This window comes from Bacillus sp. JNUCC-22 (genome assembly GCF_018861275.1).
In the GTDB taxonomy this organism is placed as follows: Bacteria; Bacillota; Bacilli; order Bacillales; family Bacillaceae; genus Bacillus; species Bacillus velezensis.
Genome location: NZ_CP076408.1, coordinates 172,501 through 592,500, shown reverse-complemented (window position 1 = coordinate 592,500; position 420,000 = coordinate 172,501). Strand labels below are relative to the sequence as shown.

Sequence of the window (420,000 nt, the reverse complement as noted above, 5' to 3'; positions counted from 1 at the left end):
GCTCGTTGCGGGACTTAACCCAACATCTCACGACACGAGCTGACGACAACCATGCACCACCTGTCACTCTGCCCCCGAAGGGGACGTCCTATCTCTAGGATTGTCAGAGGATGTCAAGACCTGGTAAGGTTCTTCGCGTTGCTTCGAATTAAACCACATGCTCCACCGCTTGTGCGGGCCCCCGTCAATTCCTTTGAGTTTCAGTCTTGCGACCGTACTCCCCAGGCGGAGTGCTTAATGCGTTAGCTGCAGCACTAAGGGGCGGAAACCCCCTAACACTTAGCACTCATCGTTTACGGCGTGGACTACCAGGGTATCTAATCCTGTTCGCTCCCCACGCTTTCGCTCCTCAGCGTCAGTTACAGACCAGAGAGTCGCCTTCGCCACTGGTGTTCCTCCACATCTCTACGCATTTCACCGCTACACGTGGAATTCCACTCTCCTCTTCTGCACTCAAGTTCCCCAGTTTCCAATGACCCTCCCCGGTTGAGCCGGGGGCTTTCACATCAGACTTAAGAAACCGCCTGCGAGCCCTTTACGCCCAATAATTCCGGACAACGCTTGCCACCTACGTATTACCGCGGCTGCTGGCACGTAGTTAGCCGTGGCTTTCTGGTTAGGTACCGTCAAGGTGCCGCCCTATTTGAACGGCACTTGTTCTTCCCTAACAACAGAGCTTTACGATCCGAAAACCTTCATCACTCACGCGGCGTTGCTCCGTCAGACTTTCGTCCATTGCGGAAGATTCCCTACTGCTGCCTCCCGTAGGAGTCTGGGCCGTGTCTCAGTCCCAGTGTGGCCGATCACCCTCTCAGGTCGGCTACGCATCGTCGCCTTGGTGAGCCGTTACCTCACCAACTAGCTAATGCGCCGCGGGTCCATCTGTAAGTGGTAGCCGAAGCCACCTTTTATGTCTGAACCATGCGGTTCAGACAACCATCCGGTATTAGCCCCGGTTTCCCGGAGTTATCCCAGTCTTACAGGCAGGTTACCCACGTGTTACTCACCCGTCCGCCGCTAACATCAGGGAGCAAGCTCCCATCTGTCCGCTCGACTTGCATGTATTAGGCACGCCGCCAGCGTTCGTCCTGAGCCAGGATCAAACTCTCCGATAAAGTAGTTTGACTGACTACGCACATCGCTGTGCGATTTATTTAAAACTTTGAATTAACAGGTACGTTTTGTCTTGTTTAGTTTTCAAAGATCATTATAATGGAGCGGGTGATGAGAATCGAACTCACGACATCAGCTTGGAAGGCTGAGGTTTTACCACTAAACTACACCCGCGTTTGAATTGGCGCGCCCGAGAGGAGTCGAACCCCTAACCTTTTGATCCGTAGTCAAACGCTCTATCCAATTGAGCTACGGGCGCTTATCAGGCGACTTAACTATCATACTACCAATCAGTTATGATGTCAAGTGTTTTTTTATTTCTTTTCGAAGTCTTTTTCTCGACCTCGTTTATTATACACGCTTTTGAGAATTTGTAAAGTCTTTTTTTAAAAGATCATTTTCTCATTTGTCGTTATCGCTTTGTTCATCAGCGACGTTTAATAATATACCATGCACTTTAAATTAGGTCAACACTTTTACGAAACTTTTTTCTCACTTATTATTCCCTTCTATATAATAAATAAAAAAGCAGGATTCCTAGGAACCCCGCGTCTATCCAGATTACCCGCTCACCTTGGCTTCTGCGCTATTACGATCTGTTTTTTCATAAGTACGGAAGTTTTGTTCAAGCTGTTCGAGCGACAGACCTTTCGTTTCCGGAAGGAACCTTTTCACAAATATAACGGACGCTATCCCTAACAGGACAAAAATGAAGAAGGTTGCAGACAATCCGATGTTTGCGAGCAGGACCGGAAAAGTGAAACCAACAAGGAAGTTCACGATCCAGAGGCAGAAGACAGTGACCCCCATACCAAGTCCCCGCAATCGAAGCGGGAATATCTCCGACAGCATCAGCCAGGTCACCGGAGAGACAGCCCCCTGCTGAAACGCAAGGAAAGTGACTGTTAATGAAAGAACCACATAAGGAAGAGCAGGCGATCCTTTCAGCACGACAGACAGAACTCCGATCAAAAGCAGCACCGCAGTCGTTCCGATCAGCCCCGTCATCAGCATCGGGCGGCGGCCGACTTTGCCGAGAAGCCATATTCCTACAAAAGTCGCGAGCACCGAAATCACACCGTTAGCGATATTGCCGATTAATGCGGCTTTTGTCTCGAAACCGGCATCTTTTAAAATTTGAGTTCCATAATACATAATTGAATTCACGCCGGTGAGCTGCTGCACTACCGCAATTCCGATCCCGATAAACACAATGCGGCGCACCCACGGAACGGCAAGATCCTTAAAGGTCGCCTGCTCCATCTCAGCTTCCTTATGAAAGGCAGATTCAATCTCAGCGAGCTCAGACTTTGCTTTCTCTTCATTCCTTATTCGCCGGAGAACAAGCAGAGCATCTTCTTTTCTTCCTTTAGAAACCAGCCAGCGCGGACTTTCAGGAACTTTCAGCATACCGAAAAACAAGAATACCGCCGGAAGGGCCGCGATAACGAGCATATAACGCCAAGCGTGAGAGGTATCACCAAGCACATTGCCGATGATAGCATTACACGTGAAGGCAAGCAGCTGGCCCGTTACAATCATCAATTCATTTTGGGTAACCATTCTCCCTCGGCTTTCCGCCGGCGACATTTCAGCCAAATATGCCGGAACGGTTACGGATGCTCCCCCGACGGCAAGCCCCAGCAGAAAACGGGAGATGATCATAACCGATACGTTAGGCGCCAGTGTACATCCAAGCGTCGCTGCAAAGAACAAAACGGCAAGGATAAGGATATTTTTACGTCTGCCGTTATAGTCCGACAATCTCCCTCCGAAAACTGCGCCGATCGCAGCACCCAAGAGCAGGGAGCTCGCCACCATCCCTTCAGTCAAAGCGGTAAGATTAAGCTGGTCAGCTTCCGCCATGAACGGCAGCGCCCCATTAATTACACCTGTATCGTAGCCGAAAAGTAGACCCCCGAACGTCGATACTAAAATGATGGTTCTCAAAAATGAATGCTGGCTGCTATTTTTATTCATCTTCAAATCCTCCTAGTTTTTACATAGAGATAATATCGGAATATTCAGTTATCAATATTTGCACCTATAACGTCTGCATACAAGTTCTGACCGTCCAAAACAGTTATATAAGAAGAAAATAATCTGAAAGCGTTATCATTTATAGTGATTATCCGCTCTCCCCTCTCGTCAAATTGTTATTTTATAGTTACTTTATAGTGAAGTTATAATGATATTATTGGCATTTATGTTATTATCATAATTTTAAAAGCGCTTTCAGTCAATAAATATTTCAGAAAATTTTATAACTTATCTTTATATTACCTACATGTAATCAATTTATGTTTTTAATCAACTCATTTTCACTATATGATCAATAGTTAATCTCTTTTTGATAAATAATTGATTAAATCTCGAAAACCCCCAATCAGCAGTTGGGGGTTTTTGATTTATTCTTCGTTTATTGTAACGATCGTTCTTCCTCTCGCTTCTCCTTTTAAAAGAGCAGGAAGCGTATCCGGCAGCTCTTCAAGTGTAATTTCCTTTTGAATAAAGGCCTCCAGATCTGCAGGCTTGAAGTCATCAGCTAAACGCTGCCATGTTTTCTTTCTTGTCTCCATCGGACAGAATACGGAATCGATTCCCAAGAGACTGACGCCGCGCAATATAAACGGAAAGACTGTAGCCGGGAGTTTCGTTCCCGCTGTCAGTCCGCTCACAGCAACTGATCCGCCGTACTGAATCTGGCTGAGAACTGAAGCAAGCGGCTCACCTCCGACCGGATCGACGGCCGCTGCCCATTTTTGTTTTTGCATTGGTTTTAACGTGCCGTTATACACTTCGTCACGGTGAATGACCGTCTTTGCTCCGAGGCTCTTCAAATAGCCGCTTTCGTCTTCTTTTCCCGTACTGGCCTCGACCTCGTAACCTAAGGTTGAAAGAATGGAGACAGCAAAGCTTCCGACGCCGCCTGTCGCTCCTGTCACCAGCACCTTCCCTTTTTCAGGAGCGGCATGGTTTTCTTCAAGACGCTGGACGGACAATGCGGCAGTGAAGCCGGCGGTTCCGATCGTCATGGCTTCTTTAAGTGTCAGACCTTCAGGCAGCGGCACGATCCAATCTGCCGGAATGCGGGCCATCCCGCTATAACCGCCAAAGCGGGAAACACCTATGCCGTAGCTTGTCGCAATGACCCTATCCCCCTCTTTGAAACGGGCGTCATCTGAGGAAACGACAATTCCTGCTAAATCAATTCCCGGCACGAAAGGATACGACGTTACGATCTTGCCGTCAGGAATGGCAGCCAAGCTGTCTTTATAATTCACCCCTGAGTAGCAAACCTTAATCAGCACTTCACCCTCGGGAAGGTCCTGAACCGCCAGCTCCCGTACGCTGACTGAAAACCGGTCTTCACGTTGATCGACTACTAACGCTTTAAATTGATCTGTCATCACTACGTCTCCTTAAAATGAATTGAATGGCTTTGGAAAAGCATAAAATAAGTTTGATTTGTTTTCAAATGTCCTGCCCCGTGTAGTATGATCAAAAGTAAAAACAGCGAAAGAGTGGTTACGCATCATGTCTGATAAACAAAACAAAGATAACAAAAACAACAACAGCAGCAATCATCCATTACCGGACATTATTCATACCGCCGTTTTCAAGGCGCCGATACAAGTTGTCTGGGATACGGTCTCCACTGCGGACGGCCTGTCTCTCTGGTTTATGCCGAATGATTTCACACCTCAAGAAGACAGTGAGTTTCAGCTGGAATCTCCGTTCGGTCCGTCTCCGTGCAAGCTGCTGGATATTGAAGCGCCGTACCGCCTTTCTTTTTCGTGGGATACGGAAGGCTGGATCGTTTCTTTTGTCTTAAAGGAAACGGAAAGCGGAGATACGGAATTCACTCTCATTCACGGCGGATGGAAAGAGCCGGAAGCCGTCATCAATAAAGTCCATCGGAAAAGCTCCGAGATTCACAGTACGATGGATCAAGGATGGAACGGGCTTGTCAACACGAAACTTCGCGGGGCTGTTGAGGCTTAACACAGAAGGACGGACACGCTTTCCGTCCTTTTTTTGATGCCGATACATAAAAACTGACTTTGCAAAGACACTAACAGAAGAACCGAAAACTTCTTTCAGGGGGCGCTGTTTATGTATTATTACAAAGAAGAGCTGATCAATATCATTAAACCGGACAAGCCGGACCCGGCCGCGGCCAAGGTGCTTCAGGAAATTTTAGGCGGGCACTACGGAGAAATGCGGACGATGATGCAATACTTTTTCCAAAGCTCTAATTTCAGAGGAAAAGAAAAACAGTTCCGTGACCTGCTTCGCGGTGTATTTTTAGAAGAGATCGCACACGTTGAGCTTGTCCAGCATACGATTAATGCGCTGCTCGACGAAAGCGGCGCTGAGGGCCCCGGAAATCAGGCAGCAGATCAGGCGCCGCTTGACGAAGCAGTTAAACACGCCAATCCGCACCATTTTATCATCGGAGCGCAAAGTTCTCTTCCTGTAGACGCCGGCGGCAATCCATGGAACGGGTCTTGGGTATACAACCACGGGAATCTGATTTCCGATTTATTGGACAATGTCGTGCTGGAATCAACCGGCGTGCTGCAAAAGACACGCATTTATGAAATGAGTTCAAATCAGACGTTCAGAGAAACACTCGGTTTTCTGATCGTCCGTGACAACGCCCATCAAAATGCATTTACAAAAGCGTTGGAAACACTGGGTGTCGAATGGGGCAAATTATTTCCCGTGCCGAATTATGATATTGAAAAATACCCGGAATGCCGGAAATTCGTTGAGATGGGTTATCATAATACCCAATTTAATTTCAGACTGGATCCGACACGGATCGGAGAAATTCTGCAGGGAACGACGCCGAGCCGAAACGGCGGAGACTTAAGTGTGTCCGAGCCTCCTAAAGGTTTCCCCGTGCCGGAACTTCCTGAACTTCCGAATGAGCACAGCCCCGGACTGAAAGATATGAACTTGTAACAAAAAACGCCTGTTTCGGGCGTTTTTTGTTTTTCTGAATATGAGGTTTGAATGTGTTTAAAACGGGGAATATAAGCCGGGAGATCTTGCCATACGGCCGTTATTATAATGTGAGCACATTGCTGTACATACTTCGTTTCGAAAGTTGTCCTAATTTTCCAGCCGGCCGGCTGGGTATGTTTGAATGATAATGGGAATTATGTAAAGAGAACAATGTCTTTTCTAAGGAGGCAGCGAATGTCTAAGCAAGGAAACTTCCAGAAAACTATGTCACTTTTTGATCTTATTTTAATCGGCATGGGAGCCATATTCGGTTCGGCATGGCTGTTTGCCGTCAGCAACGTCGCCTCTAAAGCGGGCCCATCAGGCGTTTTTTCCTGGCTGATCGGCGGGGGAATCATCTTATTGATCGGCTTGGTTTATGCGGAACTGGGCGCCGCGCTGCCGCGGACCGGGGGAATTATCCGGTATCCCGTATATTCACACGGACACCTGGTCGGATATTTAATTTCCTTTGTCACCATTGTGGCATACACGAGCCTTATTTCTATAGAAGTCACGGCAGTCCGCCAATACGTGGCGTATTGGTTTCCCGGTTTGACCGTAAAAGGCTCCGATTCTCCGACAATTGCCGGGTGGATATTGCAATTTGCGCTGCTCTGCCTGTTCTTCCTCCTCAATTACTGGAGTGTCAAAACCTTTGCGAAAGCAAACTTCATTATTTCGATTTTTAAATATGTCGTACCGATTACGGTAATTGTGGTACTGATTTTTCATTTTCACCCGGGCAATATGACCGTTCACGGATTCGCGCCTTTTGGCTTCACCGGAATTCAGGCCGCGATTTCCACAGGCGGCGTCATGTTTGCATACCTTGGGCTGCATCCGATTGTGGCTGTCGCGAGTGAAGTGCAGAATCCGAAGCGGAACATTCCGATCGCATTGATTGTCTGTATTATCGTGTCTACTATTATTTACACCGTGCTGCAGCTCACTTTTATCGGGGCGATCCCGGCGGATACCCTGAAGCACGGATGGCCGGCTATCGGGACTGAATTCTCCCTTCCGTTCAAAGATATCGCCGTTTTACTCGGTTTGGGGTGGCTGGCGACATTGGTCATTTTAGATGCGATTTTATCACCGGGCGGTAACGGAAATATCTTTATGAATACGACTTCACGTCTCGTCTATGCCTGGGCCAGAAACGGAACATTATTCAGCATTTTTTCTAAAGTCAATAAAGAAACCGGGACACCGCGTGCCTCCCTTTGGCTTTCGTTCGGTCTGGCTGTTTTTTGGACGCTTCCGTTCCCTTCTTGGAACGCTCTTGTCAACGTATGCTCCGTCGCATTGATTCTGTCTTATGCGATTGCGCCGATTTCTTCTGCGGCGCTGAGAGTCAACGCGAAGAATATTAACAGACCGTTTTATTTAAAAGGGATGAGCATCATCGGGCCGCTGTCGTTTATTTTTACCTCTTATATTGTATATTGGTCCGGATGGCGCACCGTATCCTGGCTTCTCGGTTCTCAAATTGTCATGTTTCTGATCTATCTCTGTTTCAGTAAATATGCTCCCAAAGATGATGTCAGCATACGGCAGCAGCTGAAATCAGCATGGTGGATCGTCGGCTTTTATGTCATGATGCTGATTTTCTCCTATCTCGGCTCGTTCGGCCACGGATTGGGCATTATCAGCAATCCGCTTGACCTGATTCTGATCGCCATCGGTTCGCTCGGTATTTATTACTGGGCAAAATATACGGGACTGCCGAAGGCTATGATCGACAGTGATAAATGACGAATGCCGGAAAGAAGTATGGTCTTCTTTCCGGTATTTTTATTTTAAGGGATGACAAAAAAGAGAACATGCGATAAAATGAATGACAGTCATTCATAAAAGGAGGAACCCCTCTATTGGCAAAACAAAGCTCGGGAAAATACGAAAAGATCCTGCAAGCCGCGATTGAAGTCATTTCTGAAAAAGGATTAGACAAAGCATCCATTTCAGAAATCGTCAAAAAAGCCGGAACGGCCCAAGGTACGTTTTACTTATATTTTTCTTCTAAAAACGCACTGATATCCGCGATTGCAGAAAACCTGCTCGACACTACGCTGGACAGAATAAAAGGGAAAACGGACGGTTCTGAAGATTTTTGGACGTTGCTGGACATTTTGGTAGATGAGACATTTCACATCACCCGGCTTCATAAAGATATTATCGTTCTCTGTTATTCCGGTCTTGCCATCGATCATTCAATGGAGAAATGGGAAGCCATTTATCAGCCTTATTATTCCTGGCTGGAAGGCGTGATCAATACGGCCATTGAACAGGGTGAGGTCCACAGCGGCATTCATGTCAGATGGACGGCCAGAACGATTATCAACGTTGTCGAGAACGCGGCTGAACGGTTTTATATCGGCTGTGAACAGGATGTCGATCTCGAAGTATATAAAAAAGAAATATTCAGCTTTCTCAAAAGAAGCTTGCAGAAATGATTGGCAGAGACCGATCATTTTTGACCGCCGTAAAAATGACTGACATTCATTCATAACTGAGGTGACTGTATCATGTATTGGCTGCTTGTATTGATAGCCGGACTGTTAGAAGTAGTTTGGGCGTCCGCCCTGAAGCATGCGGATTCGCTCTTTGATTGGATTGGTATTTTCCTTCTGATTGCCGTCAGCTTTCTGATGCTGATCCGCTCTTATAAAAAAATTCCGATGGCTGCCGCATATACCGTTTTTGTCGGAATAGGCACCGTCGGCACATATGTAACGGGCGTCATTTTAGGCGAATCGTTTTCAATCGGGCAAATATTCTTTTTGGCTTTGCTGTTGTCCGGCATTTTAGGAATGAAGGTATTTACGAAAGAAACTGAAACAAGGGGTGAACATTAATGGCATGGCTGCTGTTATTTATTGCCGGAGCGGAGGAAGTTGTAGCGGCCGTTGCCATGAAACATATTGACGGTTTTAAAAAAAAGTGGCCGCTGATTGTCATGGTAACAGGCTTTATGCTTTCATTCTTTTGCCTTTCCGGAGCGATGCAGGTTCTTCCCACAGGTGTCGCGTATGCGGCTTGGACCGGCATGGGAAGCATCGGCGTTTCGGCCGTGGGCATACTTTGGTTTAAAGAAAAATTCAACCTGTCACAATTGGTGTCTCTGGGGCTTATCCTCATCGGTGTCATCGGCTTAAAACTGACAGCGTGACGGCCTGAGACAGCTTTTTAAATAAAAAACAAAGGACCCTAAGCGGGCCCTTTGTTTTTTTATGCTGTTTTGATCTGTTCTGCTTTTCCCGCTCCGACTCCGAAAATAAAGATCAGAACGGAGACTGCGATCAGCATGAATAACGGAACCGTCCAGCCGTGCGTGATGTCATGCAGCAAACCGAATACGAGCGGCCCGAACGCGGCAAGCAGGTATCCGAATGACTGGGCCATGCCGGAAAGCGCCGCGGCTTCATGAACATGCCGGGTCCGCAGGCTGAAGAACATCATCGCCAAGCTGAACGCACATCCTCCCGCAATTCCGATCAAAATGACCCATAGCGGAGTGAGAGCCGGGCTTCCGAAAAGAACGCCGGCAATGCCGATAAGGAAAAATAAAGCTGTCAGTCCGGCGAGCGCGCGCTGATTTTTCATTTTAGCGGCAGCGATCGGCACGATAAAAGTAATCGGCAGGACTGAGAATTGCATTAATGAAAGCATCCATCCCGCCTTACTTGAGCTGAGACCATTCTGCTGAAGAATTTCCGGCAGCCAAGCAATGACGGTGTAAAAAATAAGGGATTGCAGCCCCATGAACATCGTCACCTTCCAAGCTAGCGGAGACCGCAGCAGACTGCTTTTCTTCTCTCCGTTTGTCCCAGTCGTGCGGACGGGCAGTTCGCGTCCTCGCATTTGCGGAATCCACATGACAAACGCAATGAAAGAAAGGATAGCCCAGCAGCCGAGCGCGCCTTTCCAGCCTAACCCCGCTGAAGAGGCGATCGGCACGCTGATGCCGGATGCAATCGCGCCGCACAGATTCATAGAAACCGAGTAGACGCCGGTCATGATGCCTAAATTTCCAGGAAACTTATGTTTAATGAGACTCGGCAGCAGGACGTTGCATACGGCGATCGACAATCCCAACAGGATCGTTCCGAAAAAGAGAGTGCCGATTCCGGCGATGGAGCGCAGCAGAGTTCCGGCTGTCAGGACAATTAATGATGACAGTAACACAATCTCGGTCCCGAAGCGCCGCGACAATAAAGGAACAAACGGCGACAGACATGCAAAGGCCAAAAGCGGCACTGTCGTAATGGTGCCGGCAGCCGCATTGGTCATGCCGAGGCTGTCCCGAATTGAGGAAACGAGCGGCCCGACCGATGTCAGAGGCGCTCTGAGGTTGGCCCCTATCAATATGACTCCGATGACCAGCAATATCAGTTTTTTACGCTGACTTGCTTGCAGAATTTGATGTTCGTCTTTAATTTTCATGTTCATCCTCCATGTGTATTGTATCTTTAAATACTGTGATGTATTGGTTGACGGCCTCCATGGCCTGATCCGGCTTCTGTCCGATAATCGCGGCGGCAAGCTGGGTGTGGATCCGTATAGCAGGGGTGATTTCCAACAGGTTATGGACTGACGCACAAAGCGCCTCCGTCATATGCTCGTAAAGATCAGAAAGCATGTTGTTATGGGCCGCCTGTACAATGGTTTTGTGCAGTTTAATGTCAGCCTCGGCATATCGTTTTCGATCTTCATTTTGCAAGGCCGCTTCACATTCATCCAAGCACACCTTCAGTGCTTTCAGGTCTTCGTCATTACGCCTTTCCGCCGCCAATCGCGCAGCTTCTCTTTCGAGTGCGTATCTGACTTCTAATGTTTCAAGCAAATTTGATTTTTTAATATGGCGGTAAAATGCCGCGCCGAGAACACTGGATGAGCTGACATACGTACCGCTCCCCTGCCTTGTCTGAAGCAGGCCGGCATGTACGAGCGCCCGAATGGCCTCACGCAATGTGTTTCGGCTCACATCAAATTGCTTCATTAAATCCAGCTCAGGGGGAATGCGCGTCCCGACCGGCCATTTATCCGATTGAATTAACGATTCAATTTGCGTCACCACTTGTTCTACGAGCGACAGTCTGCTTGTTTTGGATATCTCCATCAAAACACCTCTGAAATTTGTAGGATGATTCTATCATTGGGTAATATAACATAAAAGAAGCGAAGATGTAAATCAGCGGCACAAAAAAAGAGTGAGTTTTTCTCTCACTCTTCGGCGCTTTTATGAACGTTTTATATTGACTGAGGTCACGACAAACTTGTCATGACGGTGGCGGGAAAATGAATATTCAAAGGGAGTGCCGTTGTCCAAAAAGCCTACATGCTCGACTTCAAGTATCGGGTCATCCGGCCGGCAGCCGAGATATTGCTGATCCATATCATCCGACTTGCACGCTCTGATTTTTCTGTGTGAGCCTGCGATTTTGAGCTGGAGTTCCCGCGTAATATGATCGTAGATGGAATGGTTGAGCACCTCATCATTAATGCCGGGTATAAGGCTCGCCGGCATGTACGTTTTTTCAAGAACGTACGGTTCGCCTTCAACAATTCTGAGCCTCACTACATAATAGACGGGAGTCTTTTCATCGATGGCCAAATGTGCGGCGACATCTTGAGACGGAAACTGCACTTCAAACCGGATGACCTTGCTCTTGATATTTTTTCCTTTTAACAAATTGCTCAAGCCGAGAATTTCGTTGCTGACTACGTGAACGTGCTCATCCTGCATGGCTGATTGAATGATAAACGTGCCGTGCCCTCTTTTTCTGAAAAGCATCCCTTCAGCCGCAAGTGTATCAAGCGCCCGCTTCATTGTCATCCGGCTGCACCCGAACTCCGCAGCGAGCGTCTTTTCATCCGGGATCGGCTGATCTATGTCATATACACTGCTTTTAATCCTCTTTCTCATTTCGTTGGCGATTTTTTCGTACTTATTCATCGGTTTCCTCCGGCTGTATAATGTTTGATCTGTATAGACTCCTTACGGTTATCATAAATTTTTTTCCCTGCTTCATCAATGACGTTACAGCCGCCGATATTGAAATTGAAAGGATTTCCTCGAATTTTCTATGGAATCTCCCTCACTATTATGGTAGAATTTTTTGCAGTAACGGACACAACCGAATATTGCATACATTGTATAACCTCAATGATATGGTTTGAGGGTGTCTACCAGGAACCGTAAAATCCTGATTACAAAAATTGTCCCGTACACTTTTTGTAATCAGGATTTTTTATTTTCTAAAAAATAAAAAAAGGAGTATCTGTACATGAATTTCAAAGTATTTCTGCTTGCAGCATCTACCATCGCAGTCGGATTGGTTGAATTAATTGTGGGCGGTATTCTTCCGCAAATCGCTTCCGACTTAGATATATCCATCGTCAGCGCGGGGCAGCTGATCAGCGTGTTTGCGCTCGGTTACGCGGTATCCGGCCCGCTGCTTTTGGCGGTGACGGCAAAGGCTGAACGAAAGCGGCTTTATTTAATCGCACTGTTTATTTTCTTCCTAAGTAATCTGGTGGCTTATTTCAGTCCCAATTTCGCCGTACTTATGGTGTCACGGGTGCTCGCTTCCATGAGCACAGGGCTGATTGTCGTCCTTTCTTTAACGATTGCTCCTAAAATCGTGGCGCCTGAATACAGAGCGCGGGCGATCGGCATCATTTTCATGGGGTTCAGCTCCGCAATCGCTTTAGGCGTGCCTGTCGGCATTATCATCAGCAATGCCTTCGGATGGCGCGTTCTGTTCTTGGGAATCGGCGTATTATCTCTCGTTTCCATGCTGATTATCAGCGTCTTTTTTGAAAAAATACCTGCTGAAAAAATGATTCCGTTTCGTGAGCAGATCAAGACGATCGGGACCGCCAAAATTGCCAGCGCACATCTTGTCACCTTGTTTACATTGGCGGGGCATTACACACTCTATGCCTACTTTGCGCCTTTTTTGGAAAGAACGCTTCATTTGAGTTCCGTTTGGGTCAGTGTATGCTACTTTTTGTTCGGTCTGTCAGCGGTATGCGGCGGCCCGTTCGGAGGCTGGCTGTATGACCGTTTAGGAGCATTTAAAAGCATCATGCTTGTGACCGTTTCTTTCGCTCTGATCCTGTTTATTCTTCCGCTGACAACGGTTTCTTTAATCATTTTCCTGCCTGCGATGGTGATCTGGGGATTGCTCAGCTGGAGCCTTGCGCCGGCGCAGCAAAGCTATTTAATCAAAATTGCGCCTGAGTCTTCCGATATTCAGCAAAGCTTCAACACGTCCGCTTTGCAGATCGGCATCGCGCTCGGGTCAGCCATCGGCGGCGGCGTGATCGGACAAACCGGTTCTGTCACAGCAACAGCCTGGTGCGGCGGTTTGATTGTCATTATCGCTGTCGCGTTAGCTGTATTCTCTTTAACGAGACCCGCTTTGAAAAGAAAATCCGCATAAATGTGAGACCGCAAAAAAGCCAAAGGAGTTCCTTCGGCTTTTGCGGTCTTTTTATTTTGCGGCAGCAAGCTCGTCTTCTGTCACCCATTTATGATTGGTTACTTTTTGGCCGCCGTCAGTCGGTGTATAGTCGACCATATACACGGTTGTCTTTTTGGCTGAATCAATAACGGCTTCGGCGCCCTTCATGCCTTTCATATGGGATGCCTCGATCACGGCCTTGTCACCCGGTTTTAACGTTTTATCACCGGCGCCCTTCAGCTCTTCCTGAATGACCCATTTATGATCTTCGACGCGCTTTCCTCCCGTTTCCGGAGTGTACGACACACTGTAAACCGTTGTATCATAAGCACCTTTTACGGTTCCTTGCGCATTTTTCATGCCTTTCATATGAGAAGCTAAAATCATGACATCACTGCCGACCTTATAAGTCGGATTTTCGGCCTTCTTTAAACCTTTCGGCACCTCGGATGAACCCGAGTGATTCATGTCTTCGTGAGAGTGCGTTTCTTTGTCTTTCGCTTTTTCGCTTCCTCCTGAAGATTGGCTGTTGCATCCGGCAAGCGCCAGAACGGGGATCAGGAGAAACATGCTGAATAAAAATAGTCTCGCTTTCATTTCAAGAACTCCTTTGCCTTTTTGATTTTTCACTTTCCCTTTCGTTTCTTCAGTAAAACAAAAAGATGGCCTGTCATTTCTCCTAATTCTTCAAATCTCTCTTTATTGCCTTTCATCAGGTGAAATTGTTCACAAAATGTACACATTAATGGAGATGCAGTATAATTCATTTATCAGATAATAGGGGGAACTCATCATGAAAACGAAGGTTTTTGCGGTGGTATTGGGCGCTGTTTTAATGATTGCGGGGTTGGTTTTGGCAGAGGTTTCGCTTTATATGGAATACATCACAATGCTCGGAGCTATGATTTTTTCTTCTATATTTATGTCAGAGCCGAAAAGAAAATTTCGCGTCATCAAAGGGGTCTGACTTTTCTATTACCGCCGTCTTCTCAGGACGGCGGTTTTGTTTTGCATGTCACTCAGTCTATCCGCACAGCCGTTTCTTCTGTGCCGTCCTGATATAAAACGAAATGCGGGGCTGTTTGTGCTTTATCACCTGCAAATTCAATTTCAAGCGGCAGCGCCCTGACAAAATAACGGGTTTCCGTCATTGGGAATAATTCGAATGGAGTCTGCCCGTCTATTGTAAGATACAATCGGTTTTCTTTTACCGCCACCGATGCATGTGTGTCATCCTGAAATGAGTAATTGCCGGTAAATCTGCTGTAAATCGCAGGATCGATATCTGCTTTTTTCTGATCTGCCGGACGTTTCGGAATCACGTATGGCTGATCAAATAAGATGTTTACAGCCGCGGCAATTACAGCTTGTTCAAATTGATACGATTGTTCCATATTGCTGAGATAAATCAATGTTTTATTCTGGTCAATATACCGGATCATCAGAGTTGAATAGCCCGGCCAGCCTCCGTCGTGACTGATAACCTTCCCTTTTTGGGGGCTGTTTTGAATCATCCAGCCAAATCCGTATCCGAATTGCTCTTCTTCATTCCAATAGCCCGGTGTAAACGCTTGATCTTTAGACTCTTTGCCGATGATTTCTTCCGTATAAAGAGCCTGATCAAACAGATATAAATCTCTAATAGCGGAGTTAACGGTTCCGTCACCTTGAATTCCGTCAAGAAAGACGACATAATCAGTTTCCTCAAGTTCATCCGGCAGCACATATTCTCTGGAATGAACATCATACACATAGCCATATGCATAGTTCGGAATGTTTTCTTTACTCAGCCTTCTGTTATAAATCCGCGTATCGTGCATACGAAGCGGATGAAATACGGCTTGTTTCATAAATTCAGCAAAACTCATGCCTGATACAATTTCTATAATAACCGCTAACACCACATACCCCGTATTACTGTAAAGCCACTCCTTGCCCGGCGGGAAATAAGCATCCGGCTTATGCTGCTTGAGCATATTGATCACATCTTGATTAACGGCAATTCTGTCCCGGTCCCAATGTGTTAAGAACAACTCCATATAGTCCGGCAATCCTGACGTATGATGGAGTAAATGCCGAATGGTAATGCCCGGATAAGGAAAATCAGGAAGCCACCGCTCTATCATATCGTCATAACGCAGCTTCCCTTGCTGCTCTAAAATGATAACGCCCAAAGCTGTAAACGGCTTAGATACTGAGGCCAATTCAAAGACCGATTGGTCATTCAGCATCCTCTTTGTTTTCAGTTCTGCAGCGCCGAATGAACCCTGGTATAAGATGCGGCCGTTTTCCGCTGCCAATACAGCGCCGTTTATTTCATGTCTTTCGTCTAAAGTGCTGAAAAGCTGTTCAAACGCTTGTTTTTTCTTTTCGTTCATTTCACGAACCTCCATATACAAGCTGATTTACCCTTTTATACGAACGGCCGCTTTAGAAGTTTCAATATTTTCCCTTTCCGGAACACCAGTCAGTATACTGCCGTTCAGGCAGCCGCGGAGGTTTGATGAATGTCTTTTATTCACACAATACTGTGCAGGCTTCGAATTCAACATGCTTCTCGTCTTTATTTGCACCGGCAATTTCCATAGTCGAAAACATCGCGCAGACGACGGCTTTGTATTCGTTCATGACGGTTTGAATTTCAATCAGGAACCGTTCGGATGAAGCCGCGTATTCCGTTACGTACTCTTTCATTTTGCCGATAATATCATCTGCCTGACGGCTGAAGCCGGCCGCCTCCAAGTCACTCTCAAACTGGTTTTTGTTGATCATATGAATATGCATTTTTTAAAGGCTCCTTTCAGCAGCATTTTGTGGTTATATCTACTGTAAAGGACAGACTTGGATAAACTTTTAATAAAATATGAACAAAATATGAATTGGCTCATCGGCCTGACCGGCGGGCTTTCGGCTGTGCTCCGTTTCATTTGGACTACATGAAATAATGACTTCTTTACTCTGTTAAAAACAGCTCATATATGATCTAATACCAGTAAAATGTTTAGGAGGCGGCCTATGTCAGCAGCAGGAAATCGGCAAAAATTTTGGGTCATGGCGATGCTTATAGCGGTCTTCACCGTGTTCGTTTTCTCTTTTTCTGAGAATCATTCACAAAAGAACTGGCACACAGCGGTTGACCAGGCGTCAGTGAATGTCTTCGGCCAGCAGATCTTTGAAAAAGACCGTCTGGCAAAAACACTCGACGCACGTGAGGCAGAATCTCTTTTGACTCTTGTGAAACTTGCAAATGCAGAACATCACATCATCTAAAAGCCATTATAAAAAGCCTGTTTCCCTTTGACAGAGGAAACAGGCTTTTTTCCATGTATTATTGAGCATGTTTTTGTTCAATAAACCGGTCGATCCGGGCGAGAACATCCTTCATGTCCGTACATTCTTTAAAGCTTTCATTAATGGCTTGAATGCCTTGTTTGTATTTTCCGTTATGCAGCACTTCTTCCGCGGCAAGCTTTACCTTTTCAGCGCTTACTTCATCTTTTTGCACTGTATAGCCTGCATCCAATTCAGTCAGGCGGCGCGCAACCATCGGCTGGTCTTTATCGTGCGGGATGACGACCAGCGGCACTTGATAATGAATGCCTTCATTTACACTGTTCATTCCGCCATGCGTGACAAACACGTCGGCCTGCTCCAGCACTTCAAGCTGCGGCACGTACGGGGCGATGATAAAGTTTTCCGGCGCCTGTTTGATTTTCGACAGATCGGCTTTTTCCCCGGCGGCAATGACTACTTTTCCTTCAAAATCTGAGAACGCTTCTATGCACAGATTGAAAAACGCTTCCGTGTCCCCGAGCACCGTTCCCATTGAGATATAAATGACTTTTTCATTCTTTAGTGAGTCAATCGGGAAGTCGACGCGCCCTTTTCTCTTCGGAAAACTCGGACCGATAAATAAATACTCATCTCCGAATGTCTCACTTTCGGGCTGAAAATATCTGCTTGTATAGACGACGTTCAATTCACCTGTGTTGTTCATAAATTGAACCATGCTGTCAGGGGCGACACCGTATTTGTCTTTCATCTCGGCCAACAGCTCTTCACATTCCCTGTCCGGCTGAAACGGCACGCCCGATTCCGGGTGGAGCGGCAGTATTTTCAGACGGTCTTCATTGAACAGGAAGGATGCTGAAGAAGAGATGCCGGGAATGTTGAGATAATCCCGCACCAGCTCTCCCGCACCGAATTTATCATAATAGACGGCGTCGAATTGAATGTCCTCTGCCAGCCGCTGCACAATATGTAAAATCTCCAGTGACGTTTTGATATGAACCTTTAAAAATGCAAGTATGCCGGACGGACTGCCGGGATCAATAGGTGTCATTCTGAGCAGATCGCTGTGAAGATGAACTTTCGCCCCTACTCCTTCCAGTCTGCTTTTGTATTTTTCCGTTGAGATATAATGAACGTGATCGCCCCGTTCGCTGAAGGCCTTTGTCATACCCAATGTCGGGTTTACGTGTCCTTCTGCGGGAAAATTGATCATCAGAATATGTTTCGCCATTTTTCAATCTCCTTTGCCTTTTTTGCGTCTCTTCCATATCCATCATAAATGACGCGGAAAAAATCATGCAAGGAACATCCGTCAGGTCTTTATGACGGTTCGATGACATCGGCAAAAAAAAGACAAGGCATTTCGCCTTGTCTATCGTGATGATTCGTCTGTTTCTTCCGCTCTCAGCACGCCTTTCAGATGTTCTTCATCATGCTTGAGATGCTCCGTCATATATTGCACGGCTTTTGTTTTGTCGCCCTTTTTTATTTCTTCAAAGACTTTCCGGTGCTCATGCAGAATAACCTCCGCACGTTCATCGCCTTTAAAATTAAGAACTCTGCAAAAATGAATCAGCACATTGACATGCTCAAGCAGCATGGCCAGCCGGCTGTTGCGGCTGAAATCCACAAGGAGCCGATGAAACGACTCGTTTAAGGAAATAATCTCAGTCTCTTTGACGCCTTTATTGATGGCTTCTTCCGTCTCCCGCAGCTGTTTTTCAATGAGGTCAATTTCACTCTCAGCCGCTTCATCAATAACCAGTTCGACCGCCAGTGATTCAAGTGACATTCTGATTTTATAAATCTCTTCAACATCCTTAACGGACAACGAATAAATGACAAAGCCGTTTCGATCGTCTGCCGTCAGAAGCCCGTCCTTTTCAAGGAGCCGCATGGCTTCTCTGACCGGCGACCGGCTGACTCCGAAATCCTTGGCCAGCTGAGTCTCATTCAGCCGTTCACCCGGTTTAAAAATCCCCTCAAATATCATTTTTTTCAATTGGGAATAAAATTGCAGATAATACGGGATTGGCTTATCTAATTTAAAATTATCCATCTTTCCTACCTCTTCATACAATTTAGGCCTTATTGTTACCAAGATCATATAACAGTTTATCTATGGAAGCAACATTCCCGAGCTTGTCAGCATATCGGAGGTGGCGTAATATGGAATTATGATGAACGACGGTCGACGGTCTGCCGTAAACCGAAAACAATTCATTCAGAGGTGACGGAAACATGAAAACATACAAGATTGCCAGCATACCGGGGGACGGTGTGGGGAAAGAAACAGTCCCTCAAGCGGAGCGGGTGTTGAACGCGATCGCCGAATTACATGGAGGCATTGCCTTTGAGTTCACTTCTTTTCCGTGGAGCTGCGAGTATTATTTGGAGCACGGGACTATGATGCCGGATGATGGATTAGAAAGGTTACAGCACTTTGATGCTTTGTTTTTGGGAGCGGTGGGGAATCAAAAACTCGTCCCCGATCATGTTTCGCTGTGGGGGCTGCTCATCAAGATACGCCGGGAATTTGAACAGGTGATTAATGTGCGGCCGGCGAAGCTCCTGCCGGGAATCACTTCCCCCCTCGTTAACCCGAAAGATTTTGATCTGATAGTCGTCCGCGAAAACAGTGAGGGCGAGTACAGCTCTGTCGGCGGCAGAATCTATCAGGGTGAGGACGAAATCGCCATACAAAACGCGGTCTTTTCCCGCCGGGGTACGGAAAGAGTGATGCGGTATGCTTTCGAACTGGCGGAAAGTCGGCGGAAACACGTCACAAGCGCGACGAAATCAAACGGTATTGTTCACTCGATGCCGTTCTGGGATGACATCTTTAAAGAGGTCAGCCGTGAGTACGCCGGGATTGAGACGGATTCCCAGCACATCGATGCACTGGCGGCCTTCTTTGTCACGCAGCCGGAACGCTTCGATGTCATTGTCGCTTCGAATCTGTTCGGAGATGTGCTGACAGATATCGGCGCGGCGATTATGGGAAGCATCGGAATCGCTCCCGCAGCCAACATCAATGTAAACGGCAAATATCCTTCCATGTTTGAGCCTGTTCACGGCTCCGCCCCGGATATTGTCGGAAAAGGAATTGCCAATCCTATAGGCCAAATATGGACGGCGAAATTAATGCTCGATTCATTCGGAGAAGAGGAACTGGGCCATCTCCTCTTACAATCTATTGAAACGGTCACAAACAGCGGCATTCTGACTCCTGATGTCGGCGGAAAACATTCAACGGAAGATGTCACTTCCGCTATTATTTCTCAAATAAAAAAATAACATTTTATGAGGAGAGAGAAGATGGATTCTTTTCGTGAACAATTTGAAAAGCATGTGACCCATGATTCAATTGAGGTAAATGGCATCCGCCTTCATTACGTCTTTACGGGAAAGGAGGATGCTCCCCCCGTCATTCTCCTGCACGGCTTTCCGCAAAGCTGGGTGACGTGGCGTTATGTGATTCCGACGCTTGCCGCTTCTCATAGAGTCATCGCGGTTGATCTGAGGGGCTACGGCGATTCTGAAAAGCCGAGCGGCATAAACGGCTATGATAACAAAACGATGGCAAGCGATATACAAGGTCTGATGCGCCGCCTGCATATACAAAAAGCGTTAATTGCCGGGCATGACAGAGGCGCAAGGGTAGCAAGGCGGCTCGCTTTAGATGCGCCGGAACTGGCGGCAGGCCTTGTGCTCATTGACATTATGCCGACTGAATACGTCTATGATTCTCTGACGGCAGCTGAAGCGGCAAAAAAATACTGGCACTGGACATTTCAGGTCGTTCCCCATCTGCCGGAAGAATTAATACAAGGAAAAGAAGAGGAATATCTTAGATTTTTATTAAGCAGAGGCGACGGGCTTTTTGACCTGCTGACATCAGACGGCGCCTGGGAACGGTACTTAGCTGCCTGGAAGCAGCCCGGCGCTGTTCAAGCTGCGCTTAATGACTACAGAGCCGCTTATCAAATTGATTTGCCGAGATATCGTTCAGAAAAGGAATCACAGAAAAAACTGGATGTTCCCACGCTTTTGCTGTGGGGAGAAAAAGGGAACTTAGCCGGTCTTCCCGTGCTTGGCACATGGAGAGAATCAATTCGTGAAGTCAGCGGATATGAGATAAAAGGCTGCGGCCATTACGTCCCCGAGGAAAAACCGACAGAAGCTGCCCGCAGGATTATCGATTTTTCAAAAACGGTTTTTTAAGGGGCGCGCCACACCGAGACAGGCAGACTTTTAAAACCTGGCCTAATGATTTACCTTCTCTATCACAGGCCGGATCATTCATAAGTGAAATGGTTCTGAACCAGTCCCTCTCTTTTACCTACTTGCTGCCTTAATCAAAATAAACGGGTTCGTCCGGATGTTTGAGATACGCAAACATCTTTTCAATCTGACTTTCTGTATTGCGGGCTTCAGATAGCGGCGGCAGTTCCTTTTCCGCAAAAAAGCCGGCGGCGCTTGTTTCTGTTCCCTCCCTGATCCGGCCGCCGATGATCTCGCATTTGATAAACACTTTGTAAACGTGGGCGGCGGACGGCGGATGGGAATGGCATTTCTTATCCATTACAGCTAACAGTTTAACGGGCTTTACGTCGATTCCCGACTCCTCTTTTACTTCTTTGACAGCGGTCTCGCCCGGTGAAATCCCGATATCAGCCCATCCTCCCGGCAGCGCCCATCTGCCGTCGCTTTTCTCTCTTACCATTAATATGCTCTGATCTTTAAAAACTGCCGCTCTGATATCAACTTTCGGAGTGGGATAGCCCGTGTCACCGGCGAATACGTCTTTGATGACCCTTTTATCGATGCCGGTATGATGCGCCATGATATCCACGCTTATTTTTCTTATTTCTTCAAATCTCTCAATATCATATATGTCTTTGGAATAAGCCAGCCCCGCTTGCGCCGCGGATTGAAGCTGTTTTGCCCATTCAAGCCATTTTGGCTCCATTTTTTCACCGCCCGTTATGTTAATTGACGAAACCCTGAGGGTCCGAGTATTGCACCTTGAGAGTACCGGTGCCCATGATCCGTTTCTGCTCCTTGTTTTCTGTGTATGACGGAGCGAATCCTGCCGGAAAAACAGAAAAAAGCCATTCATTTGCTGAATGGCTTTTTTTCATTTTCTATTTTTCTTTCATGACGAGAACGACGCCTGAAACAATAAGAGCCGCCCCGATCCAGAAGGTTCCTCCGATCGTCTCTCCCAGCAGCAGCCAGCCGAGCAAAGTCCCGGAAAGCGGCTGAAAGAAGAAAAACAGACCGCCGCTTGCCGCATTCAGTAATTGCAATCCGCGATTCCAAAGCATGAACGCGCAGGCGGTTGAGATCACACCCAGATATAAAAGTCCGCCCCATATCTCAGGCCGGGCAAGCTGAGACAAAGGAATCTCCCGAAGCGGGCCCGCTGTAAACGGGGTCAGGATGACAAATGCGACGCAAATGGAATACGTTGTGACGACAAGCGGTGAGTAATGGCCGGGAACCCGTTTCATCAGCACGGACATCAAAGCCCATGTCAGCGCCGCAGCCAGAAGCGAGAGACCGCCGAGCTGGCTCGACATATTGAGATCTCCGTTCCCCACAATGAGCAATACTCCGATCGTCGCCAGCCCTGTCGATATTCCTTTTTTCAGCGTTAACCGTTCTTTCAAAATCAGCCGGGCAAATACAACCATAAATGCGGGAGTGGATGCCGTAATAATCGCACCCATCTGCGCGGTTGATAATTTCGTGCCGATTTCCTGCGTGACGATCGAAATCGTGTTGCCGATCAATCCGATCGCAGCAATCAGTAATAGATCACGTTTATGAACTTTCCAGGATTGGCGTGTAAACAAACTGAGAATCAAAAGCGAAAGTAGCGCCACCGCATATCTCAGCCATACCAGTTCAAGCGGCGGAATAACCGCTACAACAACTTTAACGACGACATACATACCGCCCCAGATACTGGCGGCCAATGCCAAATAAATCGAACCAAACAATGTATTTTTCAATTTGATGCACCCTCCGTTATCATATTAGGTCACGTCATATGCCCTAACGGAGAGAAGCGCAGTCACTTTTCTCCATTAAGGGCGGAGAAGAGCTGCCGGTACATCATGTTCAAATAAGGGCGCTAGAAACATATCGTTTTTCACCTCAATTGCAATCTGATTTTTCTCATTATACAAGGTTTGTTAGAAGACGTAAATGAACGGCGGCATCGGCTTTATGGATTGCGGACTTGCAGCTGGATTCTTGTGATCTGATTGTCAAACCCGTCCGCCACAACCTCATCAAGCATATATTCTTCATATGCATAATCGCCCATTTCCAGTCCATACTCTTCAATAAACTGCATGATGCCGCGGTAAGCCGCTTCCGCTTCATCCCCTATTTGGTACCCGACGGCATAAAGCCCTTTCGGCTTGATATGGAAATCTTTATTCTCTATGTCTTCTTCTGTCTTCATATAAAAATGAGTGTAGTTGTAGAATTCTTTTTTCAGAATCTGCTCCCGCGCAAACAGTCCGCCGACCGGGTGCCCCTGATCGAGTTCATGTACCCGCATATAGCGGATCAATTCGGAAATGGCGGCAGTGTATTGCCGTTCTGTCAAATGGAGTACGGGGCGTCCTATCATAAGTGTCTCTTCATCTAATCGCTGCAATGAGACGGAGGAAAAGTCTGTCTCCAAGGCTTGTTCGGTCAGCTTCACCTTTGTCTGAATCATTCTTTGCAGATGCTCCAGCTTTTTGATTTTGCTTTCGATTTCTGAAGATTTCTCTTTTAAAAGCGTGATGATACCCTCAGGGGTTTTGTCTGTTAAGAGCGGTTTAATCTGCTTTAAGGGCACGCCGACCTCCTTAAACAGACCGATGACCTGGAACAGTTCGAATTGATGATAGGAATAGTATCTGTATCCGTTCGCTTTTTTGATTTCCGGAGAAAGCAGGCCGATCTCGTCATAATGGAACAGGGTCTGTTTTTTTACGTGGCACAGTTTTGCAAATTCACCCGTTGTGAAGTATTTTCTGACGTCTTCGCTCATAATGCCTCCTTGACTATACGGTAACCATATCCTTTATGATGATCATTGTATCCGAGAGAAGGCTGATTCACAAATGGCTTACGCAATGAAAGCTTTACCGTCTCAGAAAAAGCGGAAGAGGAGTATCAAGTATGACGATTGAAATCAGAGCAGTCACGGAAGAAAACCGTGCTGATATACTGGCGCTTCATGTAAGGGAAAGCCAGATTTCATTTATTGAAACCGCGGAAGAGTGCTTACAAGATGCTGAGGATTGCCGGCATTATCAGCCGGCCGGTCTTTATATTAACGGGGAATTGGTCGGCTTTGCCATGTACGGATGGTTTCCGGAATATGATGAGGAAAATGAAAACGGCAGAGTGTGGCTTGACCGTTTTTTTATTGATGAACGTTATCAGGGACGGGGATTGGGCAAGCTGTTGCTTGATGCCCTAATCCGTCATCTCACTCAAATATATGATTGCAGACGGATTTATTTAAGCCTGTTTGAAGATAACGTCCACGCATTGCGGCTTTATCAAAAATTCGGCTTCTTATTCAATGGAGAGCTGGACTCAAACGGGGAAAAAGTGATGGTGAAAGAGCTGTAAACCCTCTGTATAAAAGCGATTCGGCTTCTTGCCAATACCTTAAATTTGAGGTAACATAAAGATATTAGACGACGGTCGACGGACTACGGTCGATTATTAAAACCTGGTACAGCGGAGCGGAACATGGTGATCAGGCATCTAAATGGAGGAGAAGATTGTGCTTATTATACTCGTTATGTTTCTTCTCGGGATTATTCTCGGGTTTATCGGCGCCGGGGGAGCCGGTTTTGTCATTGCACTTTTAACTATACTGTTTCACGTACCGATTCATACGGCTTTAGGCACCTCCCTTGCCGGAATGGCTTTCACAAGTTTGTCGGGGGCATTCAGCCACTACCGTGAAGGCAATATTCAGATGAAGATCGGTCTCATCGTCGGCGTTTTTGCGGCATTCGGTTCGTTTTTCGGGGCAAGGCTTACTTCCCTTATCCCCGCAGATTTGCTGCATTACTTGACGGCGGGCATGCTGTTTTTATCTGCTCTGCTTATTTTAGTCCGGTTATTTATTGTAAAAGAAACACAAGAAGATTCGGGACAGCAAAGCAATCTGAACATATGGGTGAAAGCCGTTGTACTCGGTGTCATCGCAGGAATCTTGTCCGGAACGTTCGGGATCGGCTCTGCCCCTTTCATCCAAATCGGCTTAATGATTCTTTTGCGCTTATCCATCCGCCAGTCGGTCGGCACCACCATGCTTGTCATTATCCCGCTTGCGGTCGGCGGAGGACTCGGTTATGTGACGGAAGGATTTGTCGATTATATGCTGTTGGTCAAAGTGCTGATCGGAACGATGTGCGGCGCATATGTCGGAGCGAAATTCACCAACCTCGTGCCGAAAGTCATTCTGAAATCAGCCATCTTTTTAACACCGGCCATCGCCGGTCTCATGCTTTTATTTTAAACTGAAACGGGAGGCGGCCGCCTCCCGTTTTGTTCTGTTCTTCATCTGTTTTCGAAGAGCTTTTTCAGCTTTGCTTCCGTTTCGGTATGATCTACCGGTGTATACACACTGCAGCGCAGATCACTGTTGCCCTGAACCTGAAATGAAGTCAGGTTAAAGACCATTTTTCCCGCCTTCGCGTGGCGGAACTCAATTAATACTTCGGGTGCCGAGCTGACTTCGCTCTCATTCCACAGCGTATGAAATTCCGAATACGTTTTCTCCATTTCTTCTATAAACTGAGAATACCACGTATCAGCTACATACTGGCCGTAATACGTTCTGAAAATGGCGATGAATCCTTTCACAAAGTGCTCCCAGTTCACGGCTAAACTTCTTAATTCTTTTCTGGAAAACAATAGCTCTATGAGATTCCGCTTTTCAGGAGGAATTTGTTCAAAATCTAAAAACACGTGCGCCGCAGCCTGGTTCCACCCTACGATATGACACCGCCTGTCCGAGATAATGGTGGGACAATAACGGAGCTCCTGCAGGATTTTTGAAAGGGACGGGCTGATAACCGCTTCTTCCTCCGCAGCAAACGGCTGCTTCACGCCCTCCTCAATGGCAAGCGCGTATAAATAATTTCTCTCATCTTTGTTCAGCTGCAGCGCATCGGAAACGGCGTCCAATACGGCTGCGGACACTTTAATGTCTCTGCCCTGCTCCAGCCACGTATACCACGTGGTGCTTACGCCGGCTAATTGCGCGACCTCTTCTCTTCGGAGTCCGGGCGTTCTTCTCCGTGTACCCATCGGCAGCCCGGCCATCTGCGGAGAAATTTTGGCCCGCTGCGTTTTTAAAAACTCTGAGAGCGCCTGCAATCTTCCTTCTGGTATCATACCGAATCTCTCCTCTCTTACCCTGGTATTCATTATACTAGGATAATCAACAACTTGTAATAGGATAATTGCGAGTTACAATAAATACATACCGAAGGAGGAATGACCATGAAAAGAGTTGTGATCACCGGAATGGGAGTGATTTCACCTCTCGGCAATGATGTGCATACATTTTGGAAACACCTGACGGAAGGAAAATCGGGAATCTCTTTCATCGATTCGTTTGATGTCTCCGGCTCAAAGACAAAAATAGCCGGTACCGTCCGTGATTTTGACGCAGAAGAAAGATGGGGCAGAAAAGAAGCGAGACGGCTTGACCGTTTCAGCCAGTTTGCTTTAGCGGCAGCGGAACAGGCGCTTGAAAGCTCCGGGATTCAGCTCGATCAGATTGACCGTGAACGCCTCGGCGTGTACGTCGGCTCGGGAATCGGCGGCATCACGACTTTGATTGATAATGTTCATACTTTAAATGAACGAGGAGCGCGAAAAGTGAGCCCGAGCCTTGTCCCCATGATGATCTCAAATGCGGCCGCCGCTCAAATCAGCATCAGATTAGGCGCGCTCGGCCCCTCACTTTCTCCCGTCACCGCGTGTTCCATCGGCAATACGTCGATCGGGGAAGCATTCAACGCCATTCGGAATGATGACGCAGATATCATGTTTGCCGGGGGAGCGGAAGCGGCGATTACGAATTTGTCATTAGCCAGCTTCGGCAATGCCCACGCGCTGTCAGCGAGAAACGAAGACCCCGCCGCGGCAAGCCGGCCGTTTGACGCGGATCGCGATGGATTTGTCATGAGTGAAGGCGCGGGCATCTTAGTATTGGAATCATTGGATAGCGCAATCGGCAGAAATGCCCCGATCCTTTGTGAGGTGCTCGGCTACGGTGCGAGCTCTGACGCCTATCATATGGTGGCCTCCCATCCGGAAGGAACGGGCGCATACCTGGCGATGAAAAACGCTTTGAAAAAGGCGAACGTTTCAGCGGAAGACATTGATGTCGTAAGCGCTCATGCGACAAGCACAAAAGCCGGAGATCTTTCTGAAACATTGGCCATCAAGACATTATTCGGGGAGCTTGCGTATGATATTCCGGTTACGGCCAACAAATCAATGCTCGGCCACATGCTTGGCGCGGCAGGCGGCGTTGAAGCCATCGCTCTGACAGAAAGCCTGAGACACGGCATCATCCCGCCGACGATCAATCTGCAGCACCCTGATTCGGCATGTGATTTGGACTATGTAGCAGACGGGCCCCGCCATCAATCGTTAACGATCGGCCTTTCCAACTCATTCGGCTTTGGCGGGCATAATTCGGCGATCGTGCTGAAGAAATATGAATAACGGGTATCAAAAAAAGGAGTGAATCATTTCACTCCTTTTTTGCTTTCTCCGGTTTTGTTGTTAAGGCGAAAAAAGCGATGGAACCGATAACGGATGTCGTGAACATAATTGCCCCCATCGGGACGGCCGTCGCTTCATTCATCCCCACAAGCGGCGACACGATGGAACCGAGAAGAAGCGGAAGCATGCCAAGCAGTGCGCTTGCGCTTCCCGCGCGGTGTCCCTGCTTTTCCATCGCCAATGTAAAGGTGCTTGTCAGCGTCATGCCGATCGTAATCATATAAATAAAAATTGAAATCACCAGTGCCGCCAGCGGTCCGTGAATGATCGTCATGACGAGCAGAACGGCAGTCGCCGTCATCGCTGTAATCACGCCGATTCTCAACAGGCTTTTTTCGTGAATGATTCCGCCGAAACGCCCGATGATAAAGCTTCCGGTAATGATCGCCAGACCGTTTATGCCGAATAAAACACTGAATACCTGAGGCGATACTCCGTAAATATCCTGATACACGAAAGGCGTTCCGGAGACATACGCAAAGCTCCCGCCGTGAATAAAACCGACCGTCAGCGCATAACCGATAAATGACCGATCCTTCAGCAGGCTTCCCATTGTCCGCACGGAATTTCCGATGGAGCTCGGAATCCGCTTGTCCGGCGGCAGGGTTTCTGTCAGCTTGAGCGCAATGATAAGAACAAGCAAAAACCCGATAAAGGTTAAAAAGAGAAAAATCGTATGCCATGATGCAAACGGAAGCAGTAAAATCGCGCCTCCCGTCATCGGCGCCACCATCGGCGCGACGGCGGTAATGACCATCAGCAGCGAGAAAAATTTAGAAAGCTCTCTTCCCGAAAACACATCTCTGACGATTGCACGGGATAAAACGAGTCCTGCCGAAGCGGTGAACCCTTGAAGAAAACGGGCAATCACTAATGTAGTAATGTTCGGTGCAAGCGCGCAAAACAGAGAAAACAAAGCAAATAAAAAAATACATAGTAATAACGGTTTTCTTCTTCCCTTCGCGTCACTTAACGGGCCGACAACAACCTGTCCGATTGTCAGTCCGATCAGACATGCGGTTAAACTGAGCTGGACAAGCGATGCGCGGGCGCTTAAATCTTCAGCGATTTCAGGGAAACTCGGCAGATACATATCTATATTGAGCGGCCCCAGTATCGCAAGCATTCCGAGAAGAAAAGCCAGCGCAAGCCGCTCCTTACCGGTCGGATTATGCAACATATCGTTCCCACCTTTCCTTTGTCAATCTCTCAAAACATTTGTATATTGTATCATAATTTTTTCTTTATTTTTAAAAGTTTTCAAAGGGCATAAAAAAACCAAGGGCTGTAACAGCCCTTGGGTCTGGGTCACGCGGTAAAAGGTTTTACGCGTGTTTTTCTTTAAATGCTTTTGCGTATTGATCAGCCGCTATAATGGCATCCGCCACGTCGTCAGCCGTAACGTCAAAAGCAGCATGAATTGTTTCTTCTTCAATCGTCGCGGCTTCTGCCACTTTCATAATGTCCTCTTTAGATGCGTCTTTCAATTTGATGTCTTCAAGTGTGACAGGCAGCCCCAAGCTGATATAAAACGCGATATACCGCTCAATTTCCTCAAGCGAACGTTTTTCCAGCGCCAATTGAACGAGCGTGCCGAATGCCACTTTTTCACCGTGGGTCAAGTGATGGATTTCACCTTCAAGCGCGGTAAATCCGTTATGAATGGCATGTGCCGCAGCTAAGCCGCCGCTTTCAAATCCCAGTCCGCTCAGAAGTGTATTGGCTTCAACCACCGCTTCCAATGCGGGCGTAACGGCTTTCGCTTTCACAGACTCATAAGCGAGACGGCCGTATTTGAATAATACCGCTTCACATTTTTCCGCGATAGCCTCTCCGGCGATTGTCGGAATTCCGCCTGCCATCGTTTTACCGCCATTGGCGATGACACTGCGCGCCTCTATCCACGTCGCCATCGCATCGGCAATCCCTGATGCTAAAAAGCGCGGCGGAGCTTCCGCGACGATTTTCGTATCGACCAGAACCAGGTCAGGATTCTTATGATAGAAACGATAGTTTTCGAACGCGCCTTGTTCAGAATACACGACAGACAGCCCGCTTGTCGGAGCGTCAGTTGAAGCGGCCGTCGGCACGATAACGGTATAGCCGTTTATTTCATCTGATACGGCTTTGGCCGTATCAAGCGTTTTACCGCCGCCGACTCCGATGACAATAGTCGCGCCTGCTTTTTCTGCGATGCCGGCAATTCTTTTCATTTCTTCCTGCGAGGCTTCGCCGTTGAAAACCGCCTCTTCAGAAGAGATATTGCTTTTCTTTAATTCAGCCGTCACCTTGTGGCCCGCGATATCCCATACGGTTTTGTCCGCGATGACGACGGCTTTTTCACCAACGCCCTCCAGATGTCCGCCGATCGTTTTAATGGCGTTTTTTCCCTGCACGTATTTGGCCGGACTGATAAAAATTCGTTCCAATGTCATCATCCCTTCTTCGTTGTCTCTCATTACATTTCTCTTATTGATAGAGCAGAAATGAAAACTCTTCTGATATAATTCCTCGTTTTAAATTGATTTAAACCTCATATACACTGCAGAAAAATCAATTTTCACGGCATTGACAAGATGTGAAGGTGTCTATATAATCTTCGATATTGAAGCTGATCATTCTTTACTGAATGAACAAACGAGATTGTGAATGATTCGTCTTAAAAATTATTTAGTTCTGCTGGATAATTTTTGAGGCGTTTTTGTTTTTTATATATTTTTGACTGCGGAGGAGGTTTGCACATGAAGAACATTTGCAAGGATATACTGATGATTATGGCCGGAGCCTTTCTTATTGCGGCGTCCGTGGAATTTTTCGTCATCCCGAATCATTTAGGGGACGGCAGCACCGTGGGAATCGCTCTCGTGTTATATTATCTTTTCCATATACCTGCAAGTATTACGACTCTGGTTGTAAATTTGATTTTTATCGGGCTGGCTTATAAATTTTTAACGAAAAAAACGATTTTATACACGATACTCGGTACGGGAATGACTTCTGTTTTTCTCAGCATCGTCAGCTTTATTCCGTTCGGCGTGCACGATATGGTGCTCGGGATTGTATTCGGCGCTCTGCTGATGGGAGCGGGGCTGGCATTGATCTTTATCGCTGACGGATCTACCGGCGGGACCACGCTTTTGGCGTATTTATTAAATTACACAAAGGGCTTTAACATCTCGAAAAGCATGTTTTATATGGATTGTGTCATCATTTTTGCATCCGTTTTAGCGATCGGCATCAATCATATGCTGTATACGTTTATATTCGTATATCTGTGCGCCAAAATCGTCGATATTGTCATTGAGGGTTTCCATAATAAAAAAGCTCTCACCATTATGTCTGACCAATACGAAGAAATCGCCAAAGCCATCACCTCCGAGTACGGCAACGCGGCGACGATTTTTTACGGATACGGGTATTACGGCAGCAAAGACAAGCGCATTATCTATGTTGTCATTAAAAAGAACGAATTGCTGAAAATCAAAAAACATGTTCAAAAAATTGATCCGAAATCATTTATCGTTATTCATGAAGTAAAAGAAGCTGTCGGAGGGCAATTCGGGTTTACAAACCTGCCCGCCGCCGGAAATGAAAAATAACCGCCTGCAGTGTATAGCTGCAGGCTTTTTTTATTCGGCTCTTCCCCGCTCAAAGGTTTTTACATCTTTCAATCGAAGTAGTAAATGAAACCTTTTTTGATGGAGGAACATAAAAAATGAATATCAAAACTGACAGGCTCGTAATTCGGACATTTGAACCGGAAGATTGGCAGGATGTCTATGCGTACACCTCAAATCCGAATGTCATGAAATATATACCAGAGGGTGTCTTTACCGAAGATGATGCCAGGAAATTCGTTACTGAAAACAGCGGTGAACATGCCGGGAAGTTTCCCGTTTTATTGAAGGATGAAAAAACGGTCATTGGCCACATTGCTTTTTTTCAGTATTTTGGCGATCATACGTATGAAATCGGCTGGGTGTTTCACCCGGAATACCAGGGCAAAGGATATGCTTCAGAGGCGGCGCGCGCCGTGCTGGCATTCGGGTTTAACAAGATGAAATTACACCGGATCATTGCGACATGTCAGCCGGAAAACATGGCTTCGCACCGGGTGATGGAAAAGATCGGGATGAGACGGGAAGGCTTTTTCAAAAAATGCATCCCCCATGATAATGAATGGTGGGACGAATATTATTATGCCGTTTTAGAAGAAGAATGGGAAGTCTCCAATCTGGAATAAAAAGGCTTATACCCTTTGCTTTTACAGATAAGTGTGTGCTACACTGTTTGTAACAAATACGAAGGGATGATGGGTGGACAATGATTAACTAATCTTATTTTGACCGTTTGAAATCAAATATTTCAAATCAGAAAAAATAGGATTAGTCTGCCCATTTTCTATACGATACGAAAGCTATGTAAAAATAGCTTATTTGATCATGCACAGGTACGGCTAATCCTTCCAAATCAATTGGGAGGATTTTTTTGGTCCTCCCTTTAAAGCGAGGGATTGACATATGAAAGAAATGTTAAAAATAAGCGGCATCAGTTATGAAATCAACAGTGTTCCCCTTTTTGAACAGATCAGCGCGAGCGTTCAGCAAGGTGACATCATCGGCGTTATCGGTAAAAACGGCGCCGGCAAATCGTTATTGCTGCAATTGATCTGCAATCAAAAAGCGCCGTCACAAGGACAGATCCAGATGATGCAAGATGTGAACATATATATGGTGGAACAAGAAACGGAAGCTTATGATTCCGGCCATCCGGAGCCTGCGGAGGCAGCCTTGTTGGAAAAGTGGAACGTGCCCGCACGCGCCTTTTCGAAATTAAGCGGCGGAGAAAAATTGAAAGCCCGTCTTGCCAAAGGTTTCTCCTCCTCAAGCAGCCTTTTGTTATTAGATGAGCCGACGAACCACCTCGATCAGCACAGTTTAGAAATACTGCTAAATCAGATCAAGAATTACAAAGGCACCATTATTTTTGTTTCGCATGATCGTGCTTTTATAGATGCAGCGGCGACAAAAATCTGGGCCATCGAAGGAAAGAAACTCATTGAACATAAAGGGAATTATTCAAGCTATATGGAGGTCCGCAAACAGAGAAGACTGACACAGCAGCGCGAATATGAGAATCAGCAGAATATGGTCAAAAGGATTGAAGCTCAAATGAACGAGCTGAGCGCCTGGTCAAAAAAAGCCCACGCCCAATCAACGAAAATAGAAGGGTTTAAAGAATACCATCGCGTAAAAGCAAAACGCACGGACGCCCAGATTAAATCAAAGCAGAAGCGCCTTGAGAAAGAGCTTGAAAAAGCGAAAGCAGAACCGGTTGAAGCGGAGTATGAAGTCCGTTTTTCCATTGAACACCGCAAAAAAGCGGGAAAGCGTTTTTTAGAAGTAAGGGATGCCGCAAAGTCATATGACGGCCGAACGCTTTTCAAAAACGTGAATTTCACTGTGATGCACGGTGAAAAGATCGCGATTACAGGCCCGAACGGCAGCGGGAAAACAACATTATTGAAGGTCATCCTCGGTCAGGAAAAAGCACAGGACGGCAGCATATGGATTTCTCCGTCTGCAAACGTCGGATATTTAACCCAGGAAGTATTCGACCTCCCGCTTGATAAAACCCCCGAACAGCTTTTTTACAAAGAAACGTTCGAAGCAAGGGGAAATGTTCAATCCCTCATGAAGCATTTAGGATTTACCGCAGCGCAATGGACGGAACCCATCGGCAAGATGAGCATGGGAGAGCGGGTCAAATGCAAACTGATGGCGTTTATTCTGGAGGAGAAAGATGTGCTGATTCTGGATGAGCCGACAAACCACCTTGATCTGCCGTCACGCGAGCAGCTTGAAGACACTTTGGCCCGATACGACGGAACGCTCATCATCGTATCTCATGATCGTTACTTTGTCGAAAAGACGACGGACATCCGGCTTGATATCTCAAACGGCAGCGTCCGAAAACAATGGAAAGAATCTCCCTCCGTCAGGGACGATGCTGAAGAACTGCGATTGAAGCTTGAAACCGAACGGCAGGAAGTCCTCGGAAAACTCAGCTTCATGACTCCGGCTGATAAACAATATCGTGAGCTTGATCAAAAATTCAAAGAGCTGACGGAAGAAATAAAGAAATTGAAATGAATGAAAAACCCGTGATTGTCACGGGTTTTGTTTTGGAAAGCTCACGTATCATGAAGAATAATTTCAAACTGATTTGTACAACCTACGTTCAGATTAATTATGAGCATGGTTCAGGGGGGCGAAGAATGGCCAAACGCATTGGAATTACGGGAAACATTATGGCTGATCAATCCGGCCCTTTCCCGGGTTATAATCGGGCATATGTCAATAATGATTATATTCAGTCTGTTTCTGAGGCCGGCGGTGTGCCGTTTATATTGCCGGTGATTCAAGAGACGGCGCTTTTAAAGGAACAGGTCTCTCATGTTGACGGGATCATTCTGTCCGGCGGTCAGGATATAGACCCGCTGTTTTACGGCGAAGAACCTTTACAGGCTTTAAGAAAGACCTTTCCTGATCGGGACGCCTACGAGAAGGAGCTGATTCTCACGGCGGTTGCTTTAGAAAAGCCGATTCTGGCCATCTGCCGGGGGATGCATATGTTAAACGTCACTTACGGGGGAACTTTATATCAAGACCTGACACACGCTTCGTTTGCTGACATTAAGCATGATCAAGAAAAAGATCCGCCGTTAAAAACCCATCATGTTTCTTTTGAAAAAGGGACACGTCTCCATACCTTGTTTGGCGATTCAGCGCGGGTGAATTCATTCCATCACCAGATCATAAAAGAGACGGCGCCTTCGTTTAAAGTGGCGGCTTATGCGAAAGACGGGGCCATTGAAGCGATTGAACGGACGGGTGAATTATTTGTCGTCGGCGTGCAATGGCATCCCGAAATGCTGACAAAAAAACATGAAGACATGAAAAAGCTTTTTTCTCATTTCATGGATGCGGTCAGCACATAAAAAAAAGCAGATCAAAACGATCTGCTTTTTCATTTTATTCTTCCGGTTTCTCCGGTGTTTTGCCTTGTGTCAGCTTATGGCCTTCGATATCCACGTTCGGAATGATTTTATCCAGCCACTTCGGCAAGTACCAGGCCGCATGTCCCATCAGCTTCATGACACTCGGAATAATGGTCATTCTTACAATGAACGCATCAAAAAGCACACCGAAGGTCATTGCCAAGCCCATGGATTTGATCGTAGCTTCTCCCGCAAAGATGAATCCCGCAAAGACGAAAATCATGATCAGTCCCGCCGCTGTTACGACAGGTCCGCTATGTTTCAATCCGGCATGAATGGCTTGTACCGGATTTTTTGTTTTGACATATTCTTCTCTCATTCTGCTGACAAGGAATACTTGATAATCCATCGCCAGCCCGAAAAGAATACCGATCGCCAAAATAGGCAGGAAGGCGAGAATCGGGCCTTTTTCCGGAATGCTCAGCAAGCCGGTGAAATGTCCATCCTGCAGGACGAATACCGATAACCCGAGTGTTGCGGTCATTGTCAGCAAAAAGCCGACAACGGCGGCAAGCGGCACGAGAAGCGAGCGGAAAACAACGGTCAGCAATACAAACGCAAACCCGACAATGAGAATGGCGAATTCCGGGATCGCATCGTTTAACCGGTCTGAAATATCAATGTTCACCGCGGTTGACCCGGTGACGAGCAGGCGGATGCCGTTTTTGTCTGATCGTTTCCGTATATCCTGCACTAACTCTTTCGTTGCCTTATCATTCGGCCCGGTTTCAGGCACTGCCGTAATAATGGCATAGTCCCCTTTTTCGTTCGGCATGGCAGGGCTGACGCTCGCCACATTGTGCAAGTCCTTCATTTCTTTCACGGCGCCTTGAAAAGCTTCACTTTTGTTCCCCTTGACCCCTTTTGCATCGGCAACAATTGTCAGCTTGCCGTTAAAGCCTTCTCCGAATCCTTTAGACAACAGATCATAGGCGCGGCGATCCGGGCTGTCTTTCGCTTTCATTCCCGCATCAGGCAGCCCCAGCTCTAAATGCATGGCCGGCAGACTGATGACGGCTAAAAGAATAATGCTGAAAATGCTTAACAGAATAGGCTTTTTTGTAACGAAGCGCCCCCAGGCATTCGTGCCGGCGCTTTTCTTTTCTTTCTTCTTGTATGATTTCGGAATCATCCGTTTTCCCGCGATTGACAACACCGCAGGCACCAGCGTTACTGATGCCAATACAGCCATCAGCACACTGAGTGCCGCAGTCAATCCCATGGCAGACATGAACGGAATGCCGACAACAGTCAATCCGCAAAGCGCGACGATCACGGTCAGTCCCGCAAAAACGACGGCGCTGCCTGCCGTTCCCGCGGCTTTCGCGATCGATTCATTTTTTTGTACACCTTCGCCCAAAAACTGACGATGCTTCGTAAAGATAAACAGCGCATAATCAATTCCGACGGCCAGTCCGATCATTCCGGATAATGAGAGACTGACCGAGGCTATCGTAAAGAACTGTGTCCCAATTAACGTCAGCGCGACGCTTACACCTAACCCGATCAGAGCCGTGACAATCGGCAGCCCCGCGATGACTAATGAACCAAAAGTAATGGCCAGAACGACGAATGCCAGCACAACGCCGACAATTTCAGATACACCGCCGATTTCAACACCGGCCCCCGGCACATCGCCGCTGAGCTCCGTCTGCAGACCCTTGTCTCCTGCGGCGGACAGACTGTGTTTAATATGTGAAACAGACGCATCCGTAATGTCATCCGCCGCTTTTTTGTACGTAATATCGGCATATGCCACAGATCCGTCTTTAGAAATGGTTCCTGTCTCAAAAGGACTTGCAATCGAAGCGACTGAATGATCTGTTTTGATCTTCTTTAATGTCTCTTCAACCGCTTGTTTCTCCGGTTTTGACGTCAATTTCTTCCCGTCTTCAGCTCCGAAAATAACCCGTATGCTTCCTTTATCGGGACCCTTTAAAAATTCTTTTTGAATGATATCCATCGCCTTTTCAGAAGGTGTGTCGGGAATTGACATATCCTCAGAAAAAGCAGGTTTTAACGAGATGGCGATCACAATCGAAGCGATCAGTATCACGAGCCACGCACTGATCATTTTTAATCGGTTGCGGGCAGACCATCCACCTAATTTATATAAAAAACCAGACATCGAATACTCCTCTCCAATCATTACTTTCTGCCTAATTGTAGTTCACATTCACATAAAAAAAACGTACATAGGGGCATGTACGTTTGGGCAGTTTTTCATTATATATTCAGTTTCAGAATGCCTTTTTGCATGGCAATGGTGACGGCTTCCGTCCGCGAATCAGCGCCTAATTTGTTATAAATCGATGTTAATCTCGCTTTTACCGTCCGCTCTGAGATTCCTAAATCGAAGGCGATCGCTTTGCTTTTATGTCCTTGCGCAACGGCTTGCAGAACTATGATTTCCTTGTCCGTCAGCTGTGTTTCATTGGCATTTGCCCGTTCCATTTTCAGTTCCCGGAAACGCCGCAAGATGTCCGGCTGCAGAAGCACTTCTCCCCTGACCGCCGCATCCATCGTATGAAATAAGGTTTCTGAGCTTGTGTCTTTCAGCAGATAACCGTTCGCGCCTGATTCAATGCCTTCTATCATCAGATGATCTTCATTATAGGTCGTCAAAATAATGATCGGCACATCAGAATGCTCTTTTATCTGTTTAATGGCTTCCAGCCCGCTCATTTCCGGCATGTACAGATCCATGAGAATGACATCGGGCTTTAGTTCCTCTGCGAGGCGGACGGCGGTTTTCCCGTTTTCCGCCTCTCCCGTTATGGTGTAATGGTCATTTGTTTCTATCAAAAGCTTCAGACCTTCTCTGACGACAAGATGGTCATCTGCTATTAACACTTTATACATGTTCCGCCTCTCCTTGAATTGGTATGATGATCTCAATTTGAGTTCCCGCTGATTTGGCGCTTGTTATACGGCAAGTGCCGTTCATCATATTGACGCGTTCTTGTATCCCAAGCAGCCCGTAATGTCCGCTTTTTCTCATTTCTGTTCCGGCATCAAAGCCTTTCCCGTCATCTTTGACGGTTATGCGGATCTGTCCCTCTTCTTCCTGAACGGATACCCAGACTTTCTTTGCTTCTGCATGCTTGGCGGCGTTTGTCAGGCCTTCTCCGATCATGTAATGGCAATTCTCCGCCGTATGAACGTCAAGCACATGATGCACGCTGTAATCTAAAAAACAAGACAGCCCGGAGGCTTCTGTAAAATGGTTGATTTGTTCAGTGATGCTTTCTTTTAAGAACCCGATCTTTTCTGATGTGCTGCGAAGGTTGTCAATGGCCGAGCGCGCATCAGCCAATGTGCCCTTCACTCTGTCCATTGACTGGCTGATGATGTCTTTCGCTCTGTCAGTGTTACCCTTTGAAAGATGAACATGCACCGCTTCAAGCTGCATATGCAAGCTGACCAATCCTTGAGCAAGCGTATCGTGCAAGTCTCTCGCCATCCGCTGCCTTTCATTCTGAAGCGTCAGCTGTTTCACTTGCCGGTGAGCGAGCTCTAATTTTTCAAGCGTCATCTGTGTTTTTATTTTTTCATCAACTTGCGCGAAAAATGTGGCCGCATACGTGATAATCACGATCATGATGGGAGCGGCGATAACGATGAAACGTAGCAGATGATGCGGATGCTCCTGGTGCAGGGCTGTTATGGACATTAAAATGAAAAGATAGAGTATGAGCAGCGTTTTTCCCTTATCCGCCATTCCGATAATCTGCCCGATTAAAAAGGCATAGAGACCGACGACAACCGCGATATAGCCGCCGGTCATCAAGTTAGCCGATGTATATATGATAAATCCCTGTATGATGAAATAAAAAAACGTTTTTTTCTTCACCCAGCGATGGGAATGCCAGTGCAGCACGGTAAAAATGACGATCAATATTGTGAATAACAGCAGCAAAAAAACCGTCCAGCTTTCATAAATGTACTGCAAAGAGACTGATGCGGCATATACCATAAAAATAAACGCCAGACCGGGCACCCGAAGCGCAAGCATATGCAATGAACGTCTGTCACGGGAGACATAGTCTTCTTGATGTTTTGTACCAAACAATCTCTGTCCACTTCCTTTTAGCCGACCGGCCTCACGAGGTTTTATTCTATTTGTCATCATACCATAAGTGCCTGCTTCTCACCTTCCCCTTCTTTCCTGCATGACGGGCGAAAGAAAAAACAGCCTGCGGGTTTGTTCGCAAGCTGCTTTTGTTCATATCTTTTTTATGACCTTTCCCGGGTTTCCGGCCATGACGGAATTTGGCGGGACGTCTTTCGTAACGACTGTACCGGCCGCAATGACGGAGTTTTCGCCGATGGTGACGCCTGCTAAAATGACACAGCTTCCTCCGATCCATACATTGCTGCCGATCGTAATCGGAATGCCGTAACCGCTTTTATTTCTTCCTTCCGGCTGCAGAGAATGCCCGGCTGTATAGATCCCGACATTCGGCCCTATCATACAGTTATCGCCTATCCGCACGTCAGCCATGTCTAAAATGGTGCAATTATAGCCGGCATAAAAATGATCGCCGACATGAATATTGGTTCCGATATCACAATGAAAGTTATGCTCAATGCTCGGTTTCTCTCCCGCCGTCCCGAACAGTTCTCTGATGATCGCTTCTTTTGTTTCAAACGCTTCCGGATCGGCGTCGTTTAATTCCCGGACAAGCCTATGCGCCCGGATGTTTTTCTTCCTCAGCTCTTCCGTTCCGCGTTCATAATAGATTTTGTTATCAGAACTCATGTGTCGAGCCTCCATTCTCAGCAAGGATATTCTATTTATTCTCCGTTTGAAAACAATTTTAAACCGTCTTGACTGATTCGGGAAGTATATTTTAAACTACTTTTAATAAGTCTTTTAAAAAGTGATTAATAAAGGAGTGCGGAATCATGGCGAATACCATTAATAATACATCCATTGTAAAAAAAACGAATGAAGAAACCATCATTGAAGCGCTGCTGAAAACGGATGCGGCCACCATTTCCTTTCTCTCTCAACAAACAGGGCTCAGCGCCGCCACGTGCGGAAACATTTTACATGAATTAAAAGAACGCGGCGAAGTCATGGAAATGGAACCGAGCGCCTCAACAGGCGGAAGAAAAGCAAGGCAGTTTACGTTAAATGCGGACAGTCATTTGGTACTCGGCATATCCGTTAAAACAGAAGGCGGCGTCCATTCGATTGACGTCGCGCTGGCAGATTGGCACGGTGACTATGTTGAAAAAGACAGCTGCTTTTATGATGTCATCAATTATGACGTCATCGAACGGCTTACTGACGAATGGATAAGGCGGTTTCCCAATATAAAGGCGATCGGCATGGGGGTTCAGGGTGTGGTCAGCCACGGGGTGATCGGCATTTGTGACACTGAGGAGCTGTGTGATATCCCGATGCAGGAAAGACTTGAAGCCAGATATTCTGTCAAAGTCAATGTAGAAAACGAGATGCATTACGCTTTGTACGGATTTTATCGCGATCAGCAATATACCGTCCCGAAAACCATCGCCATGGCCGCATTTGTCAAAGACAATCCTCCGGGAGCGCGCTTCGTTATAGACGGGCGCTTAGTCAAAGGCAATACACAATTCGCCGGAGAAATTTCTTATATTCCATTTGAATCGACACGCAAGCAGCAGCTTGAAAAGCTCTATTCACCGGATTCTTTTCCGGAACTGGCTGTTAAGATGACAAGCGCCATGATTTCAATCATCAATCCGCAGGCCATTGCGTTTATCGGAGAATTATCAAAAGGGTTGGATATGGAACAGGTTTATGAAGCATGCTCCGCTTTTGTCCCGAAAGAACACATGCCCGAGCTGATTCTCATAGATGACATCCAGCCCTATTATCAAAAAGGATTGATTGCCATCACCTTAAAATCTCTGCGTTTTCCGCTTCATTTGGCAGAGAGGGAACTGATTTCATGAGTAAACAGGGCATTCAAAAATGGAAACTTTCCCTTTTTATTATTTTTTCGCTGCCCGGACTTGCTTTCTCATCCTGGATTTCCCGCACGCCTGAAGTCAGAGAAACGCTGAAAGCCTCGACGTCAATGATGGGGTTGATTATTTTCGGGCTTGCATGCGGCTCATTGATCGGCCTGTTAAGCGCCAGCCGGATCATCTCGCGGAAAGGCACCAGATTCGTTGCTTTGATCAGCGTTCTGATTGTCATTATCGGGATATTCGTCATCAGCGCAGGTGTTTTTGCCGCTTTCAAAAGCATCGTATTTGCCGGACTGATCATCTTCGGGCTCGGCTACGGACTTGCGGAAGTGGCCCTTAATGTAGATGGTTCCGCCCTTGAACGCGCCGCCGGGAAAACCATGATGCCCGCATTGCACGCATCATTCAGCGCCGGCACATTGCTAGGCGCGGGACTCGCCTCTCTCGCTATTTTATTCAAGGTTCCCGTTCTCGTTCACCTGCTGCTCATTGCCGGAATTGAGTTTATCCTGATTTTTACTTTCTTCCGGTTTCTGCCGGAGGACACCGGAAAAGAAGATGCCGTCTCTAGGCGGCAGGACGTCTCAAGCGAAAAGCCGGTAAACGTCTGGACAGAGCCGCGCACACTGCTGATCGGACTCATCGTGCTCGGAATGGCTTTCGCAGAAGGGTCGGCCAATGACTGGCTTCCGCTCACCATGACGGATGGTTTTCACGTGACGCACGCACAAGGCACGGCGGTTTACGGCGTCTTCCTCACCGCTATGCTGATCGCCCGCATCTTTGGCGGGGCATTTTTGGACCGGTACGGACGCGTGCCCGTTCTTCGTCTCTGCACCGCCATCAGTGTCATCGGACTTTCCCTTGTGATTTTCAGCGGAAACCTCACAGCAGCCGTAATCGGCGTCTTTCTTTGGGGAATCGGCGCCTCCCTCGGCTTCCCGGTCGGCCTTTCCGCAGCCGGCGATGACCCAAAAGGAGCAGTTAAGCGGGTCGGAGCAATCTCCTTCGTCGGCTACTGCGCCTTCTTAGTCGGCCCTCCCGTTCTCGGACTGCTCGGTGAAGAATTCGGCCTTGTTAAAGCACTGATCATCGTACTGATCGGCATCGTGCTCAGCGGTCTCGTCTCCCGCGCGGCAAAACCGCCCGCGCATCAGAAAAACGTTCATGACACCAACAGCCATTCCATGTGAACAAGAGGAAGCGATTGTGCTTCCTCTTTTTTGACTCTCCGCTTTATCTGATAAACAAAATTTGTAAGACTAGACCTCTTTTCTCAGGGGAAATTAATTACGTATTTTTATAAAGGGAGGTTTCAGACGATTATGGAAAAGCGTGAATTAGCGGCTCACGAGTCGCTGGACTTACATGAAATCATTAACTTCAAGACACTTTGTGTCGCGAAATCCAAGCTCATGCAAGGGCTTGTGTTTGATCAGGATCTGAAAACGTTAATGGAAAAAGACGTTCAGCAAGCCTCTCAAGACCTGGCTGATCTGCAGGCGGTTTATGAACGGGCAACGTTTCAGGCTCCCGTTCCTCAAAACCGGCCGACTTCGATCATCAATTGAAAGGAAGGTAAGCATCATTGAATCATGACCATTTAGATCCGATCAATTCATTACATGTCCCTGAACTTGCGGACATGACATTCGCAATGGATTTTCTCATACGCGCCAAAGAAGGCGTCAGAAATACCGCCGTTGCTTTAACAGAAACCGCTTCACCTGATGTAAGAGCTTTGCTTCGCAAACAGCTCATGCAGGGAATCACGATGCATCAGGAGATAACAGACTTGATGGTCAGCAAAAAGTGGTTTCACCCGCATGATCTGAGCGAACAGTATAAATTGGATCAGCTCTCTGCGAAAAATACCCTCATGGTCGGAAATATGAATCTGTTTCCCGTTGAAACGAACAGAAAAGGGATGTTTGACCGCACACCTGATGAACACTAACACTGGAGGTATTACAGCATGAAGGCCGTAACGTATCAAGGAGTGAAAAACGTCGTTGTGAAAGACGTGCCTGATCCGAAGATTGAAAACCACGATGACATGATTATAAAAGTCACAAGTACGGCAATTTGCGGATCAGATTTACATTTAATCCACGGACTCATCCCGAACTTGCAGGAAGACTACATCATCGGGCATGAACCGATGGGCATCGTGGAAGAAACCGGTCCCGGCGTGACGAAAGTCAAAAAAGGCGACCGCGTCATTATTCCTTTTAATATCGCCTGCGGAGAATGCGTTTATTGTAAAAATCACCTGGAAAGCCAATGTGATCAATCAAATGAGAACGGCGATATAGGCGCTTATTTCGGCTATTCAGGAAATGCCGGCGGCTATCCGGGAGGCCAGGCGGAGTATTTGCGCGTTCCATTTGCGAACTTTACTCATTTTAAAGTTCCCGAAACATGCGAAGAACCGGATGAGAAACTGAGTGTTATTTCCGATGCGATGACAACCGGCTTTTGGAGCGTTGACAATGCCGGCGTAAAAGAAGGCGATACAGTTATCGTTCTCGGCTGCGGGCCCGTGGGCCTTTTCGCTCAAAAATTCTGCTGGTTAAAGGGAGCGAAACGCGTAATAGCCGTAGACTATGTCAACTACCGTCTCCAGCATGCGAAACGGACGAATAAAGTGGAAATCGTGAACTTCGAAGACCACGAAAATACGGGCAGCTACCTGAAGGAAATCACCAAAGGCGGCGCCGACGTTGTCATTGACGCCGTCGGCATGGACGGGAAAATGACAGACCTTGAGTTCCTCGCCAGCGGATTAAAACTTCAGGGCGGGGCGATGAGCGCATTGGTCATCGCATCCCAAGCGGTGCGAAAAGGCGGAACGATCCAGATTACGGGCGTGTACGGCGGCAGATACAACGGGTTTCCCCTTGGCGATATCATGCAGCGAAACGTCAATATCCGATCAGGACAAGCTCCCGTCATCCACTATATGCCGTATATGTTTGAATTGGTGTCAACCGGCAAAATTGATCCGGGCGATGTTGTAAGCCATGTCATTCCGCTTAGTGAAGCGAAGCACGGCTATGAGATGTTTGACACGAAAACAGATGATTGCATAAAAGTTGTACTCAAACCTTAAAGAACGGAGGCTACAGAAATGGCCCGCGCCTTACATGAATTACTCGAAATTCAGGAGATGGCTTCTTTTAAGTCACTTTGTCTGACGAAATCTAAAACCATGAAAGCGCTCGTATCCGATCCGCAGCTGAAAGAAATCATGCAGCAGGATGCGGATACATCAACAAGGCAATTGCAGGAATTTGCCTCAATTTTATCTGATGCACAGCATGAATGAGGAGATGAATGACGAATGAATCCGATTATTGAATACTTGACGGGAATGAATGCACTGACAGACCAAATTGTCGCAATGGATTTATTGAATTCGGCAAAAAGCGGTGTCAGAAACTATGCGATGGCGGCGACGGAAGCCGGAACGCCTGAAGTGAAAGCGATCCTCACCCGTCACTTAGAAGAAGCCATCGACATGCATGAGCAAATCTCACGCTATATGATGGAAAAAGGCTGGTATCACCCGTGGAACACAAATGAACAAGTCCGGCTCAATTTGCAAAATATTGATACGGCGCTCCGCCTGCCCGTCCTATAAATCGTTTTGCTGCTGAGACTGCATCCCTGACTCAAGCTTCAGTATTTCAAACTGTGAGCTGCCTTTTACAGCGCCCAGGCGGCTCTCAGTTTTTTTATGCCTTCTTGTATATCGGTTTCAGAAACCCCCGCGAATCCGAGGGAAACTGTTTTTTCAGGGACCTGTTTTTGATAGGTAAGAGACACGGGATAGATTTTGACGCCTTGTTCCTCCGCCTTTTCAATCAGCTCTTTTTCGCTGAAAGGCAGATGAACGTCAAGTAAAATCCGCAGCCCGGAATTTTCTCCGCGAATCCTGACGTATTGTCCCAGCTCGCGCCGCACGGCCTCTAATAATACCGCTCTTTTTTTCCGGTACAGCTTTCTCATTCTGTTAATATGTTTCTGCCACTCTCCGCTTTTGATAAATTGAGCCAGCGTCAGCTGACTGTGGCAGGAGACGGTCTGTTTATATAAAGAAGCGATTTCCCTGCCTTTTTCAATAAGCGGCAAAGGAAGAATCATATAGCTGATGCGCAGCGAAGGAAGCAGAGATTGGGAAAACGTTCCCATATAAATGACACGGTGATGCTGATCAAGCCCCTGCAATGATGGGATCGGCTGGCCGGTGTATCGGAATTCACCGTCATAATCATCTTCTATAATGAACGATTGATGTTCCTTCGCCCATTTCAGCAGCTGAATCCTTCTGTTTACCGGCATAATCGTTCCTAACGTAAATTGATGAGAAGGCGTGACATATACAAGACGCGGCCGCTCTTCATTCAGCTTCCGGATACAGACTCCTTCATCATCGACGGGTATCGGAATGATCTTCATGTGATTGGCTTTAAAAATCTCCCTCGCTCTCGGATAACCCGGATCTTCATATCCGATGGATAGATTTGATTCAAATATTTTGCACAGCATTTGCAAAAGAGCAGGGTTCCCGGCGCCGACTATCACTTGTTCAGGACGGCAATTCACGCCGCGCGACTGATATAAGTACTCCGAAATGAGCGTTCTCAATTCAAGCTCGCCCAAATCATCCCCGGGCCGATACAGCTCATGCCCGTATTGATCTAAGCTTGCAACCATGCTTTTGCGCCATGCCGAAAACGGAAAATGAGCGGCATCCACAGTGCCGTAGTGAAAATCAATCCATTGGCGGTCTTCCTTCGCCTTTGTTTGAACAGGCGAAGCGCCCGGCTTTTTCACATAGACGGCGTCCGAGTCATAATCGGCAAACCATCCGCTTCTCGGCTTACTGACAATATAGCCTTCGGCGGCAAGCTGTTCATAGGCCCGCTCTACAGTCGTCTGACTGACGGAAAGCTGACTTGACAAAAGCCTTTTTGAAGGAAGCTTCAGTCCTTTAGGAAGACGGCCCTGATGCATATTTTCCTTAAAATGCCGATAAAGCTGCTGATAAAGCGGAATATCCAGATCTCTATTTAAAAATGGCGTGATATCCATTTTTGCTCCCTCCAAACTGGCATTCTTCTTTTTATAAAAACTGGCCATTTGTATAAGGCCAATTTCAGTTTATAGTCATTATAAACTTTGAAAATGGGTTTAGAAATATATATTGGAGTGATTGGAATGAATAAAGCCGCAAACGGCTGGATTAACGGATTTATCGGCGTGCTCATTTTCAGCGGCTCGCTTCCGGCGACCCGCTTGGCTGTAGCGGACTTTGACCCGGTATTTCTCACCGTATGCCGCGCCGCGATAGCCGGTATATTGGCAGGCGCTCTGCTCCTCATTTTTCAGGAGAAACGCCCTGCCAAAAGCGACATCATTTCACTAATAACAGTAGCGCTCGGCGTCGTGATCGGTTTCCCGCTGCTTACAGCCTTAGCGCTTCAGCATGTCACATCCGCTCATGCCATTGTCTACATCGGGCTTCTCCCGCTTGCGACGGCGATCTTCGGCGTACTGCGAGGAGGCGAACGGCCCAGGCCGGTCTTTTGGATTTTCTCGGCTGCCGGCAGCATCCTCGTAGCCGGATATGCTCTGCTGCAAGGAGGAGAATCCTCTCCGCTCGGTGATACGTACATGATCGCTTCGATTATCGTGTGCGGTCTCGGTTATGCCGAAGGCGCCCGCCTCTCCCGGCGGCTTGGCAACTGGCAGGTGATCTCTTGGGCACTCGTTTTATCGCTTCCCCTTATGTTCATCCTGTCTTTCTGCTTCATGCCGGACTCATGGTCAAACATCGGCGCGCCCGCACTGCTCAGTCTTGCATATGTCTCAATATTCAGCATGCTGATCGGCTTCGTATTCTGGTATCGCGGACTCGCCCAGGGAGGCATCGCCGCGATCGGGCAGCTGCAGCTTCTGCAGCCTTTCTTCGGACTGTTACTGGCCGCCATGATTCTCCATGAAAAAGCAGGATGGGAACTTGCGGCGGTGAATGTCGGCGTTATCGCTTGCGTGGCGGCCGCCCGGCAGTTCGCAAATCAATCAGAAAAGGCCGAACAATGAACTTGTTCGGCCTTTTCATTATGTTCCGCCCATAGGCAGCAGAAGTCTGTATCTCTTTCACATGATCCGGCTATTTTTCAGGCAGGCTGAACTCCCTTAAACGCACTCATCACCAGATCATGCACATAGGAATCATTCACCTCATCACCTGTAATAAGCAGACGATAGAAAATCGGTCCGTAAATGAGATCGATGCTTACGTCAATATCAAGATTCTCTCTTAATTCACCTTTTTGAATTCCCTTTTCCAGAAGGCCTTTCGCTTGGAGGCGGCGGGGCTGGAAAAATCGAGTGCGATATTCTTCCGCCAATTTTGCATCCAGCTGCCCCGCACCGATTAATTCCTTAATAACGGTTCCTTCCCGGCTCGTCAAAAATCTTGCTAAATTCGTGGCGTGGGTCAATATATCTTGCACTGTTGATCCTGTATCTGGCACAGGCAGTCTGTCCGTAGCGGTCGAAAGAAAGCTGTCCATGATAACGGCAGCCTTGTTTGACCACCATTTATAAATCGTTGCCTTACTTACTTTGGCACGCTCAGCAATTTTATCGACTGTCACCGCGTCAAAGCCATTTTCCAACAATAGATCATAGGCTGCAGAAAGAATCGCCTTATGTGTTCCTTCATCGCGCGGCCGTCCTCGTTTACTCTGCACATGAATCATTCCTTCCCGAATTATAAACGATACGTTCAGTATACTTAACCTGTATAAAAAAAGAAAACAGAAACCTATTTACAAAACTGAACGTTTAGTATATTATTTGCTTATAATAAAACTAAACGTTTAGTTTATAAAATAACTTGAGGGAAGTCTTGATGAAATGCAGACTCCCAAAGCCTCTGCGTAAGGAGATGAATCAGCAAATCATTTATCAAAGCATCATAAAAACCACTTAAAAAGGAGTTCATTCATATGGCTAAAGAAAACAAACAAACAGCAGATCAGGGAATTTCACCTGGTTTAACCCTTCTTCTCGCAACGGCATGCGGTATCATTGTCGCTAATCTTTATTATGCACAGCCCTTGGCAGGATTCATTAGTGCGGCAATCGGGCTTTCTCCAAGCAGCGCAGGATTGATTGTCACACTGACTCAAATCGGATACGTTGCCGGCTTACTGTTTCTCGTCCCTTTGGGAGACATTATCGAAAACAAAAAACTTGTCGTTGTATCGCTCCTTCTAAGCGCAGCCGCTTTGACACTGACAGCATTTGCGAAGCATGGAACACTGTTTTTAGCCGCTGCGTTTTTCATCGGACTGGGATCAATTGCAGCCCAAGTGCTAGTTCCGTTCGCATCATACCTTGCACCGGACGCCGCACGCGGCCGGGTTGTCGGCAATGTGATGAGCGGCCTGCTGCTCGGTATTATGCTTTCCCGTCCGATATCCAGTCTGGTCGCTGATATATGGGGGTGGAATGCCATATTTGCTTTATCCGCCGCGTTAAGTGTTGTCCTGGCAATCGTCTTATCAAAAGTGCTTCCTGCCAGAAAACCAACAGCAACCACAAGCTACACCATCTTACTCGGTTCAATGTGGAAGCTGCTGCGCACGACTCCGGTCTTACGCCGCCGTGCCATTTATCATGCGTTTGTATTTGGAGCTTTCAGCTTGTTCTGGACGACTGTACCTTTATTATTGTCCGGTCCTGCTTTTCATTTTTCTCAAAAGGCAATCGCGCTGTATGCATTAGCGGGCATTGCAGGTGCAGCGGCTGCACCGATAGGCGGCCGTCTGGCTGATCGCGGCCTGACCCGGCTTGCCACCGGAATCGCTCTCGGTGCTGTCATCGTTTCTTTATTACTCCCGCTCATGATTCAAAGCAGCTCCCACGTCGGCATAGCAGTTCTGGTGGCCGCAGCTATCCTGTTGGATATGGGTGTATCTGCCAATCTCGTACTCAGTCAGCGTGCCATTTTTTCGTTGGCACCTGAATTTCGCAGCCGATTAAACGGATTATTTATGGCCATCTTCTTTCTGGGCGGTGCTATAGGATCATCAATCGGAGGATGGGCATACGCCTCAGGCGGGTGGAGTATCACATTATGGATTGGAATCGCTTTTCCGGTCATCGCATTGCTTTATTTCACCACGGAGAAATAAGCCATTCACCAAAAATAAGCCGTCAGGACCAAGCTGACAGCTTTTTTTGATGTATTCTTCTTTACATCCTTCAGAACAAAAAACCCCTGTTTCATGAGTAATTTTGCTTCATACGATTCCATATTCTCACCGTTAAGATCGTAATCAATAGAAACGAAACGATTACTAACACAATACCTGTCATTGACTCACTGAAATTGATAACGACAAAGCTGGTCAATACGATGATAGGAATATTTGAAATCAATACAGTTAACATGTATGCAGAATACTTTAACCCGACTGCAGCGGATAAAAAACAAATCACATCCGTAGGAGCTGCCGGACAAAGCATCCCCACTGCCAAAAACTTATAATTGTACGCTTCCAATAACTCCTTCAAGTCAGGGTATTTATCTTCCAGTAATTGAGTCGTTTTTTCGTTGGCGAATTTTCTTGAAAACAGATAAACCAATGTTTCGCTTATAAACAGGCCGGCCATTGATAATAAAATGCTGACCATCGGATCAAAGCAGATTCCGCCCAAAAACATCAGCGTCATGCCGGGAATAAAAAAGAGAAGCCTGACGACCCACAAAGCCAAAAACAGCAGCATCGCGTATTCCGCATGCCCTGATATAAAGTCCGTTACATCATTCATATCAAATGACAGCAAGTCCAGTTCCTTCAAACAATAAACGCCTAAAAACCATATACATAATAAAATCATTTTATTTTTCAATTTCTCCACTCTCCTCGCTTCCCATCACATCATAAGCAAAGAAAATGAAGAAACAGCCGGTAAAATCCTTAAGGATTCTTAAGTTATTCTAAAAAAAGCTTACGGAACGTTTGTCCCGCAAGCTCTAGTCAATCGGGTGTTCAACAGTAAAACGAAGCCAGCCGCCGCTGTAATCCGCATGGATACGGCCGCTGTGAAGCTCAACAATTCTCTTTGAAATGGCAAGTCCGAGCCCGGTGCCCTGATGACCCGTTCTGGCCTTATCCCCTCTGAAAAACCGTTCAAACAATTGATTGATATCGTCAGCAGGGAGATGTTCGGCCTTGTTTGACACTTGCAAAATTGCTTTTTCATCTTTCAGCTCAAGGTTTATGAACAATTCAGATGGTTTGATGCTGTACTTCAGCGCATTCATAAAAAGATTATCATAAACGCGAACCATCTTTTCTATATCAATACAGACGGGAACATGCTCTTCCGTAATTGATTTTCGGACAGTTAATTGTTCCTTTTCAAACATGGGAATGTACTCTCCGGTGATTTGTTCCAATAGGGCAGACAAGTCTGTTTTGCTGCGGTTCAAAGTAACATCCGGACTCGATAAATGTGTATATTCAAACAGTTCATCTATTAAATATTTCAGCCTTTGCGATTTTGAATAAATCGTTTCAAGGTACTCCTGAAATTGGGCTTTACTGTTGTATTGTTCTTTTTTAAGCAGATCCAAATATCCGATAATTGATGTTAACGGGGTCCTTAAATCGTGAGATACACTTGAGATCAGCTCACTTTTCACTCGTTCTAATTGTCTTTCATGTTCAAATTTATTCTCTAATTCTTCGGACATATAATTGATATGTTGTGCAAGCTGTGTCAATTCATCCCTGCTTTCAGTCCTGATGGTCAAGCCTAAATTTCCATTGGCAATATGGTGAACACTCTCCGTAATGTGTTTCAAATATAATATTTTTTTCCGCACCAATAACAAAAAAACCGCAATAAAGGTCAAAATAGCTGCAGTAAATTGAATCAGTATCCTAAAATTAGCGTTTCCTTGGCTCACATCTGTTAAATAATTTATTTTGTACAGATATGAGATAGATAAAATAACAAGAATCAACACACCAAATGCAACAAGATAACTAATTGCGATCGCGATCAGAAGCCTGACAATCAGCTTATTTCCAAACTTCCTCATATTTTATATCCCGTTCCCCATACCGTTTTGATATAAATCGGATGTTTAGAATCCTCTTCTATCTTGTCTCTGATCTTTGTGATGTGGACCATCACCGTATTGTCCGACTTAAAAAAGTCTTCCTTCCATACCGCCTCATATATTTTTTCAACACTCATGACAATTCCTTTGTTTCTCGAAAGCAGCTCCAGAATATCAAACTCTTTCGGAGTGAGCCTGACTTCTTTCCCCCGCACCCACACCTGCCTTGTATCCGTATTAACGGTCAAATCACCGATTTCAATGACGTTCGCCGTGCTGATCGTATCTGTATTGTATTTTTTATACCTTCTCAGCTGCGATTTCACTCTGGCGATCAATTCCAATGGGTTAAACGGTTTCGTTAAATAATCATCTGCGCCGGAGGCCAGTCCTTGAATTTTATCCATATCCTCCGATTTGGCGGAAAGCATGATGATGGGCAGATTTCGTTCCTGTCTGATCTTCATGCATGCTTCAATCCCATCCATATTGGGCATCATAATATCCAAAATGATCAGGTCAAACTCCTTTTGCTCCAATAATTTTAATGCTTCAGCAGCATCTTCCGCCTTCTGTGTGTCTATTCCTTCATTTTCTAAATAGACAGAGATCAGGTTTCGGATATCTTTGTCATCATCTACGATTAGAATGGTTGTCCCCATATGAATCCTCCCTCTTTTTTTGCGGCAATGAACAGCTGAAAACATAAGCCGGCGGAATATTCCTGAATTCTCTCCTTACTTCTGTTTTCGGAAAGAATTGCTCAATCAATGCCTTCTTATATTGAGTATATTGGAACGTAATGAATTCTCCGTTATCTTTTAAGATTTTAGCCGTATCCGTCAAAATATCAGCAGACACTTTTTTCGGCAGGCTTGCAAAAGGAAGTCCGGAGACGACATAGTCGGCATAAGGAATTCCATGCTCCTTCATATGACTCTCAATATGTTCAGCCGATCCATGTACAATAAATAGGTTCTGTTCCTCTTTATATTTTTCTTGCAGCAAAGCATAAAATTCCTCATTTTGTTCTATCAATAAGATCATCGTCCCGGGCTGCCGTTTTTCAAGCAGCTTTTTTGTAAATACTCCCGTACCCGGCCCGTATTCAACAATGTATTCAGCTTTATGAAAATCAATTTTTCCCATCATCTTCTCAGCAAGAAAACGCGAGCTGGGCAGAACGGCGCCGACAGATCTGGGATTCATAATATATTGAAATAAAAATAACAGACGTTTCAACTTTAATCTCTCCATTTGTTTTGAATTTATAAAACACACTCTACATTCAAAACCTGAAGAAAAAGCGGTGAAAGTTCTTAAGAAATCTTAAGATATAAAAAAGACGGCGGGATTTGCCGTCTTTTTCAGCTGCCGATTCTTTCAGCAGCGGTAAAACCATGTCATAATATGTTAAGAAATAATTGCGCCATAGGCAGGTGAACACATGAAGAAGTATTTATATAAACACCTTTTGTCAGCTCTCGTTTCGTCCGTTTGCTTTTTATTGGTCTTTTATGTGGGTTTAAAAATGACACAGGAAGACACACCGCCGTTGTCTTCTTACCCGTTTTACCTTTTTATTTATCTTTACATAGCAGCCGGATATTTGACGGTCGGCCTTGTTTTAGCTTGTATGACTGATATCTTGAAGAACCGCTGGACATTCAATAAACCGTCTACCATTCTATTGAAACTTATCGTTTACTTACTCATACCGTATGCTATTTTTCATTCTTTCTTCATTTTAATGGCGCCGTTGATTTATGTGCTGTTTGAGTCGTTATTCATCCTGAGAAAAGCTTCATAACCTGAAAAAACATACCGCATGCTGCCGGTATGTTTTTAACATGCTTGTCAGTTGTTCGCAGTGATCCGTTTGATGTTTTCTTCCATCAAGCCGGAAATGAGCTGTTCGTTTGTATGAGGAATCTGTTTGAGCTGTTGTACGACCAGCCCTTGTCTTGCAGCTGAATGATTTTGACTCAGCTTTGCTTTCCCCTCTATTTTGCTGATTTTGATTTTAAAGCCTTTTACCCCTTTGTTCATGCCTGCCAGCAATTTCGCATCGACATCCTCTAATTTGTACGGGCTGTCGGGGCTTTCGTATTTCAATACGAGATCACTCATCGACTGCACGGTTTCTTCCTCATCCAAAAGCTCCGCCTCTCCGTAAACATGAACCGCCACATAATTCCATGTGGGAACAGCCTGATTCGTCTCATACCATTTAGGCGAGATATAACAATGAGGCCCTTGAAAAACGGCTAACACGTTTTGGCCATCAATCTCTTTCCATTGGGGGTTCGGCAATGCAAAATGACCGTATAAGCATTCGTTATCCTTACTCATCATCAATGGCAGGTGGGTTGCATACGGCATGCCTTCCGCCGTTGAAAACAATGCTGCGAAACCATACTCTTTGATGACATCGCACGCTTGAGCTTCACTCAGCTGAAATGGAGCCGGAATATACATACAAAACTCTCCTCTCGAACATGGATTGATAAAGCGCTTTCCGCTATAATAAGATATCACCTGACATTTAAAAAGGTACAGTTAGGAATAAATACACATGTCAGAGGAGGACATCTGATGAAAAATATGATTTTCGCTTTCGAAAGCGACACCCCGAAATACAAACAAATTTACGAGCAATTTAAAACATTGATTGAGCAGGGAAATATTCAGGCAGATGAGCGGCTGCCTTCGATTCGGGAGCTGGCAGATTCCCTGCGGGTAAGCCGTAATACAACGCTGATGGCTTATGATCTTCTTTTAGCGGAGGGATACATTCGCGGAGAAACACGCAAAGGTTATTTTGTAAATGAAGTAGAACCTTCTATATTTCAAAAAGAAAACGATGTTGTTTACGCTGAGAAAACCGAATCAACTCAGCCCGTCCTGATTGATTTTCGCGCCGGAGCCGTCGATCAAAAGCATTTTCCTCTGAAAACATGGAGAAAATTATACAATCAAGTTTTGACATCAGAGAAAAGCTTCCTGTACGGTGAACCGTTCGGCGAGAGAGACCTGCGTGAACAAATTGCCGCTTATCTCTTGGAATCCCGCGGAGTGAAAACAGATGCGGATTCCATTATCATCGGCAGCAGCACGCAGCAGATGCTGATATATCTCAGCCGGATTCTGAAAGAGGATTTTTCGGGAATGATCGTTGAAGACCCGGGATTTGACGGTGCCAGAGCGGCTTTTCAATTTCACGGGCTATCTCTGAAAACGATGCCTGTCTATGAAAACGGAGCTGATTTTTCTCAATTACATGCAATGAAAGAAAAATTAATCTATGTGACCCCATCCCATCACAGCCCTTACGGCGTAAGCATGTCCATTCAGCAGCGCCAAACTCTGATCAATTGGGTGAATCATAGAGAGGGTTATATTCTTGAGGATGATTATGACAGTGAATTCCGTTATACACAGCAGCCGTTTCCCGCTCTTGCTTCCATTCAATCAGACCGGGTGATTTATTTAGGGAATTTCTCAAAATCCTTTCTTCCGGGCATCCGCATAAGCTATATGGTTTTGCCGCAGCGCCTTTTGCACCGGTATAAAGAACGGTTTATTCATTTCGAAAGCACCGCTTCTTCGCTTAACCAGCTGACCATGGCTGAATTGATGAAGGCCGGTGAATGGACCCGCCATATTAAGCGCATGCGCATTGTTTACAGGCGAAAAATGCAGCACTTGATTTCACATGTAAAGCAGCAGTTCGGCGGTCATGTGACGATCATCGGCGACCAGTCGGGTTTGTATATATTGATGAGAGTTCACCTGAACTATACAGAAGAAACATTAATCGAACGCGCTTTTCAGTACGGAGTGAAGGTATATCCTACCGCCGTTTATTTCGTTGCCGAAAAACCCGAACCGCCGATCATAAAGCTGGGTTTCGCCCATCTCGATACGGATCAGATCACACATGGCGTACAGCTTTTGAGAAATGCTTGGCTGTCATGAAAGAAAAAAGACGCCGAACGGCGCCTTTTTTTATTTCGTATTTCTTGTGAATTTCGGCAGTCCAAATATGATGGCGGCGATGCCGCAGATTCCGATTAAAACGGGATAGAAAGAGTATGGCAGGATGCTGACTGGTGAAATATTCCCGAATTTCCCGGCTGATAACAGCTGCGCGCCGTAAGGAATCAATCCTTGAATCATGCACGAAAAGATATCCAGAATACTTGCCGATTTTCTGTTGTCGATGTTGAATTTATCAGCGATATTCTTTGCAATCGGCCCGGCTGCGATAATGGAGATCGTATTATTGGCCGCAGCCAGATTCGTCACGCTGACCAGTCCGGCAATGCCGGCTTCGGCGCCTTTTTTCGAACGGATTCGTTTCGTGATGAACTCCAGTAAAAAGTCGATCCCGCCGTTTTGTTTCATCACGCCGACCATCCCGCCGATCAGCATGGACAGGATGATTAGATCGCTCATTCCGGCAATTCCATCCGTAATCGCCTTAAAATAAGAATCTAACGTCAGGCTGCCGCCCGCCAATCCGATGATTCCCGTCAAAACCAATCCGCCGAATATGACAGCCATCACATTAATACCGATTAACGCAAAAACCAACACGGCGATATAAGGAAGCACCTTAATCCAGCTGTAAGATGCAGTTCCCGTATGGACGGCGTGGCCTGCCGGAATAAAAAATAAGATAATAACAGTCACAATGGCAGCGGGCAAAACAATCAGAAAGTTCGTTTTGAATTTATCCCTCATTTGTGTTTTTTGCGTCCGGACTGACGCGATGGTCGTATCGGAAATAAAAGAAAGATTATCTCCGAACATAGCTCCGCCGACCACAGCCGCCATCGTAATCGCGCCGGAGATTCCAAGCTCCCCGCTCAGACCCGCGCTGATCGGCGCAACCGCCGCAATCGTGCCCATTGATGTTCCCATCGATATAGAAATAAAACAAGCAATGATAAACAGCCCCGGCAGCAAAAACTGCTGCGGAATAACGCTCAAAGCAAGATTGACAGTTGAATGCACCGCTCCCATCGCTTCAGCCGCCGAAGCAAAGGCACCTGCCAATATAAAAATCATTACCATAATGATAATATCAGGATGTCCCGCACCGGAAGCGAACCATTCTATTTTTTGATTGAGCGATTTCTTCCGGTTAAATAACAGCGCAAAAGCTGACGCAATGATCGCGGCAATCAAGATCGGCAATTTATAAAAATCTCCGGTCACCAGACCAGAGCCGACAAAAAGCCCTACGAATAAGACTAAAGGCAATAACGCCCAAGGGTTCTTTTTATTGTTCATCTGGGTAAACCACCTCTTTTCAGCATTAAAGTCGCTAATCACAGTCTAAGCAACATTTCACACTTTAAAAGTCTGCAGTAAAAAAGTCAAGCTGAAAAAAGGATAAGTAATGATTGATAAGATAGAAAAAGCTGTTTTGTTTCCACTCTTTAGAAAATAAAAAAACCAAGGCTCGTTTCCCTTGGTACATTTCATGCGGCCTGGCGCCCGGGACACCTTCTCTTCATTCAGAAATACATTCAGCTTTCAATCTGTTTTTAAGTTTCGCTTCATTTTCAAGGATATCTTCGTAATCCTCAATCTTCCTGTTTAATCGTTTTATGGTTTCATCAATTTCCCTCTGTTTCTCCGTCAGCCTTTTCCTTTCATTTATAAGGATGTTTTTTCGGGGTTCGATCGTATGATCGGCTCCTTCAATAAATAAAGCGGTATATTCAATCAGCGCCTCAATTGACAGCCCGGCACTTCTCATGCATTTTATAAATTGAATCCAATTCACATCATCTTTTTCATAATCGCGGATGCCGCTTTCATCGCGTTTCACCGGAGGAATCAGTCCTATACTTTCATAATACCTAAGCGTTGCGGCTGATAACTCAACCTGCTTTGCAGCCTGCGCAATCTTCATATTCTTACCACCCGTCCTTCATACCTTTCATAAGCGTGCCATTATAGAATATCATTTCATAAAAAAATAAACCAAACTCCTTGACTTAAAGTCCGCTTTAACATTTAAAGTAAAACCGAACAGAGGATTCATCATTTTATCTTGGAAAGGAAGATAACCATGTGTAATAATCATCCGACTCGTGTATTAAGCGCTCCGCATGCAAAAGCTAAATTTGAGCGGACGACGATTGAGAGAAGAGCATTACGGCCGCACGATATCCTGATTGATATTAAGTACAGCGGGATTTGTCACTCAGACATCCACAGCGCATTCGATGAATGGGGCGGCGGAATCTTTCCGATGGTTCCCGGACACGAAATTGCCGGAGTTGTGGAAGCCGTGGGTGAAGAAGTCACCACATTTGCCGTCGGCGACCGTGTGGGTGTCGGCTGTTTTGTAGACTCCTGCGGGGAATGTGAATACTGCCTGAACGGAGACGAACAATATTGCACAAAAGGCGTTGTTCAGACTTATAATAACCCGGACTACGACGGAAACCCTACGTATGGCGGCTACAGCCAGAAAATAGTTGTCACTGACAGATTCGTTGTCCGGATTCCGGATCAGCTGGATTTGGATGCTGCCAGCCCGCTATTGTGCGCGGGCATTACCACCTATTCTCCGCTGAAACACTGGAATGCCGGCCCCGGCAAAAAAGTGGCGATTGTCGGAATGGGCGGGCTCGGACATTTAGCCGTTCAATTCGCGCACGCTTTAGGCGCAGAGGTCACCGTCCTCAGCCGCTCAATGAACAAAAAAGACGAAGCGCTTGAATTTGGAGCCGATCACTACTTTGCAACAAGCGATCCGGATACATTTACTGAGCTGGCCGGACGATTTGATCTTATTTTAAATACAGTATCCGCGAACCTTGACGTAGATGCCTACTTATCCCTGCTTCGCATTGACGGTACATTGGTAAATGTGGGAGCGCCCGCTAAGCCGGACTCATACAGTGTGTTCTCCTTAATCACGGGCCGCCGCAGCATTGCGGGTTCACTCGTCGGCGGTATTCCGCAGACTCAGGAGATGCTTGATTTCGCCGCCGAGCACGGCATTGCTCCTAAAATTGAGGTGATACCGGCCAATCAAGTTGACGAAGCGTACGAACGGGTTCTCCAAAGCGATGTCCGCTACCGTTTCGTCATTGATATTTCAACTTTATAATCGACATAAAAAACATACCAATATCTATTGGTATGTTTTTTTCTGTTCAGATTATTTTTTATTTCAGCAGCCATCCGGGCACCGCTTTTATATAAACCAATTCGCCTATCAATTCAACGATCGTCTGTGTGACGATAACAGCGGCGGCTAATGAGGCCCAAGCATCCGGCAAAGCCAGCGCTAACGGAAGAACTGCGAGAGAATTTCTTGTGCCCGTGCTGAAGATCAATGCTCTTCCTTCACCTGTATCCAGACGGAACGCATATGCGATAAACCGGGAGACAAACGGCATAATGAGCAGGAATAACAGATAGATCGGAATCACACGTATAATGATGCCAGCATCACTGATGACCTTTCCGATTTGTGTGGCGACGACCGCCAGTAAGACCAGAGCCATAAAAGGAACAGGCAGCCAGGCCGTCCACTCTAACATCTTTTCTCCAGCCGGCTTCTTATCAGCCCATAATTGTGTCATCACTGCCGCCAGCAGCGGTCCCGCTATTAAACATAAGAATGCTTCCAGAAACGGCCCCGCATGAACAGCCCCTATCACTTCTTTCCCGATAAACAGCCACAGGTATAACGGAAGCAATACCATCTGAACGGCGAACAAAACCGGCGTGGAAGCCAGTATTAATCTCTCATTTCCTTTGCCGAGCTGAGTAAAGACGATGACGTAATCAATACAAGGTGTAAGCAATACCAAACAAACCCCTGATAATATAGGAGGAGATTGAGGAAAAATGGCGGTTAACACCCATACAACGACAGGTACAGCTAAGAAATTACCGATCAATAAAGCCGCCATAAACTTGAGGTTTGACATGGCTTCCCTCAGCTTCAAGAATGGGATTTGGGCAAACATGGCATACATGAGAACAGCGATAAGCGGTGATATCGTCCATCCCCAGCGAAGTCCTGAATCTTTCCCGGCGATCCCCGCTATTCCGCCGATTACAAGAGTCACACCATATATCCAAATTTGCTGTTTTTCTAATGTCTCTCTGGTTATTTTCATTGGCTGACACCTCTTCTCCGCCCATTATACCTTCTTTTCTGCCGCTCTTGCATTATGGTTCTGCCGGAATTAAAAAACACCAAGGGTCTGTGACACTTGGTGTTTTTGGAACGCGGCGAGAAAAACGGGTTGAAAACCGTTAATCCTTGTAAATAACCCCCAAAAAGTATTTTTGACATACTGTTCCTTATCGAATAAAAGCATTCTCTTTCATTTCCAAAGCATCATCCAGCCATCTCGGGTGCATCGGCAAGAGATGTTCAGGTAATTCATGGATATCAAAATATCTGATTTCCATGGCTTCCTCAGTGGACTTTTTCAAAGTGCCGCCGATGACGTCACATTGAAAACAATTGGTAATAAAATGGCTGACTCTGCCGTCAGGGTATATAAAGGTTTGTGAACTCGGATCAGAATAAACGCCTATCATTTTAGAGACTTTCACCACTAATCCAGTTTCCTCTTCTATTTCTCTTATAATTGCTTGTTCAACTGTTTCACCAGGTTCCACATGTCCTGAAGGAATGCCCCATAAACCATTATCAGCACGCTTCATTAATAAAACGGAACTTGATTCTTTAATTATAATTCCAGCGACTCCGGCTTTCACTTGTTCTGTCCATTGGAAATCCGGTTTTTTCCGTACTTCTGCCTTTATTTCATTATCGAACAAGTCTTTCAGATCGCGGATCACAACATCCGGATTTCTAAAATCATGTTTTGCAGGAAATAAAGTATTTTGTTCAGAAACTAATACGGAAGTTATGCCTATTTGGTTTGCTCCGACAATATCTGTTTCAGGCGTATCCCCAATCATAACGCATCTCTCTTTATCTTCAAAAGACTCGAGTACTTTTTCAAATATTGAAGACGCCGGTTTTCCAATTATAATCGGCTCTTTAGCAGCTGCTGTTTTAACAGCCGCGACTATAGCGCCTGTCGCGGGAGCCGGTCCGTTAGCGGCAGGAAATGTTTTATCCCCGTTTGCAGCGATAAATGAAGCCCCGCAGCGGATGAGGTTTACTGCCTTATGCACATCCTGAAATGTAATATTTTGATCCCATCCAATGACAACAGCCTCCGCCTGATCTTCCGTAAGATCAATATCGGCCTTTTGAATTTCACTTTTAAGTTGGTCATTTCCCAATATATATGCCTTCTTTATTCCTTCGCTGACAAGGTAATCAGCTGTTGCCCACCCCGCAGTAAACACTTCATCAATACTTGCTGAAATCCCCAGTTTATGAAGGCGTTTCACAATCGTTTCTCTTGTAACACAAGGATCATTCGTTAAAAAGCGAATGGCTTTCTTTTCTTCACGGAGTCGTTTTAAAGAGGCCACAGCTCCTGGTAAAGCTTTATCTCCTATATATATCACTCCGTCTAAATCAAATAAAAATACATCATAATTCTCGGAGATCATCATAACACTCCTTAAGCGGTTGTCTCTTGGTTAATAGTTGAGCGATACGCAAAATGATTTGTAGGGCCTTGTCCTTTCCCGATTCCTAAGGGATGTTTAATGGCTGCTGAAATGAATTCCTTTCCAGTTGCCACTGATTCCGGTATGCTGTGCTGCTTTGCCAGCTCTGCAGTTATCACAGCTGAAAACGTACAGCCTGTTCCATGAGTATGCTTTGTATCAAAGCGGGGAGAAACAAATTCCTCGAAGTCCTCGTCAAAGTACAAAATATCACGGGCTTCTCCGTTCAGGTGCCCCCCTTTTACGACAGCACTTTTTGCCCCGTATACCTCCACTATTTCTTTCGCCGCATCACGCATCTGCTGTACAGTCTCGATTGATTTGCCGATGATTGCTTCCGCTTCCGGAATGTTCGGTGTAATAACAGTTGTTTGGGGTATTAATAATTTCTTCAAATGATCAATGGCGTCCTTATGGAGCAGATGATGTCCGCTTTTAGCAATCATAACCGGATCCATCACATACGATTGAATATTTGCGTCTTTTAACTTTTCTGCCAGCAATTCAATAATTCCTATACTTGCAAGCATACCGGTTTTGACAGCATCCGGTTTTATATCATCCATGACACAGTCTATTTGCTGAGATATATTCTGAAGAGACATCTCCTCAAAACTTTTCACACCAAGTGTGTTTTGTGCAACAACTGATGTAATAACTGCCATTCCATATACCTTTTGTTCCTGAAATGTTTTTAAATCCGCGTGAATTCCCGCCCCTCCGGAAGGATCAGTCCCAGCAATCGAAAGCGCTTTATAAATATCCGTCAACTTACACTCCTCCTTCAGGCAGGTTTCACTGCTTTAAAAATGACAAAAGGCGGGTATTCCTTTTCACATTTCCAATTATTAAATTGAAACTCTTTCTCTATGGCTTTTACATGCTCTTGGTCAATATCGTTTAACGTTGGTTCTGATAAAGTTACATTTTCAAAACCTGCATGAGTTAATAGTGTATAATACATTGACTTCGGCCAATGAAAATCATTTAAAATTAAATCTGCTTGCCCGGGAACATGGAGCCATTCATTTCTTTCTTCTCCGTAAGAATATTCTTTCCCCGGTATTCCATTGCGGAAGGTTGAAAATTCAATTCCGGTTGAATCAGGATTCGTATCGAGTATGACAAATGAAGCTCCTGGTTTTAACACACGAAAAATTTCATTTATGATACCTTTGATACGCTGGTCACTATCCGTATTAATAAAAACATAACAGGCCATTGCAGCATCAACTGAGTGATCTGGTAAGAAGGAAAGATTATCGTGTTCAATTAAATGATAGTCCACATGAGGATGTTGTCTTTTTGCCTTTGCTATATCTAACATCTTCCTTGATTCATCGACTGCGATCACATTGCAGCCTATTCTGTCAGCCAGCCTATAAGCTACCTTTCCTGGACCGCATCCGAAATCGAGCACCTTTTTAATCTCCGCTTTATCAAAAGTACGAAAAACAAACTCAAAACCTAACGTTTGTTCTAAAACGTCATTATAAGCATCGAATTTACCAGCAACACTGTCTTCTTTCCATGAAGTTTTCATTGAATTTCCTCCTTTTGCTCAGTTGAGAAATAATGAAACCACTTATTCCTGACGAAAAATTGATATATAGGAAGTAAACTTTGAAATAGAGAATGATCCATATCCCGTTTATATGCAATATGCTGGTATATACTGAAAAGGAAAAGAATCTGTTTCCAGTAATCAGGTAAATCAAGCATTTCAATATCGTTTTTAGTCATAGAAATTTGATCTTTCCTAAGTAATTTTTCGTACTTTAAGACTGTTTCAATGGACGGCCAGTTATTTCCCTCAGGCATTTTCGGAAATTCAAATTCCGGAATATCATGGTGATTTTCAGCTTCTTCAAGCACCGTTTTCGCCCATTCATGATCTGAATCATAAATATGGATTGATCCCGCATTATGAAAATATTCTCCGACTTCTACACGCAGTTCTCTGGCCATTAATTCCTGCATGAAGGTAAATGAGAAAAGATCACTGATCATCCCGCGAAAAGCATCATTTGCACGCATGACAGAAGACATGTATAATTCGCCTTCCCTCACAAAAAACTGCAAACCGATTGTGCAGGAAACATCTATATTTTCTAAAACGAAGAGTTCCGAAGCATCGAATATTTGAATAAATGCCCTTTTTGAATCAATATCTTCTTGTGTCAAAAGATTTTTTATTCTATTCCATTGATTTAGTTTTGCATTTCCGAATTCAAATATTTTAGGCCCGTACGCAGTGCCTGTTAATGTTTTTTTATTCATTGAGTATGAAGGCATTTTTTTATTGTAATAACTGATAAAATCTAAGTCGTTACTCCCCGATAAATACCATAGCACTTCAGCAAAATTAAACACGATATTGGTTTTTCTTGAGGATAAATAAGTGACACGTTCTATTGGATTTTCCAGAGTCAGATGGTAGTTCAATTGTTCTCTGCTTTTTTGTCCGCGCGGTGAATTGAAAAATTCAGGGTTGTGATAGATGTCATACAGCGTTTCCGTATATGCTTCATGAAAAGTTCTCTTTCTCATTGAGATTCCGCCTTATATGCTGCAAAGGTATTTTTAATGTTCTCTAATAAATCATCTGTATCTTTATAGCTGATGTACTCAACATCCGCCACTGCATGTAACCCTTGAATTAAGAAAGCATAATCCTTGTCCTTTTCTAGAAATAGCACGATCTTTTTTTTCAAGGCGGAAGCCCATCCAATTTCTATATGTGTTCCAGGAGAAGCGGGTGATCCGGGAAATGCTGCAAAAAGGTCGCAAGTACTTATTTCATCAAAATCAATTTTAGTGCATTGAAGGGGTGTCATGAAATCTTTCCCCCACCCTTCCCGCTTGTGAGCATTATGAACCAGCCATCCTTCATTCTCAAAAAAGGAAATTAATGATTCCAGCTTTCCCCTCTCATACGTACTCATCAATCCAGTTTTCTCATCTACTAAACTTTTAAAAGGCCCTGCCAGAAAAACTTTTTTAGTCGCCACTTCATATCACCCTTTCAAAATAAATAAAGCCACTTTCCTCTATGGAAAGTGGCTTAAATATAGATAAGATAAAGAATCTCTCTAATTTTTCACTTCCCTACGCTGGTATTAACCAAATCAGGTTCAAAGGGTCAGGACGTATTGTCTCTTCTCAGCTATTAAAGCTCCCCTAGTGACTTTTTATAAATATTTACTTTAATTCTATGCTATTCCATATAAATAGTCAAACAATGACTTTCCCTTCAATATTGCAGCTTACCCACTAGTTTTAAAACCTTCCGGCCTCTTTTTTCCTGCCAACGAATAAGGTGACCACAACACTGGCTAAACTGACCAAAGTCCCCAGTACGGCAGCAAGAATTGTCAAAAAGCCATTGGGGATCAGAAATCCAATCGGAATGAGCCCCGCAAACGTGAGGACGATAAAACATTGATAGACTCCGGATATGATTCTCACAACCAAACTGCCAAAAAAGGACATGACGAATGGAGGAATGAACAAACATAAGATGATTCCGAGTGAGATCAATAAAATCATAGGCTCGTCAAAAGAAATGACACGATCGCCGGGAGACTCTTCAGCAGCCGCGAATACAGCAAATATAGACATTATCAGCGTAAGAAAAACAAGAAAAAACCTTTTCAGCAACGTTATGACTCCTTTTTTTATAAAAACGGGTATCTTTTTTTCAATCACAATAACCATTTTATGTTATCAAATGAAATAATATGAAGTCAAACCGAGTTCTGCACCTGATTTATTGGTTCTTATTTTTTTGATAATTTCCATATAATTGTCCGCAAGCAGCATCTATATCAATGCCAAATTGACTTCTGACGGTCACGTTAATTCCTGCTGACTTTAATTTTTTATAGAAGTTTACAACTTGTTTCTCATTTACTTCTTCAAATCTCATAGGTGAACTAACAGTCGGGTTATATCTAATGATGTTTACATGGAACAAGTTCCCTCTCTTATATCTGCTTCTTAAAAGATTTACTACTTCATTCGCATGATCAATAGAATCATTAACTCCCGGCAGCATAATATAAGCAATATAAACTTTTCTTGAGGTCACACGTATATGCTCATCTAATGTGTCCATTACCTCCAATAACGGGTAGCGTTCATTAATCGGCATTAACTTGCTTCGCTGTTCATTAAAAGGAGAATGTAATGAAAACGTCAGGTTGACCTGCGGATAATCCTGAGTGATTTTTTTAATGCCCGGAATAATACCTATGGTCGAAATAGATAACCTGCGAGGGCTTAAAGCAAACAACTTCGGATTTGTAAGCACATGTAAAGCATCAAAAACTTGTACATTCGCTAATGCTTCTCCCATTCCCATAAAAGAAATACTGTCAATTGAATGTCCTTTTAAGTGAAAGTACAAAATTTGGTCAGTCATTTCATCTGACGTTAAATTGCGTTTTAAACCAATATCTCCTGTTGCACAAAATTTACAGCCAAAATGACAGCCGCACTGCGAGGATATACAAAATGACTCCCAACCGGCTTTATATTTCATATTAACCGTTTCTATTTTTTCGTCTCCTGAAATTTCAAATAAGACTTTTGTAACTTGCTCAGAATGCTGCACTTTTAAAGGAGCAATATTTAAAATTGACTCTCCGAACTCCTCTATTAACAATTTTCTCAAGGATTTAGGAAGAACCGTTATTTCATTGAAATGATTTATTCTCCCTTGGAATACAGCATTTTTGATTTGATTCATTCTAAAATCAGGAAATTTATTTTGCTTCAGGAACTCTTGAATTCTTATATACTTGTTTTTTTGTTGCATGTTTTCTCATCCTTCCATAATACTCTTGTTTGTTTGAGTAAATAGAAGGGAGTGATCATCTAACCTTTTTTTAAAATCAGGCACAAAAAAACACCGACACAATTATCGGTGTTACGCTTAAATAACATCATGCACAAATAAACAAGGACATTATGTCATTGGATTATCGTTTATTTGACATAGAGAAAAAGCACCGATAACTGTTTTTGTATGGTGATTTGGCTTAAAAAAGGACAGACTGCTCCCTTTGTCCGCCAAAATGTTTCCAATTTTTGCATTTTTACCATACAAAATTCCATAAATCGTTATCATCGCTTTCACCTCTTTCTTGTCAATATTAGCAATAATCACCATATCATAAGGTTTCCCTTATGTAAAGCTAAACAAATGCTTACGCCCCCGCTAATGACAGTATTATATAACTTGCTTATTAAGCCTAATCCAAGTACAGAAAGCGCGCTGATCACATTTTTCACTTATCCGCGACGGAACATTTCTTATATAATGGGTGACCGGCAGCTGCCTGCTTGAATCCCAATCTTCCTATAGTGATTTTTTATATTCATGACAGTATGATGATTTGTCACTTCAGCAATCAGATCGTTTATTCGATCCAGATTAATCGGTTTATTTTCTGATAAGCTGCTGAAGCTTTCTCTGATTTCTTCAGGATAGACATTTCCGGCCATGCTTGACAGGCCGTTACACCCGTTACTCAGCATCTTCGGAAATTCAACGTCCCCTGCCGCAAACAAAATAAAGTGATCAGGGAACTCTGTTTGTTTATGACGCAGAACGTCTCCTCCTTCTTTCAGCCCCCTTATCCCGGGATGCCGGCTTATTAAGTCTTTAAGCGCTTTCTCACTCAGATTAAAACCGGTCCGGCCGGGGTTATTATAAAGCACAGCCTCTTTAGAGGTATGACTGAGAAGTTCGTCAACGTAATAAACGGCTTGCTGCTGTGTCGGTCTTATATAAGGAGGAAAACCAATCAGTACAGAATCAATATTGGTTTTCTCGATGTGTTTCATCAGTTTGACGGCATCACTGGTTCTTACGGCTGAAACACCGAACATCAGTTCAACATCTTCAAATTTTCGCTGATGAACATACTCAATGATCTGAAGACGCTCATCTATGCTGAGTGAATGCTGTTCACCAGTCGTGCCGCATATGAGTAACGAATGGATACCGCTGTTTTTCAAATGTTCGACAATAGCATCAAATCCTTCTACATATAAACTTTCATCTTCATGAAAAGGCGTAGGGATAGCAACATTAAAATTTCGCATGAGAATGTCCTCCAAGTACATATTCTTGAATATCTGCAGAGTATCATATAACACTGTCTGACATTTAAAAAGGTACAGTTTCAGATAAATAAACATGTCAGATGTAAAGGCCGACACACAAAAAAAGCAGGCAAAGAGAGCCTGCTTCATCCTCTAGCGATTCATTTCCTGGATGGCTTGACAAATATGAGTAATAAGGCAAACTGAATGTAAAAATTGTGCTAATGAGGTGGGGTTAATGATTTTAGATTTAAAAGGTGAACCGCACATGGATCATCTTGTGGGAATGCTGTATTCTGCCGTTAATGAAAATTACAGCCGCTTAATATCCATTGTGTCAGACATGTCACAGCAGGAGATTGATTATAAAGGACCAAATCAAACATACAATAGTACAGCTCAGCTAATAAGACACTTAGCATATGTTGATCTCAACTGGATATTCAGAATAAAGGGTGAACCGATACCAAAGCAGCTTGAAGAGAAGTATGGACCAATGTTAGATCAGAACAATAAGCTCCCTTTCATTTCCGGTGTTTCATTAGAACAAATTCTCACTGATTATGAAGAAGTATTCAGCATGTTTAAGTCTGTTTGTTATCAGTTAACTGACGATCAGCTGAATCATACAGTAGATTATGAAGCAGAAAAACAAGCAACCATTCAATGGGGAATATGGCATATGGCAGACCATAATAGATATCATCAAGCTCATATTCATCAGCTTCGCAAATGGTTTGAAGAGAAACAGAAACTTGTCGGTTAAAGCCGCTTATTAGGAGGAGCAAGGATAAATTTATTACAAGTTCCCTGCGGATTGCCTATTTTCACTGACTGCCAATCAATTAAAATGTACAGACAAAAAACCACATTTGCTGTTGAAAAGTTGTGGAATAAAGCATCGCATCAACTGCACTATGACAAGCTGAAACGTTAATATTTTGTGTTTCAGCCATTCAATCGCTTTATTTAATGATGCTGTCCAAATACGATTTTTTCTATAGTCTTTGCAGCAGTAAAGTCCTCTGGAATCCTATACTAATCTTCCGCAGCCGCTGCATCGGCCTTTGTCACATGAACCGTACCAAACGGATGGTTAGGAGGAGCATAAATTGAATACAGTTTTAACGGCGTATTACCCGTATTCACAACATTGTGCCAAGTGCCGGCAGGGACAACAATGGCAAAGTCATCATAGACATTTCTTTGGAAAGTTAAATGTTCCTTGCTCTTACCCATTTTAACGATCCCCCGGCCTTGCTCAATCCGTAAGAATTGATCTACGTGAGGATGGATCTCCAAACCGATATCTTCTCCAATACCAAGACTCATCAAAGTAATTTGAAAATGCTTTCCTGTCCATAGGGCCGTACGGAACGTATTGTTTTGTTTTGCGGCTTTATTGATATTCACAACGAATGGTTTTGGTCCATAATCTTTCAAGAGAAGGTTTCTATCTTCGTATGAAGGATCATAGTTATTTGGAAAAGTCCAATAAACAGATCTTCCATCGCTATACATCGGTACATTCACACAATAATAACATTGATGCGAAAAAGGTATATAATACATTTTTCATCCCCGCAATTTTAAATTTTTGTGATATTATCCTATGCTTTTGGTAATGAGAGTGTGCCGCACTAAGGAATTCCCTTGATCAGCCTAAAAGACTTAAGTTAGCAGAAACGTTTTGGCCACAAAATCCGTTTGCATAAAAAATACCAACTGAATATGCGCGGACTAAAATCGTTGCACTGATGGATAATTTAGGCACATGCCCTTATCAAAAACAATCTGGGTGCATATCCTGCTCCTAAAAGTCATTCATAAAGGGAGTTTAGATATGTATTATTATTATTATCCGTATTATGTATATGATTACAGACAGCAGCCTGATTTAAGCCAGGCAAATCATAAAATGCGAAGCCATTTATCTGCGATTCAACAAATTCCAATACACTCATCCTCCTTTCAACAATCAATGGCTGCGGTAGTGAAACACTTGCAGGCTGTCAGCAGAGCACTCGCTCTGGGATGCGGTATGAGTTCAGAATTCAGATTTCTTCCAGACACTTGGGGATTACGAGAACTTCATACTGTACACGCGAAATATCTTACTCCGTTGAGCTATCACGTTTATTCCGCTTTAGGCGCAGCAGAGCTTCTCGCCTCCGGACAAGGCCGGGCTCCTCATTTTCCTCTTATGGTTGGCTGCATGAATTCAATACTTCGTCTATGGTCAAACTTCCCCGCAGCGATAGCAGACCTGCGAAGAGCAGCCGGTCACCAATACGCGTCATCTGTAGACGAGGCGGAAAATCTCCTAAGACCAATGGTTCCAGCCACACAACAGGCATTATCCATCAGTCAATCTGCAGTGAGTCCGGCTATTTGGCAGGCTTCCTTACGTGCCGCGCAGTTAGCTAGGGAGGTACGTCAGAATGTTGCACAATCAATGAGTCAGGGATCTTCTTATTAATTAAGCCAAAAGATTTTTTCGGCTTTACACAGTCACATAACCGGACTTATTCAACACAAAAAAGAGCAGTAAACACGTAAGTTACTGCTCTCCTCTGTCTATCCACCGTTCATTTGTTTTACAATGTATTCAGCATCATTTCCTACACCTTGAAGCAGCGCTGAACCTCGCCTATGCTGCCAAGGCAAACCAATAAAATACAATCCTTCCACAGCTGAAACACCCCGGTGATGTATAATTCGGCCTTCCTTATCCAAAACACCTTCTATTTTCATCCAACAAAGCGGATTCTTAAAACCAGTTGCCCAAATAATATTGTTTACTTCTAATGAAGATGAATCTTTAAAAATCATTTCATTTTGCTTTCCGGCTATGACTCTTTGTTTTAAGATGATCTTCTTCTGTCTTATTGCATGTTTTAATTCATACCCAAATATGGGGTCGCCTTTCTTCTGAATGAACTTGCCTAATATTGATGTATGACTTGCATGTAAAACTCCTAATTTATCAAACCACCAAAAGATGCTTCTTTTTCCAATCCATAAAGGGAAATAAACCGGTTTATTACTGCAAGCCAAATATGTAACTCTTTCTTTGGATAATTCAACAGCTATCTGAGCCCCGCTATTCCCGCCGCCGACTACCAGTACATTCCCAGGCGCCAGTTGTTTTGAATGTTTATATTGTGAAGAATGTAATTGATGAATATGATCGGCTACATCCCTTGATATTGATGGAATGTTAGGGGTATGAAAAGGACCTGCGGCCATCACAAGATTCTTCGTTTGATATTCTTCCCGGTTTGTTTTTATTAAGAAATAGTTCTTTAATTTTTGGACACTTATTACTTCTGTCCGTAATTGGATCGGGATTTCAAATCTTTCAACATATTTTTTCAGATAAGCAGCAATTTCATTTTTTGAAGGGAGTCCATGCTTGTCTCCTTCAAGCTGCATTCCAGGCAAAGAGCTGTACATTCGAGAAGTAAATAAAACCAATGAGTCATACCGGTTGTTCCAGCTTTCTCCCACTTCATGACTTTTATCCAAAATGATAAATTTTTGTTTCGACTTCTTTAGATAATATCCTACTGAGATTCCTGCCTGACCGGCTCCGATTACTATCGTGTCGTACATATGAATCCCCCCCTCCGGTTTTATCTTAATTGTCAGCAGACAAAGTGAGTCCCTATTTCCTTCTTTAATGATGATGATGGTCACGCGGATTCTCAGTTTGGGCCTGACAAAGAATCGTATTGTCGTGATTATGCGCTGCTGTTTCCATTTGAATGGTTACATGTGTAATGCCTTTATCTCCAAGTTCATGTTCAATTTTGCGTAAAATACTTTCACTTTCAGAAATGGTCAGTTGATCGTTAACAACTGCGTGGCAGGAAAGAGCATTCAATCCGCTTGTGATAGACCATATGTGCAAATCATGAATGCTTTGAATTCCTTCTGTCTCTTCAATTGTATGAATGATGTCAGTGACATCGATATTTCCCGGAGTTCCTTCCATTAATACGTGAATGGAGTCTTTCGTCACATGGTAACCGCTTCTCAGAACAAGAATAGCCACAATGACACTGGCCACTGGATCTGCCCAGCTCCACCCGAAGAAGATGATAAGGATCGCAGCCAGTATGGCACCTACAGATCCGAGCATGTCACTTATCACATGTAAGTAAGCCCCTCTTATGTTCAGGTTATTCTTTGTATCTCCGCCGTTCAGCATAATCCAAGCGACCAATATATTTACAGCTAACCCGATGATACTAATCGTCAGCATACCGGTTGTTGCTACCTCCGGCGGATGAGAGAAACGTTTGATTGCTTCATAAATGATATAAAGGGAAATCAATATTAATGCAACACCGTTTATCACAGCTGCGAGAATCTCAAATCGTTTGTAGCCGAATGTCTTATGATGACTTGCCTTTTTTTCGGCCAATTTAAAAGCAATCAGAGCAACCATTAATGAGATTGAGTCACTCAGCATATGGCCTGCATCTGACAAAAGCGCTAAACTATTGGTTAAAAATCCGCCTATCGCTTCTATTATCATATAACCTGTAATCATGATAAAAGAGATCAATAAAACCTTCTTATTGGATCCGCCAGCGTGATTGTGATTGTGACCCATAAAAATCTCCTCCTTATCTCATACACTGTATTTATTATTTCTTTTCTGTTATGAAGCATTCTAACATGGACAAAAAAATAATCATATATGATTATGTGCTCATATATGAATATATAGGTTCTTTACTGAAATGTCAAAATCTTTTCAATGAAAATGTCCAATACTTTATATTGCTCTTGATCAATGATTGCTATGAAGCCGCGGATTACAGTAATTACTTTAGGCGCAGACAATTTAGAAAAATCGCTTCACTTCTATCGAGATGACTTGGGTCTGCCTACAGAAGGAACAGCCGGTACAGATTTGAACGACTTGCAAACGGGACTGAAACTTGCCCTTTGGGACCGCAAAGACATCGCACATGAAACAAACGTTACGTTAACTGCGCCAAGCCCTGCAGAATTTACATAAGGACATAATGTTGGCAGTAAAGCTGAAGTCGATAAAGTCATGGAACAGGCAAAACAGGCAGGAGCAACGATAACTGATCCCGCTCATGATACTTTTTGGGGCGGATACTCCGGTCACTTCCAAGACCCCGATGGACACTTATGGGAAATCGTTTGGAATCCGCACTGGGATGCAATTGAATAACCCAATTTAGCAACAATAAAAACACACCTGAAAGTTCTGGTGTGTTTTTTATTTGTTTCCCAAAACGATCAACCTATTTATACGATGGCGGGATGCTTTGCGGAAAACGGAATACATTTTCGGGATCGTATTTCGCCTTTATTCTTTGAAGCCTTGCAAAGTTTGAGCCATAATATGCTTTTCCGAAGTTCTCGATATTTTGATCCGGAACATTCACATATGAACCTGTTACATATGGTTTCATCAGCTGACGCACTCTTTCAACTGATGCAAGATTCGAAGCTTCTTGTGATTTATTTTCCCAACTGGCCGTCCATTCCGTATAAAATAATGGACGGCGCCAATAGAAGGCTGTTTCACTGCTTGGAACTCTGCTTATCGCGCCTCCCCAATTGATAAAAAAGAAGTTGGTTTCTGTCCCAGTCGCTTTTTCTAAAAATTGTCTCATTACTGCAATAGGTTCTTCCGGCCAAAGATTGAGCGCCCACGCCGAGGAGAATTTAACACTCTGATCAGATCTGCCGGGAATCGGTTCGTCAGGATCTAAGAAATCTATACAATCCGGGTAGTATAGTGTTTTGATTACTGTTTGTGCCGGCGTTCCGGCATTTAATAAAGGTTTTAATAATTGAATCAGCTCCGGTTTTGAACCGAGGAACAATCCTTCCGCATGGCACAAACCATTTACTTTGCTGTAAATCTCAAGGTAGCATCCTAATCGTTCGTCTGTAAACGGCGCCCATTTTTGCCACGCTTTAAATACCGTTTCTAACTGTTCCCACGGCCAAATGATATTAAAGACGGTTGCGGTTTTAGGGGCACGGTGAACTTTGAATGTATATTGGGTGTTATATCCGAAATTGCCTCCCCCGCCGCCTCTGGAAGCCCACAGTAAATCTTCATTGCGGGATTGATTTGCTTGAATAATCCTGCCTTTGGCATCTACCATTTTCAGTGCGAGAAGGTTATCGCTTATCAGGCCGATCGATCGGGAAAGCACTCCAAATCCGCCTCCCATTGTGATTCCTCCGATTCCGACGGTTGGACTGTCTCCGAACGGGGCCATAAAACCTTCCCGAGCTAAACCTTTTACAAGCGGGCCGACGTGAATGCCGGTTTGAACGGTTGCTACCGCGTTTTTTTCATCTAAGAAAACTTTATTCATGTCACTCACATCAATAACAATCCCATCACTTACCGTGGAAAGATTTTTATCCAGAGCATGGCGGCCGCTTCTGACACGCATAGGCACATTCTTCTCACGAGCCCATTTAATAGCATTACTTACATCGTATGAATTTTGGGCAAAAACAAAGACAAGCGGACAGACATCAACATAAGGGTTCCAATTCTTAACCGCCTGTGTATAGCCGGGGTCCCCTTTGAAGATGACGCGTCCTGTTAACTGTGCTGATCCCATCTATTTCACTCCCAATAAGCATTTGATTCCGATACCAGTATATGCAGGAATTGGACAAATTCTTAGACAGATGTTCTGCAAACTTAAAAATAGATACATATACGCGAAAATGATATAAAAACAAAAAAAAAGACAAGAGCGGCAAGCTGCCGAAACTCTTGTCTCTCCTGCCTTTTTTATCATGATAGGCACTTACATTTATTGGCGTTATATCCCGACTTAACTATGGAAGTCCATAGAAAATTATGTTTGCCCTGCCATGCGTGGTTCTGCTGAGACACCGGCTGAGCAATCTTTCTGCTTGATCCCCCGACAAAGAATCTTATTCTTTATCGTTTTTGCACCCCTGTACGGTTAAAATCAATACACATTGAATCTTATCTTTTACATGATGAAAAGATCTTATTTTTTCTTCTTGTGCTTACGTTTGCAATCATGTTTTTTCTCTTTCTTATGACGTTTTTTACATTTCGCTTTGGCTGCTAATTTTGCCGCTTCTACCTTTGCTTCTGCTGCTGCTTTTGCTGCTTCTGCTGCTCTGGCTCTTGCTTCTTCCGCCCTTGCTATTGCTTCTTCCGCTCTGGCTCTCGCTTCTGCTTCTCTTGCTGCTTCCGCTCTTGCTGCGTCGTCCGCCATATCAAAATCATGGCCAAGGTCACAGGCTTCGTTGTATGGCTTTTTCTTCTGAACGTACTGTTGATCTTCACCTTCGTTATAATACATTACGCCACTCCTTCTCTCATTTTTTAATCTCTACATACTATGTATAGAAATAACTGCAGCTTGGACTGGTATTATGATGAACCGGCACATTTTAGGGCAATTTTCATTTATCGATACAACAGATTCTGGATGCTTGATGAAACTTAAATGTTTATGATAAGCAGCGTAAAAAGGGAGACTACGAAAAAAGGATGCTGCGCGCTGCAACATCCTTCTGTACCAACTTTTTGTGTTTTTGACTTTTAGTTTGCTTGCTGTGTTTGTTTTACTGGTTCTTTGCTAAAAAGTCCGACAATGTTCAACAAAATAATTGCAGCAGCTATGATTAAACGAGTCGTACTGACTTCTTGGTTAGTAAACAATTTATAGCCATATATTGACCCCAATGCTGCTATACAAAAAATATTGAACCATTTACTCCAACGCAATTAGAAAACTCCTTATAAAATGATTACATTTCAAAACAATGTATTATAATATTAACAAAATTTTTCAATAATTTACCTTAAATCATTCTTAATTGGTTTTCCTGATCATTTTCTCTAATCGTCTTCGATCTTTCGGATTTTTGATCATTTTTTTGTTACAGGCTAGACCCAGACATCATTTTCAGCTGTTTGATCAGTTATTTCCTGCCCGGTATTCACAACACCTTTAGGTTCTACAAGCAAAATGTTACACTCTGATTCTGCATAAGGTTTATGTTCAACATTTTTCGGAATGACAAACATTTCACCTTCATTTAATGTTACTTCTCCATCACGAAATTCAATGATTAAATTACCCTTAATGACAATGAAGACTTCATCTGTTTCGTCATGCTTATGCCAAACAAAATCCCCTTGTACCTTAACAAGTTTAAATTGATAATCATTCATTTCAGCGATTACTTTTGGAAACCATTGATCTTGGAACGCAGCTAATTTCTCTTGAAAATTAATCGGTTTATATTCCATTCTTTCCCCTTCCCGTGTAAAACTCAATCATTTAACTAGTCCCAAATTAAAGGCCTGTCAACCTCAGCAGTTCTGAGATAGTCTAAAAGCTGACCGGTATGTACGGACTCATGGTAAGCGATTCTTAATAACATGTCTCCTAGTTCGCGAATATATCCAACATCAGACCTGTCAATCTTTATATTTGTTAAATCTGTTTCGTTTAACGATTTGATGAATGTCAAAAACTCGGCCCGATACGGTTTTGCAAATTCTAATTCTTCGCTTACAGTGGTAAACATTTTTGATTCATAAGGATTAATAGTTTCCTCTGAAAACTCACTCATATTTTTCATTAAAATTTGATGATAAAGAAATTCTGCTTCTAATATGTGTCTTATCATTTCTTTACACGACATGGCTTCGGAATCCGGGCGCCAGTCCATTTTTTCCTCAGGTATAGCTGTCCATAACTTGATGCTTCGCCGTCTCACCTCTTCAAAATGTAAAACGATAAGGTCAATCGTATTCAAATATTTTTCCCCCTTTTATTTTTATAACCTATTCTCCTTCTTTCCAGGAATACCTTCATGAGCTGCCTCAAAAAATTAAAGATATATTCCTTTCGCCTCTAAATAAATAGTCCCATCCACATCATTGACAGACGCGGTGTTAAAAATGGTGAGAAACAACTCGCTAGATTGATAAATCGAACAATTTTAAGATAAAGAGATATTCATTCATCCATACAATAGACTCTGGCTGAACATATACTGAATGATAGTTTTCATCAGAAAGGAGAAATCAGCTTTGGCAAAATATCGGATCATGACCTTTGACGGGGGCGGAACCTTAGGTGCTTTAAGTTTACAGCTATTGAACAGACTGGCTGAAGAAAATCCAGAATTAATAAGTCGAACCCACGTATTTGCGGGAAATTCAATCGGTTCATTTACTGCCCTTGCATTAGCAAGCGGAAGATCTCCGAGGGAAACACTTCAGTATTTTAAGGATGAAATCCTGCCCGCATTCAGCACGTCCCGGCCGGGCGGACCTGTTTTCAATCAACAATTACCATATTCCGGTTTTATTAAAGCGGTACGAAACTTTTTCCCGCCAGGCCTTCGCCTTAAAGATCTAAGAAAACGAATTGTTGTCCCTTCATTCAAATTATACTCCCCGGCACTGGATCGTTGGACGCCCGTATTATTTCACAACTTTCCCGGCTCTCCCTATTTAAATGAGAAAGTGAGTGATGTCATACTGCGGAGCAGCGGTGCTCCCGCGACGCAGCGCGCCTATCAAAACTACGTGGACGGATATGTAGTGGCAACGAACCCCAGTACGGCCAGTATCGCGTTTGCGGTTGGTAAAGCCAACGTGCCACTGGATCAAATTGCGGCACTATCCATCGGTACAGGTGAAGCCCCGACTCGGTTAAGAAGAGATACGAGGGGATGGGGAATGGTGAGTGCGGATAACATACGTCCCGAAAATCTGAAGAACCTTCCTCCAAATTGGGGAGTCCTTTTGGACAGGTCGCCTAATGAACCATTACTGCCATTTCTTCAGATGATCTCCGGCGGAAATGGCTACTATGAATCTATGGTCAGCGCGAATCTGCTGGGAGATCGCTTTTTCCGGTTAGATCCGCGGATTCCTAACTTCTCCAAAACAGACCCTTCCGTGGTTCCCGCTGTCATTGAAATTGCGAACAAAACCAACTTACAGCCTGTGAATACATTTATAGAGAAAAACTGGAACGACAGCCATTAACTAAGTTAGAAGTTTATAATAATTCAATGAACAAAAAATACCAAGGGACTCAACACCCTTGGTATTATTAATGCGGCCGAGAGGGTTTGGACCTTTACGGGGTGTTTATACGCTGGGCATTCGATAAAGTGAAAGCTTAGCTTATTACCACCCGGCATTTCAAGCACTGAAGTTAAGCATTACATCCAACAATCGGGCCATTTAATTGAATAGGACTACTCAGTAGTCGCTTCCCATTACGTAAGAAAAGCGACTTTTTAGATTTGATTTTCAAGTTCCTTGACAAATTTTGAAAAGACCATTGACTATTCAGTTGAACTGTATTAAGTTTAACTATATAGTCAGACTGAATAGAGGATGAGGATATGAAACATAAATTATTACCGCTGTCTGAAACCATGCATTATATTTTATTAGCTCTGCGGGAGCCGCTTCATGGCTATGCTGCCATGCAGAAGATCGAAAAGATGAGTAACGGAACTGTTATTTTAGCAGCCGGCACATTATACGGCGCGATTGAAAACTTGAATAAGCATGGCTGGATTGAACCTGTTGGAGAATCGGGCCGGAGAAAAGTTTATATGATAACTGCGGAAGGAAGCGCCATTTTGAAAATGGAACAAAACAGATTACTTCATATTTTATCCCTGTACGAAGGAAGTGAATCGAATGAAGAAATTTAAGATGTTTTTTGATATTGAAAAAGAGGAGCAATGGCTGAACGAGCACCTACAAAAAGGCTATCACTGTACAAATATCAGCGGATTAGGAATATACACTTTCAAAAAAACCGACAAAAAATATGTAATGCGACTGGATTATCAAGATTATTTATCAAAGAAAAAGTTCAAAGACTACAAAGAGATCTATGAAGACTTCGGCTGGAGTTATATAAACAGCCCATGGCTTAGCGGAACTCGATATTGGCAAAAAGAAGATGATGATCAAAATGAAATCTTCTCGGATCGCCAATCAAAGAGTAATTATTATAAAAGACTAATGAGTTTTTCATCTTGTTTTGGTTTACTGTGCTTGTTTTATTCTTATTTGATTTACAAGGATTCAGGTTTATATTTAACTGAAGGTCTGTGGAGTATGGAAAGCGCAATGTTTTGGAAAGCATTTTTATTTGAAACTCCATTTGCCCTTTTGAGGTCGCTTCCCGCCCTTATGGCTGTTCTATTTGGCTGCAGTTTCTATAAAGCGTATCGAAAGTATTCAATGTTAAAAGAACAATAACGCGGGGAAGTTACATTCAAAGAAGTAACTCGAGGATCATGTATTTGCCGAAGCCGGGCGCTTTAACGGAAAAAAAGCGCCCTGAATTTGCTGATAAATCAGACGGCTTATTTTGTTAATAATACATACTTATTTACAATGGCTTGAGCGAGACAAGCTGATGAATCAACAAAGGTAAGTCCGCTGCTTTTTTGATCCGTGACCATATTTAAATCCGTACATGCAATGATAACCGTATCAACCTTTTCTGCTAAGTCACGGTGTAATTCATCATATAATGTACGAGCCTCATCGATTTGACCTTGTTTAATTTTTTCTATTATTTGATCGACATAGATTTGCCAACTATCTTGATGTAAAAAATCATAACTTTCTCTGTTTAACGCTTCTTGAAATATTCCAGATTGAACCGTAGGAACGGTGGCTAAAAGAGCTGCTTTTTTGGAGCCTTTAGGTGTTTTTTTTATGGTTTCATCAACCATGTTTAGTAAAGGGACTGAAAGCGATTTTTTTATTTGGTTAAAATAGATATGTGCGGTATTACATGGGATGGCAATAAAATCAACACCCGTTTTTTCAAGCTTTACAGCCCCCTCAATAATTGCCTTTTCCATGTCCGTATGATTGAGAGGTTTATTCATATAGAAAGGAGTCGGACAAGAATAAATCATCATATGAGGGAAATCCATGTCATGTATTGCTCCATATATTTTTTGGCACTCGTCTACTACCTTATCTACAAATGGCCCAGTAGATTTTGGCCCCATTCCTGCCAGTATTCCAATCATAATTGTCCTCCTCTGTAAAAATGTGTACGAATACGATCACGATGAGTTATTCTTGTGTTTCGCATCTGAATCTGCTCTCATTTCTTTTTGGCTGTCTTCTCCTATTTTATCATTTCATTAATCGAATTATCATATCTAATTCCGCCGCACGCAGAAGAATGGCAGATACATTAAGGTTATGAAAGCTTGTTTTCATTACACTCTCTATCTTCCACTTTCATCATTTCTATATGTTTTCATGAATTATGGTTAAAAATCGGTGATTAAATTGTGCCCATATAGATTAGTAAAGTGTCATTGATGTCAAGTCATGAACTCCTAAAGGAGATTTAATAACTCATTTTCAACGAAAAACTGATCTCTGTTAATTAGTCGAGATTCCAAGATATACACGGACCAATTGAATTGATCTTTCCTTTTTTGGGAATCCCACAGGTTCCCTCTTGTTTTGATGTTGTTTTTTTAAAAAAAGTTATTGACACCATTAAATGACCATGTTATCATTAAAAATTTGATATCTCACTCCATATGTGATAACCTTAAGTTAAGTTCCCATATATGGAGGTGGATTATATGTTTCAAATTGGCGATAACATTGTTTATCCAATGCACGGAGCAGGTACAATTGAAGCCATAGAAGAAAAACAATTCTTAGAGGAAAAACAACAGTATTATGTCATAAGAATGTCAATCAGTAATATGACAGTTATGATTCCAACGCGTAAAATATTGAGTTCAAATATACGGCCAGTTACTGATATACGTGCATTAAAACACATTATACACATTTTTCAGCATGGAGAATCAGATAGGTTACTGCCGTGGAAGCAAAGGTATATAGTAAACACGAACAAAATAAAAACGGGTGAAATACAAGAAGGCGCTGAAGTTGTACGTGATTTAATGCGAATGAAGAAAGAAAAAGCACTTAATTCAAGCGAAAAAAAAATGTTGGATGATGCATATGAATTTTTGATTAGTGAACTGGAAGTCATTAAAGGAATCACTGAAAAACAAATAAAAAGTTTCTGCTAAGGTTAATTTTAAATAATGTTTTGCATTCCAAAAAGCACCCGCGAGTTTTCGGAATATTACGATTAAAATATTTCAAAGACGTTTAACTTCTTCAACTTACTTTTAGAACATTAACCTCTTTTATTATTCCTACAATCTAATCTGTTTTTATTATTAAAAATTTCTTCAACGAACATTTGATGTTTTATCAAAAAACTCGATGAAATAGTCACTTGATTTTTGTAATCCTGATTCACACTGGCACGGACATGGAGCCGTAAGGATGGAAGAGAGGCAGGGCTTTCATTGTTTTAGGTCTAAGTGATTATTTCCAGAAGAAAAAACAACCACTCTCCTCTTTATCTTTAAGAATTTCTTACATCTGCTCCCACAGTGAATAGCAGTTGTTTATCTTCTTTTCATAAAAGAGATATGCGAAATGTAACAAAGAATAACATACAGTTATATTGAGAACATAAAAACAAATCATTTATATATATTCCACATATCGTCAATCCGGTATGTTATACTGTAAACAATCCTTTGAGGTTTTAAACCTTTTTCTTACCTTGTAGCAACTGTCCCTACTCGAACGTTGAGTAGGGTTTTTTTATTCACTATGATACAGAGAACATAAAAAAACAGGCCCTATATAAAGAGCCTGTTTGTATAAACGATTGAAGATTAAGCAGTTTTTTGAACGTTAGCAGCTTGAGCTCCGCGAGCACCTTGCTCAACGTCAAACGTTACTTTTTGACCTTCGTCTAAAGATTTGAATCCGTCACTTTGGATTGCAGAAAAGTGTACGAATACATCGTCTCCATTTTCACGTTCGATAAATCCAAAACCTTTTTCTGCATTAAACCATTTAACTGTACCTTGTTCCATTTTTGTTGCCTCCTAGTGTGTTACACATTGTATTACTATCCTTGCCCAAAGTATCATCAAGACGAAAAGTCGATATTCATACTATCCTTTACACGAACAAAAATAATTCTCCTTTATCATATCACGAAACGGAAATAACTGCAAATTAATAATGTGTTCATTCATGTTTTATTTGTTAAACCTGTCGATACCAGTGCAAAATAAGATGCCTATTAATAGCTATGGTTTGAAAACACCGTGAAAATGAATCACGAGTGCCTTCAAACCCAGTACTTCATATTGATTGTTAAAGATTTCTTTAAAAAGCTCAGCTGTTTCTTGTTCAAGTACAAGATATTCTTGGCTGTTCACTGGTATAGCTTTGTTTCTGCAGATGTTTCCAAACGATCACTCAGGTATACCTCTATTTTAACGGTATTAACTTGTCATGTTTGTTCCTCAAACAATCAAAGTTTACGGTCTAAATAAACCGATTCACATTGGGGAGCATGGAGAGAGTTTGGCCCGATAAAGAGCTGGGTATAATCTTCATACACCTTTTGTATTCCGGCTGGTTCTGCTAATAAAGATTTAATCGGCCTGGAAAAAAGTATCTCATTTCCAATAATTTCACAAACAAATGGGAAAGATACTTATCATCTATGGTGTATGACGCTGTGACTTCAAAGACAAACGTTTTCGATACATAGAAGAACATCAGGGAAGGGGAAATTTTTAAAAAATGAATGAACAAAACCTAAGGACTTTGAGAAAACTGGTTACACCCTATGAAAAGTCCGATTTACAAAAAAGTATATGTCAAATCATTAACACATTGGTGCCATTTTTCCTGCTATGGTATTTGGCATATAAGAGCTTGTCCATTTCTTATTTCCTTACATCAGCGATTTCTGTCGTTGCGGCAGGTTTTTTAGTAAGAACCTTCATCATCTTTCATGATTGCTGCCACTATTCCTTTTTTAAGAACCGAAAGGCGAATCGAATCCTTGGAACAATAACAGGAATTCTGACTCTGCATCCGTTTGATCATTGGGCACACGATCATTCTGTCCATCATGCGACAAGCAGCAACCTGGACAAACGCGGTACGGGCGATATTTGGGTACTGACTGTTGAGGAATATAAAGAAGCCTCAACTAAGACAAAATAATGTACCGTTTGTACAGAAATCCGTTTGTTATGTTTATTATCGGACCGATTTACGTCTTCGGGATTACCAATCGTTTTAATCGTAAAGGAGCAAAACGCAAAGAACGGATGAATACATATGTAACAAACCTGGGGATCGTCGCTTTGGCAGCACTTTTATGTTGGGCTATCGGCTGGCAAACCTTTCTGCTGGTCCAGACGCCAATTTTTATGATATCGGGATCCCTTGGAATTTGGATGTTTTATATTCAGCATACGTTTGAGGATTCATATTTCGAAGAAGATGAGCATTGGGAATATGTAAAAGCAGCCGTTGAAGGAAGCTCTTTTTATAAGCTTCCAAAAGTCATGCAATGGTTAACAGGCAATATCGGTTTCCATCATGTTCATCATTTAAGCCCAAGAGTCCCAAACTATAAGCTTGAAATCGTGCATAACAACACTGAACCATTGCAAAACGTTCCGACCATCACACTGGCAACAAGTATTAAGTCGTTAAAGTTCCGCCTATGGGATGAAGAAGGCAAAAAATTTGTTGGTTTTACCCACTTTAAAAAAACTTCTAAAAGCCAGGTATCAGCTCGGCTAAGAACGGATTAAATAAACGCCCATAATCGATGATAATGGGCAGTGTATCTTGCATAATAAAAGTGCAGACTCGCGCAAAGATTTTGTGCAGAGGTCAGCACTTTTTTAATGCCACATGCACTTACAACAAAAAAATACCAAAGGTGTCAAAACCCTTGGTATCATTGAGATGCGCCCGAGAGGACTTGAACCCACGGGTTATTCACCCGCTGGGCCCTCAATAAAGTGATTCTTTATTATGAATTACAAAAGCCTATAATATCAGCATTTGTTTATTTTGATTATGAATGTTTACTTCGATTTATTTTTATTTGGGAGTAAAAATGGAGTAGGTTTTCATTTCAAGACAGTTAATGTCTTGTTACTGGTGACATGTCTATTAGAGTAACCGCCTAATTGAAATGGCTAGTTCTCCATGTTTTATAATGAACTCTGGCTTGATGAAGTTTTTCTATGATTTGTTCTAGCTTTTTATCTTTCCATTTCTTAATCAGCAGAACTCGCGGTTTGTAACACCTTAATATTGCCTTTCAAAATCCTTTGCATAAACGATCTTAACTTTTTGACTGTTTTCTTTGTATTCCCCTTAAAATTGAATAATCACTTTCCCTTTTGGCCGTCCATTTGCGACTAGTTCTAGCGCTTCATTTACGTTGTCTATGGTAAATTGTATTGGATGAATTGCTGGAGCAATGTTGTTTTCTTCAATGATTTTGGTAATCTCTTTAAGTTGTGCGCCGTCAGAACGAACGAAGATAAAATGGTATTCCACGTTTTGTTTCTTGGCTTTGCGATCATACTTTGCGCCAACAAGGGAAAATAGCATTTGTTTCCACAATGGAAAATTCCGGTCTTTTCCGAAGCGTTTATTTGGTCCTGTACGGAGAGAGAGCAATCTTCCGCCCGGTTTGATGATACTCAATTCACTGTCAAATTCTTTAGGTCCCAGTGTATCAATCACATAATCCACATTTGACAACAAGTCAACATAGTTTTCTGTTGAATAATCCAAATATTGATCTGCACCCATTTCCAAAATGCGTTCGCGCGCTTCTGAGCTGCCGCTAACAATGACATTTAGGCCCATTGCCTTTGCGATTGGTACAGCCATCTGACCAAAGCTGCCTGATCCACCTGGAATGAAGACAGATTTACCTGACTGTGCCTCAAGTTCTTCATGCAGACCTTGATACGCTGTGAGTCCAGCCAGTGGTGCAGCAGCGGCTTCCACGTAAGACAAATTTTTTGGCATGGGTGCAATTGCGGCAGCATCAATTGCGGCATATTCCGCAAAAGCGCCAATTTTTTCGAGGGGGAGACGTGTATAGATGGCATCTCCTACGTGAAATTCTGCCACATTTTTTCCGACTTTTTCGATAACTCCTGTCAATTCATTACCAAGCGTTAATGGGAATTCATAATCTTGAATCAGTTTCACGCTGCCTGTAATAATTAACATTTCGAGTGGATTGACTGCCGCAGCTTTGACCTTTACCAAGACTTCATTGTCATCGATTTCTGGAATTGGAATGTCATTGATTTGGGCATAGAGATCTTTTGAATACTTGGTGATCTGAGCTGCTTTCATAAGTTTTTTCATTTTTTTATCAGCATCCTCTATCATATTACGTTTATTAGGTTTTTACCTTTTTATATAATCGTTTAGGTGGAGGGGAATCTTTCTTTTAACGAAGTCTGACTTCCAATTTTATGATTAACCCTCCACCTAAACAGCAGTCATTTTTAGAACGATCATTCTCAAATAATTAAATTTTATAGACCGATACTGTGAATAAATGTTTCTCATCTTCCTAGTGTTATTGATGTAGAGCATCGTTATATAGGTTTAATAACTTGAAATATTACATCTCTAGAATCGGATAGATTTGATCTCTTAATTGAAATTCATAGTTTCCGTCTACAACTCCTACTACTTGATTACTATCATAAAGCTCCATCATAAAACTCGCCACTTGCTCAACTGTGTGGTACATCGGGATATTTGCTTTGTAATCATATTCTTTCGTATCAGATGCAGTTTTCATGAATTCTGTTTCCGTGATTGCTGGCGCTAAAACTTTCACCTTCATTTTCGCACCTTTGCGTTCAAGTTCTTTTGCAAGGCCTTCTGTAAATGCACTGACAAAGTATTTAGATGCAGAATAAGTAATACTGCCAACAGCAATTGCATATCCGAGTGCTGATGATACGTTAATTAACTGAGTTCCCTCTACATCCGAATAATCACGTACAAATAGTGTAGAAAGAATCGTTAAGGATTCTACGTTTACACGTAGCATGGTTTCCACTTTATCTAAATTCTGATCCGTGACAGAAGAAGATTCACCAAGCCCGGCATTATTAATCCAAGTCTCAATTTGATATTCCTTTAAATTGTCATACAGTGTGTATGCCTGAGCTGTGACAGATAAGTCACTTGTACGAATAATAACATCCAAATCAGGATTAATATTCTGAATGGTTGATTTAAGCTCTTCTAATTTATCTAATCTTCTAGCTACAATAATTAAGTTTTTGCCGCGAGCAGCAAATTCCAATGCTGTCTCATATCCTATACCTGAGCTTGCTCCTGTAATAACTGTGTACTTCATATTATTCTCTCCTCGAAAACAAATTTTCTAATTAGTTAATCCATATAACAAAATAGATTCAGTCTAGTGTCGACAAAGTCAAATCAATAATGTTTTCTAATTTTTCCTTATCATTTGTCGTTTTTGCTAATACTCGTATCCCTACGAGTGAATTATGAATAAATTGAGAAAGCCCTTTAATGTCATGGTGTTTAGAAATTTCTCCTTGTTTTTGACCATGTTTTAGCAGATCAAATAATAATGCTTCCGCATTTATAAAAATCTCTGTGATTTTCTTAGCTACTTCTTCATCTATTAGGGATAATTCAACAGCTGCATTAACAGCTAAACATCCTTTTGGCTGATCTTCTTTTGGGTAAATAACCATTTCAAATAATTTTCGTATAGCCAGCTTAACCGTTAATTCTGTTTTCACTTCATTCTTCATTCTTACTTCCATTACTTCTACATAGTGACTTAAGGCTCGCATAAATAAAGTATGTTTGTCGCCAAATGTATCATAGATACTTCTGCGGTGAACGCCCATATGGTCCACCAAGTCTTGCATGGATGTTTTTTCATACCCCTGTTCCCAGAACAGGTCCATTGCTTTTCTTAATGCTTTTTTTTCATCAAATTCTTTATTTCTAGCCATGTTATCCCTCCTTCATTCTTAAATAATTAAAGAACGATCATTCTCATTTGAGTAGCAAAACAGTTAGATCTGACGTATTTCAAGTATATCAAATTTAAGAACGATCAGTAAAGAATTTAGAATTAAATCATGTGTTTTATATGCTATGCATGGCTACTACCTGAATTTTAACGAATATCGCTCCTTTTTATTTTTCATCAAATCATTTCTTTAATGTCATTGACGGCAGGTCATAAAGCATACTGGTGTGTTTTCGAAAATACCCCTCATTTCAGTAAAGTTCCCCGCTGGAATATTCACACTTTGGACACGAAATAGGAACTGTAGAAGAGTTTCCCGGATTTTCAAACTAAAGTGTATTAAACAATACGGAGGATTACACTGGGTAACACAGTCAAATAAAAAAAACTCTAACTAATCCACAAAGGTTGCTAGTCAGAGCTTTTTTGTGTTTTTAGATCTGAATCACTAAGCACCTACTCTGTCATCAGCAACGTGAAAAGGAGCTTTGATAACAGGGACATTATTTGTTAAAACCACTCCTGCGATGCTGCCCAATAAAATGACTGTAAACAAAGTCAGGCTGATCTTCATTAATAATCTCCCCTTTTTTTTATTTTTTCGTCTCGCTTCAATCTCAGTCGATAATACTCATTGGAACGTGATAAATCCCCTTTTTCATAAAAATAATCAGCTGCTCTGATTGCAAAATTTTCAATGTCTCCGTACATTCTTAGAAGGAAAATACCATTAGCGATGACACTAATGGTACCCTTTGTTTCTACTCAATTATTCAGCTTCTCCAACAACAGTAAAGCGTTCATTTATATGTTTTGGATTTTCAATTTCATCCAATACTGCAATTGCATAGTCTGCATAGCTGATATAACTTTCGCCTTTCGAATTCACAAGAAGATGATCTTTTCCTGACTGATAAAATCCAGTTCTTTTCCCGTCTGGGTCAAATACCGCTGAAGGACTGATAAATGTCCAGTTAATACCAGAAGTTTCCTTTAGTTCTTGCAAGTTACGACCTTGCCCTTTGGCTGTCGGAATAAAAATCTCCGGGAAATCAGGTGTATCCATTACACTGACAGTTTTATTTTCGTCTACATAAAGACTCCCTGCTCCACCTACAATTACGGCTCTTGTATCCGTTCCTTTTAATGCCCTAATTAATGCCCGGCCAGCATCTACATGTGCCTGTTCTTCTCCTAATGGAGCACCGAAGGCATTAACTGCTACATCTAACTTTTTTAGATCATCCGATGTAAGATCAATTATATTTTTTTCAATGACTGCAATCTTTTCCTCTTTAAGTTTTGCAGCATCTCTTACAATTGCAGTTACTTCATGTCCCCTGCTTACCGCTTCTTTCAAGATAAGACTTCCAGCTTTTCCGGTTGCACCAATGATTCCAATTTTCAATTTAAAGTCCTCCTAATCATTCAAAATTTTAAATGTAACCATATTGATTACATGTAATAATTTTAGTTACACCTTTTCTATTTGTCAATACTTTTATCATCTTGTTAATTGAGCATATTAGAGTAAAAGAACTTGTAATACATTCAGTTACAAGTGTACTATAAAGAGTGTAAAGTAATGAGGATGGTGAAGAAATCATGTCTATTAGCAGCCGTTTTGCTGTAGGAATTCATATATTGGCTCTTATTGAAATAAATGAAGACGGAATTAGCACTTCTGAATTTTTAGCTGGAAGTGTAAATACAAATCCCGCCTTCATAAGAAAAATTGTGGGGATGCTGAAAAAAGCAGGTTTAGTAAAAGTTCGGCCAGGTATTGCAGGAGCTGAATTAGCGAAGGATTTAACTGAAATCACCTTACTTGATGTTTATAGAGCAGTTAATGTTGTTCAAGATAAAGAATTGTTTAGTATACATGAAAATCCCAATCCTCAATGTCCTGTAGGCCGGAACATTCAAAGTACAATTGGTCCAATATTTGAAATCGCCCAATCTGCCTTGGAAAAAGCTCTTGGGCATATCACAATTGAGGATGTGGTAAAGGATATTATTGAAAAAGAAAAATTGACCAATAATTATTAAATGATTTCACAGAAAATCTTTTATCAGACTGGGGATAAAAAAATGGCTTTTCATGAACAAAAAAAGAGCAGACATAAAGTCTGCTCCTTTTGATGAAAGATTTAGATTACGGTAAGGGATATAAATATGCTCATGATACAGAGGAAAAATTAACGACAATGCAGACGATGCCAGATTCTTTAATAGGGCGTTGAGTATTACTATCCAACAACTCAAGGTTCAGAAGCTAAGTTCAAACAAAGACTTGAGGAAATCTCGGATTGGTATAAAAGAAACCGCAAATCTTAGTTTGAACGAATATGTTCTGTATATAAAAATAATGAGGTATGGGGTGAATTGATAATGAATTATGATGGAATAAAAGATTACTGCCTAACCTTTCCAAACTCTTATGAAGACCATCCTTTTGGAGATGGTTGGACTGCAATTCGTCACAAAGGGAATAAGAAAATATTTGCACTTATCTTCACTCGCGACGAACACTTATGTGTCAACCTTAAATGCGAACCTGAAAGGGCTGATTTTCTACGTGGTCTTTTTGAAGAAATCAAGCCCGGATACCATATGAACAAGGAGCATTGGAATACTCTTACCTTAGATGAGGGACTCCCAGAGCACCAAATCCATGACATGGTAAAGTACAGCTTTGAACTGACAAAACCAAAAAGCAAAAAGGAAACATAACATCGAAGGATAGAACGCTCATTATAGATATTCATCCGGTGCAATGGTACAGAGGAATATGCAAAAAACTTCAAGGCAGCAATTTTTAAATTTGTATTTATGAGATGTTTTCGTTATTGTGAGTCCTTTGTTTCTTGAAATAGGTTGAACAAATAAAAAAGAGCAGACTCAAAGTCCACTCAATTCATTAAGATGATTGCTCATTTCATCCAGACACCTATAAAAATTGAAAGGTGACGATGATATGCCGCAAAGGTCATTTAGCGTTTAATTAATACTGATAACTCACCTTCAAACACTTTTTCCTCTTTCTGATTATAGGTAGATAACAATACAGTAAGTATCCCCGTCTGGCTTTTATTTGGTTTTTTATCAATAACCTTAACAATAGTGTTCAGTTTATCATTAGGGTAAACGGGTGCTAGGAATTTTATATTATTCATTCCTGTCCCAGCAATAATATCGTCTTCATGACACCCTTCTTCAATCCAAAGCTTAAAAGTAATAGATAACGTTTGTATTCCAGAAGCAATAATTCCATTAAACCTGCCCATTTTTGCTTTTTCTTCATTTAAATGCATATACTGTGGGTCATACACTTCTGCAAAATTCATTATATTCTCTTTTGTTAATTCAAAAGATTTAGTTTGAAAAACCTGCCCGATAGTAAATTCATCCAATTTCATAAATAAATCTCCTAGAATCTAAACTTTATTATTAAATCTACGTAGCATTTTAACATACTGGCTCTCACACAACAACTTAATGGTAAAACAATTGTTCCCCTATCAGGAATGAACAAGCACATTGTTTTTGTTTCCTTGCCTTTAACCTCTTTATAATCAGGTGTTTTCTTATAAAGACCAAGGCGGACGCCATCACCATCACCCGGCATATGTGCCATTTCCTATTTCCTCATAAGAATCTCCAAGCTTCTCATAATAAGAATAAGCAGTAAGCTTGCGAGAACTTTCTTCTGGCTGATAAAACGCAAGTTGAATATATTTCCCGTCATCATATACACGAATTATAGCGTTATCTCTTTTGTGCTCATCTGAATCTGCTCGCATTTCTTTTCTGACTTTCTTCTCCTGCTTCATCACTTCATTAATCATTATCATATTTACTGCCGCCGCACGCAGTCAGCAGAAGGATGAAGGTGACTGACAAATCATACGACCTGCTATAAGTAAGTGGACAGTAACAGATGAATTTTTATAAACAAAAAATACCAAGGGTGTCAAAACCCTTGGTATCATTGATGCGGCCGAAAGGACTTGAACCTCCACGGGTTATTCCACCCGCTGGGCCCGCCATCTATATTCATAAAACTATTGCTCAGATGTCAGCATGTTAAGTAAATTACGAATTTCCTTGTTATAACTTTTAATTTCTTCTTCATTACAACCGGTTTTATCAAATACTGCATTAGGTATCATTGTGACTTTTTCTTTAAACTCATTCCCTTCAGTTGTTAACGTAATAATTACACTTCGTTCATCCTCTTTTGAACGCTCTCTTATAATAAGACCTCGCTCCTCAAGTCGTTTTAAAACTGGAGTTAATGTTCCGGAGTCTAGATATAATTCTTCGCCTAAACCTTTAACAGATATTTTTTCCTTCTCCCATAAAACAAGAAGAACCAAATACTGTGATTAGCGTACAAGTTCTCGTTTTCTTCTTTGGACCCCATATAGAAAATAAAAAGCCAGCTCTCCTTCGGGAGAAGAACTGGCATAACAAAGCTTCTTGCTTCTTATTTTGCTGTATTGCTCGGACCTTTTAATTTCTCTTCGTTCTTGCGTCAACGTTTTATTATTAGGACACAACCAATAAAATAATGACGATCGAGAATAGCAACGCTGCTTTTGCAAAGCAGTAAGCCCTCCAGAATATAAAAGAGCTGCAGTCATTGCTGCTCGGATAATCCCAGCTTATTCTGAGTCTGTATTTCGAGTAGCCGGTCAATTAAATGGATGTTTTTTTCATTCCTTTTCTGTTTGTTCCATTTTCCACCACAGTGAATCTTTTGGATTTTCAACAGCTTCTTGAAACTCAGCTTTAGAAGCAACTGTTGGGTAAGAACCTTTTAAAGATTTACCTGAAGTATCTTTAAATAAGGTTAACACAACTATTAAGCCAATTAAACTAACTGCTAATAAATAGAAACCCGGCGCCAAATTGTTTCTTGTCACATGGGTTAACCAAGAAGCAACTAAAGGTGTTGTTCCACCAAAAATAGAAACTGATAAGTTGAATGTCCAGGATAATGTACGATATCTAATGTCCGTATGGAACAACGTAGGTAAAGATCCTGGCATAGTACCTTCGTATACAGATAATACAATACCTAACATTAAAAGTCCTATAAATAAGAATGTTATATTCCCCATATTAAGAAATTGAAAAGAGATAATCGAAAATACAATTCCTAATACTAATCCAATTGTTATAACTTTTTTATTTCCTAATTTATCTCCCAATTTACCAAAAGTTAAAGCGAACGGTACCATAATAATCAATACAATTGCTGTAACCGGTGTACTTATATTATCACTTATACCAAGGTTCTCATCTAAATAAGAAGGCATATAACCTAACAATAGGTAATTGGTTATATTGAAAAATGCCACAAATACGATACATAAAAAGATATCTTTTTTATATGTTTTAATGACTTCTAATAAACCTGGTTGTTGTTCTTGGCTTTCAGAGATGTCATTTTCAAAAATTGGTGATTCATCTAAATGACTTCTCAAATATAAACCAAATAATCCTATTGGAATACTTAAGAAGAAAGGAATTCTCCATCCCCAACTATTCATTTGAACATCAGATAAAGTCCAGAAAAGTACTGTAACTAAAACAGAAGCTACTATATAACCAGATAATGTGCCGATTTCTAAACCGCTGCCTAACCTTATACGCTTATTATCTGGAGAAGATTCTGCGATATATACCATTGCACCAGCGTACTCTCCACCCACAGAAAAACCTTGCAGAATACGAGCTAAGAGTAATAATACAGGGGCCCATACACCAATCTGTTCATAGGTAGGAAGCACACCAATTATTAAAGTAGATAAAGCCATCATTAAAATAGTAATTGTTAATACTATTTTCCGACCAAATTTATCACCCATTTTACCAAAAATAATTCCGCCTACCGGTCTAAGTAAGAAGGCAATTGCAAATGTAGCAAAAGTAAATATTAACTTTAATTCATCGTTTTGAACTGGACTGAAAAAGTTTTTACTAATAATAACTGCCAAATAAGAATATAAAGCAAAATCAAACCATTCCATCGCGTTTCCTATCCCTGTAGCAAACACGCTTTTCTTCGCTTTTTGAATGTCTACAACGTTAATTTTTTTCTTGTTAAACTTCATTTAATAATATCGACTCCTTGATTATCAAATCCACATTATACAAGTGTATAAACGGTCCAAGCATGCAGTCCCAGAATGTATAGCGTAATGCTTCTCTAAAAGTCTGGGGGTTTCTGTTTCACCTGATGGAGAGCTAACGGCATAGTGGATGATTGGTTCAACTGTACCTTAAAAGACTAGACTAATATCCATATCAGCGCCAAATAACATTGTAAACCAGGAAAGAAGGATGAAATTCAGTTTTTTCGCTGGTTTCCTTAACTTATTTTTGCCGATTGGACTAAAAATAATACAAAAAGCAACAAAAAGAGAAACATCCAACAAATAATACCAGCCAAAGCGGTTAGTGATATATCCTTGGGCTGTGGTTGGTATTTTCTGCAGACTATTTGGAGAAATGATTCCCCTTCATACAGATCTATTGTGAATATTATCACAATCAAAAAAAACTTTTATTTCTTCAAAGTATCCTAAACCTTTATTTTAGTTCTTCCATTACGTCTTCCAATATGTTTATTATAAGATTGATGTCGTTCCTAAGAATTATTTACTGATTCTATCTTTATTACCCCACAATCAGGTGAAACAAAACACTATAAACGTATCATATCTTTTTAAAATCTGACAAGCTCAACAGGGTGATAGAAACCCGGCTAAAGCCCAGCTAGTCAATGGATAGAAGAAATTTTTTTGTTCTTCCCAAGGAATAACCGTCTGCGTTTAATCCAGCCCAATTAGAAAGAAAAAGAGCAGGAGTAATCCTGCTCTTTCATTCAAAACTTTAATTTGTATGAAGAATTTTGTATACCTTTTCGACTTTCTTTACCTATTAATCAGTATACAGACTACAACAGAAATAAGTAGCACCAGGTATGAAATAATGGATGCATTTAAACAGGCCAATCACCGACAATTGAATTTAGGAAAAAGCGTTAAATTCTCTCTTATGATGTTGTTACGTATTGTTGACGGTAAAATTATTGAACATAGATCTCATGTGGATGTGCATGATATTCTCCGTCAGCTTGGCGTTAATTAACAGTAAAAAGTTGAAATAGTGAGAGACCAGGTGAATAACTTGGTCTCTTTTTTTATAATTAAGTCCTCGCTCTATGCCCTCCTGCATTCAGTCGATGTAACTTTGAAATAAAGTTTAATTAACATCTATCACAAATCCTTATTTTCACAACACATCATTTATTTCAGCTTCCCTCGCGAATACCGGATCAATGCTCAGCTTTAAGATAGTTAACCAATTTCTCCGCACTGTTCTTAACATCTTCTTTTGAAAGGTGAAGTGTCCCATATTGTGTAAAGGCAGGAAGAAAACGCATTCCTATATAGTTAGCAGTGACTTGAAACGGTCTGATAAGCTCGCTGAGCGTGATATTATATTCTCCGCCTGCTTGATAATCAGATTCCTGTGCGCCTAAAGAGATCGCTAAGAGCAGTTCTTTTCCATGCAATTTAGTACCTCCAGTTCCATAAGCCCAGCCATGTGTTAACACATCATCTTCCCATTGTTTGAGTAACGCGGGACTGCTGTACCAATACATTGGGAACTGAAAAACGATACGCTCATGATCTAACAGGAGCTGCTGCTCTTTTTCTACATCAATGATAAAATTAGGGTATTCACCGTACAGGTCATGAACCGTAATGTCATTCTCTTGCTTTAAACGATTCATCCAGGTTTTGTTGACAACAGACGTTTCCAAATTAGGGTGTATAACGATAACTAATGTTTTCATTTGACTGTTATCCTTTCTTCGCCGATTAGTTATTATTGCTTTTGTGATAAGGATTTGATTCTAATTTTAAAATTACAACTTATTTACACCTATTTTATCCTTTTTCATGAATTCAGGGCAACTATTGGACACCGATTACATTTATAGCCAAAAAAAGGCTTAACCTTTTAAAAAAGATTAAGCCTTTTCAGTACCCTTATGCCCCTACCCTATTATCTCGTGTCTAAATTCTAATAGCTGATCATATAACAAGGCATCTTTGTTTTCCTCCATGCTTGTAATACTTTCTCTACTTTTGCAAATTGGAGCTTGAGGCATTAGTAACTATCTATAAATAATGAAAATATTTGTGCGACGTCTACTGCAGATGACTTACTCCAGGTAAGTGGGCAGTTTGTGGATAGTAGATCATTTAAAAATAAGCACAAAAAAATACCAAAGGTGGTTAAACCCTTGGTATCATTGAGATGCGGCCGAGAGGACTTGAACCTCCACGGGTTATTCACCCGCTGGGCCCTCAACATAGTAAATCCGTATCACTGATTATGAAAGCTTGTTTTCATTACATTTCCTATTTTCATTTTCCATCATTTATATACGTTTATATGAATTATGGTTAAAAAATGGTGAGCCTAAGCGAAACAAAAAGGTGCGCTCTAACTGAGTGCACCTCTTGTTTTTATGAATTGTATATTTCTCTGTTTAGATTTACAATATCTTCATGAGATAATTCAGCTGAAAGCTTCTCTATTACCTTATCCCGTAGGAGTGGGGCTTTTTCTTTATCTGCCTTTTTGAGCGCTTCCATTAGTTCCTCTTTTGTTAGTTCTGTGCAGTATGCAGGAGTTCCTGGTTGTTGTCTCCACGAATCACTTAAAGAGCCACTATCCACTGCATCAAAGCCTAGTTCGTTTGCCACGTCCATGATTACTTGTTTATGTGCTTGGTCATTACCGGCAATTGCATAGGAAATGCGACTACTAGCACCTTTGGGGGCTCCTTTATTTTCCAATGTATAAGCTAATTGGTTGTTGAAAGCTTTAATGACAGGTCTGCCTAATTGATTTGAAACCCATACACTTTCAACCATCCCGTTCTCAATTTCTTCAATCTTATTGTCTCTAAAAGGATAATAATTTGAAGTGTCTACAACGATTACTTCCTCTCCAACTTTATCTACAATGTTACGAATGCTCGGCATTACAACAGAAGGGAGAGATATTATAAGAACATCAATATTTGTTATTACATCTTCTAAATTCACAGGTGTTGCATCAAGCTCTCTTCCTTTTAAATGTTCAATTCCTCGGGTTTCTGCAATTTTGACATTATGTCCATTCTCAACTAATTTTTTAGAAATATTTGTCCCTATTACTCCTGCACCTATAATTCCAAATCTCATTATTGTTCCTCCTAAAGAATTTGTATATAAAAGAATATTTCGCTTAAAGTTACACAATTATGTTTACCAAATCGCAAACATATACCCATTAGATATGAAAAACGTATGTGTATTGAATATTTCCTTTACATATACTAGAATAAAACCATTTCTCATCTTTTTAAAGTAGGCAATTTAAATTGCCATAGTACATTTTTTTGTACATAACAGCAGAAAGCAGGTGAAAAGATGTCTAGAATATGTAAGGATGGATTTGACAAAGAATGTATAAAGGAACAAAGAGAAGTATATGGTATTGCCTATGCCCAAAACATGCTTTCTGGGCGTTGGAAGTACTTAATTCTTTGGTTTTTAAAAACAAAAGAACGTCGTTATAGCGAAATTAAAGCTTTTTTAGGGGACATTTCACAAGGCTCTCTAACAAAACAGTTGAGGGAACTAGAAACAGATGGATTAATTAAGCGAGAGGTTTTTCCTGAGGTACCTCCACGAGTTGAATATTCATTAACAACTAAAGGGCGCGAATTTATCCCAATAATTGATTTGATGGAGAACTTTGGCAAAAAATTCGGGGAAAAACCTGAGTAAAATAATAAGTAGAAAGTAAATAACCTATTTATTCACAAAAAGGAATTATACCTATAGCTCATCGGGATAATTCCTTTCTTTTGTTAAGAGGCCTTCTATGATTACAGCACTAAATCCTAAGCAGGAGACAGCGTTAGCTTACAACTTGTTCATTTTAAATTTAGGTCCAATCTGTCTATTTTAATACAGAGGAATCGGGTTTTTTATTGAATAATTCTAAATATTATAAATCTTCATTTTCCGAGGTTCCCCCACATACTTCGTGTTTTTCGATTATATTTATCCTCTTTTAAAAAACCTTTATATAATTTAGACCTCTTTCCTATTGTACAAAAAAATGTACTACGGCAATTTAAATTGCCCTCTTCATAAATTAGAGTGATGACTTTATCATATTGTATACCAAGTTTCATTATTTTTTTACAAATAACGCCAATCCATCTTAATCAGCTTGAATCTAATATGTAAGAAAGGAAGAATGTCAATATGAATAATACAATTGAATTACTTTGTAATCATACTTCCATTCGGTCTTTTACAGATCAACCTCTCACAAAGGAGCAACGAGAAGCAATCTTTAAGGCAGCCAATCAAACTTCATCTTTCAGCCTTCTCCAAGCTGTTTCTATCATTAGAATTACAGATCCGCATCTTCGAAAAAAAGTGATGGAGCTTTCTGCGAATCAGCCTTATATTGAAGAGGCAGCAGAGTTTTGGATTTTTTGTGCTGATTTTAACCGAAATCATCAAATTGCTCCCGATGTAGATCTCGAATATATTGAATACCTATTAATAGGTACATTTGATGCTGGGCTCATGGCTCAAAATGCTTTAACTGCAGCCGAATCAATGGGACTCGGTGGTGTATATATCGGTGGAATAAGACTTAATATTACAGAATTAACTGAGGTATTACATTTACCAAAACATGTGGTTCCTTTAGTAGGGCTATGCATAGGTCATCCTGCTGAAGAGAAACCTGGACTAAAACCACGTTTGCCTCAATCAATGGTCATGTTTGATAATCAGTATCAGGCACTAGATGATGAAAAATTAGCAACTTATGATCAACAGATGCGTGAGTACTACCGAGATCGTCCTGTTAAAGCGCCTTTCACAGTGAAAAAAGTAAAGGGATGGAAAGATCATATTGAAGACCATCTCGAAAGAAGCAAACTCCCCTTCATGCTTGAGTATTTAAATAAACAGGGATTTGCTAAAAAATAAATTTTCCCAAGAGGGAATTTCGGCATTCCATCCAAATAAAAGAGGAAGAGTTTTGACGCTCTTCCTCTTTATGCACCAACTCGATCTGCGGCAATTTTGAAACCATCATTTGAAGCACTGTCCACACCTGCAAAGTGAGCAAACGTTAAAATGCTACTCAACACCATTACTCCCAATAGAATTCGGCTGATCTTCATTAATAATCTCCCCTCTTTTTATTTTTCGTCTAGCCTCAATACTCATGCGATAAAATTCATTCGAAAGTTTTAATTCCCCTGCTTGATAAAAATAATCACCTATTTCAGTTGCAAAATTCTCCATGTCGGCAAACATTTTTCTGTCAGCAAGATAAAAAAATGCTTCATTAATTAATTCATATTCACCATTTGAAAAATAAAGTCCTTCTAAAATTTTAAATTTTGCGATGTATTCTTTATCATTCTTATTCTCAGCTTCGTTTCGTCCTTTAATGAAATAATTATAAGCTATCTATATCAAAATTATGGTTTTTAGCATAAACGTGAGCCATAGCAAATAAAGCTTTTGTCAAAAAACTATGTTCAGATTTTTCAAAATATTTATCAACCATCCTAAATGGATAGCAGCATTATTATAATCCTTTAACTCTTCATAACAAATCCCAATATTCATATAAGACATACCAATCAGATGAGGAATTTTAGTGTATTCTGCAATTTCCAATGCATTCAAAAATTGTTGCAACGCTCTTTCAAATTCCCTGCTACTATAAACTGACAGCGCAATGTTTGAACAGCGTATTCATCGAACTTCTGAAATATTTTTAAAGCACGATTAGCATAATTCATCAAAAAGTAAGTCTGTTTCATATAATAATAAACGTACGAAACTTTGAAGAAAAACTCAGCTTTTTCTATTTCATCTTCCACTTCAGAAAGTTTTGTTTCAGCAATCCTATAAGCACTTATTGCCGTTGTTAATTCTTTACGTCTGAATTCGTACATACCTGTAAAAAAGAAATAGTAATACTCAAGCATTCCCGTTAATTGCCCCTGCTCTTCCATTTCTTTTATTGTCTCATATGCACTATCTAAATCATCAATCCTTTTTGATTCCATATAACTCAACATGATCTCGTGTCAGAATTCAAGCAATTGATAGTATAACAAAGCATCTTGATTTTCTTCCATATTCACTAATTCTTTTTCTACTTCTTTTCTTATATGCTCAGCCTGCTCAACTTGATCATTTTTAATAAGAGTATACCAATCATTCAATTTTTGAGTGACTAGGTCGTACGGAATTTTCCTATTTTCATCCAATATAATTCGGTGCAAGCAAATTCCTCCAATGCAAAAAGGTACGAATAGTCTATTGAAGAAATTATTCTTTTCGTCTTTATTGCGGTTATTGTAAGGCTTTTGTGTCTTGACACGTGATCCATAAATAAAAAAAAACAAAACACGCTAGAAAATGTTCTAACGTGTAAAGATTACTTCATTGTTTACTAAAACTGATTCTTTTGAGGAACGTGTTCGACCGATTACCTCGGGTCAATGCAAATACTTGATGGCCGTTTTGTATTAATTTAGGAAGAAGGGACCGACCAATTACTCCAGTCCCCCCAGCAACAATGATCTTCATGCTATACCTTATTTACCTGCTAATCTTGAAGCAGCTTCTTCAACTTCTTTATTTGCTTTTTGTAAAACATCCTCCGGACTTAGTAAAGCTGTTCCTTGCACTCGGATAATTTGATAATCCTCAATACCGAGGAAATTGAACATTGATTTCAAATATTTATTAGAGTATTCAACTTCTTCATACCAGTCATCATTTGTATAAATTGATCCGCTGGCTTGTATGACAAGCATTCTTCGTCCATCTTTAAGCAGACCTACTGACCCAGTGTCAGTATATTTAAATGTTTCGCGTGCGATCATGATATTGTCCATATAGTCTTTTAATTTTGATGGAATATTGAAATTATGCAAAGGCAAAACGATGACATACGTTTTTGCACTTTTGAATTGTTTCAATACTTCTGTCATGCGTTCTGTTACTTTTTGTTCATCGCTTGTCAGTTCTTCGCCCTTTCCAGCCTTATCCCATGCGCTTAAAACTGTTTTATCAACCATAGGCACTTCATCACTATACAAGTTAATCTGCTCAAGCTCTTCACTCTCAGGAATTAATTCTTTGTAAGTTTCCAAAAAGTGTTTCATTACCCGTAAACTATATGACAACGTATCATCTACTTTTGGATGTGCATTAATGAAAAGTGTTTTGCTCATTTAAAACTCTCCTTTTATTTTATATTAAAGATTAATTTAATCGACGATCAATTCGGTCTTTAATATAAACCCTGCAGTTTATTTTGTCAAACGGAACAAATCATATACTAAAGAAGGGTTTTATGATTGACTATCACCAAAAATACTCCTAAGATACAATGTGATAACCCTTAAAATCAAAAGCAGGTGAGTTTATATGCAGTACAGTGTTGGGGTTGAATATGCTTTACATTGTCTGGTTTATTTAATAGATGTTCCCTCCAAGGAAAGTGTCGGGATTCGGGACCTTGCAGAGTTCCAAGGACTTTCAGAAACATTTCTTTCAAAAGTTTTCGGTAAATTATCTAAAGCTGGTATTGTAAATTCTGTCCCCGGTGTAAAGGGAGGATACAGGTTAGCAAAATCCCCAGAAGATATTTCCTTTTGGGATGTAATAGAGGCTGTTGAAGGACCAAAACCCATTTTTCAATGTAAAAATATTGTAAGCAATGGTCTGCTTTATCGAGACAAATGCAACTCCTGTGAATCCAGCAATTCTTCTTGTACAATTAACTTGGTAATGCTTGAAGCAGAAGAACAGATGCGTAATTATCTTCGTAATAAAACGCTCGCATGGTTAAATAAAGAATTGGACGTAGTATTGCCTAAAAAAACAAGGACAGATACTCGGGAATACTTCATAAAAAAAAGCTCTGACTAAATTAATTAGTCAGAGCTTTTTTGTGCTATTACAAGTCATATTATGTTTTTTCGTTTTCCATCTCGACGTTTGAATTTGTAAAAACAATGCCGTACCTATTGGTGCTTCTCTTGCATAAGAAAGCGCAAATGTTATACTCATATTCGAGACTACATCAATCGTCGATTTATATGGTCCCTTATAAAAAAGAATAACAATCTTCTTATTTTACAGACGAGAGGACTTGAACCTCCACGGGTTACTCACCCGCTGGGCCATCAACATAGTGAAAACGTATCATGTATTACATAAACCTTATAAATAAAGCATTCTTTATCTACATTTCCACTTGTTTTCTTCTTTTTTTATGAATTTTGGGCAAAAATTAGGCATTACTTTTTTTAAAAAAATCACTGAAAATATTAGCTTTAAATTTGTAATTCCAACTAAGATCTAAGAAACCACTAACAAAAGAAGTAAGGTGGTCTCGCCCAATAGGTGCGATAGTTTTTTCTTTTGGTAGTATCTTGACTTGTCCGATTTTGAGTAAAAAAGAGTACGTATTAATCTTGAATAGCACAAAAAACACTACCCTTTTCGTTACTTTAGAGAAAGGATAGTGTTTTTTGGTTTTGCGGGTATCGGAAAATCTTTGCTAGTAGCAGTACCTCAATAAAAGATCGCAAATTCCACTTACCTAGCTATATCAAGGCTTACTTGTCTGATTTGGGATGTATGGGGTACAAAAGTTGAGTTACAAACATTATTATCCAAAAGAATGTTTACTGTAATTATTTTACATGGTATTATTTGTATCATGCATACGAAATATGTATGTATAATAAATGAAATTAAAAGGAGTGCTTGATCGTGAATCTTAAGTCCATTTTCAAAGGAGTAACATCGACTCTGATAGCTGGTGTAATTGTTGGAACTTGTACTATACCTGCTTTTGCGGAGTCGACTACAAGTGTATCGTCGAAAAATTATGCAGTTACAAGTGGAGTATTCAAAGCTCTAGACAGGGAGGTTTCAGAAGGCTCTGTTGATCAATCAAGCTGGAGTCGGGAGTTCGAATTAGATGAGAATGACGGAGCACAAGTAAACTTCTGGATTTCAAATAACGGAAGCAATGACATAAAAATATCAATTGACGGAAAAGTCTCAAGAACCATCGCACCAGGCAAGCAAGGCAACATTTCTGCCGAGGTTAAAAATGGTTGGTTTGGTTGGACATACAATTACACATTTACAGCTTCACCAACGGCTCAAGGTGGTAGTGTTAAGATGAAATATAAAATTGCTCAAAGAAATAATTAACGAATTACGGAAAGGTAATCACTCATTACCTTTCCGTAATTTCATTTTTTTTAGTTTTTTAAAAGATTTCTTACTTTCTATACTTTGGAAATAAATTCACTCCAGGTTTTTCAACTTCTCTTTTTCTAGAAATAAAAGGTTTTTGTATTAAATCCTATATGATGCAAATCAAACCGATTAGTAATTACTTTTCTCCAATTTTCTTCTCCTGCTTTTCCTGCTCTTTTCCCCTCAACCTTACGAGTATTATCATGTCCTATATTTAAGGGTTATACAGCGCTCGTTATCATTATTTACACCTTTTTTGATGTTTTTTCATATTTTCTGGACAGTAAATGGGAGTAAAGAGACCTTGACCACTCACCAAGATAAGTAAAATAAAAAACGAAGGGCATCAAACTAGATGACTTACTATAAGTAAGTGGGCAGTAACAGATGAATTTCTATAAACAAAAAATACCAAGAGTGTCTAAACCCTTGGTATCATTGATGCGGCCGAGAGGACTTGAACCTCCACGGGTTATTCACCCACTAGGCCCTCAACCTAGCGCGTCTGCCATTCCGCCACGACCGCGTGCTATGAAGCTGTCTTTCCACTAAGCATATAAGCTAGTGATGATGATCAGCACTTTGAAAAGAAAGTGCGGGTGAAGGGACTCGAACCCCCACGTCGTAAGACACTAGATCCTAAGTCTAGCGCGTCTGCCAATTCCGCCACACCCGCGTGACAAGTGGTGAGCCATGAAGGACTCGAACCTTCGACCCTCTGATTAAAAGTCAGATGCTCTACCAACTGAGCTAATGGCTCGCTCTAAAAGTGATTCAAAAATTTTAAATAAAATGGCTGGGCTAGCTGGATTCGAACCAACGCATGACGGAGTCAAAGTCCGTTGCCTTACCGCTTGGCTATAGCCCAACGAAGGTAAATGGTGACCCGTACGGGATTCGAACCCGTGTTACCGCCGTGAAAGGGCGGTGTCTTAACCGCTTGACCAACGGGCCGTCTGGTTGAGAACTTATCTGGCGGAGAAGGAGGGATTTGAACCCTCGCGCCGCTTACGCGACCTACACCCTTAGCAGGGGCGCCTCTTCAGCCACTTGAGTACTTCTCCATATGGCTCCACAGGCAGGATTCGAACCTGCGACCGATCGGTTAACAGCCGATAGCTCTACCACTGAGCTACTGTGGAATAATCAGACTTTCTTTATTATAAATGATGCGACATATTGTGTCAAGAAGCAACATTTATTTTTTTAAGAAAGTGTCGTTGTCTCTCAACGACTTTTATAATTTAACATAGAACATTAAAATGAGTCAAGCCTTTTTAAAAAATTCTTTTGATTTTTCCTCTGCACTTTCCGCAGGCATATCTTTCCGGATTCATTGCCCGCTTCTTTATATACTGTTGGCCGCAGGCCGCGCATCTATACATATATGTTTTCTTTTGTGTCTTTTTGGTTTGCAGCGGCGTGCAGAATCTCGGCGCTCCGACTTTCTGAAGCAGGTCTCTGAAATCTTTGTCTCTGTGCTTGTACCCTTTTCCTTCAAGGTGAAGATGGTAATGACACAGCTCGTGTTTAATGATTCCTTCCAGCTCGCTCTGCCCGTGTTCGAGAAGATATTTTCGGTTTAATTCGATGTTATGGGAAGACAGCATGTACCGGCCGCCTGTCGTTTTCAGCCGGTCATTGAAAAAGGCCCGGTGACGGAACGGCTTTCCGAAATCTTGTGCAGAGATGTCTTCCGTCAGCTTTTGAAGTTGTTCGTTATCCATAAGTGCACCCCGCTTTAAAAACATTGAACGGGACAATTCACCGTTCGCATACAATGAGTTAAAACCGACCTCTAACTAAAAGCTGAGGAGGAATGAGCCATGCCGAATTGGCTGATGAAACAAATGCAAAAAGCGTTTTTAGAAAAGGACAATTACCAAATCAAACTGCTGAATCAGTGCTGGTATTTCTACAGAAAAAAACACTGCTCGTAAGCAGTGCTTTTATTTTACCATAGACAGCGACACTCTGCCTTTTTGCACGTCCACCCCTTCGACCCATACGGTGACGATGTCTCCGACCGATACGACGTCGAGAGGATGTTTGACGAATTGATTGCTCAGTTTTGAAATGTGCACAAGCCCGTCCTGCTTGACGCCGATATCGACGAAAGCGCCGAAGTCTACAACGTTGCGGACGGTGCCCTGCAATTCCATTCCTTCCTTTAAATCCTCAAGCTGCAGAACGTCTTTTTTCAGCAAAGGCTTCGGCACTTCGTCACGAGGATCGCGCTCCGGCCTTGTCAGCTGCCCGCAAATATCCGCAAGCGTAATTTCCCCTATACCGAGCTCTTCAGCCGTTTCAGACAGCGGCAGTGCGCTGATTTTCTCTTTTACGTGCGCGCTTCCGATCTGATCCGCAGTGAGCTGCAGTTTTTTGAGCAGCGCCTTTGTCTCTTTATAGCTTTCCGGGTGTATCCCGGTGCGGTCGAGCGGCTCCCGTCCTCCGGGCACTCTCAAAAAGCCGATGCACTGTTCATATGTTTTTGCGCCGAGACGCGGGATTTCTTTCAGCTCTTTGCGACTTGTAAATTTTCCGAGCTCTTCCCTTTTTTTAACGATATTACCGGCAACGGTTTTGGATAACCCGGCTACATATTGAAGCAGCGCGGCTGATGCTGTATTGACATTCACCCCGACTTGGTTGACGACGGTCTCTACGACAAAACGGAGTGATTCATTTAAATGCTTTTGGCTGACATCATGCTGGTATTGCCCGACGCCGACGGATTTAGGATCAATTTTAACAAGCTCGGCCAGCGGGTCCTGCAACCTCCGCGCGATGGAGACGGCGCTGCGCTCTTCGACCTGAAAATCCGGAAACTCCTCACGGGCGATTTCTGACGCGGAATACACGCTTGCTCCGGCCTCGTTGACGATGACATAATAAATGTCCCGCTCTGTTTCTTTTAACACATCAACGACGAATTGCTCTGTCTCTCGTGATGCCGTGCCGTTTCCGATCGCCACAACCTCGACTTCGTACCGGTCCAGCAATTGTTTGATTTTTTTTCGGGCTTCCGCTATCTTTTTTACGGGAGCGTGCGGATAAATGACGTCGATTTTCAGCACTTTTCCCGTCTCATCAACAACTGCCAGTTTGCACCCCGTACGGAAGGCCGGATCGACGCCGAGCACAACTTTCCCCTTCATCGGCGGCTGCAGCAGGAGCTTACGCAGGTTTTCAGCGAAAATATGAATCGCCTGCGTGTCTGCTTTTTCTGAAAGCTCTTTGCGGATATCGCGCTCAATAGCCGGCTGGATCAGGCGCTTGTAACTGTCCTCAATGGCCTCTTTCAGCGTTTCTTTCACAGGTGTTTCACGGTGTTTGATAATTTGCTTTTCTAAATAAGCTTTTATCTGATCGGCGGGCGGTTCGATCGCAATCTTTAAAATGCCTTCTTTTTCACCGCGCTTCATCGCAAGCACTCTGTGAGGAACGACCTTTTGGATCGGCTCTTCGTACTCGTAGTACATTTCATAGACGTTTTTCTCGTCATCTGCGGCTGACTTGCCTGCCGCGGAAGTGAGAATTCCTTTTTTATACGTTTCCTGGCGGATCCACTTTCTGAAATGAGGATCATCCGAGATTTGTTCGGCTATGATGTGCTTCGCGCCTTCAATGGCTTCCTCTCTTGAAGCGACTTCTTTTTCTGCACTGATATATTGATCAGCGATGTCGTGAAGGCGGTTTTCTTTCGGGAGAGACAGAATATAGTCCGCAAGCGGTTCAAGGCCTTTGCTTTTGGCGACGGTGGCTTTTGTTTTCCGTTTTTGTTTGAAGGGACGGTATAAATCCTCGACTTCCTGAAGCTTGACCGCTTGTTCGATTTTTTGCTTCAGCCCTTCCGTCAGCTTGTCCTGCTCAGAGATCAATCTGATGACTTCTTCTTTCCGCTGCGTCAGGTTTTGTATGTATTGCCACCGCTCGGAGATTGCCTGAATCTGCACCTCGTCCATTGAGCCGGTCTGCTCTTTTCGGTACCGCGCAATAAACGGGACGGTATTGCCGTCTTCCAGCAGGCGGATGACACTTTCGACATGTTTTTGGGATAACGCTGTTTCTTCAGCAATTTGTTTTTTCAAAAGGGCTAACGTTTCCATATCACAAAAGCCTCCATCTCTTCATTCTTTCTCTAGTGTATCAAAAAACGGCGGAACATAAAAAAAGCAGCCTTACGATAAAAGCTGCCCTAGAATATAGGTCAAATCATCACGTCTGGATGTTGTGTACGGATGAAGTGATTTTGATATATCTTCTATTGAGTGTCCCTGCTTTAAGCAGGTGCGGATATGCGGAACCTCAAGCCCATCCGTGTAGATGATGAACCTCGCCCCTTTTTCGTATGATGACGTATACGTTTTGTATCTTTGCGGTTTGCCTGAGAGGTAACCCGAAATCGGCAGCGGATGAAAGACTTCGCCTGATGGGGAGTGCAGGAAGAAACGGACGTTGCCGATCGAGCAATATGTCAATTCCCTTTTGATGAAATTGATTTTTAAGATGGAGGCAGTCGCCCCTCTTTTGTTTTTCATCGCTTGATTGCAGCGCTCAATGATGCTTTCCACATCCTCATCCGCATACGTTTCCACGATGTCTTTAATGGCTGACGAGGATTCGTTGGCAAGAGATCCGCTGCCGAGACCGTCTGCTACCGCGCAAACTAATTCTTCTTCATTCGCCTTCATAAAAAAGCTGTCGCCGCATATGGACTTGCCTTCTTTATTTAATTGGTATACAAGAGTTTGAACATGTTCATTTTCTTCAACCTGAATCATTACATTAGCTCCATGGAGGGATCTCCAATCAAGGCCTCTCTCAGTTTTTTGACCGCTTTCCGCTGCAGGCGCGAGACGTGCATTTGAGATATTCCGAGAATGTCCCCTGTTTCTTTTTGGCTTTTATTTTGCACAAATGTTAGATCGATAATCTGTTTTTCGCGGTCGGACAGCACATGAAGCACGCTTTTGATCATCATCTGCTGGTTGACGCGTTCGTATCCTTCCTCCTGCGAACCGACGATATCTAAAATCGTGACGGTGCTTCCGTCCGCATCCGCTTCGATGCTGTGATCGACAGACAGCGCCTGATAGCTTTTTCCCATCTCCATCGTTTCAAGCACTTCCTCTTCTGACACATCGAGAAAGGCTGCGATTTCTTCGACTTTCGGCGACCGCTGCGTCTCTGTCGTCAGCTGATCCACCGCCATTTTAATGCGCGGCCCGAGTTCTTTAATCCGTCTCGGGACGTGTACACTCCATGTTTTATCTCTGAGGAAGCGTTTGATCTCGCCGATGATGGTCGGAATCGCAAATGCTTCAAAGGATTTGCCGACCTCGGGATCATACCGTTTAATGGCTCCGAGAAGTCCGATCATCCCGACCTGGCGGAGGTCTTCATGAAAGCTTTTTCCTTTTGAATATTTCTTTGCCAGCATTTCGACGAGATTGGTATACACCTCGACGAGTGTTTCCTGGGCTTCTTTATTATCATGTGTTTGAAAGTCGCGTATGAGCCGATCAACTTCATCTTTAGTTAGTTTCGTAGTTTTTGATGGTTGTGCCATGATCAACTCGCTCCCCATTTAAATACTTTGTCATCGCCACGGTTACGCCAGAGTTGCTTTGAACTTTGACTTCATCCATGAGCGTTTCCATTAAATACAGACCGAGCCCTCCTTCTGACAATTGATCGACTGTGTGTGAAGGTGTGTACGGCCCGAGATCCTGCTGCTTCTGATCAAAATCAAAGCTGTCTCCCTGATCGGCGACAATGACCTCCAGCCGATCCTCAAACACACCGAACCGCACGGATACTTCTCCCTTATTTTCATCTTTGTATGCATGCTGGACAGCGTTTGTACAAGCTTCGCTGACAGCGATTTTTAAATCTTCAATGTCATCATAGGTATAGCCCATTCTGCTTGCGACCCCTGATAACGTAAGCCTGACGATTCCTACATATTCCGGTTCGGCCGGAATTTTCATCTCTATATAATCAACTGATGTACTCATTGCACGCCACCTTCTGACTTTGCCGAAATGTCGATGATGTCCTTAAGCCCCGTAATTTCAAACAGACGGACGAGCCGGTCGGAAAGATTCTCAAGCTTGAGAGAGCCGCCTTCCTTGCTCACCGTTTTAAACACGCCTACAAAAACGCCTAAACCCGTACTGTCCATATAATTTACATCTTTTAAGCAGATTCTCATGTCCTTCCCCTCGTTTGCCAGGGGCATCAGCTTTTCACGAACCACCGGAGCTGAGTATACATCGATTTCTCCAGCGATATTGATTTGTATATCTGAAAGATTCTCCTTCATATCTACCGTTAAATTCATCGTATCACCTCTGAAAGTTATCCTTACTCGTGCTAATGGCTTTTTACCCGTGCTGCTGTTTTTTTAAACCTTTCTTTTCAAAACAATTAACGTAAAATCGTCATGAAGCTGAAAGTCCTGGAGTCTCAGCAGGCTGTCGTAAATGTTTTTGACCATATCCTGCGCGGAGCAGTCCATATGTTCTTCCAGCATGCGCTGAATGTCGCTGCGTTCTAAGAAACCGTTTTCGGTACGGCATTCGGTGACGCCGTCAGAAAAAAGAACGATCATGTCTCCTTCGTCCATGTGCTGTTCATATTGGCTGTAATCAAAATCCTGAGAAATTCCCAGCACCAATCCTTTTGCCTCCAGATCATAAAACTTTTTTTCTTTTTCAGAGTAGTAGAAGCCCGGTTCATGCCCCGCAGAGGCATATGTAAATTGGTGATTTTTCGTATTGTAGTTTGCGTAAAACATGGTGATAAACATGCTTGAGTCCACGTTCTGTTCTACAACGCGGTTAAGATTTTTCAGCACTTGGGAGGGGTGAATGCCGATCTCCGGAAGAGAGTCCATGGCATACTTGATCATCGACATGCACAATGCGGCGGGTATTCCTTTTCCGATGACATCGGCTATCGCGATGTTAATCGATTCCTTGTCTTTGACAAAGTGATAATAATCCCCGCTCATCTGTTTGGCGGGGACGCTGATCGCCCCGATATCCAGATCTTCTTCTTCAGGAATTTTTGTGCCAAGCAGCGTCTGCTGAACATTTGCGGCAATTTCAATTTCTGAACGAAGCTCCTGCTGGATATCTCTCAGACTTTGATGTTCCTGATAAGCCATCCCGTAGCCAATCATGACTTCTATTAAAAAATCCAGCGAATGAAAAACATCTTCCGGCAGATCCGGATACAGTTCCTTTACTACTTTTCGGTGGATACTGATAATCTCCTCCGGAGGAACCTGATGTTCAATCGTTTTTCGGCTGAATTTTTGGGCTTGATATAAAGATGTTTCTGTTAATTCGGCTATATATCGGCTAAGCAGCTGATGATACCGCTGCTCTATAACCTCCCTGAAATCCACGTTCTAACCTCCTACCGAAGCCATTTCACGGCTTGAATCTCTGTTCCTTCCTCTGCAACAGATTGCAGGCTGAATTCGTCCATCAGCCTTTTGACGCCCGGAAGTCCCGCTCCCAGTCCGCCTGACGTTGAAAAGCCGTCTTCCATCACTTTACGGATGTCGGGGATTCCGGGTCCTTTGTCTTCTGCTATAATTTTAAGGCCTTTTTTCCCTCTGTCGTTTACTTGTTCTATGCTGACCTGGCCTTTGCCTGCATATAAGTAAATGTTTCTGGCCAATTCTGAGATAGCCGTCGTGATTCTGGCCTGGTCCACCGTACCGAAGCCTAATTCCTTCGCAACGTTGCGGCCAAGCTGTCTGGCGGCTACGATATCCCATTCTGTCATGATTTTCACACAGGATTGGTCGTTCATCGCTATTCCCCCAATTCCCGCTTCAATGTCTCAAGCCCTTGCTCTAAATCGAGCGCCGTTTCAATTTCCTCAAGTGAGATTCCGAGTTCAATCAATGTGACCGCCACAGCCGGCTGAATTCCCGTCAATACGACCTTTGCGCCCATCAATTTAGACATGGTGATGACATCGCCGAGCACTTTCGCGATAAATGAATCGATCATGTCAACGGATGTCAGGTCAATGACGACCCCGTTTGCGCCGGTTTCATAGATTTTGTTCAGCAGATCTTCTTGAAAATGCAAAGCTGTCTGGTCGTCAAGTTCCCATTGGATGGATACCAATAAGCAGTTATACAGTTTCAGGATCGGGATTTTTGGATGTCTCACAATGTTATTCCCCCAATGAAACGATTTTTCGATTTGTCATTTCAAGCGCTGTTTGAATTCCTTTTTGAAGGGTATTCTTCGTAATAACCTGCGACAAATCAATTCCCAGATTAACGATCGTCTGCGCGATTTCCGGACGGATTCCGACGAGCAGGCATTTCGCGCCGACAAGCCGCACCGCTTCCGATGCCTGAATAATATGGTGCGCCACCATCGTATCAACGACCGGCACGCCCGTGATATCAATTAATACAACCTGTGAACGGTGCTTTACGACGCCGTTTAACAGATTTTCCATAATATGCTTTGCACGCTCCGTATCAATCGTCCCGACAAGCGGCATGACCGTTACATGCTCAAATACCGGGATCAGCGGAGCCGACAATTCCTGAAGCGCGATTTTTTGCAAAGTAACCGTTTTTTCCCAGGAGATAGAATACTGATTTAAGATTTCCGTGTTGATCGGATTGAAAAAGCTGTCTATTTCCAAAATCAAATCTGCTCTGTCCTGATCGGCCATATTAAGGTCGACCATCGTTTCGTAAAGCAGTTTCCAAAACTCTGACAGGGTGGCTGAAAGAAGTTTCAGTGACAGGCCGAGCTGAACGGCGCGCAGTGCGAGTTCACTGATCTGCTCTTCCGTAGCCTCGTCATTTTTAGTCGATAATAAAAGAATGTCTATATAGTCTTTACAAATATTTTCACATATGTGATTCGTAAGCTGATAGTCTTCCTGATTGCCTACTTCTTTTAGTTTGGCTGTCCAAGTATCAAGCAGTTCATCATGCTGATCAATGATGAACTGATACACTTTCTGATTCGACATGGGTTTCACTGACCTCCCGACACAAAACAACAAATTTTGTTTGATTATCTCTTTATTATAGCGCTTATGTTTTTCGAAAACAAAAAAAGTTGCTCTATATGAGCAACCAAAATATGACTAAAAATCAATGAGTGCCAAACTGATTTGCAGGGCTTCATCAACCTTATCCATCATTTCATCATCCAGATGAGTTATTTTATCCGTTAATCTTTGCTTGTCAATCGTCCGAATTTGCTCCAGCAAAATAACGGAATCTCTTTCAAAACCGTAGCGTTTTGCATCAATTTCGACGTGGGTTGGTAATTTCGCTTTCTGTATTTGGGCTGTTATGGCTGCAACAATAGCAGTCGGGCTAAAGCGATTTCCGATATCATTTTGGATCACTAAAACCGGGCGTACGCCGCCTTGCTCTGAGCCAACAACAGGAGATAAATCAGCAAAATAAACATCGCCGCGCTTTACAATCAAAATGATTATCCTCCGCTGACTAAGCGCTCAACGGTCGTTTCTGCTTCGCACTCAGCATAGTGAGCCTCAGAAGAGATATTCAAGTTGATTTTCGCCATTTCCATATACCCGCGTCTCATCAAATCACGGTTATGGCGAGTTGTCCGTTCGCTGACATACGCTCTCACTGCTTGTGATATCAGTTCGTTTCTGCTTCGTTTCTCCCGCATCGCTACACCATCCAATTCAGCTACTAAGTTTTCAGGCAAGCTGATTTTCATTTCGGTTCTTGCGCTGGATTCAGACAAAAAACATACACCTCCACCAAACTTACGGATACGACCAATACATCCATCCAGACATAATGATACCATTATTCAAACGTCAAGCAAAGCTGTTTTATAAATTCTCTTTTTCCGGATGGCGGCTACTTGCTTGTATTATCTTGCAGTAAAGGATTTCTTACTTCCATTATACTCTCATTTTCCAAAAACATACGGGGAACGCGGGAACTAATGGTACAAGGGACCTCGTAATTAATCGTCCCAAGCCGCCCGGCGATTTCATCCATCGTGATCGTTTCTTCCTTCTGGCTGCCGATCAGGGTGACTTTGGTGCCCGGCGGATAAGATTGATCTAATTCGACCATCAATTGATCCATGCAGATTCTTCCCGCGATATTCATCCGTTTGCCGCCGATCAGCACAGACGTGCCGCTCAGCTTGCGGAGCCACCCGTCCGCATAGCCGATGGGAACCGTTCCGATCCATTGATCCTTCTCTGCCGTATATGTTGCGCCGTAGCTGACGCTTTCCCCTTTGCGGATCTTTTTCACATGGGATAAAACAGAGTGCAGCGCAAAAGCCGGCTTTAATTGAAACGGAATTTCGCTTTGGATGTCAGCAGAAGGACGAAGCCCGTACATACTGATGCCGAAACGAACCGCGTTAAAGAAGCCCTTTTTAAGACGAAGTCCGGCAGCGCTGTTCGCGCAGTGCACCATCAATTCTTTTAAAGGGAGCGGAGCGATCAATGTTTTAAAGCGGTCAAACTGGAAGAGGAAATAATCTCTGTTTTTCTCATCCGCGGTAGCAAAGTGGGTGAATACGCCTTTACAGACTAAACCGGGATTTTGGCTGAGGATTTTTAACACGCTTTGGATTTCTTCCTCCGTTTTGACTCCGAGTCTGTTCATGCCGGTGTCGACTTTCAGATGAAACGGCACTGTTTCACTTCCGAGGTGGCGCGCAGCTTCCTGAAGCCATTCAACAGAATACCCCGTGAGTGTTACGTCATACTCGGCAGCTGCTTGTACATATTCGGGCGGCACGGCGCCAAGCACGAGAATCGGCGCTGTAATGCCCCGTTTTCTCAATGAAATCGCTTCATCCAGTATGGCTACGGCAAGACAAGAGGCACCCGCTTCAAGCGCGGCTTTCCCAACTTCCAAATCTCCGTGGCCGTAAGCGTTCGCCTTTACAACCGCCATGAGATGGACGTTTTGCCCGATGTGTTTTTTCATATGCGTGACATTTTCTTTAATCGCGGACAGGTTGATTTCCGCCCACGTTTCTCTGTAAAAGGATGCTGTGTTCATTCGATACACTTCCTAGCATTATTTTCAATTCATATTGTTATTATCATACTAAAATTATTCTGCAAAGTGAAATGGAATCAAAAAAGAGACCGACAGCGGCGGCCTCTTTTTTGACGTTATTTTGACGACTGTCCCTGCATGCTTTTGGCGGCGGCCACCATTTCATCTTTTGTAAGATCCTGTGATGACAGAAGATAATCCACTCCGTCATATGTCCACGTTAAAGACGTATCAGATAATGCCGCAACCGTGAAGCCGAGATTAACCGGTTCGCCTTTCAGCGTGACGGCAGAGGCGGCTTTTGCGATATGGGCTTTTTCTTGAATAAGGGTGAATGATTTTTCTCCGCCGTAAGTCATGACGATCCGTTTGCCGTCCGCCGTTGAAATATCTTTCTCTTCAAGCTTTTTGACTCCGGCCGGCACTTGAAGCGGTGTTTTGACCGCAAATGAATCAGACGGCTTGGCGCTTGTGGCGACGTCCATCTGGGAAAGCGTCATATTTTTCTTCTCGTCAAAAGAGTCTTTATCAAACGGCTTGTTGAATTCAAAGCTTTTGAATTCGACTTTTACCATCACTTTCCGGTCTGTATCCATGACTTTGACGAGCGACGGGCTCATGTCCTTTTTGTTGAAAGTGATTTCCTGAGTCGGCAGCATTTTGTTGTGCTGATAGTTTGTTTTTGTTTCAAACGTGTACTTTTTATCTTTGGCGGAATAGACGGCGTCTTTGTCATGCTGCACGTCCTTTACAAGTGACTCAAACAAATATACTTGGCTGCTGTTATTCGGCCAGTCGCTTTGGAATCTGAAGCTCTTATTTAACGACGGCGTGAGGACAAAGACTCCGTTGGCGTTCCGTAAAATGACTTGGTTTTGGTCTTTTTTCGGATTTTCCAGATAGACCCGGTACAGGGAAGGTTTTTTATGCCAGATTTCCACATTGTATACTTGCGGATCACTCCCCGTTTCAATGGTCATTTTGGCTTTCGCTTTGTACGAGGTGTATTCTTTCGCCTTCTTATCTAAACCGTTCACGATATCTTCCTGTGATTTTTGGCCGCAGGCCGAAAGAATAAGGACGGCAAGCAGTCCCGTTAAAAGCAAAACAAAGCTTTTTCTCACCTTTTTTCAACCCCTTCTTCTCAATTGATGTAAAGGGAAGAAATCGCTTGTTTGACTTTAACGGTACGCCCTGAACGGACGGACGCGTACCATAAAAGCCTCAAACAACTTGTCTCCCTTAATGCACTATCAAATATATGAAGGGGTCCCGGCTAATATGCAGACTAGCGTGACAACCTTTCAATCACGACCTGTGCCGCGGCGTATTCTTTTGTATGGGTAATGGAGACGTGAACCGCCGCGCCGTCAAGCTTGGCGCAGGCCAGCACAGGCTTTCCCGCTTTGTCGTTTCCGGTTTCAATATCCTGAAAGCTGAGCTCTTTGCCGATACCTGTGCCGTATGCTTTCGAAAAGGCTTCTTTTGCCGCAAATCTCCCCGCGAGAAATTCAATTTTCCTTTTGTCCGACAGCAATGTAAAACGGGCGTATTCAGCCTCCGTCAATATTCTTTGCGGAAACCTAGCCTGCCGGCTGAGCATGTTTTCAATTCTGTGCAGTTCAACGATGTCGATTCCGATTCCGAAAATCATGTGAATTCCTCCTAAAAGTCCGTACTAAAAAACGGTTTATGTCATAAACGTGTTACTATATATGTAACAAATCAGATGCAAAGGGGCTTGCGATGTTTATACGAACGGAAAATTTCCAGACTTTTATCAGACGTTATCCGGCCGTCAGCTGTATCTTGGCGCTGCAGGCGTTCTTGTGGCTGTTTTTCAGTATGCCGCTTCATTCCGTCATGATGTGGTCAGATGCTGTGACAGGCTATAATTACGGCGTTTCCTCGGGAGAATGGTGGCGGCTGGTGACACCGATGTTTTTACACGCGAATTTCACTCACCTTTTGTTTAACTCCATGTCTCTCTTTTTATTCGCGCCCCCGCTTGAGCAGATGCTCGGAAAAGTCCGTTTTCTGATTGTGTACATCGCATCGGGCATCATCGGCAATATCGGCACGTATCTTGCCGAACCGCTTGATTATGTGCATGTCGGCGCATCCGGCGCGATCTTCGGACTTTTCGGCGTGTATGTGTTTTTGACTGTTTTCCGCAAGGAGCTGATCGGCCGGGATCAGTCGAAAATGATTATGACCCTGCTTATCATCGCGGTGCTGTCGACGTTTATCAACTCTAATATTAACATTATGGCGCATTTGTTCGGACTGGCAGGCGGATTTTTGCTTTCCTTTTTATGCGTGCAGCAAAAAAAGCGGCGGTATTAACCGTCCGCTTTTTCATATGAATACCAGCGCCCGATGCGTTCGGCATCTTCCTCGCTGACATCCTTCAGCATGACATGTTCCATGTGGTGAGCTGATTTCACTGCGGTAGCCACAGATGCGAGCCGCCTTCTTTTTTGCAGAAAGGAGCGGCTGACTTCAAACATCTGCATTCTTCTTCTCAGCATAATCGTGGTCGTCTTCCCGACCAGCCTCGTGGTGATCTGAAGCCTGCCGCCGTTTATGCACCATGACGCTGTCCTAAACGAGGCATATCCAAGCACCAGTTCGACGGGAAGCACCAGGAGCGATGCATATCCCCACGGTTTAAACAGAATACAAAGCGGGATGATCACGAAAACCGAGAAGATTATGGATCGGAATAAATACCGGCGCAGCGCCCTTTTCGGCAAATGATTCCGGTTTTCTTCCAGCACGTAATCCGGTGTGAAACCGTTCAGCATCACTCCGAGCTTTGATTTGCGGATGATCGGAAACAGAATCGTCTGTGCTCCTTCTTTCTCATTCCCCGCACTGCCGGCGCTGACAATCGCAACCGTCGCGTATCCGAATAATTGCCTGATCACATTTTCTTTCATTTTAATGGCTTGGATTTTACGGAGCGGGATTGTCACTTGATGTTTTTCAATAATTCCTCTGGTAATGACCAATTCGTGTTCCTTTTTTTCTATCTTAAAGTTGGCATGCTTGATCATCATACCGGCGATGCTTAACAGCCAGGCGATGAACAATCCTATGAAAATGATCACGGCGTATATACCGATGCTCGCATGCTTGAGAAAAGAAAACCTGTCATAGAGCCAGTCCATCGGAAGTACTTCATCAATCTGAGAAAAGAGGGCGAATACCGCTGAGATGATGACACCGATTCCCCCGGATGTTGAGGCGGCCATAAGCAGCTCACCTACAGACAGTCGGTAAACGGATTGCACATCTTCCCCGCGCATCGGCTCCTGCTCCGCTGCGGTCTCCCCTCGTTCTTCTTGCTCCGCTTTTTGCTGAAAAACAGCCGCTCTGATCCGTTCCGCCTCTTCCACAGTAATGGCGGATAAGACAGCCTCGGCGTTTTTCCCGTCGCCGGCCGTTTCGATTTGAAGCTTAACAAGCTTAAAAAGCTGCTGAATGATGCCGGCACTCGTATTCATTGATTGAATCCGGTCAATGGAGATGTATCTCTTTTTCGTAAAAAACAAGCCTTCTTCAATTCTGAATTCTCCGTCCTCAATCCGGTATGTAAATTTTCTCCACTCGATCACACTTGCCGTAATCAGCCAGATAAGCAGGACGGCGAGCGCAATGCCTCCGTAAAAGCGGATGAAGTGGTTGGAATTAACAATATAGACGAGAAAAAATGGCAGAATAATGTTTTTAATGGTTTCGATAATAATATGGAATAAGTTCAAAATCACGGCCGCCGGGTGCAGACGTTTCGGCTCAGACATCATCTTCCGTCACCCTTGCCAGACGGGAAATGGAATCCCTCAGCCGGTCAGCTTCCTCCATATCAAGCGCCGGAATGGAATGAACGGTTGCCGCCGTGGAGATTTTGACTGAGGCCAGACGGTACCTTCTGAGGAGCGGGCCTTGTGAAGTATCTACGTGCTGCACCCTCACCATCGGCACAATCACCCGTTTGACAATAAAAATGCCGGATTGAATATCAATTTCATTTTCATGGACTTCATAGCGCCAGATCCTGTGCCTGATTTTCGGTATGGCATAGACGGATATCACTGAACCGAATATCCAAATGATGCCGAGGACTCCGGTGATCCAATACGGCCAATGGATGAAATGGCTTAAAACAGCTGCTGCTATAACGGCCAGAAGACAGAAGGCGGACAGGATGATTTCCTGAAGACGCCAGACTTTTAAGCCGCTTGGACTGATTCGATTTTTTGGCTGTGCTCTCAACATACCTACCTCCCATTTTTTATCATACATACAAATACGGCTGATTTGCAAAAAAGATTCACTTTCCGGCATATCAAAAAAAGCGGACCCCGTAAAAGGGTCCGCTTCCTGTGTTTTAGTATGATTTTTTCTGGCGTCTGTCACCTGAAGAACGGCGGTCGCTTGAGCGTTTTTTATCGTAGGAAGAACGGTTGTTGTTTTTCCCTTTGCCGCCGCGGTAGCCGCCGCCTTGGCCGTCTCTGCGCTTAGAAGTACGCTGGTTTTTATAGCGTTTGCTGACCATCGGCGCTTCATCAGTGAGGCGTACAGGCGTGCTGTCCGGCTCTTTTGTCGCCATTTTAATGGCTGCAGCCACAACTGTCACTGCATCATGATCTTCTAACAATTCCGCAGCTGCCGTCATGTAGAAGTTCAGGTTGTTTTCGCTGATCGCCGTGCGCAGACGGTCAACCGTCACCTGCTGCTGTCCTTCTAATGCTTCGTCAAGCGTCGGCTCTTTCATACGGTCCATTTTGCGTTTTGTCGTTTGTTCAATCGCGCGAAGCATGCTTTTCTCACGCGGTGTGATAAACGTCATCGCCATACCCGTTTTTCCTGCACGGCCCGTTCTTCCGATACGGTGAACGTAGCTTTCAGGATCTTGAGGCACGTCAAAGTTGTAAACGTGGGTAACGCCTGAGATATCAAGTCCGCGGGCGGCAACGTCAGTCGCTACAAGCACTTCGATCGCACCTTCTTTAAATTTACGAAGCGCAACCATACGTTTCGCCTGCGTTAAGTCGCCGTGAATTCCTTCAGCCGCATATCCGCGAAGGTTCAGGGCTTCAGCAAGCTCATCGACACGGCGTTTCGTACGTCCGAATACGATCGCAAGTTCCGGAGACTGAATGTCAAGAAGACGAGTCAGGGTATCGAATTTTTTGCGCTCCTGCACTTCCAAGTAGAACTGCTGAATGTTGGACACAGTCATTTCTTTCGCTTTTACTTTTACGTGTTCCGGCTCAGTCATGAAACGCTCTGCGATCCGTTTGATCGGCGCAGGCATTGTTGCTGAGAATAAGAGCGTTTGGTGCTCGCTCGGCACGTTTGAGAGAATGGATTCAATATCATCAATGAATCCCATGTTCAGCATTTCATCAGCCTCATCCATAACAACCGTATTCACGTTGTTTAAACGGATCGTGCGGCGGTTGATATGGTCAAGAAGACGCCCCGGCGTACCTACGATGATATGCGGGTTTTTCTTTAATGCGCGGATCTGACGTCCGATATCCTGTCCGCCATAAATAGGCAGTACTTTCGCACGCTTATCTTGTCCGATTTTATATAACTCTTCAGATACTTGAATGGCTAATTCACGGGTTGGCGCGATTACGATTGCTTGAATATTAGGAGACTCGGGGTTCATTTTTTCAACAAGGGGTATACCAAACGCAGCTGTTTTACCTGTACCTGTTTGCGCTTGTCCGATGACGTCTTTATTTGAAAGTCCGAGCGGAATCGTTTGTGCCTGAATCGGCGTTGCTTCTTCAAATCCCATACGATTAATTGCCTTCATGAGATCAGAACTTAATTGAAAATCTTGAAACGTTATAGTCAAATTATTCAAACTCCTTCTAATTGCTGTTTCAGTAATGTCGTGATTTACCACTAAAAACTGTCCTTTCATTCAAAAGACAGGATCGTACGTATACAAAGCCCGAATTACTTTACGTTTAATCTTACCATTACAGTATGTGTTTTTCAATAAGGCGAGATGGTCAGGCGGCCGGAAGCGGCCTGACCGGATTCTTCCCGCGAATGATGCCGGCCCCCGCACCGTGCGGGTTTTCCCAGCCGGCGGGATTTCTTTTTCATACGGACAGAATTATTTCACCCTGAATTAGTTTCTTCATTTTTGATAATTTTATAATGCTGATCGGTATTTTTTCAGTTCTTCTCTAATAAATCTTTAACGATTTCTTCGAGCTTCATACCTCTTGATGCTTTAAACAGCAGGAGATCGCCGGAAGCGGCACTTTTCTGTATCGCGTGAAGCAGTTCTTTTTTGTCAAGATAATGGCTGACGCGCCCTTCTTCAAAATGCCGGCGCGCTCCGTCAGCGATGAATGCGCCGAGTGTGCCGTAAGTAAATACATGATCGATTTCCGCCGGATTGATCGCGGCCCCGCATTCTTCGTGGAATGCTTTTTCATTATCCCCGAGTTCAAGCATATCACCGAGCACGAGCATTTTCTTCCGATAGCCTTTCATCGTTTCGATTAATTCGACCGCCGCTTTCATTGACGTCGGGCTCGCATTATACGCGTCGTTTACGATCGAGATGCCGTTTTCCGTTTTGACCAGTTCCAATCTCATCCCCGTCACCTTCAGGCGGCTCAGTCCCAGAGCGGCATTTTCCGGCGTAATGCCGAAATAGATGCCGGCGGCGTATGCAGCCATGGCATTCATCACATTATGTCTGCCGAGAACCGGAATAAAGAAAGAACGGTCGATTCCGTCGATATTGAAGTACGTGCCTTCTTCCGCCTGTTTTATTTCTTTCAGGCGGAGATCATTGTCCGCGCCTGCGCCGTATGTCGTTGTCCGGCAAGTGTACGTCTTTTCGCGAAGCAGCGGCTCATCCCCGAAATAAAACAGAACGCCGTCTTCCCGAAGTCCGTTTATAATTTCAAGTTTCGCCTCCGCAATTCCTTCTCTTGAGCCTAAATCCTGCATATGGGATTCGCCGATATTGGTAATGACGGCCGCTTCCGGTTCAGCAAGACGGCTCAGAAAATCAATTTCGCCTCTCGCGCTCATTCCCATTTCTAAAACGGCGATTTCTGTATCTTCAGGCATGGCAAGCACGGTCAGCGGCAGGCCGATATGATTGTTGAAATTGCCGGCGGTTTTGTGAACGCGGTACTGCGTGCCGAGAACGGCGTGAAGCATGTCTTTCGTTGTCGTTTTTCCGTTGCTCCCGGTCACCCCGATAACCCTTGTGCCGAGCTCTTTCAAATAAGCTTTTGCCAATGTTTGCAGCGCCTCCAGCGTGTCATCGACCAGGATGACAGCACGCTCTTCCGGCGGATTCGGTTCAGAGCGGTCCCACAATACCGCGGAAACGCCTTTTTCGAATGCTTGCGGCACAAAGGTGTGGCCGTTAAAATGCTCGCCTTTTAAAGGAATGAACAGCTGATTTTTTTCCAAAGTCCGCGTATCGGTTGCGGCGCCCTCAATCATTGTTTGTTCAAATTCGGGATTTGTCAGTGTGCCTTTGACCATGTCTGCGATTCGTTTTACAGTTCGCTTTATCAAAGGTGGCACCTCGCTTTCTGAAAATGTTGTCTGTTACGGGAAAAGACACTGCCCCTTCAGGCAGTGTCCGTCTTCATTAAAATGTATGTTTAATCAGCTGTTTTTCGGCATGGCGTTCTTTTGCCAGCTCAACCAGCTGTTCGATCAGATCACTGTAATCTACGCCTGCTTCTTTCCAAAGCAGCGGGAACATGCTGAATGGCGTAAAGCCCGGCATTGTGTTCACTTCGTTAATGAGCACTTGACCGTCATTGGTCAGGAAGAAATCGGCGCGGACAAGGCCTGATCCGTCAATCGCTTTGAAGGCTTTAATCGCCATTTCGCTGATTTCCGCATATTGTTCATCCGTCACTTGCGCGGGAATCATTAAATCCGTGTCGCCGTCTTCATATTTCGCTTTGTAATCGTAAAAGTCGGTTTTCGGCGCGATTTCACCGACGGCGGAGCATTTCGGTTCGTCATTTCCGAGTACGCCGATTTCGATTTCTCTGCCGGCGATTCCTTCTTCCACCACAATTTTCCGGTCATACTCAAAAGCCAGTTCGAAGGCTTTTTCAAGCTCTTCACGGTTTCGGCATTTGCTGATTCCGACGCTTGATCCGAGGTTCGCCGGTTTGACGAAGCACGGATATCCCAGTTCTTCTTCAACCTGCTGTAAGCAGCTGTCCGGCGTCTGTTTCCAGTCCTTTTTTAAGAAAGCGGCGTACTTCGCCTGCGGAAGCCCCGCTTGAGCGAACAAATGCTTCATGATGACTTTATCCATGCCGGCTGATGATGCAAGCACCCCGTTGCCGACATAAGGAACGTTCAGCAATTCCAGCAGACCCTGAATGGTGCCGTCTTCACCGTTCGGTCCGTGGAGAAGCGGAAATACGACATCGATCGGCGCCTTTTCGTCAGGCGACGCTTCAGGAAACATTTCCCGGTTCAATGCTGATAGAGCGAAACTTTCACCGTTTTGTTCCAGCTGAAGCATTTTCACGTTGGAAACCGGCTCAGTCAGCAGCGGGCCTCTTTGCCATTCTCCTTTTTCAGTGATGTAAATCGGATGTATATCAAACTTCTCAGTATTAAGCGCTTTTGTTACAGCTAATGCTGTCTGCAGCGATACATTGTGTTCGGCTGACTTTCCGCCGTACACCAATCCTAGACTTGTTTTCAATGGATATTCCCCCCACAACAATTCATCTTTACTATCTTATCACTTTCCTCAGAAAATGATCTAATTATTTTTGGGCATTCTGAATATGAAAGCATTTGTATGTAATTCCTTTTTATTTTATATTAAAATGGCATGGAAAAGGAGATGTGTCATATGAAAAAAATCAGTACAACAGAACAATTTAATGAACTTATTCAATCCGACAAGGAAATCATCGTGAAATTTTTCGCTGACTGGTGCCCTGACTGCACGCGCATGAATATGTTCATCGGCGATATTTTGGAAGAATATAATCAAAATGATTGGTATGAATTGAACAGAGACGAGCTCCCTGAGCTTGCCGACAAATATCAGGTAATGGGCATACCGAGCCTCCTGATCTTTAAAAACGGCGAAAAGAAAGCGCATCTTCACAGCGCAAACGCGAAAACGCCCGAAGAAGTCACAGAGTTTTTATCACAGCATATTTAATTCGTTTCACGATCTTTGTTTATGACTTCAGGCTCTACATGAACATGGACATGAGTCACATCATGTTCATGTTTTATTGCATATTCGACCTCATCGGCTACTTCATGGCCTTCTTTCACAGACAGCCCCGGATCTACCGTAATGACCATTTCCACATGAACCGTGCTCCCTAAATACCTTGCTTTCACATCCTTCAGCCTGCTGACCTCTTTTATTTCTTTCACTGTGTGTTTATACGGCTCCAAATCTTTCAGATCAAACCCGTCCGTTAATGAGTGGGAAGCATCTTTGAAGATGTCCCATGCCGTCTTACAGATGATAATTCCGATCAGAAAAGCAATGACCGGATCAATCCACGGCAGATGAAGCCGGGCCGTTAAGACGCCTATAAACGCCCCAATACTGACATAGGCGTCAGAACGGCTGTCTTTCGCCGCCGCATGAAGCGCAGAACTTTTAACCCGATCCGCAAGACGGCTGTTATATACATACATGCCGTACATGACAATCGCGCTTCCGAGCGCCGTCCATGCCGCAATGAAGCTCGGCTCGGCCTCCGTTCCGCTGACAATCGCCTTTGCTCCTCCGATCAGCACTTCAATACCGACCGCCATCATAATAAAAGACGCAATTAATGAAGAAATTGTTTCAGCCCGATAATGTCCGTAGGCATGATCACTGTCCGCGGGGCGCTGGGAAATCCGGAGCCCGATCAGCACAGCCAGTGATGCGACAATATCCGTGGCATTATTTAACCCGTCCGCTCTGAGCGCTTCGGAATGATAAATAAGACCGATTACCAGTTTGACGGCGGCAAGGATGAGGTACGCGGCGATATTAAGAATCGCGCCTTTTTCGCCCCGTTTTAAGTTTGCCGTTTGATCATTCATGTAAGGACTCCTCCATTCTCATTCATAGTATGGATGGAAAAGCGGAAAAATAGCAGCTTTGATCTGACCAAATGCAATATTCGACAGCATTATTCCCCGGGAAACTATTTGTCGAAAAATTGGCGGTGTTTTTCCTTTACATATGAATATGTCCATTGTATACTTTCATTAACTGATAATGATTCTCAATATCAATTGATTAGGAGGGTAATCATGAGGTCTTCTCCTCAGCTCAGATCATCAGTTGAAGGACGAAAAAAACATCTGATCCATTTGCTGATCAATAACGGAATATACAAAAAGTCGGAACGGCATTTATATGAATTATCGCTCGGAGAATTAGAAAGCGAATACAAATATGTAAGGAAGGTGCGGGCTCATGGCGAAACGTAAAATAAAAACATACGAACAGCTGATAAAAGAAAACAAGGCGGCCATTATGAATAATCAAAAGCTGATGAATGTGATCTATGACAGAATTGACCGCAAGCATCAAAAACTGCTCCGGCACAACAGCCATACATAAAAAGAGCCTTTTTCAGGCTCTTTTTTTTATTGCTCAAAGGCTTCCGCCGCTAATTTGCCGATGACCGCATCGTCCATCGGCGGATTGTGAAGGCCGGCCCGGGCATCCCGATAATACCGCTGAAGCGGATTATTTCGCTCCAGGCTTTTTGCGCCGGTGATTCTCATTGCTTTGTCAACAACAGAAAGGACGGCATTTGTCACAATATGTTTTGTCGCGCCGAGCTCGCTTTTGATGAAAGGGCGGCGTTTCGGATCATCATACATTTGCGCCGCCGTGAAGAGAAACTGTCTCGCTTTTAACAATTCAAGCTCCATTTCCCCGACACGCTGCTGAACGGCCGGCACGTCTTTAATCGGTCCGTTCAGGCTGTTCGGCGAATATTCAGATGCAAACCGGACGGCATAGTCCCTTGCCGCTTGAGCGATGCCCAGATAAGCAGCGGGAATGTGAAGCAGCCAGCCATTCACTTTCGCCGCTCTCGGCCCGCTGATAAGCTCCACAAGCCGCTCGTCACTGACCGTGACATGATCTAAAAGGAGATCATGGCTTCCGGTCGCCTTCATGGCAATCATATCCCATGTTTCTTCGACTGAAACGCCTGCCTGATCTTTATGAATGAGAAAAACACCGGTCGTTTGTTTTTCTTCAATCCATGCCGTCACAAGCATATAATCCAAAGTCAGTGAAAGGGTTGTAAAGGTTTTTCGGCCGTTCAGCACCCATTTTCCGTCTTTTTTGACAGCGGAAGTGCCGGGTCTTCCTCCCCTCGTCGGACTGCCGGTCTGCCGTTCCGTCGCTGCCCTGTTCAGGACGGCTCCCTTTTTCACCTCTTTTGTGATAAATGAAAAGACACCTTCATCCCAGCTGTTTCCTTCTCCGAGCTCACCCATGACGGATAAATGCCAGCCGATTCCGAGAGCGACGGCCGCGTCTCCCCGCGCCAGCCGTTCCTGAAACAGCACCATCTCATAAACGGAAATGCCTGCACCGCCGAAGGCCTCAGGTACCGTTAACGCCGTATATCCCGCGTCGCGCAGTCTTTGAATTTTCTCCGCGGGAAAACGGCCCGCCTCATCATCAAGCGCGGCTGTTTTTTGAAATTCGTCTGCAAGCAGGCCGATTTTTTCCATCCATTCCCGCTGCCGTTCATTCTGTATCCATAAAGACACTGGAATCCCCCCATTATAATTCCGATAAAGTTAATAAGTATTATAGAGATTCAAGTCTCGTTTCGCAACTGTAAGGCTGTACAAAAAAACACGCTATTCCATAGAATAGCGCGTTCAGACTGCTTCCGGGCCGCGGTCCTGCTTGAGCCCGAGATAAATCAGCATATATGTGAGATAACCCATCGTCATCACAAGCCCGCCAAAGAAAAAGCTTGAAAAAATCGGCTCTTCAAACGCGGTAACCGCCGCAAGCACGATCCAGCTTGCATACAGGTAGATGATGAAATAACGGAATCCCGTCTTCATTTTATATAAGAGAAACAGCCCCACTGTAGAAAACAAACCCAGCGCAAGCCTGAAATAAACAAGATGTTCGAATTGAAACATGAATGACACAAAGGAAAAACCAAGCAATAACACAATCGGTAATGCGGTAATAAAATTTCTCAAGTGAGCACCTCCGTCATTACCTTTATTATAAATCAAAATAGCATAAATTATTGATTTATCGTGATCTTTTTCACAAAAATGTCATTCCTTTACTTTATACCCGAACATCGCGTTTGCAAAAGCTCCACCAAGCGACGGCTAAGAAGAATACGATATGGATAATGATAATGCCTGCGGAAAATAACGGCGTCATTCCCGCAAACAGCGGCTTCGCCCCGCTCATATATTGCGTCAGGTCAGTATTTGCGAACAGCAGAAAACTTCCCCATTTGTTTTGGAAGAGCGACATAATCGTCACGAGTGATTTTGCGCCGTACAGCACGATAAATGACAAAATGACGGCCGTTGCGCTGTTTCGGAATACAGAAGAACACAACAAGCCAAAGCATGCCATCGCAAACGCCTCGACCCAGTTCGTGCCGATTACTTTCAGGGTGTTCATAAGAAGCGTCCCTGATTCAGATGTCACCGACACGCCGAAGAAAGCCATACCGAACAGCAGAGACAGAATATAGTACGCCGCATACAGGTACAAGCTGACCAAAAATACGGTAATGAGTTTAGATACAAAAATCCGCTCCCGCTTTACCGGGCGGATTAACAAAAATTTGATCGTTTTCTTATCAAATTCAGCGGAAATGATCGTTGCCGCGATCACGATCGTTAATGCCTCAAGCAGAATATTCAGCCCGGGCGCGTACGCCATATAGCCGATGAAATTCTCATCCGTTCCGGAACTGATGACAAGCCGTTTAATGACAAGCGCCATAATAAATTGGAGAACGGCCATCAGAATCAGCGCCACTAATGAGACTTTTCGGTTAAAGAGTTTCATATGCTCATTCGCTGTCAATTTAAACATTCGTCTCCCCCTCCTCTTGAAGCGCCGTCGTCACTTTCATGAATTCATCCTCCAGCGATTCCGCATACGGCATGATGGAATACACGAGAAAGTCTTGTCCGACGAGCGCACGGTTTAATGCCGGGATGTCCTTCTTCGCTACGGTGACGGTAATGCCCCCGCCGTTTTTCTCCGGAGCAAATTGCTGTTGGGACAGCCATTCGAATGCTTCGTCAGCCGGCTGAATGTCGAGGACGGCTTTTTCTTCTTTTTCCTCAGCGCCGCGCAGAACAACCTCTGTTTTGATCTCACCTTTTTGAATGATGATAACACGGTCGCAAAGGTCCTCCACTTCACGCAATAAATGCGTCGCAAAAAGGATGCTCGTCCCTTCAAGCTCCGCGAGTTCCTTTAAGTGATCGCGGAAATCCTTCATTCCGCCGGGATCAAGCCCGTTTGTCGGTTCATCTAAAATGAGCAGATTCGGACGGTGAAGAATGGCCTGAGCAATCCCGAGACGCTGACGCATACCAAGGGAATACGTTTTAACTTTGTCATGAACGGCATTGGTGAGCCCGACCCGTTCGATGACTTCCTGAAGCCTGTCCTCTTTGATGTTTTTGTGCATGTTGGCAAAGTGCTTCAGATTTTCCCACCCCGTCAGGTACGGGTAGAATTCAGGATTTTCCACGATCGCTCCGACGGATTCAAGCGCTTTTTCGAAATCAGCATCGTGCTGAAAGCCGTTAATTGTAATCGTGCCGCTGTTTTTCTTTAAAAGACCGACGATGATTCGGATAAGTGTGGTTTTTCCCGACCCGTTCGGACCGAGCAAACCGATGATCTCGCCCTGCCTGACATCCATGCTGATGTTTTTTAAAATATGCTTTTTGCCTATTGTTTTGTCAAGGCCTTCAATATGTAAAATCGGCTCAGTCATACAGCCTTCCTCCTTTTTCACAAAAAATAAACAGTGCCCGTACAAAGGCACTGTCTGCATTATAACATTAGTCATATATTCGTGAAGAGCCGGAGCCGACGTTATGTCTTATCCGGGACCGGTCCGTTTTTTTCCTTCTCTTCATTATTGACGACATCCAGAATATCAAGCAGGAACACAAAAATCGGAATTCCGATAATCAAGCCCCAAATGCCGAAGAAATGTTCCGAGAAAATCAGAACTGTAAAGGTAAAAAAGATCGGCAGTTCCGTTTTCGCTGACATCAGTTTCGGATTAAGGAAGTACGTCTCAATCGCATGGATGACGAAAATGACCAGCACGATGTAGATGACATACGCAGCGCCGCCCGTCGTATACGCGATGATGCTGAGCGGAATGAGCGAAATCACCACACCCGCCACGGGAATGAGCCCGAGGAAAAAGACCATGATTGACAGGCCGAACAGCTGCGGAAAATGCAGAATCGCCAATGCGATCAAGGTGAGGATACAGTTCACCAGCGCGATAATAAATTGGGCTTCAAGCACTTTGCCGAATGTTCTCGCAAACTTGCTGCCGAAATAAGCAAGTTCGTAGTAAAAAACAGACAGCTTGCTGTGCTGAAATTTTTTCATAAACTCCGTGAGCCGCTTTTTCTCGAACAGGAAAAACATGCTGAGAATCAGTGACATCACGACCTGCAAACCGAAAGTGCTGATATCGGCCAAGTATGTATACAGTACATTAAAACCTTCTTTTACATAGGAACCGATATTGATATCGCCGAACACGCTCGATATCTCATCATAAAACGGAATGACATCGGGATGATACGCGATGTGCTTGATCTGCTTAATCAGCTGTTCAATCTGCTTGGCAACAATCGGGTAAAAGACAAAGCCTCCGACAGTCGCCCCGACAGCCAGCGCAATATATAAAACGGTGATGACCACCCTCTGGCTGATCCGGAAAAAATGGTTCAACACGTGCCGGATGACAGTCTCCAGCCGATCCATCAGAAAAGTAAAAATAAACGTAAGCAAAATCAAATTAATCATACTTCGGAATACAACTAACACCCCAGTCAAAACAAGAAAAACGGAAAAACGTCTGACACCCGGATGCTGAAAAAATTTAAAAATAGCCGCCATTTATACACTCCTGCTAGGACAAAAAGCCCTTAGATTTCATCTTTCACTCTCTAATTGTAAATTATATAACAAAATGACGCTAAGGTCTTTGTCCACCTCCTAATAAATTTAAACAAATTTATCTTTTTTACTCATGGCGGCCGAAAAAAAGAACGGCATGCCCGATGCATGCCGTTCCTTTCCTTTTATACCGCCGTTTTCATTTCTTTAACGGCCTGTGTGCTTTTCGCTTCGTCAAACTCATTTTCGCTCTTGGCTACGATGATGGTGGCGATTCCGTTTCCGATCAGGTTGACGATCGCCCTTCCTTCACTCATAAAGCGGTCGACGCCGAGGAGCAGCGCCAGCCCCTCCAGCGGAATAACCTGAAGCGCCGATAAAGTGGAGGCGAGCACGATAAATCCGCTTCCGGTTACGCCCGCCGCGCCTTTTGATGTCAGCATCAGCACGAGAATGATCGTAACCTGCTGGCCGATGGTAAGGTCAACGCCGAACACCTGCGCCAGAAAAACCGTCGCCATGGACAGATAAATCGAGGTGCCGTCCAGGTTAAAAGAATATCCCGTCGGAATGACAAGGCCGACGACCGATTTGGAACAGCCGTAGCGCTCCATTTTATCCATCATCCGCGGAAGAACGGACTCAGAAGAGCTTGTGCCGAGAACGATGAGCAGTTCATCTTTAATAAAACGGAGATAGTTCCACAAGCTGAAACCGAATAGTTTGCAAATGATATTCAAAGCGACAAATACAAACAGGAACATCGTAACGTATACAGACAGCATCAGACTCGCCAGCGGCTTGATGGAATCAAGGCCGAAGTGTCCGATCGTATAGGCCATGGCCCCGAATGCGCCGATCGGCGCCGCGCGCATGATGTAGCCGATGATTTTGAAAAAAACATGCGACAGTTTATCAAAGAAATCAATAATGCTTTTGCCTCTTTCACCGAGCGCCGCCAGGCCGACACCGAATAAAACAGAAAAGAATAAGACCTGAAGAATGTCGCCTTTTGCGAAAGCGTCAACCATATTTGACGGAACGATGTGAGTGATAAATTCAATCCAGTCAATCCCCTGTCCCCCGTTTTGCGTGTACTGAGAGACATCCCCTTTTTCAAGCTTGCTGTAATCAAGCCCCTCACCGGGTTTCATGATATTGACGACCAGAAGTCCGATAATAAGGGCGATGGTTGTCACGACTTCAAAATAAATAAATGCTTTTCCCCCGACTTTGCCGACTTTTTTCATGTCTCCCATCTTGGCGATGCCAAGCACGATCGTCAGGAATATGATCGGTGCGATAATCATTTTTACCGCATTGATAAATGTATCGCCGAGCGGCTTCATCTGCTTCCCGGCCTCAGGCCATACGAGTCCGACAATGACGCCGATGATCACCGCCGTGATGACCTGCACCGTAAGATTTTTGAAAATTTTCATCCCTACTCCCCCTTGCCTCTCGCTGCGTCTACACGAAAATGATAGCGTTTTCAAGCGAAGGGGGGAAGCTTATGATCATAACGGACATTTTGGTCTTTTTGGTCTCGGCTAGCGGACGAATTTGTAGCGGTTAACCGGCCGGCCCACTCCCCCGTATTGAATGTCGAGCTTAATCTGGCCGTCTTTCTCAAGAAAATCAAGATAACGCCGCGCTGTCACCCTGGCGATTCCGAGCGCTTTGGCGGCTTCTTCAGCTGAAAGCGGCTCCGTCTGCTGTTTCATATAGGTCAAAATTTCATTCATCGTAAAATGATTTAACCCCTTCGGCAGATCCCGGGACGGATTTTGCGGAATTTTAAGCAGCATGTCAAGCTGCTCTTGCGACATGGTGTCATGCTCTTCAATTTTCCGTTTATATTGTTTATAGTTTTCGAGCGCCTGTCTCATCCGCTCCAGCTTAAACGGCTTCAAAATATAGTCGGCCGCACCGTTTTGCAGCATAAGCTGGATTGTTTCTCTGTCTTTTGCGGCCGAGACGATGATGACGTCTACTTCGAGCTTTTGTTTTCTGATTTCCTGGAGCGTTTTAATTCCGTCTTTTTTCGGCATGTATACGTCTAATACCACGAGCCCGGGCCGCAGATCTTTTATAAGCCTGATTCCCTCGTCTCCGTCAGCGGCTGTGGCGATGACGCTGAACCCTGAAACACCGGTGATAAATTCTTTATTCACCTCCTGCACCATCGGATCATCTTCAATAAGCAGCACCTTGATGTCCATCGAATGATTCCTCCCCCTTCATCGGAAATAAAATAGAAAATGCCGTTCCCTGTCCCTGCCGTGTGTCGACTTCAATAACGCCCATCCCTTTGTCGACGATTTGTTTGACGAGGTACAAGCCGTATCCCGTTCCTCCCGTTTTATTGACGGTAAACCCTTTGTCATAAAGGCGCGGGATGTGCTGATCGGAAATCCCGCTTCCGTTGTCTTCTATTAATATAGCAAGCACTTCATCATTTTGCTCGATACTGATGTCAATATGTTTGTCCTCCGTGTCCGCTGTTTCGAATGCGCCGAACGCATTTTCAATTAAATTGCCGAGCAGGACGACAATGTCATGCTGGTCGACATGCTCCGGAAATGCCGAGAAACTGCTGTTTTCATCAATTTTCACAGAAATGCCAAGCTCTTTTCCTCTTTTGATTTTGCTTAACAGCAGTCCCGCCGCAGCGTCATTCTGAATGGCCTGATGAAGAAAATCGGTGACGCTTTCTTGTTCTGATGATTCCTTAAAAGCAAGCTGGAGCGCTTTTTCTGATTTTCCGAGCTGAATCAGTCCCGCGATGGTGTGAAGCTTGTTCATATGTTCATGATTTTGGACTCTGAGCGCATCGACAAAATTTTTCACACCTGTCAGTTCTTCCGCCATTTTCGCCGCTTCCGTCCTGTCCTGAAAAATGGCGACGGCTCCGATGACCTTCTTTTTCATGACGATCGGAATTCTGCTGCTCATGATCACCTTTCCGCTAACTTGGATTTCTTCATTATATACGGCTCGGTTCCGCTCGACGATTTCAGGGAGGCGGGAATCTTTTAACACGTCCCAGATCAGCCTGCCGTCTGTTTCTTGTCTGACATTGAATATCTGCTTCGCTTTTTCATTAAAAATGGTGATGTGATGCTGATTATCGATCGCGATGACGCCCTCATTCATTGAATGAAACGTAGCGGTCCGTTCCTCATACATTCTCACGATCTCATGGGGCTCCAGCCAAAACATTTGTTTTTTGATGTGGCGGGCCAGCAAAAAGGAGCCGGCCAGTCCGAACCCGAGCGCCAGCAGAACGATAAACAGTATTTCATGTTTCAGCTGAAGAAGAATTTCACCGAATCCGGGCAGCGTTTTACCGGCCAGAACGACGCCGATCTGATTCAAATCCCGGTCTTTGATGGGATAAAAAGCGCGGACGGCGGTGCCGATTTCTCCCTTTGCTTCGGAAAAATAAATGTGCTCGGCGAACGCCGCGGCTTCGTCCTCACCCCTTGAACGCTTTCCGATCATTGTGCTGACGGGATGTGAATAGCGGATATGATCCATATCCATGACGACGATGTAGTCCGCTTCATTGATGATCCTTATTTCTTCGACCGCATGGCGCACGTCTTCCCTTTGTTTTTTCTGCTCGAGGGCGCGTTTGACATCGGTCATCTCAGATACCGTCCGCGCGGTATTCATCAGCCGTTTTTTCAGCTCGCGCTCCTCTGTATGCTGAATATTGCCGATCAGCACGATGCCGACGATCAAAAAGGTAAAAAGCACGACGATATACGAAAGTATGGTGATTTTCCAGCGGATGGTGAGCTTTTTTTTCGTCATTGGCCTCTTCCTTTCCGTCTCTTTACGAAAACGGCCCGCCCGATTATGCTTGTTATAGAAAATGGCGGAGGGGGTTTTCGATGAAAAGCTTGCTGACTTGTCTCAGCCTGATGGTACTCGGTATCGGAACCGCTTTATTCATCGGCTTTCATGATCGTTTCTCAACGGAAGAACCGTATTATGATGACGAACAGGAAGGCCTGAAAGATCAAATCGTTTTCAAATTCAGCCATGTCGTTGCTGAAAACACGCCAAAAGGGCGGGCGGCGAATAAGTTTGCCGACCTTGTCTATCAAAAGTCCGGCGGCACCATTAAAGTAGAGGTGTTTCCAAACGGGAGCCTCTATTCGGATAATGAAGAAATAAACGCCCTCCAAAACGGGGACGTGCAATTCATCGCTCCCTCCACCTCAAAGCTCGGATCACTGTCTCCCGAATGGGGTGTTTTGGATCTGCCGTACGCGTTTACAAACTATAAAGCCGTGCAAGAAGGCCTCAACGGCAAAATTGGCACACGCCTGTTCGCTTCATTAGAAAAGCATCATTTGAAAGGACTGGCGTACTGGACGAACGGGTTTAAGCAGCTTACGTCAAATAAAGGACCGATCTTCACTCCGGACGATTTGAAAGGACAGGCGCTCAGGATCATGCCGAGCAGCGTGATCGAAGACCAGTACCGCCTGCTCGGCGCGCGCCCGCGGCAGGATTCCTTTAATTCCACGTTTCAGCTCTTGGAAAGCAATCTTGTAGACGGAGAAGAAAATACGATTTCAAATATCTATTCTAAAAAATTTTATAATGTTCAACATTATTTGACAATCAGCAATCACGGGTACCTCGGTTATGCCGTGATGACCGACGAGCATTTCTGGAATTCGCAGACAGAAAAAACGAGAACCATCTTAACGGAGGCGATGAGAGAAACGACGGAGTGGAACGAAGCCTCCGCTGAGAAAATGAATAAAGACCAGCTTGAAGAGATAAAGAAGAATTCATCCATTCATATTCATGTGCTGAGCAAAGCGGAAAAGAACACATGGATGAAACGCCTCGACCCGATTTACGGACAATATGAACAGGTGATCGGCCGCGGGCTTGTGCAGGATTTGTTATCCTTGCGCCGCGAGCCTTAGCAGGACCAATACGCCCATCTCCGTTTCATCCCTTTTCCCGCCGGGGAAGTAAATAGGGACAGAGCAAAAAAAGGAGATGGAGACATGTTTACACATACGAAAAAACTGCAGCATCCGGCTAAACCGGATCGTCCTGACCCGCTGTTCGCAAAAAAGATGCAGGAAATTTTAGGGGGACAATACGGGGAAATATCCGTCGCCATGCAATATTTGTTCCAAGGATGGAATACACGGGGTAATGAAAAATATAAGGATCTTCTGATGGATACCGCGACGGAAGAAATCGGCCATGTCGAAATGATCGCGACGATGATTGCGAGACTGTTAGAAGACGCCCCGCTGGCAGAGCAGGAAAAAGCGGCTGATGATCCGGTCATCGGGTCCATTTTAGGCGGCATGAATCCGCATCATGCAATTGTGTCAGGACTCGGCGCAATGCCGGAGAGCAGCACGGGCGTTCCGTGGAGCGCAGGCTATATCGTCGCAAGCGGAAACCTTCTGGCAGACTTCCGCGCCAATCTGAACGCCGAATCACAAGGAAGGCTTCAAGTCGCACGCCTGTATGAAATGACCGATGATAAAGGCGTGAAAGATATGCTCAGCTTTTTATTGGCCCGCGATACCATGCATCAAAACCAATGGCTTGCGGCCATTAAAGAATTAGAAGAACAGGAAGGTCCGATCGTTCCTTCCACATTCCCGAAGGCTCTGGAAAAACAGTCATTCTCCCATAAGCTTATTCATTTCTCAGATGGAGCAGAAAGCGCTGAACAAAATTGGCTGAAGGAAACAGCGCCGGACGGAGAACCATTTGAATACGAAAAGGAACCGAAAGCGCACGGCGAAATAGCTAAGCTGGATCCCGTCCCGCCGTATGTCCACAACACGCTTCCCGGCCGCGGGTAAAGACACAAGCCCAAAACAAACTGTTTTGGGCTTTCATTATGCCTTCTGAACCGTCCAGTCCGGTTCGTACCGGATGTCCGGGTGATGCAGCAGCTCATGAATGAAAGGTTCATCCTCTTCGTACAGCATCACTTCTATTGAAAGAATCGCAGCCTTCTGCTCGTTTTCTTCGTATATACGGTCATGTTCGTTCTCCATAAAATCATCATAAGCCTGTCTGTTCTCCCAAAGCTGATGATCTCTGCGATGAACAGGCCGTCTGCGTTTTTCCGCCAGCCGCCGGCCTGTTTGACGAAGCCATTTACACATGATAATGCTCCCCACCTTGACTGTGCTTGCGCAAATGCTTCAGCGTTTGCAGCGTCTGTTTCACATACAATCTTTTTGATCAGCATGACCGTTCCTCTGTGATGACTGTTTTCGCATACGTATGCTCAACACAGAGATTCACGGTTCTGACGTATGAGCGGGTGCGGTGAATCGTGCCTTTCGGGATGAGCAGGCTGTCATTTGCTTTGAGCACTGCGGTTTCTTTGTCCTTAAAATCAATCAGCAGCTCCCCTTCCAGAACGATGAACCATTCATCTGAGTCAGGGTGATGGTGCCAGTCATATTCTCCCGTAAACACTGCGAGGCGCACACAGTGGTCATTGATCTCCGCGATTGAAAAATTGTCGTGTTTTTCTTTGACTTTATTGGCGATAGCGAGCAAATTCAGCATGTCAGACACGAGTGAAAAACCCCTTTTTCATTTTATTGTATCGCAACGGCGGCTCAGATCAAGATTTTCCCAAAATAAAAAGCGATCCAGCTGATGCGCCGGATCGCTTTTGATCTGCAGATTGTCTGCCTTTTATGCTTTTATTAGCTGCTTCGTCTGTTTCCGCCTTTTTGGCCGATTTCCTTATAAAAATCTTTGTCATGATTTTTACTAGTGGCTTCTCCGCCTTTTTGGCCGATTTCTTGATAGAAATCCTTGTCATGGTTATTGCTTGTTGCTTCTCCGCCTTTTTCACCGATTTCCTGATAGAATTCTTTGTCGTGATTTTTGCTTGTTGCTTCTCCGCCTTTTTCACCGATTTCCTGATAGAATTCTTTGTCGTGATTTTTGCTTGTTGCTTCTCCGCCTTTTTGACCAATTTCCTGATAGAATTCTTTGTCATGGTTATTGCTTGTCGCTTCTCCGCCTTTTTTACCTGCTTCTTCTCTGCTCATTTTGTTATTATCTTGTGCCATTTTTGAATTCCTCCTTTAATTGGTGTTGGTTGTTGGTTTCCCGATTTCAGAACTGCTAAACAAAGAAAACACATTGAATGTGTTTTCGGGTGGTTTTTATCATTCTGTATCGTCCAGGCGTTTTAAAATCCGGCGTTTTTTATAAAGCATGGTGCCTGTTTCCGCGATGCTTTCTAAAGCTGAACGGTTGGCGGACGCGCCGAAGATGATGCCCGCGACCGGAACCATTTGCAGCAGTTTTTTCGCGGCGAACGTATCGCGGTAGCTGTAAACGACTTCCCGCCAGCCTTGGATTTGCGAGGCGACGCGCTGATAGGCGCGGTCGTTTTGATCATATTGCCGTAAATCTTGCAGGATCGCTTTTTTTCCGATGACGTCACTGGATGCAAGCTGGAGCAATTTGACGATAAACACGCGTTCTTTTTTGTCTTTCGGATCAAAGCCGTAAGCAACCGCGATATCCTGCAGCGTCTTTAAGGACAGGCCGAGCATCGCCGGAATGTCTGCCGCCAGCGTGAATACGCCGCCGACTCCCGTTGCGGCTCCCTGCACCGTCGCGGCCTTTACACTTGTACGCGCTATGGCTTCTGCGATTTCGTCCATGACGGCAAGCGGCGCATTGCGGATGTCGTGAAGCGTTTGACATGTACCGTGCGGCAGCCGTTTTTGAAACTTTTTCATGATGCGCTTTTCTGATGTAAGGTACTGTCCGCCTGACTGAATAAACGTTCCCGTTTCATCGAGAATGAGTCCGATTTTCCTCTGAATAAATTGCGGTGTCAGCTTGTCCAAAAGCTGAAACGGCAAGCGGGTGAATGTTTGCCAGAACATCACCCTCTGCTGCGCCTTTTCCCATTTTTGAATGTCTCTCAATTGTCTTTCCAGGTCTGTCCGCTCTTCTGTCACCCGTCCTGCACGTCCTTTCTGATTTCTTTGTTCATAGTATACCTTTATGGCGTTTTCTTTTTACACCCGGCCGGATTTTTTATCCGGAAAACATTCCATTGTTTAATTTTCTTCAAATTCTCTATATTGTATAATTTTGAATAATACGATTGAAGGAGAATGTTGAATGCAATGGATTTATTTAAGTTTAGCGATCATTTTTGAAGTATTGGGTACGGTCAGCATGAAATTATCAAATGGATTTACAAAACTTGTCCCAAGTATTTTATTGTTATTGTTTTATATCGGCAGCCTTTGTTTTCTTACTTTGACTTTGAAATATATAAGTGTCTCCATCGCATATGCGGTCTGGTCCGGAATGGGGATCGTGCTGATTTCCGTGATCGGAATTTTTTTCTTTCATGAACAGTTCTCTGTCATAAAAGCTGTCTCTGTTCTTCTGATCATCATCGGTGTTGTTTCCTTAAACTTTATTTCTGAAAGTGAAACGTCATCAAACGGCATCAACGTTCATACGGACAGAAACAGATGATGAAAGGGTTAAAGGTTCTCTTCCTCATTACAGATATTGGATTTATCGTTTATTGGATTGTTACTTTTTTTGAGTGGATTCCAAAAAACATGGTGTTTAAAGATTATGATAACGCCATGATCATGGCCTGGAACTGGTCATTCTTTCCCTTAGATATTTTCATTTCGATAACCGGGCTGTACAGCTTGTTTCTTTATAAACGGAAACATGCGTTATGGCGCTCTTTCGCATTAATATCACTTGTGCTGACCTTTTGTTCAGGCCTGCAAGCGATTGCCTTTTGGGTATTTATCGGTGATTTTGATCTTATGTGGTGGGCATTCAATCTGTACTTGCTTCTTTATCCTTTATATTTTATTCAGAAATTGCTGGTCTCTCGTAAAAATAGCTGTCATTCTTTTTGATGAGGCGGTTTTCTTTTTCTTCAGGCGGGAAACACTTTTCATAAAGGAGTGATAGACATGCCTTGGTCTATGAAGGATTATCCGCAATCATTGAAGAATCTCGAGGAACCTGTGAAGAAAAAAGCGATCGAAATCGCGAATGCGATGGTAGATGAGGGTTATGAAGAAGGACGGGCCATTCCCATTGCGACAAGTCAGGCGAAAGAGTGGAAAAAAAACGCTTCTAAGGAAGAAATCGATCAGCTGATGAAACACGATGATGAAACGAAACGCGGAAATTGAATCGGAATAAAGGAAAAACCCCGCTCTCAAGAGAACGAGGTTTTTCTGATTATAAACCGTAATAATAAGATAGCGTGGTGACTGAAACGTAGCCTGTCGCTCCTGCATACGTGACTTTCAGCCATTTATTAGAATTGGTGTAGTGGCCTTGAACATATTCTCCGGTTACCCAAGAACCAGTAATTTTTTTACCGCTTGAGAATGTTGTGATCGTTGAACAGCTGACCTTAGAGCATGAGCGCATATTAGCACCGTAAATACCGACTGTGCCCCCGCTGGCTAAAATGGAAACGTCCGGTTCAGCTTTAGGTTTGAAAGCTGCTGCTGATGCAGAGCCGCCAAAAGCGAATAAAGAAACAGCAAAAATCATGGCTAAAGAAATGATCGACAAACGACGTACCAAGAAAATTCCCCCTCTTTTATCATATGGCCGGAAAGCTTTCCTGACGTTATTATACTTTTTCGCCCGGGAGACTGAAATAAGTCTAATGCTCCAACTTCTTTTCTTCGCAAGTGACCATGCCGATTCTTTTTTTGATAGATAACAGCGGTTTATTAGACTGGAATCACTGAAATATCGTTGATTCAAACGTTTATTCAGAGCGGCCGGAGTTTTTCCGGAGGTCATTTGAATGGTACAGAAAGGTTTTATCTTCCAATGGAAAGAAACATTATTATTCTATTTACCCGGGAAAACGGAGGAAATACAGCGTCTTTTTCTCAAATCAGTTGGGCGGACAGAAAGTTGTGAAGTTATATAGGCAAGTGTCCTCTTTTCACCTTTTTAAAAGAACGCTCCACGCATCCGCGCTTGATCCGACGCGGAAACACGCTTTGCGAACGGCATCGCTTCTTTCCCGGAACGATGCCGTTTTCATTTTCGGACCTTTCTTCGGCGGGATACATATCATAGATAAAACAGGGCATCAATGTGCCGGTTTATTGAACATAAAGAACTTGACATCTTATAATAGCGGATTTATGATGTAGATAAAATAATTTGCATCTAGGAAACTTTTTGTTATTTAGCTAAAAATCTATCGGAATTTAGGTGAGACATAATGAGCAAAGACATCTCAGCACAATCACTGCAAGCAAAAGCCGTGCAGGATGCACTTGACGGCAAAAGCAAGGGATTCAAGCGGCTTCTGCCTTTTTTAGGCCCCGCCTTTATCGCGGCGATTGCCTACATTGATCCGGGAAACTTCGCTACGAATATCTCAGCTGGTTCGAAGTATGGGTATATGCTGCTGTGGGTCATCCTCTTTTCAAACTTGATGGCTTTTTTAATTCAAGTTCTTTCCGCGAAGCTCGGCATTGCCACGGGTAAAAACCTTCCGGAAATCGCCAGAGACCGGTATCCGAAATGGGTATCAGCCGGGCTGTGGATACAGGGTGAACTGGTGATTATGGCAACTGATCTGGCAGAATTTATCGGGGCGGCGCTCGGACTCAACCTGCTGTTCGGCATACCGATGGTTGAAGCGGCCATTATCGCGGCGATCGGATCATTCGCGATTTTAGAGCTGCAGCGCCGGGGTTACCGGGCGCTGGAAGCGGGCATTGCCGGACTTCTGTTCGTCGTGGTGATCGCCTTCGCTCTGCAAACCTTCTTTGCCAAACCTGACGCCGCCTCCGTTCTCGAGGGGCTGTTTATCCCGAAAATTGACGGAATGGACAGTGTGCTCTTGGCAACCGGGATACTCGGCGCAACCGTGATGCCGCATGCCATTTACTTACATTCCGCACTGACACAGCGCCGTGTCGTCGGAAAAACGGATAGTGAGCGGAAAAAGATTTTTAGATTCGAGACGATTGACATTCTCATCGCGATGGTGATCGCCGGGGCGATTAACGCAAGCATGCTCATCGTCGCTGCCGCGCTTTTCTTCAAGAACGGGCTGTATGTAGAAGATTTAGACGTGGCTTATCAGCAATTCGGCCACTATATCGGACCGGCTTCAGCCATTCTCTTCGGGATCGGGCTGCTGGCCGCAGGGCTTTCAAGCTCTTCTGTCGGCACATTGTCAGGCGATATTATCATGCAGGGCTTCATCCGTTACCGTATCCCGCTTTATTTGCGGCGTTTCATTACCATCATTCCGCCGATGATCATCATTATCTCGGGGGTCAACGCCACAGAAGCGCTCGTATGGAGCCAGGTCGTTCTTTCATTCGGCATCTCCTTTGCGCTCGTGCCGCTGATTATGTTTACAAGCAACAAACGCCTGATGGGCGCCCTGACGAACCGAAAATGGGTGACGGCTCTCGCCTGGCTGATTGCGGTTTTGGTGATCGCGCTTAATCTGTTTGTGATCTACGATTCATTCCGTTAGAAAAAACCGGCCATTGCGGCCGTTTTTTCTTTTGATGCCGGGTGCCGTTCGTATCTTTTTCCGGGCGTTTTTGGTATGATAGAAGAAAAATCGGAGTTTTGCTTATGTCAGTATTTATCCTTTTTTATCTGTGGATTGTGCCGATTGTCATCGGCATCTTCTGTTCTCTTTTTGCTTATCGGACAACGGGTAAGAAACGTCTGATTCCCGGCTTTTTGATGATCGCATTAAGCATCGTTTCCTTAATCACGGGGCTTTGGATCGGCGGGGTGAACTATCATGTGTTCATCGGGGGCATGTTTTTATTCGGTACGTTATTGGCCGGCTCCGCCTTCCCGTTTTTCTTCGCTCTTTCACGCAAACGAAAATAAACAGGCATGCCGCCTGTTTATTTTTATTCATTAACCCTAAATTATAAACCGCTCCGATAATGTGATTCCGCCTCAATCAGCCTGTACATGTGTTATATAGGCTCCAGCCCATGTCCCATCTCATCGAAACTGCATCCAAAATGAATCCTGCTAAAGAAGATTTTGAATTATAAGAAAAATACTGTATTAAAATCCTATTTACCCCAAAAATACCTATTGATAGAATGGTATCTGAGAGGGGAAAATGTTCAAAGCGGATCATATCGGTCCCGCCTAAATACATAGTCTTTCATTTCTCTCTACACTACATTTCTAAAGGAGGATTTCCCATTAGACACGCAGCTAAAGGCATTCTGTTTGCCGCATCTTTAGCCCTTGTAACTACTGCTTTTGTCCCCGCATCCTTAGCTAAAGAAAATCATAATAATACTGCCAATGCCACTGGAACGACCAAATCATTTTTTTATCAGACTGATACGCAATTTTCCTACGGACTTAAAGCACAAAGCGATGCGTCTGTGTCAAAACCAGTCAAAGATGTAATCAGAGAAGTGCTGAAAAATAAAACAAAATTATTCAATCTTGTTGAAAAATTAGCAGGAAAGAAAATAAGAAATGAACTCGAATCCGTTTTCAATGAACACATAGAACCGGTTTTAAAGAAAATGCTGAACGAGTATGTCGCCTTAAGTTGGACTGATGTGGAAAAGAATCTTTATCTTTCACTTAAAAAGTCCGGACTTTCTGACAGCCAGGCTAAAAACCTCGCTCAATTGACAACTTTAGCAATGAAAGCATTTTAAAATCATTCATAAATGATCGCCAGGAAAATACGTATGAAGTAATGCAAAGTGCTGTTAGATTCACTCTAATAGCACTTTTTCATTGGAGATGTCACATGACTGTCTTTTTTACTGTTCTGCTCACTTTCTTATGCTGCCTTGTGATTTCATCTCTTATTTTTATGATTCTATTAAAAAAAGAGATCGTGGATACACCGCCCAACCGCTTAGCTCATGCAGCATTCATCGTACTTATTGGATTCTCCCTGTTCTTGGCTATAACTGTACCCAGCCTAGTTATGTATTTTGCAGCTATAACTGTAAATCATTTTTTCGGAGAATATATCATCTATGGTTCACTTTCAGACTTATACATATTTTCTGTCGTCGTAAGTATCTTAGCTTTAGTTTATATACTTATCCTTACAGCAATTGTAAAAGGAATGACTCATGTTTTGACATTGCCTGCTTGGTCAGCCTATATCCTTGAATTCATTTTTGCATGGGCTGCTGTTTACTTCTCAATCCAATACGTTTCCAATCATATCATTGAGAACATATCTATATTTCAAGGTGGAGAAATTCTTCTTTCATTGTTCATCACTTTCTTATTTTCGGGATTGGATATCCTTTTCACTAATTTGGATAAGATCACAAAAGAGAAATTAGGCTAAGGGGGTAACAAATATGAGAATAATGACATATATTTCCTATTTTTCTATTTCTTTAGTTTTGCAGGTGGTATGGCTGCTATTAATAAAAAGAACCTCTAATATATTTCTGATAGATATGATTACGGTGTCCTTCTTATTCACCCTCTTTATGTTCATCTTAGATCAAATGTTCAAAAAAAAGCGGACAAATTAGGGATTGTTTTTTAATAATCCTCGGGCTTCTCTTTCGTTTTGAAATGATTCCGGATCACACGAGCTCCAGCACTGTATCAAGCCAAATATATGACTTTGCGAGCTCAGCGGCCGCAGGCGCGAGCGCATTGTAAATGACGCTGCCTTCTCTTGTATCAATATCCGCAGAAATACGGGACAGCATACGATCCATAATCTCCTCAAACGTTTGATCTTCAAACATCCTCGCCAAGCATCTCCTCGATCTCCACAGTGCCCTCGTCTGTCTCTACGATAAAAGAAACTATGAACCTATTACCTGATTTATCAATCTCAAAATCAGTGACTGAAGAAATTCGATCATCATAAATTAAAGCTTCTTCGATCAGTCTCGGGATCTCCATTTTTTTATATGCGTCTGTTGTCTCGTTGTCAGAAAAAACCTCTTGAAGCTCATTTCCAATGTCATGACTGAAAATAGAATAGGAATACCGCTCTGTATACAGGGCCATATAAACAAATTGCTTAATTCCTCAAGCCCTGCGATCAGCTCGTTAGTAATTCGCCCATTTTCAAAGTCAATTCTATATGTGCGCGATATCTCTATTACTTCACTGTCATCTTCAATATCATCAAATTCAATTTCTGGGGAAAGGTTCAAGAAAAAATCACTCCTATAACGTCCTCCATTTATTGATTGAATGAACCATAATAAAAACCGCTCTAAAGAGCGGTTTTAAAATATAAGAAGTAATCATTCTAAGAAGAAATCGAAAGGGATTTATTTACTGCTTTTTGAGCATGGATTAAAGTCGTATCAAATAATGGCACCTCTGAATCCTCTACCTTTACTAATAGTCCAATTTCAGTGCATCCAAGAATGATTCCTTCTGCTCCTCTATCCACCAAATTATTTATGATCTTCTTATAAATGTTTTTGGAAGACTGTTTAATTTCACCCAGACACAGTTCTAGATAAATAATATTATTTATCAATTCTCTTTCATCATCATCAGGAACAATGACATTAATATCATGAGACGCAATACGTGATTTATAAAAATCTTGTTCCATCGTATATTTAGTACCTAGCAATCCTACTGAGCGAATGTCTTGTCTAATAATTTGTTCTGCAGTTGCATCGGCAATATGCAAAATAGGTATAGTGATCATTTCTTGGATATATCCAAGAACTTTATGCATAGTATTTGTACATATTACAATAAAATCTGCACCTGCTTTTTCTAATGATCTTGCAACTTGACCTAAAGCTTCACCTGCTTTATCCCAAGCTCCTATGGATTGATAATGTTCAATTTCCTTAAAATCAACACTGTATAAAAGGCATTTTGCCGAGTGAAGCCCTCCTAACTTCTTTTTTATTTCTTCATTGATAATTCGATAATACTCAGCTGAAGATTCCCAACTCATTCCGCCAATAAGACCAATAGTTTTCATAACCCACCTCGGATAAAATTTTCAAAATATTATAGTTATTTTAAGGCATAGATTAGGCCTTTACAATTATTTATTTTTTCAGGATTACTATCATTAAATTTTATCGAGAATAAAAAATGATTGCCCGCCTTTTAAGGAGACAACCATCACACGTTCACCAGTATTCAACGCTTCTTCTTCACCGACCCGCAGACGCTTTGGAACAATAATCAAATCAGAGGGTATTATTAATTTGTCTTTTTCATTAAACCTTATTTCAATAGGTGAAACGGAAACCACTTCAGCCGGCATAATATCCACCGGCGACTCAGAGCCAACAGCACCGACAGCCAGATGTTTAATTGCTTCGCTTAACCTCATGATGAAGCCCCGTCCGGAATTGTTTTTTTCTCAACCACATCAATTGTCATCGTGTGGGAGCTGCCTTTGAATTCGTGCTTGTCGGAATCAATCCAATATGTTTTCTTTACGCCCACTTCCGGAATAGAAATATACACCGGAAGCCCGCTCTGCAAATCAGGAATACCAATTGCTTGAATACTCTTTAATTCCTTTTTCACACCTTCTTTCTGTGATTGGAGTACGTTCGCTCGCTGCTGAAGCTGCGCCTGATTAATATTATCCGAGACAGTTTCCACATACTGCAGAACCCCGTATTTATTAATTCCTGAATTATCTTTTGCAGTGGCAGTGTACGTCTTATTGTCTTTCTGGCGCCGGAGTTTGACCTTCGTAGCTGTCTCATTAATTGAGGTGCTATACTGAAATCCTGTGATGTTTACGCCCGTCTCTAATACCCAAACTTCCGACGGGTCAGGCCAAGCCCTGAGACAAAGCTTACCCTTTGAAGCATATAACTGATAATTATGACCGGTCTGTTTTTTTGTTTGCTTCAATGCCTTTAATATCATGTCATAAAGGCTTGTATCATCTTTAAAGACCAATGATTTAATAGTATAGGCTGTTTTTGCAATGGACCCGGCAGGAATCTGAAAATCTCGGGCCAACCGTTTTACTATTTGATCAGGGGGATCAGGGATTTTTTGTTAAAAACTTTTGAACATGAAACTCAAAAAAATAAATAGCACGATTATCGTCACAACAATAAAGGCTTCTCTTGTGAAGTTTTTATCATCTTCTTTTTGCTGTTTCTTTCTCTTAATCTCTTCTCTATATTTTCTTTGAACCTCTTTCTTTTTTTCATCCATTATCTAAACTCCTCTGAGTCCTTTTTCTTTTTATCACTTGCACCCCTCCTTTCAGTTATTGCAATTTTATCGTGCGACACATAAGTACACCAGTGAAAAAAGCCTTGACTATAAAGCCTTCTCGCACAGCTGAGACTTTAAAAGATGAATTTAATTTAACGGATAAAAAACAGCCCGATACTTCCGGAATGAATAACAATTGTTTGACTGCTTGCATTCTGTTTCCTCCTTAAAGTAATAGAGCGGGCATTAAATACATATCCTCATGCTGAATGCCAGAAGCGGCGGCTCGTCGTCGATGACGACCGGCTCATTTGAGTTAAGCGCTTCATGAGAATGATTCCGCCTTCTTATTTTTTCTTAAACAACAAACCGATTCAAAACCAATATAAAATATTTAATTATTTAGAATGTTTGCGTAAGTTTTGCATAACAAAAATTTAAAAAGAGTGAGGAGAGAAACATATGATAATCAGAAGCGCAGAACACTATGATGTAAAACAATTGCGATTTAATGTATTTATATATCGTGGATTTTTATAAAAGACCTAAGCCACCGATTGAAAAGATACATCATTTGATTGAAATGTTATTTGAGAAGAACAGGGGTATTCAATTCGTTGCTGAACAAGATGGGAAACTTATTGGCTTTGCAACATTATATTTTAGTTTTACGACGAAAGCAGATAAAATCGTGATAGAAAAAGCAAGAGGTACAAGAGCAGCCAAAGAACTGTTTAAAAGATGCGAAACATTTACAAAAGAAAACGGGTATGCGCATATGTCGTGGATAATTGCATCTGATAATTACCATGCACAAAAATTCTATGAAAAGATGGGTGGCTCCCTTGGAAATTGGCTGACCTATTCCATATAACCCGGGATGACCTTATTGAAGTAAAAACTAAAATAAAAAGCCGGGCTTTTACTATGGCTTATCTGGGTAAATAACTAAAAAATAAACAGGCATGCTGCCTGTTTATTTTTATTTTTTAAAACAGCCGTTTTAAGCTTTTCTTGAGTGACGGCATTTCGATTTTTTGGTTTTCAAAGAAGTTTTTCAGCATGTATTTGCTGAAGCCCTTCGCTTGACCGTAAGTGATTTTTCCCGGAAGCGGCGGCTCGTCGCCGATGACGGCGTCGATGACGACCGGCTCATTTGAGTTGAGCGCTTCATGAAAAGCGGGAGCCAATTCCTCGTGTTTCGTCACTTTGATCCCTTTTGCCCCGCAGCTTTCTGCAAAAGCGGCGTAATCCATATTTTGCAGCTGGGTGACGTAGTCAATGTTGCCTTTGACCCGCTGTTCATATTCAATCATGCCTAAATTTTCGTTGTTTAATATGAGAACCGTAATCGGCAGTTTATATTTAACAGCTGTCGGCAGATCCTGCATCACCATTGAAAATCCGCCGTCTCCGCAAATGGCGATGGACTGCCGCTCAGGTTCGGCAAGGCTTGCGGCAATCGCTCCCGGAAGCCCGCATCCCATCGTGGCGAGCCAGCTTGAGACGATAAAGTCCTGCTTCTTCATTTTAAAATGGCGGGCCATCCACACCGTAACCGTTCCGACATCCACTGACAGGACGGCGTCTTCTGCGGCCGCATCCTGAAGCCGGGCAATGACCTGCTGCGGCTTGAGCGGATGAGTCGCTTCGGTTTCATCCTTTTCGATTTCCTTCCACCAATGCTTCATGTGCTCGGTGCAGGCGTCCAAAAATCTTCTGTCTTCTTTATATTCAATGTATTCCGTCAGCTCTTTCAGCCCCAGAGCCGCATCACTGACGATTCCCGCATTGACGGGATAGCGCTTGCCGATTTTCGCCGGATCCGAATCAAGCTGAATGGCGGGCGTATCATCCGGGAGATAATCCCTGTATGGGAACGATGTGCCGAGCATGATCAGCAGATCGCATTCCTCCATTGCTTCGTAGGCGGGCTTTGTGCCGATTTGCCCGAGATTCCCGAGAAAGTGGGGATGGCTGTCAGGCACGACGCCTTTTGCCGGAAGGGTAATGACAATCGGAGCGGCCGCTTTATCGGCGAATGCGAGCAGCTCCTCTTTTGCTGATTTTAACCCTTGGCCGGCGAGAATGACCGGTTTTTTTGCGTTGTTAATATATTGCGCGCATGTCACGAGATGTTCTTTTTTCGGCTCTATATCAGCTTTGAGGTATATCGGCGATGTGTAAACCGGCTCCCGTTTGATTTTTTGCGCGAATAAATCATCAGAAACAGTTAAAACGGCAACGCCTTTTTTGCTGTAAGCCGTGCGGATCGCCTGATTCAGAAGATCGGGCAGCGCTTCTGCCGTATGTACTTGCTGGTTGAATACCGCCACGTCCTCAAACATTTGCTCTAATTTGATTTCCTGAAAGCTGTCACGGCCGATTTCATCGGAAGCCACCTGTCCCGCAATCGCCAGCACCGGAACGCCGTCCGCTTTGGCGTCGTATAAACCGTTCAGCAGATGAACGGCCCCCGGTCCTGCGATTGAAAGGCAGACACCGATCTGGCCGGTCAGTTTTGCCTCAGCCGCGGCTGCCAGGGCTGCGACTTCTTCGTGCCGGGTTTGGATGAATGTCAGGTTATTCCGTTCATGTCTCAGTTCTTCGATAAATTCATTAATGCTGTCTCCGGGAATGCCGTATATATGACCGACTCCCCATTGTTCAAGCAGCTCCGTCATTACGTGTCCTGCTGTTTTACTTGGCATACTGCATCCTCCTTTTACCTGTATTCATCCCCTTTTTCATACAGGTTGAAACACGAGCTATATTCTCAGCTTTTTTCTTAGCAGATCAAGGATGGATAACAGATTTCGGTCTTTAAGGACTGCCTTTTGATTTGCCGCCCCATTGAGTCCGTCTTTTATTTGCCGTTTTCTGTTCGGCACCATGAACAGCGGCAGCCGGTTTGGGGAAAACCAGCGTAAAGCGGCGGTTTCCGATCCGTTCATCAGCGGTGTTCCTCCGGTAATGGCTCCGATGAAAACGTGCTGTGTATCTTCAAATGCCGGCCTTTCATACTCACCGGATTTTTGCAGGATGGTCACGTTATACCCGGTTTCTTCGAAGGCCTCTCTGACGGCTGCGGCTTCAGGTGTTTCACCTTCTTCAATCCTGCCCCCGGGCAAATCCCATAGTGGAACGTCTTTTCGTTTTACGAGCAATATGTCCCGCCCGTCATTTTGTATGATGACAAAAGCGCCTTGTGCCATGTCGTCCTCCTTTACAAAAAAGACCGCGGCATTTTAGCCTGCGGTCTTTGCCGTTACTTTTTAAAATGATACGGCAGGGTGGCGACGATTATGTCCTTCTTCCAAAACAGCCGGACGCGGAGCAAGAAGGCTGATTGGTTGTGAAGGATGGTCTGCCAGCGTTTTTTCGTGATGAATTGCGGAAACAGCACCATCACGGAGAACTGTTCTTTTTTCGCTTTCTGTTCGACCGTTTCTAAAAACTTATCAAACGGATGAACCAGACTGCGGTATGAGGAATGCAGGGTGACGAGGCGGACGCCGTTATGAAGTTCTTCCCAGCGCTTTTCTACCTTTTTTTCGTTTTCTCTGTCAAAGGAAACATGAACCGCAATGACCTGATCTGATAATGATTTCGCATACTGAATCGATTTTTGGACGACGGTGGTGACACCGGCGACAGGCACGATGACGACGGTTCCCCTGATTTCCTCAGGCTGCTGATCAACGACCCGCAGCTGTTCGCCGACCGCGGTGTAGTGATTTTTAATGACGAAAAACAGCATGACGACAGCAGGCATGAATAACAGCACCGGCCAGACAAGATTGAACTTCGTCGCGAATAAAATGCACAGCACCATAAATGAAATGGCGGCGCCGCATGAGTTAATTAGCATTTTTACCGCCCAGCCCTTCGGCTTCTGCCTGATCCACTTGATGCACATTCCCGTCTGCGACAGCGTAAACGGAATGAACACGCCGACGGCATAAAGCGGAATTAAATGTTCCGTGCGGCCGCCGAATAAAAGAATGAGCAGGATGGACGCGATACCGAGAAAGATGATGCCGTTTGAAAAGCCTAACCGGTCGCCGCGGACCGTAAACATTCTCGGCATATACTGATCGCGCGCTAAATTAAACGCCAGCTGCGGAAATGCGGAAAAGCCCGTATTCGCCGCAAGCACGAGAATCAATGATGTAACGCCTTGAATGAAATAATACACCGTATGGCGGCCGAAGGTTTCCGCGGCGATTTGTGAAATAACGGTCTCGTTAGGCTTCGGACCCGTGCCGTAGCCGTACGCCAGCACCGTAATCCCCGTAAATAAGATCGCCAGCAGAATCCCCATCATGGCCAAAGTGCGGGCCGCGTTTTTTGCCGGAGGATTTTTAAAGGCCGGGATCGCGTTTGAAATGGCTTCAACACCGGTCAGTGCCGAACAGCCCGAAGAAAAGGCCTTCAGCAATAAAAACAGCGTGATGCCCGCCACAGGTGTGCCGATCGGCGTGTGTTCGGCCGGATGAACCTGGCCCGTCATGAGCTTAAACAGCCCGACGACGATCAAAAGGACAAGCGCCGCCACAAACAGATAGACGGGATACGCCAAAATGGACGCCGACTCTGACAGCCCTCTCAAATTTAAAATCATAATCAGAATCACAAGCAAAACAGCAATGAGCAAATGATACGGGTGCAGGGCCGGAAATGCCGATGTAATCGCGTCAGTTCCGGCAGAAATGCTTACCGCCACCGTCAGAATATAATCAACAAGCAATGAGCCGCCCGCAATCAGGCCGGGCTTCTCACCAAGATTTTCTTTAGAAACCATATAAGCGCCTCCGCCTTGCGGATAAGCGTAAATAATCTGTCTGTAGGACAGAATCAAAGCAAGCAGCAAAATGAGAACACCCGCTGCGATCGGAATGGAATACCAAAACGCGGCCGCGCTTACCGCAGCCAAAATGATCAGAATCTGTTCCGTTCCGTAAGCAACTGATGACAGCGCGTCTGAAGAAAGCATGGCGAGCGCCTTGAGTTTCGTGAGTTTCTGCTCTCCGGCCGCCTGTGATTTCAGCGGTTTCCCAATCAAAAATCTTTTGATTGAATGGTACATTTTTTGTCTTCCCCTTTTTTTCATTTTCCGTTTGATTTACAAACCCTTACTGCTATGATGTCTCTGAATAACGATTGCATGCCATATTTCGGCACAGCAAAAAGACACAGAGGCAAACGGATGCCCCTGCGCCATAATCGTGCACAGGTTTCATTCATCTCCTCTCATGAACGCTTACGAGGTTAGCTGTCGGATTCGGGCTGATGAGAGTTGGCCCTACCTGAAAAAGGATTCACCCCAAGCGGCATTACGCGCCGCAAATTGGTTCCCCCGCTCTGATTACAGATTAAGCGATATAGATTATAAAAGAGATCATACTCCCGTCCCGTTCAGTTGTAAAGGGGCTTTTATGCTGTTTCAAAAATAAAAAAATCACCGCCAAAAATGGAAATAAAAATACAAAAAAAGAGGCCTGTTAACGGCCTCTTTTTCCATCATTACTCTTCGCTTTTTTCATGATCCGCTTTTCTTTTTTTCCTTCTTGCCGTCAGCCAGATCAGACCGGCTGCAATGATCATAAGCGCCGCGAAAACAGCAATATACGTAACGTTCAGTGCTGCGGACCGGCTCTTCGTATCAGCCGCCGGACTGCTGTCATCGGACTTGATTTGCTGATGATTCGAAAACAGCTGCCGGCCGGCCGTTTCGTTAATGACGGTTGCGGCATCGCTTGTGCTGTCTAAAAAGCTGATCAGCTCTTTTGTGACAGACGCGCCGCTTCCTGATAACGGAGCAAAAACAGCGATGCTCCGGCCGGAGTCCCAAGGTGATTCCTGGGTAAACGCGACTTGTTTCGTCGTCTCATTAAGCATCTGAAACGAAGAAACATCGTACGCGCCGCTGCGGTCTGACGGCACGAGAAGCTTAGAGGCGTTTGATTTCAAAAGCGGAATTTGCGGCAGGCCTCCGATAAACACAACATTCCGGCCTTTGGCATCCGTTTCCTTCATGTCTGATGCAGTCTTTACGGTAAAGCCGTTTCCGAATGAATCCGCCACCAGAGAAAGTTCTTTCAGTGTCTGTATGTTTACGCCATCCGGGATGACGATCACTGTTTTCTCTTTCCCGCCGCCCGCAAACGGGAGCGGCCATTGCCCGAAATCAGCTTTCTGCGCCGTATCGCTTACCGGATACGTCAGCGTGCTGTTTTTATCAATATAGACCCATTTGTTTTCGTCACGGTCGATACACGGATTGTTATGTTTCAAACCTGATGTGACAAATTGCAGATCAATGTACCTGCTGCTTCGCAAAAGCTTCGGATCAATCGGGATGGAGACGTGGTAAAAGCCGTCTTTATCTTTATTGCCGAGATCATCAAGACGCACCGCATTCGGCTGTCCGTTGACCGTGACGTTCAGCTCCGCTCTCTCGGCGTCATTTGCTGAATCCGCCTTCGTCCGGATCGATTCCGACGTCTTTAATGTAAGTGAAAGCTTGACCTTACCGTCTTTATCAACAGCGGCCGCCGCAGGGTAAAAGAAGTGCTCTGACGCCGTTTTGTTTGATCCGACCGTTACATTTCCCGCGCCGAAGTCCTCTAGTGTCAGTTTATTGCCTGTCTTTTCCGCAGCGGGCTGAAGGCGGCCGATTGTCAAAGTATCTCCGCCCAGCTGGCTTGAATAAGCGCTGTCTGTGATGACGCGGATTTTATCCGTCAGCGTTTTGTCTGATTGCGCCGTGACAAACAGGACGGGCTGCCGTTTGTCCCCTGATGTCAGAACCCGTTCAGCGAGAAGAAGTTTGTTGTCTTCCGCTTTGATGTTCCCGCGTTCGAAAAGTTCTTTTATTTTCCCGTTCCAATGCTGATCAGCGCCGATGACAATTGACGGATTGCTGATTTTGCCGGCGTCGGATTCTTTTACATAGGATACCTTCAGCCTGCTGTCTGCCGTTTTCAGAAATGCTTCTGTTTTGACTGCGGCTTCAGCTTCCGCCGAGGTCGGTTTGTCAGGAAGGATAATATCGGTTTCTTCACCCGTATTGCCTGATTGGGCAAACGGATACGGGAAATGGCCGAGATCCGCTCCCTTTGACTTGCTTGCTTCTGAAAGCACAAGGCGGCTGTCCGGATAAATTTTTATCCAGTTGCCTGACGTATCCTGCCTGACGCAGACGCCCTCTTTTAATACGCCGTAAAATCGTAATGATACATTGTGATAGCCTTGGGCGGATTGGCTTTTGCTGAGATTGAGCTTCACCGTTTTCCGCTTGGAACTGCCGTCAAGCTTTATGGATTTGACGGGTTCATCATCAATGGCGATGGTTAAAGAAGACGGGGCAATTAATAAGTTTGACGCCTCGTAATCAATCAGAAGCGACTGATCCGCATTCGAAGCTCCCGCAGGAATCTGATAGGTCAGCTCTGCGCTGTCTTTCGCCCCGTACAGTGTCATCAGATCGCCAGTCAGCGCCTGCTGCTCTTTTGCGCCGGCGCTTGTTCCGAGGGCGGAACCGTCCGTTTTCAGTTCCCGGGCCGCGGCCGCCTGCCCGTTATACATCAATAGCAAAAGGCCAGTTATCAATATGATCGCTTTTTTCAAAAAGGTCACCCGCTTTTATTTTGATTGTATCGCTCCGTTTTGTACCACTTGACTTCCTGCTTGAACAAGCGGTGCTTGATCTCTGTGAATAATGACCAGATGACGAGCACGATCCAAGCCTGGGAGTATGTAAAGTACATCAGAAATACGATAAAGAAGTTTTGTTTGTTCATTTCTGTTTTTTCAATGCTTAAAGTAATCATGACCTCAGTCATAAACAGGAAAAAGGCCAGTATCCACAAAATCATCGCCAAAAACCCGACTGCCAGATGCAGGTCGTAAAAAAGATTGATGATAAAAATCGTGTTTGACATGATCACACCGAAGAAAAACAAAAAATACGTAAAAAAGAAATAAAACAGATCGAAGATGATCCGCTTGCGTTTCAGCTTAAAAAATTGGGATAAAAACTTGAGAACAACGTATTGGTTGCCGCGCGCCCATCTTGTCCGCTGACGCCACCACACCTTCCATGTCTCAGGCTCCTGCTCCCATGTCACAGCCGCCGGGAAAAAGCGGATATGATAGCCGAGATTATACACGCGGATGGTCAGCTCGGTATCCTCCGCCAGCGCCTTATCATCCCAGCCGCCGAGCTGTTCGATAATGCTCCGCCTGATCGCGAAGTTCGTTCCCGGGATGGTGGCGATTTTGAACCATTTCCATCTGCCGCCCTGCGCCATCCACTGAAAGCAGATGGTTTCAATATTGATAAACTTCGTCAGGATCGTTTTGGCCGCGTTGATGACACGGAATTTCCCGACAACCGCTCCCGCTTTCTCATCATTCATCAGACCGAGAACCAGGTAGTACACCGCCATTTTTTCCGGCGTGTTGTCCGCATCATACACGCAGATCACGTCTCCGTTCGATTCCGCGAACCCTGAGTTCAGCGCCGAAGATTTTCCTTTTCCGGCGTTCGGGGGCTTTGTAATGACCATTTTAATGAAGTCATACTGACGGGAAAATTCATTGACGATGTCTCCCGTCCGGTCGGAGGAGTTATCATTAACGACGATGATCTCAAGCCTGTCTTTCGGATAATACAGATTCACCATCGCCTTCAGCGTCTGCCTGATGACGACCTCTTCGTTATGCGCGGGAATGAGCACGCTGACCTTCGGGAGCTCCCCCATCTTTGCGCGCCATTTCGGAATGTTCCGTTCGAAGGTCATATAATGCCTGAATCCGCCCTGCATCAGAAACATGTGATAGAGAAGCATCACCCATATTAAACTTAATGAGATAAAAAACAGAATGTTACTCAAGGCTCCTTCTCTCCTTAAAAATTCGTTTTTTTAATGTGGCGCGCAAATAAAGGACGTAGCAGGCGAACATGATGATAAACAATAACACCACGCCGGAGAGAATCCAAAGCGCTTTTTCCAGAGGCGTCTGCTGATGGTGATTGAAAAAGGCCGTTATCGGATGAATCTTGTTTTCCACATGAATGGTCCCGTCTCCGTCCGTTTTGATCCTGACGCTGTCCGACGTTACCGTTTGCTTCGTTTTCTTCAGATCGAGCCACTCGCCGCCGGGAATCCGCTCCATTTGATTGACGAGCTCGGGGAGGTATTTCATGCCGAGATACGGATGGTAGAAACCGCCCGCCACTCCGCCGCCGAAATCAATCATCTGCGAAATATGATTCTCCATATCTCCGAGCGGATTTTCCTTTGAGTTATCGGCATAACCGATTGTTTCAGGATACAGCGTCATCCCGTCCAGCATAGCCGGCTTTGAGACGAACGGAGGGGCGCCCGAGGTTTTCCACGTCGTGCCGCTGAGCTGCACTTGTCCGAAAATGCTGGAGAAATAAGAAGATGCGATTTTGTAGCCTTCTTCAGACATCGTATAGTGCGGCGCTTCGAATGACAGCGGGTAAAGGCCGAGCTCTGTCAGATCGTCAATCGCCTGCTCCAGCTTCGTTCTCGTGTAGATTTTTTCTTTTTCACGGAAAGGCTTCACATACGCCCGGTACGCTTTTTCATTCGGAAAATCCTGTTCCTTTTCAAGCTTGACCGGAGTATCATCCGCATTTTCTGACGTAATCGGCTGATCCGCTTTGGCATCCCAAAATTCAAAGCCTTCTCCCGTTTCGCTGTATCGGTATGCGTGCGTGTAGCCGTGAATAATGATGCTGCCGCCCATTTGCTGAAGTTTTTTCAGGACGCTGACCATTTTCGGTTTGTCCGCCAAGTATACTTTTTCTCCGTTTTCCGGATTGAGATAGACCGGAATGACCGCCAGAATAAACGGAATGTGTCTTTTATGCAGGTAAGCGCCCGCTTCGTAAAGCAATGTTTCATCTGACATCGGACTGATGTCTTCAAGCCGCAAATAAAGGAGGGTGCCGCCCGCTGATTCTCCGAATGCGTTGCGCAGCGCTTTCGCCGTCAGAAACGAATCATTTAACAGGCTCGTCACACCGAAATAATAGTCAGAGCGCGCCGTTTTCCACATAAAAGGGCGGGTGCTGCCGTCACCGGACCGGTATGTATAAAGGGGCTTTCCTTTTACTCCCGATACGCCGAGCACGGACATCCCTTTTTCAAGCGGCATGTCTGTTTTTTCTTCTTTGCCGTAAATGCGGTATACCGTTTCTTTCTCTGTCAGGGACAAACCCGCAAATTGGCGGAACTGTCCGGCGTTATAGCCGATGCTGATAAGCTGCTGCGGCATGCTGCTGATCAGAGACACGAATGATGTGCTGAGCTTTTTTTTCGTGACGCCGTAATAGATGACGCGCCGATTCTTTTTGAGGTCCGCGGCTGTGATGTCTCCGTCGCTTTTCACGGTGACGGCGGATGAGAAATGGCCCGCGGTCAGATCAAGCATTTTGACCTCAGCGGTTTCTTTGCCGTCCGTGCTTGTATAAATAATGAGAATGCCGTCCTTTTTGTCTTTTGCTTCCGCCGTAAGGGGAACATAAACCGCCGAAATCATGAAGAGCGCCGAGAGTAAGAGACGTATCCATTTAGAGTTCATTCATCATCATCTCGTTTTCCAGTTCATTTAAAAATTGCTCGGCCGTTTGTAAATCCTTTCGGTACGCCAAGTAACATACACGGAAGGTGATGGAGACGTATTTACCGTTTTGCAGCCGATACGTATCCAATTCCTTTTTCAGCTTCGCCAGAACGGCCGGCATGTGTTCTTCAGGCGTATGGGTCAGCACGATGCCGAACCGTTCGGCGGACGGCCTGAATTTTTTGTCTGTTTCCCGAACGCTTGACCGGATTTGGCGGCTGATAAATGCCAGCAGGCGGTCGGTCTCTTTTTCTCCGTAGAGGGATTTGAATTCCTTGAAATAATGCATGTGCAGCAGCAAAAAGACGAAGGAATTGCCGTAGCGTTCCGCCCGCTTGATCTCCTCGGAAAGCTCCAGCTTCATCCGCAGATGGTTGTCAAAGCCGGTCACCCTGTCGACGGCGACAAAGCTCGTAATCTCTTCACGCAGCTGTTTCACTGAGCGCTCAAGCCCCTTCGCCAACTCGTGAATCCTTCCCGCTATGTAAGAAAAGACGAGCAGCGCAATCCCCCAAATGACCAGCACCTGCAGACTTTCGGCACCGGCAGACGCCATAAAGCTCCCGGTCTGAAACCACAGGAGCAGGCTGCCGAGAACAAATAAGACGAGTAAGGTGATGACGAGCGCGTAGATTGCCCCGAACCATATGCCGGCTCCCGTGACAAGCAATGTGATGCAGGTTATCAGAAGCCCTGCGGATTGCTGAGACGCATAGTAAATAAAAAAAGACAGCAGCACCAGCATAACTGCTGTGTAGCTGCACAGTTTTTGTGATTCATTGAATGATATTTTCATTAAACAATTTCCTTTCAGCCAGAAGCGGCAGCAGGTTATCGAAAGAATGTGTATCGCTCCCGCTCATATAGCCGCCGTAATCGGGTTTCAGCGTGTCCAGTGTTTCAAATGAAGTCATTCTTTCATAAAGCGGCTTGATGACAGCCGGATCAGCTTTTTGTTCTGCTAAAAAAAGAACGGCCAGGGCGTAAACGGACGGTGATTCGTATTGAACCGCCGGCTCCTTCGTGTCTGCGCTGTATCGTCCGTACAGCTGTCCGCGCGACTTAAATTCCTTTATAATCCATTTCGACAGCACAGCGGCTTTGCCATCGCCCCGCTTCAGATTCACGGCGGCATACAGCTGGTCGATAACATTGACTTCGCTGTCATATTTGTATTCCTTAGTTTCGGTATTGAACGATTTCGGCAAAAAACCATTTTTCAGGGGCGCAAGATTGAGAACATCGAGGTTCCGGTTTTCCGTTTTCTCATCGATAATCCCCTTTTCTCTGAGCATCTGTAAGGCGCCGGGATCGACATAGGACAACGTCACGGTCTTTGACGCGGCATTTGAAGCGGCATCATAATAATCCGTAAAATACCCGTCATTCGTATTGTATTTTTCCAGCGCCTTCCCGATCTGCACCGCTGTTTTCCCGTATTCACTGTTTCCCCATAGGGTTCCGGCCTCATTCAGACAGTTCATGATTCTGAAATCGTCAATTAAGGCATTGGTGCCGCTCGCTTTATTCCCGTCAATCTTCCACGACACGAGCTCGTTTTTCGTCAGAAACGAATCGGTGAGAAGCTGATATTGCGCTTGAAACTGCCGTTCATCTTTCCTGTTCAGCAAAAATGCCATCCATAGTCCGAGAGACTCTGATAAATATTCCGGCTCACCGGTTATGTTCGTCCGGATCATCCCCCGCCCGTTCATCAATTTATGATAAATAAAATGCTCTGCGGGCTGAAGCGGCACGGACGGTTCGGCTGCCGCCTGTTTTTTAGTGCCGGCCTCCGCGCACCCCGCCGTCAGAACGATCGAAATCAAAAGGATCATCAGACGAAAAACGAATTGCTTCACAGTCCATCCTCCTATTTTATAAATCCTTTTTTAGACCCATATCTTATTTTTTCACAAAGTATTTTTACTATATAGGAAACGATAAAAGAATACTAGCATTTTTTCACATTGGGAAATTTTAAATGGGAGCGCCGTCTGCTCACCTTTTCCCTCTTCGTCTGGATCGTATTCCCATTACAGTTAAAAACACAACAAAAGGCAGCATTTCTTTACAAATGCTGCCTTTCTCTGATCTATTTATCCAGGCCGAGTTTTTTCAGCTGTTCTGCCAGCGCGTTGTTCATCGGCTCCTCTTTGTTTTGGCTTTTCATATAAGAGTTGATGTCCCGCTTGGATGCGCGTCCGGATTTATCTTTCGCCTTGCGCTTTTCAAAGACGGACAGTTTCTCCCGGTGGCCGCATACACATGCGAAGGTTTGGCCTTCGCCCTGGCCGCGAAGCTCCATTTTCTTATGACAGTTCGGACAGCGGGCGTTTGTTTTTCTTGCCAGCGTTTTCCGGCTGCCGCACTCACGATCCTGACATACGAGCATCGTGCCGCGTTTGCCGTTGACTTTAAGCATCATTTTGCCGCAATCAGGGCAGGCGGTGCCTGAAATGTTGTCATGTCTGAAGGTTTGGCTGCTGTTTTTGATTTCCTTCACCGTTTTGCCCGCATATGTTTTCATGTCTTTAATGAACACGGCGGATTTCAGTTTGCCCGCTGCGATGGCGGAGAGCTTTTGCTCCCACTCAGCGGTTAAGGCCGGTGATTTTAAATCTTCCGGGACGAGCTGTAAGAGCTGCTTCCCTTTTGACGTAATGAAAATATCTTTTTCTTTTTTCTCGATCAAGAAACTGTTGAACAGTTTTTCAATGATATCAGCGCGGGTGGCCACTGTTCCGAGTCCGCCGGTTTCACCCAATGTTTTCACAAGGTTCTTCTCTTCTCCCTGCATAAAGGCGCTTGGGTTCTCCATCGCGGATAACAGCGTGCCTTCATTAAAGCGCGCCGGCGGTTTCGTCTGTCCGCTCGTTTCTTTCAGTGATGAGACAGTGAGGCGCTGACCCTGCTGAAGATCCGGGAGCGTCTGGTCTTTGTCTTCCTCATGATCGTCGTCATCCTCGTACATATCATACACAGCTTTCCAGCCAGGCGATTGAACCGTTTTCCCTTTTGCGGTAAATGTTTCGCCGCCGATATCGGCTGTGACCTTTGTTTCTTCGTATTCGAACGCCGGCATTAACACGGCGAGAAAACGTTTGGCAATCAGGTCGTAAAGCTTTCGTTCTTTGTCGCTGAGGCTTGAAAGGATCAGCGGCTCCTCTGTCGGAATGATGGCATGGTGATCCGATACTTTCGCATCATTGACGAATCCTTTATGCGCTTTGACGCCCCGCTTCAGTATTTGATTGACGTACTGTGCGTACGGCTTAACTTCCATGCCGTTTAAACGGTCTTTTAAAGTCGGCACGATGTCTGCGGAAAGGAATCTGGAATCCGTCCGCGGGTAAGTGACAAGCTTATGCTGTTCATACAGCTTTTGAAGCACGGACAGCGTCTCTTTTGCGGAGAAACCGAAGCGCTTATGAGCGTCCCGCTGCAATTCCGTCAAGTCGTAAAGACCGGGAGCGAAGCTTTTCTTCGCCGTTTTTTTCAATTCTGAAATGACCGCCGGCTTTCCTTGCAGGTCTTTTACCAAACGGCCGGTCACCGTCTGATCGAATGTTCTTGTCTGCTTTGTTTTTTTATCCTGCCATGTCAGCGTCATCTGATCAGCAGCCGCACGGAGACCGTAATAAGGAACGGGTTTGAACGCCTGAATGTCCGCTTCACGCTTGGCGATCATCGCCAGTGTCGGAGTCTGGACGCGTCCGCATGACAGCTGTGCGTTAAATTTCGTCGTCAGGGCGCGGGTCGCGTTGATGCCGACGATCCAATCCGCTTCCGCTCTGGCAACGGCGGAATGATACAGGTTTTCGTACTCTTTGCCGCTGCGGAGCTTTTGAAATCCTTCTTTAATCGACTTATCCGTCACAGAGGAAATCCACAGCCGCTTAATCGGTTTGCGGACGTTTGCCTTTTCGATAATCCAGCGGGCCACAAGCTCCCCTTCCCGTCCTGCGTCTGTAGCGATTACGATCTGGCTGACGTCTTTCCGGACAAGCTGAGCTTTGACCGCATTGAACTGTTTTCCTGTTTTTTTAATGACGACGAGCTTCAAAGGCTCCGGAATAATCGGCAGATCCTCAAGCCGCCATGATTGAAATTCTTTGCCGTATCCTTCAGGGTCAGCGAGCGTTACCAGATGCCCGAGCGCCCATGTGACGATGTAGCGGTCGCCTTCAAGATATCCGTTTCCTTTTTTATGACACTTCAGAACGCGGGCCAAGTCCCGGCCGACTGAAGGTTTTTCAGCTAATACAACTGTTTTTGACATGCTTTTCACTTCTCTTTCTTTCACAATCATCCTGTTATTATAACAGACTTCCTCACGCTCTCTCTAATCGAGGACGTTTTTTGTGTCAATTTCTGAGAAAATGACGTGGGTCACGGTTTGGGCATACGGAGAGGTGCGGTTGATGAAGTGTTCGATCGTTTCCAGGCTGTCCGCGTTCATCTTCAGCATATAACACGCCGCCCCGGCGACCCGAAAACAAAATTCAATGTTGGGAATGGATTGAATGTAGGTTTTAAATTGATCGTATTTTCCGTTTTTCACTGTCGCTTCGACAATGCAGGAAACAGGAAGCCCGATCTTTTTTTGATCAATGTCCAATGTATAGCGCTTAATGACGCCGAAGGATTCAAGCTGTCTGACACGCTCTGTGACGGACGGAGCTGACAATTTGATTTTTCTGCCCAGTTCCCGCATGGACAGGCGGCTGTCCCTTTGGAGCTCTTTGATGATGCTCAGATCCACATTATCTAGTTTCATGACTGTAGTCCTTCCTTACCCTTTTGGCTATATTATCAAGAGAAATCCGAAAAATGACAAGAACAACAGGCTGAAATCATGAAGGTTTTTTCAGGAACTGACGCGAAATGGTCATATTAGGACTGCCCTTTGCTTATAGTATAGAGGAAAAAAGATGTCCGACAGGAGGGAGCTGTATGTTACACACGCCGATCGGCAGACTTCGCACGATGGGGTTTATTGAAGGAATGTCGCTTTTGGTGCTGCTGTTTATCGCGATGCCGCTGAAGTATTGGGCTCATCATCCGCTCGCCGTCACCATTGCCGGTTCCATTCACGGCGGTTTGTTTATCATTTATCTGGCGGTGCTGGCGTATGCGGCGTTTACTGTCAAATGGCATGTGAAATGGTCAGCCGCCGGTTTTATCGCGGCCTTTATTCCGTTCGGTAATTTTATTTATGATCGCGGCCTGAGACATTATCAATAAAAAAGCTCCTCTTCTGCAGAGGAGCTTTTTTCATGCGTTACATCCATTTCGTCACCCAGGCGATATAATAAGCGCCGGGGATGAATACGAGCTGGGCGAGAAGCGTACCAGCGACCCTTGATGTGACCATCGTCAATGATGTCCATTTTAAGGAGACGTAGCTGCGCTTGCCCTTCGCCACATCGTCTGCCAGTACGGAGACTTTCGGGTCAACAAACACAGCCAACAGCATAGTCGCAACTCCGTTGATTAAGCCTGATGCCATCACGGCGGTCGTGCTGTGCTCAGGCGCCAGAAGGCCGGCGTACAGAGCTGACAGAACACCGATCGTGTAAATAGATGTAATGACCATATTAATGACAAACAAGCGTTTCGGAATCATTCGGAATTGAAGCCCTTTTAAATAGGAGACTGACGGCAGTCTGATATAAGAACGCGCATGCTTCAGCCCGTTCAGTGAAAATCCTTTTTTAAATACCTGCATGACGGAGCCTCCTCCGTCCGCCAAGTGTATAATCGCCCTGGAGAATAACGCGACGAATGTCGGCAAAAGACAGATGCCGAGCATCGTTCCGATCGTGGAGCCGAATATTAAAAATCGAAACTGAGCACCCACAACAGACAGGGCGTTTGATCCGGCGGCATCAATCAGATGTCCGGTAAACGGCTGCTGAACCATGTTTGACATGCGCGACACGATGACCATGACATTAAATAATGACAGTGCGGACGCGATAAATCCGACTCTCGCGCCGGAAAGCCGTGTTGCATAGGCAAGCGTTTCAATCGAATGTATCAGCAGCAGAAAACAGAAGATAAACAGTACTTGTGAAGTAATAACGTGCAATGTATGATTCCTCCAAATCTTTTCTACTGATTAGACTCTGCAGACTGCGGCGAGGTTTCGGCCGATTACATAAAAAAACCGCCCGGATGCCCGGAGCGGTTTTGTCTTATTCTTTTCTTACGCAAATAAATAATATATGGTTGCCCGCCTTAGCCCGCGGGTGATTCGTGTATTAACAGTTCCGACAGAATCATTCTTCGAAAGTAAACACCATGGAAGTTCTTGAACACAAGACAACGAAAGCCCTACCTCTCAATCGTCACTGCGGCTCCGAAGCCGCGCCGGTGTGAATTGTAAAACAAAAAGTCTTTTTTCCATCTCTTCGTTAGGGGCGAATATCAGAAGGAAAAGAATAAGCTCAGCTTTTTTTCAAGCTGTCCGTTGAAGCCTGAAGCTTCTATATCAAAACAGAAAAAAGAAGTTTACTTTCTTTTTTATTTGCATGTTGTCACTTAGCAGTTAAGTATAACAGATTGCCCCTGAATAATCAAATGATTTATTAAAGTTCCAGCTCGGCCGGCGTTTTTTCACCCGCGTTCATGAGCTTGATCTGCTTCGGTTCAATTTCAAGAATCACCAGGTTCGGATCGTCTTTTCCGTCAAACCAGCGTTCCAGTTTCGGATCCCACAGCTTTTCTTTTAAATCGGCTGAGTTGTTCAGTTTGGCGGTTCCGGCCACTTCCACATAAGCGTCTCCGAATCCTTCACAGTCATACCCTAACAAGATATGAACATTCGGATTGTTTTCAATTTCCTCCGCTTTATGAGTGTCTTTGCTTGTCGGCGTGTAAATCGTTAAGCCGTCATGGAAAAATGTCATGTAGCGGGAATGCGGTTTGCCTTGCTCTACCGTCGCAAGCGAACCGACTTTATGATGATCCAGTACTTCAAGCACTTTTTCTTTGATTTCATTTTGATTCATGAAGAATCACTCCTTTTTAACGTCTCCGCTTTTACTTTTCCACATTGGGGAGACATTTAAACCAAGAAATGTGCTCTTCTGCCGATCTTCGCTCCATTCCCGCTTCAGCATGCTGTAGTTCACCGTGTCATGATAGGCGCCCTGTACGGAAATGCCTTCTCTCGTCAGTCCTTCTTTCTGAAATCCGAGCCGCTCCGCCACTGCCCTGCTTTTCATGTTTTTTTCAGCCGCGCTGATCATAATGCGGTTCAGGCCGAGATCCTGAAATGCATGGGTGATGACCGCCCGGCAGCTTGCGGTGATAATGCCGAATCCTTCATGCTCTCGATCCAGCCAGTAGCCGATCTCTGCTTTTTGATTGGCTGTATCGGCATTATGGATGCTGATCATGCCGCAAAACCGGCCCTTCACAAAAATTCCGGCGTCAAACCCATTTTCTTCCGCGTATTTATAGCGCCATTCGGGGATGATCACATCGCGGTACGTATCGATATCAGCCAGTTCTTCCGCCCAGCTGAGCCATTCGCTGAGATGGTTTTGATTTCGCTTCATAACAGAATACAATTCGTCCGTATCTTCTTTGGCAAGCAATCTGATCGTCAGATGTTCCCGGATTTGACAGGAAAACACGATCACACCTTCTTTCCTTTATTAGCCATTATACAGGTAAATTCATTTTTTTCCATACAAAAAAGATGAGGCGTGCAGCCTCATCCTTAAATGCGCGGGTCGGTGAAAATGTCGTGATCATCCGTGCTTGTCGATGACATTTCCGTGACGACCGCCCCTTCTTCTCCCGCTTGAAACCAATGCTTCGTATCCGGCGGAATGGTGTATTGTCCGCCCGGCTCAAGCACAATCTCATGCCAGACGGTGTAGTATTCCTTGTCATCTTCCGGCGGGAGGACGCTTGGGTTCTCTGTCTTTTCGCCTTCCACATAGAGATACACCTTCCCCCAGCGGCAGCGGAATGTCTCTTGTTTTCCCTTCTCGCCGCCGACCGGCGGATGGCGGTGTTCCGGACACGTCTGGCGCGGGAAGAGCACCAATTCTTTCGAACAGTAGCGGTCGGTATTCACGTAAATAAACAGCTGAAGCCCGGTTTCCTCAAGCTTGCCTAAGCCGTAATCCATGATTTGAATGTCTTCGACTTCATTACCAGTCAGAACGATTCCCGCTTTTTGATAGTATGCATTCACATCATGTTTCGATATCGTCATGCTTCAGCCCCCTTATGTGGTTACAAATTTGCCGCCGTTGACATGCAGCGTCTGCCCGGTCATATAAGATGATTCATCTGAGGCCAAGAGCACATAGCAGCCGACATGCTCAACAGGCTGGCCTGCCCGCCCCATCGGAGTAGTCTGACCGAAGGAAGCGACTGTTTCTTCTGAGAATGTCGCCGGAATGAGCGGTGTCCAGATCGGCCCCGGTGCCACGGCGTTGACACGGATACCGTCGTTGACGAGCGCTTGCGCCATGGATCTCGTAAAACCGTTAATCGCGCCTTTTGTAGCCGTGTAGTCAATCAGCTGCGGATTGCCTGTGTAAGGATTAATGGATGTCGTATTGATGATCGCGCTGCCCGGCTTCATGTAATCAATCGCTTTTTTAGTCAAATAAAATTGTGAGTAAAAGTTTGTTTTAAAGGTTCTGTGAAGCTGCTCGCTTGTGATGTCTTTAATGCTTTCTTTCGGATGCTGTTCCGCGGCGTTATTCACGAGAATATCAAGACGCCCGAATTCTTCAACCGTTTTTTCAACCGCTTCATTGCAAAAGTCTTCCTCACCGACATCGCCGGGGATTAACAGACATTTTACGCCTTCTTCTTCCACTCGTTTTTTTGTATCTTCCGCATCACCGTGTTCATCAAAATAGACGATCGCGACATTTGCGCCTTCCTTCGCGTAAGCAACCGCTACGGCGCGTCCGATACCGCTGTCGCCCCCTGTGATAAGTGCGGTTTTCCCTTTTAATTTATCAGCGCCTTTATATTCTTTGTATTCATAAACAGGCGCCGGATTCATTTCGCTTTCAATGCCCGGCTGGCGGTTTTGTGATTCCGCCGGGAATTCCTTCGGATAGTTTTCCATGTTAAGTTCCTCCTTCTTGTTCGATCTCATATTTCTTGTCTACCTCGTCAGTCTTCCGGATAAACATGATTGAGACAGTTCAGAATGTTTTCGGAGAAAAATGTTTCACATGGAACGCAAGAAAAAACCCGGCTGGCAGCCGGGTTTTTGTTTTCAATTATGAACGGACCGCTTGTTTGCGGAGCACGTCTTTTCTCACTTTTCCAAGGTTGTTTTTCGGAAGTTCGCTGACGAACTCAATTTCCGGAATTTTAAAGGCGGCAAGACGTTCTTGAAGGAATCGGGTCACTTCTTCTTCTGTCAGGCCTTCTCTGCCGTTTGTCACGATGAACGCTTTCGGCTTTTCACCGTAAAGCGGATCAGGGATACCGACAACCGCCGTTTCGAGAATGCCCGGCACTAGCTGAATGACCTCTTCAATCTGGTCGGGATAAATATTGTCGCCGCCGTAGATGATGACATCTTTATACCGTCCGGTGATAAAGATAAATCCGTCTTCATCCACATAGCCGGAATCGCCGGTATGGAACCAGCCGTCTTTCAGCACTTTTCGTGTCGCTTCTTCGTTACCTTCGTAGCCTTTGAATAAAAACGGACTTGTCACAACGACTTCTCCGATTGAGCCTTGCGGAAGGAATTCACCTGTTTCCGGATCTACAACGCGGACGTCCACTTCTTCCATCGGTTTACCCGCGGAAGCGGCTTTATCCATTCCCATTTGCGGATTCCAAGAGCTGATACCCCACGCTTCCGTGCTTCCGTATCCGTGCATGAGCGGAATGCCGATATCGAGATACTGCTGGATCAGGCTGCTTGGCACCTTTGTGCCTCCCGTCATCATATAAACGATAGAAGACATGTCAGTCTGATGCGTTTCCCATGCTTTCAGCAGGTATGTGAAATAGACTGGCAGCGCCATGATGGTTTGAATTTTTTCTTTTTCGATGAGCTTCAGGTTTTCCACAGGGTCCTGATTGTCTGTCATAATGAATGTCGTTCCGCTCATCGTGCCGACCATCTGGCAGATAATCGCGCTCGTATGGTAATTCGGATGGCATGCTAAGAAGCGGACATGCTGCATTCTCCCCGTGTATGCCAATGTCGCGTTGACGTAGTTGTATATACCGCCGTGAGTGATCATGCAGCGTTTCGGATTGCCGGTTGTACCTGAGGTAAACATCAGCAATGCCGTATCGTCTTCAGACACCGTTTCGACATCCGGTGTATCACCGGAGCCTGTCAATAAAGCGTCAAACTGAGGCGTTGTCTCCGCAGCTGTTCCGGTCTCGACCTTCAGTTTAAGAGAAGATACCAGCGCAGGAAGCACTTCTTCCATAATCTCTTTAAATTCAGTGCTGTAAAAAACAGCTTTCGGTTCACAGGCTGCTAAAATGCCTTTCATTTCGTAAGGTGTTAATTGCCAGCTGACCGGCACAACTACCGCGCCGATTTCGAGTGCCGCAAACATGACAATGGATGCCGCGTGGCCGTTTTTGCAAAGCATCGCCACTCTGTCGCCTTTTTTTATTCCTTTATCAAGAAGCGCTTGTGCAAGCTGGTTGATTCGTTTTCGATATTCAGCGTAGGTCAGGGTATGCGCACCGCTTTTTACAGCTTCAATCTCTTCGCTATTTGAAATGTCATGCAGAATCAGATGCTGTAATGTCTCCATATTTTCATCTCCCATAATGATAAATCACAAAAAAACTCTGTCAGATTTTCTTTCTCACGCAACCCATTTTAAACCAAAAAATATAACTTGTAAAACTATTTTGTTTTAGAACTATTCCATCAGTGAATGATACAATAGTCCCGTGTTTTTAGTTTCTTCCCTTCCCCTTACCCTCATACATGCACAAAAAAACACACCCCACATGAGGTGTGCGCTTCCTGTTTACCGCTGTCCTTTCTCCTGAATGAAATGATAAAACAGCTTGTTTAAACGTTTGTATAAATCGGCTTCATCCTCAGTCTGGAAGGCTTTTATACTGTCTTCGGACTCGATGATGGCCGAGCTGACCGCACTTAGTATTTCCGACCCTTCAGCGGGCATATCAGCCGGCGCCATCATCACCAAAGCGCGGTCGACGGTCAGGGAATTTCCGTCCATGCCTTTGACACTGCATGGAGCTGTCAAATCATAAATTTTGAAAAAAGGCGTGACAATTTCTTCATTTTTGAGATGGTATAGGGCCATCGCCGTTCCCGGAATGCCGAGTCCGCCCTGTCGTTCACGCTCAGCAAGGCGCTGTGCGGTTTTTTGGGCATTATGAACCAATCCTTCTTGCTCCAGCATGTCAAACATACGGTTCAAAAACAGCTCATACGCCGTGTTTGAATCAATGGATTTGACCGAAAAGTTCCGCAGCACGCTTTGGATAACCGCCGCGTAATGCGCCATACGGCCGGCCGCTTCCAGCATATCAGGCGTCTCCGGCTGCTTCTCTTCTCTTTTACCGTTTCTTTTTTTGTCAAGAATCAGCGGAATTTTTCTTTTGATGTACTGCTTGACCTGATCAGCGTCTTCTTCGTTTAAAAGCGGACTGACCATGACGTAATCAATGTTTTCATACGGGATCGGAACGGTGGATACGATCATGTCATACGCGGTGATGTCTCGATCCTTCAGTTCGATGAGGGAAGACATATCAAAGGAACGGATTTCCGAAAGCTCTTTTTTCAGCCTGGATGCGAGCATTTTGGACGACCCGATGCCGCTTGAACAGACGATCAGCGCTTTGATCTTCGCCTCTTCCCGTTTGATTTCCAAAGCGGAGCCGAAGTGAAGAACGATGAAAGCGATCTCATTATCAGAGAAAAGAAGCCCCGGAAAGAATTTTTCCATTCCTTCTTCTACGGCCATGTACAGCAGAAAGTAGTCGCGTTTAATTTGCTCGGTCATCGGGTTGTACATGTCGATATTTTCTTTTACCCGGTTGATCGCAGGCTCCAGATGGGCGATTAAACCGTCGTATAAAGAACCGTTTTCCGTCAGATCAATTTTAATTTTTTCAGAAATGAAGCCGATCAGCTGCTTCGTTTGCAAGGCCGTTTCAACCTCTATGTCTTCCGGTTTGAATTCCGTTTTGTATTTGCGGTTGGCGCTCCGCAAATGAATGGTGATATATCCGATCTCAGCTTCCGGAATTGAAACGCCGAACGCTTTTTCAAGCTCTTTTGCCATTTCCAGCGCAGAGCCGTACTCCTTCGTCTGCTGCAGCGCTTTTAGTTCCGAAGCCTCCATCGTGATGGTTTCTCCGAGCCTGATCCGGTCCATCGCAAAGGTTAAATGAACCGCAAGCGCCATGTATGAGCTGTCAGATAAGGCGATCGCGATTTTTTCCTTGAGCTGAATTAAGAGCCGGTCCATTTTCAAAAGTTCCGCTTTATTTACGACGCCGAACATTTTTTCAGCATCGTCCGGTTTTCCTTTAATATTCAATTCAACCGCTTCCAAAAAGCTTTGAATATCAAGGCGGTTGACGATGAGATTGCCGACGATTTTCCGTTTCGCATTTTCCGGCCCCGTCAGCTGAATGCCGAAGCCCCTTTTTCGGATCAGCGTCAAGCCGAAGGGCGCAATCCAAGTCTCCAGCTCATCCAGGTCATAGCTGATCGTCGCGTTTGTCACTTGCAGTTCGTTCGCCAGACTGTAGAGCTTGATCGGCTCTTGAGACTCTAATAGTGAACATAGAATTAAAAGTTTCCGCTCCTCAGCGCTGTATTCATGCTGTTCATAGGACAGGTCTGACAGGAGTTTTTGTTTGTCCTCCGGGTTTCCTACCGCTTTCAGTCCTTTGCCGGGCTGTTTATCAAGTGCCAGACCGAATGATTCCATCATCGGTTTGATTGTTTTCAACTCGCGGTGAACGGTTCTTGTGCTGACTTGTAAAGCTTCCGCCAGTTCATGCACTGTCTCGTACCGGTTCTGCAGTAATAGATGTTTCATTAATTTTTGTTCTCTCGCTGTCATATACATGAAACGCGCCTCCAGATTTTCTAGTTGTGAGAAGTATGGCATATGGGGAGTGCTGCCGGGGAAAGTGGTGTAAGTTATAATATAAAACGCTTTCAATGATTATTCAACCATTTTCAAATGGCAATTTGGCACTGGGCCGTGTGACAGTATTGAAAAAGAAAAATGTGTCAGATAATATGCCATGACGCTTGTTACTCTTGATCCGCACGGCTATACTTCAAAGTGACCTTACTTGTTTTTAGACATTGCACACCACATAAACAAACGCCCGGAAGATAGCTTCCGGGCGTTTGTTCTGTTTATGGAATATCGCAGCCTTGGACACTGGTATAAATCCGGAACCACTGATCATGGCTGAGTTTGTACGCGGATGCACGCACCGCGGCGGAAATGCGGTTCTCTTTTCCGCTGCCGACAATCGGCATGATGTCTGCCGGGTGGGTGAACAGCCACGCGTACATGACTTCGTCAATGGAAGCGGCGCCGATTTCTTCCTGTACGGAACGAAGCGCGGCACGGATACGGACGTCCTTATCTGATTGTCCGGTAAAGACGCTCCCGCCCGCAAGCGGTGACCACGCCATCGGCGGAATGCGTTTTTCCTGACAGAAATCCAGCGTGCCGTCATGAATATTTTCCAGCTCGTACGCCGAGATTTCAATTTGGTTTGTGATGAGCGGATCATCCAAATAGGATTCGAGCATTCTGTACTGGTGCGCTTTAAAGTTCGATACCCCGAAATATCTGACCTTTCCCGAGCTTTTCAGCGCGTGAAACGCTTCAGCCACAGCCTCCGGGTCCATAAGCGGGTCCGGTCTGTGAATGAGCAGCACATCCAGATAATCCGTATTCAGATTCAAAAGCGACTGCTCCGCCGACGCTAAAATGTGAGACTTCGACGTATTATAATGATGCGACTTGTTTCCGGGCCGTTCCGGTGATTCAATGACAATCCCGCATTTTGTGACGATTTCGATTTGCTCCCTTATTGAAGGCGAAAGGGACAAAGCGCCGCCGAACAGCTTTTCACACGTATAACCGCCATATATATCGGCATGGTCGAAGGTGGTGATGCCTTGGCTGATACACCATTCAATCAAATTCAGCAGCTCTCCGTCTGAAACATTCCATTCGTTCAGACGCCAAAGCCCGTGTATCACTCTTGAAAATTCCAGGTCTTCAGCCAATTGAATGCGCTGCATGTGAAATCCCCCTTTTTCTTAGAGCCTCTTGTATCTCTGTTTTCAGGAATTGCCCATGCTGTTTCATTCTGCTTAGGCGGCTGATTTTCCTTTCAGCCCGCAAAAATCGTCATTTAGTGATTCTGAAACTGCTTTTTCGCTTTTTCAACGACGTAATGGCTTCCGCCGCGTTTTTTGACGTCTTGAATCATCATCGCGATCAAGAGGTCTTTCTTTTTATAATCGTAACCGACAAACCAGCCGTTTTCTTTGCCGTCTTTATCTTCTTTAGACGTTTTCAGCTCGGCTGTACCGGTTTTCCCGGCTACGGTAATGCCGCTTACGGCCGGCTGATATGCAGAGCCGCGCGGATCTTCAACGACGCCTCTCAGCCCTTTTGTGATTTCTTCGGCATTGGCTTTCGATACCACTTGCTTATGCCAGATTTGCGGTGTTTTTTCTCCGTCTTTGATCAATGTCGGTTTGACGAGATTTCCGTCTGTTACAAATGCGGTATAGTCAGCCGCTAAGTGCAGCGGAGACATCAGCATCTGCCCCTGGCCGTAGCCCGTATCTCCGAGAAGGATCTCGGAATCAAGCTTGCCGTTAGCGATTGAAGACTTTTCAATCGGAAATTGGTACGGAATCTCTTCATCAAAGCCAAATGTTTTTAATCCTTTTGTAAACGCGTCCGCTCCGGCATCTATGGCATTTTGCGCAAAGTAGATGTTGTCTGATGTGATCAGCGCGTTTTCGAGATCCACTTCATTCAGGCGCTCTGATACGCGTGTGACATGGTAACCGCCCCAGCTCGAATTTTTCTGCCACTCTTTTCCGGTGATTTTTTTCTTTTCTGACGCTTTCAATGTGCCGTTTGTCAGGCCGACTGCCGCGGCAATCGGTTTAATCGTTGATCCCGGCGCATAAAGTTTGTTGAATTTCGCTGAAAACGGATTGTTTTTATCTTCATTCAGCTTTTTCCACTCTTTTCCGCTCCAGCCGAAAAGAAAGCCATTCGGGTCATAAGACGGTGCGCTGACGAGCGCGAGTGTCTCTCCCGTTTGCGGTTCGAGGGCGACTGCCGCTCCGCTGTCATCTTTCATAGAATCATACAGCTTCGTCTGCGTTTTCATGTCAATCGTTACATGAATATCCTGCCCGCTTTCGGCTTTCTTTTCAGCAATGACCTCACCTGTTTGCGGGACGTAAATTTTCCAGCCGGTCGTGCCGCGCAGCTTGTCTTCATATACATTCTCAAGGCCGGCGATGCCGATTTTGGAAGTATCGCTGTATTGGCCGTCTTTCGCTTTTTTCAGCTGCTCCGCTGTGATGGTTTTAATATAGCCGGTCAGATGGGCCGCTTTTTCGCCGTACGGATAGTAGCGGGAGCTGACTTTCGTTTTCGTCACGCCGTCTAATGCGAGCAGGCTTTTGACCTTGCTTTCATCATCCGGTCTGATTTTTTGAAGCGGGACATAGGAGTCGTCTTTTACCCAGCCCTGGTTCAGTTTGCTTTTGATATCGTCTTCAGAAAGGTCCAGTTTTTCAGACAGTTTTTTGATCACGCTGTCTTTATCCTTGCCGAGTTTTCCAGGGATAATGCCTATTTCCGGCACCTCGGTATTCACGGCGAGACCTTTTCCGTCTTTGTCGTAAATTTGTCCGCGCTTCGGTTCTTCATTTGCGATCTGCACGGTTTTGTCATCGGAAAGCTGTTTGAAAATAAAAGAAGGATTCCAGTCGATGTTCCATGATTCTCCATCGTCTGTTTTTTCTTTTTTCAGGACGGCCGTGTTTTCAAAAGCGACCTTCCCTGCTTTTGTATCCATGCTGACTTTATAATCGATGTGCTGGAGGTCATCTTTTTTCTTGTCGTCTTCGTCCTGTTTTTCGGCAGTGACTTTCAGATTTTTGACCCCTGCTTGTTCATAAACGGTTTCATATCGCTTTACAAAATCCTTTTTGGATCGTTTTTTCTTTTCATCCTGGGTGAGGCTTTGGTACATCTTATCGTAGTGACCGCCGTTCCAGTCTTTTACGAAATCTTTCATTCTGTCTTCGGCCGATTCCGTTTTCGAGCAGCCGATCAAACCTATGATTCCTGCGAGTAAAAGTAATAGGTATAACCCTTTTTTCACTGTCTATTCCCCTGCCTTCCAACTGTTATTTTCTCCTAAACCAAATCAGGCTGGCAAGGATTTTTTTCTCATATTGTTTAAAATTTTTTTGTTTTTCCTGCCGTCACGGGCCATATTCTTATACAATGTATCTATTAAAAAAAGGGGGAATTTCAGATGATCAGAGAAGCAGCCATGCTGTATGTAAAAGAAGGTCTTGAGGGGGAATTCGAAGAGGCATTCCGCCGGGCGGAGCCGATTATCGCGGGCATGAAAGGTTATCTGTCCCATTCCTTGTCCAAATGTATGGAAAAGACGCATAAATATTTGCTGCTTGTGGAATGGGAGACATTGGAAGATCATACAAAAGGCTTTCGCGGATCGCCGGAATATCAGGAATGGAAAGCCTTACTGCACCGTTTTTATTCACCATTTCCCGTTGTGGAGCATTTTCAGGATCTATCAGCCTCAGATCGCGTGAAGCGTAAAACCGATTAAGGAGATCGACCATACAAAAACGGCGGTATAGATATTGAATTTCCCGGAGCCGTCGTTTTCTTTCCGTTTTTCCTCCAGCCCCTGAATGAACATGACCGCACCGAGAAACACGAGCATAACCGGCTGTATGACAGAGGTATGTTCCGCATACGTAAATGCGGCGGCCGCAAGTATAATAATCAGCATCGCGAGTGACAGTTTTAAGGCGCGCAGCAAAGCAATCCATCCTTTCTGTTATCATTTTTTGAACACAATTCTATTTCTGTCTTTATCCCCCATTATTCTAGCGTATTTTTTGCGCGGATAGAACGAAAGTCGGACAATTTTAAGTTTGTTTTAAGGAGCACGAAAAGCGCGCTCCCGATAAAAAGGAGCGCGCGGTTATGAGCGGGCGAGGCTTCCGTATCCGAGCCCCCGCAGGACGCATGCCATGACTTCATACCCCTTGCTGTTGGGGTGTACGCGGTCATGAGAGAGAGATTCATTCATTTTTCCTTTGAAAGCGCTATGGACGTCCGCAATTTTGACGTGCGGCGCCGATGCGAGTGTGCTGAGGTGCGCATTATAAGAGGATATCCATTTTTCTGCAATGGAGATTCCCGGGAAAGGATTGTATAAATTGAAGACGCGGATCTCATAAGGAGACGGGTGCGGCCCTTTTAAGGCAGCGATCTTGGCAATCATCTTTTCAAAGTTCTCATGGCAGTGACTGGACACGCTGGTGAACACCGAAGCGTCCGATGTTTGCTGATATGCCTGAACCGAATCGATCAAATCGTTGCCGCAGCCTGTAATCGTAATCATATCAGCAGCCTGAATCCGCCTCTGAATGTACGGCAAGGACATAAGCCCGAGAATTTCTCCCGTCTCAAGGCCTGATTTGGCAAAGATGGATACGTCAGTTCTTGTCTGTAAATCTTCTGCCATCATACGCCCGAACCGCTGGACAAAACCGGCGGAAAACGGCCCGGATCCCCTCCCCGTCGTCAAAGAATCCCCCAGCGCCGTATAAACAAGTCCCATTTACTTTCCTCCACTCGTTACTATCGATATTGTAATGTACGCGAGTGAAGAAAAATTGGCTCGGTCAATAACCCAATTTCTCAGAAATATGCTGTGCGGCGGTTTTGACCTTTTCGGTTAAATACGGCAGCCTGTCCTCTGAAAACCGGGCTTCGAAGCCGGCGATGCTGATTCCGGCAGCCACCTTACCTTCGTGATTGAAAATCGGCGCCCCGATCGCCGCCGTGTAATCTTCTAATTCCGAATAGCTGATCGTATAACCTGATTGTAAGGACCTTTCAATGGATTGAAGCAGTTCAGCCCGATCCGTCATCGTGCCTGAGGCGATTGCGGCAAGCTTTGTCTTCTGAATGTATGTGTCAATCTCCTCTTTTGGCAGAAACGATAGAATGCTTCTGGCGCACGCTCCCGCGTACAGCGGCGACCGGCGGCCGATTGCCGTATACAGGCGGACGGTTTGAGTGCCTTCAATTTTTTCGACGTAAATGGCTTCATCTCCGTCCCTCATGATCAGCTGAACGGCCTCATCCACTTCGCCGCACAGCTCTTCCATAATCGGTTTGGCTATTTTCCTGATGTCCAGACGTTCAGAGACGAGCTGGCCGAATTGTAAAAAGATCAGACCAAGCTGATAACGGCCGTCCGCTGCCCGGGTGAGAAATCCCGTTTCCTCCAGCGAGCTTGCCATCCGGTGAACCGAGGTCTTCGGCATTTCCGATAGAGAAACCAGCTCATTTAAGCTCAGGCTCGGTTCAGTCAGAAATAAATGAAGCAGTTCCATTGATTTGATGACGGTTTTGTTTTTGTTTTCCATGGTCTTTAGCCCCTTTGTCAGATCAGCCATTCCATTTTGAGCCTTGCTTTCAGCTCCTTCAGCTGCTGTTCCTTCTCTAAAAGCAGCATTTCCGCTTCCTCCAGCGAAACGGCCCGGAACGTGATATGTTCCCCCGGCATCGTTTGGGCGACGAGAGGAAGATCGGCGGATATGATATGCGCCATCCGCGGATAGCCCCCCGTCGTCTGTCTGTCAGCCAGCAGAATAATCGGATTGCCGTCCGGCGGCACCTGCACCGTTCCGAACGTCACGGCCTCAGATACCATCTCCAGCGGCTCCCGCAATTCAAGCGGAGCGCCCTTCAGCCGGTAGCCCATTCGGTCGGATTGAGGCGTGACCGTATATGACTCTTGGTAAAAACGTAATTTTGCTTCTTCTGTAAAAGCATGAAATTGAGCGCCTTCAAGCACTCGTATGACCGGATTTTTTTTCAGCGGCAGAAATGCTCTGCTGCTGACAGACCAATCAGGCGCTGAGAAACCATGCTGTCCGAAAGAATCGCTCAGACGGTACGCGATTGATTCCGAACATGGCGTCATACGGCCGAGCGGCAGCTCATCATCTTTTTGCAGCGCTCTTCCGCAAAAACCGCCGATCCCCGCTCTGACATATGTGCTTTTGCTTTCCATGACGGCGGGCACGTCAAATCCCCCCGCGACGGCGAGATAAGCGCGGCTCCCCATCTTGCACGGCCCGAATGAGACGACGCTGTTTTCCTTTATCAAAACCGGTTTCCACAGAGGGGCGGGCTCCCCATTAATATGAAGGGCGAAATCAGCTCCCGTGACAGCAATAACCGCAGGTTCTGAAAATTCAAAGGAAGGCCCGGGCCCCATGAGCGTAATTTCCAGTCCCGCCTCTTTTTCTTGATTTCCGGCAAGAAGATTGGCGATGCGCAGTGAGATCGTATCCATTGCGCCGCTTCCCAGCACACCGTATTTCTGATATCCCGTCCGCCCCTTGTCCTGAACCGTCGTCAAGAGACCGGGCTTTACCACTTTCATACTCATTCGGCTCCCTCCTTGATGCGGCTGTACTCCTCTGCCGTGATCCGGACGAATTTCACCGTATCGCCCGCTCTCAAAAGACTCGGCGGATGTTCTTCCGGCCTGAAAAGACGGAGCGGGGTGCTGCCGATCAGCTGCCAGCCGCCGGGAGTGGATATCGGATACACACCGGTCTGCATTCCCGCGATTCCTACTGAACCGGCCGGGATGGACGGCCTTGGCGACGCCTTTCTCGGCGCTCTGATCCGCTCAGACATTCCTCCTAAAAACGGAAATCCCGGCGCAAATCCAAGCATATAAACGAGATATTCGCCTTCAGTATGAATGCGGATGACGTCTTCCGGGGTCAGATCGTTCATCTCAGCGACCTCTTCTAAATCGGGACCGAAATCACCGCCGTAGCAAACGGGGATTTCCATCACCCGGCGCTCTTCTTTGCGGCCGGTCATTATATGGCTGAGACGTTCTGTCACTTCTTTCTTGACCAGGGCAAAAGGAGAGACGCCTTTTTTTATGTTTGAGACGGCATACACATCATAAAAGATCGTTAAGCTTGTGAATGCCGGAATACATTCAACGAAGCCCGGAAACGGCCGTTCTTCCATACAGGCTGCCGCCGCATGCACCCGGCTGTTGACCTCTTCGCTGATGTGCCCGCCAAAGCGGATGATAACGGCGGAATCACCGTACGGCTGTATATCAAGCGCTGTATTTCCGCTATACTGCATCATTGTCATCACCTCGTTGTATTCTTTCTCACTTACAGGACAGCAAGCGATTCATTTCGTATATCGGTGATCAGCATGTGCCCCGGTGAATGTGTTATTACGATGTCAGGCTTTGCTTCCATGATCACCGCCTGGGGCGTAACGCCGCAAGCCCAGAATACGGGAACTTCGCCTTCCCGCACCGTTACGGCATCTCCGAAATCCGGCTGATGCAAATCGCTGATACCGATGCTTTGCGGATTTCCGATGCGGACGGGGGCGCCGTGCACGGCGGGAAAACGTGACGTGACCTGCGCCGCGCGGACTGCAAGCCTTTCCGGAATCGGTCTCATGCTGACGACCATCTTTCCAGAAAACGGGCCGGCGGGAACACAGTCAATGTCTGTTTTATACATGGGGACATTCACACCCTCATCGATGTGCCTGATTGGAATGTGCTGATTAATAAGGGCCTGCTCGAATGAAAAACTGCAGCCGATTAAAAACCCGACATAATCATCCTTCCAATACGGCGTAATATCCGTTACCTCTTCAGTAAGCACGCCATGCCGATAAATCCTGTATTTCGGAAAGTCCGTCCGGATATCAGCTCCCGGCGCAGCTATTGCCGGAACGGGTGAACCCGCATCCGTCACGTCAAGCACCGGACAAGGCTTTTGATTGCGCTGGCAGAATAAGAGAAAATCAAAGGCAAGATCCTTTTGCAAAACGACGAGATTGGCTTGTGCGTAAGAAGCGGCCATCCCCGCCGTCGGCCCGGTCATCTGCCCCTTCCTGATCAGCTGTCTGACTTCTTCGGGGCTCATGTCACTCATATGGTTTTTCATATCATCAGCTCCATAGCTGCGGCATTTGCGTGAATAATGTATAGATGCCCATAACCGCCATGACAACCACTACGATCGCCCCTGCAATCGTGAGCCAAATCGGATGCTTGTAATCGCCGACGATTTTTTTCTTATAAGCGCCCAACAGAATCATCGCTAATGCAAGCGGCAGAATTAAGCCGTTAAGCGAACCGACCGCGACCAGAATTTTGGCAGGCTGGCCGATCGTAACAAAAATAAGAGTGGATACGATGATAAAACCGATAATGACGCCATGTGAGTGCTTTTCGATTTTTGTTGAAAATGATTTGAAAAATGATACCGATGTATAGGCGGCGCCGATGACAGACGTGATAGCGGCAGACCACATGATGACGCCGAAAATTTTATAGCCTACATTTCCCGCCGCAAGCCGGAATACAGAAGCCGCCGGATTATCAGGATCAATGCTCAGGCCCTTTGAGACGACGCCGAGCACGGCGAGAAACAGGGCAATCCGCATAATCGATGTAATCAGAACGCCTGTGATGGAGCTTTTCGTAACCTGAGGGAGGACTTCCTTCCCTTGGATGCCTGAATCAAGCAAACGGTGGCCGCCGGCAAATGTAATGTATCCGCCGACCGTGCCGCCGACAAGCGTCACGATCGCCAGCACACTGATATGATCAGGCATAAAAGTTTTCACAACGGCGTGTCCGACCGGCGGAGCCGTCGTTACGGCAACATACACAGTCAATACGATCATGACGATTCCGGCGATCTGCATAAAACGGTCCATGACTTTTCCGGCTTCCTTTATGACAAAAATCAGCACCGCGACCGCTGCGCTGATTAAAGCGCCGATCTCCGGTTTGATCCCGAATAATACTTGAAGACCGAGACCCGCGCCGCCGATGTTTCCGATATTAAACGCAAGTCCGCCGAGCACGACCAGAAAAGCAATGGCATAACCGGCGCCCGGAAGCACCATATTGGCAATCTCTTGGCCGCGCTTTCCGGAAACCGCGATAATCCGCCATACATTGGTTTGCGCGAAAATGTCCAAAATAATAGAAATTAAAATGATAAAGCCGAAGCTTGCCGCCAATGTATTGGTAAACGTGGCCGTTTGCGTCAGAAAGCCGGGCCCGATTGATGATGTCGCCATCAAAAATGTCGCGCCTAAAAGAAGCGACCATTTGCCGGAAGCCTTTCCGGCTGTTTTTTTCTTTTGCTCCATGCTGTCTTCCTCCCTCTGCTGCTCAGTCTTTTGAAAGTGCGCTGATTTGAATGTCTGCCGCTTTTAATTCTTTTTTGATTGTTTTTGCGAATGTGAGGGCGTGGGCTCCGTCTCCGTGAATGCAGACCGTGTCCGCTTTCAGGCTTACAGCTTGTCCCTTACGTGATGTCACCGTGCTGTCTTTCACCATTTGAATCACTTGACCGACCGCTTTTTTGTCATCCTGAATCAGCGCATCCGGCTCTGAACGCGGCGTCAGCGTGCCGTCTTCCTGATAGGTGCGGTCCGCAAACACTTCGCTTGCCGTCCTCAGTCCGATTCGATCTCCCGCTTTAATCAGCTCGCTTCCGGAAAGCCCGAAAAGAATAAGCCCGGGATCAAAATGACAGACCGCCTGAGCGATGGCTTCTGACAGGCCGGGATTGACGGCGGCCATATTATATAAAGCGCCGTGCGGCTTCACATGCTGCATCTCGACACCTTCTGCTTTTAAAAACCCTGACAGCGCGCCGATTTGGTACAGCGTCAGATCATACGCTTCCTCGGGTGTAATCGCGATCTGCCGCCGCCCGAATCCCTGCAGATCGAACAGCCCGGGATGAGCGCCGATTTTCACGCCTTTTTCCGCCGCAAGCGCAACCGTTTTGCGCATCACGCTGGGATCACCCGCATGAAAGCCGCAGGCGATGTTTGCAGATGTCACATAATCCAAAATCTCTTCATCCAGCCCGATTTTATAAGCACCGAAACTCTCTCCTAAATCACAATTGATGTCAATCTGAAACATAAGATCCCTCCTGTATTGTAAACGTTTTATATGATTATCATTCCGCTATTCGGAATGACTATTCCGAATTGTTGGATTTCTCTTCATTATATTTATTTCTGACAGGTTTGAACATCCTTTTGTCAGAAAACCTACCATGGACCTAGTCACAAATCTGACAAAACAAAAAAAGAGAGCCTCATACTGAGACTCTCTCTTTTTTCTATTATAACACCCAGTGGCGGATCGCTTTGGCGACCCCGTTTTCCGTGTTGACATCAGTCACCCAGTCAGCTGTTTCTTTCACAATGTCCTGCGCATTCCCCATGGCGACGCCGACACCCGCTTTTTCAATCATGGCAATGTCATTCAGACTGTCACCCATGGCCATCACATTTTCCATCGTGAAGCCGAGTTTTTCCGATACCTTCGCCAGCGCAGCCGCTTTGTTGATACCGAGGGCATTGACTTCGATGTTGATCGGACTGGAGTTTGTGATCTCGAGCTCCTTGTATTCCTTGAGCTCTTTCAGCACCTCATTCCGCACTTCGTCATCCTCGATTTCGAATCCGAACTTGAGCCACTGATGATCCGTAATCGTTTCCGGGAATTCCCCTCTCCACACTCTATCGACGGTAGAGGCCCAGAAATTCGTGTTGTGCTTATTCCTCAGATCCCATAATTTTTGAATATGATCGGTATGAAGAAGCTTGCGCTCAACCAGCTCAAAGTCGGAATCCCAGATTTCGCTGCCGTTTGCCGTGATTAAAAAGGATGACAGCTCGAGAGACTCAGCCAGTTCGCGGCAGGTCATCAGCGTGCGTCCTGTGCTGATGACGACGTGAATTCCTTTCGCCTCCGCTTCCTTGATCGCCCGCCGGTTTTCCTCCGGGATGAGCTGCTCGTCATTGAGCAGGGTTCCGTCCATATCAATCGCGATCAGTTTAATATCTGCGTCTTCTCTTTGTATCGGCATATATGTACCTCACTTTTTATAATGTAGTCGTCTCTATTTTAATACATATGACCCACAGGAACAAAAAACCGCTTCCTGCGTTTGGCGGGGAGAACGTTGAGGAAAAGAAATATTGAGGTGATGGAGGATGAAAGAAAGAAAACAAAAGAACAAACCGAATGAAAATCCTGAACATCATGATTTAACCGATCCGATTCCGCTGGAAGAGCTGAAGGAAAACGCCAATGACGAAAAACACAAACATGACCAAAGGGACAATTCACAAAGTGAAAGAGATTATGATACAAAATAACAGGCTTGTCCGAAAGCCGCCGCTGGAGGCGGCTTTTTTTACGATGGCTGGATAAATATGCTGAGCTCAGCTTCCGCCACAGGCTTCCCGGCAACGGACGCTTTCGCCCGGCCGAACACAAAACCGCGTCTGATTCGCGTGACCTCAAAAAAAAGATCCAGACGGTCTCCCGGCAAAGCGGCACCTAACCTTTCCGCTTTCTTCACCGCGGATAAGAGACCGAGGCCGTCGCCGCCGGTAATTCCCGCGCAAGCCGCCGTTTGGGCCATTGCTTCAACGACGAGCGAAAATGGCATCTCTCTTTGGGATTCAGTTATAAACCAGTCATTTTCACTGATGTTTTTGTAAGCAGCCGCCCATTTTCCGGCTTCACTGTTCGTCGTGCCGTCAATCAAAAGAAACGGAAAACGATGGGGCAATAGCTTCTGATTCATCACGCAGCCTCCCTTCTCTCTCATTATAACGCAAGAAAAAACCCGCGTCCCCCGACGCGGGTTCATTTTTATTGATTGAGCTTTTTGAGCACGATGCCGTGCAGCGGCTCATGCGGCTGAATACCGCAAATGTCTTGAAGAACGCCGCTCGTGCCTTTTTCCGCGATAAGCTTTTGCAGCTCAACCGCTTCCGGATCATCCTGATAGTCAAAACGCAAGGCGGCGGCGATGCCTTCTGCCAGCGCGTTTGGTTCTTTTATTTTTTTGGCCGGCCCTACTAATCTATCATTCGCTCCGAGTTTTCTGAGCGGTGATCTGGCGACTCTTGTCACATCATCCGTGATGTATTCATTTTCAAAGCGGCCGATGATTTTTTTCATGTACTGCTCGTGTTCGGCTTGCTTAAAGCCGTACGCTTTCACTAAGTACTCGCCCGTTTCTGAAAGTGCATCGTACACGACACGCCGGATTTCCGGATGGCCGATGGCCTCTTTGACGGTTTTTAATCCGCGCTGATAGCCAACGTACGCCGTAACGGCATGACCGGTATTGACGGTAAACAGCTTTCTCTCGATGAAAGGCGTAAGATCATCCGTAAACAACGCACCTTCCAGTACCGGCTGGCCGCCGGCAAAGCCGGTTCTGTCTATGACCCATTCAAAAAACGGTTCTACGGATACTTTCAGCGGATCTTCATGGTGCTGAATCGGCACGATCCGATCCACCGCAGAATCCGGGAAGCCGACCGTCCGGTTCACGAGTTCCCGCTCCGCTTCCGTCAAATGTCCGAAAACTTCTTTTTTCAGAAAACTGGTGCCGCCGATCATATTTTCACAGGCAATGATATTGAGAGGCTCAGAGGACGTTCTGCGCTTCAGCCCTTCCGCGATGGACGGGGCGATGAGTCTGAGAACGTTCGGGCCCACCGCCGTCGTAATGATCGCCGCTTCATTGATCAGCCTGTACAGCTCTTGTTCTTGCACCGCGCTGTTGATGGCTGAAACGGGGCCGATGATTTCTGTCTGCCGGCCGCCGTCGGCAAGCTCCACGGTATATTCCTTCTTTTCATTGAGAAGGCTGACCATCGTTTCATTCACATCAGCGAAAACTACCTCATAGCCGGAATGATGGAGCAGGGCGCCGATAAAGCCCCGCCCGATGTTTCCCGCTCCGAAATGAAGGGCAATCATGTCAGTTCACCTCGCTGAAAATAGTGGCCAGTTCTTCTTCCGTCTTTGCACTGATCAGCCGTTCGATGTTTTCTTCCTCTGAGCAGATGATGGCGATGTTTGACAGGATGTCTAAGTGTTCATTGTTTTTTCCGGCGATACCGAAAACGACCTTTGCCGTATTGCCTTCACCGTATTCCACACCGTCCGGAATCTGGATGACGGAAATGCCTGAATGAAGCACCTCATCCTTCGCATCTTCCGTGCCGTGCGGGATCGCGATGAAATTCCCCATAAACGTGGATGATGTTTCTTCACGTTCGAACATTTTTTCCACATAGCCGTTCTTCACGTAGCCGTTATCAATCAATGTCTGTCCCGCGAGGCGGATGGCATCCTCTTTTGAGTTCACCGTCTGGTTCAGTTTGATGTTCGCTTTAGCCAATACTTCCATGATGAAAATCCCTCTTTCTGTTTGATTAGTTTTTAAGCTTTTCAATCAGTTCATCGTATTTCGGGCTGTTCAAGAAATTATCAACCGAAATGTGCACCGCCTGCGGCAGCTTCGCTTTCGCGCGGTCAGTCAGGTCCTTATGCGTAATGACGATATCCGCGTCATTCGGCAGATTATTGATCGACGTATTTGTCACATCAATATCCAGGTCTGCTTTTTTCACTTTGTTTCTTAAAATGGAGGCGCCCATTGCGCTCGATCCCATACCCGCGTCACACGCGAAGATAATGCGGCTGACTTGGTCGGCGGAAATATCAGCGGCGCTGTTTTCCGGCTCTTCCTCTTTGTCTGCCAACGCGGCCGCCGCTTCACTTTTCCTGCCTTTCATTTCCTGCATTTTTTCCGCCGCGGCTGTCAAATCTTCTTCGCCCGCTTTAGACGATTTCAGAATAAGCGCCGAGACAATAAACGATACGGCCGCGGCAACGATGACGCCCGCCAGCACGCCGAGGTAGCTTCCTTTCGGCGTCAGCGCTAAAATGGCGATGATGCTTCCCGGAGATGATGCCGCGACAAGACCCGCGTTAAAGATCGAGAATGTAAGCAGTCCGCTCGCTCCCCCGGCGATCGCCGCGAGGATCAGCATCGGTTTCATTAAGATGTAAGGGAAATAGATTTCATGAATCCCCCCGAAGAAATGAATGATCGCCGCTCCCGGAGCCGTCGATCTTGAAGAGCCTTTCCCAAAGAACATATATGCCAGTAAAATACCGAGTCCCGGCCCGGGGTTCGCTTCCACTAAGAACAGAATGGATTTACCCGCTTTGGCGGCCTGCTCGATTCCGATCGGACTTAAAATGCCGTGGTTGATCGCGTTATTCAGGAACAGGACTTTCGCCGGTTCTACGAAAACGCTTGCAATCGGCAGCAAATTCGCATGGACAATGACTTCCACACCCGCCGCCAGCAATTTGTTAAGAGACAGGACGACCGGGCCGATCGCATAAAACGCGATAATCGTCAGCACAGCTCCGATAATTCCCGCCGTGAAGTTGTTGATCAGCATTTCAAAACCCTGTCTGACTTTATCTTTAAACACACGGTCTAATTGTTTAATGAGATAACCGCCCAAAGGCCCCATAATCATTGCCCCTAAGAACATCGGAATGTCCGCTCCGACAATGACTCCGATGGCGGCCGTCGCTCCGACGACTCCCCCGCGGTGATCGTAAATCATTTTTCCGCCCGTATATGCGATTAAAAGCGGCAGTAGATACGTAATCATCGGGCTTACCAATGTATTCAGCTGCGGATTCGGAAACCATCCCGCCGGAATAAACAGCGCGGTGATAATCCCCCATGCGATAAATGCACCGATATTCGGCATGATCATACCGCTTAAATAACTGCCGAACCGCTGTATCTTCACTTTCATGCCAGCTTGCTGTTCTTGCTGCATGTTCATTCCCTCCCTGTTTGCTTGCCTTCAGATGAAAATAAATAAGACACGGGGTTTCTCTCTCTCCCCTGTGTCTTCATCATAAAACGCTTACAATCCCCATTCAATGAAAAGTAAAGAGGAGTTTGGCACAGAGACTGTGACAACTCCTTAACAAAAAAAGACACCTCATCAAAGGTGTCTTACCGCTTTCTGTATATAATGTGTCCTTTTGTGACGACGAGTTTGGCAATGAGCCGCTCACTGACAATAAACACCGGATACGCACATACGAGCGCGAAAATGGCGGCCGGCACATACCGCGCTGCCGGAAACATCGGCATGACGGCGGTTCTGGCCATCTGCACAAGATAAATCAAAAGCACCGTAATCGCAATGGCCGCAGCCATAATCGGAGCTGATACTTTATATTCACGCAATTTCACATGGCAATGCCCGCACTGAAACTGGCACGGGATCATGGATGATCTGACCATGTCGCCTGTAATCGGCTTGCCGCAGTTCGGGCAGGTCGTTTCTTTCATGTTTATTCCTCCATTCAACTCTTCTATTATAACAGAGTCTGACTACGTCTTTTACATTTGTGATTGTTCAACATTTTTTCACATATTTCATCATCAGGCTCTTGTGTGCATTTGTGAAAACATCTACTCTTAGAGGGAGGTTCATCACTCATTCGCATAAAAAGGAGGATGAAGAATTGCTTCCGATTCACAGACAGCAAACCTTGCTTGAATGGCTGAAAGAAGAGGGCGCGCTGAAAATCTCTGACATAAGCGAGAGATTCGGCGTCTCCGAGATGACCGTGTACAGAGACGTCAATCAGCTGGCGGATGCAAACCGGATTATCCGGACACCCGGCGGCATTACGCTCCCTCCCGCTTCAGAACGAAGCGCCAATCAATGCGGCTATTGCCTGCGGCCGATTCAGCATTCGTATTCTGTTCAGCTTATTACCGTTTCACAAGCCGTTGAGCAGATGTGCTGCATTCATTGCGCGATTTTGCGGTATGAGGATAAAAAGGAAGAAGTGTCCCACGTCATTTGTAAAGATTTTCTTCTCCAGACGACGCTGACGGCCGCTTCCGCATACTTTTTAGTCCATGCCGATATTGACCTTCACTGCTGCCGGCCTCAGGCGATTCCCTTCTCAACGCTTGATTACGCAGAACGGTTTCAAAAAGGATTCGGCGGGATCATTTGCACCTTTGACGAGGCGGCGGACATCATCTTACACGACAGGCAGAAGGGATGCACCTGCAGCAAGACATAACAACAACCAACCGGAAGGCGGTGTCATCATCCATGAGACAGAACAAACGCTGGCTCATCTTTTTGCTGTTCCTTGTTTTGATTCCGAAAACAAGCTTCGCCCACGCCTACATCACAAACTCAAATCCGGGTGAGAACAGCGAATTAAAACAAGCGCCGAAGCAGATTGAAATTGAGTTTAATGAACAGATTGAAGAAGGCTTCCACTCCATTAAGGTCTATAATTCATCCGGCGAACGGGTCGATGCGGGCAAAACGGTGATTCAAAAAAATGATGCCCGCATCATGACCGCGGCATTGAAAAAAAACCTGCCGCATGATATTTACAGAGCGGAATGGAACGCGGTATCGGCCGACGGACATCCGGTATCCGGCGTCATCCCTTTCAGTATCGGACAAGCCGGCGGAGAACTTCAGGAGCAGACATCATCGCAAGCGGCGCTTCATCCCGAAGCGGCCATCGACCGCGGTATTTTGTACACCGCTCTCTCCCTGTTTATCGGCACGGCTTTTTTCCATCTGTTTTGGTACAGAAATAATAAAGATTCATCAAAAGCAAAACGAACTGTAAAGCTGCTCGTGATTTCTTTATGTGTAACGGGGCTCGCGCTTATCTGCCAGCTCCCGATCCAGACGAAAGAAAACGCGGGCGGCGCTTGGAGCGCCGCGTTCCAGCCGGACTATGTAAAAGAAACGCTTCTGAAAACGGCAGGCGGGTACGTCTGGATGATCCAGATCAGCTTATTTATCCTGCTCGCCCTGTCCATGATCCCGCTGTTGAAGAAGAAAGCATTCCGGTCATTTGCGTACTGGACGGCGCCGCTGTTGTTCTTCTTCGCTTCGCTTTTGGCAAAAGCATTCGCCGGGCATGCGGCGGTCATTGACGAAAAAGCGGTCGGCATCGCGATGGACTTTCTCCATTTATCGGCCGCGTCTGTATGGATGGGCGGTATCGCCGCGCTTGTGCTGCTTCTTTCATCAGAGTGGAGAAAACCCGATAAAACCATCGCTTGGGAAACGGTCAGACGGTTTTCTCCTTGGGCGTTCGCCTCTGTCGGTGTGCTGTTATTTTCAGGTGTGCTGAACGGATTTTTCATTATCCGCACGTTTGATTCACTCTTTCACACCGCTTACGGTAAGACGCTCCTTTTGAAAATCGGACTGTTTGTCAGCATGCTTGCGCTCGGCGCCGTTCACGTATGGATGACGAAGTTCAGCAGAAAAAGGAGCATCAGCGCAACGATAAAGGCCGAATGGGCACTAGGCATCGCGGTATTATTTACAACCGCCGTCTTCACAAGCCTGCCCAGCCCGCCGCCGCCTGCGCCATTGCCTTTTAACGGCTCAGAAACGATCGGAAACGGGGAAACCCTGTCCTTGCACATTACGCCGAACCAGCCGGGTAAAAATGAATTTCAAGTCATTGTCACCGATCACAACGGCAGCTTGGTAAAAGATATTCAGCAATTTACGGTCACTGTTTACCAGACGGGCTTCAGCGGCAAACAGCATGAAAGCACCTTTGATTTGAAGAAGACGAAGGAAGGCACATTCGAAGCCGCCAACCTGTCCATCACCGAAAAGGGAAACTGGAAGATCAAAGTCCACGGGCTGACAAACGATTTTAATGAAATCAACCAAATATTCTCAACGACAAACTAAGGAGTGTATCTCATGTTGAAAAAAAAGGCTTTATTATTCATATCCGCTGTGACCCTGTCACTCGTCGGTTTTACGGCGGCAGCAAGCGCCCACGTCTCAGTCAAACCCGCGGAATCCGCGGCCGGTTCTTGGGAAACGTACACGATGAAAGTGCCTGTGGAAAAGAATGAGCCGACAACGAAAGTCGTGCTGAAAATGCCCGCCGGCGTTGAATTTCAGCAATATCAGCCGATTCCGGGCTGGAAAACATCCGTATCCAAACATGATGACAAAGCGGTCTCCGTCACTTGGGAAGCAAAGGACGGCGGCATCCAGCCCGGCCAATTCCAGCAGTTCACGTTCGTTGCGAAAAATCCTGAAAAGAGCGGAGATGCCGCTTGGGACGCTTACCAATATTACAAAGACGGCAGCATTGTAGAATGGACGGGTGATGAGAAAGCCGACACGCCTCACTCGATTACGAAAATCACGAAATCGGCCAGCGTGACGGATGCGCACGGAGCTGAACAGTCAAACGAAGAAAGCAAATCCGGCGTATCAGCGCTTGATATTGCAGCCATCGTTCTGTCAGCTGCGGCGATTATCCTTTCCATCGCGGCGCTTGTAAAGAAAAAACGCGCGTAAGCAAAAAGCGATCCGGCTCTAAAGAGCCTGCGATCGCTTTTTTTCTTATCCGCGGCCTGCCTGGAATGACGGATATTTGGTCATTCCCCCGTCAGCAAACAGCGTAATGCCGGTTACGTAGCTTGATTCCTTTGAAGCAAGCCAGACGGCGACAGCCGCGATTTCTTCCGGCTCACCGATATATCCCATCGGAATCATGCTTTCCACATCTTTTTTCTGAACGGGATCCGCAAATTTTTCCGCGTTGATCGGCGTATTGATGGCTCCCGGCCCGATGTTGTTGACACGGATGCGCTTCGGCGCGTACTCAAGCGCCAGCGTTTCCGTCATCAATTTGATGCCGCCTTTACTCGCCGCGTAGTGAACAAACAGAGGCCATGGAATCATTTCATGTACGCTTGACATGTTAATGACGTTTCCTTGAATATCATTCTCTACGTAATATTTAATGGCTTCGCGGCTTCCTAAGAAAGCGCCGGTCAGATTGGTATTGATGACTTTGTTCCAGTCTTTAAGCGGCATTTCATGTGACTGAACCGGATTTTCCATGCCGGCGTTATTGATCATGACATCCAATGTGCCGAATTCCTTCACCGCGGTCTGCACGATGTTTTTGACATCTTCTTCTTTTGTGACGTCGCCTTGAATGATGACCGCTTCGCCTCCCGCTTTTTGAATCTCTTCTTTAACGGTTTGGGCGTCTTTTTCATTACTATAGTAGTTAACCACGACTTTCGCCTGCTCCTGTCCGAAGCGGATCGCCATCGCTTTTCCTAATCCTGATGAAGCTCCCGTAATGGCAACGACTTTTCCTTTTAAATCCGTGTACATGTTCAAACCTCCTGCATTTGTTATGAATTTGATTTCGCAACGCCTAAGAATACCGCGGCCACAATGATCAGGATAATCCCGATGGCAATGGCGACCAGCTGACGCTTCGTTTTGCTCTCACGGAGAATGAAGATTCCGCCGAGCGTGCTGATGACGATCCCCATTTGAGAGAGGGAAAAACTTGTCGCAACTCCAACGCGCGGCTGTGAGATGAACAGAAACATATTCCCGAGCGCCCAGATGATTCCCGGCAGAATGTTCTTGAGGGCGTACTTATTAAACGGTTTATGCTTGTACGTCAGGAGCAGTCCGCCGATGACCATCCCGATCGCCTGCGGCAGGAGCGCTGACCATCCGGATACGCCGAACAGCCGGGCCACAACGACATAGACCAAATAACCAAGCGTGGAGATCAGCAGGATGACAATGCCTTTTTTTAAGTTTCCCGGTTCTCCGTCCGCCCGCCCCTTTTTATCTTCTAAAGATGTGAGCACAATCCCGATGATGATAAAAATAAGGGCGAGAATACCCAGCGTAATCGCGATCGGGGTTGACCATTCTTTGAATACGATCACACCGAACAAAGAAGTCGAGACGAGCTGCATTCCCGTTGATATCGGCATCGTTTTTGAAACGCCCATCAGCTGTATGCTTTTAAGCTGATTGCTTTGGCCGAGCGACCAAAACAGCCCCGAGATGATGCCGACAATAAAAATGCGCCCAGACAGCACCGGGTGGACAAACAGATACAACACAAACGAAACGATGAGCGCCCCGATTGTCGTTCCCAGCGTCTGGCTGTAAGGCCCGCCGCCTAATTTGACGTTAAATAACACGATGCTCCCCCAAAATAAAGCCGGGAGAAGAGCCAGTAATATATCCATGATGGCGACCTTCTTTCAATCGTATTTGCTGTTATTTTGTCTGGAATCGAACCGATTATTCCCGCAAGATCAAAAAAGCCTGCCGGCGATATTCACCGGCAGACTGCTCAATAAAAACAGCCCCGCTTAGAAGCGGGGCTTTCTTTTCGGCTCATTAAAGTCCGATAGACATGTATTTGGTTTCCAGGTACGGTTCAATGCCTTCCGTACCGCCTTCACGGCCGATGCCGCTTTCTTTCATTCCTCCGAACGGCGCTTGAACCGCGGACGGACCGCCGTCATTCCAGCCGATGATGCCGTATTCAAGCTGTTCAGAAATATAGATGCCGCGGCGGTAGTTTTCTGTGAAGAAATAAGCCGCAAGCCCGAACGGCGTATCGTTCGCAAGCTTGATCGCTTCATCAATATCTGAGAACGTAACGATCGGCGCAACCGGGCCGAATGTTTCTTCATGCATGATGTTCATGGATGTATCTACATTTGACAGCACGGTCGGTGTCACGAAATAGCATCCTTTTTCATCGTTTTGGTCATACGTTCCGCCCGTCAGCACTTTTGCGCCTTTTTCCACGGCGTCATTAATTTGGCCGACGATTTTATCGAAGCCTTTTTTGTTGATGACAGGGCCGACGTTTACACCTTTTTCAAGACCGTTTCCGACTTTGAGTTTCGCAGCTTCTTCACTCAGTTTTTTCGCAAACTCGTCTTTTACGGATTCGTGTACGATCAGCCGGTTCGCACAGACGCAGGTTTGGCCGGCATTTCTGAATTTAGAGGCCATTGTTTGGGCTACCGCCAGATCAAGATCAGCGTCTTCATCCACGATCAGCGGCGCATGTCCGCCAAGCTCCATTGACATATGTTTTACGGTGTCGGCGCTGTTTTTCATCAGGATTTTGCCGACAGGCGTTGAGCCGGTAAAGGTAATTTTGCGGATTTTCGGGCTGCTGGTGAAGACGTTTCCGATTTCGGCTCCGTCACCGATCACCACTTGCAGCACGTCCTTCGGAATTCCCGCTTCATATGCGAGACGCGCAAGGGCGTAAGCGGAAAGCGGCGTATCCTCCGCCGGTTTGATGATGAACGTACAGCCTGCCGCCAAAGCGGGCGCGGCTTTTCTTGTAATCATCGCATTCGGGAAATTCCACGGCGTGATCGCGGCTACCGGGCCGACCGCCTGACGGGTGACGACAATCCGTTTGCCCGTTGTCGGCGCAGGTACTGTTCTGCCGTAAATCCGTTTTGCTTCTTCGGCGAACCATTCAATATAGCCGGCGCCGTATAAAACTTCTCCGACCGCTTCTTCGTACGGTTTGCCGTTTTCTTTCGTAATTAATTCCGCAAGTTCTTCTTTATTTTCAACAATCAGCTCATACCATTTTCTCAAAAGTGAGGCACGTTCTCCCGCTGATGTTTTGGACCATGATTGAAACGCTTGATGTGAACGTTCAATCGCTTTTTCAACATCTTCGGCCGTCTGCTGGGGGATGCTTTCGATCGCCTCTCCCGTTGCCGGGTTGTACACTGTTAATTGTTCTGGCATATTGAACATTCCTTTCTCTGCTATAGTAAAGCCATTGAATGCTGGTTGATGTATCTCACACTTTCATGATAGCAGACACATCCGCCGGCATTCCAATAATTGAACTCACAGAGCTGCTTCGATAATGGAAAGGCCTTCTTTTAGCTGCTCATCCGTCACGACAAGCGGCGTCAGGAATCTGATAATGTTGCCGTTAATGCCGGCCGTCAGCAGCAGCAGTCCGTTCTCGTTCGCCGTTTTGGCGATCGCCGCGGCTTTTGCTTTGTCCGGTTCCCGCGTGTCCGGATCTTTGACAATTTCGATGGCCGCCATCGCGCCGAGTCTGCGCACTTCTCCGATGCAGGCATGCTCTTTTTTCCACTCGAGCGCTTGATGCTCAATGATCCGGCCGATCTCCTCGGAACGCTGATTCAGCCCTTCTTCTTCAATAATGTCCAAGACCGCAAGCGCAGCCGCACAGCCGAGCGGGCTTCCCGCATATGTGCCCCCGAGTTCCCCCGGCGCGGCGGCATCAAGCATTTCCGTCCGGCCGATGACGCCGCTGAGCGGCAATCCGGCCGCAAGTGATTTGGATACGGTGATCAAATCAGGAACGGCTCCGAAATGTTCAATCGCAAAATACGTTCCCGTTCTGGCAAAACCGGTCTGAATCTCATCCGCTACAAAAACAATGCCGTGTTTTTTACAAAAAGCGGCGACGTGCTGGACGAAACGTTTTGACGGAATGATGAAGCCGCCTTCTCCCTGAACCGGCTCCATGACGACACAGGCGACGGTTTCCGGTGCAACTGCGGCGATAAAGAAATCCTCAAAAGCGCTGATGATAAAGTCGTCATACTGCTCGTCGCTCATGCCGGCCGGCTTTTGATAATAGTAAGGAAACGGCGCCTGATACACCTCTGAGGCAAACGGGCCGAAACCGAATTTATAAGGCTTCACCTTGCTCGTCATGCTCATCGTCATGTTCGTGCGGCCGTGGAACCCTCTTGTAAATGACACGACAGCCTGGCGCTTCGTGTATTTTCTGGCGATTTTCACGGCGTTTTCCACCGCTTCCGCCCCCGAATTGAGAAAAATCGCTTTTTTCGCATGATCTCCCGGCGCAAGGGCGCAAAGTTTTTCGGCCAGCTCAATATAAGACGGATACATCATGACGTTAAATCCCGGGTGAATCAGATCCTCCGCCTGTTTCTTCACGGCCTCCACCACTTTCGGATGGGAATGGCCGACATTCAGCGTTCCGATCGCTCCGGCAAAATCAATGAATCGTCTGCCGTCCAAATCGTACAAAAGCGCCCCTTCCCCTTTTACCGCCATGCTGCGGTTTCCGTTGCCGACCCCCTTGGAAACGAATTGATCCCGTTTTTGCTGCCACTGGGCAGTTGTCACTTCCGATGATGCTGTTCGACTCATAGATTCCATCCCCCTGCATTGTTTTCTTATCATTCTGACTTCTTTTTGGTATGATGAAAAGTACCAAAATCAATTTATCCATGGTATCAGAAAGGGGCAGAGTCTGGATGCTGACGATTTCCATTGACCATTCGGAAACGGCGGATTATATCTATCAGCAGATCTATCAGCACATAAAAGCGGCCGTTTTGAAGCGCAGCCTGATGCCTCATACAAAGGTGCCGTCTAAACGGGAGCTTGCCGAGACGCTGAAGGTCAGCGTGAATTCAGTGAATTCAGCTTATCAGCAGCTGCTTTCAGAAGGTTATTTATATGCGGTTGAAAGAAAAGGCTTTTTCGTGGAGGAAATTGAAACGTTTGATCATGAAGAAACGCCTTCGCTCCTATTGCCTGATAATTTGAAAGAGCGGGAGACGGATAAGAGCGGCTGGATTTCGTTTTCTCATATGAGTGTGGATACGGCGCATTTCCCCCTGAAAAGCTGGTTCCGCTGTGAGCAGAAAGCAGCCGCCCGTTCATTTCATACACTCGGAGAACTCGTCCATCCGCAAGGTTTATATGAAGTCCGTGAAACAATTTCGCGGCTTATTTCCCTGACAAGGGGCGTTACATGCCGCCCGGAACAAATCGTGCTCGGAGCGGGCACGCAAATGCTGGTGCAGCTGCTGACGGAACTGCTGCCAGAAGACGCACTCTACGCCATGGAGAACCCGGGATATATGAGGATGTACCGGCTGCTGCAAAACCTCGAGAAAAAGACGGCGACGATCAGCCTTGATGAAAAAGGCATGTCCATGGACGAAATCGAAAAACGCCGGCCCTCTGTATTGATCACCACGCCTTCCCATCAATTCCCCTCAGGCGTGATCATGCCGGCTTCCCGGCGGATTCAGCTTTTAAACTGGGCCGCCGAACAGAACGGCCGCTTCATCATTGAAGATGATTATGACAGTGAATTTAAATATGACGCCGATACAATACCGGCGCTTCAAAGCCTTGACCGGTTTCAAAATGTCATCTACATGGGGACCTTTTCAAAATCCCTTTTCCCAGGTCTGCGCATCAGCTATATGGTTCTGCCGCCCGGGCTTTTGCGGACGTTCAAAGAGAGAACGTATGACCTGCATACGTGCAGCACGCTTGCCCAGCTCGCGCTGAAAGAATTTATCGAATCAGGTGAATATCAGAAACATATTAAAAAGATGAAGCAGCATTATAAGAACATGCGGGAACGCCTCATTTCGGCTTTGGAAGAAACATTCGGTGAAAGAATCAGTGTAAAGGGCGCCAATGCGGGGCTTCATTTTGTCACTGAGTTTGACTGCGCCCGTTCAGAAAAAGAGATATTGGCACGGGCGGATGAAGAACAGCTCGATCTGTTTGCGATGAGCCGGTTCCGTCTGAAAGCGGGAGGCGATTCAAATAAGCCGCAGCTCATTCTGGGGTTCGCCCGCCTGAAGGAGAGCGATATTCAAGAAGGCGTCCACAGGCTTTACCGGGCGGTTTTCGGCGCATAAAAAAACCCCCGGAATTCGGGGACTTATTTACCAGCGGTCCGGTTCTGTCTGCAAAATCGCCTCCAGCAGGCCGGGAAACGCCGCTTGTAAATCATCTTTGCGCAGGGAATAATAGCGGTGCTTCCCGTCTATGCGCACCTGGGCGATCCCCGCTTCCCGCAGCACTTTGAAGTGATGGGACAGCGTTGATTTAGCGACCCGGACATCAGCGCAGGTTCCGCACGTTTTTTCTGTTGTTTCCGCCAATTGTTTGACCAGCTCTAAGCGGAGCGGATCACTCAGAGCATGAAGAACCTTTGTCAGCTGTAAGCGTTCGGTTTGAGGATGGTTTGGAATGTTCATGAGTCAAATGTAACACAGATCATCGGCGGGTGACAATTTAGGCGGTGAGGGTTTTTCCTTTACCATTCGCAACGAAACATGTTACAGTTAGTTCGATAATATTCGAACTATAACAAATTAACCCAATCAGGAGGAATAACCATGATCGTCTTACAGGCTTACATGAAAGTAAAAGCGGATAAACGCGAGGAATTTTTAGGAGAAGCGCAATCACTTGTTCAGCATTCACGCGCAGAAGAAGGAAATGTGCAATACGACCTTTTCGAAAAAGTCGGTGAGGAAAATACATTCGTCATGCTTGAACAATGGAAAGATGAAGAAGCGATGAAATTCCACAACGCAACTGACCATTTCCAAGGATTCGTGGCAAAAGCAAAAGAAGTGCTGAGTGCGCCGCTTGACGTCGTCCGCACAGAACTGTCAGAGTAATGAAAGGATGAATGACATGAACGAAGTCCTTCAATTATTAACAGACCACCGTTCCATCCGCAGCTACACAGATGAACCCGTATCGGATGAACAGCTGGGCCTTATCATCCAAGCCGCTCAGGCAGCGCCCACTTCCATTAACGGCCAGCAATTTACCGTTATTGCGGTGAAAGATAAGGAGCGGAAGAAAAAAATATCCGAATTGGCTGGCGGCCAGCCGTGGATTGACCAAGCGCCGGTTTTCCTTTTATTCTGCGCTGATTTTAACCGCGCCAAAATTGCGCTTGAAGAGTATAATGATACACCGCTTGAGATCACGAACGGTTTAGAGTCCGTCTTGGTCGGAGCCGTAGATGTCGGGATTGCGCTGGGTACGGCAACGGCTGCGGCTGAATCAATGGGACTCGGCACTGTGCCGATCGGCGCCGTGCGCGGCAAGCCGGACGAACTCATTGAATTGCTGAAACTCCCGAAATACGTTTTCCCGGTTTCCGGTCTCGTCATCGGCCATCCGGCAGACCGCTCCGCGAAAAAACCGCGTCTGCCGCAAGCAGCCGTTCTGCATCATGAAACGTATCAAGAGGAAGATTTAAGAACACATATCGAGGCCTATGACAAGCAGATGTCCGAATACATGAAAAAACGCACCGACGGACAGGAAACGAGAAACTGGTCACAAGGCATCACCTCCTACTATAAGCAGCTTTATTATCCTCACATTCGTGAAATGCTTGAAAAACAAGGGTTTAAGACGGATAAATAAGCGGATCAGCCTGCCGGAACACTCCGGCAGGTTTTTTCTGTTCCTCAAACAAAAGCGTTGACACTATGTAAAAATTTTTGTTAATATTTTCATCATATACTCATTGGTTTTCTGTGAACCGATGGGTTTTCTATTGTGACGAAAGAAGGAATCTGGGCTTATGAATGATAAGAAAACGGATATTCTGCTGGCGGCAAGAAAGCTGTTTTCCGGGAAAAGCTTTTCGTCGGTTTCGATGCAGGCGATCGCAGAGGAGTGCAAAGTCTCCAAAGCGTCTTTATATAAGCTGTTTGAATCAAAGGAAGACCTGCTGTTGGAGCTGCTCGACTTTAACCAGAAACAGATGGTAGCCGCCGCTTCATTATTGAATGAAGAAACGAGCCTCTCCCCTGAGGAACGGTTTGCCAAAAAACTGATGGCTGAGCTTGAAGGCTTCAGGCGCAATCAGCAGTTTTTTAATATGCTGATGTACGGAAGCCCCTCTTCCATTAATGAGCGGGTAAAACGGCATATCCACAGAGCCCGCTCCACCTTTATCTGCTGGCATCGCGATTCACTGATTCAGACGTACGGCGAAGACATTATTCCTTATGTATGGGAGCTGGTGATCGTCCTGCAGGGGCTCCTGAGAGAATGCATCACGCTGATTAAGCTGGAAAAAGAACCGCTCGCCCTGGAGCCGCTCACGGAGTTTATCATCCGCCATCTCAATCTCATCGTCGAAAACAGGACAACCGAAACCGCATTGCCTCAGGAGATGATTGACCTTTATATCGCCTCCGCTTCCTCATTTGAGCCGAAAGACAAAAACGTATTGCTGGCTGAAAGCCTGAAGGAACTGAAAGAAGCGGTCTCAGCCCTTCCGGAGGAAAAATATGACGCCGCAGGACTCGCTTCCGCGGCGGCTATGCTGGAGAAAGAATCAGCGGACAAACAGCCGCGGGATTTTCTCATCAAAGCGCTCATCGGTTATTTGGAGCAGGCCGGACCGCTGCACCAGCCGCTTGCAGCCGTTAAAACATTGCTCAAACTATAAAGAAAGAAGGAATCAGCTTGAATAAGAGTATTAAAACTGCACCATACAACCGCTCTGTCATTGTCGGGATTCTTTTGGCGGGTGCGTTCGTCGCCATTTTGAACCAGACACTGCTTATTACGGCGCTGCCGCACATTATGAATGACTTCAATATAGACGCCAACAAAGCGCAATGGCTGACAACATCGTTTATGCTGACGAACGGGATTTTGATTCCGATTACCGCGTTTTTAATAGAGAAATTCACAAGCCGCACCCTCTTGATTTCCGCCATGAGTATTTTCACGGCGGGCACCATTGTCGGCGCATTCGCCCCGAACTTTCCGGTGCTCTTAACGGCCCGGATTATTCAGGCGGCCGGCGCCGGAATTATGCTGCCGCTCATGCAGACGGTATTTCTCACGATTTTCCCGATGGAAAAGCGCGGCCGCGCCATGGGTATGGTCGGCTTGGTTATTTCGTTCGCGCCGGCGATCGGCCCGACGCTTTCCGGATGGGCGGTCGAAGCATTCTCTTGGCGGTCTTTGTTTTATATTATCTTCCCGATCGCAGTCATCGATTTGCTTTTAGCGATTATTCTGATGAAAAACGTCACGACATTACGAGAAACACAGATTGATATTTTATCTGTGATCTTATCGACCCTCGGATTCGGCGGTCTGCTTTACGGCTTCTCAAGCGCCGGTTCATCAGGGTGGACCAGTACTGAAGTGCTGACTTCGCTGCTTGTCGGAGCGGTCGCGCTGATTTTCTTTATCGCAAGACAGATGAAGCTCAAAAAACCGATGCTGGAATTCCGTGTGTTTTCTTTCGGGATTTTCAGCCTGACCACCCTGCTCGGAACGCTTGTTTTCGCGCTGCTGATCGGAACTGAAACCATTCTCCCGCTTTACACACAAAAAGTCCGGGGCGTATCCGCGTTTGATACCGGATTAATGCTTTTGCCGGGCGCGATTGTGATGGGGATGATGTCTCCGTTTATCGGCCGGGTGTTTGACAAAATCGGCGGAAAGGGCCTTGCGATGACCGGATTCTTCATCATCCTGCTCACGTCCCTGCCGTTTATGAATCTGACGGACTCGACGTCTCTTATTTGGATTGTCGTCGTTTATACCGCGCGGCTTTTGGGAACAGCCATGATTATGATGCCGGTGACGACAGCGGGAATCAACGCCCTGCCGCGCCACTTAATTCCGCACGGCACAGCCATGAACAATACCGTCCGCCAAGTCGGCGGTTCTATCGGTACGGCGCTGCTAGTTTCCGTGATGAGCAGCCAGGCCGCGCACGCAAATGCGACAACTCCGGCAAACGCCGCCCTGCACGGCATGAATGCGGCATTTGTCGTAGCCGCCTGCATCGCGCTGGCCGGCTTCCTCCTATCTTTTATATTGAAGAAAAAACCGCGTCAGCCCGAGCAGCAGCAGGCCGTTACGCGGTAAACCAAAAAGAACCCGATCACGTATGTGACCGGGTTCTTTTTTTACTTCTCGATTCCGTCTTTAACTTCTTTCACCATTTGCGCCATGGATTCCAGGCCGCCTCCTGATAAATACCATGTAGCTGAATCAAGGTAGACAACATGGTTGTTTTTCACCGCTTTCACCGATTTTACATAATCATTTTCAACCACTTGTTTTGTTGAAGATTTTGTGCCGATCGCTGTTCCGCGGTCAACGACAAACATATAATCAGGGTTTGTTTTGGCGATATATTCATAAGAAATGCTTTGTCCGTGCAATGAGGCTTCGATGTTTTTGTCAGCCGGTTTGACGCCGAACACATCATGAATGAAGCCGTATCTTGATTTAGATCCGAACGCGCTGATTTTGCCGTCGTTCGCCATCACCACTAACCCGTTTTTATCCGTGCTGCTTGTCTTTTTCTTCAGATCCGCAATGGATTTGTCAATTTTCGCAAGCTTATCTTTCACTTCATTTTCTTTGTTAAAGATTTTGCCGATCACTTCGGTGTTGTGCTTGAATCTGTCAACGTAGTTTGTATAGTCATCATCAAGGTAAATCGTCGGCGCGATTTTTGAGAACTCTTTATAAGAATCAGATTGTCTGTGAGCGATAATGATTAAATCCGGGTCAATATCCGCGACTTTTTCAAAATCCGGTTCTTTTAAACCGCCTGTATTGGTGTATTTATCACTTTTATATGAAGATAAGTATTTTGGAATGTTTTGTTTCGGAAGCCCCGCCACATGATCCTGTAAACCCAGTTCATCCATCGTGTCCAGCATTCCGAAGTTGAATACGACGACTTTTTTCGGATTCTTCGGCACTTTGACGCCTTCTTTGTTCAGGTCATCTTTGATTGTGATTGTTTCTTTTGATTTGCCTGATGTTTTGTCCCCGTTTCCGCATGCAGAAACAACAAAAATCGTAACGAGCGCAATGAATAGCAATGCGAATTTTTTCATGATTTTCACCTCATCTGGTTTTTAAGAAAAGTACACACCGATCCGCTGACTGTCAATCTCTTGAATCGGGATGGTCATATCATAAATATCTTCAAGCACGGAGGTTTCAATGATCTCCTCCGCCGGCCCTTCTTTGACGATCCGGCCGTTTTTCAGTGCAACGATATGGTCTGAATATACGGATGCGAAGTTGATATCGTGAATCACTACGACGACCGTTTTTCCGAAGTCTTCCACAAGCCGCTTCAACAGCTTCATCATTTCAACGGAATGCTTCATATCTAAATTGTTCAGCGGCTCATCGAGAAAAATATAGTCCGTATCCTGAGCGATGATCATCGCGATAAACGCCCTCTGGCACTGGCCCCCGCTGAGCTGATCGAGATATTTATCCTTTAAGTCATCCAGCTTCATATAACTGAGTGCCTGGTTGATATGCACCCAATCTTCATCCGTCAGTTTCCCCTGGGAATACGGAAATCTGCCGAAGCTGACCAGGTCTTTAATCGTCAGCCTGATATTGATTTGGTTCGTCTGCTTCAGGATGCTGATTTTTTTTGCCAGATCGTTGCTTTTACAGGCCCCGATCTCTTGCCCGTCGACCGTGATTTCCCCGGAATCCGTCTTAATCAGCCGGCTCATGATAGACAGCAGCGTGCTTTTTCCCGCGCCGTTCGGACCGATAAATGAGGTGAGCCTGCCCTTTTGAATGGATAGAGACGTTTTCTCAAGGACGGTTTTCCCTCCGTATTGTTTGCTTACATTTTTGACCTCTACCATGATTTATTCTCCTTTAACAGCAGATAGATAAAATAAATCCCGCCGGCAAAATTAATGATGACGCTCAGCGTCGTGGAAAACGTGAACACTTTCTCCACGACGAACTGGCCCCCGACGAGCGCGACGATGCTGATCAGGACAGAACCTGCGATTAAATACGTGTGCCTGTAGGTTTTTAAAAACTCTCTCGCCAGATTGACGACAAGCAGTCCTAAAAACATAATCGGTCCGACAAGAGCCGTAGAGACAGACACAAGAATGGCGACGACAATGAGCATCTGTTTCACAAGCTTATCGTAATCAATCCCCAGGTTGACGGCGTGCTCCCTGCCGAGCGACAGCACGTCAAAAAAACGCGTGAACCGCCAGACATAAATGCCCGTCAGAAGAAAGACAGCACCGGCAAACCCTAAAAGATCGGTATTGATATTGTTAAAACTGGCAAACATTTTGTCCTGAACAACCTGGAACTCATTCGGATCAATCAGCATCTGCATAAAGGATGACAGACTGTTGAACAGCGTGCCGAACACGACGCCGACAAGCAGAAGGAAAAACACGTTCCGCCCCTCGCCTTTAAACATGAGCTGATACAAAACGAGGGACAAGAGCACCATCAGCCCGACGGAGATGACGAAATTAAGATTTTTGTTCATCATGACGATATTCATTGAACCGAACAGGAACACGATGACGGTCTGAATGAGCATATACAGGGAATCGAGGCCTAAAATGCCCGGTGTCAGTATGCGGTTATTTGTAATCGTCTGGAAGATGACCGTTGAAAACGCGATCGCTCCTCCGGTGAGCATCATGGCAAGCACTTTGAAGCATCGTCTCGGCAGGGAGTATTCCCAATTGCCCAGTCCGTAGAACAGGAAGAATCCGATACATATCATGGCGAGCGCCGCCAGCAGCGTAATTTTTTTATTATGACTCATATGCTTTTCTCCTTAACAGCATATACAGGAAGATGCCGCTGCCGATAACACCGACCATCAGGCCGATGGAAATTTCGTACGGGAAGATGATCACCCTTCCCAAAATGTCGCAAAACAGCACAAAAACAGCGCCCAGCAGAGCGGTGTGAGGCAGGCTGCTCCTCAGGTTGTCCCCTTTGTAAATCGACACCATATTGGGAATGATCAAACCGAGAAACGGCAGCATCCCGACGGTCAGGATCACCAGTGAAGCGATGAGCGACACGATAATCAGACCGATATTAACGACGCGTTTGTATTTCAGGCCGAGATTGACGGAAAAGCTCTCTCCCATTCCCGCCACCGTAAATTTATCTGCATACACATAAGCGATGATCACCAGCGGGATACTCAGATATAAAAGCTCATACCGGCCTTTGACGACCAGTGAGAAATCTCCCTGCAGCCATGATGACAGGTTTTGGATCAGATCGTATTTATATGCGATAAACGTGGCGATTGAGCTGACAATATTCCCAAGCATTAAACCGACGAGAGGAATAAAAATCGCATCATTGAACTTGATTCTCTCGAGGATTTTCATGAAAAGGAAATTCCCCGCCAACGCGAAAACGAAAGCGATAGACATTTTCACAAGCGGACTCGCTGACGTAAAAAGCATTAATGAAATCAAGATTCCGAGCCTTGCCCAGTCCATCGTCCCCGCAGTCGTCGGCGATACAAATTTATTCCGGCTGATCTGCTGCATGATTAATCCGCAGATGCTCAGGCTCATGCCGGCGATGATAATGCTCACCAAACGCGGCAGCCGGCTGTCAAACAATGTACCTGCCTGTTCTTTATTTAAATGAAAAATATCCAGCGGCGACAAATCTTCTACACCGATAAATATAGAAGTACACGCCAAAACCGCCAGTAGCAAAAGTAAGTAACGTAGCTTCATGCTGCCTCCCTGCACCCATCACAAACGGTATGACTGATTGCCAAACAACTCCCATATATCCCACTCGTAATGATTATCATTATCAACGACAATTATAATCTTATCATCTTTCCAAGCGCAGTCAATACAGTTTTGCTTTCAAAAGCGGTCATCCGCGGGCCGTACACTAAATTATCTTACAATCAGTCTATCAAGAATTTGCAGGATTTTCTATAACCTTCATTTGGCTGCTTATCATTTTTTGCACATGATGACACGCTTGAGGGAAACAAATCTGACAAACAGCGGCAAAATTCCTCCATGTAAATACAAATGTTCTCCCCACGTAGAAAAAATCCTTGATTTACATGTTTGAAAGAGAGATAATAAAAATTAAATTTGTGAGAAAATTTAAATATTAGGGGATGTAAATCATGAAAGTTGTAAAATTCGGAGGCAGCTCTCTTGCGTCAGGAGCCCAGCTTGAGAAAGTGTTTCAAATCGTGACGGCTGATCCCGCGCGGAAAGCCGTCGTCGTATCGGCACCGGGAAAACGCTTCTCGGACGATACAAAGGTGACGGATCTGTTAATCCGCTGTGCGGAGCATTATTTGCAAAAAGGTGCAGCGCCCGAGCTTGCCGAAACGGTCATTGAACGGTACGCCGCCATCGCGCGTGAGCTGAACCTGGATTTCTCTATTATAGAAAGAATCCGCAGTGACCTATTCGCTCTTTTAAACAGCTGTAAAACCAATCCCGAACAATATATGGATGCGGTGAAGGCGAGCGGCGAGGACAACAACGCGAAGCTGATCGCAGCCTACTTCCGACGGCAGGGCGTGAAAGCGGAATACGTAAGTCCGAAAGAAGCGGGGCTGTTTGTGACGAATGAACCCGGAAGCGCGCAGGTGCTCCCCGAGTCTTATGGTCATTTGTACCGTCTGAGAAACCGTGAAGGCTTGATCATTTTTCCGGGATTTTTCGGTTACACGAAGGAGCATGAGATTGTGACGTTTTCCCGGAGCGGTTCTGATATTACCGGCTCCATTCTCGCCAGCGGCTTAAAAGCCGACCTGTACGAAAACTTTACTGATGTGGACGCCGTCTATTCCGTCAACCCGTCAATCGTGCGGCATCCGAAAGAAATTAACGAACTGACGTATCGGGAAATGCGTGAGCTCTCCTATGCCGGATTTTCCGTTTTTCATGATGAAGCGCTGATTCCCGCATTTCGGGCCGGCATCCCCGTGCAGATTAAGAATACGAATAATCCGGATGCGAAAGGAACACGCGTCGTCAGCAGCCGTGACAATACGAACGGGCCAGTCATCGGCATCGCAAGCGACACGGGCTTTTGCAGCATTTACATAAGCAAATATTTAATGAACCGGGAAATCGGTTTCGGCCGCAAAGCCCTTCACATTTTGGAGGAAGAAGGATTGACGTATGAACATGTTCCATCCGGTATTGACGACATCACGATCATCCTCCGGCACAATCAGATGGACTCAGAACTGGAACACAGGCTCGTCACCCGTCTGAAGCAGGAACTTCAAGCCGATGAAGTCACAGTCAGGCATAATCTGGCGCTGATTATGGTCGTCGGGGAAGCGATGCGCCATAATGTCGGCACAACCGCCAGAGCATCCAAAGCACTGTCGGAAGCCGGCGTCAACATCGAGATGATCAATCAAGGGTCCTCGGAAGTCAGCATGATGTTCGGAGTGAAAGAAGAGCAGGAAAGACACGCGGTGCGGGCACTGTATGACGAATTTTTTGCCGGAGTCTTACTCTCATAGGACACCGCCTCTTTTTTCTCTTGTCCACTAATATCCCTTACAAAGCAGCTTCTTTTACATATTGTATGGTATAGACAATATGGAGGTGAAGCTCATGTCAGGATATTCTGGAATCAGCTCTTTCGCTTTGATCGTTGTTTTATTTATCCTGTTGGTTATTGTAGGTACTGCCTATGTTGGCGGTTTCTAAGCATCGCTCCGTCTATATGAGGACGCTGCGGGTTTTGACCTGCGGCGTTTTCTTTTGTTTTCCGCCGCTGTCCGAGTCCGGACGCGCAAAAAAAGACTGCCGGGAACATTCCCATGCAGTCTTTTCCTTTGTTCAGGCTATTTTCTTCTCACGTCATTCCTCTTTCAGCTACATGGAATTCAGCCTGATCTGTCTGGCCTGCTCCTGTCACTGTAAAAATCGCGGCGGCTGCTAAACAAATAACAAACCATTTAGATTTCAATTTCATACAAACCCTCACTCCTTTGTATTTGTTTCCTTGCCTCTTCGACTTTCAGAAAATAGTCAGAAGAAATCTTAAAGCAATTTTGTTCATAGTAATATTTAGCTGCTTCTAGTGCTAAATCCTCTATATCGGCGTATAAATTTTTATCTTCCAGGTAACTGAAACACGCGCTGATTGTTTCCTCATCCGGTTTCGCCTGATACAGAGCCTGCAGCCATTCGAATTTTACCGTGTAAACGGGATCGTCTGTTTCTTTAGCATATTCATATCCCCGCTTGTGATATTCCGACGCTTTTTCTTTTTTTCCGAGTTTAAAGTAAATGAGTGTGATTAGAAAATATGCTTGAGGAAGAGAATTGACGATTCTTTGTGATTCAAATGTATCGACCGCCCGTTCAAAGTACGGAATCGCTTCGCCGATGCGGTCCTGATTGTAGTAGCACAGTCCGAGGTTATACAGCGCCCTCCCGACAAGCTGCGCTTTTTGTTCTTTTTCGGCCATTTGCAGAGCGTGCTGAAAATGTTTGGCCGCCTGTTCAAAGCGCCTTTCATCCATTAAATTGACGCCGAATACAAAATGGCATTGAATGATCCGGACGTTATATGTGTCCTGCTCTACGTAAATTTCATAAGCGTTTTTTATATGTATCAAAGAAAAATACGTTTGTTTCATATGATAATAAGCTTCGGCCACTTTAAAATAAAACTCCGCCCGTTCCACATGGTCCGATACGAAGGCCAGTTTTTTCTCAGCTTGTTTATAATATGTAATCGCTGAGATAAATTCTCTTTTATCAAATTCAAACATGCCTTTGAAAAAATTGACGTAATAATCGAGAAGCCCTTTGAGGCCGGCCTGGCTGTTATCAATGTTATCAAGAATTTCCGACAGGGTCGGCTGGTCTTCTATCTTCAGTTTTTCCAGCGGCTCCAAGTAGTCCAGCATCAGCTGATGGCGAAATTCCATGAGGGAATAATAAAGCACTAAGTTCGAATCAGGCTCCATATGGTCAAGCTCTTGTTTGATCTCGGCCTTCAAGATCTCCGCATCCGGCACGCTGAATGTTCTGATGTATCGATACCACTCGTTAATTTTCTGCCCGACTGCTGAAGAAGGAATTAACCCGCTCTTCATTCCTTCACCCTCCCCATCCAAGACCTGTTTACCAGTTATTTTATCACGTTTCCGTCTCTTTCCATCCCGAAAAACACGCAAACTTTGTTTCGGCAGAGCGCAATTTTCCGAGTGGAGTTAAAACAGACGGCGGCCAGACGGGACCGCCGGTTTCAAGATGATTCATTTTTCGTATTCAGCGGAAGGCGGATTGTAAAGGTCGTGCCTTTTCCTTTTTCGCTGTCAATATCTATCGTGCCCTTGTGCATTTCGACGAGCTGCCTGACGATGGAAAGGCCGAGTCCGTATTCGCCGTATGCCGTATTCGTCCGGGACACATCCGCCTTATAAAACCGCTCCCATATATGCTCAATTTCCTCTTTGGAGATGCCGATCCCGGTGTCTTCGATTTCAATCACCGTTTCTTTATAGCCTTCATACCCGCGCAGCGTGATGTCTCCCTTTTGCGTAAATTGAATGCTGTTTTTCGTGATGTTGACGAGAATCTGGATCAGCCTGTCATAATCGGCGAACACTTTGACGCCGTCCTCCACTTGAATCCGCAGCTGATTTTGTTTTTCCTCCGCCTGCTGATTGAGATGCTCTTTAATAATTTCAAACACCTCGATGAGCGGCAGGCTGAGCTTGTCCAGTTTGATTTGCTGGGATCTGATTTTTTCATAATCCAGGTTTTCTTTCACGAGCCTGAGCATCCGCTTCGTTTCTTCGCTGATCAGCGAGAAGCATTTCTCTTTCTCTTTTTCCGGGATGGTGTTGCTGTTAAGCCCCTCCACAAGTCCGTTAATGGTCGTCAAAGGCGTTCTCAGCTCATGGGAGACATCGGCGATAAATTGGCGCCTCCGTTTTTCTAGGCGGTCAATCTGCTCTCTCGATTGCTTCAGATTTTTGGCCATGGTGTTGAAATCGGACGCCAGCATGCCGATTTCATCGCCGCCGCTGTTCTTGAGCGAAATATCGTAATCACCTGATGCCACTTTTCCGGTCGCATCCCTCAATGTCTGAATCCGCTTGACGTGAAATTTAGATAAAAGCCAGCTCAGCAGAATCGTGATGATAAGGGTGCTGATGATCGCGTAAATCATATAGCGGTTGACCTGGCTGATCATCTGCTCGACCCCTCTGACGGGAGACACGAGCAGCACCGCCCCTTTAAATTGATCGTTGATAAAAAGCGGCTTTGCGACAAGCGATACTTCTAAGCCTTCCGTATTAAAACGGTTCATCTCCGCTCTGATCTGAACGGTTTTCCCTTGCTTCAGCATGTGCCACTCTTTACTTTTCAGCTTCTCGCGCGGCGGCATATCGTCAGGAAAAAAGTAAGGCCGCTGATGTTCATCAAAAATAATAAACCTGGTCTCGCGCGTTTTTAACATGTCCTGATACGGATACAGGCGGCGCAGATCAAGATCGCGGCCGTTCAGCTCACTTGTGATCTGCTGGGCGTAAGAAGACAGCTCATCCACTTTATTTTGATACGCAAAATCTTTCACAAAGTGCGAAAACAGGGAAATGATGATGAAAAAGGCCAAAATCAAAATGCTGACATGGCTTAACAGCAGCTGATATAAGTATTTAATCCTCATCAAATTTGTATCCTACCCCCCACACCGTGTATAAAAACGGTTTTTCCTCACTGGACAGTTTTTTGCGCAGCCGTTTAATATGAACATCAACCGTACGTTCATCGCCGTAAAATTGATAGCCCCACACCTGCTCAAGCAGCTGCTCTCTCGAAAAGACCTGGCGCGGGTTTTGTGCGAGATAAAAGAGCAGATCGAATTCCTTCGGCGTCAGATTCTCGACAGGTTTTCCGTGCAGAAACACTTCCCGCGTCTTCTTATTGATTGAAAAATACGCCGTTTCGATCAAGTCGTCGCTTTTTACGGCCTGCCCCGTCGCCCGGTATCTTCTGATCACCGCTTTAATCCGCGCTACTAGTGTCAGCGGGCTGAACGGCTTGGTGACATAATCGTCGGCCCCCATTTCAAATCCGATCACCTGATCAGACTCTGTGTCCTTTGCGGTCAGCATAATAATCGGCACACTGCTCGTCTCTCTTATTTTCCGGCAGATCGTCACTCCGTCCATGGATGGAAGCATAATGTCCAGAATGACCAAATCCCAGTCCTCTTCCGTGAACCGCTGATAGCCTTCCACTCCGTCATGGACAAATTCGGCTTCAAACCCTTCTTTAAAAAAGAACATTTCCGTCATGGTGCATACGCTTATATTGTCTTCTATCATTAATATCTTCATTGGTTCCTCCGCTTATCTTCACGCTTTTTCTTATAATAGCACCATTTTACTCGGATGTTTTCGGGTTTCACAATTGTTAGTTTTTATTTCATCACCCGGAAATAGTTTGTTCATATTTTTTTCATACATTTCTCCTACTATATACATATCGGATGGCCGGTGCTAAAGAAGGCCGGTTTTACAAGATCTGACACCCACACGGAGGAACAGACATGAACTTTATAAAAAGAGCCTTTTGGAGCATGAAGGCAAAAAAGGGAAAAACATTTTTGCAGCTGGTTGTGTTTTCAGTGATTTGCATTTTTGTCCTGTCCGGTCTTACGATCCAGTCAGCAGCAAAGAAATCAAGCGAACTGGCAAGGCAGCAGCTCGGCGGGAGCGTCACACTCCAGGCTGACCGCCAAAAGCAAATGGCGCAGCAGCAAAAAGACGGTGAAAAGAGGACGTTTGAATCAACGCCGATTTCCGTCTCAGATGCCAAGAAGCTTACATCTTTACAGCATGTTAAAAATTACAACTTCCTCACGACAGCGTCAGCAAATGCAGAAAGCTTTGATGCGATAAAAAGCTCAGGCGAATCAGCCGATAACAGTTCCGGCGACGGCCGTTTTCAAGGCGGCGGAAGACAGATAATTTCAGCGGATATTTCGATCGAAGGCGTGCTCTCTACGGCATTGCTTGATGATTTCACAGGCGGGAGCTCAAAAATCACTGACGGACGCGCCATCACAAAGACAGATGCGGACGCAAAAGTCGCCGTGATTAATGAAACGCTGGCAGATCAAAACAAGCTGAAGGTCGGCGGCTCCATTACCGTATCCTCAGCAGCGGATGATTCTGTGAAAACGAAGCTTAAAATTGTGGGAATCTATAAAACAACATCATCAGGAGACGATCAGGCACAGCATTTTTCATTCTTAAATCCTGACAATAAAATCTATACGCCTTACACCGCCGCGGCGGCGTTAAAAGGGTCTGATTACAAAAACAAAATCAGCTCAGCCGTTTATTATATGGATGATGCAAAATATATTGACTCATTCGTTGCGGCTGCGAAAAAAACATCCATAGTTGATAAAACCTACACGCTGACGACAAATGATCAGGTGTATCAGCAAATGGCCGGCCCGATTGAAAATGTCGCGTCATTTTCTAAAAACGTGGTATACCTTGTATCCATCGCGGGCGCGGTCATTCTCGGGTTGATCGTGATGATGTCGATCAGGGAACGCAAGTATGAAATGGGTGTCTTGATGGCGATCGGCGAAAAGCGCTGGAAGCTCATCGGACAATTCTTAACGGAAATTCTGGTTGTCGCCGTTATTGCCATCGGGATCGCATCCGTCACGGGCAGCCTTGTGGCGAATCAGCTCGGAAATCAGCTTCTTTCCCAGCAGGTCAGCTCAGCCGATGATTCACAGCAGCAAACAAGCGGCTGGGGCGGAGGAGAAATGCCGCGGGGAGGCGGCTTGTTCGGTCAGCATTCATCCGGCGCGGATGTCATCAGTACAATGCAGGTAAACGTCTCACTGAATGACCTTCTGATTCTTGGCGGGATCGGCGTCGCAATTGCCGTCATCGCCACATTACTGCCGTCTGTATCAGTCATGCGGCTTCACCCTAAAACGATCCTGACCAAGCAGGAGTAAGAGGAGGCAGCATAATGAGCCTATTAACCTTTCAACAGACCGGCTACTGGTACCAAGATAAATCACAGCCGCTGTTTCAGGATATAACGATCAGCTTTGAAAAAGGGAAGTTTTATACAATTGTCGGCGCCTCCGGAACGGGAAAAACAACGTTTCTGTCTCTGGCTGGCGGCCTTGACACACCTAAAGAGGGAAGCATCCTTTATAACGGAAAAGACATCTCCAAAATCGGATTAACCAAATTCAGAAATCAATATGTCTCTATCGTCTTTCAATCTTATCATCTGATCCCGTATATGACGGCGCTCCGGAATGTCACAACGGCGATGGAGATCACCGGCTCTAAGGAGAACAACAAAGATGCGTTCGCGCTCAGCATGCTGAAAAAAGTCGGCATCACCGAACAGCAGGCCCGTCAGCGGGTGCTGACATTAAGCGGCGGACAGCAGCAGCGCGTTTCAATTGCGCGGGCTTTCAGCTGTGACACGGATTTGATTTGCGCGGACGAGCCGACGGGAAATCTCGACGAGGATACGTCAAAGGAAATCGTCCGGCTCTTTCAGGATCTGGCGCATAAAGACGGCAAATGCGTCATCATGGTTACGCACGACGAACAAATTGCCAAAGTGTCTGATATCAACATCCGCTTATCAAGAGGAAGTTTCACGGTTAAAGAAAACGGCACGGCCGTTTCCTGATACCGCGCTCCTGCCAGCGCAGACAGGGGCGCACCCTATATCCCCCTATTCAATAGAAGTGAACGTAAAAAGAGCGAGGGCTGCATCCCCTCGCTCTTTTTATTTATATCAGCTGTAAATAACGGTCCATATTTGATTGTCCGGCTGCTTTGATCAATTCTTCCGCCTTTTTCTCTTCTCCCGGTAAAGCGAGCCGGAGTTTGTCTTCAATGTCTTTTTCAGAAAGGCCGTTTCCCGGCGCTCCCTTCGGACAGTCGATACGTGTTTCATAGACATGACCGCCGGAAGCCGTGACCCGTACAATTGTAAAACGGCCCTTCGGAACGGCGTTGTCAGCCGGCTGAATTTGGTCATCGCAGCTGCGGTGAATCAGCTCAAATCCTTTTTGAAGGGATTCCGGAATCGGCTCGGATGTGAAATGTTCAACTGAAAAATCCTTACCGTGCAAAGCCAAGGTGATCACATATTCCACGCTGAATCTTCCCGCTTCGCCTGTTTTCGGACGCCGTTCTGTCAATGCGGCGTCACCGCCCGGCGGATAAATCACGTCGATCCGTTCCGTTTGGCCGAAAGTGAGACCATGTTCGGCCTTCAGCTTGAGAATGGCGTCCGCCGCATGATGAGCCGCCGAGCAAAACGGATAAACCTTAAACCAAAGTCCCGGGCTCACAATCCGCCAAGGTTTTCCCCACCCGTTTACAAGGAGGGTTTCTGCCCGTTCAAGATCGCCGTACAGTCCGAAAAAACCTTTCTCCCCGTCGAGCGCATGAACTGAGCCGCCGAAACCGGCCTTGGCAAGCTGCACGGCGAACACTCCGGCTTGAGCGGCCAATCCGGCGTGGAGCGGCTTCATTTCTGTCCCGAATTGCACTCTCATGCCTCCGGAACGGGCAGCCGCAAACCCGATTGCTTTCTGCAATTGGGTTTGATTCAGATTCTCCGCGAATCCGATGGCGCATGCGGCCGCAATGGCACCTAACGTTCCTGTATTGTGCCAGCCTTTCTCGTAATGATGCCTTCCAGCTGACTCGCCGAGCCGCGCCATCACTTCAATTCCCGTCACATAAGCACCGAGAAAAAGGCTTTTGTCTATCCGGCCGGCTGATGCCGCTGCAATCAAAGCCGGGAGGATGACTGCGCTCGGATGTCCTCTTACATCAGAATGAACATCGTCAAAATCAAGCGCATGTGCGATGAATCCGTTAATGAGCGCGGATTGGGACGGCGTGGTTTTTTGATTTCTGCCGATAAGCGGCGCTATCGGCACCCCGCCTTCTTCTTCGGCCAGTTTTACCAGCTTTTCAACTCCTTTATCCCGTCTCCCCGCAAAAGCTGCCGCTGTAAAATCAAGCAGTCCTTTGCGCGCTTCTTTCATCGCTTCAGCGGATGTTTCCGGCACAGACGACATGACGGCCTGAGCAAGTCCGGCCGTCAGATTTTCCGTATTCATTCCGTCTGCTCCAATACATTGACGGCAAGCCGGGCGAAAAACTCAGCCGCTGCCGGGAGCGCTTTTTCGTCGAGTGTGAAGGCGGGATGGTGCCATTCTTCTGTTCCGTTTGTTCCCATCCAGACGAAAAAGCCGGGGATTTTTTCTTGATATAACGCGAAGTCTTCCCCGCCGGGCGACTGTTCTGCCCGAACGGTCTGAAGCCCGAGGCTTTCAGCCGTTTGTTCCGCCGCCTGTATGAAACGGGCGTCGTTCATGACTGACGGAAGGTAAGGATACCAGCGGAATTCGGCTTCTGCCCCGAACCCGGCCGCGATTCCTTCGGCAACCCGCTTCATATGTTTCGGAACAGCGTCACGCGCTTCCTTTTGAAACGTCCGGACGGTGCCTTCCATTTCAACATGGTCCGGGATGACATTCCAAGAGCTGCCGCCTTGAACTCTTGTGATGCTGACGACGGCATTATAAAGCGAGCTGATATTTCTGCTGACAACTGATTGCAGGCCGCCGATGATCTGTCCTGCCGCCTGAATCGGATCAATGCTGTTATCAGGGATTCCGGCGTGGCCGCCTTTTCCTTTAACAGTGATTTCAAAGCGGTCGACACTCGCCATCAGCGGGCCTTCTTTCAGACCGACCGTGCCGACGGGGAGGTCAGGTTTGTTATGCATGCCGAATATCGCCGATACACCGTCAAGCGCGCCGGCTTCAATGACCTGTCTTGCTCCGGCGGCGATTTCTTCCGCGGGCTGAAAAATAAACCGCACCGTTCCTTTCAGCTCATGCTTTCTCTCATTTAATAAAAAAGCCGTGCCGAGGATAGATGCCGTATGGAAATCATGGCCGCAGGCGTGCATCACGCCGCTGTTTCGCGAAGCAAACGGAAGGTTTGTATTCTCTTCGATCGGCAGTGCGTCGATGTCCGCTCTGACGGCGATGACGGGGCCGCTTTTGTCTCCTTTGATTTCAGCGATCACTCCGGTTTGAAGTTTCGGCATATCAAGAACCGTGATTCCTTCTTCCTCCAGCCAGCGGCGGATTTTATTCGTCGTTTCGTATTCCTCGCCTGACAGCTCAGGGTGTTCATGAAGGTCGCGGCGGATATTGATTAAACGTTTGTTTAATGATTCATACGTTTCATTTGCCATTTTTTCTTCTTCCCTTCTTAGACAAGTTCGGCGGGCTCTCCCACTTGCTTAATAAATTTTTTCGTCCGTTCGTTCTGCGGATTGTCAAACAGCTCTTCCGGCGTTCCCTGTTCGATGATGCGTCCGTCCGCCATAAAAATAACTTTGTCGGCCACTTCACGAGCAAAAGCCATCTCATGCGTGACGATGATCATGGTTGTCTGTTTTTCGGCAATTGATTTGATGACTTGGAGCACCCCGGCTACAAGCTCAGGGTCAAGGGCCGAAGTCGGTTCATCCAGTAAAATCGCGTGAGGATCAACGGCCAAGGCGCGCGCAATCCCGATCCGCTGCTGCTGTCCGCCTGACATCGTAATCGGGTAGCTGTCCGCTTTGTGTTCTAAACCGACTTGCCGCAGCAGATCCATACCGATCTGTTCCGCTTCTTTTTTCGGTTTCTTTTGCGCGGTGATCAGCGCCTCTGTCACATTTTGCAGGGCGGTTTTGTTTTTGAACAGGTTGTAATTCTGAAACACCATCGCCGTCTGCTGGCGAAGCTTATGAACGTCTTTGCGCGAATAGGACGCTGCATTCAGCTTTGCATCACCGATTTCAATGATGCCGTCATCCGGGCGCTCCAGCAGATTCAAACAACGGAGGAGCGTTGATTTTCCCGAGCCTGACGGGCCGATGATGGCCGTGACTTCGCCGCTTTTGATCTCAAGATCGATCCCGTCAAGTACGGTAAGGTCTTTAAATGCTTTTCGAATATGTCTGACTTGTATCATCCTGAGCCTCCTCCTATGTGCGATAAGGCTTGCTGATCGCCCGTTCGAGCAGATCCTGCAGCACACTGTAAATAATCGTAAGAATCCAGTACATGACCGCGACGGCTAAATACGTCTCAAAATATTTGAGGTTGCCTGATGCGTACATTTTTCCTTGGGCGAACATTTCCATCACTCCTAATGTAAAGGCGAGCGATGTTTCTTTTAACAGGCCGATAAACGTATTTCCCGTCGCGGGAAGCGCGTTTCTGACGGCTTGCGGGAAAATGATTCGTCTGTACGCCTGGGATTTTGTCATTCCGACAGACAGACAGGCTTCAAGCTGCCCCTCATCGACTGAGTTGAGCGCCGCGCGGAAGATTTCAGCCAAGTAGGCGGCATTCTTCAGGCTTAACCCGATAATCGCCGCAGTTAACGCCGTCATCTTGCTCATTCCGGGAAACAGCTGAGGCAGGCCGTAATAAATTAAGAAAAGCTGGACGAGCGTCGGCACGCCCCGGAAAAATGAAATATACACCTTTGACAGCTGGTGAAGCACAGGAACACGATTTTTTGTGATAAGCGCTAATATAAGGCCGCCGATCACGGCAAATACCATGGCCGCGACGGCCATTAGTAATGTGATCGGCAAGGCTTCGATTAACGCGGGAAAAGCTGAAAACATAAATCCCCAATCAATGCTGTTCATTCTCGATTTTCACCGCCGTTTCTTAATGCTTTGCTTCTGTTGTGATATCTTCTTTAAAGTACTTTTCAGACAGCTTTTTCAGCGTGCCGTCTTTTCGCAGGTCTTCAATGGCTTTGTTTACTTTTTTGCGGATTTTATCGTGAGCCGCATCTTTCGCAAACGGGAAAGCGACTTTTTCATAGACAATCGGGTCTCCTGCTAATTTCAGAGGCAGACCGGTCTTTTTGATCTGGGCGATCAGGACGCTGCGGCTGTTTACATAAGCGTCAACCCGTCCGTAAGCCACGTCTTTCAGCGTGCCTTCTTGTGTTTCATATGTTTTCATGTTGATTTTTTTATCCGGGTCCTTGCTCTCAAGGTTTTTCGCGTGGTTTGAGCCCAGAACGGCCGCCACTGTTTTTCCTTTTAGATCGTTGACTGATTTGATGTCTTTGTTATCGTTTTTGACGACGATTTGAGTGCCCGCATACGAATACGGTTCTGTGAAGTTATACGTTTTCTTGCGTTCGTCCGTGACAGCGACCTGGTTAGAGATGGTGTCGAGTTTGCCGGTCTGGAGCTCTCCCATCAGACCGCTGAATTCAAGCAGCTTCCAGTCCAGTTTCATGTTGATTTTTTTCGCGACGGCTTCCATGACATCCACGTCAAAGCCGGTCAGCTTGCCGTTTTCTTTATATGCGAACGGATAGCTTTGTCCCGTGGCGCCGACATGCAGTACGTTATCGCCGCCTTCGCTTTCTTTTCCGTTTCCGCATGCTGATAAGACCGCCAAAAGCGCGGCAGACAGCAGCAAAGCCCATGTTTTCTTCTTCATTAAAATCCCGCCTTTTCCTATTAATATGTTAATCCTGCAATTGTTTTTTTAAATAGATGGTGATGTGCCCTTTTCCTAGATCCTTTTCGCCTGCACGGACGTAGCCTTTCCGCTCGTACATGCCGATCAGCCACGGATGCTTATCCGCTGTGCCCAGTGACACGAAAGGCGCTTTTAATGTATCGCGGAGCACTGTATTCTCCAGCCACTCCAGCATTTCTGAGCCCGTCCCTTTTTTTCCGGTTTCAGGATCGACGGCGAACCACCAAATATGAGGGACACCGTACGGACCAGGATTCGGCCCCCACGGCATCCGCAGAGAAATCGTCGCCAGAATCCGTCCGTCTTCTTCCAATACGTAACAGGCGTTTTTTTGTATGTTAGTTAATACGAGTTCTTTATCCGCCGTGGCAGCGGCAAAATTGATGCCGAGCTTTCGGATCGGTTCATACGCCCGCAGTGTTAGTGAAAGCAGCTCATCAGCGTCTGCCTCCGTTGCGAGCCGGTATTGTCTTGACATGATAAGCCCTCCTTCAGTCGGCATATCGGTTTGCCGGTTTTTCCAGTCCGAAATGTTCTCTCAGCGTCGTTCCTTCATACTCTTTTCTGAACACGCCCCGTTCTTGTAAAATCGGAATCACTTTGTCTACAAAAAGAGTGAGACCTTCAGGCAAAAGCGGCGGCATGATGTTGAAGCCGTCACAAGCTTGTTTTCCGACCCATTCTTCCATCTTATCGGCAAGCTGTTCTGGCGTTCCGACAAAGATATGATGGCCTCTTGAACCCGCCACATATTTGTACAGCTCGCGGATGGTCATGTTATCGCGTTTGGCCATCTCCTGAACGAGCTTGAAGCGGCTTTTAACGGCATTCGACGCATCCGCATCCAATTCAGGCAGCGGGCCGTCAAGCGGGCAGGCGGAAAGATCGACGCCGCCCAGATAGTTTTGCAGAATGTTCAGGCCGACAGACGGAATGATGAGGTCTTGGAGCTCTTCATATTTTGCCTGCGCTTCTTCTTCGGTATCGGCGATAACGGGAAAAATCCCCGGCATGATCGCGATTTTTTCAGGATCACGGCCGAAAGAAGCCGCTTGTTCTTTAATAGATTGATAGAATTCCTGCGCGGACTCCAAATGATTTTGCGCGGTGAAAATGACCTCCGCCGTTTTGGCGGCCAGCGCTTTTCCGTCTCCTGATGATCCGGCCTGAATAATGACCGGGCGCCCTTGAGGTGTGCGGGCGACATTTAACGGCCCTCTCACGGAGAAATATGTTCCTTTATGGTTCAATTCATGCATTTTGTCTTTATCGAAAAATGCTCCTGATTCTTTGTCACGGATAAAGGCGTCTTCCTCCCACGAATCCCATAATCCTTTGACGACTTCAACGAATTCTTCCGCGCGCTGATATCTGAGATGGTGCTCAAGATGCTTTTCGCCGCTGAAATTAAGCGCGGTCGATTCAATCGAAGATGTGACGACATTCCAGCCCGCGCGGCCGTTGGAAAGATGGTCAAGCGATGCAAATTGTCTCGCGATATGGAACGGTTCGCTGTATGTGGTAGACGCGGTCGCCGTCAGACCGATGCGGGATGTGACCTGAGCGAGCGCCGACAGCAGCGTAAACGGCTCAAAGCGCGTCAGCACATTCGGATGTGATTTGCCGTCTATTGATAAACTGTCCGCCAAAAACAGCATGTCCAATTTCCCCCGCTCAGCCGTTTTCGCCAGTTCTTTGAAATAATCCAAATTCATGCTCGCGTCCGCCGGTGCCTGAGGATGTCTCCAAGAAGCGACATGATGGCCGGTGCCCGCGAGAAACACACCGAGTTTGATTTCTTTTTTCTTTGTCATGATGGATCTCCTTCTATTCTGAAATACGGTTCGGAACATATTAACACCATTAAACCTATATTTCCTAGTAATTTTATAAGAATAAATCAAAATGTACAATTGTCAGGCAAGTTTGTCAATGCATTAAGACAAAAATCATGATTTTTTAAAAAACCCGGCGCACCGGCCGGGTTATTTCTTCGAAACTGTATAGACGGTCCCTTTGACCTTTTTCTTAATAACGGCAATGATAAGCAGCAAAATGGGGAACAGCACTTGAAACGGAAGATGAATATAGATCGGCACAATGTTTAAGCCTTCATTCATGTGTTCCGAAAAATTGCTTGCGATGCTGATGGAGAGAATCAGCACCCCCAATCCGACCGGGAAGGCCAGCTGGGACGGATTTTTTTCTTTAAACAGCGTGGACACGCCCACGACAACTGCATATGTAAAAAGGCTGACTTTGAAAAAACCGCCGATGACGAGCACGAGCATGAAAAAGACATCCAGCCGGTCTAAAAACTCTTCCACTTTAATTGTCTGTATGGTGCTCAGCAGCGGAAATTGAGAGCGGAGCATTAAGTTGACGTCCAGCACACAAATATTAATCGCCACTGACATTGCCAAAAACAGGCCGCTGATGATAATCGCCATAAATCCGGTTTTCTTCACCTTTTTCCGATCTTTTAAATAAGGGAAAATCATGACAAACACGATTAATTCACCGAACGGGATGAACATCGTCTGTTTAAACACGGAATAAATGACCGTTCCTAGACCCTCCGCTAAAACGGGCTGGAGAAATCTGAGGTTTATCGTGCCTGAGCTGATAATGAGGATCAGCCCGACGGCTGTCAGGAAATACATAATGCCAAACAGCAGCTCGCCGGCTCTCGCTATCACTTCAATTCCCTTTCTGACCGCAAATATCGCGGCGATCATCAGCATGGCATTCACAATTAAAATCGGCGTGTCCTGATAGGCGAAGGTGACAAGCATTTCGCCGAAATCCCGCAATACGCGGGCGGCGATATAAGCAAAATAGAGAATATAAAGAAGGGAGACCGCCCAGCTCAGATGTCTGCCGATCAGTTCGTTCATGTAATCTCTCGGAGAAGACTCAGGAAAAAATTGATACAGCGCCTGATAAACGTAGAAAAGTCCGAGACCGGTAACGCACCCGAGAAGCACGGACAGCCACGCATCCCGCCCGGCCATCGTTCCCGGCGGGATCAATAACGAACTGCCCAATTCAAACAAAATGATCATAATAAACAGCTGACGCGTGCCGATTTTCGCATTTTCCATACGCTTCGCTCCTTTCTCCTCAAATCAATCATGCTCAAGCTTGTCTGAGAGAGGATTATTCCGCAAGCCCGTTCTTCTGATAATGACTTCCGTTTTGACATCTACGGGGAGATTGGGGAAATATTCTTCATCCCACTTCCCTTTGAACTTTTTCCATTTGTCCGGATGCTTCCGATAGATCAGGTCTCCGAAGCCGACGAAGTCATTCTTATGGGCTTTTATATCTTCAATCGATTTGGTGATATCTTTCTCAAGCTGTACGCTGAGCGCCTTTTGCAGCGTCATCAGCACTTGCGGATCAGACAGATGGAAAGGGTATCTGACAGCGTCCACCAGCCCCTCGACCTGAGCATGCACGTGAATATGCGGTTTTCCGTTCGGAAAAGTGGCCGTCACCTTTGTATTCTGGCGGGTGACCTGCAGACTGATTGCATGCTTCACGTTCTTCCAATCCGCATTGATGAACGTATGCTTGATCCTATTGAGCAGCCATACAGCTCCCACACTGTCGTCATCCTCAATCCAGTAATCCAGCCTCCCATCCTTTTTGAACACCGCCAGTCCGTCCGCTGACAGCACTGCTTTCGGTTCAGTTGTCTGCGTATTTTCCATCGTAGGACCGGCTTTATCGTCTCCGTGCATTTCATAACCCGGAATAAACGGCGACCCGGTCGGAGAAGCGAGATCAATCAGAACGTCCTGAAGGCTGGTTTTAATGACTCTGCCGTATTGTTCCTGCGTGAAGCTGAGCGTCTTGTTCACTTTATTGGAAGGGATTTTATCAATCGGCGTCAGCACTTTAATAATATCTTCAGCCTTGCAATTATGCGCGATCACAACGGTTGCGGTCGTCCTGAATTCGGTGTCGCGGTCAAGATTGTCCAGAATAAAACTGAGTCCTTCTTCTTTCGCCAGTTTTTCACTGAACACCACGAGATTCGTATGCGCAAAATAGAGCCTTCTGGACACTTTCATCGAGCCTTTTCTCAAAGCTTCCGTCATATTGTCTCCGGACACCGAATAGACGGAAACCGGAGGCCGGTCTCCCGCTCCGCCGCCCTGCAGACCGCCGGCCACGTTTCCCGGATTGATAATTTGTAAGTGAAGGACGTATTTTCCCGTTTCGGTCCGGTCAATACCGATGGCGGAGATCACCGCCAAATCGGTCAGCTCCCTTTTATCCCAGCATCCGGATACAAACATAAGGGAAACCATCGTACAAAGGATAAGCATCCATTTACGTCTTTTCATTACCGTCGCCCTCTTCTACATCTTTATTAACCATTCCTCTGGATGTCTCCGGTTTCGGTCTTTGATGTTCCCCTTGGCGCCTGTTGTTTTCCTGTACGAGCAGTCCCGGCCTTTTTTCATCCGCCCATAAAGGGGCGCGGAGGAGGGAATCCTTCAGTCCGCCCGGGGTTAAAGGAGCGAGCGGGGACATATACGGAAATCCGAATGAACGCAGGCCGCACAGATGGACAAACATCATGATAATGCCCAGAATCAGCCCGTAAAATCCCATGACCGCCGCCGACAGAATAAAGAGAAACCGGATCAGCCGCGCAGATATCGCCATGTCAAAAGCCGGGGTCGCAAAGCTGGCAATCGCCGTCAGGGCGACGACGATAACCATGGCCGGGGAAACAATGCCGGCCTGCACGGCGGCCTGGCCGATGACAAGCGCTCCGACTATGGAAACGGCGGAGCCGACAACTCTCGGAAGCCGGACACCCGCCTCCCTGAGAATCTCAAAGGCCACTTCCATCGTCAGCGCTTCAATCACGGCCGGGAACGGCACCGTCTCCCGCTGGGCCGCGATGACAATCAGCAGCTGCGTCGGAATCATTTCCTGGTGAAAGGTCGTCGCCGCCACATAAATCCCCGGCGCCACCAGTGAAATGAAGAAGATCAAAACCCGCAGCACCCTGATGCTGGTGGCGATATCAAATCGTGAATAATAATCCTCAACCGATTGAAAAAATTGAATAAATAAGGCCGGCGCGAGGAGAACGAACGGCGTTCCGTCCACGATAATCGCAAATCGTCCTTCCAGCAGATTCCCCGCCACAACGTCCGGCCGCTCCGTATGATATACGGTGGGAAACACGGAAAACGGCGCGTCTTCAATGAGCTGTTCAATGTAGCCGGATTCCAAAATGCTGTCGATGTCAATGTGCTTCAACCGTTTGCGGACTTCCTTAATCAGCTTTTTATCGCAAATTCCGTTAATATACATCAGCGCGACATCCGTATTCGTTTCGTGTCCGATCTCCATTTTTTCAACCCATACATCAGGCGTTTTTACATACCTGCGGATCATGGAAATATTGGTTTGCAGAGATTCAGTGAATCCCTGCCGTGGGCCGCGGAAAGAGACCTGAGTGCTCGGCTCTTGAATGGACCGATGCTCTCCCCCTTCCGTGCTGGCGATCAGCGCCTTGTCAGCCCCGTCGACAAAAATGAGCGTGCTGCCCGCCACCAGCCCGGCATAAAGACTTTTCCACTTCTCTTCCTCTTTCACCCCGCCGATCGCAAGCGTTTTATCGTATATCAGGCAGACCGCTTGTTCCGGCTGAACGGACGGGATGTCGATTAAATCCTCCAGAAGGGATTGGCTGACAAGCTGTTCGTCTACCAAACCGGCGATATACACAATTGCGGCCGGAAGCTCTTCTTTTCCGATTTTCAGCCGGCGGATGACGACATCGGCACTGTTGCCGAATCTCTCAGACAGCTTCTTCATATTTTCTTTTAAGCTGAGGGAGATCGGCTCATCCCGCTCTTTGTCCTGCTGGCTGTCCGCTTCTTTTCTGTCTTCATTGTCACGGTCGTTTTGATCGGCTTTTTTTTGTTTCTTCTGCTTGAAAAATGGCGGCATATCGCAAAAAACCTTTCCTCGTTTTTTTCATATTCTTCCTGTACGGCAAAAGATTATGCACGGCGGAAAGTCTGTATAAGTTTTGCGTAATCGAAAAGGATAAAAAGGGAGAGTGTTGCTCATGAAAATATTGGGAGTTTCATTTTTTTTGCTGGCTGCCTTGCTGGTGATTTCAATCGCGATGGATATGCTGCAAGGTTTCAGTTTCTATGGAGCGGTCCAAAACAACCTGTCCGCTTTTAAATTGACCACCTTCTCAGAATGGCTGATGCTGTTTTTATTCGTCCTCTTTTTAATCAGAGAAATGATCGCTTTATATAAATCAGGTAAAAAAGATGCCTGACAGGCGCACGGCTGTATTGTGTCAAAAAAGAACACATCCCTCCTTCTCTCGGAGTTCATGTGTTCTTTTTATTTTTCCGATGCAGATTGTTTTCAGATGACGATATTTCCGCTTTCCGTATCTGTCGTGTGTTTCACAATGACACCTTTGATAATGCGGTTGCCGATGATTTTAGTACTTGCGGAGGAATTGGTTTGGATGGCGGAAGCAGAAGCGGCGGAAAGGTTGTTGATGGTATTGCCCGACACGAGGGAATTTGAGGTTCCGTTCAGATAGATGCCGATCGGGCTGCCCGCCGTTCGGTTGATCGTGAGCGTATTGTCTATGACTTCATGCGTGCCTGAATTCAGATACACGGTAACGATAAGCGGTGATGATTCAAAGTGGTTGCTGATGACAGAGGTTCCCGAGGATGTTGAACTGAAAATGGGATAGTTTTTGTAGCTTTTGAAGAGATTTCCCTTGATGACAGCCCTGGCGTCATTTGTCACAGATACGGCATAGGACTCCGCGGCGCCCTGATACGCATTCGGAATCAGCGTATTTCCTTCAATAACGGCATTTCCGCCTGTGACCCATATGCCCCGGCTGAACGATTTCAGCACATTTTGTTTTACGGTGATATTGCCGGCCGACATGCTGATTCCGTCCGTTACCTGATCCAGAGTATTATTCATAAAGACGGCGTTTTCCGACAGCGTCGCCCGCATCCCCGTGCTTCGTCTCGTTTCGGAACGTCCGTTTTCAATGACATTGCCGTCAACGGTCACATCTTCCGCCTGATAGACGGAAATGCCCGTATTTTCAAATTGACTGATTTTGTTATGGGTGACGAGGATGCTTTTTCCCCTTACATCTATTCCGGTGGAAAAACCGGTAATCAGATTGTTGGAAATGACGGCATTGCTGCTGTCCTGCCCTTGTGACACACCTTGTCCGGCGACTGCGGTTCTTGAGCCGCCATCTGACCGAAAGAAGATATTCCCCGAAATGACGGTATGTGCCCCATACCCGTAGCTGATTGTGTTATCGGAATGATTTCCTTCAATTAACACATGATATCCGTTAAAGTTGGTGACTGAGCTTGCGGCGTTTCCGGAAAAGAAGTTGTTGCGGACCGTAATATGAAGAGCTTCTTCATAATCAATATCGCCTTCTCCGTACGATTCAATATCGATTCCGAATTTCGGAGCCGTTCCGTTCCCTTGCCCGGCTTCTTCAATCACGCATTCTTCCACCGTAACGGTATTGCAGCCGGTGATTGAAATGTTGTTTCGCCTTGACTGCCTGATCTCACAGCGGCGGATGGTCACCTGTTCTGAAGTTTCGTAATCACTGTTTGTTTTTAACCCGAGCGGGCTGACAATAATGCCGTCTCCCGTAAAATCCGAAATCTTCACATTTTCGATCAGCACATTGCTGCTGCCTTCAATACAGATTCCAAACCCCCATTCATGGGTCGAACGCAAAGGGACATTGGTATACGTGTGTTCATCCCGTTCGCCGATGATCCGGCCGCCGGTGATGGTGACATTTTCCCGCCTGCCTATATAGAAAGCCGAGTAGCCCCAGGAGCTGTTCGGCGCCACTTTAATCGTGCATTCCGGATCTAAAACGATGGTGAGATGGCTCGGCACGTTAATCCCGGCGTTCCGAAACGGCTGGCTGCTGTCCCCGCCAAGCGTGCCGTTGATTTTATACGTTCCCGGCGGAAAAAACACCGTATGACAGCCTTCGCTGACGGCCTTGGCCAAGCATTGGTTGATGGCGCCCGTCACATCGGTTTTTCCGTCTGCCTCCACACCGCAATCCGTAATATCCAATATACGATTCGGCAAGTGATAATCTCCTCCTTCCTCTCTTATTGTCATCTTATTCCGCCATATCCCGCTCCGCCTGTACATACTTTAAATTTTATTAAAAAAGTTTATAAAGATAGTTTAGTCAGATAATATAACAAAATAAGTCATTGGAATTAGGAAAATTCGTCTATATTCAACGTTTTAATATCTTTTCATTCTGGAATTTTTTGAATTCAGTATAAATTATATTGACACAAGTATTATATAAGAATATGATTTTTGTAATACACTTTTTTAAGAAAGGGTTGGCTCAGGTGGCATCTATTGATAAGGACTCTATAACAGAAACTGTGCCGCAACGAGGCTTTTTCGGTCATCCCCGCGGCTTGTTCACACTGTTTTTCACCGAATTTTGGGAGCGTTTCTCCTACTATGGTATGAGAGCCATATTGCTTTACTATTTATACACGGAAGTCGCTCATGGCGGTCTCGGCTTTGATAAAACGACCGCAGTTGCCATCATGTCCATATACGGGTCTCTCGTATACATGTCGAGCGTCATCGGCGGATGGCTGGCCGACCGGGTATTCGGCACGGCAAACACCGTATTTTACGGCGGAATTTTAATTATGTTCGGGCACATCGCTCTTGCCTTCCCTGGCAGCACGGCGGCGTTTTTTACCAGCATGGCTCTGATCATTATCGGAACCGGCCTGCTTAAACCAAACGTATCCAGCGTTGTCGGAGATTTATATACGAAGGAAGACGAGCGCCGCGACTCAGGTTTCAGCATCTTTTACATGGGGATCAACCTCGGCGGATTGCTTGCGCCGCTAATTGTCGGAACACTCGGACAGAAGTACAACTACCACTTAGGCTTCGGATGCGCCGCGGCCGGTATGTTCCTCGGACTGATTGTTTTCGCTCTTACGAGAAAGAAATACCTCGGCAAAGCAGGCTCCAATGTACCGAATCCGATTTCTAAATCATCAGTGATCGGCACGGGAATCGGAGTGGTCATCGCAGCAGCCGTTATCATCGTTCTGATTCAAACCGGCTGGCTGACGATCCAGCGTGTGATTGATACCGTCAGTATCCTCGGCATTGTCATTCCGGTTATTTACTTTATCGTGATGTTCACGAGCAAAAAAGCGACGAAAACGGAAAAATCACGGCTTGCGGCTTATGTTCCGCTGTTTGTTGCAGCGGCAATGTTCTGGGCGATTCAGGAGCAGGGCGCGACGATTCTTGCTTTATATGCGGATCAGCGCACGAGACTTTCCTTTGCGGGCATGCATCTTGAGTCTTCATGGTTCCAGTCTCTGAACCCATTATTCATCGTTATTTTCGCGCCGGTGTTCGCCTGGATCTGGATGAAGCTCGGCAAACGCCAGCCTTCAACACCGATTAAATTCGCGATCGGCATTATCCTTGCCGGATTATCATTTTTAGTCATGGTGCTTCCGGTTATGGGCGGGAGCGGTGAGCTTGTGAGCCCGCTTTGGCTTGTGCTCAGCTTCCTTTTGGTTGTGCTTGGTGAGCTTTGCCTTTCACCGGTCGGTTTATCCGTCACAACAAAACTTGCGCCTGCCGCTTTCTCAGCGCAGACGATGAGCATGTGGTTTTTAACAAACGCCTGCGGTCAAGCCCTGAACGCAAAAGTAGTCGGTTTGTTTGATAAGATTTCTGAAGCGGCCTACTTCGGCTCAATCGGTCTTGTTTCGATCATTCTCGGTATTATTTTGATTCTTCTGTCTCCCGTCATTAAACGGGCGATGAAAGGCGTACAATAACAGATAAAGAAAAGCCTGCGGAATCGTCCGCAGGCTTTTTTGATGCGTCTATCGTTTTAACTCCTCAAGTGTTTCTCTCCATCTCTTCAAGACATCTTCCGGTTCGTGGAGCTGGATGGCCGGTCCGGATGTCAGATCCGCGTATTTCGCCCGATCTTCCTTGACGGTGATCACGCGGCAGCTGAACCGTTCCCGCTCGTGTTTCGCCTCTTTCAGCGGCGGAAGCGCCTCACATTCCAATGTGACGTAATATGCGGCTCCTCCGTGCCAGGCGATGAAAAGAGCTTGTCCCGAATGCAGAAGGCTTCTTACGGTCGTCGTGTTTTTCCATAAGGCGAGCCGGAGATTTGTTCTGCTCACGGCCACGATTTCACCGGCACTGATCATGGCCGCGTGCGGACGGCCTTCTTTTGTCACGGATTGGAGCACAAATGCGTCGTGCTGCTTTTTTTCAAGCTCCGTCCCGTCTAAAAGCGTGTAAAGCGTCTCCGGCAAGTGCTCCGTCAGCATTACGCTTTTCTTTCCGGAACAGCGGGAACATGTGCGGCCGTCTCCGTTTCTTTCGGATCAATTTTAAATGCCGGGTTGAATGCCGCCGGATTCGTGATGCTTTCCGGTTCACAGGATCTCCATGTGAAAAAGCAGGTTTGGCATTGGTAAATTTCCCAGGCGCCTTTGACCGGCGATTGGCTGACGGTTTCTCCTTTTTTCGATTCACAGCGCGGGCATGTTTTCATTGCAACCTCATCCTTTCTTATTGATTCATTAAGTCCATCAGTTTTTGTTCCCACTCTTTCGTTGTCAGCGGAGCATCAAGCGGCTGAGAATAATGGCCTCTTGTTTCCGGCGCGGCGGGCGTTGTCGCGTCAAGAATCATTTTGTGTGTCATCCCTGCCGGATCAGACCCCGGGTCAAGCGGAAGGACGGACAGGTCAGGAATGATGACTGCATCGTGTTTCGGATGCATTTTCGTTGAGAGCGCCCACATGACTTGCGGCAGGTTAAACGGATCGACATCCTCATCCACGACAATGACCATTTTGCAGTAGCCGAGTCCGTGCGGCGTGGTCAGGGCGCGCATGCCGACCGCCTTGGCAAATCCGCCGTAGCGCGTTTTCGTTGAAATGATGGCGATCAGGCCGTGCGTATACATCGCGTTCACGGCGACAATTTCGTTCGGATAAGCTTCCTTGAGCTGCTGGTAAAGCGGCACGCACGTATTAATGCCGATCATATAATCGCACTCCGTCCACGGCATGCCTAAGTATAAATGTTCAAAAATCGGATTGTTTCTATGATATACCCGTTTGATTTTGATCACCGGCATGCTGCGGCCGCCGGAATAATGGCCAGTGAACTCACCGAAAGGTCCTTCGTATTCCCGTTCTCCCGCAAGGATCTCTCCTTCCAGAACGACTTCAGCGCCCCAAGGGATGTCTAAATCAGACAATTTAGATTTGACGATTCTGTAGGGCTCCCCTTGAATCGCGCCGGCCATTTCATACTCGGATTGATCGTATAACAGCGGAGTTGACGCAGCTGTCGTAATCACCGGCTCACAGCCGAGCGCGATCGTAACGGGAAGATTCACGCCGCGTTCTTCAGCTTGGCGAAGATGAATCGCAATATCATGCTGAGGCACGGGCTGAATGCCGAGGCGGTCTTTTCCCTTTACCTGCATTCTGTAAATGCCGACATTCTGCTTGCCGAAATTGTCCGGATCTTCAAGATCGCGGGAAATGACACACGCTTTATCCAAATAGTAGCCGCCGTCCCCCTGGTTGATTCTGAATAGCGGAAGGATGTCAAATAGATTGATATCTTCCGTTATTTCATTTTCATGAAACGGCGCGGTTTCTTCCCGTTTGACCGGCACCGGAAATGCATCGTACCGTTTGGCGAACTCAAAGAATTGTTCTTTAACAGGCGTATCTTTCGGCATGCCGAGCATCATCGCGTGATTCGGCCACGAGCCGATGACATTCAGAGCCACCTGCGCATGGTGATGTCCGTAAATATTGTTAAATAAAAGCGCAGGGGTTTTATCCCCGAGATTGCTGGCTGCACGCGCGGCGGCACCCAGATCCGGCTCCGGTTTCACCTCTTCGTTGACTGTTAAGAGCTGCCCTTCTTTTTCAAGAGCGGCGAGAAATTCCCTAAAATCCTGATAGGCCATTATCAGATTCCTCCTTTTTGTTTTTCAATTCCGTACCACCGTTTCGCTTCCGGCAGACGGATGCCGAACTGATCGAGCGTCCGGAACACAATATGGTCGATCAATTCATCCATGTCAGCCGGCTTGTTATAAAATGCCGGCATCGGCGGAAGAATGACGGAACCCATTTTTGTAAGCGCTAGCATATTTTCTAAATGAATTTGGCTGAGCGGCGTTTCTCTTGTCAGCAGCACAAGTTTTTTCCGCTCCTTCAAGATGACGTCAGCCGCCCTTGTCAGCAGGTTGTCAGCCATTCCGGTGCGGATGCTTGCCAGTGATTTCATGCTGCACGGAGCGATGATCATCCCGTCCGTTTCAAACGAGCCGCTTGAAATCGCCGCCGCCTGGTCTTTGTGAGAATACGTATAGGATGCGAGTTTCTCGACATCTTTTAACGTATAATCGGTTTCATGTGTAATGGTGACATTTGCCCAAGGAGACACGACAAGATGGGTTTCGATTTCCGCGGCTTTTAAATATTCTAAAAGCCTGATCCCGAATATGGCTCCCGTTGCCCCGGTCATTCCGATGACGAGCTTCATATCGACCCCTCCTTTACGCTTGAAATGTGGTGTCAAAACCATCATACTCCTGATATATCCATATGAAAAATATTCGTTAAATCTATGTATCATACCTTAAAGGTATAAAAGAAAGGAGCGAGCGTTCTCATGGATATCCGGCAATTGCGTTATTTCATCACCATTGCCCAAGAGCAGAAGATCACGACGGCCGCCAAAAAGCTTCATATGGCACAGCCGCCTTTAAGCAGACAGCTGAAACAGCTCGAAGAAGAATTGGGCGTCATTCTGTTTGACCGCAATAAAAAGAAACAAATGACCCTTACATATGAAGGAAATGTCTTTTTGAAAAGAGCGAAAGAGATTCTTCATAAGTTTGAGGATGCCATTATCGAGGTACAAGAGCTGAAGGAGGAGGTGGCCGGGACACTTGCCGTCGGGTCAACCATTTACTGCGCCGCGCTCATGCTTGAGAAAGTGTCACAGATGAAAGAGCGGTTTCCGCATCTCACTTTTAACATTTGGGAAGATGAGCCCGTCTCATTGCTCGAGCTTCTGGAAACCCGGCAGATTGACGCCGCCGTCACCACCACCTTGATTAAAAACGACGGCATTGAATCGAAGGAGCTTGAAGACATTCCGTGTGTATTGGTGCTGTCCGAGCATTCAAAACGACTGTGCGGTGAAACGATTAAACTGAATGACATCGCCTCTTTGCCTTTGATCCTTTTGCGCACCGTCAATGGAAGAGGTGTGTATGACCAAGTCCTCCAAGTTTGTGAACAGTACGGTCTCGACCTTCAGGTTGTCTGTGAATGCCATGACTCCGCGACGCTCTTGAGCCTCGTATCATCAGGATTCGGCGCCACAATTCTGCCTTTGACGATGATTCCCGTCCATATGCGTTCGCATGTCAAAACGGTTATCATCGAAGACAACCCGTTTGTCATGACACCGGCCGTCATCTGGAGAAAAGACAGCTATCTGCCGAAGCCGGTCAGACAGTTTTTGGAATTATTTTGATCCGGAACACGAAGAATTCCCGCTTATGAAAACCAATTACTTGACTCATACTAAAAAAAAGTTATCCTTTACAATTGGGAGCTATTTTTTCTCAATAAAACTACTCAGAAAAGTGGGGAATAAAGAAGATGAAAAAAGCATTATTCGCTTTGTTCATGATGGTCAGCATCGCAATGCTTGCAGCCTGCGGAAACTCACAGGACAGCGGATCTAAGTCAAAAGACGGCGATCTTTGGGCTTCTGTCAAGAAAAAAGGCGTACTGACCGTCGGCACAGAAGGAACGTACGAACCGTTTACCTTCCATGATAAAAAGAGTGACAAACTGACCGGATATGATGTTGAAGTGATTCAAGAAGTCGCGAAACGCCTCGGTCTGAAAGCTGACTTCAAAGAAACGCAATGGGACAGCATGTTTGCCGGATTAAACGCGAAACGGTTTGACGTCGTTGCCAACCAAGTCGGCAAAACAGGCCGTGAGAACCAATATGATTTTTCGGATAAATACACAACGTCAAATGCAGTCGTCGTGACGAAAAAAGACAGCACGATTGCGAAAGAGGCTGATGTCAAAGGAAAAACAGCGGCTCAGTCATTAACAAGCAATTACAATAAATTAGCGAAAGAAGCCGGCGCGAAAATTGAAGGCGTTGAAGGCATGGCTCAATCCCTTCAGCTCATTCAGCAGGGCCGCGCTGATCTGACTTACAACGATAAGCTTGCCGTACTGAACTACTTAAAAACGTCCGGCAATAAAAACGTGAAAATCGCGTTTGAAGCAGGCCAGCCGCAGCAGACGTATTTCGCATTCCGAAAAGGAAGCGGCGAACTTGTGACTCACGTCAACAAAGCGTTAAAAGAAATGAAAGAGGACGGGACTCTTTCTAAAATAGCGAAAAAATGGTTCGGCGAAGATGTTTCTAAGTAACATGCCGGAACCCGTGATTGCAACAGCCATTCCTTGGGATCTGGTGCAGCAGTCATTCTGGCCGATTCTTTCCGGGGGAATCTATTATTCGATTCCCCTTACCATTCTTTCCTTTATTTTCGGAATGATCATCGCGCTGATTACGGCGCTCGCCAGAATGTCAAATATGAAACCATTGAGATGGGTGTTCAGCGTATACGTATCAGCGGTGCGCGGCACTCCTCTTCTCGTTCAATTGTTCATCATTTTTTATCTGTTCCCGACATTTAATATTACGCTGGATCCTTTCCCAAGCGCAGTCATCGCGTTTTCATTAAACGTGGGCGCCTACGCTTCTGAAATCATCCGGGCATCTATTTCATCCGTGCCGAAAGGGCAATGGGAAGCCGGTTATACGATCGGCATGACCTATCGCAAGACATTGTTCCGCGTGATCCTGCCGCAAGCGTTTCGCGTGTCCATTCCGCCATTATCAAATACATTTATCAGCCTGATCAAGGATACATCTCTCGCGTCACAGATTCTCGTCGCGGAGCTGTTCAGAAAAGCGCAGGAAATCGGCGCGCAAAACCTTGATCAAATCTTGGTCATCTATATTGAAGCCGCCTTTATTTATTGGATCATCTGCTTCTTGCTGTCAATCGTACAGCACGTGATCGAACGGCGTCTCGACCGTTATGTGGCCAAATAAGGAGGTTTCGATATGCTTTCCGTCAAAGGATTAAATAAATCATTCGGACAGAATGAAATTTTAAAAAAGATAGATATGGAGATAGAAAAAGGGAAAGTCATCGCCATTCTGGGACCGTCCGGTTCAGGAAAAACGACGCTTCTGCGCTGTCTGAACGCGCTTGAGATCCCCAATCGCGGCGAGCTGGCATTCTCCGATTTTTCAATAGATTTCTCCAAAAAAGTGAAGCAGGCTGATATTCTTCGCCTCCGCCGCAAATCAGGCATGGTCTTTCAGGCGTATCATCTGTTTCCTCACCGCACGGCGCTTGAAAACGTCATGGAAGGACCCGTTCAAGTGCAAAAGCGCGACAAGGAGCAAGTCAGAAAAGAAGCGATGGAACTTCTGGAAAAAGTCGGACTCAAAGACAAAATGGATTTATATCCGTTCCAGCTTTCCGGCGGTCAGCAGCAGCGGGTCGGCATCGCCCGCGCGCTTGCGATTCAGCCCGAGCTGATGCTGTTTGACGAACCGACGTCAGCGCTTGATCCGGAGCTGGTCGGCGAGGTGCTCAAAGTGATTAAGGATTTGGCGAACGAGGGCTGGACGATGGTCGTCGTCACCCATGAAATCAAATTCGCGCAGGAAGTGGCCGATGAAGTCATCTTCATTGACGGCGGCGTCATTGTGGAACAAGGACCGCCGGCCCACATTTTTTCCGCGCCGAAAGAAGAACGCACGCAGCGGTTTTTAAATCGTATACTGAATCCTTTGTAGGAACGGGAGAAGAAGCGAAACACTGATTTCGCTTCTTCTTTTTTTTGGCGGTTATGCTACAATGACAATTAATGAAATTTTATGAAAGAAGGGACCTCTTTGAAGCGGGAATTCTTGATGCGCTGGACGTTTTATTTTGCCGGTCTGTTGATTTTGTCTTTCGGGGTATCGTTAACCATTAAAGGAAAAGCTCTCGGCATCAGCCCTTGGGATGCCTTTCATTATGGGCTTTTTCAGCATTTCGGACTTTCTGTCGGCCAATGGTCCATCGTGGTCGGCGCGGTCATCGTGGCTTTAACCTGCCTGTTCACGAGGACACTCCCGAAAATCGGCGCTATCTTAAACATGGTGCTGATGGGAATGTTTATTGATTTCTTTTCGTTTCTGCTTCCTGAGACGCACGCTTTTTCCTTAGCGGCCGTGTTTTTTTCTATTGGATTGCTGCTGATCGGCTGCGGCGTCGGTATTTACGTATCAGCAGGGCTCGGCGCGGGCCCCCGGGACTCTCTGATGATGCTGATATCTGAAAAAACAGGCTGGAACGTGCAATGGGTGCGGAACGGCATTGAGCTGACGATTCTTGCTGCAGCCTGGATGATGGGCGGACCTATCGGTGCCGGAACCATTATTACGGCTGTTTTGACGGGGCTGATTCTGCGTTTTTCTTTGCCGCAGTCCTCTAAACTGTTAACATACGCGATCTCCGGGCGGGCAACGTCCGTTCATTAAAAACAAAGCCGAAACGGTTTTGTTTTTTTATTTTCGGACAGCTTTCGTCAGATATGATAGGATGGTTTTGACAATATTTTCAGACGGAGGATCTGGACATGAAGATTTACGGAGTATATATGGACCGCCCGCTTTCTGCAGGGGAAGAGGATCGGATGATGGCGGCCGTGTCCGCCGAAAAGCGGGAAAAATGCCGGCGCTTTTACCATAAGGAGGATGCTCACCGCACCTTGATCGGCGACATGCTGATCCGCACCGCTGCGGCGAAGGCTTACGGACTTGATCCGGCCGGGATTTCATTCGGCGTCCAGGAATACGGAAAGCCGTACATCCCCGCGCTTCCGGACATGCACTTTAATATTTCCCACTCCGGTCGCTGGATCGTGTGCGCTGTTGATTCAAAACCGATCGGCATTGATATTGAAAAAATGAAGACCGGCACGATTGATATCGCCAAACGGTTTTTTTCGCCGACGGAATACAGTGATCTGCAAGCGAAACACCCCGATCAGCAGACCGATTATTTTTACCATCTGTGGTCGATGAAAGAGAGCTTTATCAAACAGGCCGGAAAAGGGCTTTCCCTGCCGCTTGATTCATTCAGCGTCCGCCTTAAAGACGACGGCCATGTGTCCATTGAGCTCCCGGACGGACATGAACCTTGTTTCATCCGCACATATGAGGCGGACGAGGAGTATAAGCTGGCCGTTTGTGCGGCGCATCCCGATTTTTGTGACGGGATTGAGATGAAAACGTATGAAGAGCTGCTGTAAGCATAGAAAAAGGAGGGTGTCCCCCTCCTTTTTTGTCAGCCTGATATTTCCGCCTGTTTCTGCAGCTGCTTTGCTTCTTGATAAATTTCTTCGAACAGATCCGCGATGTGTTCCTCTTCAACACATGAAAATGCGATTCGCAAATCGGTTTCATTAATGGATATCGTCCCGATTCCTCTCTTTTCAAGCAACGACACTCTCAATTCGCCGGCGTTTATGTCTTTCAGCCGGACACACATGAAATAACCAGAGTTAAACGGGTAAGGCGTCCATACGTCATCATAGTGCTTGTTTTCTGCAAGAACGGCTTTCACTTTGTCAGCCCGTTTTTTCATGATGTTATATTTCAGCGATTTTTCTTTCTCGTATTCCGGTGACTGCATCGCCCGCAGCATAAACGTTTGGGACGGGTGCGGGGCGCTTGAAATCGTTCCCCTGATAATCCCTTTTGTTTTTTCCTCGAGCACGCGCAGCGCTTTTTCGCTTTTTGTGCTGTACGTAATAAAACCGACGCGGAAGCCCCACGCGTAATTTTCCTTCGTCGCGCCGTCTATTTTCACGCAAAGCACCCGGTCGTGCACTTGGGCGAGTTTGCTGAAGATGGATTCCTGAATGGCCGTTTCATCGTAAAACAGATTATAATACGCATCGTCTACGAGCACGACAATCTCTTTACCGGCCTCCGCCGCCTCCAGAATCACGCTGACGATTTCTGCCGCTTCCTCTTCCCCCGGCGTATAGCCTGTCGGATTATTCGGGAAATTCAGCACGACAATCGCCTTTTCTTCCTGCTTTTTCAGCAGCTCGGACAGCCCCGCCGCATTAAAACGCCCATCCTGCTGAAAAAGCGGGTACGTCTCAATGGATGCCATGCGCCGGACACCGAAAATGAAATTGTAATTTCCCCAATATTTATCAGGCAGAAGCAGCGTATCCCCTTCATTGACGAACAAGTCGGCGGCGATGCTCAGCCCGTGTGTTAAAGCGTTTGTCACGATCGGCGTGCTGATGTCTTTGCCGGCTAATGAAGGATTTTCGAGACGCATTTTTTTCAGCCATTCCTGTCTGAGCGGCTCTTTTCCCTGCGGCGGAGCATAATCGTAGATATCATCGGGGTTATAGGCGGACAGTGTCTCTTGAATATGGGAAAAGTGCATGGACTCGCCCTGTGAGGTGGCAATCCCGATCGTGGCATTATACTTTCCGGCCTTGGCTTTCGCTTCCGCCGATTGTGTCAGCACCCCTTTCGGATAAAACAACTCTCTGCCCAAATCAGAAAGCATATGAAGCACGTGCGGGTTTTCTTCAGATAATGTTCTGTTCAGCTCTTTTGCTGCATCATTCATGTACGACAATCCCTTCAAAATTATATTCCATCAAATCATAACATAAAATTTTTGATAAATGAGAAAACTCGCGGGCAGATTTTGTTACAAAAAACAGACAGCGAATGCTGTCTGTCATATCCTATAACAATTGGCCTGCAGTGCTCCTGTTAATAATCTCATAGATTCGTTCCGCCACTTTTTCAGTTTCACTTAATATGAACATGTGGCCGTCCGAAAACTCATGAAATACGGGATTGTCGGCCCATTTTTTCCATCCGTCCGCATCTTTGATACATTTTTTATCTTTCCGCCCGTTAAATATATGGACGGGTGATTGAATGATGTGAGAATCAGACGGACGGAAGCTTTCAAGCGCGCGGTAGTCGGATCTGAAAGAAGGCAGGAAAAATGACATGACCTCCTTATTCTCCACTAACTCCTGCGGCATTCCGCCAAGCTCGATAATATGGGCGAGAAATTTTTCATCATCAAGATGAGACACTTTTTTCCTTTCCACATGCGGCGGCTGAATGGCTGAGATGATCACGGCCTGCGGGTAAATGCCCTCCCGCTCCAGCTTTTGCGCCAGCCTGAAAGCGACCATGCCTCCCATACTGTGGCCGAACAGCACAAACGGGCGGTCGGGATGGAGATTCAACTCCTGCTTGTATAAACTGACAAGCTGTTCAAAATCCTCAACGGCGGACATTTGATTTGTTCCGTGTCCCGGCGGTTCCGCGGCAAGCATCTCACACTCACCTTGAAGGTAGGTGTGGAGCGGGCGGAATGATGCGGAATAGCCTCCTGCGAACGGAAAACAGATGAGCTGCGTTTTTTCTGTGGTATCGAACGATTTAAAGAGCTGGACCATTGGCGGGCTTCCTCCTTTTCTATCGTGAAGTTGTCAGCTTCAGATGTTCCTTCTTTAGGAATTCGAGCAAATATGCCGCATTCCTTTCGAGACATTCTCCCTGAAGCATTTCTGCGTGCGTGCCGCAGCCTTTTTTCACACGGTATTCACCTGTCGTGGCTTCCTCCCACGAAGCGAGCCACGGCGGCATCGCAAAGTCCGGTTCTGACGTTAAAAGATCTATATCCGCATTGACCGTGCCGGTGCTGACGGTATGCACAAAATAAGAATAAAACGCGTATGTTTTTTTGGCGAGACCTTCTTTGACAGCTTCGTCATTCAGCGCTTCATTGTCCCGGTTTACCTTCATCAGCGCCTGGACATCACTTTCTACGGTGCGGCCTTCCAAGTCGCTGACGCCTTGTTTTTTATAGGAATCAACCATGATCAGCCGCTCCACTTTACGGCCCCCTGCTTCAAGGCGTTTGGCCGTTTCAAAGGCGAGCGTGCAGCCTGCCGAGTATCCGAACAGCTTGACCGGTCCTTCCGGCTGGAGCTGATTGATCAGCTCTGTGTAGCGTTCGATGCGGTTGTCTTCCTCAATAAAATCAAACGCACAGATTTTATAGCCGGACAGCTGTTTTGCCAGCGGCTGGTACATCAGCCCGTAACCGAGAACCGGCGGGAACGCAAACAGTGTGTCAGACTGATTTTTATTCATGATGGTGAGATCTTTCATTCCTTTTTCTTCACCGTGAAGCAGATAACCGGCAATGTCTGCGATTGTCGTCGCTTCGAATAACAGCTGCACCGGAATGTCCGTACCGAGCTCTTTTTTAATGCGCGACGCTGCCGTCATCGCTTTTAAGGAATGGCCTCCGAGCGCGAAGAAATCATCATGAATCCCGATCTGCTGTCTGCCGAGGATGTCGGACCAGATGTGTGCAATCGTTTCTTCCGTCGCGTTTCGAGGCCCGATCCATTCTTTCGCCGCCTGAGCCTGATCCGGTTTCGGCAGCTGCCGTTTATTGACCTTCCCGTTTGTCGTTAAAGGAAGCTCCTCTAAGAAAGTAAAGGTTTGCGGCACCATGTAAGCAGGAAGCTGTTTTTTCAGGTGCCTCTTTACGTCTTCAGCTGAAAGCGGCGTCCGGTTCACGAGGTAGGCGTTGATTGATGCATCTCCAGACTCATGGCGGTCTGCAACAACGACCGCATCTTTCACACCCGGGTATTCCTGCAGCTGCTTTTCGATTTCTTCAAGCTCAATCCGGTGTCCGCGTATTTTGACCTGATCGTCAATACGCCCGGCGTATTCAATTGTTCCATCCGGCAGCCAGCGTGCTAAATCCCCTGTGCGGTAAAGCATTTCTCCCGGCTTGAACGGATTTGGGATAAACGTTTGCTTCGTCAGGTCATGACGGTTCAGATACCCTTTTGATACACCCATTCCGCTGATGCACAGTTCACCGACAGCTCCAAACGGCTGAAGCTGATTTTGCCCGTTAAGAATATAAACACTGGCATTGCTGATCGGCTTTCCGATCGGCAATGAGGAAAGGGAATCCGGTATATCATGCACGACGTGAGCTGTCGCAAACACCGTTCCCTCAGTCGGCCCGTAGCAATTAATCAGCTTGCCGGGCCCCATGATCTCAAGCGCCTTTCTGACGTGAGGCACTGACGCGCGCTCCCCCCCGAATAACACACAGCGAAGCCCCTTCAGCCACTCCTCTCCCGCATCGGTGAGAAGATTAAAAAGTGCGGTTGTCGCAAACATGACATTGACATTCTCCTGCCGGATCAGATCAGTGAGCCGTTCTGTATCAAGCAGTGTATGTTCATCTGCGATAATGAGCCGTGCCGCATTCAGTATTGATGCGTAGAAATCAAAGGTAAATGCGTCAAAGGCGTAATTGGAAACAGATAAGAACGTATCTTTTTCAGAAAATGCCATGTAGTCTACATGCTTGACCAATCCTTGAATATTGGCATGAGTGGTGATATTGCCCTTCGGCTTTCCGGTTGTGCCGGACGTATACATAATATACGCCGGATCATCGGGATCAATTGCGGCTGCAGGATCGCTTGCCTGTTCCTCAAACCGTGCTTGATCATCGATGATGAGTGTTGTTCCTGTATACGGCAGCTGAGCCGCTTTTTCTTTCATCTCCTGATGTGTCAGCAGACAGGCTGCCGCACTGTCAGCCAGCATGTACGAGATTCGGTCCTCCGGCAGCTTCGGATCAACCGGCAGATAAGCCGCTCCCGCTTTTAATACGCCGAGAATGCCGATCACCAGCTCAAGCGAGCGCTTCGTGTACAACGCGACAACAGTGTCCTTACCCGCACCTTGCTTTTGCAAACGGCGCGCAAGACGGTTCGCTTCCTCATCTAATTCACGATAGGAAAGAGTCTGGCCGGAATACGTAAGCGCCGGTGCATCTGGATTTACATTCACCGCTTCCTTGAACCAATCTGTCAGAGGCTTCGCCTGATGAGTCTGAGCCGGCGGGTTTAAGCCGGTAAGCAGAAGCTCTCTTTCCTTTTCATCAACAAGTCTGATCGTATTGACAGGCTGATCCGGCTTCTGGATGAGCTGCTGAATCGCTGTGAGAAGCTGAGATTTTAAGCGCAGGATAAACGCCTCATCAAACACATTCCCGTTATAGGCAAGCTTAATCAGCATCTCATCACCTGGAGAAGCCATCAGGTTGAGATCATAATTCGATTTCTCAAAAACATGGACGTCCTCCATATCAAAGCCGTTTTCACTGTTTTCTTCATTTTTTGCATCCTGAAGCGGATAATTTTCAAACACAATGATGTGGTCAATCAGCTTTGGCTGATCGGCCTGGCTTTGGATGTCATAGAGCGGCACATATTGATGCGGCTCAGACTGCAGCGATTGTTCCTGCAGCTGCTTGAGCAAGCCGTTAAATGTAGTATCCTCAGACAGCCTCACCCGCCTCGGGACAGCATTGATAAACAGCCCGACCATATGTTCAACGCCTTTGATTTCTGCGGGACGCCCGGAAACGACTGTGCCGAAGATCAAATCGCCGGACTGCTGGTAGCGGCTGATTAATACACTCCAAACCGCCTGAAGCGCCGTACTCAAAGTGGTATGCTGCGATTTTGCAAGCTCGGTAAATGCTTTTGTTTCCGCCTCCGGCAGTGAGAAGAGCAGCTCTTTCGGCTCATAGCCGTCCTTTTGTTTCTTTTTTTGCTCCGCAAATGTCGTTTGTCCTTCAAAATCTTCTAAGTACCCGCGCCAGTAATGCAGTGATGCTTGTTTATCCTGCTTTTCAAGCCACTTGATATAGTCTTTATACGGTTTGACCGGCGGCAGGCTGTACGGCTTTTGTTCACGCAGGGCATTGTATACCTTAAACAGATCCTGCACGACGATGCCGAAGCACCAGCCGTCCAAAATGATGTGGTGGTAGCTCCACACCCATTCAAAGCTTTCTTCCGATTTTTTAAAAATGGCTGCCCGCATCGGAATATCCCGCGTCAAATCAAAGCCCTTGATCTTATCCTGTTCTTTGTATTCATTGATTTTGGCTGTTTGCTCGCTGTCCGTTACATGTGTCAGATCGATTTCTTTTATCTGAAACTGCCTTTTTTTCAATACGACTTGGACCGGCCTTTTTACTTTTTCGTGAATGAACACGGTACGAAATACATCGTACCGGTCCATGATCACATTCATGCTTTCTTCAAGGCTTTTGATATTCAAGCTGCCTTTTACTTTCATTGTCATTTGTTCGATGTAAAAACTTTGGCCGGGATTCAGGAGAGTATGAAACAGCATTCCCTCCTGCATCGGCGACAAATAATACATGTCCTGAACCTGATCTTTGCTGAATTGGCTCATCTGCTCCGCTCCCCCCTTCTATGATCTGTTTTTGTCACGTTAAATTCTCCTCAAGCATGTCAAAGATGTCTCCCATTTCATCCATCTCAAGATCCTGCGCGCTGAAATCGCTCGGCGTAAATTCTTTCTCCTCTTTGGCCGTGCAATGGCGGATGATCATTAAGAGATTGTCTTTAAACCGCTGCATCTGTGTTTCGACGGTGCTTCTTTCATATTCTTCCTGATTGTATGAGCAGGAAATGACGAAGCGGCCGCCTGTAACCATCCCGCTGAAGCTCAGTGCGTATAACGCCTCTGACTCTTCGCTGACTTGACGTCCCATATCATATGGAGACGGCTCAAACCATTCCGTTTTCACTTCATTGTCAAACTGCCCCAAGTAGTTAAAACTGATTTCAGGCGCGGCGCCTTTTTCTGTTTCATCGGATGACAGATACCGGAGAATCCCGTATCCTACACCTTTATCTGGAACGCGCCGCACCGTCTCTTTTACCGTTTTAATGACGGAAGAGACGCCGTCTTCCTTGCTGATCTGCAGAATCAACGGATATTGGGCCGTAAACCAGCCGACCGTCCGTGAAATATTGACATTCGGTATGATTTCTTCCCGGCCGTGTCCTTCTAAGTTGATGCCGACTTTGCCGTTTTCCGTCCATTCACCGATCGTTAAGCCGAGCGCGCTGAGCAGAATGTCGTTGATTTCCGTTCCGTACGGATGATGAACATCTGTGAGCAGCTGTGCCGTTTCTTCCTCAGTCAATTCACATTTCACGGCCGCCGTATGTTTGACGAGCCGTTTGTTCGGATCATGGTCTTTCGGCAGCGGCTGAAGTTCTTCCGCATCTGCCTGCGCCCAATAAGCCGCCTGCTTTTTCAGCTCTTCTGATTGCGCAAACGTGTTCAGCGCCTCCGCCCAATCTTTAAAGGAGTGGGTTTTCTGCGGGAGGACGATGCTGTTTTGCTGCTGCGCCTGTTTATAACCTGAAGCGAAATCCTCAAGCAGAATTCTCCATGAAACCCCGTCCACGACGAGATGGTGAATCGCGATTAACAGATGATCGCCTTGTTCTGTCCGGTATTGCTCCGCTTTTAACAGCGGGCCGTTCTCCAGATCCAGACTTCCCTGAAGATGATCGGCAAGCCGCTGAATCTGGCTTTTCAGCATATCCTCGTCAGTTCCGTACAGATCAACGATTTCAAAGCTTGCCTTGCATTCTGTGACAGGGAGGTATGTCTGAATGATGCCTTCCCTTTCTTCACAGTAAACCATGCGGAGCGCATCATGGTGTTCAATCAATGCTTGCAGGGTTTTTTCCACCAGGTCCGGATCAAAGCCGTCTTTCGCGTGAAGCATGACGGATTGGTTCCAGTGGTGTTTGTCGGTAAAGTTTCGTTCAAAGAACCAGCGCTGAATCGGCGTTAACTCCGCTTCGCCTTCGACAGGTCCCTGGTCGGCCTGCTTGCCTTCCGTCCGCTCCACATAGGAGACGAGCTCTTCGATGGTCGGATGCTGGAAGAGATCTTTCATCTCCAATTTGTAGCCGTGCTGGTTCAGACGGCTCGCCATTTGGATGCCTTTGATCGAGTCGCCGCCGAGCGTGAAGAAATTGTCGCTTACGCCGATCTGGTCAAGACCGAGCACTTCCTGCCAAATGTCTGAAAGCAGCGTCTCCATCTCCGTTTCCGGCGCTTTATATACGGCGCTTCCCGCTTCAATGTCAGGCGCCGGCAGGGCTTTTTTGTCAATCTTTCCGTTTGCGGTGACCGGAAGCTCGTCCATCTCCACCCAGAACGCCGGCACCATGTAGTCAGGCAGCGTGTCTTTCAGCGCGGATTTGAGCGCTTCAATATCGTCCTGCTGAGGCGCGACATAGGCGCAAAGCGCGGTATTGCCCGCTTTGTCTTCCACCGCCGTCACCGCTGCGTCATGAATGTCCGCAAGCTGGGCGAGGCGGACTTCGATTTCTGAAAGCTCGATCCGGTAGCCCCGCACTTTGACCTGCTGGTCAATACGCCCGATGTATTCGATGCCGCACTGTGCGTTCCACTTGACGAGGTCGCCGGTCCGGTACATGCGCTCGCCGGGCACGAACGGATCTGCGGTAAACCGCTTCGCCGTTTCTTCCTCACGGTTCAGGTATCCGCGCGCCAGACCGCGGCCGGCCACACACAATTCACCGGCAATGCCTTCCGGCTGCACCTGATCGCCGTCGCCGAGAATATAAACTCTCGTATTGGCAATCGCCCGTCCGATCGAAAGCGATTCTTCCTCCGGATTGATGACGCCGCTTGTCGCGACGACGGTGTTTTCCGTCGGGCCGTAGTTGTTGACGATCATGTACGGCTGTTTCACCGCCCGCTTCAGCTTGTCGCCGCCGACGAGAAGCATGCGGAGAGAGGTATTTTCCAACTCCATAAATTGTTCGGCCAGCTGTGTCGGCAGGAAGGTGATGGTCACGCCGTTCTCCTCGAAATAGTGATTTAAGCGGGTGATATCCAGCCGGATCGCTTCGTCAATGACGTGAAGCTCCGCGCCGATGGTCCATGTCGGGAACATTTCCCAGATGGAGGCGTCAAAACCGAAGCCCGCGTATTTGGCGCTTTTATCATCCGCCGTCATGGCGAATGCGTCGTGATGCCAGAAGCACAGGTTCACCAGCGCATGGTGTTCGACCATGACGCCCTTCGGCTGCCCGGTCGTTCCTGACGTGTAAATCATATAAGCGAGATGATCCGCCGTTGTTTCCGTCTGCGGGTTCGCTTCATCGTTTTCATCAAGCGGCAGGCTCAGAATGGAGCGGCGGCCGTCAAGCAGAATCGTTTCTCCGTTGTAGCTTTCCGGCACGTCGAGCGCTTCCTGTGTGAGAAGAAGCTTGGCGCCGCTGTCCTGCAGAATGTAGCTGATCCGCTCTTCCGGGTATTCGGGGTCAATCGGCACAAATGCCGCGCCCGCTTTCAAGACGCCTAGTACGCCCGCGGCCATTTCCAAGGACGGTTTCGTCAAAATGCCGACACGTTCGTCAGCCGTGACGCCGCAGTCCATGAGAATACGCGCGATGCGATTCGCCCTTGCGTTCAGCTCGCCGTACGTCCATTTCGCGCCGTTGTATGCCGCGGCCGGCCGGTTCTCGTGGCGGGCGGCCGTTTCCTCAAAGAGACGGTGAACCGTTTTGTCCCGCGGCACAGAAATTGTTTTTCCTTTCCATGCGTCAAGGAGGGCTTGTTTTTCAGCATCGCTGATCAGTGAAATCTCAGGCAGCTTTCTGTCCGGACTTTCTGCCGCTTGCTTCAGAATCCGCAAGAACCCGGCGCTCCACTTTTCAATTGTTTCTTTTTTAAACAGATCAGTCGCATATTCAAACTGAAGGCCGAGGCCTTCTTGATCCGTAAAGCCGCCGAGTGTCAGATCGAATTTCGCCGTGCCTTGGTTCGACTCATACGGAGTGATGCGCAGGTTCTCCAGTTCCAGTGTTTCTTTATCCGGATCTTCTGTCGTCACCATCACCTGGAACAATGGGTTACGGCTCATATCTCTCGGCAGGTCAAGCTTTCCGATCAGATCTTCAAACGGATAATCCTGATGCGCCAGCGCGTCGAGATTGGTTTGTTTCACCCGTTCGAGCAACTCGGCAAAGGTCTGCTCTTTTTGCGTTTCATTGCGAAGCGCAAGCGTATTGACAAACATCCCTGGCATTTCCTGAACTTCGGCGCTCGTTCTTCCGGCGGTCACCGAACCGATAATGATATCGCGCTGCCCCGTGATTTTGCTCAAAAAGACATGGAACGCGGCGTGAAGCACCATATGAAGAGTCGCTCCCGATGATTCCATTAATTCACGCACCGCTTTTTCCGTTTCACGCCCCGCTCTGAAACGGACGGATTGTCCTTTAAAACTTTGAACCGGCGGACGAGGGAAATCGGTCGGCAGATTCAATTCAGGAAGCTCGCCGGAAAATGCGGAGAGCCAATAACGCTCATGGTCTTTCATCCGTTCGGCCTGCTCGGGTTCATTCTGCCAGACGGCGAAGTCTTTATAGTGCAGGTTCGGCGACGGCAGGCTTCCGCCTTTGTAAAGATGAGCGAGCTCTTTGACCAGCATGCTTCTGGACACGCCGTCGGCAATAATATGATGCATATCCAGCAGCAGCAGGTGTTTCTTTTCATTCAGTCTGACAAGAGCGGCCCGAATGAGCGGAGCCGCACTCAGATCGAACGGCTTAATGAATGCCTGAATGATAAGATCCGCTTTCTCCTCGTCTGCTGCTTCAAAGATGTGCAGGTCGATGTCAGCCTGTTCTGCGATCTGCTGCATCGGGCGGCCGTTTTGATCGATAAAGGACGTCCGCAAAGACTCGTGGCGATTGATCATCTGATTGAGCGCTTCCTGAAGTCTTGAAATATTGACTTCTCCTTCCATCAGAAGAACGGACGGCATATTATAACTGATTGTCTCCCGGTCAAGCTGGTTCAGGACGTACATCCGTTTTTGGGCGGATGATAACGGGTACGCGTCTGCACTGTCGGCCGGTGAGATCATCCGATATCCCTCAGATACCGCTGATTTTTCGATATATGCGGCAAGCAGGCGGACAGTCGGCTGTTCGAACAGCGCTTTTAACGGAACCGTTTTGTCCAGTTCAGCCTGAATATTGGCGAGGAGCATCATGCCTTTTAAAGAGTGCCCGCCGTAATCGAAGAAATTATCGTCGATGCCGAGCGTATCCGTACCGAGTGTCTGTTTCCAAATGCGGCACAGCTTTTCCTCCAATTCCGTTTCCGGCAAGGCTGAAACTGTTTGCGCCGTTTGGCTGACGCCCGGTTTCGGAAGGGCGTTTTTATCGGTTTTTCCGTTGGCTGTGAGCGGAATGCGGTCTACTTGCATGAAATAAGCCGGAAGCATATGAGACGGCAGTGTTTCGGAAAGCCGTTTGCGAAGCTCAGAGCCTTTCAGCTCGCTGTCGGCTTTATAATACGCGCACAGTTCCGGCAGCCCGCCTTCGCTGACTGCGAGAACGACCGCCTCCTGAATGCCGTTTACGCTTAACAGCACAGTTTCAACCTCTTTTAATTCAATGCGGTAGCCCCGGATTTTCACCTGATCATCCGCACGGCCGATAAATTCAATCGTCCCGTCAGGAAGCCTGCGGACGACATCTCCCGTTTTGTACATCAGGCTGTCCGGTGAAAAAGGATTTGAGAGAAATGTCTCCGCCGTCAGCTGCGGACGGTGAAGATATCCTCTGGCAAGCCCCTTCCCGGTAATATAAAGCTCGCCGCTTGCGCCCGGAGGAACGAGCTGCATTGCTCCGTCCAATACAAGCGCGCCGGTATTCGCGATCGGGCGGCCGATGACGGGACGCTGTTCATATTGATCAAGGCGCTCCATATTGATCCGTCCGGCAATGGCGCCGATCGTCGTTTCCGTCGGCCCGTAGTGATTGATGAAGTCGGTATGGGCGTATACGTCATGAAACTTGCGGACATCGGACGTGATGATCTTTTCTCCGCCGAGCACCACTAAACGAAGCGGGCTGAAACGGCGTTCTGATGTAAAACGGGCTGTATTGACGATCATATGGAACAATGACGGCGTCAGTTTCATATACGTAATGCCGTTTTTCTGTATATACTCACCAAGCTGATCAGGCGCGGTGTACGTCTCTTTCGGCACAATGTGCAGCTCGCCGCCCGCCTGAAGAATCGGGAATATAGCCGTATAGCCGAGATCAAATGCGTAAGAAGACAGCAGCACGGATTTGTCAGCTTCGGTCAAACCGGCTTCACGGCTGAACCATGTGACATAATTGATTAGATTGCGGTGCTCCAGCTGGACGCCTTTCGGTTTGCCCGTTGTTCCCGAGGTATAAATGATATATGCAAGCTGGTCGGCGCCGGGCTCCGTTTCAAGCCGGTCGGCGCTTTCGTTCTGCCATTCTCCGTCTTCCATTACGACCGTTTTTCCTTTATAAACGGCGGCCGCGGTCATGTTTCTTTCATTGACGACCAGAAGCTTCGTTCCGCTGTCTTCAAGAGAGTAGCGGATTCTCTCTTCAGGAGTCTCCGGATCAATCGGGAGAAATGCCGCTCCGGCTTTCATGACGCCGAGAATCGCGGTAATCAAGTCGGCCGAACGATCCATCATAATGGCCACAATGTCCTCACTGCCCGTTCCGCAAGCCTGAAGGTGGCGGGCAAACCGGTTCGAGCGTTCATCAAGCTCACGATATGTCAGACTTATTCCGCCCGCAACCGCCGTGAGATCAGGCGTTTTTTGCGCTTGCCGTTCAAACAGCGAAACAAAAGTGCCCTCAGGCAGATCCGCTTCCGTACGTTTTTCATCAGAAAGGAGCGCTTCCCGTTCAGGAGCGGACAGCAGGCTTGCGTCGGCCAGCTGAATATCCGGATTTTCAGCGCAGGCTTTAATCAGATTGACAAAATGAGCGCTCCAGCTGCGGATGGTTTCGTCCGCAAATAAGGCTTTCGCGTAATCAAAGCTCAATCCGACCTCTTCTCCGCGCTCAGCCGCTTCTAAGGAAAGATCAAATTTAGCGACATGATGATGCATGGAGTATGAAGAAATCTCCAAATCTCCGAGCCGCAGGGCCGGGATCTCCATGTTCTGCATATTAAATAACACGCTGAACAGCGGACTCCGGCTTGTGTCCCTCGTTAACGGCAGTTTTTCAATTAATTCTTCAAGCGGATAGCTTTGATGCTCAAAAGCTTGAAGGCTCGCCGTTTTCACCTCATCCAGAAATTGTTTGAACGTTTTTTTGCCGGCAGGATGCGACCGAAGCGCAACTGTGTTGACAAACATGCCCGGCACGTCTTGGAGATCAGGATGCTGTCTTCCGGCCGCCGGAGACCCGACTATGATGTCTTCCTGCCCCGAATATTTGGACAGCAGCACTTGAAAAGCGGCTAACAAGAACATATACATCGTCGTATCCGTATCAGCCAGCAGCTTCTTAATCTGCGCCGTCACCTGTTTATCAAGCCCGAAGATGACGCGTTCCCCTTCAAAACTGCGCTCGGCAGGACGCGGGAAATCAAGCGGCAGATCCAACACCGGCAGATCGCCTTTGAACGTATCAAGCCAGTAGGCTTCGTGCTGGTCGAGATTTGCTTTTTCACGCTGCCAGACTGAAAAATCCTTATAATGAATCTTTGGCAGCGCAAGCTCCGTGCCTTGATAAAGCTTCGCAAGATCACCGATGAAAATGCCCATTGAGCTTCCGTCCGTAATAATGTGGTGCATGTCAATCAGCAGAAGATGCCGGTCTTCTTCAAGCCGGATCAGCTTCGAACGGACAAGCGGCGCGCGGTTGAGCGCAAACGGCCTGATAAAGGCTTTTGTCAGCTCTTCTGCATCTTCTTCCCGGCCCTCGGCGGTTTCAAGCTCAAACGACACGTTTTTGTGAATGGTCTGCACGACTTCTCCCTCTGCCATGTCAAATGACGTACGCAGTGTCTCATGACGGTTGATTAATGCCTGCATGGCCTCCTCAAGACGCTTTTTGTCTACTGACCCTTCCAGCAAAAGTACAGCAGGGACGTTGTAGCTCGTGCTGGCCTGTCCGAGCTGATTAAGGATATACATCCTGCGCTGTGCTGAGGAAACAGGATAATGCTTCTGATAAGGCGCTTGTCGGATCGGTTCAAACTGCTGCTCCTCCTCGCTCTCATGCTGCAAATAATGCGCTAGCTCCTGAATGGTCGGCTTTTCAAATAACACTTTAATCGGCACTTCTTTTTGAAAGTGCTCCTGGATTTTAGCGGTCATCATCATGGCTTTTAAAGAATGTCCGCCAATCGTGAAGAAATTGTCAGTCACACCCGCTTTTACACCGAGAATGCCTTCCCAAATGTCGGCGAGTTTCTGCTCCGCTTCCGTTTTCGGTGCTTCGTATTCTTTTTGAACAGCTTCAGCCTGAGGCTCAGGCAGCGCTTTTTTATCAATCTTTCCGTTCGCCGTCAGCGGAAACTGATTCATCTGGATGAAGTGCGCGGGAATCATATATTCCGGAAGTGATTCCGAAAGCGTTTTGCGCAGGTCTTCCGGCGAAAGGGCTTGGTCTGCGGTAAAGTAAGCGCAGATTTCATTTTCATCCGCTTTATTTTTCCGGATCACAGCCGCAGATTCCGTCACATTCTCCGCCTGGCTGATTTTCGCCTCGATTTCGCCGAGCTCGATTCTGAAACCGCGGACCTTTACTTGGTTGTCAATTCTGCCGAGAAACTCGATCGTGCCGTCCGGAAGCCACTTCGCCAAGTCCCCCGTCCGGTATATCATTTCATCCGGTCTGAACGGATCGCGGACAAACTGCTTCTCCGTTAATTCAGGCAGATTCACATAGCCTCTTGCCACTCCGCTTCCGCCGACGCACAGCTCACCGGGCGCGCCGATCGGCTGGAGGTTGCGGTTTTCATCCATAATGTACGCAGTGGAATTTCCGATCGGCTTCCCGATCGGGATCGAGCCGTCGTAGTCCTGATCAATGAGAAAACTCGTCGAAAACGTCGTATTCTCCGTCGGCCCGTAGCCGTTCCAAAGCGACAGCTCCGGTGATGCCTTCCTCACTTTGCTGACGATATGCGGCACAAGCGCGTCACCGCCGATGATGAGGTGCCGGAGCGTGTTAAACATGCCGGCATCCTTTTGGGCAAGCTGATTAAACAGCGGAGACGTCAGCCACATGGTCGTGATCCGCTGCTCTTTCAGAAATTGGGCGAATTGTCCGGCGTCAAGCAGCGTCTCTTTTTTCACCGGGTGCAATGACGCTCCGTTCAGCAATGCGCCGAAGACTTCGAAGGTTCCGGCATCAAAGCTGACGGCTCCCGTTTGCGCCATCCGGTCTTCTTCATGAACCGGCACGTAATTCGAATGTTTGACGAGCCTGATGATATTTCTGTGTTCAATCATGACGCCTTTCGGTTTGCCGGTCGATCCGGATGTATACATGATATACGCCAAGTCGTTGCCGCCGGCCGGAAGATTCAAGTCTGTTCCGCTTACCGTTTCATCCGCGCTTTCATCCAGCATGACGACCGGGACTTGCAATGCGCCCGCTTGTTCTTGATAGTCCTGAACTGTCAGCACGAGCCGAATCGAGCTGTCTTCCGCCATAAAGCGGAGACGGTCCTCCGGAAAAGCCGGATCAATCGGCACATATGCGCCGCCTGCTTTTAGGACGGCAAGCATTCCGACAACGGTTTCCGCAGACCGGTCGTTCATAATAGCGGCGGTCCGGCCTTTTTCCAGCCCGCTCTTCACAAGGTGTCTCGCCAGGCGGTTGGCCGCTTCGTTCACTTCACGGTAGGTCCATTCGCGTCCCGCTTCTTTTATCGCGATGCTTGCAGGCGTCCGGTTTGCCTGTGCTTCAAACAAACGGTGAACGGCCTCCTCTTCCGGAAGCGCCGTTTTCGTATCATTGAATACCTCAACAATCTGCCGCTCTTCTTCGCCTGAAACAAGGCCGAGTTCCTGCACGGGCGCGTCAGGCGTTCCGACCGCCGCTTTCATCATGCGGGTCAGATGGTGCGCCGTTCGTTCGATGGCATCATGAGCGAAAGCCGCTCCGTTGTATTTGATTTTGACAGTCCACGTTTTTCCCGGATACACGATGAGATTGAAATCAAAGCTCGTCTGCTCAAAAGCATGTTCAACTTTAATGGAAAAGCCGAGTCTTTCCTCCATGCCCCCGTTTTCCAGCTCTTTGTCCAGCGGATAGTTTTCAAACGCGACCAAATGATTTAAGAGGCTGCCATCCAGGGCGGAGCGCTTTTGAATGTCATAGAGCGGCACATAATCATAGCGCTCAGCTTCCACGGCGTTTTTCTGAACTGCCGCCATCACGTCCGAAAAGGTTGCATCTTTGTCAATCTTGATTCTGACGGGAATTGTATTGATGAACAGCCCCGCCATCGTTTCTATGCCGTTGATTTCTGAAGGACGGCCTGATACGACGGTGCCGAACACCACATCGTCTGTATAGTTGTATTTGCTGAGCACCGCACCCCAAACGGCCTGAAACAGGTTAGGCCCCGTGACTTGATGCCGGTTGGCGGTCTGCTGAATCTGCGCGACCAGCTCTTCATCCCAGACAAAAGAATATTCTTCATTTTGGTAGTCTTTCTTTTCTGCTGCCAGACGGCCCGGGAGCAGGCTCGGCTGTTCGAAATCCGCCAGTCGGCTGCTCCAATATTGTTCCGCCTCCTCATAATCCCGGCCTCCGAGCCATTTGATATAGTCAGAGTAAGGTTTGCCCTGGCTTCCCCCGGCGGGCCGGCCGGCACGAAGCGCTTCATAGTTTTGGAACAGGCTTTTCATCAAAACGCCCATACTCCAGCCGTCCATGACGATATGATGATTGCTCCAGACGAGATACAGCTCCTTCTCACTGAGTCTGAACACCGCTGCTTTAAAGAGAATATCTTTCGCCAGATGAAAGCCCTGCTGCTGCACGCCGCGTTTATAGCGTTCAATATATTCGGTTTGGCGCGCTTCATCTAATTGACTGATATCTTCATAGTGCACCTTCGTCTTCCGCTCGGCTAATACGACTTGGCGCGGTTTTTGAAGCTGCTGGTGCACGAATACCGTACGCAGGATGTCATATGTCCGGATCAGCTCATTGACGCTTTTTTCAAAAAGCTCCAGCTGAAAGCTTCCGTGAATCCTAAGCTCTAATTGTGTGAAGTAGGAGGAAGAATGCGGATCAAGCAGCGCATGATACAGCATTCCCTCCTGCATCGGTGTGAGTGCATACACCTTTTGAATCGATTTTTTGCTCATATGTCACCTCTGTCTTTTCTGTTAGAGAATTTCCATTAATTTATCAAGTTCATCAAGCGTCAGATCATCATCGCCAAGATCGCTAGGCGTAAGCTCAGGTCCGTCTTGGGCCAGGCAGTGATCTATGATTTTCAAGAGGTGCCCTTTAAAACTGTCACTGAACGATTGAATGGTTTTTTCATGAAATTCGAGAGAATGATAGGCAAACGTCATCGTCATCTGCCCATTTTCTATAAATCCGACAATATCAAGCGCATTCGGCTTCTCTGTGTCAGGGCTCAGCGATTGTCCTGACGGCATCCCGGATCTTGTAAATAAGCCGGAATCCGACATCTCATTAAACTGGCCTAAGTAGTTAAAGCTGATATCCGGATCAATCTCAAATGAAAGATTCTCTTTATGCTCAGGCGCCGTTACATAACGCAGAATGCCGTAGCCGACTCCTTTGTTCGGGATGTGTCTGATGTCTTCTTTCATTTGTTTCAGCTGATATGAAAGATCGTCGGCGTGCTTCATCTCAAGGATCATCGGATACATGCTCGTAAACCATCCGACCGTCCGGGTGATATTCAGGCCGTCAAGAATGTCTTCGCGCCCGTGGCCTTCCAAATGAACGCCGATCGTGTCTTCACCCGTCCACTCTTTCAGCGCCAGTCCGAGCGCCGTGAGCAGGATGTCGTTCATTTCGGTGTGATAGGCTTCATGTACGTTTGTCGTCAGCTGTTCAGTTTGTTCAGGCGTCAGAGAGAAGCTGACCGTTCTCGTATGTCTCATGCGCTGATCACCAGACTGCCTGTCTTTCGGAAGCTGAGTGCATACCTCTTTTTCCTCAAGCTCTCTCCAGTAATCCGCTTCTTTCAGAAACGCCTTCGTATTTGCGTATTCTTTGATTCTCTCGGCAAATTCGGCGAATGAATGTGTTTTCGGCGGCAGCGCCGGTTCATTGCCTTGCTTCAGCTGCGTATACACGGACGTAAAGTCCTCCAGTAAAATCCGCCAAGATACACCATCCACGACTAAGTGATGGATTGCGAGAAGAAGGTGGTCTCCATCTTCAGCCCGGAAGAGCCCGACTTTCAAGAGATGTCCTGTTTCCAGTGAAATACTGCTTTGAAGACGGTCTGCTTCCCTTTCGATACGGTCCTCATGGTCTTCAGCAGGTCCGTTCAGCTCAAAGACGTTCAGTTCAACAGACGCATCCTCAAGCCCTCTGTAATACGGTTTTTGTTCACGATAAATCATCCGGAGCGCATCATGGTGAACCGTCAGGACATGTAATGTTTTTTCTGTTATCTCCGGATCAAAGCCGTCTTTCGCGTGAAGCATGACGGATTGGTTCCAGTGGTGTTTGTCGGTAAAGTTTCGTTCAAAGAACCAGCGCTGGATCGGCGTTAAGGCCGCTTCGCCTTCGACAGGTCCTTGGTCGGCCTGCTTGCCTTCCGTCCGCTCCACATAGGAGACGAGCTCTTCGATGGTCGGATGCTGGAAGAGATCTTTCATCTCCAATTTATAGCCGTGCTGGTTCAGGCGGCTCGCCATTTGGATGCCTTTGATCGAGTCCCCGCCGAGCGTGAAGAAATTATCGCTTACGCCGATCCGGTCAAGACCGAGCACTTCTTGCCAAATGTCGGAAAGCAGCGTCTCCATCTCCGTTTCCGGCGCTTTGTATGCCGCGCTTCCCGCTTCAATATCCGGTTCCGGCAGGGCTTTTTTGTCTATTTTTCCGTTCGCGGTGACCGGAAGCTCGTCCATCTCCACCCAGAACGCCGGCACCATGTAGTCAGGCAGCGTGTCTTTCAGCGCGGCTTTGAGCGCTTCAATATCGTCCTGCTGAGGCGCGACATAGGCGCAAAGCGCGGTATTGCCCGCTTTGTCTTCCACGGCCGTCACCGCTGCGTCATGAACATCCGCAAGCTGGGCGAGGCGGACTTCGATTTCTGAAAGCTCGATCCGGTAGCCCCGCACTTTGACCTGCTGGTCAATACGGCCGATGTATTCGATGCCGCACTGCGCGTTCCATTTGACGAGGTCGCCGGTCCGGTACATGCGCTCGCCGGGCACGAACGGATCTGCGGTAAACCGCTTCGCCGTTTCTTCTTCACGGTTCAGGTATCCGCGCGCCAGACCGCGGCCGGCCACGCACAATTCACCGGCAATGCCTTCCGGCTGCACCTGATCGCCGTCGCCGAGAATATAAACTCTCGTATTGGCAATCGCCCGTCCGATCGAAAGCGATCCTTCCTCCGGATTGATGACGCCGCTTGTCGCGACGACGGTGTTTTCCGTCGGGCCGTAGTTGTTGACGATCGTGTACGGCTGTTTCACCGCCCGCTTCAGCTTGTCGCCGCCGACGAGAAGCATGCGGAGAGAGGTATTTTCCAGCTCCATAAATTGTTCGGCCAGCTGCGTCGGCAGGAAGGTGATGGTCACGCCGTGCTCCTCGAAATAGTGATTTAAGCGGGTGATATCCAGCCGGATCGCTTCGTCAATGACATGAAGCTCCGCGCCGATGGTCCATGTCGGGAACATCTCCCAGATGGAGGCGTCAAAACCGAAGCCCGCGTATTTGGCGCTTTTATCATCCGCCGTCATGGCGAATGCGTCGTGATGCCAGAAACACAGGTTCACCAGCGCATGGTGTTCGACCATGACACCCTTCGGCTGTCCGGTCGTTCCTGACGTGTAAATCATATAAGCGAGATGATCCGCCGTTGTTTCCGTCTGCGGGTTCGCTTCATCGTTTTCATCAAGCGGCAGGCTCAGAATGGAGCGTCCTCCGTCAAGCAGAATCGTTTCTCCTTTGTAGCTTTCCGGCACGTCCAGCGCTTCCTGTGTGAGAAGAAGCTTGGCGCCGCTGTCCTGCAGAATGTAGCTGATCCGCTCTTCCGGGTAGTCGGGATCAATCGGCACAAATGCCGCGCCCGCTTTCAGGACGCCGAGTACGCCCGCGGCCATTTCCAAGGACGGTTTCGTCAAAATGCCGACACGTTCGTCAGCCGTGACGCCGCAGTCCATGAGAATGCGCGCGATCCGGTTCGCCCTTGCGTTCAGCTCGCCGTACGTCCATTTCGCGCCGTTGTATGCCGCGGCCGGCCGGTTCGCGTAGCGGGCGGCCGTTTCTTCAAAGAGACGGTGAACCGTTTTGTCCCGCGGCACAGAAATTGTTTTTCCTTTCCATGCGTTGAGGAGAGCTTGTTTTTCTGTTTTATTCACCAATGAAAGCTCAGAAAGCTTCGCAGCCGGATTTTCCGCTGCGGCTTCTAACAGTTGAAGCCAGTAATGCTTCCATGTCTCTGCCGTTTCCGGTTTAAACAGCGCGGTGTTATATTCAAGCACAAACGTTAAACCTTCGTCTGTGTCCTCAGCCGTCATTGTCAGGTCAAACTTGGCTGTTTTTCTGTCAAACGGATGGTGCTTCAGCTCAATTCCTTCCATGACCAGATCTTCCGCATTTGCATTTTGCATTGAGAATACCGCATCAAACAGCGGATTTCTGCTCGTATCACGCTGCACCTCAACCTTTTGCAGAAGGTTTTCAAGCGGATAATCCTGCGCGTCAAATGCATGTAAAGCGGTTTGTTTTACTTCTTTAAGATAGTCTGTGAACGTTTTGTCCGCTTCCGGATACGTACGAAGCGCGAGTGTATTCACAAAAACACCGATGACGTTTGCGAGATCCGCATGTGACCGTCCCGCAACCGGCGAGCCGACAATGATGTCATGCTGTCCGCTCAGTTTTGAGAGAAAGGCGCTGTATGTCGCCAGCAGCACCATGTACATGGTAGAATCCGTTTGTTTCGCAAGACTGCGAAGAGCCGACGTCTGTTCCTCAGTCAGAGAAAAGACCAGCTTGTCTCCTTCAAAGGTTTGCACGGCCGGACGGCTGTAATCAGCCGGCAGCGTCAATACCGGAAGCTCGCCGTCAAGCTCCCGAAGCCAATGCTCCTCCTGCTTGCGGTACTGCTCTGATTGAATAAATTTCTGCTGCCATACCGCATAGTCTTTATAATGAATCCGCAGCGGCTCAAGCGTTTCGCCGCCATACAAGCGGGACAGTTCATCTATCAGCACGCCGACTGAAGCGCCGTCCGAAATGATATGGTGCATGTCAAACAGCAGCAGGTGGTCATGTTCAGCCAGCTTGACCAGTCCCGTTCTGACGAGAGGAAGCTGATCCAGGCGGAACGGCCGGATAAAGCTCTGAATAATCCGTTCAGCATCTTCTTCAGAGGCTTCATAATATTCCATGTCGATATCAGCTTCCGTCCATATGCGCTGAACCGTTTCCCCATCCTTTATGTCAAATGTCGTTCTGAAGGCTTCATGGCGTTCTGTCAGCTGTTTCATGACGGATTTCAGCTTTTCTGCATCAAGCTTTCCTTTTAAGCGGAGCACAGACGGCATGTTATAGCTTGTTTCAGCGCCTTCCAGCTGCTGAAGCACGAACATCCGCTTCTGCGGTGAAGAAACCGGATACGTTTCCCGCTCGGCCGCCGGTGCGATGCTCTCTGCCGTTTTCCGCTCAGCCCCTTCAATCAGCTGCGCCAGCCCCGCGGCCGTCGGAGAAGTGAACAGATCCTTTAAGGTAAGCTGCACGCCGAATGTCTTCTGGATAAGGGCCAGCAGTTTCATCCCCGCTAACGAGTGGCCCCCGATCTCAAAGAACTGGTCATGGACGCCGACCCGCTCCATTTGCAGCACCTCAGCCCAAATATCCGCCAGTTTTTGTTCTGTTTCATTGCGCGGCGCCGTATATGACACGGCATTCGCTGCGGTCACATCCGGCATCGGCAGCGCCCGCCTGTCGATTTTTCCGTTCCCTGTAAGAGGCAGTTCATCCAATTGAATAAAGACGGACGGAATCATATAAGCCGGAAGATCCTTCGCCGTATGCTCCCTCAGCTCCCGGGAAGAGATTTCCCTGAGGCCGACAACATACGCGCAAAGAAGTTTGTCACCCGCACCCTGATCTACAGCGAGCACAATACATTCCTGAATCTGGTCATGACTTTGGAGCTGATGCTCAATTTCGCCAAGCTCAATCCGCTGACCGCGGATTTTCACCTGATGGTCGATACGTCCGATAAACTCGATATCGCCATTCGGAAGCCATCTGGCCAAGTCGCCCGTTTTATACATCCGTTCACCTTCCTTAAACGGATGCTTTACAAATTTTTCTTCCGTCAGTTCAGGACGGTTGTAGTAGCCTTCTACGAGTCCTTCCCCGCTGACGCACAGCTCTCCCGCGATACCCGCCGGCTGAATGCGTCCGGCTGAGTTCATGATAAAGACTTCCGTATTGCTGACCGGTTTCCCGATCGGAACGGAGAGCGTATCCTCTTCAATGACATCCACCGGATGGTATGTCGCAAACACCGTGCTTTCCGACGGGCCGTACATATGAAGCAGTCTTCCTTTTCCGACTGCCGCAAGCGCCTTTTTGACATGTTCTACAGACGCTCTTTCGCCCCCGAACATGATTTTCCGAAGCGTCGTCAGACAGGACGGCTCCATATCAACAAGCAGGTGGAACAGGGCCGTCGTAATCATCAGAATGCTGACGTTCTCCCGTTTGATCACACGGGACAGGCGTGACATATCCAGCACCGTATCTTTCGGGACGATCACAAGCTTTGCACCGTTTAACAGCGAACCGAACATATCAAACATAAAAGCGTCAAAAACGTAGTTTGACAGACCGAGCACTGTGTCCTCTTCAGAAACAGTCAAATAGTTCGTGTTTTTTACCGTCCGCAAAATGTTGGCATGTGTGACGATGTTTCCTTTCGGCGTTCCCGTCGTGCCTGATGTATAAGTGAGATTGGCAATCGTGCTGGAATCAAACGGCAATGCTGGATTGCGAGAGTCCTTTTCATAGCTCGCCTCATCATCAGCAAGCACAATGACGCCTTGAAAACCGGCCTTTTCCGCAAGCGGCTTGAGGCTTTGCTGAGTCAGGAGCACATTCGCCCCGCTGTCGCGGAAGAAATGCTGAATCCGCTGAACCGGATGCTCAGGATCAATCGGCACATAGGCGGACTCCGCTTTTAACACAGCCATAATGGAAACAATCATATCCATTGACCGTTCACACAGAACAGCCGCGGTTTTTCCGCCGCCTCCGACCGAAAGAATATGCCGCGCAAGCCTGTTGGCTCGTTCATTCAGCTGCTGATACGACAGGGTTTCCCCTTCGAACTGTAGAGCCGTCCGGTCAGGGTTCTTTCGGGCTTGTTCTTCAAAGATCTGCACGATCGTTTGATCTTTCGGGTATACCGTGCGTTCCGGGTTGAACCGCTGTAATTGATTCAAAGCCTCCCGTTCAGAAAGCAGATCATATTCGCTGATTTTCGCATCCGGCTGAGCTGCCGCGCTTTCCAGCAGACGGACATAGTGCGCAAGCATGCGATCCGCAGTTGAGCGCTTAAACAGCTTCGTGCAATAATCCAAATCAAGCGCAATGCCTTCCGCTGTTTCCCGAGCCTGCATGGTCAGGTCGAATTTGGCGATATTGAAGTTTGTTTCATGAAGAGACAGCGTCAGATTACCGATCTCCGGAATTCCGTCGGAGGCGTTTTGCAGACTGAACATCGTGTCAAATATCGGATGCCTGCTCATGTCCCGGGGCACGTTCAGTTCCTCGGTCAGCCACTCAAACGGATAATCCTGATGAGAAAACGCATCCAGCACCTGCTTGCGCACATGACCTAACAAGCCGGCAAATGTCTGATCCTGCTTCACGGAGCTTCGCAGCGCAAGCGTGTTGACAAACATCCCGATAAGCCCCTCGGTATCGGAGTGATTTCTTCCCGCTGACGGTGTTCCCACGATGATGTCTTCCTGTCCCGAATACTTAGAAAGCAGCGTATAGTATGCTGATAACAGCACCATGTAAAGGGTGGCTCCGTTTTTCTCGGCAAGCTTCTGCAGCCGTTCCCGCAGCATTTTCGGCAGCTTGGCGGACACGCGGTCACCTTCAAAGCTTTGCACCTGCGGCCGCGGATAATCAGGAAGCAGCTGAAGCACCGGCAGTTCGCCGCTGAAGACTTCTTTCCAGTACGCCCGCTCCTTCTTGTAGCCTTCTTTCGCCCGTTCCGCCTGCCATACGGCATAATCTTTATATTGAATGCGCAATTCAGGCAGCTGATTTCCGACGTAGATGTCAGCCAGTTCCTTCAGCATGATGGAAATAGACACCCCGTCAGAAATCAGGTGATGCATATCAAACAGCAGCATATGGCGATTGTGACCGAGCGTTTGCAGGCCGATTCTGAACAGCGGCGCCTCAGATAAATCAAAACGGCGCACAAAGTCCTTCATGACCTGTTCATTCGTTCTTCCGCGCGCTTCGATCATTTCAATATGAAACGGAACATGCTCGCCAATCACTTGTCTCGGCGTGCCGTCCTCTGATTGAAACGATGTTCTGAGCGCTTCATGCCTGCTGATTAAGGCAGAAAATGCACGCTCAAGCTTTTCACGGTCTAAAGCGCCCTCAATCATGGCCGCAGCCGGCATGTTATATCCGACTCCCGCGTCTTCAAATTGGCTTGCGATATAAGTCCGCTGCTGAGCGAGCGAAAGCGGATAGCTCGCCTGCTTCTCAGCCGGCTCAATTGTACTGAATGCCGGTCCTTCGTTTCGGTTTTCCGCATAATCGGCAAGCGCCGCAATCGTCGGATGCTCAAACAAGTATTGCAGCGGAATTTCAACGCCCATTTGCTTATGAATTTTCGTCAGAAGCGTCATTGCCTTTAATGAATGACCGCCTGACTCGAAGAAATGATCATAAATGCCCGCCTTGTCCATTCCGAGAACTTCCTGCCAGATGACGGCAAGTGTTTCCTCCGTTTCATTTCTCGGCGCGGCATATTCAGATGAGCTGACAGCCTGCACATCAAGCGCAAACAGCTTTTTGCGGTCCGCCTTCCCGCTCGGCGTGAGCGGAATTTCGTCCGTTTTTGTAAAGTAAGCGGGCACCATGTAATCAGGAAGGTGCTTGGACACATACTCCCTGTACTCGGCAGGGTGAAACTCGGTTCCTTTTTCCTGAACGATATATGCGCAGACATCTAAGCTGCCCTGCTGATCCGGCCGTGCCAGCACGACGGCCTGCGCCGCGCCCGGAGCTTTTCTGAGCACCGTTTCAATTTCTCCCAGCTCAATGCGGTAGCCGCGGACTTTCACCTGATCATCTTCACGGCCGATATATTCGATCGTCCCGTCCGGCAGCCAGCGCGCCATATCACCCGTGCGGTACATGCGGCCGCTTCCGTTAAACGGGTCCTGCAAAAACTTCTCTGCGGTCAAATCCGGCAGATTTAAATAGCCGCGGCCTACACCGTCACCCGCGATATACAGCTCACCGGCCGTGCCGTCGGGCTGAAGCCGCTGGTGCTTATCCAATATATACAGACGGGCGTTGCCGAGCGGTTTTCCGATCGGAACGTACGCCGCCTGTTGATTCATTCCGTTATCCGCTGACATCTGATGCACGGACGCATCTACGCACGTTTCTGTCGGCCCGTAGACATTCGTCAGACGCGGCGTCCTGCCCGATTGATGAAAGAGCGTCATCAGCTGTTCAGCAACAGCCGCGGACAGGCCCTCTCCCCCAATGAGCATGTGGCGCAATTCAATTCCGCTGACATCTCCCGCCGCAACCATCATCTGCAGATGCGCAGGCGTTCCGTCAGTGGCTTCAATCCGGTTTTGCCGATAATAGTCCAGCAGTGCCGAGCCATTCGTCACAGTCGTTTTCGGCACGATATAAAGCGTCTGTCCCAAAAGAAGCGAGGCGAATATCTGTTTGACGGACGCATCAAAATGAAACGGAGCCAAAAGCGCCATTCTTAATGTCTGCTCACCGGATTGATAAATCTCCTGCTGCAGTGATTGCACCAGATGATGAACTTGCCGGTGCTCAATCATCACGCCTTTCGGCCGCCCCGTTGTACCTGACGTGTAGATGATGTAAGCCAGCCGGTCTGATTGTGTGATGACACCGTCCGCAGCCGTTTCAAACTGAACAGCCTCGTCAAAATCAATCCGTTCGGCATCCGCTGCAGGCACCTGTATTCCGGCCTCCGTCAGAACAGCCTTCGCTCCGCTGTCCTCTAAAATGTACTGAATCCGATCCGCCGGAAAGTCAGGATCTATCGGCACATAGGCGCCGCCCGCTTTCAAAATTCCCAATATTGCCGCAATGACACGCTCAGAACGGCCAAGCAGCACCGCGACAGGAGAATCGGCTGATATCCCGGCTTGAAGAAGGCGTCCGGCGATACGGCCTGACTGTTCATGCAATGTGCGATAGGACAATGTTCGGCCTTCATACACAACCGCGGGTTTGTCAGACAGTGACTTCACTTTCTCTTCAAACAGCCCCGGTATCGTCATCTCTCCGCGGTAATTCACCGGATTGCCGGAGGCCCGTTTCAGCAGCCGCTCTTTCTCGGATTCAGAAAGAAGAGTAAGTTCATCAATTATGCGATCAGGAGATGAAATCGCATCTTCAATCAGCGTGATCAAACGTTCAGAAACAGATTTAATCTCTTCCCTCTTGAAAATGTCGCTGCGATAGTCAAAATCAATTGTCAATTTCCCGGTGTCCCATCGTTCCTTCACATGAATTGAAATATCATTTGTACCGCTTCCGCTGAAAATAGGGTCTGTCAGGAAGGACAGATTCTCTTTTTTCTGCCACTGCATCACCTGGTACTCCAGAGCCACCGTAAACAATCTGTTCAGCGAACTTTTCGAAGCGCGCAAATCATTGACAAGCAGGTTATACGGATACTTTTGGTGGCGGAGAATTTTCATCAGATCCTTCATCCGGCCTTTAACGAATTCCAAGAACGACTGTCCTCCGTCAACACTTGTCCGCACAGGCACCGTAGATACGAACATCCCGAGCATCTGCTTTTCTTTCGCATTCGTCCGGTTTCCCATAAACGTACCCGTGACAACGTCATCCCGGCCGGTCACTTTGTAGAGATAAGTGATCAGAGCTGACTGGAACAGAGATAGTACGCTGACTTTATGCTCCTCGCAGAATGAATGAATGCGGCCATATAAGTCGTGAGGAATTTCTTGAGAAAACCGTTTTGCATCAAGACCCGCATCTGCCTGGCTCCGTTTCAGGGACACAAGCTCCGGCACGGTCTCAAACTGCCCGTTCCAAAAATCCCGATCCTTTTTAAACCGCTTCGACTGCACATATTCCTGCTCTGTCAGCACGTGCTCGATAAAAGAAGGAATCTCCGTCTGTTCCTCACTTGCTCCGCCTGAGAGCTCCAAATAAATATCGGTAATCGCATTGCCCAGAATCGTCATGGAAATCCCGTCTGAAATAATGTGATGCACATTAGCGTAAAACCAGACCTCATTTTCACTGATCGTGTGCACGGAAAAACGGAATAAATCCTGATCATATAACGCCAGAGGCTTGCCAGCTTCTTCACGCCCCCATTTTGACAGCTCGTCCGCAGAGCAGCCGGCTTGCCTGATATCTGTGTGCCCGATAGAGAGCGGACGGTATTCGCTCACATATTGAACGGGCTCCCCCTCATCATCAAGCCGCAGCCGGATTCTCATCGACTCATACCGCCGGACGAATTCCTGTATCGCTTTCTCAACGTAATGAGCCTGTACGCCGTCTTCAGAAATGAGTTTCCCAAACCCGGCAAGATTTGAAATACTTGTGTTCGGATAGAATTTTTCTGTATACCAGATACGTTTTTGAGCATTTGTTAAAGGATAAAAAGTTATTTCCATATGTGTGCGCCTCCCCTTTTTAAGATAAAGATGTCAATTCTCCCTTAGAAACAGCCTCCCTCTATGTCCCTAACTCATTCTCAAGCCAAAAGAACCACTTACCTCCAAAAACGATCCCGATTCAATCACCGCCGAAATCCGTCATCCGTTCACCCGCGCAGTCCGAAATGCGGCATCAAATTTATGAGAAATCAAGACAAAAAGCCATTGATTGTAAGCACGAAAGGTTTACCTATTTCTGCATGTATTTCTATATATCTACTTACGTTCACTTTATATGAAAATATTGTTTTTATCACCGAAAAATGGGTGAAAAGTTTCATGCGGCACACCGAAAAAAATTCCGACAAATCCAGAGGGTATTTTGCGGCATCCCGCAATTTATTTTCAAAAATATTATTTACGTAAAATTAAAAATCTTTAAACTATAATGAAAATCTGTCGAATATCCAGTTATGGCAGAATGAAAAAAATTTACGTACGTAAGCTGACCCGGAAAAAACAGCGCAAGAACCGAAACAGACAGTCCGAATGTTCGCAATATGATTTCATTAAACCGCAAAAAAAGCACTCTATTTTACATAGAGCACTTCAAAAAGATTCCTTTATTGCAGTTTTATCAATGTTGATTAATTCCATATAATCTTTTCCCCACTTATACATGGCGTCCAAAATCGGCATAAGGCTTTCTCCTTGCGCCGTTAAAGAATACTCCACTTTCGGAGGGACGACAGGGTAAACTTCCCTGTGAACGATCAGATCCTGCTCCAGCTCCCTGAGCTGATTCACAAGAATTTTGTGCGTAATATCCGGAATTAAAGCTTTCAGCTCATTAAACCGCTTCGTCCCTTCTTTTCCCAAGTGCCACATAATCAGCATTTTCCACTTCCCGCCTATCACGGCAAGCGTCAATTCCTTTTCGCAATTAAACGTTTTCTCATCCATTCGGCTCACGGGCCATTCTCCTTCCTCTTACTTTTTGTACGTTGATCATCTATTCATACACGCTTACTTTTTTACACAACTTTCATCATGTTTATACTACCACGCAGTTTTGCTGAAACAAAGCGCATTGCCTGCGGGGACAGTATCCTCAAAGTAACTATTAGACTTCAAAGTGCGTACTTCTCAACATGCGGGGCACTCTATAGAATGGAAATACATAAAAAAGAGGAGTGGATATAAAGTGGAATTACAGCTGGCATTAGACTTAGTGAATATCCCGGAAGCAATTGAACTTGTGAAAGAGGTCGAACAATATATAGATGTTGTAGAAATCGGCACTCCCGTTGTCATTAATGAAGGCCTGAAAGCCGTGCAGGAAATGAAATCAGCCTTTCCTCACTTGAAAGTGCTTGCCGATCTTAAAATCATGGATGCAGGCGGCTACGAGATCATGAAAGCGGCAGAAGCGGGAGCCGACATCATCACCGTTTTAGGAGCGACAGACGACTCAACGATCAAAGGGGCGGTTGCCGAAGCAAAAAAACAGCAGAAAAAAATCCTCGTCGACATGATTAACGTAAAAAACCTTGAAACACGGGCAAAAGAAATTGACCAACTCGGTGTTGATTATATTTGTGTTCACACAGGTTATGATCTTCAAGCAGAAGGAAAAAATTCATTCGAGGAACTGACGGCGATTAAAAAAGCGGTCAAGAGCGCTAAAACCGCAATTGCCGGAGGCATTAAACTTGATACGCTTCCTGAAGCCATCAAACAAAACCCAGATTTAATCATTGTCGGCGGAGGCATTACGGGAGCTGACAATAAAGCGGATGCTGCTGCTAAAATGAAACAGCTGATCACACAAGGATCATGAAAACGACTGAATACTTACATGAAATACTAAATGAAATATCCCGCACCGCAGCATTAATATCCGACAGTGAAGCTGACAAGCTTGCGGATCAAATTTTATCGGCAGATCAAATCTTCACGTCCGGAGCGGGACGTTCCGGCTTTATGGCTAAAGCGTTCGCCATGAGGATGATGCACATCGGTCTGAACGCTTACATCGTCGGTGAGACGCTTACCCCTCCCCTCCAAGAAGGCGGTCTCGTCATCATCGGCTCAGGCTCAGGCGAAACAAAAAGTCTGCTTCATACGGCTGAAAAAGCCAAAAGCCTTAACGGCATCATCACTGCATTAACGATTAACCCCGACTCAAGTCTCGGCAAACTTGCGGATCTTACAATAACGATTCCCGGCTCTCCTAAGGAAGAGACCGGCGGAGACAGAAAGACGATTCAGCCGATGGGTTCTTTATTCGAACAAACTCTTCTGCTGTTTTACGATGCGGTTATTCTAAAAATCATGGAGAAAAAAGAATTGAATTCAGCAGACATGTTTACAAAGCATGCGAATCTGGAATGATTTGCTGACGGCCTTCTTATCAGATGGCCGTCTTTTTATCGTCTTGTTGCGCACGGTCACGCAGGCCAAGGTTTTCGGGTCGGACACTCGCAGACGAAGATATCCTGCCGGTGAGCTTATCGCTATAATAAGTCAATTGACGATATACCCGCAACCATTCATTTCTGAATAGGGAAACGGCAAAAAACACTTTCTGATCGGATTTTTAATGAATAAAATTGATTTGTGCGGATGGTTTTACAGATATTCAGCTGAATTGCGGCTGAGAAATATATTTTAACAGCTTTACAGCAACCCGATTCTGCTTTATTCTTGGACCAGCTTTACAGCAATTAAAACTGGAGGTGATTGATACTCTTGAAAACATTAAAAGCACTGCTGCTTGTTCTTATCATCATTGCCGGAGCAGTCGCGGCCCTGATCAAGGGTGATCTTTTCTCAGATAACGAGCAGACCGTTCAGAAGGGTGATTACGACAAAGTAATCTTATTTCCGTCCGATCGATATCCGGAAACAGCAAAGCATATTAAGGACGCGATAAAAGAAGGACATTCCAGCATATGCACCATTGACAGAGACGGAGTACATAAGCGGCGTGAGCAATCTCTTAAACATGTGCCCGTCAAAACGGGATACGATAGGGATGAATGGCCGATGGCGGTTTGTAAACAGGGCGGAAACAACGCCTCCGTAGAATATATTTCTCCGGCAGACAACCGCGGAGCCGGCTCATGGGTCGGACACCAGCTTACCAATGATCCCGACGGAACAAGAGTATTATTTAAAATTAAGTAAAAAACAGGAGGAACAGCGCATTGATTAAATCATGGAAACCGCAAGAACTGGCCATTTCTTATCATCAATTTACAATCTTCCAAAAAGATTCAGAACCGCCTGTTATCGATTGGACCGATGAAGCCATTGAAAAAGGATATGCGGAAGCTGACGGAGCTGTTTCATTTGAGGCAAGGAGAAATACGAGGGCATTTATCGTCCTCAGGCTTAACACAAGTGAACCGGTACCATCCTATGAGAAAAAAGCGACTGTTCCCTTTGAGGCTGTAAAAGATGGAATTGAGATTGAAAGCGTGATGTCAAAGCGGCTTTCTTTTAATATTCCGAAAGGCCGATACAGCCTTACCTGTTATTCAGTGCCTGCCGAAATATCCGATCTTCATGCGGATACGTATATTATTGATGCAGCCGCAATGTAAAAGAAATCCCTGAGAGAATCTTATTTCTCTCAGGGAACTTTTATAAACTTTTACCGTTTGCTTCAATTACATTCTGGTACCAATAAAAACTTTTTTTCCTGATCCGTTTCAAATCCTTTTCATCTTCTTCATCTCGATTGATATAGACAAAACCGTAGCGTTTTTGATAGCCGTTCAGCCAGCTTAACAGATCCGTGAATGACCAGCTGCAGTAGCCGATGAGATGAACTCCGTCACTAATGGCCTCTCTGCACTGTTCAAGATGGGAGCGTAAATAGTCAATTCTGTAGTCATCCTGAATTGAGCCGTCTTCTTCTATTTTATCGAATTCCCCCAGCCCGTTTTCTGTTATAAAAACCGGCAGCTCATAGCGGCTCGTTATACGTCGGAGGCCGATGCGCAGACCTATCGGGTCAATCGTCCAATCCCAATTACTCGTCACGAGGTTAGGATTCTTTTTCGTTTTAAACAGCCCCGGTATACCGGTATCCTGGTTTGTCCCTTTCTGACCAGTCGTGTTCATTTTCCCCTCCGATACACCGTCAAGAGGATTTCTTTCGTACGTAATCGTCTGATAATAATTAACACCGATAAAATCCGGCTTGCCTTTTGCAAGCAATTCCATATCCCCGGCTTCAATGGCGGGCGCCCAGCCCTTTTCCTTTAAATAATTGAAAGGAATTTGCGGATAAGTCCCCCGGCAATACATATCAAGCCACCAATGATTCATAAATTCCTCTGCGTTTTCAAATGCAGTTATGTCTTCAGGATGACTTGTAAGCGGATAAGCCGGTGAATAAGCGAAGCTCGGGCCGATCAAACCGTCAGGAACATATTGTCTGAAGGATTCAATCGCTTTGGCATTAGCTAAAAATGCGATATGATTCGCTTCATAAAATCGTTTTCTGTCCTTTACGCCGGGCGGATGTGCAGCTGTAATAAACCCGTTATGAAAATTATAATTCTGCTCGTTTAACGTGACCCAGTATTTCACCTTGCCGGCAAATCTTTTGTATAACGCAATGCAGTAATCATTAAAATCATCAATAATTTTTCTTGATTCAAAGCCGCCGTATTCATCCATCAGCGCCTGAGGCAAGTCCCAATGATAAAGAGTCAGCACCGGCTCAATATCGTTAGAAATCAATTCATCGATCAGGTCTTCGTAAAATGCGATCCCTGATTCGTTGATTTCCCCTCTGCCATTCGGAAAAATTCTCGGCCAGCTGACAGAAAAGCGGTAAGCTTTCAAACCCATTTCTGCCATCAAGGCGATATCTTCTTTATAACGCTCATAATGGCCGACTGCTGTATCGCCATTTGAGCCTTTAAACGTTTTACCCGGTATTTTCGTGAATAAGTCCCATACTGAAGGTCCTTTACCGTCTTTATTCCAGGCTCCTTCAACCTGATAGGCAGCCGAGGCTGACCCCCATAGAAATGTATCAGGGAACAGGCCCTGTTTTTTATGTATCATGTGTTTCATCCTCCTGATGCGTATGATATTGATATAATACGTTATGAAACGCGTTTCAGAGCAATCCCGATAAAAACAAAAAAGCATCCGGCTTGCCGGATGCTTAAGAATGATGATGCCGCTTTTCCAATTTATGAGGCGGAGGCTTCGGGACAAACCCATTTTGTTTCATCATGTTAAAGCGCCTGTCCATATGCTGTTTAATATGTTCTGCTTTTTCTTTCGGCAGGACCCCGTACTCAACATATTTGGATATAACATGTTTTCGTTTTTCGAGCACTTCTTTTTCAAGTGATTCAATTTCTTTTTTCTGCTGTTCCGTGAGTGACATTGTTGAAGGCATTTTTGTTCCGGCGGCGTGTGCCGGCATTGTGAAAACCATTGCTGTAATGAAAAACGCAGCTAAAGACAATGCAGCTTTTTTCATGACTCTTTCCTCCTTTAACGTTTGTTATATGTTGCTCCCTCATCCATTTTTTATGCAAAAAAAAGAGCGAAATTATTCGCTCTTTTCAATCGATTCGTCCGGCAGCGCGTATGTGACATACGTTCCCGCTACAAAATCGTGGATTGACCGTCTGTCTTCTCTCATTCCGACCATGAATGCGCTCACGATCACACCGATTCCAAACGTCACGCCATATACCAGGCCGCCCACAAGCACTCTCAAAATCATAGTGAGAAAGCCTACCTGAGTGCCGTCTTTTTTGACGATGCGGATACCGCAGATCTTTTTGCCGATAACATAAACGTTCCAGTATACAGGGAGCAAAATAGCATAAAGAGTCAAAATGATGCTGATCATTGTGCTCTCATTCGGATCTTTTCCTGTTGCCAGCATAAAAATAATCGCCAAAGGCACTGAAGTAATTAAATAGTCGAGTACCACGGCTCCCAATCTGATCCAAAATCCCGCCGGTCTGTAAATATTCATCGTGTTTCTCCTCGCTATGGCTTTAAAATCACTTTAATGTTGCCATCTTCTTTTTTGTCAAATATATCATATGCAGCAGGAGCTTCCGCAAGACTCATTTTGTGTGTAATGATATCCGTCGGATCAATTTCATTTTGTTCGATCATTTGATACAGCATCGGCATCAGATGAATAACGGGTGCCTGGCCCATTTTCAAAGAAACGTTGCGTGTGAAAAAATCACCGAGCGGAAAGCCGTCCGCTTCAGAAATGTATGCGCCCGTGAGCTGCACGGTTCCGAACTTCTTAACGGCTTCTGATGCTGTAAGAATCGGACTGATCGTTCCGAACTGATTCGGTTTTTGCTCTGCTTTTTCTTTTGAAAGCGGCGTGCCGTCCATTCCGACACAATCAATCACTACATCCGCGCCCCCTGACGTATGTTCATGCAGCAGTTTCCCGATCTCATCATGTTCTGAAAAATTGAAGGTCTCTGCTCCGTTTATGCGTCTCGCATGTTCAAGGCGGTGCGGGACTTGATCAACTGCGATAACCCGTTTAGCTCCTTTTTTCCACGCGAATTTTTGCGCCATTAAACCGATCGGACCTGATCCCAGAATAACGACTGTATCTCCTTTTTTCACTCCGCTGTGCTGGACGCTCCAAAAGGCGGTCGGCATGACATCTGACAGAAGCAGCACCTGCTCATCTTCAAGCTCACTGTCTGCCGGAACCAGAAAAGAAGAGAAATCAGCATAAGGAACACGTAAATATTCAGCCTGCCCGCCGGGATAATTACCGTTAAACTCCGAAAAACCGAATAAGCCGCCGGCATCTGTATGAGGATTTGGATTAGATTCATCACACTGGCTTTCCATCTGGTGCTTGCAATAATGACATTCTCCGCAGCCGATGTTAAAAGGAATCACGACCCGATCGCCTTTTTTCAGCTTTTTGACTTGACTGCCCGTTTCTTCAACGATTCCCATCGGCTCATGCCCGACGATATAACCCGGATCGGCGGGTATTCCGTTTTTATATAAATGAAGGTCTGAACCGCATATCCCGGTTGCGGTGATTCGAACGATGACATCTCTCTCATCTTGAATGGCGGGTGCCGGGACTTCTTTCACTTCCATATGTTCTTTTCCTTGGTATGTCAGTGCTTTCACACTTGGTCAGCTCCTTTTTCATCACTCCTTCCCTTTTCACCTGCTTCTAAACTTGGCCGGTATGTTATTCGGCCCGCTGAATATCCCATTGAAAAGGATCTTCAAGCTGCGACCAATCGGAATCAAACTCAGACGGCGTGAGCAGGCACTGATCCAATTCCTTTGTAATGGCTGCTTCATCTAAATCTGTTCCGATAAACACCAGGTTCGTATGACGGTCTCCGAATTGGTCGTCCCAATCTTCCAGAATCTCCGGTTCCTGCTGTTTGATCTGCTCCTGCTCAAGTTTCGGCATTGCCGCCACCCAATAAGAAACAGGCTCAATCGAAACCGCCGGACCCGCCTGAGACATCAGCAGCGCAAGGCTGTTGCGGGTTGCACACCAAGCAATTCCTTTTGCGCGCACAATGCTGTCAGGCATTGATTGATGCAGCCAGCTGTCAAAACGAGCGGTATGAAACGGCAGACGCCGCGAGTACACAAACGAAGTGATGCCGTACTCTTCCGTTTCCGGAGTGTGCGCTTCATGACCTGCCGTCAGCTCCTTTATCCATCCTGCTGATGAACTCGCTTCCTCAAACTCAAATAAACCGGTATTCAATATGCATTCGGCAGGCACTTCTCCGCGGACTGACCGGATCAGTCTGGCGCGGGGCTGTAATGCGCGAAGGACCGTTTCCAGCTGTTCAAGCTCTTTTTCGCCCACCATGTCGCATTTATTTAAAATGAGCACATCACAAAACTCGATTTGGTCAATTAATAAATCGGCAATCACCCGTTCATCCTCTTCTCCCGCCGCTTCCTTCCGGTCAAGAAGGCTGTCACCGGACTGGAAATCATGCCAGAAGCGGTTTGCATCCACCACGGTCACCATTGTGTCCAGCCTGCAGAATGTTGTCAGATCAATGCCCATTTCTTCATCTATATAAGAAAATGTCTGGGCAACGGGAATCGGTTCGCTGATCCCGGTTGATTCAATCACTATATAATCAAATCTGCCGTCTTTCGCGAGTTTCTCAACTTCGACTAATAAATCTTCACGCAGCGTGCAGCAGATACAGCCGTTGGATAATTCTACGAGTTTCTCATCCGTCCTTGACAAGCCGCCTCCCTGCTTCACCAAGCCCGCGTCTATATTTACTTCGCTCATGTCATTGACGATGACGGCAATTTTTAAACCGTTGCGGTTTTGTAAAATATGATTCAAAACGGTCGTCTTTCCGGCACCAAGATAGCCGCTCAATACTGTAACCGGAATTTTTTTCATAAAATAGCCTCCTGACAAAATAGAATGATTACGATTTACACCCCGCACCTGCCTTATTATCATGATGTACATTGTTGTAAATCGTAATGGTTACTATTTATTCTGATATATTCTCCGTTTAAAATCGAGTGAAAAATAATCAATCATAAAAAAGACACGCTGTCATACGTGTCTTCCGCCCAAACTTAAACATCCGCAGGACTGTTTTCAGTCCCATAGCTTTTTCTCCAAAAATAGCCTGCGGCCAGAACAAACACAAATGCGAGCAATGCGATACATGAGAAAGAGATAAAACCGATCGCATACGTTCCCGTCATCTGCTTCAATGATCCTAAAATATTCGGAAGGAAAAAACCCCCTATGCCGCCGGCTGCTCCGACGATTCCCGTCACCATTCCGATTTCTTTTGCAAAGTGCTGCGGGACAAGCTGAAATACCGCTCCGTTGCCCATACCGAGCGCCATCATTCCGATAAACAGCAGAACGATCACCGTTGAAAGCGGAGGCAGGCTGCTGACTCCCGCCATACACAGAGCCGCGATGACAAACAGTACAGCCAGAACTTTCGCACCTCCCGCCCGATCTGAAATCCAGCCTCCTGCAGGGCGAAAAAAACTGCCCGCTGCGACACATATTGTGACGAAATCACCGGCATGGATTTTTGACAATTGATATTGATCAACGAAAAAAATCGCCAAAAAACTTGATAATCCCACAAAACCTCCGAAAGTGACGCCGTACAGAAGACAGAAACACCATGTTTCCTTCTGCCTGAACACGTGAAGGTAGTTTTTAAGCGGCTGCGGTGCGGGCTGTGCAGGAGAGTCCTTCGCCATGACGATAAACAGTATAAAAACGATCATCAACGGAAGAAGCGCAATTCCCATTACACTGTGCCACCCAAACTGTTCCGCAAGGCGGGGGCCGAACAATGTCGCAAACAAAGTGCCGCTGTTGCCGGCACCTGCTATCCCCATCGCAAGCCCCTGCAAGTGAGGCGGATACCACCGGCTCGCCATCGGAAGCGCAACAGCAAAACTTGCGCCCGCTACGCCCAGCAGAATGCCGATCGCATACAGCTCAGTCAAAGAACGGCCGCCGAATGCCCCCCAAAGCAGCGGGATCATCGTGATCAGCATCCCGATCACGGCTGTTTTCTTCGGCCCGATCCTGTCCGTTAACACACCTAAAATGATCCGAAACACAGATCCTGATAAGATCGGCAGAGCCACGACAAACCCTTTTTCAAAAGAAGATAACCCGAAATCCTGAGAAATATAAACGCCGAGCGCCCCCAGCATTACCCAAATCATAAAACTCACATCAAAATATAAGAAGGAACAGAGCAGAGTGAGCGGATGACCGCTTGTTTTTAATTCCGACAGCTTCATAACATTCTCCTTTCCGGTCTTCTATCATTTCAAATTGCTGAATCAAGAATATATGACCGGCATTCACCGGAAAAGACATGTGTAAGATAATGCGACACATTTAATGCGTTAATCAGGCAATGTGCCATAATTTCTCATAGAGAAGCAATCTTACAGGCAGCTGCAAAGGAGGTTTGGCGAATGAAGAAACAACGATTAATTGCAGCAGGGAACGGAATGGCCGGAATCCGCTGTATTGAACACATTTTAAAGATGAACCGTGACATGTTTGAGATTGTCATTTTCGGAAGCGAACCTCATCCCAATTACAATCGCATTCTCTTATCCTCCGTTTTACAAGGTGAGGTTTCGCTTGATGACATTACGCTGAATAGCCGCGAATGGTACGAAAAAAACGGAATTACGCTTTACACGGAAGAAACGGTTGTAGACATTGATACAGAACGGCAGGTTGTCACAACGGATCGAAAGCGCAGCATGACTTACGATCAAATCATCCTTGCAACGGGCTCCTCTCCTTATATTCTCCCCATACCCGGAGCAGATAAAGAAGGTGTGTACGGCTTTCGGACAATAGAAGACTGCCAATCTCTTATCAATGCGGCCGGCCGGTATCAAAAGGCGGCGGTCATCGGCGCCGGTTTATTAGGTCTTGAAGCGGCCGTCGGCTTACGGCAGCTCGGCATGGACGTCAGCGTCATTCACCACTCTTCCGCCATTATGCAAAAACAGCTTGATCAAACGGCATCCCGCCTGCTGCAGAAAGAGCTGGAACGAAAAGGCTTAGTCTTTCTTTTAGAGAAAGACACGGCATCCATTACAGGGAACTCACGGGCGGAAGGCATCCGTTTCAAAGACGGTTCTTCCATAGAAGCAGACCTGATTGTCATGGCCGCCGGTGTGAGGCCCAATATCCGATTGGCTCCATCTGCCGGACTTTCAGTGAACAGAGGAATTATCGTCAATCAATTCATGCAGACGAACAAACCGAATGTGTATGCCGTCGGTGAATGCGCGGAGCATGACGGGATTGTATACGGATTGGCGGCGCCGCTTTATGAACAGGGAAAAGTGCTCGCGCAGCATCTATGCGGCGTCCCGTGCGAAGGGTTTCAAGGCTTTGCACAATCTGCAGCCTTAAAAATAGCCGGTATTGATGTATGGTCGGCAGGAAAGGTGCACGAGGATGAGCACACAGCCGGCATATTGTTCCATGATGAGCATGCAGGCATCTACAAAAAAGTGCTCTTTGAGGACGATAAACCGGCCGGCTTTATTTTATTCGGGGACACGCGCGGTAAACAGCGGCTACTCGACAGTCTTGTGAAGCAAAGAGATATTTCCATCGTGAAAAAACAGCTCATGGAACCGGATCAGGGCGGTATATCCTTTAAATCCATGCCTCCCCATGAAACCATTTGCCAATGCAGCTCAGTGACCAAGGGCTCCATTGAAGAAGCGGTGAACAAATATGGCTTAAAAACCGCGGAGGAAGTGAAGCACATGACAAAAGCGTCCGGATCTTGCGGAGGATGCAGGCCGCTCGTTGAAGACTTGCTGAAGTATATGGCAAGCGATGATTACACAAAACCCTCCCGCCAGCCTTCGTTTTGCGGCTGCACCGATTTGACAGAAGAAGAAGTCATCGCCGAACTTCGGCGCCGTCCGTTCACTGATGCCGCCGAGGTGATGGAAGTGATCGGCTGGAAAACAGAAAACGGCTGCCGCATTTGTATTCCGGCGCTTCACTATTACTTGGAAAGGACGCGGCCTGATTTTATGCAGTTCAATGAAATATCGGCAGAAGAGACATGCACCCTGATTCCGCAAATGTACGGCGGACTGACAAGTGCGGCAGAGCTCAAAAACATCGCAGACGTCATCGAAGCATACGGCATCCCCGAGGTTTCGATGACTGACAGTCACCGGCTGAGGCTTTCCGGAATCAGGCCAAATGACCTTGCAAGCATCAGAAAAGCACTGAACATGCCGGTTTTCTCCCCCCGGCACCGCTGGACGATTCAAATCAGAGCATGTACGTGCGGACAGCATCGCTCCTTTCAAGAGCTGGCAAGCAGGATTGAACGAGATACCGACACACTTGCCGTACCCGCTTATGTATCCGTCAGCTTGTCATGTGAAAACAATTGCACCGATGCTTACATTCAGGATATCGGCGCGCTTCAGACACAAACTGGCTGGGAGATTTATATCGGGGGCGTCCGCGGAAAACAAGCCCGCGCCGGCAGCCTTTTTTGTGTGACGGATAACGAAGACAGTACCGCCGCTATGATGAAAGGCCTTATTCAATATTATCGCGAAACAGCTCACTACAACGAAGCGATTTATCAATGGGTTGACAGACTCGGCCTCGTCCATATCAGAGAAATGCTGTTTGAAGAAGATATGCGGACACAGCTTCTGAAAAATCTCTGTTCAGACATATCCCTGCTGCAAAACCTGTCTGCCGGGAAAACGCCATACGAAAGGATGAAGCTTTTTGACTGAACCGATGCTCCGTTATTTCCGTGACAAACTGCAAGATGTCCAATCGGAAAAAACATATGAGACGCAATGCCCGTTCTGCAGCATGCAATGCAAAATGCAGCTTACGGAACAAACCTTCGCGGCACGGAAGAAATACACTGCAATCGGCATTGATAATCCGACGACACATGGCCGTTTATGTACAAAAGGCATGAATGCCCATCAGCATGCCGTGCACTCTTCCCGCATTACACGCCCCCTGCTTAAAAAAAACGGTGAATTTGTGCCTGTCTCTTGGGCTGAAGCACTGAATCGCATTAAGGAACAAATCAATCTGATCCAAACCGAACACGGCAATGATGCGATGGCCGTCTACGGGAGCGCCTCAATTACAAATGAAGAAGCCTATCTGCTTGGAAAGTTCGCACGGGTCGGCTTACAGACGAAATACATCGATTACAACGGGCGGCTCTGTATGTCTGCCGCAGCAACGGCGGCCGGCCAGACATTCGGCGCGGACAGGGGCCTGACGAATCCATTATCGGACATCCCGCATACACGTGTCATCATCCTGGCAGGCACCAATATCGCCGAATGCCAGCCGACGATCATGCCGTATTTTGATAAAGCGAAAGAAAACGGGGCTTACATTATCGCCATTGATCCCCGGGAAACGGCGACGACCAAAATAGCCGATCTTCACCTGAAAATCAAGCCCGGCACAGACGCAGCCCTGGCAAACGGACTCGTCAAAATCTGCATTGACGAACAGCTTACAGACAAAGACTTTATCCGCACACGCACAAACGGATTCAATAAGCTCAAACGGCATACCGACGCTTTGGATCTGAAAGAGATCTCCGAGCAGACAAGTGTTCCTTTGGAGCATATACGAAAGGCATCCGTGAAGTTTGCCAAGGAAACATCCGGCATGCTGTTTACAGCGCGGGGGATCGAACAGCAGACTGACGGTACCGCGGCAGTGAAAGCTTTCTTAAATATGGTGCTGATCACCGGAAAAATCGGCAAGCCCTTCTCAGGTTACGGGGCGATTACCGGTCAAGGCAACGGACAAGGCGCGAGAGAACACGGCCAAAAAGCGGATCAGCTTCCGGGCTACCGTTCTATCGAAATTGAAGAACACCGGGCGCACATTGCGAAGGTGTGGGGGATTCATCAGGATGAGCTGCCGCGCAAAGGCGTCTCAGCCTATGAAATGATAGCAAAAATAGATAGCGGCGACATCAAAGGACTGTTTCTCATGTGTTCCAATCCGGCTGTTTCCGGCCCAAATGCGAATTTCGTCAAGCAGGCAATCAAGAAACTGAGATTCTTTGTCGCAGTTGACTTATTTATTTCTGAGACCGCGGCATTCGCGGATGTGATTTTACCCGCCTCCTCTTATTTGGAAGACGAAGGCACGATGACAAATGTAGAAGGCCGCGTGACATTAAGAGAAGCGAGCCGCACCTGCCCCGGAGAAGCGAAACATGATTGGCAGATCATCTGTGACATTGCCTCGGCTCTTGGTAAAGGGCATTATTTTCCCTATACGTCGTCGGAGGAAATCTTTAACGAACTGAGAGAAGCGAGCCGCGGCGGAATTGCTGATTACTCTGGCATCACCTATGACAGGCTCAGGCGGGAAGGCGGCATTCAGTGGCCATGTCCTGAAGCGGATCACGCCGGAACCGGGCGATTGTTTGAGCACTCATTTGCCCATCCCGATCACAGAGCTGAATTAAGCGTGATTCCAAATGAACCGGCCGTCCCGAAAGAGAAACCGAGCGCCGGCTATCCGCTTTATTTAATCACAGGAAGGGTGATGTCTCATTACTTAACGGGTGTCCAAACGAGAAAAAGCTCTGCCCTGGCTGCAAGACATTTCGAATCCTTTGTGGAAATCCATCCAAAAACGGCGGCCGACTATCATATCGAAGACCGTGTTCTCGTGAAAATAGAATCCCCCCGGGGCAGCATCACGGTCCGGAGCAGATGGTCGGAGAAAGTACGAAAAGACACGTTGTTTGTTCCCATCCATTGGTCTGACACGCAAAACGTCAACGACTTAATTGGTGAAGCCTTGGATCCGGACTGTAAAATGCCCGGTTTTAAGATGTGTGCGGTACGAATCAGCCCTATATAATTTTTCATAAAATTTTTAGATTTTTTAGTATTTTTTGTTACATTTCATAACATGCATCTTAAATATTTGTTTTTGCTGTGCTACGCTAAAAAAAACAAAGATAAGGAGCGGATCATCTGATGGGAAAAAAACAGCTAGTTCTTGTTGGAAATGGAATGGCCGGGGTAAGAGCGATTGAAGAAATACTGCGTGTTTCAAAAGACGAATTCGAGATTACAATATTCGGGGCCGAACCTCATCCCAACTATAACCGAATCCTTCTGTCAAAAGTGCTGCAAGGCGATACCGATATTCAAGACATTACGTTAAACGATTGGAACTGGTACAAAGAAAACAACATTCAGCTGTATACCGGTGAAACAGTCATCAAAGTCGACACGGAAAACAAAACCGTCATCACCGATGCAGACAGAATCCAGCCTTACGATGAACTCATCCTGGCGACAGGCTCTGTCCCTTTTATCCTTCCGATTCCGGGCGCAGACAAACAAGGCGTCACGGCATTCCGGGATATAAAAGATACAGACACGATGCTCTCCGCGTCAAAACAATATAAAAAAGCAGCCGTCATCGGCGGAGGACTGCTTGGTTTGGAAGCCGCACGCGGACTGCTGAATCTCGGAATGGACGTGTCTGTCATCCACCTCGCCCCATTCCTGATGGAGCGCCAGCTTGACGCAGCGGCGGGACGCCTGCTGCAAAACGAATTAGAAAAACAAGGCATGACCTTTTTCCTTGAAAAGCAAACCGAAGAAATTCTCGGTACTGACCGTGTCGAAGGCGTACGCTTCAAAGACGGCACAAGCATCGAAGCTGACCTGGTCGTCATGGCCGTCGGCATCCGCCCGAATACACAGCTTGGCACAGAAAGCGGCATTCCGGTAAACCGCGGAATCATTGTCAACGATTATATGCAGACTGACATTCCGCACATTTACGCGGTCGGTGAATGTGCCGAGCACCGCGGAATCGCATACGGTCTTGTGGCGCCGCTCTATGAACAGGCAAAAGTGCTGGCCAAACATATTTGCGGCATTGAAACAAAACCGTATGAAGGCTCCGTTCTCTCCACTCAATTAAAGGTATCAGGCGTCGAAGTCTTCTCTGCCGGTGATTTTAACGAATCAGAGGACAAAAAAGCGATTAAAGTGTTCGATGAGCAGGACGGCATTTATAAAAAAATCGTCCTGAGGGGCAATCAAATTGTCGGCGCTGTTTTGTTCGGCGACAGCAGCGAGGGCGGCCGCCTGTTTTCTATGATTCAAAAAGAAGCCGATATCTCTGAAACCTCCAAAATATCAATCTTACAGCCTCTTGATCAGGAAGCAGGCGCAAGCATGACCGCGGCGATGAGCGACGATGAAATCATCTGCGGATGCAACGGCGTTTCAAAAGGCGCGATTATTCAAGCCATTCAGGAAAAAGGCTGCACATCAACGGACGAAATCAAAGCATGCACCGGGGCATCCCGTTCCTGCGGAGGCTGTAAACCGCTCGTGGAAGACATTCTTCAATATACACTGGGCTCAGAATTTGACGCGTCCGCGCAAAAAGAAGCGATTTGCGGCTGCACATCACTGTCGAGAGATGAAGTCGTAGAAGAAATCAAAGCCAAAGGGCTGTCCCATACAAGAGAAATCATGAACGTGCTCGGCTGGAAAACGCCAGAGGGCTGCTCCAAATGCCGTCCTGCCCTCAACTACTACTTAGGCATGATTAATCCGGCTACATACGAGGATGACAGAACATCCCGTTTTGTGAACGAACGGATGCACGCCAATATTCAAAAAGACGGAACATACTCAGTCGTGCCCCGGATGTACGGCGGCGTGACCAACTCTCAGGATCTCCGCAAGATCGCCGATGTCGTCGACAAATATGAGATCCCGCTCGTTAAAATGACAGGCGGCCAGCGAATTGATCTCATCGGCGTCAAAAAAGAAGACCTGCCGAAAGTATGGGCCGAGCTTGATATGCCGTCAGGCTACGCGTACGGAAAAACACTCCGCACGGTAAAAACGTGCGTAGGCGAACAATTCTGCCGCTTCGGCACGCAAGACTCCATGGCACTGGGCATTGCGCTTGAGAAAAAATTCGAAGGGCTCAATACGCCTCACAAGGTCAAAATGGCCGTGTCCGCCTGCCCGCGGAACTGTGCGGAATCAGGCATTAAGGACCTTGGCGTTGTCGGCATCGACGGAGGCTGGGAGCTTTATGTCGGCGGAAACGGCGGAACCCATTTGCGCGCCGGTGATTTGCTGATGAAAGTAAAAACGAATGAAGAAGTCTTAGAATATGCGGGGGCTTACCTTCAGTACTACAGAGAAACGGCAAACTATCTGGAGCGGACATCCGCATGGCTTGAGCGCGTCGGTTTATCTCATGTCCAATCCGTATTAAACGATCCGGAAAAACGGCAGGAGCTCAACGACAGAATGAATGAGACACTCTCTGTCCACAAAGATCCGTGGCAATACTTCCTTAAAGATAAAAAAGCATCTAAAGATCTATTCGAAAATGTCGTCACGACTTCATAAAACAGTAAGGGGGAACGGACATGGTGAATAAAGATATGACAAAGGTTTGCATAGGCAAAGTAAACGAATTACCCGAGGAGTTAGGAAAAACCGTATATATAGAAGATAAAGAGCTTGCCGTATTTAAGCTTTCTGACGGGAGCGTCCGCGCCGTCGAAAATCGCTGTCCCCATAAAGGGGGCGTCCTGGCTGAAGGCATCGTCAGCGGAGAATACGTCTTCTGCCCAATGCATGACTGGAAAATCTCCTTAGAAGACGGAAAAGTCCAAGAGCCGGATCATGGCTGTGTCAAAACATACGAAACACTGATTGAAGGAGAGAATGTATACCTCCTGTATTGAGCAAAGACCGGATCACTTTTTCAAGTGGTCCTTCATTTTTTAAATTGCTGAAGGGATGACGCCATCATGAAAAACGGAATCGTATATTTTGTCGGTGCCGGACCAGGAGACCCGGGGCTGATCACCGTAAAAGGAAAACAGGCTCTGGAGAAAGCGGATATTATTTTGTATGACCGGCTCGCAAACCCAAAGTTTCTTGAGTATGCCTCACCGGACTGCCGGTTCATTTATTGCGGAAAGCTGCCCGACCGCCATTTTATGAAACAGTCTGAGATAAATGCCCTGCTGATTGAAAAAGCGGCGGAGGGCTGCACCGTAGTCCGCTTGAAAGGCGGAGACCCAAGTGTGTTCGGCAGAGTCGGCGAAGAAGCAGAGGCGCTTCATCAGCACGGCATCCGCTACGAAATGGTGCCCGGCATCACCTCGGGAATCGCAGCGCCGCTGTATGCGGGAGTCCCCGTCACCCATCGTGATTTCGCTTCGTCCTTCGCGATGATCACCGCTCATGATACATCATTGCAAGGCAGGCCGAATCTCGACTGGGAAGGGCTTGCCCGAAGCGTTCAAACGCTTGTGTTTTACATGGGCGTTAAAAATCTGTCATTTATATGCCGTAAGCTTACGGAGTACGGAAAATCCCCTTCCGTCCCCGTACTCGTCATTCAATGGGGGACGTGGGGGCGGCAGCGGAGCGTTAAAGGAACGCTTCAGGATATCCATGAAAAAGTTCAAAGCCAAAACATCACCAACCCAGCCATTATCGTCATCGGTGATATTGTCAATTTTCAAACACACAGCTGGTTTGAAAGCAAACCGTTCATCGGGCGGCATATCATGGTTGTCACTCATGGCGATGAAGAACACACATTGACAGACAAGCTGCGCGAATATGGCGCCGATGTTATTGAATGGCCGAAGCGGATCGTTAAAAAAATGCCCGCAAACGAAAATATCCTGAAACAGATCAGCACCTTTGAACAACTATTTTTCACATCACGCCTTGCGGTATGCGAATTCTTTGACACACTGGCTTTCAAGCAGATCGACATCCGCCGGGTGACCGCAAGCCTGAATGCAGCGACTGAAGCCGCAAAGACGGAACTGACAAAACGGGGCTTTCTCCTATCCGAATGTCAAATTGATTCTCCGCATTCACTCATTGTAGGAAGCCGTCAAGCAGCAGAAAACTTGTCAGACTCAAAATCATGCCCGTTTTATATCACCCATGAACATATCGCAGATGAGCGGTTCACTTCCATGATCGAACGCACGATCAGCGAGTCTCCTCTGCAAATGATTATCTGTACTGGCAAAGAATCCGCTCAGCATTTGATCAGCGCCGGAAAACAAATCGGCATATCACCGGATCCGTCAGCAAACCGCCCTCCCGTCATCTGCATGGGCGAAGACGTCCCCGCCGGCTGCGGGTTTACCGCCGTGAAAAATCAGGAACAGTTATTTGCGTTTATACGAAATGAAATGAAAGACATGCTCGTTCACAGCTGATACGCCGGAATGCTTTTCTGACCCCCCAGACTCAACATCGGGGGTCAGCCCTTTTTTATTGTGTCACCAATTTTTTATGGTGAGTCGAATACATCGCCATCTGATCCGCCTGCGGGTCCAAATAGGCTTTGGCGCTGTTCACGGCGGTCGGCCCCTCCGTGAAACCGCCTGCAATCAATCTGAGCTTACTTTCATAATGGGCGGCGTCACCTGCGACAAACACGCCCGGAAGATTCGTCCGCATATGTCTGTCAGCTTTAATCCTGCCTTCTTCTATCTCAAGCCCCCAGTCCTTCATCGGACCGAGATCAATTTTAAACCCGTGGTTGATAATGAGCTCATCAAGCTTGATGACTTCAGAAAGTCCGGACTCGGTTTGGCAAATGGTGACGCTCTCGATCCGTTCTCCGGTGCCGTTGAGATGCTTCAGACAATACGGCGCAAGCACCCGCACGGAAGACCGCTTCATTTTCGCGACGCTGCTTTCCAAACCGCCGAACTCCTCCCTGCGGTGCAAGACGGTAACAGACGCCGCAATCGGTTCCAGCTCATTCGCCCAGTCAACCGCGGTATCTCCCCCTCCGGAAATCACGACATGCTTATCTCGAAACGCATCAAGCTTCTCCACCTTATAATGAAGGTTCTTTCCCGAATAACGGCTCGCATCCGCGCTGTCAAGTTCATTGACCTCAAGCGTCCCCATGCCGACGGCCAAAATCACCGTGCGCGTATAGTGCTTTTCCCCTTTGGAACTTTCCAGCACAATGGTTCCGTCATCCAGCCGTTCAAATCCGGTCACCCGCTGATTCAACACGATATCCGGCTCAAATGTCGCAGCCTGTTCCTTCAGCTGCTTAATCAGCTGTTCTCCGGCAATCCCGGGTATTCCGCCGATATCACGGATGATTTTTTCAGGGAAAAACATAGACACTTTCCCTCCGAGCCGCGGCAAAAACTCGATCACTTTCGTTTTCAGCTCGCGCATCCCGCAATAAAAAGCCGCAAACAGGCCGATCGGGCCTCCGCCTATAATCGTGACGTCATACACCTCATGATTTTCCGCCATCGTTCTGCCTCCCGTTTATATCTATACTTCAAACATTTTTAATTGAGAATCAATATCAATGAAAGTATAACACATATTGAGGAGAAGTGTTTATTCATTTCTCTCTTGCGGAAAAGGAGTGATTCAGAAGTGAGGTTCTGAGATTGATAAGCGGGAAGGTATTAAAACTGAAACCAGTACGGCGACTGGTTTCTTTTTTATCTCTTTTTCATCAGCATGATATCGAGATACAGCTGGCACCTTGTCCTGAAGTCGTTTAAATTAATTGATGTCATGTCAAGAATCTGTTTGATACGGTAGTTCAATGTGTTTTGATGAATAAAAAGCTGTTCTGCGGCTGGTTTTGTTTTGCAGTTATTGAGGAGATAGATTTCTAACGTTTTCAGCAGTTCTGTACTGCTTTCTCTGTCTTTGGCTTTTAATAACGCTAAATCTTCGTTTACATATTCCAGTGAGGCGTTTTTTTCTTCGATGCTTTCAAGATAGCGGTAAATCCCGAGCTTACTGTATTCGTACGGGATATTTTCCTGGTTTCCGGTAATTTCGGCGGCCTTTATGACTTCAAGGGCCTCTATATAACTTTTGCCGAGCTTCAGGATGCTGCTGTATTCATTGCCGATTCCGATATAGATGGGAGTGGGGATCTTCTGAAAGTGAAAATGAGTCAGCAGTTTGTGGATGAATTCAGATGCTGCCGAAGTGCCGGAGCTTTTTTGCGAGAAGCTTGCGACGACGATGACAATATTGGAATCAATGGTTAAGACGTGACTGACTTTATCCCGCAAATTCAAGTACGATTTGATATTTTCCTTCACATCTTCGACTGCCTCCCCATCCCCATTTGCGGCATGCAGGACGACTACTGAAAAAACCGACGGCAGCACGGCGTTCATCTTTTCCGCTTCCCGCCTGAACTCCTTTTCAGAGGAGAATTGCTGAAAGATCGCCCGTTTCACCAGGTCTTCCGCTCTCTCTTCTTTTTCCTGTTTCAGCCGGTTCGTTTTATAGATGATTTTTCCGACATGGAATGAAGTTTCATATAAAAAGTCGAGCTCCTCGTCCGTCAAGTTTCGGTCGAGCTCCTGAATCCAGATGTAGCCCATCACTTCCCCTTTATGTTTTGCGCTTACAACCACTCTCTGATTCAGTCCGATACTGTCTATTTTTTCGACACGGAACGGTTCAGGAACGGTTTTCAGCTTTTCGATCACCCCGTCCTTCAGAAACCTTTCAAAAATCTGCACGGGGCATTTTTTTGAAAATATCGTCTGCTGGTTGGCGGAGTCGAAGTGATTAATGTAATAAGAATTATAGGCAAGCAAAAAGAAATCCGCGCTTTCCAGAATAACGGGCTTCTGCAATTCATAACTGATGAAATCAATTAATTTATCAATGTCCGTAAATGAAAAAACTCTCTCTAAAAGCTCTTCCATACCTATTTCTCCTATGCTCTTTTTATCTTTATCATACTCTGCGGGGTGACTTTTTGTATAGAAAAAAATTCACATAATCCCAAAACGGCATGATCCGGAATTCTGTATCGTGAAAAGAGGAAAAAGGGCGATCCCTTCTTCCTCTCGTTCCTTGCTTTTATTGAGAAAGTGTATCACGGTACTCATGAAACTGATCTGTGACATCTTTTGACGGAGCCTGTGTCAATAAGCTGACGACAAATACAGCGGCAAGGCTTACAGCAAAGCCCGGAATGATTTCGTACAAAAAGTCTGAAAGACCGGCATTCGCCCAAATGATTACGGTAATCGCTCCCGCAATCATGCCGGCGAGTGCCCCCCATTTCGTCATCCGTTTCCAAAATAAACTGAGCAGTACGACCGGCCCGAATGACGCGCCGAATCCCGCCCATGCATAGCTGACAAGACCAAGTATCGTGTTGTTTTTCTCCCAGGCGAGCACCAAAGCGATGATTGACACCGCAAGCACTGCCATTCTCCCCAGAAATACGAGTTCCTTATCAGAAGCTGAACGCCTGAACATGGACTTATACAAGTCCTCCACTAAAGAACTGGACGTAACGAGCAGCTGAGACGAAATCGTACTCATAATGGCCGCTAAAATCGCAGAAATGAGAAATCCCGTAATAATCGGGTGGAACAGAATGTTGCCGAGCTGAATAAAAATGGTTTCCGGATCAGCCAGCTTCAGTCCGTTCTGGTGGTAATACGCGATTCCCGCAAGACCCGTAAACAGCGCGCCTAGTGCAGACAAAATCATCCATCCCATTCCGATCCGTCTGGCGCGTTTGATTTCTTTCACAGACGTGATCGCCATAAAACGCACAATAATATGCGGCTGCCCGAAATAGCCGAGCCCCCACGCAAATAAAGAAATAATGCCAAGGACGGTCGTCCCTTTGAACATGTTAAACAGTTCCGGGTTGACGGAACGGATATCGGCAACGGTTTCCCCCGGGCCGCCCGTATGGAAAATCGTCACAATCGGCACAAGAATAAGCGCCACAAACATAATGATCCCTTGAACAAAGTCCGTCCAGCTTACCGCCAAAAAGCCCCCGAACAAGGTGTAGGCGACAACGACGCCTGTCACGACCCACAGTCCCGTGTGGTAATTCAACCCTAAAATGCTGTTGAATAAGACACCTCCGGATACCATGCCGGATGATACGTAAAATGTGAAAAAGACGAGAATGACAAGACCCGAAAACAGTCTGAGAAGCTTCGTATGATCACCGAAACGGTTTTCAAGGAAACCCGGAATGGTGATGGAATTCCCCGCTTTTTCGGTATACGTTCTCAGTCTCGGCGCCACGAAAAGCCAGTTCGCCCACGCCCCGAGCACAAGCCCGAGCACAATCCAAGCGCCGCTTAATCCTGTCGAGAACATAGCACCCGGAAGCCCCATCAAGAGCCATCCGCTCATATCCGCCGCTCCCGCGCTGAGCGCTGTGACGGCAGGGCCTAAAGAACGCCCCCCGAGCATGTAATCCGTCAGATTTGACGTCCGTCTGTAGGCGAAATAACCGATAAACAGCATACCCGCCATATAAATACAAATGGAAATAATCAACTGAATGTTTGCTATGGCATTTCCTCCTCCGCTTTATATGTTTATGGTGAAATGGACACCCCCCGCGAGGAGGATGCCCATTCAGTCCCTCTTAAAACATTTCACTGATTGTTTTCGCCTGCATGTGGAGGGCCAAATAATCCGGGCCGCCCGCTTTTGAATCAGTGCCGGACATTTTGAAGCCTCCGAACGGATGGTAGCCGACAATCGCTCCCGTACAATTGCGGTTGAAGTACAGGTTGCCGACATGGAATTCCTGTTTCGCCCGTTCAATATGTTTGCGGTTATTTGTAATGACCGCGCCTGTCAAACCGTATTCAGTATTGTTGGCCACTTCTAAAGCTTCATCAAAGTTTGACACTTTAGAAAACGCCACGACAGGCCCGAAAATTTCTTCCTGCATGAGTCTGGCTTTCGGATCAAGGTCAACGAAGATCGTCGGCTTGATAAAGTAGCCTTTTGAATCATCTCCGGTGCCGCCGCTTACTAAACGGCCTTCTTCTTTTCCGATTTCAATGTAGCTCATGATCTTGTCGTAAGAACCCTGGTCGATGACAGGCCCCATATAAACATCTGCACTGTCAGGTTTAGCAGTTACTTTTGATTCCGTAATTTCAATGACACGCTCTAATACTTGATCATACACTTTTTCATGGACAACTGCACGTGAACCTGCAGAACATTTTTGTCCCGCGAAGCCGAATGCTGATGTAAAGATGGATTGAGCCGCCAATTCAATGTCCGCATCTTCGTCAACGACAACCGTATCTTTACCGCCCATTTCTGCAATGACGCGTTTCAGATGCTGCTGGCCCGGCTGCACTTTCGCCGCGCGTTCGAAAATTCTCGTACCGACTTCACGTGATCCTGTAAATGTGATAAGGCTTGTTTTCGGATGGTCAACAAGATAATCGCCTACTTCTGCTCCGCTTCCCGGCACAAAGTTGACTACGCCTTTTGGCAATCCGGACTCTTCAAGCACCTCAACAAATTTTGCTGCAATAACAGGTGTAGCACTCGCAGGTTTTAGAACCACTGTGTTTCCAGTAACGATCGGCGCCACTGTTGTTCCTGCCATGATCGCAAACAAGAAGTTCCACGGCGGAATAACAACTGTCACTCCAGTCGGCGTGTACACATATTGGTTTTTCTCGCCCTCACGGCTGTTGACCGGTTTGCCTTTTGCCAGTTCGATCATTTGGCGTGCATAATACTCCATGAAGTCAATCGCTTCAGCCGTATCTGCATCAGCTTCGTTCCAAGGTTTTCCCGCTTCCTTGACGAGCAGGGCGGAGAATTCGTGCTTTCTGCGGCGGACTTTGGCAGCTGCGCGGAACAAAACGGCCGCTCTTTCTTCAGGGGATGTGTATCTCCACTCTTCGAACGCTTTCGCAGCAGCTTCAATCGCTTGCTCAGCGTGCTCCTGGGACGCCTTTGACACTTTTCCGACGACTTCTTCTTTATCAGCCGGATTGATTGAAACGATTTTCGCTTCCGTCTCTACCTTTTCACCGTTGATGACGAGCGGATAATCTTTTCCCAGATACTCATTTACCGTCGCAAGCGCTTTCTTAAATTCTTCAACGTTCGATTGATCTTGGAAATTCGTGAATGGTTCGTGTTTATAAGGTGTAGTCATTGTCATCTCTCCCTTTTTTACTTCTTAGTCATCCCTTTAAAGGCGAATGCGATGTTTGAGGGGCGTTCGGCGAGCCGTCTCATGAAATAGCCGTACCAGTCATCCCCGTAAGGCAGGTAGACTCTCATGCGGTATCCTTCTTCCACCAGGCTGAGCTGGGTTTGCGAGCGCATGCCGTACAGCATCTGAAACTCAAAACGGTCGTTTGGAATGCCGTGCTCTTTGGCAAGCTGTTTTGTAAACTCGATCATTTTGTCATCATGCGTGGCAACTGCCGTATAATGTCCTTTTAAAAGCTGTTTGCGGATGAGTCTTTTATAATTTTCATCGACGTCGCTTTTTTCAGGATAGGCCACCTTTTCCGATTCTTTATAGGCTCCTTTGACAAGCCGCAGAAACGGATTCAGCGGGCTGAGGTCATCAAGATCCTTTTCCGTTCTGTACAGATAGGCCTGCACCACGGTGCTTACATATTCATACCGGCTTCGGAAGTCTTTAAAGATATCCAGCGTCTTCTGGCATCTCGTTTCATCTTCCATGTCAATCGTCACCATGACTTTATGTTTTTCAGCCGTCTGGAGGATTTTCGTCATATTTTCATAGACGAGATCGAGATCTATATCAAGACCTAAAGACGTCATTTTTAATGACACTTGGGAATTCAGCTGTTCATCAGCGATTAAGGCGATGGTCTGCATGCACTCCTCGGTGCGTTCTTTCGCGACATCACCGCTGTTGACAAATTCCCCCAAATGATCGACAGTAACTGACAGCCCCTGGCTGTTCAAATGTCGGATTGTCGGGATAGAACTGCGGAAATCCATTCCTCCGATGATTTTGCCGGCTGCCACACGGCTTCCCCAGCTTCGCGCCATCTTATTGAGAAAGCTGCTCTTGGATAAAAATAAGAAAAAATCTCTTGTAATCACTTCCAACCTTAACACCCCGCAATCTAAGAAGTATTTGTATGAGTCTATTGTAAATGGACAAAACATCCTCTCACAATATTCTAAAAATACAAAGATTCTGATAAATTTTTGTGGTTTTACCACAATCAGCTTCTTAGATAGCAGGCGGATTATGCCGAAAAAAGGCGGACGGAAATGACGGCAATCGTCAATTTCCGCCTTTTTCCCCCCACGCCTCTTCGACGGTCTGAATCAATAGCCGATTCAGTTCCTCCGTTATGTCAGGTTTCGGCGTTTTGATCGTTTTGACATAGTGCCCGATGCGTTCTATTTCTTCTTCTATAAATGCATGAATGATCGTATTTCTGGGTTCCGGAGCCAGCTCCTGACCGCTTTTTTTCCTTGTAAGCAGTGTATTGATTTCAGAAATGAGCGCTTCATCCGTCAATAAGGCATCGGCCAGTACGGGAAATGACATCGGCGGTACGGAGCCGAACGTTTCAATCCATCTGCAGGCAAGGAGAGGACGCAGAACATAAAAATACTTTTTAATCTTTACTTCACTGCCCCGCAATTCCGTTTTTTCATTCCGTTTTGCCATATTGAGATAATGATAGATGCCGGCTTCAGGCGAAAAGGCGCGGATTTTCAGTTTTCGAAGCTTTTCAGCCGCTGAGAAAGCTTCATAATAGATCATCTCAGAAGAGAGCCATTCCAAAAGAGGCGGATTTGATTTTTTAAAAAGCCTAAGCGCTTTTCTCAGTTCCCAGCCGCTGATGTCAAGCATGTCATGAATCGGCTCTTCTATGACATCCCTATGCGGTTCGATCGAAAAGTACCATTCTTTTTTCGGCACATAGAGAAACCGCACATCGTAGTCGCTGTCGCTTGACGGAAACCCCCATGCGCGGCTCCCTGATTCTACGGCGTAAAGCACCTTGACGCCGTGCTGTGCTTCAATTCGTTTTAATTCTTCGATGATCCTTTGTTTCATCTGTATCCGTCCTTTTCCGTGATCATTCCTGAAAAAAGCCCAAGTACTTGGGCTTTTCGCTGTCGTCAGCCTTTCAGATGCGCTTTCAGAAAGGCCAGCTTTTCCGTATGGAAAGAAGGTATGTATTCATGTCCGAAATACCGGTAAACCTTCAATTCTTTTTCCGTTTCCAGATGATTGTACGCGGCAAATACCGTCGACGGCGGGGTCACACGGTCAATCAGCCCGATGGACATGAGCACCGGAACTTTTACGCGGTCCGCCAGATTCATGATATCAAAATAGGCCAGTGTATTCATCGCGGCCTTCTCCGTTTCAGGGCTGCCGTTCTTTCTGAAAAAGGAGTTAATCTCAAGATACGGCTCATCAAGAGCGACATCAATGGCCCGCTCAAAATTGCTTAAATAAGGATAATCGGCCGCAACCGCTCTCGGAATGTCAGATAGTGCCGCCGCGGCGATTGAAAGTCCGCCTCCCTGGCTCCCGCCGATGACGGCGATCCTCGTTTCATCAACTTCATCAAAGCCGCTGATGACTTCCAAAGCCCGGACGGCGTCTAAGTACACGCCGCGGTAATAATATGTATCTTTATCTAAAATCCCTTTCGTCATCCAGCCGGGAACGTGTCCGTGCGGTGAGACGCTTGTATCTGTGCTGCTGTGCTGGCCGCGGACAAGCATGCCGAACGCGGCATATCCGTGAAGCGCCCAATTTACGATGTCATGTATATCCCCGTCATAGCTCGCATTATAGCCGTGATATTTCACGATGGCCGGATGCGGTCCTTGCCGGTCGGGAATGGCGTACCATCCCTCAATTTCCGCCTTGCCGAAGCTTCGGTATGTCAGCCGGAATACTTTCACGCCGTCAGCCGGGTAGCTTTCAGCCGTCAATTCAGGCTTTGCCTCTTCCTTTGCAAGCTCATGTAATGATGATGCCCAAAAATCCGAAAAGTCATGAGGAGCGGTTTTATTTGGTTTATAGGTTTGCAGTTGGTCGAGCGGCAAGTCGTATAATTGCATATCCGATTATTCTCCTTTGTTTTATAAGATTTAATTTTCTGACTCTATCTTAACACGATTTTACACTCATTTTCTAAACATTTTAATAAACGTTTGTTTAAAAACAAAAAAGCCGTGCGCTCACAGCGTCACGGCTCTTTTTACATCGGCTGATACAGGTCCCAGCCGATTTTTAACGTTTCTACGATATAATCGGCGATTTCTTCTGGTTCCAGATTATCCGTCGCCACTTTTGAATTATGTTTATCATAGATGCTTTGGCGCTCGTTAAAGAGCTGCTGCATTTCATCCATGGAACGGTTATGCAGAACGGGACGGCTTTCAATCAGCAGGTCAGCCCGCTGCTTCCAATTCTCCCATGATAAATCAAGATGGAGCACGAGGCAGTTTTCAAGGCAGCACTGTCTGATTTCCTCTTGTTTAAACGAACCGCCCCCAAGCGACACGATCTTGAATTTCGTATTACGGCAAATATCTAATATATAATCCTTTTCGGTCTGACGGAAAAAGGCTTCACCCTTCTGCTCAAACATTTCAGGGATGGACATATTGAAATCTTTCTCAATCTGCAAATCAATATCAATAAAGTCTCTGTATAGTTTCTTAGCGACCAGCTGGCCGATTGTTGTCTTTCCGACACCCATGAATCCGATCAGTACGATATTTCTTTCTCTTACGGGAATGGCACGTTTTGCGTTCATCTTCGGCGAAATCCTCCTAAGAAATGAAAAAGTTATGTTTATTATATGATAACTCAATATTGAAATATAGAGATAATGCAATGAAAGAAAACCCATCCTTTATAAGAAGAGATGAGTTTTTCTTTCTATCGGAGCTTAATGCGTTCCACCTTTCCGACAATGAAAATATAAGAAAATGCCCCGATAAATGCGACAGCGCCGACAAACAGAATCGCTCCGTTATATGAACCGGTCGCAGAAACGATAAACCCGATGAGAAGCGGGGTGATAATACCGGCCATATTGGCGAAAAAGCTAAAGACGCCCCCTGCCAATCCGATTGTTTCGCTTGGCGCGACCTCACTCAGCATCGTCCAGGATATATTGGACATGCCCTGCGCAAAAGAAGCAATGGATAAGATCGTCAAAACCGCGGGAGCAGAATCCGTAACATTCGCAAGCACGATGGAGCCTGTCAGCAGAAGACCGAGGATGACGGGCGTTTTCCGGGCAACGTTCACCGACACCCCCCGTTTCATCATGCCGTCAGACCAAAATCCGCCGAACAATACGCCGAAAAAAGCGGCGATATACGGGATTGATGCGGCAAAGCCGACTTTTAAGAAAGCCATGTGCTTTGCCTCCGCCAGATAAGTCGGAAACCATGTCAAAAAGAAGAACAGCGTGGAGGCTACGGCGAATTGGCCGATATACAATCCGACAAGCTTGCGGTATTTTAGCAGCTGGACGAAATCCGCCCACGATATCCCGCCGGCTGAATCAGACACCTCAGTCAGTCCGCCGCCTTCTTTAATATAATCAAGCTCCTCACGATTCACTTTCCGATACCCGTTCGGCTCGTGATACATTTTAAACCAGAAAATGGAGAAAACAATTCCGAGCACCCCTGAGGAAATAAATACGGCGCGCCAGTCAAATGCCGTTAACACCCAGAATAAAACCGGTGTGGCAAACGCCAGCCCGACATATTCCCCCGCCGTATAAACACCCGTCGCAAAGGCGCGTTCCCGCCTTGGAAACCATGTCGTGACAATCCGGTTGTTTGCCGGAAACGCCGGCGATTCAGCTATGCCGATGAGCAGGCGGCAGCCGAATAGAAACCCGAAACTTGTCGCAAAAGCTTGTACTCCGGTAAAAACCGACCACACAAATAAAGAAATTCCGTATGTCCGTTTTGACCCGAATTTATCCAAAATGAGCCCGCCTGGAATCTGCATCCCCGTATAGGTCCAGCTGAACGCAGAAAAAACGATGCCCAAAAGCGCGGGGCTTAGGTTCAGCGAATGTTGAATGGATGGGCCGACAATAGATACACTGGCTCGGTCTATATAATTAATCGCAGTGATAAAAAACAAAAGAACCAATATCACATAACGAGCGCGAGTCGGTTTATTGCGGACGGGACTGAAGGCCCTCAGCTCCGTTTCTTTTTTCAATGGCTTCTCCCCCCTTACTCGAATGAAATTAATTGTACAACACTTCGGTTAATTATTTAATACTTTGACGCAAAAAAGCGTTAAACAATTTGTGTGCCGCACTGACCTGATGCAGACACACCCCGCTTATAAAAAAGTGTCTGCCCTTTTCACCTGTTTATCCGTATCGCACCCGGGGAAAAAGTACACATATGATAGACAGTTACGGGAGGATTATCGATGAAACTGAGTTTTTGCACGACAGGATTTAAGAAAAAGCATATTTTCGACATCATTTCTTTCGCGAAGGAGCACTCCTTTGAGGGAATCGAACTGTGGTACGGACACGCTAAACAATATATAGAGGAAATCGGCCCGCTCGACAGGCTTTATCAGCAGCTTCAGGAGGTAGGCATCGGGGTGCCTGCCGTCAGTTTGTACACTGACTTCGCCACTCAGGATGAAAGGCAGGCGTTAAAGGATGTTCAAAGGGCATTAAGCGCGGCACGACAGCTGCACAGTCCCTTGATCAGAGTCTTTGCCGGCAATCTTCCTTCGCACCGGACGTCACCGGAAAAGTGGCAACGTGCGGTTGATCAATTTCAGCAGGCGGCACGGCTCTCAGATGACTATGAAGTCGATATCGGGCTTGAGATTCATTACGATACGTACGCGGATACACCGGAGGCGGCGCTGGCATTTTTGGAGGATGTCGGACATCCGCGGGTCCGCACCATTTTTGACGGCTCCAACCTACACGTCAATCACGTTGACCAAATGTCCGCTTTGGAAAAACTGTATCATACCGTCAGCCACATTCATCTGAAAAACTATCACTGGAATTTTGACAACTGGTATCTCAGCAAGCCAACTCCGATTTTTCAAGGAGATCTCGATCAAAAAGCATTTTTAAAAGAGCTGATGAACAGACAATATGACGGTTTTGTTTCTCTTGAGTATTTTGGGGAACATGCCTTTACGCATATAAAGGAATCGCTCCGCGAATATACGTCTGTTTTTTCCCGCTGACTCTTCGATCGAAGGGTCTTTTTTTGTATCATATAGAAAAAGGGGGATATCATGATGATCATTTGGATAAATGGGGCTTTCGGTTCCGGAAAAACACAAACAGCGTTTGAACTGCACAGAAGACTGAAACCGTCTTACATATATGATCCTGAAAAGATGGGGTTTGCGATGCGTTCGATGATACCGCCGGATATCGCTGAAGATGACTTTCAAAGCTACCCTCTGTGGCGGGAATTCAATTACAGCATGCTTTCCTATTTGTCAGATACATATCAGGGCATCATCATTGTGCCCATGACCATTACGAACGATCAATACTTCCATGACATTATCAGCAGGCTGAGACAGGATGGCCGGACCATTCACCACTTTACCCTGCTGGCTTCAAAGGAAACATTGCTGAAACGCCTGCGCACCAGAGCGGAAGGAAAAAACTCCTGGGCCGCAAAACAAATCGACCGCTGCATCAACAGCCTGTCTGATAGCCTCTTCACAGAACATCTCCATACAGACCAAATGTCTATTCAGCAGGTCGCAGAAACGATCGCTGCCCAAGCAAATCTGCCTCTTGAGCCTGATTCGAGAGGAAGCCTTCGAAGATTCACCGACAGATTGATGGTGAAGCTGAATCATATCCGTATCAAATAAAAAAACGTTTTGAAAACATGTCCCTGATCCATGCAAATGGATCAATAAATAAAAAGCCCCTCTGAAGGTTAAGAAAAAAATTTTAGAAATGCAGAAGGAATTTTATGGATAATAATCTAATTATTAACACTGTAACACATTTCATTTGAAAAGGGAGTGCTCGAAATGAAATTCAAAAAAGTGTTAACCGGTTCTGCGCTGTCTCTTGCCTTACTGATGTCTGCCGCTCCTGCCTTTGCCGCATCACCAACAGCATCCGCATCCGCGGAAAATAGCCCAATCTCAACGAAAGCAGATGCCGGCATTAATGCCATCAAACTCGTTCAAAGCCCTAACGGCAACTTCGCTGCTTCTTTCGTTTTAGATGGGACAAAATGGATTTTCAAAAGCAAATACTACGACAGCAGCAAAGGGTATTGGGTAGGGATTTATGAAAGTGTAGATAAATAAAAATGAGATAAACAAAAAACCTCCCTTTCAAAAGGGAGGTTTTTTTCATTCTATTTCCACCAATCATCAAACATCGATGCCGGCACCTGGCGCTTATGCTCTGTAGTGAGGTAGCGTTTTTCCAGCGCCTCAATCACTTCGGAAGAAACGTCCTTGCCTTCTAAATAATCATCAATGTCATTGTATGTGATGCCGAGTTCGGTCTCATCAGTCTGCTGCGGTTTTTCATCAAGCAGATCGGCCGTCGGTAATTTCAAATACAGGCGTTCCGGCGCGCCGAGCTCTTCTAATAAACGTCTGCCCTGGCGTTTCGTTAATCCGGTCAGCGGCAGCAGATCAGCTCCGCCGTCACCGTATTTCGTGAAGAAACCGGTCACCGCCTCGGCCGCATGGTCGGTTCCGATGACAAGCAGCCCCTCTTGTCCGCCGATGGCATATTGAGCGATCATTCTCATTCTGGCCTTTACATTTCCTTTGTTAAAGTCAGACAGCTGATCGCCCGTGTCTTTCTTATACTGATCAGCGAACGCGCTGACAGCGGACTTAATATCAAATGTCCATGATTTATCAGGTTTAATGAATTTGAGCGCCAATTGGGCGTCATCCTCATCCTGCTGTGTGCCGTGCGGAAGGCGGACGGCGATAAATTCAGCGTTTCCGCCTTCTTCTCTGATGCTTTCAGCCGCCAATTGGGCGAGGCGTCCCGCAAGCGTGGAATCCTGCCCCCCGCTGATGCCGAGCACAAAGCCTTTGGCACCTGTTTTTTTCAAATATTGTTTCAGAAAGTTCACTCTGTCCTCAATTTCTTGTTTCGGATCAATTGAGGGCTTTACATGGAGATCATTCATAATTTGTTTCTGGATGCTCATCCCAATCACTCCTCCTGCATTGTTTCTTTATGATCCATTTCCCGTTCATGCTGAAAATGAATCATGCCACTATGTACGACTCTCTGTTAAATATAGCACAGGTGCAGATTTTAAGTGAATCAAATACACCGGGATCAGCTGATTTCCACCCGCAGCGCCGTGATGCTGTCTCCGTTGCATTTTCCTTTTTCAATCGGACAGGATGAAAACGCGACGACGAGATCCATTTCCGCACGGAGCCGTACATAATCACCCGCGTCAGAAAGAGGCGTTTCGACTGATAAGTTCCCCTTCTCATCGAGCACCGTGTTCATAAAGATGGCAAATGGGTAATGCATATGCGGCCGCGGCACCCCGAACGGTTCAAGCGCCCCGCTCATATTGTCATAGCACGTATCCTGGAGCTCGTCTTTATGCTTTCCGTATAAAAGCCTGTTCATATCCGGACGGCAGGCGGGAAGCAGCAGGTCATGCTTGCCGACTGTATCCTCAATCAGCGTCAGCATCGGCTTGTATAAATTCGAATAAATATGATCACCCGTTTTTACATGAATGGACTGGTTGGCATCAATCGTCGCGCCCTGATCAAGATGTTCATAAAAGTCCTTGGCATGATAAGCCGTGAAGTCAGCCACCTGCTGTCCTTCCACATCGACTACTTTTATAATCTGCCCTTTGTGAACCTTCAGGCCGAGCCCTTTTTTCGGCGGTACAATAAATTGCTGTGTCATCAGACTGCTCCTTTTTTTCTTCTATTATGAACTTCGGCCGTTTGTTTCATGTAAAGCAATTTATTGGATGTATATTCCCCTTCTGACGGCTGCAATCTAAGCTTTGATAAAGGGGTTGAACTTCATGGGTAAATCACAGGACCAGCCTAAAGGGAATCTCGCTTGGTGGCAGCTCTCCTTAATCGGCGTCGGCTGCACAATCGGGACGGGCTTTTTTCTCGGGTCCAGCATCGCTATTGTCAAAAGCGGATATTCCGCGCTGATCTCATTTCTTATTGCCGGGCTTGGCACCTATTTTGTCTTTGAGCAGCTCGCGAAGCTTTCGGCCAAACAGCCCGAAAAGGGGTCTTTTTGCGCTTATGCGAGAAAGGCTTTCGGCACTTGGGCCGGTTTCAGCAACGGATGGGTGTACTGGTCGTCCGAGATGCTGATCACTGGAAGCCAGCTGACAGCGATCTCGCTGTTTACGAAGCATTGGTTTCCGAATGTGCCGCTGTGGATTTTCGCCTCCATCTATGCGGTGCTCGGTCTCTTGATTATATTTACGGGGCTGTCCGTTTTTCAAAAAACGGAAAATGTGCTCGCTGTTGTCAAGACGGCGGCGATTGTTATGTTTATCGTCATCGCCATATTGGCGCTGTGCGGTATATTTTCTCATAAACCGGATGTGCAGGTGCCGAACGAATCAAAGGATTTGTTCCCGCACGGAGCGATGGGGTTATGGACCGGATTGATTTATGCGTTTTACGCCTTCGGAGGAATTGAAGTCTTGGGGCTGATGACCGTGCATTTGAAAAAGCCGGAGGAAGCCTCAAAATCAGGCCGGCTGATGCTTGCCGTTCTTGCGGTGATTTACGTCATTTCTCTCGGCCTGGCGCTGCTGTTAGTGCCGCTGGGCAAATTCACCGAACAGGACAGCCCGTTTATTACATCGCTGAAGGGTTTTCATTTAGATATCATTCTTGATATATTTAACGGGATTTTTATTATTGCGGGATTTTCCACGCTCGTCGCCTCGCTGTTTGCCGTGACGACATTGCTTTGTACAATGGCCGATGACGGGGATGCGCCGAAATGCTTCAGATTAAAGGAAAACAAAAAAATCTGCTGGCCTGCGCTCGGATTGACGTTTGCCGGACTCATCGTCTCCATCATCCTGTCATTGGTGCTGCCGAAAAATATATATGAACACATGACAACCGCGGCGGGCCTGATGCTTCTTTATACGTGGCTGTTCATTTTGTTCTCGGGCAAGAAACTGCTTGAAACGACAAAGATGGGAACCGTACAGATTGTTATCGCCCTTGTGCTGATTGTCGCGGCCGTCTCCGGGACGCTGTTTGAGAAATCGAGCCGGCCCGGTTTTCTGGTCAGCCTTTGTTTTCTCGCCGTCATTGCGATCGTGACATGGATCGTACAAAAAAAGCAGGGACACAGCCCTGCCGGATCATAGCTTATTTCGTCGGTTTAAACAGTCTCTTCAAATAAGAAAAGGGACACTTTGACACTTGCGTCTCATCATCACGGAGGAAATATTGCTTCCATTCTAAATTGTCTTTTCCTCCGTACCACCCCAATCGGGGATGAAGAGGGGCTTCATCATACGCCTCTAAGCGTTTTCTGATCAGCCGGCTCATGTTTCGTCCGAACGCGGTTGAATCATTTAATCCTTCGAAAACCCATCTCGGCTGAAACGCCAGCATAAAAAACGGGAAGCTTCTGCTTTGTCTCGCTTCATGCGCAGGCGTCGCGCACAGAATAAAATACGGCTCGCCGTCAAAGCAGAACTCCCATTTATAATGTTCAGGGTCTTCCGGCATGTCTTCCGGCCAGTCATTCGGGTCGCAGCCGCTCAGCCGGTTTAAAAAAGACCAGAACAGCTCTTCATACGCCTCAACGGAATAATGCTCAGCTAAATCCTCAGGCGTATCAAAAATCACAAGCAGCGACGCGTATCTTCCGGTATCCCTTGAGATCTTTCCGTACTCGGACAGCAGCATCCCCACTTCCTCCGGGGTTCCCTCTTCGCGGGGATCACCCGCAAAAGATATCCGGAGCTGATCTGTCAAAAATCCCTGACGTCCCGGAATGCACGGAAACGCGTCCGCTTTATCACCTACTTTTTCTGATAGAAGCTCAAAAGCGACTCTCTGCCAATTTGGCATATCCAACAACTTTTCCTCAAGGCAACTTTTTGTGTACAGCTCGCTTGCCATCAGCCCACCTCCAGTATCGTCAGGATACGTTATGATGGAGACAGGCGATGGGTGACAGTCCTTCTATTTATGAGATGAGCATTTGAATCCCCTGCCAGCCGAAATAAAATCCGAAAACGATCAAAGACACACCCGCCGCTCCCGTCAGCCAGCGAAGCGCTGTTTCATGAAGAAGATTTCTGAAAGTGCTCGCAGCGACCGCCATGCAAAAATCCCAGATCAAAATGCCGAGAAGAATGCCGGAGCTGTAAATCAAAAGCTGATTTGCATCGAAGGATTCAGCGGTTTTGGCGAGAATGCTGCCGTATATGCCGAGCCAGAATAAAATGCTCAGCGGATTGGAAAGAGAAATAAAAAATCCCGCGCCGAATGTTTTGTAAAAAGCCGGTTTTCCTTTTCCGCTTCTGACATTCATGGCTTCCCTGATATTTTTTAACGTTTCGACTCCCGTATAGGTCAGCACGAAAAAACCGAAGAGCCACAAAAACGTTTTTACAAAAGGAGCGGTCAAAAATTGAGACAGCCCGAAATAGATCAGAATCATATACAGCCCGTCCGCGGCCATGGCGCCAAGACCGAAAATCCATGCATGCCAAAAGCCGTTTTTGATGCCTTTGTCAATTTGCGCCGCATTGACCGGTCCGACAGGTGCTGACAATGACAGCCCGAGAACGATGTAGCTTAAAAAGATGTTCATTGGCTTCCCCCTCATTCATGCAACTTGTACAAGTTATTCATGAATGGGCCGTGCTATGATATATTATTTTAATTTCTCAAGCTCGTCTTCCATCATGTCCGTCGCTTTTCCTAAAAAATCGAATATCAGCCGCAGTTCTTCTTCTTTATATTGCCGGCAAAGGCTGATCGTGGACTGGGATAAGGAGCTAAACAATTGCTTCACATTCGCCTTTCCGGCTGTCAGCGGCACGATAATCACCCGACGTTTGTCTTCGGGGTCTTTTTTCCTCATGACATATCCCGCTTTTTCGAGCCGGTCAATGAGCGCCGTTACCGAACCTGTGCTGAGACCGGTTTTTTTCCCAAGCTCGCCTGCGGTCATCGGGCCTGCTTCATTTAAGATATCAGCTGATTTTAAATCGGTCGGAAACAGACCGAGAGATTGAGCGGCCGCCTGATGAAAAAGGATCGTCCTTGTGGCCATCTTTCGGAATAACTGTATCGCGGTTTCCTCCGTCTCGCTTCTGGTATTTCTTGTTGACAACTGACAGGCCTCCCTATAAAATCAATTTATCTTGACGATCAAGATAATTTTCGGCAAATCTAATATGATCATAGCAAATTTAATGATCAAAAGTAAGTATGGGAGGAAAAAGCATGGAACAAACAGCCGCGAAGGACGCCTCGACGAAGTTTGTCGTCATCGGTCTTTTGCTGGGCATTTTAATGTCGGCTATGGATAATACAATCGTTGCCACTGCGATGGGAAATATCGTGGCGGACCTCGGAAGTTTCGATAAGTTCGCGTGGGTGACGGCATCATACATGGTAGCCGTTATGGCCGGTATGCCGATTTACGGAAAACTGTCCGATATGTACGGACGGAAACGCTTCTTTTTATTCGGTCTTATTCTTTTCTTAATCGGATCCGCGTTATGCGGAATCGCCCAAACAATGGATCAGCTCATTATTTACCGCGTCATTCAGGGAATCGGCGGAGGCGCGCTGATGCCGATCGCCTTCACGATCATTTTTGATTTATTTCCGCCGGAAAAACGCGGAAAAATGTCGGGCATGTTCGGTGCCGTTTTCGGCCTGTCCAGCGTTCTCGGGCCGCTTTTAGGCGCGCTCATTACCGACTCCATCAGCTGGCACTGGGTGTTTTACATCAACGTGCCGATCGGTATTTTATCATTGTTTTTCATTCTTCGTTATTATAAAGAATCCCTTGAACACAAGAAACAGAAAATCGACTGGGCCGGCGCAATCACGCTGGTGGTTTCCATTGTCGGTCTGATGTTCGCTCTTGAGCTCGGCGGAAAAACATATGATTGGAACTCCGTGCAGATCATCGGTCTGTTCGCTGTGTTCGCCGTGTTCTTTATCGCCTTTTTTATTGTGGAAAGAAAAGCGGAAGAACCGATTATCTCATTTTGGATGTTTAAAAACCGTTTATTTGCCACGGCACAGATTCTGGCGTTCCTTTACGGAGCCACGTTCGTCATTTTAGCGGTGTTTATCCCGATCTTCGTTCAGGCTGTGTACGGAAGCACCGCGACAAGCGCAGGCTTTATTTTGACGCCGATGATGATCGGCTCTGTTATCGGAAGTATGATCGGCGGAATTTTCCAGACGAAAGTGCGGTTCCGCACTTTAATGCTGATTTCCGTGGTCGCTTTCTTTATCGGAATGCTGCTGCTTTCCAATATGACACCGGATACGGCGCGTACGATGCTGACGGTATTCATGCTGATCTCCGGATTCGGCGTCGGCTTCAATTTCTCACTGCTGCCGGCTGCGTCCATGAACGATCTGGAGCCGCGTTACCGCGGAAGCGCCAACTCAACAAACTCGTTTTTGAGATCATTCGGTATGACGCTCGGTGTGACGATTTTCGGAACCATCCAGACGAATGTGTTTACCAACAAGCTCACAGATTCATTCAGCGGCATGAAAGGAGCGGGCGGTGCGATGCAGAACATCGGAAATCCGCAGGAGATTTTCCAGGCCGGCACGCGCGCTCATATTCCGCCGCACATTCTGGATCGCATTATTGACGCCATGTCGCAAAGCATCACATATGTATTTACGCTTGCGCTGGCGCCGATCGTCATTGCGGCCGTTACCATTTTGTTTATGGGAAAAGCGAGAGTAAAAACCTCTCAGGAAATGGCGAAAAAAGCGAATTAAAAAAAGCAGTACATGGCGTTTGTCATGTACTGCTTTTTTGTTTACTCTGCGAAATGCGGAGCGAGAATATCTTTCAGCACGTTTGCGCTGCGGCTGAATTGAGCCTGTTCTGTTTCATTCAGCTCAAGTTCCGTCACACCTGCAATGCCGTTCCGATTGACGACGGCCGGAACGCCGATAAAGACGTCGTTTACACCGTATTGGCCGTCCAGATATGTGCTGACGGTTAAAATGCTGTTTTCATTACGCAAAATCGCTTTTGTGATACGGGCGAGGCTCATCGCCACTCCGTAATATGTCGCGCCTTTTTTCTCGATAATATGGTAGGCCGCGTTTTTCACATCGTCAACAATCTGATCCAGCTCGTCCTGCTTGTAAGCTGTATTTTTCTCCAGCAATTGCTGCACCGGCACTCCGCCGATATTGGCGTGACTCCATACAGGAAGCTCGGTATCGCCGTGCTCGCCGATAATGTGGGCGTGTACGTTTTGCGGAGCGGCTCCGAAGTATTCACTCAGCATATAACGGAATCGCGCAGAATCCAGTGTCGTGCCGCTGCCGATGACGCGTTCTTTCGGCAGCCCGCTGAATGTCCATGTCGCATAAGTGAGAATGTCGACCGGGTTTGTGGCAACGAGGAAGATGCCGTCAAATCCGCTTGCCATTACTTCACCGACAATGCTTTTAAAAATGGCGAGATTTTTTTCGACCAGCTCAAGTCTCGTTTCGCCCGGTTTTTGATTGGCCCCTGCACAGATGCACACGATATCGGCATCCTTGCAATCCTCATATGTGCCGTAAGACGTTTTGACCGGATGAGGCGCAAATGCCTTTCCGTGATTTAAATCCATGACATCTCCCATGGCTTTTTCTCTATTTACATCAATGATCACAAGCTCATCTGTGATCCCTTGGTTAATTAACGCAAATGCATAACTGCTTCCAACAAAACCTGCTCCGATTAATGCTACTTTGTTCACTCGTTCGTTCATCATGTATGCTCATCCTCCAGTGTTTCGTGGTGTCTGTTTTTATCTTGTGAAGTATTTCACATTTATATTGTGCAATACTTCACAAACTTTTGCAAGAGAAAAGTTTGATTTTTGGACAAAAAAATATCGGTGATGGTTTCCGGATTGTTGACAACATCCTAAAACGGAACCGTTTTAGGATGTTGTCACATTTTCAGCGTGATTGAAGACGCGCTGTCCCTTTCCCAGAAGCGGGGGTTTTCCGGCACGCTGATGTGATGATAGCCCTATCCATTATTGCGGAAGATAACCATTCAAACCAGAATTGTTATACAAACCATTCTGCACATAATCAAAGCCGGGCTGGTTCTGTCCGGGCACTTGGGCGCTGCCATTGTTAAAAATCACTTTGGCGTTGGCCGTATCCGCATTCTCAGGCAGCGTCAGCGTGTACATTCCATCTGCATTCTTAGTCATGGCTTTCCCCGGCCACAATCCGGTTAATTCTATGGCCCTGCCTCCATCATGTTTGTAAATATAAGCATTTACCTGGCCCCAATGGTCCGGATTTTGATAGCCAATGATGTTGGTTTGGGACGGGTCTTTTTTAACAAACGTGTATTCTTGGGTTCTCGCTGCACCCTCGCCGTTCGTTCCGGTTAATTTAATGTTGTAAGTCGTGCCGATTGGATCTCCTTTCCCGATCGTTAGTCGGTCTCCATCCTTAAATGCTGTCTGCTGCCCATTATTGATTTGGTAAACGGCTTTTGTTGTTTTCGCATTTGCACGCAGGGTGACCGTCAGCTGATCATTGAAAGAATGGACTGCCCCCGTTTGGTAATTCTCAAGAAAGACATGAGGCGCATTTCCAATATCATCAGGATAAAGAACAGCCGCCGATCTGGCATTGATCGTACCTGTCAGTTTGCCGTTCGCTACTTGAAATGAACCGGCGCCGGCCCTATTATCATACCTGCCGTCAGGTAATTTCGCTGAAGTATTGATGGTGACAGAAGACGATCCTGCATTTGCCAGCACAACGCCTTTTGAGCCGCGCTGATTCATAAAGATTTGGTTGTTCCCATTCGGATTCGAGAGTTCCTCAGGCTGCCCGGCCATTACATTGTGAAATGTATTGACCGCAGTGATCGCCTGATCTTTAAATAAGGCGCTCCCGCGATCTCCTATTTGACTTTTTCCGGGAAATCTTACACCATTTCCTCCGCCCTCAGGTCTGGAAAAGAAAAGAGGCGTGCTTCCTGAGCGGGAACCAATCACTGCCCAGCCTAAACGAATATCGTCATCACTCATCCATGTGGACTCTTCATCATCATTGGCATACGTATCATGTGATTCCACCCATGTGACTAACTTGTCCGCAGACACGTCAGATGCATAATGGGAGAAATTCGACACACTCAGATTACGGTTCTTTAAAGCGGATCTGATGGAATGCCCGTAGTTAGAAGCCGTCACATTCATATAATTCGCATAAGCAGTATCTCTGGACGCGCTGTCTTGCAGGATTTCTCCGTATTGGAACTCCGCCGATGTATTTGTGATATTCGGCCAAAATTGGCTGCCGTAATTCCCGTCATCCGGAAGCTCTATATGCTTGGCGGCATCATAGCGGAACCCGTCTGCTCCGTCATTCAATGCTCTTTCCAAGAAACGTTTCAGATAGGCCTGCACCTCAGTATTCTGTGTATTCCAATCATACAGCCCAAGCAATGAATTTTGAGTGACGTCCCATCGATCCGACCAATTTTTAATTTGTGTGTTTCCATGGGTCCAGTTTGGAATACGCTTAATCTCGTCAGAAATCGCACCATAATCGCTGGTGGTATGGTTGATAACCGCATCAACAATGACTTTTACACCATATTTTTCCGCGGCTGCACACATGTCCTTAAATTCTTGTTCAGTGCCTAAGTAACGGTTGCCGATTTGGTACGATGTCGGCTGATACAGCCAGTACCAGTTCCTCATGCTTTTATCTCCTTGGTTCCCTTCCTTTACTTGGTTAATCGGAGACGTCTGAATGGCTGCATAGCCCGCATCACGAATATCTTTCATATTTTGTGTTAACGTATTGAACGACCAATTCCATGCATGAAGGATGGTCCCGTTTTTGACCGATGACGCGGTCACCTTATTCGATTTGTTTGCAGTTTCAGCGTTTGCAGCCGCCGGGCCTGACAAAACCAAATGAAACAGCAATAAAAATCCGGCGAATAACGGCAGTAAAGAGGTTTTGAATCGTTTTTCAAACATTTTTGACACTCCTTATTTGATTTTTGAAGACTGACTGCGGAGTCAAAAATTCCTCTTACTCTTTCTTCAGCTCCTTTCAACTGTTGTGAAGACTGGAGAATTCTGTTAACGCTTACATTTCAACTTATCACACACTCTCTATCAAAGCAACGTGGCAGAGTGAATTCAAATCTATATTCCTATCAATTAAAAAGACTTCCCGCTTTCAAACAAAAAAAGAAACCACCTGTCAAGATGATTTCTTTTTTATTTCTTTTATCGCTCTTCTGTAAGACAGCTTCACAATGACATACCGAAGCAGAAACAGAATGCCTCCGCAGACGATAAAAAGAAAGATCATTTTCAGCCAAGCAAAGAATGTATGGGGAAACCCCCTGTCGTACATCGTAATCGCCGCTACCGCAAAAGTGACCGCAATTGAATCTATCCGCTGCTGCTTCACCCGCTTTTGCAGTTCTTCTTTGGTGTCTATTCTCGGCATGAGCATTCCCGACGCTCCCGCCCTAATGCAATAATAAACAATTATAATGAAGAAAACCGCCAAGCTACCGGCCCATTCCCTAAACGGACAGTTCAGAACAAGTCCGCGTACGATGATGTCAAGCAAAGACAGTGTGCCCACAAGCATTCCGACTTCTGACCAAATCATTCGTTCTTTCTCTTTCACACTCTCACTCTTTCCATTCACGTTTGAAAGTCCGTTCCGACGCTGATTCATGACTTCCTCCCGTACTATTAAGAATGGCTTACAACTCCCATTATATCTTGCCGATTCATAATGATAAACCGAAATATCATTGACAAAAATGTTAATAAGGACCCCAATTGATCAGGACGCCTATGCAGATAAACACGAGACCGATGACAAACCAAATCAGCGCCAGCGGAATCATGAAGCGAAGCCACTTTACGTACGGAATGCCGCTGGCAGCCAGTACGGCCATCAGCACGCCGGAAGTCGGATTGACACAGTTTACGACGCCTTCTCCGAGCATGACCGCTTCAACCGCGACCTGTCTCGTGATGCCCATCAGATCGGCAAGCGGCGCCAAGATCGGAATAAATACGACCGCCTCCCCTGAGCCCGATGAAATCAGAAAATGAAGCAGGGCGCTGGAAATATACATTCCGATGGCGCCTGCCATCGGGCTGAAACCGTGCAGCAGTGACGCTAGTCCATTGACTACCGTATCAAGCAGCTTTCCATGTTCCAGGATAACGGAAATGCTTCTCGCCATTCCGACGATCAGCGCACCGTAAACGAGCCCCTGACAGCCTGTAATAAACGTTTTTGCGATATCATTTGCCGCCATTCCCGCAATCAGGCCTGACACGATTGAGATAAAAATGAACACGGCGGCCATCTCTGAATCAGACCAGCCAAGAGTAAGCGCGCCGTATAAAAAGCCGGCAAGCGACAAAGCCGCAACAGCCAGAATCAATTTATGGCGGACGGTAAACGGGACATGCTTGTCCTCCGGCTCAGAAACCTGCGGGAATGAACCTGCCGCCGGAAACCAATCGTTCCCCAGCAGACTGGCGTCCTTTGCTTTTCTGAGTTTTCTCGTATACCGATAAATATATAAAATAGATGATAACAGAAAACAAATGTAGACGGCAATCCGCAGGCCGATACCGGAAAACAGCGGCAGCTCCGCGATGCTTTGTGATAACCCGAGCGGTGAAGGTGATAAAATCGTCGCGTTAAACCCGGCATAGCAGCCGATATAAATGACGGCCGCTCCGGCCACGGCGTCCCATTTCAGCGAGCGGGCGACGATCAGGCCGATCGGAATAAAACCGATCACGGAATTAACGACGATGCCGGTTGTGCCGAGGATCGAAAATAGAGATCCGACAATCGCAATAAACAGCAGCTGTTTTGTGCGGAACGTACTGATGACATTACTGATCAATCCATTGATGGCGCCCGTTTTCTCCAAAATCGCAATGGTGCCGCCCGTAAACAGGATTAAAAAAATAATCGGCGCAGAACTTGTCATCCCTTCCTGAATCGCGGTAAAAAAAGCGATCGGGCTGACAGGAGACTGGTCTAAAGAATGATAGCTTCCCGGGACGGCGGACGTCACACTGCCCTTTGTCACCCTGTCAAATTCCCCCGCGGGAACGATGTACGACGCTATCGCGCATAGTAAAGCGACAATGAACAGCAGCACATAAGCATCAGGCATCACAAACAATTTCTTCTTTTTCAATACAGGTTCGGCCTTCGGCACAGCCATAACATCACCATCCCGCTTTAAATTTATAAACTATTCAGAAAATACAGATATGTGCTATATTATATACAGACCGATTGCCTGTTTTCAATATCAAAAATAAAAAACAGACAGCTTTTGAAGGAGGACTTACGGCATGAACAGACTCACAGCGCATGAAAAGCAAGTCATTATGGATATTTTTGACCACCTGCACGCTAATCCCGAAGTAAGCTGGAAAGAATATCAAACAACTGAATATCTGACTGAAAAACTGAAAGAGGCCGGCTGCCGGACCCGCACGTTTGATGATTGTACCGGTGTTGTCGGCGAAATCGGAGAAGGCTCGCCCGTTGTGGCTGTCCGGGCGGATATTGACGCGCTGTGGCAGGAAGTGGACGGTGTCTTTCAGGCGAACCATTCATGCGGACATGATTCACATATGACGATGGCGCTCGGCACGATGATGCTTTTAAAGAGTCAGCCGAAACTTCCGAAGGGCACCATCCGCTTTATTTTTCAGCCGGCTGAAGAAAAAGGCGGCGGAGCGCTGAAAATGATTGAAAAAGGCGTACTGGATGATGTTGACTTCTTATACGGCGTGCACGTGCGCCCCGTACAGGAAACGGCAAACGGCCGATGCGCACCGTCCATTCTGCATGGCTCAAGCCAGCATATAGAAGGCCTGATTATCGGAGAAGAAGCCCACGGCGCGAGACCGCATCTCGGCCTTAACAGTATCGAAATCGCCGCTCTTCTCGTCCAAAAACTCAGCTTCATTCATCTTGATCCCGGCATCCCGCATTCCGTGAAGATGACAAAGCTTCAGGCAGGCGGTGAGAGTTCCAATATCATTCCGGGAAAAGCATCGTTCAGCCTTGATCTCCGCGCACAAACCAATGCCGCCATGGAGAAATTAACCGCCGAAACCGAAAGAGCCTGTGAGGCGGCGGCTGCCGCATTCGGCGCAAAAATCGAACTGCAAAAAGAACACAGCCTCCCGGCAGCCGAGCGAAACAAAGAGGCGGAAGCCATCATGGCATCTGCGATAAGCGGCATTCTCGGAGAAGAACATGTGGATGAACCTCTTGTGACAACCGGAGGAGAGGATTTTCACTTTTACGGGTTAAAGGTGCCGAACTTAAAAACGACGATGCTCGGCCTAGGATGCGGTCTGCAGCCGGGGCTTCACCATCCCCAAATGACATTTGACCGAAGCGCCATCTTTACTGGCGTTGAGATATTAACGGCCGCCGTCCTCAAATCGTTTAAAGCATAAAAAAAGCAGCCCGTTACAGGGCTGCTTTTCTTCGTTATTTCTTCAAATCTTCAATTGAATTGACGTTTTTCATATACTGAGGAACGACCAGACCCATCTTGACGCCTGTCAGACTCGTTCCTACATCTTCATATTTGCCTTTATATTTAGACGCATATGCCTTATGGGTATTCGGAAGCCAAGCAGACAATGACGCATCCGCGCTGCCTGTCGCAATCGCAGTCCACATCGGTCCCGCCTCCACTTGCGTCAGCTTCACGTCATAGCCGAGGTCTTGAAATACTTTCCCGATTACATTCGTACTTGCGATTTCACTGTCCCACGCCACATAAGCCAGGTTGATTTTATCCCCTTTAACTTTATGGGCGCCTTTTGTCCATTGAGCCACTTGGTCTTTGTGTTTTTTCACATATTCAGCTGCGGCTTTGGCCGGCTTTTCGCCTTCCTCAACGGCAATCATGACTTCTCCCATATCGTCCTGCGTCCATTTGAACTGGCTGAGAACTTTGGCCGCGTTAGGCTGTTCCTTACTGAAGCCGGTTCTTGTAATTGTATGAATCTGCTCGGCAGTTCCGTACGTTTTTTTCGGATCATCAAGGAACTTCAGCTTGTATCTGGAGAACATCCAGTGCGGCGTCCAGCCCGTTACGATGATCGGCTTTTTCCGGTCATATGATTTCTTCAATGTCGCCGTCATGGCAGCACTTGACGCCGTGACGACATTCCAGTCTTTCAATCCGTAATCCTTCACGGCCTCATCCGTCAGGGCCATGATTCCCGATCCCGGATCAATACCGATAATGGTTTTGTTCACCTGGTCCGCAGCCGTTGCCTTACCATCAGTCTGCGAACCGCAGGCAGCCAAAGAAAGAGCCAGCGCAGCGGTAACGCCGACACCGATGATTTTCTTAAGCATCAGGCATTCCCCCTGCTCTTCTTCTTCACTTTAATGTTTTGCGTGATACGGTCGAGTGTAATCGCTACGATGACGATCGCGATACCCGCTTCCACTCCGACACCGGTTTTCAACTGTGTCACGGCGCTGTATACTTCAGAACCGAGGCCCGGCGCACCGACCATGGCCGCGATAACGACCATTGATAAAGCAAGCATGATGCTTTGGTTAATACCGGCAAGAATTGTTTTTGTGGCAAGCGGAAGCTGTACCTTGAACAGACGCTGAGACGTCGTTGAACCGAATGCTTCCGTCGCTTCGATCAAATCAGCCGGAACTTGTTTAATACCGAGAACCGTCATGCGAATCGTCGGAGGCATCGCGAAAATAACAGATGCCACGACGCCTGGCACAACCCCGATATTAAAGAAGAAAATTGCAGGCAGCAGATATACGAAAGCCGGCATGGTCTGCATTAAATCCAGAATCGGTGTAACAATGCGGCGGACCGTTTCTTTCTGAGACGCCCATATGCCGATCGGAACCCCGATAATAATGGAAATCAAAACAGATGTGACGACAAGCGCCAACGTTTGCAGCATCGGCGACCAATAGCCCAAATAATCAATAACAAGGAATCCGATTAACGTAAAGAGTGCAATTCCTCTCGTACTGATCCACCAAGCGAGAGCTGCAAAAATAACAGTCAATAAAATAGACGGGATGAAACCCAAACCGCTCACAATCGCGTTTACGAAAGCGGCCAAACCGTTTGAGATTCCGTCAAAGAAACCTCCGAACGTCATGGTAAGCCAGTCAACAAACCGGTCAACGATATCTGCTAACGGAATTCTAGGCAATCTGTCCATTTACTTCACCCCCTGAACAGAAGAATCCTGAGCTTGTTCAGCAGAATCTTCAACATTTATATAATCGTTATTTCCTGAAAGCGCGCCGATTAATGCGCCTTTTACGACAATGCCTTTCATGCGGTCCTTATCGTCCGTGACGGCGATCGGAATATTCGCATCAGACACGACATCGAAAATTTCCGTCAAGTATGTGCTTTCGTGCACAGTCGTAAATTCAGTATTTAAAATATCCTGAAGCGATAAGTCGGATTCCACCGCTTTTTTCGCATCCGCCGCGTGAATGACGCCGAGAAGCTGTTTCTGTTTATCAACGGCGTAAATAGAAGAAATACCGAGATTCTTCATGAGCTGCAGCGCTACACGAGGCCCTTTGTCAATCCGCACGGTTTCAGCGCGCTTCATGATGTGGCCCGCTGTCAGAACTTTGGATAAATCAACGTCCTCAACGAATTTCTCAACGTATTCATTGGACGGGCTCATCAGAATTTCTTCAGGCGTCCCGATCTGAACGATGTTACCGTCTTTCATCAGCACGATTCTGTCGCCGATGCGCAATGCTTCATCAAGATCATGCGTGATGAAGATGATCGTCTTGCCGACAGAGTCATGAAGGTCTAAAAGCTCATCCTGCATGTCTTTGCGGATCAGCGGATCAAGCGCACTGAAAGCTTCATCCATCAGAAGAATGTCAGGATCATTCGTCAATGCGCGGGCAAGTCCGACACGCTGCTGCATTCCTCCGCTGAGCTGATCTGGGAATTGGTGTTCAAAGCCTTCAAGACCGACAAGTTTAAGCGAATCAAGCGCTTTTTGCTCACGCTCTTTTTTGTCGACGCCTTGAAGCTCCAGGCCGTATTCCGTATTTTCAAGAATCGTTCTGTGCGGAAACAGTGCAAATTTTTGAAAGACCATGCTGATTTTTTTCCGGCGCACTTCCCGGAGCTGGTCTTTTGACATATTTGTTATCATGTCACCATCAATATAAATATTCCCGGCAGTCGGTTCAATAAGCCGGTTTAACAGCCGAACTAAAGTTGATTTACCGCTCCCCGATAGACCCATGATGACAAATATCTCCCCATCATATACATCAAAGTTTGCTTGATTGACACCAACGGTTGATCCGGTTGCTTTCAGGATCTCTTTTTTGTTTTTTCCGCTGGACAGCATCTGAATGGCTTTTTTTGTCTGTTTTCCGAAAACCTTAGATACATTTTCGACTTTTATCTTAATTGGTTTCTCATCCAAATTCATATTTTCCCTCCATAATAAGCAATCTTTAATACCGTAACACGTTTGTAATAAGTCAAACAAACATCATAATCCCTTTTTATTTTGTATCATTACTTTAAAAACATCCCTGTGTCTTATTTTCCTCTGGTATGCTTCTAAATACTCTCTAATCCTCCTTATTGAGGATAAATTATAAAGGAAACCGGGCTTTTATCAGGCTTGAGAACGTTTCCATCGAATGTGCTGCAAACTGATTTCCTATCCTTTTTTTACAAAAACAAGAATTTTTTCGCGACATTGTCCTGAAAAAAGAAGTTTTCCCCTCCTAAAAATAAGGAATATTTAAGGAAAAATATAGGTCTGTCAACAGACCGCTCACTAAAAAAAGCACCCCAAAAGGGTGCTCATTGCGCAAGCTCTGTCTGTTTCGTTTCTTTTCCGAGAATAATAATGGTGATGACGGCAATCAGGATGGCCGCACAAAAGACGGCGAAAATCACTGTAAACGAAACGTTCCGGGCTGCAAGCGATCCGACGAGAAGCGGACCGAAAATGCCGCCGATTCTGCCGACGGCCGCCGTTGTGCCGGAACCGGTCGCACGGATCGCCGCAGGATACTGCTCCGGTGTATAGGCGTAAAGCACGCCCCATGCGCCGAGATTGAAGAAGGACAGCAGCATGCCCGCTGTGAGCAGCATGGCCAACGAATCCGCGGCACCGAAGAAATAAGCGCTGCCCGCCGTTCCGAGCAAATAGATGACTAAGATGGTCTTCCGCCCCGCTTTTTCGATCAGCCACGCCGCAGAGAAATATCCGGGAAGCTGGGCAAGTGTCATCAGAAGGACGTATTCGAAGCTCTCAATCATGCTGTAGCCTTTCATCAGCATCACGCTCGGCAGCCATAAAAACATGCCGTAATATGAAAAGACGACGCAGAACCAAACGACAGACAGCAGCACCGTCGGCCGGATATACGGTTTCGTCCAGACACTTCCCGCCTGCCCGCGTATGCTTTTTTTCTGCGGCAATGCCTGATGCGCCGGTGATTCCGGAAGGCTTCTCCGCAAGTACAGCGCATAAAATGCGGCCAGCGCCGTTAAGAGCAGCGCGGCCTGCCAGCCGAATGACGGTATGACAAAGTAGGAAATCACCGCCGCAAGAAGCCAGCCCGCGGCCCAAAAGCTCTCAAGCAGCACGATGATCCGTCCCCGCTTTTCGGGAGCGGACGCTTCTGACACGAGCGTTGAGGCGACAGGCAGTTCCCCTCCAAGCCCCATTCCGATCAGAAAACGCAATATGAGAAAAACCGTCAATCCCGTTGCGAAAGCGGATATGCCGCTTCCGACAGAAAAGAATAACAGCGTGATCATAAACACTTTTTTCCGGCCGATCCTGTCGGCCAGCATTCCGAATACAAAGGCGCCCGCTGCCATACCGATGGAATTGACGCTCCCGATCCATTTCATTTGATCGGGTGTTAAATTCCAATCAGTGTGAAGCGCGGCGATAATAAACGATAAAATTCCGACATCCATCGCATCAAACAGCCAGCCCATTCCGGCAATCGCCAGAAGTTTTCGCGGAGTGACGGCAGGTTGTTTGTTCATAAGCAGCACCTCAAATCGAAAATGATTACCGTATAAGTTTACACCTGTCTTTACACATTGTCATTATCTTTTTTCGCAAAAAAATCCCGCTTGCCGTAAGCAAGCGGGGTGTGTGTTAATTCTTTAAGACTGCGTTTTTAATATTATCCTGAAGCTGTTGAATTCGTTTCGCTCCGTCTTCTCTGATACGTCTGTTCTCTTCCTCGATCTGTTTCGTTTCCTGCATACCGCTGACAATCGTATTCCAAGACGTTTCAATCGTCTCAATGTCAATGCTCGGACGGCCTGCCATACGGGCAATTTCCACGCTTTGGTTTGAGATATTTTCAGCGTTTCGCTTCAGCATTTCATTCGTGCGGCGGTCCAGCTCGCTCATTGAATCAGCCACAAGCTTTTGCCGTTTGACTGTGACAGCCTGAATGATGCCGTTTTTGAAAATCGGAATCGTAATGACGAAAGCGGAATTGATTTTCCCGATGAGCTTCGTATTTCCGCGCTGAAGGAGGCGGATCTGCGGCGCCGTTTGCAGCGCCACCATCCGCGCCATATCTAAATCATAGACACGTTCCTCAAGCGCCTGAAGCCCGTCACGCAGCGTATCAAGCTGCATTTGCGCAAGCTGGTTTCCGCCTGCCGCTTTTTCTTCATAAGAAGGAATGAGCGCCTGCATTTCCTCAAGCTTCATCTGCCCGGCAACGACATACTTTTCAAGCTCCATGTAGTAGTTAATGTTGTTTTCATACATCTCTTCCAGCGTATGGTTCGTCTTTGCCATTTCATCTTTGTATTTTGAAATTTCGACGTGGATTTTTTCAATTTCTCCGCCCAGGGTGCGGTACTTTTGAAAAATCTTTTCAATCATGCTGTTGCCGCGTTTGAACATTTTAGCGAGAAATCCTTTTGGTTCATCGAAATCATTTTTGTCAAAACGGTCCATGATTTTTCCGAGCTGCGTCAGCATTGTGCCTGAATCCGTGACACTTGTTGTTTTCATCATATTTAAGATGCGGTCGGAGAACTTCGAGATTTCAACTGCCGGTTCTTTTCCGTACTCAAGCAGCTCCATTTGGTTTTTCACGTCAATCTGCTGTGAAATGCGCTGCACCTCAGGGTCTTGGCGCAGCTGCACCCTGATGTCATCTGCTTTTTGTTCAGAAATCTCTTCATTTTTATCAAGAACAAGCGGATTTTGATTTTCTGTCATGTTTATTTACTCTCCCTGCTTTTGCGTAATGGTTCTAAACAGCTTTCTTACGAGTGACGGCTCCTTATATTCCTGCCGAAATACCATGTCCTCCAGCCAATGGACATCAAATTGGCTTTCTTCAATATAATGCTCAATGTCTTGATGCCCCGGCGGATTATACAAGATGATATCGACGCCGAATTTATTTAAAAACAACAGAGCGGCGGCGTCAGAACGTGTGAGTTCGCCATTTTGTTCCGTATGATATAAAACGAGTTTCGGAACGGTTTGGGCGTAATCAAACGTCTGAATCAATTGCAGCAGCGAAGCGGGCAGGTTCGTCGCCTGGCGGAACAAATAGATTGCGGCATCCCTTGCCTGCTCCCCGGGCAAAGCCTTCAGCCCTGGGTTTCTGCACATGTCAGAAATCACATTGGCGATGGCGTTCTGCACGCCTGACGGGAGATGCTTGTACTGCCAGATGTTGCTTCTTTTCAGCCTGTCCGCGTCAATCGCTCCTTCTTCGTTCAAAACCTGACTGTAGTGATACTGGTAGTTGGCTTTCAGCTCTTCCGTAAACGGAAAACTGCGGATCATGTGTGTCTCCTGATAGTCTGCGGCGGTATGGAGTCTATTCCAATATTCTTTCGTATCTTTGGAAACCCCCATCACTTTCGCAAAAAGGTTCGGAACGGCCACCCGCTCCCTGTCCGCTTTAAATTGCGGCCGGATAAACGCCCGCTCCTTCGCAATGAGAAATAACTCATCATACGTCGTTTTTAATGTCACGGACTGCGGGGTATGATCCCTGAACTGCCAAGGCTTATACATCATAGATTCCTCATGGTTCAGCACATGCTCAATTTCTTTCGTTGACCGGTAGGCCGTCGTGGACGTTCTGTCCGGCTTTTCTTTCGGGAATGGCTCAAGGCCGCCTGTTGCGGGGAGCTTTATCACAAAGCTGAGTTCCTCATCCGGATCAATCAAGCTGAACGGATCTTCCGCAGCCGGATGAAACAATAGGACGTCACAGCCGATCAGCATGAGATAATAGAGAAAATAAAGCTGGCTTTTGGTAGCGTCTCCATACCACACCACCTTCGGCATCTCACGCTCTATATCGGCTTGTTCGAGCCATGGATTCAGGTGGTTCAGCGAAAACTTTGACACATCCAAGAGCACACGCCGGAAATCGGGATGATTCAGCCCATTTTCATGCCGGTCCGCAAAGGTTTCCAAAAGCGTCATAAACGCGGTTCTCAGCCGGCGGTGCATAAGCGGATCAGCGTGTTTGGCAAGCAGCCTGCCCCCATCGAGAAACGCGACAAATCTGGAAACCGAAAGCCCTTTCTCTTTTTGATTGACCGAATGGATGTGCTGGAGCGCCTGAAACGTTTCAGGCGCGATGGTCTTATCCAGCGTCTCGCTTAACACATGGATGTTTTCATGAGAAGACAGCTCGAAAAGCTTATTGTAATACTCCGTCTCATCATAAGGAGTGCCCAAAATCCGGACGGCAAGCCGGGTAAACGCCAGCCCGTTTTCCCGCTCGTAACCGGGACGTTCCGGCAGCGGCCGCAGCAGAAACGTTTCCCAGTCATCGTTTTCCGGCTCTGCCTTTCGGATCACCAATTCTTCCTGCCTCATCATTTTCCTCCTTTCTCTTCATGATCGGTACAAAAAAGGAAGGAAATGAACTCTCCCTCCTTTTTTGTTTTATTCTTCTTTAGATGCAGCCGTTTGCTCCTGAACCTGCTTTTGTTTGTTGAAATAGTGGATAATAAACGTTACCACAAACGCAGCGATGATGATTCCGAAGAACACCACGTGCGGCATTTCATAATCAAAGGCGCTCGCCGCCATTTTCACGGCGATAATCCCGATCAGCACAAAAGCCGTATTTTCAAGCTCAGGGATTTTATCAATTAAAACAAGGAATACTTTTGCGACTGTACGCATCATGAGAATGCCAAGCATACCGCCGATCAAGAGCACCCACACTTTTTCCGATACCGCAAACGCGGCCAGAATGCTGTCAACAGAGAAGGCCAAATCCATTAACTCAACTGAAACGACAGTGGCCCAGAAAATTCCGAACGTACGGACCATCCATGAATTTTTCTTCATGCCTTCCGTATCGTCATCACCTTCTCCGATCCAGAAATGCTTAATGACGAGCCAAGCCAGGTACAGCGCGCCAAGCACTTTAATCCACCAGAACTTAATGAGCAGCATTCCGATCCCGATAAAGATAAAACGGAAAATATATGCCCCGAACAATCCGTATGTTAATGCTTTCTTCCGCTGTTTTTCAGGCAGATGCCTTACCATCACCGCAAGCACTAACGCATTGTCGGCCGACAGCAGCCCTTCCAGCAGAACCAAGGAACCGATCAGCCCCCATGATACAGGGTCAGTCAGCACCTCACCCCACATTTTCCAATCAAAAAAGGAAGCGTAGGTCGACATAATATGATGTAGAAAATCCAAGTTTTTTCCTCCTATTTAGTAAAACGGTAATTTCCTGCTTACACCTGCAAGCCGTAATTCCGGCAAAGTGATGCCAGACCGCCGGAAAACCCGCTGCCGATGGCGTTAAACTTCCACTCAGCCCCATGGCGGTAAAGCTCACAAACGACAACCGCCGTTTCAATCGAGAAGTCTTCTCCTAAATCGAAACGAAGCAGTTCATTCTGGCTGTTTTCATCGACGACGCGCACGAACGCGTTCGAAACTTGTCCGAAATTTTGGCCGCGCGCTTCCGCATCATGAATCGTGACGGTGATGCCGATCTTTTCGATATTTGCGGGTATTTTTGAGAAGTCGACGATAATTTGTTCATCGTCTCCCTCGCCCTCGCCCGTCCGGTTGTCTCCCGTATGGATGACGCCCCCGCTTGGGTGTTCCAGGTTATTGTAGAAAACAAAATCAAGATCATTTACACAGTTGTCATGGGCATCGACAAGAAAAGCCGACGCGTCAAGGTCAAAGTCATGCCCTCCGGAGTACTTGTTCGTATCCCACCCTAAGCCGATCACCGCTTTTGTAAGGCCGGGGTTCGTTTTTGTCAGATCAACACGCTGTCCTTTCGCCAATTGAATAGCCATGTGCCGTCTCTCCCTTCTGTGTTTGATATGGTTCAGCCGATTTGCAGGCCGTAATCTGTCGCAATACGGGCCAGTCCGCCTTGGTAGCCTGAGCCGATCGCGGAAAATTTCCATTCGCCGTTATGTCTGTAAAGCTCCCCTGCGATAATGGCTGTTTCAATTGAGAAATCTTCAGCCAGATCATAGCGGATCAGCTCCTCATTTGTCTCTTCATTGACAATGCGCACGAACGCGTTGGAAACTTGTCCGAAGTTTTGGCCGCGCGCTTCCGCTTCATGAATCGTGATGACGAATGAAATTTTGTCAATAGCCGCGGGCACCGCGCTCAGGTTGACTCTTACGCTTTCGTCATCGCCTTCGCCCTGGCCTGTCAGGTTGTCGCCTGAATGTGCGACAGAGCCGTTTCCGCCTTCAAGCTGATTATAGAAAATGAAATCATCGGGCGACGCGCATTTTCCTGCTTCATTTAATAGAAAGACGCTGGAATCTAAATCAAAATCATGTCCGCCGTCGTATTTGTTTGTATCCCAGCCAAGGCCGACAACGACTTTAGAAAGACCCGGATTTGTTTTAGTCAAATCTACTTTTTGTCCTTTTGCCAATGAAATTGCCATGTGTGCACTCTCCTTTTTATCGTTTAGGCGTATCGGTTAACGATATCGCCGATTTTTGTATCGTTTGTGCCTTCTCCTACTGCGGCGAATTTCCACTCGCCGTCCTGGCGGTAGATTTCAGCCGCGATCAGGCTCGTTCTGCCTGAATAGTTATCTCTTAAATTGTAAGTCACCAGTTCTTCGCGGTTAGCCTGATCAACGACGCGGATGAACGCGTTTTGAATCATGCCGAAGTCCTGTTTTCGTCTGACGCAGTCGTAAATATTGACGACAAACACAAGTTTATTAATCTGAGCGGGGACTTTCGCCAAATCGATGAGAATTTGTTCATCATCGCCGTCGCCTTCTCCCGTCAGGTTGTCACCCGTGTGTACGACACCGCCGCATCGGCTTTTCAGATTGCCGAAATAGATGACGTTTTTACTGTCTGTCATTTTATCATTTTCAAGCATCAGTACGGAAGCGTCACAGTCGATATTGGCACCGCCTCCGCCGAACAGCTTTCCGAAAAAGCCCCCGGATGATACAGGGTCCCAGCCGAGTCCGACCAGCAGTTTTGACAGACCGGCTTTTCCTTTTGTTAAATCAATCCGCTGTCCTTTTTGTAAAGAGATCGCCATATGATTCACTCCTATTCTGTAAGGGTGCCGCTAAGCACGCCGCAAGTGCGCATTTTTACTAAATTCCGGGACAAGAATCCCGGTGTTTATTAAGATATACGTCTTTTATTATATCAAAGTTTCATAAAACATAAGAATTTTTGGCGAAAAACGGCGAAAAATTACTTCCTATATTCTCCTTCTTTCCGGAGAGAATAGAGAAAACAAAGAAATTGACGAAGACTGAACATTTTTCCTATCCTTGTATCAATACATGTCAGGAAAGGGGCAGACGAGTGATTGATTTAAGCATACTTGATCAGGCGCCCGTATCCAAAGGAAACGGGCCGCACGAGACACTCCGCCATTCAGCGGAGCTCGCCCGCCTCAGCGAAGGATGGGGCTATAAGCGGTACTGGTTTGCCGAGCATCACGGCACAAGAGGGCTCGCAAGCGTTTCGCCGGAAATTATGATCGCTCATACCGCCGCAGCCACAACGTCCATCCGTGTCGGATCAGGCGGCGTGCTGCTGCCGCAGTACAGCCCCTATAAAGTCGCGGAAACTTTCCGTCAGCTTGAGGCGCTGCACCCGAACCGGATTGACCTTGGGGTCGGACGCTCGCCGGGCGGTACAACGAAAATCCGGCTCGCCCTCACAGACGGGGTAAAGAAAAGCATGACCGAGTTCAACAGGCAGCTTCAGGATTTATCATCCTTTCTGACAGATTCGGTTCCCTCGGACCATGCTTATGCAGGAATAAAAATAGCGCCTTTGATTGAAACAGCCCCGCAGCTTTGGGTGCTCGGCCTCGGGGAAAACAGCGCCAGACGCGCCGCTCTTCAAGGTGCGGGCTATGTCTTCGGCCATTTCATTAATCCGGAACGCGGGGAAAAAGCTTTTCAGATCTATCGGGACCATTTCCGGGCCTCCGCCCATTTTTCCGCTCCCGCCTCGCTCTGTGCCATTTTCGTCATATGCGCGGCTACGGATGAGAAAGCGGAAGAACTCGCCTTAAGCCAGGATTTATGGCTTCTTCGTGTCGGAAAAGGCGCCGACAGCCGCGTGCCGAGTGTGGAGGAAGCGAAGGCTTATCCGTATTCGCCGGAGGACCGTAAACAGATAGAAGAAAACAGGAAGCGGATGGTGATCGGCTCTCCTGCCGCAGTGAAACGCCGTCTGCTTGAACTTTCCGAGCGGTATCAGACAAAAGAGATGATGGTGCTGTGCAACGTCTTTGATTTCGAAGCAAAAAAAGAGTCATATGAGCGTCTTGCTGATATATTTCTGTAAAAAAAAGCCGTCAAACGGAGCAGCAGATGAGACTGCTGCACCGCTTAACGGCGGTTTTTTCGTTCTTTTCCTTTTTTAAACGCATTCCAAATCCCCTGCAGCGTAAACCCGAGCAGAAGCAGAATGATTAACAGTAAAGTGATTGACGGCCCCGGAGGCGTTCCGAGCTGGTACGAAGACGTCAGCCCCATGAACACACTGAAAAGAGAAATAATAATGGCTGCCGCAAACACCCATTTAAACCCTTTGGCGATACGGATTGCAAAAGCCGCGGGCAGTACGAGGAGCGCGGAAACGAGCAGCACGCCGATAATCGGAATAATGACCGAAATCGCCAGCCCCGTCACGATGCTGAATGACATTGACAGCAGGTTTGTGTTAATGCCTGATGTCTTCGCCGTCGCCTCGTCAAAGGTAAGCAGATAGAGCGGTCTGTTTAATATAATGAAATAAAGCAGGATCAGCAGGGTAATTACGCCGATAATATAGACTTGCTGCTGGCTGACCGTGACAAGCGATCCAAATAAATATTGATCGATGCTCATCGACGCGCCGCCTTTTGACAGGCTGATCAGAAACATCGCAAACGACAGCCCGGCCGCCATTAAGATTGCGATAGATACCTCGGAATATGTACGGTACGCCCGCCGCATATATTCAATGCCGATCGCTCCGATCGTGACGACAACGATGCTCGCCGCCGTAATATTGGTACTGAGAAAAAAACCGATGGCCACGCCCGACAATGAAATATGAGACAGCGTATCCGCCATCAGCGCCTGTCTTCTCAGCACGAGATATACGCCTAATATCGGCGCCATAATTCCGATCATGCTTCCCGCTAGAAAAGCTCGTCGCATGAATTCCAAGTCAAACATTTCCATCCGCCTTTTTCCCCCCTCTCAAGCCGTATAACTTTATCCAGATACTGCTGTACTTCGTTTTGTTCGTGTGTCACCATGACGACGGTGCGGTTGTGATTTTTCACCTGATGGTGCATAAATTCGTAGAAACCCTGTCTGCTTTCATAATCAACCGCGGTTGTCGGCTCATCAAGCATCAGCAGATCCGGATTGCTCGCAAGCATTCTCGCAATGCAGATTTTCTGCTTCTGTCCGCCGGATAAATCGCCGATTTTCCGGTGGCGGAAATCCCACATTTCCACCATCTTCAGCGCGTTTTCCACCTCATGGTGATCCGTTTCGTTCAATCGTTTAAACCATTTTCCTTTCGTATAACGGCCTGATTGCACAAGCTCCAGAACCGTGCTTGGGAATCCTGCGTTAAATGAAGAAATCTGCTGCGGAACATAGCCGATTGTCAGGCGTTTTCCGGCTGCGTTCTTTTTACTGATCTCGGCCGTTCCTTCCCAAGGTCTGAGCATGCCGAGCATGACTTTCATCAGCGTCGATTTTGACGCGCCGTTCGGTCCTGTAATGCCGACGAATTCGCCGCTTTTGATTTCCAGCGACACGCCGTCAAGCACCGGTGTATGCGAATAACCAAAAACAATATCCTGTAATGTAACGAGATTCATGCTGACCTTCCTTTCCCGCATAGAAATAGTGTGCACCCCGCGGCGCACACTATGTTATTTAACCAATAGCGAATCTTTCAGTGCATCAAGGTTTTTCTCCATAATGTCAATATAACCGATGCCTTTATCCCGTTCTTTTTGGCTTAAACCTTCCAGTGTATTGAGCACTTCCGTTTTCGCGCCGATTTCACCGGCAAGTGTATCTGCAACTTTAGGCGATGCAACTTCTTCAAAATAGATGATCTTCACATCATGCTTTTTGGCAAACGTTTTGAGATCCGCCAGTTTGGCCGCACTCGGCTCTTCTTCAGGAGAAAGGCCTGCAATCGCGACTTGTTTTAAGCCGTATTCTTTGGCGAGATAGCTGAATGCCGCGTGCTGTGTGATCAATTCTTTTTTCGACGCTTTATTTAATGTTGTACGGTATAGTTTATCAAGATCCTGCAGTTTTGCAATATATTCTTTACTATTTTTCTCATAGTATGCTTTATTCTTCGGGTCCTGTTTTACGATCTGCGCCGTAATGGTTTTGACCTCTTTTTGCGCAAGAACCGGGCTGAGCCACACGTGAGGGTCCATGCTGCGGCTGTGGTCATGACCGCCGTGTCCATGTTCCTCTTCCTCTTCATCCGAACCTTCGAGCAAGTCAATTCCTTTCGACGCCTTTACAAACTTCGCATGATCAGAGCTCATGCTTTTTTCCGCTGAAGGAACCCATGTCTCCATATATTCGCTGTTGTATACGAAAAGATCGGCATTTTGAATGCCGGCGATATCCTTCGGCGTCGGCTCCCAATCATGGGGTTCGACCGAAGACGGGATGAGAATGTCTACATCGCCTTTGTCTTTGACAATTTGTTTCGTGAATTCGTACATAGGATAAAAGGTCGTCACGACGTGCAGTTTGCCGCTTTTCGAAGAACCTGACGAACCTTTTGAAGATGAATTGCCACAGCCCGCCGCAATTAAAAAGCATGCCGCAATGACAATGATTCCGCTCCATTTTTTAAACAAGCCGTTTCCCCCTGTTCTGTAAATCAGAATGATGACGATTTCCAAAGCGTACTTTCTCGTTCATTTGTTACCTATACCATAATAAAACGAAGTAATTACGTTTTGCAAGATATTTTTGAAAAGAATTGATCTGCATATCTATTTCCGTTATTATTATATCCAATAGATATATATCAATTAGATATATAAGGAGGAGTGGAAAGATTGAATAAGAGATCTGATACTTATTACGCCTTACTCGGTTTAATCACAATAGGGTGTCATACAGGTTATGAGATAAAGCAAATGATGGATCGGAGTCTGCAACATTTTTGGACCATCAGCTACAGCCAGATTTACCCTAATTTAAAACGCCTTACAGAAGAAGGATTGCTGACAGTGACAACAACCGTTCAAGAAGACCGTCCCGACAAAAAAGAATATCACCTCACGCAAAAGGGAGAAGACGCACTGCAGGATTGGCTGAACGAACCGGTCAAGCAGCCGGCGGCCGAAAAAAATGAACTGCTGCTTAAACTTTTTTTCAGCGATAAACAAGACACTGCCTCAAATATCCGGATGATAGAGCTCTATAAAAAACAGCTCCGTATGAAATATGAACTGTATGAAACAATCGAACAGTCTCTTTTAAAACGGGAGGGTATGGAGCACAGGCTGTTTACCATTGACTACGGCAAACGAGTGACTTCGGCCGCGATTGAGTGGGCTGATGCCGTCATCAGCAAACTGAAAAAAGGAGTTGAGCTTTAAATGAAAAAACAGATGATCACCGCTTCGCCGGTAACAGCCCGCTCTGATGAGGAAGCCGTCGTTTTTGTTATCGGTGTTCGAATTAACAAATGGCATTCTATATATCGCTGGCTTCCGATCGTCCGGGCAATGACGCCGATGATTAAAGAGTTGTATGCCAATAAGGAGCTTGGCTTCCTCTCTATGGAAATGTCCTGGACATTACGAAGTATTACTCTGATCCAATATTGGCGTTCTTTTGATGACCTTATTTCTTACGCCAGGGGAGAGAAACATATGAAAGCTTGGCGGCATTTTTATCAGCGCGCTGCTGCATCTCAAGCGGTCGGTATATACCATGAAACATATACAGTTCCCGCCGGCGGTTATGAATCCATCTATGTCAATATGCCGGCATTCGGCCTCGCCAAAGCAAAAGGAAGCGCCCCCGTTACAAAAGAAACGAGGACAGCAGCTAAGCGGATGAAGGCCGCTCAGAATCAGGCAAGCAGATAAACTCTTGTTTCGTAAGGGCGGAACGTGATGCGGGATTCCGCGCCGCCGTTATTTTCATAGTTGCTGAGAAGCAGCTCGGCCCTTTCAGATTCGGAGCCGTCCGGCCAATAAAAGGCGGCTTCTTCTTTCGATACGTTGCTGATGGATATGATTTTTTGTCCGTTTGCCTGTCTTTCATACACAAACAGCTGCGGGTCATCGGGAAACAGCAGCGTGTAGCTGCCTTTTATGATATCAGCATACTGTTTTCGCAGGCGGATCAGTTTTTTGTAAAAGTTCAATATAGAATCGGGATCATCCTGAGCCTCGGCCGCATTGACGGTTTTGTAATTGGGATTGACCTTCAGCCACGGTTCGCCCTCCGTAAATCCGGCATTCTTGCTGCCGTCCCACTGCATCGGTGTACGGGCATGGTCCCGGCTTTTCGCCATAATGGACGCCATGACTTCTTCCCTGTTGCGGCCCATTTCAAATACCCTTTTATGATACATATTGACGGTCTGAATATCTTGATAATCCTCTATTCTGTCAAACGGGGCGTTTGTCATGCCGAGTTCTTCTCCCTGATAAATGTACGTCGTGCCTTTCATGAAATAAAGCAGGGCGGCAAGCATTTTGGCAGATGCCTTTCGGTATTTGCCTTCGTCTCCGAAGCGGGATACGATCCGGGGCTGGTCATGATTGCACCAATACAGCGTATTCCAGCCTTGATGTTCCAGTTTTTCCTGCCAGTCTGTGAGCACTTTCTTCAAATCGGACAGCTCAAGCGGTTTTACATCCCAATGCTCTTGGCCCGGCTTTTGATCAAGCTCCATATGCTGAAAATGAAAAATCATATTCAGTTCATGCTCATCGGTTCCCGTGTAAACCAGCCCCTCCTCAGGCGTCACTGATCCGGCCTCGCCGACCGACATCACGTCATATTTGGAAAATACCTCTTTCGTCATTTCTTTTAAGTAATCATGTATCCGTGCTCCGTTTGGCCGGAAAGGCTTCGGATCTGCCCGGCGGGCGATGTAATCTTCATATGGCGGCAAGTATTCTTTTTTTGACAGAAGATGAAGCTGGTCTATTCGCAATCCGTCCACGCCTTTATCGAGCCAAAATCTCATCATCTCGTATACTGATTGCCGAACCTCGGGATTTTCCCAATTCAGATCGGCTTGTTTAACGGCGTTCATATGCAGGTAATATTCGCCCGTATGTTCTTCGTACTGCCAGACGGATTGTCCGTAATCCGACACCCAATCGGTCGGCGGGCCCTCCGCGGTGCCCGGCCGCCAAATATAATAATCGCGGTATTTGCTGTCCGGATTCATTTCCGCCTCTTTGAACCAAGGATGCTCCGTGGATGTATGATTTAAAACGAAGTCCATCACAAGCTTTAATCCGCGGCTGCGGCATTCTGTAAGCAGATCGTGAAAGTCCTCCATCGTTCCGTATGATTCCATAATCGCTTGATGATCCGTCACATCGTAGCCGTTATCGACGTTTGACGACGGGTAAATCGGGCAGATCCATATCACATCGGCGCCAAGCTCTTTTATATAATCGAGACGCGCGATAATCCCCCGCAGGTCGCCTATGCCGTCGCCGTTCGTATCTTGGAAGCTTCGCGGATAGATTTGATAGACAACGGCGTCTTTCCACCAGTCATTCGCCATCTTGCGGCCCTCCTGTTTTTTAGAGAACCATTTCCTTTATGACCCTTCTCTAAACAAAAAAGAGAAGGTTTCCCCTCCTCTTTTATCTTTCCAGCTGGGACGGATAAAGCGTCATGCCTCCGTCTACGAAAAGTGTCGTTCCGGTTACGTAACTCGCTTCTTCCGACACCATCCATGCGGCGGCCGCGGCGACTTCTTCCGGTTTTCCGAAGGCGTTCATCGGAATTTTTTTCAGCTGGGCCTGTTTATGTGTTTCATCTTCCAGATCCTTATTGGACTCCGTGGCGATCGTGCCGGGAGCGATGGCATTCACCCGGATGCCTTTGTCTGCGTAATTGAGCGCCATCGTTTCCGTCATCATTTTGATCCCGCCTTTGGATGCCGAGTACTGCACGTTTTCAGGACGCGGTATTTGCTGATGAACGCTCGATATGTTTAAGACCGTTCCTTTTTTGCCGTGCTCGAGCATATGTTTCAGTGCCGCTTTCGCCCCCAAAAAGGTGCCGGTCACGTTGACGTCGATGACCCTTTGCCAATCCTCCAGGCTCATTTCATGGGGCATCGCTTCGGCTCCGTTAAAACCGGAATTGTTGACCATCACGTCCACGCCCCCGAAATGCTCCTGCGCGGCATTAAACAGCGCCTGAATCCCTTCTTCTGAGGATACATCGGCTTTTACGGTGACGGCTCTGCCTCCCGCTTTCTCAATGATGTCCGCCGCTTCTTCCGCTCCGGCGGAATCACCGAGGTAGTTCACAACCACATTCATCCGCTCCTTGCCGAAGCGTTCGGCAATGGCTTTTCCGATTCCTTTCGAAGAACCTGTTACAATCGCTGTTTTTCCCTGTAAATCCTGATACATTGTCTCATTTCCTCCCTGATGTTAATACAGAGCATGTACCCGGTTTTAATCGGCTGAAAACAAAAGGAATCATAAAAAGAACGATGAAACCGAAGCTCCCTCGTTCTTTTTTTCATTATGCGTAGTTGTTCATTTGCAGCCTTTTTTGCACGCCGACAAGCCTGCTGAAAAAATAAGATGCCGCTTTGTAGTTCTCCCGTTTATGAAAGAAATGAGCCGCGTCCTGAAGCAGTTCCTCTGTGTCAGCCAACAGCTCTTTTGATTCCAGGATGTCAAAATACTCTTTGAGCGAATCCTGTCCGCCTTCCCCCTGATAAAGCTCTTTAATCAGACGGAATTTTGTCATATAGATCTCATCTTCCCACTCCGCCGCACTTCTCATGCCCCGCGCGCAGCTGGCGGCGGCTTCACTGTATTTTTCCGTTTTAAAGTAGATATGCGTGAGTGAAAAAACAGCCTGGATGACCTGCCGGAAGCTGTGTGCTTCAAATCCGGCAGCCGCCCGTTCAAAATCCTCCGCCGCCTTGCAAAAGTCACCCAGACTGTACATACAGTGCCCGATATTATAATAGGCCGCAGCAATCATATATTGATCATCAAGCCGCTCCGCGTGTTCCAAGGCGCATTCGAGGTATTCCAGCGCTTTTTTATGCTGCTGGGCGTCCATCAGATTTCCGGCAATGATAAATTTGCACTGCACCCTTCTCATTCCGTATAATTCATATTTCTTGTAAATATCAAGCGCCTGCCCCGCGTAATTCATCGAAAAGAAAGTCTGCTTGATATGATAGTACACCTCAGAAATTTTATACAGAAACTCGGCTTTCTCTATGTCATCTTCCACATATTCAAGCTTTTCCTCAGCCCGCTTATAATGAGAAATCGCTGAGATGAAGTTTTTCTGCTTAAATTCATACATTCCCCTGAAATAGTAAAAATAATATTCCAGTAAGCCGGTCAGCTTTTGCTGGTTCATCTCAATCTCAGTGAGCATTTCAGAGAACGGAGGCTGGCAGTCGCCGTCTTTCATGGGTTTTAATTTATCCAGCATGATGCGGTGCCGAAATTCCATCAATGAAAAATACAACAATAAATCCTGGTTCTCTTCCATATCTTCGAGTTCATATTGAATCTCCCGCTTCAGCGCTTCAGCTTGATCGGCTTCAAACGCGCGGATCAGCTTATACCATTCATTCATCTTTACGGCCACTTCTTCAGATGGAATCTTGGATTTCATAGATTTGCCTCCTTCCTCCGGCTACTAATTATGTTATATTTTATCATAGCAAATTTATGGCAGTGAGCAAACAAAGATTTTAATCAATTAAAGAAAGAGAGAATTCACCATGAAACGACCAGTCAGAATTGCGCTGCTTTTGATCCTCTTCTTTTCCGCAGACCTATGTTTTTCCTATGTGCAGAAAGAATTGAGGCCGCAGACGGCATTACAAGACAGAGCCATTCCAAGCGCTCTTCATCCGCTCGTGAAACAGAATGCGGAGCTATTGCAGACGGCCGCTCTGAAAAAAGGCATCACCGTCGTTATCACAGAGGGTTTCAGATCAATTGAGGAACAAAACGAATTGTACCGTCAAGGACGTTCAAAAAAAGGAAATATCGTCACCTACGCAAAAGGCGGGGAATCTTACCACAATTACGGCCTTGCGATCGACTTCGCCCTGCAAAAAAAGGATGGAAGCCTGATTTGGGATATGACGTACGACGGAAACCGAAACGGCACGCCCGATTGGCTTGAGGTCGTATCGATTGCCAAAACGCTCGGTTTTGATTGGGGAGGCGATTGGAGAGGCTTTAAAGATTATCCTCATTTACAAATGATCCCTGGCTAATAAAACCTTTTCTTTTTTCGCTTTTGCGCATCAATGTACGGAGGATAGACAGGCCTGTACACAAGCTTATATCCTTCATTGCCGGACGGCGTAAAATCGCGCTGCCACTCCAGCCGCAGATGGAAATCGGATAAAAAAACGGCCTTTGCTTCTTCGGGAGTAACGGCCGGCACCGGATTGATCTTCTCCAGCTGCTCCGGGTCAATGTCAGGCGCCATGTAAGCTTCCACAAGCCCCGTTACGGGACTGACAAGTATTCTCGCAGCGCCGAACCGCAGCGGAATATCCTGATGCCATATGGAAAAATGGAAGCGGAACCTGCCCCTTCCGTCCGTTTTCAGCGGGTTCATTTTAAAAAACTCGTCCGCTCTCGGATAAAGCTTGTATAAAAATTGAAGCGCGACGGCCTCACACTCTTCCGCAGAATAAAAGGCCGGGCCCTGATGCTCAATAAAAGATTTAAAGGCTGTCATTTTCCCTGTCTTTTTGTCCGTTTTCATCTTCATTGTATTTTTGTTGCTGCTTTCAAAATAGCTTTCGATACTCAAATCTTTCCGTTCCGGAACCGACCCTTTCCGCCATGTCGTTCCGATCTCATCCCCGAGATCGCGCCGGCGCGTCTGAACCATATCCGCGGTAAACCCCATTAATTCATCCAGGCTGATTTCCCGTTTATGTTCAAACGCGGGAAGCGGTTTTGCCGGCTCATTCCTGTCTTCGCAAAGCTGCTGATCCGGCACGATATCATCTTCACCGGCCGGATAGCTGTAAGCCGGCAGAATCGGTTCATAGACGAGACGCGGTATTTTCTCAAAATTGACCACATCATAGACGAGACTGAATGTCAGCACACTCATATAATGCGAGACGACTTTTTCCCGATCGACGAATGTTTCCGGGACGGGCGCTTCACCCTTATCCCCGTAATAGATAAACTGCACGACGAAGCCGCTCCTGCTTACATCAACGAAAAAACCTGAATCGGGAAGCGGCCGGCCGAGCACTTTTTTTGTATAGATAAATCGGATGCACCCATTGCGTTCTTCCCTCGCCTGAAAGATGAAATTCATAAAAGTAAGCGGGCGGTGTCTCGCCGCAAACCGAAGAGCCGTCAGCTTTAATTCGGCGTCTGACAGCTGCATGTCTGAACTCGGACAGTCGTTGCGTGAATAGGTAAGCAAAGATCCGTCGTCGCCCAGCTCAATCGTGACCGTTTTATCCGGCTGGTTACGATCTTTCCATATATAATAGGCTTTCGTTTTTTGTTTTTCATCATAATCTTCTATTTCAAGCTCATAGTCCGGCGGTATGTTCCCGATTTCCAGCGCTTTTTTTCTCAGATGTTCTTTCAGCAATGGGGTCATCCTTTCAGAAGAGTGTATAAAAAAGAACTGTTTTTTATTATATAAAAACGTCCTTATCCTTTTAAAGGGAAGAAAGTGCCTTTTATGTGTCTATTTTTAGCAAAGAGGGAAAAGAGCCGTATTCAGAGCGGCTCTTTTTCATACAAATGTCACATTCCCCGCGAAAGCCCCGGGACGAACGCCCATGACCTTCAGCCTATTAAACTCGTGATCGCTTCCCCTGTATGAGCCTCAATAAACAGCGGGAAAACCGGCTTGTATACGAGCCTGTACACTTTTCCGCAGCTGTCGTCATCGTAACAACGATCCCAAGCGAGCTCGGCTTTGATGGCCCGGCGGATCGCGTCTTTCGCCTCTTCCATTGTCAATGAAGGAACGGGATCGATTTCCTGGAGCTCTTTCGGATCAATTTCCGGCGGCATATAAAAAGTGACAAGACCCGTCTTTTTGCTGACACAGATTCTCCCCTCTCCGAATCGCAAATCAACGCCGCCCGAACAAGCCTTATATGTAAGTCCCACGTTTTCTCCTTCATCATCCGGCTCATCATATTGAACCCGGAAATACTGATCCGCTTCCGGAAACATGGCGAATAAAAAGCGGATGGCCATGTGATGGCATTCTTCCTCGGAAAACACCGGTTCGCCTTCAACCTTTATAAATGACATCGCCCCGGTGAGCCGGCCCGATTCTTTATCATGCATTGTTTTCAATACGTGTTCATTCCGTTCTTTAAACAGACTTTCAAAGCTTTTATCTTCCCGTGCGGATTTTGTTTTTTCAGGACGCCAGGCAATGCCGATACGGCCCTCTCCAAGGTCGCTTTCCCTCTCTTTATAAAAACCGTCGTGCAGCCCGATCATGTCATTGATGCTCATCTTTTCCGCTTCAGGTGCAGGGCGCGAAATCGGGACATACGGCCGCGTGTCGTCTTCCAGCTCTTCATATTCGTCTAATTCTGCATTCTCTTCCTTCAGGTCGGCCGATATCGGCCGCGTCGGAGACACGATTTGATAGACGAGATGGGGCTTGTCATCCCCCTGCACATAGACGGACTGATGCAGGACGGTGAACAACAGCTCTGCTTCAATATGTTTGACAAAGTGAGCCAATGCTTCCCGCTTGTCCGCAATTGTCTCCGGTCTTAACAGATCATCGGCCTTCCCATGGTAAGAAAAGCCGGTTACTTCCCCTGTCACAGCCAGGTCGATGTAAAACCCGGTCAGCGGAAGCGGCAGACCGTCAGCCATCTGAACATAGGAATATCTCACATCGCCATCATTGGCGGAGCCGCTGTTTTCCAATTCGAACTCAGCCAATGCCCCAGGACGATGGGTTTCTAAAAACGCCCGCATCCGTTTTTTTATGTCCGATTCCGAAAGAGCCGGCAGATCAGTCTGGAAAGCCGGACGGGATAAGTATTTCAGTTTTCCGTCCCGGTCTAATTCGACCATGATGCCGGCTTCCGGATCATTCTTATCTTCCCACCAAAACAGAACCTCATCTTCCCGGTATTCTTCCACATTACTCTCGTAGCGGGCAGGTACGTTTCCGATTCGGAGAGCCAGCTGTTTCAATTCTTCTTTATTCATCATAACACTTCCTTTTCTTCCAAAAAGATTGATGATTACCAAGACTCTTTTATACAAAACTAGTATAATTAACCTGTCCATCTTCATGACTATCGAATTAATCATTAACAACAGGGGGTAAACCAGATGTCCATCAAAAAAATGAGCGCCGTGTTTTTCATTCTGCTTCTCACGGCATTTACCGCCGCGTGCAGCAGCGAAACGAGCGGCGGCCAGGAAAGCAGCACGGCGAAAGTGAAAATAAAAGAGACAGCATGGGCCGCTTCAGACGATACTGAACATCCGGCCGCGCTGAAAGTAACGGTCACCGTCAAAAATACGGGCAAAGACCCGCTTACCGTCAAAAGCAGCGACTTCTCGCTTTATCAGGATGACGCGAAAACAGCCAAGGCCGATAAGGAAGACTTGATGCAGAGCGGCACGCTTCATGCGGGTAAGACAGTGACGGGCAATCTGTACTTCACGGCTGACGAAGGCAAATCCTATGAATTGGTATATCAGCCGCAGGCAAAAGACGCGAAGCCTTTATCTTATAAACTGAAAGTCAAAGGCACAGCCTCCAACGCAAAACCTGACCCAGCGGACGCATTATCCGCATACATTGATGTGATGCTGTACGGCAAGCACAATAAAGATTTCACCCGCCTGACCGGTGTAAATGAAAAAATGACGGCCGCCGCATATCAGGAATCGGCGAAAGCCAGCTTTATCGCTTCTGCAGGCATTTCACAAGAACAGGCGGATTCAAAAGCCATTTCCGCTATTATTGACGCCATGTCATCAGCGCTTCGGGATAACACAGAGCTCAAGGTGCATACCAAATCCATGTCAGGCAAAAAAGCCGTCCTTGAAGCAAAAGTGACGCCGCTTGATATGTCTCCGCTTGCGGGCCAGCTGCAAGACCGCGTGCAAGACTATGCCGGAAAGCACCCTGATGCTGATGAAAACGAAATTGTCAGCCACCTGCTTTCTGTCTATCCAGAAGAGTTTATGCGCCTGAAACCGGCTTCTTCTTCTGTTACAAGAGAAATCGAGATGAAGAAAAACGCCCGCGGCCAGTGGTATCTGGATACAGACGCCGATCTGGAAGGATTGACAGAAGCGTTTTTGAAAACGTCCTGACAACAAGAAAGGAAATAGCGCAGGCTATTTCCTTTTTTTATTTTCACTTAAAGATGTCACTGATATATTGAACCTCATCCTCGGTTAACTGCACATTAAGCGCGTCCAGATTGTGTTTCAGCTGGTCGGGGCGTTTGGCTCCGGGAATGATCGCATCCACCGCCGGCTGCGACAGAAGCCATGCGAGTGCGATATGCGCTGTCTGCGCCCCTTTTTCCTCCGCAACGGCCCGAAGCTTATCCACTCGCTCCAGATTTTGGTGAAAAGCTTCTCCCTGAAACGGCGGCCTGTTCTTTCGGCTGTCCTCAAAGACTGTGTCTTTTGTAAACTTTCCCGTCAGCAAGCCGGAAGCAAGCGGAAAATAAGGAATAAAGGAAATGCCGTTCTTTTCACAATAAGGCAGCAGATCATGCTCCGCCTCACGCTGAATCAGTGAATATTCCGATTGAAAAACCTCTAAATAGCCGTCGGCGTTAAACTCCTGCAATTGCCGGAAGCTGAGATTGGACGCGCCGATTGCTCTGATTTTCCCTTCGTCCTTCAGTTCTTTTAGCGTGCCCGCCACTTCGGAGAGCGGTGTTTTGCCGTCAGGGAAGTGGACGTAATACAAATCAATCACGTCTGTTTTCAGCCGCTTCAGGCTGTTTTCCGCCTCACTCCGGAGAAATTCACGGCTGTTGTCCAGCTCGATTTGTCCGTTGACTTCTTTATGCGCGCCTTTTGACGCAATCACGAGGCTGTCCCGCACGCCGCGCTCTGCGACAACTTCACCGATTAACTCTTCGGAACGCCCCAAACCGTATATAAACGCCGTATCAATAAAATTGACGCCGCCGTCCAATGCTGTGCGGATGAGTTCTTTTCCCGTTTCATCATTAAGATTCGGAAACAGATTATGTCCTCCGACCGCATTTGCGCCAAAACCGATACGCTTTACCCGTAAATCCGTCCTGCCCAGCGTACGTGTCTCATCCATGGCTCAGGCTCCCTTCCTTTTATCGCTCTGTTTAGTATTAGATAGACGGTAAGAATTATCCTGCCTGAGAGCCTATCTACAGAAAAAACCTTGAAAAGCGTTTGCCCTTCAAGGTTTTTTTGGCTGTGTATTAAGATGTCAGAGCTGCGGCGAAGCGTTCGGCTTCATCCGTGAGAGCACCCTCGATTTCCTTATAGCGGCTGGAAATCGTTGAGGCGCTGACGCCGTACTTCTTCGCCAGCTTGGCTTGAGAAACGGACGCGCCGTTCAGAGAAATGCTGTTTACGTAATATTCGACCGCCGCCGCGAAAGCTTCAGGCTTTCTGATCGTCGGTGTTTTTTTGATACAGAACGTTTTCCACAGATCAATTACGGCCGGAACCAGCTCAGCCGGGTATTCATCCCCGCTCAGGCCTTTTTCAATAGCGTCTGCCGTTTCCTTTTCCATGTCGTTGGCCCACTCTGTCTGTTTTTCTTCAGCAGCCTGCTCAGGCTCTTCCGCCGTTCCTAAAAGAGCGGCCAGCACAATGTCGAAGTTGTCCTGCATAAAGCGCTCAGGCGATTTTCCTTCCGCAAGAGCCGGGGCAGCCGCCTTTTTCACTTTGCTGATTAGAGCTTCGGTCCGCTTCACAGGGAAGATCGTAAATTGCATGAAGAACTCCGCTTTTTCCGCTTCGTGGATCGGATAGCCGAGAATCAGGCTTCCCGCCGGCGGAAGATCCTGCTGGCTGACGTCCATTTCCACTTTGAATTGTTTTTTCGTCATCACATCTTCAAAGTGAATCATTCCTTCTTTCACATCTTCAAGCACCATAACGGCAGGTGTCATGCTTTTCCATGATTCAACGATTTCCCGTGTTTTCGGGCGGTTGATGCCGCCGGCTTTTTTCTGAAGATATTCTTCAAAAATCGTCTTGCCGCCTGCCAGCGGACGGAAGAAAATTCCCCAGATGCCGAGGTTGAAGACTCCGATGTCTTTTGTCTGTCTGTCCAGCTCCGTAATGAACGCGTGCTGGTTAATAAATGATGATATGCCGTCTCTATGTGCTGTAAAGGCGTACTCCATTAGGCTTTCCTGAATCTGTTTCGCTTCTTTTGCCGCGATGTCTGCCGGAATGGCAGCTTCTTTGCTTCCGCAGCATTTTTTATATTTCTTCCCGCTGCCGCATGGGCAAGGGGCATTTCTTTTCACTTTTCCCACAATAAACCCTCCGAATTCTGATATAACTTTATTATTTTAACAAAAATAACTTCAGAGGGCTTGGTTTACGGCGAAAAAAGAATATGGAAGAAAAAAAGACCCCGGGATATTCTCATTCTCCGGGGCTTTGAAACTGTTAATTTGTATTTTGTCCGCCGCCGTTCAGACCTTCTTTAATCAGCCCGTTTACTTGGCTGTTCATCAAAAGTCCGATGTGTCCGACACCGTGAATCTGCACGTTTTTCCCGCCGATCAGCCGTGACAGCGGGTTCAGGACGATTAAGTCCGCTGAGCTGTAAATCGATGTATATAAAATCTTTTGGTTCGGATCAGTCCCCGGAAGCGCCCGGTTGGTCACAAGGCCGTTCGCTCCGCCCAGTGTGACGACGTTTGCGATTTTGTCTCCGCCGTCAAGATTTTTAATGTAATAGAGCGTGTTGGCGCCGCCCATGCTGTGCGCGACGATATCGACTTTTTTCGCACCTGTTTCGCTGAGCACTTTTTTCACGTAATTGGACAGTCTCGGTGCATTGTGTCTGTTGTTTCCGGTTTTGTCCAGAAAATCAATGGCGTACATCTCATTTCTTGACCAGCCTTGGGATGCCAAGTACGTTTTGATTCCCGCGAAGTTAAAGGACGCCCCGCCGATTCCGTGGACCATGACAACCGGGTTATGCTCTGAGGAGGCTTTCGATACGGTCGGCTGGAAGGCAAATACGGAAATGACGGAGAGCATGCAGACTGTAAGGATCGCTAGGATTTTGCTTTTGATTTGTTTCATGAACTTTCCTCCTGTTATGTAATTTTTTGCAATTTTCATTTTATTAGAGAAGAAAAGGAAAAAATAGAGTATTTTTTACTGTTTTCAACAATTGAAAAAGAGGCGGAAAAATGAGAAAGACGCCCCTTTCCCGAAAGCACACTTATACTTTAATACGGCAAACAAAAAAAGGAGAGAACACCCGGTTCTCTTCTCCTAGTACTCATTGAAATAGGTTTGAATCCGCTTAGGGTCATGCGTTTTTGTCAGCGCGAGCATCAGCAGAATCCGCGCTTTTTGAGGGTTGAGAGAGTTTGAAGCTGTCAAATGGTCTTTTTCATACTCTCGATTAGGTGTTACCGTTCCGTTTCCCGTCCTTGTGGAGCGGACGACCGCCAGCCCGCTTTTGACCGACTTTACGGCGCCTTTATGCGCCGCATCAGACATTGAGCCGTTTCCCGGGCCTGCAAAAATAATGCCTTGCGCCCCTGATTTTACGGCAGCTTCAAAGAGATAGCTTCCGTCATTTTGATAGCCGTATATAATATCGACTTGCGGCAGTTTATCAAGTTTGTCTATCTTGAAATCTGTATCCTTCGTATGCTTTCGGGTCATGATGTTATTAAAATAGATGTCATCAGCAATTGTTCCGATATAACCCATTTCTTCCGATTTGAATGTGTCGGCCGCGGTTGTATTGGTTTTTGTCACATAGCGCGCCGAAGCGATTCTGTCATTTAATACGACAAGCGTCCCCTTACCTTTCGCATCAGGCGCAGCCGCTGTTTTTACAGCGTTATATAAGTTGGACGGCCCGTCTGCTCCGATCGCCGTGGACGGCCTCATTGACCCGGCGACAACAACGGGCTTGTCACTTTTGACCGTCAGATTGAGAAAGTAGGCGGTTTCCTCAAGTGTGTCTGTTCCATGTGTAATGACAATGCCGTCTGTATCATCAGACTTGAGCAGCTTGTTTACCCGTTTTGCAAGTTTCAGCAGTGTCTCGTTATTCATATTCTGGCTGCCGATATTCACAACCTGTTCTCCGCTCACATGCGCGACCTCTTTTATCTCCGGAACGGCCTGAATCAGGGCATCAACTCCGATTGCCCCCGCCGTGTACTCCGTAGCTGACGTCTTTGAAGGAGCAGCGCCTGCAATTGTGCCGCCGGTGGCAAGAATTTTAACATTCGGAAGTCCGTCTTTTTTCGCTGAGGCTGCGGCTGCCATCCGGGGCGGTGTTTCTTTCGCTTGAGGAGATTGGGAGCAGCCGGCCGCGATGAAGAGCAGAGCCGTGATAAATGTAATGAAGGGCATGAATTGTTTTTTCATTCTTTTCTCTCCTTTTCTTTATTTATGAAGATTTTCCTCTCACCGGTCAACGCGCTTGTCAGGCAACCTCCCGAAGAAAATAACCGTTAAAAAACCTTGACACCGTCATGTGAAATCAAGATAATAGACCAGTCACTATATTTTAAATTTGTCAAAAATCAGTAAGGTGGGAACATTATGAGCTATGGAGATTCTCGTGAAAAAATCCTCGCCGCGGCAACCAGGCTGTTTCAGCTTCAGGGGTATTACGGCACGGGGCTGAATCAGATTATTAAAGAAAGCGGTGCGCCGAAAGGTTCTCTTTACTATCATTTTCCGGACGGCAAAGAGCAGCTCGCCATTGAGGCTGTCAATGAAATGAGCCATTATATCCGTATGAAAATAAAAGAAAGCCTTGATGCCCATCCTGATCCTGCGGAAAGCATTCAAGCGTTTTTACAGGACTTATCAAGCCAATTCACATGTCCGGAAAACTTTGAAGGGTTTCCTGTCGGTTTACTGGCTGCCGAGACTGCTTTAAAGAGCGAAAAGCTCCAGCAGGCCTGTCAAAGCGCTTATCAGGAATGGGAGAATCTGTTCGCGGGCAAATTGAGATCAGCCGGTTTTTCTGATGAGAAAGCGGCGGAAATCAGCACTGTTTTAAATGCCATGATAGAAGGCGGCATCATTGTGTCCTTAGCCAAAAAAGACAAAATGCCGATCCTCCATATTTCTAAACAAATCCCGAACCTGCTGAAGACATAAAATACGAGAGACATGTACGTATAGAAAAGAGAGGAGAATGATTTTGGAAAACGCTCAGCCTTCCAAACAATATAAAGTCATGCCGATCATGATTTCTTTACTGACGGCAGGATTTATCGGCATGTTCAGTGAAACGGCGCTGAATATTGCCCTGACCGACCTGATGAAGGAGTTGCATATCACTCCTGCGACTGTCCAGTGGCTGACGACGGGCTATCTGCTCGTTCTCGGTATTCTTGTGCCGGTATCGGGTCTGCTTTTGCAATGGTTTACGACGAGACAGCTGTTTATCGTTTCACTCGCTTTTTCCATTATCGGCACGCTGATTGCAGCGCTTGCACCGAGCTTTCCGTTTCTTTTGGCGGCAAGAATCGTGCAGGCTTTAGGAACCGGGCTGCTGCTGCCGCTGATGTTTAATACGATCCTCGTCATCTTCCCGCCGCATAAGCGCGGAGCGGCGATGGGGACGATCGGGCTTGTCATCATGTTCGCTCCTGCGATCGGTCCGACATTTTCAGGGCTTGTGTTAGAGCATTTGAACTGGCATTGGATTTTCTGGATTTCCCTGCCGTTTCTTGTGTTGGCTCTTTTATTCGGCATCGCCTACATGCAGAACGTGTCTGACATTACAAAACCGAAAATTGACGTGCTTTCCATTATTCTGTCTACGATCGGGTTTGGCGGCATCGTATTCGGATTCAGCAATGCGGGCGAAGGATCAGACGGCTGGTCAAGCCCGACGGTTATCGGTTCGCTCACTGTCGGTGCGATCGCGCTCATCTTATTTTCCATCAGGCAGCTGACAATGAAGCAGCCGATGATGAATCTGCGCGCTTTCCGCTATCCGATGTTTGTTCTCGGTGTCGTGATTGTATTTATCTGTATGATGGTTATCTTATCAACAATGCTCCTATTGCCTATGTATTTACAAAGCGGACTGATGCTGACGGCGTTTACGTCCGGGCTCATCCTGCTGCCGGGCGGTATTTTAAACGGCTTTATGTCTCCGGTGACGGGGCGCCTGTTTGATAAATACGGACCGAAGTGGCTTGTCATTCCCGGGTTTGTCATCACGGCCGCCGTACTTTGGTTTTTCTCAAACATTACCGGCACTTCAACGGCCATTCTCATCGTCGTGCTCCACACATGCCTGATGATCGGCATTTCCATGATCATGATGCCGGCGCAAACGAACGGCTTAAACCAGCTGCCGCCGGAATTTTATCCGGACGGAACGGCCATTATGAATACGCTTCAGCAGATGGCCGGCGCAATCGGCACTGCGGTGGCGGTCAGCATCATGGCAGCCGGGCAGAAGAATTATATGAGCACCGTGAAAAACCCGAATGATCCTCCCGCATACTCTCACGCGCTGATTGCGGGCGTCCAGCACGCCTTTATCTTCGCGATGATTGTCGCCGTTATCGGCTTGATCAGCGCTTTCTTTATGAAACGGGTCAAAGTGAATCACTCATAAGAAAACAGCAGGCTCCCCGTGGGTCTGCTGTTTTTTTATATACCGCGCGCTTCAGCCAGTTCATCAATCGCATAGATCAGATCATCGGCCGTGTTATAGAAATGAGGCGCCAGCCGGATGATTTGTCCGCTGGGTGCGCATACGATGTTTTTCCGCCTCAACAGCGCAGCCGTTTCCGCCGCTTTTTCATCCCGTATGGAAATCATGCCGGGTCTGTCATCGGCAGACGGCGGCCCTGTGAGGTGCAACCCTTTTTCAAAAGCGTATTCATACGCAAATGCGCTGAGTTTTTTTACTTCCCGGTGAATGCGGTCTGTGCCGGCATCGTTTACTAGAGATAAAGCCGCCTGTGCCGCATATATGCTGATAAATGCCGGGGTTCCGGTCTCAAAGCGTTTGGCTCCGTCCGCATAAGAAAAACGGGTTAAATCCAGCATCGACGCCCGCTGCTGCCCGAACCACCCGGTGACTTTCGGCTTCAGCCGTTCGGCAAGTTCCTTTCTGACATAAAGAAACGCCGTTCCCGGTATGCCGAGCATATACTTTCTCGCACCCGCGGCCAGCATATCAACTCCCCATTCTTTTACATCAATCGGGATGTGCCCCGCCGATTGATAAGCATCGACAAAAAGAAGCGATCCCTTCTTTGCGGATATCTCGGCAATGCGCTTCATATCCTGGACAAAACCGGACGTATATGACACATGGGGCACACAGGTGAAAAGCGTCTGTTCCGATATGTACGTCTCATACCGCTCTAACGGGATCATTCCATCTTCAGACGGCACGACTGAAAGCTCCATCTCAGTCTGTGCCTTCAAAATGTGGGCGATCGCCGGAAAATCCAATTCCGTATACACCGCCTGTTTCTTTCGGCAATCAGGTAAAGCGGAAACGACGGCAGAGACAGCAGCCGTTACTGAAGGTAAAACGGCAATTTCTTCAGGATGGGCGCCGATCAATTTCGCAAATTCACACCTTGCCTGCTCCGTTCGTCCAATGGCTTCTTCCCAGTTTCCGCCATGCTGAAGCAGGCTTTCCTGATAGTCATTGATCGCTTTTGAAACCGGCAGGGCAAGAGCGCTTTGAGAGCAGCTGGCGAGCATCGTATGTGTGCGGAGCGCCGGAAATAAAGATCGGTATTGCACCAGAGGCGAATTCAAGACGTGTTTCCCCCTTCGGCAGGAATATATGTCCATTATAGAGTATGGTAAAAAGAAAAGGAGGGTTTTATATGGAGAAAAAAGTATTGCTGACAGGCTTTGACCCCTTCGGCGGGGAAACGGTCAATCCTTCATGGGAAGCGGTCAAACGGCTGAATGGTGCCGCTGAGGGCCCCGCCTCTATCGTATCTGAACAAGTGCCGACCGTTTTTTATAAGTCTCTTGCCGTGCTGCGCGAGGCGATCAAAAAGCATCAGCCTGACATTATCATCTGTGTCGGACAGGCAGGCGGCAGAATGCAGATCACGCCGGAACGGGTCGCGATCAATCTCAATGAGGCGCGCATACCGGATAACGAAGGAAACCAGCCTGTCGGGGAAAACATTTCTCAAGACGGTCCCGCGGCCTATTGGACCGGTCTTCCGATCAAGCGGATCGTTGAGGAAATCAAAAAGAAAGACATTCCCGCGGCTGTATCCTACACGGCGGGGACGTTTGTATGCAATCACCTCTTTTACGGGCTGATGGATGAAATCAGCCGCCATCATCCGCACATCCGCGGCGGGTTTATACACATCCCGTACATTCCGGAGCAAACCTTGCAAAAGTCTGCGCCGAGCCTCAGCCTGGATCTCGTGACAAAAGCGCTCAAAATCGCCGCGGTGACCGCCGCGGCGCATGAGGACGATATTGAGACCGGCGGAGGCGAACTTCACTAAGCTGCAGACGGCGCCTCGGCCCATTTCTTCCGGTAAACGATGCGGGACAGCGTCACACTGATTTCATAGAGGACGAGCAGCGGAATCATGACGAGAAAGTCAGACATAAAATCCGGAGGCGTAATCAGCACCGAGACGACGATCAGCACAAAATACGAAAGCTTCCGCGCCTTTGCCAGCCGGGTTGGATTCACGATTCCGAGCCGTGTCAGAAACATGACGGCCAGAGGCATTTCAAACAAAAATCCGAACGGCAATGTAAGATTCAGCATAAAGGTAAAATACTTGTCCGCCGTAAATACCATGTCAAAATGGCCGGCGGATAATTGTGTTAAAAAGCCGAGCACAATCGGAAACAGCACAAAATACCCGAAGGAAATTCCGATAATAAACAAAACCGAAAGCCCCGGAATGTAAAGCAAAGCGGCGCGGCGTTCAAACGGGGTCAAAGCCGGCGCCGTAAAACGCCAGAGCTGAAAAGCGGCAACCGGAATCGTTGCCGTAAGGGCGCATATTCCCGCAATCATCATATATACCCATAAAATCTCGCTCGGCCCTAAAACGGCCAGCCTGCCATCCAAATCCTTGATCAGCCAGTCATAAATATCCTGCACAAACCAGCAGGCGCCGATAAAAAACACGAGAAAGGCGATAACGGTTTTAATGAGACGCTGCCGGACTTCCTCTAAATGCCCGATCAAGTGGGTTTCTTTTTTATCCAATCGTACATCCTCCTTATAGAGAAAGAGGCAGAAGCGGATTCGTCTGCCCCCATGTCAGGATTCAGCCTGCCGTTTTGTCTTTCTCAGCCGTCTGCTTGTCCGGCTCTTCATTTGAGACCAGTGTTTTTGCGGCGCTTTTAAATTCAAGCAGCGTGCGGCCGGCGGCACGGCCGATTTCCGGAAGCTTTGAAGGTCCGAAAATGATGAGAGCGATGACGAAAATCAGGATCAACCCGGGAATGCCGATATTTGAAAACATGAGTGTGCCTCCTTATTGTGAGATTTTGGCCCGTTTCTTTCTCATTTGCTTTTCATGCGCATTGTTATGGGCGAAGAAACGATCCTCTTCCACCTCGTTTGACTGCTTTAAACCGCCTGCAACCGCCGCTTGAGAAACCTTCCGAATCCCCGTCTGGTCTTTCTGATAAATGAATGAAGCCCGCGTGGATACCTCAGCCCCCGGCTCCGTCACGTACGGCACCACTCTGTAATCCGCTCTCCATTGGGCAGGGGTCACCGTACAGCGGACATAGCCGCGGTAATCGTTGAAAAACTTAATATGCGGGTTTTGTTTTAAGATCTGATCCGTATCGGCCCGTTTATCCGCCCCGTTTCCTCCAGATGTAATGGAGGTCCCGACGAATTCGGCTCCGAAAATCTTTGAATTCGTTTGATTAAAATCGGTATGCAGGTTTGACGCCCAGCTTGCGTGAACATCACCCGTCAGCACGATGACATTGTTCAGGTTTTTGCTTTTTATAAAATTGATGACCCGCTCCCGCTGTGCCGGGTAGCCGTCCCATGAATCCATACTGAATATCGGATTGGCGGTTGTTCCGAAATTCCATTGCGCGAAAAAGATTTGCTGCGCCAGCACATTCCACTTTGCTTTTGATGCGGCTAAATTTTCGAACAGCCATTGCTCCTGCTCTGTCCCCATCAATGTGCGTTTCGGGTCTCTCCACTCATCAGAAGGGGGCTTATTCCCGTCGCCGTTGGCCTGATCATCTCTGTACTGTCTTGTATCAAGCACATTGAACGATGCCAAATTGCCATAAGAAAATTGCCTGTACAGCCGCATATCAGGACCGTTCGGCAATGACATGCGCCTGAGCGGCATGTGTTCATAATAAGCCTGGTAAGCTGCGGCCCTCCTGAGCACAAACGCTTCAACGGATTGGCCTTTTTCAGGGATAATATTGGCATAATTGTTTTCCACCTCATGATCGTCCCACGTCACGACCCACGGAAATGCGGCGTGGGCGGCTTTCAGATTGGCATCAGAGCGGTATTGAGCATGACGGTTGCGGTAATCTGACAGTGTATACACTTCAGCGCTGCTGTGCGTCCTGACATTTCCCGTTTTTGACACATATTCGTTCGGTCCGTATTCATAAATGTAATCTCCGAGATGGAACACGAGATCAAGCTTTTCCCTCGCCATATGTTTATACGCCGTATAATAGCCGTGTTCATACTGCTGGCATGAGGCAAATGCAAACGTCATGGCGGATACGTCAGCGCCGGGAGCGGGCAGCGTTTTCGTCCGGCCGACGGGACTGAGCTCATGCCCGCTTTTAAACCGGTAATAGTACACTTTATTGGGCTTGAGCCCGTCCGCCTCGACATGGACGGAGTGTCCGAGATTCGGCTTGGCCATTTCCGTTCCGCGTTTGACGATGTGACGGAAATGTTCATCAGCGGCGATTTCCCATTTTACCGGCACGGCCTGCTTCGGCATGCCGCCCCCATTCAGCGGGTCAGGGGCAAGACGCGTCCAGAGAATGACGCTGTCAGACAGCGGGTCGCCGGAGGCTACGCCGAGGGTGAACGGATAGTTTGAAAATTTCGGAGCTGCATTCACTTCAAACGCGCCGATGGATTGCGCGATCGCTAACCCGAGGGAAAGACCGGCGATTTTCCCGGCGCCCTGTATAAATGCGCGGCGGTCAAACGTATTGTTCTGAAAGCTTTTGTTCTCCAATTCCTTGATCCATTCATCTAAACGGCCGTCATGTGTCATGTCAGTTCCCCTTTCGTCTCATTGATCGCCCTTATTATAAAAAAGAAATGTTAAACCGCTATGAAGAAGTGTGAAGGGTTTGTAAGGCTGAAAAATGGACGGCGGGAGACATTTTTCACATTGTTTCGACAAACCTTGCCCCGCCGGGAGAAAACCCCCTCTGTTTCTTTTTGGCTTGTCATCCGTCAAGCACACTTTTTTCCTATTTTTCTTCACAAAAAATTAAAAAAACACCGTTCATTCTAAGAACGGTGCGCCCGGGATTAAAATGTATTGTACACGTTTTCGCACGTTTCACCTGTCGGCTGATAGAAGCAGTGGGATTTGAATCTGGCGACAAACGGCTGATCATACCAAGTCGGCGGGCAGTTTCCCGGCGGCTTAAAATACCACAGGCTGAACTTAGCCGGCCAAAACCGCTCTCCGTTAATCGTCCGGCGGGCAAGCCTCCGCTCTGATTCGCGCGGTCTCTGGTAAAAATATCCGTGAGTCACCGCTTCAAACGCGTGCGGCTGAAACACCATCTGCCTGATGGTGCGCAGACCTTTAAAATCAGAACAATTCGCCCGCACCCGATTGATTCCCACATTGCCGACCAAAAGCATTCCCTGCTTCCCTTCGCCTTCCGCTTCCGCCCTGAGCAGCCTTGCCATTAGATCCAGATCGGCGCTCGACGCTTTTACGACTGCCATCATGACACCTCCCGTATTTTCTCCCTTCATCATATTCAGCCGCGGCCCAGTGATGACAGACAAAAGCCAGAAAACAAATGTTCACGAAAAAGAGGTTTATATTTCACGTTATGAGGAAACATACTAACATGATTTCCATAAGGAGGAATTCGCATGGAACACATTAAAGCGCTTGCCATCAAAGGCATTATGACCATCATTATTCTGTATCTGATACTCGGCTTAGGTTTTCGCTTTACATTCGGCGACGTGCTGCTGATGACCATTGTGCTGGGAGCCGTTTCTTACTTTACGGGCGACCTGTACGTGCTGCCGAGATGGAATAACATCACGGCGGCGTCCGCTGATTTCGGAATCGCGTTTCTTGTTGTCTGGCTGATGGGAATGCCGCTGTCCATGGGCATTTCCGGAGGAAGACTGGCGTTTGCCGCTCTTATTTCCGCCGTCATCATCGCCGTCGGAGAATATTTTTTCCATATCTATCTGATGAGAAAAGACTTGGGCGGGTCCCGTTTTTTAGAACCCCGGTCCGAATAACGTAAAAAAGGCCGGATAAAAGCCCCTTTAAAGGGGGCTTTTTATTTGTAAAGTATAAACGCTTTATACATCTTGATATAACTGATAAACCCTTTTCAGCCTTTCTTCGAGCTGTTCAAAATGAACAAAGCGGGCTTCTCTCAGAAACTCAGTCCCATCAATGAACAAAAGAAGCACGGGAACAGTGAAGACTGAAAATCTGCCGGCCACCTCTTCTACCTCGTCAGCATTGATATGCCCCAATTTGATATTCGGAAACTGATCCAATACTTTTCTGAGCTGCGGCAGAACAGCGTGACATACTGTACAGGCGGGTCTTGAAATGTAGATAAAACTGAATTGATGCTGTTTAATAAAATTCTCGATAGAATCTAATGAATGTAATTCTGCCATCTCTTTCATCAAAACCCTCCTCCAAATCGGCTCGTCTTTTATGACCAAGCTCATCAATACTCGTACATTCACTATACACATTTATATTGAACATATCCGCTTTTTTGCTATTCAGAGCACCTGAACGTTGTGCTTGAAAAATAAAAGAACAGTTACCGCTTTTCAGTAACTGTTCTTAGATACTTATATTAAAAATGCAAAGCGTACGCCCCTGAACCGATGAGTGCAACTCCGATGGAGACTGCAATCAGCACCAAGTTATATTCAAAACCGCCGGCACCGTTGGCAAATCCTTTCGCTCCATGGACTTTTACGATCGCACCTAACATAATAATCGTTATAATAGCAGCTCCGAGCGGGAGGAAAACACCTAAAATAAATAGAATTCCGCTTGCGAGTTCCCCGAGACCTGATAAAGCGGCCGCGGCATTGCCTGGTTTAACTCCAATTGACTCGAACCATTGTCCGGTTCCTTTAATTCCGTATCCGCCAAACCAGCCGAATAATTTTTGTGATCCATAAAACAGAAACACCACACCAATCATGATTCGAATAAGTAATAGTCCTGCATCTTCCATTTTTATCTCTCCTTATTTTTCATATTATATGATGTCTGCAAGGCAGCTGTTTACCAACAGTCGCTTCCAGCAAACATCTGTTAAATGTATGTCTTGTTATTTTTCTTCATGCTTCACGTTCATCTATCAATCAATCTAATTCTCTCACTTCAAACGGCAGCAGCCCTTGTTCAATTTGTGCCCGGTGCGGTTCATACTGCTCAGGGAGCATCAGTTTTCCGCCCATTGTTTCTTGTGGCTCATCATGGGCAAAGCCAGGCGGATCAGTTGCGATCTCAAATAAGATTTCCCCATGTTCTCTGAAGTAAACCGCATTAAAATAGTTTCTATCCTGAACAGGAGTCACACCATATCCGTGCGCAGCAATGAACCTTTGCCAATCTAATTGATCTTCGTCATCCTGAGCCCGCCAAGCGATGTGATGGACCGTGCCGACACCCATTTGCCCGCGGCCGATAGGCGTTAATTTAAGATCAATCACATTTCCGATATCACCGGCAGAACGATAACGAACGAAGTCGCCTTCTTTACCGACTCGCTCAAGTCCCATGATGTTTTCCAGCAGTTTCCCTGTTTTTTCAGGCTGTGCTGATAACAGGGTCGCACCGCCAAAGCCTTTAATGGCAACATCCGGGGTTACATCTCCGAACGTCCATGTATTGGCTTCTCCTTCTTCTCTTTCCACGATTTCCAAGTGCAGACCGTGCGGGTCATCAAATTCTATATATTGTTCTCCAAAACGCTCGATTTTTGTGTATGGAATGTTGAACTTTTCAAGTCTCTTTTCCCAAAACGCCACGGCACCCTTCGGCACGGCGTAAGATGTCACGCCAACCTGTCCGTCTCCAATGATGCCTTGGCGGGCGCCCGCCCATGGAAAGAATGTGATGATTGTTCCCGGCTTCCCGCCTTCATCCCCAAAATAAAGGTGATACGTACCCGGATCATCAAAATTGACCGTTTGCTTAACCAATCGCAGCCCCAGCACTCCAGCGTAGAAATCAGCATTCTCTTGAGGGTGACCGACAATTGCTGTAATATGATGGATGCCCATCGTTTTTTTCGCCATTTTTATTTGCTCCTTTACAAATAGTTAAATATACTCCACAAACTCATTCACAGGCTTTCGGTAGCCGCGCGGCCTTCTGCTTTCTATTTTTTCTTTCCCGATTGTAATCATCATGACGACCTCAAATTGATCATCTATCTTCAAAATCTGTTTCACGGCTTCAGCATCAAACCCTATCATCGGACAGGTGTCCCAGCCTTTTTCCTTAGCACTCAGCATAAACATCATCGCAGAAAGTGAAGCATTTCTTATCGCCTCATCTCTCTTAAATGGTTCTCCCCTGTTTTCATAAAACGAAACGGTGTCTTGAACCATGTGATCATACTCTTGTTTATTTAATACCCCCAGCATCTTCAATCCTTCATAGATGTCAGCCGCTTGCTGATATGCCTGCTTATCCCCTAAAACCAAAAGAACAGCTGATGAGCTAAACACTTTATATTGTCCGTTTGCGGCCTGCTTCAGCTTTTCTTTTACATCCGGGTCAAGAACCGTCACATATTTTGTGTGCTGCAAATTAAAAGCTGATGGAGCCAACGCAACTAATTCAAACATTTCGTTGAGTTCATCTCTTGTGATTGGATGTTCTGGAAGAAAGTTGCTTGCAGATCTTCTTTCATTCACTAGCTGTACAAATTCAGCCATTTCCCTCATACCCCCTTTATCTCGAATTCGAGATATTATAGTATAAAAAACCAAATAACATATGATCAAAAAACGAAACGTTCTCTTCACTGATCTTTTCGTGATTCAAACGATCAGAAGGTTCTTATCCTGCACTCTAATTAAATTATCTTGAATTAAAAAATCTTGAATTCGAGATAATAATAAAAGATAAATACTCAAATGTCAACAGTTCTTTTTTTAATTCAGCCCCATTTTGTCTGTGTACTGTTTAGCCCTGCTCCAACTTTTTTTCTGTCACCTTATTTATTAGTAAACAGGAAAAAACCTTGCTATAGACCCACTCGAAACTGAATTGGTACGATAAGCAAAGTGATTACACAAGAAAGGATACGGAGAGCGAATCAAAAGCGCCTCTATTTTTTTGTGCAGTTTTATAGGAGGAAAAAATGACAAGTGAAAGAGAACAAATAAGCAAAAAAGTTGCTTTGATTGCATTGATAGCCAATCTGATCTTAATGGCAGGAAAGATCTTTTTTGGACTGATAGGCGATAGTGAAGCAGTTTTTGCCGACGGTATACATTCTGCAGCGGATGTCGTGGCTTCAATTGCTGTCCTGGCCGTCATCGGCATTTCTAATAAGCCGCCCGATCAAGACCATCCTTTCGGGCATGGCAAAGCTGAGGTCATCAGCGAAGCGATTGTAGGAATCATATTAGTGCTCGTTTCCGTGTATATTCTGATAGAAGCGATTTCGTCCTTTGTTGAAGGTCCAAGCATCCCGCAATACAGCGCATTGTTTGCGGCTCTGATATCCTACGCGGCTAAGCAGATCTTATATCGTTATTCGATCAAACAAGGGGAAAAATGGAACAGTAAAGCGATTATAGCGATTGCATACGATCATAAAGGCGATATCGTTGCCTCTCTTGCCGCTTTTATCGGCGTCCTATTGGCGATTATCGGGAACACACGCGGATGGTCCTATCTGTTGTACGCCGATGCAATTGCCAGTGTCATCGTGGCGTACCTTATTTTTAAGATTTCAATGGAATTAATCAAGCCGTCTGTTGACGTTCTCATGGAAAAAAGTGTTGATCCCGAACTGATAGAGGAATATAAAGCCGTTATTTTGCATTGCCCTCAAGTCAAACGGCTCGATAAAATCCGAGCAAGAGAACACGGCCACTATAAATTGCTTGATGTCCGGTTATCTTTGGATCATGATTTGACGATTAAGCAGGGACACGATATTGCCCGCGAAATCCGAAATGAAATCCAAAGACACTTTTCAGATGTTGAAGAAGTGCTCATCCACGTGAATCCTTATTTTGAAGAATGAAAAAGCAGCTTGTAGAGAAAACGATGTTTTTTCTGCAAGCTTTTTTGTTTTGTGCTGTTTCTTTACATATTCATTTGATTTCAGGTGCAGAAAAAGCACTCCCACATGCCTAGCTTTGCTTGGCTGGGTATGTGGCAATCTTCAACATCATTTTGAATAAGATCAGCGGATCAAGTGAGGGGCGGTCTTTATTTTCGCTGCAGTAAGGTTTGACCTTTTCAACGATGAAAGAGAAGTCTATGTATTTATCAATTTTTCGAAGAAGGTGATCCTCTTCGACGAGTTGGTCAAACAGAACGAATTCGGCTCTGTTTCGAGAAAAATTTCTTGTGCGGAACATGAGAAAGCCATTTTTTCTGTCTTTCTTTTATTTTATGACAGGGGAATGGATATCTTAAGGGAAAAATAAAGGCTGTCGAGATTTTCTCGACAGCCTGAAGGCCGGATAACGGCCTTTTTCGTTTGATTTCACTGATCAATATGCTTTCTGATAAAATGCAGCAGCGTGTTTCCTTGAGCGGTCAATATGACGCCCTTCGCGCCGCACTTCGGACAGGGCGTCCCTTCCTTCTCCTCGCCGGTTCCTTCACAATGCGGACACGTGAGCTCAAGATCGTCGGTTGCGATCACCATGAATATCCCTCCTTTTTTGATTGTTTGTCCGTCTCCAGTCACTTTCCATGGCCATCACCTCCTTAACAATACAAAAAAACCCCGTCCATCAAAGGACGAGGTTTTCGCGGTGCCACCTTTATTAACGGCTGAAGAGCCATTCGCTCAAAAAGTACAGAAACACGCGGTTTCAATACTCCTTTCTTGATAACGGGGAAAGAATCCCGGCACCGCCTACTGTCATTTTAGCGCAGCAATTCAGAAGCCCATTCGGCACCGGACGGGGATCGGTTCACAGCGGCCACCGACTCTCTGAACCCCGCGCGCTGATGCGTACTTACTCTTCCTCAGCATTGTTCATCCGTTCTTTTATTTTAAAATGTATCATACGCTGTCATCCGGCGGAAGTCAATAACCTTTCGGATCGGACAGGCCGAGCATGTCCCGCGCCATTTGCATATGCTCCTCTTGCCCCGTCTGAAGCGCGAACTTCGCCGTTTCCGCAGGGTAAGCGGCCTGCCATTCTGTCACATGCTCCTGCATTTTCGGCCAGACGCGCCCGCCTTCAGCTTCGCAGCTCTTCATCAGCCGTTTTGTTTCTTTTTCTCCTAATATCACTTGATAAAGGACAAAATCCTTGGCCGGATCGGCAACCTTTGCCTCCGTCCAATCGAGGAGACCCGTCACACGCTGATTTTCGCCGATCAAAATATGCGGAGGATGCAAGTCGCCATGGATCAGCGCGGAAAAATCACAGTCATTTATCCACGTTTGCCATCTTTTCCAAAGCCAGCTTACCGGCTGCCTCCGCTGACAAATTTTGATCCTTCGCGTAAATCTTTCGCCTCCAAAAAAAAGACGTGAATGAATTTTTTCATATTCACTTTAACCGGAGAAAGCGGCACGGTTTCCTTAGCCTGCATTTCTTTCATTCTCTTGCTGACAGCGGGGAAATCAAAGAATTTCGAGGCGTAATATTCAAATTTGGGGTTTGAAAAATCAGTTGTGCCCAATGAAGCGAAATGGTTTAACGAATGAATGACGGCCCTTCTGATCCGCTGTTCCGAGGCTTTGATTTCTCTGTTAACCTCGGCTTGTGCCGCCGCAGGCCCCAGCTTCCGGATGGCGACGTTTGTAAACATCTGCTTTAAAGACGGGATGTTTCTTTCCGCCTGTTCATCCTCAAATAAATAGTGAAGGACGGCCATGAGGTCATGCGCCCCGCTTTCTCCCACGATGCCTAATTCCGATAAAAGAAATTTTCCTGTTTCTTTGATTGATTTCTCGTACATCCCCCCAGGCCCGCTTTTTTTCGGCTCATTCCGCTGAATAAGACGGCTTAACGAGTGTTGGATGTCGCCGATCGAGGTTTCCAGTTCAATCCGCTCTTTTACTTTTCGCAAAACGGTGACGATCTCGATTTTGTTGATCGGTTTGTGGATAAAGTATTCGATGCCGAGAGAATAAGCTTCTCCCACCATTTCCTTAGCCTCCACCTGCGATATCATCACTGCTTTTCCGTTGTACGACCCCTGAAGATGCCGGATCGTCTCAATCCCGTCCCGCCCCGGCATCAGCAGATCAATTAATAAAATATCGACTTGTTTAAAATGGAGATAATGCCCTTCAATCTGGCTTCCGTCCTCTGCCTCACCGACGACTTCACCTAAGTCCTCGTCCTCGATCATCTGTTTTAAAATGGAACGGATCGCCCGGTCATCATCAGCTATAAAAAAACGCATATTATGAGTTCATCCTTTCTGCAATCAAATGCTTCACCGGCAGCTTAATCGTAAATATGACGCCTTTTGGCTTGTTGTGAAAGGAAATGTCTCCGTCAAGTTCAGTTACGATTTCCTTCACGTAAGTAAGCCCGATGCCCGTTGAAGGTGTGCCGAATTCATCGTATTTGGATGTAAACCCGGGATCATAAACGACCTCTCCGATTTTTTCCGGAATGCCGGGACCGTCATCTTCCGCCTGAAATTCAGCCTTTTCTCCTTCCGCCCTGCGCAGCGCGAGGCGGATCTCACCCCTGTCACCCATGGCTTCGACGGCATTGGCGGTCAGGTTATTTAAGATCGACAGGACGGTAAAGACGTGATAATCGGGATGTTCTCCTTCAATCACGCTCCGGAATTGAATGTCCTTGCCTAAAGATTCGGCGTATTTTTCATTGATTCGGATGACGATACCGACCAGAGCGGCGGCATTCATGTAATCCCGGAATCTCTCATTGGAAATCAGCTTCGACAGGCCGGCGAATATTCGCTGATTGTCTTTTTTCACTTCATGAATTTCTCCCGCGAGGCGCAGCATTCGGCTCCCGAGCTCCCGGTCGTTCCCGCTCATTTCCCGATATAGCTGATAGGATTCTTTCGTCACATGCTCCGTCGTTTTCAACGTTTTTTTCAAATGAATCGTTTCTTCATATAAGTTGGACACAATCATCAGCATGTGCTCATGCTGCTTTCTCGTTTGTTTTTCCCTGACCTGAGATTCGTGCAGCTTCATCACGTTGAAAAAACTCAGCACAATAAATGTGTGAGAAACAGCGATAACCGCAATATCCGCCAGCTTGTCCGGCATCATAATCTGCCGGCCGCCGGAAAACTGAACCGTCATTTCAACGGCATCGGACGCAATTTCAATGAGAAAACCGAGAAAACCGATCATAAGCGGCCGATCCCAAAAAAGCCTGACCTTCAGCACATAAAACAAGCAGGCATATGTAAAGTAAAAAAAGAAACTGGGATATTGGCTGAAAAAAGCCTCCGTAAAGCCGGCATGCTCTCCTCCCCAGCACGCCAGGCCGATCCGGAATGCCACAACGGCTGCACCTGTCAACAGCCCTGACAATACTGCCGGCACATGCCGAAGCAGCAGCAGAAAAAAGAAAAAAGCCGGGGCGCCGAAGCTGATCCGATATACCTCATTCAGAGGGTAAAATTTCAGTTCCCCCGCCAGCGGCACGGTGATCAGCATAAGGGCGAAAAGATAGCCGTCTTTTTTCAGTAAATAGTCGAGCCTGATCATAATCACTTCCTTCTTCTGTCTATTTTGAACAAGACCGATACAGTCCGCAAATTTCTTTAGACCCGAATGGCGGGACACTCCGGCTGATTTATAAATCTATCGGCTTATTTTAAGAATGATTTTGTCGTATTTTGTATGATTCTGTAGATGTCATTATACATTAACATGGAACACGCTATTTTTGAAAACGTTTTCCAAGACCGGTTTCCGCTTCGGACAGGCTTGCAATAGAGGAGGAATGTTATGAAAGATATGGTCAGAGAGCGCCTTGAAAAAGAGGAACTGGCTTCACTTTTACAAGATTGGGTCGAGCATTACCGACCGTTTTCCGTCAATGGAAAAAGCGCAAATTATATACCCGCCCTCGGAGAAATCAACGACTCTCAGCTGGGCATTTGCATATTAGAGCCGGATGGCTCAATGATTCATGCCGGTGAATGGAATGTCCCGTTCACATTGCAGAGCATCTCAAAAGTCATCAGCTTTATTGCCGCCTGCATGAACAGAGGCATTTCTTACGTGCTGGATCGTGTGGACGTGGAACCGACGGGTGATGCGTTTAATTCTATCATCCGGCTTGAAATCCATAAACCCGGGAAGCCCTTCAACCCGATGATCAATGCCGGCGCCATTACCGTCGCCTCGCTGCTTCCGGGTGAAACGGCGCATGATAAATTAGAATATCTCTTTTCCGTTTTTGAAAAATTAATAGGAAAACGCCCACACATTCACGAGGAGGTCTTCCGTTCTGAATGGCAGACCGCGCATCGGAACCGAGCGCTCGCCTACTATTTAAAAGAAACGAACTTTCTCGAGGCGGATGTGGAAGAAACGCTTGAAGTGTATTTAAAGCAGTGCGCCATGGAGGGTACAACCGAGGACATCGCTTTAATCGGATTGATACTTGCGCATGACGGCTACCATCCGATCCGACGGGAACAGGTCATTCCGAAAGATGTCGCAAAACTCGCCAAAGCCCTGATGCTGACGTGCGGAATGTACAATGCGTCAGGCAAATATGCGGCTTTCGTCGGCGTCCCGGCCAAAAGCGGGGTATCCGGCGGCATTATGGCATTGGTTCCCCCAAGCGCCAGAAGAGAACAGCCTTTTCATAACGGCTGCGGCATCGGCATTTACGGTCCGGCCATTGATGAATACGGCAACAGCCTGACCGGCGGCATGCTGCTGAAACATATCGCACAGGAGTGGGAGCTCAGTATTTTTTAATCAAACGAACCAAGAGGTGATTGGATGCAGGAATTCCTTGAAAATGTAATCGGCTCGGCAAATGATTTTTTATGGTCAAAACTGTTAATCGTACTGCTTCTTTCTCTGGGACTGTTTTTTACGTTCAGATCAAAGGGTCTGCAAGTCCGCATGCTGAAGGAAATGATCCGGGTTTTGAAGGAAGGCGCGGCCGCCCGGACAAAAAACAGCATTTCCCCGTTTCAGGCATTTTGCATCAGTATGGCGGCGCGTGTCGGAACCGGGAATATTACCGGAATCGCCATTGCGATCTCACTCGGCGGTCCGGGCGCTATTTTCTGGATGTGGATTATCGCAGTCATCGGTTCGGCTTCAAGCTTTGTTGAAAGCACGCTGGCCCAAATTTATAAAGTAAAAGATCAAAACGGATTCCGCGGGGGCCCGGCCTATTACATGGAAAAGGGCCTGAAGAAACGCTGGATGGGCGCGCTGTTCGCCGTATTAATCACACTGTCATTCGGGGTTGTTTTTAATTCCGTTCAATCCAATACGATCAGCGTCGCCTTTCAAAACGCATTCGGCACCAGCCGGCTTACATTGGGCATTATTTTAATCTTGGTTTTCGGCGGCGTAATCTTCGGCGGCGTCAAACGAATTGCGAAAATGGCGGAATACATCGTAGTCGTTTTGGCCGTTTTATATATCGGTGTCGCTTTCTTTGTCATTCTGACGAACATCACCCAATTGCCCGGCGTTCTGTCGCTAATCGTAAAAAATGCGTTCGGCATTGATCAGGCCGCGGGCGGCGCTTTAGGTGCGGCCTTGATGCAAGGTGTAAGACGCGGGATTTTCTCAAATGAAGCGGGTATGGGAAGCGCTCCAAACGCGGCGGCGACAGCTACGACGAGCCACCCGGTGAAACAGGGGCTCATTCAGGCATTCGGCGTCCTGACGGATACGCTCGTCATTTGTACAAGCACGGCGCTTATCATTTTATTTTCAGACGCTTATCACCAGCCGGGACTGAGTGGCATCGCGCTTTCTCAGGCCGCCTTGAGCGATCATGTCGGCGCGTGGGCGTCAGGTTTCCTTGCCGTCTTAATGCTTTTGTTCGGCTTCAGCGCTCTGATGGGCAACTATTATTACGGAGAAACCAATATCGGATTTTTAAGCCAGAACAAAAAATGGCTGTTCATTTACCGTATCTGTGTGCTCGGAATGGTACTGTTCGGCTGTATTTCCAAAGTCCAGCTTGTGTGGGATATGGCTGACTTGTTCATGGGCTTAATGGTGGTCGTGAACTTAATCGCGATTTTCCTTCTGTCGAAAAAAGCGTTTGCCGCTTTGAGCGATTATGTCCGGCAAAAGAAAACCGGAAAGGACCCCGTCTTTTACAGAGATGTGCTCCCTGATGATGACGGGATCGAATGCTGGGAGTATTCAGACATCGCGAAAAGCGCGAAAGGCAAACACATTTCCTAAACAAAAGGTGTTCGGGCAGCGTCCTGAACACCTTTTTTCTGCCGGTTCATTGACAAAGAGAATAGCGTCCATTACCCTTTTTATATATTTTCAGTAAAGTCAGAAAGGAAGGCCTATGAATCCCATTACACAAATATTAAATGAATACCCGGTTATGATCATAGACGGCGCGATGGCAACTGAGCTTGAGCGGATGGGCTGTGATTTACATGACGATCTGTGGTCGGCCAAAATTCTTTTGGAGAGGCCGGAACTGATCAAACAGGTGCATGCAGAATATTTTGCCGCCGGCGCTGATTGCGCGATCACCGCCAGTTATCAATCGACAATCGAAGGATTTGCAGCGCGCGGCATCCCGGAAACCGATGCGATACGTCTCATTCAGACATCTGTTGAACTTGCCGCGCAAGCACGCGATGAATTTTGGGCGCATGAAGAAAACCGTTTACACCGGCCCAAACCTTTGGTCGCCGCTTCTATCGGACCTTACGGCGCGAGCCTCGCTGACGGCTCAGAATATCGCGGGCATTACGGACTGACGGAGGATGAGCTGATCAGCTTTCACCGCCCCCGGATGAAAGCTCTCATAGAATCCGGCGCCGATCTTTTGGCCTGTGAGACCATTCCGTGCCTGTCAGAAGCAAAAGCGATCACAAGGCTGCTGGAGGAATTCCCCGGCATTTATGCATGGATCAGCTTCAGCGCCAAAGACGGACGGCATATCAGCGAAGGCACGCCTATTTCCGAATGCGCGGCCCTGCTCGACTCCTGCAGCCAAATCGCAGCGATCGGCATCAACTGCACACCGATCGAACATATTCCGCAGCTGGTACAAGAAATCAAACGGGCAACGTCCAAACCGATTATCGCCTATCCGAACTCCGGCGAACAATATGACCCAGTGACAAAAACCTGGAAAGGCGCAGCGTGCGAAAACCATTTCGGAAAAAGCGCGCAAAGCTGGTACGAAAACGGCGTGAGCCTGATCGGAGGCTGCTGCCGGACGAAACCCGCGGACATCCAAGCCATTGCCGATTGGGCCAAGACCATAAAAACAACTTGACTAATCGGAATAGTTTGTATATTCTATTCAAAAAGCCGGTTCGCCGGAATCTCGTGCCGTTCGCCGGCATGAGATTTTTTATTAGGACGGCCCTCGCAGAAAGTTGGAAAACAATGAACAACGAGAACGAGACGAATTTTCAGAGAAGTATGAAAAGCAGACACCTCTTTATGCTATCACTCGGAGGTGTGATCGGAACGGGGCTGTTTTTAAGCTCTGGGTATACCATTCATCAGGCGGGTCCGGCGGGCACCATTTGCGCTTACCTTTTGGGCGCGGGCATCGTCTATCTTGTCATGCTTTGCCTCGGTGAACTGTCAGTGGCCATGCCGGTGACGGGCGCATTCCACACCTATGCGAAAACCTATATCGGGCCCGCGACAGGCTTTACGGTCGCATGGCTGTACTGGCTGACGTGGGCGGTGGCGCTGGGCTCTGAATTCACGGCGGCCGGGCTTTTCATGCAGCGTTGGTTCCCGCATACTTCGGTTTGGATGTGGAGTGCGGTATTCGCTCTTATCATCTTTTTATTAAACGCCTTCTCCGTGAAATTTTTTGCTGAATCGGAGTTTTGGTTCTCAAGTATTAAAGTCTTAGCCATCTTACTGTTTATTTTATTGGGCGGTGCGGCGATGTTCGGCATCGTCCCGATGAAAAGCGGTGAGGCCGCACCTATGCTGTCGAACTTTACGGATGGCGGCAGCCTTTTTCCAAATGGCTTTTTCCCGATACTGATGACGATGCTTTCAGTAAACTTTGCTTTTTCAGGGACGGAATTGATCGGAATCGCCGCAGGGGAAAGCGCCGATCCGGAAAAAACCGTTCCGCGCGCCATTAAGACCACAGTCTGGCGGCTGGCGCTTTTCTTTATCGGAACGATTTTTGTTCTGTCAGGGATGATCTCCATCAAGGAAGCCGGTGTGATTGAAAGCCCGTTTGTCACGGTATTTGACAGAGTCGGCGTGCCTTATGCGGCCGATCTGATGAATTTCGTCATTTTAACGGCGCTTCTGTCTGCGGCCAATTCAGGGCTGTACGCGTCATCACGTATGCTGTGGTCCCTGTCTAAAGAAGGGGAGCTTCATCCCGCCTTTGCCAGGCTGACCTCTAAAGGCATTCCTTTTAACGCTCTGATCTTCAGTATGATCGGCGGCATTCTGTCGTTGTTGTCAAGCGTATTTGCAGCGGATACAGTCTATCTTGTTCTCGTCTCCGTCTCAGGATTTGCGGTAGTGGCTGTGTGGATGAGCATCGCCGCATCGCAATTTTTGTTCCGAAGACGGTTTCTTACAGAAGGGCACCAGCTTTCAGACTTGAAATACAGGACACCGGGATATCCGGCCGTACCGATAGCGGCCTTTCTCCTATGCCTCGCCTCCTGTATCGGCATCGCTTTTGATCCGAACCAGGCCATCGCCCTTTATTGCGGAATTGCATTTATGGCCGTTTGCTACACCGCTTATTACTTGAAAAACCGGAAAAGCAGAGCCCGCGTGCAAGCCGTAAAATCCCAATAACCAAAAAAAGAACCCTGCAGCGCAAGGGTTCTTTTTTTATTTATACTTCAACCACCCATCTGAACGAATCCCGCACCTTCCCGACTTGGATGCCGGCAATCGTTTCATAGAGCCTTTCTGACACTTCACCGATCAAACCGTTATTCAGTTCAATCGTTTCTCCGTGAATGTGCAGCGCGCCGACCGGCGAGATGACGGCCGCGGTTCCCGTACCGAATACCTCTGACACCTCGCCTCTCATCGCAGCCTCATAGATGTCATCAATGGCGACCTGTTCTTCCCTGACGCGGATGCCCCAGCTTTTTAACAGCTCTATCACAGATGCGCGTGTGATGCCCCCGAGAATGCTTCCGTTTAATGCCGGCGTTACGGCCTCTCCGTTTATGATGAAAAAGATATTCATACTCCCTACCTCTTCGGCATATTTCTTTTCCACCCCGTCGAGCCAAAGCACCTGATCATACCCCAGTTCTTCGGCTTTCCGCTGAGCCTGTAAGCTGGCCGCATAATTTCCGGACGTTTTGACGTCGCCCACTCCGCCGGTGACGGCACGCACATACTCATCCTCCACATAAATACGGATCGGTTTCAGCTGATCGCCGTAGTACGAACCGACAGGCGTCAGAACAACCATGAACTTGTAACGCTTTGAAGGCCGGACGCCTAAAGAAGGCTCAGTCGCAATCACAAACGGACGGATATATAAAGAGGTTCCTTTTTCTATCGGTATCCATTCCTGCTCCAGCTCCACCAATTGTATCAATGCTTCCAGCGCCAGCTTCTCGTCAAGAGGCGGCATGCTCATCCGCCGTAACGATTTATTCAGCCGTTTTATATTTTGGTCAGGACGGAACATCAACACCCGGCCGTCTTCTGACCTGTAAGCCTTCAGCCCTTCAAATACGGCCTGCCCGTAATGGAAAACGGATGCGGACGGATCAAGATGGACCGGTTCATAAGGGGTGATTCTCGGATCATGCCACCCTCTCTCCTCTTCGTAATCCATAACAAACATGTAATCTGTGAAGTACTTGCCAAATCCCAATGAAGCGGAATCCGGTTTTTCTTTTCTTGCTGTGACCTTACGTCTTTCAATCAGTTGATTCAACAAAAGCACACCTTTCTTGTAATTGTTTAAATTTTCAGTCTTTTATAAGCTGCCTGTTTTCTCTGCCTGAATCGTGTATGCACAGATATATGAGAATGCAGTTGACCGTATCATATCAAATATACCACTTATAAGAGGATAATTATCAAAATTTTTAATATTTTCATCAGAAATCTTTCTTTATTCTTATGCTCCTTCATTTTTTTCAATGAGGACTTTCTGTCATATTAAATGATTGCGCTTACATAATGTAAAGCAATCCTTTCTTTCGCACAGTCAATAATGTGACAAATTTATGGCGGATAGGAAGGTGGTTGCCGCCTGCTTCACGAATTACGTATGAAATGCGCAAGTAAAAGGGGGATTCGCTTGAAAAAATTTATCGCATTCCAGATTTTGATCGCTTTAGCCATCGGAGCATTGATCGGCCACTTCTTCCCGGATTTCGGGATGGCGCTGCGGCCCGTCGGAGACGGATTTATCCGCCTGATTAAAATGATTGTCGTGCCGATCGTGTTTTCGACCATTGTTATCGGAGCCGCCGGCAGCGGCAGTATGAAAAAGATGGGCAGTCTCGGCATCAAAACAATTATTTGGTTTGAAGTGATTACGACGCTTGTTCTGGCGCTCGGTCTGTTATTGGCGAACGTGCTGAAGCCGGGAGTCGGCCTTAACCTCTCTCATCTTGCTAAAAAAGATATTCACGAGCTTTCCGGCTATACGGAAAAAGTAGTCGACCTGAAACAAATGCTTCTTGATATTATCCCCGTTAACATCATTGACGTCATGGCGAAAAACGATCTTCTCGCCGTCATTTTTTTCGCGATTTTATTCGGTGTTGCCGCAGCCGGCATCGGCAAAGCCTCCGCACCTGTCATGAGTTTCTTCGAATCCACGGCAAATATTATGTTCAAGCTGACGCAAATGGTAATGGTCACCGCTCCGATCGGCGTTCTCGCCCTTATGGCCGCCTCTGTCGGGCAATTCGGAATCGCGCTTTTGCTTCCGATGCTGAAGCTGATCGGCACTGTGTTCCTCGGGCTGTTCCTGATACTCTTCGTTCTGTTTCCGATCGTGGGGCTTATCTTTAAAATCAAGTACTTTGAAGTGCTGAAAATGATTTGGGATCTGTTTTTGATCGCTTTCTCCACGACAAGCACAGAAACCATTCTGCCTCAGCTGATGGATCGGATGGAGAAATACGGCTGTCCGAAGCGGGTCGTCTCCTTTGTGGTTCCGTCAGGTTTATCGCTGAACTGTGACGGCTCAAGCCTCTATTTATCGGTGTCCTGTATTTTTCTGGCGCAGGCGTTTCATGTGGAGATGCCGCTTTCTCAGCAGCTTCTGATGATGCTTGTGCTCGTCATGACAAGCAAAGGCATTGCCGCCGTCCCGTCAGGCTCACTCGTCGTGCTTCTGGCGACAGCGAATGCCGTCGGTCTCCCCGCGGAAGGCGTCGCCATCATTGCCGGTGTCGACCGCGTCATGGACATGGCGAGAACCGGCGTCAACGTGCCCGGCCATGCGGTCGCCTGCATCGTCGTGTCCAAGTGGGAAAAGGCATTCAAATATAAAGGACCCGTCACGGCAGACCAGACCGCCCGGACAGAAAGTATGTAAACACAAAAAAGACCACCTTATTGGTGGTCTTTTCTATTAATCAATCGCCGCATGATCCTCTTTTTCAATCAAAGCAAGGCGTTCATTGATTTCTTCCTGGGTCATTTCGTGCTCTTTCACATACATGTTGCGTTCGTTCGTACGGCATTCGTGACTGCAGCTGCGCATGTATTTGTATTCATTCTCAGGTGTGCAGATCATTTTTTTATTACATGCCGGATTTGCGCAGTTCACATAACGCTCGCACGGCTCGCCCGTGAAATAATCTTTTCCGATGATAACGTGCTCTACACGGTTGACCGGTACGCTGATTCTTTCGTCAAACACGTAGCACTGTCCGTCCCACAGTTGCCCTTTCACTTCAGGATCTTTACCGTAAGTGACGATACCGCCGTCAAGCTGGGACACGTCTTCAAAGCCCTTCTTCAGCAGCCAGCCGGAAAATTTTTCACAGCGTACGCCGCCTGTGCAGTACGTGAGTATTTTTTTGCCTTCAAGCATGTCTTTATGCTCTTCAATCCAGTCCGGCAGCTCACGGAACGCCTCAATATCAGGTCTGACCGCTCCGCGGAAATGACCGAGATCATACTCATAGTCGTTTCTGGCGTCGATCACGATCGTGTCAGGATCCTGCATTTGCTCATAAAAGTCTTTCGGTTTCAAATGCTTGCCCGTCGTGACATTCGGATCAACATCATCTTCGAGACGAAGCGTCACCAATTCTTTTTTATGGCGCACAAACATTTTGCGGAATGCATGTCCGTCAGCCTCGTCAATTTTGATCGGCATGTCGGCAAAGCGCGGATCAGCTTTCAGCGCATTCATGTATTGTTCCGTCTGTTCAACCGTTCCGGACACCGTACCGTTAATGCCTTCTTCAGAAATCAAAATACGGCCTAACAGACCGAGCTCCTTACAAAACTTCAAATGCTGAGCCGTGAACTCCTCAGGCTCATCAATCTTTACATATTTATAATAAAGTAAAACTCTATATTGTTTTTCCATGATTTATACACCCTGTTCAATTATATTAATGATCGCACACTCTACTATATCATACAGGAAAACGGGCGAAAGATGAACATTTCCGTCCGTACTCTTTCTTCCAGTCACGCTTCGCCTTTTAAAACCTGCTGAAAATAAAACCGATACGTATTGCGCAAAAAGGTCTCAAGCGAAAGGCCGGCCGCGGTCTGATACTTGCCGATAATAAACGGAAAACGGTCACGGCCTTTTGCCCGCAAAAGATCGGCGCTGTCTTCAGCCAGTTCTGAGATGAGCGCCTCAACGACAGGCCGGTATGCGTCCCGCACGGCTTCAAGAATTTGCTGATCCCCTGTATGCTGGTACTGCTCTATCAGCTTTGCCAAATCCTTTTCTTCCATAATGTTCACTTCCTTACACCATATAAAAAAGAGGAGCAGCTTTTATAAAGCGGACGCCTCCTCCTGTGACTCCGCATAACCGATGATCTGGCCGACCTGTAATTCACGGCCTTCAGTCAGGTTATCCGAAGGGGTAAACATATCTTTCTCGAATACTAAAATAACGGTCGATCCAAATGAAAAATAGCCCAGCTCTTCCCCCGTCTCAAGCCTGTTTCCGGTGTTTGTCTGAACGATCGAGTTAATATTCATCGCACCTACCGGAATCATGAGCATCTGCTGGTCAGCACGGGTCAGCTCGTACACATAACGGTAATTTTTTGAGAGCACATCTTTCCCGTACTTCAATCCCATCGTATTAACGGGATAGGAGCGTTTCCCCAGCTCGGCCAGCTTCTGATACGTGCAGCTGACGGGAGAATGGAAGCGGTGGTAATGTCTCGGGCTCAGATAAAGCACGGCAAAACACCCGCCGTTATACTTGTGATCGGCGCTTTTAAACCCCGTCAGTTCGGCGAACGAATAATCCTTCCCTTTTACCATGAAAGTTTGATTAGGATTAATCATGCCCACCGTCTGAACGACGCCGTCCACCGGGCTGACGATGGCGTTCTTCTCTTTTGCCACGGGGCGGAGATTCAAATTAATATCACGAATGAAAAATGACGCCAGTGAATCAAAGTCAGAAGCCGTGCGTTCCGTTTCATTCCAGTTGATGCGATAGTGTTTGGAAAACAGCGGAATCATCGGCTTGCTCAGTTTCGATTCACAGAAGTTTTTAATGAGATAAGACGTCAATCGATTATTAGTCAGTTCAATCAATGAACGGTAAAGAACTTTAGCGGCAGTATTAAACATTGATTACTCCTATGAATTTTCCTATAGTAATAAAAATAAAACACCATAAAAACGCTCCGATGGCGGCGAAGCATAAGTAGGTTTTGAATTCCATTCTGCCGATTCCGGAAAAGTAGCAGGTCACGTGTCTGATGCCGGGGATGAAATAACCTAAAATAATGGTGTACGGCCCGTACTTCTTCATCCACCTGTCTACTTTCTCCATCCTCTTTTCCTTCAGGCCGACCCATTTCCCGAACTTATTAATAAACGGCCGGCCTGCTTTTCTGCCGATGAAGTAGCTGATAATCATCCCCAGGAGCGCTCCGATAAAGCTGATCAGAATGGAGAGCCCGTAATTCAGCACGTTTAAATGAGCGAAGTAGCCCACAAGCGTCATCATGACTTCATCCGGAATAGGCAATCCGATAATACCGAGTGTCAGCATAAGAAAAATCGCGATATATCCGTAATCGGATATTAATTGCTGAACTAATTCCATCTTCTGCTCTCCAGGTTTTCCGGCGCCTGTTTTTTAAAGTGCGGAAATTTAATGTTGCTGACCATTAAATAACCGAGCGCGATCGTTCCCGCCCCCAGAAGAAAAGCGTTATTGATAAAGCTCAAAATGACAAGACACATACCCGCAAACGGAATCGGCATCCCGATAAACGTCGGCAGCTTGCTTTGTTCAATATTAAATCTGGAAAGACGGATCATCCCGCAGATACTGTAGGAAAGCGCGATTAAAATTCCGATGAACGGAATCGTATATAGTGAAACACTGTAAGCGAGCATGGACGGCGCCACGCCGAACGTCACGAGATCAGCAAAAGAGTCAAGCTCCCTTCCCATCTCCGATACCGCGTTCAGCTTACGGGCGGCCAAACCATCAAAGAAATCAAGAAACATCCCGGTGAAAATAAAAATCACCGCAGAGTGTATATTATGATACAAAAGGGAATGAATCGATAAGAGCCCGCAAATAAAATTTCCAATTGTAATCATACTAGGTATATAATTCACAGTTTACACAAACCTCCAATTAAAACCATATCAAATCGGACTGCGTATGCATAAAGGCTCCATTTTACGGAAACATAAAATGAAATTCTTTCAATGCTATCATTCAAATTCTTTTATTATACAGCATTTGGTGTTATTTGAACAATCTAATCTGGTGATTTTTGTTTTTTCGCCGTTCATATTAAGGTAAACAATCATGGTTTCCTCTATTCCGGATTACCCTGCTTAAATATTCCATGCCGCGATCCGGATTGTCCGTTCTTGATGAATGAAAAGCCGTATGATGTATTGTTATTTCCTTCTCCGTGAAATGAGAACATTACATATAACGATTGCGGACATAAAAAGTTTCATGAATTAAAAAGCCGGCACAAAACGGCCTCATACATTATCTCACAACCCCGTTTTCCAGTATATAGTCTGCCAAACAAAAAAGGCGCCTTACCATTACGGTAAAAACGCCTTTTAAGATCATTTTATGTAATTGATAAATGACTGAGTGCTTCGGCCGCTCTTTCTCTGGCTTCTTCAACGGTCTCAGCTGCAGAAAGTGCAACCGCCATACGGCGTCCAACTTTCGTGACGGGTTTACCGAATACGCGGACCTGAGTGCTTTTTACCCCCAAAGCCTTCTCCAAACCTTCAACCGCGTAATCAGCAAGCTCTTTTGGCGCCTTCAGCGGACGGCTTGCCCCCGGCGACAGCTGAGTGATTTCCGGAATCGGGAATCCCAATACCGCGCGGACATGCAGCGCAAACTCTGACAAATTTTGCGTTACAAGCGTAACGAGCCCCGTATCATGCGGACGGGGGGACACCTCGCTGAAATATACTTTATCTTCAGTAAGGAAAAGCTCCACCCCGAACAAACCGTATCCGCCGAGCTCGTCCGTTATGCTTTTCGCAATGTGTTTCGCCTCTTTGATCTGCTGTTCCGTCATATGATGAGGCTGCCATGATTCAATATAGTCACCGTCTTTTTGTTCATGTCCGATCGGCGCGCAAAAGGACGTACCGTTCGCCGCGCGCACTGTCAGAAGAGTGATTTCTGATTCAAACGGAATGAATTCCTCAACGATGACCCGGCCGTTTTTCACCCGGCCGCCTTCCATCGCCATGTCCCAGCAGCTTTTCAGCCCGGAAGCCGAGCGGCACACGCTTTGCCCTTTTCCGGAAGAGCTCATCAGCGGTTTTACCACGCACGGAAAGCCGATTGTTTCCGCCGCTTCTTTAAATTCTTCATATGTATTCGCGAATTCATAGCCGGCAGTCGGAAGATGAAGCGTCTCTGCCGCAAGCCGTCTGATGCCTTCACGGTCCATCGTCAGCTTTGCCGCACGCGCATTCGGAATGACGTGAAAACCTTCTTCCTCAAGCTTCAGCAGCTCATCCGTCGCAATGGCTTCCACTTCCGGCACGATCAAGTCCGGTTTTTCTTTCTCAATGACTTCTCTGACCTGCGCTTTATCAAGCATATCAATCACATAGCTTTTGTGCGCGGCCTGCATGGCGGGAGCATGCTCATAGCTGTCAACGGCTACAGTGACAACCCCGAGCCGCTGCGCTTCAATGACGACTTCTTTCCCCAGCTCGCCTGATCCTAATAACAACATCTTCTTCGCCTGATACATGTCCTTTGGCCCCTCCCTTTCTATACCCCACTCATTATAACGGAAATATTCAAAAAATAAAGACAAGATAGATGACAAGCTCTATCCTGTCTTTTGCGCTGATTCGAGCGATTCAATCGCAGCTGACACGTCCTTCTCGCGATATTGCCCCATTAAGCATAACGATTCTTCCGCCCGGCAGGCGTGAGAAGCAATGCGGCGCTTGGCTTCCTCATGGTTGTCAAGGATGCCGAGATCACAGAGACTGACGGGGAAACCGAGCCGGCGGTAAAACGGAAGCAGCTCTTCAATCTCAGGTCTCCGATTCTCAAGCGCGAGCTGCACCAATATGCCGTAAGCAACCTTCTGGCCATGCAGCACCTGATGTGTCTCCTGAAGAAAACTGAGTCCGTTGTGGACCGCATGCGCCCCTGCCATCCTGCACAAACGGCCGCCATACCCGCCGACTGTACCCGCAAGCATAATGATCGTTTCCGCCGTATGGATGAACGGCACGGACAGCTCGCCTTTCTCCATGCTTCCGACGGCCGCTTCACTGTAACGCAATAACAGATTACGGATATATTCCGCCTGTCTCAGCCCCGCCTGCGCCATCAGCGGCGCCGCCTCCTCCGTATTTCTGATGACCGCCTCGGCCTCATACCATTTCGCCAGCGTATCACCGATCCCGCTTTTCATATATTCAATGGGAGAGGACAGCAAAAACAGCGGATCAACAAGCGTCAAATAGCTTGAACGCTTATGATAATCAACTCTGATAAAATTGCCGCTCTCATCATATATGACACTCAACGGCGTACTTGCCGCACACGTCCCCGCAATGGAAGGAACCATCACAGCTTCAATATCAAGCCGGTCTGCCGCCGCTTTTGCCAAATCCAATATCGTGCCGCCTCCGATACCGATGATCACATCCGCGTCTTCCGCCTGCTCACAGACCTTACGCACCGCCTCAGGTGAACAGTATCCTTTATGCTGAATCACATCCCAGGAAGAACCGCCGCTGTAATCGGAGAACGCCTGATAGGATTTGGTTCCGGTCACAATAACGGGTTTTCTGAATGTCTCCAGCAGCCTCGGAAGTTCTTTTGCGATTCCTTCCTTGCATATGTACTGATTCGGGCCGCTTCGGACGATATCTTCAGGCTTCATTCGAATCTCTCCTTTGGCTGGAATTTATATATATTTTCCCACTTGTCAGAAAATACATCAACCGGAGGTGCTTAGCGCTTCGCTTCTTCCGCCTCCAAAAACAGCTCATCAAGCCGCTCCAAAGCCTCTGCCTTTTCAAAACTGCTGAACCACAGATCATCATAAGAATCAAGGATGCGGTAATGGTGGGAAATCAAATGCTGCTGCAAGCGGAACTCGCCTTTTTTCTCGATGGCTTTCCACCACACCTTGCCGCCCATCGTCTTCCCCTTCGGCCTGTCAATTGTGCGGTGAGCAACCGTTTCAATGACCTCCAGCGGATCATCTCCTAATACGGATTGCAGTGTTTCACTTGATCTGAAAAGCGCGCAAACCGCCACAACATGCGGCCATTCCGCAAGCGCCCGCCCTTTCTCAATCTGCACCAGCGACTTTTTAGAAAGACCGATCACATCCGCCATTTTCTCCTGTGTGTAGCCTCTCTCCGACCGGATTTTCTTCAGCTGGACTGAGACAAGCTCAGTCATATAATCTTGATCCATCTCAACCTCCATATTTATCAATATAGCCATTTTACACCGCGGCACGCCTTTTTTATATCAGAACATTTTCAAACGAATCAAAAGAACCCGGGATTGGCTTATCATTGAAGCGATGTACCTTTCCGCATAATCCAGAATGATGCGGTGAAATACAAACGCACGCCCGAAGAGACAGGTGCGGGCTCCCTGGCGGTTGAGCTCCGGACAAAATAAAAAGCTGCCGCAGCTGCAGCAGCTAAAACTTTATAGACCGGAAGATCAGCATTATGAAGCGAATACAATCCATTTTGCACTATAATTGACACGTTTTTTCGAACCCTGATTGACCAATTTAAATCTGTATGAATCTCCTTTTTTCAACGAAGGTGTTTCAAAATAAGTCGTTCCATTTTTCTTTGCATTGGCGGTTTTGATTGTTTTCCAGGCACCTTTGCCGTTGACTTGCTTTTGGACGTATATTTTATACGTGCCCTTCCCTTTACTGTTGGATTTAAAAGTCACGGCTCTCAAGGTGTACTTTTTTGTCGTTTTAGTGAATTTAGGGTGATATGTATTGATCACATAGTTAGTGAAATACCCGCTTTTATAAGTATGAAGCCAGTCTTTAGCCTCTGCTTTTTGCGGAGAAGAAAAACCCATAAAACCAATTCCGCTGATTAAAAGAGTAAAAATAATGATGAGCGACTTAAAAATCTTTTTGCTTTTCATCGAGAAAATCCTTCCTTCCTGTAACTATTTACCCTATTTATGTTAATGACAATATAGCCAATCATAAATCCGTCCAACTAACCATTTTGACCGCAGGAGGAGATGTGAACAGCCCTTAAAATGACTATATGACTACTACTTATGATTCTTGTCATTTTTGATTAAGTGATAAAGTTACTTTAAACCGCTATTCATTTTGTTGTTTTTGTATCAATTGTCATAGCGAGGTCTTTTCCTATCAATGCCTCTCTTTCGGCGTTTGTTCTGCTGCTGTGATGGGGCTCTCCTTGGATAAACCCCTGCACCCATGACAAACTGTCATACGTTTGCCACCTATGAATGAACGCACAATACACATAATGGAGGGATTGCAATGGACGAAATGGTCCTGGAAACACAACAATGGCTGAATGAGACGTACAAAGGCAGACACGGGTACAACAAAGTGCCGGAAAACGGAAAAACGGGCTGGGATACCATTTACGGTCTGACACGGGCGCTTCAAATTGAGCTTGGTATTTCAGAACCTGCCGATAACTTCGGACCGACGACACAAAGATTGTTTAAGCCGTTGAAAAAGCAGGCTCCCGATTCAAAGCCGACAAACATGAATTACATTCTGCAAGGGGCGCTGTGGTGTAAAGGTTTTAACCCCGGCGGATTTTCAGGCGTTTTCTATGAAAATACCGAAAGGGCTGTAAAAGAGTTTCAAAAAGCGGCCGGGCTCACTAAGCAAGACGGCATCGTCACGGCACTCATTATGAAAGCCTTGCTGGATATGAGCGCTTTTCGATTAGTAGCGGGAGGCGACAAAAGAATCCGCCAAATCCAGCAGAACCTGAACCGGGATTACAATGACTACATCGGCTTGATGCCTTGTGACGGCTTATACGCCCGCGATACAAACAAGGCTCTCATTTATGCCCTGCAAAAAGAAGAAGGCATGAGCACAAGCGTCGCCAATGGATTTTTCGGAAACGGGACGACCAGCTTATGCCCTACCTTGACTCCCGGCGATTCACGGACAGGCTTTGTCTTGATTGTCCAATACGCGCTTTACTGTAATGGGGAAGCGTTTGATCCCGGTGAATTCGACGGAAAATACGGCGTCGGCGTTGTATCGGCAGTGAAAGCTTTCCAAAAGTTTATGTGCCTGCCGCAGACCGGTTATGCGGACATGCCGACGATTAAAGCTTTATTATCAAGCTCAGGCGACACAACGCGGGCTGCTTCAGCTTGTGACACCGCTGCCATTTTGACGGCAGATACGGCTAAAACTTTGCGTGAGAATGGCTATAAGATCGTGGGAAGATATCTGACCGGGAATGTGCGGACAAGCAGCGGACTGACATCGAAAGCGTTAACGTCAAAAGAACTTTCCACGATTTTCAATGCCGGCTTAAGCGTGTTTCCGATTTATCAGGACGGCGGCTATGAATCTTCTTATTTTGTAAAAGACCAAGGAACGAGAGATGCGTACAGCGCTGCATCAGCCGCCCGAAGATTAGGTTTTCCGTCAGGAACGACCATTTACTTTGCGGTCGATTTCGATGCGTATGATTATGAAGTCACGGATAAAATCATTCCTTACTTCCAAGAAATCAAGTCAGCTTTTATGAAAATGCAGGCGTTCTCAACTGCGCCGAAATATGAAATCGGGGTATACGGACCGAGAAACATTTGTATCCGGACGTCAGAAGCAGGTCTGACCAAATATAGCTTTACGGCTAACATGTCGACCGGATTCAGCGGCAACCTCGGATACCCGATGCCGAAAAACTGGGCTTTTGATCAATTTTATGAAGGAACGATCGGAAGCGGAGCGGGAAAAGTCGCCATTGACAAAGACGGATACTCCGGGAAAGACTCGGGTGCAAGCAGCGTCCATCCGCCTTCTGATCCTGTGTATGATGCAAGACTGCGCACACTGACGGATATTTTAACAACCATTCCTGCTTTAGAAAATATATCGAATCTTGCGAATGCCATGTTTGAATTCGACAAGACAGAAACCATTTATGCATCACCTGAAATGGATATTCTTTTATCTACTTCACTTTTGGCAACAGTGCCAAGCGAAGGTTCTCCCAACACAGTTACCATTACAAATGGCAAACCGGGAGCTTATATTACCGGTCTGATGGGGGATTCACAAGTCTCTTTTACAGCATCACAAATTGATTCCTATCAAAACCTGCTTAACAGTCTGAGCTTGTCAGTCCGCAACGGTTATTTAGAAGTGTATGTCAATCCGGCTGCCGGATCGCTGAATATTCAATTTAAAATTTATACACCTGATATTCCGGTCGGTGACAGTGCTACAACTGGACTAACAACTACCATTACATTTAAAATAAAACAAAAGAGCTTCAGGTTGCCGGATTCCGAAAAAGTGTACTCTCCGGATTGGGATTCTGTCGTGAATACCATGGCTATTGCAGGCGCAGGAATTATTGTTATTGTAGGGATCGGTGCTCTAGTCGTTTTAGCACCTGAATTAGGAGGAGCTGCAGCCTTGTTCAGCACGGTTTTATCACTATTTCTATAATTGAACAGGCAGCTCCTTGCTCCAGGAATGCTCAATGAGTATTCTTGGAGTTATTTCTAAAGGAGGATTCGCATGAAGATTGATATGCAGACATACAAGGAAACCGTTCAAAAAATAGAAACCGATTTGATTCCGCGAAGTCAAAATGACAAAGAACTGCTTACATACTTAATGAAACAAGATTCGCTCACACTGAATCAAATGAAAATGTGTTTCACTGAACCGCCCCTCACCTTCCAACATACTGTCAAAATCGTATGTACAGTCACATTCATCACGTTATATATCTTTTTTTTCAGCACTCATTTTAATGATTTAATTGAAATGGCTCTGCAGATGGTTTTCGGCCTGGCCGGCCTTGTTTGGGTTATTGCTGTATTTCCGTTTTCAAGAAAAATCCAAGTGTCTGACCGTTTCAGACAAAAATCTGAAAACACCCGTATCACCGGAATGATAGACTTTGTCCTCGAACAACGATACAAAGACATGATCAGTTAAAAACCCCTCTGCTTAAGGGGTTTTTTTATTATGCAATCCCTTCACCCCCCTTATCAAAAAGGCTCTTCCCCTTTGGAAATAACCGGAACACCCAATTTCGTTTTCAATATAATGAGGTAGTGGATCTGCAAAGAAAGAAGGGCGACATGATGGGTATCATTAATGGAAAAATGTTCATTGACCGATTAAATCAGCTTGGAAATGAGATTTGGCTTGATGGTGAAAAGATCGAGGGACAGATTTCTGAACATCCCGCATTTAAGGGCCTTTTGGAAACGAAGCGCTCTCTTTATGATTTACAAACGAAACCGGACATGAAAGATCAAATGACTTACAGTCTTCCCGGTAAAAAAGAACGGGCCGGGCTTTCATACCTGCAGCCGAAAACGAAAGAAGACGTAAAAAGAAGAAGAAACATGTTCGAACATTGGGCCAGACACACGCACGGAATGATGGGACGAAGCCCGGATTATATGAATACCGTGCTGATGAGCTTCGCCTCCTCTGCCGCGCTTTTGAAAGACCGCGATCATTGTTTTCCGGAACATGTTCAAGCGCTGTACGAACGAGCTGCTGCACAGGATCTTTCTTTTACGCACACGTTTATCACCCCTCAGGTGAATCGTTCACAAATGGGTGTAAACGTATCGCCGACACCTATCTCGGCAAAAGTCGTCGATAAAAATGAAAAAGGCCTCATCATACACGGCGCCCGGATTTTAGCCACACAAGGCGGCCTGACGGATGAAGTGCTCGTGGTTTCTCTGCCTAAAATGTATTTTGAATCGGATGAAGCGTTCGCTTTTTCAATCCCTTCCAATACAAAGGGAGTAAAATTCATCTGCAGGGAATCTTTCGTACTCGGAAAATCATCGTTTGATTATCCGCTCAGCTCAAGATATGAAGAAATGGATTCTATCGTTGTATTTGATCACGTTTTGGTCCCTTGGGAACGCGTATTTTTTTATAATAATTACGAGGCGGCTTTTGATTTTAATATGAAAAGCTCTTTTAACGCCTTCGCATTTCATCAAGTTATCACGAGACAAATTGTAAAGACGGAGTTTCTCCTGGGCCTCGCCCAAACGCTTGTCGAAGCGATAGATGTGGGCGAATATCAGCATATTCAGGCTAAGATGGCTGAAATCATCACCGGTCTGGAAACGATGAAAGCCCTTTTGGAAAAGTCGGAGAATGATGCGGAAACAGATGAATGGGGTTATATGCGTCCGAGTGTCACTCCGCTTCGTGTGGTCAGCGCGATTTTCCCCGACATCTACCCGCGCTTCACGGAAATCATTCAGCTGATCGGGGCAAGCGGAATGGTGACTTTGCCGACTGAAAAAGCGTTCCGTTCTGACATCAGAGGAGACCTTGACCAATATTTGCAGGCGGCCGAATTGAACGCTGAGGACCGGGTAAAAGTGTTCCGCCTCGCATGGGATTTGACCATGAGCCCCTTCGGAACAAGACAGACACAATATGAGCGGTACTTCTTCGGTGACCCCGTCCGCTTAACCAGCCATCTGTACAGAAGCTATCCGAAAGAAGAACAGACCGCGGTCATCAAGGAATTCCTGCACATTCATAAATAAAACAAAGCAGAGAGCGCATCTCTGCTTATGATAGCTGGATCGGCTGCCGCCGATCCTATTTTTTATTTTGGCTGATCACCACCATCGTAATATGCGATAACGCGAAAGAGACAAGCGTATACACAACGGCCCACCCGATAAACGAGAAATTCAATACGGTAAAGGTGCATATAAGGCAAACGGCCAAAGCGGCAGCCGGCATAATGAACGCGTTTTTAAACAGGTACGTTCCGGCGACTGACAAGATGATGATACAAAGCGGCAGAACACCGAACGCAAAATCCAATTCATCAATCAACAGATGCACTCCCTTCGCTTTTCTTAGTTCGGCCTAACACATCTTATGCCTGAGTACAAAATCGAGTACTTCAAATCTTTCGCGCTCCGGCTGATTTTCCCTCCGGTTATTTATTCAAAAAAATGAAAACTTTCCTTAAAGCGTTTACATTCACGTCAGACTGTGATAATTTAAGAAAGCGCTATCAGACACAAGTTAATGATTTTTGGATGGAGATGAGGAGAACCAGGAAACCCCGCCCTTTCACAAGGGTGATTTCTGGTTCTTTTTGTCATTTTCAAGGAAAGGAGTCATACATACATCATGATAGACGTTCAGCAAAGGGGAGGATATGATGTTTCAATTGTTTAAGCCGGCTCCGCATATTGAGAGATTGGATGATTCAAAGACGGATGCGGCCTATAAACGGCTCAGGCTGCAAGTATTTTTGGGGATTTTCATCGGGTATGCCGGGTATTATTTGCTTCGCAAAAACTTTGCCTTCGCTATTCCTTATTTTCAGGAACAAGGGTTTTCAAAAGGGGAACTTGGCTTGGTGCTTGCGGCCGTATCAATCGCTTACGGCTTCAGTAAATTTATTATGGGGATGGTGTCTGACCGCTGCAACCCGAGGTATTTCCTTGCGACAGGTCTGTTTTTGTCAGGTGTCGTAAACATTTTATTTGTTTCCATGCCGTGGGTCACGTCAAGCGTGACGATTATGTTCATTTTTATGTTTATTAACGGATGGTTTCAAGGAATGGGCTGGCCGCCTTGCGGACGGACGATGGCTCATTGGTTTTCCATCAGTGAACGCGGAACGAAAATGTCGATATGGAATGTCGCCCATAACATAGGCGGAGGTATTCTCGCCCCGCTCGTGACTCTCGGCATCGCCATGTTTGTTACTTGGAAAAGCGTGTTTTTCTTTCCGGCGATTATCGCCATCGTCATTTCATTTGTGATTGTTCTTCTCGTTCGGGACACGCCGCAATCCTGCGGGCTTCCGCCGATTGAAGAATACCGGAATGACTATCCGAAACATGCGTTCAAAGACCAGGAAAAAGAGATGACCACCAAAGAAATTCTTTTTAAATACGTGCTGAATAATAAATTTCTGTGGTATATCGCATTTGCCAATGTCTTTGTTTATTTCGTGCGGTACGGTGTCGTTGACTGGGCGCCGACTTATTTGACGGAAGCGAAAGGATTCTCTCCTGAAGACTCCAGATGGTCTTATTTCCTTTATGAATATGCGGGAATTCCGGGAACGATTTTGTGCGGCTGGATCAGCGACCGGTTTTTCAAAAGCCGCCGCGCGCCGGCAGGCGTGCTGTTCATGGCCGGCGTATTTATCGCTGTATTGGTCTACTGGCTTAACCCTGCCGGTCATCCGCTCATCGATAATATCGCGCTGATCAGCATCGGCTTCTTAATCTATGGACCTGTCATGCTGATCGGGCTTCAGGCCATTGACCTTGCGCCTAAAAAAGCGGCGGGAACGGCAGCCGGCTTAACCGGGTTTTTCGGATACATCGGAGGCTCTGCTTTCGCCAACGCCATCATGGGTTATGTCGTAGACCGCTTTGACTGGAACGGCGGCTTTATCATGCTTATCTCCTCATGCGTGCTGTCCATCGTCTTCTTGGCTATGACGTGGAATACGGGCAAGCGGGCGGAGCATGTGTAAGAAAACAACATAAAAGATTAATATTTTTGCAGTACAGCATTTACAACGATTTTCTACACTAGAGACAGATATTGATTTTTAAGGGGGAAGAAAACATGCGGAAACATAAATTGTTTGCTTTGGTATTGCTTTCATTCGGTTTATTGTCATTCATCGTCACGCCTGTATCGGCAGCGGGAAAAGGAAACCTCTTGTCTCCTGACAGAATTTTGACCATTGCCCATCGCGGTGCTTCGGGGTATGTCCCGGAGCACACGATCCTTTCTTATGAAACTGCGCAAAAAATGAAGGCTGACTATATTGAGCTGGATTTACAAATGACAAAAGACGGCAAGCTGATCGTCATGCATGATGAAAAACTGGACCGCACCACAAACGGACAAGGCTGGGTGAAGGATCATACATTAGCCGAGATTCAAAAGCTCGATGCTGGCTCTTGGTTCAATAAGGCCTATCCGGAAAAAGCAAAACCGCAATACGCCGGACTTCGCGTTCCCACACTTGATGACGTGTTAAAACGGTTCGGCAGACATGCAAACTATTATATTGAAACAAAGGCGCCCGAAACATATCCGGGTATGGAAGAAAAACTGATCGCTTCACTGAAAAAATACAAATTGGCAGGTAAGCATGCGAAACTTGGACAAGTTATCATTCAGTCTTTCAGCAGGGACAGCCTTCTGAAAATCAAACAGCTCGATCCGAAACTTCCCGCTGTCCAATTGCTTGAAGCGGAACAGATGACGTCAATGACTGACGCAGATTTAACGGACATTAAAACATATGCCGTCGGAATCGGACCGGATTACAAAGCGCTGAACGCTCAAAATGTCCGAAACATTCGCAGCCACGGCCTTCTGCTTCATCCTTACACCGTAAACAGCGAGGCGGACATGCGCCGTCTGCTGAATTGGGGCGTAACCGGTGTGTTTACCAACTATGCGGATATATTCCAAAAGGTTAAAAAAGAATACAAATCATAAAGCCACATGGGTTCGGAGATGATGCCGAACCCATGTTTTTTGCCCGATCATGCAAACGCCGTCATGGGTTATGTAGCGGGCGGAGCATATTATTAAAGCTTACATTCACCTTTATATTAATTAAAGGTATCACTGTAATTTTGAATTACCTATGATACCTTACAAACAAAAGGATATAATTATTTATTTCTATTATCTATTTTCGTTCTTACACTATTTGTAATATATGATAATATTAGTGATATTAAACCATAGACAACCACCCATCCCCAGAAGGATAGATTAAAAACAGTGAACATTAATATGACTGAAACAACTATACTGACAAGCGGCATTATATACACTTTTTTGAAAATATAAGTGAATATAATCGATAAGACGATAATAGAAAGTGGTAAAATACCAAAAGCAAGATCTAGCTCATCCATTATTATTCTCCTTTGTGAATTTAATTTCCCTTTAAATATACTCACTCAGCTGTCTAGCAATTTAAAAAATGTATCTAATCACTCCATACTTCTTTGTTTTTCTTAATCATAAAAAAGTCATATTCAGAAACATGGGTATTGTTAATAATTTTTTCAAGTCCTCTGATAGGAGTAGATTTTAATTTTTTTCCGTTTTTATAAGAGTAAGAATTAATCACATATTTCCCACCCTTGCTTATTTCTAACAAGAAAATTTTAGATTCGTCAAAATAAGTGAATTTTGCTTGGTTTTCAAATTTTGTCGACCTATTTAACGGAATTTTTTTTCCCGGCTTCATACTTTTCAAATCGAAAGTATAAAGTATTGAATTAGCTGCCAAATGATATAAAGTGTCATTTTTCACAAAAAAGTTATTAGTGGAAAGAGGAATTGCCAGTTGAGAAATTTCATCAGGGATATTATAACTGCCTAAAGGATATGCCCCTTTAAACTTTTTATGCTCTAAATCAATTTCTGCTACTTTGAATTGTACTTTGTTTGATTTATCCGTTTGGTTATATAGTATAAAAAAGGCTGAGCTTTTTTTAACTATTATTTGTGAATAAACACTCCAATTTTCTTCATTTAATATAGGAATTGTTGTTCCTTTCCCTACTGTAACTTTATCTTTATCTATTTTAATACCCTGAAAAGTCGGTGTTTTGATTGAAGAATCTTCATTTATCACGTAAATATATTCACCGTCATTACCAGTACTTGTATAGAAACCCGGAATAATCTTTTCATGAAATCCACTGCCGTTACCCCATCTAATTAAACTATTATAATGGTTTTCACCGACTCCTTGATTATTCAAAAAATAAAAGATATTTTCTTTTATTAAATGGCCTGATGATTGCCCATAACTTGTATGTACTTGATGTTGCATCGGGAATTTTTTAAAGTTATCACCTATCATATAAACTTCTTTTTTGTCCTGTCTAACTATGTTTTTTTCATCTTGTGCAATGGTTCCAACCTCAATAGCATCTCCTTTTACAGCTGTTGCTGCTCCTTTTTCATCAATGTATACAGTATAACTCCCATCTTTAGGATAATCTATTGTAGCTGAATAATATATAGCTGCAATTTTATCATTCAAGAAATACTTTTCCTTTTCTTTTTCAGTTTGTTTAACGTCAGAAACTGAATTAGTATATTTAAAAGTTCCAATACATATAAATATACCTATTAATACTATGACCGCAATTATAATAAGCCACTTAATCTTGTTCAAATATAATCTCTCTCCTTAAAATAATATGACTCCCTAAATAAACTTAGGGAGTGAAAATAATTCATCTAAATGTTTTAATAGTTTTTGTATAATTGGAATCTCTGATGTCTCTTGGATAGACGCCCATGCCTTTATCTTTATCCATATCTATACCAGCCTTTAGCTTAAAAGCTGACCATAATAGTTTTGAACAGTTTTTATCACCATAATGACTCGATTTTCTATTTGTTGCAAAATTATATGAATAACCATCCTTCCCAACCCTGCTATAACCCCAATTTACTGAATTATTTTTTTTAGAACTAGAAACTTTCACATTTTGAATTACAGCGTTTTTTTCGACCTTACGTTTCGATGAAGCTATTGCACGAACACCTTTTTTAGGGACCGATTCGACAATTTGATTTCCCTTATAGTACATACCGACATGTCCATGCGGAAGCCCAAAAGTAGATGCAGGTGTATAGTAAACATTACCTTTAGAGCTTGATCCTATAATTTTCGGCCCGCTATTCTTGCCCATTATGCTCATTCTATTACTTTTATCTTCTTCTTTATCTAGCTTTTCTTGCTTCTTTAATTCAGTTTTAATTTCCCTAAGATCTCATTAGATGTTTTATTATCTTGTTTAACTAGATCATTAACGGATTCAATTAATTCTTTTTTCGACAGATTCGGATTCATTTTCAATATGTAGTTTACTGTTTCTGAATTATACGAGTCCACAGCCTTAACACTCGTAAAACCTCCAAATACTAAGGGAGTAACGATGCATAATGTTGCAAAAAATTTCCGCAATTTCATACTTATTACCTCCAACCATTTGTTTATTCTCCTATATTTTAATTTATTATACAATTATTGTAAACACAACTTACGTACTGTATTTTCTCTATGGTTAATTATTTGTTTTGTCGCTAAAACTTTGACTTGAAGTACAGGAAAACGGATGAAGTTACGGAGAAGAAAGAAGTTGCCCAACATATCTTTTACATTCATTGTTTAATATGGAAGACAGTTATTGATAAGGCGGAGAAATCATGAGAAAAAAAGAATACTGTCCGTGGTTGCCTGTCGTTAGGCTTTCTCATTCATCGTCACGTCTGTATCGAGCCAGCATGGGTTCGGAGATGATGCCGAACCCATGTTTTTTTGCCCGATCAAAAAACCTTGCGGGAACGTTACCGCAAGGTTTTTATCAATCATTATTCTTTTCCGGCAGCGGCTTCAGCCTGTCCGCCTTTTAATTGATCGTTAATTGCTTTGGCGTCTTTCAAATACTCAGTCTTGAAGCCGCTCTTCAGCGCCCACGCATAGAAGGCAAGGGCAACGATTGCGATCAGCCCCATATCCCATCCGTACGGAATGATGTTCAGACCGCCGAATTTTTCACTTCCGAGCCATGAAATGACCATCATGCTGAGCAGATAGACAACCATCCAGACGCCGCCTTTAAAGTTTCTGCGGAATCCTTTCCACTTCGCTTTCGCTTGGTAGTAGAAATAAATCGGAAGGCCGATCAAAATGATAAACAGCACCTGCCCTGTTAACGGCCAGCGCGCCCAATACAGCACGAGAGACGCGAACACGAAGCCGAGCGGTGCAACCACGCTGAGGCCTTTCAGACGGAGAGGCCGGTACAAATCCGCCGCCGTCCGCCGCAGCGTCATCACCGTCACAGGACCCGTGATATAAGAAATCAGCGTCGCAACGGAAATGATTTCAGCAAGCACGCCCCATCCTCTGAATAAAAACAGAAAGATAAACGATACGACCAGGTTGAAAATCATCGCTTGGCGCGGCACGCCGTACAGCGGATGAAGCTTTCCGAAAATGCTCGGCATATATTTATTTTTTTCCATGCCGTAAATCATGCGTGACGTCGTAGCGGTATAAGTGATACCCGTTCCTGACGGAGATACGAACGCATCCGCATAAAGAATAATGACAAGCCAGTTGATATTCAATGCGATCGCCAAATCGGCAAATGGAGAGTTGAAGTTCAGGTGACTCCAGCCGTGAACAATCATGGAAGGTTCAACCGCACCGATAAATGCGATTTGCAATAGGACGTAAATGACGGTTGCGACCAGCAGCGAACCGACAACCGCAATCGGAATCGATTTGCCGGGATTTTTTGCTTCTCCGGCCATATTAATCGGGCTTTGAAACCCGTTAAACGCAAATACGATACCTGATGTGGCCACCGCCGTCAGCACGCTCGCCCAGCCGTTCGGCGCAATGCTTGAACCGGATGTGAAGTTTCCGCCGTGAAAACCGGTAAACAGCAACGCTCCGATTGTCAGCCCCGGAATAATGATTTTAAAGATGGTAATCAATGAATTCGCTTTTGAAAATAAGTTAACTGTCCAATAATTCAGTAAAAAGTAAATAATCAGTAATACGGATGCGAAGCCGAGCCCCTCTCCCGTAAGAGTGCCGTTGTGAACGAGATTGCTTGTCCATTTTGCCCATTCCCACGGCCATGAGCTCATGTATTGAACAGACGCAACCGCTTCCACCGGAATAACGGAAACAATCGCAATCCAGTTTGCCCATCCTGCGATAAATCCAATAAATGATCCATGAGAATATTGAGTATATTTTACCATTCCCCCGGCTTCCGGGAACATTGAACCCAATTCACTGTAAGAAAGTGCGATAAACAAAATAACGATCATACCGATAATCCAGGAAATAATTGCGGCAGGTCCCGCAATCTGAGCCGCCCGCCACGCCCCGAATAACCAGCCGGAGCCAATCATCGACCCAAGTCCGACCATCATGAGTGCAAACGTTCCCATTCTGCGATGTAATTGATTCATAAAGTTAACACCTTTCAATTAAAATATGACTCCAGCGCTATCATATATTTATAATATTATTCTGAAAATAGTTTTGTCAATCTTTATCGCATTAAAGCAGAAAGCCAAAATTACCCTTCCGATGTTTAAACAGCCGTTAAGCGGGAATAACTACTGCAAGCCAGAAATAGAAAGGAGTTTTTATCGTGAAACAAAAACTGCTCATTTCAGGACTTGCCGTGTCGACTGTCGGAGTGACTTCCTACCTGCTCAAAGATAAATCCAACCGCCAAAAGGTGATGAACTTTATCCGCAATATGAAAACATCGCTCTCCGGGAAGCAGGATATTGAATCATTCCCCGTCAACAAAGCAGGCAACCCGCATCCCGAAGATATTGAAGATAACAAAATGGTATCCGAAGGCTCCATGTACCCGGTTCAATATTATGATGACAAGAAGAAATAGTCTGTTCCCGGGCTGCCCGGCCGTATCAAACGGCGGCAGCTTTTTTTATGCAGACGGCGTTTGATAGATCCGCCAATATTGGCGCGATCCTTTCTCCCGCACGGTAATGCCCAGTTTGGATATTTCCGCTTTCAGCTCTTTCGCATCAGCCTTTTCCTCCTCTTTCAGCGCCTTTTCTCTCGCTTTAAAAAGAGCATTTGCCCCTGGCTCCAAATCCGGCGTGTCCGGCACCCACCGTTTGTATTCTTCTTTAAAAGGATCTTCCGTCCCCAGCCAGACATACCCATGCGCGCGAAACGCATCAGCCGCTTTTTCAACCGCGGGCTCAAGCTTCTCCCGAAAAAGCTCCTGCCCTTCAGTCCCCAATAAGACAAGATGCTTTTCATCCGTAAACACACCGGAAATGCTGTCTTTCGAAAACACGCTTTCTTCATTATATATGGTTAAGGACACCTCGCTGTCCGTCACGACCGCCGTAAGACATTCTTTAAAAACAGTCCGCGTCAGCCACATTCCCCCGATTAAGCCGATAACGGCGGTTGCAGCCGCAGCCTTCCATCCGTGAAAAGAAGCGATCATTTCCAGCGGCCCGATAACAGGCAGCCAATCCAATGTTACGGCCCACTTCGCAATGACCGGCAGAAACCATCCGATGACCAGCCCCAATAATGGCGGCACCAGAAAAACCAAAGCTTTTTCAACCGATGACAACTCAAGAACCGTCTGTTTTTTTATTTCGTTCATGTTTCTCCTCCGTCTGTGTTTTTCACAACTATCCATTATACAAAGGGTTGGATGATTCTGTAAACTGTTTCCGAAACAATAAAAAGCCTCCCGACCGCCGGGAGGCTTTTTAAAACAGGAGCTCATATACTTCATTCAATTCCATCGTGCGCTTCTCATCCTGCTCGTTCTCAGCATATTTGATTTCCTTTTCAAGCAGCTGATTCAGCGCGTCCATTTCCAAATCATTTAGATCTTTCACAAACTCGCCCTCATTTGCATAATGCTTCACCTGAAGCTTTTTATAAATCCCCCGGCACACATCATGCTCCAAGTGGTTCGAAAGCGACTCGCGCAAATATCCGAGTGTCCTGTCCATCATGTAAGCCCTCCCTTTTCTTTAGGAATAGCTTCCCGGAAAGAGAGAAAAACTATACATGAAAGCACCGGGCGGCTGTTTTAACTCTGTACCTGAATGGAGAAAAATCCGCTGCTTAACGGCGTGTACGGCCCGTTCAGCCCCGTTGCGGAGAAAGAGAACGTTCCTGAACTGACATAAGAAAGAGGAACGCTGTAATATTTAATATAGCCTGTAACGATATTGCCGTTTTTTGTATATTCATCTTCCAGCGCTTTTGACGTAAGATTTGTAATATTCGTTCCGTTGTTAAACGCCTGGATCGTGTTATTGTTCGGATACCCTTGGAAATATACGGCTAAATAACCCGTTGTACCCTTCATCGGTTTTGATGCGCTGATTTGGTTCGGCCCGATATTTTCCCATTGGTAACTCTGACCGTCAGACGTCACACCGATAATACGGATTTGTGTTAAAGCAGGAGCCGGCGCCGCAGACGCTGATGGAGCCCACAACCCGCTCACAAGCAACAAAACAGCGGCGGCCGCCGCGAATAGCATAACGAGTCTCTTTTTCATGTTTCTTCCCCCTCTTATTCTTTTCGTAGAATCCTATACTATTTTACACGATTTACAAGGAAAAAGATTACATTTTATAAAAGAGTCCGGAACACTTTGTGAACTAGATATGAAACGCTCTTGAAACGCCGTTGATCATGAGAAAGATGCCGCAGATTCTTAACACGACTCTCGAACTTCTGTCATCTTTACCGAAAAAGGTTTTTCCGAGCCGCCCGATCCATACGTTCATTGCAACTCCCGCGAGCAATTCTATGATTCCGATCATTTCTGCCATATACAAAGCAGCCACCCTTCTAACCGTTTTTTTTCATATGACGGCTTATCATATAAAGTGATAAGACCAATGACGCTGCACCGACAGCAAGAAACAGGCTCAGCGGCACGATCTGCATGCTGCCTCCGCCATTGTGTTGAAATGCGCCGATCGCCCATTTTTCAGGAGTAAACAACGACAGCATGCGCATGTACTCCGGAGCCGCGTCTAATGTGAAGAAAGCCCCTCCCAATAAACCCGTGACAGCTATAAAAACGGAAGCAAGCGACGTGAATTGCTTTTGGCTCTTCATGAACGGTATCACGGCCATCGTTACAGCAGTCAGCGCAAACGAGCAGGCCGCAAGCACCGCTCCCGCAGCAAAAACATGATCAGCAAAACGGATATGCAGCATGAATGTTCCGGCAGCGAGGATCACGATAATATGGAGAAGTCCGAAAAGATACGCCGCCGCAAACTTAGAGATTGCATATGCCGTATAGGAAACGGGCGTGCTCAGCAATCTGTCATATGTATGATTTTCTTGTTCATCTATAAATGATCGCAGGCTTTGGACTGCAACGAACCAGATAAACATCACTAAAAATCCGATAAGTCTGTCGGCTGCCTGTCCGCCTTCATAAACGTGATGGCGGTCAACATTAACGGCGGAATGACCCTGAATATCCTTCAAGAGATCAGCTGCCGCCTGCTTCCCGTCGGTGTGCAGCGTGCGGGATATCACTTTTGCATCGCGGACTATTTTTTTCAGCGCGCCCGCCTGCTGCGCAATCAGCTGCTCTGTCAAAACAGCATCACCCTTTTCTTCATTCTGAATAAATGAAACGTTCAATTCATCTCCGGAAAATAATGTCTCTTCAAAATGAGAGCCGATCAGCAATCCAAAGGATATATCCTGATGATGAACCTTTGTTTTTAATACGTCCTCCGTGACCTTCGTGACTTTTATATGGCCGGCTGTCTGAATCATTTTCATAAATTGCGCTGAATAGACGCTCTGATCCTTATCAGCTACATATACTTCCTTCTGCTGACTGCCATCCGCAGAAAAGGAAAAGAAATATGTGAGAAGGAGCGGGGCGGAAATCGTCGCAAAGATGGCAGCGCGATTTTGCAGCATCAGTTTCAGCTGATGTCTGATCATGAATAACAGCTGCGTCATGAAACAGCCTCCTTCCGTTTAAACACCCAGATGGTCAAACATAAAAACACGGCGCCAATGGCGGCAAGCTCTGCCAAATCCGTCGAAATACCGCTCAGACCGGCATGCTGCGTGACACTGACATAGCTGTTGATCGCTTTGCCGTTCGGTATCAGCTCCTGCACGATTCTCAAACTGTCAGGCAAGCTGTCTTTTGCGATAAAGCTTCCGCCTAAAAAACTGAATCCGTATAAAATGGGAGCCGCCATGCTTGAGACGGTCTCGTGGTTTTTTGCAGTAAACCCCCAAAGAAGCACGATACTGCCGATCGCAAATGAATAAACGATCGTAACCAGCAATATTTCAAACAAATTGCCCCATTTTACCTGATACAAGATGCTGCTTGCGATGATGACGGCAGCCATTTGCATAAGGATGGCAAGCATGATTCCCAAAAGCTTACCCGCCACGTACTGGATACGTAAAACAGGCATTGATTTGATTCTGAATAACGTGTGCTGCTGTCTCTCTTCCACTATCCCGTGAATGAGCGCAAACGCGGTCATAATGGAGAACATGACGACCATTGCGATTGAATAATACTGCATCGCATCAATCGGAGCCGCATGATTGCCGGCCGACTGTTTCGGAATGGTGACAGCCTGTTCACGTTCACCCGAAAGGCCGCTGATGATTTTGCTGACATCTCCCTTTGACAGATGTCCCGACTTCTTCAGCACCGCTTTTTCTTCACTGATCTCCGCTTTTACTCTAGTGACAAACGAATCGGCCATCATTTCCACAATGTCTCCGTTTACAGAGCCTTGTTGGTCCGAGATGACTTTGATACTTGTTTTTTCATTGTGTTCTGCCGCTTTTGCAAAGCCTTTCGGTACGTATACAAAAACGGAGACTTTGCCGCTTTCGACAAGCTGTTTCCCTTCTTGGTAACTGCCTATGTCTTTTACACGGATGAGATCAGTTTGTTTCAGCACGTCATTCTTTAATACGTCGCCCAAAGAACTCTCCGCGTGATCCGCATTATAAAACGCGGTCTGAAATGGCTTCACTTTCGAATCGCCGTGAAAAACCGTTCCTAAAATAAAAATCATCAGTGCCGGAAACAGAATCAGTTTTATATAGAAAGACTTTGCTCCGGCCAATAACCGAAAATCTAATAAGATCAGCCTGAATAATATTTTCATGGCGCCCCTTATGAATCCCGCAGCGTTTTGCCGGTGAGCCGGAGGAAAATGCTTTCCAGATTGGCTTCCTCGAAATGAATGCCTTTAATGGTGATACCGGTCTTCCTGATATCATCCGCAATATCAAGGATATTGCGATCTGCCGCAGAGACGAGCATCGTAATGGTCTGCTGGCTGACAGCAGCCTCGGCAACACCGGGAATGCGGCGGATTTTTTTAACGGCATCATCATTCAGCCCCTCTGCATTCACGATCAGGGTATCAGAGGCTTTGGCTGACTGCTTCAATTCATCTTTCGTCCCGCAGGCAATGATTGAGCCGTGATCCATGATCGCCGCTTTTTCACAGAGGTATTCGACCTCTTCCATGTAATGACTCGTGTAGATGACGGTCATCCCTTTTTCTTGATTTAACGTCTTCACGGTTTCAAGAATGTGGTGTCTGGATTGCGGATCAATTCCGACGGTCGGTTCATCTAAAATGAATAGTTTCGGTTCATTCATTAGCGCGGCCCCGATATTCACCCGTCTTTTCATACCGCCTGAAAACTCAGATATCCTTTGATTTCGCTGTTCCTGTAATTCGATGATGTCCAGCACTTCATCAACCCGTTTACAAAGTTCCTTACCGGAAAGTCCGTACAGACTCCCGAAAAAAGCCAAATTATCCTTTGCGCTTAATGCTTGATATAAAGCGATTTCCTGCGGGACGACTCCCATCACTTTTTTTATGGCCGCAGGCTGCTCCTGTAATGAGGTTCCGTCAATGCAGATTGTTCCGCCCGTCGGCGGGAGCACGGTGCTGATCATCGACACCGTTGTTGATTTACCGGCGCCGTTTGGTCCCAGGAGACCGAATATCTCTCCTTTTTCGACGCGCAGTGATATATGATTGACAGCGGTAAAATCGCCGTACTTCTTTGTCAAATCCGTTAATTCGAGCATTCGTGCAGCACTCCTTGTGTCATGTCTGCACTTATTCTACTCTCGGCAATCCTTGTTTTCTATTCACTTTCGTACTCGATATGGGTATTACTTTCGTCATATGTTTAGTGATAAAAAGGGAGAGAGGAGGGTGAAGCGGGGTTATAGCAATTTTTGCAAATATAAAGTAAGCTCGGTTCTGTTTGACACTTCAAGTTTATCGAGGATTCTGGATACATAGTTTTTCACAGTGCCTTCAGTCAGAAATAAGTCTGCAGCAATGCGTTTATTGCTTTTGCCTTCCATAATGTGTTTCGCCACATCAAGCTCTCTCGGCGTGAGAATCTCCGTCAGCTTTGACCGCGGCTCTTCCTGCACCGCAGGGATCTCCATATTGTTCAGCGCTTTTACGACGGAAACCGTGATTTTGGGATTCAGCATCATCTTCCCTTCATAAACGGCTTGAAGGGAGGCGATAATTTCATCTGAATCAGCATCCTTCAAGAGATAGCCGTCGGCTCCGCTTTTCAGCCCGGCAAAAATATAGTGATCATCCTCAAACGTTGTCAGAATGATGACTTTTACGGACGGATATCGCGCTTTTACCGCTTTTGTCGTTTCGATTCCGTCCACACCGGGCATTCTGATATCCATCAAAATCACATCGGTTTCGGTTTGAGAAAGCAGCCGGAGAACCTCTTCGCCGCAAGAAGCCTCTCCCGATATTTGAATTCCTTCATGAAGACTCAGAATCATTTTCAGCCCCTCTCTCACAATGGACTGGTCGTCTGCAATCATGACATTCACTTGATTATTCCTCCTTGCATGGAATCCTTATTTTCACGTCAAAACCCGTTTCCTTCCCGGAAGAGAAAACAGCCTCTCCGCCAAGTGCGGCCGCTCTTTTCTCAATTCCTTTCAGACCATTTGATTTTATGATCGTTCCGCAGGCTGAGCCGTTATTATGAATATGCGCCAATATCATGTTTCGGTTTTTTTGAATCCGGACAGAAACATATGAAGCATGTCCATGCTTTATCGCATTCGTAATCGTTTCCTGAACGGATTGATAAAGACAATGCTTCACATCCGGCTGTTCCGCTTCTATCGCCGCGTCCGTCTCCAGCTCGAAGCGTATGCCTCCCGCCTCTTGAAAATGGCTGAAAATGTCACGGAGCTCTTGCTCAAATCCCCGCCCCGGCAAAGAGCCCTGCAGCAGCATAACGGCCTGGCGAAGCTTTAAAATGGATTCTTTCGTAAGATCATGCGCCTTATGAATGATCTGCTTCACTTTGTCCGGCTGATGCCCGGCTGTCTTCCCGGCAAATTCCAAATTCATTTTCAGAGCAGCCAGATAATGACCGAGAGAATCATGCAGCTCCTGCGCAATTCTTGTTCTTTCTTTCGTAACGGCCAGTTCCTCAATCCGGTCTGAATATTCCTTCAGTGTGTCATTAGCGATCTTCAGCTCTCGGTTCAGCAATTCAACCTTCGACTTCTCCTGCAGGTTTTTCCGATATAAATAAATCACCGCAAACATGATGAAGTATGGCGGCACGATATCACTGACACCCGCTCCGCCGGCGTATAAAGCTGCGGCAAATGCGGCGGCATTCATCGTTAACAAAACAGCCGAAATCTGCTTATCAGTAATAAGCACCTCCGCCAATAAAAGCACCATTACGGCCTGTGTCCCCACACTATAGACATTGTACAAAAGAACTCCCGCGATAACGTTGCTCAGGAGAAAAGAGCCTTGATATACAGCCGGCCTTCTCTTCATATATAGCGGCCGCAGGCAGTCATTAGCCGTCAGCATAATCACGAGCACAGACAAAAAAACCTTCAGCTCCCCCCGGCCGGGAGGAAGCTGAAGAATCGCATGAAAGATTGATAGTAATGCAAAACCCCTGATCAGTAACTTCGTATGTGCAATCTTCATCGAATTCTCCTTACAAATGAGCAGCGGCTTTCCGCTCCACGTTCAGCACATCATACAGCTCATCAAGCGAATGAATCTCGTACGTCGGGATGATTCCGGACTCATTTGCTTTCTTTCCGGGATTAAACCAGCACGTATCAATTCCCGCCATCTGACCGCCTTTTATGTCCGCGCTCAGTGAATCGCCGATAATAAGTCCGCCCTCGGCAGAAAAACCGGGAATTCTCGCAAACACGTAATCAAAGTATTCCTTCATCGGCTTTTGAAAACCCGTGTCCTCAGATACAAACACATCTTTAAAGAACGGATACAGACCGGAGTCGCCCAGCCGCTTATATTGTGATCTTGAGACGCCGTTCGTCACGATGTATAAATCAAATAAAGGACTCAGCCGTTCAATCAGCTCATAAGCTCCGTCTATCATCTGGTGCCCTTCTTCTAAGTATTGGCGGTACGCCTGATTCATCAGCACGCCGTCGGCTTCGAGGCCGTATTCTTTAAACAAAAGGGCAAACCGTGTATTCACCACTTCATCGCGGGTCATTTCCCCCTCTTCAAACGCCTTCCACAGCCCTTGATTTAACGCTTTATAACGGGCTTCCACCTCTGCCGTCAGCTCCAGCTTTGAACCTTGAAACAATTTTTGAAGAGCATCGGTTTCTGAAGCGGTAAAATCCAGCAGCGTATTGTCTATATCAAATAATAACGTACGGTAATGACTCATCGATGTTTCCCCCGGTTCTGCTTTTTTTAACCAGTATACCACTCGCGGACAAGCCGAAAAAGACACCCCTGTAAGAGAGGTGTCTTTTTGAATTATACAGCGTCTTCTATTTTCGATTTTTCACCAGGCATGCGCTTGCCGATACCGAACGCATAATAGCTGACCGTCACAATCGCCAGGAAAATCACCCCGACAACCAAAGAAATCCGCGTATCTTTGTTAAACCACATGCCGATCAATACCATGAGTAAGAAAGCGATCGTCAAATAGTTTGTAAACGGCGCAAAAGGCATTTTAAATGGATGCTTATCAAGCTCAGCGCCCTTCGCTCTTCTGAAACCGAGATGGCTGATTAAAATGACGAACCACGGAATCATTCCCGGCAGCACACTCGCGCTGTACACATAGACAAAAATTTTCGGAGGCGCGATGTAGTTCAGCACGACACCGATCACAAGTCCGATTAATACCGCAAGCGTACCGAATATCGGCACACCGCTCGAAGAAACTTTCTTAAAGAATTTCGGGGCCTGTCCGTTCACGCCCAATGTGTAAAGCATGCGTCCCGCACTGAATATCCCGCTGTTGCATCCGGACATCGCAGCGGTAATCACAACAAAGTTAATCAAACCGGCCGCCGCCGTAATCCCGACTTTCGCAAATGTCGAAACAAACGGACTGCCGAGTGAGTGAAGCTCATTCCACGGATATACGGTAACGATTACGAAAATCGCACCGATGTAGAAAATTAAAATCCGCCAAATAATACTCTGAATCGCGCTTCGCAGCGTTTTTTGCGGGTCCTTCGCTTCCCCTGCCGTAATCCCGATCAGCTCGACCCCTTGATAGGCCGCAACAACCAAAGACAAGGCAAAGAAAAATCCTGAAAAACCATTCGTAAAGAAACCGCCGTGCGACCATAAATTAGATAATCCGATCGCATGCCCTCCGTTACCGAAACCGAAGAAAATAATTCCGATTCCGGCCACAATCATCAGAATAATGGTGACGATTTTGATCATGGCAAACCAAAATTCAAACTCACCGAAAGATTTTACCGAAATTAAATTCGCCGCACCGAGAATGGCCATGGCGATAATGCCGGGAATCCATGCCGGCAGATCAGGAAACCAATATTTCATATACGAACCGACGGCGATAATTTCAGACATCCCGACGATCACCCATTGAAACCAGTTGCTCCACGCCGTCATATAGCCGGCTAACGGATGTATATACTTATGGCCGAACGTCGCAAACGACCCTGTACTCGGCTCTACATAGAGCATTTCGCCCATCGCACGCATGATAAAAAAGATAAAGATACCCGAGATCGCATAAGCCAGCAGGACAGACGGCCCGGTCCATCCGATCGTGCTGGATGACCCCATGAATAAACCGACACCGATCGTGCCGCCCAGCGCAATCATCTGTATATGACGCGCGCCTAAGCCTCTCTTTAATTCTTTGTTTGCCACTTCGCTTCCTCCTCTTAACAGCTCTGATATATGTGAAATAATGAAGCAGAAGGTGCACCTGTTGAACCTAACTCACTCTTCATTTCCCGCAATATTAGAAATATTCTATTTTTCTATTGTTGTATAATCTCCAATTTCCTTATTTCATCATAATAAATTTCCGTGGAAAATACAATTGTTTTTTTCAGGTAAACACCTTGCACCCTAAACCAACAAACTAAAAATAAAGCGCTTTCATTTTTATTGAATTATGAATATTGAGATAATAAATGCCGCAGCCTCCGAGAAACAGGATGTCCCTGGAGAAACATGTTCCGCCCCCTATTCAATATTATTTTTGCTAAGCAGAATGGCGTAAAGTCTTACTCTCTTCCATTCTCCCTTGTATACGCCATAATCCTGCTTAACCGGCAAAAATCATGCATTAATCGATAAATGCCTCATTCAGCCGCAGCAAAAGCCGGCCGAACATTTCTTTTTCATCGCCTGACCAATCGTCAAGCATATGTTGGTATCGATCAAGACGCATCTTTTTATCAGCTTTTAACCTCTGTTTGCCAAGCTTCGTAATCGCAAACAGACTGACCCGCCCGTCAGAAGGATCGGAAAAACGCTGGATCAGCTCTTTCGACTCCAAGGCCGCGGCCTGGCGTGACAATGTGGAAATATCCAGCTTAAATGATTCAGCCAATTCCTTCACACGCGCCGGCCCGAATTCATCCAGCTGCCGTAATAACAAATACGCAGCCCTTTCCAGATGTCCGATTTTACGGTCGGAGTTATCAAGATAAACAGCTCTCCTGATAAAAGTGGTGAGCTCATATTCAATTAATTCAATCGGATCTTGTTTTGACAACAGCCTCACTCCTTACAATTGACAACAGCAATATTAGTTGTATAATACAAACATATGCACATTTACTCAGAAAACATATAGAAAGATTTTGCATACATATATTTGTATAGTACAAATATATGCACAAAAAGTAAAGAAACATATCGAAGCATCAAGAAAGGGGGAAGCTGCTCTTCTCCAAAGAACAGCATTGTCGTGAAAGTCATACGCATCATACTGCAAATCATTATTTTATTCGCATTTTCCTTTATCGGGGGAGCCGTTCAGCAGTTCTTTCACCTGCCCATTCCCGGAAGTATCATCGGTTTGATCCTGCTGATCATATGTTTATCGGTTAAGATCATTCCCGTCAAAATGATTGAAGACGGAGCCGGATTTTTGCTGTCTTTTCTTCCGCTGTTATTCATTCCGGCCATGACGGGCGTCATCAATTACCCGTCACTGTTTTCCGCCAGCGGGGCTGCTCTGTTTCTGATCATCGTGCTGAGCACCATCGTCACAATGATCGCCGCAGGGTACGCCAGCCAGCTGTTAGAGCACAAAGCCAATCAGAGAAAGGAGAAAAAGAAGTGCAGCAAGCATGTATCGCAATCCTTATAATTTTGTTCACGGCCGCCGCCTATCTGGCTATGGTGAAATTATATGTGCGCTTTCCATATCCCTTTCTCATACCGGTTTTGACGACTACGATTTTCATTATCGCCGTGCTGCTTGTTTTTCATATTTCGTATAAAGACTATATGATCGGCGGACAATGGATCAATTCACTGCTCGGACCCGCCGTGGTGGCTTTGGCATACCCGCTTTATAAGCAGCGCCGGGTGTTAATCAAGTATATGTTTCCGATCATCGGCGGCGTGTTAGCCGGTTTATTCTCCGGAATGGTCAGCGGCCTGCTATTTGCAGAGCTGTTCGGCATCAGCCGGAGTTTGATTTTGTCAATTATCCCAAAATCAATTACGACGCCTGTCGCCATACAGATTGCGTCCGGTATCGGCGGTGTCCCTTCCATGACAGTCGTGTTCGTCATGATCGCAGGGTTTTCCGGCGTTATCTTAGGACCGCTGCTTCTCAAGTGGATCCGCATCCGCAGCTCACTCGGGAAAGGAATTGCATTCGGGAGCGCTTCCCATGCGCTCGGCACCTCAAAAGCAATGGAGTACGGAGAATTAACGGTCTCCATGAGCTCTGTTTCCATGACGCTCTGCGCCGTGTTAGGGTCGGTCTTCGGCCCCGTCGTAGCATGGATGTTTCAAATTTAAAGCTGGCGGTTCTCCGTCAGCTTTTTTCATGTGCGGATCATCTCATTCCCTTCCATTATTATGTTTCATTTGTAAGAATAATGGTAAAGTAGAAAACAAGGAGGGATTTAATGATGACTGGAGCAATTCCGCAAAAGAAACTGCTGGATGGGACAAGCATTCCCGCGATCGGCTTCGGTACATACGCTCTTAATGGAAACAACGGCGTTCATGCCATTACCAGCGCCATTGATATCGGCTACCGTTTGATTGACACCGCTTATAACTATGAAAATGAAGGATCGGTCGGAGAAGCCATCAAGAGAAGCTCTGTTCCGAGAGAACAGCTATACGTGACGTCCAAGCTGCCCGGGCGCTACCATGACTATGACAAAGCTGTACAAACCATCCAAGAATCTTTATACCGCGCCGGTCTGGACTACTATGACCTGTATCTCGTCCATTGGCCGAATCCGAAACAAGACCGCTACACGGAAGCATGGCAGGCACTGATTGATGCGAAAAAATGGGGCCTGATCCGATCCATCGGCGTCTGCAATTTCCTGCCTGAGCATATCGAACGGCTCGAACGTGAAACCGGCGTAAAGCCAGGCATCAACCAAATTGAACTGCATCCCGCTTTTAATCAGCAGCAGCAGCGCCAATGGCACGAAGAACAGGGCATCGTGACAGAATCATGGAGTCCGTTATCCCGGGCCGGCGAAGTATTGAACGATCAAAAACTCGGACGGATTGCGGACAAATACGGCAAAACCATTTCTCAAGTCATTTTACGCTGGCATATCCAGCTGGGCGCCATCCCGATTCCAAAATCAGCATCGCCCGAGCGCCAGCTTGAAAACATCTCCGTTTTTGATTTCTCCCTTGATGAAAACGACATGAGCATTATCGACTCGCTTACCCGCCCCGACGGACGCATAAACGGCCAAGACCCGGCGGAGTATGAGGAGTTTTAAGTAAACGCATAAAGAAAAGCTGACGGCATCATTCGTCAGCTTTTTTCTCATTTTATATACGCACACCCAGCTCCCGTTTCCATTCAGAAAGCCAATCTGTATCCCCAGATCCGTATTGCCTGCTTTGGCCGACATCACGCAGAGATCCGTTTTTATACTCAATGGACAGAACCAAATCAGGAATGGCGTCATAACCCGTTCTCGCAAGCTTCGTGAGCCCCTGTCCGTAATGGGCGGCCGCTTCTGCCGCCGTATGTCTCAACAAAGGATCTTGCTGCAGCGCTTCCTTATAGACGTCTAAAAGGTCGCGTCCGTCTTCTGTGACGTACTTTCCGTCCACGATCTGCAAGTCTTTCAGATGATAGCCGGTCACCTCGTACATTTCCCGAACGACTTGATATTTCTCATATGTTTCCGGCGTAAACTGCGAGGAGTCATCACTCCGGCTGCGAATGATGTGCGCAAACAGCTCTTTGCTGTTTTCCCCGGAGTTTAAGACAGCTTCAATCTGCTGAGTGAGCTCTTTATCGTCAGTCCCGCTCACTTTTAACAGATAATCAATCGGTGATATCGTAAATGTAAGATTCGCACCCTCCGGAATCTGAATATGATTCCGATGGAAAAGCATCTCAATCTGCTGATTCACCTGCCCGCGCTGAAACACCTTTTCATTTTCGACTTGAATCTCTCCGTTGAGCGTTTCACCCCGAAACGCCGCATCACGGAAATCATAGCTCTGGGCTTTCCCCTTAAACAGCCATTCCGTTTCATTATGATAAGCGGCCTGACGCTCCGATTCTGATAAATCACTTCTGAAATAAGGTGAATCGGCACGCTGGTATTTGTCCTTAATATAATGCAAAGGATCTGGTTTTCGTTTATTGATTTCATTGATACGGCTGTATTTCTCATCAAGAATCTTGCTCGCAATATCACTCTCAGACTCATACGGATTATTAGCGTCTATTACCGTCTCATTCCCATTATCCGTAATCGTTTTCTGATTTGCAGATTGATATAAACGGGACAGGCTGCTCCCTTTCTCAGTGACACCGCTCCTTGAATAATTCACCTGGCTCAGATCGCGGCTCCCGCCTGTCTGAATCAATAAGCTGTCCGATCCTTTTGCCGCATCTTTCACATTTGTTTTGGAAGAATACCGCTGAAGCACTTGCTGAGCCATTACTTGATTTTTTATATATCGAGCGTTTAGGCGCATGTTTTTAACCTCCGCTTGAGATGATGTTCTAGTGTTTGTATCGGCTGTTTCCCAGTTGATTTTAACCTTAAATAACAAATGTTTACATAGCTAATGTTTTTATGTATGATGTAGTCAAAAAGGGGGGTTTTTCCATGAAGAAGTGTATATTGATTCTATTTGTCAGTGTCATCGTTTTATCAGGCGCATTGTTTGCATCTTCACCTTCAGCCTCTGCGTCTCAAAAGAACTCGTTACAAATAAGCGCCATTACAGGAAATCATTCATTTGAAACTGCCAATCCGGTAGGCTACTGGAAATATAAAAAATATTGATACTGCCATATTGCCAAAAGGGGAAAAAGATTCGTATTTCACTTTCACGGCAAATAAGGGAGAAAGACTTTATGTCAGGAGTTCAACAAGAAGTGAATACAAGGGAATGGACATTGAAATTTATAATAAAAATAAAGTACTGATCAGTAAAGGCACAGAAGTGATAAATCCTGATACGGCGCTACCTTTTATCTATGCGAATACAGATGCGAAAGAAAATAACGAGACGTTCTACGTGAAAGTGTCCCGCGGCTCCTACACTGACGATATGTACTTTACACTCTCTATTTACGACCGAATCAAATCCGGCAGTGAGACCTTCTCATTCAGCGGTACAGCTGAAAATAAAGGGAACACAAGCCTCAGTCCGAATGGATCAGATTCAACTGTTCTTAGACTCGACTTAACCAAACAGACAAGCATTCCAAGAGACGCCACAGTGAAAAGAATCAACACCACCGCAACCCAAACACCAAGCCAAGGAAATACAAGCCACTACATAATGTCGGAAGAAAATAAAGTGTGGCACCGTGCACTTGCAAACAGCTCCACTCAAGGAAATTACGGTATCACACTGGATGATAACCTCTCAGTCTCAAGCATCTGGAATTTTAAATACAACACACTCGCAACAGCAAAATCGACTATGAAAAATGTGAAATTGAAGATTGATTATGAGTACGATGTGACAACGCAGTTTTAATTAGAAGAACAGCCGCCCATTGGGCGGGCGGCTGTCTGCTTGGAGTTAAAGTGAATTTATGAGCCCGTGCCATGTCTTATCCTGTTATAGCTTGATCAGTTGCTAAAATTCTTTTTTATGATATATAGCTGCGGCAATGAAAAATGAAATGATATATAAGATAACGCCGATCATGAGATATATAATCGGAACATATAAAGAAGGATTTATGTGCAAAAATGACAGCGGTACTTGTTCTGCTGCATACCCAACGACACTTTGCAATCCAAAGGTAGCAAAAAGTCCCCCCATTGCACCTCCAATCACGATAGCATCGGATTTTTCCGGGCCTATCATGTAGAGAAGAGGATAAACGATTGCACCGGCAAAGAGAACGATGAACGTTCCAAAAGAGACAATATTAAATATGCCGTCAATTGGTTCATCAGAACCCAGGCTGTATACAAGGAAAATACCATAAGATATTACAGCTCCGATCACAACAATCAAAAGATAAAAGAAATAGTGACTTTGAACAATATTTGTTCTGCTGACCGGTAAAGTCAGGACATACCTGTCATAGCCAGACTTGCTCTCATACTTTATAACCTCAAGTGCGGGCATAACGACAAACAAAATAATCAGCATAGCAACAAAACGATGCATTGAAGCATCCCCAAAATAAAAAATGACTGCTGATACCAATATGGCCAACCCCGTGTATGCAAAGAAACTCCGATAAACCAGGTAATAGTTAGTCAGTAACAGACCTCTCAATGTTTTCACTCCTCGTTAAAAAGACGCTGATTTCTTCTATGGAAATGGTGTTGGCCGATACGCCATTCGGCAACTTCTGTTGATCCGATACAAGCACACTCCAATAAGATCCATGATTCCTTTTTGCTAGAACGATTTCTTCGTCAAGCTCAGCCAATTGACCTTCATCAACGTCTATAACGGTATAGCTTTCAAGAACCTTATCTTTCTCTTCATTTAATAAAATTTCTCCATCTTTCATAATAACGATATGGCTGGCTATCTTCTCGACATCAGTCATAATGTGCGATGAAAGTAAAATACCGCCGTTGCTTTTATCCACAAAGCTTTTTAATTCATTTAACAGATCATCTCTTGAAGAGGGATCAAGCCCTCCCGTTGCTTCATCCAGGAGTAATAATTTTGCATTATGCGACAAAGCAACAGCTACGGATAACTTCATTGACATGCCGCGCGAGAATGTATTCACTTTTTTGTCCATAGGCAAAGAGAAAGAATGAACCAACCGGTAAAAATGATCTTGGTCCCAAGCACCGAATAGTTTCTTAAATACATGATTCAGCTGCTTTATCGTAAGGTGCGCAGGAAGATTCATCGCATCAAATACGACCCCAATATCTTCTTTGAACTTTATATGTTTATCCAGATTCTCTTTACCAAAGATTTTCACTTTACCTCTATCCTGAGAGATTAATCCTAATATCGTTTTAAATGTTGTTGACTTGCCTGCGCCGTTATCACCGATAAAACCGACAATTGATCCGGCAGGCACATTGAATGTAACATCCTTTAAAACAGCTTTATGGCCAAAAGATTTGCTGATGTTTCTGATTTTTAAAGGTTTGACATCATTCCACTCCTATCATTGTTGTCAGGACTTTTTTAAGAATTGAACCGGATTATTGCAAAAATGTTGTTATTTTCATATCCAGTCGAGTATTCATAATGGATCAGGAGTCGGCAAATACAACAGGGATTTTAAAGTCTTAAGCATAATGTGGATGTGTAATCGATTGATTACATTTATATAATGGGATATTCATGATGAAAACTGCTGGAGGTGATTACTTTCTGATGAGGCATGCACAAAAATGATTTACTAATGATTACATTTATGGATTTTAACCGGAATGCATCTCGTATTATAAAGCAGGTGTTAATCCTTTTCAATATATAAAAGGGGATTTCTTTACAATCGCAAAGAGTATGTATTTCTAATTTCCGCATTAAAAAACCCCTCTGGCTAATAACCAAAGGGGTTAAATATATTATTCCACAGTCACACTCTTCGCAAGGTTGCGCGGTTTATCAACGTCACAGCCGCGGTGCAGTGCAGCGTAGTAAGCGATCAGCTGCAATGGCACAACAGATACCAGCGGAGCAAGCGCAGGGTTGACTTCCGGCAGGATGAATCTGTCGTCTGCGTCTTCTAAGCCTTTCAGCGAGATGATGCAAGTGTTGGCGCCGCGGGCTGCGACTTCCTTCACGTTTCCGCGGATGCTCAGGTTGACGTGTTCTTGTGTCGCAAGCGCAAAGACCGGTGTTCCTTCTTCAATCAGAGCGATTGTTCCGTGCTTCAGCTCGCCGCCGGCGAAGCCTTCCGCCTGGATGTAAGAAATCTCTTTCAGCTTCAGGGCGCCTTCGACACATACGAAGTAGTCAAGGCCGCGGCCGATGAAGAAAGCGTTTCTTGAAACAGTCAGGTACTCACGCGCGATCATTTCCATTTCGTCCTTCTGGTCGCAGAGGGCTTCCATGGCGTTTGCCGCAATACCTAATTCTTTGACTAAATCAAAACCGATATCAACGCCGTTACGTTCTGCTGCAACGGACGCAAGGATTGCGAGGACGGCAATCTGAGCCGTATACGCTTTTGTTGATGCAACCGCGATCTCAGGGCCTGCGTGCAGAAGCAATGTGTAATCCGCTTCACGGGAAAGCGTTGATCCCGGAACGTTTGTGATCGTCAGCGCTTTGTGACCCAGCGCTTTGACTTGAACAAGCACGGCGCGGCTGTCCGCTGTTTCTCCGCTTTGAGAAAGGAAGATAAAGAGCGGCTTCTTAGACAGAAGCGGCATGTTGTAGGAGAATTCACTCGCTACATGCACTTCAACCGGGACGTTTGCCCACATTTCAATATATTGTTTCCCGACAAGACCGGCATGGTAGCTCGTTCCGCAAGCCACGATATAAATACGGTCCGCTTCCGCCACGGCGTCAGCGACATCGCCGGCCACGGCCAGTCTGCCATTTTCGTCTTGATACGTTTGGATGATTTTGCGCATAACAAGCGGCTGCTCATCCGTTTCTTTTAACATGTAGTGAGGGTATGTGCCTTTTTCGATATCACTGGCGTCAAGCTCAGCGATATAAGACGCACGTGTCATGACTTCACCGTCAAGGTTTTTAATCACGGCTTCGTCTTTTGTCACGATCACCATTTCTTTGTCCAAAAGCTCAACGTATTCATTCGTTACTTGAAGCATAGCCATCGCGTCAGATGCCACGACGTTAAACGTATCTCCAAGGCCGATTAACAGAGGGCTTTTGTTTTTTGCAACGTAAATGGTGTCTGTGTTTTCACCGTCAAATAATGCAATTGCGTAAGAGCCTTTTAACAGAGTCAGTGTTTTGCGGAACGCTTCTTCTGTGCTAAGTCCTCCCGCCACAAATTGCTCGATCATTTGAACGACTACTTCAGTGTCCGTGTCGCTTTTCAGTTCAACGTTTTCAAGATATTCGCGCTTCAGCTGAACATAGTTCTCGATCACACCGTTGTGAACAAGTGTAAAGCGGCCGAGTGCGCTTTGATGCGGGTGAGCGTTCAGGAAGCTTGGTTCGCCGTGAGTCGCCCAGCGTGTATGGCCGATTCCCGCTTGAGATTCAACCGTGTGATCCACCACTTCACGAAGGTCGGCGATGCGGCCTTTTTCTTTGTACACATGCACGCCCTGCTCATTCGCCACAGCGATACCGGCAGAGTCATAACCGCGGTACTCAAGCTTCTCTAATCCTTTTAACAAAATCTCTTTCGCATCAAGCTGACCGATATAACCTACAATTCCACACATTTTTTCTTCCTCCTAAAGGTGCAAAAGGAGACGAAGAAAGTCAAATTACAAGGGGACTTTCAATCGTCCCCTCCCACATGTTTTTTTGGAAGATCATGTGATTTCTCTTTGTTCGGAGAGTCGCCCCTCCGGTTTGAAGAAATCCTTACGGCTGTGATCTAAATGAATCAGCCGGGAGGCATCCGCCGAAAATTCGATAACCTCCATCCTCGTCAACTAAGCCGTTTTTCGGGCGCTTAGTTCGGGCGCTGTAATTATAAAAGATGCAAACAATCCCGCCTTTCCTGCAAGTGAAAAACAAAGGCTGAACAAGCTTGATTTTACAGCATGTGCCAAGGACGGTCAATTATTTTTTGCCGCCCCGGCATCATGTTTACTATCATATTATGCTGATCGCACTTGTCTTGTTCGCTCTCTGCTTATAAACTTCGCTACTCCGCTCCCATTTCTGTCCGCACGACATCCACGATTTTTGTGACATATTCGTCACAAAGCTCTTTTGTTCTCGCTTCGGCCATCACGCGGACGAGCGGTTCGGTGCCTGACGGGCGCACTAAAATCCGGCCGTCTCCGTTCATTTCTTTTTCCACTTCAGAAATAACGGCCTTCACCTTAGCGTTTTCTTCTACCTTATATTTATCCGTCACTTTCACGTTCACTAAGAGCTGCGGGAATTTTTTCATTTCATCCGCAAGTTCTGAAAGGGTTTTGCCGGACGCCTTCAGCGTATTCACAAGCATGATCGCGGACAAAAGACCGTCGCCGGTAGTGTTGTAATCAAGGAAAATAAGGTGCCCTGACTGCTCGCCGCCGACATTATAGCTGTCTTTTTTCATCGCTTCTACGACATAGCGGTCGCCGACTGCCGTTTGAACGCTTTTGATTTCTTCTTTTTCAAGCGCTTTGTAGAAACCGAGGTTGCTCATCACAGTCGATACGACGGTATCATCCTTCAGACGGCCCTCTGATTTCAAATACTTCGCGCATATGTACATGATCTGATCACCGTCGACGATGTTTCCTTTTTCATCAACGGCAATGAGGCGGTCGCCGTCTCCGTCAAACGCAAGGCCGATATCGGCGTTTTTTTCTTTGACGAAAGCACTCAGCGCTTCCGGGTGTGTAGAACCGACGCCATCATTAATATTTAATCCGTTCGGAGACGTCCCCATTGTAGATACGTCAGCATCGAGATCGGCAAAAAGGTGCGTCGCAATGGATGATGTCGCACCATGGGCGCAGTCAAGCGCTACATGAATGCCTGTGAAATCTTCGTCCGCCGTCTGCTTTAAAAATTGCAGATACTTTTGAACGCCTTCAAAATAATCGTTTACAAGCCCGAGGTCCGCGCCTGTCGGTCTCGGCAGCTTATCTTCCGGTTCATCCATGAGACGTTCAATCTCGGCCTCCTGCTCATCAGAAAGCTTAAAGCCGTCCCCTCCGAAAAATTTAATTCCGTTATCCTGTACGGGGTTGTGAGAAGCGGAGATCATGACGCCCGCCTCAGCATCCATGGCTTTCGTTAAATAGGATACCCCCGGCGTAGAAATAACGCCGAGGCGCATCACTTCAGCTCCGATCGATAAAAGTCCGGCGACAAGGGCTCCCTCCAGCATATGTCCGGAGATACGTGTATCACGGCCGATCAGCACTTTCGGGCGCTGCTTATCTTTGGTCAGGACATAACCGCCAAAACGCCCAACTTTAAAGGCCAGCTCTGGCGTAAGCTCGCTATTGGCAACACCTCTTACACCATCTGTTCCAAAATACTTGCCCATTTTGTATCGCTCCTTTTTCATTCTGTTGAAGAAGAATCAGCACTTGATCCGTCTTCATCCTGGTCTTGATTTTGATCCTGGTTTTGACTTTTATTCTGATCGCTGTCAGTGTCGTCTTCCCGGTTCTTGTTCTTGTCTTTGTCTGCGTCTCCGCTTGTGCCGTTCTTATTGCCGGAATCAGCGGAACCGCCGTTATTTTTATTTGAACTTGTGTTTTTCTTAGAAGTCAGCTTGATCTTAACCGTGTCTTTTGACAGGGACCATGTGACGTTTTGCGGGCCGTTTACTTCAAGCTTTACAGAGTGCTCTCCGTCATCCAAGTCCGAGACATTGGCATACAGTTCAATGTCCGACTTTTTCAGCGCCTTAATGTTGGCGGGAGAGCCTTTGGCCGTAATATTTATCGCCTGCGATTCAGGATCGAGAAACTCAATCTGCTGTGAGCCTCCCAGTCCGACCGTCTTGATTCCGACATTGTCAAAATCCTTTTTGTCTTCACTGTCCACTTTAACATGAAGCGTGATTTTTTCCGGTGATACCTTAGTGACACCCTTAGGAAGCGGGATATCGGCATTGATATCGGTATCTTTATCAATTTTGCCTAAATCAAGAGATACGCCGTCAATAAATTCAAGTGAATCCAGCACATCCTGCGGGCCGTAAACCGTCACCTCACTCGGATTCGAGTCAATGCTCGCAACGCTCACCCCGTCCGGAAGACTTCCCTTCCTTTCGATTTTGAAAGGAAGCTTTTTGCTCGGACTGGCTACGGGAACCGTCACTTTAATGACTGACGGTTCAACATCAACAGGAAGTGCGTTGCCGTCTTTGTCATAGACGGTCACCTTCACTTCCTTTTCAATGGTCTCATTTGCATTTTCAAGGTTCACGGATGCTTTGACAAGTGAAATGTTATCAATCACATTTTTCGAACCTGTAATCTGCACGTTTTTCGGGCTGATAATCGGCTGCTGAGGGGTGTATCCCTTTTTCATTTTGCTTTTATTGTAGTATTCAACTTCCACGGGAAAACTCTCAGCCGTTTTTTCCTGAATCGTAACCGTCGTGACTGACGGGTTAATGGAGACCGTCAGTCCGTCCGATACGTTTTTCGCCTTCAATTCGACCTTATGAGTCCCGGTCTTCAGCTTATTCATATCGGCGTATATCTCAAAATTCTTCGTCTGTCTCGCCTTTTTCACCGCGCTTGTCGAGCCTTTAATCGTGACATTTACGGTCTGGGGCACGCCGGTGACGACATAGTTCGCTTCATCATAGTATGCTTTTACAGGAATATCAGTAAGCGTAGCCTCGTCAGTCGTTGATGTCGGAAAAAAGGATTCCCCCGGCTTTTTCGGAGTCGGCGCCTGGTTGTTGTTAACCGCAACGTAAAGCAGCAGCGCAAAGAGCAATGCAATGATCTTTACAGCCCAGCGGTTGTTTAAGAATTTATCCATTTTTCTTGCCCCTCCAGTACCAGCGGTTAGAAGAAGTATCTCTGGCGTTCTTCTTAAACTCGGCTTCAAGCATTTCTTTCAGTGCTTCTTCCGTCAATTCTCTGTGAAGGTCTCCGTTTTTGGCCACACTGATGGCGCCCGTCTCTTCAGATACAATAATGGTTAAGCTGTCCGTCACTTCACTGATGCCGACAGCCGCTCTGTGACGCGTCCCCAGCTCCTTTGAAATAAACGGACTTTCAGAAAGCGGCAGATAACAGGCAGCAGCCGCAATCTCGTTATTTTTCATAATGACCGCTCCATCGTGCAGCGGTGTATTCGGGATGAAGATATTAATCAAAAGCTCCGAGCTGACCTGCGCATTAAGCGGGATGCCCGTCTCAATATAATCGCCCATTCCCGTATCGCGCTCAATCGCGATGAGTGCGCCGATGCGGCGTTTTGCCATGTAGCTGATCGATTTTGTAATCGCTTCAATTGTCTTATGCTGCGCTTCCTCCACGGGGGTTCCGCTCCTGGAAAAGAACCGGCCCCGTCCGAGCTGTTCAAGCGCCCGTCTCAGCTCAGGCTGGAATATAATGATGATCGCTAAAAATCCCCATGTTATCGCTTGGTCCATCAGCCACTGAAGCGTGCTGAGTCCCAAATATGAACTGGCCATCCGGACCAATACGATGACGACGATTCCTTTTAAAAGCTGAACCGCCTTCGTCCCGCGTATGACCATGATTAATTTATATATCACATACCAAACAAGGAGAATATCAACGGCATTGCCGAGGTATTGCAAAAATGGGATGTCCTCAAAAGCCATTTCCTCGTCCTCCAAGAATTCAGTCATTTCGTTTTTCTGTTATGAATTGTGCTGCATGAGCAATATGTACAACATATAGCGTGCTCATTATACCACATTTTGATTTCTCAAGTGAAATGAGCCAGAGCGGCGATGCACAAAAAAAGAGTAAAGCGATTATACGCTTTACTCATCTTCATTCGGGTCCAAAGCGCTCACGACGCCCTGGCCCGCCGATTTCAGTTCGTACCAGACCCAGTCAAACAATTGGTTAATCTCTTCAATCTGCCCGGTGACTTGTCCGGCTGAGGCCATGTATTTTTCTCCGTTGACGACAGTCACATTGCCGTCGACTTTTCCTTCAATGAACAGCTTGCCGTTTTTTACTGTGACATCGCCCTTTACGGTCTCGCCTTCAGGGACGGTGACCGTGTGATTCTGCACGACAAGGTTCGGCTGTTTGGACACACTGAAATTGTGGTCATTATGCCAGCTGTTGAAAAAACCGCCGCCCATTAAAATCACAAAAACCGCTGCGGCTGCAATCATCGGATGAGTTTTGATCCATCGTTTTACAGAAGCGCGTTTTTTCTCTTTTGGAAGATTCGCCATAACTTTGGCAGTAAAATCAGCAGGGGCCGTGACATGCGATGTGCTTCGGACGAGTGCTACGGATTTCTCCATTTCATGAAAATGCCGTTTGCAATTCCCGCATGACTGCAAATGTTGTTTTAATACGTTTTCATCTTCAGGAAGGATATCTCCATCAAGATGCTTATGCATAAGCTGCACAATCTGTTCAGGACAGCTCATTTCATCACCCCACTTAAAGATCCCTCAATTGTTTTCTAAGAGCCTCTCTGCCTCTGTGTATCCTTGTCTTGACGGTGCCGACAGGGATATTCAGAATCTCCCCGATTTCAATTAAAGAGAGTTCGTCAATATACTTTAATACAATAACCGTTCTGTACTTGTCAGGCAGCTTTAAAATCTTTTTCTGAATTGTGTCCGACAGCTCCAATGACAATACGGCGTCTTCAGGGAGAACCCCGTCCGCGGCGATCTGCGAATACATCGTCAGCCCTTCTGCTCCCGCTACTTCTGCGTCCAGATAGTAATCAGGCTTTTTCTTGCGGATGCGGTCAATGGTCAGGTTGGTCGCAATTCTGTAAAGCCACGTTGAAAACTTTCTGTTGACATCGAAACTGTCGATATTGACGTACGCTCTGATAAAAGCTTCCTGCGCAATATCTTCCGCTTCGTGAACATTGCCGAGCATGCGGTAGCAAAGCTGGTAAATCTTATCTTTATAAAGGTCAACGATTTCTGCAAACGCATTTTGATCGCCTTTTTTGACTTGCTTGATTCTTTTTTTAATCAGGTTTTCCATGTTTTATCTTACCTCTGCCCTTCACCGGTCTGTATCTATACGTTGATTGTTTTAAAAGGTTTCATTTTTTTATTACATTTATTTTACCAAATTTCAGGCAGGGTGTAGATGGAAAATACAGAATATACTGCCTTAACAGCAGCTTAAAAATAGTATATCTGATGAACAATCAGAAATTGAAACAAAATGCTGATAAAAAAAAGACACCTTTATGCAAAAGGTGTCTGAGACTGGGCTAGCTGGATTCGAACCAACGCATGACGGAGTCAAAGTCCGTTGCCTTACCGCTTGGCTATAGCCCAAAAATGGTGGAGGGGGGCAGATTCGAACTGCCGAACCCTGAGGGAGCGGATTTACAGTCCGCCGCGTTTAGCCACTTCGCTACCCCTCCGTATTTTTTTGGAAAACAGTGCCGGCCAGAGGACTTGAACCCCCAACCTACTGATTACAAGTCAGTTGCTCTACCAATTGAGCTAGGCCGGCAAATATGGTGGAGGATGACGGGCTCGAACCGCCGACCCTCTGCTTGTAAGGCAGATGCTCTCCCAGCTGAGCTAATCCTCCATATGACCCGTACGGGATTCGAACCCGTGTTACCGCCGTGAAAGGGCGGTGTCTTAACCGCTTGACCAACGGGCCGTTGTGTCCGCGTCGAGCTGACAAAAGTTATTATATACAGGTTGTACCCCATTTGTAAAGAGAAAAATTATTTTTTTTATTTTCAAACTTTTTTACCCGTTTTTTAACTGAAAAACTCATCCCTTCTCTCTTATTTCATTTATGATGAAAGTATCAAAATATTGAAGGGAATGGACACAGATGATCTTAGTCAGCTCTTGTCTCGGCGGTATCGAATGCAGGTATAACAGCTCTCACGCCGCTTCGGAAAAAATCCGCAGACTCGTAGAAGAAAAGAAAGCTGTTATGGTCTGCCCCGAACTTATGGGCGGCTTCACCACTCCCCGCGAACCGGCGGAAATCATCGGCGGTACGGGCGAAGACGTGCTGAACGGAACAGCAAGAATCGTAACGGCATCAGGCGAAGACGTTACGGCTTTATATATGGACGGCGCGGAAAAAACGTTAGCATACGCAAAAGAAATAGGCGCCGCAACGGTCATCCTTAAAGAAAACAGCCCGTCCTGCGGCAGCAGCTTTATCTATGACGGCACTTTCTCAGGAAAAAAAATACTCGGAGACGGCATCACTTCCGCTCTTTTAAAACGGGCAGGCTGCCGTGTTCTATCAGAAGATGAATTGGATCAATTATAAAAAAGGAGAGTAGATATCATGGATGTAGCCCTGTCCTTTTATAAACCGGAACATGCAGACGGGCTGAACGGGTTTGTGCTGAGTGAAGAAGATAAAAAGTTCACAGCTCTGCCGATAGATGTCCTGCCGCAGGCTCTCGTCATCCGGGATCGCTACCCGACAGTCATTTTAAAAGAAGACCGCCCCGTCGGTTTTTTCATTTTACATACCTCAAAAGAAACCATTGCCCCGTATTCGAACAATGTGTCTGCCATTTTGCTGAGTGCGCTGTCCTTACATGCGCCGCATCTGGGAAAAGGTTATGCCAAACAAGCGATGCTGCAGCTCCCCGCTTTTGTCGCAAATTACTTTCCTTGGTGTGATGAAATCGTGCTTGCTGTGAACCATCGCAATCATCGTGCAAAGAACCTGTACCGGTCTTCCGGTTTTATTGATAAAGGTCGTCGCACGATCGGCCCCATCGGCGAACAGCACATTCTGCATCATTTTTTGTGAAAGCGCTTGATTATTCATCTCATCCCTGCCGATTTTTCTTGAAACATATATTCAGAAGCCCATATACTTCAAGTATTAACGACTTGGGAGGGTACAATCATGACAGACCGGCTTAACATTCACAGATTGACCACAGAAACCAGAAATCCGCAGACCGCTTCAATCCATCAAGCAGACACGATGGAAATTCTCCGCATCATTAACCAAGAGGATTTCAAAGTGGCTGAAGCCGTTCAGCAGGTGCTGCCCGATATTCAGATTGCCGTTCAATTCGCCCATCAGTCCTTACGGCGAAACGGCAGGCTGATTTATGCGGGAGCGGGCACAAGCGGCAGGCTCGGTGTACTGGATGCGGTTGAATGCCCGCCTACATACAGCGTAAGTCCCGACACCGTCATCGGTCTGATGGCCGGAGGGGCAGACGCCTTTTTGCAAGCGGCTGAAGGTATAGAAGACAGCGAGGAAACCGGCGCTCTCGATCTCAAAACGATCGGGCTTACCGCAGAAGACACCGTGATCGCCATCGCGGCAAGCGGGCGCACGCCGTATGCGGCCGGTGCGCTGAAATACGCAAGAACAATCGGCGCCAAAACCGTCGCACTCACATGCAATAAGGACTCGTTGATCAGCACTTATGCCGATCACAGCATTGAAGTCGTCGTCGGCCCCGAAGTGATTACAGGGTCAACACGAATGAAAGCGGCGACGGCACATAAAATGATTCTGAACATGATTTCCACGGCCGTGATGATCAAAAGCGGCAAAGTGTACGAAAATTTAATGGTGGACGTTCATGTCAGCAACGAAAAATTGAAAGAACGCGCAATCGGCATTATCCAAAGCATCACGGGCGTTCCGTACGACAAGGCAAAAGAAACGCTTGAGGCCGCAGGCAGCCATGTCAAAACGGCAATCGTCATGCTGAAGACGAATTCGGATGAAACACACGCGAAGGCACTGCTCAAAGAATCAGACGGCTTCATTGATAAAGCCATTGAACAGCACCTTTCAAAAGAAAAAGAACGCTGATCGTTCTTTGGTGAAAAATAATGTGCTTTTACGAGCCCGCGCCGTTTTCATGATCGGCGCAGGCGCTTTTAGGACGCGTTTCAGGCACAGCTCCCCGGGAAAAATCGTACGGAAAAAGGAGGATCTCCATGAGCAAAGAGGCATTTTATCAGTCACTGGCCAAAGATATCCTGGACAATTGCGGCGGTTCATCGAATATCTCAGGCTTTACCCACTGTATGACACGCCTGAGGATTACACCTTTAGATCAGGACAAAACGGATATTGAAGCGCTGAAACAGCTTGACGGGGTAATAGGCGTCGTCGAAGCCGAAACACTGCAGATCATTCTCGGCACGGGTGTCGTCAATCATGTCGCCGACGCTTTCGCAAAACTTATGTCATCCCGAAAAAACATTGATTTAAAAGAAGCCGCCTCACGAAAAAAAGCCGATCTCAACAGAAAAAACACCACACCCATCAAACTGTTTCTGAGAAAAATATCAAGCATCTTCATTCCCCTTATTCCCGCACTCATTGCATCAGGTTTAATCACCGGTATTACGAAAGCCGTCATTCAGGCCGGCTGGCTCCCGAAAGAATCCCAAATCGCACTTATTTTAACGGTTATCGGTTCAGGCTTATTCGCTTACCTCGGCGTCCTTGTCGGCATCAATGCGGCGAAGGAATTCGGCGGGACACCCGCGATGGGCGGCCTTGCGGGCATATTGATCCTTAACCCTGAGATCGCCAATATCAGTTTGTTCGGAGAGAATCTGCTCCCTGGCAGGGGAGGATTAATCGGCGTTCTTTTCGCTGCGGTTTTTATCGCTTATACCGAACGGTTTATCAGAAAGTACGTCCATCAATCCATCGACATTATCGTCACGCCTACATTGTCTTTACTTATCACCGGGCTGGTGACATATGTCGTTTTTATCCCTGCAGGCGGTTTTATTTCTGATCTGATTACATCAGGTTTATTGTCGCTGCTGAATGTCGGGGGAGTGCTCTCAGGGTTTGTACTAGGAGCCGCCTTCCTGCCGCTTGTTGTCACCGGCCTGCATCAGGGCTTGACTCCCGTACATTTGGAATTAATCCGATCAATCGGAGATGACCCGCTTCTTCCGATTCTCGCGATGGGAGGCGCGGGTCAAGTAGGGGCGGCCTTCGCCATCTTTATGAAAACAAAAAAAGCCTCATTGAAAAGAGCGATCGGCGGCGGACTTCCATCCGGTCTGCTCGGAATCGGAGAGCCGCTCATCTTCGGCGTCACGCTCCCGCTCGGCCGGCCGTTTTTGACGGCGTGTTTAGGGGCGGGAATCGGCGGCGCCTTTCAAGCCCATTTTCAGGTGGCTACTTTTTCAATCGGTGTCTCCGGCCTTCCGCTCTCGTTTCTCGTACAGCCGGCTCAAATCGTTTTGTATATCATCGGTCTCTTCATCTCTTACGCGGCGGGCTTTGTCTTCACTTATGCGTTCGGATTTAAGGATGATATGGCTGCTGAATTTGAATAAACCGGGAGGGATCAGAATATGAAAACACTGACAGCCGCCATACTCACAATGGTCATCAGCCTCTCTTTCCTGCCGCAGCACAAAGCCGAAGCCCAATCCAAATTATACGACGCAGCAAAGCTCAGAAAGGTTGATCAAATGATTGAAAAAGACATCGCAGCAGGATTCCCCGGAGCCGTCCTCGTCGTCGTAAAGGACGGACGGGTGATTAAAAAGAAAGCATACGGCTACAGCAAAAAATATGACGGGAACATCCTTTTATCCCGTCCGAAAAAAATGAAAACATCAACCATGTTTGATCTAGCTTCCAATACAAAAATGTACGCGGCGAATTTTGCATTACAGCGACTCGTCAGCCAGGGAAAGCTTGATGTTTATCAAAAAGTCTCGGCTTACCTTCCTGATTTCAAAGACAGAAAAAGCGATCCGATTCAAGAAAAAGACCGCATTCGCGTCATCGATGTGCTCCAGCATCAATCCGGTCTGCCGGCAAGCTTTTATTTCTATCAGCCGGACACCGCAGGCCCTTTATATTCACAAGAACGGGATAAAACGATCCGTTTTCTCACCCAAATCCCGCTTGAATACAAGCCGGGAACAAAACAAGTATACAGCGATATCGGTTACATGATTCTCGGCTGCATCATTGAAAGCATAACCGGAAAAACCCTTGATACCTATGCGGAACAAGAACTGTACAAACCGCTGAAACTGACGCACACACTGTTCAACCCGCTGCAAAAAGGCTTTAAAGAAAAAGCATTCGCAGCTACTGAACGTTTAGGCAACACACGTGACGGAGTCATCCATTTCCCTCACATCAGGACGTATACGCTGCGGGGGGAAGTTCACGATGAAAAAGCATTTTACTCCATGGGAGGGGTGTCCGGTCACGCCGGGCTGTTTTCCAGAGCTGATGATATGGCCGTCCTTCTTCAAGTCATGCTGAACGGAGGCAGTTATAAACACGTTTCTCTCTTCAATAAAAGAACGGCCGATTTGTTCACAACGGCGTCATCCTCTGATCCGACTTTCGCTCTCGGCTGGCGGAAAAACGGCAGCCCGGATATGGAGTGGATGTTCGGCCCTTATGCAAGCAGGCAGGCATATGGCCATACAGGATGGACCGGCACCATCACGATTATTGATCCCGCTTATAAGCTGGGGATCGCACTTTTGACCAATAAAAAGCATTCCCCCGTCGTCAGTCCCGGTGAAAACCCGAATGTTTTTGAAGGGGATCTTTTCCCGACCGGAAGCTACGGCAGCGTCATAAAAACGATTTATGAAGCCATTGAATGACAACCCATGTCTTTTGTCCAAACTATGACGGCAGGAGGGCACCATCATGAAACTTGTCATCTCAGCTGTATTACTGTTATTCATTGTTTTCGGCACGCATCATGCATCGACAAAACCGGACATTCCGTCACAGGCGGAACAAGCGGTATCCCGTATGACATTAGATGAAAAATTAGGGCAGATGCTCATGCCTGACTTTCGCAATTGGAAAAAAAAGGGGCAGTCATCACCTGAGGCTCTTACCCAAATGAATGACGAAGTCGCAGGGCTTATTCAAAAGTACCGGTTCGGCGGCGTTATCTTATTTGCAGAAAACGTAAAAAACACTGAGCAAACGGTACGCCTGACAGATGCCTTTCAAAAGGCGAGCCCTGACATTCCGCTATTATTAAGCATTGATCAGGAGGGCGGCATCGTAACTAGACTTGGTGAAGGCACTCATTTCCCGGGCAATATGGCGCTCGGAGCCGCGAGAAAAACAGCCTACGCGTCCCAGACCGGCGCCATTATCGGGAAAGAACTGAAAGCACTGGGCATTAATACGAACTTCGCTCCCGTTCTCGATATCAATAATAATCCCGGAAATCCTGTCATCGGCGTCAGGTCCTTCGGTTCAGACCGAGATCTGACAGCTTCACTCGGTCTTGCCTCAATGAAGGCCCAGCAAAAGCAGGATGTCGCTGCCGCCGTCAAACATTTCCCGGGACACGGCGACACGGATGTCGACAGCCACTACGGCCTTCCGCTTGTCACCCACAATCAAGAAAGGCTGCGTCAGATTGAACTTTATCCGTTCCGGAAGGCCATTCAGGCCGGAGCTGATATGATCATGACAGCCCATGTGCAATTTCCCGCGTTTGACGATACAACCTATAAAAGCAAGCTGGACGGTTCAGACATCCTCGTACCCGCCACACTCTCGAAAAAAGTGATGACTCATCTTCTCCGTGGAGAAATGGGATTTAACGGCGTCATCGTTACGGATGCATTAAATATGAAAGCCATTGCCGATCATTTCGGCCAGGAAGAGGCGGTCGTCATGGCCGTAAAAGCAGGAGTCGATATTGCCCTGATGCCGGCCCAAGTGACATCGCTGCAAACGGAAAACCGCTTTGCCCGGGTTCATTCTGCTTTAAAAAAGGCGGTACAAAAAGGGGAAATTCCGCTGCAGCAAATTAACAAATCAGCGGAACGCATCATTTCCCTGAAAATAAAAAGAGGGATATATCCCTCCCCGAAAGAGAAAAATCTGAAAAAGAAGATTGCAAAAGCAAAGAAAACCGTCGGCAGCAAAAATCACCTGAAAGCGGAAAAACAAATCGCGGAAAGGTCTGTCACCGTCTTACAAAACAAAAACCGCACGCTCCCATTCAAACCGAAAAAGAACAGCCGCGTTCTCATTGCCGCTCCATATGAAGATCAAACAGCGTCAATGGAACAAACCATTCGGCAGCTCATCAAAAAGAAAAAAATCCGGCCGGTAACCATCAGTAAAATGAACTTCGCCGAGCGTACATTTCATGATGAACACAAAAAGCAGATATCTGACGCTGATTACGTGATTACAGGCTCATATGTTGTGAAAAATGATCCTGTCGTAAACGACGGCGTGATTGACGATTCCGTCACAGATCCCGGCAAGTGGACAACTGCATTTCCGCGGGCCGTCATGAAAGCCGCACAATCGAACCAAAAACCCTTTGTGCTGATGAGCCTGCGTAATCCATATGACGCTGCGAACTTTGAAGAAGCTGAAGCCCTTATCGCAGTCTACGGCTTTAAAGGATATACAGACGGACAATTTCTCCAGCCAAACATTCCGGCAGGCGTTGAAGCGATATTCGGACAGACAAAACCGCAAGGCAGGCTGCCCGCTGACATTCCTTCCGTCACGCATCCGGGAACGACACTGTATCCTTATGGTTTCGGTATCAATCTGAAGACCGGAAAACCGCTTTAAACAGGAGGACTGATCATGAAAACACAAACGGCTGCGCTTCTTGCCGGATTAGTCGTCATCAGTGCTATGACGGCAGTCTCGGCGGCTTCTGACAGAAACCTTCATACCGCCAAGAAACCAAGCATCCAAACAGGCATCGACCGCCTGCTGAAAGATTATAAACAGGAACTGAAGGGAAAAAGGGTCGGGCTGATCACCAACCCGACCGGTGTGAACAATTCATTGAAAAGCAGCGTTGACGTGCTGTATGAGGCACCAGACATCCACTTGACGGCATTATTCGGACCGGAGCACGGTGTCCGCGGCGATGCTCAGGCCGGAGACAAAGTCACATCCTATATAGACGAAAAAACAGGGCTTCCCGTCTACAGCCTGTACGGGGAAACGAGGAAACCGACGCCTGACATGCTGAAAGATACAGATGTGCTGATTTTCGATATTCAGGATGTCGGAACGCGATACTACACCTACATTTATACAATGGCCTATGCCATGGAAGCGGCAAAAGAAAAAGGCATTCCTTTTTATGTCTTGGACCGGCCGAATCCGCAAGGCGGACGAAATCCGGACGGCCCGGTTCTTGAACCGGATTACGCTTCATTTGTCGGACTGTATCCGATCCCGCTGAAGCACGGCATGACGATCGGTGAACTTGCTCTTTTATTCAATAAAGAGTTTCATATTGGCGCCGACCTAACCGTCGTAAAAATGAAGCGCTGGAAGCGGACGATGACAATTGAAGATACCGGTCTGCCGTTCGTCCTCCCTTCGCCTAATATCCCGACCCCGGACAGCATATTCGCATATTCGGCGACAGGACTAATCGAAGGCACAAACGTATCCGAAGGAAGGGGCACGACAAAGCCGTTTGAACTGATCGGCGCGCCTTATATGAAAAGCACCGAGCTTGAAGAACGCCTGAACAGTCTCAAGCTTCCGGGCGTCACCTTCAGAGCCGCATCATTTATCCCCAGCTTCTCCAAGCACCAGAGCAAGCTGTGCCACGGCGTACAAGTCTACGTAACAAACAGAAACACATTTGAAGCGGCAAAAACAGGGCTTTCCATTCTGAAAACCATGCATGACTTATATCCGAATGACTTTTCATTCTTGCCGACAGGCTCTTTTGACAAGCTGATCGGTAACGGCTGGGTACGCAAAAAAATAGAAAAAGGCACTTCCATTGAAGACATCACCGGCACATATCAACGCCGGCTGGACCAATTCAAAACTATAAGAAAACAATACCTCATATACTGACAACATTCGTGTTACACGTGTAACATTTTGACGCATTTCACATTTCCGCTTTTTATAGGAAAACATTCATTTATTTGGTACAATTTAAATGATAACAGTTATCATTTAAATGAATGTTTCCTAAAAGGTGGTTTCTCATGAAAAACATATTATTCTTTCAGCCCATTGATATCATCTCCGTAAAAAAAACAGCCGACCTTCTGTCAGAGCATCAGCTCACTGATTCCCCCGTATTGATCTTTCATGTGAAAGGCGAGGGACAAATTGATATCGGAACAGACAGCTTTCCGCTGCAGAAGGAAACGCTCTACATCTGTCCTTGTGATGAGACATTCAATATTGCCCCTATACCGTCAGGCGGCATCCATTTGTATATCGTCAGACTCCGTGTTTTCTCCTATTCATCAGATGATGAAGCGATGCTTCCGGATAACGGGGAAGACATCTTCCACGGACTTCAGCAAATGAATTTACAAACGGTTGATCATTTGACAAGCCGGCTTCAGTCACTTTCTGAAAACGTGCGATCGGCGGATGCATTGCAGAAAATGAAATATACAGCCGACTTTCAGCAGCTGATGTACGACCTATATGCCGCAAAAGTATGCCATCAAAATAATACGAAAGCGGCGATCGAACAGACAAAACAATTCATACATGCTCAGTCCGACACAAAAATCACGCTCACCCAGCTCGCTCATATGGCGGGAATCAGTCCCAAGCATTACAGTGAAACCTTTAAAAAACTATACGGACAGAGCGTAACTGAATATATCACAGACATCCGCATAACCAATGCGAAAAAACTGATGGCCAAGGCAAACTGCAAACTGCGGGAAATCGCTCATCAAATCGGCTACCAAGACGAATTTTATTTCAGCCGCATCTTTAAAAAACATACCGGCAGCTCACCTACAAGCTATATGAAAAAAAGGCGCACAAAAATGGCCGCGTACGGAAAAGAAACGATGGGGCATCTGATTCCTCTGCATCACGTGCCTTATGCTGCGGCGCTGCACCCGAAATGGACGGCCTATTATTACAAACAATTCTCTTCCGATATTCCGGTTCACCTGAGTGCTTACCGCTATAATGCAAATTGGGAAGAGAACCTGCACACGCTTTCCCAAGCTGCCCCGGACATCATTTTCAGTCTTGATTCTGTCAGTGAAGAAGAAAAACAGCGCCTGAATGACATCACTGACGTTTTTTACCTTCCGGCTCAAGAGAATTGGAGAGACCAGTTTCTTCGCACCGCCGCATATTTGAATGAAGAGCAGGAAGCGCGGCACTGGCTTAAAGCTTATCAAAGTCTCGCCCATTCAGCGAAAGATGCTCTGAAACACGTGCGGCATCAGCGGTTCTTATTTGTCCGTGTATATAAAGAAAATATGTACATCGCCCATAACAACAGTATTGAGGATGTCTTCTTCGGTGATTTAGGCTTTGCCTCCGCAAAACCGGAATCTTTTGCTCCTGACGAAAAGATTTCCTTAGAAATGCTGGCGGATTGCCAGGCTGACTGCATCATGCTTTTCACTTGTAAAGAACCGGAAACGCTTCGTTATTTTCAGCGGATTCAGCAGACCGGAATATGGCAGAACCTTAGAGCCGTCAGCAATAAATGCGTGTTTCCCATATCATCTGACCCATGGATTGAATATTCTCCAAGCGGACATCAGCGGATGATCGAGCAAAGCATTTCCATTTTATCCGAAGATCGTCCATGGTAATACCGGAAATTATCCATGGTCTTATCCCTGTTCCTTCTCTATAATTCCAATTGATAATAGTTATCAATTGAACAGGAGGAACAATAGATGAAGAAATTGGCATTCGCTTTCATGATTTTGCTTTTGGCTTTCACGGCCGCGGCTTGCGGAAGCTCAGAAACATCCGATACAGCAAGTAAAGGAAAGGACGCTTCTTCAGATAAAAAGAAAATCGAATACCTCGGAAAAACATATGAAGTCAAAGCGCCGACTGACAAAATCGCCATTACAGGCAGCGTAGAGTCAATGGAAGACGCCAAATTGCTTGACGTTCATCCGGCAGGAGCAATTTCTTTCTCCGGCAAATTCCCGGAACTGTTTAAAGATATTACAGATAAATCCGTATCAACGGGGGAAAAAATGCAGCCGAATACGGAAAAAATTCTTGAGCTGCAGCCGGACGTCATTCTGGCATCAACCAAATTCCCGGAAAAAACGTTGAAAAAATTGAGCGGCACCGCCGAAACGATCCCTGTCTCTCATATCTCATCAAACTGGAAAGAAAACATGATGCTGCTCGCCCAGCTTACAGATAAAGAGAAAAAAGCGAAAGAAATCATCGCAGATTACGAACAGGACCTGAAAAAGACAAAAACAAAGATCAACAGCAAAGCGAAACAGTCAAACGCGCTGGTCATCAGAATCAGACAAGGCAATATTTATATTTATCCTGAACAAGTATATTTCAACTCCACGCTTTACGGTGATTTAGGCCTGAAGGCGCCGGACGAAGTCAAAGCGGCGAAAGCGCAAGAACTGATTTCTCTTGAAAAATTAAGCGAAATGAACCCTGACCACATCTTTGTACAATTCTCTGATGACGAAAACGCAGATAAGCCGGACGCTTTGAAAGACTTAGAGAAAAATCCGATCTGGAAGAGCCTGACGGCAGTCAAAAAAGACCATGTATACGTCAATACGATCGATCCATTAGCCCAAGGCGGAACCGCTTGGAGTAAAATCCGCTTCTTACAGGTTGCGGCTGACAAATTGACTCAAGACTAATAAAGAGTAGGTTTTTCACATGTATGCAAAACGGCGGACACACATTATTATCATTGCTTCACCGATTGCCATTGTTCTGTCACTGCTGCTTTCCGTTTTATACGGTGCAAAGCAGCTTGACTTCCATACCGTGTTCTCCGCATTGCTGCACTTTAATCCGGAGAATACCGACCATCAGATCATATGGCATTCAAGAATCCCGAGGGCTGCCGGCGCTATGTTTATCGGCGCCGCCCTTGCTGTTTCCGGAGCGCTCATGCAGGGAATCACACGGAACTATCTGGCCTCGCCTTCGATCATGGGTGTGTCGGACGGCTCCGCTTTTATCATCACCCTTTGCATGGTATTGCTCCCTCAATCGACATCCATTGAAATGATCATATACTCGTTTATCGGTTCCGCATTCGGCGCCGCTCTTGTTTTCGGGCTGGCCTCCATTCTTCCCGGCGGTTTTACCCCGGTGCAGCTTGCCATTATCGGAACGGTGACCAGTATGCTTCTCAGCAGTCTGTCGGCTGCGCTTTCGATTTATTTTCAAATTTCGCAGGATCTCAGTTTTTGGTACAGTGCGAGACTGCATCAAATGAACCCTGATTTTTTGAAACTGGCCATCCCGTTTTTTGCAATCGGAATCATCACGGCCATGATTCTCAGCAAAAAGGTCACTGCCGTATCATTAGGAGACGACATTTCAAAAAGTCTGGGACAGCAGAAAAGAACCATCAAACTCATGGCGATGGCGGCCGTTGTCATATTGACCGGAAGCTCGGTGGCACTCGCCGGAAAAATTGCCTTTGTCGGTTTGGTCGTTCCGCACATCACACGTTTTCTCGTCGGATCGGACTACAGCAGGCTGATCCCATGCGCGTGCATCATCGGCGGCGTCTTCCTGACCCTTTGCGATCTTGCCAGCCGATTCATCAATTATCCGTTTGAGACGCCTATTGAAGTTGTCACTTCTATCATCGGTGTTCCTTTCTTTCTTTATTTGATTAAAAGAAAAGGAGGGGATCAGCGTGGTGCGTAAAATGGCCGGAATTTATATCATTCTGATTGCTCTCATATTGCTCGTAAGCTATTTCAGCATGACAAGCGGTTCTTTTTCCGCAAAGCCGGGTGAACTGCTCAGTACGCTTTTCCGCATCCATCCGAATCCGCAATATGACATTTTGCTGTTTCAGCTGAGGCTGCCGCGCATTGTCATGGCGGCTGCCATCGGACTCGGGTTGGGGATAGCCGGAGCCGTTATTCAGGCCATTACCAAAAACGGTCTTGCCGATCCCGGTATTTTGGGCATAAATGCAGGAGCCGGAGCCGGAATCGTCACGTTTATGCTTCTGTTTCAGGGACAATCTGAAGCGACGGCACTTGCCTCTGCGATGGGTATGCCTGTCTTCGGCCTCATCGGAGGATTGATGGCGGCCGTGCTGATCTATATTTTCGCCTGGCACCGGGGGCATCTGGAATCGGGCAGAATTATTCTCGTCGGGATCGCCATGAACTCCGGATTCAGCGCGCTGTCTTTATTTCTTTCATTAAAAATGGACCCGCAGGATTATGAGATGGCGATGGTTTGGAAAAACGGCAGCATCTGGTCGGCAAACTGGATGACCATTACGGCGATCCTTCCGTGGCTGATCTTGTTCATTCCTCTGCTTATGGCGAAAACGTCATTGCTGGATACCATTCGTTTCGATGAGGACACGGTGAAAAGCCTCGGTGTTTCAACCAATAAAGAAAAAACGATTTTACTCATTGCCTGCATCGCTTTGATCAGCGCATGTGTAACAGCAGCGGGCAGCATGGCATTTGTCGGACTGATCGCGCCCCATATTTCCCGCAGGCTCGCCGGGATTGAGCACAGATACTCATTACCGGTCAGCGGATTGGTCGGTATGCTCCTCGTCATATCCGCCGACTTTGCGGGCAAATTGTTCTTTCAGCCTTCAGAAGTGCCGGCGGGAATTATTCTTGCGATTCTCGGCGTTCCTTATTTCTTTTTTCTTCTGTTTAAGCAAAAGAAGGGGCTGGATGCATGAGAGGCACCCTTACAGAACACCGGATAAACGGAAAGGAATGCACTGTGTATCTTCCTCCCTCCTATTCGGTTCAAACAGGGGCTTTACCCTGTGTGTACGTACTGGACGGGGGTTCTTTGTTTTTAGAACAGATGGATAAGCTTGAATCCCAATTTGCGAACGGAACACTTCCCGAATTGATTTTCATCGGCATCAAACCGGCTGACAGGCTCGATGAGTACACGCCGTGGCCCGCGCCTTCCCTGAGCCCTGCGTTTCATGATTTCGGCGGCAAAGGGAGGCTCTTTCTCGAGGAGCTGACAAATGTCATCATTCCAACTGTAGAAGATATGCATCACATTTCTGCACATCCGGAAACGAGAGGACTGATCGGCGCGTCATTAGGCGGACTGTTTTCGATATATGCGATGCTCCAAAAGCCTGAAATATTCGGCAGAATCGGTTGTATTTCTGGTTCCTTCTGGTATGAAAAATCAGCAGATTATGTCCGCTCCGCATCTTTGCGTCCGGCACGGCGGCGTATCTATATGTCTGTCGGCAGCCGCGAAGCTGAGCATAAAAACAACATCCAAAACAACATGATCCGACAAAATAAAGACGTGCATGAAAGCCTGAGGGAAAAAGGCTTTTCTCAATCTCAGCTCTCTTTCACTGTTGAAGAGGACGCCGTGCACCATCAAGAAGCATTCAAACGACAATTCAATGCAGCACTAAGCTGGCTGTACGGAAAAAACCGCTCACGTGACTGAGCGGTTTTTTTCATACTTGATCACGACCGGCTTAAGCTCAAAGCGTCTCAGCAAATAGCCGAACAAAGCGGCAAGGATTTGCTGAAAGAGCATCCCGATGACGACCGGAACCGCCACTTGAGACGGAAAAAAAGACACGGCGAGAACGGCTCCAGCGCTGATATTGCGCATGCCCCCCGTATAAATCAGAGACACAATTTCATCCTGGCTCCGCTTCATCAGCCTTCCGATCAGCCATGCCACGGCATAACCCGTCATGGCAATAAAAAATACCATGCCTGCGATGCCCGCAAATTTGATATCCACGTGCGTGACATACGGCGCGATTTCCGAACTGTTAATGGCAATGACAATCATCAGACAGATTTTTGAAAAAGGAGACAGCGACCGGCTTATTGCCTGAGTCCTTACCGGCGGGGAAAACTGGTTGACTATCATCCCTGCGATGGACGGAATCACCACCATCTCCGCCAGCCCTTTCATCATTCCCCACACATCCATCTGAACATTCGCCCCGGCCAGGACAGACAGGCTTAACGGTACGATAAAAGGAGAAAGCACGGTATCAACCAGGATAATCGACAGCGTCAATCCGACATTCCCCTTATACATCGCAGCCCAAATCAAACTCGTAATTCCGGTCGGAATCACCACACCCATAATCAGCCCCGTCACAGTTAAAGGGTCACCGCTGAAAATCAGATGGCCGCTTCCCCATGCAAAAACAGGCATGAAAATATGCAAAACAAACAATGCCATGATCATCGGTAGCGGCTTCTCGATACTGCGCTTCAGCGAATGAAAATTGGCACTCAGACTGCCCGTAAATGTAATAAATGCAAATATCCACGGCACAGCGCCGGCCATCCAGCTGATATGCTGAGATAACAGCACACCCGCCGCCACACTTGACGGAGTCAAAAGCGGCATGATTCTCCCCAACACTTGGTTCAACTTCTGAAGCCACATCATATGCAAGTCTCCTATATCACGGTTTTCAAATCTCATTCATTATAACAATGCACCCCGGCAAATTTAACCGAAAAAAAGCCCGGATATATTCATCCGGACTTCACAAATTCTATGCCATTTGTTTCATTAAATCTCGGCTTTTCTGATTTAATCCCTTTAATTCAGCCTCAATTCCGTATTCTTTACATTTGGCGACAATTTTCTCAAGAGCCGCCGCTCCCGAATCATCCCACACGTGGGCATCGGTCAAATCAATGACAATCCGTTTCACGTTTTCATCATAAACGATGGCATTCATCAGTTCAGACACGGAAGCAAAAAAGATCTGTCCCGTTACCTTATAAGTTCTGACATCTTTCTGTTCGGAATGTGACACAATCTTCAGCTTAGAAATTTTAGCCGTAAAGAAGATCGCGCTTAATAGCACACCCGCGAAGACACCCTTTGATAAATCATTTGTCAGGACGACCGTCACGACGGTAATAACCATAACGATCGAATCAGTAAGGGGCGCTTTCCGCAAACCTTTAATCGATGACCAGTCGAACGTGCCGATGGACACCATAACCATCACGGCCACCAGCGCAGCCATCGGAATTTTCACGATGATACCGCTTAATACGGCAATTAAAAACATTAAAAACGCGCCGGCGGTAAAAGCCGATAACCGGCCGCGTCCGCCGGCTTTCGTATTAATGACAGACTGGCCGATCATGGCGCATCCGGCCATGCCTCCGAAAAATCCGTTCACAATATTGGCGATGCCTTGTCCGCGGCTTTCTTTGTTCTTATCACTATCCGTATCCGTCATTTCATCAATGATCTGGGCTGTCAGCAATGACTCAAGCAATCCGACGAAAGCAAGCGCCAGAGAATACGGGAAAATAATCCGCAATGTCTCAAACGTCCACGGAACATCCGGTATCAAGAAATGCGGAAGTGAACTTGTGATCCCGCCCATATCACCGACCGTGCGGACATCCGCATGGAAGACCACCGCAATGATCGTCATGACAAAAATCGCCACCAGCGGAGACGGCACAGCCGTCGTAACCTTCGGCAATAGATATATGATAGCCAGTGATCCGGCAAGCATGGCGTACATGACCCATGAAGCTCCTTTGAACTGGGGCAGCTGCGCAGAAAAAATCAAGATCGCCAAAGCATTCACAAATCCGATCATGACCGAACGCGGAATAAATTTCATCAATTTCGCTATCTTACTGACACCAAGAATAAATTGAATAATACCTGTCAAAATGGTTGCCGCAAACAAATACTGCAGCCCGTAATCAGCCACCAATGTCACCATGACAACCGCCATTGAACCCGTAGCGGCTGAAATCATTCCCGGTCTGCCGCCGAAGATAGAAATAATAATCGCAATACAAAATGATGCATAAAGGCCGACCATCGGATCGACACCTGCAATAATTGAAAATCCGATCGCCTCAGGGATCAGAGCGAGAGCAACCAGAATACCGGCCAGAATGTCTTTACGGACATTCCCGAACCATTGCTGCTGTAACGTATAATCTTTCAAATGATAACGACTCCTTTTCACTATAAAAATCCGCACCCTATCAGTTGGAAACATTGATTTTCATCTGGGGAATATGAGGCAAGCTTACGGGGAAAAAGAGGACACGCTCAGAGTATAATGCCGTTGAGGAAAGGAATTGTTAACAAAGAGTATCATATTAAACTTTAAAGAAATGTGCAAGACCGTATAAATAAGAAAAGAAAACGGCTCTCACTGGAGCCGTTTCCGCTTTTATAAAAGTTCCGGATCAGACACAAGAATCGTTTTTATTGCGCTGATATCCTTTCTTTCTTTTGTCACCGGGTCGATGCCCATGAGATGATCAATGGCTTCTTCATAATTCTTCAGTTCCGTCTTTTCCGTAATAAAATCATAGAGCTGCGGAAGGTCGGACGCGCATGCTAACGCGGCTTCCATGATCTGGCGGGCTTCACCTGTGCCCACAATCGTTACGCCGTTTGACAGCAGCTGGTACGGCCTGACCGTCATCTCATACGTATCATCAAAGCCCATCGGCACGATTCTGCCTCCCTTTTCAATAAAAGGATAAGCCCAATCAAGCTGGTTGCCGATCGCGTCAAAAATCACATCAAATTTTCTTCCTTGATTAATCCGTTTCACTTCATCCGCGGTTAATGCTTCAGGGTGGTAGACATAATCCGATATCCGGCTTGCCGCCTCGCTTCGGAAACTGCCTATTTCAGTCGCAACCGTCAATCGCGCCAGTTTTTTCACCATCATTTGCACAAGCAGTCCGATCGGTCCCGACCCCAAAACCAAGACCGAGTCCTCCGGCTGAATCGAAGCCTTGTCCACAACATTCAGCACACAGGAGAGAGGCTCAACCAATGTGGCCCGCTCCCATTCCATTGAATCCGGAATTCTGTACATGAACCTGTCTTCCCCCACGTAATATTCCGCAAACGTTCCGTGCGCCCCGATTCCGAGCTGCCAATCCTCGAAGGTTTCGCAATAACACGTCAGCCCTCTCCGGCAATAATGACATTTCCCGCAAAACTGCGTAGGATCTATCACGACGCGGTCTCCGACTTTTACATTTGTCACGTCCGGTCCGATTTCCACGACCGCTCCCACCGATTCATGCCCCATAATCATATGATGGGTTGCATTCATTTTTCCTTTCAGCACATTTAAGTCCGTTCCGCAGATACCGGTGCCGAAAATTTTCACTTTCACATCATTGGATTTCCGAATTTGAGGCTCGTCCACCTCTTGATATTCAAGCTTATCATTAGGAGTCCAGACCAACGCCTTCATATTTCTCTTCCTTTCTGCCCCAGCGGATTTGGTCTAACAATGTTTGATGAAGCTCCTTCGTTGATGCCCCAATACATGATTGCTGATTCTGATAACTTAAATCTGTCAGAAGCGTTTCGTCCAAAGACCGGCCGTACGCATCCGTAATGACCACTCCCGCCTTCTTCGCCAAAAAGACGCTTGCGGCAATATCATAAGGAAACAAATGCAGCACCTGTCCGTTCCCGACCTGCTGAAAATCTGAAAGCAGCTTCGGATCATCTTTCAGCAGACGATTGCCGATATCCACATAAGCATCCATCTGCCCCGTGATAATTCGTGAAATCGAATAAGAAGCGCTGTTGAAAACAAAAACCCCGCCATTATTGGCCGACTGGTCAATCAGATGGCCGTATGCGTCCGTCATCAGCTGCGCCGGATGCCCGTTAAATTCAAGGCTCCAAAACATATTTTTAATATCCCGCACTTCGCTCAAATTCGGCAATTCTCCATGATACCCTTCAAAATGAATGGCATCGCTGTATATATCACCGTACATATAAGCGCCTGATTTCAATTCAAGTAAAAAAGCAAATTCGATATCCTTAATCTTTGCGTTTGGCTTATACGAAGCAAGCGCAATCGAAATACACGACATTTCAAGTCCCGCGGCAGCCGGGCGCGTTCCGTCTATCGGATCTACAATTAAAATATATTGCGGATCTTCTCCAATCAGCTTCAGGCCGCCATCCTCCGTGTAAAAAGCAACCGGATGGCCCTTTTCTTGAATATAATCCAGCACCGCCTCCTCAGCAGCGGCGTCTATGTTAAATTGGGCGTCGCCTCCCGGAGAATAGCCGTTTACGAGCCGGTTTTTCAGCGTGCCTTTTTGATTTTTCACCTTTTGATAAACAAATTGTCCAAGCTCAATGATATAGTCTCTCACTTGATTTCCTCCAATAGCTTGCGAAGTCTGTAGCAGAGCACTTCGGCTTCACTAAGTGTTATGGTTAAAGGCGGACGGATTTTAAAGACATTTCCGAAGCCGTAACGGGATGTCCGGAGAATCAGCCCGTAATCCATTGCCCGTTTTGCAATATAATTGGTCAGCTCCACATCCGGTTCATTGTTCTCTTTAACAATCTCCACACCGATCATAAGACCGACGCCTCTTACCTCAGAAATAAAAGCGAAATCCTCTTTCATCGTTTCTAAGCGATCCATAATATATTGACCGACCGTCGTTACATTTTCCAAAAATCCCGGTCGCTGCATGATATCTATGGTTTTACAAGCGGCAGCGGCGGCCATCACATTTGAGCCGTATGTGAAGGAGTGCGTATACCCCGGAAGCCCGGTATACTTGTCCTCCGTCAGAGTGGCGGCGACTTGGAAGCCTGTGCCCCCGAGCCCCTTTGCTACCGTCATCATATTAGGTTTCACATCGAAGTGGTCCGCGGCAAACATTTTGCCCGTCCGTCCGAATCCGGTCTGAATTTCATCAAAAATCAGAGCGATATCATGTTCATCACAAAGCTTTCTCAGCTGTTTAAAATACTCTTTAGGCGGAACGACATTTCCACCGTTTCCGGATATCGGTTCAATAATCATGGCGGCAATTTTTCCATTGCTCGCATACTCAATAAAATCATTAATTCTTTCTACGCACAGCATACCGCATGAATCAGGTTTCTGATTATAAAAACAGCGGCTGCAATAGGGATCGGGGACTTGCAGGCCAAAAGAAATTTGCGGCGGGAAAGGTTCTTTTCTGAATGAGTTGCCGGACAAAGCGGAAGTCATATACGTTTGTCCGAGGTGGCTTCGAAATAAGGAGATGACATCGGTTTTTCCGGAGTAATACTGAGCCATTTTAATAGCTCCTTCATTTGCACCGGAACCGCTGCTGACTTTAGGGTGTACTTTTGTGAGATTATCGGGGGCGATTTCTGCTAGTTTTTCTGCCAGTTTATTTACGGCGTCTGTTTGAAAAGATGATGTTACATGGATGAGCTTATCGGCTTGTTCTTTAACCGTATCAATGACCTCTTTGTTACCGTATCCTAAATTCAAGTTAAACGTGGCAGAGGCGCAATCAATGTACTCATTTCCCTCTTGATCGTACAGGTAAATCCCTTCTCCGCGCTCCATTACTACATCGTCAACACTGTAATACAAGCTGTCTGGATTCGTGATTTCCTTCGTTCCCACAAATACCACCCCTATGAAATTATTAGAATTTCGCTTTTTATCGTATAAATTATTGAAAATAATGTCAACGATCTTTCTTGTAAAAAATGTTAACAATTTGTTAACGTTACCATAAGGGATGTACGAGAAAAAGTTATGTGATATAGTAACAATACTTGGATTTTTTGTAAAAACATCATGTCATACGAGTAGAGAGAAATATGATTTTACCAATAAGGAGATAAAATGATGAAAACTCGTCTGCTGTGGATAAGCTGTTTTTCTTATGGATCGATTGCTTTTACACTTGTTATTCTGGGAGCCGTACTGCCTGAGTTACTCACACATTATTCACAAAGCTACAGTAATGGCGGAGTATTGGTCTTCTCTCAGTTCATGGGCTTTCTCATCGGTGTCATCGGAATGCCTTACATGGTGAAAAAGCTTGGGCGCAAAAACGTCGTTATCTTTGGCCTGGCACTCATCAGCTGTGAAATGTTCATCACCTTCCTGCCGCCCTGGCCGCTGCTCTTTCTTCTCGTCAGCATCGCGGGGCTTGGCGCCGGATTGGTGGAATCCTGTGTAGGCACGATCATCCTCACCGCTATTAAAGAAAGACAGGCTGTGGCCATGAGCAAGATGGAAGTGGCCTACGGATTAGGTGCGCTGTTCATGCCTCTGCTCTCAGGCTTTCTTATCAACAACCACATGTGGACAATTGCTTTTTTAGTATTAGGGTTATCCAGTTTTGCACTCTTAATCGCATGGAAGCAGATGAGTTTCGGCAGTATTGATCAGCTTCTCATCCGCAAAGAGGTCTCTTCCGATGACACTAAAAAAGAAAGCACCGGTTATCGGTCACACGGATTGCTGTTTATTGCCTTGGCGGGTGCTTACTTCTTCTTTTACGGCGGCAGTGAAGTTTCAATTGTACATTTTATCCCCTCCATTTTCGCTGAGAAATGGGATATCCCCAACTCTTTGGCAACGATAACAGTTACAGTGTATTGGACGGGGATGATCATCGGTAGGTTATTAACAGGCCCGGTATCAGAAAAGCTGACATATCACCGTTATCTCCGTCTCATAAGCATTGGCGGTCTGGCTGCACTTACCGTATTAGCATTAAGCAAAAACGTATGGTTCGGTTTTGCCCTTTGCTTCTTTTTAGGAGTGTTCATGGCAGGCATGTTTGCGATAGCCCTAATCATCACGAATCATTTTTATCCCGGAAAGACAGAAACGACTACCAGTATTCTGCTCGCTTCAAACGGATTAGGAGGTTCACTCCTTCCGATCGCCGTCGGCTGGAGCTTAGATGAATATCCCGTACAAACTGCGTTCTGGCTGT

Annotated in this window: 401 protein-coding genes, 14 tRNA genes, 1 rRNA gene, 16 pseudogenes, 3 riboswitches and 1 other annotated feature (2 of these 436 cut by a window edge); of the genes and pseudogenes, 138 read left to right on the top strand and 294 right to left on the bottom strand. The window is 46.4% G+C overall.

What is annotated here, in order from left to right:
* From JNUCC22_RS03120 to JNUCC22_RS03100, 5 genes are all read right to left on the bottom strand, one after another.
* A 16S ribosomal RNA gene (locus JNUCC22_RS03120) occupies positions 1-1,115 on the bottom strand; it reaches 435 nt to the left of the window's first position.
* Positions 1,116-1,213: 98 nt separating this feature from the next.
* Positions 1,214-1,287: transfer RNA gene (locus JNUCC22_RS03115), tRNA-Gly, on the bottom strand.
* Positions 1,288-1,295: 8 nt separating this feature from the next.
* Positions 1,296-1,372, bottom strand: a tRNA-Arg gene (locus tag JNUCC22_RS03110).
* Between the two features lie 302 nt (positions 1,373-1,674).
* Positions 1,675-3,093 (bottom strand): sugar porter family MFS transporter, encoded by a 1,419-nt coding sequence (locus tag JNUCC22_RS03105; RefSeq protein WP_216062117.1) that lies wholly within the window; start codon positions 3,091-3,093, stop codon positions 1,675-1,677.
* Between the two features lie 428 nt (positions 3,094-3,521).
* Positions 3,522-4,523: an NADPH:quinone oxidoreductase family protein gene (locus JNUCC22_RS03100; RefSeq protein WP_020955415.1), complete on the bottom strand. Its 1,002-nt coding sequence runs from the start codon at positions 4,521-4,523 to the stop codon at positions 3,522-3,524.
* A 127-nt stretch (positions 4,524-4,650) separates the two neighbouring features.
* Between JNUCC22_RS03100 and JNUCC22_RS03095 the strand changes: the two genes are divergently transcribed.
* The 6 genes from JNUCC22_RS03095 to JNUCC22_RS03070 all read left to right on the top strand — a co-directional run bounded on the left by JNUCC22_RS03095 (position 4,651) and on the right by JNUCC22_RS03070 (position 9,298).
* Positions 4,651-5,118, top strand: coding sequence for an SRPBCC family protein (locus tag JNUCC22_RS03095; protein ID WP_216062116.1), 468 nt, complete (start codon positions 4,651-4,653; stop codon positions 5,116-5,118).
* 111 nt (positions 5,119-5,229) lie between these two features.
* A complete protein-coding gene (locus tag JNUCC22_RS03090; RefSeq protein WP_020955413.1) occupies positions 5,230-6,084 on the top strand; it encodes a manganese catalase family protein in 855 nt (284 codons plus the stop codon).
* Between the two features lie 237 nt (positions 6,085-6,321).
* Positions 6,322-7,884, top strand: coding sequence for an APC family permease (locus JNUCC22_RS03085; protein ID WP_007409293.1), 1,563 nt, complete (start codon positions 6,322-6,324; stop codon positions 7,882-7,884).
* 116 nt (positions 7,885-8,000) lie between these two features.
* Complete coding sequence (locus JNUCC22_RS03080) at positions 8,001-8,582, top strand: TetR/AcrR family transcriptional regulator (protein WP_007409294.1); 582 nt, start codon at positions 8,001-8,003, stop codon at positions 8,580-8,582.
* Positions 8,583-8,654: 72 nt separating this feature from the next.
* Positions 8,655-8,984, top strand: a complete 330-nt coding sequence (locus JNUCC22_RS03075) for a DMT family transporter (RefSeq protein ID WP_003156023.1) — start codon at positions 8,655-8,657, stop codon at positions 8,982-8,984.
* A complete protein-coding gene (locus JNUCC22_RS03070; protein ID WP_003156024.1) occupies positions 8,984-9,298 on the top strand; it encodes a DMT family transporter in 315 nt (104 codons plus the stop codon). Before JNUCC22_RS03075 ends, JNUCC22_RS03070 begins: the two co-directional genes overlap by 1 nt.
* 59 nt (positions 9,299-9,357) lie before the next feature.
* Here JNUCC22_RS03070 and JNUCC22_RS03065 read toward each other — a convergent pair whose 3' ends face one another.
* From JNUCC22_RS03065 to JNUCC22_RS03055, 3 genes are all read right to left on the bottom strand, one after another.
* Positions 9,358-10,572 carry a CynX/NimT family MFS transporter gene (locus tag JNUCC22_RS03065; RefSeq protein ID WP_012116961.1) on the bottom strand — a complete coding sequence of 405 codons (1,215 nt, stop codon included), beginning with the start codon at positions 10,570-10,572 and terminating at the stop codon, positions 9,358-9,360.
* Positions 10,562-11,248, bottom strand: a complete 687-nt coding sequence (locus tag JNUCC22_RS03060) for a FadR/GntR family transcriptional regulator (protein ID WP_031378597.1) — start codon at positions 11,246-11,248, stop codon at positions 10,562-10,564. Before JNUCC22_RS03060 ends, JNUCC22_RS03065 begins: the two co-directional genes overlap by 11 nt.
* Positions 11,249-11,368: 120 nt before the next feature.
* Entirely contained in the window at positions 11,369-12,085 is a 717-nt protein-coding gene (locus JNUCC22_RS03055; protein WP_007409298.1) for a GntR family transcriptional regulator, read from the bottom strand.
* A gap of 177 nt (positions 12,086-12,262) precedes the next feature.
* Positions 12,263-12,362, top strand: a riboswitch (purine riboswitch).
* A gap of 54 nt (positions 12,363-12,416) precedes the next feature.
* On the opposite strand from JNUCC22_RS03055, the gene JNUCC22_RS03050 reads away from it, so the two are divergent.
* Positions 12,417-13,577, top strand: coding sequence for an MFS transporter (locus JNUCC22_RS03050; protein WP_007409299.1), 1,161 nt, complete (start codon positions 12,417-12,419; stop codon positions 13,575-13,577).
* A 51-nt stretch (positions 13,578-13,628) separates the two neighbouring features.
* On the opposite strand, the gene JNUCC22_RS03045 is transcribed toward JNUCC22_RS03050, so the two are convergent.
* Positions 13,629-14,195, bottom strand: coding sequence for a YdhK family protein (locus JNUCC22_RS03045; protein WP_007409300.1), 567 nt, complete (start codon positions 14,193-14,195; stop codon positions 13,629-13,631).
* Between the two features lie 196 nt (positions 14,196-14,391).
* On the opposite strand from JNUCC22_RS03045, the gene JNUCC22_RS03040 reads away from it, so the two are divergent.
* Positions 14,392-14,565, top strand: a complete 174-nt coding sequence (locus JNUCC22_RS03040) for a hypothetical protein (RefSeq protein ID WP_007409301.1) — start codon at positions 14,392-14,394, stop codon at positions 14,563-14,565.
* Positions 14,566-14,617: 52 nt separating this feature from the next.
* Here the strand turns inward: JNUCC22_RS03040 and JNUCC22_RS03035 are convergent, their stop codons facing one another.
* Together JNUCC22_RS03035 and JNUCC22_RS03030 are read right to left on the bottom strand one after the other, a co-directional pair.
* Entirely contained in the window at positions 14,618-15,976 is a 1,359-nt protein-coding gene (locus JNUCC22_RS03035) for a serine hydrolase (protein ID WP_072588846.1), read from the bottom strand.
* 136 nt (positions 15,977-16,112) lie between these two features.
* The gene (locus JNUCC22_RS03030; protein WP_007409303.1) at positions 16,113-16,382 is read right to left on the bottom strand and encodes a hypothetical protein; all 270 of its coding nucleotides are present in this window, start codon (positions 16,380-16,382) and stop codon (positions 16,113-16,115) included.
* Positions 16,383-16,613: 231 nt separating this feature from the next.
* Between JNUCC22_RS03030 and JNUCC22_RS03025 the strand changes: the two genes are divergently transcribed.
* Positions 16,614-16,868: a hypothetical protein gene (locus JNUCC22_RS03025; protein WP_007409304.1), complete on the top strand. Its 255-nt coding sequence runs from the start codon at positions 16,614-16,616 to the stop codon at positions 16,866-16,868.
* A gap of 58 nt (positions 16,869-16,926) precedes the next feature.
* Here the strand turns inward: JNUCC22_RS03025 and JNUCC22_RS03020 are convergent, their stop codons facing one another.
* Both JNUCC22_RS03020 and JNUCC22_RS03015 read right to left on the bottom strand, forming a co-directional pair.
* Positions 16,927-18,120, bottom strand: coding sequence for a macrolide family glycosyltransferase (locus JNUCC22_RS03020; RefSeq protein WP_025284340.1), 1,194 nt, complete (start codon positions 18,118-18,120; stop codon positions 16,927-16,929).
* A 141-nt stretch (positions 18,121-18,261) separates the two neighbouring features.
* Positions 18,262-18,948, bottom strand: a complete 687-nt coding sequence (locus JNUCC22_RS03015) for a GntR family transcriptional regulator (protein ID WP_072588845.1) — start codon at positions 18,946-18,948, stop codon at positions 18,262-18,264.
* Positions 18,949-19,130: 182 nt separating this feature from the next.
* On the opposite strand from JNUCC22_RS03015, the gene JNUCC22_RS03010 reads away from it, so the two are divergent.
* Positions 19,131-20,186: a tartrate dehydrogenase gene (locus JNUCC22_RS03010; protein WP_072588844.1), complete on the top strand. Its 1,056-nt coding sequence runs from the start codon at positions 19,131-19,133 to the stop codon at positions 20,184-20,186.
* A 21-nt stretch (positions 20,187-20,207) separates the two neighbouring features.
* Entirely contained in the window at positions 20,208-21,113 is a 906-nt protein-coding gene (locus tag JNUCC22_RS03005) for an alpha/beta fold hydrolase (protein ID WP_072588843.1), read from the top strand.
* Positions 21,114-21,243: 130 nt separating this feature from the next.
* Here JNUCC22_RS03005 and JNUCC22_RS03000 read toward each other — a convergent pair whose 3' ends face one another.
* The 3 genes from JNUCC22_RS03000 to JNUCC22_RS02990 form a co-directional block, all read right to left on the bottom strand.
* Positions 21,244-21,861 carry an NUDIX hydrolase gene (locus JNUCC22_RS03000; RefSeq protein WP_039062704.1) on the bottom strand — a complete coding sequence of 206 codons (618 nt, stop codon included), beginning with the start codon at positions 21,859-21,861 and terminating at the stop codon, positions 21,244-21,246.
* 175 nt (positions 21,862-22,036) lie between these two features.
* On the bottom strand, positions 22,037-22,909 hold the full coding sequence (locus JNUCC22_RS02995) for a DMT family transporter (protein WP_039062703.1): 873 nt from the start codon (positions 22,907-22,909) through the stop codon (positions 22,037-22,039).
* Between the two features lie 215 nt (positions 22,910-23,124).
* A complete protein-coding gene (locus tag JNUCC22_RS02990) occupies positions 23,125-23,946 on the bottom strand; it encodes a MerR family transcriptional regulator (RefSeq protein WP_039062702.1) in 822 nt (273 codons plus the stop codon).
* Positions 23,947-24,077: 131 nt separating this feature from the next.
* Here JNUCC22_RS02990 and JNUCC22_RS02985 point away from each other — a divergent pair, with 131 nt between their 5' ends.
* Both JNUCC22_RS02985 and JNUCC22_RS02980 read left to right on the top strand, forming a co-directional pair.
* Positions 24,078-24,536: a GNAT family N-acetyltransferase gene (locus JNUCC22_RS02985; RefSeq protein WP_072588842.1), complete on the top strand. Its 459-nt coding sequence runs from the start codon at positions 24,078-24,080 to the stop codon at positions 24,534-24,536.
* A gap of 157 nt (positions 24,537-24,693) precedes the next feature.
* Positions 24,694-25,437: a sulfite exporter TauE/SafE family protein gene (locus JNUCC22_RS02980; RefSeq protein WP_015416927.1), complete on the top strand. Its 744-nt coding sequence runs from the start codon at positions 24,694-24,696 to the stop codon at positions 25,435-25,437.
* A 41-nt stretch (positions 25,438-25,478) separates the two neighbouring features.
* On the opposite strand, the gene JNUCC22_RS02975 is transcribed toward JNUCC22_RS02980, so the two are convergent.
* Complete coding sequence (locus JNUCC22_RS02975) at positions 25,479-26,318, bottom strand: helix-turn-helix transcriptional regulator (RefSeq protein ID WP_007409314.1); 840 nt, start codon at positions 26,316-26,318, stop codon at positions 25,479-25,481.
* Positions 26,319-26,426: 108 nt separating this feature from the next.
* On the opposite strand from JNUCC22_RS02975, the gene fabF reads away from it, so the two are divergent.
* Positions 26,427-27,662 carry a beta-ketoacyl-ACP synthase II gene (fabF, locus tag JNUCC22_RS02970; RefSeq protein WP_015239270.1) on the top strand — a complete coding sequence of 412 codons (1,236 nt, stop codon included), beginning with the start codon at positions 26,427-26,429 and terminating at the stop codon, positions 27,660-27,662.
* 28 nt (positions 27,663-27,690) lie between these two features.
* Here fabF and JNUCC22_RS02965 read toward each other — a convergent pair whose 3' ends face one another.
* Both JNUCC22_RS02965 and JNUCC22_RS02960 read right to left on the bottom strand, forming a co-directional pair.
* Positions 27,691-28,902: a Bcr/CflA family efflux MFS transporter gene (locus tag JNUCC22_RS02965; RefSeq protein ID WP_038463691.1), complete on the bottom strand. Its 1,212-nt coding sequence runs from the start codon at positions 28,900-28,902 to the stop codon at positions 27,691-27,693.
* Positions 28,903-29,047: 145 nt separating this feature from the next.
* Positions 29,048-30,181, bottom strand: a complete 1,134-nt coding sequence (locus tag JNUCC22_RS02960; RefSeq protein WP_015239268.1) for a glycerol dehydrogenase — start codon at positions 30,179-30,181, stop codon at positions 29,048-29,050.
* 282 nt (positions 30,182-30,463) lie between these two features.
* Between JNUCC22_RS02960 and JNUCC22_RS02955 the strand changes: the two genes are divergently transcribed.
* From JNUCC22_RS02955 to JNUCC22_RS02940, 4 genes are all read left to right on the top strand, one after another.
* Entirely contained in the window at positions 30,464-31,321 is an 858-nt protein-coding gene (locus tag JNUCC22_RS02955; protein ID WP_032866769.1) for a YitT family protein, read from the top strand.
* Positions 31,322-31,437: 116 nt separating this feature from the next.
* Positions 31,438-31,965 carry a GNAT family N-acetyltransferase gene (locus tag JNUCC22_RS02950; protein ID WP_072588841.1) on the top strand — a complete coding sequence of 176 codons (528 nt, stop codon included), beginning with the start codon at positions 31,438-31,440 and terminating at the stop codon, positions 31,963-31,965.
* Between the two features lie 277 nt (positions 31,966-32,242).
* Complete coding sequence (gene abc-f, locus JNUCC22_RS02945; protein WP_042634893.1) at positions 32,243-33,874, top strand: ribosomal protection-like ABC-F family protein; 1,632 nt, start codon at positions 32,243-32,245, stop codon at positions 33,872-33,874.
* 125 nt (positions 33,875-33,999) lie between these two features.
* Positions 34,000-34,722, top strand: coding sequence for a gamma-glutamyl-gamma-aminobutyrate hydrolase family protein (locus JNUCC22_RS02940; protein ID WP_042634892.1), 723 nt, complete (start codon positions 34,000-34,002; stop codon positions 34,720-34,722).
* 34 nt (positions 34,723-34,756) lie between these two features.
* On the opposite strand, the gene JNUCC22_RS02935 is transcribed toward JNUCC22_RS02940, so the two are convergent.
* The 4 genes from JNUCC22_RS02935 to JNUCC22_RS02920 form a co-directional block, all read right to left on the bottom strand.
* Positions 34,757-36,910, bottom strand: a complete 2,154-nt coding sequence (locus tag JNUCC22_RS02935) for an MMPL family transporter (RefSeq protein ID WP_216062115.1) — start codon at positions 36,908-36,910, stop codon at positions 34,757-34,759.
* Positions 36,911-37,008: 98 nt separating this feature from the next.
* Positions 37,009-37,644, bottom strand: coding sequence for a two-component system response regulator YdfI (locus tag JNUCC22_RS02930; RefSeq protein ID WP_042634889.1), 636 nt, complete (start codon positions 37,642-37,644; stop codon positions 37,009-37,011).
* Positions 37,637-38,797 carry a sensor histidine kinase gene (locus JNUCC22_RS02925; protein WP_216062316.1) on the bottom strand — a complete coding sequence of 387 codons (1,161 nt, stop codon included), beginning with the start codon at positions 38,795-38,797 and terminating at the stop codon, positions 37,637-37,639. Before JNUCC22_RS02925 ends, JNUCC22_RS02930 begins: the two co-directional genes overlap by 8 nt.
* Before the next feature lie 210 nt (positions 38,798-39,007).
* Positions 39,008-39,544, bottom strand: coding sequence for a sugar O-acetyltransferase (locus JNUCC22_RS02920; RefSeq protein ID WP_050594964.1), 537 nt, complete (start codon positions 39,542-39,544; stop codon positions 39,008-39,010).
* A gap of 146 nt (positions 39,545-39,690) precedes the next feature.
* Here JNUCC22_RS02920 and JNUCC22_RS02915 point away from each other — a divergent pair, with 146 nt between their 5' ends.
* The 7 genes from JNUCC22_RS02915 to JNUCC22_RS02885 all read left to right on the top strand — a co-directional run bounded on the left by JNUCC22_RS02915 (position 39,691) and on the right by JNUCC22_RS02885 (position 44,389).
* Positions 39,691-40,728 carry an ROK family protein gene (locus tag JNUCC22_RS02915; RefSeq protein WP_025284327.1) on the top strand — a complete coding sequence of 346 codons (1,038 nt, stop codon included), beginning with the start codon at positions 39,691-39,693 and terminating at the stop codon, positions 40,726-40,728.
* Positions 40,725-41,939: an MFS transporter gene (locus JNUCC22_RS02910; RefSeq protein WP_072588838.1), complete on the top strand. Its 1,215-nt coding sequence runs from the start codon at positions 40,725-40,727 to the stop codon at positions 41,937-41,939. The genes JNUCC22_RS02915 and JNUCC22_RS02910 overlap by 4 nt, the downstream gene beginning before the upstream one ends.
* A 132-nt stretch (positions 41,940-42,071) precedes the next feature.
* The gene (locus tag JNUCC22_RS02905; RefSeq protein WP_007409324.1) at positions 42,072-42,317 is read left to right on the top strand and encodes a hypothetical protein; all 246 of its coding nucleotides are present in this window, start codon (positions 42,072-42,074) and stop codon (positions 42,315-42,317) included.
* 17 nt (positions 42,318-42,334) lie between these two features.
* Complete coding sequence (locus JNUCC22_RS02900; protein ID WP_015416918.1) at positions 42,335-42,703, top strand: spore coat protein; 369 nt, start codon at positions 42,335-42,337, stop codon at positions 42,701-42,703.
* Between the two features lie 18 nt (positions 42,704-42,721).
* Positions 42,722-43,858, top strand: coding sequence for a zinc-dependent alcohol dehydrogenase (locus JNUCC22_RS02895; protein ID WP_069006886.1), 1,137 nt, complete (start codon positions 42,722-42,724; stop codon positions 43,856-43,858).
* Positions 43,859-43,876: 18 nt separating this feature from the next.
* A complete protein-coding gene (locus JNUCC22_RS02890) occupies positions 43,877-44,074 on the top strand; it encodes a hypothetical protein (protein ID WP_025284324.1) in 198 nt (65 codons plus the stop codon).
* Between the two features lie 15 nt (positions 44,075-44,089).
* Entirely contained in the window at positions 44,090-44,389 is a 300-nt protein-coding gene (locus JNUCC22_RS02885) for a spore coat protein (RefSeq protein ID WP_025284323.1), read from the top strand.
* A gap of 65 nt (positions 44,390-44,454) precedes the next feature.
* Here the strand turns inward: JNUCC22_RS02885 and JNUCC22_RS02880 are convergent, their stop codons facing one another.
* Entirely contained in the window at positions 44,455-45,843 is a 1,389-nt protein-coding gene (locus tag JNUCC22_RS02880; protein ID WP_072588837.1) for a MocR-like pyridoxine biosynthesis transcription factor PdxR, read from the bottom strand.
* Positions 45,844-45,969: 126 nt separating this feature from the next.
* On the opposite strand from JNUCC22_RS02880, the gene JNUCC22_RS02875 reads away from it, so the two are divergent.
* Entirely contained in the window at positions 45,970-46,854 is an 885-nt protein-coding gene (locus tag JNUCC22_RS02875) for a DMT family transporter (RefSeq protein WP_072588836.1), read from the top strand.
* 77 nt (positions 46,855-46,931) lie between these two features.
* On the opposite strand, the gene JNUCC22_RS02870 is transcribed toward JNUCC22_RS02875, so the two are convergent.
* Entirely contained in the window at positions 46,932-47,510 is a 579-nt protein-coding gene (locus tag JNUCC22_RS02870; protein WP_021495037.1) for a TetR/AcrR family transcriptional regulator, read from the bottom strand.
* Between the two features lie 258 nt (positions 47,511-47,768).
* On the opposite strand from JNUCC22_RS02870, the gene JNUCC22_RS02865 reads away from it, so the two are divergent.
* Entirely contained in the window at positions 47,769-48,959 is a 1,191-nt protein-coding gene (locus JNUCC22_RS02865; RefSeq protein ID WP_039062693.1) for an MFS transporter, read from the top strand.
* A gap of 91 nt (positions 48,960-49,050) precedes the next feature.
* On the opposite strand, the gene JNUCC22_RS02860 is transcribed toward JNUCC22_RS02865, so the two are convergent.
* The 4 genes from JNUCC22_RS02860 to JNUCC22_RS02845 all read right to left on the bottom strand — a co-directional run bounded on the left by JNUCC22_RS02860 (position 49,051) and on the right by JNUCC22_RS02845 (position 52,141).
* The gene (locus tag JNUCC22_RS02860) at positions 49,051-49,689 is read right to left on the bottom strand and encodes a TVP38/TMEM64 family protein (RefSeq protein ID WP_223883525.1); all 639 of its coding nucleotides are present in this window, start codon (positions 49,687-49,689) and stop codon (positions 49,051-49,053) included.
* A 115-nt stretch (positions 49,690-49,804) separates the two neighbouring features.
* The gene (locus tag JNUCC22_RS02855) at positions 49,805-50,878 is read right to left on the bottom strand and encodes a sensor histidine kinase (RefSeq protein ID WP_216062114.1); all 1,074 of its coding nucleotides are present in this window, start codon (positions 50,876-50,878) and stop codon (positions 49,805-49,807) included.
* A complete protein-coding gene (locus JNUCC22_RS02850; protein WP_039062690.1) occupies positions 50,875-51,561 on the bottom strand; it encodes a response regulator transcription factor in 687 nt (228 codons plus the stop codon). The genes JNUCC22_RS02855 and JNUCC22_RS02850 overlap by 4 nt, the downstream gene beginning before the upstream one ends.
* Positions 51,533-52,141 carry a class I SAM-dependent methyltransferase gene (locus JNUCC22_RS02845; RefSeq protein ID WP_039062689.1) on the bottom strand — a complete coding sequence of 203 codons (609 nt, stop codon included), beginning with the start codon at positions 52,139-52,141 and terminating at the stop codon, positions 51,533-51,535. Before JNUCC22_RS02845 ends, JNUCC22_RS02850 begins: the two co-directional genes overlap by 29 nt.
* 205 nt (positions 52,142-52,346) lie before the next feature.
* Here JNUCC22_RS02845 and JNUCC22_RS02840 point away from each other — a divergent pair, with 205 nt between their 5' ends.
* On the top strand, positions 52,347-52,709 hold the full coding sequence (locus tag JNUCC22_RS02840; protein ID WP_039062688.1) for a hypothetical protein: 363 nt from the start codon (positions 52,347-52,349) through the stop codon (positions 52,707-52,709).
* A 47-nt stretch (positions 52,710-52,756) separates the two neighbouring features.
* Here the strand turns inward: JNUCC22_RS02840 and JNUCC22_RS02835 are convergent, their stop codons facing one another.
* Positions 52,757-53,377 carry an FMN-binding negative transcriptional regulator gene (locus JNUCC22_RS02835; RefSeq protein WP_038457067.1) on the bottom strand — a complete coding sequence of 207 codons (621 nt, stop codon included), beginning with the start codon at positions 53,375-53,377 and terminating at the stop codon, positions 52,757-52,759.
* A 117-nt stretch (positions 53,378-53,494) separates the two neighbouring features.
* Between JNUCC22_RS02835 and JNUCC22_RS02830 the strand changes: the two genes are divergently transcribed.
* A complete protein-coding gene (locus tag JNUCC22_RS02830; protein ID WP_038457066.1) occupies positions 53,495-54,877 on the top strand; it encodes a MocR-like pyridoxine biosynthesis transcription factor PdxR in 1,383 nt (460 codons plus the stop codon).
* A gap of 30 nt (positions 54,878-54,907) precedes the next feature.
* On the opposite strand, the gene JNUCC22_RS02825 is transcribed toward JNUCC22_RS02830, so the two are convergent.
* The gene (locus JNUCC22_RS02825; RefSeq protein ID WP_032870394.1) at positions 54,908-56,197 is read right to left on the bottom strand and encodes a Na+/H+ antiporter NhaC family protein; all 1,290 of its coding nucleotides are present in this window, start codon (positions 56,195-56,197) and stop codon (positions 54,908-54,910) included.
* Positions 56,198-56,420: 223 nt separating this feature from the next.
* On the bottom strand, positions 56,421-56,825 hold the full coding sequence (locus JNUCC22_RS02820) for a MerR family transcriptional regulator (RefSeq protein ID WP_167859916.1): 405 nt from the start codon (positions 56,823-56,825) through the stop codon (positions 56,421-56,423).
* A gap of 159 nt (positions 56,826-56,984) precedes the next feature.
* Here JNUCC22_RS02820 and JNUCC22_RS02815 point away from each other — a divergent pair, with 159 nt between their 5' ends.
* A complete protein-coding gene (locus JNUCC22_RS02815) occupies positions 56,985-58,034 on the top strand; it encodes an NAD(P)-dependent alcohol dehydrogenase (RefSeq protein WP_167859915.1) in 1,050 nt (349 codons plus the stop codon).
* 58 nt (positions 58,035-58,092) lie between these two features.
* On the opposite strand, the gene JNUCC22_RS02810 is transcribed toward JNUCC22_RS02815, so the two are convergent.
* The 10 genes from JNUCC22_RS02810 to JNUCC22_RS02765 form a co-directional block, all read right to left on the bottom strand.
* Positions 58,093-59,055, bottom strand: coding sequence for an arsenic resistance protein (locus JNUCC22_RS02810; RefSeq protein ID WP_039062684.1), 963 nt, complete (start codon positions 59,053-59,055; stop codon positions 58,093-58,095).
* 187 nt (positions 59,056-59,242) lie between these two features.
* Positions 59,243-60,481: an HAD-IIA family hydrolase gene (locus JNUCC22_RS02805; RefSeq protein ID WP_039062683.1), complete on the bottom strand. Its 1,239-nt coding sequence runs from the start codon at positions 60,479-60,481 to the stop codon at positions 59,243-59,245.
* Between the two features lie 8 nt (positions 60,482-60,489).
* The gene (thiD, locus tag JNUCC22_RS02800; protein WP_039062682.1) at positions 60,490-61,308 is read right to left on the bottom strand and encodes a bifunctional hydroxymethylpyrimidine kinase/phosphomethylpyrimidine kinase; all 819 of its coding nucleotides are present in this window, start codon (positions 61,306-61,308) and stop codon (positions 60,490-60,492) included.
* 14 nt (positions 61,309-61,322) lie between these two features.
* Entirely contained in the window at positions 61,323-62,081 is a 759-nt protein-coding gene (locus JNUCC22_RS02795) for a class I SAM-dependent methyltransferase (RefSeq protein ID WP_039062681.1), read from the bottom strand.
* Positions 62,078-63,088: a thymidylate synthase gene (locus JNUCC22_RS02790; protein WP_007409546.1), complete on the bottom strand. Its 1,011-nt coding sequence runs from the start codon at positions 63,086-63,088 to the stop codon at positions 62,078-62,080. The genes JNUCC22_RS02795 and JNUCC22_RS02790 overlap by 4 nt, the downstream gene beginning before the upstream one ends.
* On the bottom strand, positions 63,085-63,549 hold the full coding sequence (locus tag JNUCC22_RS02785; RefSeq protein WP_042634877.1) for a TIR domain-containing protein: 465 nt from the start codon (positions 63,547-63,549) through the stop codon (positions 63,085-63,087). The genes JNUCC22_RS02790 and JNUCC22_RS02785 overlap by 4 nt, the downstream gene beginning before the upstream one ends.
* A 77-nt stretch (positions 63,550-63,626) precedes the next feature.
* Positions 63,627-63,730: riboswitch (TPP riboswitch) on the bottom strand.
* A gap of 87 nt (positions 63,731-63,817) precedes the next feature.
* A complete protein-coding gene (locus JNUCC22_RS02780; RefSeq protein ID WP_039062680.1) occupies positions 63,818-64,198 on the bottom strand; it encodes a hypothetical protein in 381 nt (126 codons plus the stop codon).
* Positions 64,199-64,307: 109 nt separating this feature from the next.
* Positions 64,308-65,357, bottom strand: coding sequence for a Cfr family 23S rRNA (adenine(2503)-C(8))-methyltransferase (locus tag JNUCC22_RS02775; RefSeq protein ID WP_007409549.1), 1,050 nt, complete (start codon positions 65,355-65,357; stop codon positions 64,308-64,310).
* Positions 65,358-65,507: 150 nt separating this feature from the next.
* Positions 65,508-65,711 carry a hypothetical protein gene (locus tag JNUCC22_RS02770; RefSeq protein WP_007409550.1) on the bottom strand — a complete coding sequence of 68 codons (204 nt, stop codon included), beginning with the start codon at positions 65,709-65,711 and terminating at the stop codon, positions 65,508-65,510.
* A 143-nt stretch (positions 65,712-65,854) separates the two neighbouring features.
* Entirely contained in the window at positions 65,855-66,649 is a 795-nt protein-coding gene (locus tag JNUCC22_RS02765; RefSeq protein WP_191974128.1) for a dihydrodipicolinate synthase family protein, read from the bottom strand.
* A 238-nt stretch (positions 66,650-66,887) separates the two neighbouring features.
* Here JNUCC22_RS02765 and JNUCC22_RS02760 point away from each other — a divergent pair, with 238 nt between their 5' ends.
* The gene (locus tag JNUCC22_RS02760; RefSeq protein WP_227749571.1) at positions 66,888-67,415 is read left to right on the top strand and encodes a DinB family protein; all 528 of its coding nucleotides are present in this window, start codon (positions 66,888-66,890) and stop codon (positions 67,413-67,415) included.
* Between the two features lie 272 nt (positions 67,416-67,687).
* Here the strand turns inward: JNUCC22_RS02760 and JNUCC22_RS02755 are convergent, their stop codons facing one another.
* Entirely contained in the window at positions 67,688-68,221 is a 534-nt protein-coding gene (locus tag JNUCC22_RS02755; protein WP_039062678.1) for a cupin domain-containing protein, read from the bottom strand.
* Positions 68,222-68,492: 271 nt separating this feature from the next.
* Between JNUCC22_RS02755 and JNUCC22_RS02750 the strand changes: the two genes are divergently transcribed.
* Complete coding sequence (locus JNUCC22_RS02750; protein WP_033575031.1) at positions 68,493-69,128, top strand: hypothetical protein; 636 nt, start codon at positions 68,493-68,495, stop codon at positions 69,126-69,128.
* A 98-nt stretch (positions 69,129-69,226) separates the two neighbouring features.
* Here the strand turns inward: JNUCC22_RS02750 and JNUCC22_RS02745 are convergent, their stop codons facing one another.
* Together JNUCC22_RS02745 and JNUCC22_RS02740 are read right to left on the bottom strand one after the other, a co-directional pair.
* The gene (locus JNUCC22_RS02745) at positions 69,227-70,264 is read right to left on the bottom strand and encodes a flavin-containing monooxygenase (protein ID WP_007409553.1); all 1,038 of its coding nucleotides are present in this window, start codon (positions 70,262-70,264) and stop codon (positions 69,227-69,229) included.
* Positions 70,265-70,328: 64 nt separating this feature from the next.
* Positions 70,329-71,270, bottom strand: coding sequence for a cation diffusion facilitator family transporter (locus JNUCC22_RS02740; protein ID WP_007409554.1), 942 nt, complete (start codon positions 71,268-71,270; stop codon positions 70,329-70,331).
* Between the two features lie 192 nt (positions 71,271-71,462).
* Here JNUCC22_RS02740 and JNUCC22_RS02735 point away from each other — a divergent pair.
* A pseudogene (locus JNUCC22_RS02735) lies at positions 71,463-71,864 on the top strand (VOC family protein).
* Between the two features lie 73 nt (positions 71,865-71,937).
* On the opposite strand, the gene JNUCC22_RS02730 reads toward JNUCC22_RS02735, so the two are convergent.
* From JNUCC22_RS02730 to JNUCC22_RS02710, 5 genes are all read right to left on the bottom strand, one after another.
* The gene (locus JNUCC22_RS02730) at positions 71,938-73,284 is read right to left on the bottom strand and encodes an FAD-binding oxidoreductase (RefSeq protein WP_038463673.1); all 1,347 of its coding nucleotides are present in this window, start codon (positions 73,282-73,284) and stop codon (positions 71,938-71,940) included.
* Between the two features lie 402 nt (positions 73,285-73,686).
* Positions 73,687-74,007 carry a hypothetical protein gene (locus tag JNUCC22_RS02725; protein WP_032866846.1) on the bottom strand — a complete coding sequence of 107 codons (321 nt, stop codon included), beginning with the start codon at positions 74,005-74,007 and terminating at the stop codon, positions 73,687-73,689.
* 242 nt (positions 74,008-74,249) lie between these two features.
* The gene (locus JNUCC22_RS02720) at positions 74,250-74,435 is read right to left on the bottom strand and encodes a hypothetical protein (RefSeq protein ID WP_216062113.1); all 186 of its coding nucleotides are present in this window, start codon (positions 74,433-74,435) and stop codon (positions 74,250-74,252) included.
* Between the two features lie 162 nt (positions 74,436-74,597).
* On the bottom strand, positions 74,598-74,963 hold the full coding sequence (locus JNUCC22_RS02715; RefSeq protein WP_216062112.1) for a cupin domain-containing protein: 366 nt from the start codon (positions 74,961-74,963) through the stop codon (positions 74,598-74,600).
* A 35-nt stretch (positions 74,964-74,998) separates the two neighbouring features.
* Positions 74,999-75,475 carry a DinB family protein gene (locus JNUCC22_RS02710; protein WP_038457051.1) on the bottom strand — a complete coding sequence of 159 codons (477 nt, stop codon included), beginning with the start codon at positions 75,473-75,475 and terminating at the stop codon, positions 74,999-75,001.
* Positions 75,476-75,752: 277 nt separating this feature from the next.
* Here JNUCC22_RS02710 and cotR point away from each other — a divergent pair, with 277 nt between their 5' ends.
* The 3 genes from cotR to JNUCC22_RS02695 all read left to right on the top strand — a co-directional run bounded on the left by cotR (position 75,753) and on the right by JNUCC22_RS02695 (position 77,957).
* A complete protein-coding gene (cotR, locus tag JNUCC22_RS02705) occupies positions 75,753-76,718 on the top strand; it encodes a sporulation hydrolase CotR (protein WP_038457049.1) in 966 nt (321 codons plus the stop codon).
* 365 nt (positions 76,719-77,083) lie between these two features.
* Positions 77,084-77,401: a PadR family transcriptional regulator gene (locus tag JNUCC22_RS02700; RefSeq protein ID WP_015416893.1), complete on the top strand. Its 318-nt coding sequence runs from the start codon at positions 77,084-77,086 to the stop codon at positions 77,399-77,401.
* Positions 77,388-77,957, top strand: coding sequence for a DUF2812 domain-containing protein (locus JNUCC22_RS02695; protein ID WP_216062111.1), 570 nt, complete (start codon positions 77,388-77,390; stop codon positions 77,955-77,957). Before JNUCC22_RS02700 ends, JNUCC22_RS02695 begins: the two co-directional genes overlap by 14 nt.
* 107 nt (positions 77,958-78,064) lie before the next feature.
* On the opposite strand, the gene JNUCC22_RS02690 is transcribed toward JNUCC22_RS02695, so the two are convergent.
* Positions 78,065-78,745, bottom strand: a complete 681-nt coding sequence (locus JNUCC22_RS02690; protein WP_061047196.1) for an aspartate/glutamate racemase family protein — start codon at positions 78,743-78,745, stop codon at positions 78,065-78,067.
* 573 nt (positions 78,746-79,318) lie between these two features.
* On the opposite strand from JNUCC22_RS02690, the gene JNUCC22_RS02685 reads away from it, so the two are divergent.
* Positions 79,319-79,780 (top strand): CarD family transcriptional regulator, encoded by a 462-nt coding sequence (locus tag JNUCC22_RS02685; protein WP_015416890.1) that lies wholly within the window; start codon positions 79,319-79,321, stop codon positions 79,778-79,780.
* 663 nt (positions 79,781-80,443) lie between these two features.
* Here JNUCC22_RS02685 and cspC read toward each other — a convergent pair.
* Complete coding sequence (cspC, locus tag JNUCC22_RS02680; RefSeq protein ID WP_003156143.1) at positions 80,444-80,647, bottom strand: cold shock protein CspC; 204 nt, start codon at positions 80,645-80,647, stop codon at positions 80,444-80,446.
* 446 nt (positions 80,648-81,093) lie between these two features.
* Positions 81,094-81,222, bottom strand: coding sequence for a molecular chaperone TorD family protein (locus tag JNUCC22_RS19675; RefSeq protein ID WP_223252796.1), 129 nt, complete (start codon positions 81,220-81,222; stop codon positions 81,094-81,096).
* Between the two features lie 146 nt (positions 81,223-81,368).
* On the opposite strand from JNUCC22_RS19675, the pseudogene JNUCC22_RS02670 reads away from it, so the two are divergent.
* Positions 81,369-82,396, top strand: a pseudogene (locus tag JNUCC22_RS02670) (fatty acid desaturase).
* A 574-nt stretch (positions 82,397-82,970) separates the two neighbouring features.
* Here the strand turns inward: JNUCC22_RS02670 and JNUCC22_RS02665 are convergent.
* The 5 genes from JNUCC22_RS02665 to JNUCC22_RS02650 form a co-directional block, all read right to left on the bottom strand.
* A complete protein-coding gene (locus tag JNUCC22_RS02665; RefSeq protein ID WP_039062671.1) occupies positions 82,971-83,984 on the bottom strand; it encodes an NADP-dependent oxidoreductase in 1,014 nt (337 codons plus the stop codon).
* A gap of 262 nt (positions 83,985-84,246) precedes the next feature.
* The gene (locus JNUCC22_RS02660) at positions 84,247-84,996 is read right to left on the bottom strand and encodes an SDR family NAD(P)-dependent oxidoreductase (protein ID WP_032866855.1); all 750 of its coding nucleotides are present in this window, start codon (positions 84,994-84,996) and stop codon (positions 84,247-84,249) included.
* 58 nt (positions 84,997-85,054) lie between these two features.
* Complete coding sequence (locus JNUCC22_RS02655; RefSeq protein ID WP_216062110.1) at positions 85,055-85,630, bottom strand: TetR/AcrR family transcriptional regulator; 576 nt, start codon at positions 85,628-85,630, stop codon at positions 85,055-85,057.
* Between the two features lie 468 nt (positions 85,631-86,098).
* Positions 86,099-86,224 carry a hypothetical protein gene (locus JNUCC22_RS19605; RefSeq protein WP_257787082.1) on the bottom strand — a complete coding sequence of 42 codons (126 nt, stop codon included), beginning with the start codon at positions 86,222-86,224 and terminating at the stop codon, positions 86,099-86,101.
* Between the two features lie 195 nt (positions 86,225-86,419).
* Positions 86,420-87,058: an NAD(P)-dependent oxidoreductase gene (locus JNUCC22_RS02650; protein ID WP_216062109.1), complete on the bottom strand. Its 639-nt coding sequence runs from the start codon at positions 87,056-87,058 to the stop codon at positions 86,420-86,422.
* 197 nt (positions 87,059-87,255) lie between these two features.
* Here JNUCC22_RS02650 and JNUCC22_RS02645 point away from each other — a divergent pair, with 197 nt between their 5' ends.
* The 3 genes from JNUCC22_RS02645 (at position 87,256) to JNUCC22_RS02635 (ending at position 88,383) form a co-directional block, all read left to right on the top strand.
* Entirely contained in the window at positions 87,256-87,699 is a 444-nt protein-coding gene (locus tag JNUCC22_RS02645; RefSeq protein WP_108654912.1) for an Rrf2 family transcriptional regulator, read from the top strand.
* Positions 87,700-87,791: 92 nt separating this feature from the next.
* Positions 87,792-87,893 carry a hypothetical protein gene (locus tag JNUCC22_RS19670; protein WP_225307344.1) on the top strand — a complete coding sequence of 34 codons (102 nt, stop codon included), beginning with the start codon at positions 87,792-87,794 and terminating at the stop codon, positions 87,891-87,893.
* A 148-nt stretch (positions 87,894-88,041) separates the two neighbouring features.
* Positions 88,042-88,383, top strand: coding sequence for an MmcQ/YjbR family DNA-binding protein (locus JNUCC22_RS02635; protein ID WP_012116882.1), 342 nt, complete (start codon positions 88,042-88,044; stop codon positions 88,381-88,383).
* 260 nt (positions 88,384-88,643) lie between these two features.
* Here JNUCC22_RS02635 and JNUCC22_RS02630 read toward each other — a convergent pair whose 3' ends face one another.
* The 5 genes and pseudogenes from JNUCC22_RS02630 to JNUCC22_RS19460 form a co-directional block, all read right to left on the bottom strand.
* Positions 88,644-89,069 carry a MaoC family dehydratase gene (locus tag JNUCC22_RS02630; RefSeq protein WP_003156152.1) on the bottom strand — a complete coding sequence of 142 codons (426 nt, stop codon included), beginning with the start codon at positions 89,067-89,069 and terminating at the stop codon, positions 88,644-88,646.
* A 198-nt stretch (positions 89,070-89,267) separates the two neighbouring features.
* Entirely contained in the window at positions 89,268-89,504 is a 237-nt protein-coding gene (locus JNUCC22_RS19465) for a cystatin-like fold lipoprotein (protein ID WP_223254676.1), read from the bottom strand.
* A gap of 210 nt (positions 89,505-89,714) precedes the next feature.
* Positions 89,715-90,035, bottom strand: a pseudogene (locus JNUCC22_RS02620) (MarR family transcriptional regulator); the annotation flags it as partial.
* 333 nt (positions 90,036-90,368) lie between these two features.
* Positions 90,369-91,772 (bottom strand): MFS transporter, encoded by a 1,404-nt coding sequence (locus JNUCC22_RS02615; RefSeq protein WP_216062108.1) that lies wholly within the window; start codon positions 91,770-91,772, stop codon positions 90,369-90,371.
* A gap of 38 nt (positions 91,773-91,810) precedes the next feature.
* Positions 91,811-92,228: pseudogene (locus JNUCC22_RS19460) on the bottom strand (BCCT family transporter); the annotation flags it as partial.
* 424 nt (positions 92,229-92,652) lie between these two features.
* Here JNUCC22_RS19460 and JNUCC22_RS02605 point away from each other — a divergent pair.
* A complete protein-coding gene (locus JNUCC22_RS02605) occupies positions 92,653-92,811 on the top strand; it encodes an ester cyclase (RefSeq protein WP_076982829.1) in 159 nt (52 codons plus the stop codon).
* Between the two features lie 187 nt (positions 92,812-92,998).
* Here the strand turns inward: JNUCC22_RS02605 and JNUCC22_RS02600 are convergent, their stop codons facing one another.
* From JNUCC22_RS02600 to JNUCC22_RS02590, 3 genes are all read right to left on the bottom strand, one after another.
* Positions 92,999-93,523, bottom strand: a complete 525-nt coding sequence (locus tag JNUCC22_RS02600) for an NAD(P)H-dependent oxidoreductase (protein WP_047935320.1) — start codon at positions 93,521-93,523, stop codon at positions 92,999-93,001.
* Between the two features lie 204 nt (positions 93,524-93,727).
* Positions 93,728-93,841 (bottom strand): response regulator aspartate phosphatase, encoded by a 114-nt coding sequence (locus JNUCC22_RS19665; RefSeq protein ID WP_157870126.1) that lies wholly within the window; start codon positions 93,839-93,841, stop codon positions 93,728-93,730.
* Positions 93,842-94,202: 361 nt separating this feature from the next.
* Entirely contained in the window at positions 94,203-94,925 is a 723-nt protein-coding gene (locus JNUCC22_RS02590) for an NADPH-dependent F420 reductase (RefSeq protein WP_150941032.1), read from the bottom strand.
* 228 nt (positions 94,926-95,153) lie between these two features.
* Between JNUCC22_RS02590 and JNUCC22_RS02585 the strand changes: the two genes are divergently transcribed.
* A complete protein-coding gene (locus JNUCC22_RS02585; RefSeq protein ID WP_020955363.1) occupies positions 95,154-95,513 on the top strand; it encodes a winged helix-turn-helix transcriptional regulator in 360 nt (119 codons plus the stop codon).
* A 486-nt stretch (positions 95,514-95,999) separates the two neighbouring features.
* Complete coding sequence (nfsA, locus tag JNUCC22_RS02580; protein ID WP_020955362.1) at positions 96,000-96,740, top strand: oxygen-insensitive NADPH nitroreductase; 741 nt, start codon at positions 96,000-96,002, stop codon at positions 96,738-96,740.
* A gap of 68 nt (positions 96,741-96,808) precedes the next feature.
* Here nfsA (JNUCC22_RS02580) and JNUCC22_RS19600 read toward each other — a convergent pair whose 3' ends face one another.
* The 4 genes and pseudogenes from JNUCC22_RS19600 to JNUCC22_RS02565 all read right to left on the bottom strand — a co-directional run bounded on the left by JNUCC22_RS19600 (position 96,809) and on the right by JNUCC22_RS02565 (position 99,013).
* Complete coding sequence (locus JNUCC22_RS19600) at positions 96,809-96,937, bottom strand: hypothetical protein (RefSeq protein WP_260485571.1); 129 nt, start codon at positions 96,935-96,937, stop codon at positions 96,809-96,811.
* Positions 96,894-98,056, bottom strand: a pseudogene (locus JNUCC22_RS02575) (tetratricopeptide repeat protein). Before JNUCC22_RS02575 ends, JNUCC22_RS19600 begins: the two are co-directional and overlap by 44 nt.
* Before the next feature lie 160 nt (positions 98,057-98,216).
* On the bottom strand, positions 98,217-98,363 hold the full coding sequence (locus tag JNUCC22_RS02570) for an NAD-dependent epimerase/dehydratase family protein (RefSeq protein ID WP_119001710.1): 147 nt from the start codon (positions 98,361-98,363) through the stop codon (positions 98,217-98,219).
* Between the two features lie 8 nt (positions 98,364-98,371).
* Positions 98,372-99,013, bottom strand: a complete 642-nt coding sequence (locus JNUCC22_RS02565; RefSeq protein WP_150941031.1) for an FMN-dependent NADH-azoreductase — start codon at positions 99,011-99,013, stop codon at positions 98,372-98,374.
* A 196-nt stretch (positions 99,014-99,209) separates the two neighbouring features.
* On the opposite strand from JNUCC22_RS02565, the gene JNUCC22_RS02560 reads away from it, so the two are divergent.
* Together JNUCC22_RS02560 and JNUCC22_RS02555 are read left to right on the top strand one after the other, a co-directional pair.
* Positions 99,210-99,713 carry an RrF2 family transcriptional regulator gene (locus JNUCC22_RS02560; RefSeq protein WP_004393007.1) on the top strand — a complete coding sequence of 168 codons (504 nt, stop codon included), beginning with the start codon at positions 99,210-99,212 and terminating at the stop codon, positions 99,711-99,713.
* An 849-nt stretch (positions 99,714-100,562) separates the two neighbouring features.
* A complete protein-coding gene (locus JNUCC22_RS02555) occupies positions 100,563-101,012 on the top strand; it encodes a hypothetical protein (RefSeq protein WP_039062668.1) in 450 nt (149 codons plus the stop codon).
* Positions 101,013-101,502: 490 nt separating this feature from the next.
* Here the strand turns inward: JNUCC22_RS02555 and JNUCC22_RS02550 are convergent.
* The 8 genes from JNUCC22_RS02550 to JNUCC22_RS02515 form a co-directional block, all read right to left on the bottom strand.
* Positions 101,503-101,586 (bottom strand) — tRNA-Leu (locus JNUCC22_RS02550).
* A 68-nt stretch (positions 101,587-101,654) separates the two neighbouring features.
* A tRNA-Leu gene (locus tag JNUCC22_RS02545) sits at positions 101,655-101,736 on the bottom strand.
* An 8-nt stretch (positions 101,737-101,744) separates the two neighbouring features.
* Positions 101,745-101,820: transfer RNA gene (locus JNUCC22_RS02540), tRNA-Lys, on the bottom strand.
* Between the two features lie 33 nt (positions 101,821-101,853).
* A tRNA-Gln gene (locus tag JNUCC22_RS02535) sits at positions 101,854-101,928 on the bottom strand.
* An 11-nt stretch (positions 101,929-101,939) separates the two neighbouring features.
* Positions 101,940-102,014 (bottom strand) — tRNA-Glu (locus JNUCC22_RS02530).
* A 19-nt stretch (positions 102,015-102,033) separates the two neighbouring features.
* A tRNA-Ser gene (locus JNUCC22_RS02525) sits at positions 102,034-102,124 on the bottom strand.
* A gap of 3 nt (positions 102,125-102,127) precedes the next feature.
* Positions 102,128-102,202 (bottom strand) — tRNA-Asn (locus JNUCC22_RS02520).
* Positions 102,203-102,337: 135 nt separating this feature from the next.
* Complete coding sequence (locus JNUCC22_RS02515; protein ID WP_020953898.1) at positions 102,338-102,787, bottom strand: SprT family protein; 450 nt, start codon at positions 102,785-102,787, stop codon at positions 102,338-102,340.
* Between the two features lie 99 nt (positions 102,788-102,886).
* On the opposite strand from JNUCC22_RS02515, the gene cmpA reads away from it, so the two are divergent.
* Positions 102,887-103,000: a cortex morphogenetic protein CmpA gene (gene cmpA, locus JNUCC22_RS02510; protein WP_003156164.1), complete on the top strand. Its 114-nt coding sequence runs from the start codon at positions 102,887-102,889 to the stop codon at positions 102,998-103,000.
* Between the two features lie 9 nt (positions 103,001-103,009).
* Here cmpA and JNUCC22_RS02505 read toward each other — a convergent pair whose 3' ends face one another.
* From JNUCC22_RS02505 to acpS, 14 genes are all read right to left on the bottom strand, one after another.
* Positions 103,010-105,169: a Tex family protein gene (locus tag JNUCC22_RS02505; protein WP_216062107.1), complete on the bottom strand. Its 2,160-nt coding sequence runs from the start codon at positions 105,167-105,169 to the stop codon at positions 103,010-103,012.
* 72 nt (positions 105,170-105,241) lie between these two features.
* A complete protein-coding gene (locus JNUCC22_RS02500; protein ID WP_007410234.1) occupies positions 105,242-105,844 on the bottom strand; it encodes a phosphoserine phosphatase RsbX in 603 nt (200 codons plus the stop codon).
* Positions 105,844-106,632, bottom strand: coding sequence for an RNA polymerase sigma factor SigB (gene sigB / locus JNUCC22_RS02495; RefSeq protein WP_003156171.1), 789 nt, complete (start codon positions 106,630-106,632; stop codon positions 105,844-105,846). Before sigB ends, JNUCC22_RS02500 begins: the two co-directional genes overlap by 1 nt.
* Positions 106,598-107,080: an anti-sigma B factor RsbW gene (gene rsbW / locus JNUCC22_RS02490; RefSeq protein WP_003156173.1), complete on the bottom strand. Its 483-nt coding sequence runs from the start codon at positions 107,078-107,080 to the stop codon at positions 106,598-106,600. The genes sigB and rsbW overlap by 35 nt, the downstream gene beginning before the upstream one ends.
* A complete protein-coding gene (rsbV, locus tag JNUCC22_RS02485; protein ID WP_003156176.1) occupies positions 107,077-107,406 on the bottom strand; it encodes an anti-sigma factor antagonist RsbV in 330 nt (109 codons plus the stop codon). The genes rsbW and rsbV overlap by 4 nt, the downstream gene beginning before the upstream one ends.
* Positions 107,407-107,469: 63 nt before the next feature.
* The gene (locus tag JNUCC22_RS02480) at positions 107,470-108,477 is read right to left on the bottom strand and encodes a PP2C family protein-serine/threonine phosphatase (RefSeq protein ID WP_007410233.1); all 1,008 of its coding nucleotides are present in this window, start codon (positions 108,475-108,477) and stop codon (positions 107,470-107,472) included.
* Positions 108,478-108,488: 11 nt separating this feature from the next.
* Positions 108,489-108,890: an anti-sigma regulatory factor gene (locus JNUCC22_RS02475; protein ID WP_003156178.1), complete on the bottom strand. Its 402-nt coding sequence runs from the start codon at positions 108,888-108,890 to the stop codon at positions 108,489-108,491.
* Positions 108,891-108,892: 2 nt separating this feature from the next.
* Positions 108,893-109,258 carry an RsbT antagonist protein RsbS gene (gene rsbS, locus JNUCC22_RS02470; protein ID WP_003156180.1) on the bottom strand — a complete coding sequence of 122 codons (366 nt, stop codon included), beginning with the start codon at positions 109,256-109,258 and terminating at the stop codon, positions 108,893-108,895.
* Between the two features lie 4 nt (positions 109,259-109,262).
* A complete protein-coding gene (locus JNUCC22_RS02465) occupies positions 109,263-110,084 on the bottom strand; it encodes an STAS domain-containing protein (protein WP_003156182.1) in 822 nt (273 codons plus the stop codon).
* A gap of 117 nt (positions 110,085-110,201) precedes the next feature.
* Complete coding sequence (gene ndoA / locus JNUCC22_RS02460) at positions 110,202-110,552, bottom strand: type II toxin-antitoxin system endoribonuclease NdoA (RefSeq protein ID WP_003156187.1); 351 nt, start codon at positions 110,550-110,552, stop codon at positions 110,202-110,204.
* 5 nt (positions 110,553-110,557) lie between these two features.
* Positions 110,558-110,839: a type II toxin-antitoxin system antitoxin EndoAI gene (gene endB / locus JNUCC22_RS02455; RefSeq protein ID WP_003156188.1), complete on the bottom strand. Its 282-nt coding sequence runs from the start codon at positions 110,837-110,839 to the stop codon at positions 110,558-110,560.
* 119 nt (positions 110,840-110,958) lie between these two features.
* Positions 110,959-112,128 (bottom strand): alanine racemase, encoded by a 1,170-nt coding sequence (gene alr, locus JNUCC22_RS02450; protein ID WP_216062106.1) that lies wholly within the window; start codon positions 112,126-112,128, stop codon positions 110,959-110,961.
* A gap of 116 nt (positions 112,129-112,244) precedes the next feature.
* Positions 112,245-113,252 carry a LolA family protein gene (locus tag JNUCC22_RS02445; RefSeq protein ID WP_007410230.1) on the bottom strand — a complete coding sequence of 336 codons (1,008 nt, stop codon included), beginning with the start codon at positions 113,250-113,252 and terminating at the stop codon, positions 112,245-112,247.
* Between the two features lie 164 nt (positions 113,253-113,416).
* Complete coding sequence (gene acpS, locus JNUCC22_RS02440; RefSeq protein ID WP_007410229.1) at positions 113,417-113,782, bottom strand: holo-ACP synthase; 366 nt, start codon at positions 113,780-113,782, stop codon at positions 113,417-113,419.
* Positions 113,783-113,874: 92 nt separating this feature from the next.
* On the opposite strand from acpS, the gene JNUCC22_RS02435 reads away from it, so the two are divergent.
* Positions 113,875-114,474: a rhomboid family intramembrane serine protease gene (locus JNUCC22_RS02435; RefSeq protein WP_003156193.1), complete on the top strand. Its 600-nt coding sequence runs from the start codon at positions 113,875-113,877 to the stop codon at positions 114,472-114,474.
* Here the strand turns inward: JNUCC22_RS02435 and JNUCC22_RS02430 are convergent.
* The 5 genes from JNUCC22_RS02430 to JNUCC22_RS02410 form a co-directional block, all read right to left on the bottom strand.
* On the bottom strand, positions 114,471-115,937 hold the full coding sequence (locus tag JNUCC22_RS02430) for a PH domain-containing protein (RefSeq protein WP_031378638.1): 1,467 nt from the start codon (positions 115,935-115,937) through the stop codon (positions 114,471-114,473). The genes JNUCC22_RS02435 and JNUCC22_RS02430 overlap by 4 nt on opposite strands.
* Positions 115,927-116,406 carry a PH domain-containing protein gene (locus JNUCC22_RS02425; protein ID WP_216062105.1) on the bottom strand — a complete coding sequence of 160 codons (480 nt, stop codon included), beginning with the start codon at positions 116,404-116,406 and terminating at the stop codon, positions 115,927-115,929. Before JNUCC22_RS02425 ends, JNUCC22_RS02430 begins: the two co-directional genes overlap by 11 nt.
* 115 nt (positions 116,407-116,521) lie before the next feature.
* Entirely contained in the window at positions 116,522-118,006 is a 1,485-nt protein-coding gene (gene cshA, locus JNUCC22_RS02420) for a degradosome RNA helicase CshA (RefSeq protein ID WP_020953895.1), read from the bottom strand.
* 329 nt (positions 118,007-118,335) lie between these two features.
* Positions 118,336-119,706, bottom strand: a complete 1,371-nt coding sequence (gene murF / locus JNUCC22_RS02415) for a UDP-N-acetylmuramoyl-tripeptide--D-alanyl-D-alanine ligase (protein ID WP_039062646.1) — start codon at positions 119,704-119,706, stop codon at positions 118,336-118,338.
* 76 nt (positions 119,707-119,782) lie between these two features.
* Positions 119,783-120,868, bottom strand: coding sequence for a D-alanine--D-alanine ligase (locus JNUCC22_RS02410; RefSeq protein WP_003156199.1), 1,086 nt, complete (start codon positions 120,866-120,868; stop codon positions 119,783-119,785).
* Positions 120,869-121,021: 153 nt separating this feature from the next.
* On the opposite strand from JNUCC22_RS02410, the gene JNUCC22_RS02405 reads away from it, so the two are divergent.
* Positions 121,022-121,339: a thioredoxin family protein gene (locus tag JNUCC22_RS02405; protein WP_003156200.1), complete on the top strand. Its 318-nt coding sequence runs from the start codon at positions 121,022-121,024 to the stop codon at positions 121,337-121,339.
* Here the strand turns inward: JNUCC22_RS02405 and JNUCC22_RS02400 are convergent.
* Positions 121,336-122,229 (bottom strand): cation diffusion facilitator family transporter, encoded by an 894-nt coding sequence (locus tag JNUCC22_RS02400; protein ID WP_007410221.1) that lies wholly within the window; start codon positions 122,227-122,229, stop codon positions 121,336-121,338. The two genes, JNUCC22_RS02405 and JNUCC22_RS02400, sit on opposite strands and share 4 nt — an antisense overlap.
* 213 nt (positions 122,230-122,442) lie before the next feature.
* Between JNUCC22_RS02400 and JNUCC22_RS02395 the strand changes: the two genes are divergently transcribed.
* Together JNUCC22_RS02395 and fbpB are read left to right on the top strand one after the other, a co-directional pair.
* The gene (locus tag JNUCC22_RS02395; RefSeq protein ID WP_003156203.1) at positions 122,443-122,622 is read left to right on the top strand and encodes a Fur-regulated basic protein FbpA; all 180 of its coding nucleotides are present in this window, start codon (positions 122,443-122,445) and stop codon (positions 122,620-122,622) included.
* A complete protein-coding gene (gene fbpB / locus JNUCC22_RS02390; RefSeq protein ID WP_003156206.1) occupies positions 122,609-122,755 on the top strand; it encodes a Fur-regulated basic protein FbpB in 147 nt (48 codons plus the stop codon). Before JNUCC22_RS02395 ends, fbpB begins: the two co-directional genes overlap by 14 nt.
* A gap of 26 nt (positions 122,756-122,781) precedes the next feature.
* On the opposite strand, the gene JNUCC22_RS02385 is transcribed toward fbpB, so the two are convergent.
* The 8 genes from JNUCC22_RS02385 to JNUCC22_RS02350 form a co-directional block, all read right to left on the bottom strand.
* A complete protein-coding gene (locus JNUCC22_RS02385; RefSeq protein WP_216062104.1) occupies positions 122,782-123,927 on the bottom strand; it encodes an acyl-CoA dehydrogenase family protein in 1,146 nt (381 codons plus the stop codon).
* A 114-nt stretch (positions 123,928-124,041) separates the two neighbouring features.
* A complete protein-coding gene (locus tag JNUCC22_RS02380; RefSeq protein WP_003156210.1) occupies positions 124,042-124,377 on the bottom strand; it encodes a hypothetical protein in 336 nt (111 codons plus the stop codon).
* A gap of 94 nt (positions 124,378-124,471) precedes the next feature.
* Complete coding sequence (locus JNUCC22_RS02375; protein ID WP_007410217.1) at positions 124,472-125,239, bottom strand: ABC transporter permease; 768 nt, start codon at positions 125,237-125,239, stop codon at positions 124,472-124,474.
* Positions 125,232-126,158, bottom strand: a complete 927-nt coding sequence (locus JNUCC22_RS02370; RefSeq protein ID WP_012116860.1) for an ABC transporter ATP-binding protein — start codon at positions 126,156-126,158, stop codon at positions 125,232-125,234. The genes JNUCC22_RS02375 and JNUCC22_RS02370 overlap by 8 nt, the downstream gene beginning before the upstream one ends.
* Positions 126,159-126,259: 101 nt before the next feature.
* Entirely contained in the window at positions 126,260-127,309 is a 1,050-nt protein-coding gene (locus tag JNUCC22_RS02365) for an AI-2E family transporter (RefSeq protein WP_007410215.1), read from the bottom strand.
* Between the two features lie 185 nt (positions 127,310-127,494).
* Complete coding sequence (dctP, locus tag JNUCC22_RS02360) at positions 127,495-128,751, bottom strand: C4-dicarboxylate transporter DctP (protein ID WP_012116859.1); 1,257 nt, start codon at positions 128,749-128,751, stop codon at positions 127,495-127,497.
* 108 nt (positions 128,752-128,859) lie between these two features.
* Complete coding sequence (locus JNUCC22_RS02355) at positions 128,860-129,531, bottom strand: response regulator (RefSeq protein WP_042634858.1); 672 nt, start codon at positions 129,529-129,531, stop codon at positions 128,860-128,862.
* A complete protein-coding gene (locus JNUCC22_RS02350) occupies positions 129,506-131,128 on the bottom strand; it encodes a two-component system sensor histidine kinase DctS (RefSeq protein WP_014416956.1) in 1,623 nt (540 codons plus the stop codon). The genes JNUCC22_RS02355 and JNUCC22_RS02350 overlap by 26 nt, the downstream gene beginning before the upstream one ends.
* A gap of 80 nt (positions 131,129-131,208) precedes the next feature.
* Here JNUCC22_RS02350 and JNUCC22_RS02345 point away from each other — a divergent pair, with 80 nt between their 5' ends.
* Positions 131,209-132,261 carry a TRAP transporter substrate-binding protein gene (locus tag JNUCC22_RS02345; RefSeq protein ID WP_039062641.1) on the top strand — a complete coding sequence of 351 codons (1,053 nt, stop codon included), beginning with the start codon at positions 131,209-131,211 and terminating at the stop codon, positions 132,259-132,261.
* An 84-nt stretch (positions 132,262-132,345) separates the two neighbouring features.
* Positions 132,346-133,167, top strand: a complete 822-nt coding sequence (locus JNUCC22_RS02340) for a manganese catalase (RefSeq protein WP_007609558.1) — start codon at positions 132,346-132,348, stop codon at positions 133,165-133,167.
* A gap of 36 nt (positions 133,168-133,203) precedes the next feature.
* Here JNUCC22_RS02340 and JNUCC22_RS02335 read toward each other — a convergent pair.
* The 4 genes and pseudogenes from JNUCC22_RS02335 to JNUCC22_RS02320 form a co-directional block, all read right to left on the bottom strand.
* A pseudogene (locus JNUCC22_RS02335) lies at positions 133,204-133,562 on the bottom strand (DUF4937 domain-containing protein).
* On the bottom strand, positions 133,556-133,897 hold the full coding sequence (locus JNUCC22_RS02330) for a cupin domain-containing protein (RefSeq protein ID WP_216062103.1): 342 nt from the start codon (positions 133,895-133,897) through the stop codon (positions 133,556-133,558). Before JNUCC22_RS02330 ends, JNUCC22_RS02335 begins: the two are co-directional and overlap by 7 nt.
* Positions 133,898-134,031: 134 nt before the next feature.
* Positions 134,032-134,403, bottom strand: coding sequence for a glucose starvation-inducible protein GsiB (gene gsiB / locus JNUCC22_RS02325; protein ID WP_007609544.1), 372 nt, complete (start codon positions 134,401-134,403; stop codon positions 134,032-134,034).
* A gap of 99 nt (positions 134,404-134,502) precedes the next feature.
* Positions 134,503-135,309 carry an EcsC family protein gene (locus JNUCC22_RS02320; RefSeq protein ID WP_216062102.1) on the bottom strand — a complete coding sequence of 269 codons (807 nt, stop codon included), beginning with the start codon at positions 135,307-135,309 and terminating at the stop codon, positions 134,503-134,505.
* A 166-nt stretch (positions 135,310-135,475) separates the two neighbouring features.
* Between JNUCC22_RS02320 and JNUCC22_RS02315 the strand changes: the two genes are divergently transcribed.
* From JNUCC22_RS02315 to JNUCC22_RS02305, 3 genes and pseudogenes are all read left to right on the top strand, one after another.
* Positions 135,476-135,841 carry a DMT family transporter gene (locus tag JNUCC22_RS02315; protein WP_216062101.1) on the top strand — a complete coding sequence of 122 codons (366 nt, stop codon included), beginning with the start codon at positions 135,476-135,478 and terminating at the stop codon, positions 135,839-135,841.
* Positions 135,838-136,245 carry a DUF5360 family protein gene (locus JNUCC22_RS02310; protein WP_007410205.1) on the top strand — a complete coding sequence of 136 codons (408 nt, stop codon included), beginning with the start codon at positions 135,838-135,840 and terminating at the stop codon, positions 136,243-136,245. The genes JNUCC22_RS02315 and JNUCC22_RS02310 overlap by 4 nt, the downstream gene beginning before the upstream one ends.
* 57 nt (positions 136,246-136,302) lie before the next feature.
* Positions 136,303-136,518: pseudogene (locus JNUCC22_RS02305) on the top strand (DUF2188 domain-containing protein); the annotation flags it as partial.
* Between the two features lie 58 nt (positions 136,519-136,576).
* Here JNUCC22_RS02305 and JNUCC22_RS02300 read toward each other — a convergent pair.
* Positions 136,577-136,930 (bottom strand): hypothetical protein, encoded by a 354-nt coding sequence (locus JNUCC22_RS02300; protein WP_007410203.1) that lies wholly within the window; start codon positions 136,928-136,930, stop codon positions 136,577-136,579.
* Positions 136,931-137,585: 655 nt separating this feature from the next.
* On the opposite strand from JNUCC22_RS02300, the gene JNUCC22_RS02295 reads away from it, so the two are divergent.
* The 5 genes from JNUCC22_RS02295 (at position 137,586) to JNUCC22_RS19660 (ending at position 140,883) form a co-directional block, all read left to right on the top strand.
* Positions 137,586-138,863: an Nramp family divalent metal transporter gene (locus JNUCC22_RS02295; RefSeq protein WP_094032124.1), complete on the top strand. Its 1,278-nt coding sequence runs from the start codon at positions 137,586-137,588 to the stop codon at positions 138,861-138,863.
* A 104-nt stretch (positions 138,864-138,967) separates the two neighbouring features.
* Positions 138,968-139,234 (top strand): hypothetical protein, encoded by a 267-nt coding sequence (locus JNUCC22_RS02290; protein ID WP_014416946.1) that lies wholly within the window; start codon positions 138,968-138,970, stop codon positions 139,232-139,234.
* Between the two features lie 518 nt (positions 139,235-139,752).
* Positions 139,753-140,037: a hypothetical protein gene (locus JNUCC22_RS19455; protein ID WP_033575057.1), complete on the top strand. Its 285-nt coding sequence runs from the start codon at positions 139,753-139,755 to the stop codon at positions 140,035-140,037.
* Positions 140,038-140,132: 95 nt separating this feature from the next.
* On the top strand, positions 140,133-140,690 hold the full coding sequence (locus JNUCC22_RS02280; RefSeq protein WP_150941000.1) for a hypothetical protein: 558 nt from the start codon (positions 140,133-140,135) through the stop codon (positions 140,688-140,690).
* A gap of 13 nt (positions 140,691-140,703) precedes the next feature.
* A complete protein-coding gene (locus JNUCC22_RS19660; protein ID WP_007410196.1) occupies positions 140,704-140,883 on the top strand; it encodes a hypothetical protein in 180 nt (59 codons plus the stop codon).
* 57 nt (positions 140,884-140,940) lie between these two features.
* On the opposite strand, the pseudogene JNUCC22_RS02275 reads toward JNUCC22_RS19660, so the two are convergent.
* The 7 genes and pseudogenes from JNUCC22_RS02275 to JNUCC22_RS02245 all read right to left on the bottom strand — a co-directional run.
* A pseudogene (locus JNUCC22_RS02275) lies at positions 140,941-141,105 on the bottom strand (phage portal protein); the annotation flags it as partial.
* Positions 141,098-141,522 (bottom strand): annotated as a pseudogene (locus JNUCC22_RS02270) (DUF2634 domain-containing protein). The pseudogenes JNUCC22_RS02275 and JNUCC22_RS02270, both read right to left, overlap by 8 nt.
* 98 nt (positions 141,523-141,620) lie before the next feature.
* Entirely contained in the window at positions 141,621-142,319 is a 699-nt protein-coding gene (locus JNUCC22_RS02265; protein WP_216062100.1) for an aspartate/glutamate racemase family protein, read from the bottom strand.
* Positions 142,320-142,412: 93 nt separating this feature from the next.
* Entirely contained in the window at positions 142,413-142,679 is a 267-nt protein-coding gene (locus tag JNUCC22_RS02260) for a DUF2577 family protein (protein ID WP_053104570.1), read from the bottom strand.
* Positions 142,676-143,344 (bottom strand): annotated as a pseudogene (locus tag JNUCC22_RS02255) (phage portal protein); the annotation flags it as partial. The gene JNUCC22_RS02260 and the pseudogene JNUCC22_RS02255, both read right to left, overlap by 4 nt.
* A gap of 21 nt (positions 143,345-143,365) precedes the next feature.
* Positions 143,366-143,527, bottom strand: coding sequence for a hypothetical protein (locus JNUCC22_RS02250; protein WP_216062099.1), 162 nt, complete (start codon positions 143,525-143,527; stop codon positions 143,366-143,368).
* Positions 143,528-143,582: 55 nt separating this feature from the next.
* Entirely contained in the window at positions 143,583-143,744 is a 162-nt protein-coding gene (locus JNUCC22_RS02245; protein WP_216062098.1) for a hypothetical protein, read from the bottom strand.
* A gap of 248 nt (positions 143,745-143,992) precedes the next feature.
* On the opposite strand from JNUCC22_RS02245, the pseudogene JNUCC22_RS02240 reads away from it, so the two are divergent.
* Positions 143,993-144,404 (top strand): annotated as a pseudogene (locus tag JNUCC22_RS02240) (GNAT family N-acetyltransferase).
* A 115-nt stretch (positions 144,405-144,519) separates the two neighbouring features.
* On the opposite strand, the gene JNUCC22_RS02235 reads toward JNUCC22_RS02240, so the two are convergent.
* The 10 genes from JNUCC22_RS02235 to JNUCC22_RS02190 form a co-directional block, all read right to left on the bottom strand.
* The gene (locus tag JNUCC22_RS02235; RefSeq protein WP_038456995.1) at positions 144,520-146,241 is read right to left on the bottom strand and encodes a pyruvate oxidase; all 1,722 of its coding nucleotides are present in this window, start codon (positions 146,239-146,241) and stop codon (positions 144,520-144,522) included.
* Positions 146,242-146,298: 57 nt separating this feature from the next.
* A complete protein-coding gene (locus tag JNUCC22_RS02230; protein ID WP_038456993.1) occupies positions 146,299-146,745 on the bottom strand; it encodes an NUDIX hydrolase in 447 nt (148 codons plus the stop codon).
* A gap of 53 nt (positions 146,746-146,798) precedes the next feature.
* On the bottom strand, positions 146,799-148,619 hold the full coding sequence (locus JNUCC22_RS02225) for an APC family permease (RefSeq protein ID WP_020955344.1): 1,821 nt from the start codon (positions 148,617-148,619) through the stop codon (positions 146,799-146,801).
* Between the two features lie 156 nt (positions 148,620-148,775).
* Positions 148,776-148,922, bottom strand: a riboswitch (cyclic di-AMP (ydaO/yuaA leader).
* Between the two features lie 134 nt (positions 148,923-149,056).
* Positions 149,057-151,162, bottom strand: a complete 2,106-nt coding sequence (locus JNUCC22_RS02220; protein ID WP_038456990.1) for a cellulose biosynthesis cyclic di-GMP-binding regulatory protein BcsB — start codon at positions 151,160-151,162, stop codon at positions 149,057-149,059.
* Positions 151,163-151,167: 5 nt separating this feature from the next.
* Positions 151,168-152,430 carry a glycosyltransferase family 2 protein gene (locus JNUCC22_RS02215; protein ID WP_017419244.1) on the bottom strand — a complete coding sequence of 421 codons (1,263 nt, stop codon included), beginning with the start codon at positions 152,428-152,430 and terminating at the stop codon, positions 151,168-151,170.
* Entirely contained in the window at positions 152,423-154,150 is a 1,728-nt protein-coding gene (locus tag JNUCC22_RS02210; RefSeq protein WP_085341739.1) for a DUF2334 domain-containing protein, read from the bottom strand. The genes JNUCC22_RS02215 and JNUCC22_RS02210 overlap by 8 nt, the downstream gene beginning before the upstream one ends.
* A complete protein-coding gene (locus JNUCC22_RS02205; RefSeq protein ID WP_085341738.1) occupies positions 154,140-154,988 on the bottom strand; it encodes a diguanylate cyclase domain-containing protein in 849 nt (282 codons plus the stop codon). Before JNUCC22_RS02205 ends, JNUCC22_RS02210 begins: the two co-directional genes overlap by 11 nt.
* On the bottom strand, positions 154,969-156,054 hold the full coding sequence (locus JNUCC22_RS02200; RefSeq protein WP_216062096.1) for a lipoprotein YdaJ: 1,086 nt from the start codon (positions 156,052-156,054) through the stop codon (positions 154,969-154,971). The genes JNUCC22_RS02205 and JNUCC22_RS02200 overlap by 20 nt, the downstream gene beginning before the upstream one ends.
* Before the next feature lie 233 nt (positions 156,055-156,287).
* Positions 156,288-158,474: a DNA topoisomerase III gene (locus JNUCC22_RS02195; protein WP_216062095.1), complete on the bottom strand. Its 2,187-nt coding sequence runs from the start codon at positions 158,472-158,474 to the stop codon at positions 156,288-156,290.
* A 63-nt stretch (positions 158,475-158,537) separates the two neighbouring features.
* Complete coding sequence (locus JNUCC22_RS02190; protein ID WP_007410180.1) at positions 158,538-158,972, bottom strand: transcriptional regulator LrpC; 435 nt, start codon at positions 158,970-158,972, stop codon at positions 158,538-158,540.
* Between the two features lie 176 nt (positions 158,973-159,148).
* Here JNUCC22_RS02190 and JNUCC22_RS02185 point away from each other — a divergent pair, with 176 nt between their 5' ends.
* Positions 159,149-159,439 carry a DUF3817 domain-containing protein gene (locus tag JNUCC22_RS02185; RefSeq protein ID WP_007410179.1) on the top strand — a complete coding sequence of 97 codons (291 nt, stop codon included), beginning with the start codon at positions 159,149-159,151 and terminating at the stop codon, positions 159,437-159,439.
* A 37-nt stretch (positions 159,440-159,476) separates the two neighbouring features.
* On the opposite strand, the gene JNUCC22_RS02180 is transcribed toward JNUCC22_RS02185, so the two are convergent.
* From JNUCC22_RS02180 to JNUCC22_RS02140, 9 genes are all read right to left on the bottom strand, one after another.
* Positions 159,477-160,286: a lipid II flippase Amj gene (locus JNUCC22_RS02180; protein WP_047935239.1), complete on the bottom strand. Its 810-nt coding sequence runs from the start codon at positions 160,284-160,286 to the stop codon at positions 159,477-159,479.
* A gap of 499 nt (positions 160,287-160,785) precedes the next feature.
* Positions 160,786-161,208, bottom strand: a complete 423-nt coding sequence (locus JNUCC22_RS02175; RefSeq protein ID WP_003156270.1) for a pyridoxamine 5'-phosphate oxidase family protein — start codon at positions 161,206-161,208, stop codon at positions 160,786-160,788.
* 6 nt (positions 161,209-161,214) lie between these two features.
* Complete coding sequence (locus tag JNUCC22_RS02170; RefSeq protein WP_216062094.1) at positions 161,215-161,838, bottom strand: GNAT family N-acetyltransferase; 624 nt, start codon at positions 161,836-161,838, stop codon at positions 161,215-161,217.
* An 86-nt stretch (positions 161,839-161,924) separates the two neighbouring features.
* Positions 161,925-162,428, bottom strand: a complete 504-nt coding sequence (locus JNUCC22_RS02165) for a D-lyxose/D-mannose family sugar isomerase (protein ID WP_060563097.1) — start codon at positions 162,426-162,428, stop codon at positions 161,925-161,927.
* Positions 162,429-162,440: 12 nt separating this feature from the next.
* Positions 162,441-163,301, bottom strand: coding sequence for an SDR family oxidoreductase (locus JNUCC22_RS02160; protein WP_007410307.1), 861 nt, complete (start codon positions 163,299-163,301; stop codon positions 162,441-162,443).
* A gap of 157 nt (positions 163,302-163,458) precedes the next feature.
* A complete protein-coding gene (locus JNUCC22_RS02155) occupies positions 163,459-164,973 on the bottom strand; it encodes a class I adenylate-forming enzyme family protein (RefSeq protein WP_216062093.1) in 1,515 nt (504 codons plus the stop codon).
* Between the two features lie 222 nt (positions 164,974-165,195).
* Positions 165,196-167,280, bottom strand: coding sequence for a BglG family transcription antiterminator (locus JNUCC22_RS02150; protein ID WP_032870791.1), 2,085 nt, complete (start codon positions 167,278-167,280; stop codon positions 165,196-165,198).
* 299 nt (positions 167,281-167,579) lie between these two features.
* On the bottom strand, positions 167,580-168,482 hold the full coding sequence (locus tag JNUCC22_RS02145) for an aldo/keto reductase (protein ID WP_020955336.1): 903 nt from the start codon (positions 168,480-168,482) through the stop codon (positions 167,580-167,582).
* A 113-nt stretch (positions 168,483-168,595) separates the two neighbouring features.
* Positions 168,596-170,599, bottom strand: a complete 2,004-nt coding sequence (locus JNUCC22_RS02140; RefSeq protein ID WP_020955335.1) for a penicillin-binding transpeptidase domain-containing protein — start codon at positions 170,597-170,599, stop codon at positions 168,596-168,598.
* Positions 170,600-170,755: 156 nt separating this feature from the next.
* Here JNUCC22_RS02140 and JNUCC22_RS02135 point away from each other — a divergent pair, with 156 nt between their 5' ends.
* Positions 170,756-171,076 (top strand): antibiotic biosynthesis monooxygenase family protein, encoded by a 321-nt coding sequence (locus tag JNUCC22_RS02135; protein ID WP_007410301.1) that lies wholly within the window; start codon positions 170,756-170,758, stop codon positions 171,074-171,076.
* On the opposite strand, the gene JNUCC22_RS02130 is transcribed toward JNUCC22_RS02135, so the two are convergent.
* From JNUCC22_RS02130 to JNUCC22_RS02090, 9 genes are all read right to left on the bottom strand, one after another.
* A complete protein-coding gene (locus tag JNUCC22_RS02130; RefSeq protein ID WP_003156283.1) occupies positions 171,047-171,292 on the bottom strand; it encodes a YczI family protein in 246 nt (81 codons plus the stop codon). The genes JNUCC22_RS02135 and JNUCC22_RS02130 overlap by 30 nt on opposite strands.
* 165 nt (positions 171,293-171,457) lie before the next feature.
* The gene (locus JNUCC22_RS02125; protein ID WP_216062092.1) at positions 171,458-172,099 is read right to left on the bottom strand and encodes a spore germination lipase LipC; all 642 of its coding nucleotides are present in this window, start codon (positions 172,097-172,099) and stop codon (positions 171,458-171,460) included.
* 64 nt (positions 172,100-172,163) lie between these two features.
* A complete protein-coding gene (locus JNUCC22_RS02120; RefSeq protein WP_007410299.1) occupies positions 172,164-172,913 on the bottom strand; it encodes an IclR family transcriptional regulator in 750 nt (249 codons plus the stop codon).
* 17 nt (positions 172,914-172,930) lie between these two features.
* Positions 172,931-173,938, bottom strand: a complete 1,008-nt coding sequence (locus tag JNUCC22_RS02115) for a 5-oxoprolinase subunit C family protein (protein ID WP_103715923.1) — start codon at positions 173,936-173,938, stop codon at positions 172,931-172,933.
* 2 nt (positions 173,939-173,940) lie between these two features.
* A complete protein-coding gene (pxpB, locus tag JNUCC22_RS02110; protein WP_012116821.1) occupies positions 173,941-174,672 on the bottom strand; it encodes a 5-oxoprolinase subunit PxpB in 732 nt (243 codons plus the stop codon).
* A gap of 29 nt (positions 174,673-174,701) precedes the next feature.
* Positions 174,702-175,496: a putative hydro-lyase gene (locus JNUCC22_RS02105; RefSeq protein ID WP_007410296.1), complete on the bottom strand. Its 795-nt coding sequence runs from the start codon at positions 175,494-175,496 to the stop codon at positions 174,702-174,704.
* 4 nt (positions 175,497-175,500) lie between these two features.
* Positions 175,501-176,715, bottom strand: a complete 1,215-nt coding sequence (locus JNUCC22_RS02100) for an NRAMP family divalent metal transporter (protein WP_007410295.1) — start codon at positions 176,713-176,715, stop codon at positions 175,501-175,503.
* A gap of 22 nt (positions 176,716-176,737) precedes the next feature.
* Positions 176,738-177,502, bottom strand: coding sequence for a 5-oxoprolinase subunit PxpA (locus tag JNUCC22_RS02095; RefSeq protein WP_007410294.1), 765 nt, complete (start codon positions 177,500-177,502; stop codon positions 176,738-176,740).
* A gap of 205 nt (positions 177,503-177,707) precedes the next feature.
* The gene (locus JNUCC22_RS02090) at positions 177,708-178,457 is read right to left on the bottom strand and encodes a Cof-type HAD-IIB family hydrolase (RefSeq protein ID WP_007410293.1); all 750 of its coding nucleotides are present in this window, start codon (positions 178,455-178,457) and stop codon (positions 177,708-177,710) included.
* Between the two features lie 127 nt (positions 178,458-178,584).
* On the opposite strand from JNUCC22_RS02090, the gene JNUCC22_RS02085 reads away from it, so the two are divergent.
* Positions 178,585-178,749: a hypothetical protein gene (locus JNUCC22_RS02085; protein ID WP_003156294.1), complete on the top strand. Its 165-nt coding sequence runs from the start codon at positions 178,585-178,587 to the stop codon at positions 178,747-178,749.
* Positions 178,750-178,787: 38 nt separating this feature from the next.
* Here the strand turns inward: JNUCC22_RS02085 and JNUCC22_RS02080 are convergent, their stop codons facing one another.
* The 5 genes from JNUCC22_RS02080 to JNUCC22_RS02060 form a co-directional block, all read right to left on the bottom strand.
* Positions 178,788-179,183 carry a 3-hydroxyacyl-ACP dehydratase FabZ family protein gene (locus JNUCC22_RS02080; RefSeq protein WP_003156298.1) on the bottom strand — a complete coding sequence of 132 codons (396 nt, stop codon included), beginning with the start codon at positions 179,181-179,183 and terminating at the stop codon, positions 178,788-178,790.
* 68 nt (positions 179,184-179,251) lie between these two features.
* Positions 179,252-180,373, bottom strand: a complete 1,122-nt coding sequence (locus tag JNUCC22_RS02075) for a mannitol-1-phosphate 5-dehydrogenase (protein ID WP_020955331.1) — start codon at positions 180,371-180,373, stop codon at positions 179,252-179,254.
* A 1-nt stretch (position 180,374) separates the two neighbouring features.
* A complete protein-coding gene (locus JNUCC22_RS02070) occupies positions 180,375-180,806 on the bottom strand; it encodes a PTS mannitol transporter subunit IIA (protein WP_216062091.1) in 432 nt (143 codons plus the stop codon).
* Positions 180,807-180,831: 25 nt separating this feature from the next.
* Positions 180,832-182,271: a PTS mannitol transporter subunit IIBC gene (locus JNUCC22_RS02065; protein WP_014720723.1), complete on the bottom strand. Its 1,440-nt coding sequence runs from the start codon at positions 182,269-182,271 to the stop codon at positions 180,832-180,834.
* Positions 182,272-182,447: 176 nt separating this feature from the next.
* Entirely contained in the window at positions 182,448-182,789 is a 342-nt protein-coding gene (locus JNUCC22_RS02060) for a hypothetical protein (RefSeq protein ID WP_003156306.1), read from the bottom strand.
* Between the two features lie 176 nt (positions 182,790-182,965).
* Between JNUCC22_RS02060 and JNUCC22_RS02055 the strand changes: the two genes are divergently transcribed.
* Genes JNUCC22_RS02055 through JNUCC22_RS02045 form a run of 3 tightly spaced genes read left to right on the top strand, consistent with a single transcriptional unit; the run spans position 182,966 to position 185,823 of the window.
* Positions 182,966-183,538 carry a DeoR family transcriptional regulator gene (locus tag JNUCC22_RS02055; RefSeq protein WP_032870800.1) on the top strand — a complete coding sequence of 191 codons (573 nt, stop codon included), beginning with the start codon at positions 182,966-182,968 and terminating at the stop codon, positions 183,536-183,538.
* A gap of 32 nt (positions 183,539-183,570) precedes the next feature.
* Positions 183,571-185,199 carry a copper resistance CopC/CopD family protein gene (locus tag JNUCC22_RS02050; protein WP_150940991.1) on the top strand — a complete coding sequence of 543 codons (1,629 nt, stop codon included), beginning with the start codon at positions 183,571-183,573 and terminating at the stop codon, positions 185,197-185,199.
* Between the two features lie 12 nt (positions 185,200-185,211).
* The gene (locus JNUCC22_RS02045) at positions 185,212-185,823 is read left to right on the top strand and encodes a YcnI family copper-binding membrane protein (RefSeq protein ID WP_012116813.1); all 612 of its coding nucleotides are present in this window, start codon (positions 185,212-185,214) and stop codon (positions 185,821-185,823) included.
* Positions 185,824-185,868: 45 nt separating this feature from the next.
* Here JNUCC22_RS02045 and gdh read toward each other — a convergent pair whose 3' ends face one another.
* The 4 genes from gdh to gabT all read right to left on the bottom strand — a co-directional run bounded on the left by gdh (position 185,869) and on the right by gabT (position 190,494).
* Positions 185,869-186,654: a glucose 1-dehydrogenase gene (gdh, locus tag JNUCC22_RS02040; protein ID WP_007410286.1), complete on the bottom strand. Its 786-nt coding sequence runs from the start codon at positions 186,652-186,654 to the stop codon at positions 185,869-185,871.
* Between the two features lie 20 nt (positions 186,655-186,674).
* Positions 186,675-187,538 carry a RhaT/GlcU family sugar-proton symporter gene (locus JNUCC22_RS02035; protein WP_003156317.1) on the bottom strand — a complete coding sequence of 288 codons (864 nt, stop codon included), beginning with the start codon at positions 187,536-187,538 and terminating at the stop codon, positions 186,675-186,677.
* A gap of 154 nt (positions 187,539-187,692) precedes the next feature.
* Positions 187,693-189,081, bottom strand: coding sequence for a succinate-semialdehyde dehydrogenase (gene gabD, locus JNUCC22_RS02030; protein WP_007410282.1), 1,389 nt, complete (start codon positions 189,079-189,081; stop codon positions 187,693-187,695).
* Between the two features lie 105 nt (positions 189,082-189,186).
* Positions 189,187-190,494 carry a 4-aminobutyrate--2-oxoglutarate transaminase gene (gene gabT / locus JNUCC22_RS02025; protein ID WP_216062090.1) on the bottom strand — a complete coding sequence of 436 codons (1,308 nt, stop codon included), beginning with the start codon at positions 190,492-190,494 and terminating at the stop codon, positions 189,187-189,189.
* Between the two features lie 107 nt (positions 190,495-190,601).
* Between gabT and JNUCC22_RS02020 the strand changes: the two genes are divergently transcribed.
* A complete protein-coding gene (locus JNUCC22_RS02020; protein ID WP_216062089.1) occupies positions 190,602-192,011 on the top strand; it encodes a MocR-like transcriptional regulator GabR in 1,410 nt (469 codons plus the stop codon).
* A gap of 27 nt (positions 192,012-192,038) precedes the next feature.
* Here the strand turns inward: JNUCC22_RS02020 and JNUCC22_RS02015 are convergent, their stop codons facing one another.
* The gene (locus JNUCC22_RS02015) at positions 192,039-192,353 is read right to left on the bottom strand and encodes an ArsR/SmtB family transcription factor (RefSeq protein WP_038456955.1); all 315 of its coding nucleotides are present in this window, start codon (positions 192,351-192,353) and stop codon (positions 192,039-192,041) included.
* Between the two features lie 141 nt (positions 192,354-192,494).
* On the opposite strand from JNUCC22_RS02015, the gene JNUCC22_RS02010 reads away from it, so the two are divergent.
* The 4 genes from JNUCC22_RS02010 to JNUCC22_RS01995 all read left to right on the top strand — a co-directional run bounded on the left by JNUCC22_RS02010 (position 192,495) and on the right by JNUCC22_RS01995 (position 196,023).
* The gene (locus JNUCC22_RS02010) at positions 192,495-192,782 is read left to right on the top strand and encodes a putative quinol monooxygenase (RefSeq protein WP_003156323.1); all 288 of its coding nucleotides are present in this window, start codon (positions 192,495-192,497) and stop codon (positions 192,780-192,782) included.
* A gap of 16 nt (positions 192,783-192,798) precedes the next feature.
* Positions 192,799-193,545, top strand: coding sequence for an oxygen-insensitive NADPH nitroreductase (nfsA, locus tag JNUCC22_RS02005; RefSeq protein WP_150940988.1), 747 nt, complete (start codon positions 192,799-192,801; stop codon positions 193,543-193,545).
* A gap of 160 nt (positions 193,546-193,705) precedes the next feature.
* Entirely contained in the window at positions 193,706-194,581 is an 876-nt protein-coding gene (locus JNUCC22_RS02000; RefSeq protein WP_012116807.1) for a TetR/AcrR family transcriptional regulator, read from the top strand.
* Positions 194,582-194,598: 17 nt separating this feature from the next.
* A complete protein-coding gene (locus JNUCC22_RS01995; protein ID WP_007410276.1) occupies positions 194,599-196,023 on the top strand; it encodes an MDR family MFS transporter in 1,425 nt (474 codons plus the stop codon).
* Between the two features lie 41 nt (positions 196,024-196,064).
* On the opposite strand, the gene JNUCC22_RS01990 is transcribed toward JNUCC22_RS01995, so the two are convergent.
* The 4 genes from JNUCC22_RS01990 to JNUCC22_RS01975 are packed head-to-tail and all read right to left on the bottom strand — an operon-like array spanning position 196,065 to position 199,673.
* A complete protein-coding gene (locus JNUCC22_RS01990) occupies positions 196,065-197,009 on the bottom strand; it encodes a siderophore ABC transporter substrate-binding protein (RefSeq protein ID WP_007410275.1) in 945 nt (314 codons plus the stop codon).
* A 21-nt stretch (positions 197,010-197,030) separates the two neighbouring features.
* A complete protein-coding gene (locus JNUCC22_RS01985) occupies positions 197,031-197,789 on the bottom strand; it encodes an iron ABC transporter ATP-binding protein (RefSeq protein ID WP_003156330.1) in 759 nt (252 codons plus the stop codon).
* Positions 197,783-198,730, bottom strand: coding sequence for an iron chelate uptake ABC transporter family permease subunit (locus tag JNUCC22_RS01980; RefSeq protein WP_007410274.1), 948 nt, complete (start codon positions 198,728-198,730; stop codon positions 197,783-197,785). Before JNUCC22_RS01980 ends, JNUCC22_RS01985 begins: the two co-directional genes overlap by 7 nt.
* Positions 198,720-199,673: an ABC transporter permease gene (locus JNUCC22_RS01975; protein WP_015239156.1), complete on the bottom strand. Its 954-nt coding sequence runs from the start codon at positions 199,671-199,673 to the stop codon at positions 198,720-198,722. Before JNUCC22_RS01975 ends, JNUCC22_RS01980 begins: the two co-directional genes overlap by 11 nt.
* A gap of 413 nt (positions 199,674-200,086) precedes the next feature.
* Here JNUCC22_RS01975 and JNUCC22_RS01970 point away from each other — a divergent pair, with 413 nt between their 5' ends.
* Positions 200,087-201,451 carry an aspartate kinase gene (locus tag JNUCC22_RS01970; protein ID WP_059366589.1) on the top strand — a complete coding sequence of 455 codons (1,365 nt, stop codon included), beginning with the start codon at positions 200,087-200,089 and terminating at the stop codon, positions 201,449-201,451.
* Positions 201,452-201,545: 94 nt separating this feature from the next.
* Positions 201,546-201,641, top strand: coding sequence for a YjcZ family sporulation protein (locus tag JNUCC22_RS01965; protein WP_012116800.1), 96 nt, complete (start codon positions 201,546-201,548; stop codon positions 201,639-201,641).
* Between the two features lie 148 nt (positions 201,642-201,789).
* Here the strand turns inward: JNUCC22_RS01965 and JNUCC22_RS01960 are convergent, their stop codons facing one another.
* The 4 genes from JNUCC22_RS01960 to JNUCC22_RS01945 form a co-directional block, all read right to left on the bottom strand.
* Positions 201,790-201,909, bottom strand: coding sequence for a phosphatase RapC inhibitor PhrC (locus JNUCC22_RS01960; protein ID WP_003156334.1), 120 nt, complete (start codon positions 201,907-201,909; stop codon positions 201,790-201,792).
* On the bottom strand, positions 201,893-203,041 hold the full coding sequence (locus JNUCC22_RS01955) for a Rap family tetratricopeptide repeat protein (protein ID WP_029326229.1): 1,149 nt from the start codon (positions 203,039-203,041) through the stop codon (positions 201,893-201,895). The genes JNUCC22_RS01960 and JNUCC22_RS01955 overlap by 17 nt, the downstream gene beginning before the upstream one ends.
* A gap of 152 nt (positions 203,042-203,193) precedes the next feature.
* A complete protein-coding gene (locus JNUCC22_RS01950; RefSeq protein ID WP_216062088.1) occupies positions 203,194-204,627 on the bottom strand; it encodes a two-component system sensor histidine kinase YclK in 1,434 nt (477 codons plus the stop codon).
* Positions 204,614-205,297, bottom strand: coding sequence for a two-component system response regulator YclJ (locus JNUCC22_RS01945; RefSeq protein WP_216062087.1), 684 nt, complete (start codon positions 205,295-205,297; stop codon positions 204,614-204,616). Before JNUCC22_RS01945 ends, JNUCC22_RS01950 begins: the two co-directional genes overlap by 14 nt.
* A gap of 212 nt (positions 205,298-205,509) precedes the next feature.
* On the opposite strand from JNUCC22_RS01945, the gene JNUCC22_RS01940 reads away from it, so the two are divergent.
* Both JNUCC22_RS01940 and JNUCC22_RS01935 read left to right on the top strand, forming a co-directional pair.
* Positions 205,510-206,946, top strand: a complete 1,437-nt coding sequence (locus JNUCC22_RS01940) for an ABC transporter permease (protein WP_076425710.1) — start codon at positions 205,510-205,512, stop codon at positions 206,944-206,946.
* 14 nt (positions 206,947-206,960) lie between these two features.
* Positions 206,961-207,644, top strand: a complete 684-nt coding sequence (locus JNUCC22_RS01935) for an ABC transporter ATP-binding protein (protein ID WP_216062086.1) — start codon at positions 206,961-206,963, stop codon at positions 207,642-207,644.
* A 103-nt stretch (positions 207,645-207,747) separates the two neighbouring features.
* Here the strand turns inward: JNUCC22_RS01935 and JNUCC22_RS01930 are convergent, their stop codons facing one another.
* From JNUCC22_RS01930 to gerKA, 10 genes are all read right to left on the bottom strand, one after another.
* On the bottom strand, positions 207,748-209,094 hold the full coding sequence (locus JNUCC22_RS01930; RefSeq protein WP_216062085.1) for an MmgE/PrpD family protein: 1,347 nt from the start codon (positions 209,092-209,094) through the stop codon (positions 207,748-207,750).
* The gene (locus JNUCC22_RS01925; RefSeq protein WP_160222844.1) at positions 209,091-210,242 is read right to left on the bottom strand and encodes a M20 peptidase aminoacylase family protein; all 1,152 of its coding nucleotides are present in this window, start codon (positions 210,240-210,242) and stop codon (positions 209,091-209,093) included. The genes JNUCC22_RS01930 and JNUCC22_RS01925 overlap by 4 nt, the downstream gene beginning before the upstream one ends.
* Positions 210,243-210,259: 17 nt before the next feature.
* Positions 210,260-211,009 carry an amino acid ABC transporter ATP-binding protein gene (locus JNUCC22_RS01920; RefSeq protein ID WP_003156349.1) on the bottom strand — a complete coding sequence of 250 codons (750 nt, stop codon included), beginning with the start codon at positions 211,007-211,009 and terminating at the stop codon, positions 210,260-210,262.
* Positions 211,010-211,022: 13 nt separating this feature from the next.
* Positions 211,023-211,697 carry an amino acid ABC transporter permease gene (locus tag JNUCC22_RS01915; protein WP_007410261.1) on the bottom strand — a complete coding sequence of 225 codons (675 nt, stop codon included), beginning with the start codon at positions 211,695-211,697 and terminating at the stop codon, positions 211,023-211,025.
* 22 nt (positions 211,698-211,719) lie between these two features.
* Complete coding sequence (locus tag JNUCC22_RS01910; protein WP_012116791.1) at positions 211,720-212,511, bottom strand: amino acid ABC transporter substrate-binding protein; 792 nt, start codon at positions 212,509-212,511, stop codon at positions 211,720-211,722.
* A 28-nt stretch (positions 212,512-212,539) separates the two neighbouring features.
* Positions 212,540-213,031 carry a GNAT family N-acetyltransferase gene (locus JNUCC22_RS01905; RefSeq protein WP_160223417.1) on the bottom strand — a complete coding sequence of 164 codons (492 nt, stop codon included), beginning with the start codon at positions 213,029-213,031 and terminating at the stop codon, positions 212,540-212,542.
* Between the two features lie 13 nt (positions 213,032-213,044).
* Entirely contained in the window at positions 213,045-214,370 is a 1,326-nt protein-coding gene (locus tag JNUCC22_RS01900) for an LLM class flavin-dependent oxidoreductase (protein ID WP_029326230.1), read from the bottom strand.
* A gap of 168 nt (positions 214,371-214,538) precedes the next feature.
* Positions 214,539-215,657 carry an endospore germination permease GerKB gene (locus JNUCC22_RS01895; protein WP_216062084.1) on the bottom strand — a complete coding sequence of 373 codons (1,119 nt, stop codon included), beginning with the start codon at positions 215,655-215,657 and terminating at the stop codon, positions 214,539-214,541.
* Positions 215,658-215,681: 24 nt separating this feature from the next.
* Complete coding sequence (locus JNUCC22_RS01890) at positions 215,682-216,908, bottom strand: Ger(x)C family spore germination protein (protein ID WP_216062083.1); 1,227 nt, start codon at positions 216,906-216,908, stop codon at positions 215,682-215,684.
* Positions 216,895-218,535: a spore germination protein GerKA gene (gene gerKA / locus JNUCC22_RS01885; RefSeq protein WP_216062082.1), complete on the bottom strand. Its 1,641-nt coding sequence runs from the start codon at positions 218,533-218,535 to the stop codon at positions 216,895-216,897. The genes JNUCC22_RS01890 and gerKA overlap by 14 nt, the downstream gene beginning before the upstream one ends.
* Before the next feature lie 121 nt (positions 218,536-218,656).
* On the opposite strand from gerKA, the gene JNUCC22_RS01880 reads away from it, so the two are divergent.
* Positions 218,657-218,878 carry a YczF family membrane protein gene (locus JNUCC22_RS01880; RefSeq protein ID WP_216062081.1) on the top strand — a complete coding sequence of 74 codons (222 nt, stop codon included), beginning with the start codon at positions 218,657-218,659 and terminating at the stop codon, positions 218,876-218,878.
* A gap of 92 nt (positions 218,879-218,970) precedes the next feature.
* Here the strand turns inward: JNUCC22_RS01880 and JNUCC22_RS01875 are convergent, their stop codons facing one another.
* Positions 218,971-220,716 (bottom strand): right-handed parallel beta-helix repeat-containing protein, encoded by a 1,746-nt coding sequence (locus JNUCC22_RS01875; RefSeq protein WP_216062080.1) that lies wholly within the window; start codon positions 220,714-220,716, stop codon positions 218,971-218,973.
* A 278-nt stretch (positions 220,717-220,994) separates the two neighbouring features.
* Between JNUCC22_RS01875 and JNUCC22_RS01870 the strand changes: the two genes are divergently transcribed.
* Positions 220,995-222,473, top strand: coding sequence for a peptide MFS transporter (locus tag JNUCC22_RS01870; RefSeq protein ID WP_012116786.1), 1,479 nt, complete (start codon positions 220,995-220,997; stop codon positions 222,471-222,473).
* 48 nt (positions 222,474-222,521) lie between these two features.
* On the opposite strand, the gene JNUCC22_RS01865 is transcribed toward JNUCC22_RS01870, so the two are convergent.
* From JNUCC22_RS01865 to JNUCC22_RS01850, 4 genes are read right to left on the bottom strand one after another with little or no spacing between them, the layout of a single operon-like run.
* Positions 222,522-222,983, bottom strand: coding sequence for a hypothetical protein (locus JNUCC22_RS01865; RefSeq protein ID WP_076425718.1), 462 nt, complete (start codon positions 222,981-222,983; stop codon positions 222,522-222,524).
* A complete protein-coding gene (locus JNUCC22_RS01860; RefSeq protein WP_007410250.1) occupies positions 222,983-223,210 on the bottom strand; it encodes a non-oxidative hydroxyarylic acid decarboxylases subunit D in 228 nt (75 codons plus the stop codon). Before JNUCC22_RS01860 ends, JNUCC22_RS01865 begins: the two co-directional genes overlap by 1 nt.
* Positions 223,211-223,227: 17 nt before the next feature.
* Positions 223,228-224,649, bottom strand: coding sequence for a phenolic acid decarboxylase BsdC (gene bsdC / locus JNUCC22_RS01855; RefSeq protein ID WP_216062079.1), 1,422 nt, complete (start codon positions 224,647-224,649; stop codon positions 223,228-223,230).
* Between the two features lie 2 nt (positions 224,650-224,651).
* Positions 224,652-225,266, bottom strand: coding sequence for a non-oxidative hydroxyarylic acid decarboxylases subunit B (locus JNUCC22_RS01850; RefSeq protein WP_094032062.1), 615 nt, complete (start codon positions 225,264-225,266; stop codon positions 224,652-224,654).
* A 93-nt stretch (positions 225,267-225,359) separates the two neighbouring features.
* On the opposite strand from JNUCC22_RS01850, the gene JNUCC22_RS01845 reads away from it, so the two are divergent.
* From JNUCC22_RS01845 to JNUCC22_RS01820, 6 genes are all read left to right on the top strand, one after another.
* Complete coding sequence (locus JNUCC22_RS01845; protein ID WP_003156371.1) at positions 225,360-226,232, top strand: transcriptional regulator BsdA; 873 nt, start codon at positions 225,360-225,362, stop codon at positions 226,230-226,232.
* Positions 226,233-226,360: 128 nt separating this feature from the next.
* Positions 226,361-227,158 (top strand): cystine ABC transporter substrate-binding lipoprotein TcyA, encoded by a 798-nt coding sequence (tcyA, locus tag JNUCC22_RS01840; RefSeq protein WP_020955311.1) that lies wholly within the window; start codon positions 226,361-226,363, stop codon positions 227,156-227,158.
* On the top strand, positions 227,145-227,849 hold the full coding sequence (locus JNUCC22_RS01835) for an amino acid ABC transporter permease (protein ID WP_003156375.1): 705 nt from the start codon (positions 227,145-227,147) through the stop codon (positions 227,847-227,849). The genes tcyA and JNUCC22_RS01835 overlap by 14 nt, the downstream gene beginning before the upstream one ends.
* A 12-nt stretch (positions 227,850-227,861) precedes the next feature.
* Positions 227,862-228,605 (top strand): cystine ABC transporter ATP-binding protein TcyC, encoded by a 744-nt coding sequence (tcyC, locus tag JNUCC22_RS01830; protein WP_020955310.1) that lies wholly within the window; start codon positions 227,862-227,864, stop codon positions 228,603-228,605.
* Positions 228,606-228,704: 99 nt separating this feature from the next.
* Positions 228,705-229,334, top strand: a complete 630-nt coding sequence (locus JNUCC22_RS01825; RefSeq protein ID WP_015239140.1) for a YczE/YyaS/YitT family protein — start codon at positions 228,705-228,707, stop codon at positions 229,332-229,334.
* Between the two features lie 98 nt (positions 229,335-229,432).
* The gene (locus JNUCC22_RS01820) at positions 229,433-230,107 is read left to right on the top strand and encodes a 4'-phosphopantetheinyl transferase family protein (RefSeq protein WP_216062078.1); all 675 of its coding nucleotides are present in this window, start codon (positions 229,433-229,435) and stop codon (positions 230,105-230,107) included.
* Positions 230,108-230,142: 35 nt separating this feature from the next.
* Here JNUCC22_RS01820 and JNUCC22_RS01815 read toward each other — a convergent pair whose 3' ends face one another.
* The 8 genes and pseudogenes from JNUCC22_RS01815 to JNUCC22_RS01790 form a co-directional block, all read right to left on the bottom strand.
* Positions 230,143-231,453 carry an aminotransferase class I/II-fold pyridoxal phosphate-dependent enzyme gene (locus JNUCC22_RS01815; protein ID WP_216062077.1) on the bottom strand — a complete coding sequence of 437 codons (1,311 nt, stop codon included), beginning with the start codon at positions 231,451-231,453 and terminating at the stop codon, positions 230,143-230,145.
* Between the two features lie 121 nt (positions 231,454-231,574).
* On the bottom strand, positions 231,575-232,306 hold the full coding sequence (gene srfAD / locus JNUCC22_RS01810; protein ID WP_012116775.1) for a surfactin biosynthesis thioesterase SrfAD: 732 nt from the start codon (positions 232,304-232,306) through the stop codon (positions 231,575-231,577).
* A 19-nt stretch (positions 232,307-232,325) separates the two neighbouring features.
* Positions 232,326-236,162, bottom strand: a complete 3,837-nt coding sequence (gene srfAC, locus JNUCC22_RS01805; protein WP_216062076.1) for a surfactin non-ribosomal peptide synthetase SrfAC — start codon at positions 236,160-236,162, stop codon at positions 232,326-232,328.
* Positions 236,163-236,196: 34 nt separating this feature from the next.
* A pseudogene (srfAB, locus tag JNUCC22_RS19445) lies at positions 236,197-243,738 on the bottom strand (surfactin non-ribosomal peptide synthetase SrfAB); the annotation flags it as partial.
* On the bottom strand, positions 243,684-243,848 hold the full coding sequence (gene comS, locus JNUCC22_RS19440; protein WP_012116773.1) for a competence protein ComS: 165 nt from the start codon (positions 243,846-243,848) through the stop codon (positions 243,684-243,686). The pseudogene srfAB (JNUCC22_RS19445) and the gene comS, both read right to left, overlap by 55 nt.
* Before the next feature lie 16 nt (positions 243,849-243,864).
* Positions 243,865-246,957: pseudogene (gene srfAB / locus JNUCC22_RS19435) on the bottom strand (surfactin non-ribosomal peptide synthetase SrfAB); the annotation flags it as partial.
* A gap of 21 nt (positions 246,958-246,978) precedes the next feature.
* Positions 246,979-257,733 carry a surfactin non-ribosomal peptide synthetase SrfAA gene (gene srfAA, locus JNUCC22_RS01795; RefSeq protein ID WP_216062074.1) on the bottom strand — a complete coding sequence of 3,585 codons (10,755 nt, stop codon included), beginning with the start codon at positions 257,731-257,733 and terminating at the stop codon, positions 246,979-246,981.
* Positions 257,734-258,324: 591 nt separating this feature from the next.
* Positions 258,325-258,687: a transcriptional activator HxlR gene (locus JNUCC22_RS01790; protein ID WP_007409352.1), complete on the bottom strand. Its 363-nt coding sequence runs from the start codon at positions 258,685-258,687 to the stop codon at positions 258,325-258,327.
* Positions 258,688-258,919: 232 nt separating this feature from the next.
* Here JNUCC22_RS01790 and hxlA point away from each other — a divergent pair, with 232 nt between their 5' ends.
* The 4 genes from hxlA to JNUCC22_RS01770 all read left to right on the top strand — a co-directional run bounded on the left by hxlA (position 258,920) and on the right by JNUCC22_RS01770 (position 261,323).
* Entirely contained in the window at positions 258,920-259,555 is a 636-nt protein-coding gene (gene hxlA / locus JNUCC22_RS01785) for a 3-hexulose-6-phosphate synthase (RefSeq protein ID WP_060563063.1), read from the top strand.
* Positions 259,552-260,109 carry a 6-phospho-3-hexuloisomerase gene (gene hxlB / locus JNUCC22_RS01780; protein ID WP_007409354.1) on the top strand — a complete coding sequence of 186 codons (558 nt, stop codon included), beginning with the start codon at positions 259,552-259,554 and terminating at the stop codon, positions 260,107-260,109. The genes hxlA and hxlB overlap by 4 nt, the downstream gene beginning before the upstream one ends.
* Before the next feature lie 357 nt (positions 260,110-260,466).
* The gene (locus JNUCC22_RS01775) at positions 260,467-260,904 is read left to right on the top strand and encodes a NucA/NucB deoxyribonuclease domain-containing protein (RefSeq protein ID WP_216062073.1); all 438 of its coding nucleotides are present in this window, start codon (positions 260,467-260,469) and stop codon (positions 260,902-260,904) included.
* 20 nt (positions 260,905-260,924) lie between these two features.
* On the top strand, positions 260,925-261,323 hold the full coding sequence (locus JNUCC22_RS01770) for a competence protein ComJ (RefSeq protein WP_014416873.1): 399 nt from the start codon (positions 260,925-260,927) through the stop codon (positions 261,321-261,323).
* A gap of 40 nt (positions 261,324-261,363) precedes the next feature.
* Here the strand turns inward: JNUCC22_RS01770 and JNUCC22_RS01765 are convergent, their stop codons facing one another.
* The 6 genes from JNUCC22_RS01765 to JNUCC22_RS01740 form a co-directional block, all read right to left on the bottom strand.
* A complete protein-coding gene (locus tag JNUCC22_RS01765) occupies positions 261,364-262,800 on the bottom strand; it encodes a glycoside hydrolase family 1 protein (protein ID WP_216062072.1) in 1,437 nt (478 codons plus the stop codon).
* Positions 262,801-262,903: 103 nt separating this feature from the next.
* Positions 262,904-263,227, bottom strand: coding sequence for a YckD family protein (locus tag JNUCC22_RS01760; RefSeq protein WP_007409357.1), 324 nt, complete (start codon positions 263,225-263,227; stop codon positions 262,904-262,906).
* A 72-nt stretch (positions 263,228-263,299) separates the two neighbouring features.
* Entirely contained in the window at positions 263,300-263,734 is a 435-nt protein-coding gene (locus tag JNUCC22_RS01755) for an RDD family protein (RefSeq protein ID WP_216062071.1), read from the bottom strand.
* Positions 263,735-263,748: 14 nt separating this feature from the next.
* Positions 263,749-264,885 (bottom strand): zinc-dependent alcohol dehydrogenase, encoded by a 1,137-nt coding sequence (locus JNUCC22_RS01750; protein ID WP_025284207.1) that lies wholly within the window; start codon positions 264,883-264,885, stop codon positions 263,749-263,751.
* 64 nt (positions 264,886-264,949) lie between these two features.
* On the bottom strand, positions 264,950-266,152 hold the full coding sequence (locus tag JNUCC22_RS01745) for a GTP-binding protein (RefSeq protein ID WP_132106739.1): 1,203 nt from the start codon (positions 266,150-266,152) through the stop codon (positions 264,950-264,952).
* A 185-nt stretch (positions 266,153-266,337) separates the two neighbouring features.
* Positions 266,338-267,543, bottom strand: a complete 1,206-nt coding sequence (locus JNUCC22_RS01740) for an MFS transporter (RefSeq protein WP_216062070.1) — start codon at positions 267,541-267,543, stop codon at positions 266,338-266,340.
* A 180-nt stretch (positions 267,544-267,723) separates the two neighbouring features.
* Between JNUCC22_RS01740 and nirB the strand changes: the two genes are divergently transcribed.
* The 5 genes from nirB to cobA all read left to right on the top strand — a co-directional run bounded on the left by nirB (position 267,724) and on the right by cobA (position 276,560).
* Positions 267,724-270,051 carry a nitrite reductase large subunit NirB gene (gene nirB, locus JNUCC22_RS01735; RefSeq protein ID WP_216062069.1) on the top strand — a complete coding sequence of 776 codons (2,328 nt, stop codon included), beginning with the start codon at positions 267,724-267,726 and terminating at the stop codon, positions 270,049-270,051.
* The gene (locus JNUCC22_RS01730) at positions 270,044-272,176 is read left to right on the top strand and encodes an assimilatory nitrate reductase catalytic subunit NasC (RefSeq protein ID WP_216062068.1); all 2,133 of its coding nucleotides are present in this window, start codon (positions 270,044-270,046) and stop codon (positions 272,174-272,176) included. Before nirB ends, JNUCC22_RS01730 begins: the two co-directional genes overlap by 8 nt.
* Before the next feature lie 119 nt (positions 272,177-272,295).
* On the top strand, positions 272,296-274,713 hold the full coding sequence (gene nasD / locus JNUCC22_RS01725; RefSeq protein WP_072588777.1) for an NADPH-nitrite reductase: 2,418 nt from the start codon (positions 272,296-272,298) through the stop codon (positions 274,711-274,713).
* Between the two features lie 20 nt (positions 274,714-274,733).
* The gene (gene nirD / locus JNUCC22_RS01720) at positions 274,734-275,054 is read left to right on the top strand and encodes a nitrite reductase small subunit NirD (protein ID WP_007409365.1); all 321 of its coding nucleotides are present in this window, start codon (positions 274,734-274,736) and stop codon (positions 275,052-275,054) included.
* 66 nt (positions 275,055-275,120) lie between these two features.
* The gene (gene cobA / locus JNUCC22_RS01715; RefSeq protein WP_072588776.1) at positions 275,121-276,560 is read left to right on the top strand and encodes a uroporphyrinogen-III C-methyltransferase; all 1,440 of its coding nucleotides are present in this window, start codon (positions 275,121-275,123) and stop codon (positions 276,558-276,560) included.
* 55 nt (positions 276,561-276,615) lie between these two features.
* Here cobA and JNUCC22_RS01710 read toward each other — a convergent pair whose 3' ends face one another.
* The 9 genes from JNUCC22_RS01710 to JNUCC22_RS01670 form a co-directional block, all read right to left on the bottom strand.
* The gene (locus JNUCC22_RS01710; RefSeq protein ID WP_038456912.1) at positions 276,616-277,626 is read right to left on the bottom strand and encodes an NAD(P)/FAD-dependent oxidoreductase; all 1,011 of its coding nucleotides are present in this window, start codon (positions 277,624-277,626) and stop codon (positions 276,616-276,618) included.
* Positions 277,627-277,823: 197 nt separating this feature from the next.
* Positions 277,824-279,059 carry a proline utilization transcriptional regulator PutR gene (locus JNUCC22_RS01705; RefSeq protein WP_015416772.1) on the bottom strand — a complete coding sequence of 412 codons (1,236 nt, stop codon included), beginning with the start codon at positions 279,057-279,059 and terminating at the stop codon, positions 277,824-277,826.
* 157 nt (positions 279,060-279,216) lie between these two features.
* Entirely contained in the window at positions 279,217-280,671 is a 1,455-nt protein-coding gene (gene putP, locus JNUCC22_RS01700; protein ID WP_015239118.1) for a sodium/proline symporter PutP, read from the bottom strand.
* A 91-nt stretch (positions 280,672-280,762) separates the two neighbouring features.
* Complete coding sequence (gene pruA, locus JNUCC22_RS01695) at positions 280,763-282,310, bottom strand: L-glutamate gamma-semialdehyde dehydrogenase (protein ID WP_038456911.1); 1,548 nt, start codon at positions 282,308-282,310, stop codon at positions 280,763-280,765.
* Positions 282,311-282,327: 17 nt separating this feature from the next.
* Positions 282,328-283,239 (bottom strand): proline dehydrogenase family protein, encoded by a 912-nt coding sequence (locus tag JNUCC22_RS01690; RefSeq protein WP_087920787.1) that lies wholly within the window; start codon positions 283,237-283,239, stop codon positions 282,328-282,330.
* Positions 283,240-283,426: 187 nt separating this feature from the next.
* Entirely contained in the window at positions 283,427-284,212 is a 786-nt protein-coding gene (locus JNUCC22_RS01685) for a nucleotidyltransferase domain-containing protein (RefSeq protein ID WP_011996301.1), read from the bottom strand.
* 65 nt (positions 284,213-284,277) lie between these two features.
* The gene (cah, locus tag JNUCC22_RS01680) at positions 284,278-285,234 is read right to left on the bottom strand and encodes a cephalosporin C deacetylase (protein WP_038456910.1); all 957 of its coding nucleotides are present in this window, start codon (positions 285,232-285,234) and stop codon (positions 284,278-284,280) included.
* Positions 285,235-285,374: 140 nt separating this feature from the next.
* Positions 285,375-285,935, bottom strand: a complete 561-nt coding sequence (locus JNUCC22_RS01675; RefSeq protein WP_038456909.1) for a shikimate kinase — start codon at positions 285,933-285,935, stop codon at positions 285,375-285,377.
* Between the two features lie 125 nt (positions 285,936-286,060).
* The gene (locus tag JNUCC22_RS01670) at positions 286,061-287,371 is read right to left on the bottom strand and encodes an MFS transporter (RefSeq protein ID WP_038456908.1); all 1,311 of its coding nucleotides are present in this window, start codon (positions 287,369-287,371) and stop codon (positions 286,061-286,063) included.
* A 219-nt stretch (positions 287,372-287,590) separates the two neighbouring features.
* On the opposite strand from JNUCC22_RS01670, the gene JNUCC22_RS01665 reads away from it, so the two are divergent.
* The 3 genes from JNUCC22_RS01665 to JNUCC22_RS01655 all read left to right on the top strand — a co-directional run bounded on the left by JNUCC22_RS01665 (position 287,591) and on the right by JNUCC22_RS01655 (position 289,477).
* Positions 287,591-288,379, top strand: a complete 789-nt coding sequence (locus tag JNUCC22_RS01665) for a sugar phosphate isomerase/epimerase family protein (protein WP_038456907.1) — start codon at positions 287,591-287,593, stop codon at positions 288,377-288,379.
* 54 nt (positions 288,380-288,433) lie between these two features.
* On the top strand, positions 288,434-289,027 hold the full coding sequence (gene tmrB, locus JNUCC22_RS01660; RefSeq protein WP_007409063.1) for a tunicamycin resistance ATP-binding TmrB: 594 nt from the start codon (positions 288,434-288,436) through the stop codon (positions 289,025-289,027).
* Positions 289,028-289,192: 165 nt separating this feature from the next.
* Positions 289,193-289,477 carry an antimicrobial peptide LCI gene (locus JNUCC22_RS01655; RefSeq protein ID WP_007409062.1) on the top strand — a complete coding sequence of 95 codons (285 nt, stop codon included), beginning with the start codon at positions 289,193-289,195 and terminating at the stop codon, positions 289,475-289,477.
* Between the two features lie 50 nt (positions 289,478-289,527).
* On the opposite strand, the gene nadE is transcribed toward JNUCC22_RS01655, so the two are convergent.
* Complete coding sequence (gene nadE, locus JNUCC22_RS01650; RefSeq protein ID WP_072588774.1) at positions 289,528-290,346, bottom strand: ammonia-dependent NAD(+) synthetase; 819 nt, start codon at positions 290,344-290,346, stop codon at positions 289,528-289,530.
* A gap of 134 nt (positions 290,347-290,480) precedes the next feature.
* A complete protein-coding gene (locus JNUCC22_RS01645; protein ID WP_011996295.1) occupies positions 290,481-291,077 on the bottom strand; it encodes a DUF1989 domain-containing protein in 597 nt (198 codons plus the stop codon).
* A gap of 124 nt (positions 291,078-291,201) precedes the next feature.
* Between JNUCC22_RS01645 and JNUCC22_RS01640 the strand changes: the two genes are divergently transcribed.
* The gene (locus JNUCC22_RS01640; RefSeq protein ID WP_053104602.1) at positions 291,202-292,530 is read left to right on the top strand and encodes an amino acid permease; all 1,329 of its coding nucleotides are present in this window, start codon (positions 291,202-291,204) and stop codon (positions 292,528-292,530) included.
* Between the two features lies 1 nt (position 292,531).
* Here JNUCC22_RS01640 and JNUCC22_RS01635 read toward each other — a convergent pair whose 3' ends face one another.
* From JNUCC22_RS01635 to JNUCC22_RS01625, 3 genes are all read right to left on the bottom strand, one after another.
* Positions 292,532-293,293, bottom strand: a complete 762-nt coding sequence (locus JNUCC22_RS01635; RefSeq protein WP_216062067.1) for a YqcI/YcgG family protein — start codon at positions 293,291-293,293, stop codon at positions 292,532-292,534.
* Positions 293,294-293,360: 67 nt separating this feature from the next.
* Positions 293,361-293,990 carry a LysE family translocator gene (locus tag JNUCC22_RS01630; RefSeq protein ID WP_003156625.1) on the bottom strand — a complete coding sequence of 210 codons (630 nt, stop codon included), beginning with the start codon at positions 293,988-293,990 and terminating at the stop codon, positions 293,361-293,363.
* Positions 293,991-294,053: 63 nt separating this feature from the next.
* A complete protein-coding gene (locus JNUCC22_RS01625) occupies positions 294,054-294,515 on the bottom strand; it encodes a MarR family transcriptional regulator (protein WP_003156626.1) in 462 nt (153 codons plus the stop codon).
* A 113-nt stretch (positions 294,516-294,628) separates the two neighbouring features.
* Here JNUCC22_RS01625 and JNUCC22_RS01620 point away from each other — a divergent pair, with 113 nt between their 5' ends.
* Positions 294,629-296,161 (top strand): MDR family MFS transporter, encoded by a 1,533-nt coding sequence (locus JNUCC22_RS01620; RefSeq protein ID WP_015239110.1) that lies wholly within the window; start codon positions 294,629-294,631, stop codon positions 296,159-296,161.
* Between the two features lie 41 nt (positions 296,162-296,202).
* Here JNUCC22_RS01620 and JNUCC22_RS01615 read toward each other — a convergent pair whose 3' ends face one another.
* From JNUCC22_RS01615 to JNUCC22_RS01600, 4 genes are all read right to left on the bottom strand, one after another.
* Positions 296,203-297,156 (bottom strand): L-lactate dehydrogenase, encoded by a 954-nt coding sequence (locus tag JNUCC22_RS01615; RefSeq protein WP_020955286.1) that lies wholly within the window; start codon positions 297,154-297,156, stop codon positions 296,203-296,205.
* A 270-nt stretch (positions 297,157-297,426) separates the two neighbouring features.
* Positions 297,427-299,406, bottom strand: a complete 1,980-nt coding sequence (locus tag JNUCC22_RS01610; RefSeq protein ID WP_216062066.1) for an alpha-amylase — start codon at positions 299,404-299,406, stop codon at positions 297,427-297,429.
* A gap of 229 nt (positions 299,407-299,635) precedes the next feature.
* Positions 299,636-300,124 (bottom strand): DUF6773 family protein, encoded by a 489-nt coding sequence (locus tag JNUCC22_RS01605; protein ID WP_007409054.1) that lies wholly within the window; start codon positions 300,122-300,124, stop codon positions 299,636-299,638.
* 91 nt (positions 300,125-300,215) lie between these two features.
* A complete protein-coding gene (locus JNUCC22_RS01600; RefSeq protein ID WP_038456901.1) occupies positions 300,216-301,649 on the bottom strand; it encodes a YfcC family protein in 1,434 nt (477 codons plus the stop codon).
* A 133-nt stretch (positions 301,650-301,782) separates the two neighbouring features.
* Between JNUCC22_RS01600 and JNUCC22_RS01595 the strand changes: the two genes are divergently transcribed.
* Positions 301,783-302,904, top strand: a complete 1,122-nt coding sequence (locus JNUCC22_RS01595; RefSeq protein WP_032867319.1) for a M20 peptidase aminoacylase family protein — start codon at positions 301,783-301,785, stop codon at positions 302,902-302,904.
* 34 nt (positions 302,905-302,938) lie between these two features.
* Here the strand turns inward: JNUCC22_RS01595 and JNUCC22_RS01590 are convergent, their stop codons facing one another.
* The 10 genes from JNUCC22_RS01590 to JNUCC22_RS01545 all read right to left on the bottom strand — a co-directional run bounded on the left by JNUCC22_RS01590 (position 302,939) and on the right by JNUCC22_RS01545 (position 313,038).
* Positions 302,939-303,820 carry a glycine betaine ABC transporter substrate-binding protein gene (locus JNUCC22_RS01590; protein WP_007409051.1) on the bottom strand — a complete coding sequence of 294 codons (882 nt, stop codon included), beginning with the start codon at positions 303,818-303,820 and terminating at the stop codon, positions 302,939-302,941.
* Positions 303,820-304,668, bottom strand: coding sequence for a glycine/proline betaine ABC transporter permease subunit OpuAB (gene opuAB, locus JNUCC22_RS01585; RefSeq protein WP_003156639.1), 849 nt, complete (start codon positions 304,666-304,668; stop codon positions 303,820-303,822). The genes JNUCC22_RS01590 and opuAB overlap by 1 nt, the downstream gene beginning before the upstream one ends.
* Positions 304,669-305,925 carry a glycine/proline betaine ABC transporter ATP-binding protein OpuAA gene (gene opuAA, locus JNUCC22_RS01580; RefSeq protein ID WP_003156640.1) on the bottom strand — a complete coding sequence of 419 codons (1,257 nt, stop codon included), beginning with the start codon at positions 305,923-305,925 and terminating at the stop codon, positions 304,669-304,671.
* A 383-nt stretch (positions 305,926-306,308) separates the two neighbouring features.
* Positions 306,309-307,511, bottom strand: a complete 1,203-nt coding sequence (locus tag JNUCC22_RS01575) for an MFS transporter (RefSeq protein WP_025284192.1) — start codon at positions 307,509-307,511, stop codon at positions 306,309-306,311.
* Positions 307,512-307,626: 115 nt separating this feature from the next.
* Positions 307,627-308,715, bottom strand: a complete 1,089-nt coding sequence (locus JNUCC22_RS01570; RefSeq protein WP_007609246.1) for a toxic anion resistance protein — start codon at positions 308,713-308,715, stop codon at positions 307,627-307,629.
* Positions 308,716-308,721: 6 nt separating this feature from the next.
* Positions 308,722-310,344, bottom strand: coding sequence for a YceG family protein (locus JNUCC22_RS01565; RefSeq protein WP_025284191.1), 1,623 nt, complete (start codon positions 310,342-310,344; stop codon positions 308,722-308,724).
* Positions 310,345-310,413: 69 nt separating this feature from the next.
* A complete protein-coding gene (locus JNUCC22_RS01560; protein ID WP_003156644.1) occupies positions 310,414-311,187 on the bottom strand; it encodes a TerC family protein in 774 nt (257 codons plus the stop codon).
* A 38-nt stretch (positions 311,188-311,225) separates the two neighbouring features.
* The gene (locus JNUCC22_RS01555; RefSeq protein WP_003156645.1) at positions 311,226-311,804 is read right to left on the bottom strand and encodes a TerD family protein; all 579 of its coding nucleotides are present in this window, start codon (positions 311,802-311,804) and stop codon (positions 311,226-311,228) included.
* Between the two features lie 32 nt (positions 311,805-311,836).
* Positions 311,837-312,418 (bottom strand): TerD family protein, encoded by a 582-nt coding sequence (locus JNUCC22_RS01550; protein ID WP_007409047.1) that lies wholly within the window; start codon positions 312,416-312,418, stop codon positions 311,837-311,839.
* A gap of 23 nt (positions 312,419-312,441) precedes the next feature.
* A complete protein-coding gene (locus JNUCC22_RS01545) occupies positions 312,442-313,038 on the bottom strand; it encodes a TerD family protein (protein ID WP_015239102.1) in 597 nt (198 codons plus the stop codon).
* 275 nt (positions 313,039-313,313) lie between these two features.
* Here JNUCC22_RS01545 and JNUCC22_RS01540 point away from each other — a divergent pair, with 275 nt between their 5' ends.
* On the top strand, positions 313,314-314,309 hold the full coding sequence (locus JNUCC22_RS01540; protein ID WP_072588768.1) for an LLM class flavin-dependent oxidoreductase: 996 nt from the start codon (positions 313,314-313,316) through the stop codon (positions 314,307-314,309).
* 44 nt (positions 314,310-314,353) lie between these two features.
* Here the strand turns inward: JNUCC22_RS01540 and JNUCC22_RS01535 are convergent, their stop codons facing one another.
* From JNUCC22_RS01535 to JNUCC22_RS01525, 3 genes are read right to left on the bottom strand one after another with little or no spacing between them, the layout of a single operon-like run.
* The gene (locus JNUCC22_RS01535; protein ID WP_072588767.1) at positions 314,354-315,193 is read right to left on the bottom strand and encodes a metal ABC transporter permease; all 840 of its coding nucleotides are present in this window, start codon (positions 315,191-315,193) and stop codon (positions 314,354-314,356) included.
* Positions 315,151-315,846, bottom strand: coding sequence for a metal ABC transporter ATP-binding protein (locus tag JNUCC22_RS01530; RefSeq protein ID WP_003156655.1), 696 nt, complete (start codon positions 315,844-315,846; stop codon positions 315,151-315,153). Before JNUCC22_RS01530 ends, JNUCC22_RS01535 begins: the two co-directional genes overlap by 43 nt.
* Before the next feature lie 54 nt (positions 315,847-315,900).
* On the bottom strand, positions 315,901-316,860 hold the full coding sequence (locus tag JNUCC22_RS01525) for a metal ABC transporter substrate-binding protein (RefSeq protein WP_003156656.1): 960 nt from the start codon (positions 316,858-316,860) through the stop codon (positions 315,901-315,903).
* Positions 316,861-317,064: 204 nt separating this feature from the next.
* Between JNUCC22_RS01525 and JNUCC22_RS01520 the strand changes: the two genes are divergently transcribed.
* Together JNUCC22_RS01520 and JNUCC22_RS01515 are read left to right on the top strand one after the other, a co-directional pair.
* Complete coding sequence (locus tag JNUCC22_RS01520; protein WP_052587095.1) at positions 317,065-317,610, top strand: PadR family transcriptional regulator; 546 nt, start codon at positions 317,065-317,067, stop codon at positions 317,608-317,610.
* Positions 317,611-318,105, top strand: a complete 495-nt coding sequence (locus tag JNUCC22_RS01515; RefSeq protein WP_014304289.1) for a DUF4188 domain-containing protein — start codon at positions 317,611-317,613, stop codon at positions 318,103-318,105.
* Here JNUCC22_RS01515 and JNUCC22_RS01510 read toward each other — a convergent pair.
* From JNUCC22_RS01510 to JNUCC22_RS01500, 3 genes are all read right to left on the bottom strand, one after another.
* The gene (locus JNUCC22_RS01510) at positions 318,090-319,769 is read right to left on the bottom strand and encodes a glycoside hydrolase family 13 protein (RefSeq protein WP_072588766.1); all 1,680 of its coding nucleotides are present in this window, start codon (positions 319,767-319,769) and stop codon (positions 318,090-318,092) included. The genes JNUCC22_RS01515 and JNUCC22_RS01510 overlap by 16 nt on opposite strands.
* A gap of 82 nt (positions 319,770-319,851) precedes the next feature.
* On the bottom strand, positions 319,852-320,631 hold the full coding sequence (locus JNUCC22_RS01505) for a glucose 1-dehydrogenase (protein ID WP_015388737.1): 780 nt from the start codon (positions 320,629-320,631) through the stop codon (positions 319,852-319,854).
* 115 nt (positions 320,632-320,746) lie between these two features.
* Positions 320,747-321,868, bottom strand: coding sequence for a response regulator aspartate phosphatase (locus JNUCC22_RS01500; protein WP_007409040.1), 1,122 nt, complete (start codon positions 321,866-321,868; stop codon positions 320,747-320,749).
* 109 nt (positions 321,869-321,977) lie between these two features.
* On the opposite strand from JNUCC22_RS01500, the gene JNUCC22_RS01495 reads away from it, so the two are divergent.
* Complete coding sequence (locus tag JNUCC22_RS01495) at positions 321,978-322,481, top strand: peptidoglycan L-alanyl-D-glutamate endopeptidase CwlK (RefSeq protein WP_011996280.1); 504 nt, start codon at positions 321,978-321,980, stop codon at positions 322,479-322,481.
* Here the strand turns inward: JNUCC22_RS01495 and JNUCC22_RS01490 are convergent.
* The gene (locus JNUCC22_RS01490; RefSeq protein WP_072588765.1) at positions 322,478-323,836 is read right to left on the bottom strand and encodes a YcdB/YcdC domain-containing protein; all 1,359 of its coding nucleotides are present in this window, start codon (positions 323,834-323,836) and stop codon (positions 322,478-322,480) included. The genes JNUCC22_RS01495 and JNUCC22_RS01490 overlap by 4 nt on opposite strands.
* Before the next feature lie 200 nt (positions 323,837-324,036).
* Positions 324,037-325,437 (bottom strand): YcdB/YcdC domain-containing protein, encoded by a 1,401-nt coding sequence (locus JNUCC22_RS01485; RefSeq protein WP_072588764.1) that lies wholly within the window; start codon positions 325,435-325,437, stop codon positions 324,037-324,039.
* A 126-nt stretch (positions 325,438-325,563) separates the two neighbouring features.
* Between JNUCC22_RS01485 and JNUCC22_RS01480 the strand changes: the two genes are divergently transcribed.
* Entirely contained in the window at positions 325,564-326,559 is a 996-nt protein-coding gene (locus JNUCC22_RS01480) for a DUF5105 domain-containing protein (protein WP_015416740.1), read from the top strand.
* A gap of 43 nt (positions 326,560-326,602) precedes the next feature.
* Here the strand turns inward: JNUCC22_RS01480 and JNUCC22_RS01475 are convergent, their stop codons facing one another.
* The 4 genes from JNUCC22_RS01475 to JNUCC22_RS01460 form a co-directional block, all read right to left on the bottom strand.
* Complete coding sequence (locus JNUCC22_RS01475) at positions 326,603-327,535, bottom strand: aldo/keto reductase (protein WP_025284185.1); 933 nt, start codon at positions 327,533-327,535, stop codon at positions 326,603-326,605.
* A gap of 130 nt (positions 327,536-327,665) precedes the next feature.
* Positions 327,666-328,736 (bottom strand): helix-turn-helix domain-containing protein, encoded by a 1,071-nt coding sequence (locus JNUCC22_RS01470; RefSeq protein ID WP_007409034.1) that lies wholly within the window; start codon positions 328,734-328,736, stop codon positions 327,666-327,668.
* Positions 328,737-328,872: 136 nt separating this feature from the next.
* Positions 328,873-329,517: a lipase EstA gene (locus JNUCC22_RS01465; protein WP_007409033.1), complete on the bottom strand. Its 645-nt coding sequence runs from the start codon at positions 329,515-329,517 to the stop codon at positions 328,873-328,875.
* Positions 329,518-329,712: 195 nt separating this feature from the next.
* On the bottom strand, positions 329,713-330,828 hold the full coding sequence (locus JNUCC22_RS01460; protein ID WP_020955272.1) for a type II asparaginase: 1,116 nt from the start codon (positions 330,826-330,828) through the stop codon (positions 329,713-329,715).
* 177 nt (positions 330,829-331,005) lie between these two features.
* Here JNUCC22_RS01460 and JNUCC22_RS01455 point away from each other — a divergent pair, with 177 nt between their 5' ends.
* Positions 331,006-331,572 carry a transcriptional regulator LmrA gene (locus tag JNUCC22_RS01455; RefSeq protein WP_007409030.1) on the top strand — a complete coding sequence of 189 codons (567 nt, stop codon included), beginning with the start codon at positions 331,006-331,008 and terminating at the stop codon, positions 331,570-331,572.
* A 37-nt stretch (positions 331,573-331,609) separates the two neighbouring features.
* A complete protein-coding gene (gene lmr(B), locus JNUCC22_RS01450; RefSeq protein ID WP_072588763.1) occupies positions 331,610-333,049 on the top strand; it encodes a lincomycin efflux MFS transporter Lmr(B) in 1,440 nt (479 codons plus the stop codon).
* A 35-nt stretch (positions 333,050-333,084) separates the two neighbouring features.
* Here lmr(B) and JNUCC22_RS01445 read toward each other — a convergent pair whose 3' ends face one another.
* Positions 333,085-334,212 (bottom strand): aminotransferase class V-fold PLP-dependent enzyme, encoded by a 1,128-nt coding sequence (locus tag JNUCC22_RS01445; protein WP_047935164.1) that lies wholly within the window; start codon positions 334,210-334,212, stop codon positions 333,085-333,087.
* A 71-nt stretch (positions 334,213-334,283) separates the two neighbouring features.
* Between JNUCC22_RS01445 and pcp the strand changes: the two genes are divergently transcribed.
* A complete protein-coding gene (gene pcp / locus JNUCC22_RS01440; protein ID WP_072588762.1) occupies positions 334,284-334,931 on the top strand; it encodes a pyroglutamyl-peptidase I in 648 nt (215 codons plus the stop codon).
* Here pcp and tatC read toward each other — a convergent pair.
* The 4 genes from tatC to JNUCC22_RS01420 all read right to left on the bottom strand — a co-directional run bounded on the left by tatC (position 334,928) and on the right by JNUCC22_RS01420 (position 338,368).
* A complete protein-coding gene (tatC, locus tag JNUCC22_RS01435) occupies positions 334,928-335,653 on the bottom strand; it encodes a twin-arginine translocase subunit TatC (protein WP_007409026.1) in 726 nt (241 codons plus the stop codon). The two genes, pcp and tatC, sit on opposite strands and share 4 nt — an antisense overlap.
* 61 nt (positions 335,654-335,714) lie before the next feature.
* Complete coding sequence (locus tag JNUCC22_RS01430; protein ID WP_003156681.1) at positions 335,715-335,912, bottom strand: twin-arginine translocase TatA/TatE family subunit; 198 nt, start codon at positions 335,910-335,912, stop codon at positions 335,715-335,717.
* A 12-nt stretch (positions 335,913-335,924) separates the two neighbouring features.
* On the bottom strand, positions 335,925-337,676 hold the full coding sequence (locus JNUCC22_RS01425; RefSeq protein ID WP_150940973.1) for an alkaline phosphatase D family protein: 1,752 nt from the start codon (positions 337,674-337,676) through the stop codon (positions 335,925-335,927).
* A gap of 263 nt (positions 337,677-337,939) precedes the next feature.
* Positions 337,940-338,368 (bottom strand): cell wall hydrolase, encoded by a 429-nt coding sequence (locus JNUCC22_RS01420; RefSeq protein WP_011996267.1) that lies wholly within the window; start codon positions 338,366-338,368, stop codon positions 337,940-337,942.
* Between the two features lie 153 nt (positions 338,369-338,521).
* On the opposite strand from JNUCC22_RS01420, the gene JNUCC22_RS01415 reads away from it, so the two are divergent.
* Entirely contained in the window at positions 338,522-338,905 is a 384-nt protein-coding gene (locus JNUCC22_RS01415; protein WP_003156684.1) for a DUF2512 family protein, read from the top strand.
* Positions 338,906-338,968: 63 nt separating this feature from the next.
* On the opposite strand, the gene JNUCC22_RS01410 is transcribed toward JNUCC22_RS01415, so the two are convergent.
* From JNUCC22_RS01410 to JNUCC22_RS01395, 4 genes are all read right to left on the bottom strand, one after another.
* Complete coding sequence (locus JNUCC22_RS01410) at positions 338,969-339,307, bottom strand: thioredoxin family protein (protein ID WP_007409022.1); 339 nt, start codon at positions 339,305-339,307, stop codon at positions 338,969-338,971.
* A 179-nt stretch (positions 339,308-339,486) separates the two neighbouring features.
* A complete protein-coding gene (locus JNUCC22_RS01405) occupies positions 339,487-339,876 on the bottom strand; it encodes a DoxX family protein (RefSeq protein WP_007609195.1) in 390 nt (129 codons plus the stop codon).
* Between the two features lie 130 nt (positions 339,877-340,006).
* The gene (locus JNUCC22_RS01400; protein ID WP_072588758.1) at positions 340,007-340,945 is read right to left on the bottom strand and encodes a ring-cleaving dioxygenase; all 939 of its coding nucleotides are present in this window, start codon (positions 340,943-340,945) and stop codon (positions 340,007-340,009) included.
* A gap of 24 nt (positions 340,946-340,969) precedes the next feature.
* Positions 340,970-341,590, bottom strand: coding sequence for a nitroreductase family protein (locus tag JNUCC22_RS01395; RefSeq protein ID WP_007409019.1), 621 nt, complete (start codon positions 341,588-341,590; stop codon positions 340,970-340,972).
* Between the two features lie 428 nt (positions 341,591-342,018).
* On the opposite strand from JNUCC22_RS01395, the gene JNUCC22_RS01390 reads away from it, so the two are divergent.
* On the top strand, positions 342,019-342,912 hold the full coding sequence (locus tag JNUCC22_RS01390) for a cation diffusion facilitator family transporter (protein ID WP_011996263.1): 894 nt from the start codon (positions 342,019-342,021) through the stop codon (positions 342,910-342,912).
* Between the two features lie 145 nt (positions 342,913-343,057).
* Here JNUCC22_RS01390 and JNUCC22_RS19430 read toward each other — a convergent pair.
* The 5 genes and pseudogenes from JNUCC22_RS19430 to JNUCC22_RS01370 form a co-directional block, all read right to left on the bottom strand.
* A pseudogene (locus tag JNUCC22_RS19430) lies at positions 343,058-343,252 on the bottom strand (IS5/IS1182 family transposase); the annotation flags it as partial.
* A gap of 128 nt (positions 343,253-343,380) precedes the next feature.
* Positions 343,381-343,545: a tryptophan RNA-binding attenuator protein inhibitory protein gene (locus JNUCC22_RS01385; protein WP_007409016.1), complete on the bottom strand. Its 165-nt coding sequence runs from the start codon at positions 343,543-343,545 to the stop codon at positions 343,381-343,383.
* A gap of 88 nt (positions 343,546-343,633) precedes the next feature.
* Positions 343,634-343,884, bottom strand: a binding site (T-box leader).
* Positions 343,885-343,932: 48 nt separating this feature from the next.
* Positions 343,933-344,313, bottom strand: a pseudogene (locus JNUCC22_RS01380) (phosphotransferase); the annotation flags it as partial.
* Positions 344,314-344,318: 5 nt separating this feature from the next.
* Entirely contained in the window at positions 344,319-345,266 is a 948-nt protein-coding gene (locus JNUCC22_RS01375; protein WP_072588757.1) for a glutamine utilization two-component system response regulator GlnL, read from the bottom strand.
* 1 nt (position 345,267) lies between these two features.
* A complete protein-coding gene (locus JNUCC22_RS01370; protein ID WP_029326097.1) occupies positions 345,268-346,560 on the bottom strand; it encodes a two-component system sensor histidine kinase GlnK in 1,293 nt (430 codons plus the stop codon).
* Positions 346,561-346,803: 243 nt separating this feature from the next.
* On the opposite strand from JNUCC22_RS01370, the gene JNUCC22_RS01365 reads away from it, so the two are divergent.
* From JNUCC22_RS01365 to JNUCC22_RS01350, 4 genes are all read left to right on the top strand, one after another.
* Positions 346,804-347,787, top strand: a complete 984-nt coding sequence (locus tag JNUCC22_RS01365) for a glutaminase (RefSeq protein WP_007409011.1) — start codon at positions 346,804-346,806, stop codon at positions 347,785-347,787.
* Positions 347,788-347,811: 24 nt separating this feature from the next.
* Positions 347,812-349,248, top strand: coding sequence for an alanine/glycine:cation symporter family protein (locus JNUCC22_RS01360; RefSeq protein WP_072588756.1), 1,437 nt, complete (start codon positions 347,812-347,814; stop codon positions 349,246-349,248).
* 115 nt (positions 349,249-349,363) lie between these two features.
* A complete protein-coding gene (mmuM, locus tag JNUCC22_RS01355; protein WP_072588755.1) occupies positions 349,364-350,311 on the top strand; it encodes a homocysteine S-methyltransferase in 948 nt (315 codons plus the stop codon).
* Between the two features lie 113 nt (positions 350,312-350,424).
* Entirely contained in the window at positions 350,425-351,828 is a 1,404-nt protein-coding gene (locus JNUCC22_RS01350) for an amino acid permease (protein WP_216062065.1), read from the top strand.
* Positions 351,829-351,868: 40 nt separating this feature from the next.
* Here JNUCC22_RS01350 and JNUCC22_RS01345 read toward each other — a convergent pair whose 3' ends face one another.
* Entirely contained in the window at positions 351,869-352,936 is a 1,068-nt protein-coding gene (locus JNUCC22_RS01345) for a branched-chain amino acid aminotransferase (protein WP_015416722.1), read from the bottom strand.
* 369 nt (positions 352,937-353,305) lie between these two features.
* Here JNUCC22_RS01345 and gltP point away from each other — a divergent pair, with 369 nt between their 5' ends.
* Positions 353,306-354,556 carry a glutamate-aspartate/proton symporter GltP gene (gene gltP / locus JNUCC22_RS01340; protein ID WP_007409006.1) on the top strand — a complete coding sequence of 417 codons (1,251 nt, stop codon included), beginning with the start codon at positions 353,306-353,308 and terminating at the stop codon, positions 354,554-354,556.
* 36 nt (positions 354,557-354,592) lie between these two features.
* Here gltP and JNUCC22_RS01335 read toward each other — a convergent pair whose 3' ends face one another.
* The 9 genes from JNUCC22_RS01335 to JNUCC22_RS01295 all read right to left on the bottom strand — a co-directional run bounded on the left by JNUCC22_RS01335 (position 354,593) and on the right by JNUCC22_RS01295 (position 361,837).
* Positions 354,593-355,561, bottom strand: coding sequence for an oxygen-dependent tRNA uridine(34) hydroxylase TrhO (locus tag JNUCC22_RS01335; RefSeq protein ID WP_007609165.1), 969 nt, complete (start codon positions 355,559-355,561; stop codon positions 354,593-354,595).
* Positions 355,562-355,665: 104 nt separating this feature from the next.
* Positions 355,666-355,941, bottom strand: coding sequence for a hypothetical protein (locus JNUCC22_RS01330; RefSeq protein ID WP_136396064.1), 276 nt, complete (start codon positions 355,939-355,941; stop codon positions 355,666-355,668).
* A gap of 42 nt (positions 355,942-355,983) precedes the next feature.
* Positions 355,984-356,799, bottom strand: coding sequence for a phosphatidylserine decarboxylase (locus tag JNUCC22_RS01325; protein WP_015239079.1), 816 nt, complete (start codon positions 356,797-356,799; stop codon positions 355,984-355,986).
* Entirely contained in the window at positions 356,792-357,280 is a 489-nt protein-coding gene (locus tag JNUCC22_RS01320) for a DedA family protein (protein WP_003156711.1), read from the bottom strand. Before JNUCC22_RS01320 ends, JNUCC22_RS01325 begins: the two co-directional genes overlap by 8 nt.
* Entirely contained in the window at positions 357,271-357,804 is a 534-nt protein-coding gene (gene pssA / locus JNUCC22_RS01315; RefSeq protein ID WP_007409002.1) for a CDP-diacylglycerol--serine O-phosphatidyltransferase, read from the bottom strand. The genes JNUCC22_RS01320 and pssA overlap by 10 nt, the downstream gene beginning before the upstream one ends.
* Positions 357,805-358,280: 476 nt before the next feature.
* Entirely contained in the window at positions 358,281-359,435 is a 1,155-nt protein-coding gene (gene purT / locus JNUCC22_RS01310) for a phosphoribosylglycinamide formyltransferase 2 (RefSeq protein ID WP_032870218.1), read from the bottom strand.
* Positions 359,436-359,516: 81 nt separating this feature from the next.
* A complete protein-coding gene (locus JNUCC22_RS01305) occupies positions 359,517-360,587 on the bottom strand; it encodes an iron-containing alcohol dehydrogenase family protein (protein WP_150940971.1) in 1,071 nt (356 codons plus the stop codon).
* A gap of 71 nt (positions 360,588-360,658) precedes the next feature.
* Positions 360,659-361,129: a helix-turn-helix transcriptional regulator gene (locus tag JNUCC22_RS01300; protein WP_003156718.1), complete on the bottom strand. Its 471-nt coding sequence runs from the start codon at positions 361,127-361,129 to the stop codon at positions 360,659-360,661.
* A gap of 264 nt (positions 361,130-361,393) precedes the next feature.
* Positions 361,394-361,837 (bottom strand): hypothetical protein, encoded by a 444-nt coding sequence (locus JNUCC22_RS01295; RefSeq protein WP_061581725.1) that lies wholly within the window; start codon positions 361,835-361,837, stop codon positions 361,394-361,396.
* Between the two features lie 373 nt (positions 361,838-362,210).
* Between JNUCC22_RS01295 and JNUCC22_RS01290 the strand changes: the two genes are divergently transcribed.
* The 3 genes from JNUCC22_RS01290 to hpaB all read left to right on the top strand — a co-directional run bounded on the left by JNUCC22_RS01290 (position 362,211) and on the right by hpaB (position 366,478).
* Positions 362,211-364,385, top strand: coding sequence for a glycoside hydrolase domain-containing protein (locus tag JNUCC22_RS01290; RefSeq protein ID WP_072588753.1), 2,175 nt, complete (start codon positions 362,211-362,213; stop codon positions 364,383-364,385).
* 72 nt (positions 364,386-364,457) lie between these two features.
* Positions 364,458-364,883, top strand: coding sequence for a hypothetical protein (locus JNUCC22_RS01285; protein WP_072588752.1), 426 nt, complete (start codon positions 364,458-364,460; stop codon positions 364,881-364,883).
* A 149-nt stretch (positions 364,884-365,032) separates the two neighbouring features.
* Entirely contained in the window at positions 365,033-366,478 is a 1,446-nt protein-coding gene (gene hpaB / locus JNUCC22_RS01280; RefSeq protein WP_025284162.1) for a 4-hydroxyphenylacetate 3-monooxygenase, oxygenase component, read from the top strand.
* A 55-nt stretch (positions 366,479-366,533) separates the two neighbouring features.
* On the opposite strand, the gene JNUCC22_RS01275 is transcribed toward hpaB, so the two are convergent.
* Positions 366,534-366,776 carry a DUF2651 family protein gene (locus JNUCC22_RS01275; protein ID WP_007408994.1) on the bottom strand — a complete coding sequence of 81 codons (243 nt, stop codon included), beginning with the start codon at positions 366,774-366,776 and terminating at the stop codon, positions 366,534-366,536.
* Between the two features lie 334 nt (positions 366,777-367,110).
* Here JNUCC22_RS01275 and glpT point away from each other — a divergent pair, with 334 nt between their 5' ends.
* Positions 367,111-368,445, top strand: a complete 1,335-nt coding sequence (gene glpT, locus JNUCC22_RS01270) for a glycerol-3-phosphate transporter (protein WP_003156725.1) — start codon at positions 367,111-367,113, stop codon at positions 368,443-368,445.
* Between the two features lie 95 nt (positions 368,446-368,540).
* Entirely contained in the window at positions 368,541-369,428 is an 888-nt protein-coding gene (locus JNUCC22_RS01265; RefSeq protein WP_007408993.1) for a glycerophosphodiester phosphodiesterase, read from the top strand.
* Between the two features lie 179 nt (positions 369,429-369,607).
* Here the strand turns inward: JNUCC22_RS01265 and JNUCC22_RS01260 are convergent, their stop codons facing one another.
* From JNUCC22_RS01260 to JNUCC22_RS01245, 5 genes are all read right to left on the bottom strand, one after another.
* Positions 369,608-369,856: a DUF2651 family protein gene (locus JNUCC22_RS01260; protein ID WP_072588751.1), complete on the bottom strand. Its 249-nt coding sequence runs from the start codon at positions 369,854-369,856 to the stop codon at positions 369,608-369,610.
* Positions 369,857-369,930: 74 nt separating this feature from the next.
* Positions 369,931-371,133, bottom strand: coding sequence for a hypothetical protein (locus tag JNUCC22_RS01255; RefSeq protein WP_072588750.1), 1,203 nt, complete (start codon positions 371,131-371,133; stop codon positions 369,931-369,933).
* Positions 371,134-371,194: 61 nt separating this feature from the next.
* Complete coding sequence (locus JNUCC22_RS19425) at positions 371,195-371,656, bottom strand: hypothetical protein (protein WP_252729715.1); 462 nt, start codon at positions 371,654-371,656, stop codon at positions 371,195-371,197.
* Positions 371,657-372,210: 554 nt separating this feature from the next.
* The gene (locus tag JNUCC22_RS19595) at positions 372,211-372,339 is read right to left on the bottom strand and encodes a hypothetical protein (RefSeq protein ID WP_257787077.1); all 129 of its coding nucleotides are present in this window, start codon (positions 372,337-372,339) and stop codon (positions 372,211-372,213) included.
* Positions 372,339-373,958, bottom strand: a complete 1,620-nt coding sequence (locus tag JNUCC22_RS01245) for a glutamate/serine transporter AimA (protein WP_007408992.1) — start codon at positions 373,956-373,958, stop codon at positions 372,339-372,341. The genes JNUCC22_RS19595 and JNUCC22_RS01245 overlap by 1 nt, the downstream gene beginning before the upstream one ends.
* Positions 373,959-374,143: 185 nt before the next feature.
* Here JNUCC22_RS01245 and JNUCC22_RS01240 point away from each other — a divergent pair, with 185 nt between their 5' ends.
* Entirely contained in the window at positions 374,144-374,404 is a 261-nt protein-coding gene (locus JNUCC22_RS01240) for a hypothetical protein (protein WP_003156732.1), read from the top strand.
* 45 nt (positions 374,405-374,449) lie between these two features.
* On the opposite strand, the gene JNUCC22_RS01235 is transcribed toward JNUCC22_RS01240, so the two are convergent.
* The 12 genes from JNUCC22_RS01235 to JNUCC22_RS01180 form a co-directional block, all read right to left on the bottom strand.
* Complete coding sequence (locus JNUCC22_RS01235) at positions 374,450-375,148, bottom strand: YqeB family protein (RefSeq protein WP_072588748.1); 699 nt, start codon at positions 375,146-375,148, stop codon at positions 374,450-374,452.
* Between the two features lie 109 nt (positions 375,149-375,257).
* Complete coding sequence (locus JNUCC22_RS01230) at positions 375,258-375,506, bottom strand: sigma-G-dependent sporulation-specific acid-soluble spore protein CsgA (protein WP_031378862.1); 249 nt, start codon at positions 375,504-375,506, stop codon at positions 375,258-375,260.
* An 80-nt stretch (positions 375,507-375,586) separates the two neighbouring features.
* The gene (locus JNUCC22_RS01225; protein WP_007408988.1) at positions 375,587-376,063 is read right to left on the bottom strand and encodes a DUF4879 domain-containing protein; all 477 of its coding nucleotides are present in this window, start codon (positions 376,061-376,063) and stop codon (positions 375,587-375,589) included.
* A gap of 103 nt (positions 376,064-376,166) precedes the next feature.
* A complete protein-coding gene (locus JNUCC22_RS01220) occupies positions 376,167-376,346 on the bottom strand; it encodes a hypothetical protein (RefSeq protein WP_032865246.1) in 180 nt (59 codons plus the stop codon).
* A gap of 13 nt (positions 376,347-376,359) precedes the next feature.
* Positions 376,360-377,502 carry an ABC transporter permease gene (locus JNUCC22_RS01215; protein ID WP_072588747.1) on the bottom strand — a complete coding sequence of 381 codons (1,143 nt, stop codon included), beginning with the start codon at positions 377,500-377,502 and terminating at the stop codon, positions 376,360-376,362.
* The gene (locus JNUCC22_RS01210) at positions 377,499-378,686 is read right to left on the bottom strand and encodes an ABC transporter permease (protein ID WP_072588746.1); all 1,188 of its coding nucleotides are present in this window, start codon (positions 378,684-378,686) and stop codon (positions 377,499-377,501) included. The genes JNUCC22_RS01215 and JNUCC22_RS01210 overlap by 4 nt, the downstream gene beginning before the upstream one ends.
* Before the next feature lie 8 nt (positions 378,687-378,694).
* The gene (locus JNUCC22_RS01205) at positions 378,695-379,630 is read right to left on the bottom strand and encodes an ABC transporter ATP-binding protein (protein WP_007408984.1); all 936 of its coding nucleotides are present in this window, start codon (positions 379,628-379,630) and stop codon (positions 378,695-378,697) included.
* Positions 379,631-379,771: 141 nt separating this feature from the next.
* Positions 379,772-380,416: a response regulator gene (locus tag JNUCC22_RS01200; protein ID WP_150940969.1), complete on the bottom strand. Its 645-nt coding sequence runs from the start codon at positions 380,414-380,416 to the stop codon at positions 379,772-379,774.
* A gap of 4 nt (positions 380,417-380,420) precedes the next feature.
* Complete coding sequence (locus JNUCC22_RS01195; protein ID WP_039062508.1) at positions 380,421-381,551, bottom strand: sensor histidine kinase; 1,131 nt, start codon at positions 381,549-381,551, stop codon at positions 380,421-380,423.
* 10 nt (positions 381,552-381,561) lie between these two features.
* The gene (locus JNUCC22_RS01190; protein ID WP_007408981.1) at positions 381,562-382,275 is read right to left on the bottom strand and encodes a YjjG family noncanonical pyrimidine nucleotidase; all 714 of its coding nucleotides are present in this window, start codon (positions 382,273-382,275) and stop codon (positions 381,562-381,564) included.
* A gap of 92 nt (positions 382,276-382,367) precedes the next feature.
* Positions 382,368-383,753 (bottom strand): amino acid permease, encoded by a 1,386-nt coding sequence (locus JNUCC22_RS01185; protein WP_003156747.1) that lies wholly within the window; start codon positions 383,751-383,753, stop codon positions 382,368-382,370.
* Positions 383,754-384,177: 424 nt separating this feature from the next.
* Positions 384,178-384,609 (bottom strand): MarR family winged helix-turn-helix transcriptional regulator, encoded by a 432-nt coding sequence (locus tag JNUCC22_RS01180; RefSeq protein WP_007408979.1) that lies wholly within the window; start codon positions 384,607-384,609, stop codon positions 384,178-384,180.
* Between the two features lie 195 nt (positions 384,610-384,804).
* On the opposite strand from JNUCC22_RS01180, the gene JNUCC22_RS01175 reads away from it, so the two are divergent.
* The 3 genes from JNUCC22_RS01175 to JNUCC22_RS01165 all read left to right on the top strand — a co-directional run bounded on the left by JNUCC22_RS01175 (position 384,805) and on the right by JNUCC22_RS01165 (position 386,827).
* Positions 384,805-385,209: a CidA/LrgA family holin-like protein gene (locus tag JNUCC22_RS01175; protein ID WP_003156751.1), complete on the top strand. Its 405-nt coding sequence runs from the start codon at positions 384,805-384,807 to the stop codon at positions 385,207-385,209.
* Positions 385,179-385,871, top strand: a complete 693-nt coding sequence (locus tag JNUCC22_RS01170; RefSeq protein WP_007408978.1) for an LrgB family protein — start codon at positions 385,179-385,181, stop codon at positions 385,869-385,871. The genes JNUCC22_RS01175 and JNUCC22_RS01170 overlap by 31 nt, the downstream gene beginning before the upstream one ends.
* Before the next feature lie 110 nt (positions 385,872-385,981).
* Positions 385,982-386,827, top strand: a complete 846-nt coding sequence (locus JNUCC22_RS01165) for an aldo/keto reductase (protein ID WP_079891478.1) — start codon at positions 385,982-385,984, stop codon at positions 386,825-386,827.
* Positions 386,828-386,879: 52 nt separating this feature from the next.
* Here the strand turns inward: JNUCC22_RS01165 and JNUCC22_RS01160 are convergent, their stop codons facing one another.
* Positions 386,880-388,046 (bottom strand): DUF4885 family protein, encoded by a 1,167-nt coding sequence (locus JNUCC22_RS01160; RefSeq protein WP_015416701.1) that lies wholly within the window; start codon positions 388,044-388,046, stop codon positions 386,880-386,882.
* Between the two features lie 134 nt (positions 388,047-388,180).
* Between JNUCC22_RS01160 and JNUCC22_RS01155 the strand changes: the two are divergent.
* Positions 388,181-389,063, top strand: a pseudogene (locus JNUCC22_RS01155) (hypothetical protein).
* Between the two features lie 102 nt (positions 389,064-389,165).
* Here the strand turns inward: JNUCC22_RS01155 and JNUCC22_RS01150 are convergent.
* The 13 genes from JNUCC22_RS01150 to JNUCC22_RS01090 all read right to left on the bottom strand — a co-directional run bounded on the left by JNUCC22_RS01150 (position 389,166) and on the right by JNUCC22_RS01090 (position 398,947).
* On the bottom strand, positions 389,166-389,819 hold the full coding sequence (locus JNUCC22_RS01150) for an ABC-2 transporter permease (protein WP_024084818.1): 654 nt from the start codon (positions 389,817-389,819) through the stop codon (positions 389,166-389,168).
* Positions 389,797-390,651, bottom strand: a complete 855-nt coding sequence (locus JNUCC22_RS01145; RefSeq protein ID WP_216062315.1) for an ABC transporter ATP-binding protein — start codon at positions 390,649-390,651, stop codon at positions 389,797-389,799. Before JNUCC22_RS01145 ends, JNUCC22_RS01150 begins: the two co-directional genes overlap by 23 nt.
* Positions 390,652-391,087: 436 nt before the next feature.
* Entirely contained in the window at positions 391,088-392,890 is a 1,803-nt protein-coding gene (gene glmS / locus JNUCC22_RS01140; RefSeq protein WP_003156758.1) for a glutamine--fructose-6-phosphate transaminase (isomerizing), read from the bottom strand.
* A gap of 431 nt (positions 392,891-393,321) precedes the next feature.
* Entirely contained in the window at positions 393,322-394,668 is a 1,347-nt protein-coding gene (gene glmM, locus JNUCC22_RS01135; protein WP_216062064.1) for a phosphoglucosamine mutase, read from the bottom strand.
* A gap of 17 nt (positions 394,669-394,685) precedes the next feature.
* The gene (locus tag JNUCC22_RS01130; protein WP_038456773.1) at positions 394,686-396,125 is read right to left on the bottom strand and encodes a CdaA regulatory protein CdaR; all 1,440 of its coding nucleotides are present in this window, start codon (positions 396,123-396,125) and stop codon (positions 394,686-394,688) included.
* Complete coding sequence (gene cdaA / locus JNUCC22_RS01125) at positions 396,118-396,939, bottom strand: diadenylate cyclase CdaA (RefSeq protein WP_003156763.1); 822 nt, start codon at positions 396,937-396,939, stop codon at positions 396,118-396,120. Before cdaA ends, JNUCC22_RS01130 begins: the two co-directional genes overlap by 8 nt.
* A gap of 165 nt (positions 396,940-397,104) precedes the next feature.
* A complete protein-coding gene (gene rsiW, locus JNUCC22_RS01120) occupies positions 397,105-397,731 on the bottom strand; it encodes an anti-sigma-W factor RsiW (RefSeq protein ID WP_003156765.1) in 627 nt (208 codons plus the stop codon).
* A 13-nt stretch (positions 397,732-397,744) separates the two neighbouring features.
* Complete coding sequence (gene sigW / locus JNUCC22_RS01115) at positions 397,745-398,308, bottom strand: RNA polymerase sigma factor SigW (protein ID WP_216062063.1); 564 nt, start codon at positions 398,306-398,308, stop codon at positions 397,745-397,747.
* Positions 398,309-398,538: 230 nt separating this feature from the next.
* A tRNA-Gln gene (locus tag JNUCC22_RS01110) sits at positions 398,539-398,610 on the bottom strand.
* 4 nt (positions 398,611-398,614) lie between these two features.
* Positions 398,615-398,699, bottom strand: a tRNA-Tyr gene (locus tag JNUCC22_RS01105).
* 19 nt (positions 398,700-398,718) lie between these two features.
* Positions 398,719-398,791, bottom strand: a tRNA-Thr gene (locus tag JNUCC22_RS01100).
* Positions 398,792-398,796: 5 nt separating this feature from the next.
* A tRNA-Val gene (locus tag JNUCC22_RS01095) sits at positions 398,797-398,872 on the bottom strand.
* Positions 398,873-398,875: 3 nt separating this feature from the next.
* Positions 398,876-398,947: transfer RNA gene (locus JNUCC22_RS01090), tRNA-Glu, on the bottom strand.
* A gap of 180 nt (positions 398,948-399,127) precedes the next feature.
* On the opposite strand from JNUCC22_RS01090, the gene JNUCC22_RS01085 reads away from it, so the two are divergent.
* The 12 genes from JNUCC22_RS01085 to JNUCC22_RS01030 all read left to right on the top strand — a co-directional run bounded on the left by JNUCC22_RS01085 (position 399,128) and on the right by JNUCC22_RS01030 (position 412,687).
* Positions 399,128-399,580: a 2-thiouracil desulfurase family protein gene (locus JNUCC22_RS01085; protein WP_216062062.1), complete on the top strand. Its 453-nt coding sequence runs from the start codon at positions 399,128-399,130 to the stop codon at positions 399,578-399,580.
* 18 nt (positions 399,581-399,598) lie between these two features.
* A complete protein-coding gene (locus JNUCC22_RS01080; RefSeq protein WP_216062061.1) occupies positions 399,599-400,075 on the top strand; it encodes a GNAT family N-acetyltransferase in 477 nt (158 codons plus the stop codon).
* 99 nt (positions 400,076-400,174) lie between these two features.
* The gene (gene murQ / locus JNUCC22_RS01075; RefSeq protein WP_216062060.1) at positions 400,175-401,104 is read left to right on the top strand and encodes an N-acetylmuramic acid 6-phosphate etherase; all 930 of its coding nucleotides are present in this window, start codon (positions 400,175-400,177) and stop codon (positions 401,102-401,104) included.
* Between the two features lie 128 nt (positions 401,105-401,232).
* On the top strand, positions 401,233-402,600 hold the full coding sequence (locus JNUCC22_RS01070; RefSeq protein WP_216062059.1) for a PTS transporter subunit EIIC: 1,368 nt from the start codon (positions 401,233-401,235) through the stop codon (positions 402,598-402,600).
* Between the two features lie 18 nt (positions 402,601-402,618).
* On the top strand, positions 402,619-403,902 hold the full coding sequence (gene pbp4b / locus JNUCC22_RS01065; RefSeq protein ID WP_216062058.1) for a penicillin binding protein PBP4B: 1,284 nt from the start codon (positions 402,619-402,621) through the stop codon (positions 403,900-403,902).
* A 46-nt stretch (positions 403,903-403,948) separates the two neighbouring features.
* Positions 403,949-405,862 (top strand): glycoside hydrolase family 3 protein, encoded by a 1,914-nt coding sequence (locus tag JNUCC22_RS01060; protein ID WP_216062057.1) that lies wholly within the window; start codon positions 403,949-403,951, stop codon positions 405,860-405,862.
* 15 nt (positions 405,863-405,877) lie between these two features.
* Entirely contained in the window at positions 405,878-407,122 is a 1,245-nt protein-coding gene (locus JNUCC22_RS01055) for an exo-beta-N-acetylmuramidase NamZ family protein (protein WP_072588735.1), read from the top strand.
* A 137-nt stretch (positions 407,123-407,259) separates the two neighbouring features.
* Positions 407,260-408,855 (top strand): bacillibactin transport transcriptional regulator Btr, encoded by a 1,596-nt coding sequence (locus JNUCC22_RS01050; RefSeq protein WP_216062056.1) that lies wholly within the window; start codon positions 407,260-407,262, stop codon positions 408,853-408,855.
* A gap of 87 nt (positions 408,856-408,942) precedes the next feature.
* Complete coding sequence (locus tag JNUCC22_RS01045) at positions 408,943-409,899, top strand: iron-hydroxamate ABC transporter substrate-binding protein (protein WP_216062055.1); 957 nt, start codon at positions 408,943-408,945, stop codon at positions 409,897-409,899.
* A gap of 19 nt (positions 409,900-409,918) precedes the next feature.
* Positions 409,919-410,926, top strand: coding sequence for a FecCD family ABC transporter permease (locus tag JNUCC22_RS01040; RefSeq protein WP_216062054.1), 1,008 nt, complete (start codon positions 409,919-409,921; stop codon positions 410,924-410,926).
* A gap of 1 nt (position 410,927) precedes the next feature.
* Positions 410,928-411,938 carry an iron ABC transporter permease FeuC gene (feuC, locus tag JNUCC22_RS01035; RefSeq protein WP_032872817.1) on the top strand — a complete coding sequence of 337 codons (1,011 nt, stop codon included), beginning with the start codon at positions 410,928-410,930 and terminating at the stop codon, positions 411,936-411,938.
* Positions 411,935-412,687 carry an alpha/beta hydrolase gene (locus tag JNUCC22_RS01030; RefSeq protein WP_216062053.1) on the top strand — a complete coding sequence of 251 codons (753 nt, stop codon included), beginning with the start codon at positions 411,935-411,937 and terminating at the stop codon, positions 412,685-412,687. The genes feuC and JNUCC22_RS01030 overlap by 4 nt, the downstream gene beginning before the upstream one ends.
* On the opposite strand, the gene JNUCC22_RS01025 is transcribed toward JNUCC22_RS01030, so the two are convergent.
* The 5 genes from JNUCC22_RS01025 to JNUCC22_RS01005 form a co-directional block, all read right to left on the bottom strand.
* Positions 412,676-413,617 carry a bile acid:sodium symporter family protein gene (locus tag JNUCC22_RS01025; RefSeq protein ID WP_216062314.1) on the bottom strand — a complete coding sequence of 314 codons (942 nt, stop codon included), beginning with the start codon at positions 413,615-413,617 and terminating at the stop codon, positions 412,676-412,678. The genes JNUCC22_RS01030 and JNUCC22_RS01025 overlap by 12 nt on opposite strands.
* A 151-nt stretch (positions 413,618-413,768) precedes the next feature.
* Positions 413,769-415,202 carry a SulP family inorganic anion transporter gene (locus JNUCC22_RS01020; RefSeq protein WP_216062052.1) on the bottom strand — a complete coding sequence of 478 codons (1,434 nt, stop codon included), beginning with the start codon at positions 415,200-415,202 and terminating at the stop codon, positions 413,769-413,771.
* A gap of 231 nt (positions 415,203-415,433) precedes the next feature.
* Positions 415,434-416,480, bottom strand: coding sequence for a zinc-dependent alcohol dehydrogenase (locus JNUCC22_RS01015; protein WP_032870171.1), 1,047 nt, complete (start codon positions 416,478-416,480; stop codon positions 415,434-415,436).
* Positions 416,455-417,405 (bottom strand): inositol monophosphatase family protein, encoded by a 951-nt coding sequence (locus JNUCC22_RS01010; RefSeq protein ID WP_072588731.1) that lies wholly within the window; start codon positions 417,403-417,405, stop codon positions 416,455-416,457. The genes JNUCC22_RS01015 and JNUCC22_RS01010 overlap by 26 nt, the downstream gene beginning before the upstream one ends.
* On the bottom strand, positions 417,402-418,670 hold the full coding sequence (locus JNUCC22_RS01005) for an aspartate aminotransferase family protein (protein WP_216062051.1): 1,269 nt from the start codon (positions 418,668-418,670) through the stop codon (positions 417,402-417,404). Before JNUCC22_RS01005 ends, JNUCC22_RS01010 begins: the two co-directional genes overlap by 4 nt.
* 228 nt (positions 418,671-418,898) lie before the next feature.
* On the opposite strand from JNUCC22_RS01005, the gene JNUCC22_RS01000 reads away from it, so the two are divergent.
* Positions 418,899-420,000 carry the 5' portion of an MFS transporter gene (locus tag JNUCC22_RS01000; protein WP_015239046.1) on the top strand. The gene runs 110 nt beyond the window's last position, so only the first 1,102 of its 1,212 coding nucleotides appear in the window; the start codon lies at positions 418,899-418,901; the stop codon falls past the right edge of the window.

Excerpts from the sequence above, each read along its gene's own strand:
- JNUCC22_RS02015 (WP_038456955.1), bottom strand. The coding sequence starts at position 192,353 with ATGAACATTCCAAACCATCCTCAAACCGAACGCTTACAGCTGACAAAG.
- JNUCC22_RS02370 (WP_012116860.1), bottom strand. The coding sequence starts at position 126,158 with ATGACTGAGCCGATTTTACATATTGAAGGCCTTGACAAAACAATAGGC.
- JNUCC22_RS02185 (WP_007410179.1), top strand. The coding sequence starts at position 159,149 with ATGTTACACACGCCGATCGGCAGACTTCGCACGATGGGGTTTATTGAA.
- hpaB (WP_025284162.1), top strand. The coding sequence starts at position 365,033 with ATGGGTATCATTAATGGAAAAATGTTCATTGACCGATTAAATCAGCTT.
- JNUCC22_RS02825 (WP_032870394.1), bottom strand. The coding sequence starts at position 56,197 with ATGAACAATAAAAAGAACCCTTGGGCGTTATTGCCTTTAGTCTTATTC.
- JNUCC22_RS02570 (WP_119001710.1), bottom strand. The coding sequence starts at position 98,363 with ATGAAGATCATTGTTGCTGGGGGGACTGGAGTAATTGGTCGGTCCCTT.
- JNUCC22_RS02865 (WP_039062693.1), top strand. The coding sequence starts at position 47,769 with ATGGCTAAAGAAAACAAACAAACAGCAGATCAGGGAATTTCACCTGGT.
- JNUCC22_RS02150 (WP_032870791.1), bottom strand. The coding sequence starts at position 167,280 with ATGTATATGACAGCGAGAGAACAAAAATTAATGAAACATCTATTACTG.
- JNUCC22_RS02895 (WP_069006886.1), top strand. The coding sequence starts at position 42,722 with ATGAAGGCCGTAACGTATCAAGGAGTGAAAAACGTCGTTGTGAAAGAC.
- JNUCC22_RS01630 (WP_003156625.1), bottom strand. The coding sequence starts at position 293,990 with ATGAACATCTTTTTAAGCTACATCGTTCTCGGGCTGTCATTGTCAGCA.
- JNUCC22_RS02280 (WP_150941000.1), top strand. The coding sequence starts at position 140,133 with ATGACTGTCTTTTTTACTGTTCTGCTCACTTTCTTATGCTGCCTTGTG.
- hxlB (WP_007409354.1), top strand. The coding sequence starts at position 259,552 with ATGAAAACGACTGAATACTTACATGAAATACTAAATGAAATATCCCGC.
- gabT (WP_216062090.1), bottom strand. The coding sequence starts at position 190,494 with ATGAGTCGAACAGCATCATCGGAAGTGACAACTGCCCAGTGGCAGCAA.
- JNUCC22_RS02195 (WP_216062095.1), bottom strand. The coding sequence starts at position 158,474 with ATGTCAAAAACAGTTGTATTAGCTGAAAAACCTTCAGTCGGCCGGGAC.
- JNUCC22_RS02245 (WP_216062098.1), bottom strand. The coding sequence starts at position 143,744 with ATGCAAGCAGTCAAACAATTGTTATTCATTCCGGAAGTATCGGGCTGT.
- opuAA (WP_003156640.1), bottom strand. The coding sequence starts at position 305,925 with ATGAATTTGGATGAGAAACCAATTAAGATAAAAGTCGAAAATGTATCT.
- JNUCC22_RS02465 (WP_003156182.1), bottom strand. The coding sequence starts at position 110,084 with ATGTCGAATCAGAAAGTGTATCAGTTCATCATTGATCAGCATGATGAA.
- JNUCC22_RS02645 (WP_108654912.1), top strand. The coding sequence starts at position 87,256 with ATGTCTATTAGCAGCCGTTTTGCTGTAGGAATTCATATATTGGCTCTT.
- JNUCC22_RS01400 (WP_072588758.1), bottom strand. The coding sequence starts at position 340,945 with ATGGCGAAAAAAACGATGGGCATCCATCATATTACAGCAATTGTCGGT.
- JNUCC22_RS02905 (WP_007409324.1), top strand. The coding sequence starts at position 42,072 with ATGGAAAAGCGTGAATTAGCGGCTCACGAGTCGCTGGACTTACATGAA.
- JNUCC22_RS01325 (WP_015239079.1), bottom strand. The coding sequence starts at position 356,799 with ATGTTTAATACTGCCGCTAAAGTTCTTTACCGTTCATTGATTGAACTG.
- cdaA (WP_003156763.1), bottom strand. The coding sequence starts at position 396,939 with ATGGCTTTTGAGGACATCCCATTTTTGCAATACCTCGGCAATGCCGTT.
- JNUCC22_RS03065 (WP_012116961.1), bottom strand. The coding sequence starts at position 10,572 with ATGAAAATTAAAGACGAACATCAAATTCTGCAAGCAAGTCAGCGTAAA.
- cmpA (WP_003156164.1), top strand. The coding sequence starts at position 102,887 with ATGCCGAATTGGCTGATGAAACAAATGCAAAAAGCGTTTTTAGAAAAG.
- JNUCC22_RS01755 (WP_216062071.1), bottom strand. The coding sequence starts at position 263,734 with ATGAATATTTACAGACCGGCGGGATTTTGGATCAGATTGGGAGCCGTG.
- gsiB (WP_007609544.1), bottom strand. The coding sequence starts at position 134,403 with ATGGCACAAGATAATAACAAAATGAGCAGAGAAGAAGCAGGTAAAAAA.
- JNUCC22_RS03105 (WP_216062117.1), bottom strand. The coding sequence starts at position 3,093 with ATGAATAAAAATAGCAGCCAGCATTCATTTTTGAGAACCATCATTTTA.
- cah (WP_038456910.1), bottom strand. The coding sequence starts at position 285,234 with ATGCAATTATACGACTTGCCGCTCGACCAACTGCAAACCTATAAACCA.
- JNUCC22_RS01015 (WP_032870171.1), bottom strand. The coding sequence starts at position 416,480 with ATGAAGGCGTTGGTCTGGACTCCTAATGATAAGCTTGAATATCAAGAG.
- JNUCC22_RS03090 (WP_020955413.1), top strand. The coding sequence starts at position 5,230 with ATGTATTATTACAAAGAAGAGCTGATCAATATCATTAAACCGGACAAG.
- JNUCC22_RS02070 (WP_216062091.1), bottom strand. The coding sequence starts at position 180,806 with ATGGAAGTATTGGCTAAAGCGAACATCAAACTGAACCAGACGGTGAAC.
- rsbV (WP_003156176.1), bottom strand. The coding sequence starts at position 107,406 with ATGAATTTAACGGTAGATATGAAGGAGAATCTTTCAGATATACAAATC.
- opuAB (WP_003156639.1), bottom strand. The coding sequence starts at position 304,668 with ATGGACAGATTGCCTAGAATTCCGTTAGCAGATATCGTTGACCGGTTT.
- comS (WP_012116773.1), bottom strand. The coding sequence starts at position 243,848 with ATGAGAGCGAGGAGGAGCAGCAGTTTGAACCGATCCGACAAGCGCCTT.
- JNUCC22_RS02010 (WP_003156323.1), top strand. The coding sequence starts at position 192,495 with ATGATCGTCTTACAGGCTTACATGAAAGTAAAAGCGGATAAACGCGAG.
- JNUCC22_RS01975 (WP_015239156.1), bottom strand. The coding sequence starts at position 199,673 with ATGAAGCTACGTTACTTACTTTTGCTACTGGCGGTTTTGGCGTGTACT.
- JNUCC22_RS01945 (WP_216062087.1), bottom strand. The coding sequence starts at position 205,297 with ATGAAGATATTAATGATAGAAGACAATATAAGCGTATGCACCATGACG.
- JNUCC22_RS02975 (WP_007409314.1), bottom strand. The coding sequence starts at position 26,318 with ATGATACCAGAAGGAAGATTGCAGGCGCTCTCAGAGTTTTTAAAAACG.
- JNUCC22_RS02565 (WP_150941031.1), bottom strand. The coding sequence starts at position 99,013 with ATGAGCAAAACACTTTTCATTAATGCACATCCAAAAGTAGATGATACG.
- JNUCC22_RS01320 (WP_003156711.1), bottom strand. The coding sequence starts at position 357,280 with ATGGAATTAGTTCAGCAATTAATATCCGATTACGGATATATCGCGATT.
- pxpB (WP_012116821.1), bottom strand. The coding sequence starts at position 174,672 with ATGATGCAGTATAGCGGAAATACAGCGCTTGATATACAGCCGTACGGT.
- JNUCC22_RS02770 (WP_007409550.1), bottom strand. The coding sequence starts at position 65,711 with ATGGTGATTATTGCTAATATTGACAAGAAAGAGGTGAAAGCGATGATA.
- JNUCC22_RS03030 (WP_007409303.1), bottom strand. The coding sequence starts at position 16,382 with ATGCATATTCATATGATCAACAAAAACCAGTTTGAGAGTGACTTGGAG.
- JNUCC22_RS01685 (WP_011996301.1), bottom strand. The coding sequence starts at position 284,212 with ATGAAACAAAGGATCATCGAAGAATTAAAACGAATTGAAGCACAGCAC.
- JNUCC22_RS01710 (WP_038456912.1), bottom strand. The coding sequence starts at position 277,626 with ATGGCGGAAAATCATGAGGTGTATGACGTCACGATTATAGGCGGAGGC.
- gerKA (WP_216062082.1), bottom strand. The coding sequence starts at position 218,535 with ATGCCGCCATTTTTCAAGCAGAAGAAACAAAAAAAAGCCGATCAAAAC.
- JNUCC22_RS01365 (WP_007409011.1), top strand. The coding sequence starts at position 346,804 with ATGAAAGATATGGTCAGAGAGCGCCTTGAAAAAGAGGAACTGGCTTCA.
- JNUCC22_RS03085 (WP_007409293.1), top strand. The coding sequence starts at position 6,322 with ATGTCTAAGCAAGGAAACTTCCAGAAAACTATGTCACTTTTTGATCTT.
- JNUCC22_RS02985 (WP_072588842.1), top strand. The coding sequence starts at position 24,078 with ATGACGATTGAAATCAGAGCAGTCACGGAAGAAAACCGTGCTGATATA.
- JNUCC22_RS02135 (WP_007410301.1), top strand. The coding sequence starts at position 170,756 with ATGATCAGAGAAGCAGCCATGCTGTATGTAAAAGAAGGTCTTGAGGGG.
- JNUCC22_RS01485 (WP_072588764.1), bottom strand. The coding sequence starts at position 325,437 with ATGAATAAAGAAGAATTGAAACAGCTGGCTCTCCGAATCGGAAACGTA.
- JNUCC22_RS02375 (WP_007410217.1), bottom strand. The coding sequence starts at position 125,239 with ATGTTTAAATTGACAGCGAATGAGCATATGAAACTCTTTAACCGAAAA.
- JNUCC22_RS02075 (WP_020955331.1), bottom strand. The coding sequence starts at position 180,373 with ATGATTGCCCTTCATTTCGGAGCGGGAAACATCGGGCGGGGCTTTATC.
- JNUCC22_RS01510 (WP_072588766.1), bottom strand. The coding sequence starts at position 319,769 with ATGGCGAATGACTGGTGGAAAGACGCCGTTGTCTATCAAATCTATCCG.
- JNUCC22_RS01925 (WP_160222844.1), bottom strand. The coding sequence starts at position 210,242 with ATGGCAAATGAAACGTATGAATCATTAAACAAACGTTTAATCAATATC.
- JNUCC22_RS02820 (WP_167859916.1), bottom strand. The coding sequence starts at position 56,825 with ATGAAGATTGCGCAGGCTGCAAAGCAGGTTGAGTTATCAGCCGCAACG.
- JNUCC22_RS02875 (WP_072588836.1), top strand. The coding sequence starts at position 45,970 with ATGAATAAAGCCGCAAACGGCTGGATTAACGGATTTATCGGCGTGCTC.
- JNUCC22_RS01530 (WP_003156655.1), bottom strand. The coding sequence starts at position 315,846 with ATGAATCTCGTTACATTACAGGATATTGTTTTTGGTTATTCGCATACA.
- JNUCC22_RS02725 (WP_032866846.1), bottom strand. The coding sequence starts at position 74,007 with ATGTATTATAACGAAGGTGAAGATCAACAGTACGTTCAGAAGAAAAAG.
- JNUCC22_RS01260 (WP_072588751.1), bottom strand. The coding sequence starts at position 369,856 with ATGGATGAGCTAGATCTTGCTTTTGGTATTTTACCACTTTCTATTATC.
- JNUCC22_RS01495 (WP_011996280.1), top strand. The coding sequence starts at position 321,978 with ATGAAACGACCAGTCAGAATTGCGCTGCTTTTGATCCTCTTCTTTTCC.
- JNUCC22_RS19600 (WP_260485571.1), bottom strand. The coding sequence starts at position 96,937 with ATGAAGATCAGCCGAATTCTATTGGGAGTAATGGTGTTGAGTAGCATT.
- JNUCC22_RS02315 (WP_216062101.1), top strand. The coding sequence starts at position 135,476 with ATGCAATGGATTTATTTAAGTTTAGCGATCATTTTTGAAGTATTGGGT.
- JNUCC22_RS02350 (WP_014416956.1), bottom strand. The coding sequence starts at position 131,128 with ATGACGAAAAAAAAGCTCACCATCCGCTGGAAAATCACCATACTTTCG.
- bsdC (WP_216062079.1), bottom strand. The coding sequence starts at position 224,649 with ATGGCCTATCAGGATTTTAGGGAATTTCTCGCCGCTCTTGAAAAAGAA.
- JNUCC22_RS02120 (WP_007410299.1), bottom strand. The coding sequence starts at position 172,913 with ATGGAAAACAAAAACAAAACCGTCATCAAATCAATGGAACTGCTTCAT.
- JNUCC22_RS01235 (WP_072588748.1), bottom strand. The coding sequence starts at position 375,148 with ATGAACGAAATAAAAAAACAGACGGTTCTTGAGTTGTCATCGGTTGAA.
- JNUCC22_RS02920 (WP_050594964.1), bottom strand. The coding sequence starts at position 39,544 with ATGAGTTCTGATAACAAAATCTATTATGAACGCGGAACGGAAGAGCTG.
- JNUCC22_RS03000 (WP_039062704.1), bottom strand. The coding sequence starts at position 21,861 with ATGGAGCCAAAATGGCTTGAATGGGCAAAACAGCTTCAATCCGCGGCG.
- JNUCC22_RS01350 (WP_216062065.1), top strand. The coding sequence starts at position 350,425 with ATGAACAACGAGAACGAGACGAATTTTCAGAGAAGTATGAAAAGCAGA.
- JNUCC22_RS02145 (WP_020955336.1), bottom strand. The coding sequence starts at position 168,482 with ATGCAGCGCATTCAATTGGCTGAAGACCTGGAATTTTCAAGAGTGATA.
- JNUCC22_RS01620 (WP_015239110.1), top strand. The coding sequence starts at position 294,629 with ATGGAACAAACAGCCGCGAAGGACGCCTCGACGAAGTTTGTCGTCATC.
- JNUCC22_RS02930 (WP_042634889.1), bottom strand. The coding sequence starts at position 37,644 with ATGTATAAAGTGTTAATAGCAGATGACCATCTTGTCGTCAGAGAAGGT.
- JNUCC22_RS01865 (WP_076425718.1), bottom strand. The coding sequence starts at position 222,983 with ATGCTGACGGAGCACTTGCCGGAGACGCTTTACACGCTTTTAGACGGG.
- nfsA (WP_020955362.1), top strand. The coding sequence starts at position 96,000 with ATGAATAATACAATTGAATTACTTTGTAATCATACTTCCATTCGGTCT.
- JNUCC22_RS01820 (WP_216062078.1), top strand. The coding sequence starts at position 229,433 with ATGAAGATTTACGGAGTATATATGGACCGCCCGCTTTCTGCAGGGGAA.
- tmrB (WP_007409063.1), top strand. The coding sequence starts at position 288,434 with ATGATCATTTGGATAAATGGGGCTTTCGGTTCCGGAAAAACACAAACA.
- JNUCC22_RS02850 (WP_039062690.1), bottom strand. The coding sequence starts at position 51,561 with ATGGGGACAACCATTCTAATCGTAGATGATGACAAAGATATCCGAAAC.
- srfAA (WP_216062074.1), bottom strand. The coding sequence starts at position 257,733 with ATGGAAATAACTTTTTATCCTTTAACAAATGCTCAAAAACGTATCTGG.
- JNUCC22_RS02190 (WP_007410180.1), bottom strand. The coding sequence starts at position 158,972 with ATGAAACTAGATAATGTGGATCTGAGCATCATCAAAGAGCTCCAAAGG.
- cspC (WP_003156143.1), bottom strand. The coding sequence starts at position 80,647 with ATGGAACAAGGTACAGTTAAATGGTTTAATGCAGAAAAAGGTTTTGGA.
- JNUCC22_RS01410 (WP_007409022.1), bottom strand. The coding sequence starts at position 339,307 with ATGAAAGAGATGGCAGAATTACATTCATTAGATTCTATCGAGAATTTT.
- JNUCC22_RS02935 (WP_216062115.1), bottom strand. The coding sequence starts at position 36,910 with ATGTCTGGTTTTTTATATAAATTAGGTGGATGGTCTGCCCGCAACCGA.
- feuC (WP_032872817.1), top strand. The coding sequence starts at position 410,928 with ATGGCCGGAATTTATATCATTCTGATTGCTCTCATATTGCTCGTAAGC.
- JNUCC22_RS01980 (WP_007410274.1), bottom strand. The coding sequence starts at position 198,730 with ATGAGTCATAATAAAAAAATTACGCTGCTGGCGGCGCTCGCCATGATA.
- JNUCC22_RS02060 (WP_003156306.1), bottom strand. The coding sequence starts at position 182,789 with ATGAAAGAAACGACCTGCCCGAACTGCGGCAAGCCGATTACAGGCGAC.
- nadE (WP_072588774.1), bottom strand. The coding sequence starts at position 290,346 with ATGAGCATCCAGAAACAAATTATGAATGATCTCCATGTAAAGCCCTCA.
- JNUCC22_RS02955 (WP_032866769.1), top strand. The coding sequence starts at position 30,464 with ATGAAGAACATTTGCAAGGATATACTGATGATTATGGCCGGAGCCTTT.
- JNUCC22_RS02050 (WP_150940991.1), top strand. The coding sequence starts at position 183,571 with ATGAGACAGAACAAACGCTGGCTCATCTTTTTGCTGTTCCTTGTTTTG.
- JNUCC22_RS02840 (WP_039062688.1), top strand. The coding sequence starts at position 52,347 with ATGAAGAAGTATTTATATAAACACCTTTTGTCAGCTCTCGTTTCGTCC.
- JNUCC22_RS01455 (WP_007409030.1), top strand. The coding sequence starts at position 331,006 with ATGAGCTATGGAGATTCTCGTGAAAAAATCCTCGCCGCGGCAACCAGG.
- JNUCC22_RS02505 (WP_216062107.1), bottom strand. The coding sequence starts at position 105,169 with ATGGAAACGTTAGCCCTTTTGAAAAAACAAATTGCTGAAGAAACAGCG.
- JNUCC22_RS01745 (WP_132106739.1), bottom strand. The coding sequence starts at position 266,152 with ATGAAAAAAATTCCGGTTACAGTATTGAGCGGCTATCTTGGTGCCGGA.
- acpS (WP_007410229.1), bottom strand. The coding sequence starts at position 113,782 with ATGATTTTCGGAATCGGAATCGACATCGTTGAACTGCACAGAATTGAA.
- JNUCC22_RS01655 (WP_007409062.1), top strand. The coding sequence starts at position 289,193 with ATGAAATTCAAAAAAGTGTTAACCGGTTCTGCGCTGTCTCTTGCCTTA.
- JNUCC22_RS02125 (WP_216062092.1), bottom strand. The coding sequence starts at position 172,099 with ATGGGACTTGTTTATACGGCGCTGGGGGATTCTTTGACGACGGGGAGG.
- tcyA (WP_020955311.1), top strand. The coding sequence starts at position 226,361 with ATGAAAAAAGCATTATTCGCTTTGTTCATGATGGTCAGCATCGCAATG.
- JNUCC22_RS01080 (WP_216062061.1), top strand. The coding sequence starts at position 399,599 with ATGGATGTAGCCCTGTCCTTTTATAAACCGGAACATGCAGACGGGCTG.
- cobA (WP_072588776.1), top strand. The coding sequence starts at position 275,121 with ATGAAAAACGGAATCGTATATTTTGTCGGTGCCGGACCAGGAGACCCG.
- JNUCC22_RS01740 (WP_216062070.1), bottom strand. The coding sequence starts at position 267,543 with ATGAAGCTGTCGGAATTAAAAACAAGCGGTCATCCGCTCACTCTGCTC.
- JNUCC22_RS01045 (WP_216062055.1), top strand. The coding sequence starts at position 408,943 with ATGAAGAAATTGGCATTCGCTTTCATGATTTTGCTTTTGGCTTTCACG.
- JNUCC22_RS02045 (WP_012116813.1), top strand. The coding sequence starts at position 185,212 with ATGTTGAAAAAAAAGGCTTTATTATTCATATCCGCTGTGACCCTGTCA.
- JNUCC22_RS01370 (WP_029326097.1), bottom strand. The coding sequence starts at position 346,560 with ATGATCAGGCTCGACTATTTACTGAAAAAAGACGGCTATCTTTTCGCC.
- JNUCC22_RS01880 (WP_216062081.1), top strand. The coding sequence starts at position 218,657 with ATGAAAATATTGGGAGTTTCATTTTTTTTGCTGGCTGCCTTGCTGGTG.
- JNUCC22_RS02225 (WP_020955344.1), bottom strand. The coding sequence starts at position 148,619 with ATGTACCATTCAATCAAAAGATTTTTGATTGGGAAACCGCTGAAATCA.
- JNUCC22_RS19670 (WP_225307344.1), top strand. The coding sequence starts at position 87,792 with ATGAAAGATTTAGATTACGGTAAGGGATATAAATATGCTCATGATACA.
- JNUCC22_RS02095 (WP_007410294.1), bottom strand. The coding sequence starts at position 177,502 with ATGTTTCAGATTGACATCAATTGTGATTTAGGAGAGAGTTTCGGTGCT.
- JNUCC22_RS01920 (WP_003156349.1), bottom strand. The coding sequence starts at position 211,009 with ATGATACAAGTCAGACATATTCGAAAAGCATTTAAAGACCTTACCGTA.
- JNUCC22_RS02795 (WP_039062681.1), bottom strand. The coding sequence starts at position 62,081 with ATGAAAACTTCATGGAAAGAAGACAGTGTTGCTGGTAAATTCGATGCT.
- JNUCC22_RS02235 (WP_038456995.1), bottom strand. The coding sequence starts at position 146,241 with ATGCCAAGTAAAACAGCAGGACACGTAATGACGGAGCTGCTTGAACAA.
- JNUCC22_RS01555 (WP_003156645.1), bottom strand. The coding sequence starts at position 311,804 with ATGGCTATTCAATTGGCGAAAGGACAGCGTGTTGATCTGACAAAAACG.
- JNUCC22_RS01895 (WP_216062084.1), bottom strand. The coding sequence starts at position 215,657 with ATGGAAAATGCGAAAATCGGCACGCGTCAGCTGTTTATTATGATCATT.
- JNUCC22_RS02855 (WP_216062114.1), bottom strand. The coding sequence starts at position 50,878 with ATGAGGAAGTTTGGAAATAAGCTGATTGTCAGGCTTCTGATCGCGATC.
- JNUCC22_RS02950 (WP_072588841.1), top strand. The coding sequence starts at position 31,438 with ATGAATATCAAAACTGACAGGCTCGTAATTCGGACATTTGAACCGGAA.
- JNUCC22_RS01305 (WP_150940971.1), bottom strand. The coding sequence starts at position 360,587 with ATGAAGCCTGAAGATATCGTCCGAAGCGGCCCGAATCAGTACATATGC.
- JNUCC22_RS01545 (WP_015239102.1), bottom strand. The coding sequence starts at position 313,038 with ATGGCGATCTCTTTACAAAAAGGACAGCGGATTGATTTAACAAAAGGA.
- JNUCC22_RS01595 (WP_032867319.1), top strand. The coding sequence starts at position 301,783 with ATGAACAGACTCACAGCGCATGAAAAGCAAGTCATTATGGATATTTTT.
- JNUCC22_RS03055 (WP_007409298.1), bottom strand. The coding sequence starts at position 12,085 with ATGAATAAGTACGAAAAAATCGCCAACGAAATGAGAAAGAGGATTAAA.
- pcp (WP_072588762.1), top strand. The coding sequence starts at position 334,284 with ATGGAGAAAAAAGTATTGCTGACAGGCTTTGACCCCTTCGGCGGGGAA.
- murQ (WP_216062060.1), top strand. The coding sequence starts at position 400,175 with ATGACAGACCGGCTTAACATTCACAGATTGACCACAGAAACCAGAAAT.
- nirD (WP_007409365.1), top strand. The coding sequence starts at position 274,734 with ATGGTGAATAAAGATATGACAAAGGTTTGCATAGGCAAAGTAAACGAA.
- JNUCC22_RS02115 (WP_103715923.1), bottom strand. The coding sequence starts at position 173,938 with ATGAAAGTGGTAAAGCCCGGTCTCTTGACGACGGTTCAGGACAAGGGG.
- nasD (WP_072588777.1), top strand. The coding sequence starts at position 272,296 with ATGGGAAAAAAACAGCTAGTTCTTGTTGGAAATGGAATGGCCGGGGTA.
- JNUCC22_RS01645 (WP_011996295.1), bottom strand. The coding sequence starts at position 291,077 with ATGACACAGCAATTTATTGTACCGCCGAAAAAAGGGCTCGGCCTGAAG.
- JNUCC22_RS01935 (WP_216062086.1), top strand. The coding sequence starts at position 206,961 with ATGAGCCTATTAACCTTTCAACAGACCGGCTACTGGTACCAAGATAAA.
- JNUCC22_RS02560 (WP_004393007.1), top strand. The coding sequence starts at position 99,210 with ATGCAGTACAGTGTTGGGGTTGAATATGCTTTACATTGTCTGGTTTAT.
- JNUCC22_RS01815 (WP_216062077.1), bottom strand. The coding sequence starts at position 231,453 with ATGAATGATGCAGCAAAAGAGCTGAACAGAACATTATCTGAAGAAAAC.
- fabF (WP_015239270.1), top strand. The coding sequence starts at position 26,427 with ATGAAAAGAGTTGTGATCACCGGAATGGGAGTGATTTCACCTCTCGGC.
- JNUCC22_RS02755 (WP_039062678.1), bottom strand. The coding sequence starts at position 68,221 with ATGTATTATATACCTTTTTCGCATCAATGTTATTATTGTGTGAATGTA.
- JNUCC22_RS02690 (WP_061047196.1), bottom strand. The coding sequence starts at position 78,745 with ATGATTGGAATACTGGCAGGAATGGGGCCAAAATCTACTGGGCCATTT.
- JNUCC22_RS02475 (WP_003156178.1), bottom strand. The coding sequence starts at position 108,890 with ATGAACGACCAATCCTGTGTGAAAATCATGACAGAATGGGATATCGTA.
- JNUCC22_RS01190 (WP_007408981.1), bottom strand. The coding sequence starts at position 382,275 with ATGAGTCATTACCGTACGTTATTATTTGATATAGACAATACGCTGCTG.
- JNUCC22_RS01465 (WP_007409033.1), bottom strand. The coding sequence starts at position 329,517 with ATGAAACAAATCAAAAGCAAAATCCTAGCGATCCTTACAGTCTGCATG.
- JNUCC22_RS02765 (WP_191974128.1), bottom strand. The coding sequence starts at position 66,649 with ATGCGAAATTTTAATGTTGCTATCCCTACGCCTTTTCATGAAGATGAA.
- JNUCC22_RS01295 (WP_061581725.1), bottom strand. The coding sequence starts at position 361,837 with ATGAAAAGCAAAAAGATTTTTAAGTCGCTCATCATTATTTTTACTCTT.
- JNUCC22_RS01415 (WP_003156684.1), top strand. The coding sequence starts at position 338,522 with ATGGAACACATTAAAGCGCTTGCCATCAAAGGCATTATGACCATCATT.
- JNUCC22_RS19425 (WP_252729715.1), bottom strand. The coding sequence starts at position 371,656 with ATGGGCAAGAATAGCGGGCCGAAAATTATAGGATCAAGCTCTAAAGGT.
- glmS (WP_003156758.1), bottom strand. The coding sequence starts at position 392,890 with ATGTGTGGAATTGTAGGTTATATCGGTCAGCTTGATGCGAAAGAGATT.
- JNUCC22_RS02155 (WP_216062093.1), bottom strand. The coding sequence starts at position 164,973 with ATGGAGACATTACAGCATCTGATTCTGCATGACATTTCAAATAGCGAA.
- JNUCC22_RS01050 (WP_216062056.1), top strand. The coding sequence starts at position 407,260 with ATGAAAAACATATTATTCTTTCAGCCCATTGATATCATCTCCGTAAAA.
- JNUCC22_RS02835 (WP_038457067.1), bottom strand. The coding sequence starts at position 53,377 with ATGTATATTCCGGCTCCATTTCAGCTGAGTGAAGCTCAAGCGTGCGAT.
- JNUCC22_RS19660 (WP_007410196.1), top strand. The coding sequence starts at position 140,704 with ATGAGAATAATGACATATATTTCCTATTTTTCTATTTCTTTAGTTTTG.
- JNUCC22_RS01025 (WP_216062314.1), bottom strand. The coding sequence starts at position 413,617 with ATGCCGCTTTTGACTCCGTCAAGTGTGGCGGCGGGTGTGCTGTTATCT.
- sigW (WP_216062063.1), bottom strand. The coding sequence starts at position 398,308 with ATGGAAAACCTGATTAAAAAAAGAATCAAGCAAGTCAAAAAAGGCGAT.
- JNUCC22_RS01705 (WP_015416772.1), bottom strand. The coding sequence starts at position 279,059 with ATGGAAGAGCTTTTAGAGAGAGTTTTTTCATTTACGGACATTGATAAA.
- JNUCC22_RS02750 (WP_033575031.1), top strand. The coding sequence starts at position 68,493 with ATGTATTATTATTATTATCCGTATTATGTATATGATTACAGACAGCAG.
- JNUCC22_RS01990 (WP_007410275.1), bottom strand. The coding sequence starts at position 197,009 with ATGAAAAAATTCGCATTGCTATTCATTGCGCTCGTTACGATTTTTGTT.
- gabD (WP_007410282.1), bottom strand. The coding sequence starts at position 189,081 with ATGCCAGAACAATTAACAGTGTACAACCCGGCAACGGGAGAGGCGATC.
- JNUCC22_RS01515 (WP_014304289.1), top strand. The coding sequence starts at position 317,611 with ATGAAAAAACAGATGATCACCGCTTCGCCGGTAACAGCCCGCTCTGAT.
- JNUCC22_RS01550 (WP_007409047.1), bottom strand. The coding sequence starts at position 312,418 with ATGGCAATTTCATTGGCAAAAGGACAAAAAGTAGATTTGACTAAAACA.
- pruA (WP_038456911.1), bottom strand. The coding sequence starts at position 282,310 with ATGACTACACCTTATAAACACGAACCATTCACGAATTTCCAAGATCAA.
- JNUCC22_RS01085 (WP_216062062.1), top strand. The coding sequence starts at position 399,128 with ATGATCTTAGTCAGCTCTTGTCTCGGCGGTATCGAATGCAGGTATAAC.
- JNUCC22_RS02000 (WP_012116807.1), top strand. The coding sequence starts at position 193,706 with ATGAATGATAAGAAAACGGATATTCTGCTGGCGGCAAGAAAGCTGTTT.
- JNUCC22_RS02020 (WP_216062089.1), top strand. The coding sequence starts at position 190,602 with ATGCTGACGATTTCCATTGACCATTCGGAAACGGCGGATTATATCTAT.
- JNUCC22_RS01590 (WP_007409051.1), bottom strand. The coding sequence starts at position 303,820 with ATGCTTAAGAAAATCATCGGTGTCGGCGTTACCGCTGCGCTGGCTCTT.
- JNUCC22_RS01570 (WP_007609246.1), bottom strand. The coding sequence starts at position 308,715 with ATGACAGAAAATCAAAATCCGCTTGTTCTTGATAAAAATGAAGAGATT.
- JNUCC22_RS01210 (WP_072588746.1), bottom strand. The coding sequence starts at position 378,686 with ATGAAAATATTATTCAGGCTGATCTTATTAGATTTTCGGTTATTGGCC.
- JNUCC22_RS01420 (WP_011996267.1), bottom strand. The coding sequence starts at position 338,368 with ATGGCAGTCGTAAAAGCGTCGAGCGCCGATCTGGATCTAATGGCAAGG.
- glmM (WP_216062064.1), bottom strand. The coding sequence starts at position 394,668 with ATGGGCAAGTATTTTGGAACAGATGGTGTAAGAGGTGTTGCCAATAGC.
- JNUCC22_RS01635 (WP_216062067.1), bottom strand. The coding sequence starts at position 293,293 with ATGGCAAGCGAGCTGTACACAAAAAGTTGCCTTGAGGAAAAGTTGTTG.
- JNUCC22_RS02880 (WP_072588837.1), bottom strand. The coding sequence starts at position 45,843 with ATGGATATCACGCCATTTTTAAATAGAGATCTGGATATTCCGCTTTAT.
- abc-f (WP_042634893.1), top strand. The coding sequence starts at position 32,243 with ATGAAAGAAATGTTAAAAATAAGCGGCATCAGTTATGAAATCAACAGT.
- JNUCC22_RS02600 (WP_047935320.1), bottom strand. The coding sequence starts at position 93,523 with ATGAAAACATTAGTTATCGTTATACACCCTAATTTGGAAACGTCTGTT.
- JNUCC22_RS01375 (WP_072588757.1), bottom strand. The coding sequence starts at position 345,266 with ATGCGTTTTTTTATAGCTGATGATGACCGGGCGATCCGTTCCATTTTA.
- JNUCC22_RS01300 (WP_003156718.1), bottom strand. The coding sequence starts at position 361,129 with ATGGATCAAGATTATATGACTGAGCTTGTCTCAGTCCAGCTGAAGAAA.
- gdh (WP_007410286.1), bottom strand. The coding sequence starts at position 186,654 with ATGTACACGGATTTAAAAGGAAAAGTCGTTGCCATTACGGGAGCTTCA.
- JNUCC22_RS02760 (WP_227749571.1), top strand. The coding sequence starts at position 66,888 with ATGATTTTAGATTTAAAAGGTGAACCGCACATGGATCATCTTGTGGGA.
- JNUCC22_RS02500 (WP_007410234.1), bottom strand. The coding sequence starts at position 105,844 with ATGATTCAGGTTGAAGAAAATGAACATGTTCAAACTCTTGTATACCAA.
- mmuM (WP_072588755.1), top strand. The coding sequence starts at position 349,364 with ATGAATCCCATTACACAAATATTAAATGAATACCCGGTTATGATCATA.
- JNUCC22_RS02405 (WP_003156200.1), top strand. The coding sequence starts at position 121,022 with ATGAAAAAAATCAGTACAACAGAACAATTTAATGAACTTATTCAATCC.
- JNUCC22_RS02435 (WP_003156193.1), top strand. The coding sequence starts at position 113,875 with ATGTTTATACGAACGGAAAATTTCCAGACTTTTATCAGACGTTATCCG.
- JNUCC22_RS01290 (WP_072588753.1), top strand. The coding sequence starts at position 362,211 with ATGGACGAAATGGTCCTGGAAACACAACAATGGCTGAATGAGACGTAC.
- JNUCC22_RS02400 (WP_007410221.1), bottom strand. The coding sequence starts at position 122,229 with ATGAATGATCAAACGGCAAACTTAAAACGGGGCGAAAAAGGCGCGATT.
- JNUCC22_RS01565 (WP_025284191.1), bottom strand. The coding sequence starts at position 310,344 with ATGAGGCAGGAAGAATTGGTGATCCGAAAGGCAGAGCCGGAAAACGAT.
- JNUCC22_RS03095 (WP_216062116.1), top strand. The coding sequence starts at position 4,651 with ATGTCTGATAAACAAAACAAAGATAACAAAAACAACAACAGCAGCAAT.
- JNUCC22_RS02290 (WP_014416946.1), top strand. The coding sequence starts at position 138,968 with ATGTCAGTATTTATCCTTTTTTATCTGTGGATTGTGCCGATTGTCATC.
- JNUCC22_RS01165 (WP_079891478.1), top strand. The coding sequence starts at position 385,982 with ATGATGACTGGAGCAATTCCGCAAAAGAAACTGCTGGATGGGACAAGC.
- pbp4b (WP_216062058.1), top strand. The coding sequence starts at position 402,619 with ATGAAAACACTGACAGCCGCCATACTCACAATGGTCATCAGCCTCTCT.
- JNUCC22_RS01195 (WP_039062508.1), bottom strand. The coding sequence starts at position 381,551 with ATGAAGATTGCACATACGAAGTTACTGATCAGGGGTTTTGCATTACTA.
- JNUCC22_RS01505 (WP_015388737.1), bottom strand. The coding sequence starts at position 320,631 with ATGTATCAGGATTTACAGGGAAAAACAGCGATTGTAACAGGTTCTTCG.
- JNUCC22_RS01675 (WP_038456909.1), bottom strand. The coding sequence starts at position 285,935 with ATGAACGCAAAACGTGCCATTCCCGTAAGAGAAAGAAATATCGTACTG.
- JNUCC22_RS01665 (WP_038456907.1), top strand. The coding sequence starts at position 287,591 with ATGAAACTGAGTTTTTGCACGACAGGATTTAAGAAAAAGCATATTTTC.
- JNUCC22_RS02655 (WP_216062110.1), bottom strand. The coding sequence starts at position 85,630 with ATGGCTAGAAATAAAGAATTTGATGAAAAAAAAGCATTAAGAAAAGCA.
- JNUCC22_RS02910 (WP_072588838.1), top strand. The coding sequence starts at position 40,725 with ATGAGTAAACAGGGCATTCAAAAATGGAAACTTTCCCTTTTTATTATT.
- JNUCC22_RS02100 (WP_007410295.1), bottom strand. The coding sequence starts at position 176,715 with ATGGAGCAAAAGAAAAAAACAGCCGGAAAGGCTTCCGGCAAATGGTCG.
- JNUCC22_RS02355 (WP_042634858.1), bottom strand. The coding sequence starts at position 129,531 with ATGGACATCAAGGTGCTGCTTATTGAAGATGATCCGATGGTGCAGGAG.
- JNUCC22_RS02080 (WP_003156298.1), bottom strand. The coding sequence starts at position 179,183 with ATGAATCAGAAGCTATTGCCCCATCGTTTTCCGTTTCTTTTGATTGAC.
- JNUCC22_RS01760 (WP_007409357.1), bottom strand. The coding sequence starts at position 263,227 with ATGAAAAAAGCTGCATTGTCTTTAGCTGCGTTTTTCATTACAGCAATG.
- rsbW (WP_003156173.1), bottom strand. The coding sequence starts at position 107,080 with ATGAGTACATCAGTTGATTATATAGAGATGAAAATTCCGGCCGAACCG.
- JNUCC22_RS02790 (WP_007409546.1), bottom strand. The coding sequence starts at position 63,088 with ATGAGAAAGAGAACTTTTCATGAAGCATATACGGAAACGCTGTATGAC.
- JNUCC22_RS01985 (WP_003156330.1), bottom strand. The coding sequence starts at position 197,789 with ATGGTAGAGGTCAAAAATGTAAGCAAACAATACGGAGGGAAAACCGTC.
- JNUCC22_RS01640 (WP_053104602.1), top strand. The coding sequence starts at position 291,202 with ATGGGTAAATCACAGGACCAGCCTAAAGGGAATCTCGCTTGGTGGCAG.
- JNUCC22_RS03050 (WP_007409299.1), top strand. The coding sequence starts at position 12,417 with ATGAATTTCAAAGTATTTCTGCTTGCAGCATCTACCATCGCAGTCGGA.
- JNUCC22_RS01070 (WP_216062059.1), top strand. The coding sequence starts at position 401,233 with ATGAGCAAAGAGGCATTTTATCAGTCACTGGCCAAAGATATCCTGGAC.
- JNUCC22_RS02260 (WP_053104570.1), bottom strand. The coding sequence starts at position 142,679 with ATGAGGTTAAGCGAAGCAATTAAACATCTGGCTGTCGGTGCTGTTGGC.
- JNUCC22_RS01215 (WP_072588747.1), bottom strand. The coding sequence starts at position 377,502 with ATGACGCAGCTGTTATTCATGATCAGACATCAGCTGAAACTGATGCTG.
- JNUCC22_RS02615 (WP_216062108.1), bottom strand. The coding sequence starts at position 91,772 with ATGAAGTTTAACAAGAAAAAAATTAACGTTGTAGACATTCAAAAAGCG.
- JNUCC22_RS03035 (WP_072588846.1), bottom strand. The coding sequence starts at position 15,976 with ATGAACGAAAAGAAAAAACAAGCGTTTGAACAGCTTTTCAGCACTTTA.
- JNUCC22_RS01060 (WP_216062057.1), top strand. The coding sequence starts at position 403,949 with ATGAAACTTGTCATCTCAGCTGTATTACTGTTATTCATTGTTTTCGGC.
- purT (WP_032870218.1), bottom strand. The coding sequence starts at position 359,435 with ATGTATCAGGCGAAGAAGATGTTGTTATTAGGATCAGGCGAGCTGGGG.
- JNUCC22_RS02160 (WP_007410307.1), bottom strand. The coding sequence starts at position 163,301 with ATGGAAAACTATCCGAAGGAATTCCCGGCGGAATCACAAAACCGCCAG.
- JNUCC22_RS01040 (WP_216062054.1), top strand. The coding sequence starts at position 409,919 with ATGTATGCAAAACGGCGGACACACATTATTATCATTGCTTCACCGATT.
- JNUCC22_RS03040 (WP_007409301.1), top strand. The coding sequence starts at position 14,392 with ATGAAAACGAAGGTTTTTGCGGTGGTATTGGGCGCTGTTTTAATGATT.
- JNUCC22_RS02310 (WP_007410205.1), top strand. The coding sequence starts at position 135,838 with ATGATGAAAGGGTTAAAGGTTCTCTTCCTCATTACAGATATTGGATTT.
- JNUCC22_RS02265 (WP_216062100.1), bottom strand. The coding sequence starts at position 142,319 with ATGAAAACTATTGGTCTTATTGGCGGAATGAGTTGGGAATCTTCAGCT.
- JNUCC22_RS19665 (WP_157870126.1), bottom strand. The coding sequence starts at position 93,841 with ATGCCTCAAGCTCCAATTTGCAAAAGTAGAGAAAGTATTACAAGCATG.
- JNUCC22_RS01360 (WP_072588756.1), top strand. The coding sequence starts at position 347,812 with ATGCAGGAATTCCTTGAAAATGTAATCGGCTCGGCAAATGATTTTTTA.
- JNUCC22_RS02730 (WP_038463673.1), bottom strand. The coding sequence starts at position 73,284 with ATGGGATCAGCACAGTTAACAGGACGCGTCATCTTCAAAGGGGACCCC.
- JNUCC22_RS02830 (WP_038457066.1), top strand. The coding sequence starts at position 53,495 with ATGAAAAATATGATTTTCGCTTTCGAAAGCGACACCCCGAAATACAAA.
- JNUCC22_RS01845 (WP_003156371.1), top strand. The coding sequence starts at position 225,360 with ATGGATATCCGGCAATTGCGTTATTTCATCACCATTGCCCAAGAGCAG.
- JNUCC22_RS01915 (WP_007410261.1), bottom strand. The coding sequence starts at position 211,697 with ATGAACAGCATTGATTGGGGATTTATGTTTTCAGCTTTTCCCGCGTTA.
- nirB (WP_216062069.1), top strand. The coding sequence starts at position 267,724 with ATGAAGAAACAACGATTAATTGCAGCAGGGAACGGAATGGCCGGAATC.
- JNUCC22_RS01230 (WP_031378862.1), bottom strand. The coding sequence starts at position 375,506 with ATGGACAGGACACTCGGATATTTGCGCGAGTCGCTTTCGAACCACTTG.
- JNUCC22_RS02635 (WP_012116882.1), top strand. The coding sequence starts at position 88,042 with ATGAATTATGATGGAATAAAAGATTACTGCCTAACCTTTCCAAACTCT.
- JNUCC22_RS01160 (WP_015416701.1), bottom strand. The coding sequence starts at position 388,046 with ATGCGCCTAAACGCTCGATATATAAAAAATCAAGTAATGGCTCAGCAA.
- JNUCC22_RS02210 (WP_085341739.1), bottom strand. The coding sequence starts at position 154,150 with ATGAACTCTAAATGGATACGTCTCTTACTCTCGGCGCTCTTCATGATT.
- JNUCC22_RS02090 (WP_007410293.1), bottom strand. The coding sequence starts at position 178,457 with ATGCCGATACAAAGAGAAGACGCAGATATTAAACTGATCGCGATTGAT.
- JNUCC22_RS01890 (WP_216062083.1), bottom strand. The coding sequence starts at position 216,908 with ATGAAAAGACGTAAATGGATGCTTATCCTTTGTACGATGGTTTCCCTT.
- JNUCC22_RS03060 (WP_031378597.1), bottom strand. The coding sequence starts at position 11,248 with ATGGAGATATCCAAAACAAGCAGACTGTCGCTCGTAGAACAAGTGGTG.
- JNUCC22_RS03010 (WP_072588844.1), top strand. The coding sequence starts at position 19,131 with ATGAAAACATACAAGATTGCCAGCATACCGGGGGACGGTGTGGGGAAA.
- JNUCC22_RS02885 (WP_025284323.1), top strand. The coding sequence starts at position 44,090 with ATGAATCCGATTATTGAATACTTGACGGGAATGAATGCACTGACAGAC.
- JNUCC22_RS01475 (WP_025284185.1), bottom strand. The coding sequence starts at position 327,535 with ATGGATGAGACACGTACGCTGGGCAGGACGGATTTACGGGTAAAGCGT.
- srfAC (WP_216062076.1), bottom strand. The coding sequence starts at position 236,162 with ATGAGCCAATTCAGCAAAGATCAGGTTCAGGACATGTATTATTTGTCG.
- JNUCC22_RS01205 (WP_007408984.1), bottom strand. The coding sequence starts at position 379,630 with ATGCTCGAATTAACGGATTTGACAAAGAAGTACGGCGATTTTACCGCT.
- JNUCC22_RS02345 (WP_039062641.1), top strand. The coding sequence starts at position 131,209 with ATGAAAAGCTTGCTGACTTGTCTCAGCCTGATGGTACTCGGTATCGGA.
- JNUCC22_RS03005 (WP_072588843.1), top strand. The coding sequence starts at position 20,208 with ATGGATTCTTTTCGTGAACAATTTGAAAAGCATGTGACCCATGATTCA.
- JNUCC22_RS01615 (WP_020955286.1), bottom strand. The coding sequence starts at position 297,156 with ATGATGAACGAACGAGTGAACAAAGTAGCATTAATCGGAGCAGGTTTT.
- JNUCC22_RS02175 (WP_003156270.1), bottom strand. The coding sequence starts at position 161,208 with ATGAATCAAAATGAAATCAAAGAAAAAGTGCTTGAAGTACTGGATCAT.
- JNUCC22_RS02230 (WP_038456993.1), bottom strand. The coding sequence starts at position 146,745 with ATGGCACAAGGCGCTTTTGTCATCATACAAAATGACGGGCGGGACATA.
- JNUCC22_RS01285 (WP_072588752.1), top strand. The coding sequence starts at position 364,458 with ATGAAGATTGATATGCAGACATACAAGGAAACCGTTCAAAAAATAGAA.
- JNUCC22_RS02035 (WP_003156317.1), bottom strand. The coding sequence starts at position 187,538 with ATGGATATATTACTGGCTCTTCTCCCGGCTTTATTTTGGGGGAGCATC.
- JNUCC22_RS01955 (WP_029326229.1), bottom strand. The coding sequence starts at position 203,041 with ATGAAGAGCGGGTTAATTCCTTCTTCAGCAGTCGGGCAGAAAATTAAC.
- JNUCC22_RS01265 (WP_007408993.1), top strand. The coding sequence starts at position 368,541 with ATGCGGAAACATAAATTGTTTGCTTTGGTATTGCTTTCATTCGGTTTA.
- JNUCC22_RS01245 (WP_007408992.1), bottom strand. The coding sequence starts at position 373,958 with ATGAATCAATTACATCGCAGAATGGGAACGTTTGCACTCATGATGGTC.
- JNUCC22_RS01405 (WP_007609195.1), bottom strand. The coding sequence starts at position 339,876 with ATGGAAGATGCAGGACTATTACTTATTCGAATCATGATTGGTGTGGTG.
- JNUCC22_RS01610 (WP_216062066.1), bottom strand. The coding sequence starts at position 299,406 with ATGTTTGAAAAACGATTCAAAACCTCTTTACTGCCGTTATTCGCCGGA.
- fbpB (WP_003156206.1), top strand. The coding sequence starts at position 122,609 with ATGGCGAAACGTAAAATAAAAACATACGAACAGCTGATAAAAGAAAAC.
- JNUCC22_RS01430 (WP_003156681.1), bottom strand. The coding sequence starts at position 335,912 with ATGTTTTCAAATATCGGCATTCCCGGGTTGATCCTGATTTTCGTCATC.
- JNUCC22_RS01930 (WP_216062085.1), bottom strand. The coding sequence starts at position 209,094 with ATGAATACGGAAAATCTGACGGCCGGACTTGCTCAGGCCGTCATGTCG.
- JNUCC22_RS02250 (WP_216062099.1), bottom strand. The coding sequence starts at position 143,527 with ATGGATGAAAAAAAGAAAGAGGTTCAAAGAAAATATAGAGAAGAGATT.
- JNUCC22_RS02940 (WP_042634892.1), top strand. The coding sequence starts at position 34,000 with ATGGCCAAACGCATTGGAATTACGGGAAACATTATGGCTGATCAATCC.
- JNUCC22_RS02685 (WP_015416890.1), top strand. The coding sequence starts at position 79,319 with ATGTTTCAAATTGGCGATAACATTGTTTATCCAATGCACGGAGCAGGT.
- JNUCC22_RS02665 (WP_039062671.1), bottom strand. The coding sequence starts at position 83,984 with ATGAAAAAACTTATGAAAGCAGCTCAGATCACCAAGTATTCAAAAGAT.
- JNUCC22_RS01395 (WP_007409019.1), bottom strand. The coding sequence starts at position 341,590 with ATGGCTGAATTTGTACAGCTAGTGAATGAAAGAAGATCTGCAAGCAAC.
- JNUCC22_RS02740 (WP_007409554.1), bottom strand. The coding sequence starts at position 71,270 with ATGGGTCACAATCACAATCACGCTGGCGGATCCAATAAGAAGGTTTTA.
- JNUCC22_RS02805 (WP_039062683.1), bottom strand. The coding sequence starts at position 60,481 with ATGATGATCTCCGAGAATTATGATGTATTTTTATTTGATTTAGACGGA.
- JNUCC22_RS01835 (WP_003156375.1), top strand. The coding sequence starts at position 227,145 with ATGTTTCTAAGTAACATGCCGGAACCCGTGATTGCAACAGCCATTCCT.
- JNUCC22_RS01030 (WP_216062053.1), top strand. The coding sequence starts at position 411,935 with ATGAGAGGCACCCTTACAGAACACCGGATAAACGGAAAGGAATGCACT.
- JNUCC22_RS19465 (WP_223254676.1), bottom strand. The coding sequence starts at position 89,504 with ATGATAATGATTAATGAAGTGATGAAGCAGGAGAAGAAAGTCAGAAAA.
- JNUCC22_RS02605 (WP_076982829.1), top strand. The coding sequence starts at position 92,653 with ATGGATGCATTTAAACAGGCCAATCACCGACAATTGAATTTAGGAAAA.
- tcyC (WP_020955310.1), top strand. The coding sequence starts at position 227,862 with ATGCTTTCCGTCAAAGGATTAAATAAATCATTCGGACAGAATGAAATT.
- JNUCC22_RS03025 (WP_007409304.1), top strand. The coding sequence starts at position 16,614 with ATGTCAGCAGCAGGAAATCGGCAAAAATTTTGGGTCATGGCGATGCTT.
- JNUCC22_RS03100 (WP_020955415.1), bottom strand. The coding sequence starts at position 4,523 with ATGACAGATCAATTTAAAGCGTTAGTAGTCGATCAACGTGAAGACCGG.
- rsiW (WP_003156765.1), bottom strand. The coding sequence starts at position 397,731 with ATGAGCTGTCCTGAACAGATTGTGCAGCTTATGCATAAGCATCTTGAT.
- JNUCC22_RS01605 (WP_007409054.1), bottom strand. The coding sequence starts at position 300,124 with ATGAATCAGCGTCGGAACGGACTTTCAAACGTGAATGGAAAGAGTGAG.
- JNUCC22_RS01535 (WP_072588767.1), bottom strand. The coding sequence starts at position 315,193 with ATGGAAATGTTTGACTTGGAATTCATGCGACGAGCTTTTCTAGCGGGA.
- JNUCC22_RS01960 (WP_003156334.1), bottom strand. The coding sequence starts at position 201,909 with ATGAAATTGAAATCTAAATGGTTTGTTATTTGTTTAGCAGCCGCCGCG.
- JNUCC22_RS01860 (WP_007410250.1), bottom strand. The coding sequence starts at position 223,210 with ATGAAAACATGCCCGCGCTGTGAATCGAAAAAAGGAGAAACCGTCAGC.
- JNUCC22_RS02430 (WP_031378638.1), bottom strand. The coding sequence starts at position 115,937 with ATGATGTCTGAGCCGAAACGTCTGCACCCGGCGGCCGTGATTTTGAAC.
- nfsA (WP_150940988.1), top strand. The coding sequence starts at position 192,799 with ATGAACGAAGTCCTTCAATTATTAACAGACCACCGTTCCATCCGCAGC.
- JNUCC22_RS01765 (WP_216062072.1), bottom strand. The coding sequence starts at position 262,800 with ATGATACATAAAAAACAGGGCCTGTTCCCTGATACATTTCTATGGGGG.
- JNUCC22_RS01480 (WP_015416740.1), top strand. The coding sequence starts at position 325,564 with ATGTCCATCAAAAAAATGAGCGCCGTGTTTTTCATTCTGCTTCTCACG.
- JNUCC22_RS01905 (WP_160223417.1), bottom strand. The coding sequence starts at position 213,031 with ATGTCAAGACAATACCGGCTCGCAACGGAGGCAGACGCTGATGAGCTG.
- JNUCC22_RS02395 (WP_003156203.1), top strand. The coding sequence starts at position 122,443 with ATGAGGTCTTCTCCTCAGCTCAGATCATCAGTTGAAGGACGAAAAAAA.
- JNUCC22_RS01335 (WP_007609165.1), bottom strand. The coding sequence starts at position 355,561 with ATGGAAAAACAATATAGAGTTTTACTTTATTATAAATATGTAAAGATT.
- JNUCC22_RS02915 (WP_025284327.1), top strand. The coding sequence starts at position 39,691 with ATGGCGAATACCATTAATAATACATCCATTGTAAAAAAAACGAATGAA.
- JNUCC22_RS03020 (WP_025284340.1), bottom strand. The coding sequence starts at position 18,120 with ATGGCGAAACATATTCTGATGATCAATTTTCCCGCAGAAGGACACGTA.
- JNUCC22_RS01225 (WP_007408988.1), bottom strand. The coding sequence starts at position 376,063 with ATGAAAAAGAGACTCGTTATGCTATTCGCGGCGGCCGCCGCTGTTTTG.
- JNUCC22_RS03045 (WP_007409300.1), bottom strand. The coding sequence starts at position 14,195 with ATGAAAGCGAGACTATTTTTATTCAGCATGTTTCTCCTGATCCCCGTT.
- JNUCC22_RS02715 (WP_216062112.1), bottom strand. The coding sequence starts at position 74,963 with ATGGAATATAAACCGATTAATTTTCAAGAGAAATTAGCTGCGTTCCAA.
- JNUCC22_RS19595 (WP_257787077.1), bottom strand. The coding sequence starts at position 372,339 with ATGATTGATAAAAACCTTGCGGTAACGTTCCCGCAAGGTTTTTTGATC.
- JNUCC22_RS02810 (WP_039062684.1), bottom strand. The coding sequence starts at position 59,055 with ATGAAAATAACCAGAGAGACATTAGAAAAACAGCAAATTTGGATATAT.
- srfAD (WP_012116775.1), bottom strand. The coding sequence starts at position 232,306 with ATGGTCCAGCTCTTTAAATCGTTCGATACCACAGAAAAAACGCAGCTC.
- JNUCC22_RS02365 (WP_007410215.1), bottom strand. The coding sequence starts at position 127,309 with ATGGCGGCTATTTTTAAATTTTTTCAGCATCCGGGTGTCAGACGTTTT.
- JNUCC22_RS02960 (WP_015239268.1), bottom strand. The coding sequence starts at position 30,181 with ATGAGAGACAACGAAGAAGGGATGATGACATTGGAACGAATTTTTATC.
- JNUCC22_RS03070 (WP_003156024.1), top strand. The coding sequence starts at position 8,984 with ATGGCATGGCTGCTGTTATTTATTGCCGGAGCGGAGGAAGTTGTAGCG.
- JNUCC22_RS01055 (WP_072588735.1), top strand. The coding sequence starts at position 405,878 with ATGAAAACACAAACGGCTGCGCTTCTTGCCGGATTAGTCGTCATCAGT.
- JNUCC22_RS02990 (WP_039062702.1), bottom strand. The coding sequence starts at position 23,946 with ATGAGCGAAGACGTCAGAAAATACTTCACAACGGGTGAATTTGCAAAA.
- JNUCC22_RS02660 (WP_032866855.1), bottom strand. The coding sequence starts at position 84,996 with ATGAAGTACACAGTTATTACAGGAGCAAGCTCAGGTATAGGATATGAG.
- JNUCC22_RS03015 (WP_072588845.1), bottom strand. The coding sequence starts at position 18,948 with ATGGATAATTTTAAATTAGATAAGCCAATCCCGTATTATCTGCAATTT.
- JNUCC22_RS02965 (WP_038463691.1), bottom strand. The coding sequence starts at position 28,902 with ATGTTGCATAATCCGACCGGTAAGGAGCGGCTTGCGCTGGCTTTTCTT.
- JNUCC22_RS01970 (WP_059366589.1), top strand. The coding sequence starts at position 200,087 with ATGAAAGTTGTAAAATTCGGAGGCAGCTCTCTTGCGTCAGGAGCCCAG.
- JNUCC22_RS01460 (WP_020955272.1), bottom strand. The coding sequence starts at position 330,828 with ATGAAAAAACAATTCATGCCCTTCATTACATTTATCACGGCTCTGCTC.
- JNUCC22_RS01385 (WP_007409016.1), bottom strand. The coding sequence starts at position 343,545 with ATGGTGATCGCAACCGACGATCTTGAGCTCACGTGTCCGCATTGTGAA.
- JNUCC22_RS01965 (WP_012116800.1), top strand. The coding sequence starts at position 201,546 with ATGTCAGGATATTCTGGAATCAGCTCTTTCGCTTTGATCGTTGTTTTA.
- sigB (WP_003156171.1), bottom strand. The coding sequence starts at position 106,632 with ATGGCACAACCATCAAAAACTACGAAACTAACTAAAGATGAAGTTGAT.
- glpT (WP_003156725.1), top strand. The coding sequence starts at position 367,111 with ATGTTTCAATTGTTTAAGCCGGCTCCGCATATTGAGAGATTGGATGAT.
- JNUCC22_RS02515 (WP_020953898.1), bottom strand. The coding sequence starts at position 102,787 with ATGGATAACGAACAACTTCAAAAGCTGACGGAAGACATCTCTGCACAA.
- JNUCC22_RS01130 (WP_038456773.1), bottom strand. The coding sequence starts at position 396,125 with ATGGATAAATTCTTAAACAACCGCTGGGCTGTAAAGATCATTGCATTG.
- JNUCC22_RS02205 (WP_085341738.1), bottom strand. The coding sequence starts at position 154,988 with ATGAAAATATCATTCAATGAATCACAAAAACTGTGCAGCTACACAGCA.
- JNUCC22_RS02695 (WP_216062111.1), top strand. The coding sequence starts at position 77,388 with ATGAAGAAATTTAAGATGTTTTTTGATATTGAAAAAGAGGAGCAATGG.
- JNUCC22_RS02165 (WP_060563097.1), bottom strand. The coding sequence starts at position 162,428 with ATGACGATATCGAAACATGATGTGAATGCATACTATCAAAAAGCGGGA.
- JNUCC22_RS01425 (WP_150940973.1), bottom strand. The coding sequence starts at position 337,676 with ATGACACATGACGGCCGTTTAGATGAATGGATCAAGGAATTGGAGAAC.
- JNUCC22_RS01575 (WP_025284192.1), bottom strand. The coding sequence starts at position 307,511 with ATGAACAAACAACCTGCCGTCACTCCGCGAAAACTTCTGGCGATTGCC.
- JNUCC22_RS01390 (WP_011996263.1), top strand. The coding sequence starts at position 342,019 with ATGACAAGTGAAAGAGAACAAATAAGCAAAAAAGTTGCTTTGATTGCA.
- JNUCC22_RS02745 (WP_007409553.1), bottom strand. The coding sequence starts at position 70,264 with ATGTACGACACGATAGTAATCGGAGCCGGTCAGGCAGGAATCTCAGTA.
- JNUCC22_RS03075 (WP_003156023.1), top strand. The coding sequence starts at position 8,655 with ATGTATTGGCTGCTTGTATTGATAGCCGGACTGTTAGAAGTAGTTTGG.
- JNUCC22_RS02105 (WP_007410296.1), bottom strand. The coding sequence starts at position 175,496 with ATGAAAAACCATATGAGTGACATGAGCCCCGAAGAAGTCAGACAGCTG.
- JNUCC22_RS01600 (WP_038456901.1), bottom strand. The coding sequence starts at position 301,649 with ATGGCTGTGCCGAAGGCCGAACCTGTATTGAAAAAGAAGAAATTGTTT.
- JNUCC22_RS01910 (WP_012116791.1), bottom strand. The coding sequence starts at position 212,511 with ATGAAGAAGAAAACATGGGCTTTGCTGCTGTCTGCCGCGCTTTTGGCG.
- JNUCC22_RS02065 (WP_014720723.1), bottom strand. The coding sequence starts at position 182,271 with ATGAACATGCAGCAAGAACAGCAAGCTGGCATGAAAGTGAAGATACAG.
- JNUCC22_RS02815 (WP_167859915.1), top strand. The coding sequence starts at position 56,985 with ATGTGTAATAATCATCCGACTCGTGTATTAAGCGCTCCGCATGCAAAA.
- JNUCC22_RS01500 (WP_007409040.1), bottom strand. The coding sequence starts at position 321,868 with ATGAAATCCAAGATTCCATCTGAAGAAGTGGCCGTAAAGATGAATGAA.
- JNUCC22_RS02700 (WP_015416893.1), top strand. The coding sequence starts at position 77,084 with ATGAAACATAAATTATTACCGCTGTCTGAAACCATGCATTATATTTTA.
- dctP (WP_012116859.1), bottom strand. The coding sequence starts at position 128,751 with ATGAAAATTTTCAAAAATCTTACGGTGCAGGTCATCACGGCGGTGATC.
- JNUCC22_RS02630 (WP_003156152.1), bottom strand. The coding sequence starts at position 89,069 with ATGAAATTGGATGAATTTACTATCGGGCAGGTTTTTCAAACTAAATCT.
- JNUCC22_RS02085 (WP_003156294.1), top strand. The coding sequence starts at position 178,585 with ATGAAAGAAAGAAAACAAAAGAACAAACCGAATGAAAATCCTGAACAT.
- JNUCC22_RS02925 (WP_216062316.1), bottom strand. The coding sequence starts at position 38,797 with ATGCTTGCGCTTCGGGTGCCCGGTCTGGCGTTTATTTTTATGGTATAT.
- JNUCC22_RS02340 (WP_007609558.1), top strand. The coding sequence starts at position 132,346 with ATGTTTACACATACGAAAAAACTGCAGCATCCGGCTAAACCGGATCGT.
- JNUCC22_RS01330 (WP_136396064.1), bottom strand. The coding sequence starts at position 355,941 with ATGGAAGAAAAGGATTTGGCAAAGCTGATAGAGCAGTACCAGCATACA.
- JNUCC22_RS02585 (WP_020955363.1), top strand. The coding sequence starts at position 95,154 with ATGTCTAGAATATGTAAGGATGGATTTGACAAAGAATGTATAAAGGAA.
- alr (WP_216062106.1), bottom strand. The coding sequence starts at position 112,128 with ATGAACACAGCATCCTTTTACAGAGAAACGTGGGCGGAAATCAACCTG.
- JNUCC22_RS02590 (WP_150941032.1), bottom strand. The coding sequence starts at position 94,925 with ATGAGATTTGGAATTATAGGTGCAGGAGTAATAGGGACAAATATTTCT.
- JNUCC22_RS02890 (WP_025284324.1), top strand. The coding sequence starts at position 43,877 with ATGGCCCGCGCCTTACATGAATTACTCGAAATTCAGGAGATGGCTTCT.
- JNUCC22_RS01940 (WP_076425710.1), top strand. The coding sequence starts at position 205,510 with ATGAACTTTATAAAAAGAGCCTTTTGGAGCATGAAGGCAAAAAAGGGA.
- JNUCC22_RS19605 (WP_257787082.1), bottom strand. The coding sequence starts at position 86,224 with ATGAAGATCAGCCTGACTTTGTTTACAGTCATTTTATTGGGCAGCATC.
- JNUCC22_RS02775 (WP_007409549.1), bottom strand. The coding sequence starts at position 65,357 with ATGCAACAAAAAAACAAGTATATAAGAATTCAAGAGTTCCTGAAGCAA.